Origin of the sequence: Streptomyces rimosus (genome assembly GCF_008704655.1) — a bacterium.
Classification (GTDB): domain Bacteria; phylum Actinomycetota; class Actinomycetes; order Streptomycetales; family Streptomycetaceae; genus Streptomyces; species Streptomyces rimosus.
This window is the reverse complement of sequence record NZ_CP023688.1, coordinates 2,813,517-3,274,889: the sequence shown is the minus strand read 5'-3', so window position 1 is coordinate 3,274,889 and position 461,373 is coordinate 2,813,517. Positions and strand designations below refer to the sequence as shown.

The window sequence follows — 461,373 nt, the reverse complement described above, 5'->3', positions numbered from 1 at the left end:
GCCGAGGACGGCCATGGGCGCGCCGCCCTGCGCCTGGCCCTGCTCGCCGCCCGGCGCGGCGCGCTCGCCGAGGGGCACCAGTGGTGCCGGCGGGCGGTCGAGCTGGGGCCGCCGGAGGTGGCGGAGCGCGCGGCGCGGCTGCGCGAGGCGCTTCAGGAGGAGCTGACCGCGTAGGACGGGTCGCCCAGGGCGGGTGGTACCGGTGCGCACGCCGGGCGCACCGGCACCACCCGGTCCGCACGGGCGCCGTCGGCCTCAGGACAACGGACAGTGATTTGCGCTGGTCGACGGGGTGTGCGTAGACTGGTCACACAACGGCGCGGGGTGGAGCAGCTCGGTAGCTCGCTGGGCTCATAACCCAGAGGTCGCAGGTTCAAATCCTGTCCCCGCTACTGATGAAGAAGGCCCGGATCCTCAGGATCCGGGCCTTCTTCATGGTGGGGCGCGGGGGCCGGGCGTTGTCACTCGCCGCGGCGTTCGCCCTTCGGGCCCCGGCCGCGTTCGGTGCGCGGGCCCTCTGCGTCCTGGAGGGTCGAAAACGCCACCAAGCGGTCACTGCCCCCGTGGCTTGACCTCGTACCGCTGCCCCAGGTCGGGGTCCTCGACGCCTTGCAGCTCGCTGGCCACCCGGAACTTGTCGACCAGATCGTGCACCAAGAGGCGGGTCTCCTCGGGCTCCCGCCCGGAGCGCCGCGCGATGTCCTGGAGATACACGCCGTCGCCGCCGTGTTCCGCCTGTGCCTCGGTGAGCGCCCGGAAGGTCTCCTCGTGGGCCGAGGTGTAGCGCTCGCCGTCCCCGTACGAGGGCAGCGGTGCGGCGCGCTCGGGAGGTGGGGGCGCCGGCTCGTGCGGCTCGCCCTGCTTGCCGCGGTGCCGGGTGGCGATCCGCTCTTCGTGCGCCGCCTTCTCCGGCTCGTGCGTGCGTTGCTTGGAGGCGCCGGTGGTCACCTGCCGGGCGCTGGGGGCCTCGCCGGCCGCACGGGCCTCACGGGCCGCCGCGCGGCGCTGGTCCTCGTCGCCTTCGACCTTCTTGCGCACCATCAGTGGGTCCCTTCCTGGTCGGGATGCGGGTCCAGGTCGGGTACCCGGGGTGCGGGACGTAATCACCGGTAGCGGTGGTACGGAAGGTGCGCACGCCGAAGAGCCCGCGCCGTGTCGGGGCGGGCTCTTTCCGCGGTCGGCGCGGCCGCGCGAGGACGCGGCCGCGCCGGGGTCAGCTGTGCGAGTGGCAGTTCGGGCAGATGCCGCGGTACGTCACCGACACCTCGGAGACCTGGAAGCCGAAGCGTTCCGGCACCGGCAGCGCGGCGAGCGGGTCGCTGTCCAGGTGCACGTCCCTTATGGTCCCGCACCGCGAGCACACCAGGTGCTGGTGGTCGTGGTGGGCGTTGGGGTCGTACCGCTTGGCGCGGCCGTCCGTGCTGACCTCCAGCACCTCGCCGAGCGAGACCAGCTCGCCCAGCGTGTTGTAGACGGTCGCACGCGAGATCTCCGGCAGGCGCTCGGTCGCCTTCGCGTGCACTTCGTCAGCGGTGTAGTGGACGTGGTCCCCGTCGAGGACCTCGGCGACGACGCGTCGCTGCGCGGTCAGCCGCCAGCCGCGTCCCCGGAGCCGTTCCAGCAGGTCACTCATGCCAATCACCTATCAGTCAGATAAGGCCAAGGGTAGCAGTGGTCCGTCCATCACCGGATTCGGTACGAGTTTCGGGATCATCTTGACTTAGACAATGTCCAATGTAGGATCGGATGCGGCGCAAGCCAAGGGCAGGTTCATGACTCAGGAGGCGCACGTGTCGGTACAGAGCAGCACCGGACCGCTGACCACGGAGGCCGGGGCACCGGTCGCGGACAACCAGAACAGCGAGACGGCCGGCGTCGGCGGCCCCGGGCTCATCCAGGACCAGCTCCTGATCGAGAAGCTCGCGCACTTCAACCGTGAGCGCATCCCGGAGCGCGTGGTGCACGCCCGCGGCGCCGGTGCGTACGGCACCTTCACGGCCACCGCCGACATGTCGCGCTACACCCGCGCCAAGTTCCTCTCCGAGGCCGGCAAGCAGACCGAGACCTTCCTGCGGTTCTCCACCGTCGCCGGCAACCTCGGCTCCGCCGACGCGGTGCGCGACCCGCGCGGCTTCGCGCTGAAGTTCTACACCGAAGAGGGCAACTACGACCTCGTCGGCAACAACACCCCGGTGTTCTTCATCAAGGACGCCATCAAGTTCCCCGACTTCATCCACACCCAGAAGCGCGACCCGTACACCGGCTCCCAGGAGGCGGACAACGTCTGGGACTTCTGGGGCCTGTCGCCCGAGTCCACCCACCAGGTGACCTGGCTGTTCGGTGACCGCGGCATCCCCGCCTCGTACCGCCACATGGACGGCTTCGGCTCGCACACCTACCAGTGGAACAACGAGGCCGGCGAGGTCTTCTGGGTCAAGTACCACTTCAAGACCGACCAGGGCATCAAGAACCTCACCGCGGCCGAGGCCGCCAAGCTCGCCGGTGAAGACCCGGACAGCCACCAGCGCGACCTGCGCGAGGCGATCGAGCGCGGCGAGTTCCCGAGCTGGACCGTCCAGGTGCAGATCATGCCGGCCGCCGAGGCCGCGACGTACCGCTTCAACCCGTTCGACCTGACCAAGGTCTGGCCGCACGCGGACTACCCGCCGATCGAGATCGGCAAGCTGGAGCTCAACCGCAACCCGGAGAACATCTTCGCCGAGGTCGAGCAGGCGATCTTCTCCCCGCACCACTTCGTGCCGGGCATCGGCCCCTCGCCCGACAAGATGCTCCAGGGCCGGCTGTTCGCGTACGCCGACGCCCACCGCTACCGCGTCGGCATCAACGCCGACCACCTGCCGGTCAACCGCCCGCACGCCGTCGAGGCCCGCTCGCACAGTCGCGACGGCTACCTCTACGACGGCCGCCACGGCCGCGCGAAGAACTACGAGCCGAACAGCTTCGGCGGCCCGGCGCAGACCGACCGCCCGCTGTGGCAGCCGATAGCGGTCAGCGGCACGACCGGTGAGACGGAGGCGCCCTCGCACGCCGAGGACAACGACTTCGTGCAGGCCGGCAACCTGTACCGCCTGATGACGGAAGAGGAGAAGGAGCGCCTGATCGACAACCTGGCGGGCTTCATCTCCAAGGTCTCGCGCGACGACATCGCCCAGCGCGCGATCGAGAACTTCCGCAAGGCGGACCCCGACTACGGCAAGCGGCTGGAGGCCGCGGTCCAGGCCCTGCGCGGCTGACCCGTCCCTTGCCGTAACACCGAAGAGGCCGGACGCCAATAGGCTCCGGCCTCTTCGCGTGCGCGGGGCGCGGGTGCGCTCACGCCGGTACGGCGCCGACCCGCTCCCGCTCGGGGGCCGGGGACTGCTCCGGGACCCTGGACCAGCACCGGATGATGTCGCGGACCGACACGATGCCCACCGGCTCCGGTTCCTGGCCGTCGAGCACGATGAGGTGGCGGAAGCCGCCGTGCACCATGGCGCCCGCCGCTTCGTCGAGCGTCCATTGGGGCGCGGCGAAGACCACGTCCGAGGTCGTGTGGGCCTGCGCGGTCTCCCGGTCCGGGTCCTCGCCCGCGCCCAGGGAGTTGAGGATGTCGCGCTCGGTGAGGATGCCGAGTCCGCTGGTGTCGGTGTCGAGGACGATGGCCGCGCCGACGCGGCGGGCCGACATCAGGCGGGCCGCCTGGCGCAGGGTGTGGGCGGGCCCGATGGTGAGGACCACCGTGCTCATGGCGTTGCGCACGTACATGGGCATGGAATGGAGCCACCTCCTTGAGGCTTGCTGGGCACCTTGCGAAGGATTTCACAAGTTCACAAGCTTCGGTGTTCTCATGTTCACATGCGTCCGGAGAGGCAACAAGGGGCGCGGAACGGACGATTGCCGTTTCCACGCCCCCGGGTGCGCGCCCGTACGGACGTACGAGCGCACCTGGTGTTTCAGCGGCGCCCGTCGCCGATGTAGTTGAGCAGTTCCTCGTGCAGCAGGCCGTTGGAGGCCGCGGCGTTGCCGCTGTGCGGGCCCGGCACGCCGTCCAGACCGGTGAACCGGCCGCCCGCCTCCTGTACGACGACGGCGCAGGCCGCCATGTCCCACAGCGACAGCTCCGGCTCCGCGCAGATGTCCACCGAGCCCTCGGCGACCATCATGTACGGCCAGAAGTCCCCGTAACCGCGGGTGCGCCAGCAGTCCCGGGACAGCTCCAGGAAGCCGGGGAGGCGGCCCTGCTCCTCCCAGCCGGTCAGCGAGGAGTACGCGAACGAGGCGTCCTGGATGCGGCCCACCTGTGACACCTGGAGGCGGCTCGCGGAGGTCAGGCTGCGGCCCGTGTACGCGCCCAGGCCCTCCGCCGCCCACCAGCGGCGGTTGAGCGCGGGCGCGGAGACGACGCCGACCACCGGGCGGTCGCCGCCCTCGCCGCGCTCCATCAGGGCGATGAGCGTGGCCCAGACCGGCACCCCGCGCACATAGTTCTTCGTACCGTCGATGGGATCGACGATCCAGCGGCGCGGACCGGAGCCCTCGCTGCCGAATTCCTCGCCCAGTACGGCGTCCCGCGGACGGGCGCGCTGCAGATGACCACGGATCAGTTCCTCGGCCGCCTTGTCGGCCTCGCTCACCGGAGTCATGTCCGGTTTGGTCTCGACCTTGAGGTCGAGTGCCTTGAACCGCTCCATGGTCGCGGCGTCGGCGGCGTCCGCCAGGACGTGGCCGAGGCGGAGGTCATCGTGATAGTCGGGCATGTGCGAACAGTATCGATTGGTATACGGCACGAGCCACATGACCACGATTGCCCGGCGCGTACGGACCCTTGACAGCCCCTGGTGGTGAGTCAATCCTGTGGCGCACACCGGCCATCTGGGCCGGGCGGCCTGGGAGGCGACGATGCCTACAGCGCGTGAATCCCTGCTGGACGCCGCCTACGCCGCGCTCGCGGTCAGACCGTGGGCGGGCGTCCGGATGGTCGATGTCGCGGCCGAGGCCGGGGTGTCCCGGCAGACCCTCTACAACGAGTTCGGCAGCAAGGAAGGGCTGGCGCGGGCGCTGGTGCGGCGGGAGACGGAGGGTTACCTCGCCGGGGTGAGCCGCGCGCTGGAGGAGCCGGGGCCCACCGCGGGCGGCGGCGTGGAGGCCCGCGTGGTGGCGGCCGCCGCGTGGACCGTACGGGCGGCGCGGACCAATCCGCTGATACGGGCCGCGCTGACCGGCTGCTGGAGCGAGCGCCTGCCGACGCCGGCGGGTGGAATCCCGGGCCAGCGCGGGGCGCGCTCCGGGGGCGTGGGGGCGCACGCGGACGGGCCCCCGCCGGGGCCGACGGAGCTGGTGGGCCGCTTCTGCGACCGTGCGATGGCCGCGCTGGAGGCCGACTGGCCCAAGGAGGACCTCCCCGAACTGGGCACCGCCTGCGCGACCGCGGCCCGCCTCACCCTGTCGTACGTCGTGGCCCCCGCCGAACCGGAGGATCTGACCCGCCAGCTGCACAACGCGTTCGCCCACGCCGCGCACCGGCCGTGAGCCGTCCGGGCCGCGCCTAGTGCGCCGACCCCGACAGCTGCAGCCCGATGACCCCTATGATCACCAGCGAGATCGACACGATCTTGAGGACCGAGGTGATGTCGCCGAGAAAGACCATGCCGTAGATGGCGGTCCCGGCGGCCCCGATACCGGTCCACACCGCGTAGGCCGGACCGACGTCGAGCTTCTTCAGCGAGAGCGTCAGCAGACCGAAGCTGCCGAGCGCGAAGCAGGCGAAGGCGATGGTGGGCCACAGCCGGGTGAACCCGTGGGAGAGCTTGAGGCAGACCGCGAACCCCGTCTCCAGGAGCCCTGCCACCACGACGAGCAGCCACGCCATGTCCATTGCCTCCGTACGGTCCGTGACCGCTTCGCCAGCCTTGGTGTGATTATGCATTTACCTCGGCGGTGGGGCAGCAAACTTGAGAGGGCGTTTTCTCCCAATGTTTCGTCCTGATGTGCGGCGTTAGCGAGGTTTCAGAGTCCTCGCCAGGTTGGTGTGGTTTCTCTGGTGAGGCGTCGTGTCATGAGGGCGATCATCGCGATGTAGATCATGGCGGTGGAGCGGGCCGGGAGGGCCTCGTAGTCGCGGGCCAGGCGGCGGTTCAGCATCAGCCATCCCAGGGTTCGCTCCGCGCACCACCTGCGGGGTTGCACGGTGAAGCCGCGGGCGGCGCCGGGGGTGCGGCGGACGATTTCGAGGTCGATGCCGAGGCGGGCGGCGTGGTCGACGAGGTATTCGCGGTAGCCGCGGTCGGCCCAGCCCTTGCGGATGGTGGGGTGGGCGGCGGCGATCCGGTTGAGCAGGGTCTCGCCGGCGGTGGAGTCCTGGATGCTCGCGGCGGTGACCAGGACGGCCAGCAGCAGGCCGGTCGTGTCGATCACGACGCTCCGTTTGCGGCCCACGATTTTCTTGCCGACGTCGGCGCCCTGGCCGGCGGCGGGGACGTTGGCGGAGGTCTTGATGCTCTGTGCGTCGATCACCATGGCGGTCGGCTCGGGCTGGCGGCCCTCGTCCTCGCGGACGCGGCGCCGCAGCAGGGCGTTGAGCTGCTCGAAGATGCCGTCCTGTTCCCAGCGGCCGAAGTAGTGGTAGACCGTGTTCCAGTGCGGATAGTCGTGCGGGAGGTAGCGCCAGGGGATGCCGGTGCGGGCCACGTAGAGCACTGCGTCCAGAAGGTCGCGCAGGTCATGGCGGGGCGGGTGGCCGATGTTGAGGCCCCGGCGGACGATGTCCTCCCGCCATCTGGTCAGCAGCGGTTCGACCAGGACCCAGCGGGCATCTGACAGGTCACTGGGATAGCGGCGACGCGCGCTCATGCCTCCGGAGTAGCCGAGGAGCGGGCCGCCGATCAGGGCGTGGGCCGGACGGGCAGGGGCATGCGAACCCAACCGGCGCACTTTGCGACGAAACAGGAGCAGGCGGCGCGCAACAACCGGATCTCGGCCTCATGTGCCACGCGAGTGACACGCACCGCACTCACCTCCCCTATCACTCACCAGAATTCATCGCAGAAACCTGCAAAAGGCGGCAAAACGCCCTCTAAGAGCCTGTGTCGAAACCCTGGTCGGTAAGCGCACGTCGTCTGGTGCGTGCGATCGCAAGGCGCCGGAAGGGTCTCGTAGCGGAGCTACTAGAGCGTTTCGGCAACACAGCGAGCGTGCGTGCCAGACGGCGGGCGCCCGGCCGGGGTTTCGACGCAGGCTCTCAACGATCAGTCCCCTTCGCGTCGCTCCCGCGTGGCCAGCAGCCGGCGTAGTGAGTACAGGCGGGCCGGGTCCGCGTGGCCGTCGGCGACCCACTGGTCGAGGGCGCAGTCCGGTTCGTCGTGGCTGCAGGCGCGGGGGCAGTCGGCGGTGCCGGGGACCAGGTCGGGGAAGGCGAGGACGACGCGGGACGGGTCCACGTGGTGGAGGCCGAAGGAGCGTACGCCCGGGGTGTCGATGACCCAGCCCGAGTCGTCGGGCAGGGGCAGCGCGAGGGCGGAGGTCGTGGTGTGCCGGCCGCGTCCGGTGACCGCGTTGACGTGTCCGGTGGCCCGCTTGCGGTCCGGGACCAGCGCGTTGACGAGTGTGGTCTTTCCGACGCCGGAGTGCCCGACGAAAGCGGTCATGTGCCCGCGCAGCCGCTCGCGCACCTGTTCGGCGGCGGTGCCGTCGGCCAGTTCGGTGCGGTTGGTGACGACGTAGGGGACGCCGATCGTGCCGTACGACTCCAGGAGCGTGTCGGGGGAGGCCAGGTCGGACTTGGTGAGGACCAGCAGCGGGTCGAGCCCGGCGTCGTACGCGGCGACCAGGCAGCGGTCGATCAGCCGCGGCCGCGGTTCCGGGTCGGCCAGCGCGGTGACGATGGCGAGCTGGTCGGCGTTGGCGACGACCACCCGCTCGAACGGGTCGTCGTCGTCCGCCGTACGCCGCAGGGTGGAGCTGCGCGGCTCGACGCGGACGATCCGCGCGAGGGTGTCCTTGGCGCCGGACAGGTCGCCGACGACCGCGACCCGGTCGCCGACCACGACGGACTTGCGGCCCAGTTCGCGGGCCTTCATCGCGATGACCGTGCGGTCCTCGATCAGGCAGGTGATCCGGCCGCGGTCGACGGTCAGGACCAGGCCCTCGCTGGCGTCCTCGTGCTTGGGGCGGATGTTCGTACGGGGGCGGTTGCCCTTGCGGTTGGGACGGACGCGGATGTCGTCCTCGTCGGGGTTCTTGCCGTAGCGGCGCATGGTCGTACGGGCCTCAGCCTCTCCGGGCGGGGGCCGTCGCTTCGCCGAGCATCCCGGTCCACAGGGCGGGGAAGTCGGGGAGCGTCTTGGCGGTCGTCGCCACGTTCTCGACCTGCACGCCCGGCACGGCCAGTCCGATGATCGCGGCGGCGGTGGCCAGCCGGTGGTCCTCGTACGTGTGGAAGATGCCGCCGTGCAGCGCGCGCGGCCGGATGTGCAGGCCGTCCTCGGTCTCCGTGACGTCGCCGCCCAGCTCGTTGATCTCCTTGGTGAGCGCCGCCAGCCGGTCGGTCTCGTGGAGCCGCAGGTGGGCGACGCCGCGCAGGGTGGAGGGGGAGTCGGCGAGGGCGGCCACCGCGGCGATGCCCGGGGTCAGCTCGCCGACCTCGCTCAGGTCGACGTCGATGCCGTGCACGCGGCCGCTGCCGGTGAAGGTCAGCCCCTGTTCGGTCAGCTCGCAGGAACCGCCCATGGCGGTGAAGATCTCGCGCAGCGCGTCACCGGGCTGGGTGGTGCGCTCGGGCCAGTCGGGAATGGTCACCCGGCCGCCGGTGACCAGGGCAGCCGCCAGGAACGGCTGGGCGTTGGACAGGTCCGGCTCGACGATCAGGTCGCGGCCCAGCAGGGCGCCGGGGGTGACGCGCCAGACGTTCGGCTCGCCGCCCGACTCCGGGGTGTCCACCTGGGCGCCGACGCTGCGCAGCATGTCGACGGTCATCCGGATGTGCGGCATCGAGGGCAGCGCCGCGCCGACGTGCCGTACCTCGACGCCCTGGTTGAAGCGCGGGGCGGACAGCAGCAGCGCGCTGACGAACTGCGACGAGGAGGAGGCGTCGATCTCCACGGCGCCGCCCTCCAGCGCGCCGCCGCCGAACACGGTCATCGGCAGCGCGCCGCGGCCGTCGTCGTCGATCCGGGCGCCGAGCGAGCGCAGCGCGTTGATCACACCGTCGAGCGGGCGCTCGTAGGAGCGCGGGTCGCCGTCGAAGCGGATGGCGCCGTCGGCGAGGGCCGCGACCGGGGGCAGGAAGCGCATGACCGTGCCGGCGTTGCCGACGTCGACGGTTGCCGGGCCGTGCAGACCGGCCGGGATCACCCGCCACGACTCGCCTCCGCCGCCGTCCGCGCCGGCCGTCGAGGCGGCGTTGGAGGGGGCGGTCTCCTCGATGCCGACGCCCATCGTGCGCAGCGCCTCGGCCATCAGCAGGGTGTCCCGGGAGCGCAGCGGACGGCGCAGCCAGCCGGGTTCGGAGGACAGGGCGGCGAGGACGAGGCCACGGTTGGTGACCGATTTGGAGCCGGGCACGGTGACGGTCGCGTCGACCGCCCCGGCAGCTACGGGGGCGGGCCAGAGGGCGGGATGCACGGGGCTCTCGGTCATGCCCTTCACTTTAATGGCTGGACCGGGGTGCAGATCTTGATCAAAAGCGGCGCAACCTGCGGGAAACACGGCACTGATAGTGCAGGTGGAGTCACTGTGCGGGACCGCGCTCCCGGAGGCGTGCTCCGGAGCGTGCCCGTCGGGTGCCCGCGTACGGACCGTACCGGCCCGGGGCACGGCCCGTACGGGCTCAGACGTCCAGCAGCCAGCGGCCGCCGCCGGCCAGCGAGCACAGCGTCACCACATGGAAGAGTCCCAGCCAGACGGCTGCCGGTACCCGGGTGAGCCGGGCCAGCTGGTCGGGGTCGGAGTCCCCGGCCCGGCCGCGGCGCCGCTTGCCCTGGAGTTCGAAGGGCGGCCGTACGCCGCCCAGCAGCAGGAACCATACGACCGCGTACGCGAACGCCGCCTGCACCTCGGGGGCGGTCAGCCAGGAGACGAGGAAGAAGGCAGCGCCGGCCAGCACCACGGTCAGTACGCCGTACGCGTTGCGGATCATCAGCAGCATCGCGGCGAGCAGCGCGGTGGCGCCCCACAGCAGCGCCGTGATGTGCCCGGAGGCCAGCAGCCAGGCGCCGAGGAGTCCGAGCAGGGACGGCGTCACATATCCGGCGGCGGCGGTGAGGATCATGCCGAGGCCGGTCGGCTTGCCGCGCGAGACGGTCAGCCCCGACGTGTCGGAGTGCAGCCGGATGCCGGACAGCCGGCGCCCGCTGAGCAGCGCGACGAGGCCGTGCCCGCCCTCGTGGGCGATGGTGATGGCGTTACGGGACAGCCGCCAGGCGCGGTACGGGGTGATCACGGCCAGCGCGACCACCGCCGTCACGACGACGAGCCAGGGCGGCGGGTCGGGCTGGATGCCGAAAACCCTGTCCCATACGTCGGTGATATGACCGGTGTCCATCTCTCCCCTTGGTCTGGCGTGGCACTGTGGCATGCATGTGCGGACGGTATGCAGCGAGTCGCAGCCCCGAGGATCTGGTGGGGCTCTTCGAGGTCGAGAAGTGGGAACCGGAGGAGGCCCTGGCGCCCGACTGGAACATCGCCCCGACGAAGAACGTCCACGCGGTGCTCGAACGCCCCCTGAAAGACGCGGAAGACCGCCGTCCGGTTCGCCAGCTGCGGAGACTGACCTGGGGACTCGTCCCGTCCTGGGCGAAATCGCCCGATGTCGGGGTGAAGATGATCAACGCCCGTGCGGAGACGGTGCACGAGAAGCCGTCGTTCAAGCGGCCGTTCGCGGCCCGCCGCTGCCTGCTGCCCGGCGACGGCTACTACGAGTGGGTCACGGCCGCCGCCGAACGGCAGCTGGAGGAGCAGGGCAAGCGGAAGCGCCCCCGCAAGCAGCCGTACTTCGTCACCCCCGCGGACGGCCAGGTGATGGCGCTGGCCGGGCTGTACGAGTTCTGGCGCGACCGTACGCTGCCCGACGACCACCCGCAGGCGTGGTGGGTGACCTGCACGGTCGTCACCACCGAGGCCGAGATCACCCCGCTGGCGAACGCGGACGGCGGCGCGGGCCCGCAGGCGCTCGCCGACATCCACCCGCGGATGCCGCTGATCCTGACGCCCGACAAGTGGGACGCCTGGCTCGACCCGGCCCGTACGGACGTGGACGACCTGCTGCCGCTGCTCGCGCCGCCGCCCGCCGGGCTGATGCGCGCCTACCCGGTGTCGACCGATGTGAGCAATGTCCGCAACAACGGGCCCGAGCTGGTCAAGGAGCTGCCGGCGCCCGAGGAGGAAATGCTGTTCTGACGAGTGCCCGCACGTTCCGGGACCCGTGAGGCGGCAGGATGAGGGTGTGAGCGAAACAGTCGAGACTCCTGTGGGTGAGGCGCGCATCACCTGGCATCCGGCGGAGGACGCGCGGGCCGTGCTCGCCGTCAGCCACGGCGCGGGCGGCGGCATCGAGGCCCGGGACCTGCGCGCGCTGGCCGCCGCGCTGCCCGCGCGCGGCTACACCGTCGCGCTGGTCGAGCAGCCGTGGCGGGTGGCCGGCAAGAAGCTGGCACCCGCCCCCAAGACCCTGGACGCCGCGTGGACCGCGCTGTGGCCGGCGCTGGAGAAGCCGGGGCTGCCGGTGGTCGCGGGCGGGCGCAGCGCGGGGGCGCGGGTGGCCTGCCGTACGGCGCGCGGCCTGGGCGCGCACGCCGTACTGGCGCTGAGCTTCCCGCTGCACCCGCCGGGCAAGCCGGAGAAGTCGCGCGCGGACGAACTGACCGGGGCCGGGCTGCCGACGCTGGTGGTGCAGGGCGGCCGTGACCCGTTCGGGCGGCCGTCGGAGTTCCCCGAGGGCACCCGGATCGTCGAGGTGCCGCACGGGGACCACGGCTTCGCCGTACCGAAGAAGGCGGACCTCGACGAGCCGGCGGCGATGGCCCTGCTCACGGACGTGGTGGGGGAGTGGCTGGACGGCCTCTTCGCCTGACCGCGGGTGTACGCGCCTCAGTCGGCGTCCTTCTTGGAACGCGGTTTGGCGCGTACGTGCATCCGCTCGCCCTGCCGCCCGAAGAGGCTGAGGACCTCCACGGGCTTGTCGTCCGCCGGGCCGAACCAGTGCGGCAGCCGGGTGTCGAACTCCGCCGCTTCGCCGGAGCGCAGCACCACGTCCCGGTCCGCGAGCAGCAGGCGCAGCCGCCCGGACAGCACGTACATCCACTCGTAGCCCTCGTGGGTGCGCTGTTCGGGTGTGCCCGGCACCGGATCGATCACCATCTTGTACGCCTGGAGGCCGCCGGGCTGCCGGGTCAGCGGCACGAACGTCATGTGTTTGCGGCGCTGCGGCACCGCGCGGACCCGTGGATCGCCCACCTCCGGCGCGCCGACCAGCTCGTCCAGCGGCACCTGATGGGCCTGGGCGAGCGGCAGCAGCAGTTCCAGGGTGGCCTTGCGCCCGCCCGACTCCAGGCGGGAGAGGGTGCTCACCGAGATGCCCGTCGTTTCCGAGAGCGCGGCGAGCGTCACCCCTCTCTCCTGCCGCAGCCGCCGCAGCCGCGGGCCCACATCCGACAGCACCCGTTCGTACGCCTTGTCGTCCATGTCTTCATTGCCGAACCGGCAAGCGTGTTTGTCAAGGGCTCGGAGGCGTTCCGGCGGCGCCCTCCGGTCCGCGTGACCATGGTCACGTACCGCGCGCGCGGTGCGGGAATGACGTGCGGGGTGCGGCTGTTGTGCGGGTTGCAGGAACGTTGAGGGAATCTTCGAAGAATGGGAGCCCGCCGCATGGGAATCGCTTGCCCAGCCCGCCCGCAGGCCGCTGACCTGCAGTGGACACAGCTGCGCGGCACCCAGACCGCCCTTGCTGGAGCGGCGGCGGTACCGGATCGTCGTCTATTCTCCGACTCGAGCGGGTCAGCATCCGGACCCGTCACGGTGTTGGAGGAGGTGGGTCCGGTCACCGGTACCGACGCAGGGACCGACGGCACGGCAGAGGAACACGCTGGCAGCGGGACGCGGGAGACGGACGCCGAGCGCAACGCGCGCTTCGAGCGGGACGCGCTCACCTTCCTGGACCAGATGTATTCGGCCGCGCTGCGCATGACGCGCAACCCGGCCGATGCGGAGGACCTGGTTCAGGAGACGTATGCGAAGGCGTATGCGTCCTTCCACCAGTTCCGTGAGGGAACGAACCTCAAGGCGTGGCTGTACCGCATCCTCACGAACACCTTCATCAACTCCTACCGCAAGAAGCAGCGCGAACCCCAGCGCAGCGCCGCCGAGGAGATCGAGGACTGGCAGCTGGCGCGCGCGGAGTCGCATATGTCGACCGGCCTGCGCTCGGCCGAGTCGCAGGCGCTGGACCATCTGCCGGACTCCGATGTGAAGGCCGCCCTCCAGGCCATTCCGGAGGAATTCCGCATCGCGGTCTACCTCGCGGACGTCGAGGGCTTTGCGTACAAGGAGATCGCCGACATCATGGGTACACCCATCGGCACGGTGATGTCCCGTCTGCACCGCGGCCGTCGCCAACTGCGCGGCATGCTGGAGGATTACGCCCGTGAGCGTGGGCTGGTCCCCGCCGGGGCGGGCGCTGCGACCGCGCAGTCGTCGCAGCCGCACGATCGGAAAGGCTCGGGATCATGAGCTGCGGAGAGCCGCACGAGAAGGACTGCTCAGAGGTCCTCGACCATCTGTACGAGTATCTCGACCGCGAGATGCCGGCCGGTGAATGCGAGAAGTTCCAGGAGCACTTCGACGAGTGCTCGCCCTGCCTGGAGAAGTACGGGCTGGAGCAGGCCGTCAAGAAGCTCGTCAAGCGCTGCTGCGGCCATGACGACGTGCCGACCGATCTGCGCTCGAAGGTCATGGGCCGGATCGACCTGATCCGCGCGGGCGAGGCGGTGCCCGAGCAGAGCGTGCTGGAGCAGGCGAAGCAGGAGCAGGCGGAGGCCCGTGCCGCCGCGGCCGCCAAGGCCCCCGAGCAGGCGTCCGGGCCCGGCCCGGACGGCACGCTCGACGCGCGCGGTGAGACCGCGCGGGCCGAATAAGCGGCGTATCACCCGATGGGGTGAGGGGCGGGACGATGCGTCCCGCCCGGATCTTCACAGTTCTCCCGCCCGCAGGGCACCAACTCCCGCACAGCGGTTCGGTGTTCCCACCCGCCTCGCTGCCGGGTGCCACCCTCGCCCCCACCGGTGAGCGCACCTCGCGCGATCCCCGGAGCGGGGCGCGAGCGCGGTGCCAGGGGCCTCATCCGACGTACCGCCCGGCCGTGTTGCCGGCGGCCGTCCTGTTGCGCATTGCGTACGGACGTTCGTGTCGCATGCCCCGCCCAGATCGCCACAAACACCCGCGCAAGGTCACGGAACCGATGGGTAATGAGCGGCCCCGGAGATGGGCATGGTTGGATGCGAAGGAACCCCCACGAACGGGGATTCAGGGGGTCGGCGAAAGGCAAGGAGCCGATGAGGGGGTCGGTGGCGGGCCGCGGCCGGCGCGGCAACCGGGCTGAGCCCGGCGGCAATCTGTGGCAGGTTGTCGAGTGGGCCCTCGAACGGCCCCCGGCCTTGGTCCGGGGCGGCATCCAGGAAGCAACCAGCAGGCGGGAATCGTGAGGATCTTCGGCAAGGTACGGCACCGGCCCTCCGCCTCGTGGCGGCAGGCGACCGACCGCGCTTTCACGCTGATCGGTGACGGCCGTTACGAGGACGCGGGCGCGCTGCTGACCCGGGCGGCGGACATGGAGCCGTGGCTGTCGGAGTCCTGGTTCAACCTCGCGCTGCTGCACAAGTTCCGGCACGACTGGGAGCAGGCGCGCGCCGCCGGGCTCCGCGCGGTCGCCCTGCTGGACCGCGAGGCCGAGGCCCCCGACTGGTGGAACGTGGGCATCGCGGCCACCGCCCTCCAGGACTGGCCGCTGGCCCGGCGCGCCTGGCAGGCGTACGGCCTCAAGGTCCCCGGCGAGGGTTCGCCGTCCGCCGAACCGGTCGGCATGGAGCTGGGCAGCGCCGCCGTGCGCCTGTCGCCCGAGGGCGAGGCCGAGGTGGTCTGGGGCCGCCGGCTGGACCCGGCCCGTATCGAGGTGCTCTCCATCCCGCTGCCGTCCTCCGGGCGGCGCTGGGGCGAGGTCGTGCTGCACGACGGCGTACCGAACGGCGAGCGCACCACCGCGGCGGGACCGTCCTTCCCCGTGTTCGACGAGATCGAGCTGTGGGCGCCCTCCCCGGTCCCCACCTGGGTGGTGCTCCTGGAGGCCGCCACGGAGGCCGACCGCGACGCCCTGGAGCGGCTGGCCGCCGACGCGGGCTTTGCCGCGGAGGACTGGTCGTCCTCCGTCCGCCTGCTGTGCCGTACGTGCTCCGAGAGCCGGATGCCCAGCGACGAGGGCGAGGGCGAGCACCTGGACCCGCACGATCACAGCGAACCGGGCCACCCGGGGCCGCTGGGCCACCGTACGGCGGGCTCCGGCTCGCTGTGGGTGCCGGAGCGCGAGTGCGGCATCGCCGCGCCCGCCGGCCTGGTGCGCGGCCTGCTGGACGGCTGGGTCGCGGACAGCCCGGACACCCGGGAGTGGCGCGATCTGGAAGAGGTCTGCTGAGGGCCGTCGGGCCGCCCCGTAGGCTGGTGGACGAAGAATTTCGGGTTTCCAGGAAGGCGTACGGCGGAGATGGCGCAACAGCCTGTTTTTGACCACAACGAGGAGCGGGCGGCGGAGGGCTTCGTCGACGACGTGACCGGCGCGGACGAGCGGGAGAAGGCGCACCGCGAGCGCGGTACGTCCCGCCCGATCACCGTCGTCGGCAACCCGGTGCTGCACAAGGAGTGCAAGGACGTCACCGAGTTCGACGACAAGCTGGCCCAGCTCATCGACGACATGTTCGCCAGCCAGCGCACGGCCGAGGGCGTCGGCCTGGCCGCCAACCAGATCGGCGTGGACCTGAAGGTCTTCGTGTACGACTGCCTGGACGACGAGGGCGTGCGCCACGTCGGCGCGGTCTGCAACCCGGTCCTGGAGGACCTGCCGGTCGAGCGGCGGGTGCTGGACGACTCCAACGAGGGCTGCCTGTCGGTGCCCGGCGCGTACGCGGAGCTGGCCCGCCCCGATTACGCGGTCGTCAGCGGCCAGGACGCCGAGGGCAACCCGATCAAGGTCGCCGGCACCGGCTACTTCGCGCGCTGCCTCCAGCACGAGACCGACCACCTGTACGGCTACCTGTACATCGACCGGCTCTCCAAGCGCGACCGCAAGGACGCGCTGAAGCAGATGGCCGAGCGCGAGCCGCGGTACCCGGTCGTCGCCAACGACTGAGCCGCGCCCGGCCGCCGCCTCACCCCGTGGCGTACGCCGCCCAGACGCGGGGCGGTATGCCGTTGCCGAACCGCATGTCGCCGCCCACGCCCTCCATGGGCAGCAGCCGCGGCGCCCCCGGCTCGGCGCGGAAGACGGTGACGGCGGTGGTCAGCCCGCCGCCGCGGGTGCCGTCGTTGCCGATGAACCACGCCGACCGCATGCGGTCCTGCGGCCCGGTGCCGCCCGCCCAGATGCCGCGCGGCAGCTTCGCCACGGTCTCCGGGGGCAGCGTCTTCCCGGCGTACGCCCGGAGCGCCCAGTTGATGCCGTGCGCCGCCCCGGGCGTCAATACGCGGCGCGGGGCGGGCGGCGTGAGGCCCGGCAGCGGCGTGCCGTCGTGTTCCACCCTGGTCACTGAGTACGGCTCGGTCCGGCTGCCGTCGTTGCCGAAGAGCGAGTACGCGCCGGCCAGCCGGATCGCGCTGGGCGTGGAGGTGCCGAGCGGGAAGGTGGGCTCCAGGCGCGCCAGGCTCGTCTTGTGCAGGCCCGCCTCGATCGCCAGATCCCGTACCTTCTCCAGGCCCAAACGCCGGCCCGCGGCGACGAACGGCGGATGTGCGGAGGTCACCAGGCCGTCGTACAGGTCCGGCGGTACGGCGGCCTGCACGGTGGCCGTGCCCGCGGCGGGTGCGTCAGCGGGCGCGGCGACGGCCTTCTCGGGCGCGGTGTCGCGGAGCGCGGCGGCCATCACGAAAGGCTTGAAGGCCGAGCCGGCCGGTACGCCCGCGGTGTCCGCGTTGTTCGCGAAGTGCTGTGTGGCGTCCGGACCGCCGTAGAGCGCGACGAGCGCGCCGTCCTTGGGCCGTACCGACGCGGCACCGAATTCCACGTGCGCGTCGGCGGCCCGCTTCTTCGGGTCGATACTGCGGCGCCGCTCGTCCTCCACCGCTTTCGTCAGCCGCGTCACCTTGTCCTTCTCGAAGGTGGTGTGAATGCGGTAGCCGCCGCGTGCGAGATCGCGGTCGGTCAGGCCGGTACGGCTCTTGAGATACTTCTTCGCGGCGTCGACGAGATAGCCGGTCTGGCCCCTCTGACTGGTCGGGGTGACAGGTTTGCGCGGCTCGGGGAACCGTGTGTACCGGGCGCGCTCCTCCCGGCTCATCCGACCGGTTTCCACCTCGCGGTCCAGAATCCACTTCCACCGCGCCACCGCACGCCGGTGGTTGGCCTCGCTCAGCGCCGGATCGTACTGCTCGGCCCCTTTGAGCAGCGCGGCCAGCGCCGCACCCTGGCTGGGGTCCAGGTCCTTGGCCGGAATGCCGTAGTACGCGTTCGCGGCGGCCTGGATACCGAACGAATGCCGCCCGAAATAACTGGTGTTGAGGTACCCCTGGAGTATCTCCGACTTGGACTTGCGGTTGTCCAGCTTCAGCGCGATGAAGAACTCCTTCACCTTGCGCTTGAGCGTCTGGTCCTGCGAGAGGTACGTGTTCTTCACATACTGCTGGGTGATGGTGGAGCCGCCCTGCGCGTCCTGGCCCTGGGCCATGTTCACCGCGGCCCGCGCGATACCGGAGAGCGAGACCCCGGAATCGGAGTAGAAACTCGCGTTCTCGGCGGCGATCACGGCGTGTTCCACCGGGTCGGGCACCTGGTCGAGGGTCACGTTCTGCCGGTTGACGGCACCCTCGGTCACCATCTGGCTGCCATCCGCCCAGTAGAAGACGGTGGCTTCCTGGCGCGCGGCGGCGTTCTCGTCCGGGATGCCGACCTGGGCGTACACGAAGGCGAAGAGCCCGGCGAATCCGGCCGCGCCGATGGCCGTGACGCCGAGCTGCTGTCTCCAGGACGGCAGCCACCGGCGCCATCCGTTACGGCCCCGGCGGGGATAGTCGATGAACCGCTTTTTCGGTTGCTCGCTGCCCTTCATATAACGGGAGAGCAGGCGGCATACGGCAGGGTTGCCGTCGCCGGCGCGTTGTCATCGACTCATCAAATCCGGTCCGGATTCGTCGGACATAAAGAAACGGCCGGGGCCGGTCCGCACCTGCGGACCGGCCCCGGCACGGTGGATCAGAACTCGTCGTCGAAGGAGACCGAGCCCTCGACGGCGACCTGGTAGGCCGAGGCACGCCGCTCGAAGAAGTTGGTCAGCTCCTGGACGTTCTGCAGCTCCATGAAGGAGAACGGGTTCTCCGAGCCGTACACCGGCGCGAAGCCCAGGCGCTGCAGGCGCTGGTCGGCCACGCACTGGAGGTATTCGCGCATCGACTCGGTGTTCATGCCCGGCAGCCCGTCACCGCACAGGTCCCGGCCGAACTGCAGCTCCGCCTCGACGGCCTCCTTGAGCATGTCGGTGACCTGGCGCTCCAGCTCCTCGTCGAAGAGGTCCGGCTCCTCCTCGCGCACCGTGTCCACGACCGAGAACGCGAAGTTCATGTGCATGGTCTCGTCGCGGAAGACCCAGTTGGTGCCGGTGGCCAGGCCGTGCAGCAGGCCGCGCGAACGGAACCAGTACACGTAGGCGAAGGCGCCGTAGAAGAACAGCCCCTCGATGCAGGCCGCGAAGCAGATCAGGTTCAGCAGGAAGCGGCGGCGGTCGGCCTTCGACTCCAGGCGGTCGATGGTCTCGACCGAATCCATCCACTTGAAGCAGAACTCGGCCTTTTCCCGGATGGAGGGAATGTTCTCCACCGCGGCGAACGCGGCGGCGCGGTCGTCCGGGTCGGGCAGATAGGTGTCCAGCAGCGTCAGATAGAACTGGACGTGCACGGCCTCCTCGAACAGCTGCCGGCTCAGGTAGAGCCGCGCCTCGGGGGAGTTGATGTGCTTGTAGAGCGTCAGCACGAGGTTGTTCGCCACGATCGAGTCACCGGTCGCGAAGAACGCGACAAGCCGGCCGATCATGTGCTGCTCGCCGGGCGAGAGCTTGGCGAGGTCGGCGACGTCGGAGTGGAGGTCGACCTCCTCCACCGTCCAGGTGTTCTTGATCGCGTCGCGGTAGCGCTCGTAGAAGTCCGGGTAGCGCATCGGGCGCAGGGTCAGCTCGAAGCCCGGGTCGAGGAGGTTCTTGCTGCCGGTGGTGGCGGTGTGCGAGGCGGCGGCGGACGTCTCGGTCTTCTCAGGGGTAGTGGTCATGGTTACTGGCATGCCTCGCAGGACTCGGGGTTTTCCAGGGAGCAGGCGACGGCCTCGGGGTCGGCCGCCTGGGTGGGTACGGGAGCGGGCTGCGCGCCCCCGCCCGTGCCGCGCGCGGACTGGGCGATCCGGGTCGCCGGCCGCGAGCGCAGGTAGTACGTGGTCTTGATGCCGCGCTTCCAGGCGTAGGCGTACATCGAGCTGAGCTTGCCGATGGTCGGCGACGCCATGAACAGGTTCAGCGACTGGCTCTGGTCGAGGTAGGGCGTACGGTCCGCCGCCATGTCGATCAGCGCGCGCTGCGGGATCTCCCAGGCCGTCCGGTACAGCTCGCGGATCTCCGCGGGGATCCAGTCCAGCTCCTGTACCGAGCCGTTGCCCTCGCGCAGCGCGTCACGGGTCCGCTCGTCCCACAGGCCCAGCGCCTTCAGCTCCTCGATCAGGTACGCGTTGACCTGGAGGAACTCGCCGCTCAGCGTCTCGCGCTTGAACAGGTTGGAGACCTGCGGCTCGATGCACTCGTACACGCCCGCGATCGAGGCGATGGTCGCGGTCGGCGCGATGGCCAGCAGCAGCGAGTTGCGCATGCCGGTCGCCGCGATACGGGTGCGCAGCGCCGCCCACCGGTCCGCCCAGCGCGGCTCGGCGTTCGGGTAGTGGTCGGGGTGCAGCACGCCGCGGGCCGTACGGGTCGCGGACCAGGCCGGGTGCGGGCCGTGCCGCTCGGCGAGGTCGGCGGACGCCTCGTAGGCGGCCAGCATGATCCGCTCGGAGATACGGGTGGACAGCTCGCGCGCCTCGGGCGAGTCGAAGCCGAGCCGCAGCCGGAAGAAGACGTCCTGGAGGCCCATCAGGCCCAGACCTACCGGCCGCCAGCGCGAGTTGGAGGCGCCGGCCTGCTCGGTCGGGTAGAAGTTGATGTCCACCACGCGGTCCAGGAAGGTCACGGCCGTACGGACCGTGGCGTCCAGCCGCTCCCAGTCCATCGCCTCCTCCCAGCCGTTGGCCTCGTTGCCGAGGTGGGCGGCGAGGTTGACCGAGCCGAGGTTGCAGACCGCGGTCTCGCCGTCGTCGGTGACCTCCAGGATCTCGGTGCACAGGTTCGAGGAGTGCACCACCTTGCCGGGCTCGGCGGTCTGGTTGGCGGTGCGGTTGGCGGCGTCCTTGAAGGTCATCCAGCCGTTGCCGGTCTGCGCGAGGGTGCGCATCATCCGCGCGTACAGGATGCGCGCCGGGACCTGCTTGACGGCCAGGCCCGCGGCCTCCGCCTTGCGGTACGCGGTGTCGAACTCGTCGCCGTACAGGTCCACCAGCTCCGGCACGTCGCTGGGGGAGAACAGCGACCAGTCGGCGTCCGCCTCGACGCGGCGCATGAACTCGTCGGGGATCCAGTGCGCGATGTTCAGATTGTGGGTGCGCCGGGCGTCCTCGCCCGTGTTGTCGCGCAGCTCCAGGAACTCCTCCAGGTCCGCGTGCCAGGTCTCCAGGTAGACGCAGGCCGCGCCCTTGCGCCGGCCGCCCTGGTTCACGGCCGCGACCGAGGCGTCCAGGGTGCGCAGGAACGGCACGATGCCGTTGGAGTGGCCGTTGGTGCCGCGGATCAGCGAGCCGCGGGCGCGCACCCGGGAGTACGACAGGCCGATGCCGCCGGCGTGCTTCGACAGGCGTGCGACCTGGTGGTAGCGGTCGTAGATCGAGTCCAGCTCGTCCAGTGGGGAGTCCAGCAGGTAGCAGGAGGACATCTGCGGGTGCCGGGTGCCGGAGTTGAACAGGGTGGGGGAGGACGGCAGGTACGACAGCGTGCTGGTCAGCCGGTACAGCTCGGCGACGTCGTCCACGGCCCGCTCGCTGTGGTCCTCGGCCAGACCGCAGGCCACGCGCAGCAGGAAGTGCTGCGGGGTCTCGATGACCTGCCGGGAGATCGGGTGGCGCAGCAGGTAGCGGGAGTGCAGGGTGCGCAGGCCGAAGTAGCCGAACCGGTCGTCGGCGCCGTCCGCCAGGGCCCGGTCGACCAGCGCGTCCAGGCGCGCCGCGTGGGTCCGTACGAACTCGGCCGTGTCGTCGGCGATCAGACCCTCGCGGTGGCCGGTGGCGACGGAGGCGGAGAAGGCGGTCGCCCCCTCCGCGGCCGCCTCCTCCGCGATGGCGCGGGTCAGCAGGCGGGCGGCCAGCTTGGAGTACTGCGGCTCGTCGCCGATCAGGCCGGCGGCGGCCTCCATGGCCAGCGAGCGCAGCTCGGCCTCGTCGGAGCCGGCGTGGCGGCCGCGCAGCGCGGCGGCGGCGATCTTGCCGGGGTCGGTGGCGTCCAGGTCGGCGGTGAGGTCGGTCAGCGTGCGCAGCAGCGCGGTGCCGGGGCCGTCCCCGGCCCGGCCGCCGGCGTCCTGCCGGGGCTTCGTGTCCTTCGCGGGCTGCACGACCTGCTGGGTTGACGCGGGCTCCGTTGGCGCGATGGTCACGTGCTGCTCTCCCTCACTCGGCGGGGGCCGGGGGAGGAGCGCGACGGCCGCGTACGGGCGTGCGGCACCCCTGGCACGGCGAGGGGCGCGCGGGCACACCGCGCAGCGTCCACCGGCCCAACCCGCGAGGCCCGGACGTATCGACGACCGCGCCGGGGGTGGCGCGGGCGTACTGCGGGCAGGTCTTCGGACTCACGGGTGCGGATTGCCGCACTTCGTACACCGTTGCGGGACAGTTCCGGATTCGCACCGGATTCCCCTGCGACGACAGCGAGCACGAGCATACATCTTGTGCTGCCTCGTGCACCCACCCCCATATCTTGTGTCGCGTTGTAACGGGGTTGTCCCGAGCCGTGGTATTCGGCAGCCGTTCCAACGTCGTTCGCAGGGGCTCTGCGGGGCCCCTGCGAAGGCTTCCTGGAGCCGTTGTGGGCCTTGCGGCCGGGGGCTGACGGCCCTCCTGGACAGGGGCTGATGCAGGGGGCGTATTGGTGGCGCGGAATGTCCCTGATGCGTTGACCGGGACTCCTGAAGCGTATTGGCTCCTTGTCTGCTCCGTCGCCCGGCGGGGCGGGTGGGGGACGTGATGTGAGGGGGAACATGCGAAGAAACGGTGCTGCGCGTGGCGTGGCCAGAACCGTGGGGCTGCTGGCCGGAGCGTGTGCCGTGGCGGGGATGCTGCCCGCGACGGCCGCTGCCGCGCGGCCGGCGGCCCCGGCGACCGAACGGGTCAGTGTCGCCGCCGACGGGACGCAGGGAAACGGTTTCTCGGGCGGTCCGACGCTCAGCGCGAACGGGCGGTTCGTGGCATTCACCTCGGAAGCCACCAATCTGGGACCCGCCGACGCCAACGGCCAACAGGACGTCCACGTCAAGGATTTACGGACGGGAAAGGTCGACCTGGTCAGCGTCGCCGGTGACGGCACCCGTGGCAACGCCCTGTCGGGGTCGCCCGAGATCAGTGCCGACGGGCGGTATGTGGCCTTCTACTCCTCGGCGTCGAACCTGGTGCCCGGCGACACCAACGGCGAGGGCGACGTCTTCGTCCACGACCGGCTGACCGGCCGCACCACGAGCCCCACCGCGGGCGCGGGCACGTCCCCGTACGGCTACGGGGTGCAGAACTTCGCCCTCAGCGGCAGCGGCCGCCACCTCGCCTTCGGCTCGTACCGCGCGGACCTGGTGCCCGGCGACACCAACGAGCGCCTGGACATCTTCGTCCACGATGTGCAGAAGAAAACGACGCAACGCGTCAGTGTGGCGAGCGACGGCGCCCAGGCCGACGGCCCCTCCGCCTTCCCGTCGATCAGCGCCGACGGCCGCCGGGTGGCGTTCACCTCCAAGGCGACGAATCTCACCCCCGCCGGGCCCGGCTTCCGCCGCCCGCCGCCGCAGGACCCCATGTACGTCCACGACCTGGACACCGGGCGGACGAGCGTGGCGAGCCTCGGCTCGACCGGCGCCGTGGTCGGCGTGTCGCCGTTCCCGCGGCTCAGCCCCGACGGCCGGCACGCGGTCTTCACCTCCGTGGCCGACGACGTGGTGCCGGGCGACACCAATCGCACCTACGACATCTTCGACCGCGACCTGGACAAGGGCACCACCCGGCTGGTGTCCCGCGCGCACGACGGGACCCAGGGCAACGGCTGGTCCTCCGACGGGCGGCTCAGCGCGGACAACCGGCGGCTCTTCTTCACCGCGGCGGCGACCAACCTGGTGCCCGGCGACACCAACGGCCAGGTGGACGCCTTCGTCCGCGACCTGCGCACCGGGCGGGTCGAGCGGATCAACGTCACCGCGGACGGCGGCCAGTCGTCCTCCTGGACCAATGCCGCGGTGCCCGACGCCTCCGGGCGGCTGGCGGTCTTCGACTCGCGCGACGACGGGCTGGTGCCCGGCGACACGAACGGGACGGGCGATGTCTTCGTCCGCCGGCTCCCGCACTGACGCAACGGCGACGCATCCACGTACCCATCAGGAGGGGAACCCGCCATGAGGTCCACCCGCAGCACCGTACGAAGACTCGCCGCCGTCACGGGGGTGTGCGCGCTCGCCGCGCTGCTGCCCGCCACGACGGCCGCCGCGCAGCCCGCGCCGCCGTCCGGCACCGAGCGGGCCAGCGTCGCCGCCGACGGCACGCAGGGCAACGGCGGCTCGTCCGGCTCGATGATCAGCGCCGATGGCCGGTTCGCCGTCTTCGCCTCCGACGCGACGAACCTGGTGCCCGGCGACACCAACGGGCAGTCGGACATCTTCGTGAAGGACCTGCGCACCGGCGCCGTCGAACGGGTCAACGTCGCGGGCGACGGCACCCAGGCCGACTCCTGGTCGTCCACGCCCACCATCAGCGCCGACGGCCGGTATGTCGCCTTCGCCTCCGACGCCGCCCACCTCGTGCCGGGCGACACCAACGCCGCAACCGACATCTTCGTGCACGACCGCAGGACCGGACGCACCGAGAGCGTCACCCTCGACGGGCGGCCCCCGCAGGGCAAACAGGGCTCCCAGATGCCGGTGATCAGCGCCAACGGGCGGTACGTGGCGTTCGCCTCCAGCCGCGAGGACCTGGTGCCCGGCGACACCAACAAGGCCCAGGACATCTTCGTCCGCGACCGGAAGACGGGCACGGTCGAGCGGGTGAGCGTCACCGCCACCGGAGAGCAGGCCAACGGCCCCTCCGCCAACCCGGTGATCAGCTACGACGGCCGTACGGTCGGCTTCATCTCCAAGGCCGCCAACCTGCGCCCGGACCCGGCCGCCGCCGCCCGCGAGCGGGCCGGTCTGCGCAAACCGCACAGCTACCCGTTCTATGTGCACGACCTGGACACCGGCCGCACCGGCGTGGGGAGCCTCTCCTCCACCGGCGAGACGGTCGGCGCCTGGAACGCCTCGCTCAGCCCCGACGGCCGCTACGCGGTCTTCTCCAGCCAGTACGGGGAAGTGGTGCCCGGCCACCCGACCGGCCGGGCGGACCTGTTCGTACGGGACCTCGTCAAGGGCACGACGGAGCAGATGTCCTACACCTACGACGGCAAGCAGCCGCAGACCGGCTCCTCCGGCCTGGGCGTACTGTCCGCCGACAACGGCCGCCTGTACTTCGAGTCCTCGGCACCGGACCTCGTACGGGACGACACCAACAACGCGACGGACATCTTCGTCCGCGACATGCGCACCGGCGTCATCACACGCGTCAACCGCCCCGTCGACAGCACACCCGACCAGGGCTGGTCCTCCAACGTCTCCACCGACGCCACGGGCCTGACCGCGGCCTTCGACTCGGACGCGGCGAACCTGGTCCCGGGGGACACGAATGGGGTCACGGATGTGTTCGTGCGGCGGATGCTGCCGTAACCCGATGCCGTGACCGGGCGCGCCGGGCCGGGCGCATGGGCCCGGCCCGGCGCTATACCGCTTCGCCCAGATCGCAGGTGAACGCCAGCAGCGTGATGCCCGGCAAGGGCTCCCAGTCCCGCTCCGGTATGCGCGTGAAACCGATGCGCTGGTACACGCGGTGGGCGTTCTCGATGTGCGGCAGGGCGGAGAGCACCATGCGGTTCAGGCCCAGGGAGCGGGCGCGGTCCATGCAGGCGCGCACCAGCGCCTCGCCGATGCCGCGCCCGCGGCCGGCGGGGGCGACGGCCAGCATCCGGAACTCGCCCTCGTCGGGCCCGGCTATCTCGGCGTACGGGCTGCCGGGGGCGGCGAAGGTCACCGCCCCCAGCACCGCGCCGTCGGCGTCGACAGCCGTCAGTACCTCGGCCTGCTCCGCCCGCTCGGCCACCTTGCGCAGCTCGTGCACATACGGGTCGTCGGCCCCGAGGGCCAGCAGTCCGTCCGCCGCGTAGGCCGCCACGAGGAGTTCGCCGATCTCCTCGAACTCCTCGTGCCGCGCGGGCCTGATCGTGATGTCCATGGGCCCAGTGTGCACCGGGGGTCTGACAATTCCTCCGGCCCCCTCAGTGCCCCGCCGGAACCCCCGCCGTGGCCGGCGGCAGCTCGACCTGGACGCCCTTGTCACCGGCGTCCGCCGTGTAGTCCTCCGGGGACGTCTCGTCGACGCCGTCGGGGGCCTTGACCGCGCGCAGTACCACCGTCAGGACGACCGTGACCAGGACGTTCAGCACGAACGCGGTCAGCCCGATGTAGCCGATCTCGCCGATGCCGGGGATCTGCGCGCTGGAGCCGCCGAAGTGCTTCTGCGTGGGGCTGGCCACCCCGTATGCCGCGAGCGTGCCGTAGATCATGCCCGCCGCCCAGCCGGCCAGCAGCGCCCACCGGTGGAACCAGCGGGTGAACAGACCGCCCACCAGGGCCGGCATGGTCTGCAGGATCCAGATGCCGCCCAGCAGCTGGAAGTTGATGGCGACGGTCTTGTCCATCGTCAGCACGAAGACCAGCGCACCGACCTTCACCAGCAGCGACACCAGCTTGGCGACCTTGTGTTCCTGCTCGGGTGTGGCGCCCGGCTTGAGGAAGTCCTTGTAGATGTTGCGGGTGAAAAGGTTCGCCGCGGCGATGGACATGATCGCGGCGGGCACCAGCGCGCCGATGCCGATCGCGGCGAACGCCACGCCCGTGAACCAGTCGGGGAACATGTCCTCGAACAGCTGCGGAATCGCCAGCTGCCCGTTCTGCACCTTGATCCCGGCCGCCACCGCCATGAACCCGAGCAGCGCCAGCAGCCCCAGCATCAGGGAGTACAGCGGAAGGATGGTGGTGTTGCGGCGGATCACGTTGCGGTTGCGCGAGGAGAGCGTCGCCGTGATCGAGTGCGGGTACATGAACAGCGCGAGCGCCGAGCCGAGCGCGAGCGTCGCGTACGCCCACTGCGCGTTCGGCCCGCTGGCCAGTTCCCCGCGCGGTTTGCCGGTCGCCGGATTCTTCTGCGCGAAGGCGTCCTTCGCCACCGCGAAGATATGGTCGAAGCCGCCCAGCTTGATCGGGATGTAGATGATCGCGACGGCGATGACCAGGTAGATCAGCCCGTCCTTGACGAACGCGATCAGCGCGGGGGCCCGCAGCCCGGAGCTGTAGGTGTACGCCGCCAGCACGCCGAAGGCGATCAGCAGCGGCAGGTCCTTGACGAACCAGTTCGTGTCCTCGCCGCCGCCGACGCCCATCACGTCCAGCACGGCCTGGATGCCGACGAGTTGCAGCGCGATGTACGGCATCGTGGCGAGGATGCCGGTGAGCGCCACGGCCAGCGACAGGCTCTTGGAGCCGAACCGGCCGCGCACGAAGTCCGAGGTGGTCACGTACCCGTGCTTGTGCGAGACCGACCACAGGCGGGGCAGGAAGGTGAAGATCAGCGGGTAGACGAGGATCGTGTACGGGACGGCGAAGAACCCGGCCGCGCCCGCCGCGTAGATCGCCGCCGGCACGGCGACGAAGGTGTACGCCGTGTACAGGTCGCCGCCCAGCAGGAACCAGGTCACCCAGGTGCCGAAGCTGCGCCCGCCCAGCCCCCACTCGTCGAGGTTGGCGGCCTGCTCGGCCTTGCGCCAGCGTGCCGCCAGGAAGCCCATGACCGTCACGGCCACGAAGAAGAAGATGAAGACGGCGAGCGCGACGCCGTTCACGCCGTCCTTCACCGGGACGCACCCCCCTTGCGCAGCCGCTGCTCACGCTGGACCAGCTTGTACGCGACCATGGTGAGAACCGTCGAGATCAGCACCCACAGCATCTGGTACCAGTAGAAGAACGGGATGCCGATGAGCGTCGGCTCGACCTTTGCGTACGAGCCGACCCACAGCATCGCCACGAAGGGCGCGACCAGGCAGAGCCCGGCGATCACCCGGGTGGGGGTGACGACCGGCGCGGCTCTGCCCGCTGGTGTTCCGGTTGATGCGGACGGCTCTGGCATGGGCGTGGCTCCGTTCCCCGGCGGTCCCCGGTGATCACGCGGGTGGTGGGCAGGAAATTTAAGCCACGGAAGTTGTACGCGTCACTACCTGTCCGCATATCGGTACGGCAACGAACCGGTCCCTCAGCAGCAGCGGAAGCCCGAGCGGGGGTCGCCTTCGCGCTCTGCGGCGCGCCGCCGCTCGAATTCCCGGCGGCTGGGGACCGGCGCGTCGGGCGTGTGCTGCCGGACATGCGCGACGTAGCGCTCGTACGCGCTCTCGCCGGTCAATTCCCGTACGTACCAGCGGATCCAGGCCAGAACCCGTCGTACCCCGCTCACGGCCCGCTCCGTTCCGCCGCCGCCAGCTCCGCCTTCTCCTCCTTGGAGGCCACCAGCCCGGCGGGCGCGACGATCGCCGACTTCACGTACGGGGCCTCGCTGAGCCGGGTCGCGGACGGGTTGCGCAGATGCCGTACGCACACCCGGGCCGCGTCCGCGATCACCATGACGATCAGCAGGGCGAGGACCGCCGAGAGCACGCCGTCCACCGTCGAGTTGGTGACGACCGTGTGCATGTCGTCCATGGTCTTGGCGGGCGGCAGTACCTTCCCGGCGTCGATGGCGTCCTGGTAGACCGCACGCTGGGTGAAGAAACCGACCTTCGGGTCCCCGGAGAAGACCTTCTGCCAGCTGGCGGTGAGGGTGACGACGGCGTCCCAGGCGAGCGGAACGCCCGTGATCCAGGCCCACTTCACCCGGCCGGACTTCACCAGCAGCGTCGTGCAGACGGTCAGCGCGACCGCCGCCAGCAGCTGGTTCGCGATGCCGAAGACCGGGAAGAGCTGATTGATGCCGCCGAGCGGTTCATGGACGCCGACCCACAGGAAGTACCCCCACAGCGCCACCACGGCCGCGCTGCACAGCACCAGTCCCGGCTTCCAACTCACCCTGCGGAACGGCTTGTAGAGGTTGCCCAGCATGTCCTGGAGCATGAAGCGGCCCACCCGGGTGCCCGCGTCCAGCGCGGTGAGGATGAACAGCGCCTCGAACATGATCGCGAAGTGGTACCAGAACGCCTTCATCCCGGCCCCGCCGAACACCTGCGAGAAGATGTCCGCCACCCCCACGGCGAGGGTGGGCGCGCCGCCCGTACGGGACAGCAGGGTGTGCTCCTCCACGGCCTGGGCCGCGGCCGCCAACTGGTCGGGGGAGATGCTGTATCCGAAGTGCGCGACGGCCTGCGAGGCCGACTGGACGGTGTCGCCGATGACGCCGGCCGGCGCGTTCATCGCGAAGTACAGCCCCGGGTCGATGATCGACGCCGCGACCAGCGCCATCACCGCGACGAACGACTCCATGAGCATCGAGCCATAGCCGATCATGCGGATCTGGGTCTCCTTCTGCACCATCTTGGGCGTGGTGCCGGAGGAGATCAGGGCGTGGAAGCCGGAGAGCGCGCCGCAGGCGATGGTGATGAAGACGAACGGGAAGAGCGAGCCCGCGAAGACCGGGCCGTCGCCGCGCCCGGCGAAGCGGGTGACCGCGTCCATCTTCAAGTTCGGCAGCGTGACCAGCACGCCGACCGCCAGCAGCCCGATCGTGCCGATCTTCATGAAGGTGGAGAGGTAGTCGCGCGGCGCCAGCAGCGTCCACACCGGCAGTACGGACGCGATGAACCCGTACGCCACCAGCCAAATGACCAGGGTCTTCGGCTCCAGCGTGAAGGTGTCGGCCCAGGACGAGTCGGCGACCCAGCGGCCCGCGACCAGTGCGAGCACCAGCAGCGCGACGCCGATCAGGGAGACCTCGGTGACCCGGCCGGGGCGCAGCACCCGCAGGTAGAAGCCCATGAGCAGGGCGATCGGGATGGTCATGCCGATGGAGAAGGTGCCCCAGGGGGACTGCGCCAGCGCGTTGACGATGATCAGCGCCAGCACACCGAGCAGGATGATCATGATGGCGAAGGCGGCGAGCAGCGCGGCCGCCCCGCCGAACACGCCGATCTCCTCGCGGGCCATCTGCCCCAGCGACCGGCCGTCGCGCCGGGTGGAGAAGAACAGTACGACCATGTCCTGCACGGCGCCCGCGAAGACGACGCCGACGATGATCCAGATGGTGCCGGGCAGATACCCCATCTGGGCGGCGAGCACCGGCCCCACCAGCGGCCCGGCGCCCGCGATGGCCGCGAAGTGGTGGCCGAGCAGCACCCGGCGGTCGGTGGGGTGGAAGTCCACGCCGTCGTTGAGGCGTTCGGCGGGGGTGGCCCGGGTGCGGTCGACGCGCAGCACGCGGGTGGCGATGAAGCGCGCGTAGAAGCGGTAGCCGATGGCGTACGAGCCGAGCGCGGCGGCGACCATCCAGGCGGCCGAGACCTCCTCCCCGCGGGAGAGGGCGAGCAGCGTCCAGCCGGCGGCGCCGACCAGCGCCACGGCCGTCCACACGGCGATCTTGCGGGGGCTGGCGGTGGTTCGGGGCTGGCCTGCTGGGCGCACCGGTACGTCCTCCCGTCGACGCGACGACGCAAGGACCGTAGAGGCAGCGGGGCGGATCGCGCCATACCGCGACGCGACCGGGCGGCGGGCGCCGGAAGGGCGGCCCCGCCGCTGGGCACCGGGGCGGACCCGCCGGCCCGCCGCCGTGCCCTCAGTCCGCCGGACGCTGCAGCCGGGCCACGAACTTGTAGCGGTCGCCGCGGTAGACCGAGCGCACCCACTCCACCGGGGCGCCCTCGGCGTCGAGCGAGTGCCGGGAGAGCATCAGCATCGGCAGGCCCACGTCCGTACCGAGCAGCCCGGCCTCCCGCGGGGTGGCCAGCGACGTCTCGATGGTCTCCTCGGCCTCCGCCGGGCGGACGTCGTAGACCTCGGACAGCGCCGTGTACAGCGAGGTGTACTTGACGAGGTTGCGGCGCAGCGCGGGAAAGCGCTTCGCGGACAGATGGGTCGTCTCGATGGCCATCGGCTCCCCGCTGGCCAGCCGCAGCCGTTCGATGCGCAGCACCCGGCCGCCGGCCGCGATGTCCAGCAGCCCGGCCAGCCGGTCGTCGGCGGTGACATAGCCGATGTCCAGCAGCTGCGAGGCGGGCTCCAGGCCCTGGGCCCGCATGTCCTCGGTGTAGGAGGTCAGTTGCAGGGCCTGCGAGACCTTGGGCTTGGCGACGAACGTGCCCTTGCCCTGGATGCGTTCCAGCCGTCCTTCGACGACCAGTTCCTGGAGGGCCTGGCGAACGGTCGTGCGGGACGTGTCGAACTCCGCGGCCAGGGTCCGCTCGGGCGGAACCGGGGTGCCCGGCGGCAGCGTTTCGGTGATCTCCAGCAAGTGGCGCTTGAGGCGGTAGTACTTCGGCACGCGGGCGGTGCGTGCGCCGCCGCCGTTGTCCGCGCTGCCCCCGTCGGTCTCCATGACCCGCCTCTCCGACTCCTGTCGCGCTGCCGTCACCGGCTCCTCCGTACGTAGCGGCTCACATCGTGGCACGGGTGGGGTCCCGATGCTCCCTTGCTGGTCCGTGCCCGCTCGCGGGGCCCGACGCCAACGTAGCGTCTGCCTCGCGGGCACACGCCGCTACCGCGGCGACAGGCCCCAGATGTCGGTCCGGTAACGGACCTGACAGCGACTCTTATACACCCTTGACACCCCAAAAGGTCTAGGCCAAGCTGCGGGCACTGGTCTAAACCATTAAAGACCACCAGCCAGCCTTTAGGGGAGAGCGCAATGAAGCGTGGACTCATAGCGGCGACGGCAGTCGCGGGAATGTTGGTGAGTGTCGCTGCCTGTGGGTCCAGCGGCAGCGGCTCCGCGGGGGCCGACGGCTTCAAGGGCAAGAAGCTCATCGTCTGGGTGATGGACGGCTCCAACCCGACGCAGTGGACCAAGCAGGTCGCCGAGGACTTCAAGGCCAAGACCGGCGCCACGGTCGAATTCCGCGTCCAGCAGTGGAACGGCATCCAGCAGAAGCTGACCACCGCCCTGTCGGAGGAGAACCCGCCGGACGTCGTCGAGATCGGCAACACCCAGACCGCCGCGTACGCCAAGGCCGGCGCGCTCGCGGAGCTGGGCGACCTGAAGAAGGAAATCGGCAAGGACTGGAACGAGTCCTTCAACAAGGCGTCCCTCGTCGACGGCAAGCAGTACGCGCTCCCCTGGTACGCCGGCAACCGCGTGGTGATGTACAACAAGAAGATCTGGGCGCAGGCGGGCATCAAGGAACTGCCCAAGACCCGCTCGGAACTCTTCAAGGCGTTCGACACCATCAAGCAGAAGACCGACGCCGAGCCGCTCTACCTGCCCGGCCAGAACTGGTACTTCTTCGACGGCCTGACCATCGGCACCGGTGCCGACCTGGTCAAGAAGCAGGGCGACAAGTGGGTCTCCAACCTCGGCGACCCCAAGGTCTCCAAGGCCATGGACATCTACAAGCAGTACCAGGCGTTCAGCACCGCCCCGAAGAACAAGGACGAGGCCACCCCGCAGCAGGCGGAGATCTTCTCCAAGGGCAAGACCGGCGCCATCATCGCCATGGGCTACGAGGGCCCCACCGCCGTCAAGGCCAACCCGGCCATCAAGGACGACATCGGCTTCTTCCCCATCCCGGGTGAGACCGCCGACAAGCCCGAGGGCGTCTTCCTCGGCGGCTCCAACTTCGCCGTCGCCGGCGGCGGCCAGAACCAGGAGCTCGCCAAGGAGTTCCTGAAGGTCGCGCTGTCCAAAAAGAACGACGGACAGATGGTCAAGGAGGTCGGCTGGAGCCCGAAGTCCCCCGACCTCGCGGACGCCGCCAAGGGCAACCCGGCCGCCGAGGCCGCCGCGCCCGGCGCCGCCAAGTCCAGCGGCACCACGCCGCTGATCCCCGAGTGGGCCCAGGTCGAGAACACCCCGAACCCGATCAAGAACTACATGACCGCGGTTCTGAACGGCAAGGCCCCCGCGGACGCCGCCAAGGACGTCGAGGGCGAGATCAACAAGCGGCTGGCGCAGAAGCAGTGACCGGCGGCGCGTCCGGCGGTCCGGCCCGTACGGAACCGCGCGACGCGCCCAGGCACCAGTGACCGCGGTCCCCCGTGGCGGCGCCAGCCGCGGGGGACCGCCACCAACGGGTTCCGTACGGGAGCCGGCCGTCCCGGCCCCCGTACGGAACCACCAGCACGAGCACGACCGGGTGATGGGGAGAAGCGGGACATGTCAGTGCAGATCGAGGACGCGGTGCAGAATTCCGCGCCACGGATCGGCAAGGGCGGCGCCCCGCCGCCCGGTCGCCGCCGCGGGACCGGCCGGGCCGCCGGGAAGGCCCCCTACCTGCTGCTGATCCCGGCCCTGGCCGCCACCGCGGTCTTCCTGGGCTGGCCCATGGTGCGGAACCTGATCCTCTCGTTCCAGAACCTGAACATGAAGCAGCTGATCCAGCACCTCACCGAGTGGCGCGGGTTCGGCAACTACTCGGACATCCTGGGCGGCGAGCAGTTCTGGCGGGTCACCGTCCGCACCATCGTCTTCACCGGCGTCAACGTCGTCCTGATCATGACGCTGGGCGTGCTGATCGGCCTGCTGCTGGCCCGGCTCGGCAAGAAGATGCGCCTGGTGCTGTCCGTCGCGCTGGTGCTGACCTGGGCGATGCCCGTCATCGCCGCCACCACCGTCTTCCAATGGCTGTTCGACGCGCGCTACGGCGTCGTCAACTGGGTCCTGGACAAGCTGGGCTGGCACTCGATGGCCCACTACGACTGGGTCGGCAGCCAGCTGTCCACCTTCTTCGTCATCACCGTACTGATCGTGTGGCAGTCGCTGCCGTTCGTGGCGCTGAACCTCTACGCCGCGACCACCACCATCCCCAAGGAGCTGTACGAGGCGGCCCGGATGGACGGCGCCGGCACCTGGAAGGTCTTCACCAGCGTCACCTTCCCGTTCCTCAAGCCGTTCTTCCTGGCGACCACGTTCCTGGAGATCATCTGGGTCTTCAAGGCGTTCCCGCAGATCTTCGCGATCAACGAGGGCGGCCCGGACCGGCTCACCGAGACCCTGCCGATCTACGCCTTCACCGAGGGCGTCGGCAACCTCCACTTCGGCATGGGCGCGGCCATCTCGCTGCTGACGATCGTCGTGCTGCTCGGCATGACCGCGTACTACCTGCGACTGACCCTCAAGCAAGAGGAGGACGAGGCGTGAAGCGCTCCCTGCTCGGCCGTATCTGGCCCAACGCGGCGGCGCTCGTGCTCGCCCTCGGATTCGTCTTCCCCGTGTACTGGATGTTCACCACGGCCTTCAAGCCGAACGGCGACATCATCACCGAGGACCCGGTGTGGTTCCCGCTGAACGGCACCTTCGAGCACTTCTCGACCGCCGTCAACGCGCCGAACTTCTGGTCCCTGGTGGGCAACTCGGTCACCGTCACCGTGCTGGCGGTCGGCCTCTCGCTGCTGATCGCCCTGTGCGGCTCCTTCGCCGTCGCACGGATGCGCTTCAAGGGCCGCAAGGGGATCATCCTGACCTTCATGGTCGCTCAGATGGCGCCGTGGGAGGTCCTGGTCATCTCGATCTACATGATCGTGCGCGACGCCGACATGCTCAACAGCCTGGTGCCGCTGACCTTCTTCTACATGCTGATGGTGCTGCCCTTCACCCTCCTGACGCTGCGCGGCTACGTCGCCGCCGTGCCCAAGGAGCTGGAGGAGTCCGCGATGGTCGACGGCTGCACCCGTACCCAGGCGTTCGTGAAGATCATCTTCCCGCTGCTGGCACCCGGCCTGATGGCCACCTCGCTGTTCGGCTTCATCACCGCCTGGAACGAATTCCCGCTCGTGCTGGTTCTCAACAAGGAGCCCGACAAGGGCACGCTGCCGCTGTGGCTCTCCCAGTTCCAGAGCCAGTTCGGCGACGACTGGGGCGCCACGATGGCCGCCGCCTCGATCTTCGCCCTGCCGATCCTCGTCCTGTTCCTGTTCCTGCAGCGCAAGGCGGTCGGCGGACTGACCGCCGGCGCAGTGAAGGGATGACGCGCGCCATGACGACACTCGTACGCCCGTCCGACACCCTCACCCGCGACGCGCTCACCGTCCTCCAGCCCGGCTTCACCGGCACCTCGGCGCCCGACTGGCTGCTGCGCCGGCTCGGTGAGGGGCTGACCTCGGTGGGCCTGTTCGGCCGCAACATCGCTTCGCCGGACCAGCTCGCGGCGCTCACCGCCGAGCTGCGGGCCGAACGGGAGGACGTCCTCGTCGCCATCGACGAGGAGGGCGGCGACGTCACCCGTCTCGAAGTGCGCGGTGGCTCGTCCTTCCCCGGCAACCTCGCCCTGGGCGCGGTCGACGACATCCAGCTGACCCACGACGTGGCCCGTGAACTGGGCCGCCGGCTGGCCGAGTGCGGCGTCAACCTGAACTGGGCGCCGTCCGCCGACGTCAACTCCAACCCGTCCAACCCGGTCATCGGCGTACGGTCCTTCGGCGCCGACCCGCAGCTGGTCGCCCGGCACACCGCCGCGTACGTCCAAGGGCTCCAGTCCGCCGGCGTCGCCGCCTGCGCCAAGCACTTCCCGGGCCACGGCGACACCGCCGTCGACTCCCACCACGACCTGCCACGCATCGCCGCCGACCTGCGCACCCTCCAGGAACGCGAGCTGGTGCCCTTCCGGGCCGCGATCGCCGCCGGCACCAAGGCCGTGATGAGCGCGCACATCCTGCTCCCGGCCCTGGACGGCACGCTGCCCGCCACCCTCAGCCGCGACGTGCTCACCGGCCTGCTGCGCGCCCCCGTCGTCGACGGCGGCCTCGGCTTCGAGGGCCTGATCGTCACCGACGGCATGGAGATGCAGGCCATCTCCGCGACGTACGGCATCGAGCGGGGCAGCGTCCTGGCCATCGCCGCCGGTGCCGACGCCATCTGCGTCGGCGGCGGACTGGCCGACGAAGCCACCGTGCTGCGGCTGCGCGACGCCCTGGTCAGGGCGGTACGCGACGGCGAGCTGTCGGAGAAGCGGCTCGCCGACGCCGCGGCGCGGGTCCGCGCCCTGGCACGGTGGACCCGGAGTGCGGGCGCGACACAGGGGACCCTCCCTGGGGAGCGAGGGGTCGCGCCCGTACCCGAGGCCGGCCTGGTGGCGGCCCGCCGCGCGTTGCGGATCACCCGTAACGGCCCGTACGAGCCGCTCCGCGCGCCCGCGTACGTCGCGGCCTTCACGCCCGTCGCGAACATCGCCGTCGGCGACGAGACGCCGTGGGGGGTTGCCGCGGAGCTGGGGCGGCTGCTGCCCGGCACGGAGACCGGGACGTACGGGAACGCCGGTGCCGTGGCGGCCGACACGCGCACCCGTACGCAGGAGATCCTGCGGGCGGCGGGGGAGCGGCGCATCGTCGCCGTCGTCCGCGACGCACATCGGCACGCCTGGATGACCGACGCCCTGGCCGCCCTGCTCGACGCCCGGCCCGACACGGTCGTCGTCGAAATGGGCCTGCCACAGGCGCCCCCGCGCGGGGCCCTGCACATCGCCACCCACGGCGCGGCCCGCGTCTGCGGACGCGCCGCCGCGGAGGTCATCGCGGGTGGGTGAATCCCCCACCGGGCCGCGGAGGGGAGCCGGGGGCTCGGTGGGGTACGGGGGTGGGCGGTACGGCCGTGGGGGTCGCGGCTGTGGGCGGGCGCGGCTTTGGATGGCGCGGGGGTCGATGGCGCGGCCGTGGATGGCACGGCCGTGTGGGCTGAACGGCCGGTGGTCTGCATGGCTGGTGGATGAAACGACCCGGGTGGGGCGCCTTTGCGGAGGCGCCCCACCCGGGTCGTGTGCGTGCTTGTGCCGTATGGGACGGTCATACGGGGTGGCCGTATGGGGTGGCCGTATGGGGTGGCCGTATGGGGTGGCCGTATGGGGCGGCCGTATGGGGCGGCCGTTCGGCTGTCCCTTACAGGCCCTGCCACTCCGGCTTGGCCGCGTACGTGGCGCGGAAGTAGTCGGCCAGCTTGAGCTTGGACGCGGCGGCCTCGTCGACGACGACCGTGGCGTGCGGGTGCAGCTGAAGCGCGGACGCCGGCACCAGCGCCGAGACCGGACCCTCGACGGACTGCGCCACGGCGTCCGCCTTGCCCTCGCCGGTGGCCAGCAGCACCAGGTGGCGGGCCTCCAGGATGGTGCCGATGCCCTGGGTGATGACGTGGTGGGGCACCTCGTCCAGGCTGTCGAAGAACCGGGCGTTGTCCTCCCGGGTCTGCTGCGTCAGCGTCTTGATCCGGGTACGGGACGCGAGCGAGGAGCACGGCTCGTTGAAGCCGATGTGCCCGTCGGTGCCGATGCCCAGCAACTGGAGGTCCACCCCGCCGGCCTCGCCCAGCGCGCGGTCGTACGCCTCGCAGGCCGCCTGCACGTCCTCGGCGGTGCCGTCCGGCCCCATGAACGCGTCCTCGCCGAGCCCCAGCGGCTCCACGACCTCGCGGAGCACCACGGACCGGTACGACTCGGGGTGCCCGGCGGGCAGCCCCACGTACTCGTCGAGCTGGCAGATGCGGGTACGCGCGACATCCACGTCCCCACCGCGGACCTTGGCCGCCAGCGCTTCGTAGACGGGCAGCGGAGTCGAGCCGGTGGCCACACCCAACAGCGCCTCGGGCTTGCGACGGACCAGGGCGGCGATGGCTTCCGCGATCAGCTCGCCGCCTGCCTTGGCGTCCGGGACGATGACAACTTCCACGCTGAGCCTGCCGATCTGGAGAGTGGTCGTGTGGTATAGACCAATCTACCAGAGCGCCACCGACCCCCCAGGTGACATCCGGCAACCCGGGGCTGAACGGGGGGCGAATTGGGGGAGGGGTGGGGTGTTGGGGTGGGCGGGGGCTCGCTTGCTTGCGCCTGGGTCGGGCGCGATACGCCTGCGGCGGGTGGGCTGGGTCTGCGCCGGGTGGGCTGGGTCTGCGGCGGTCGGCCGGGCCTGCGGTGGTCGGCTCGGGAGCTCCGCGGCGATCGGCTCGCGGCCTCTGGGGCGCGGTGATCAGGGAGCGCCGGGCGAGTGCGTGGGGGGCCCGAAGCGCGGTACGCATGCCACGCCGGCACCGCCCCGCGTGCGGTGCCGCCGAGGACCGGGTACTCGGGGACGCACACCCATCAGGAGGCGGCCACATGTCCGGCGACACGAACCGCACAGCGAATGGCCCGTCCGGGGCGGAAGCCGCGTCCGGGACGGGGACGGCATCCGGGGTGGATGCGGTGCGCGGGGCGGAGACGGCGTCCGGCGCAGAGGCCACGACCGGGGTGGAGGCCGCGGGTGTGACGGAGGACGCGCCTGGACCGGCAGCCACGTCCGGAACGGAGACCGCGCCCGAGGCGAAGACCTCGCCTGGAACGGAGAGCACGTCCGGGACGAAGGCCGCGCCCGGGACAGAGTCCATGCCTAGGCCGGAGGCCGCGGGCGGGGCGGAGACCGCACCCCGGGCGGAGACCGCACCCGGGACAGAGGCCGCGCCTGGGCTGGTGGCCGCGTTTGGAACGGAGGCCGCCCCCAGAGCGGAGGCCACCCCCGCAACCCAGACCGCGAGCGCGGCAGCGGCCCCGCCTTTCGCGCCAGCCACCCCCGCACCGCCCACCCCGGGCGGCGAGCAGCCGGGGCGCCTCATGGCTGCTGAGATGGCTGAGCAGCCCGACGTGCTGCGTCGCATCCTCGCCGAGGGGGCACCCCGCATCCGTGCGGTTGCCGAGCAGATCGCTGCCCGCCGGCCACGGTTCGTGCTGCTTACCGCGCGCGGTACGTCGGACAACGCGGCCCTGTACGGCAAGTACCTCTTCGAAGTGCGGCTCGGCAAGCCCTGCGGTCTTACCTCCATGTCCACGACCACCGCCTACGGCGCGCGTCCCGACCTTCGGGACTGCCTCGTCGTCACGGTCAGCCAGTCCGGTGGCTCGCCCGACCTCGTCGCGTCCACGCGGGCCGCCCGCGAGGCCGGTGCGATCACGCTCGCGGTGACCAATAACGCGGGGTCGGCGCTTGCCGGGATCAGTGAGTTCCACATCGATGTGCTGGCCGGTCCGGAGCGCGCCCTGCCCGCCACGAAGACGTACACGGCCGAACTCCTCGCTCTCTACCTCCTCGTCGAGGGCCTGCGCGTCAGCGCCGGGCACCCTCGGCCGCGCGTGCCGGGTTACCTGGCCGCAAGGGCGTTGCCGGACCTCGCCGAGTCCGTCCTCGCCCGCCATGACGAGGTCAGGGCCCTCGCCGCCCGTTACCGGTTCGCGGAACGCATGGTGCTCACCTCCCGTGGTTACGGCTATCCGACGGCGAAGGAAGCCGCCCTGAAGCTCATGGAAACCAGCTATATCCCCGCCCTGTCGTACTCCGGCGCGGACCTGCTGCACGGTCCGCTCGCCATGGTCGACAACATCTCCCCGGTCATCGCGATCGTCACCGACGGCAAGGGCGGGCAGGCGCTGCGGCCCGTACTGGAACGGTTGCGCGATCGGGGTGCGGATCTGGTGGTCATCGGTGGCCACGCCGAGGTGGGGCGGGTGGCGGCCGGCTTCGCGCTGCCGACGGACGGCGTGGCGGAGGAGCTTCAGCCCATCCTGGAAATCCTTCCTCTCCAGAGGCTTGCCTACGAAGTCACGCTCGCGCGGGGACAGGACCCGGACGCGCCCCGCTCCCTGGCGAAGATCACCGAAACGCGCTGACGCGGCCTGCGGGGTTCGGGGGCGTCGTTGTCATTGGTCGGGTGTCTCCCGGCGGGTTAGCTTTTTGTCATGACTGAGGCTGATTCCTGTCCCGTTCCTTCGCATGAGCCCCGTCCCCTGCGGGTCCAGGCGATCCGAGGAGGAGTGGCGAGTGCCGTGGAGGCCGATGAGCTTCGGATCACGCTGCCGAACGGGGTGACGCTCCACCTCAGCGACGCGGGGGACCCCAGCGGTTTCCTCCTCGCCGAGATCCCCGCCGGCGAAGGATTCTTCGAACTTCGACCGGGCGCAGCCAACTTGATGTTGATCAACGCCGCGCGCGAGTGAGCAGAGTGAGTATGCGTCGGTGACGCGGCCGGCAACGACGTATCGGGCAACGTTCGCCCCGTTCGCAACCCCACCCCCTCACCTCAAAGCAACGCACCCCCAGTCGCATCGATCCACTGTCCCGTGACCCAGCGGCTGTCGTCCGAGGCCAGGAATGCGGTGATGTCGCCTATGTCGCGGGGCGCGCCCACGCGCCCGAAGGGGGACGCGTCCGAATACGCCTGCCAGGCTTCGGGGTCGGTGCGGAGCCAGCTCGCGTTCATGTCGGTGTCGACGACGCCGGGGGCGACCGCGTTGACCGTGATGCCGCGGGGGGCCAGGTCTTTGGCGAGGGTTGAGGTGAAGGCGTCGATGGCGCCCTTGGTCATCGCGTAGGCGATCAGTTCGGGGACGGCGACGCCGTGGGTGAGGCCCGTCGATATGTTGATGATCCGGCCGCCGTCGCGCAGTCGGTCCAGGCCCAGCTGGGTGATGAAGAACGGGGCCTTCGTGTTGACCGCGAAGACGTGGTCGAAGTCTTCCTCCGTCGCTTGCCGGAGCGGTTCGCGGCGGCCGGTCACGCCGGCGTTGTTCACCAGGATGTCCAGGCCGTCGGCCTGCGTGTCGAACGCGGACCACAGGGCCGCGGCGTCGCCCGGGACGCCCAGTTCGGCCTGGAGGGCGAAGGCCCGGCCGCCGGCCTCCTCGATCGCCGCCACCGTCTCCTTCGCGGCGGTCTCGTCGCGTCCGTAATGCACCCCGACCCGCGCGCCGTCGCGGCCCAGCCGCTCGGCGATCGCCCGGCCGATGCCCCTGCTGCCGCCCGTGACCAGCGCCGTCCTGCCCGTGAGTACGCCCATGACCGCGCCCCCCTTTCTGTATCGGTTGCTACAGAAAAAACCGTAGCAGAGTTTTCGTAGCGGGCGCTATAGAATTCGAGGATGGCGACGAAACAGCGTGGACGGCCCCGGTCCTTCGACCGGGAGACGGCTCTGGAGCAGGCGATGCGCGCCTTCTGGGAGCACGGCTACGAGGCCGTCTCCATCGCGGACCTGACCGAGGCCATGGGCATCAAGGCGCCGAGCCTGTACGCGGCGTTCGGCGACAAGCGGACGCTCTTCGAGGAGGCGATCGAGGCGTACGTCCGGGACTTCGGCGCCTTCTCCGGCCGGGCCTTCGCCGAGGAGCCGACGGCGCGCCGGGCCGTGGCACGGATGCTGCGCGAGGCGGCGGCCTTCCACACCCTGCCGGGCTACCCGCGCGGCTGCATGGTCATCACGGCCGCCACCAACTGCACGGCGCAGTCCGAGGACGTCATGCGCAGCCTCCAGGGGCGGCGCGCCGAGAACGTGGAAACGATCGAAGGGCGGATCAGGAGCGACGTCGCGGCGGGTGAGCTGCCTGCCGACACCGACGCGCACGCGCTCGCGGTCTATTGCGCGGCCGTACTCCAGGGCATGTCCCAGCAGGCCAGGGACGGTGCGGACCGTACGACGCTGGAGCGGGTGGCCGAGCTGGCGATGGCTGCCTGGCCCCCCGGGAAGAGCGAGGAGTAGGGCCGGAGAACACCCGCGGGCCGCGGCGCCGGGACAGGACCCTCAACCTGTCCGGCACCGCAGCCCGGAGCTTCATCGGCCGGCCCGGCGGCGGAATGCGCCCCACGTGCGGCGGAGACGCACGCACGCCCAGAGGCCGGTCGACCTGAGGCCGTCGCGCAGTCAGGGCAGAGAGCGCTCGGGCCTCTATCCGCCCTCCTGTGCGGGGAGAGCGGAGGTTTCGGAGGTTCTTGGTGCGGTATCGCGGGCCTGGCGGCCGCCCTCGCGGGGTGCGATACCCAACGTATTGTGGACTAGACCATTTAGATCTGTCCATGCCCTTGCGGGGACAACACCTCTACCGTACGCCGGTAGGCTCCAGAGCGTGCCCTCCATGAACGATCTCGTACGCCAGCACACCGCCCTCAGCGACTCCGACCTGGAATGGCTGCACCTGCTGGTGTCGGAGTGGCAGCTGCTCTCCGACCTCTCCTTCGCCGATCTCGTCCTGTGGGTCCCCACCCTCGACGGCACGCGGTACGTGTCCGTCGCCCAGATGCGGCCCAACACCGGACCGACCTCCTATCAGGACGACATGGTCGGCCACCTCGTTCCGCGTGGCCGCCGGCCGATGCTCGACTCCGCCCTGGACGAGGGACGGATCGTACGCGAGGGCGACCCCGAGTGGCGCGAGGAGGTGCCCGTACGGGTCGAGTCGATCCCGGTGCGCCGGGAGGGCCGGGTACTGGGAGTGATCGCCCGGAACACGAACCTGCTGACCGTACGGACGCCGAGCCGGCTGGAGCTCACCTACCTCCAGAGCGCCTCCGATCTCGCGCAGATGATCGCCGCAGGATCCTTTCCCTTCCCCGGCCAGCAGGTCGACATGGACGCCTCGCCGCGCGCCGGCGACGGGCTGATCCGGCTCGACGCGGACGGCGTCGTCCAGTACGCCAGCCCGAACGCGCTGTCCGCCTACCACCGCCTGGGCCTCGCCGCCGACCTCGTCGGCCACCACCTGGGCCGGACCACCGCCGAACTCGCGCCCGCGCGCGGCCCGGTGGACGAGGCGCTGGTGAAGCTGGCCAGCGGGTGGGCGCCGCGGGAGTTCGAGGTCGAGGGGGAGGACGGGGTGATCCAGCTGCGCGCCATCCCGCTCAAGCCCAAGGGCACGCACATCGGTTCGCTGGTGCTGCTGCGCGACGTCACCGAACTCCGGCGCCGCGAACGGGAGCTGATCACCAAGGACGCCACCATCCGGGAGATCCACCACCGGGTGAAGAACAATCTGCAGACCGTGGCCGCGCTGCTGCGCCTGCAGTCCCGCCGGATGGACTCCGAGCAGGGGCGCGAGGCGCTCAACGAGGCGGTGCGCAGGGTCGGTTCGATCGCGATCGTGCACGAGACGCTGTCCCAGAACCTCGACGAGCGCGTGGAGTTCGACGAGATCGCGGACCGGGTGCTGGCGATGGTCGCGGAGATCGCGCCGGGCGCGGTCACCACGCGCCGCACCGGCCGCTTCGGGATACTCGACGCCGAGGTCGCCACCCCGCTGTCCATGGTCCTCACGGAGGTCCTGCAGAACGCCCTCGAACACGCCTTCGTTCCGGGGGACCAGGGGTCCGTCGAGGTCGGTGCGGTACGTGGCGGCAGCCGTACGGAGCCCCGCCTGCTGGTCACCGTCCAGGACAACGGCCGCGGCCTGCCGGACGGGTTCGACCCGCACCGGGCCGGGAACCTCGGGCTGCAAATCGTACGCACCCTGGTGGAGGGCGAGTTGGGCGGAAAGTTCGACATGGTGCCCGGAACCGAACGGGGCACTCAGGTGATTCTCGACATTCCCGTACGAGCGGAGAAGCACTGATGAAGCCGCCGCTCATCAAGTGAGCGGCGAACGGAAGGAATTCGGGAAGGAATACGGAAGAGAAGTCCGCGCGGAGTACCCGGGCCGCCCAACTGCCCTCCAGCAGATCGACGTAACGAAAGAGTGACGGCGATGGCGGCGAATGGACAACGGTGCTGCGGGGGCTCCGCATTCCGGGTGGGGAGGGGTGCGGCGGAACGGGGCCCCTGGTCCAGACCTGGGGGGCGCGGGCGTATCCGCACAGCAGTAAGCCCCGGACCCATCTGGTCCGGGGCTCAAAGCTCACGTTGCGTGGGGGGCTCCCAGGCGCTCGGGGCGCTGGGGGAGCGGTGGGGGTACTGCGCGCTGCGGCTCGGGGGCCACGGGGGGCGTCTGCGGTCAGGCGCTGGCGTTGCGCGCCCGGTTGCGAGCTGCACGGCGCTTCATGGCGCGGCGCTCGTCCTCGCTGAGACCACCCCAGACACCGGAGTCCTGGCCGGACTCCAGCGCCCACTGCAGGCACTGCTCCATGACGGGGCAGCGGCGGCAGACGGCCTTGGCTTCCTCGATCTGCAGCAGCGCAGGACCGGTGTTGCCGATGGGGAAGAAGAGCTCGGGGTCTTCCTCGCGGCAAACGGCGCGGTGACGCCAGTCCATGGCTGCTCCATCTCCTCGTGTGACGGGAACGTTGCTTGTGAATGTGAACGCTTTCACGAATCCCTCCACAAGGGAAGGGCCAAACCCCAGTTGAGAACTGGTGCGGTCCTGAAGAATGAGGAGGGGGATTCGGGCTCTCAAGGGGGCCGGAAGAAACGGCCGTCCCGATCGCCACGAAGAGACTCGCAAACCTCGGCGGCGGATACAACCCCTTCCGGAAACTTTTTTTTGATTCCTTGGTGTCGCCTAGGTCACAGCCGTACTTCTAGGGGGTGGAAGTCAGCCTAAACGTTCGACTGAAAGGACTTTAGGCCCTACTGCTCACACAATCACACGCAGTGCACGGCGAACGCCTGTGAACGTCACGCTCGTACGGAGCCCGAGGTGGTCACCGTCCATCTGGAACGGCAGTGGAGCCTGCGAATGCAAGGTGAAGTCCGTCAAGTCATGGAGCGAGACCACATGCTTGCCACGGGGGCCGCGCTCCGGTGTTGACGCCAGGAGCTGGGTCGCGTAGCGCGTCACCGCGGTCGCGGAGAGTTTCGACAGGGCGAAGACGTCCAGGGCCGTGTCGAAGGACGCCGCGGGCGCCGGGTAGACCGGGCGGTTGCCCAGGTAGGTCCAGGGGGCGGTGTTGCAGATTATCGACATGACCAGGTGTTCCACCGGGTCCTCGCCCGGCCGCTCCAGGGTGATCGTGCCGTGCCGGCGGTTCGACTCGCCGACGTACTGCCGCAACACCTGCCGCATGTAGAGCGAGTGTGTCGAACGCTTGCCCCGCTCCCGCTGCTGTTCGACCCGGCCGACCACTCCCGCGTCGAAGCCGAAGCCCGCGCAGAAGGTGAACCAGCGGGCCGGCACGCCCTCGTCGTCGCTGCCCGGGGTGCCCGCCGCCAGCCCCAGGCCGACCGTGCGCTCACTGCCGTCACGCAGCGCGTCCAGAAGAGCACCCGTCGCCTCGACCACGTCGTTCGGCAGGCCCAGGGCGCGGGCGAAGACATTGGTGGAGCCGCCGGGGACGACGGCGAGGCGGGGCAGCGCTTCGGGGTCCGGGCCGTGCGTCAGCAGACCGTTGACGACCTCGTTCACCGTGCCGTCGCCGCCGAGCGCGACGACCAGCTCGATCTGGCCCCCCTCGGCGGCCTGCCGGGCCAGGTCGCGGGCGTGTCCCCGGTACTGCGTCTCGGCGACCTCCAGCTTCAGGTCGCTGGCCAGCGCGTGGGTGAGCACTTCACGTGTACGCGCACTGGTGGTGGTAGCTGCGGGATTGACCACGAGAAGTGCGCGCATGGTGAGCAGGGTACCTACTTGCCGGTACCCGCCCCACTCCCTGCCCGCCGTGCCGAGGGCACCCCGGGGCTACCCTGCTGGGGTGAGCAGTAAGCAGAAGCGCCCCGCGGCCAAGGCGGCCCGGCCCACCCGGCCGGCCGAGGCGACGAGGGGCGGCAAGCCGGACGGAACGGACGTACGGGCCCGAGGCGCGAAGGGCGCCTCGTCCGCCAAGGGCGCCCGGACGGGCGACGGCGGCAAGAAGGTGGCGACCGGGTCCGGCAAGGCCGCCGACGCCGCCGCCGGGCCGAGCGGGCCCCGGCCCGGCCGGATCGGCGCCGCCGCCGTGCTCACCGCCGTCGAGGGCCTGGCGCTGGCCGCACTCGGCGTCTACATGCTGGTCGTGGGCCTGGCCGGCTCGCCCGACAGCCCCCGCCAGGCGGAGATGGGCGGCCTGACCGTGCTGGCGCTGGCGGCGCTGCCGCTGGTCGCGGCGCGCGGGCTGTGGCTGCGCCGCCGCTGGAGCCGTGGGCCCTCGCTGATCACCCAGATCGTGGCGTTCCCGGTGGCGTGGACGCTGGTGAACGGCGGCGGCGCGCTGATCGCGGCTGGTATCGGCCTGGCGGTGGCGGCCATCGCGGTGCTCGCCCTGCTGGTGAATCCGACGGCCACCGAGGCGCTGGGGATCGCGCCGCGGGACTGAGCCACGGTGCGGGGCCCGTGCGTACCCCACCTGTCCCCCGTCCGTACCTCATCCGTACGGGGAATGAAGGCGGTGAGCCGCGGCCGCACGGTCGGGCCGTGGCCGTACGGGCGGTACGTACGCCGCCGGGCAGCGACCGGGCGGCCGACGTACGGCGCCCCGGGCTCCTGGTGAGACCGGGGCGGTGGCCGACGACGGGAGGGTTCGCTCACTCCTCCACGAGGAGCTTGTCGCGGAGCTGGGCCAGGGTGCGGGCCAGCAGGCGGGAGACGTGCATCTGCGAGATGCCGACCTCCTGGGCGATCTGCGACTGGGTCATGTTGCCGAAGAAGCGCAGCAGCAGGATCTTCTTCTCGCGCGGCGGCAGATCCTCCAGCAGCGGCTTGAGGGATTCGCGGTACTCGACACCCTCCAGCGCCTCGTCCTCGGCGCCCAGGGTGTCGGCGACGGCCGGCGACTCGTCGTCGGTGTCCGGCACGTCCAGGGACAGGGTGCTGTACGCGTTCGCCGACTCCAGGCCCTCCAGGACCTCTTCCTCGGAGATCGCGAGGTGCTCGGCGAGCTCATGGACCGTCGGGGCGCGGCCGTGGCGCTGGGAGAGCTCGGCGGTCGCGGTGGTCAGCGACAGCCGCAGCTCCTGGAGGCGGCGGGGCACGCGGACCGCCCAGCCCTTGTCGCGGAAGTGCCGCTTGATCTCGCCGACGACGGTGGGCGTGGCGTACGTGGAGAACTCCACGCCGCGGTCCGGGTCGAAGCGGTCCACGGACTTGATCAGGCCGATGGTGGCGACCTGGGTCAGGTCGTCCAGCGGCTCGCCGCGGTTGCGGAAGCGCCGGGCCAGGTGCTCGACGAGCGGCAGGTGCATGCGCACGAGCGCGTTGCGCAGTTCGGCGCGCTCGGCCGAGCCGTCGGGCAGCTTGCGCAGCTCGTAGAACATCGCCCGCGCGCCGCTCCGGTCATGGGGGTCGTGAGGGTCATGAGGGTGGTGCGGGGTGTGCGGATCGCGCTCGTTCCGCCTGTGCTCGCTCTGGTCCATGTGGTCCGCCCGCTCTGCCTGCTCCGCGTCCAACCGGCCGCCGTGGTCATCCGCGCCCACCGGTTGCGGCCGGGCATGCTGCTCGGGGATGGCCACACCGGGCGCCATCCGCGTGCCGCGATCAAGATCCTTCACGGGGCCCCCTGTTCGGTCATGACGGTCCGGGACCGGCGCCGCGCTCCTTGTACAGGCTGATCGTGACCGTACGGTCCTCCGCGACGGTGGAGTCGACCTTGCCGGCCAGCGCGGAGAGCACCGTCCAGGCGAAGGTGTCGCGCTCGGGGGCGCGGCCGTCGGTCGTCGGGGCCGAGACGGTCACCTGCAGCGCGTCGTCGATCAGGCGGAAGACGCAGCTCAGCACGGAGCCCGGCACGGCCTGTTGCAGAAGAATCGCGCATGCCTCGTCCACGGCGATGCGCAGATCCTCGATCTCGTCGAGGGTGAAGTCCAAGCGGGCTGCGAGGCCGGCCGTGGCCGTACGCAGCACCGACAGGTAGGCACCCGCAGCGGGCAGCCGGACTTCCACGAAGTCCTGGGTCCCGGGCTCGCCTGCGATCTGGGACACCCTCACCTCCAAGGTGACACAAGCTGGTTGAGCTGATATTCGCGCCGGTCGCGGCCCCTCTCGTGAACAAGAGGGCAACGATCCGGCGCGGCACGTGGTTCGCCTGCGACGCTATCGCGATCTGCGGGGCGATGTCGCCCGGAAGAGGCAGGGCCGACCTCCGGTACGACGGCTGGTCCAGCAGCGTCCCGCAGTCCTACGACTGTCACTCATTGTAAGCCTACGGGTACGGACAGTGGCTAGGGGTCTGCACTGCCAAATCGAAGCTGATTACGCTGCGTTGACGTTCGAGACGCCCGCGAGGTTGTGCAGTGCATCTCCAGTGAGCCGGAAGACGGTCCATTCGTCCATGGGTTCCGCGCCGATCGACCGGTAAAAACCGATGGACGGTTCGTTCCAATCCAGGACTGACCACTCGAAACGTGCGTAGCCGCGCTCCACGCATATCTCCGCGAGGGCCGCCAGCAGCGCCTTGCCGTGGCCGCCGCCGCGCGCCTCGGGGCGGACGTAGAGATCCTCCAGATAGACACCGTGCGTGCCCGTCCACGTCGAGAAGTTGCGGAACCACAGGGCGAAGCCGACGGGGCCCTCCGCGTCCTCGGCCAGGAGCGCGAAGGCGGCCGGATGCTCGCCGAAGAGGGCCTCGCGCAGCTGCGCCTCGGTGGCCTTCGCGGCGTCCGGCTCCCGTTCGTACGCGGCCAGCTCGCGGATCATGGTGTGGATGACGGGGACGTCGTCGACCGTCGCGGTGCGGATCATGCCTGAAGGCTAGCGGGCGGTACCGACAACCGGCCGCGGGGTCCGGAATCCGGGCCGCGGGCCGGTCGGGAGCCCCTTTCCGGATGCCCCTTTTTCCGGCTTGCGGCCGGCTTGCGGCGCCTTCGTCAGACGAGCATCTCGTCGACGAAGCACCACCGCCAGGACTCGCCCGGCTCGTACGAGCGCATCACCGCGTGGCCGGTCGCCTCGTAGTGGCCCGTGGCGTGCCGGTACGGCGAGGAGTCGCAGCAGCCGACGTGGCCGCACTCCAGGCACAGTCGCAGCTGTACGGGATGGCTGCCGACGGCCAGGCACTCGGGGCAGGTGTCGGTCAGCGCGGCGGGTTCGGGGCGCGGCAGTTCGGGAACATGCGGGCACTCGCTCATGATTGCCAGGTTAGATCGCACCAGCGGGTACGGCACGGGTGGCCGCCGCGATGACCGGGCGGCGCGGGCCGGCCCGGCGGGACGGGACAGGACGGGCGAGGCCGATGGACGTGATGCCACTTCTGCTGCTGGTCGCGGGGAGCGCGGCGGTCGCCGGGGCCGCCCGGCGCACGCCCGTGCCCGTACCGCTGCTGCTGGTCGCCGCCGGGCTGGCCGCCGCGTACATCCCCGGCGTACCGGACTACACCCTCGATCCGCACATCGTGCTGCCGCTGCTGCTGCCCCCGCTGCTGCACACCGCCGCGCTGGAGAGCTCGTACCTGGACCTGCGGGCCAACCTGCGGCCGGTGGCGCTGCTGTCGGTCGGCTACGTGCTCTTCGCGACGGTCGCCGTCGGGTACGTCGCGTATCTGATGATCCCGGACCTGCCGCTGGCGGCGGCGCTCGTGCTGGGCGCGGTGGTCGCGCCGCCCGACGCGGTGGCCGCCACCGCCATCGCCCGCAGGCTGGGTCTGCCGAGCCGGATCACGACGATCCTCCAGGGCGAGTCGCTGGTCAACGACGCCACCGCGATCACCGCGTACAAGGTGGCGGTGGCCGCGGCCGCCGGAGTGGGCGCGACCTGGACCGACGGCATCCGGGAGTTCGCGGTCGCCGCGCTGGGCGGCATCGGGGTCGGCGCGGTGCTGATGATTCCGCTGCACTGGCTGCGCTGCCGGCTGCGGGACGCGCCGCTGCTGGAGAACACCCTGTCGCTGCTGATTCCGTTCGTGGCCTATCAGGTGGCCGAGGAGTTCGGGGCGTCCGGAGTGCTGGCGGTCGTCGTGGTCGCGCTCTACCTGGGGCACCGGTCGTGGCAGGTCGACTTCGAGACGCGGCTCCAGGAGGAGGCCGTGTGGAAGATGGTCTCCTTCGTACTGGAGTCGTCGGTGTTCGCGCTGATCGGCCTGCAACTGCCGGTGGTGCTGCGCGGGCTGGGCGAGTTCGGCGGCGGGGAGGCGGTCTGGTACGCGGTCATAGTGTTCGTGGTGGTGGTGCTCGCGCGGTTCGTGTGGGTCTTCCCGGCGACGTTCGTGCCCCGGGTGCTGTCGGAACGCATCCGCAACCGCGAACCCGGCACGAACTGGAAGGCGCCCGTGATCGTCGGCTGGGCCGGGATGCGGGGCGTGGTGTCGCTGGCGATCGCGTTCTCCATCCCGGTGACCGTCCACGGTTCCGACGAGGGTTTTCCGGCCCGCAATCTGGTGCTCTTCCTGACCTTCACGACGGTCATCGGCACGCTCGTCGTCCAGGGGCTGACGCTGCCGCCGCTGATCCGCGCGCTGCGGCTGCCGCAGCGGGACGTACGGGCCGAGACGCTCGCCGAGGCGCAGGCGCAGAACGAGGCGTCGCGGGCCGCGGAACAGCGGCTCGACGAGATGCTGGAGGACCCGCGCAACGCGCTCCCGGGCCCGCTGGCCGACCGGCTGCGCACCGTACTGGAGCGGCGGCGCAACGCCGTGTGGGAGCGGCTGGGGACGGCCAACGAGGTGACGGGGGAGTCGGCGGACGCCACGTACCGGCGGCTGGCGCGGGAGATGATCGACGCCGAGCGCAAGGTGTTCGTGCAGATGCGGGACGAGCGGCGGATCGACGACGAGATGATGCGGGTGCTGCTGAAGCGGCTGGACCTGGAGGAGGCGGCGGCGTACCGGGAGGGTGCCGACTAGGGCGGAGGGCCGGAGCGGCGGCTCAGGGGGCGCCTGTGATGACGGCGGTGACCGTCGTACCAGGAGCGAACGCCCCCTCCTCGGCCAGGGTGGTCAGGCCCAGAAGGAGCTTCGCCACGTAGAGGCGCTCCACCGGGACGCCGTGGCGGGTCTCGAAGTCGGCGGCGAAGGCGTCCAGTTCGGGGGTGCGGCGGGCGTAGCCGCCGCAGTGGAAGCGGGGGTCCAGGTCCCATGTGCCGCGCCGGCCGCCGAAGGCCGCGTGCTGGAGGCGTTCGGTGTCGGCGGCGAGGAAGTGCGGGGTGCCGCCCTTGAGGACGGGGATGCCGAGGGCGCGCTGGTCCGGCGCCAGACCCGCGGCCAGGCCCGCCAGGGTGCCGCCGGTTCCGCAGGCGACGGCGGCCATGTCGGTCTCGCCGCGCAGCTCCCGGCCCAGGGCCGTACAGCCCTGGGCGGCGAGCGCGTTGCTGCCGCCCTCCGGGACCGCGTAGAACGGGCCGAAACGTTCGAGCAGTGCCGCCTCGACCTCCGGTTCGGCCTTGCGGCGGTACGTGGCGCGGTCGACGAAGTGCAGCCGCATGCCGTCGGCGGCGCAGCGCGCCAGGGACGGGTTCAGCGGCTTGCCGGCCAGCTCGGCGCCCCGTATGACTCCGATCGTCGCGAAGCCCAGCAGGCGCCCGGCCGCCGCGGTGGCCCGCAGATGGTTCGAATAGGCGCCGCCGAACGTGAGCAGCGTGCGCTCCCCGGCCTCGGCCGCCGCCCGCAGGTTCGGCTCCAGCTTGCGCCACTTGTTGCCGGGCAGCTCGGGATGTATCAGATCGTCCCGTTTGAGGAGCAGCCGCACACCGCGGCGCGCGAACCGCTCGTCCTCGATCCGCTGGAGCGGGGACGGCAGCCGCGGCCGCAGTGCGGCGAGGCCGGGGGCGGGGGTGGTCACGCCACCCATTGTCGCGCGGCGGCGGGGCCTACTTCAGCCGGGCGCCGATGCGGGCACGCATGTCCTTCATCGTGAAGCCCTTGGGATCTATCTTGTCGGCCCGCCATTCCAGGTGGCCGATGACCGAGTACTCGTTCCAGCCGTGGACGCGGCACAGCGCGGCCGCGGCCTTCTCGATGGCCTCCAGCTGGGCCTCGGGCCAGGGGTCCTGGCCGTCGCCCATGTTCTCGCACTCGAAGCCGTAGAAGTGGACGTTGCCGTCGGCGTTGTACTGGTTGGTGGGGGGAAGCTGCTTCTTCTCGGCGATCACGGCGTTCAGGACGTCCCGGTCGCCGCTGCCCGCGTGGTTGGCCCGGCCGCAGCCGACCAGGTGGACCCGGCCGTCCTTGGTGATCACGCCGTGGCACAGCGGGCCGGGCAGCGCCGAGGTGCCGTCGTAACACAGGCGGACCGTCTCCTCGGTCCCGGACGTGACGGTGTGGTGGATCACCACGCCGTGCACCGGCCCCCAGGCGCCGTGGCCGTCGCGGTTGTGGGTGCGCCACTCGCCGACCTCGACGACCTCCAGACCCTCGTCTCTGAGGGCCTTGAGGAAGGTGTTCGCGGACATGGGTGGGGCCATGGCCGACTCCGTTCGGTGCGCGGCGGCCGCCGACCGCGCACCGCCTCGTAAAACGCTTGTACTGGAACGCCAGGTCCCAGGCCAGCCGTTCGTCGCGTGTGCGAGCGGGTGAGCGAGCGCTTTCAGCCGCTTTCCACCGCTTTTTCCCCTGCTTTTTCAGCCGCGCAGAAAGCCGTCGCCGTGGGTGGCGATATGGGCTTCGAGCGCGCTCAGCGCTTCCTGGGTGGCCTGGGCGGAGCCGCTGCCACGGCGCTCGGCGTAGTAGGCCGCGCCCAGCTTCTTCAGCAGGTCGTTGCCCGCGCGCTGCTGCTGGACCTCGTCGACCTTCTGCTTGCCCTGGTTCAGAGCGCTCTGTGCCTGCTCCTTGGCGCGGTCGAGAAAGCCTGCCATTGCTGCCTCCATGAGGTCGGGGGAGGGGCGTTGGGCCCGCCGGTCACGGGCTGTACCCGATCAACGGACCGGACGTTACCCGCGTTCCCGTGCCACGCTGGGGATGTGAGTGCGGACGGGGACGGCAGCGTGCGCCGGGGTGCCGACGGGGAGTGCGGCGGGTACCGCGAGCGGGCCTCGCGGCTGCCCGGCGCGGTCGTATGGGCGAAACGGGCGCCCGGCGGCGTCCCGGGGGCGCCGCAGCGGGTGCTGCCCGACGGCTGTACGGACCTGCTGTGGATGGACGGCCGGCTGACCGTGGCCGGCCCGGACACCACCGCCCACGCCCCGGCCGTCCGGCCCGGCTCCCTCGTCGTCGGGCTGCGCTTCGCCCCTGGTCAGGGGCCCGCCGTCCTCGGTGTACCGGCACACGTACTGCGCGATCAGCGGGTGCCGCTGGACGAACTGTGGCCACGGGACCGGGTGGCGCGGCTGGCCGGGACGCTGGCCGGGACCGGATCACCCGGAAGAGTGCTGGAGGAGATCGCGGTGGACCGGCTGCGGGCGGCGGCCGACCCGCCCGACCCGGCGCGCGGGATGATCGCCGCCGCGCTCGCCGACGGCCGCCCGGTGGCGGAGGTGGCCCGGACCGTCGGCGTCGGCGAGCGGCAGCTGTACCGCCGGTGCCTGACGGCGTTCGGCTACGGCCCCAAGACGCTGGCCAGGGTGCTGCGCCTGGTGCGCGCGCTGGAGCTGGCCCGCGGCGGCATGCCGTACGCGGACGTGGCGGCCCGTGCCGGGTACGCGGACCAGGCGCACCTGGCACGCGAGGTGAAGGCGCTGGCAGGGGTCCCGCTGGGGGTGCTGGTGGCCTCGGGTTAGCGTGTCCGTCATGGACTACCAGGCCGTTCTTGAGGAGGTAGCGGCCTTTGCGAGGCCGTATGTCGGACATGGGCAGGTTGCCGATTACATACCGGCGCTGGAGAAGGTGCCGATGGACCGCTTCGGCATAGCGGTCGCCGACATCAACGGCGAGGTCTACGGGGTGGGGGACTGGGAGGTCCCGTTCTCCGTACAGTCCATCTCGAAGACGTTCTCGCTGGCCCTGGTCATGGCCAACGACAACGACGACATCTGGAAGCGGGTCGGTCGCGAGCCGTCGGGCACCCCGTTCAATTCGCTCGTGCAACTGGAGTGGGAGAACGGCGTACCGCGCAACCCCTTCATCAACGCGGGCGCGCTGGTCGTCACCGACCGCCTCCAGACGCTGACCGGCGACGCCAGCACCACGATGCTGCACTTCCTGCGCGAGGAGAGCGGCAACCCGGACCTCGCCTTCGACCAGGCCGTGGCCGACTCCGAGGCCGACCACGGCGACCGCAACGCGGCGCTCGCGCACTTCATGGCCAGCTTCGGCAACCTGGAGAACCCGGTCCCCAGCGTCATCGAGCACTACTTCTGGCAGTGCTCCATCGAGATGAGCTGCCGCGACCTGGCGGCGGCCGGCGGCTTCCTGGCCCGGCACGGGCTGCGCGCCGACGGCAGCCGCCTGCTGGAGGCGCGCGAGGCCAAGCGGATCAACGCGGTGATGCTGACCTGCGGCACGTACGACGCGGCCGGGGAGTTCGCCTACCGGGTCGGGCTGCCCGCCAAGAGCGGCGTCGGCGGCGGCATCGTGGCGGTCGTGCCGGGGCGCTGCACGCTGTGCGTATGGAGCCCCGGGCTGGACAGGCGGGGCAACTCGGTGGCGGGCGCGGCGGCGCTGGACCACTTCACGACGCTGACCGGCTGGTCGGTGTTCTGAGCCGGGCGGTGGTGCGGGCGGGGCCGCCGGGTAGCGGGCGGCCCCCTCGCGGGCGCATCGTGGGGGCGAGGAGGTGTGTCGCCATGGAGCACGAGATGCGTGCGGAGTACGCGGACGGCGGCTCGCCGCGGGAGCCGGACGCGCGGGTCAAGATCTGGCACATGGTGCGGCTGGACGGCACCCTGTCCATGTGCGGACGCGAACTGCAACCGGACGCGGCGGTGCAGTCCGCGGACGCCTGGGGCACATCGGCGGCCGAACCCTTCTGCCACTCGTGCGGGGCGCTGTACCTGCGGGAAGTGCCGTAGGCCGTCACACGGCCCGGGGCAGCGCCGCGAACAGATCCACCCCGTGCCCGTCCGGGTCCTGGATCACCGCGTACCGCTGCCCCCAGTCCGCGTCCCACGGCTGCTTCTCCCCGGTGTAACCCGCGTCGACCAGTTCCGCGTAGACCTTGTCGACCTCCGCCGGGCCGGCGCACTCGAACGCCAGGCCCGTCGCGGCGCCGTCGGCCGGCGGTGTCCACCCGGGGTCGATGGAGCGCGCGGTCTCGTACGTGTCCCACATCAGGCGCAGCCCGCCGGGCAGCGCGGCTTCGGCGTGCGGGGCGGTGTCGGCCTCCGCCGGGACGGTGAGGCCGAGGCGGCGGTAGAAGGCGAGCGAGGCCGCCATGTCGGCGACGACCATGCCGATCGCCGCGAAGCGCGGGGTGGTGGTCGAGGTGGAGTGCGTTTCGTTGCTCATACGGGGAGCGTAGGCAGCGCGCCCTGACCGGGTCTTGAAGAAATCGGACGCGGCGGGACCGCCGGGCGCCCGACCACCCGTGTCAGCCCCTCAAGGGCACCGGATCACCTGACCCGCATACGACAGGTTGCCGCCGAACCCGAAGAGCAGGACCGGGGCGCCGGACGGGATCTCCCGCCGTTCCACCAGCTTGGACAGGGCGAGCGGTACGGAGGCGGCCGAGGTGTTGCCGGACTCGACGACATCGCGCGCGATCACCGCGTTGACGGCGCCGATGCGCTCCGCCAGCGGTTCGATCAGCCGCAGGTTGGCCTGGTGCAGCACGACCCCGGCCAGGTCGGCCGGTGCGATGCCGGAGCGTTCGCACACCTGGCGGGCGATGGCCGGCAGGCGGGTGGTGGCCCAGCGGTAGACGGCCTGGCCCTGCTGGGCGAAGCGGGGCGGGCTGCCTTCGATGCGTACGGCGTCGCCCATGTCCGGGACCGAGCCCCACAGCACCGGGCCGATCTCCGGTTCGGGGGCGGCCGTGACGACCGCGGCGCCGGCCCCGTCCCCGACGAGTACGCAGGTGGAGCGGTCCGTCCAGTCCACCACGTCGGTGAACTTCTCGGCACCGACGACCAGCGCGTTGACCGCCGACCCGGCCCGGATGGCGTGGTCGGCGGTGGCCAGCGCGTGGGTGAAGCCGGCGCAGACGACGTTGATGTCCATGGCGGCGGGCGACGGCAGGCCGAGCCGGGCGGCGACCCGAGCCGCGGTGTTGGGGCTGCGGTCGACGGCCGTGCAGGTGGCCACCAGGACGAGGTCGATGTCCTGGGCCGTCAGACCGCTCGCGGCCAGCGCCTTGGCCGCGGCGGCGGCTGCCATCGCGTCCACGGTCTCGTCGGGGGCCGCTATGTGCCGGGTGCGGATGCCGACGCGGCTGCTGATCCACGCGTCGTCGGTGTCGACCATCTTCGCGAGATCGTCGTTGGTGAGTACCCGGGAGGGCTGGTAGTGGCCGAGGGCCAGGACGCGTGCGCCCGTCATGGGATCCCCTGTGCGTGTGCGGACGGTATCCGTTCAGTGTTGGGGGTGTGGCTCCTGGGAGGCGTTGCGTGATGCGCCAATCTTCGGGGGCGTCTTCTGGAGGGAATGCCACGTACCGCCCGGGGCGGGTGTCTCCGGCGACTCCGTACGGTGACGTGATTCCGCGCACGCGAGCGGCCCGGCCCCCGACGGCGGTGCGCTGTCGGAGGCCGGGCCGGCCGTCGGTGTCCCGCTCAGGCGAGCGGCTTGAAGCGGCGCAGCCGGAGGCTGTTGGCCACCACGAAGACCGAGGAGAAGGCCATCGCGGCCCCGGCGATCATCGGGTTGAGCAGGCCGGCCGCGGCCAGCGGCAGCGCGGCGACGTTGTAGCCGAAGGCCCAGAAGAGGTTGGCCTTGATGGTGCCGAGGGTGCGGCGGGCGAGGCGGATGGCGTCCGCGGCGGCGCGCAGGTCGCCCCGTACCAGCGTCAGATCGCCCGCCTCGATGGCGGCGTCCGTGCCGGTGCCCATCGCCAGCCCCAGGTCGGCCTGGGCGAGCGCCGCCGCGTCGTTGACGCCGTCGCCGACCATGGCCACCGACTTCCCCTCCGCCTGGAGGGCCTTGACCACCGAGACCTTGTCCTCGGGCAGCACCTCGGCGATCACGTGTTCCGCGTCGATGCCGACCTCGGCGGCCACCGAGCGGGCGACGGCCGCGTTGTCGCCGGTCAGCAGGACCGGGGTGAGGCCGAGGGCGCGCAGCCGGCGGATCGCCTCGGCGCTGGTGGGCTTGACCGCGTCGGCGACGACGAGCACGGCCCGTGCCGCCCCGTCCCAGGCCACGGCGACGGCGGTGTGCCCGGCGTCCTCGGCGGCCGTCTTGGCGCCGGCCAGTGTGGCGGGCAGTTCGATGGCCCAGTCGGAGAGGAGCGAGGTGCGGCCGACGAGGACGGCGTGGCCCTCGACGACGCCCTGGACACCGCGGCCGGGTACGTTCGCGAAGTCCTCGGGGACCGGCAGCTCACCCGTACGCTCGGCCGCCGCACCGGCGATGGCGCGGGCGATGGGGTGCTCGGAGGAGTGCTCCAGGGCGCCGGCCAGGCGCAGCGCGTCCGCCTCGGACACCCCGTCGGCGAGGTGGACGGCGGTGAGCGTCATCGCGCCGGTGGTGACGGTGCCGGTCTTGTCCAGGACGACGGTGTCCACGCGGCGGGTGGTCTCCAGGACCTCCGGGCCCTTGATCAGGATGCCGAGCTGGGCGCCGCGGCCGGTGCCGACCATGAGGGCGGTCGGGGTGGCCAGGCCCAGCGCGCAGGGGCAGGCGATGATCAGTACGGCGACCGCGGCGGTGAAGGCGGCGACCGCTCCCTCGCCCGTGATCAGCCAGTAGCCCAGGGTCCCGATGGCCAGCGCGATGACGACCGGGACGAAGACCGCGGAGATCCGGTCGGCCAGGCGCTGTGCGGCGGCCTTGCCGTTCTGCGCGTCCTCCACCAGCCGCGCCATCCGGGCCAGCTGGGTGTCCGCGCCGACCCGGGTCGCCTCGACGACGATCCGGCCGCCCGCGTTGACGGTGGCGCCGGTGACCCGGTCGCCAGGGGCGACCTCGACGGGCACCGACTCGCCGGTGAGCATCGAGGCGTCCACCGCGGAGGAGCCGTCCACGACCGTGCCGTCCGTGGCGATCTTCTCTCCCGGGCGGACCACGAAGCGGTCGCCGACGGCCAGCTCACCCACCGGTACGCGGATCTCGCGCCCGTCCCGCAGCACCGCGACGTCCTTGGCGCCCAGCTCCAGCAGCGCCTTCAGCGCGGCCCCGGCCCGGCGCTTGGAGCGGGCCTCGAAGTAGCGCCCGGCCAGGATGAAGGCGGTGACGCCGGCCGCGGCCTCCAGGTAGATGTTGCTGCCGCCGTCGCCGCGCTCGATGGTCAGCTCGAACGGGTGGGTCATGCCGGGCATCCCGGCGTGGCCGAAGAACAGGGCCCACAGCGACCAGCCGAGCGCGGCGAGCGTGCCCAGGGAGACCAGGGTGTCCATGGTGGCGGCGCCGTGCCGCAGGTTGGTCCAGGCGGCCTTGTGGAACGGCCAGGCGCCGTACGCCACGACCGGCGCCGCCAGCGTCAGCGACAGCCACTGCCAGTTGGTGAACTGCAGCGCCGGGACCATCGCCATCAGGATCACCGGCACGGCCAGGACCACGGAGACGGTCAGCCGCTGCCGCAGCGGGGCGAGGGAGCCGGCGTCCGGTTCCGGTGCCGGGGCCGCGCCGGGTTCGGGTGGCGGCGGGGCGGGGGCCGGGGGTTCCGGTACGGCGGCCGTGTAGCCGGTCTTCTCGACGGTGGCGATCAGGTCCGCGACGCCGATGCCCGCGCCTTCCTCGTAGGTGACCTTGGCCTTCTCCGTCGCGTAGTTGACGGTGGCGGTCACGCCGTCCATCCGGTTGAGCTTCTTCTCGATGCGGGCGGCGCAGGAGGCGCAGGTCATGCCGCCGATCTCCAGCTCGATGCGGTGTCCGTCGACGGTGGTGGTCATGGCTGCTCCTTCGGGGGCGGGGGTGACGGCGGGGTGCCGCTGTCGTCCACTGCCCCGACTGTATACCCCCAGGGGGTATGCGTGCTACCCCTCCCCGGTATCGGGAGACGCCGCCCCGCCCTCCTCCTCGGCCGCCCGCAGCACCCTCCCGCCCAGCTGCCGCAGGTACGCCGCCAGCTCCGCCGGTTCGTGCACCGTGAACTCATGGCCCAGCATCGCCAGCCGGTACGCCGTCCAGTCCAGGGGGTCGGGCCCGGTGCGCAGGCGGCAGGAGCGCTCGTCGATCGGCTCCACCTCGACCGCCGCGTTCCCCAGCCGGGCGGCCACCTCGTCGGCGGGCGCGTACACCGTGGCCACCGCGGCGACACCGCCCGCCGCCAGGCTTCGCAGCTGCCCCCGCACATACGCGGCGGCATCCTCGGCGGGCAGGTCGCGCGGCGGCGTCCGTACCCCGGTGGGGTACGGATCGGACAGCCGGTCGACCCGGAAGATCCGCCAGTCCTCGCGCTCGTTGTCGTACGCCACCAGATACCAGCGGCGCCCGGCCGAGACCAGCCGGTGCGGCTCGACCAGGCGCTTCGAGGGGGTGCCGTCGCCCGCCCGGTAGGAGAAGCGGACCCGCTCCTGGTTGGCGACCGCCGCGGCCAGGGTGGTCAGATGGGCCGGATCGACGGTCGGGCCGTCCCCGGAGGGCATCGGTACGGTGGCGGTGCCGAGCGTGCCCACCCGCCGCCGCAGCCGGGACGGCAGCACCTGCTCCAGCTTGGCGAGGGCGCGTACGGACGCCTCCTCGATGCCGTCGACGGTGTGCCCGGCCGCCGAGCGCAGGCCGACGGCGATGGCCACCGCCTCCTCGTCGTCCAGCAGCAGCGGGGGCAGCGCGGTGCCCGCGGCGAGCCGGTAGCCGCCCTCCGCGCCCATCGTGGCGTGCACCGGGTAGCCGAGTTCGCGCAGCCGCTCGATGTCGCGGCGGATGGTGCGCGTGGTGACGTTGAGGCGTCCGGCGAGTTCACTGCCGGGCCATTCCCGGGGTGTCTGGAGGAGGGACAGGAGATTCAGCAGGCGGGCCGAGGTTTCGCTCATGCCCGCAATCATGGCGGACGAAGTAGGACCGGGTCTGTCCTACAGGCGCCCTAACGTTCTGGTACGCAGCAGCACGGCGCCCGCCGCGCCGCACCTGCCGTCCGCCGCCAGAGTCGCGGACGCTTCGCAAACCCAGGCCCTCAGGAGACAGCGCCATGCCCACCCCGCCCACGACCGCCCCCGGCACGGCCGGCCGCAGACGCTGGATCGCGCTCGCCGTCGTGCTCACCGCAGCCTTCATGGATCTGGTGGACGCGACCATCGTCAACATCGCCATACCCAGCATCCAGCGGGACACCGGCGCGTCGTTCGGCGCGATCCAGTGGATCACCGCGGGCTATGCGCTCGCCTTCGCCGTCGGCCTGATCACCGGCGGCCGGCTCGGCGACATCCACGGCCGCCGCCGGCTCTTCCTGCTCGGCATGGGCGGCTTCACCGCCGCCTCCGCGCTGTGTGGGCTCGCCGCAGGACCGGACATGCTGATCGCGGCCCGGGTCCTCCAGGGGGCGATGGCCGCGCTGATGGTGCCGCAGGTGCTGGCGATCATCCACGTCACCTTTCCCCCGCACGAGCGCGGCAAGGTCTTCGGCATGTTCGGCGCCGTCGTCGGCCTGGGCGCGGTGTGCGGCCCGCTGATCGGCGCGCTGCTGACGCAGTGGGACCTCCTCGGCCTCCAGTGGCGGCCGATCTTCCTGATCAACCTGCCGGTCGGCGTCGCGGGCATCGTCCTCGGCCGCCGCTTCATCGCCGAGTCCCGCGCCCCCAAGGCGCTGCGCCTGGACATCGTCGGCATGCTCCTGGCCGCGCTCGCCCTCCTGATGGTGCTCTATCCGCTCACCCAGGGCCGCGAACTGGGCTGGCCCGCCTGGGGGTTCGTGTCGATGGCCGCGAGCCCGCTGGTCTTCGCCGTCTTCGTACGGTACGAGCGCGCCAAGGCCCGCAAGGACGGCTCGCCGCTCGTCGAACTCTCCCTCTTCAAGCTCCGTACGTTCGCCGCGGGCACCGGCGTCCAGCTCACCTTCGGCGCGCTGTCCGGCCTCTTCTTCCTGGTCTGGACGCTGTGCATGCAGCTGGGCCTGGGCTGGGGGCCGCTGCACGCCGGGCTGACCGGAATCCCGTTCTCGCTCGCCTGCTCGGCGGCGGCCGGTGTCTCCGTACAGAAGCTGGTGCCGCGCTTCGGGCGCAAGGTACTGCAGGCCGGGGCGCTGATCATGCTGGCCGGTGTGCTGCTCTACATCGCGGAGGCCGGGCGGTACGGCACCGGGCTGACCTCCTGGCAGATGGTGCCCGCGATGCTCCTGATGGGCGGCGGCATGGGTCTGATCGTCGCCCCGATCACCGACGCGGCCATCTCCGAGGTGCCGGCCGAGCACTCCGGATCGGCGTCCGGCATCTTCAACACCACCAGCCAGCTGGGCATGGCGCTCGGCCTCGGGCTGTCCTCGGTGGCCTTCTTCGGCGTCCTCGACGACGCGGCCGGCGGGGACCCGCGGGCTGCGGTCGTCGATGCCACGGTCGCCTCGCTGTGGTGGGTGGCGGCGGGGCTGGCGGTCATCTTCCTGCTGCTGTTCCTGCTGCCGGGCAAGGCCCGTACGGGCGGGGGAGCGGGCCGGTCCGCCGCGCCCGCTGAGGAGCGCAGCCCTTCGGAGGCGGACCCGGTCCTGGTCCACTGACGGAACGACGGGACTGCCCGCGGCGCCTCACCCCCGCTGCGGGTGGTCCCTGCCGTTCAGCGCGCGGTAGATGAACCGGGTGGCCGCCTCGACGGCCTCCTCCTCCGGCAGCTCGTGCAGCAGCTGCGCGGGGGCTTCCATCATCGCGCTCATCAGCGTCAGCGTGGTTTCGACGGACGCCGGCAGGTTCTGTACGCGCGCCAGATGGTCGGCCAGGTCCGCGGCCTGCGCGCGGCGGAACTGTTCGAGGGTGCGCGCGAAGTCCTCGCTGACCAGCGCCGCCTGGCGCAGCGCGAGCATGGTCGGCGCGTGCTCCCGTTGCATGCGCCAGTAGACGGCCACGTGGTAGCGGATCGCGTCCGGGTCGGTGAAGTCGGACATGTGCCCCTCGGCGTCCGCGAAGCGGTCGCTCACCGCGGCCAGCTCGTCCAGCAGCGCCTTGAGCAGCTCTTCCTTGCCCGCGAAGTGGTTGTAGAAGGAGCCCGCCGCCCGCCCGGCCGCCGCCGTGATGTCGGTGACCTTGGTGTTCAGGTAGCCACGGGTCGCGAACAGGCGCTTGGCCGCCTCGATCAGCGCCGCCCTGGTCTCGCTCGCCTGCTCCGCGCGCTTCACGTGTCCTCCCGCTTCCTTGACAGCGCACGCTAGCAGCCATCACGATGAATCTCAGTTCAGTGAATCTAGTTTCAGTGAGAGGGGTTCGTCATGCGGGTACTCGTCGTGGGCGGGGGACCGACCGGACTGACGCTGGGGATCGAGCTGGCCCGGCGCGGCGTCGGGGTGCGCGTGGTCGACAAGGCGACCGCGTACTTCGACGGCTCGCGCGGCGACGGCATCCAGCCGCGCACGCTGGAGGTCTTCGACGACCTCGGCGTGCTGGACGCCGTACGCGCGGCCGGGGCGCCGCCGGCACCGCTCCGAGTGCACCTCGACGGCCGGTTCGCCGGCGAGCGCTGGATGACCGAGCCGCGCGACCCCCGCCCGGACGTCCCGTATCCGAACGGCTGGGTGCTGGGCCAGTCGCAGACCGAGGCCATCCTGCGGGACCGGCTGGGGGAGTTCGGCGTAAACGTCGAGCTGGGCACCGAGCTGACCGGCCTGGCGCAGGACGCGGACGGGGTGACCGCGCGCTTCGCCACCGGGGAGGAGGCGCGGTTCGACTACCTGGTGGGGGCCGACGGCGGCGCCAGCTTCGTACGCAAGGCGATCGGCGTGGCCTTCCCCGGCGTCACCGACGAGTCCTTCCGGGTGCTGGTCGGCGATGTGACCGCGCCGGGCCTCGACCTCGCCGTCGGCCACTGGTTCGCCGCGGCGGACGAACCCGTGAAGGGCGTCGCGCTGACGCCGCTGCCGGGCACCGGGCGCTTCCAGCTGATCACGCCGCTCGGGGACGGCGACGACGCCTCACTGGAGGTGATGCAAGCCGCCCTGGACCGGTTCGCGTCCGGGGTGCGCCTGACCGGGCACGGCTGGTCGACGGTGTGGCGGCCGAACGTACGGCTCGCCGAGAAGTACCGGGTGGGGCGGGTCTTCCTGGCCGGGGACGCCGCGCACGTCCACCCGCCGACCGGCGGCCAGGGCCTGAACACGGGCATACAGGACGCGTACAACCTCGGCTGGAAGCTGGCGGCGGAGACCGACCTCGACCGTTACGAGACCGAGCGGCGGGCGGTCGCGGCACGCGTGCTCGGGGTGAGCACCGACCTGCTGGACAAGTACGTGGCGGGTCACCCGGACGCGCACAAGCGCGGCGAGGAGGGCTTCGGCCTCGACATCACCTACCGCGCCCCGGACGCCACCGGCCCCCTCGTCACCGGCGACCGCGCCCCCGACGCCCCGCTGCTCGACGCGGACGGCAAGAACGTCCGCCTCTTCGACCTCTTCCGCGGCCCGCACTTCACCCGGCTGACCTTCGGGGCGCCCGCCCCGGACGAGGAGCACGCGTACGCCGTGCTGCGCCCCGGCGACGCGCCGGGCCACGGGCGGTACGTCACCGACGCCGAAGGCCACGCCTTCGCTGCGTACGCGGCGGCGCCGGGCGACACCTTCCTGATCCGGCCGGACGGCTACCTGGGCTGAACGGCCGCGTCCCCGGGGCCGAGGGCGGCGGGGCCCAGGGTGATCCGAAAGGCACGCCCTACAGCCACCCGTTGCGCTTGAAGCCCCGGTGGATGAGGAAGCAGAGGGTGAGCGTGACGGCCATGATCAGCGGATAGCCGAACGTCCAGTGCTTCTCCGGCATGTGCTCGAAGTTCATGCCGTAGATCCCGCACACCATGGTCGGCACGGCGAGGATCGCCACCCAGGCGCTGATCCGCCGCATGTCCTCGTTCTGCGCCACGGTCACCTGGGCGAGATGCGCCTGGAGTATGGAGTTCAGCAGTTCGTCGAAGGCCGTGATCTGCTCGGTCACCCGCTCCAGGTGGTCCGACACGTCCCGGAAGTACGTGGTGATGTGCGGGTCCACCAGCGCCATCGGCCGGGTGGCCAGCGCGTTCAGCGGGCCGCCGAGCGGCGCCACCGCCCGCTTCAGCTCCAGCAGTTCGCGCTTGAGCTGGTAGATCCGGCCCGCACCGGTGCCCGAGCCCAGGGCGCCGGCGCGCCGTTCCTCGCTCTTCGCACGGCGCGGGCTCTCGGCGAAGACCTCGCTCTCGACATCGTCGATGTCGTCCTGCACGGCGGCGGTGACATCCAGATAGTCGTCCACGACCAGGTCGGCGATGGCGTGCAGCACCGCCGACGGGCCGACGGCCAGCTGCTCCGGATCGGACTCCAGCTGCTCGCGCAGGGGGCCGAGCGAGCCGTGGCCGCCGTGCCGGACCGTGATGACGAAGTCGGCGCCGGTGAACACCATGATCTCGCCGGTGTCGACCACCTCGCTGGTCTCGGTGAGCCGGTCGTGCTCCACGTAGCAGACCGTCTTGAACACCGTGAACAGCGCGCTGTCGTAGCGCTCCAGCTTCGGCCGCTGGTGGGCGTGCACCGCGTCCTCGACGGCGAGCGGGTGCAGCCCGAACAGCTCGGCGATGCCCGCGAACTCCTGCTCCGACGGCTCGTGCAGACCGATCCACACAAAGCCGTTCCCCGACTCGCGGACCCGGCGGACCGCGTCCTCGGCCGGGTGGTCGCCGGGCTGGCGCACGCCCTTCTCGTAGACCGCGCAGTTCACCACGGCGGTGCCCAGCGGCGACCGCGCCGGATGGCTGAGGTCGACGCCGCGGCGCCGCTGCTGCGGCAGCCGGACCGCTTTACGAAGGTTGCTGATCACCGACACGGCACCCAGTATGGCCCGCCCGTACGGCGGAACGGGGCGTGCGGCCGAACCCGCGCGCCCCGTCCCGTACGTACACGAACTCGCCCGTACGGGACCTCAGCGGCCCGCGACGTGCCGGGGCCTGGCCGCGCCGAGCCCCATCGCCACCTGCGGGACCAGCAGGGCCAGCAGCACGACCACCGGCACCGTCCAGCCGCCCGAGGCGTCGTGCACGGCGCCCAGCACCGCGGGCCCGGTGGCCGCGAGGATGTAGCCGAAGCACTGGGCCATGCTGGACAACTGCGCCGTGTGCCGGATGTCCGGAGCGCGCTGGACGATGAACAGCAGGGCCAGGCTGATGGCCGCGCCCTGGCCCAGGCCCAGCAGCGTCATCCACACGTACGCGCCGCCGGCCGGCGCGGCCAGCATCCCGGCGAACCCGGCCGCGCAGAGCACCGCGCCGAGCGTGGCCAGTGCGCCCGCCGGCAGCCGCCGCCCGACGATCACCGGCGCCAGGAAGGAGCCCGCGATGCCCAGAAGTGAGGAGAACGACAGCATCCAGCCCGCGTCGCCCGCGCTCAGCCCGGCGTCGGTGAGCATGGTCGGCAGCCAGGCGGCCGCCGCGTAGTAACTGAGGGACTGGAGGCCCATGTACGCGGTGACCTGCCAGGCCAGCGGGGAGCGCCACAGGCCGCGCACCGGGTGGGCGGCCTCGCGCGCGGTAGCGGCGCCGGTACGCGTACGGCTGCGGGTCTGCGGCAGCCACACCACCAGCGCGATGACCGCAAGCGAACCCCAGCACGCCAGCGTGGCCTGCCAGCTCAGCCCGGCCGCGCGCTGCACCGGCACGGTGACCCCCGCCGCCAGCGCCGCTCCGCCGAACAGCGACATCGAGTACAGCCCGGTCATCAGCCCGGACCGGGCCGCGAAGTCACGCTTGATCAGGCCGGGGAGCAGCACGTTGGCGACGGCGATGCCCGCGCCGATGACGATCGTCCCGGCGAACAGCGCGACCACCGAGTCCAGCAGCCGCAGCGCGGTGCCAGCGCAGATCAGCGCCATGGTGCCGAGCAGCGAGCGCTCCATGCCGAAGCGGCGGCCGAGCCGCGGCGCGATCGGGGCCAGCAGGCCGAAGCAGAGCAGCGGCAGCGCGGTCAGCAGGCTGGTGGCCGCGGCCGACATCCCGCTCTCGTCGCGGATGGTGTTGGCCAGCGGGGACACGGCGACCAGGGCGGGGCGCAGGTTCAGCGCGAGGAGGATGACGCCGGCGGCCAGGTAGAGGGCGCGGCGTCCGGCGGCGCCCGGTGGCGGGGTGGGCGGGGCGGTGTCCCCGGCGGGCGCGTCCGGCCGCGCGGCGCCGGTGCCGGGCGCGCTCAGTGTGGCGGCCGGTCCGTCGTCATGCATGGTCTTCTTCTTTCCTGGGCTCACGTCATGTGCTGGGGGCGTCCGCCGCCGGGTCGCCGCCGTCGTCCTCGGGCCGGGCCACGCGCAGCGCGTCCATGGCCTCCGTCAGGTGCTCCAGCGCGGCGCGCTCGGCGGCGTCCGGGTCGCGGGCCTCGATGGCGTCGACGATGGCGGTGTGCGCGTCGAACTGGTGGCGTACGGAATCGGGCAGCGGCCGGCCGATGACGGCCTGGAGGGTGCCGCGCAGCGCGTCGCTGAAGTGCTCGTACAGCTCGGCGAGCACGCTGTTGTGCGCGGCCGCCGCGACGGTCCGGTGGAAGTGCACGTCCGCGTCGATGAAGGCGCCGACGTCGCTGTTCGACCAGGTCCGGTCCCGCTCGGCGAGCGCGGCCCGCAGGGCGGCCAGGTCCTCGCCGGTGCGGCGCAGCGCCGCGTAGCGGGCCGCGTCGCGCTCCAGCGAAGCACGGACCTCGTACGCCTCCAGGGCGGCGGCCCGGCGCAGCCTGCGCTGTACCGCGGCGCCGAAGTCGCTGCTGGCCCGTACGTACGTGCCGTCGCCCTGGCGCGGCTCCAGCATCCCGGTGTGCACCAGGGCGCGCACCGCCTCGCGGACGGTGTTGCGGCCCACGTCCAGCGTCTCGACCAGGACCGGTTCGGCGGGGATCTTCTCGCCGACCTCCCACTCGCCCTCGGCGATCAGCCGTTCCATCTGCTCGATGACCAGGTCCACCAGGCTGGTGCGGGCGGTGCTGCGCAGCGGCATGGACGCCGTCCTCCCTCTCGATTCCACCGGTGATGGGAACATCCCATGTTTGGCGGTGTCAAACGCCCGGGGTTAGCCTGAAGCCGCCGGTGATCCGCCGATCACCGCCCGGCGGTGGGGCCCGCCGGACCCGAACCGCGGCCGCCGAAGGCCGCCAACGGTCCCTGCTTGCAGAGCGGAACGCAGCAGCGCACGCACCGCGCGAGTAGGAGACGTATGAGCACCGGAGCCCCCCGCCCCCTGACGGCCGACGCCACGTCCGTCCCGGCCGCACCGCACACCACCGCACCACCCGCGGAACGTCCGCGCCCCGCGCCGCCCTGGCAGGGCCAGTGGCCGGTCATCGGCGCCGTCGCGCTCGGCGGCGGCATCGGCGCGGCCGCACGCTACGGCGCCGGCCTCCTGTGGCCCACCGCCCCCGGCACCTTCCCCGCGACCACGCTGCTGATCAACGTCGTCGGTTGCGCCCTGATGGGCATCCTGATGGCCCTGATCACCGAGCGGGGCACGCCGCACCACCTGCTGCGCCCGTTCCTCGGCACCGGCGTCCTCGGCGGTTTCACGACCTTCTCCACGTATGCCGTGGACATCGAGCACCTGCTGACCACCGGCCGGGCGGGCCTCGCCCTGGCCTACCTCGCGGCCACCCTGCTGGGCGCGCTGGCGGCGGCCTGGGCCGCGCTCGCGGGTACCCGCCGCGTACTGACCCGGCACGGACGAGAGGGGCGACCGGCATGAGCGGGTCCACCGGCGCGGCACTGCGCCTGACCGTCCATCTCGGCGAGTGCGACACCTGGCACCACAAGCCGCTGTACGCGGAGATCGTGCACCGCGCCCGCGCCGCGGGCCTCGCGGGCGCCAGCGTCTTCCGCGGCATCGAAGGCTTCGGCGCCTCCTCCGTCGTGCACACCCAGCGCCTGCTCTCGCTCAGCGAGGATCTGCCCGTGGCGGTGGTCATCGTGGACACCGAGGAGCGGGTACGCGGCTTCCTGCCGCAACTGGAGGAGCTGGTCACCGGGGGGCTGGTGACCCTCGAACCCTGCGAGGTGATCCAGTACGGGGGTCGGGCGGGCGGGAGCGGCGACGGCCGGGCGGACGCGGACGAAGACGGCCGGACGGACGGGGGAAGCGCGCGGTGAACTGGCTGTTCGTGGCGGCCGGCGCGATGGCCGGCGCGCCGCTGCGCTTCCTGACCGACCGCTTCGTGCAGGCCCGGCACGACTCGGTGTTCCCCTGGGGCACGTTCGCGGTCAACGTCGTCGGCTCGCTGGTGCTGGGCCTGGTCACCGGCGCGGTCGCGGCGGGCGCCGGCTCCTCGCGGCTGCACCTCCTGGTCGGCACCGGCCTGTGCGGCGCGCTGACGACGTACTCGACCTTCTCGTACGAGACGCTCCGGCTGGCCGCCGACGGGGCGCGGTGGCCCGCCGCGGCCAACGCGGCGGCGAGCGTGGCCGCCGCCCTCGGCGCGGTGTTCGCCGGTGTGGGACTCGCCCACGTCCTCTGGGCCTGAGCGGTACGCGCGGGGCAGGGCGCGCCGGGTGGGCTCGCCCGTGCGACGCCGCACCCGCACGGGTGAACGAACGGGGCCGAGTTTCGAACGGAACCTTTCTTCACCGTCGCTCGACGCCGGGCGGGAATACGCTGATGGCGCGGTGCCCCGGACCCCGGTTCGCACGAATACGAGTCAGTACGTGCACGTTTGATTTCAGGGGCGGGATCGCCATGGACATCCACCGTATGGACCTCCACCGCCGGATCGGCGTCAGCAAGATCAAAGTAGTGCGGCCCGAAGGGGAGCTGGACCTCATGACGGCACCCCGCTTCCGCGACCTGCTGCGCCGGGGCCACCGCCGCTCTGCCGGCCCGCCCCGGCTGATCGTCGACCTCGGCGCGGTGACCTTCATGGACTGCTCCGCGCTGCGGGAGCTGTGCGACGCGCAGGCATGGGCCGTGGAACAGGGCGGCTGGCTCCGCGTCGTACACGACCGGCGCGGCATCGCCACCCTGCTCAGGGCCACCCGGCTGACCGGCCGCTTCCCCCGCTACGCCACCGTGCGCGACGCGCGCTGCGACCAGATGGCGAACTGCTCTCCGTGAAGCGCGGGTTGCCGTGGGTCTCCCCCCGAGTGGTTTGCCCGGGGCATAGTAGCCGTGCGACCGCGACCCGAAGACGATGAACGGGCCACCACCGGCCGACGACGGAGAGGGAGGGTTTCCATGGCCCGGGAAGAGCACCTGGCAACGGCTCGGGCGGACCTGCCAGGAGAAGCCTTCGGCGACTTCGACACCACCGAACTGCTGCGCCGGCTCTCCGCCCACTGCGCCGGCCTGGCCGGCGCCGACGCGGCCGCCATGCTCCTCGCCGACGCCCAGGACCGGCTGTACGTGGCGGCGGCGTCCGCCGACACCGCCCGCCTGCTGGACCCCGCGGGACCGGACGGCATCCGGTCCCCGTACGCCGAGTGCCATCGCAGCGGCGTGGCCCGGACCGACATCGCGCTGACCGACCCGCGCACCGCCGCACGGTGGCCGCGGTTCACCGCCCGTGCGCGGGAGCGCGGCTACCTGACGGCGCACGTCGTACCGATGCGGCTGCCCTCCCGCCCCGTCGGCGTCGTCGTCCTCTTCTGCTCCGGCACCGCACCCCTCGGCGAGCAGGGCGAGGCGTTCGCCCGGTCGCTGGCCGACCTGCTGGCCGTCACCGTCGCACAGCAGCGCAGTCTGGAGCGCAGCCACGTCGAGCGCACCCAGTTGCAGAGCGCGCTCAGCTCCCGCATCGTCATCGAACAGGCCAAGGGCGTCCTCGCCGAACGCTGGGGGACGAGCGTGGACGAGGCGTTCGAAAGCCTCCGGTCCTACGCGCGCGCCCACCGCCGCCGGCTGCCCGACCTGGCCCGCCAGGTCGTCGACGGCACGCTCGACAGCGGCCTCGTGGAGGAGTACTTCCTCAACCGAAGGTGATTTCTGGGACCTTGTGGGAGGACCGGATGGCAGAAGTCTTCTTGCGGCGCCTGACCAGGTGGCAGGCCGAGGCACAGCGCGAGGCCGTCGCCGACCTGTACGTCGAGGCGTACCGCGGGCCCTCGGGCGAGGAGTTCCGCGAACGGGGGGCCTTCCTGCAGCGGTTTGCCGAGCACATCCAGCGCCCCGGCTTCGAAATGGTGATCGCCAGCGACCCGGCGCTGGTCGGCTGCGCCTACGGCTTCCCCGCCGAGCGGGACGGCCGGCTGTGGCAGGGCTTCAACGGGCAGATCCCGCGCGAGCTGGAAGAACTGACCGCCTCCGGGCAGGTGTTCGTCGTCGCCGAGCTGATGGTGCTGCCCACCCACCGGCGCGGCCATGTCGCCACCCGGCTCCAGGAGACGCTGCTGCTCCGGAGCAGCGCCGCCATGGTCGTCACCCTGGTCGACACCGCCAACGGGGCGGCGCGCTCCGCGGTACGGGCCTGGGGGTGGCAGCCGACAGGGCGGCTGCTCCGCTCCGACGACGGGGAACCCGAACGGGAGGCGTGGAGCCGGGGACTGGCGCACTGACGCACGGGCGCAACGGCGCGAAGTGTGCGGAACGCGTACGCGCGCGGCAGGGCTCCGGTGAACCCGCCGCGCGCGTAGGCGCTGTCGGACCGTGGTGCTCGCGCACCGTAATTTCCCGGGTCCTCGGCGTTGTCACGCCTTACCGGACCTGCCGGGGGAGGGCGCCGGTCAGAAGCGTACGCCCTTGAGGCCGTTGGCCCAGAGCTGGTCCACCTGGGCCCGCTCGGACTCGTCCGGCTGGGAGTTCGTGCAGGACGGGCCGGGGCCGCCGCCGGACATCAGCTCGCTGCACGGGCCCTCGTAGTGGTCCGGCAGGCCCAGCACGTGGCCGGTCTCGTGGGTGGTCACACGGACCGAGTCGTAGTCCTTGTTCTGCTGGTAGTCCAGGAAGACGAAGCCCTTGCCGTGGCCGTCGGTGCTGGCGTACGAGCCGCGGGCGTCGTTCCCCTCGCGGTACTGGAAGTCGCCGCCGCTGCCTTCCTGCAGCTTGACGTTCTGCACCGCGCCGTTCCAGATCTGGGCGCTCTTGGCTATCTGGCTTTGGAACGTCGGCGCCGCGCTCGCGTCGTAGGTGACCGTGACGGTCTTCAGGCCCGGGTGCGCGGCCTGCTTGGCCTTGACCGACTTCATGACCGCCTGGAAGAACGCCTTGGTGTCGGCCTTCTCGGCGGCCGAGCCGACGTAGGCGGCGGCCGTGACCCGGTGGGTCTGCGGGGCGGCTGAGACGGAGGCCGCCGTCGCGGGGGCCGCGGCGGCCAGCGTGGCGGCGAGACCGAGGCCGAGCGCTGCCGACAGAGCCATCTTGGGAGATCTCATGGTGGGGGGACTCCTTATCGTCCGTCGGGCCGTACGGTCGCCGTGTGGGGCGGCGGCCGGGGCCCCGCGGATGAACTCGTGGTGCCGGAGAGTCTGTTCGAGATCCACGAGGGGTGCGGAGATCACAGGTGGCGATAGCACCAGGTGATACCCCCGGCGGAAACAGACCCCGAGCCTGACCGGAGAGTCTGGTGTGACGTGCGCAAACGTCGTTATGCTCCGGTCGTGGAGCTCGAAGTGAGGCACCTTCGTGCGCTGTGCGCGATCGCCGACGCCGGCAGCGTACGCAAGGCGGCCCGGCAGCTGGGCATGACCCAGCCCTCCCTGACGGCACAGCTCCGCCGCATCGAGAACGCCCTGGGTGGCCAGTTGTTCTTCCGCGAGCGGACCGGCAGCAGGCCGACGCCGCTGGGGCACTCCGTGCTGAGCCGGGCCCGGCCGATCGTGGCCGACATGCGGGCACTGGTCGACGAGATCGCCTCCGCCTCACTGCGGGCCGGCGGCTCCCGGCTGCGCATCGGCAGCACCAGCAGCCGGGCCGTCGCGGGCTGGCTGCGGCGGCTGCGGGCCCGGCTGCCCGACACCGAGACCACCATCCGCATCGACGTGTCCGCCAACGCGCTGCTCCAGATGGTCGCGATGGGCCAGCTCGACGTGGCCTTCGTGCACGAGGTGGAGGGGGCGCCGCTGCGCCGCCCCGACGGGCTGGTCGAGCGCGAACTGCTCGCCCGAGAACCGCAGTTCGTCGCCCTGCCGGTGAATCACCCGGCGGCCCGCCGGCCGGTGGTCGAACTCGCCGACCTGGCCGATGACCAGTGGATGGTGGACCCGTCGGTGGACGGCGAGTGGACCGGGCTGCGCCGGGTCTTCGCGGCGGCGGGCCTGGACCCCCGAGTGGTGCACGGGGACTACCTCACCGCGGCCGACCTGGTCGCGGCGGGCGAGGTGGTCACCCCCTGCCAGCCGACCTCCCGCCCCCGGTACGGCATGGCCGTCCGCCCCCTGCGCGGCGACCCCCTGGCCGTCCGCCTCTTCATGGCCCACCGCCCCGGCGCCGCCCCGGCCGCCCCCGCCGACGCCCTCTTCGCCGACCTCACCGCCTCGTACATGGAGGTGGCCTGGGAGAGCACGGCGTACCGGGAGTGGCTGGTGCGGAACGATGGGCCGTTGCCGATCAGGATGTGAGCGGGGCGGGCGCCTTGGCGTCCGCCCCCGTCGCCCTCGTCAGGAGGGCATGCACACGGGTTTGACTTCTTTCGAGAACCGTCGGGTGGATTCCTCACGGGTCATGACAACTATCGACCGTGTTCCGACCGTGAACCTTGAGGGGTCGACGACGGGTACCTTGCGAAGTTCGGACCGTGGCGGTGCCTGGTCGGCCACTATGGCGACCTGAGAGTGGTCAGCAGCTATCAACTTGCTTCAATCTCCTGGCAAGCGGCGTACGTGATCGTTACGTAGCGGCCAGGAAAGCCGAAGAAGCGATCAGAGTCAAATCATCTATTCGCGTAGATCGATGCACCCTACCTGCATCGCCCGTTCCTCCACCCGCTGAAATTCGAACGCATCGAGCCGTTCGAACAACTCCAGCGCGATCCGCCACAACGCCCCGGCCTTTCCCCGGTCCCCGTTCGCCAGGTGGAGTTCCGCGAGCGCGTCGCAGGAGCGGGCCTCTTCCTCCGGGGAGCCGATCCGGCGGGCGACACTCAGTGCCAGTTCCAGGTGGCCTGCGGACACTTCCAGCAGTCCGAGCCGGTGGCCGGTGACGCCCAGGCCGCGTAGTGCCTGCGCCTCCTCCAGGCCCGCTCCGATGGTCCGGGCCAGTTCCAGCGCTTTTTCGTAGTGCCGGCCCGCCGCCGCGAATTCCCCGGAATCCCGCAGGGCGTTCCCCGTGTTCACCAGGGTGATGGTCTCGTTCCGGCGGTCGCCCAACTGCTGGAAGGACCGCAGCGCTTCCGCGTACAGTCCGAGGGCCGCGCCGAGTTCCTGCGGCATGCGGAACGTGGACGCGAGATTGATCCGCGCCATCGCCTGTTCCGAGCGGCTGCCGGATTCCGCGGCGATCGCGAGCGCCTGGGCGAAAGAGGTCCGCGCGGCTTCCTGTTCCCCCGTGTGCAATTGCGCGTCCGCGAGATTGTTCAGCGACTGCGTCTCACCACGCTTGTCGCCGATTTCCCGGAACATGGACAGTGCTCGCCGGAAATGGAGCATCGCCGCGGCGGGATCGCCCAGGTGCAAATGTGCGATCCCGAGGTTATTGGTGCTGCGCGCCTGGTTCCAGCGGTCTCCGGACCGCATCCGCAGTTCCACCGCCGCGCTCTGCACCGCGAGCATCGACCGGTATTCGCCCCGGTGCCAGTGCAGCACGCCCAGTTTTTGCAGGGCCTCCGCCTCCGCTTCGGTGTCGCCCACCGCGCGGGCCAGTTCCAGCGCCCGCCGCCCGGCGGCCTCCGCCTGCGGGTAGCGGCCGGCGTGCGCGTGCGTGGTGCTGAGGTCGGTCTGTGCCCTGGCCTCCGCGCGCCGGTCGCGGCACTGCTGCCAGTACAGCGCCGCGTGCCGGTGGATGCGCTCGGCCTCGGCCCAGTGGCCCTCGGTGTCGAGGAAGGCGGCGAGGACGTGGCCGAACCAGGCCGCGCGGTCCGGGGCCCCGTGCGTACGGGCGTGCTGCTCGGCGGCGAACAGCGCCTGGTGCTCCGCCGCCAGCCATTCCTTGGCCTCCTGCGCCCCGTTCCACCGGGGCAGCAGTTCGGGGTCGGGCGTGTACGGCACGTCCAGGCGCGAGCGGCGCGGGTTGACCAGCCGGTCCGCCCGGTCCGCCGCGCAGAGGTAGAACGCGGACAGCCGGTGCAGGGCTGCTTCGCGTACCTCCGGCGGGTCCCCGGCGGCCAGGGTGAGCGCGTATTCGGCGATCAGGTCGTGGTACTGGTAGCGGTCCGCTTCCGGCTCCTGGACGAGGTGCGCGTCGAGCAGCGCCTCGACGGTCCGCTCGGCCGCCGCCAGGGGCAGTCCGGTCAGCGCGGCGGCCGCGTGCGGGCCGAACTGCGGGCCCGGGTGGAGGGCCAGCAGCCGGAAGACGGTGCGCTGTTCGTCGTCGAGCGTGTAGTACGACATCTCGAAGACGCGGGCGATGTCGCGGTACGGGTCGCGGATCTCGCCGAGGCGCCCGTGCCCCCGGGAGAGCCGCTGGACGAGGTGGGCGGTGGTCCAGGAGGGCCGGGAGACCAGCCGCCCCGCCGCCAGTTCGACCGCCAGCGGCAGGCGCCCGCACAGTCGTACCACGGTGGCCACCTCGGCGGGGTCGCCCGCGCGGTCGTCGCCGACCAGCCGGACGAAGAGCGTGGCCGCGTCCTGCGGCGGCAGTACGTCCAGGAAGACCGGCCGGATGCCGGGCACGCCCGCCATCCGCCGCCGGCTGGTGATGATCGTCAGCGACCGGGAGCCGACCGGGAGGAGCGGCCTGACCTGGTCGGGCCCGGCGGCGTCGTCCAGTACGACCACGGCGCGCCGGGTGCTGAGCAGGGCGCGCCACAGGGAGGTCAGCGCGTCCGGGTCGCGCGGGATGCCGTCGGCCGGGACGCCGAGCACGCGCAGCAGCGCGGCCAGGGCGGCCTGCGGGGTCAGCGGCGGGCGGCCGGGCGCGTGGGCGCACAGGTCGAGGTAGATCCGGCCGTCGGGGTAGCGCCGCGCCAGCCGGTGGGCCAGGTGTATGGCGAGCAGCGACTTGCCGACGCCCGCCATGCCGGAGATGGCCTGGAGGGCGATGACGGCGCCGTCCCGTACGGGGCCGGTCAGCACGCGCAGTTCGTCCTCGCGGCCGACCAGTTCGCCGTGGCTGGGCAGATTGTCGGGCACCGGCGGCGCACCCGGACCAGGCGCCGCAGTGGCGGGAGGCGCCGCGGCGGTGGGCGGCGGTGCGCCGCGCGGCAGCAGCCGGTCGACCGGCGCGCCGTCCAGGATGTGCCGATGAACGCGGGCCAGGGCCTCGCCCGGCGCGGTCCCCAGCTCGGTGGCGAGCCGCCGCCGCGTCGTCTCGTAGGCGCGCAGGGCGTCCGCCTGCCGCCCGCAGCCGTAGTTCGCGATCATCAGCTGGGCCACCAGGTCCTCGTCCGTGGGGTGCTGCTCCCACAGCGCGGCCAGTTCGCCGGTGAGTTCGGCGAACCGGCCCCGGCGCAGCCCGATGGCGAGCCGCCGGAGCGTCGCGGCCAGGCGGTGTTCGGCCAGCCGGGCCCGTACGCCCTCGGCCCACAGCCCGTACAGACCGCAGAGCGGTTCGCCCCGCCACAGCGCCTCCGCTTCCTCGAACACGGCCAGCGCGCCGGAGTCGTCCCCGGCGTCCGCCAGCGCGCGGGCCCGGGCGGCCAGGTCCCGGAAGCGGTGGCAGTCCACCTGGCCGGGCGGCACGTCGAGGGTGTAGGCGTGCGCCTGCTGGGTGAGCGCGGCGCTCCCGTCGCCCGCGCGCAGCCGGCGGCGCAGGCGGGCGGCGTAGGAGTGCAGTCCGGCGCGGGCCTTCGCGGGCGGGTGGTCGTCCCACAGGCGCGCGATGAGCGTATCGAGCGGCACGGGGCGGCCCGCGTCCACCGACAGCGCGGCCAGCAGGGCCCGTTCCTTGAGCGATCCGAGGGGGTCGGGGCGGCCGTTCAGACGGATGTCCACGGGGCCCAGGACGCGGATGTCGACGTGCACGAGCGAACCTTCTCTCCGGTACGCCCCGCTCACTTACGGCACAGAATGACACGCCGTCACCCGCACTCACCAGAGACCGTTTCTTGATCCTGCGCAGTGGCCGGAATATGCCGCTCGAAGTCGCCCCGGGCCTGTTTTCCCATGACGCGGGTAGACCTTCACCGGCGGTCGGTCACCGGTTCCCGGGGGTGGGGGTCCGGGATCGCGCGGGCGGGGGAGGCGATGGCCGTGGTGCCGATGTCGGTGGCGGAACTGACGGCGGTGCTGGCCGGTGCGGCGCGCCGTCCCGCGGAATGGCGGGCGGTGATCGCCGAACTCGGCGCGGCACTTCCCACGCCGGGAAATTCCGCCGCGGATCTGCTCGACCGCGCCACCACGGCCCCGGAAGATCAGCTGCCGGTACGCGAACTGGCCGCGCTGGCCGCCGGTCTCGCCCGGGAAAACGCGGGGCTCGCCGAATTCCTCGCGGCATTACGGCACCGAATGACCCTCGCGGCACCCGATGCCAGGCACACGGCCAACGTCATCAAGGACTCCACCGCCGTCACCGGCCATGTGATCCAGGCGGGCGCCATCCACGGCGACGTACATCTCCCACCGGCGGCCGGTCCCCGCCCCGTGCCCCGTCAACTCCTCGGTACCCCACCGCACTTCACCGACCGGACCGCCGACCTCGAAGCGCTCGATACGCTGCGGGCCGGCCACCTCGCGACCGGCCCGCTGCTCATCGCCGTCACCGGCCCCGCCGGGGTGGGCAAGACCACCCTCGTCTCGCACTGGCTGCGGGGCCTGACCGCGCACTACCCCGACGGCCAGCTGTACGCGGACCTCGGCGCCCACGCGCCCGGCGGCCCGGTGCGGCCGGGCGAGGTCCTCGGGGCGTTCCTCCGCGCCCTCGGGGCCGCGCAGGTCCCGGCGGAGACCGCCGAACAGGCGGCGCTGTGGCGGACGTTGACGGCCGGGCTGCGCATCGCGGTCATGCTCGACAACGCGGTCAGCGCCGCCCAGGTCCGTACGCTGCTGCCCGGCGCGGCCGGGAGCCTGGTGGTCGCGGCCGGGCGCAGCCGGCTGACCGGGCTGGGCGTGGACGGCGCGGTCTTCCACGAGCTCGGCACCCTCGACCCGGGCGCCGCGGTCGAACTGCTCGGCCGCCGGGTCGGCGGCGAGCGCGTCGCCCGGGAGCCGGCCGCCGCCCGCGAACTGGTCGCCCTGTGCGCCGGACTGCCGCTCGCCGTCTGCGTGGCGGCGGCCCGGATGGCCGCCCGCCCCCGGCAGACCGTCGCCGCCCTGGCCGGTGCGATGACGCAGGAGACCGGGCGCCTGGAGGTGCTGCAACTGGGCGGTGAACGCGCGGTGCGCTCGGCGCTGGACGAGTCGTACCGCTGTCTGCCGCCCGCCACCGCCCGCGCCTACCGCCTCCTCTCCCTGCCCCCGCTGACCGTCCTGACCGGCCCGCTCGTGGCGGCAGCCTGCGCGGTCCCGCCGTCCGAGGCCGACCGCCTCCTGGACGACCTGGCCGAGGCCCACCTGCTGGAGGACCTGGGCCCGGACGACGTCACGCGCGCCGCCCGCTTCCGCTTCCACGACCTCGTACGGCTGCACGCGGCCCAGTGCGCGCAACGTGAGGAGACCGCCGCCGTACGGGACCGGACCGTGCGGCGGGCCCTGGAGTGGTATCTGGCCACCGCCACGGCCGCCCGCGCGCTCCTGTCGCCCACCCACCGGCGGCTCCGCCGCGACTACGTGTTCCCCGCCCGGCCGCCGGCCTTCGCCGACGCCGGCGCCGCGCTGCGCTGGTTCGACACCGGGCGCGGCGAGCTGATGGCCGCCGTACGCACCGCCGCCGACCGCGGGTGGCACTCCGTCACCTGGCAGCTGGTCGACTCCCTCCAGCCGCTCTTCCTGCGGCTGCGCCCGTACGACCTGTGGATCGAGGCCCACCGGCTCGGCCTGGAAGCCGCCCGGCGCGCCGGGCACCCGCAGGGCGTCAGCCGGATGCTGACCACCGGCGGCAACGGCCTGTACAACGCCGGGCAGCTGGACGAGGCCGTCGTCTGGTTCACCGACGCCCTTCAGGACGCGAAGGCCCGGGAGGACCGGCGGGCCGAGGCGCAGGCGCTGCACGGCCTGGCGCAGAGCCACCGGCTGGCCGGGCGGCTGCCGCTGGCGGAGTCGCTGTTCGCCCAGGCCCTGGCCCTACGGGAAGCCATCGGCCACGACCGCGGGGCGGCCCTCTCCCGGCTGTGCCTGGGCGACATCGCCCTCGCCACCGACCGCCCGCGGCAGGCCCGCAGCCTGCTCACCCGGGCGCGCACCGACCTGCTGGCCGTCCCCGACCCGTACGACGCGGCGCGGGCCCTGGCCTTCCTCGGCCGGACCCACGCCCACGAGGCCATAGGGGACCACCCCACCGCCGAACGGCTGCTGGCCCAGGCACTGGAGGAGTTCCGCGCCACCGGATCGCTCCACTGGCAGGCGCGGGTCCTGGAGATGCTGGGCCAGACCGCCGAGGACCGGGGCGACGCCGCGACGGCCCGCGACCGCTACGGCGCCTCCCTGGACCGCTACGCCACCCTCAGCCCGAGCGACGCCCGGCGCCTGAAGGAACGTATCCGGAACCTGGCGCCACCGCCCGCGACGCCCTGACCCGGCCCGTACCGCGCCCCGAGGAACCGCACCGAGCGCAGCGCCTTCACGGGCAGCCCCTCCGCCAGCCAGCCGTGCAGCAGCGACGCGAGCAGCCGCAGCTCCCGGGGTCCGGGCGGTGCGGGGCCGGTCGCGGTCACCGCCAGCCGGGTGCCGTCGCGCACCACCGCCTCCGCCGTACGGGCCGTGCACCGCCGGACCACGACCAGACAGCCGGGGTGCCGCCGCAGCGTGAGCACGGCCGGTTCGGGGCCGCCGCCGTGCAGCGCGTCGGCACACGACCGCCGCCGCTCGTCCGGGCAGCGGTCCAGGTCGACGGCCAGGTGCTCATCGGCGCCGGCCCCGCCGTACGCCTCCGCCGGGTCACCGATCACCACCACGTACGTGCCCGCCGGTGTGTCCACCAGCGCCACCGCCACCGGCCGCGCCACCACGGCCGGCAGCACCGCGACGGCGGTCGGCGCGACCCCCGCAAGGCGGCCCCCGGTCATGCGGACACCTCCGCGTCCCCGCCCGCGCCCGCCGGGTCCAGCGGTGCGGGCATCGGCAGCGGCGGCGTCACCGGCGGGCAGGCCGGCTGGCCCAGGCCGAGCACGCGGTACATCAGGCGGCGGAAGTTGCGGTGGCAGTGGCCGGGTTCGGAGGTGATGCGCGCGGCGATCCGCGCGTAGTCCTCCGGCCGGTACTCCTGTGCCGCGTAGCGCAGCTGCGCCTCCAGCGGGTGGGCCGGGGACAGCGCCGGAGCGGTCAGCGCCAGCTCGACGCCGGGCGAGGCCGGGTTGGCGTCCTCGTGCGGGAAGCGGTTGAGCAGGATGGGCGCGCCGGACATCGCCCCGTACAGCGTCACCGACCCGTAGTCCCCGATGATCCAGTCCGCGGCGATCAGCGGCGGGCGCCAGTCCGCGTCCGGCGGCAGTACGTGCAGCCCCGCCCGCCGGCACCCGGCGAGCCAGGCGCGCAGCTGCCAGTGCCCGTACCGCGACCACACGTTGGGGTGGACCAGCAGCGCCGTACGGTAGGTGTCGCGCGGCAGTTCGGACAGCAGCCGGGGGAGCAGCGCGTCCAGCCGGTTGAAGGCCGAGCGCCGTCCCCAGGTGGAGGTCACCAGCACCAGCTTCCGGCCGCGCCGCAGGCCCAGCGCCGAACGGTAGCGGCGGCGCAGCGGCAGGCTCGCGCGGATGCGGTCGTGGCAGGGGTCGCCCACCACCTCGGCGGCCGGCAGCGCCTCCGGGCACCAGCGTGCCAGCTCCGCGAGGTCGTCGCGGTGGGCCAGCGTCACAGCGCGGGGCACCACCCGGCCGCCCCACATCAGATACCGCCGGCCCGTGATGCCGCCGGGCCCGCGCCGGCCGGACCGTACCCCGTCGGCCACCCGGGCCAGGGAAAGGTGCCCGGCGCCGTGCGAGATCCGGATCAGCGGCGCCCGCACCTGCTCCATGCCCTGCGACCCGGCGGCCAGCGCCAGGTCGAAGTCGGTGCGCACGGCCGTCTCCCAGGGGACGACGGTGGCCCCCAGGGCGCGCAGCAGCCGCCGCGCGCCCGCGTTGAAGGCGTGCGGCGGGACGGTGAAGGCGACCTCGACCCGCAGGTCGCTCTCCAGCAGCGGCAGCAGATCGAGCAGCCGCCTGCCGTACACCTCGGTGTGCACGATCACCAGCACCCGCTTGGTGCCGGAGACCGTCGGCCACTGGTCCGGGTCGCGCCGTACGGCGGCCCGGGGCGCCGGGCCGCTGCGTACCGCGACGGGCCGGTCCGCGGGGCGCTCCTGCTCGGGCGCCACCCGGCCGGCCGTGGCCGTGAAGTCCGTGACGGACATACCAACTCCCCCATGCTCGCGTCGGGTCCTCGGTCGGATCCCGTACGAGGGGGAGCTGCCCGGCCGCCGCGGCGCCCTCCTTGCGCGGGCCTTGACGAACCCTTGCAGGGCAGGTCGGCGTCGCGGCGGGTTACTTGTGCGGCCGCCCCGGGTCGAGCCGGCCCTCGACCACCTCGCGGGCGACATCGGTCAGCAGCCGCTGGTGGGAGCGGGCGTAGCCGCGCAGCATGGTGAACGCGGTGTCGGGGGAGAGGGCGTGCCGGGCGGTCAGCGCGCCCTTGGCCTGCTCGATGACGACCCGGTTGGCCAGGGCGTGCTCCAGCTGGGCGGCGAGCACCCGGCCCGCCTCGACCTCGTGCTCGCGCAGCAGGGTCACCGCGGCGAAGTCCGCCAGCGACTGGCCCAGCGAGAGCAGGTCACCGGTCAGCGGGGTCTCCCGGGAGGCCAGCAGGACCAGGGAGCCGACCGGTCCGGTGTGGCCCCTTATCGGCAGCGCAGCGACGTGGGTGCAGCCCAGCTGCAGCGCGCGCGGCGCGTAGCGCGGCCAGCGCTGCCGGGCCATCGTCCCGGTCAGCGGTGTGTCCCCCAGCAACCGGCCGGAGTGGCGGCAGGCGGGGCCCGGGCCCTCCCGCCAGGCGACCGCGTCCTGTTCGAGGCGGCGTACGTCGGCCGCGGAAGCCGCCACGTGAGGGGCGTCCCGGGCGCCGGGGGAGAAGGTGACCGCGGTCGCCCGGACCGCGAGCAGTTCCCGGCTGCGTTCGGTGAGCCGGGCCAGCAGGGTGGGGACGCCGGGCGGCCCCGGCGCCCCGCCACCCGCCAGCTCCACGAACACGGACGCGAGGTGATGAGGAGCTGTGGTCATGGGTTGGATCCCCTCGTGGGTTCAGCTGCCCTGGGCGAGTTTCAGCGTGCCGTCGATGATCCGCCGCGCGACGGCGTCCGGCGCCTGCCCGTCGGCGAATGCCCGTGCTTTGATCAGTGCGAGCGCGTCCTGCACCCGGCAGCCGGCCTGGACGGAGAGCATGCCGGCGGCCTGCTGGACACAGTCGCGGTGGTCGGCGCCGTCGTACAGTTCGGGGTCGGCGTCGGGGCCGAGGAGCACCGTACGGGTGAGGGCGTCGGCGACGACCGTGAGCGTGTCGGCGGTGCCCGGCCCGGCGCCCGGGTCGAAGACCGCGAGCGCGCCGATACAGCTGCCTTCCGTGCGCAGCGGGGCGGTGAGCACCTCGTGGATGCCCAGTGAGGTCAGTGCGGGGCCGAAGGCGGGCCAGCGGCGCTCGATGGTCCGCCCGCTCGCGGCGACCAGGCGGCCGCTCACCGACGCGTCGTGGGCCGGTCCCTCGCCGAGTACGAACTCCAGGTCCTGCGCGGCCCGGGAGGGGTCGTCGGAGGCGGCGACGGAGAGCTGGCCGTGGTCGGCGTTCATCAGGGTGAGGGCCGCGCTGGGCGTCCCGCACGCCTCCGCCACACACGTCATGAAGCGCGGCCGGCTGGTCTCGTCGCCGCCCCAGGCGCTCATCCGCTCGGCGTACGCCTCCTGCAGACGGGCGGAGGACAGGTGGCACTCGGCGGAGCGGCGGTAGGCGTCCGCCAGATGGCGGTGCAGCTCTCCACCGACCGAGGCCGCCAGGATCTCCTGTTGCTCGGCACAGGCGGCGGCGTGCTCCGCACGCTGCCGGGCCCTGGCCGCACGGCAGCGAGCCAGCTCCGCCTGGACGTCCCTGCGTGAGCCCCAAACCATGTCCACAGCGTACGCCCCTGGTGGCTCTCAGTCGTTGCCGTCGTTGCGGTCCGCCTCCAGCAGCAGGACGACGCCGCCGTTGTGGCGGTCGAACGGTGAGCAGAGCACGTTGCAGGTGATGGGCCGCCCGATCCGGTTGACGGCCGAGATCCGGGAGGGGGCCGTGCGCTTGCCCGACTCCATGCACTTCTCGACGGCCGGGCGCAGCATCTCGGTGGGCAGCCCGAAGTCCAGCGAGAAGAACGGCTCGTCGATGACCTCGTCCGGGCGCAGCCCCCACATGTCCATCGCGCCCCGGTTCCAGCTCTTGACCTTCAGGTCCTTGTCGAGGACGACCACGCCGGCGGCGATGGAGGTGACGACGCCTTCGAGGAAGGCGCGGGCCTCGTCCAGCTCCTCGGTGCGGGTGCGCATCTCCTCATTCATCGTCTCCAGTTCCTCGTTGCCCGACTGGAGTTCTTCGTTGGTGGTCTCCAGTTCCTCGTTGGTCGACTGGAGTTCTTCGTTGGTCGTTTCCAGTTCCTCGATGCTCGACTGGAGTTCCTCGTTGGTGGTCTCCAGCTCCTCGTTCGTGGACTGGAGCTCTTCGTACGCCGTCTCCAGGTCTTCGCGCACGCGCTTGTTCTCGGCCTTGAGCTGGGTGGACACGGTGACGTCGGTGAAGGTGATGTTGGTCGCGGCCAGCAGCCCGTTGGTGCCCATGAGCGGCTGGATGAGGATGTCGAAGTACTGGATCTCCTCGCCGACCCGCCGCTCGGCGCCGTTGACGCGCAGCGTGCGGCGCTCGTGCGTGGCCTGCTCGATCAGCGAGCGCAGCTCGACGGGCCGGTAGGAGATCTCCAGGTCCTGGAAGGGCCGGCCGATGTCGTTGGAGGTCAGTCCGAACTGGGCGCGCGCCTGGCTGTTGATGAGCACCGCGGTGCCCTCGCCGTCCACCGCGATGGCCGGGGCCGGGTTGGCGTCCAGGATCAGGTCGCGCAGCTGCCGGCTGCGGGCGGCGGTGGTCAGCTTCTCGCTGCCCAGCCCCACCCGGATCTTCGCGGGCGCGGAGTGGTACGGCGGTCCGGCCTCCCCGGGGCGCCGGCGGAACGCGCGCTGGCGCATGCTCAGCACCTCGAACCGCTCCGCGTCGTTGAGCAGCATCTCCGCCTTCCCGAGGAAGAGGAAGCCGCGCTCGCGCAGCGCGAAGTGGAACCGGTCGATGATCTGCCGCTGCGCCTCGACGTTGAAGTACATCAGCGCGTTGCGGCAGACCAGCAGGTCCAGCCGGGAGATCGGGGCGTCCCGGGTGATGTCGTGCCGCCCGAAGATCACCCGGCGGCGCAGATCGGTACGGAAGTTGAAGCGGGTGCCGTTCTGCTCGAAGTAGGTCTCGCGCAGCTCCGGGCTGAGCGGCTCCAGCGACTTGGCCGTGTACAGGCCGGAGCGGGCGTCGCGCAGCGCCTCTTCGTCCACGTCGGTGGCGTAGATCTTGACCCGGTTCAGGGCCTCCTCGACGCCCATCGCCTCGGCGAACATGATGGCGAGGGAGTACGCCTCCTCGCCGCTGGAGCAGCCCGCGCTCCACACCCGGATCTCCTCGTCGGAGCCGGTGTCCGCGAGCAGCTCGGGTACCACCTCGCGCTGCAGGAACGTCCAGGCGTCGGGATCCCGGAAGAAGGAGGTCACGTTGATCAGAATGGTGTTGAAGAGGGCGTTGAATTCATCGGCGTTCGTCTCCAGGCGATCCCGGTAATCCGCGTAGGTATCGGCCTCGACATCGGCCATTCGCTTGCGGATGCGCCGGCCGAGCGACGAGCGCTTGTAACCGGTGAAGTCGAAGCCGCGGGCGTCCCTCAGAAAACCGAGCAACTCCTCCAGTTCCTCGTCCGCCTCGACATCCCGAGCTTCACCCATTACTGCCTCTTGGTCTCGACAAGACCGCGGATGACCGCGGCGATCTCTTCCAGGGGCAGCACGAAGTCCACCGATCCCGTACCCACCGCTGCCTCTGGCATTCCCTTGAATTCGGCCGTACGGGGATCCTCGGAGATCACCGTGCCGCCGCGTGACTTGATGGCGTCCACGCCCATGGCGCCGTCGCTGCCGGTCCCGGTCAGCACACAGCCGATCGCCTGTGCCCCGTACGCCCCGGCGACCGACTCGAAGAGCAGGTCGGCGGAGGGGCGCAGGAAGTGGACCAGTTCGCTGCCGGAGAGCGTCAGCGTACCTCCGGGCCCGACCAGGAGGTGCCGGTCGGGGGGTGCGATGTAGACGGTCCCGGGGCGGGCGCGCTCGTCCGCCCCGGCCAGCTTGACCCGCAGCTCGGTGCGCCGGGCGAGGACCTCGGCGATGACCGTGCGGTGCCGTGGGTCGAGGTGCTGGACCACCAGGACCGGGACGGGGAAGTCCGCCCCGAGCGTGCCGAGGACCGCGGTCAGGGCCTTGATGCCGCCCGCGGAGGAAGCGACGGCCAGGACCTCGTAGTGGTCCGCGGGACAGCGGTCAGTCGTCACGTTCCGAGCCTATCGAAACACGGGCCGACCGGCGGGTACGCGGATGCGCCAGTGCGTGGAAACCGCCGCACCCGGCCCGCTGGGCGCCGGGAGAGCGCCGCGCGGACCGGGTGCGGTGACGCGAAGGGGGCCGGAGCGGGCGCGGTCCTGGTGACGGATGCGCGGCGGTCCGGCCGGCGGGCGGGTCAGCCCTGCTTCGTCTCCCAGAAGATCTTGTCGATCTGGGCGATGTAGTCCAGGGCCTTCTGGCCGGTGGCGGGGTCGTTCGAGCCCTTGGCGGCGCTCAGCGCCTTGAGGGTGTCGTTGACCAGCTGGTGCAGCTCCGGGTACTTCTCGAAGTGCGGGGGCTTGAAGTAGTCGCTCCACAGCACCGAGACGTGGTGCTTGGCCAGCTCCGCGCGCTGTTCCTTGATGACGACGGCGCGGGTGCGGTAGTCCGCGTCCTCGTTGGCCTGGTACTTCTCCTGGATGGCCTTGACCGACTCGGCCTCGATACGGGCCTGGGCCGGGTCGTAGACACCGCAGGGCAGGTCGCAGTGGGCGCTGACCTTCACCTTGGGGGCGAACAGGCGGGAAAGCATGTTCAGTCCTTCCTCGTGATCGTCTTCTCAGGTGCGAGATTACTCGCTGCGGGAAGCCTTTTCTCGGGTGCCCCGGGGGTCTTAGGGCAAAAGGCCGGTGCGAGGCTGGGACTGATGGAGGATGGGACCGGGAGCGGACGACCGGGCCGTGGCGGTCACCGGGCCCGGACCGGGAGGTGTGGCGGATGCCGGAGCGGCTGGAAGAACGCGGGCCGGAGCAGGGGGAGGAGCAGGGGCGGGAGCGCAGGGGATGGCTGAGGGCCTTCGGCCTGGCCGAGGTCTACAACCCGTCGATGGTGCCGACGCTGCGGCCCGGCGACCAGCTGGTGGTCCAGTACGGGGCGGTGGTACGGCCGGGTGACGTGGTCGTGCTGCGCCACCCGTTCCGGCAGGACCTGCTGATCGTCAAACGGGCCGTGGAGCGGCGCGGGGACGGCTGGTGGGTCCAGGGGGACAACCCGTTCGTGGAGAACGACAGCCGGGAGTTCGGTGTGGTGCCCGACGAGCTGGTGGTCGCCCGCGCGTGGGTGCGGGTGCGGCCGCCGCGCGGCTTTCAGCGTTCGCTGTCGGGCGCGCTGTCCTGGGCGGTCTCCGCGGTCCGGCCGGTACGGGCCGAGCGCTCGCCGTCCAGGCGCTTGCGGGCCCGGTAGGCGGCGACGTTGGCGCGGGTCGCGCAGCGGTCGGAGCAGTAGCGCCGGGAGCGGTTGGTCGAGGTGTCGAGGTAGGCGTTGCGGCACGGGCGTGCCTGGCAGATGCCGAGCCGGTCCACGCCCAGGTCGGTGAGCTGGATGGCCAGGCCCATGGACGCGGTGGCGGTGTAGCCGGCGGTGGCGTTGGCCGCGTGGTCGGCGATGTGCATGTGCCACTTGGGGCGGCCGTCCTCGTCGCGGAACTCGTGGCCGGAGATCTGCGGGCTGACCGGGAACTCCATCATGAGCGCGTTGAGCAGGTCCACGGCGCGCACCTCGTCGCCCTCGTCGGCGGCCTCGAAGACGGCGCGCAGCCGCGCCCGTACCGCGCGCAGGCGGGTGACGTCGCTCTCGGTCGCCCTGCGGGCCATCTGCTGGGCCGGTCCGAACAGCTCGCGCACGGCCTCGACCGAGGTCAGGCTGTCGCCGCCGCGCTCGGGCTCCTCGGTGTTGACCAGGCGAACGGCGTAGTCCGAGTAATAGGCCAGTTCCACTTGTAGTCCTTACGCGCGCGCTCTAGTGTTCGTAATAGGTGTTGTTGCTACGAGGGTATTACGGCCTGGAGGTAACGCTATGACCGAGACCGTTGTCGGTACTGACTGGCAGGGTTGGCAGGACAGTTGGGACCGCCAGCAGGAGTGGTACATGCCGGACCGCGAGGAGCGGTTCCGCGTGATGCTGGACATGGTCGAGGCACTGGTCGGCACCGAGCCCCGGGTACTGGACCTCGCGTGCGGTACGGGCAGTATCTCCGACCGGCTGCTCAAGCGGTTCCCCAAGGCCGTGAGCGTCGGGGTGGACCTCGACCCGGCGCTGCTGGCCATCGCCGAGGGGTACTTCGCCGGCGATGACCGGGTGACGTTCGTCCGCGCCGACCTCAAGGACCCCCGCTGGACCGAAGCGCTGCCCCACGACTCTTACGACGCCGTGCTCACCGCCACCGCCCTGCACTGGATGCACACCGGACCGCTGCGCGGACTGTACGGCCAGCTCGGCGGCCTCGTCCGGGAGGGCGGCGTCTTCATGAACGCCGACCACATGCCCGACGGCGACACCCCGCGCATCGACGCGGCCGAGCGCGCCTTCCGGCACGCGCGCCAGGAGCGGGCCAAGGAGGCGGGCGCGCTCGACTGGCGCGCCTGGTGGGACAGGGCCGCCGCCGACCCGGTGCTCGCCGCGCCGACCGCCGAGCGCTTCGAGATCTACGGCGAGCACGCCGACGGCGACACCCCCTCGGTCGCCTGGCACTGCGAGGTGCTGCGCGAGTCCGGCTTCGGCGAGGCGCGTGCGGTGTGGCGCTCGCCCATGGACGCGCTGGTCCTCGGCCTGAAGTAAGCCCCGCCCGGTCCGCCCGGCGGGCCGCGCCCATGACGGGCGGTACGTACGAAGGCGCCGGCCGCGCCCGTACGTACCGCCCGTCACGTAGGTCCCCGTGCCCTCCCCGGCGGTGTCAGAGCACCTTGGACAGGAAGGACTTGGTGCGCTCGTGCTGCGGCTTGCCCAGCACGTCACGCGGGTGGCCGGATTCGACGACCACGCCGTCGTCCATGAAGACCAGCGAATCGCCGACCTCGCGCGCGAAGCCCATCTCGTGGGTGACGACGATCATCGTCATACCGTCCGAGGCCAGGTCCTTCATTACGTCCAGCACATCACCGACCAGCTCCGGGTCCAGCGCCGAGGTCGGCTCGTCGAAGAGCATCAGCTTCGGCTCCATGGCCAGCGCGCGGGCGATCGCCACGCGCTGCTGCTGGCCGCCGGACAGCTGCGAGGGGTAGTTGCCCGCCTTGTCCTTCAGGCCGACCCGGTCCAGCAGCTTCAGCGCGCGCTCCCGGGCCGACGCCTTGGCCTCGCCCTTGACCTGGACCGGCGCCTCCATGATGTTCTCCACCGCCGTCATGTGCGGGAAGAGGTTGAAGCGCTGGAAGACCATGCCGATGTCGCGGCGGCGCGCGGAGACCTCGCGGTCGCGCAGCTCGTAGAGCTTGCCGTTGGCCTCCCGGTAGCCGACCAGCTCGCCGTCGACCGACAGCCGGCCCGCGTTGATCTTCTCCAGGTGGTTGATGCAGCGCAGGAACGTCGACTTGCCGGAGCCGGACGGGCCGATCAGGCAGAACACCTCACGGGGCGCGACCTCCAGATCGATGCCCTTGAGGATGTGGGCGGCACCGAAGGACTTGTGGACGCCCTCGGCCTTGACCATGGGGGTGGACTTGCTGGTCATGCGGCACCTCCGGCCGACGAACGGTTGACGCCGCCGAACCGGGCCCGCAGCCGCTGGATCGGCGTGGGCGGCAGCTGGCGGCTGGCGCCGCGTGCGTAGTACCGCTCCAGGTAGTACTGGCCGACGCTGAGCACCGAGGTGGCGATCAGGTACCAGACCGCGGCCAGGACGAGCATCTCCACCACGGGCCCGGCGTCGCGGCCCACGTTCTGCGCCGCCTGCAGCAGGTCGTAGTACTGCACGGCGATGACCAGCGAGGAGGTCTTGAGCATGTTGATGACCTCGTTGCCGGTCGGCGGCACGATCACCCGCATCGCCTGCGGCACGATGATCCGGCGCAGCGTCTTGCCGTGGCTCATGCCCAGCGCGTGCGCGGCCTCCGTCTGGCCCTCGTCCACGGCCAGCAGACCGCCGCGGCAGATCTCCGCCATGTACGCGGCCTCGTTGAGCCCCAGGCCCAGCAGCGCGCACAGGAACGGGGTCATGAAGTCCGACCACTCGTCCTTGTAGATCGGCATGATGTCGATGTACTGGAAGACCAGGCCCAGGTTGAACCACAGGAACAGCTGGACGTAGACCGGCGTACCGCGGAAGAACCAGATGTAGAACCACGCGACCGTCGAGGTCACCGGGTTCTTCGACTGCCGCATCACGGCCAGGATCACGCCCAGCACGATGCCGATCACCATCGACAGCACCGTGATCAGCAGGGTGTTGCGCAGACCCCTGAGGATGTCCGCGTTGAACATGTACTCGGGTATCGCGCCCCAGTTGACCTTGCCGGCCGCGAAGGCGCGGATGAGCAGGGCGAGCAGCGCGAGGACGACCAGCGCCGCGACCCAGCGCCCGTAATGGCGGACGGGGATGGCCTTGATCGGCTCGGGCGCGGGCGGCGGGGCGTCCGCCGGCGGCTGGGCCGGCTTGTCGACGTCAACGGACACGGGTGTTGCCTTTCAGCGTTCGGCGGGAGGGACGGGCCGTGCGCGGGCGGAGCGGGCGCGCGGCCGGGCGGGGCTCGGCGCGCTCAGCTGCCGCCGTTGAGCTTGACTTCCTTGACCGCGGCGTCGGTGACGTTCCACTTCTTGAGCACCTGGCCGTAGCTGCCGTTCTTCACGATGGCCTCCATGGCCGCCTTGAGCGCGTCGCGCAGCTGCCGCTTGTCCTTGGGCACCGCGATGCCGTACGGGGCGGCCTTGACCGGAGCGCCGCCGACCATCTGGAAGTCGTTGCCGCCGCCGGAGGACTTCACCGCCCACGCGGCGACCGGGTAGTCGCTGGAGACGGCGTCCACGCCCGCGGTGCGCAGCCGGGTCTGGGCCTCGGTGTCGTTGTCGAACGCCTCGATGGAGATCGCCTCGGCGCCGGACTCCTCGCACTTCTTCGTCTGTTCCTTGGCCAGGTCGTGCGAGACGGTGCCGCGCTGCACCGCGATCTTCTTGCCGCACAGGGCTTCCCAGCCGTCGATGCCCTGGGTCTTGCCCTTCTGGGTGTAGATCGAGACGCCGACGTCCAGGTAGTCGATGAAGTCGACGCCGTCGCTGACCTTCTTGCCGGTGGTGCTGTCCACCCCCTGCTGGCGGTCCTTGGTGTCCGTCATCGCCGACATGGCGATGTCGTAGCGCTTGGACTTCATGCCGCCCATGAGGGTGTCGAAGGTGGCGTTGTTGAAGTTCAGCTTGACGCCCAGCACCTTGCCGAGGGCGTCCGCGAGGTCCGGGTCGATGCCGGTGACCTTGCCGTTGGTACGGAATTCCACCGGCTTGTATGAGATGTCCGAGCCGACCTGGATCATCGCCTTGTCCTGCACGTCCTTGGGCAGCAACTTGAACAGCGGCGCGTTCGGGTCGCGGTTCTTGGCCGCCTCGCGCTTGGCGATGGCCGCGTCGGTCTGGTCGCCGCAGGCGCTGAGCAGCAGCAGCGAGGCCGCGACCGCGGCCGCCGCGGCCACGGCTGAACGAGACCTGCCGGCGGCCGGGCGACGGGTGGGGCTTGCGGTCATGCTGATCCTCCTGCGGATGAGGGAGAAGCCGACTGGCAGGGGCCGGGCACACACCTTCGGGCGTCGCGACCTCGTTTGGTGACGGAATCTTGCCATCCGGACACCGCTATCCGGACTGTCGTACAGGTCAAAATCGGATAACGGACGTAAGCGGAGGGGTGCATCCCAGGTGTCCCAAGGGGGCCCCGCGCGCGAAGGGGCGCACGGCACCGGCCGGTACGGGCCTCCGTCTCGCAGTGCGGACAGGCGGTGGGGCACTTCCAGCGCTTTACGCTGTTCACGGCTATTGCCGGAGTTGTAAGCCGCGGGTAACGAATCCGACTCGTCGGGGCCCGCGCCCGTCCGGTAGAAAGGTGCGTTACACCCCTCATCCGGGGCTCAGGGCGCGTGTGCGGCGCGCCCGGCGTCCGTACCTCCCCCCGCGGGACGGCCATCCGTCGCGCAGGGCACGGACGCGGTGCCCGCCCACCCCGACCAGGGAGTGGTCACCCTCAACTGACAGACGAATAAAGGGGTTGAACCAGTGACAGCCAAGACCGCCCAGTCCCACAGCGGCGGCAACACGCAGCAGAACGCCGGCACCGACCAGGACGCCAAGCCCGGGTCCGGACCGGACGGCGGCGAGCGGCAGTGCCAGGACCCCGCCTTCCTCCTCCACCGCGGCGGCAAGATGGCGATCCAGGCGACGGTGCCGGTGCGCGACCGCGAGGACCTCTCCCTCGCGTACACGCCCGGTGTCGCCAAGGTGTGCAGCGCGATCGCCGAGGAACCCGAGCTGGTGCACGACTACACCTGGAAGTCCCAGGTCGTGGCCGTGGTCACGGACGGCACCGCGGTGCTGGGCCTCGGCGACATCGGCCCCGAGGCGTCCCTCCCGGTGATGGAGGGCAAGGCGATCCTCTTCAAGCAGTTCGGCGGCGTGGACGCGGTGCCGATCGCGCTCGCGACCACCGACACCGACGAGATCATCGACACCGTGGTGCGGATGGCGCCGTCCTTCGGCGGCGTCAACCTGGAGGACATCTCGGCGCCCCGCTGCTTCGAGATCGAGCGCCGGCTCCAGGAGCGCCTGGACATCCCGGTCTTCCACGACGACCAGCACGGCACCGCCGTGGTCACCCTGGCCGCGCTGCGCAACGCCGCCCAGCTGACCAATCGTTCCCTCGGCCAGCTGCGCGCGGTGATCTCCGGCGCGGGCGCGGCCGGGTTCGCCATCGCCAAGATCCTCGTCGAGGCGGGCATCGGTGACGTCGCGGTCTGCGACCGCAAGGGCGTCGTCACCGCCGACCGCGACGAGCACATGACCGACGTCAAGCGCGAGCTGGCGTCCTTCACCAACAAGGCGGGCCTGTCCGGCTCGCTGGAGACCGCGCTGGACGGCGCGGACGTCTTCATCGGTGTCTCCGGCGGCACGGTGCCGGAGGAGGCCGTCTCCAAGATGGCCAAGGACGCGCTGATCTTCGCGATGGCCAACCCGAACCCGGAGATCCACCCGGACGTCGCGCACAAGTACGCGGCGGTGGTCGCCACCGGCCGCAGCGACTACCCGAACCAGATCAACAACGTCCTGGCGTTCCCTGGCATCTTCGCCGGCGCGCTCCAGGTGCGGGCCACCCGCATCACGGAGGGCATGAAGCTGGCCGCCGCCGAGGCGCTGGCCTCCGTGGTCGCCGACGACCTGAGCGCAGAGTGCGTCATCCCGTCGCCGTTCGACGAGCGGGTCGCCCCGGCGGTGACCTCGGCGGTCGCGGCCGCCGCCCGCGCGGAGGGCGTCGCGCGCCGCTGACGCCGTGCACGTGGGAAGGCCCCGTCCGCTCCCGGACGGGGCCTTTCCGCTGCGCCGCGACAGCACGGAAGGAGGCGTGCCCGTGGGGCCGTCGGAGCTGATGTCGTGAGCCTTCATGCTGGTCGGCGCCCTCACGGCGGCGGGGGTGACTGCGGTGTACCTCCGCCGGTTCTGCGCGGAAACCTTCCGCCGCGCGACGCGGCCGTGGGCCGGGGGAGCGGCCTTCGCCGCGGTGTCCACCGCCCTGGCCTCCGCCCGGGGGCTGTGGAAGTCGTCCGCCCGGGACGTGGGGGAGACCTGCGGACTACGCGGGCATCCGTACGACATCGACGTCCACCTCGGCCCCCACGGGCAGCAGGGCTTCCTCCCGCTGTTCAGCAACAAGTGCGACGCCTCGTACGCTCACCGCCGTACGTGACCGCCGCCGGGACCGGGCGGCGGAGCGGCGGGAGCCCCCGCGGGGAGCCTGACGGCGGCCGGTGGCGCGGCGCGTGTCACACCGTGGTGCGGTACCGCACGGACCCCGCGCGCCCTACGTTGGGATCATGTTTGCTGCCTACGCCGCCCGCATCGACCGGGACCAGCCGCTCAACGGCCTCGAACTGGGGGAGCGTCCGGCCCCCGTGGCACGCCCCGGCTGGACGACCGTCAACGTCAAGGCCGCCTCCCTCAACCACCACGACCTGTGGTCGCTGCGCGGCGTGGGGCTCGGGGAGGAGGCGCTGCCCATGATCCTCGGCTGTGACGCGGCCGGCATCGACCAGGACGGCAACGAGGTCGTCCTGCACTCGGTGATCGGCCAGAGCGGCCACGGCGTCGGGCCGGACGAGCCGCGCTCCATCCTCACCGAGCGCTACCAGGGCACCTTCGCCGAACAGGTCACCGTCCCCGCCTGGAACGTACTGCCCAAGCCGAAGGAACTGTCCTTCGCCGAGGCCGCGTGCCTGCCGACCGCCTGGCTGACCGCGTACCGCATGCTGTTCACCAACGCCGGGGTACGGCCCGGGGACAGCGTCCTCGTCCAGGGCGCGGGCGGCGGGGTGGCCACCGCGGCGATCGTGCTGGGCGCGGCGGCCGGCCTGCGGGTCTTCGCCACCAGCCGCAGCGAGGACAAGCGCAAGCGCGCCGTCGAACTGGGCGCCGAGGCCGCCCTGCCCACCGGCGAGCGGCTGCCGCAGCGGGTGGACGCCGTGATCGAGACGGTCGGCGCCGCCACCTGGTCGCACTCGGTGAAGTCCCTCAAGCCCGGCGGCACGCTGGTCATCTCGGGCGCCACCAGCGGCTTCAACCCCGAGCGCACGGAGCTGAACCGGATCTTCTTCCTGGAGCTGAAGGTCGTCGGCTCCACCATGGGCAGCAAGGACGAACTGGCCTCGCTGCTCAACTTCTGCGCGGCCAAGGGCGTACGGCCCGTCATCGACACGACGCTGCCGCTGGACCGGGCGCGCGAGGGGTTCGCGAAGCTGGCCGAGGGCGAGATGTTCGGCAAGGTCGTCCTGACGGTCTGAGGCGCGGGGAGACGGGAGCGCGGGAGGGGGCGCGGGTGCGGGTGCTGCGCGCGGCCGGCCGTACGGCGTCGGCCTGGAGCAACGGCGGCGGCGTGACACGGGAGATCGCCGCCGCGCCGCCCGGCGCGGGCTGGGACGCCTTCGACTGGCGGGTGAGCCTGGCCGAGGTGGGCCGGGACGGCCCGTACTCGCAACTGCCCGGCGTGGACCGCGTCCTGACGGTGGCCGAGGGCGCCGGGCTGGAACTGACCGTCGACGGCACCCGCCACGTCCTGCCGGCCCACCGCCCGTTCGCCTTCCCCGGCGACGCGCCGACCGGCTGCCGCCTCCTGGACGGGCCGGTGGTCAACTTCAACGTGATGCTGCGGCGCGGGCGCGCGACGGCGACCGTGGAGCTGACCCGCGACCGGTACGCCGCCGCACCGCGCCCGGCCACCGCCCCACGGGAGCCGGGCGAGGAGCGCACGCGGCTGATCGTCGCGCTGTCCGGCCGTACCACCCTGGACGGGCACGGGCCCGCCGCGCCCCCGGTGCCGCTGGAGCACCACGACGCGGCCCTCCTGCTCGCCGACGAGGGCGTCTCGCTGCGTACGGACGGCGTCGCGGCCGTCGTCACCCTGATGGTACGGACGGCGGCGCCCGTCGCCCGTACGGACTGAGAGGGCGGCCGCGCCCCGTCGGGCCCGGCGCCGTGACGGCGGGGTTGGCCCCCGGCACGCCGCCGCCCGCTGACCGGCCTGGAACGGTACGCCGGGCTGCCGCTGGTCCTCTTCGCGGTCGCCGTCGTGATCGCGATCGTGCCGGCCACCGGGGCCTGCGCCCTGGCCGGCACCGACGCGCCGTTCCTCGTCAACGCCCGCGGCCCGGCCAAGGGCCCCGCCCCGGCCGCCGCTCGGATCGGCGCGGGGGTGCCGTGCCTGCTGTTCCTCGCCGGGATCGGCGTGTTCGTCCGCAAGGTGATGCTGCGCGGGCTGGCCCCCCGTACGTCGCCGTCGACGACCGCGGCGTGTGGCTGACCCGCGGCCGGTACGTCCAACAGGGCCTGAGCTGGGACGAGATCGCGGCGGCGGGCGGGCGTGGTGACGGACCCGGCAGCGCCCGGGACCGCCGTACCGTACCCGGACCTCTACCCGACGGGCCGGGCCGCGGGCGGCGACGGCCCGCTGGACCGCCGGGTGGTCACCGCCGACCCGGCCGCGCCCGACCCGGCCGCGCCCGTCCTGCGGGGCCGGCGTTACGCGATCGGGCTTACCGGCGGAACCAGCGCGTCTGAAGGCGGCGTTGCGCCGGTACGGGGCCCGTCGGCCGGAGGAGCCGTCGCCGCGTCCGTGACCGGGGCACCCGCCGCGCCGCGCAGGATGCGCCGCGCGTGGTCGGCGAAGGCGGCGGTGGCGGGGTGGGTGACCGTATGGGGCCGGGCCAGCAGGACCGTGAGCGGTCCGGCGTCGGTGATCGGCAGATACCGGACGCCCGGATGCGGATGGCTGTGCCCGGTGGCCTCGGCCGTCACCCCGGCCGCCTCGCCGGTCGCGATCGCCGTCAGCCACTCGTCCACGTTGGCGACCTCGAAGGTGTGGCGCGGGCGCCGCCCGGCGGGCCACAGTTCGGTGCTGGTGGTGCACGCCGTGGCGCACAGCGCGATCGGATGGTGCGCCAGATCGGCCAGCCCGACCGCATCGGCACCGGCCAGCGGGTCGCTCTCGCACAGCGCGGCCATCCGCCGTTCCTGGTACAGCGCGACGGTGTGCAGCGCGCCGTCGTCCGCCGGGAGGGTGCGCAGGAAGGCGAGATCGACGGTGCCGCGGCGCAGCTCGGCCTCGGGGTCGGCGAGCCGGTGCACCTCCACGGGCACATCGGGGCGCGCCTGCCGCCACTCGCGCAGCACCGGCACCGTGTGCCGGCCGAGCGCGGCCCAGACGAAGCCGACCCGCAGCGCCCGCGGCCCGGCCGTCGCCTCGGTGAGCGCGTCGTCGAGTTGGGTGAGGATGCGGTGGGCGTGTTCGTACAGCCGCCGTCCCGCCGGGGTGAGCCGCAGGCGGCGGGTGGTCCGCTCGACCAGCGAGGTGCCCAGCCGGCTCTCCAGTTGCTCCAGCGTGCGGGACAGGGCGGGCTGGCTGACGTGCAGGGCCGCCGCCGCGCCGGTGATCGTGCCCTCGTCACCGATGGCGGCCAGCGCCCGCAGGTGCCGCAGCTCCACGTTCACCGCGCACCCCCGTACGGGGCCGGGCCGCGCCGTTCGTCACTCATAACTCCCGAGCATAAATGCCCCGCAGAAGGTATTTCCCTCCCGTGAGCGGCCCGTCCTAGCGTCGTCCGTATGAAGATCCTCCTGATCGGCGCGACCGGGAAACTGGGCACCGCCGTACACAAGACGCTGGCCGGACGCGGCCACGAGATCGTCACCGTCGGCCGCAGCGGCGGCGACCTCCGCCTGGACATCGGCGACCCGGCGCAGGTCACCGAGGTCTACGACCGGGCCGCCGAGCGGATCGGGACGCTGGACGCGGTGGTCAGCGCGGCGGGTGACACGCCGTTCAAGCCGGTCGCCGAGATGACCGCGGAGGACTACGCGGCGGGCTTCCGCGGCAAGGTGCTCAGCCAGATCGAGCTGGTGCGCCAGGGCACCGCCCGGATCTCCGCACGCGGCTCCTTCACCCTGATCACCGGCGTCCTCGCCCGCGACCCGATCCCCACCGGCAGCGCGGCGGCGATGGCCAACGGCGCGGTGGAGTCGTTCGTACGGGCCGCCGCGATCGACATCGCGCCGCAGCGCGTCAACGCGGTGAGCCCGACCGTGGTCACCGAATCCCTCCCGGACTACGGCGCCTTCTTCCCCGGCATCGCGTCGGTGGGCCTGGACCAGGTGGCGGCGGCGTATGTCCGCTCGGTCGAGGGCGGGCAGACCGGGCAGGTCTACGAGCTGGCGTGACGCCCTCGGGCGCCGGGGCGCTCAGCCCGCGTGCGTGCCGGTGCGCGTGCGGGCGGCCCCGGCGTCCCGCCCGCGGGCGAGTGTCTTCTCGCGCCCCTTGTCCAGGACGGCGAGCAGGGCGAAGGCCACCACGATGACGGCGGCCGAGGCGACGTAGTTCCAGGGGGCGTCGAGGTAGTTGACGGGCCGCATCGTGGTGCCGTGGTCGTCGCCGATGACCCGGTAGAGGATGGCCGCGGGCCCCTCCCAGAAGCCCACGGTGAACACCAGGATGGACAGCAGCCGGTACCAGGCTTCGTTCATGGTCGTCTCCCCGTTCTCGTGCCGGTGATTTCCGTCCGATGGATACGACCGTATCAATAACTCGCGCCCCTTGTCTTGACTCTGCTGCGCACATCTGATATTCGTCACGCCCCGCGTGGCGCGATACGCTGTCCTTGTGCGTGACGAAAAGACGGCCGGGTGCCGGGTCTGCGGTACGGGGCTGCCCGCGGCGGTCCGGGGGCGCCCGCCCGCGTACTGCTCGCGGAGCTGCCAGGCGAAGGCGTACCGGCGGCGCAGGAAGGCCCGTGCGGAGGACCGTCCCGAAGCGGGGGCCGCCGTCCCCGGACGGCAGCCGCCACTCGACTCCCCATCGGACGGTGCGCGGGAGCGGCGCCGTCGCCAGGTCGCCGAGGCCGTCTGGCGGATAGCGGCCGGGCGCGGCCTGGAGGCCGTGAGCATGCGCGAGGTCGCGGCGGAGGCGGGGGTGTCGCTGCGGGTGGTCCAGTACTACTTCGGCAGCAAGCACCGCCTGCTGGTCGAGGCGCTGCGGATGCTGCACGAGGAGAACGACCGGCGCGCCCGCGCACGCATGAGCGGCCTGCACGAGGCCGGCGACCTGCGGGCCGTCCTGCGCGCCGTGCTGATCGAATTCCTTCCGCTGGACGGGCAACGCGCCATGGCGCTCCGCGTGTTCACCGCGTACTTCGTGCGCAGCCTGACCGACCCCGCGATGGCCGAGGTGTTCCTGCACGGCGAACAGGCCGTGGAATCCCTGGTCGCCGATCTGATCCGGGGGATCGGCGCGGTACGGCCCGGTGCCGATCCGGCGCGCGAGGCGGACCTGCTCGTGTCGGGCGTCACCGGGCTGGGGATGGACGTGCTGCACGGGCGCCGCACGATGGCCGACGTACAGGCCACGATCGACTACCACCTCGACCGGATCTTCTCCTGAGCGGACCCGGGTCCGGCGTGGGCGCTCAGGGGGCCGGGACGTTCACCAGGCTCCTGTGCAGCCGGTAGTGCGTCACCCCGGCGTGCCCCGGCATCGTGGGCGCCGCCGTATCGGCCGTCACGCCCTCGACAGCCGAAAGGGCCGCGCGCAGCCGGGCCGCCGCGCCACCGCCCGCGAACTCCCGCCAGGCGGCGGTGTTCGCCCACTCGGCGAAGTTCAGGACGCGGCCGCCGTCCTTGGAGAGGTGGAGATGCGCCCCGAGGAGTCCCGGTACGCGTTCCCGCTCCAGCGCGTCGATCACGAGGTCGGCCAGCGCGTGCTGGACCGCCGGGCCGGTGGTGGCGAACGTCGGGGTGACCAGTAGGCCGGGCGGCCGACCGGCGGTCCCCTCGGGTGCGTAGCTGCGGTAGCGCGTGTACCGGGTCACGCCCGGCCGCCGGATTCCGGGAATCGACTCGTCGATACGGCTGACGGTGGCGGGCCGCCGGTGGCGTACCCATTCCCGGTGCGCGTCGTCGTCCGTCCATTGCGCGTAGTTCAGGACGTGGCTGCCGTCGTCGCTCAGGAAGGTGCTGAGCGACAGCATCGCGTCGGGGCGCGGCTGCCCCTCCCATGCGTCGAGTACGGCGTCGGCGGCGCGGCGCTGGAGGTCGGGCGACGGCACGATCCAGGGGCTGACGAGAACCGTACCGGCGTCCGGGCGCCGGACGTCGGGGTATGCGGACGGGCTGGTCATCGGGGTTTCTCGCTCCTCGGGCCGGGCTGTTGTCCGGAGAGCCTCCAACGTGAAGTGCGCTTGAGGTCAAGAACGGGACGGCGCGATCCGCCGCGTCAACCATCATTGACACGGCCCGCGCGTCAACCTAAATTGACACCATGAGCGAAGCAACGAAGCTCGCCGAGCGGGCGGGCGACCAGGACCCCCGGATCGGCCTGCGGGCCGTCGCCGCGCTCCGCCGGCTGCTGGAGCAGCTGGAAGCCGTACAGGTGCGCAGCGCCCGCATGAAGGGCTGGTCGTGGCAGGACATCGCCGCCGAGCTGGGAGTCAGCAGGCAGGCGGTCCACAAGAAGCACGGGAGGCGTTGATGTTCGAACGGTTCACGGCGAGCGCCCGGGACGTGGTGCGCGGCGCCCCCGCCTACGCGGTACGTCCGGGCCCCGGCACGGTCGGCGAGGGCGAGTTGCTGCTCGCCCTGCTGGACGGCCGGGGCTCCCCGGGCGCCGAGGCGCTCGCCGCCCTCGGCGTGCGCGAGCGCCGGGCGTCGGTGATGCGGTCGCTGGACGAGGCCCGGCGCCGGGGCGGCCTGACGGCCGCCGACGCGGAAGCGCTGGCCGGGCTCGGCATCGATGTGGCGGAGGTCGTCACGCGGGTGGAGCAGGCGCACGGCGCGGGCGCGCTCGCCACCGCCTCCGGCCGTCCCGCGCGACGCGGACGCTCACTGCGCAGCCCTTTCGGCGAGGAGGCCAAGTCCGTACTGGAACGGTCGCTGCGCGTCGCACTCGGCCGCGGCGACAAGCACATCGGCGACGAACACCTGCTGCTCGCGATGGTGGCCAAGCCGGGCCTCGCCGCGTCCGTACTGGCCGAGCACGGGGTCACCCACGCGGATGTCATACGGGTGCTGGCGAAGCCGGCCGTGGCGGGATGAAGCGCGCGGCGGCGGCGCGGGAGCCCGTCCCGCGCGCCGCACGCCGGTCCACTACGGATACGCGACCTTCACCGCCCCGATCCCCAACGTCCCGTGCCGCGGCAGCAGTCCGGCCTCCGAGATCGTGCCCAGTAGCGGATTCAGCAGCTGGGCGAGGCGCTCCGCGCGGGAGCGGCCCAGGGCCCGCCAGGGGCCGGCGGCCAGCCGGTCCGTCATCCGCTCGACCTCGTCACGGCCCTCACGGGCCCGGTCCGTGGGGCTGCCGTCCGGGGCGATCCAGCCGCGCGCGGCCAGCCGGTCGTGCGCGGCGCTCCACTCCTGCGAAGACCAGCCGCGCCCCTTGAAATCGGACTTCGGCGCGGCGCCGATCGCGGCGAACGACACCAGCGCCTCGCACGGTTCCAGATCGTGGGTCAGCAGGGCCGCCAGGTGGCCGTCGCCGCGGTGCTCGCGCAGCACCGTGATGGCGTGCCAGAGCGCCAGGTGCGGCGCGTCCGGCCAGGGCAGGTCGCGATTGGCGGCGGCCAGCGGGCGGGCGGCCATGGAGGCGTTCTCGGCCGCCTGGCGGGCCAGCCGGGCGGCCTCGGCGACCTGGCCGTCGGAGACCCGCCCGGATCTCAGCAGGCCGGTCAGTATGCGGTCCACCGCCCGCAGTCGCGCGTCCAGTATCTTGCCGGGCGCCGCCGTCGACCAGATCGCCGGCACATAGCGGGCGATCATCCGCGGGCTGAAGCTGTAGAACGTCGCGGCCACCAGCTCGGGACCGGCGGCGCCGAGCGGCGCAGTGCGCCAGGCGAAGTAGCTGGGCCAGCGGGAACCGGTGTCGAAGCCGAGGGCCGCCGCCTCCTCGAACGCCTCGGGTGCGAAGTAGAGAAGGGCGTGGACGGGCTCCAGCTGGCGCCACATCCGGCGGGCCACCGCGGGGTATTCCGACATCGCGTACCTCTTGGCCTTCAAGATCCGTGTCGACAAGGAGAGTTGACTGTAAAGGCGGACACGGCCGTAGGTCCCCGAATTCTCGCGGCAGAACCCGTCGTCGGGCAAAAAGCCGTGCGAGGATCTGAGTTCCCCGATTACGGCGGGTGAATCCAGACCCTCGCGAGCAACTGTGCGTAATCGCCGGGCAGTACGGCGAGGAAGTCAGCGCGGCGGCTCCTGTCCGGCCGCATATGCCTCCGGGTCACGCAGCAACGCTCCGACGTGCGCAGCGGTCGCGGACAGACGGCTGCGTACGTCCTTCAACTGCTCCGCCGTCACACCGTGATCGCGCGCGGCGTCCCGCAGGTCGTCGCGGAAGCGGTCCAGCAGCCGGTCGAAGTCCCGCGCCGGGTCGCCGGAACCGGGCTCGGACGCCCACGCGGGCTCCGGGGGCACCCGGCCGGCGGCCTCCGCGCGCGCCGCGCCACGACCGTCACCGCCGGGCCGCGTCGCGGCGTCCTCCTTGGTGAGGCCCACGCCGCCGCCGTCCTCCGGCGCCTGCCCGGCGCCCCCGCCCGGCCGGTCCGCGCCCGCCGCCCCCTCCGGCCCGGCCGTGAACCGGCCCACCTCGCGCGAGACCTCCGACAGCGCCTCGCGCAGGGCCCCGGCCCAGTCCCCGGTACGTACATGCTCCTGGGCCTGTTCCTGTACGCGCTTGATGGCCTCCTGGACCTCGTCGCGCACGAACGACCGCGCCTCGCGGGCCTGCTTGCGCGCCCGCTGCGCGTCCTGCTTGGCCCGCCGGCTCTCCTCCTTCGCCCGCCGCGCCTGCTCCTTCCACTCCTCCTTGGCGCGGCGGAACTCCTCCTTCGCCTGCCGCCAGGACTCCCGGTCGCCGTACCGGCCGTCGAAGAAATCGGAGGCGTCCGGGAAATCGTGCTCCTCGCCGCCGCGCCGGCCCTGCCGGGCCTGTTTGGCGGCCTCCCGCATCTCGCGGCGCACGTCCCGCGCCGAGCCGCTCACGTCCTCCCGGATGTCGGACGCCAGCGCCGCGACCGACTCCCGGATCTCCATCTCCAGATCCGCCAGCTCACCGCCCCGGTCCGCCAGTTCGGCGCGCCCCGCCGCGGTGATCGAATACACCTTGCGGCCGCCCTCGGTGGTATGGGTGACCAGCCCCTCGGCCTCCAGCTTGGCCAGCCGCGGGTAGACCGTGCCGGCGGACGGTGCGTACAGGCCCTGGAAACGCTCCTCCAGCAGGCGGATGATCTCGTAACCGTGCCGCGGCGCCTCGTCCAGCAGCTTGAGCAGGTAGAGGCGGAGGCGGCCGTGGGCGAAGACGGGAGGCATGGGTTCAGAGCACCTTCTTGTCGGCGGGGGAGTCCGTGGTGTCGGCGGGGCCGTCCGGGGACGGCGGGCGGTGCCGGTCGTCCGGGGACGGCGGGCGGTGCCGATCGTCCGGGGACGGCGGGCGGCGCAGCAGGGCCAGGCCGCCGGAGAGCGTGGTGACCTTCAGCCGGCCGCTGCCCGAGCCGAGCCGGCCCGTGATCCGCTTGGCCCCCCACTGGCCGCTGACCCGCAGATCCTCGAAGGCGTTGGCGACCGTACCGCTGGTCGTGTTCGCGTCCACCTCGGCGTCGCCCGGCGCGGGCAGCCGGATGGCGACCTCGCCGGAAACCGTCGTCAGCTGGACGTCCGTACCCGTCGCCGCCGGATCGAGATCCAGGACCATGTCGCCGCTGACCGAATCCGCCTTCACGGTGGCGCCCGACCCCTCGATGAGGGTCAGGTCGCCCGAGACCGAGTTGAACCTCAGGTCGCCCGTGACGGCCTGGCCCTCCACCCGTCCGGACACGGTCTCGGCCCGTACGGGGCCCGTCAGGCGGACGAGGGTGCTGTCCCCCGACACGCCGCGCAGCTCCGTACGCCCGTCGATCCCCGAGATCACCGCACTCGCCCCCACGGTGCCGATCGCGACGTTCGTCGCGGTGGGGACGGTGACCGAGACCACTGCGCTGCGGTGCCAGCCCTTGCGGTCGAGGAACTTCAGGAAGCCCTTCCAGGGCAGGTCGTCGTACGTGACGGTGAGCGTGCCCGCCTCCTGCCGTACGGTCAGCGGCGGGCCGGACAGCTCGCTGATCTCCACGCGGGGGCGGCCGCCGTCGGTCGTCCCGACGACGTTGACGGTGCCGCCGACGACGCGCACCTCCAGTGCGGTGACCTCTTCCTCGATCTCCAGCGTGCGCGGTGCGGAGACCGACCACTCGGTCCGGGCTGACATGTCCTGGCCTCCCCTGGGTTGCGGTGACGCGAGCTATCGCGTATCCGCGCCTCACGATATATCGCATGGCGTGGTGGGCCAAGTATTGGGTGCGCGTTGGTGCGGGGTTGGGTGTACTGGACCGCGCTTCGCGCGGATACGCATTGGCTTTGTTGTGGGGCGGGGGTGCCCAGGGGGCCATCTCCTCGGCGCCTGGAGCGGCCGTCATGTCTGGACGCAACCATGTAACGGTCGCCTGCGGGGAGTGTCCCCCTGCACACCCCCTCCCGTCGGATTGGCGAGTGCGGGCCGGTGGGGGGAGGGGAAAAGAAACCTGGTGCGCGCCCACCATGCGGCGACGCTCGCCTTGCGTAGGCACAGGGCCCGGGGCGCCTTCGCGTTATGCGGAGGGGGCCGTATGGGTCCGGCCGCCGGGGGTCTGTAAAAGACCCCCGCCACGGCGGCGGGAAAGTCGCCTACCGGCCGGGCTCGGGGACACGTAGGGGTCTCCCCGCAGGCGACCGAAGCCCCGGTTGCGTCCATACATGACGGCCGCTCCAGGCGCCGAGGAGTGACCCCTGCGGGGCCCCGAGCCCCCACCCACCGAACCCCGGGCGCCAAGGCGAACCCCCACCGGGGCAACCGCACCGCACACCCACCGGGGCAAGCCTCACCCCGGTGCCCCGTCACGCAAGCGTGACTACTCCTCCTCGTCGTCCAAGCGCGCCAGCCACGTCGCCAGGCGCTCTACCGGGACCTCGAAGTCGGGGTTGAGGTCCACGAACGTGCGGAGCTGGTCGGCCAGCCAGGCCAGGGTGACCTCTTCCTCGCCGCGTCGGCTCTCCAGTTCCTCGATACCGCGATCCGTGAAATACACCGTGTTCTCCACCTGGTTTCCGTGACGTTCCGGGCCAGGATAGGCAGGCGCCGCGACCCCTCGCGTCACTCGCACCCTGGGGATAACCTGATCACCTGTCAACGGCCCTGGGGCAGTGCGACATTGCCGCTCAGGGGGAGCAGGAGGCCGTGATGCGCGATCGCGCACATCTCATCGAGCTGCCCGACGGGACCCAGGTCTGGGCCCGCGTCTCCCGGTTGGACATAACGGGCGATCCGGATGAAGAGTACGACGACGTGGGCGTCTGGGACGCCCTCGGCGCCCGCGTGGAGGGGCTGCGCGAGCTGGTCGGCGGGGTCGCGGCCAGTCTGCGGGCGGCTACCGAGCGGGTGGCTCCGGACGAGACCAGCGTCAGTTTCGGGGTGGAGGTGGCGGCCAAGCCGGGCCGCGCCGTGGCGCTGCTCGCGGACGGTGAGGCCAAGGCGAACCTGTCGGTGACGCTCACCTGGCGGCGCGGGGAGCGGGAAGCGGCGGCGGTGGATCAGGGCCGGAGCGACGGCCGAGGGCCGGACGATTCGGGCGCGTGATGGCGGCCTCGGAAGGCGGTCAGGGGTCGGCGCGCTCCGAGCGCGCCGACCGTGAGAAGTACGCGCATCTCCTCGGCCACGCGGGCCGCGCCACCGTCGCCGTACGCGCGGCGCCCGGCGTGGACCCGGCCCCGCTGTGGGGCAGCGGTGTGTTCGTGGCACCCGGGTGGGTGTTGACCTGCGCACATGTGCTGGTCAGCGGGGACGGGCGGCGCCGCCCGACCGGGCCGGGCGGGGAGGTCGGTGTCGCGTTCGGGGGCCGGGTGGCCGCCGCGCGTCTGGAGTACGACCTGAGCCGCCCGGCGCCCGAGTACCCGGCCGGCCACGGCCCCCGTACCGACCTGGCCCTGCTGCGGCTGGTCGATCCGGATGTCGCGCACCCGTGCGCCTGGCTCAGTGATCAGCCGGCGGCGCTTCTGGAGGACGCGTTCATCTTCCGGGGGCATGATCGGCCCGGGGCCGGTACGGACGCCGGTCACGGGCCCGGCGAGGACGACGCCGTCGGTGCCTGCCCTGCCCCGGCCCACATGATCGCCCCCGCCCCCATGGACGTCGATCCCTTCATCGCCGTCCGCTTCGGCGCCCGCGACGCCCGCGGGCTCCAGTTCGGCAGTGATGTGCGGGTCACCCCGGGCGCGTCCGGCGGGCCGCTGCTGGACTGTGACCGCGGGGAGGTCGTCGGCATCGTCAAGGGAAGTCACCGTGAGGACCGGGTCGGGCTCGCGGTGCCGGTGACGGAGTTGCGGCGGCTGGCCCCGTACCACCTCGTACCGGGAGCCGAGGGGCTCGGCGACGATCCGTACCACGCGCTGATGAGCCTCCACGACCGCTGGCACTGGGCGGGGCAGGATCTCGGCGGGTCGGGTGAGCCGACCTGGTTCGACGCGCAGCACGCGATCATGTCGGGGCGCGGCCGGCTGTGGGGCGTGCAGGAGCGGCTGCAGGCGCTCGATCTGCTGGCGTCGCTGCCCGCGCCCCGCGATCCGCTGGTGGTGGCGGCCGCGGTCGCCGAGGCGCTGGGCCGTGCGGATCCTTCGGGCCGTACGGGGCGGGCCGGGCCGTGGACGCTGCGTACGTGGCGGGACGGGCACGGTGCGCTCTACCAGGGCAGCGACCCGTACACGGAGCTGTGCGCCTTCGTGCACTACCTGCGCATCGTCGCGCAGCGCACCGCCGACGAGGCGCGCGGCGTACCCGGTGACGAGGGGGCCGGGATGCGTGCGGCGGCCGAGCGGCTGGCCCTGTTCGTGGCGGCCAAGGCGGTCGTCCTGCTGCCCCGGGACCGGGAGCGGATCGGCCCGGTGCGGCGCCGCCCGGACTCGGTCCTGGTGGAGTTCGAGCCGCTGTTCTATGACGATGCGGGCGGGCGGCAGCTGTTCAACTGGTCGGTGAGCGAGGGGTACGGCCAGGGGCAGTGGCAGCGCGTCGAGGTCCAGGAGTCGCGGAACGGCATGACCTTCGAGGAGGCACGCGGCCAGGTTCTGCGGCGGCTGGGGCCGCGTCTGCTGCGTGCGGACGACGCGGCGGGCGGCGTCCGGGTGCGTCTGGAGGTGGCGGTTCCGGAGGAGCACTGGCACACCGCTGCGGACCGCTGGCAGGTGCCCGCCTCCACCCGCCGTACGGCGCGGCTGCGCCCGCTGGGCCCGGCGCGCGCAGTGGTGCTGCGCGACCAGGGGCGCCGCCAGGAGGACCGGGAGGGGGTCGATCCGGCCTGGCTGCGGCGTTGGCAGGGGCTGGTCGGTGCGGGGCGGTTGACGGCGCTGCGGGTGCCGCCCGGCCCACGGGCGTCGGTTTCGGGGCTGTCGCGGCTGCTGGAGGAGGCGGACGAGGGCGCGGTCCCGGCGCTGTGCCGGTCGGTGGCGGACGGCACCGGGCTGGAGGCCGTCGGGTGGGCGCTGGACGCCGGCCACCCGGTGGCGCTGTGGCCGGCCGGGGGGCACGACGAGCGCGACTGCGACCGGGTGTGTGACGAGTTCCACCGGGAGGTGCGGCAGCTGCTCGGGGCGCCGAAGTCGGTGGCCGAGCTTCCCGAACTGGTGCGTGAGCTGCGCGCCAAGGCCGCGGAGGGCGGTGCCTCCTGGGCCCGCGATCTCGTGCTGCTCTATGACGACCCGGGCAACCCGATCCCCCAACTCTTCTCCCAGGGCACGCAATTGTCGCCCCAATGACGGCACCCGAGACCGGAAAACGCCCCGTGTCCTTCCGTCCGGCTGGTTACTGTCCTAGCGTCGTGAGAGATTGCCAGGGGGACGGGTCCGGGGAGGGCGGGAAGCGGCGCCGACGCTTGCCGGATGCTCCGCCGCGGCCCCGCGCCCCTGCCCGATGGCCGGCCGGCGACGAGGAGTTCCGACGTGAGCGACTGGCTCATCTACCGTGGCGCGGGGGCTCCGCACGACGGCATCGAGCAGTTACCGCCACCCCCTCCATGGCGCGATTTCGACGGCGGCCCGCTCGTGGCGCCGCCCACGGCTCTCGACCACGCCTCCGAGCGCCGGCTCGGCGTGCAGCGCCGCGAGGCCAGCTACCACCGGCCGGGCGAGACCGAGCGCGAGCTGGTCAACGCGGCGCTCTACCTGCGCCGTCCCCTGCTGGTGACGGGCGCCCCGGGCAGCGGGAAGTCCACCCTCGCGCACTCGGTCGCCTACGAACTGGGCCTCGGCCGGGTGCTGAACTGGTCCATCGTCAGCCGCAGTTCGCTGCGTGACGGGCTGTACGAGTACGACGCCATCGGTCGCCTCCAGGACCTCCAGATCGCCCGCGCGGCCCGCCCGCAGACGACGCCGGGGCCGGCGGAGGGGCGGCCGGGCCCGCAGGACGAGCCGGGCGGCGGCATCGGCCGCTACATCCGTCTCGGCCCGCTCGGCACGGCCCTGCTGCCCGCCGCGAAGCCGCGTGTGCTGCTCGTCGACGAGCTGGACAAGAGCGACATCGACCTGCCGAACGACCTGCTCAACGTGCTGGAGGAAGGGGAGTTCCGGATTCCGGAGCTGGAGCGGCTGGCCGGATCGGCCCCCGAGGTGCCGGTGCTGAGCGACGACGGCGTACGGGTCACCGTGCGGGACGGCCGGGTGCGCTGCCGCGCCTTCCCGTTCATCGTGCTGACCAGCAACGGCGAGCGGGACTTCCCCGCGCCGCTGCTGCGCCGCTGTATCCACCTGAACATCCCCACGCCCGACAAGGAGCGGCTCGCGGACATGGTGCGGGCGCACTTCGGCGAGAGCGCCGCGGCCGAGCACGAGTCCGTCATCGACCGCTTCCTGGACCGCGAGCCCGGCGACGTACGGGCCGTGGACCAGCTGCTCAACGCGATCCACCTGACGCGGCAGGCCGGCTGGGCGGACGAGGACGAGGAGGAGACGCGGCGGCGCCTGACGGCCGAGCTGCTGCGGCCCCTGGATCGGACCAGGTGATCCGCGGTGCCGGCCGGCGGACCGGGCCACGGCCCCCTCGGTGAGATCGTCGCACGGCTGCGCGCGGCCGGCCTGCCCGCGGACGCCCGCGCTCTGGCGGACGCCCTGTGGCTGGCCCGGTGGATCACCCCGGGGGCGGCCGACGGCGACGTGACGCCTGCCGAGGAGACGGTTCCGCCCACCGCACAGGGTCCAAAACCGGCCACTTTCTCTGTGGATTCCCGTGGCCGGGATTCCGCCCGCGACACGCCGTCCGTCACGGAGCCCGCCGCCCGGGACCGCCCCCGGCGCACGGAAGTGGACCTGCTGCCCGCCCAGGACGACCGCACCCTGGCCCCCGACCACGGCCGCCTCGGCGAGGTCGGCATCCCCGTGGCCTCCGCCTTCCCGGGCCTGCTGCCGCTGCAGCGCGCCCTGCGGCCGATCCAGCGCTACCACCCGCCGGTCGCCCCGGTCCGCCAGGAGCTGGACGAGGACGCCACCGCCGAACTCTCCGCACACGCCGAGATGATCATCCCGGTGCTGCGCGGCGTCCGCCGCCGCGCGGCCAGCCTGCGCCTGCTCATGGACGGCTCCTCCTCCATGGCCGTGTGGGAGCAGATGCTGCACGACCTGCGGCAGGTCTGCGAGCGGGTCGGCGCCTTCCGCGACGTGACGGTGCACTACCTCCACCCGTACGGCGACGAGGTCGGCGTCGCCGCGGGCCCCGGCCGGGACGCGCCGCTGCGCCCCGCCGACCAGCTGCACGACCCCACGGGCCACCACGTCACCCTCATCGTGAGCGACTGCGCGGGCCCGCTGTGGCGCGACGGGCGCATCCAGCGCCTGCTGTACCGCTGGGTGGCCGACGCGCCGCTCGCCGTCGTACAGCCGCTGCCGCAGCGGATGTGGGCGCGCACCCTGCTGCCCGCCGTCGCGGGCACGCTCGTACGGCAGCAGGGCCCGTACCGCGCCCTGGACTTCCGCCCCGCCCGGCGCCGCCGCCGTACCCCCGCCACGGCCGGGCAGACGCAGGGCGGCACCCGCGAGCGCGCCGTACCGGTCCTGTCGGCCGCGCCCGCGGCCCTCGGCGGCTGGGCCCGGCTGGCCGCGGCCGATTCCGGCCTGTCGCTGCGCGGCGCCGCCGCCGTCGTCCGCTGCGACCACGGCCTGGGCACGGACGTCGCCCGCGCCGCCGAGCGCCCCGAACCGTCCCGGCTGGTGCGCGAGTTCGAGCAGACCGCTTCGCCGGACGCCCGCCATCTGGCCGTCCACCTGTCGGCCGTACCGCTCGCGCTGCCCGTCATCCAGCTCGTCCAGCGCGCGATGCTGCCCCAGACCGGCCCCGCCGAGCTGGCGGAGGTGCTGCTCAGCGGCCTGATAGAGCAGCTTCCCGACCCCGCGGGCCCGCCGGGTGGCGAGGGCCCGGCCGGCGGCCCCTGGTACGAATTCGTGCCCGGCGTACGGGACGAGCTGCTGAGCCGCCTGAGCGCCGGCGAGGCCGCCCTCGTCCTCAAGCACTGCTCCCTCTACATCGAGCGCACGTTCGGCCGCAGCGCCCGGAACTTCCCCGCGGTCGCGGTCGCCATGCTCTCCGGCAGCGGCCGGGAACCGACGACCGGGCAGCGCGCCGTGCCCGAGCCGTTCGCGCGGATCTCCGAGCGGGTGCTGCGCCGGTTCGAACCGGCCCTGCGGACGCCCGCACAGCTGTCGTACGCGCCCGACGGGCCCGCCGCCGAGGGCGCCGCGCTGCTGGCGCGCTACGAACAGGAGGGCACGGTACGGGACTTGATCGAAGCCGTGCGGCTGCTGCGCGCGGCGGCGCAGAGCCTGCCCGCCGCGGGCACCGACCTCGCCCGCGCGCTGCTGCACGGCTGGGCGAAGTGGCGGCAGCCGGACGCGCTGGAGGAGGCGGAACGGGCGGTACGGGCGGCCGCCGAGGCCGTCGGCGGCGATCCGGCGCAGACGCCGGACGGGGACGGCGAGGCGCGCGTCAGGGCGCTGATCGTGCTCGCCCGGGTGCGCTACGCCGCCGCGCAGGAACGCGGCGCCGCGGGGTACCCGGACGGTGAACGGAGCGCGTTGGAGGAGGCCGCGCGCCACCTGGACACCGCCTGCGGGCTGATGAGCCTGCTGGATCCCCGCGTATTGGAGAGCATGGTGCTGCGTACCGAAGTGCTGCGGCGGCTGGCCGCGCTGCCCTCGGCCGCCACGGCCTTCACCGGCCGCGCCGCCGACCCGCTCGACGAGGCCGAACAGGCCCTGACCACCCTCCTGGAACAGTGGCCCAGCGGCGAGCAGGTGCCCGGCGAGATCTACGCCGCGCGCGGCGGTGTCCTGCTGGACCAGGCGCGCCGCGCCGCCGGACACGAGGAGGCCACCGAGACGTACGCCGGGGCGCTCGCCCTGCGCGCCACCGCCGATCTGGACGCCGCCACGACCCTGCTGCGCCGCCGGGGCGGCTCCGCGGACCGCGAGGTCTGCGAGACGCTGCTGGAGCTGGCCCAGGCCCGCTCGCTGCTCGGCGGCGGCACCGGCCCGGACGCCGTGCTCCCGGTCCTGGAGCGGGCCCGCGCGCTCGCCCGGGAACTGCGCGACCCGGCCCTGGAGGCGGAGAGCCTGAGCCGTACGGCCGAGGCGTACAGCGCTCTGCACGCCCGCACCGCCGACCCGGAAGCGCTGGACGCGGCCATCGATGCGCTGGCCGCCGCGCTGCGCCTGACCACCCCCGACTCGCCCGAGCACAGCTCCCTGCTCGCCCGGCGCGGCGCCGCGCTGCTGCTGCGCGCCCGCCTGGAGCCCCCCGGCGACCAGGCCAAGCGACTGGCGAACGAGGCGGTGCACGTGCTGCGCGAGGCGCTCGGCCGGGTCGCCCCGCACGACCCCGAACTGGGCTCCCACCGCCTGCTGTTCGGCCGTGCCCTGCGCCTGCGCCACGACCGCCAGCCCTCGCTGGCCGATCTGCACGAGGCGGACTGGGTGCTGGAGCTGGCCGCGCGCAGTTCGGCCGATCCGGTGGTCAGTGCGGAGGCATGGCTGGAGGTCGGTGACGTCCAGCTCGTACTGGACCGCCGCTTCGACTCCCGCGAGCGGCACGACCGCGCCGCCGCGGCCTACCGCCGGGCCGCCGCCGCGGCCGAACGGGCCGGCAGCCCGCTGCTGGCGGCGCGCGCCCACCACCGGCGGGCCGGCGTCCTGGAGGACACGGCGGGGCCGCAGGCGGCGCTGCCCGCGTACCGGGAGAGCTGGGAGCAGTGGCAGCGCGCGTCCGAGGAGAACGGCCCGGAGGCCCGGCGCACGAGGGAGCGGATGCGCGCCCTGGAACCGTCCGAATGACCGCCCGACCCGGCCGGGCCGGGCGTTTGCGCGCACGGGCGCGCGGGAACACCCCGTCCACCCGGCCCAGAGGAGAACAGCGTGGCGACAGTCCCCGTCACCGGTACGGCCCCGGCCGCACCGGCCGAGCCGTCCGGCCCGTCGGCCGAGCCGCTGCCGGACTTCGGCGGTGTCGATGTGGCCGCGGTGGCCGCGCGGACGGGCCATCCGGTGCTGGGGGAGGTGGCCGCCCTCCTGCTGCGCAACTGGCCCCCCGCCGAGCGGGCGGTGGCGTACTACGACGACGGTCCGGGCCCGACCGTACGGTAAGCGTCCGAATCTGAACGCCGGGCGACGGTTTTTGGGCAAACGGGCTACGAAACCGGCCAGTTGTCCTTGCCGTGTGCATGTTCTCCCGTGCCGGAGCCAGGTATCGCGACAGCGGGCCGCCATCGGGCTGCCCGGACGTCGGACGCAGGCAGGGGGCGGCGTCGTGGTGTTCCAGAGCCTTGAGGCGCCCGCGGTCCCCTTCCGCCAGTTCGTCCTGAAGACCCACAGCCGCTGCAACCTCGCGTGCACCTACTGCTACATCTACGCGGGCCCGGACCGCAGCTGGCGCGCCCGCCCGCCGCACGCCCCGCCCGGCACCGTCCGCCGGACCGCGCTGCGCATCGCCGAACACGTACGCACCCACGGCCTCGACGAGATCCGCGTCGACCTGCACGGCGGCGAACCCCTGCTCACCGGCCCGGGACCGCTCCTCGACCAGGCAGCCGCGCTGCGCGCCGTACTCCCGGACGGCTGCCGCGCGCACCTCGGCGTACAGACCAACGGCACCCTCCTCACCCCGCAGGCGCTCGACGCCCTGGCCGCCGCGGGCTTCCGGATCGGGCTCAGCCTGGACGGCGGCACCCCCGGCCTGAACCGACGGCGCTTGGACCACGCGGGACGGCCCTCCTGGGCGGCCGCCTCCCGCGCCGCCCGCCTGCTGGCCCGCCGCCCCGACACCTTCGCGGGCATCCTGTGCACCATCGACATCACCTCCGACCCCGCCCTGGTCTACGGCTCGCTGCGCGCCCTCGGCCCCCCGATGCTCGACTTCCTCCTCCCGCACGCCAACTGGACCAGCCGCCCGCCGCTGCCGCCCGACCCGGTGAGCCGCACCCCGTACGGCGACTGGCTGTGCACCGTCTTCGACCTCTGGTGGGACGAAACGGAGCCCGCGCCCCGGATACGCCTCTTCACCGAGATCATCGGCCTGCTCCTGGGCCGCCCCAGCAGCAGCGAGGCGGTCGGCCTGTCACCCGTGGTCGCGCTCGTGGTCGACACCGACGGCGCCATCGAACAGGTCGACTCCCTCAAATCGGCGTACGAGGGCGCCGCCGCCACCGGCCTGGACGTCTTCCGCAACAGCTTCGACGAGGCGCTGGCCCACCCGGGGATGGCCGCCCGCCGCCTGGGCGCCGACGGCCTGTGCGCGCGGTGCCGCGCCTGCCCGCTGCTGACGGTGTGCGGCGGCGGCAACTACGCCCACCGCTACCGGGCGGGCAGCGGCTTCCGTAACCCGTCCGTGTACTGCGCCGACCTGGAACGGGTGATCCGCCACATCGCCGCCCGCCTCGACACCGAGGTGCACGCGGACCGGACGCCCGGGCCCGCCGCCGGACTGGCCGCCGCGTCCGTCAACTGGCCCGCCGCGTACAAGACCTGACGTGGCGTCGCCGCACAGGGCGATACTTGGGCTATCGTGCCGAACAGCCAGCTCGCGCACGCGCGAACCGCCGCATACCGAGGAGACGGGCGCATGGCCGACCAGTCCGCTATTACCGGCTCCGCAGAGCACATCACCATCAGTTACGCGGGCTTCAACCGGCCCTGGGCGGCGTGGATTTCGCACCAGCTGGAGCAGCTCGGACACGGCACCACCATGCTGCGCTGGGACCCCGCCGCCGACAGCCCCCTCACCGAGGAACTGGCCGGCCTGCTCGCCGCCGAGGGCCGCCTGCTCATGGTGCTGGACGACTGGTACTTCAAGCTCGGCCCCAAGACCCACGAGGAGTGGACGGCCGCCCTTCAGGAAGTCGTACCGGAGCACGCCGACCGCTTCGCCGCCGTCAGCGTCGCCACCCAGCGGCTGCCCGCCACCGCCTCCGTGCTGCGCCCCGCCGACCTGCGCGACCTGGACGCCGTCGAGGCCAACCGGCGCGTACTGAACCGCCTCGGCGTCCCGGCCGCCGGACGCCGCCCCACCGAGCCCGCCGCCAACGCCCCGCGCTTCCCCAACGACCCGCCCGAGATCTGGAACATCCCCCGCCGCAACAACCGCTTCACCGGCCGCGACACCGCGCTGGAAGAGCTGCACGGCAAGCTGGCGGGCCCGCTCCCGGGGCCCGGCCAGCCGATGGAGACCCGGATCGCCCTCTACGGCATCTCCGGCGTCGGCAAGAGCCAGATCGCCGCCGAATACGCCCACCGCTTCGGCAACGACTACGACGTGGTGTGGTGGATCAGCGCCACCAACCGCGGCGCCGCCCGCGAACAGCTCGCCGAGCTGGCCACCCGCATGAACCTGCCGGTCGGCCAGGAGCTGGGCGACCGCATCCGCGCCGTCCACGAGGCGCTGCGCATCGGCCGCCCGTACCGCCGCTGGCTGCTGATCTTCGACAGCGCCGACGACATGGAGCAGATCGAGGACCTGGTGCCGGACGGCCGCGGCCACGTCCTGATCACCACCCTCACCCGGGACTGGTCCGGCTCCGGCAGCGCCCAGGAGATCGAGGTGCTGCCCTTCACCCGCACCGAGTCCGTCGCCTACGCGCGGCGCCGCGCCCCCCGGCTGACGAACAAGGAAGCCGACCTGCTGGCGGACGCCGTACAGGATCTGCCGCTGCTGCTCGCCCAGACCGCCGCCTGGCTGGACGCCAACCCGATGGCGCCCCGGGAGTACATCGAGCTGATCCGGCGCGGCGAGCCGAGCCTGGTCGGCATCCGCATCTCCACCGACTACCCGATGGCCTTCCAGACCAGCTGGGCCATAACCCTCAACACGCTGCGCGAGCGCAGCCCCGCCGCCGTCGAACTGCTCAAGCTCTTCGCGTTCTTCGCGCCGGACGCCATCCCGGTCCCCATGCTCGCCCGCGCCCGCCGCGGCGACCTGCCCGAATACCTCGCCGACCTGGCGGCCGAGCCGATCGCGTGGAACACTGCGCTGCGCCGGCTGACCGAGTCCACCGCCGTACGCCTGGACTACCAGGTCGCCCAGACCACCTCGGACCCCGCCGTCGAGACGGCCCAGATGCACCGGCTCTACCACCGGTTCCTGCGCAGCGACATGGCCGAGGACGAGCGCGACACCATGTCCGCCACCGCCTGCCGGGTGCTGGCCACCGCCGACCCGCAGAGCCCCTCCGACACCCGCACCTGGGAGCAGTACGCCGCCCTCATCCCGCACCTGGAGCCGGCCGGCGTCCTGGACAGCCCCGAGACCTCCGTCCAGGAACTGCTGCTGAACTGCATCGAGTATCTGCGGGTGCGCGGCGAGTACCGCATCGGCCTGCGGCTGTGCGAGCAGTTCCTCTCCCGCTGGCGCACCCGCATCGCGCCCACCCAGCGCACCATGCTCGTGATCACCCACCAGCACGCCAACATGCTGCGCCGCCTGGGCCGCTACCGAGAGGCCGAGGCGGTCGGCAGCGCCATCGTCGAGGAACTGGCCGCCGAACGGGACCCGGGCGACGGCGCCCTGCTGCGCGCGCAGGACGGCCTGGCCGGCACCTACATGGCGCTGGGCTCCTACCAGCAGGCACTGGAGATCTTCGAATCGGTCGTCCGCGGCCGTACGGAACTCCTCGGCCCCGAAGCGCCCCTCACCCTCTCCTCCCGCAGCAACCTCGCCTCGGCGCTCAGCGCCGTCGGCCGCTACGAGGAAGCGCTCGCCCTCTACGGCGAGGTGCTGCTCGTCTGGGAGCGCCAGCTGCGCGCCCGGCACCACCTCACGCTCGGCGCCGCGTATTCGTACGCCCGCATGCTGCGCCTCCTCGGCCGCTACACCGACGCCCTTTCCCGCCAGGAGCTGAACGTACGGCTCTACCACCAGGTCATGGGCAAGCACACGCCGCTGACCCTGCGCGCCGAGCACAACCTCGCGCTGTGCCTGCGCCGCTCCGGCGCCGTCACCCAGGCCGACGCGCTGATGGGCGACGTGGTGGAGCGCTCCCGCCGGGTGCACGGCCCCCGCCACCCCGAGACGCTCATGATGCAGGCCAACTACGCCACCTTCCTGCGCGAGCACGGTGACCTCGGCCAGGCCAGGGAACTGGGCGAGGAGGCCGCCGAGCGGTACCGCACCCTGGTCGGCGAGGCCCACCCGTTCACCGTCGGCGCGCTCGGCAACACCGGCCTGGTGTGCTGGGAATTCGGCGAGCGGGACAACGCGCTGGCCATCGCCGAACAGGCGCTCGCCGGCATGACCCGGGCGATGGGCGCCGACCACCCCTGGACACTGGGCTGCGCCCTGAACGCCGCCGGCGCCCGCAACCGCGTCGACGCCGAGGACAGCGCCGCCGAGCTGAGCCGCGACACCCTGGAGCGCGCCAAGCAGACCCTCGGCGACACCCACCCGCTGACCCTCTCCGCCAAGACGGCCCTCGCCGACGACCTGCGGGCGCTGCGACGCGGCCAGGAGGCGTCCAAGCTGGAACAGGAGGCCGTACAGCAGCTCACCGAGACGCTGGGCGCCGAGCACCCGCACACCCTCTCCGCCCGCCGTCGGCGCCGCCCGTACTGGGACTTCGAGCCGCAGCCGGTCTGACGGCGAGAGCGCGAAAAGCGCGAAAAGGGAGGGGCCCCGCAGCGATCGCTGCGGGGCCCCTCCCTTTCACACCGGGTGGATCCGGATCACGCGTCGAACGCCTCGGCGATCAGCGCGGCCTGCTCGGCCTGGTGGCGCTTGGCGGAACCCACGGCCGGCGACGAGGAGTGCGGCCGCGAGATGCGGCGCAGGCGCTCGCCGTGCGGCACGTCCGCGCCGACGGACAGGTCCAGGTGGTCGATCAGGTTCAGACCCAGGAACGGCCACGCACCCTGGTTCGCCGGCTCCTCCTGCACCCACAGGTACTTGCCCGCGTTCGGGTACTTGGCGATCTCCGCCTGGAGCTCCTTGCCGGGCAGCGGGTACAGCCGCTCGATACGGACCAGCGCCGTGTCGAACGCGCCGCGCTTGACCCGCTCCGCCTCCAGGTCGTAGTAGACCTTGCCGGAGCAGAAGATGACCTTGGTGACGTCCTCGGCCTTCGCCGCGTCGTCCGAGATCACCGGCCGGAAGCCGCCCGTGGTGAACTCCGCCGTCTTCGACGACGCCGCCTTCAGACGCAGCATCGACTTCGGGGTGAAGACGACCAGCGGCTTGTGGTGCGGGTTGTGCACCTGCCAGCGCAGCAGGTGGAAGTAGTTCGACGGGAGCGTCGGCATGGCGACCGTCATGTTGTTCTGCGCGCACAGCTGGAGGAAGCGCTCGATACGGGCCGAGGAGTGGTCCGGGCCCTGGCCCTCGTAGCCGTGCGGCAGCAGCAGGGTGACGCCGGAGGTCTGGCCCCACTTCTGCTCCGCCGAGGAGATGAACTCGTCGATGACGGTCTGCGCGCCGTTGGCGAAGTCACCGAACTGCGCCTCCCACAGGACCAGCGCCTCCGGTCGGGCCAGGGAGTAGCCGTACTCGAAGCCCATCGCCGCGTACTCGCTCAGCAGCGAGTCGTAGACGTTGAAGCGCGCCTGGTCCTCGGACAGGTAGAGCAGCGGGGTGTAGTCCTCGCCGGTCTCCCGGTCCACCAGCACCGCGTGGCGCTGGCCGAAGGTGCCGCGGCGGGAGTCCTGGCCCGACAGACGGACCGGGGTGCCCTCCATCAGCAGCGAGCCGAAGGCGAGGGTCTCGCCGGTGCCCCAGTCGATCGTGTCGTCCTCCACCTGGGCCGCGCGGCGCTGCAGCTGCGGCAGCAGACGCGGGTGGACGGTGACCCGCTCGGGGATGTTGACCTGGGACTCGGCGATCCGCTTGACGACCTCCTGGGAGATCGCGGTGTCCACGGCGACCGGGAACTCGGCCTGCGGCTCCGGCACCTCGGGGGCGGCCGGGGCGGTGGTGGCCTCGCGGACCTCCGTGAAGACCTTCTCCAGCTGGCCCTGGAAGTCCTGGAGGGCCTGCTCGGCCTCCTCCAGCGTGATGTCGCCGCGGCCGATCAGCGACTCGGTGTAGAGCTTGCGCACCGAGCGCTTCTTGTCGATCAGGTCGTACATCAGCGGCTGCGTGAAGCCCGGGTTGTCGGTCTCGTTGTGACCGCGGCGCCGGTAGCAGATCAGGTCGATGACGACGTCCTTGTTGAACGCCTGGCGGAACTCGAACGCCAGTCGCGCGACCCGGACGACGGCCTCGGGGTCGTCACCGTTGACGTGGAAGATCGGCGCCTCGATCATGCGGGCCACGTCCGTGGCGTACATGGAGGAGCGGGCCGACTCCGGGGCGGCGGTGAAGCCGACCTGGTTGTTGATGACGATGTGCACCGTGCCGCCGGTGCGGTAGCCGCGCAGCTGCGACATGTTCAGCGTCTCGGCGACCACACCCTGGCCGGCGAACGCCGCGTCACCGTGCAGCTGGACCGGCAGGACGGTGAAGTCCGTGCCGCCCTTGCCGATGATGTCCTGCTTGGCGCGGGCGATGCCCTCGACGATCGGGTCGACCGCTTCGAGGTGCGAGGGGTTGGCGGCCAGCGAGACCTTGATCTGCTCGCCGTCCAGGCCGGTGAAGGTGCCCTCGGCGCCCAGGTGGTACTTCACGTCGCCGGAGCCGTGCATCGACTTCGGGTCGAGGTTGCCCTCGAACTCGCGGAAGATCTGCGCGTACGACTTGCCGACGATGTTGGCGAGGACGTTCAGGCGGCCGCGGTGGGCCATGCCGATGACGACCTCGTCCAGGCGCGACTCGGCGGCCGAGTCGATGACCGCGTCCAGCAGCGGGATGACGGACTCGCCGCCCTCCAGGGAGAACCGCTTCTGGCCGACGTACTTCGTCTGCAGGAACGTCTCGAACGCCTCGGCGGAGTTCAGGCGGCGCAGGATGCGCAGCTGCTCCTCGCGCTCCGGCTTGGAGTGCCCGCGCTCGACCCGGTCCTGGATCCACTTGCGCTGCTTGGGGTCCTGGATGTGCATGAACTCGATGCCGGTGGTGCGGCAGTACGAGTCGCGCAGCACGCCCAGGATGTCGCGCAGCTTCATCATGGTCTTGCCGGCGAAGCCGCCGACGGCGAACTCCCGCTCCAGGTCCCACAGCGTCAGCCCGTGCTCGATGATGTCGAGGTCGGGGTGCTTGCGCTGCTCGTACTCCAGCGGGTCGGTGTCGGCCATGACGTGGCCGCGCACCCGGTAGGCGTGGATCAGGTCGAAGACCCGGGCCGCCTTGGTGACGTCGTCGTCGTGGCTGACGTCGATGTCACGCAGCCAGCGCACCGGCTCGTAGGGGATGCGCAGCGACTTGAAGATGTCGTCGAAGAAGTCGTTCTCGCCGAGCAGCAGCTGGTTCATGATGCGCAGGAACTCGCCGGAGGCGGCGCCCTGGATCACGCGGTGGTCGTACGTGCTGGTCAGCGTCATGACCTTGGAGATGCCCAGCTTGTTCAGGGTGTCCTGCGAGGTGCCCTGGAACTCGGCCGGGTAGTCCATCGCGCCGACGCCGATGATGAGGCCCTGGCCGGGCATCAGGCGGGGCACGGAGTGGACGGTGCCGATGCCGCCCGGGTTGGTCAGCGACGCGGTGACCCCGGTGAAGTCGTCCATCGTCAGCTTGTTGTTGCGGGCGCGGCGGACGATGTCCTCGTACGCCTGCCAGAACTCGAAGAAGCTGAGCGTCTCGGCCTTCTTGATGGCCGCGACGACGAGCTGGCGGTCACCGTTGGGCTTGACCAGGTCGATGGCCAGACCGAGGTTGACGTGCTCGGGCTTGACCAGCGTCGGCTTGCCGTCCTTCTCCTGGAAGGAGTAGTTCATCGACGGCATGGCCTTGAGGGCCTGCACCATCGCGTACCCGATCAGGTGGGTGAAGGAGACCTTCCCGCCACGGGCGCGCTTGAGGTGGTTGTTGATGACGATGCGGTTGTCGAACAGCAGCTTCACCGGGACGGCGCGCACGGACGTGGCCGTGGGCAGCTCCAGGGAGGCGTTCATGTTCTTCGCCACGGCGGCGGAGGGGCCACGGAGGGTGACCAGTTCCGGGCCTGCGGGCGCCTCGTCGGGCTTCACGTCGTCCTTCTTGGCTGCGGGCTGAGCGGTCTTGACGGGTGCGGCCTTGGCCGGAGCGGCCTTGGCGGGCGCAGGGGCGCTCGCGGCCGGCGTGGCCGGAGCGGCGGGCTGCGCCGCTGCGGGCTTGGCGGCCGGCGCCGCGGGCTGCTGCTGCGCGGGCCGGGCCGGGGCCGCGGGCGCGCTCGGCGCGGCGGCCTGCGCGGCCTGGCCGGTTCCGGAGGCCGGAGTGGCGGGGGCGCCGTCACTCGCCGCAGCCGGCGCGGCGGCGCCCGCTCCCGGCTTGTAGTCGGCGAAGAAGTCCCACCAGGCTCGGTCTACCGAGTTCGGGTCCTGGAGGTACTGCTGGTAGATCTCGTCGACGAGCCACTCGTTCGGACCGAATGCGGCAGCAGGGTTCTTACCCTGCCCCTCTTGGTCAGTCGAAGTGCTCGAACTGTTGGGGGACTGTGGCGACACGGCGGCAACCGCCCTCTTCCGCTTCCTAAGGTGGTGGACAGCGGGAATAAAGGCTACGCCTGTCGGGACCTTTGGTGCAGTCCGGGGCCGTCAGTCGTCGTGCACGTCACATTCAGCAAAGGGTTTCGGGGCATGACGCGACGGGAAACACACCAGGTTCCCTGTATGCGGGTACGGGCCATCGCCACCGCACCCCCGAACCGGGTGCTTCCACCATCGACCCTACGTCACACGGAGTCAGCTTCGTATGACACCGGTACCCGGAAGGGTGACACGGATGCGGCAGCCGCGCGGGGATTCGGCCACCCCGATCCGCCCGCCGTGCAGATCCACCGCCCAGCGCGCGATGGCCAGGCCCAGGCCCGTACCGGCGTCGCTGCCCGGACCCGACGCCGCCGGATCGCCCCGGTTGAAGCGCTCGAAGACGTGGTGGCGCTCGGCCTCCGGGATACCCGGGCCCTCGTCCTGCACCTCCAGCTCCAGGCTCTCCGGCGCCTCGCCCGCCCGCGCCCGCACCGTCACCCGGCCGTGCCGCGGGCTGTGCTTGATGGCGTTGTCGATCAGGTTGGCCACCACCTGGTGCAGCCGCTCGGCGTCCGCGTGCGCGGTCAGCTCCGGTGGCGAGACGTCCAAGTGCAGATGTACGTCCGTACGGGTGTGGGTGCCGGAGCCGGCCAGCCCCGACAGCGTCGAGGCGCCCCGGCTCATGTTGGCCTCCTTGAGCACCCCCGACAGATACGGCCACACCTCGAAGCGGCGGGCGTGCAGCGGCACCACGCCGTTGTCCAGCCGCGACAGGTCCAGCAGGTGCTCGACCAGCCGGCCCAGCCGCTCGGTCTGCTTCAGGGCCGTACGCATCGTCTCCGGATCGGGCTCGCAGACACCGTCCACCACGTTCTCCAGGACGGCGCGCAGGGCCGCTATCGGCGTGCGCAGCTCGTGCGAGACATTGGCGACCAGCTCCTTGCGGTGGGTGTCCACCGCCTCCAGATCGGCGGCCATCCGGTTGAAGGCGTCCGCCAGATCGCCGAACTCGTCCCGCCGCCCGCCGCGCACCCGGCGGGTGTAGTCACCGTCCGCCATCGCCCGGGTCACGTCCGTCATGTCGTCCAGCGGCGCCGTCAGGCCCTGCGCGACGAACTGGGTGACCAGCAGCGAGGCGATGATCGAGAAGACCGTGATGACCCGCAGCTCGGTGTCGGAGTGGATGGCGACGAACACCAGCAGCGTGGTGATGATCACCGAGACGATGACCAGCGCGCCGAGCGCCGCCTTGACCGAGCGGTACGGGTCCAGCGGCCGCAGCCCCTCCCACACCCGCTGCCAGAACGGCCTCCACACCCGCTCGCGCAGCACGGCAGGACCGTCCCACGCCCGCTCCCGGGCCCGTTCGCGTCGCTCCTTCCGGTCGGCGGTCCGGCGGCGGGTGGGGGCCGTCATACGGGCGGGGTCTCCAGGGCGTACCCGACACCGTGGACCGTACGGATGCGCTCGGCGCCGATCTTGCGGCGGAGCGCCTTGATGTGGCTGTCGACCGTGCGCGTACCGGAGGCGTCCGCCCAGTCCCACACCTCGGCCAGCAGCTGCTCACGGGAGAGCACCGCGCGCGGCGTGTTGGCCAGGCAGACCAGCAGGTCGAACTCGGTCGGCGTCAGATGTACGTCCGTGCCGCGCACCCGCACCCGGCGCTGCGCGTGGTCGATCTCCAGCTCGCCGAGGCGCAGGATGCCGCTGCGCGGCGTATGCGCGGCCAGCGCCGCGCGTTCCACCCGCCGCAGCAGCACGTGCACCCGCGCCGCCAGCTCCCGCATGGAGAACGGCTTGGTCATGTAATCGTCGGCGCCGACGCCCAGCCCGACCAGCATGTCCGTCTCGTCGTCCCGCGCGGTGAGCATCATCACCGGCACCGGCCGCCGGGCCTGCACCCGGCGGCACACCTCCAGCCCGTCGAAGCCCGGCAGCATCACGTCCAGCACCAGCAGATCCGGCTGCCACGCCTCGGCGGTGTCCACCGCCGCGGGCCCGTCGGTGGCCGTCTGCACCTGGAAACCCTCGGCACGCAGCCGGGCCGCGATGGCGTCCACGATCGTCGGATCGTCCTCCACGACGAGAACCCGGCGCTGGGCGCCGGGCGTGGCCGCGGCGGTGCCGCCCTGGGTGGTCTGCGTCTGATCCATCGCCCGCCCCTGCATGTCCCCGTGCTGCCTGGTCGCGTACTGCTGGGCAGCAGCGTAAGGGCAGGGTGTGACCGTCGGCTACGCGCCCTTGCGCGCGAGGTGCACCACGTCCGGGACGCCTCGGACAACGGGGATCTCTTCGGTACGTACGCCGGTGAACCCGGCATTTCGCAGCGCCAGTTCGAAGGCGGACGACGGCTGCGCCGACCACACGGCGAGCACCCCGCCGGGCGTCAGCCGCTCCCGGCAGGCCGCGAGCCCGGCCGGGGAGTAGAGACCGCCGTTGTCCTCGGTGACGGTCCAGTCCGGCCCGTTGTCGATGTCCAGGCACAGCGCGTCGAAGGTGCGCTCACCGGCCCCGCCGCGTACGTACGCGACCAGGTCGGCCTCGACGATCTCGGTACGCGGATCGGCGAGCGCCGCCCCCGAGACGGCCGACAGCGGACCGCCGCGGTGCCAGTCGATCACCGCCGGCTCCCGCTCGACGACGGTGATCCGCCCCCACGCTTGCTCCTCCGTCGCGCGCACCAGGGAAAATCCCACGCCCAGCCCGCCGATCAGCACGCTGGGCGACGGCCGCCCGTCCAGCTCCGCGAGCGCCGCGTCCACCAGCAGCCGTTCGGACCGTCCGTCCGAGGTGTCCATCAGGAAACACCCATTGGCGATGATCTCGAAGTGCTCGCCCCGCCGCCGCAGGACGGCCTCCCCGTACGGGCCCTCGCGGCGATCCAGCACCTGCGGCGGGCTGTCGGCGACGGGCGAACCGGGTACGAGCACGGGGTGGGGCACGGCGTGCGCGGGGTCGGACATGAGCGCCATCCTGGCGAATCGGGGGTGCGTGGGTCCAACTGGTTTGTGGGTCCGGGGCGTGCTGCCGGGCCGCGGGCTCGCCTTACGGCGACCGGTTCGGGTGACGCGTGTCACGGACACAGCTCACTCATGGGTTGAGCGTGCACGCTGTTGGCGTACGTAGATCTTGGTGAGCCCGCCGGTGCGGGATGGAAGGGGACTGGGGGCAGTGGATCGGGGTGGTGTGGTGGATGTGGCCGAGGAGGGTGCCCCTGAGGGGCGGCCTATAGGGCCTGTGGGCGAGAGGATGGCGCTTTCCGGGGTGCCGAGACAGCCGGGGGCGGCGGGGGCGTCGGGGGCGGCCCACGCCGTACCCGTGGCCGCGTCCACGGCCGTACCCGTCCCCTCGTCTGCGCCCTCCGCGGCATCCGCTCTCGCGCGGGTGCCGCGCTTCTGGCGGCTGCTGCCCACGCCCCTGGGCGCGCCCTTCACCTTCGGCTACACCCTCCTCCTCGTCGCGACGTCCGTCTTCGCCGAGTACGCCGACCCCGACCTGGTCCTCGCCCTGCTCCAGGGCTCCAGTACGGACGTGGAGCACCTGGCACGCTCGCCCCTGCTCGTGCTGGTCGCCAGCGCCCTGTGGATCGCGGGCGGCATGACCTCCGCGTACGCCCTCGCCTTCCTCTTCGTCCTGACGGCGCTGGAACGCCGCGTCGGCGCCCTGAGAACGGCCGCGGTCTTCTTCGGCGGCCATGCGGTGGCCACTCTGGCCACCGAGCTGCCGGTGGGCGCCGCGGTCGCCCTCGGGTACCTTCCCGCCGACTCGCTGCAACGCCTCGACTACGGCATCAGCTTCGGCGTGATGACCTGCACCGGTGCGCTGGCGGGGCTGCTGCCGGTCTGGGCTCGGTGGCCGCTCCTGGGGGGTGTGACCTGGTTCGCCGTCACCAACCTCCTCGTTTCCACGGACCCCGTGAGCGACTCCGGCCATGTCTTGGCCCTGGTCCTCGGAACCCTCATCTGGCCGCTGTTGCGGTGCCGCTGATCGCGGCGGAGCCGCGGGTTTGTGGGGTCTGGTCCGCGCTTCGCGCGGATACGCATTGGCTTTGTTGTGGGGCGGGGGTGCCCAGGGGGCCATCTCCTCGGCGCCTGGAGCGGCCGTCATGTCTGGACGCAACCATGTAACGGTCGCCTGCGGGGAGTGTCCCCCTGCACACCCCCTCCCGTCGGTTCGGCGTGTGCGGGCCGGTAGGGGGAGGGGAAAAGAAACCGGGTGCGCGCCCCCCACGAGGTGACGCTCGCCTTGCATAGGCGCAGGCCGGGGGCGACTCCGCGTCATGCGGAGGGGGCCGCAGGGGTCCGGCCGCCGGGGTCTGTAAAGACCCCAGCCACGGCGGCGGGAGAGCCGCGTACGGCGCGGGCTCGGGGACACGTAGGGGTCTCCCCGCAGGCGACCGAAGCCCCGGTTGCGTCCATACATGACGGCCGCTCCAGGCGCCGAGGAGTGACCCCTGCGGGGCCCCGAGCCCCCACCCACCGAACCCCAAGCGCAAACCCGCACCCCCACCGGGCAGAACCGCACCCCCACCGGGGCAACCGCAAACGACCAGGCGACCGGCAACCACAGAACAGCCCCCGCTGATCGCCCACAGCGAACACCCCCCACCCAGGGAACATCCCCCGGCCCACACGCATTGAGTGGATATTGCTCAACTTGCTTGCCGAAGGGGAGATCATGGCTTCGACGTCCACATCGCTCACCTTGCCCGTGCTGCCTCTTGACGACGAGGTCGTTCTGCCCGGCATGGTGGTGCCCCTGGACCTTTCCGAGGCGGAGGTGCGGGCCGCGGTCGAGGCCGCGCAGGCCGCTGCCGCTTCGGGTAACAAACCGCGGGTGCTGCTTGTGCCGCGGATCGACGGCGCGTACGCGGCGATCGGTGTGCTCGGGCGCGTCGAGCAGGTCGGGCGGCTGTCCGACGGTGATCCGGGGGCGCTGATCCGCGGCCTCGGGCGGGTGCGCATCGGGGCGGGGACGACCGGGCCCGGCGCCGCCTTGTGGGTGGAGGGCACGACCGTCGACGAGACGGTGCCCGATCCGCTGCCCGGTGCCGTGACCGAGCTGGTCAAGGAGTACAAGGCTCTGGCCACCGACTGGCTCAAGAAGCGCGGTGCCTGGCAGGTCGTGGACCGCATCCAGCAGATCGAGGACGTCTCGCAGCTCGCGGACAACTCCGGTTACTCGCCGTTCCTGAGCACGGAGCAGAAGGTCCGGCTGCTGGAGACCACGGACCCGGTGGCCCGCCTCAAGCAGGCCACCGAGGCGCTGCGCGAGCACCTCGCCGAGCAGGACGTGGCGGAGTCGATCGCCAAGGACGTCCAGGAGGGCGTCGACAAGCAGCAGCGCGAGTTCCTGCTGCGCCGCCAGATGGAAGCCGTCCGCAAGGAGCTGGCCGAGCTGAACGGCGACCCGGAGGACGAGGGCGAGGACTACCGCGCCCGCGTCGAGGCGGCCGAGCTGCCCGAGGACGTGCGCAAGGCGGCTCTCAAGGAGGTCGACAAGCTGGAGCGGTCCAGCGACCAGAGCCCCGAGGGCAGCTGGATCAGGACCTGGCTGGACACGGTGCTGGAGCTGCCGTGGAACGAGCGTACGCAGGACGCGTACGACATCCCCGGCGCGAAGGAGATCCTGGACGCGGACCACGCCGGTCTGGAGGACGTCAAGGAGCGCATCACCGAGTACCTGGCCGTACGCAAGCGGCGCGCGGACCGCGGCCTCGGCCTCATCGGCGGGCGCCGCGCCGGCACCGTGCTGGCGCTGGTCGGCCCGCCCGGCGTCGGCAAGACCTCGCTGGGCGAATCGGTGGCCCGCGCGATGGGCCGCAAGTTCGTCCGCGTCGCGCTCGGCGGCATACGGGACGAGGCGGAGATCCGCGGCCACCGGCGTACGTACGTCGGCGCGCTGCCCGGCCGCATCGTGCGCGCCATCAAGGAGGCCGGCTCGATGAACCCGGTCGTCCTCCTGGACGAGATCGACAAGGTCGGCTCGGACTTCCGCGGCGACCCGGGCGCGGCGCTCCTCGAAGTCCTCGACCCGGCGCAGAACCACACCTTCCGGGACCATTACCTGGAGGTCGAGCTCGACCTGAGCGATGTGGTCTTCCTGGCGACGGCCAACGTCCTGGAGGCCATACCGGAGCCGCTGCTCGACCGCATGGAGCTGGTCCGGCTGGACGGCTACACGCAGGACGAGAAGACCGTCATCGCCCGCGACCACCTGGTGCCGCGCCAGCTGGAGCGGGCCGGTCTGGAGGCCGGCGAGGTCACGTTCACGGACGAGGCGCTGGCCAAGCTGGCCGGCGAGTACACCCGCGAGGCGGGCGTACGGAACCTGGAGCGGGCCGTCGGACGGCTGCTGCGCAAGGTCGCGGCCCAGAGCGAGCTGGGGGAGCGGGACCTGCCGTTCACGGTGGGCGTGGACGAACTGCGTCCGCTGATCGGGCGGCCGCACCACACCCCGGAGTCGGCGCAGGACCCGGCCGAGCGGCGCACGTCGGTGCCCGGCGTGGTCACCGGCCTCGCGGTCACCGGCGCGGGCGGCGACGTGCTGTACGTCGAAGCCTCGCTCGCCGACCCGGAGACCGGCGCGTCCGGTCTCCAGCTCACCGGCCAGCTCGGCGACGTGATGAAGGAGTCCGCGCACATCGCGCTGTCGTTCCTGCGCTCGCACGGCGCGGAACTGGAGCTGCCGGTCGGCGACTTGAAGGAGCGCGGTGTGCACCTGCACGTACCGGCGGGCGCGGTGCCGAAGGACGGCCCGAGCGCGGGCGTGACGATGACGACGGCACTGGCCTCGCTGCTCTCCGGCCGGCAGGTGCGGCCGGACGTGGCGATGACCGGTGAGGTCTCGCTGACCGGGCGGGTGCTGCCGATCGGCGGCGTCAAGCAGAAGCTGCTCGCGGCGCACCGGGCGGGGATCACGACCGTGGTCATCCCCAAGCGCAACGAGCCGGACCTGGACGACGTCCCCGCCGAGATCCTGGAGAAGCTGGACGTCCACCCCGTCTCCGACGTCCGCCAGGTCCTCGACCTGGCTCTCACCCCGGCTTCCTCCCCGGTCACCCCGGAGGTCCCGGCCGCGGCGTGACGGACGCGGCCGGCCCGTAGCGGCCCGGAGCCCCCTGAACACGGGGGTTCCGGGCCGCGCGTGTCCCGGTCACCGTGCGTATCGTTGTACTGCGCGACTGCCCGCACTTCGCGGCGGTGGGGAGGAGCGCATGATGACCATCGAGCTGACCGACAACAGGATCGAGATCGAGATGGCCGACAGCGACGAGCTCAGCCTGGACATGATGTTCGACTGGCTGGAGCGGATGCCCGTCCCCGAGGGCTACAAGGCAGAGATCGTCGAGGGGAACATCTTCATGTCGCCGCAACGGGCCAATCACTGGCACATCATCTTGGACCTTGTGATGCAGCTGAATGCCAGGTACCCGAAGGAGCGCATCATGTCGGACGTGCGCTTCGACTTCCCCGGCGAACTCAACGGCTTCGCTTCCGACGTGATCGCGCTGCGGGAGGGCGCGGAGACGGACGACGAGGAGCGTCGGCGGTACCAGGACATCGAATTCGTTGCCGAAGTCATCTCCAGGAGGACGGCACACAACGATTATGGCCCCAAGAAGGACACCTACGCGCTGGCAGGAGTGCCCGTCTACCTCATTGTCGACCCGTACCTCGGGCAGTGCCACCTCTATACGGCCCCCGAGGACGGCACCTACCGCGTCGGCCCAGCCATCAAGTTCGGCGACCCGGTTGATCTGACCGACACGGTCGTCGGCCTGACGCTGGAAACGGCGGATTTCGGCCGCGAGTGACGACGCACGCCGCCCCGGGCCCCGGCGCACCCCGCCCCGGGGCCCGGCCGCGTCTCACCCGTTGGCCAACGCCTGCAACCGCTCATACGTCCCGTTGAACCGGTTCCGGTCGCCGACCGTGGTGCCGGAGGACGTGTACTGCCAGATGGTGTGGAAGTCCCAGCCCGCGGGGAGTTCGCCGGCCGAGGTGCCGTAACGCGGTATCCACAGCGGGTTGACCGAGCCGAATCCCGCGTAGTTGCCGGTGCACTGTTTCCACCAGCTGGTGGAGGTGTAGATGACGGCGTCCCGGCCGGTGCGTGACTTGTACGTGGCGAAGAAGTCATGCATCCAGCTGATGAGGCCGGACGCGCTCTTGCCGTAGCAGGTCGAGCCGTACGGGTTGTACTCCATGTCGAGCGCGCCGGGCAGGGTGCGGCCGTCCTTGGACCAGCCGCCGCCGTGGTCCACGAAGTAGTCGGCCTGGGCCGCGCCGCTGGAGGTGTCGGGGGTGGCGAAGTGGTACGCGCCGCGGATCATGCCGACGTTGTAGGAGCCGTTGTACTGCTGCGCGAAGTACGGGTTGATGTAGCTGGTGGATTCGGTGGCCTTGACGTAGGCGAAGCGGACCCCGGCGTTCCACAGGGTCTGCCACGGGACGTTGCCGTTGTGGCTGCTGACGTCGACGCCTTCGACGGAGGCGAGCGTGGGGGGTGGCGCCTCGCCCGGTGCGTCGCCCTCGTGCTCGGCGACCTGGGAGCCGGCCCAGTCCTGGCCCGGGTGGGTGGGCTCGGGGGCCTTTCCGTACGCGGTGGCGCCGGCGGTACCGGGCAGGCCGAGGAGGAGGGCGGCGACGGCGAGGAACAGGACGGCCAGGCCGGCCGGGGAGTGCGGACGGCGGCGGGTGGGGCGGCCGGATCTGTGCACAGGCATGGGTGCCTCCGAGATCTCGGTGGGGCGGGGGGAGGGGGAACTCCTTTGGCCCGAGCATGACAAAAGGTCAGCTAGGGCATTGGTGTGGCCATGTCAGGCAGTACGACGACCGTACGCGCGTAGACGCTTACGGCAAAAGAGGGGAGCCGGGCTTCCGTTGATCTAATCCTGCGAAATACTGGACAAGCTGCGGCTTCGGCCGCCGCGGCAGACAAGTTTCACGGTCCGAAAGCGGGAGAGGGCGCTGACGTGCACAACACCAGACCCGACGGCATGGCCGGGACGGACGAACCCAGTGGTGTGGACCAGGTGTTCCTGTCCCTGGAGCGGGAGTTGGCGGTCTTTCTGCGCCGCGCCCGCGCCACCTCCGGTGAGCTGGCGCGGGCGGTCCACCCGGAGCTGGAGTCGGCGGCGTACGGCCTGCTCGTACGCCTCGCGGACGCCGGGCAGCAGCGGGCCACCGATCTCGCCGGGTACTTCGGTGTGGGCAAGGCGACGATGAGCCGGCAGCTGCGCGCCCTGGAGGACCTGGGGCTGATCGCCCGCGAGCCCGACCCGGCCGACGGGCGGGCCGTGCTCGTCCGCCTCACCGACGAGGGGCACGACCGGTTCAGCTGTGTACGCAACAGCCGCCGCGCCCAGTACGCCCGGCAGCTCGCCTCCTGGGACCGCCGGGAAGTGGCGGAACTGGCCCGCCTCCTGCACCGCTTGAACGGCGAGCAGGACGCGGAGGAGGGGTGCGGGGCGGCCCCCGCGGCGGGGAAGAGCGATCGGGCCGGGAGGGGGGACCGCGGCGGAGACGGCGGAAGCGCCGGAAACGGCTGAGAGCCGGTGCGCGGACCCCTGTAGGCCCTGTGCACCGGCTCCCGACCGGCTCCCGACCGGCTCCCGACCTGTGACCATGCCGGTCACAATTCCGGTCGCCTCGCCGGTCCCCTCGACGGCCGCCTCCTCCGCGGACGGCCGGCGTTCCGTGGCGCGCCGTGGTACTCCGTGGCGCTCCTTACGGGTCAGTCCTCCGGACGCAGCCGCAACGGCAGCCGCCGCAGTCGCCAGGACCCGGGCTGGCGTATGCGCTCTTGCTCCTCCAGCTGCTCATGGGGCAGGGCGAGTGCCACCTCCGGATAGCGTGCGAGCAGCTTGCCGAAGGCGACTTCGCCTTCCTGCCGGGCGAGTGAGGCGCCCAGGCAGTAGTGCATGCCGTGTCCGAAGCCGACGTGGTCCTCGGCGCGGCCCGCCGGCTGGCGTGTCAGGTCGAGTTTTTCCGGCTCGGTGTAGTGGCGCGGGTCGTGGTTGGCCGCCACGAGGCTGAACATCAGGGCGTCGCCCTTGTGGACCTGGGTGCCGGCCACCTCGACGTCCTCGGAGGCGTACCGCAGCTGGGTGGCCTGGATCGGCCCGCACCAGCGCATCAGCTCGTGGACCGCGCGGGGGAGCAGGCCCGGGTCCTCGGTGAGCAGGCGCCGCTGGTCGGGGTGGGTGAGCAGGGCGAGGGTGCCGTTGCTGATGAGGTGGGCGGTGGTCTCGTGGCCGGCCAGTACCAGCGTGAGGACCATGGTGACCATCTCGGTCTCGCTCAGCCGGCCGCCGTCGTCGTCCCGGGCCCGGATGAGCGCGCTGAGCAGGTCGTCCCGCAGGGCCGATTGGCGCTCGCCGATCACCTTGTGGATGTGCTCGACCATGGCCGGTACCGTGGCGCCGATCCGCTTCGGCTCCAGGGAGGTGAGGTCGGCGCCGAACTGCCGCCACAGCGGCCGGTCCTCCTCGTCGATGCCGACCAGTTCGCAGATCACGGTGATGGGCAGCGGGTACGCGAAGTGCTCGACGAGGTCGACGACGCCGTCCTGCGCGTGGGCCGGCAACCGGTCCAGCAGCTCGTCGGTGATCGCCTCCACCCGCGGCCGCAGGTCCTGGATGCGGCGGGCGGTGAAGGCCCGCGAGACCAGGCGCCGCAGCCGGGTGTGGTCCGGCGGGTCGCTGGTGAGGATGGTGTCCACCAGGTACCGGGCCATGTGGTCGGGGATGCCGAACAGCTCGATCAGCTGGGCGCGCGGGTCCTTCTCCGTGCGGCCGGGCAGGCGGGACGGGTTGTTGATGAACCGCGGGTCGCGCATGACCTCGCGTACCACGTCGAAGCGGGTCACGAGCCAGACGGGCGAGTCGTCGAGAAACCGGCCGCGCACCAGGGCGCCCTGTTCGCGCAGCTTCCCGTAACCGGCGTACGGGTCGTTGAGCAGCTCCGGCTCCATCACGTTCGGCTCGCCCGGGTGCAGGCCGACGTAGGACGGCAGGGCGTCCGGCGGGGTGCCGGGGGCGGAGGCGGTGGTGGAGTCGGGCGGGGTGGCCGTGGTGGACTCGGTGGGCGATGTGGTCATCGTGCGTTCTCCCTCCTGATCAGGGGTGTGATCGGGGATCACGGGCGCAGTTGCCGCCGCACTTCCTGCCGGCTCAGCTCCTCCAGGCGCTGGTAGAGCGCGATGATCGTGGGAGCGGCCGCGGCGATGAGCCGTGGGTCGGGATCGGTGTGGGTCTCCAACGTGGCGCGTACGGTGTGGCACAGCACGTCGGCCCGGTCCTCCGCCCGGTCGGGCGAGTATTCGGGGTAGAGCGCCTCCGCCTGGAAGAATCCGGCGGCGATCGACATGCAGGCGTACATCTGCTGGTCGACGCTCAGGTCCTCCTTCACGAGGCCGTGCTCGCGCAGGGTGGTGAGCTGGGTGCGCAGTGTCTGGATGCTCTCCGCCACCAGCTCCGCCATTTCCTTCTTGGCGACCTCGTTCAGCCGGCCGAGGATGTCGGAGTCGTCCAGATACACCGCGCGCAGTACCGGGTCTTCCATGAAGTCGAGGAGCGCCCAGCGCAGCAGCCTGCTGGGCAGGATGTTGCGGTGGTCGGCGCGTAGCCGGGCCAACTGCCGGGCGTGGTCGCACGACTTGGCCCGCAGGACCACTGCGAGCAGCAGCGCGTCCTTGGTTTTCCAGTGCAGATAGACGGTGCCTTTGCCGACGTTCGCCCGGCGGGCGATCTCGTCGGTGGTCACGCGGCGGTATCCCCAGGCGAGCAGCAGCTCGCACGCGGCGTCCAGGATGCGTTCGCCCCGTTCCGTGCGCTCTTCCGGTTCCACGCGTCTTGCCCCCCTGACTCCGTGACCAGATTTCGAATCTGGTCACGGAGTCAACGGTAGGCCGGGCGGTGCCTGCTGGATAGGGCGGTTTCCAGCCGTGTGCCGGGTTTTCGGGGCCTCGTGCCCTTGTCCGCGCCGCGCCGCCGTCGGGAGTTCCCGGGCCTTACGGCTCCACCAGCACCACCGTCGCGTCGTCCCGCGACTTGCCGCGCGGGAAGGCCGTACCGTCCGGGTCGGCGGCCTCCAGCGCCCGTACGCGATCGACCAGGCCCTGCGGCCCCTCCTTGTGCACCACCGCCGCGCAGTCCGCCCAGGAGCCCTCGCGGAAGACCTCGACCCACCGTGATGCCCCGTCACTGAGCGCGGTCAGGGACCGTACTTCGGCGCGGGGCAGGGAGCCGGTGACCGCGCGGGCGGCCACCGCCGGGTCGGCCGCGGCGGTGAAGAAGCCGCCCTCGGCGTTGCGCAGCGCCTCGACCGCGGCCGTGTACTCGCGGGCCGCGGCGGCGCGTTCGGCGGAGCCGCGCGGCAGCCCCCGTACGGTCTCGCGCAGGGCTTTGACGGCGGGCGGGAGTTCGTCCAGGCGGGTGTCCAGGACCGGCCGGACCGTGCCGTCGTGGTGCTCGACGAGCAGGACGGAATCGGACAGGACCAGGTACTCGACGGTATCCGGCGACCAGCGCGCGGCCACCGCGGTTGCCTGCGGAGTGCGGGCGTGAGAAAGGTCACAGGTCGACCGGTGAACTTCGGCCGTCCTGGAGATGGCGGCCGAAAGTGCCTCAGGGAGCGTCATGTCCCGGAATGAACCGGACAGTTCGAGCATTGCGCCCCCCAGTCGTGCGGTGTACCACGGCACCGGGTGGGTGCAGCCGACCTCGTACGGCGGTGGGGTCACGCCGTCCAGCAGGATCAGCACTCCGCCCTGGCCGGAGGCGGGCAGCGCGACGGACGCGTAGTCCTCGTTCGGGTGTTGGGGGTCTCCCGGCTCGGTGGCCAGTTCGATACGCATGCCGGCCAGTCTGCCGGAGCGCGTCCGGTTTCCCGCGATGTGCGGTCTTCGCCGGGAACGGCGGGTGTAGTACCAGGTCAGGGGCGTAACGGGGCCGGAAATCGCGGTCCCCCGGAATGCGGGCGCGCATCCTTCCAGGACCCCGCGCGGTTCGCCAAACCCGCCCGGGGGTTGCGAGGGGTTGCACGCCGCGGCGGTCAGGATCGGAAGTTGATGGTCAACTTCCGATTGATGTTCACTCATTCGAGTGGCCAGGCATGCGTTGCCGGGCCACTGCGCGATGCCGGTGGAATGGTCGTGGCCCGGATCATGGGAGGGGCCGTGACGCTCGTCGCGACGCGCAGAGCCGGGCTGCTTCCCTCGCGGACGTGTGCATTGCTGCGGTCTTCGCACAGGTCCGCCCCGCGAGCGGGGAGCGAGCCGGGTCCGCGGGACCACACGGTGTGGGCAGGCGAGACAGGAATGCGAGCAGCGGTGCGGAAGAAGCGGCTTCGGGACGGCGCGGGCGGGCCGGGATCGCCGGCCGGTCCGGTTTCGGGTACGGCTCCGGGCGTCGCCCCGGGCGCGCCCGCGGGGACGGGGACGGCACCCGGCACCGCGGCGACCCCTGGCACGCCCGAGAACCGCAGAAAGACCGCTCCGCAGAACGCCGCCGCCCCCGTCCCGTCGCCCACCGGGCGCCCGGCCCGGGTGCGCAACCGTCTCGTCGGCGCCGTGGCCGTCGCCGGGCTCGCCGTCCTGGGCGCCGGCGCCCCCGCCGTCGTCTCCGCCGTGGACGACACCCACGCCTCCCAGCGGCTGGTCGACCTCGCCGGCCTGAACGCCCGCGCCGTCACGCTCGCGCACTCCCTCGCCGACGAGCGGGACGCGATGACCGAGTTCGTCGCGGGCGGGCGCTCCGCCAAGAACGGCGGCGCCGGGGTCTCGGAAGCCCAGCGGGCCCGCGTGGACCGGCAGATCAGCGAACTGCGCGCGGTGGCCAACGGCGCGGCGGGCGCCGACGCCGCGTACCGCGCGGCCGACAAGCTCCTCGCCGCGCTGCCGCAGACCCGCCAGAAGGCGCTCTCGGGGCCCGGCCAGGTGACCGAGACCTTCGACGCCTACACGGCCGCCATCCAGGCGCTCGGCGCGCTGTCCGACGCCATCGCCCGCGACCTGCCCGCCCGCGCGAGCGAGGTCGCCCCGGACCTCCGGGCCCTGCCGCAGCTCGGCCGCGCCACCGACCAGGCCGCCGCGGCCCGCGCCCTGCTCGTCCCGGCCCTGGCCGCCGGCGGCCCGCAGGCCAAGCTGACCGCCGCCGCGCAGCAGGCTTACGTACGCGAGCAGGCCGCGCTGGCCGCCTTCAAGCAGTCGGCGAGCCCCAAGGCCCGGGACGCCTACGACCGCGCCGTCAACGGCGGCGACGTGAACACCGCCGAGGGCTACCTCGCCAAGCTCACCGACCAGCCGCGGCTGGACGCCGACGACCAGAAGCTGAGCAGCGCGCGTGTGAAGACCGCGCTCACCGCCCGGATCGGCCTGATGCGCAGCGTCGAGGCGTCGATGGCCACCGCCGACATCGACCGGCTGGGCGCGCTGCGCGACGACGACGTGACGGCGCTGGAGATCCGTATCGCCCTGGTCGGCGCCTGCCTGCTGATCGCGGTCGGCGCCAGCGTCTCCGCATGGCGCTCGGTGACCCGGCCGCTCGCCGCGCTGCGGCTGGGCGCCAGGCGGGTGGCGGCCGACCCGGCGGGCGAGCCCCCGGTCGCGTTCAAGGGGCGCAACGACGAGTTCGCCGACGCCGTACGGTCCGTCAACGCCCTGCACGCCCGGGTCGGCGAGGTCTCCCGCCGGGCCGCCGAACTGGAGGCCGAACGCGCCCGGCTGATCGGCGGCCGCAAGCGCCTGGTCGCCGAGCGCGACACGCTCCAGGAGGAGCGCGCGGCGCTGCGCCAGGAGATCACGGACCTCACCGGGCGGATGGAGGCGCTGCGCACCGGTGTGCACGGCCGGTTCGTCAACCTCGCGCTGCGCACCCTGGGCCTGGTGGAGCGCCAGCTGACCGTCATCGAGTCGCTGGAGCAGAAGGAGCAGGACCCCGCCCGGCTGGAGACCCTCTTCAAGCTGGACCACTTCGCCGCCCGGATGCGGCGCAACAGCGAGAACCTCCTCGTGCTGGCGGGCGCCGAGCACGGCACCGGCCAGTCGGCGCCGGTCCCGCTGCTGGACGTGCTGCGCGCCTCGATCAGCGAGATCGAACGGTACGAGCGGGTCCGCGTCCAGTCGTTGCCGCCGCACTCCCAGGTCGCCGGTTTCGCCGCCGACGACCTCAGCCACCTCGTCGCGGAACTGCTGGAGAACGCCACCGCCTTCTCGCCGCCGGACTCCCGTGTCGAGCTGTCCGGCTGGCTGCTGGAGAGCGGCGAGGTCATGCTCTCGGTGCAGGACGAGGGCATAGGGATGACCGCGGAGCGGCTGGCGGAGCTGAACGACCGCCTCGCGTCCGCGCCCGGAAGTGACGACAGCCCGGAGACGGCGGACGAGACGCTGGGCCTCGGCCTGTACGTCGTCGTACGGCTCGCCGCGCGCCACGGCATTCGCGTACAGCTGCGTGACCAGCAGCAGGGCGGAGTCACGGCGGTCGTCGTACTGCCCGCGGCCATCCTGCCGACCCGCCCGGCACCGGGCGCGGTATCGCCCGCCCTGCCCGGCGAGGGCGGCACCCAGAACCTGCCCGGCTCGGTCGCCGAGGCCAACTCCAACACGCTCCAGACGCGGTTGCCGCGGCTGGAACAGGGCGGGGCGGCGGACGGGGCCGCGGATGGCACCGAAGAGGCTCCGGCAGCGGCCGCGGAGCGGGCGGCGGAGCCGGTCGCGGCGGTGGACGCGGAAGCCGGCGGGGAGCCCACGGCCGGGGCGAGCCCGTACGGCCCGCAGTCGCCCGGCCCGTACGCCAAGGAGACGGCCGAGCACACCCGGCCCGCGGAAGCGGCGCACCGGGCGCCCGGGGCAGCGGTTCCCGGCCCGGCGGCGCCCGCCGCGGACACGACCACCGGCCACGGCGCCGGTACGCCGCGACTGACCGACCAGGGCCTGCCCAAGCGCACGCCCCGGATCGTCGCGCGGAAGCCCCCCGCCGCACCCCGTACGGGCAACGCGGCGGCCAACGCCGAAGCCCTGCGGGCCCGGCTCGGCGGCTTCCAGCAGGGGGCGCGGGACGGCCGGCGCGACGTCGAGGCCGAGATCGCGGAACGTACAGCGGAGCAGACCATCCCACAGACGGACACCGACGGAGCGGGGGCCCCGGGAGAGAGCCACGTTGTCGAGGAGGCACGCGATTGAAGGCGCAAGCGCCCACTGCTTACGGGCTGAGCAGTCAGGCACGGAATCTGCACTGGCTGCTGACGAATCTGGTCGATGAGGTACCCGGCATCCGCTCGGTGGTGGTGGTCTCCTCCGACGGGCTGATGCTGCTCTCCTCCGACCCGGGACTGGCCGCCGCGGCCTTCCAGGCCGGGCAGCCGGGCGCGCCGTCGGGCCCGCGCGGGTCCAGCGCGGACCTCGCCACCATCGTCTCCGGACTGGGCAGCCTCACCACGGGGGCCGCCCAGCTGATGGACGGCGGGGCGGTCAAGCAGACCATGGTCGCCATGGAGGAGGGCAGCCTCTTCGTCATGGCGATCAGCGACGGTTCGCTGCTCGGGGTGCACGCCGCCCCGGACTGCGACATGAGCGTCATCGCCTACCACATGGCGCTGTTCGTCGGCCGGGCCGGCCATGTCCTGACCCCCGAACTCCGCAGCGAGCTGCGCAAGTCGATGGAGAGCGCCCAGTGAGCACGAGCCCCGAGCTCCCCGTGCGCGGCGGGGACCGCAAACCGTCCCGGGTGCGTCCCTACTCGCTCACCGGCGGACGCACCCGCTTCGGCCACGTCCTGCTGGTCGAGACGTTCGTGGCCGCGCTGGACGGCCCCGAGGAGCGGCGCGAGCTGACCTCCGGCAACTGGGGCGACCGGGTGATGCCGGAGATGCGCGCGATCGTCGAGCTGTGCCGCCGCATGCGTTCGGTCGCGGAGATCTCCGCGCTGCTCAAGATGCCGCTGGGCGTGGTCCGGGTGCTGCTCAGCGACCTCGCCGACCAAGGAAAGATCCGCGTCTACGGCACCGGGCACGGCACCGGCCGGCCCGACCGCGCGCTGCTGGAAAGGGTGTTGGGTGGACTTCGCAGGCTCTGACACGATGACGGCCGCCGAGGCCGGGGTGACCGGAGCGCCGCAGGTGTCCGCCGTCGGGGAACCGGTGCCCGACGAGGAGGCGGGGCTCCAGAGCTGGCAGACGGATCGTTCCCGCGCACCCATCGCCACCAAGATAGTGGTGGCCGGCGGCTTCGGTGTGGGCAAGACGACCTTCGTCGGCTCGGTCTCCGAGATCACCCCGCTGCAGACCGAGGCGGTGATGACGCAGGCCAGCGAGGGCACGGACGACCTGTCCGCCACCCCGCAGAAGACCACGACCACGGTCGCGATGGACTTCGGGCGGATCACCCTCGACTCCGACCTGGTGCTCTACCTGTTCGGTACGCCGGGGCAGCAACGTTTCTGGTTCATGTGGGACGACCTGGTGCGCGGCGCGATCGGCGCCATCGTCATGGCCGACACCCGACGCCTGGACGACTGCTTCCCCGCGCTCGACTACTTCGAGAGCTGCGCCCTGCCGTACGTGGTCGCGGTCAACCATTTCGAGGGGACGGCCGAGTACGCCGTCGAGGACGTACGCGAGGCCCTGACCGTGCCGCCGCACGTGCCCGTCGTGATCATGGACGCGCGCAAGCGGATCACGGTCGTCGAGTCGCTGCTCGCGCTGGTCGCGCACGCCCTCGAAACCACTCCCGAATAGCCCGAGCCGCCCCCCCGTACCTGGGAAGAGAGCACAACCATGCGGAAGATACTCATCGTCGGAGCCGGTCAGTCCGGGCTCCAGCTCGCCCTCGGGCTCCAGTCCCAGGGCTATGAGGTCACCCTCATGTCCAACCGCACCGCCGACGAGATCCGCGCCGGCCGGGTCATGTCCACGCAGTGCATGTTCCACACCGCGCTCCAGCACGAGCGCGACCTGGCGCTGAACTTCTGGGAGAGCCAGGCCCCGCGCATCGAGGGCCTGGGCGTCTCGGTCGCCGCCCCCGGCAGCCACGCGGAGCCCGGCGGCACACAGCGGGCCGTCGACTGGGTCGGCAAGCTGGACGGCTACGCCCAGTCCGTCGACCAGCGCCTGAAGATGGCCGGCTGGATGGAGACCTTCGCGCAGCGCGGCGGGCAGCTCGTCATCCACGGCGCCGCCGTCTCCGACCTCGACTTCTTCGCGAGCCGCTACGACCTGACGCTGGTCTCGGCCGGCAAGGGCGAGCTGGTGTCGATGTTCGCGCGCGACGCGTCCCGTTCGCCGTACGACGCCCCGCAGCGCGCGCTGGCCGTCGCGTACGTGCACGGTCTGGGCCCCCGCCCGGAGCACCCGGACTTCGACGCGGTGCGCTGCAACCTCGTACCGGGCGTCGGCGAGCTGTTCATCATGCCGACGCTGACCAACTCGGGCCGCGCCGACATCCTCTTCTGGGAGGGCATCCCCGGCGGCCCGCTGGACGTCTTCGCGGGTGTCCGGGACCCCAACGAGCACCTGGCGACGACCCTGGAGCTGATGGAACGCTTCACCCCCTGGGAGTACGCGCGCGCCACCAAGGTCGAGCTGACCGACGCCAACGGCACCCTCGCCGGGCGCTACGCGCCGACCGTGCGCAAGCCCATCGGCCAACTCCCCTCCGGCGGGCTGGTCCTCGGCGTCGCGGACGTCGTGGTCGCCAACGACCCGATCACCGGCCAGGGCTCCAACTCCGCGTCCAAGTGCGCCGCCTCGTACCTCGCCTCGATCATCGGGCACGGCGACCGCCCCTTCGACGCGGAGTGGATGCAGACCGCCTTCGACCGCTACTGGGAGACCGCCCAGCACGTCACGAGGTGGACCAACGCGATGCTGGCGCCGCCGCCGGAGCACGTGCTGAACCTGATCGGCGCGGCCGGAGAACTCCAGCCGGTCGCCGACCGGTTCGCGAACGGGTTCAACGACCCGGCCGACTTCGACAACTTCTTCTTCGAGGCGGAGAAGGCCGAGGCGTATCTCGCTTCGCTCGGCTAGCGGCCGGGCTTCAGCCGGAGGTTCCCGGCGCCGGGCACGTGGTGTCCCGCGCGGGGGCCGCGCCCGCCAGCAAGTACCGGTCCACCAGGGAATCCACGCACGGATTGCCGTTCTGGTACTGACCGTGGTCGCCGCCGCCGACGGTGACCAGACGGGAGCCGCGCAGGGCCCGGTGGGCCCCGAGGGCGCCCTCGTAATGGGTGGCCGGGTCGTGCCGGGAGGCGAGCATGAGCGTCGTCGGCAGGCCCTTGCCGGTGACGTGGACGCGCGGGGCGTGGGACGCGGGCCAGGCGGCGCAGGCCGCCGCGAAGGCCAGGGCCCGCGCCCCGGCCAGCGGGTACTTCGCGGTGTACGCGGCGGTACGGCGCACCCAGCCGTCCATGTCCCGGCTCCACGGCGTGTCGTTGCACGTCACCGCGGCGAACTCGGCGAGGAACTCCGGGCTGAGGTAGACGGGGAAGGCTCGGCCGACGGCGGCGCGCTCGGCCGGGGTCGCGGTGTCCCAGCGCTCCAGTACGGAGAGCGCGGAGGCCAGCGGGGCGAAGCCCTCCGCGTTGTACAACGCCTGGACGGTGGCGTTGTCCAGCACATTCGGGGTCAGCCGCCGGCCGTCGCCCAGATCGACCGGATGCTCGCGCAGGGCCCGCCGCCGCGCCTCCCACCGCTCCTTCGCCCCGGCCGCGGTGCGCCCGTAGTGGTACGTGGCGTCGTGCGCGGCGAGCCAGGGCAGGAAGTCCTGCTCGAAGCGGCGCTGGAAGCTGAGCGGCTGGCCCTCCTCGAAGGACTGCCAGGTGCCGGCGAAGCCGACCGGGCTGTCCAGGACGAGCCGGTCGACGCGGTGCGGGAACTCCGTCGCGTAGTAGGCGCCGATCATGGTCGCGTACGAGGGGCCGTAATACGCGATTCTGCGGGCACCGAGCAGCGCGCGGAACAGGTCCATGTCGCGCACCGTCTGGTCGGTGGTGATGTACGGCGCCAGCCCGCCGCTCCGCTCCTGGCAGGCGCGCGCCAGCTGCCGCGAGCGCCGCACGACACCCCGTACCGCCGCGGGCGAGCGGTCCCGCGCGTCGTCGCCGAAGAACGCGTCGAACTCCGCCTTGGTCTGGCAGGTGAGGGGCGAGCTGAGCGGCAGGCCACGCTGATTGAAGCTCACGATGTCGTACGCGGCGGCCACCGCGGGCGACTTCTCGGCGAACCTTGCCGGCCTGAGCAGGCCCTGCCCGCCCGGCCCGCCCGCCGCCATCATCAGGACGCCCCGCCGGGCCGCCGGGTCGGCCGCCCGGTGCCGGGAGACGGAAACGGCGAGGTCCGGGCCGTCGGCAGGATGGTGCCAGTCGCGCGGCACGGTCATCGTCGCGCACTCCAGCGACGGCTTGCCGTCGCAGGCGTGCCAGCTGAGGCGCTGCTTCGCGTAGCGCGCGGGGACGTGCCCGTCACCCGCGGCCGCGGCGGACCCGGTTGCGGCCGGCAGCAGCGCCGCCGTCGCCACGGTCACCAGCCCCGCCACGGAGGCCCTCCGCCACCGCCGCCCTCCGAACACCCGCATACGTTCCTCCCCTGTAGGCGCGTACGGCGGTGTGCCGTACGGGAACGATGCTGCGCCGTGCGGCCAGGGGGCGTCGATGAAGCAGGCGTGAGTCCTGGGGGTGGTGTCAGTGCCACCGCGGCGGCACGTAGGCGCGCAGGGCCGCCGCGTCCCGGTCCGGGCGGACCGCGCCGAGCAGCGGGTTCGACGCGATGGGGGAGACCTTGATCTCGGTCCCGGGGCGCGGGGCCTGCACCACCATGCCGTCGCCCAGATACATCGCGACATGCGTGGCGCCGGGGAAGTAGATCACCAGGTCGCCGGGGCGCAGCGCGCGCAGCGGTACGTGGGGGAGCCGCCGCCACTGCTCCTGGCTGGTGCGCGGGATGGCCCGCCCGGCGTGCGACCACGCCTGCGAGGTGAGGCCGGAGCAGTCGAAGGAGTCGGGCCCCTGCGCGCCCCACACGTACGGCTTGCCGACCTGCCGCAGGCCGTACCGCACGGCCCGGTCGCCGCTCGCCGACGGCGCCCGCGTCCCGCCCAGCTCGCCGGACGCCAGCAGCCGGCCCTGCGCGTCGTCCGTACCCCGCTGCTCCAGCGTGCCGAGTTCGGCGAGCTGGTCGTCGGAGAGCGTGGCGAGCAGTTCCTCGACCTCCTTGAGCCGCCCCGTCACCGCGTCCCGCTGCCGCTTGCGCCGTTCGGTGAGCACCTGCTGTCTGTCCAGCGCCGCCCGTGCCTGCCGGGCCAGCCCGTTCGCCCGCTTCTCGGCGCCGGTCAGACGCGCGACGGCGGCGGCCTGGCTGCCGGCCGCCTCCTTGAGCAGGTGGCCCTCCTCCAGTACCTCCTGCGGATCGGCGGACAGCAGCATGCGCAGGTACGTGGACAGTCCGGCGGCGCCGCTGCCCTGGTACTGCCGGCGGGCCAGCCGCCCCGCGTCGGCCTGCCCGTCGGCGAGCCGGGTACGGGCGCGGGCCAGCCGCAGGTTGAGGTCCCGGGACTTCTCGCGCTGTGCCTTCAGGGCCTCCTCGGTGGCGTTGTACGCCTCGGTGGCCTGCTCGGCGCGGCGGTAGAGGTCCTGGAGGCGGGTCAGGAGGCTGCGGGGGGAGCCGTCGCCGGAGTCGGTGGAGTCGGGACCGGTGGTGTCGGAGGCAGCGGTATCCCCGGGGTCCGCCGCCTCTCCGGCCGTGAGAGCTTCCCCGGCCGTGGCCGTCTCCCCGGCCGCCGCCGGCTCCGGTTCCGGAGCGGCGTGTACGGGGGTGGCTGGCAGCGTCAGCGTGACCGCCCCCACCAGCGCCAGCGCGCAGACCGACCGTACGATCCGGCCCGGTCCCGACCGACCCGACAAGCACCGCTGCGACACGAACCCACCTCCGACGGACAGCTGTGGCTCCGGCGGACCCGCGGCCCGCCGTCCGATTCGTTCGGATCGTGCCACGGTGGTCGTATCTTCGCCGTGGGGGTGGGGCCACCGGGGCGGTACGGTCACCCGATCGGGCGCCGGTGGCGTGTCACGGCGCCCGACAGCGGTCGCGGCGTGCTGCTGAGGGGCGGTCAGCTCCCGTAGTAGGCGTCGAAGTTCTTCTGGAACTCCCAGCCGCCGAACCGGTCCCAGTTGATGGACCAGGTCATCAGGCCCCGCATGCCGGGCCAGCGGCCGTGGGTGCGGTAGCTGCCGCAGTCGGTGCCCCGGGTGAGGCAGTTGAGGGCCTTGGTGACCTCGGCGGGCGCGGTGTGCCCGTTGCCCGCGTACGGAGAGGCGGGCAGCCCGATGGCGACCTGCGACGGCTTCAGCGCCGGGAAGACGTTGTTCTGGTTGCCGGCGACCGGGAAGCCGGTCAGCAGCATGTCGGTCATCGCGATGTGGAAGTCCGCGCTGCCCATGAAGTGGTACTGGTTGTCCAGGCCCATGATCGGTCCGGAGTTGTAGTCCTGGACGTGCAGCAGGGTCAGGTCGTCGCGGAGCGCGTGGATGACCGGCAGGTACGCGCCGGCGCGCGGGTCCTGGCCGCCCCAGGGGCCCGAGCCGTAGAACTGGTACCCGAGCTGGACGAAGAACGTCTCCGGCGCCATGGTGAGCGTGAATCCCGGACCGTACTTGGCCTTGAGGGTCTTCACCGCCGAGATCAGGTTGACGATCGCCGGGGTCTTCGGGTTCTTGAAGTCGGTGTCGCCGTTGGCCAGCGAGAGGGAGTGGCCCTCGAAGTCGATGTCCAGGCCGTCCAGCCCGTACCGGTCGATGATCGCGCCGACCGACTGCACGAACCGGTCCCGGGCGGCGGTGGACGTCAGCTGGACCTGTCCGTTCTGTCCGCCGATCGAGATCTGCACCTTCTTGCCCGCGGCCTGCTTCGCCTTGACCGCGGCCTTGAACTCCGCCTCGCTCTCCACGCCCGGACACTCCGTCTTGGGGCAGAGCGAGAAGCGGATGTCGCCGGAGGTGACGGAGGTCGGCTCGCCGAAGGCCAGGTTGATGATGTCCCAGCTGTCCGGAACGTCGGCCAGGCGGGTGTAGCCGGAGCCGTTGGCGAAACTGGCGTGCAGGTAGCCGACGAGGGCGTGCTCGGGAATCGCTTGCGTACGGGCGGCCGGTGCGGGCGCGGGGGCCGGGGCGGCCTGGGCGGGGGTGAACAGGGCCGTGGCGCCGAGGAGGCCGGCGGCGACGGTGGCCAGGGTGGCGGCCAGGGGTCTCTTGGACAGGCTGCGTCTGCGGCGCATGGGGGGTGCTCCTTGTCGTCGGCGGTACGGAGGGGACGTACGCGCGTGCCGAAACGGGAGGGGCCGCCCCTGCGGGGGTGGGGCCTTGCCAGGGAGGCGCAAGCGCGGCTCCCCCCTGGGCAGGCAGCAAACAGGACTAGACCAGTACTGTCAATGGTCCGGACCAAGGGTGGGGATACCGGACGGTGCGCCGGAAGCAGTCGTCCGGTATGCGGTCAGCTACGCGATCAACGCCGCCCGGACCACGGCCACTTCGGCCCGCCCTGCGGCTTCCCCGCCGGGTCGTACTCGTACTTCCACCCCCGCGGCAGCCCCAGCCGCCCCACCCGGCCCGGCGCCCGCCGGTACAGGTGCACCGTCGGCGGGCTGCCGTCGTCGTTCGGCACCGGGATCTCGTACGTCTTCGGCGGCTGGCCGGTCGCGCCGACGAGGACCGGCAGCACCCGCCCATCGAGCGGGCCGCCGACGAACGGGGTGTTCTCGCTTCTCACCCCACCAGTCTCACATCCCCTTGCGGGCCGACGAAAGCGCAGGTCAGGCCAGGTGCGGCGGAAATGCGTCCGGACGGGTGGCGGTCACAGGAGGTGGGCCGCGTCCCCCACGACGGGCAGCACGCGCCGGGCCAGCACACCGACCGGGCCCTCGGCGGACTCCATCGCCAGCGCCGCGCGCGTCACCTGCGCGGCCTGCTCGTCGCCCGCCGCTGTCGCGGTCAGCAGCGCCACGAAGTGGTCGACCAGCCAGTCGCGCAGCTCGTCCAGCGGCGGCTGCTTGTCCTCGTCCAGCCAGATCAGGGAGGCGGCCTCGACGGCGGTGATCCACGTACGGACCGCCATCCGCAGCCGGGGCGACGGGGCGGGGGCCCCGAGGTGGAGCAGGATCTGCTCGGCGGCGGTGCGGCGCACCTCGTCGACGATCGCGGACGTACGGGCCGTCTCGACGACGCTGCCGCCCTGGAGCAGGGCGCTGAACCCGGCGTCGTGCTCGTCGACGAAGGCCAGGTAGCGGTCGAGCGCCCGGCCGAGGCGCCGCGTCAGCGGGCCGTCCGCCGGCTCGTCGAAGCAGCCTTCCAGTATGTCGGCCGCGCTGCGCAGGGCGGCCTCGTACAACTGCTGCTTGCCGCCGGGGAAGTAGCGGTAGACGAGCGGCCGGGAGACCTCGGCGGCGTTCGCCACGTCGTCCAGCGACACGTCTTCCGGGGCGCGCTGGGCGAACAGTCCCAGGGCGGCCGTGAGGAGTTGGGAGCGGCGCTCCTCGACGCTGAGCCGCCGGTAGGCGGGCCGGGGTACTGCTGGGGCGGTGCCGCTGCCGTTCATCCCAGCAGCGTAACCGCCCCGTCGGGCAGGCGACGGGGCGGGTTCGGGAGCGCGGGGCGCACCCGCGCGTACGGACCCGCGCTGCGCCGGTGCCTACGCCAGCAGCCCCGAGCTCTTCCAGAGCCTGCGGCCGACGCCCCGCAGGACGCCGATGTCGTCCAGGAACTCCGTCAGCCGGCCCGCGCCGGACTGCATCACCTCGCGCCGGTGCCCGCTCGCCTTCACCTGGGCGACCGCCTCCCGCCGGTCCAGACCGACGTTCGTGTACACCTGCGGGTTGACGAACGCGATGGAGAAGACGCGGGCCGCCTCCCCGCAGCTGATCCGGGTCAGTTCCTGCTCCCAGCGCGGCGCCGTGACCATCTGGCGGCGCAGTTCCTCGCGCGCGTAGCGGACGTGCCGGGCCTCTTCGACGACGTGGATGCGGGTGACGCCGCGCACGATCGTCTGGACCCGCTCGTCAGGGAAGGTCAGCCGCTGCATCCAGTCGAGGATCTCCTCGCCGAGCAGGGTGCAGGCGAACGAACCGGGCGTGGTGGAAACGGTCTTGAGGATGCGCGCCAGGTTGTGGTTGAGGCGGGAGACGGGGTACGCGGGCGCCTCGCCCTTCTGGATCATGCGCGCGAACATCTTCGAGTGCCGGCACTCGTCGGCTATCTCGGTCAGCGCGTAGCGCACGTGCGCGCTGGTGACGGACTTGTCGTAGATGTGCCGTACCAGCAGCTGCATCAGGATGATCTCGAACCAGATGCCCAGCGAGGCCAGCGAGGCGGCCTCGTGCCGGGACAGCTCCATCCGCTGCTCCTCGGACATCTTCTTCCACAGCGGGGTGTCGTAGAGGGACACCAGCTCCGGCGGCCAGAACCACTTGCCCTCTTCCAGGGGTGCGTCCCAGTCGAGTTCGGTGTCCGGGTCGAAGGAGTGCTTGGCGGAGGAGTCGAGCAGCCGTTCCGCCACCTGCTCGCGGTCCTTGAGCAGCCCGAGGGCGTCCCGGAGGGCTTCCGGCTCCGTCACGGTCGTCGCTGTCGTCACGGTTGTCATGGCTGTGGTTACCTCGCTCGTGGGTTACCCGCGGTCACCGTCTTATGAGACTGCTTGTCAGCAAGCGCGTCAATCCCCTGTGCGCGAATTGTTGACCCGCCGGTAAGTTCGTGTGAGCCTGCCAACGACCGCCCCCGGCAGGGGGATCGGGCCGAGCGAGGAGGCGTGGATGTCGAGCCGCGAGCTGTACGCACAGGCCCCGGGCGGGTACGAGTGGACCGTGCCGGCCGGCAGCCCGGCCCGCTTCAGCTGGGAATACGACGACGGCCGGGAACGGCTCCTCGCGCTCTACCAGAAGGGCAAGGACAAGCAGTGGGACGCCGATCTGCGCATCGACTGGGCGCAGGAGGTCGACCCGTACAACCCGCTCGGCACACCGGACGAATCGGTCGCCCTCTACGGGACGCCCTACTGGGACCGGATGTCGGACAAGGAGCGCGGTGAACTGCGGCAGCACTACGCCTCCTGGCAGTTCAGCCAGTTCCTGCACGGCGAGCAGGGCGCGATGGTGTGCGCGGCGCGCATCGTGGAGACCGTCCCCGACCTCGACGCGAAGTTCTACTCCGCGACCCAGACCATGGACGAGGCCCGGCACGCGGAGATCTACAGCCGGTTCCTGAAAGAGAAGATCGGGATGCTCTACCCGGTCAACGACAACCTCCAGGCGCTCCTGGGGGACACCCTCAGGGACTCCCGCTGGGACATGCCCTACCTGGGCATGCAGGTGCTGATCGAGGGCCTCGCGCTGGCCGCGTTCGGCATGATCCGCGACACCACCACCATGCCGCTGCCGAAACAGATCCTCGCCTACGTCATGCAGGACGAGGCCCGGCACGTCGCCTTCGGGCGGCTGGCCCTGCGCGACTACTACAAGCAGCTCTCCGACGCCGAACTGCGCGAACGCGAGGAGTTCGTCATCGAGGGCTGCCATCTGATGCGCGACCGGCTGCGCGGCCTGGAGGTGCTGGAGAACTTCGGCGTCCCCCACCAGGAGGCCGCCGAGATCACCGAGAACTCCGAATTCCTCCATCTCTTCCGCAAACTGCTCTTCAGCCGCATCGTGCCGTGCGTGAAGGACATCGGCCTGTGGGACGAACGCCTCCAGCGCGCGTACGTGGACATGGGCGTCTTCGAGCTGGGCGACTCCAACCTGGACCAGCTGATGGCCCAGGACGAGGAACTGGCCGAACAGCTCGACGCCGAACGCTTCGCGAAAGAAGAGCGCGAACGCACGGCGGAGGTGGCCGAGGCGATCGCCGAGGGTGTCAAGTCCGAGCAGTTGGACAGCTGACGCCGCCCGAAGCGCCGGCGACGTCCCGGCCTGGTGCTGCCGCGGGCTAACGCCGGCCCGACCGGGCGAGCCAGCGGCCGTCGTGGCGGGACACCTCGATGGGGCGCCCGAAGCACGCCGTCATGCGGTCGCCCGTGAGGACGTCCGCGACCGGGCCCAGCGCTTGGACGCGGCCCTCACGCAGCAGCAGCGCGTGGCCGATGGCGGGGGACAGCTCTTCCAGGTGGTGGGTGACGGTGACGGTCGCCAGGCCGGGGCGGCCCTTGGCCAGGCGGTGCATGGTGTCGATCAGGTCCTCCCTGGACGGCAGGTCGAGCGCGTTGAACGGCTCGTCCAGGAGCAGCAGCGACGGATCGGCCATCAGCGCGCGGGCGATGAGCAGCCGGGCTCGCTGGCCACCGGAACACACGCCGTACGGCCGGTCCGCCAGTTCCTTGCACTCCAGCTCCGCCAGCAGTTCGTGCGCGCGCTCACGGGTCGCGTCGTCGTACTTCCCCCACAGCGGCTGCACGGTCCCGGTCGCACCGGTCAGCACCACGGTGTGGCCGGTGGCGTCCTGGGGCACCTTCTGCGCGCTGGAGACCAGGCCGATCGCGGCGCGCAGTTCACGTACGTCCACGGTGCCCAGCCGGTGACCGAGCACCTCGACCGTGCCGGTCGTCGGGAACATGAGCGCGCCGATCAGCCGCAGCACGGTCGTCTTGCCCGCACCGTTGGCACCGAGCAGCGCCCAGTGCTCACCGGTACGCACGGTCCAGTCGATGCCGTCGAGGATGACCTGCCCGGTGGTGAAGCGGCGGACGCTCGCGTCGTGGAGGGCCGCGATCACCTGGTCGCCGGGGGCCGTGGGGGCGGTGGGGTCCGAGGGCTCCGAGGTCGTCATGGCGGGCAGGTTAGCTGTATGGGGCAGGTTTGTGAGGGGGGTGTCCGGGGGGTGGAACGCGGCGCCTACGCCAGCCCCAGCAGCGCCCGCACCTTGGCGTACTTCACGGTCAGTCGCTCCCGCGTCGCCGCGTCCAGCACCGCCAGCCGTGCCGGGTCCGCGTTGTGTGCCAGGTCCGCCTGCTTGATCAGCAGTGCGCCGGGCGTGGCCAGGATGCGGGCCGTGTACGCCTCGACCGGCTCGCCCCGGCGCTTGGTCACCGCGCGGACCATCGCCTTGGTGCGCGGTGTGAGGGCGGCGCCGTCCAGCCATGCGGGCGGCAGCGCGTCGTCCTCGATCGCGTCGTGCAGCCAGGCGGCGGCGATCTGTTCGTCGTTGCCGCCGCGCGCCCGGACGCCCTCGGCGACCGCGGCCAGGTGCTCCGCGTACGGGCGGCCCGCCTTGTCCGTCTGTCCTTCGTGCGCGCGGCGGGCCAGTGCCTCGATCTCGGAGAGCGGCAGTACGGCGGCCGGGCCCCGGCTCTGGCGGGCGGACTGCCGGCCGCGTTCCCTGCGGTGCGTACGAACCATGCGTATCCCTGCCCCCTCGCGAGTACGGCCCCGCATCCCCGGTTCTCCCCTCACGTCACCGTAGCGCGGCCTGCATCACCGCGCGGGCGATGGGGGCCGCGCTGCCGCCGCCGCTGATGTCCGCCCGGTCGGCCGCCGCGTCCTCGACGACCACCGCCACGGCCACCGCCGGATCGTCCGCGCCGTCCCGCTTCGCCCAGGAGATGAACCAGGCGTACGGCGTGCCCTCGTTGTGCACCCCGTGCTGCGCGGTGCCGGTCTTGCCGCCGACGGTGGCGCCGTCGATCGCCGCGTTGCCGCCGGTGCCACGGGTGACCACGCCCGTCATCAGCTCCTGGAGCCGGCGCGCGGTGTCCCGCTCCATGGCCCGGTGCAGGGTCCGCTGCCGGGTGGCGGAGACGGTTTCGCCGTCCGCGTCGGTCACCTTGTCCACCAGGTAGGGGGCCCGGACGCCACCGTCGTTGGCCACCGCCGCGGCGACCATCGCCATCTGGAGCGGGGTGGCGGTGGTGTCGTACTGGCCGATGGCCGAGAGCGCCAGCTGCGCGTCGTTCATGTCGGTGTCGAAGTTGCTGCGGGTGGCGGTGGAGGGGATCTTCAGGCCCGCGTCGTTGAAGCCGAAGTTCTCCGCCGTCCCGGCCATGCCGTCCAGGCCCACGTCCACGCCCAGGCCGGCGAATACGGTGTTGCAGGACATCTCGAAGGCGTGGCGCAGGGACGCGTTCGCGCAGCCGCCCGCCTCGTTGGTGAGCTTGGTGGAGGTCCCCGGGAGGGTGTACGGGCTCGGGATGCCGGTCTTCGCGTCGAGGTCGGTGACCTTGCGGTGGTCCAGCGCCGCCGCGGCCGTGACGACCTTGAAGGTCGAGCCCGGCGGGTACGTCTGCTTCAGCGCCCGGTTGAGCATCGGCTGCTCGCCGCCGTGGTTGAGCCGGTCCCAGGCCGTGGTGACCGGCCGCCCGGTGCCGGCCAGCTCGTTCGGGTCGTACGACGGCGTGCTGACCAGCGCGAGAATCTTGCCGGTGCGCGGCTCGACGGCCGCCACCGCGCCTTTCTTGCTCCCCAGCCCCTCGAACGCGGCCCGCTGCGCCGCGGCGTCGATCGTGGTGCGCACCTCACCGCCGGGCTGCTGCTCGCGGGTGATGTCCGTCCACAGTGGGAACGGGGCGAGCCGGGGGTCGGTGCCGGACAGTACGCGGTCCTCGGCGTGCTCCAGCAGCGAGGTGCCGTAGATCTGGGAGGCGTAGCCGGTGACGGCGGCGTACAGCGGTCCCTCGGTGTACGTGCGCTCGTAACGCAGCCGCCCGCCGCTGTCCCGGGACCCGGTGACCGGCCTGCCGCCGACCAGGATGTTCCCGCGCGGCTGGCTGTAACGGGTGAGCGCGGTGCGCCGGTTGGCGGGGTTCGCGTCGTAGGCGTCGGCCTTGAAGACCTGGACGCGGGCGGCGTTCAGGAGGAGCGCGACGAGCAGCACGAGGCCGAAGACGCTGGCCCGGCGGATGTAACGGTTCACCGGTCCCGCTCCTTTCCGCCGCCGACCCCGTACCCGTACCGGTACGGGGTGTCCTCCTCCCCGTACGGCCCGGCCGAGGCCCCGGCCCGGCCGCCGCCGGGGTGGTCCGCCGCGATGACGCCGGGCTCGGTGGCGGCCGGGACCGGGCGGCGGGCGCTGTCGCTGATCCGGATGAGCAGCGCGATGATGACCCAGTTGGTGACCACGGACGAGCCGCCCTGGGCGAGGAACGGCATCGCCATGCCGGTCAGCGGGATCAGCCCCATCACCCCGCCCGCGATGACGAAGACCTGGATCGCGAGGAGGGAGGCGAGGCCCACGGCCAGCAGCCGGCCGAACGGGTCGCGCAGCGCCAGGCCCGCCCGGTAGCCGCGCGCGACCAGCAGTGCGTACAGCAGGAAGAGCACGGTCAGGCCGACCAGGCCCAGTTCCTCGCCGAAGGTGGCCAGGATGAAGTCCGACTTCATGGCGAAGCCGATGAGTGAGGAGTGGCCCTCGCCCAGGCCGGTGCCGAGCATGCCGCCCGCGGCGAAGGCGAACAGCGACTGGGCGAGCTGGCCCGCGCCGCGGCCCGCGTCGATGCTCGCGAACGGGTGCAGCCAGTCCGAGACCCGGCTGTGCACATGCGGTTCGAGGGAGCCCACGGCGGCGGCCCCGGCGGCGGCCAGCAGCAGGCCCATGGCGATCCAGCCGGTGCGGCCGGTGGCGACGTACAGCAGGACGACGAAGACGCCGAAGAAGAGCAGCGAGGTGCCCAGATCGCGTTCGAGGACCAGGACGCCGACGCTGATCAGCCAGATCGTCAGGATCGGGCCGAGCACCCGGCCGGTGGGGAACTGGTAGCGCCACATCCGCCTGCCGGTGTGGGCGAGCGCGTTGCGGTTGGCCGCCAGGTAGGCGGCGAAGAAGACGGTGAGCAGGATCTTGGCGAACTCGCCGGGCTGGAAGGAAAAACCCGCCACCCGGATCCAGATCTTCGCCCCGTTCACCGCGGGGAAGAAGATCGGGACGATCATCAGGGCGAGACCGGCGGCCACCGATACGTATGCGTAGCGCTGCAGGACGCGGTGGTCGCGCAGCAGCAGGACGACGGCGGCGAACAGGCCGACGCCGAGCGCCGACCAGACCAGCTGGGTGGGCGCCGCCGGGTTGCGGGGCGTCTCCAGGTCCAGCCGGAAGATCAGCACCAGTCCGAGCCCGTTGAGCAGCACGGCGATGGGCAGCAGCAGGGGATCGGCGTACGGCGCCCGGAACCGGACGGCGAGGTGGCCGAGGAGGGCCAGGGCGCCGAGGCCCGCGCCGTAGCTCACCGTGTCGCCCGGCACCGCGTTCTGCCGGGCGAGCCCGACGTCGATGTACCCGTAGACGCTGATGAGGACGGCACCGACGAGCAGAAGCAGCTCGGTGCCCCGGCGTCTGGGCAGTCTCAGGCCCGGTGGGGGAGCGTCCGCCGTGGTTGCGGTCATGTCGGGCAACGTAGCAAGCGCCGGGATATATGTCCTTTATGTCGGGACGGGCGGGGCGTGTGGTGCGAGGTGGATGCCGTGGGCGGGGTGAGGCGGCCGGGGTGGGGGGAGGGAGCGGTTCCTGTAGGGGGAGGGCCGTGCGGGCACGGTTTCCGGGAGAGCGGGGCATGGGTCGCACCCGGTCGGCGGGTCGCACGGGCACACGGTCGCGGGTCGGGCGGGCACGTTTTCCGGGGCGCGCGGAGCGGGGCGCTCCCCGGTGGGCCCGCCCGCGGGCGGCCCGGGGCGGGTGGACGCGGGGAGCGGCGTACGGGTTGCCCCGTTCGCCCGTGACGGAACGGGCGGGCCGCATACCCCGCGTACGGTTGGCTTTCGCCCATGGGGCCCGCTACGCGCACAACCCGGCGGTGCGCCCGGCGGCGACGGCCTACTGGCCCGGGGCCGGGGCCAGTTCGCCCTGCGTGCCGGGCCGTCGCGGCCTTCTCCGGGGCGCCCCTAGGGGGCGAACAAGGGTTGTTCCGTGATTGCGCGCAATGGCAGTTTGTAAACTCGACCTCAGACCACGCGCACACATATGTACAAGGCTGAGCTCGTCACGCTGGATGCGGTCGACCGGTCCATGGCGCACGTCACATCCGCGAACGCCGAGCGGATGTCCCAACGTTCGGCAGTCCATACGGGGGGCCGCCGAGGGCGGGTGACCGTCCCCCTCGACGAAAGGCAGTATTAGCGTCATGACGACTCTCCGTTCCCGGATCATCGCCTGGGCCGGCCGCCTGTATATGGCCAGGACGCGGAAGAAGGGCTTCGACCTGTCTCGGATGTCTTTCTTGCCCGATTCTGTGTTGATGCCGCTGCGGCGTCAGGGGCTGGACCCGGTGGGCGAGCTGGCGACGGTGCGCGAGCAGGAGCCCATCTCCAAGCTGCCGGTGCCGATCGCCGCCAATGTGTGGCTCGTCACCGGGTACGACGAGGTCAAGGCGGTACTGGGCAAGGCCAACGCCTTCAGCTCGGACTTCACCAACCTCATCGGCCAGGCCGGTGCCAGCACCGACCAGAACCCCGGCGGCCTCGGATTCGCCGACCCGCCGGTGCACACCCGGCTGCGCCGTCTGCTGACCCCCGAATTCACCATGCGCCGGCTCGGGCGGCTCACGCCCCGTATCCACGAGATCGTGGAGGAGCGGCTGGACGCCATGGAGAAGGCCGGCAGCTCCGGCGAGCCGGTCGACATCGTGGAAACCTTTGCGCTGCCGATTCCGTCCTTGGTCATTTGCGAACTGCTCGGTGTGCCGTACGAGGACCGCGCGGACTTCGAGCGGCTGAGCGCCGCGCGCTTCGACCTCTTCAGCGGCGCCAACGCGTCCTTCGGCGCCATATCGGAATCGCTCGCCTATTTCCGTGAGGTGGTCAAGAAGCAGCGGCAGAACCCGGGCGACGGCCTGCTCGGCATGATCGTCAAGGAACACGGCGACTCGGTCAGCGACGAGGAGCTGGCGGGCCTGGCCGACGGCGTGCTGACCGGCGGCTTCGAGACCACCGCGAGCATGCTGGCGCTGGGCGCCCTGGTCCTCCTCCAGGACCCCGAGCACTTCGCCGCCCTCAAGGACGGCGACGAGGCGGCCGAGCGCTACGTCGAGGAGCTGCTGCGCTACCTCACCGTCGTCCAGGTCGCCTTCCCCCGCTTCGCGCGCGAGGACATGGAGATCGCCGGTGTGCCGATCGCCAAGGGCGACGTGGTGCTGTGCTCGCTCAGCGGCGCCGACCGGGACGGCAAGCTCGGTCCCGACATGGAGCGCTTCGACCCGTCCCGCAACGTTCCCTCGCACCTGGCCTTCGGCTACGGCATACACCGCTGCGTCGGCGCCGAGCTGGCCCGTATGGAGCTGCGCGCCGCCTACCCCGCGCTGGTACGGCGGTTCCCGAACATGCGGCTCGCGGTGGAGCCGGACGCGCTGGAATTCCGCAAGCTGTCGATCGTGTACGGAATCGAGTCGCTGCCGGTGCACCTCGGCGGCTGAGGCGGCTGAGGCGGCGAACGGATTCGTCATTCAACGACCGGGTACCCGGCCGAAAGGCCGAGTGCCCGGTCGCCGCTTTTCCGCCGTAAGGACGAGGAGCGGGGAATTCCGGCGGGACCGAAGTCCCGGAAAGCGCGGGAGTTGCCTTCCCGTGTCCTCATCTCCGGCCGGCTGTTACAAATCCGGCGAATTGCCGTGATGCGGGCTGCCTAACTTCATCGGTGTCGTCGGCGCACCGCTGGACGGCGATCTTCAGTCCGGAAAACCGCAAAGGAACTCCTGATGACTCTCACCCGCCGCCATCTCGTCCGCAGCACCGCCGTCGCGGCCGTCGCCGGCTCCGCACTGCTGCTGCCCGCCGCTGCCGCCTTCGCCGACAGCCCGCAGCCGACCACTACGGGGAGCCCCGGGGCCGCCGGGGACCAGCAGCAGAAGGACGACCGGCAGAAGGACGATCAGAAGAAGAACGAAGACCAGAAGAAGCACGACGAGAACAAGCGCGACCAGAAGAACCACGACGAGAAGAACAACGACCAGCAGAAGGGCGACCGCAAGCTGGTCCGCACGCAGAATCTGTCCGGCGGGTTCCTCGCCAAGGTTTACCGTGTCGGCCCGAACCATTTCCAGGCCGACATGTACGCCAAGGACCCGGGCACCGGCAAGCTCGTCAAGATGGACACGCTGGAGACAAAGGGCGGCAAGCCCGCCTACGGCCGGCACAACGGCGCGCATTTCGTCCTGCGGCCCGACGGGTCCATGACCTCGTGGGTCGAGGGCGGCAACAAGAAGAAGGACGAGAAGAAGAACACCCACCCGGGCGAGCAGAAGAACCAGCGGCAGGGCGACGGTCAGCAGACCAAGGTCACGCCGAAGGGCGGCGTCAAGGCCGGTGCCGAGGGCGTCGGCGAGACGCCGGACACCCCGGCGATGCTGCTCGCCGGAGGCGGCGCCGCCGCGGCCGCCGCGGGCCTGGGCTTCGCGCTGCTGCACCGCCGCAAGGCCCGCGAGGACGCCTGAGCCCCGCGGCCGGTCCGGACCCGGGCCGCTCCGCCCGCACCGGAGCGGCCCGTTCCGGCCGGCTGCCCCGCGCACGCCGCCCTCCTGTACCTTCTCTCTCCGTACGCACCAGGAGCCACCGTGACCACGTCCACCACGTCCCGCCCCGGCCGCATCGGACGCACCGCCGCACTGAGCGCCCTCGCGCTCGCCGTCAGCGGCGTCCTGTCCGCCTGCGGCGGCGATCCCGGCCTGGACGTACGCATGGACAACGCCGCCATCCGCCCGGCCGGACAGGCCGCCGCGCCGATGAAGCGGTCCGAGCCCACCCGCGTACAGATCCCGTCGGCCGGGGTGGACAGCGGCCCGGTCCTCCCGCTCGGCCTCACCGGTGACGGTGAACTCGACGTGCCCCCGGTGGACAAGGCGGACAAGGCGGGCTGGTTCACCAAGGGGGTCACCCCGGGCGAGAAGGGCCCGGCCGTCCTCGTCGCCCACTACGACACGGCCCGGGGCCCGGCCCTGATGAAGAACGTCAAGAAGATGAAGATCGGTGACGTCATCAAGGTCGGCCGCGCCGACGGCTCCACCGCCACCTTCACGATCCGCGAGGTCCAGCAGGTCGACAAGAAGGACTTCCCGACGGACAAGGTCTACGGGGACACCGACCGCCCCGAACTGCGCCTGCTCACCTGCGGCGGCCCGATCGTGGACGGCCACCGCTCGGACAACATCGTCTTCTACGCGGACCTGGTGAAGTGACCCGCGGCGCGCCCCCGTCGGCACCCCGGTCCGGGCCGCCGCGCCGCGACAGGCCCCGGCGGCCGCGGCGCCGGCTGTCCGCCGCCGCGCCCGCCGCCGGCCTCGCGCTGCTGCTCTGCGGCTGCGGAGCGCAGGGCAAGGCCCTGGTCGCGGGCCCGGCGGCCACCGCCTCGGCCCCGGTCCGCCTGTGGCCCGACCTCCCGGCGCCCGAGCGCCCCACTGGCCGGCCCGACCCGCCGGCCCCCGACCGGGTGCCGCACATGCCCGCGGTGCCCGGCGGTGACATCCGGGCGCTCTCCGCGCTGGCCGTCGTCCATGCGGAGGTCGCGGCGCATCCGGGGGTGGTGACGGGCGGCGACGGCATGTACGCGGACACCGCCCGCCGGATCACGGCGTGCGCCCGGATCGGCGCGCCGGGCTGCCCGCTGCGCGAGCCCCGCTTCCACGATCTGACCGGCAACGGCAAGGACGAGATGATCGTCGGCTTCGAGGACCGGCCGGACGGCGGCTCGGCGGCGGACGCGTCGCTGGGGCTGCGCGCGTACACCCTCGACCACGGCGTCGCCGTACGCATCCTGTCCACCCATGTGCGCCCGCTGTCCGTCGAGGTGGCGGGCCGCGAGGTCATCGTGCGCGAGCCCGCCGAACTGCCCGGCTACGAGAACCGCTCGGTGTACGCGTGGGACGCGGACCTGCGCGGGATGACGCTGCACCGCGAGGAGATCCGCCGGGTACGCCCGGCTACTCCGCCCGCAGGGTGACTGGCAGGCTGGTCACGCCGCTGAGGAGGTTGGAGTAGTTGCGGCGGGTGTCTCCGCGCAGTTCCACCGAGGCGACGAGGTCGCGCAGTGCGCTGAGCATGGCGGCGATTTCCGCCCGGCCGAGGTAGGCGCCGAGGCAGAAGTGCGGGCCGTAGCCGAAGGAGAGGTGTTTGTTGGGGGTGCGGTCGAGGCGGAAGCGTTCCGGGGCCTCGAAGACGTCCTCGTCCATGTTGGCCGAGTCGTTCCACAGCGTGACGATGTCCCCGGCCTTGATCACCTGGCCCTGGGTGCCGACCGGGATGTCTTCCAGGGCCGTGCGGCCGAAGTGCAGGGCGGGGGTGGTCCAGCGCAGGATCTCGTCGACGGCGGTGGCGATATCGGCCTGGCCGCTTTTGAGGGCCTGCCACTGGTCGGGGTGTTCGATGAGGGCGAGTACGCCGCCGGTCATCGACATCCGGCTGGTCTCGTCGCCGCCGATGATCAGGCTGTAGCAGTTGACCACGATCTCGTCCATGGTCAGCGGCTTGCCCTCCAGGGTGCCGGTGGCCAGCACGCTGATCGCGTCGTCGCCCGGGTTGGCGCGGCGTTCGGCGGCCAGCGTGCCGAAGTAGGCGAGGATGTCGTTGCGTGCCTGCCAGGCGGCGGCGGGCGACTGGGCGGCGCCGTCGTTGCCGAGGGCCGTCGCGGTCAGCTCCAGCACCTTGGCGCGGTCGGCTTCGGGTACGCCCATCAGGTCGCAGATCGCGGTGAGCGGGATGTCGGCGGCCACGTCGGCGGCGAAGTCGCATTCCCCGCGGGCGATGGCCTCGGCGACCAGTGCGCGGGTGGACTGGCGGATGTTGTCCACGACGCCTTCGAGGGCGCGCGGCGAGAACGCCTTGAGCAGAATTTTACGGAGGTCGGAATGCCGGGGCCCGTCGGTGACCGCGGCCATCATGCCGGCCGCCGAATCGCCGCCCATCAGCAGCGTGGTGAGCACATTTCCCTTTTCCGAGGTGAACCGTTTGTTGTCCCGGTAGATCTCGGACACATCCGCGTGCCGGGACACGACCCAGAAACCCGGCGCGCCGCCGACGGACGGGTGCCAGTGGAACGGCTGTGTGGTGCGCAGATGCCGCCAGACCTCGGACAGGTCGTATTCGGCGTGGGTGCGCGGATCGGTCAGGTCCAGCGTCGCTATGTCACCCGGATTCAGCATGATGCGGCTGGGCATGGATTCTCCTGCTCCTCAGGCTTCTTGGAGTCGCCCGTCCGGCCGCTCCGCGACGCACAGTAACAACTCGCCGCGTTCGGGCGGGAGACGTACCGTGACCGGCCGCCCACGGCCCGGCGCACGGGCCTCGCATAGCCGCGTGCCCCGGCCACCGGCGTACGCCCGGGCCGGTGTCCACGCCGTCGGCCGACCCCGCCCGTGGCGTTCGGGCCGCCCCCTCCCGCTTTCGGTTGCTTCGTCCAACCACCCCTTCTGAGCTGCACGTTCATCAGCCGACGCGACGTCATGGGGTGACATTTCGCCATAGAGTGCGCACAGAGATGCGTGCTAGCATCCCCGTGTTCGACAGGGCCGCAACAGGTCGTCAGGATCGTTGGCCGACGGGGGCGCGAATGATGGCAATCGACGAGAGAGCGGACGCGGCGGGCACCGCCGCCCGCTCCGGCAGCGCGATCCGGTGGGCCGCCGGCCGCCGCACCGCACCACCACGCCGCCCGGCGGCCACCGCCGCGTAGCGGCCCGGGGCCCGGCGCCCGAAGCCGGAACACCGACCGTCGTCCATCCCTATGAGCGGGCCGTGCCTGCCGCGCACGGCACCGGACCGTCCACGCACCGGTGTGCGCGCGGCGGGTAATGCGCCGCCGTAACCGCGCGTCCGCTCCGTACCGACCACCACCGCACCCAACACCCTTCCCCGCCGGGCCTTTCCCGGTGTCCTCACGGCCGAAGTTCTCCGGGCCCATGTCCTGAACGCGCACCGACCTAGGAGCGGAACCAACCATGACCGGTCAGACAAGCCTCGGGCTGCTGGTGGACCAGGCGTTCTATGGTTCCCCGTACAAGGGCAAGGACGCCTGGCGGGCCGCCGCCGAACTGGGCGCCGAATGGATCTGCATCGTCGAAGAGGCGATGGAACTGGAACCGGAAAGGCTGCTGCAATTCCGCAGCGACGCGGAAGCGGTGGGCCTGCCGATCAGTTTGACGGCCTGTCACGCATTCGGCCTCAGTGATTTCCGTGATGTCGTGCGTGCATTCCATCTCAAGCGCGCCGAGATGCATGTGGACCTCACCCGCGACCTGGGCGGCGAGGTCATGAAGCTGCTGCTGGGGGACTGGTTCTGGCGTGCCATGTGGCCCGAGGAGGCGCAGTGGCAGCTGCTGGTCGCCTCGGTGCGCCGCCTCGCCGAGTACGCCGAGGCGCGCGGCATCGGTCTCAGCGTCAAGCCCGAGCCGATGGACACCTCGCTCATCACCGACGTCGACGACCTCGTACGGCTGCTGGACGACGTGGACTCCCCGGCGCTCCAGGCCAATGTCGACGTCTCCCACCTGGTCGTCGCGGGCGTGGCCGCCTCCGAGGTGGGCCGGCTGGCCGGCCGGGTCAACAGCGTTGACTACTCCGACTCCAACGGCACCTTCCACGAGCACCTGGTGCCGGGCGAGGGCGTAGCGGACATGGCCGCCTTCACCGAACAGCTCCTCGCCGTCGACGCCGGATGGATCGGCGTCGAGGTCGGCCCGTTCGCCGACCCGGAGAACGCCTACGACAAGGTCGGCCGGGCGATGGCCCGGTCCCGCGCCTTCTTCGAGACCGCGGCGGCGCGGCGTGCTTGAAACCGACACCCTCCCGGAGGCCCCCGTGGTGAACCCCGAAGACAGCGCGTCCGTCCCCGCGGACCCGCTCCAGCTCGTACGCCAGGCGTGGCAGGACGTGCTGGGCATCGACGCAGCGCCCCTGGACACCGGCTTCTTCGAGGCGGGCGGCAACTCGATGCTGCTGGTCATGCTCAGCGACGAACTGTCCGAGCAGACCGGCCGCGAGCTGGAGGTCGCCGAGCTGTTCCGGCACGACACGGTGCGCGCGCAGGCCCGGCTGCTGGACCCGTCGTACGAGCCCGAGGCCCCGGCCCCGGTGGCCGCTGCGGCCGGGCGCGGGCGGCTGCTCGGCAGTGCCCGGCGCGGGCGCGCGGACAGCGGCCCGGAGCAGGCGGAAGGGTCCGCCGCGCGATGAACAGCGAGACCGCCGTAGCGGTGGTGGGCGTCGGCTGCCGGTTCCCGGAGGCCGCGACTCCCGAGGAGTTCTGGAGCAACCTCGACAAGGGCGTGGTCTCGCTCCGGGACATCCCCGCCGAGGACCTGCGCCGCTGTGGTGTGTCCGCGGAGACCGCCGCCGCTCCCGGCTTCGTGACCCGGGCCGGCTGGGTCGGGGACCCGGAGCTGTTCGCCGCGGAGTTCTTCGGCTACCCGCCCGTCGAGGCCGAGCTGATCGACCCGCAGCAGCGCCTGTTCCTGGAGGCGTGCTGGGAGGGCCTGGAGCGGGCCGGGCACCTGCCGAACGGTGCGAACGGCCCGCAGGTCGGCGTCTTCGCGGGCGCCAGCAACAGCACGTACAACACGCTCCTCCAGTATGCCCGCGCCCGTACGGAAGGCCCCGCCGCCTTTGACGACCTGACGCTCCAACTGGGCGGCGGCATCGACTTCATGGCGCCCCGCGTCTCGTACAAGCTCGGCCTGCGCGGCCCCTCGATGGCCGTCCAGACCGCCTGCTCCTCCTCGCTGACCGCCGTGCACTACGCGGTCCTCAGCCTGCTGTCCGAGGAGTGCGACATCGCGCTGGCGGGCGGCAGCGGCCTGTCGTACCCGTCCGTCGGCTACCAGTACCAGCCCGGCGGCGTCCTGTCCGAGGACGGCTACTGCCGCGCCTTCGACATCCGCTCCACCGGTACCGGCGCGGGCTCCGGCATCGGCGTCGTCGTGCTGCGCCGCCTGGCCGACGCGCTCGCCGACGGCGACCCGGTCCTCGCGGTGATCCGCGGCAGCGCGGTCGGCAACGACGGCGCCCACCGGCCCGGCTTCACCGCGCCCAGCCCCGACGGCCTCGCCTCGGTGGTCGCCGCCGCGCTCGCGGTGGCCGGTACCGACCCCGCCGACCTGCGGTACGCCGAGGCGCACGGCTCCGGCACACCGCTCGGCGACCAGGTCGAGCTGCGCGGCCTCATCGACGGCCTGCGCGCGGCGGGCGGGCGCCCGGCCGAGCGCGGCCGGTGCGCGCTCGGCACGGTCAAGGCGAACATCGGGCACGCCGGATCGGCCGCCGGCATCGCCGGGCTGATCAAGGCGATCCACGTCGCCCGCACCGGCCACCTGGTCCCGCACCCGATGTTCGAGCACGCCCGCGACCCCGGCGTCCTCGCCGACAGCCCCTTCTACGTCCCCACCGACCTGGAGCACTGCACCGACCCCGGTCGCCAGGTGCTGGTGAACTCGATGGGCCTCGGCGGCGCCAACGCGTCCGTCGTCCTCGCCCCGCCGCCGGAGCCGGTCCGCCCCTCCGCGCCCGCCCGGCCCGTCGTACGGCTCCAGCTCTCCGCCCGTACGCGTACGGAACTGGACGCGCTCTCCCGCCTCCTGGCCGACGAGATCGACCAGGACCGCGCCCCGGCCGGGGACATCGCCCACACCCTGCGCGTCGGACGGCAGGACTTCACCGAGCGCCGGGTGGTCACCGCCCCCGCCGACCGGCTGGCCGCCGCCCTGCGCCTGCCCCGCCCGCCCGCCGCCCGCACCGTCCGCGCGGGCACCCGCCGCCCGGTGCTGGCCGTCACCGCGGCCGGGAAGCGCGCCGAGGAGATACGCACCGCCCTGCTGGCGGCGCTCGGCCGCCGTACCGAACAGCACGACACCGTGCCCGCTGCGCTGCCCGCCGACGCCTACTTGATCGTCGTAGGCGAGGCGGAGGGCCGCCCCGGCCGGTATGTGATCCCCGCGGAGGACGGCGCCGACCTCGCCGAACTGATCGCCGCGGCCCTCGCGGACGCCTGGCTGCACGGCGTCCCGGTGGACGCCCGCGCGATGGACGACGGCACCGGCCGGCGCGTCACACTGCCCACGTACCCGTTCACCCGGCGGCGCTGCTCGGCCCTGGACGACTCCGTCTTCGCCGTACCGGGCGCCGCTCCCCAGGAGCCCGCCCGGCCGAGCACGCCCGCCGGCCGGCCCGCCGGTCTCGAAGGCGAACTGATCGCCCTCTGGGAGGAACTGTTCGGCACCGGAGGCATCGGCCTGCACGACACCTTCGGAGCCCTCGGCGGCACCTCCCTGCTCGGCCTGCGGATGACCCTGGAAGTGCAGGAGCGGTACGGCACGCTCCTCAACCTGCACCGCACCGGCGGCAGCCAGGCCACCGTCGCCCGCGTCGCCGAAGCGATCCGCGGCGCGTCGGCCCGTACGGACAGCGAGCCCACCGGGACGGCAGACGCCGCCCTCATCGACGCCGACCTGGCCCTGGAACTCCCGCCGCTCGCACCGCGGGAGACACCGCCCGGCACGGACGTGCTGCTCACCGGCGCCACCGGCTTCGTCGGCGCCTTCCTGCTGCACGAACTCCTCCAGGACCCCGGCTACCGCGACAGCCGCGTCTACTGCCTCGTGCGCGCCGACGACGAGGTACACGGCCGACGGCGCCTGCGCGAGACCGCCGAACGCTTCCGGCTCCCCGAACCCGACCCGGACCGCGTCCGCGTCGTGCCCGGCGACCTGCGGGACATCGCCGAAATCTGCGAGTCCTACGGGGACGGCGAACTGGCCCGCCGCATCGGCCACGTCGTGCACTGCGGCGCCCACGTCGTCTTCACCGAGCCGTACGAGGTGCTGCGCCCGGCCAACACCCTGGCCACGTACCACCTCCTCGGCTGGATGCGCCGCCACGGCATCGCGGACATCAGCTACATCTCCACCCTCGCCGCCTGCGGCCAGGCCCTCGGCTCCGAAGGCCGGCTGCTGGAGCGCCGGGAACAGCCCCTGGACCCGGACGCCGGCGGCTACGGCATCTCCAAGTGGGTCAGCGAACGCCTGCTGGACCAGGCCGAACGGGACGGCATGCGCGTCCGCGTCTTCCGCCCCGGCCTGATCGGCGGCGACACCGCCACCGGCGCGTGCAACGACCTGGACCTGCTCTGGCGGCTGATCGCCGCGTGCCTGGCCATCGGCGCCCACCCGGCGGACGACATGCCGCTGCCGGTGGCCCCCATCGACCTGGTGGCCCGCGCCGTCGTCCGGCTCGGCCGCGAGCCCGGCTCCGTCGGCCGCGCGTACCACCTGGTCGGCGAGGACACCACCACCTTCGCCGCGCTCTTCGCCGAACTGGCCGCGCTGGGCGCGCCGACGCGCGGCGTACCGGTCGCCGAGTGGGCCCGGCTGGCCGGGCGGCGGGCGCTGGAGACCGGCGACCCGGTGCTGTCGACCATGGCGCTGTACGAGACCCACGACCTGGACACCCCGCGCGTGGACGTGGAGAGCCGGCTGTGGCGGCCGTGGCTGGACGACCACGGCCTGGACCCCCGCCTGGACGGCGAACGCACCCTGCGGGCCCTGCGCCACCTCGCCGGGCGCCCCGCCTTCGCGGGCCTGCTGACCGATGTGACGGAAGGTGCGGCGCAGTGACCAACGGCAAAACGACCGACGAGACGACCGGTAGGACGATGGTGGACGAGGAATGGGGCGACGGCCGGCTGGCCATCGTCGGAGCCGGTGTGATGGGTACGGCACTGGCCACGCTCGCCGTGGGCCGCGGCCTGCCGGTGCTGCTCACCGACGTGTCGAAGGAGCAGCTGGAGCGGGCCCGCGGCGCGGTGCGCCAGCAGCTGCGCCACGCCCGGCTGCTGGGCAAGCTGCCCAAGGGCCCGGACGGTGAGCTGATCACCGACACCACCGTCGCGGGCCTGGAGTCCGCGGCGGCCGTCATCGAGGCGGTCACCGAGACCACCGAGGCCAAGACCGAGGCGCTGGCCGCCATCTCGGCCGCCGTCCGGCCCGGCACGCTCATCGCCTCCAACACCTCGGCCGTGCCGGTCGACGAGCTGGCCGGCTACACCCAGCGGCCCGAGGACGTCGTCGGCACCCACTTCATGAACCCGCCCTACCTGATCCGCGCGGTCGAGGTGATCCGCGGCCCGCGCACCGGCGACGCGGCGATGGCCACGCTGGACCGGCTGCTGACCGCCCTGGACCGGGAGGCGATCGTGGTCGGCGACGGCCCCGGCTTCGTCTCCAACCGCATCCTGATGCGGGTGATCAACGACGCGGCCCGGCTGGTCGCCGAGGGCCGCGCCTCCGCCGAGTCCGTCGACCGCGTCTTCACCGGCTGCTTCGGGCACCGTACGGGGCCGCTGGCCACCGCGGACCTGATCGGCCTGGACAACATCGTCGACACCCTCAAGGTGCTGCACGACCGCACCGGCGACGACGGATACCGCGCCTGCGACCTGCTCCTGGAGAAGGTCCGCGACGGCGACTTCGGCCACAAGACCGGCAACGGCTTCTACTCCTACGGAGGAACGCGCGCATGACCACCGTCGACAACCAGGACGCGGCGACTTCACCCGGCGCCGCGGCGGTACAGGAGCGCCTGGTGGCGTTCCTGGGCGAGCGCACCGGCGGCGACTGGGCCGTGGACCAGGACCTGTTCGCCTCCGGGGCGTTCTCCTCGCTGTTCTCCCTGGAACTGCTCCAGTACGTCGAGCAGGAGTTCCAGGTCACCGTCGAGGGCGACGACCTGACCCTGGACAACTTCCGTACTGTGCCCGCCATCACCGCGCTGGTCCAGCGGCTGCGCGGCGAAGGAGCGGCGGGCGCGTGACGGCACAGGCGACCGCGGACGGCGCCCGCGCCGCGCTCGGCGAACTCGTCGGCGACCGCGCCGAGGAGTGGGACCTGGCCGGCCGCATCCCCGCGGAGACCGTACGGGAAGCGGCCCGGCGCGGACTGCTGTGCGCGCAGGTCGCCGCGGAACACGGCGGCCTCGGCCTGGACAGCCGGGCCAACGGCGAGCTGACCGCGTACGCCGGGTCGCTGTGCAGTTCGCTGCGCTCGCTGATGACCTCGCAGGGCATGGCCGCCTGGACCGTCCAGCGCTTCGGCACGGCGGCCCAGCGCGGCATGTTCCTGCCCCGGCTCACCGGCGGTGAGACGGCCGGTGTGGCGTTCTCCGAGAGCGGCGCGGGCAGCGACCTGTCGGCGATGCGCACGGAGATCCGCCGCGAGGGCGACACCGTGCACGTCACCGGCGCGAAGGTGTGGGTGACCGGCGCCGCCTACGCGAGCCTGCTGGTGGTCTTCGGGACGTACGGCTCCGGCGCGGCCGTGGTGGTCGTACCGGCCGACGCGCCGGGCGTGCGCATCGAGCGGGTGCCGGACCCGATGGGCTGCCGGGCCGCGGGCCACGCCGACGTCCACCTCGACGGCGTACGGGTGCCCGCCGATCACCTGCTGTCCGGCGCCGGGCTGCCGGTCGCCCTGCTCGCCACCACCGCGCTGACCTACGGGCGGCTCTCCGTCGCCTGGGGCTGCGCGGGCATCCTGCGGGCGTGCCTGGACAGCGCGGCGGCGCACGCGCGCACCCGCGAGCAGTTCGGCAAGCCGCTCGCCGACCACCAGCTGGTCGCCCGGCACCTGGCCGAACTGGCCGTCGCCGAGCAAGTCGCGCTGCGCTGCTGCGAGCACGCCAGCGCCTGCTGGGACGAGAACCGTCCGGAGCTGGGCACCCAGGCGGTGGTCGCCAAGTACGTCGCCTCCCGGGAAGCCGTCCAGGGCGCCGCCACGGCCGTCCAGGTGCTGGCCTCCCGCGGGGCGCGCGACGGCCACCCGGTGGCGCGGGCGTACCGCGACGCCAAACTCATGGAAATCATCGAGGGCAGCACGGAGATCAGCCAGCTGCTCCTCGCGGACCACGTACGGACGGGCCGGGGATGACGACGACGCACACGGGCGGCGGCACGGACACGGGCGGGGGCAGCGATGCGGCCGTCGGGGTGGGGGCCGTGCACTGCCTCCTGCCCGACGAGCTGATACCCGTCGAGAAGCTGGACGAGATCGGCCAACTGCCGCGCGAAGAAGCGGACTTCGCGCTCGGCTGCGGCATCCGTACGGTCGGCCGGTTCGCCGACGAGCCCGGGGCGGCGAGCCTCGCCGCCCGCGCCGTCCGCGAGCTGCGCGAACGCGACACCGCGGCGCCCGACCCCGATGTTCTGGTGGTCGTCGGCGCCCGCGCCCCCGAGGTGCTGCTCGGCTCCGACTCCGGCCGGATCGCGTCCGAGGCCGGGCTCACGAAGGCGTTCTCCTTCGTCCTGGACGGCCTGGGCTGTACGGGCTCCAGCTCGGCCTGGTCGCTGGCCCGCGACCTCCTCGTCGCCGACCCGTCCCGGCAGTCCGTCATGATCGCGCACGCCAGCCGCCCGGTCGCGCTGGACCGGGTGCGCCACCCGGTCACCGTCGTCGGCGACGGCGCCTTCGCCATGACCCTGGTGCGCGGCGGCCGCCCCGTACTGCGCGCCCACCGCCAGCACACCGACGGCCGCTTCCACGACCTCCTCCAGGTCGACTACAAGAACGCCCCCTGGTACGAGTGGCGCGAGGAGGTCAACTCCGCCGACCGCTACCGCTTCGAACTGGCCCTGCACAGCCAGCAGCACCTCAAGCGCCTGGTCGGGCAGGTCCTCCAGGACGCGGGCGTGGAGCGGGAGCGGATCGCCGCCACCCTCATGCAGAACGTCACCGCGCCGGCCTTCCAGTTCTACGAGACCCTCCTCGGCCTGCCCATCCACCCCGTGTGCACCGACCACCTCCAGGCGTACGGCCACCTCGGCGCCATGGACGTGGTCCTCAACCTGGACCGGCTGCTGGCCCGCGGCGAACTGGCGCCCGGCGACCTCGTCCTCGTCCTGAACAACAGCCCGGTCGCGGCGTGGGCCGTGACCCTCTGGGAGGTATGACCGGCATGGCGGGCAGCGAGACGGCAGGGACCACGAAGACCGCGGCCACGACGGGGGAGACCCGCCCGGCGGTGAAGTGCCTGGTCTGGGACCTGGACAACACCCTGTGGCAGGGCACCCTCCTGGAGAACGACGAACTTCGGCTGCGCCCCGGCGTCCTGAAGACGCTGCGCGCCCTCGACGAGCGCGGCATCCTCCAGTCGGTGGCCAGCCGCAACGACCACGCCGACGCCTGGCCCCGGCTGGAGGCGCTGGGCGTCGCCGAGTACTTCGTCCTGCCGCACATCGGCTGGGGCCGCAAGTCGGACGCCGTGCGCACCGTCGCCGAGCAGCTGAACTTCGCCCAGAACACCATCGCGTTCATCGACGACCAGCACACCGAGCGCGCCGAGGTCGCCTACCACCTGCCGGACGTGCGCTGCTACGACGCGGCGGAGGCGGCCGGACTGCCGGACCTCGCCGACTTCGCGCCCACCGTCACCACCGACGCGCGCCGCCGCCGGGCCATGTACCAGGAGAAGTTCCGGCGCGAGGCGGCCCAGAGCGAGTTCAACGGGCCGGACGAGGACTTCCTGCGCTCCCTGGACATGCGGATGCGCATCGCCCGCGCCGACGCGGACGACCTCGCGCGCGTCGAGGAACTGACCCTGCGCACCAGCCAGATGAACGCCACCGGCGTGCACTACTCCGACGCCGACCTGCGCGCCCTGCTCACCGACCCGGACCACGAGGTGCTGGTCACCACCGTCGAGGACCGCTTCGGCTCGCACGGCGCGGTCGGCGTGGCGCTGCTGGAGCGGCAGCCGGCCAGCTGGCGCCTGAAGCTGCTCGCCACCTCCTGCCGGGTGGTCAACTTCGGGATCGGCACCCACGTCCTGCGCTGGATCGCCGACCAGGCCGCCCTGGCGGACGTGCACCTGGAGGCCGACTTCCGGCGCACCGAACGCAACCGGATCATGGAGGTCGCCTACCGGTTCGCGGGCTTCAACTCCAAGCCCTGCGCCTGCCAGGACGGCCGCGCGGCGGACACGGACGCCCCGGCGGACGTCCAGCGCCTGCACCTGGTGCCGCAGCGGCAGGCCGCCCCCACGACGCTCACCGCGACGGGCCCGGTCCTGTGGTCCGGCGACGGCGCGGAAAAACCGTGGGCATGACGGAGGGCACGGGCGCGCACGTCTCCCGCGGCCGCTTCACGCCCTTCGGGCGGCTGTGGGCGTCCACCGCGGTCTCCGCGCTGGGCGACGGCGTACGGCTCACCGCCCTGCCACTGCTCGCCCTCTCCCTGACCACCGACCCGCTGCTGATCTCCCTGGTGACAGTCGCCAACTGGCTGCCGCTGCTGCTGTCGCCGCTGGCCGGCGTCTGGGCGGACCTGGCCGACCGGCGCTCGCTGCTGATCGGCGTCGACCTGCTGCGGGCCGCCGCGGTCCTGGTCCTCACCCTGACCGTGGCCACCGGTTCGGTGAGCCTGCCGGTGGTCTGCGCGGTGGCGGCGGTGCTCGGGCTGGGCGAGACGGTGCACGTCGTCGCGTCCCAGTCGTATCTGCCGATGGTGGTGGACTCCGGCCGTCTCGCCACCGCCAACGGGCGGCTCCACGTGGCGCAGCTGATCTTCCGCGACTCCGCGGGGCAGCCGCTCGGCAGCCTCGCCTTCGTCGCCGGCGCGGGTCTGCCGTTCCTGATCGACGGGGTGTCGTTCCTGCTGGGCGTGGCCCTGCTGGTCAGCCTGCCGCGCTTCCCCGCGCCCTCCGGCCGTACGGGGCCGGGCGACGCGCCGCGCTGGCGCACCATGATCCTGGACGGCGTACGCCTTCTCCGCACCGACCGGTTGCTGGCCACCCTCGCGGGCATGCTCGGCGCGCTCAACTTCTTCATGGGCGTCACCGGCACCCTCGAAGTCCTCTACGTGGTGCGATGGCTCGGCCTCCCGGAGGCTGCCTTCGGTGTCTTCCTGGCGGTCGGCGCGCTCGGCGGCATCGCGGGCGGACTGCTCAACTCGCGGCTGGCCGACCGCTTCGGGCTCTTCCCCGCCGCGCTCGGCGGCATGGTCCTGATGGGCGTCGCGATGCTGCTCACCGGCCTGGTGCGGCACGCGCTCGCCGCGGCCGCCGGCTTCGCCCTCATGGCGCTCGGCGCCGCCGTCTACCAGGCGCTGACCGTCTCCTTCCGCCAGGCCACCACCCCGCCCGACCAGCTGGGCCGCCTCAACGGCGTCTACCGCCTGGTGGGCACCGGCACCATCCCGCTGGGCGCGCTGGCGGGCGGCGCGGTGGCCAAGCTGGTCGACGTCAACATCCCGTACGTGGCCGCCGGAGCCGGTGTGCTGCTGCTCTTCGCGCTGGTCGCGCGGCCGGTCGTACGGATGGGCGCGGCGCAGCGGCAGCGCGCCGAGGCCCCGGCGGCACCGGCGGAGGCCGCTTCGTGAACCGCCCGCCCACCGAAGACAGCACCCCCGCCCCGACCCCCGCTTCGTTCCCCGTGGACCCCGTACGCCAGGAGCCCGCCTTGGAAGACCGCACCCTCCACCAGTGGTTCGCCGACTCCGCCCGCCGGTGGCCCGACGCCCCGGCCCTCGAACTGGGCGAGCAGGTCCTGAGCTACGGCGACCTGCACCGCAGGGCGGCGGCCCTGGCGGCCCGCGTCCTCGACGAGCTGCCCACCGAGGGCACGGCGGGTCCGCCCGCCCGGATCGCGCTGGTCGCCTCCCGGACGGTGGCCACCTACGTCGCGTACCTGGCCATCCAGCGCCTCGGCGCCTCCGCCGTCCCCCTCAACGCGGACCACCCGCTGCCCCGCAACCTCGACATCGCCCGCCGCGCCGGGGTCGGCGCGGTCCTCGTCGGCGAGGAGCACCGGGCCACGTTCGCCGATCTGCCCGGCGACTTCCGGCCCGCGGTGACCGTCGTCCCGGCGGACGGCGACGGCCTCCCGGAGCCGCCGGAGGGCGCCCTGCCCGCGGCCCCGGCCGACCCGGAGACGGAGGCGTACCTGCTGTTCACCTCCGGCTCGACGGGCCGCCCCAAGGGCGTGCCGATCCGCCACCGCAACGTCTCCCCGTACATCGCGTACAACATCGCCCGCTACGACGCGGGCCCCGGCTGCCGGCTCTCGCAGACCTTCGGCCTGACCTTCGACCCGTCCGTCTACGACCTGTTCGTGGCCTGGGGCTCCGGCGCCACCGTCGTCGTGCCGGACCAGGACGAGCTGTACCGGCCGGTGGACTACGTGGTACGCCGCCGGCTCACCCACTGGTTCTCCGTACCGTCCCTGGTCACCACCGCCCAGCGCTACGGCAACCTGCCGCTGGGACAGGTCACCACGCTCCGCCACAGCTGCTTCAGCGCCGAGCCGGTCACCGCGCAGCTGACCGCGCTGTGGCAGCAGGTGGCGCCCGGCACCCGTATCCACAACCTCTACGGACCGACCGAGCTGACCATCACCTGCACCGACCACGACCTCACCGACGCCCCGGACGCGGCGGGCAGCTCCAACGGCACGGTCCCCATCGGGCAGCCGTACCCGCACATGGAAGCCGTCCTCCTGGACGAGGACGGGAACCCGTGCGACGACGGGGAACTGTGCGTGCGCGGCGCCCAGCGCTTCGACGGCTACCTGGACCCGGCCGACAACGCCGAACGCTTCGTCCACTACGAGCCGGGCGTGCCCGCCGTCCCCTACGACGGCACCGGCCCGCTCACCCGCGCCCACTGGTACCGCACCGGCGACCGGGTCCGCCGGGAGGACGGCCGGCTGGTGCACCGCGGGCGGCTGGACAGCCAGGTCAAGATCATGGGGCACCGGGTGGAGCTGGGCGAGGTGGAGGCCGCGATGCGGCGCCACCCCGAGGTGACCGAGGCCGCCGTGGTGGCCGTCACCGTCAAAGACGAGGTACGGCTGCTCGCCGCCTACCTGGGCAAGGAGATGGGCGCCCACGAGTTCGGCCACTGGCTGCGCCGGCACGTCCCGCTGCACATGGTGCCGCGCCGCATCCGGCGCCTGGAGGAACTGCCGCACAACGACAACGGCAAGCTCAACCGCGCCCGGCTCGCCGAGCTGCTGGCGTGAGGGGCGGCGGCGTGACGGGCGGCGGTCAGGTGAGCGGGCCCTCCAGGGCGGCCGGGCGCTCCGGAACAGCGGGCGAAGGCAGCGCGCCGATCCGGGGACGCGCCGTGCTCACCACGGCGGCGACCGCGTCGCGGCGCGCGTCCGTGTGGTCGAGCACGTACAGATCGCCGTGGCGGGACGGGACTTCCACTGCTTCGTCCGGCCCCGGCAGGCCCGAGAGATCGACGGCGGCCAGCCCGCCCAGCGTCGTCCTTCCGAGCTTGATGAAGCACTCCTTGCGCACCCACTGGCGCAGGAAGTACGCGTCCGGATCGGCGTGTTCGCGCATCGCCGCCCGCTCGGCCGTGCTCAGCACCCGGCCCGCCGCGCCCCGTATGCCGTCCGGCAGCCTGCGCCGCTCCACGTCGATCCCGACCGGTTCGTGGCCCGCCGCCGCGGCCACCACGCCCGTGGTGTGCGACAGGCTCACGGACACCTGCGGCAGCCCGGCCAGCGACGGCCGCCCGTGCTCGCCGGAGCCGCAGCCGGGGCAGCGCTGTTCCAGTACGAGGGTATCGGCGGGCCGGTCCAGCAGCCGGGCCGCGCAGAGCCGCACCAGCACGTGCGCGGCGACGAAGTCGGCCCGTGCGCTCGCGGCCCGCATCGCGTCAGCGCGCCGCCGCTCGACCCCGGTGAGCAGCCGCTCGTACGCCGGAACCAGCCCCAGCACCTCGTCCGTGCCCGCCACCGTCGCCCACGGCCGTCCGCTCGCCCCCATGGCGATCACCTTCCCAGAGCGCCCGCCGGCCGGGCAAGGCAACCCCATTTCCGCTTTCGACCCTTTTGAACGGCCCGCTCCAGGCGCCGGCCGACGAGTGGAGGACCAGTGAACGTCAGGACGCACGCGGGGGTTTCCGCCATGCCCTTCCCGGAACTCTTCGCCCGGCAGGTGGCGCGTACGCCGGAGTCGACGGCGCTGGTCTTCGAGGGCGAGTCGCTGTCGTACCGGGAGCTGGACGCGCGGGCGAACCGGCTGGCGCACTGGCTGATCGGCCGGGGCGTGGGGCCGGAGGCGCGGGTGGCGGTGGTGCTGCCGCGTTCGGTTGATTTGGCGGTGGCGCTGCTGGCCGTGCTGAAGGCGGGCGGCGCGTACGTGCCCGTGGACCCGGAGTATCCGGAAGCCCGCCGCGCGTTCGTCCTCGCCGACGCCGCCCCCGCGCTGGTCCTCGACGCGGAGACCCTGCGCCGCGACTTCTCCGCGCACCCCGCGACCGACCCCGGAGCGCGCCTCACCCCGGCCCACGCGGCCTACGTCATCTACACGTCCGGCTCGACGGGCGTACCCAAGGGCGTCGTCGTCTCGCACGCGGGTCTCGCCGGACTGGCGGCCTCGCAGGCCGAGCGGTTCGCGGTGACGGGGCAGAGCCGCGTCCTGCAGTTCGCCTCGCCCAGCTTCGACGCGTCGGTCGCGGAGTTCTGCGTCGCCTGGCTGTCGGGCGCCGCCCTCGTCATGGCGCCCGCCGCGCGCCTGCTTCCCGGCGCGGGCCTGGCGGAACTGGTCGCCGAACAGCGCGTCACCCACGCCACCCTGCCGCCGTCCGTCCTCGCGGCCCTGCCACCGCGGACCACCCTGCCGGAGATCACCTCGCTGGTGGTGGCGGGTGAGAGCTGCCCGCCCGACGTGGCCGGGCGGTGGTCGGCGGGGCGGCGCATGGTCAACGCGTACGGGCCGACGGAGACCACGGTCTGCGCCACCGTCGGCGAGCCGCTGTCCGGCCGGGTGGTGCCCACGCTCGGCACACCCATCGCGGACGTGCGCCTGCAGGTGCTCGACGCGTCGCTGCGCCCGGTCCCGGCGGGCGGCACCGGCGAGCTGTACGTCACCGGCACCGGCCTGGCCCGCGGCTACCTGGGGCGGCCGGCGCTGACCGCGGAGCGGTTCGTGGCCTGCCCGTTCGGCCCGGCGGGCGCGCGGATGTACCGTACGGGCGACGTGGTGCGCCACCGCGCAGACGGCGAGCTGGAGTTCGTCGGCCGCGCCGACGACCAGGTCAAGGTGCGCGGCCACCGCATCGAACCGGGCGAGGTCGAGCAGACGCTCGCCGCCCACCCGGGGGTCGGGCAGGCCGTGGTCGCCGCCCGCGAGGACCGGCCCGGCGACGTACGCCTGATCGGCTACGTCGTACCGGCCGACGGCCCCGCGCCGGACGCCACCGGGGACGACGCGCACCAGGTCGGCGAATGGCAGCAGATGCACGACCTCGTGTACGCCGACGAGGCCAAGCCGCAGGACGACGAGCCGCCGTTCGGCGAGGACTTCAGCGGCTGGAACAGCAGCTACGACGGCACCCCGATCCCCGTGGACGAGATGCGCGACTGGCGCGCCGAGACCGTCCGGCGCATCCTCGCGCTCAGGCCGCGCCGGGTCCTGGAGATGGGCGTCGGCAGCGGCCTGCTGCTCTCCAAGGTGGCGCCCGCCTGCGAGGCGTACTGGGGCGCGGACTTCTCCGCGCCCGCCGTCGAGCGGCTGCGCCGTCAGGTCGCCGCCGTACCGGACCTGGCCGGCAAGGTCGAGCTGAGCTGCCGCCCCGCCGACGACACGACGGGCCTGCCCACCGGCTACTTCGACACCATCGTGATCAACTCGGTCACCCAGTACTTCCCCAACGCCGCCTACTTCCTGCGCGTCCTGCGCAACGCCGTGGACCTGCTCGCCCCCGGCGGCCGGGTCTTCGTCGGCGACATCCGCAACCGGCGCCTGCTCCGGCTCTTCCGTACGGCCGTCGAGCTGACCCGCGCCGGGACCGGCACCGGCACGGGCGCGCTCGCCGCGGTGATCGACCAGGGCGTACGGCTGGAGAAGGAACTCCTCGTCGACCCCGACTTCTTCGCCGCGCTGCCCGCCGAACTGCCCGCTCTGGCAGGCGCCGACCTCCGGCTCAAGGGCACCCGCCACCACAACGAGCTGACCCGCCACCGCTACGACGCCGTCCTGCACAAGCAGCCCGCCCGTACGGTCTCCTTCGCCGATGTGCCGTGCCTGGCCTGGGGCAAGGACGTGACCGACACAGGCAGCCTGGAAGCCGCTCTGCGGGAGAGGGCCGGGCAGCGGCTGCGTCTGACCGGAGTGCCCAACCCGCGTCTGGCGGGCGAGGCGGCGGCCGAGGCCGCCGTCACGGCGGGCCTGCCGGTGAGCGAGGCGCGGGCCCGGCTCGGCGGGACCGACGCCGCCACCGGGGCCGAACCCGAGCTGATCACCGAACTGGGCGCCCGCCTCGGCCTGTGGACGGCCGTCACGTGGTCGCCCGACGGCACGGAAGGACAGTACGACGTCCTCTTCGCGCCGGAGACGGATCTGGCCTCGGCGGCCCCCGTGGCCCTCTGCCGCCCGTCCGGCGACCTCACCGGCCCCCCCGCCGGCCACACCACCGACCCCGGCGCCGCCCTGACCACCGCGGCCCTGGTCACCGACCTCCAACGGCACCTGCGCGACCGGCTGCCCGCCTATCTCGTACCCTCCGCGATCGTCGCGCTGGACACCCTCCCCCTGACGCCGAACGGCAAGGTGGACCGCGCCGCGCTGCCCGCGCCCGACCTGTCCCACGCGGGCGACGGGACCGGTGGCCGGGCGCCGCGCACCCCGCGCGAGGGCGTGCTGTGCGAGCTGTACGCCGATGTCCTCGGTGTGCCCCAGGTCGGCATCGACGACAGCTTCTTCGCCCTGGGCGGCCACTCCCTGCTGGCCACCCGCCTGATCGGCCGCATCCGCACCGCCCTGGACGTGGACCTGCCGATCACCGCCGTCTTCGAGGCCCCCACGGTCGCCCGGCTCGCCGAGCACATCGACGCCGCCGCCTCCGGTGGCCGCCCGGCGCTGCGCCCGGCCCCGCGCCCCGACGCGCTGCCCCTGTCGTACGCCCAGCGTCGCCTGTGGTTCCTGCACCGCCTGGAGGGCCCGAGCGCCACGTACAACGTCCCGCTCGCGCTGCATCTGTCCGGCGAACTGGACCATGACGCGCTGCGGGCGGCCTTCGGCGACCTGCTCGCCCGCCATGAGAGCCTGCGCACGGTCTTCCACGAGACGGCCGCCGGCACCCCGCACCAGGTCGCCCGCGACCTGGGCGACCTGCCAGACCTGTCGTCCGTCTTCTCCGTCGTACGGACCGGCCCCGACGACGTACGGCGACTGCTCCACGAAGCCACCCGCCACGCCTTCGACATCACCACCGAACTGCCGCTGCGCGCAACGCTGTTCCACGTGAAACCAAACGAGCATGTGCTGCTGCTCCTGCTCCACCACATCGCAGGAGACGGCTGGTCGGCGGCCCCGCTCGCGCGCGACCTGGCCGAGGCGTACGACGCGCGGCGCAAGGGCGCGGCGCCCCAGTGGTCGTCGCTGCCGGTGCAGTACGCCGACTACACCCTCTGGCAGCGTGACCTCCTCGGCGACCCGCAGGACCCGGACAGCGTCCATAGCCGGCAGCTGGCCTACTGGACCGACCAGTTGAAGGGCCTCCCCGAGGAGATCGCGCTCCCGTACGACCGCCCGCGCCCGCGGCGCGCGACGTACCGGGGCGACGCCTTCGGCCTGGAGCTGCCCGCCGCCCTGCACGCCGATCTGCACACGCTGGCACGCGACACCGGCACCAGCCTGTTCATGATCGTCCAGGCCGGGCTGGCGGCCCTGCTCACCCGCCTCGGCGCCGGTACGGACATCCCGCTCGGCAGCCCCGTCGCGGGCCGCACCGACCAGGCCCTGGACGACCTCGTCGGCTTCTTCGTCAACACCCTCGTGCTGCGCACCGACACCTCCGGCAACCCCACCTTCCGTGAGCTGCTGCGCCGCGTCCGCGACACCGACCTCGCCGCCTGGACCCACCAGGACCTGCCCTTCGAGCAGCTGGTCGAGGCCCTGAACCCGGTGCGCTCCGCGGGCCGGCAGCCCCTGTTCCAGGTGGTCGCCGCCGTGCAGAACGCCCCGGAGGGCGGCTTCGGGCGGCTCGGCGTCCGCACCCGCTCCGAGCTGCTCAGCACCGGCACCGCCAAGTACGACCTCTTCTTCAGCCTCTGGGAGCGCCAGGGCCCGCAGGGCGAACCGCGCGGCCTGGACGGCTTCGTGGAGTACAGCACCGACCTCTTCGACCGCGGCACGGCCGAGACGCTCGCCGCCCAGCTCGTCCGCGTCCTGGAGACGGCGGCCGCCACGCCGGACGTCCCCCTCGCCCACCTCGACATCCTGACGGCCGGGGAGCGCGAGCGGCTGCGCCGTGACGCGTCGGCCGCCGTGCCCGCCGTACGGCACAGCACGCTGCCCGAACTGTTCGCGGAGCAGGTGGCGCGTACGCCGGAGGTGACGGCGCTGGTCTTCGAGGGCGAGGCGCTGTCGTACCGGGAGCTGGACGCGCGGGCGAACCGGCTGGCGCACTGGCTGATCGGGCAGGGCGTGGGGCCGGAGGCGCGCGTGGCGGTGGTGCTGCCGCGTTCGGTGGAGCTGGCGGTGGCGCTGCTGGCCGTGCTGAAGGCGGGCGGCGCGTACGTACCCGTGGACCCGGAGTACCCGGAAGCGCGTCGCGCGTTCGTCCTCGCCGACGCCGCGCCCGTCCTCGTCCTGGACGACGAAGCCGTACGCCAGGATCTGTCCGCTCATCCCGACACGGCCCCGGTGACCGGCCTGCGCCCGGCCCACCCGGCGTACGTGATCCACACCTCCGGCTCGACCGGCACGCCCAAGGGCGTCGTCGTCACGCACACGGGCCTCGCCGCGCTGGCGGCCTCGCAGGCCGAGCGGTTCGCGGTGACGGGGCAGAGCCGCGTCCTGCAGTTCGCCTCGCCCAGCTTCGACGCGTCCGTCTCCGAGATGTGCGTGACCTGGCTGACCGGCGCCGCCCTGGTCATGGCGCCGGGGGAGCGGCTGCTGCCCGGAGCGGGCCTGGAGGAACTGCTCGCCGAGCAGCGGGTCACCCACGCCACCCTGCCGCCGTCGGTCCTGGCCGCGCTGCCCCCGCAGGCGACGCTGCCCGGCCTCGCGTCGCTGGTGGTGGCGGGCGAGGCGTGCCCGGCCGACCTGGTGGAACGGTGGTCGGCGGGGCGGCACATGGTCAACGCGTACGGCCCGACCGAGGCCACCGTGTGCGCCACCGTCGGCGAGCCGCTGAGCGGGCGCGTGGTGCCCTCGCTCGGCGCGCCGATCGGCGACGTACGGCTCTTCGTGCTCGACGCACTGCTGCGCCCGGTGCCGGACGGCGCCGCGGGCGAGCTGTACCTCGCGGGCTCCGGCCTGGCCCGCGGCTACCTGGGGCGGTCCGCGCTGACCGCGGAACGCTTCGTGGCCTGCCCGTTCGGCCCGGCGGGCGCCCGCATGTACCGTACGGGCGACCTCGTACGGCGCCGCGCGGACGGCGGCCTGGAGTTCGTCGGCCGCGCCGACGACCAGGTCAAGGTGCGCGGCCACCGCATCGAACCGGGCGAGGTCGAGCAGGCGCTCACCGCCCACCCGGCGGTGCGCCAGGCCGCCGTGGCGGCGCGCGCCGACCGCACCGGCGACCTGCGCCTGACCGGCTACGTCGTGCCCACCGCCGACGCCGCCCGGCAGACCCTCGCCGCCGACCTGCGCCGCGACCTCCTCGGCCGGCTGCCGGAACACCTGGTGCCGTCCGTGATCACGGTGCTCGACGCGCTGCCGCTCACCCCGAACGGCAAGGTGGACCGCAAGGCCCTGCCCGCCCCCGACCCGGCCCGCACCGGCGGGGACGCGGGCGGCCGGGCCCCGCGCTCACCGCAGGAGGAGATCCTGTGCGAGCTGTACGCCGACCTCCTCGGCGTCACCCGCGTCGGCATCGACGACAGCTTCTTCGCCCTCGGCGGCCACTCCCTGCTCGCCACCCGCCTGGTCAGCCGCATCCGTGCCGTACTGGGCGTCGAACTGCCCATCGCCGCCCTCTTCGAGGCGCCCACCGTCGAGGCCCTGGTCGAACGCCTCGGGCTGTCCACCGCGCGGACCCGCACCGCCCTGCGGCCCATGCCGCGCCCCGAGGTCCTGCCCCTGTCGTACGCCCAGCGCCGCCTGTGGTTCCAGTACCGCCTGGAAGGCCCCAGCCCCACGTACAACATCCCGCTCATGCTGCGCATCGCGGGACCGGTCGACGAACAGGCGCTGCGGGCGGCCCTCGGCGACCTGCTCGCCCGCCACGAGAGCCTGCGCACGGTCTTCCGCGAGACCGGCGGCACCCCGCAGCAGGTCGTCCTCGACCCGGCCACGGAGCCGGACGCCTTCGACATCCTCAGCGTCACGGAGGACGTGCCGGACGACCCCGCGGCCTTCCGCGAGCTCCTGAAGCAGGGCGCGCGGCACCGCTTCGACCTGACCGCCGACCTGCCGCTGCACGTGAAGCTCTTCCGAGTGGGCCCGCAGGAGACCGTCCTGCTCCTCCTCCTGCACCACATCGCCGGTGACGGCTGGTCGATGGCCCCGCTGTCGCGCGACGTGGCGACGGCGTACGACGCGCGCCGCGCGGGCCGGGCCCCGCGGTGGACGCCGCTGCCCGTCCAGTACGCCGACTACACCCTCTGGCAGCGGCAGTTCCTCGGCGACCCCGAGGACCCGGACAGCGTCTACGGCCGCCAGATCGCGTACTGGCGCGAGCAGCTGCGCGACCTCCCCGAGGAGATCGCCCTGCCCTTCGACCGTCCGCGCCCGCAGCGCGCCTCCTTCCGCGGCGACTCCATCACCTGGGAGATCCCCGCGGACCTGCACCAGCGCCTGCACGCCCTCGCGGGCGAGACCGGCACCAGCCTCTACATGGTCCTCCAGGCCGGCCTCGCCACCCTGTTCACCCGCCTCGGCGCCGGTACGGACATCCCGCTCGGCAGCCCCGTCGCGGGCCGTACCGACCAGGCCCTGGACGACCACATCGGCTTCTTCGTCAACACCCTGGTCCTGCGCACCGACACCTCGGGCGACCCCACCTTCCGCGAACTCCTCCAGCGCGTACGGAACACCGCCCTCACCGGCTGGGCCCACCAGGACCTCCCCTTCGAGCAGCTCGTCGAGGCCCTGAACCCGGTCCGCTCCGCGGCCCGCAACTCCCTCTTCCAGACGATGCTCACCCTCGACAACGCGCCGGAGGGCGAGTTCACCCTCGGCGGCCACCCCGCCCACACCGAACCCGTGCACGTCGACGCGTCCCGCTTCGACATGTCGGTCTTCCTGACCGAACGGCGCGGCGCGCACGGCGAACGGCCCGGCATGGACGGTGCGATCGAATTCAGCACCGACCTCTTCGACCGCGGCACGGTCGAGGCGCTGGCCGCCCGGCTGGTCGCGCTGCTCGACGCGGTGACCACCGACCCCGACCAGTCCCTCGCCCACCTCGACGTACTGACCGCCGACGAGCGCGCCCTGCTCCTCGGCGAGGTCAACGCCACCGACCGGCCCGTCCCGCGCACCTCCCTCGCCGAGGCGTTCCAGGCCAGGGCGTCCGCCCACCCCGACGCGCCCGCCGTGACCGCCGACGGCACGACCCTCACCTACGCCGAGCTGAACGCCCGCGCCAACCGCCTGGCCAGGCACCTGATCAGCGAGTACGGAGTCGGCCGCGAGAGCCGCGTCGCCGTCCTCCTGGACCGCTCAGCCGACCTGGTCGTGGCGATCCTCGCCGTCCTCAAGGCGGGCGGCGTGTACGTACCGCTCGACCGGCGCTACCCGGCCGCCCGGATGCGCCTGATCGCGGCCGAGACGGAGGCCGTCCTCGTCCTCACCCAGCGCGACCTCCCGGCCGCCGCCTACCTCCCCGGCGTACCGGCCGTGCACGTGGACGACTGCGCCGGAACGGTGGCGGACCTCCCCGCCACCGACCTCGCCGCGCCCACCGCCCACGCCGACACCGTCGCGTACGTCATGTACACCTCCGGCTCGACCGGCACCCCCAAGGGCATCGCCGTCACCCAGGGCGACGTGGTGGGCCTGGCCGCCGACCACTGCTGGGGCGAGGGCGCGCCGGACGGTGCCCGGCACACCGTGCTCGGCCACGCCTCCATCGCGTTCGACGCCTCGACCTTCGACCTGTGGATCCCCCTGCTCAACGGCGGACACCTGGTCATGGCCCCGCCCGGCGACCTCACCCCCGACGACTACCGGAGCCTGCTCACCGATCACCACATCACCGCGGTCCTCCTCACCACGGCCCTGTTCAACCTGCTCGCCGAGGAGTGCCCCGGCGCGCTGGCCGGCGTCCGCCAGGTCTGGACGGGCGGCGAAGCGGCCTCCCCGTCCGCCGTACAGAAGATCCTGGGCGCCTGCCCGGACACCCGCGTCTTCAATGTCTACGGCCCCACCGAGGTCACCATGGCGGCGACCTACCATGCCCTCCAGGGGCCGCAGCGGGTCGCCGGCACCGTCCCCATCGGGCGCCCCATGGACAACATGCGCGCCTACGTCCTCGACAGCGCCCTGCGCCCCGTGGCCCCGTCGGTGACCGGCGAACTGTACGTCGGCGGCGCCGGCCTCGCCCGCGGCTACCTGAACCGCCCCGGACTGACCGCCGAACGCTTCCTCCCCGACCCCTTCGGCGCGCCGGGCACCCGCATGTACCGCACCGGCGACCTGGTCCGCTGGACCGCCGACGGACGACTCGACTACGTCGGCCGCGCCGACACCCAGGTCAAGATGCGCGGTTTCCGCATCGAACCCGGCGAGATCGAAACCGTCCTGGACGCCCACCCGACGGTCGCCCAGGCCACCGTCAACCTGCGCGAGATCGCCCCCGGCGACACCCGCCTGATCGCCCACCTCGTCCCCGTGACGAAGGAAGCCTTCGACGCCACGGCCCTGCGCCGCCACCTGCGCGACCGGCTCCCCGCCTACATGGTCCCGTCCGCACTGGTGGCGCTCGACGCCCTGCCGCTCACCCCGAACGGCAAGGTGGACCGCAAGGCCCTGCCCGCCCCCGACCCGCGCTCGGAACTCGGCGGACGGGGCCCCCGTTCACCCAAGGAAGAGATCCTCTGTGCGCTGTACGCCGACGTGCTGCGCGTCCCCCGCGTCGGCATCGACGACAGCTTCTTCGTCCTCGGCGGCCACTCCCTGATGGCGACCCGCCTGATCAGCCGCATCCGTACGGCCCTGAACGTGGAACTCCCCATCGGCGCCCTCTTCGAGGCGCCCACCGTCGCCGCCCTGGCCCAGCGCATAGACAGCGCCACGGCCCAGCCCCGCCCGCCGGTGAAACCCGCCGCGCGTCCCGACACCCCCATTCCCCTCTCCTACGCCCAGCGCCGCCTGTGGTTCCTGCACCGCCTCGAAGGCCCCAGTCCCACCTACAACATCCCGCTGGCCCTGCGCTTCTCCGGCACCCTCGATCCCGAGGCCCTACGGGCCGCCATCGGCGACCTCGTGGCCCGCCACGAGAGCCTGCGCACCGTCTTCCCGCGCCGGGCCCGCGCGGCCCAGCAGATCATCCTCCCGCCCGACTCCGGTCGCGACCTCCTCACTGTGGTGGAGTTGACCCCCGACGACCTCGCCCCGGCCCTGGGCAAGGCCGCCCGCCACCCCTTCGACATCACCACCGAACACCCGCTGAAGGCCACCCTCTTCACGACCGGCCCGACGGACCACGTCCTGCTCCTCCTCCTGCACCACATCGCAGGCGACGGCTGGTCCATGGCCCCCCTGTCCCGCGACCTCGCCGCGGCCTACGACGCCCGCAGCGCAGGCGAGGGACCCCAGTGGACCCCGCTCCCCGTCCAGTACGCCGACTACACCCTCTGGCAACAGCAGTTCCTCGGCGACCCGGCCGACCCCGACAGCACCTACAGCCGCCAACTCGCCTACTGGCGCACTCAGCTCGCGGACCTGCCCGCCGAAATCCCCCTTCCCCTCGACCACCCGCGCCCCGAAGCCACCACCTACCAGGGCGACATGTTCCCCCTCCAGATCCCCGCCGACCTCCACCAGGGCCTCCACGCCCTGGCCGGCGACACCGGCACCAGTCTCTACATGGTCGTCCAAGCGGGCCTGGCAGCCCTCCTGACCCACCTCGGCGCCGGTACGGACATCCCCCTGGGCAGCCCCATCGCCGGCCGCACCGACCAGGCCCTGGACGACCTCGTCGGCTTCTTCGTCAACACCCTGGTCCTGCGCACCGACACCTCAGGCGACCCCACCTTCCGCGAACTCCTCACCCGCGTCCGCGAAACCGACCTGGCCGCCTGGTCCCACCAGGACCTCCCCTTCGAACAACTCGTAGAAGCCCTCAACCCCGCCCGCTCCACAGCCCGCCACCCCCTCTTCCAAACCCTCCTCACCCTCGACAACGCCCCCGAACGCCACTTCACCCTCGCCGGCAACCCAGCCCGAACCGAGCCGCTGGATCTCGGTGTGTCCCACTTCGATCTGTCGTTCGGGCTTACGGAGAGGCGGTCGGGGGAGGGGGCGCCGGAAGGGTTGGACGGCTTCGTGGAATTCAACACGGACGTATTCGAGAAGGGGACCGTGGTGGGGATCGCGGAGAAATTGGTGGGGGTGCTGGGGGCGGCTGTGGCGGGGCCGGACGTGCCGATCTCCGAACTGCTCCCGTAGACAGCTGGAACGGCCGGAAGAACGGGGCCCGCTCGAACGGTCGGAAGCACGGGGCCCGCTACGCCCTCGCCCGGATGACGTAGCGGGCCCCGCCGATCCCACGGAAGGCAGCCGCGAGGACATACACCTGTCCCCATGCAGACCTTCCTTCCGTACCCCGACTTCGCGGCCTCCGCCGCCGTCCTCGACGTCCGCCGCCTGGGCAAGCAACGGGTGGAAACCCTCCAGGTCCTCCGCGGCCTCACCGTCCCGGACTACGGCTGGCGCCACCACCCGGCCGTCCGCATGTGGCAGGGCTACGAGGAGGCACTCGTCCGCTACGGCCTGGAAATGTGCCGGCAGTGGACGGAGGCGGGACGCCGGGACACCTGCGCCACCACACTGGCCACGGACTTCGCCTCATACCGCCCACGGGCCTCCATCCGCTCGTACACGGAGCTCTCGGACGCCGGGGAATTGCCCAATTGGCTGGGGGAGGCGGAGTTCCATCGGAGCCATCAGTCAGCGCTGGTGACCAAGGATCCGGAGCATTATCGGACGTATTTTCCGGATGTTCCGTCAGGGCTGCCGTATGTCTGGCCGGCGTCGGACCGGGTGCCCACCAGGGGGTGACTGATGTCGAAGCCACCTCTGCCACTCTGTGTTTGGGCGCTCGCATGATTGCCCAGGGAGCATCTCGAATCGAGCTCGGGGGACTCAATATTGTTCAGTGGCACCTAGTTGGCCATCGTGGCATCCCTCTGACCTGATGCGCGAACACCTGGTCAGAGGGATCGGTGAGTATCACACTCTATGGCGCCTCAGCACGCATCACCAAGCATGATCTATCGCGCGACCTGGCCATCAGGATTCCAGCGCATGGCAGTGCACCCGTGACGTAGCGTGGACGAGGAGTAGCGTGTCCGTGCACTTGATGCCTTCACGCCCAACGGGCGCCACTCGGCCAGACGTTGAGTGCGATCTTCGCCATCAGCTGTTGACGTGCCTCGATGCCTTCAACGCGCCACCTGTTACTTTCCTCGTCCCACAAGTCCTCGACATTCGTGCGGGACGAAACCAGCAAAGCCGAGCCGGAGTAGAGATGCTTCTTCTCCGGCAATGAACGCGAGGATATAGTCTGATTCTTCTTACCGGCCAGAAGAGTGAGATTGCCCAGTCGGCTGACCCATGTGTCGTGGTCTTCTAGGCGCAACTCTCCTGCGGGCTTTTGGGGGTAGATGTTTTCGACATACACTTTACCGTCGCCTAGAACTACCTCTTCGTGCACCTCGGCCTCAAGTCGCAAATGCTGCTCAATCTTGGCAAGGAGGTAGCGAGCTTGTGACTGCTTCGGTGCTACGGCATCTCTGAAATCTGCCGCGAACGTCTCATCGTCCGGAATCCACCCCAGGATTTTCTGTACCGCCTCTTCAATCGTGCCACCCTTAGACATTTCCTTGGCTATGCTAAATAGGTTCTCCTCCAGTAGAGTCGACTCGCGTCGCCCCACTACTGTCCAGCGCACGTAGTAGCTGATGGAGGCATCAAGAAGGGTCTGCAGGTCGGCGTACTTGTGATACCCGGAGGCGGAGAGTAGTAGCGGATAAAGGGCGTCGGCGTTCATAGCCTTTACCTCGCCGAGCGAGGCGTCGAAGTTGCTGTCGCCGGTGTTGCCCGTGATGAGTTCGGCGTACCGCCCTGCTGCCCCCTCCAGGTCGGCGGAAAATGCCCCAACTCCATATTGCTGGGGCCGCTCGTCGAAGCGATCGCTCAGGTTCTTCCTGATGATTGAATATAGACTATGTGACTTGACGTCGCCATGCTTCGAGACCCAGAAATGACGCAGAAATTTTTCGATCTCCTCGCGCCGGTCGAACCCATCGAGAAGTGATCGCCAGGCATCATTCACCCGCGACTTCTCGTGATCGCTTATGCTTTTCTCCATCAGGAAGTTGCGAACAAGGTCTACAGTGGAAAGGTCTTTCCCTCTCGAGTTGATTGTTTCGAACACCTCGTTTGCGTCGCTAGATGAGGGTGTCTGGATCTCCACGAACACCAGACCATTGATCAAGCATTCCCGCAACGAGTCTAGGTAATCCAAACGCGCTTCGGCGTCGGGGTGCGCTCGTAGGCGATTGGTGATTTTCTGACGAAAATTGCTGTAGGCGTCCAAGATGAGTTTATGTGAAGGACGCGTAGGCTTTTCAAGCCTAGGGCATTCCCCTGTAATCTCGCTCCAGTCCTGTATGTTGTCTCGGAAGAAGTCGCGATCAAACAACGATAGGACCAGGAAGTATTCCATGGGGTCCTTGCGGCCAGACTTTCGGGCAATATAATCCCGCTGGATGTTGTTAGCGCTCGATACCCCTTCCGCAGATCTCATTCCCCAAAGAATGTCTCGGATGGCGGCGATCAGGATGGTCGATGTGGTCAGCCGTTGCTGACCATCAAGCAGCGAGCGGGCCTGCACCGAGTCTGCCGTGATCGTAACTATGGGACCGATGAAGTACTCAGACGACGACTCCCGCCCGTTTTCTCGGCCTTCCTTGAACTTCTCAATGTCGGACCAGAAAACGTCAACCTCCTTCTTCGTCCAGGCGTACTGGCGTTGACTGTCATCAGGCACTGTCACCACGGGATTGTTGGCACCGATCAGCTGCCCGAGAGTCTGACGCTGAGCCTGTTTGATGATGGCCATCCGAAGAACCTCCGTCGCCCTAGGGGAGGTTGATCCTACCGTCGGCTTCCAGTAGGTGTCTTGCGGTCGAGGGCACGACGAGGCGCAGGCTCGGTAGCTCTGTCCGACCTGGGCGGGTGTCGAAGCCGGCGCGGCTGGTACCTTCAGACGTCAGTTCTGGTACGGAGTAGCGTGACGAGTGGTGGGGTATGAGTATTTCCAATGAGAACACGGCAGCACACCGCCTGCACACCCTTTTGCAAAGTGTTCGGAACTCAGGTGAGTCGTCGCTTGGCGCCGCTTGGTGCAAAGTGCTAGATGCCGAATGGAACAGCGGTGACTTCGTACGACGCCACGCAGAGGTTACTGTCCTTCTGCAAATGACGATCCGGCAGATAAGTTCTCTGCCCGAGAGGTCGCGCCTACGCTACGAACGTCATGTGGCGGATTGGTGGGGGGCGGTAATGCAGCCCCTCCATAACTGGAACGATGGCACTCGCGCGCCTGCCATCATGTTCAATGAGGACAAGTTGGATCATCTCGAATCCGCAGCTGATCTGATCTCGGGGCACCTCGTGGGGTCGGGAGCGGCGCCGAGGGCTACTAACCTCGAGGAGATGTCCCGGCAGTGCAATGAGTGGGTCGACCTGCTCACCGCAATGGAAGACTCAGAAATAAACGGACCTGTCCGGGATGCGTTGGTGTCTCAAATCCGCCATTTGATCTGGCTCATTGAAAACTCCGACCTGTTCGGGACGGCCAGAGTGGCTGAAGAAGCAAGTGCCGTGATTGGGTCGCTGACTCAGGCCGGGGCGACGTTGGTGAACGTGGAACCTGGCAACGCCAGTCGCTGGAAGAAGGCATTCCTGGGACTGATCGCGGCATGTGTGGTATTCAACCAAGCTGCTCCCGTCTTTCAGGGTGCGATCACGGCCGGCGAAAGCTTGGTTAAGGAGATAAGCGCCGTTGCCGAACACATCAGTCCTGATGGAGAGTAACCTTCGGGCCCTCGACTGCGGGGTCTGGGGCCGGCGTCGACGCGGAAGACGGTTGAAGCCAATCCCGAAGGGCGTTGAGTCGGCATGTCCTAGCACCGCTGCTCTCCGCACGCTAGGTAGAGACGCAGGAAACTGCAGCGCACCGCCGCCAGTACGTCCTGCGGCGTGACATGTTCCACGCATGGACTAAGACCCCACCCTCAGCTTCTCCGCTGATGATGGGGTCTTTAGGCACCTCGTACAAGGTGCCCCCGGCAGGATTCGAACCTGCGCACACGGCTCCGGAGGCCGTTGCTCTATCCCCTGAGCTACGGGGGCGTGTCGGCCGTTGTTCGCGGCGACGGGTAGAACACTACCAGCTTCGGAGGGGTGTTCATGAACGGGTTGGAGTAGCGCATGTGGGGGTGGGGTGAGTGGGGGTCGGGGGAAGGTCCCTCGGACGGGGCGGAAGTGGGGAAAACCCGGACGCAGCCGGAGGCGCGCGCCTAGTCTCAAGGTGTGCCTGGCTTGTCCGGCCGGGTCCTTGTCGTCGACGACAACAAGGTCATCCGGCAGTTGATCAGGGTCAACCTGGAGCTTGAGGGCTTCGAGGTCGTGACCGCGGCCGATGGTGCCGAGTGCCTGGAGATCGTGCATCGGGTCGCTCCGGATGTGGTGACGCTCGATGTGGTGATGCCCCGGCTCGACGGGCTGCAGACGGCGGCTCGGCTGCGGGCCGATCCGCGGACGCGGGGGATACCCGTCGCCATCGTGAGTGCCTGTACGCAGGCGGAGGTGGAGAGCGGGCAGGCGGTGGGGGTGGACGCGTTTCTGGCCAAGCCGTTCGAGCCGATGGATCTGGTGCGTATGGTGCGGCGGCTGATGAGCCGTGGAAGGTGTGACGGGGTGGAGGGGTCGGCGGGGGAGATGGAGGGCGAGGGGGCGGCTGGGGGTGAGGCTGGACGGCCCGAGGGGGAGGTTGGGGAGATGGGGGAGGCGGGAAAGGTGGGAGATGTCGAAGGGGGGCCGGAGGCCGCGGTGCGGCCGGCTGGATGAGGGGCAGTAAGGGGAGTGCGGCGGGTGGGTGAGAGGCAGCGGGGGAGTGTTTCGGGGTGGGTGGTGGAGGGCGGTAAGGGGGATGAGTCGGGTGGGTTTGGGGCGGGTGCCGGGTGGGGCATAGGTCGGTGCGGCCTTGCCCGGTGGTCGGCCCGCCTTGGGCGTCCGGCGGCCGGTGCCGCCTGGCCCGGTGGTCGGCGCCCCGTAGGTGTTCGGTGAACCGGTAGAACCTGGCCCGCTCGTCGGCCCGCTTCAGGCGTCCGGCGACCGGTACGGCTTCGCCCGGCGGCCCCCACACCCTGCACGGCCGACCCCCGCGCCTGCGCCCGATGCCCTGCCCGGTGATCCCCACGCCCTACCCGGCGGCCCCCACACCCCTCGCCCGCATACCTGCGACCCTGCGCGGCGCCCCCCACCTACGCCCCCGCGCCCTGCCCGGTCATCCCCACGCCCCCCGGCGCCCACCACACCCTGTGCGTCGACCCCATACCTGCGCCCCACGCCCCGCCCGGTGATCCCCACCCCCCGCGCCCCACGCCCTACCCCCTCCCCCCAGCACCCAAAGCACCCCCACCCCCCAAGCCCCCCACGTCCGATGGATGAAACCGGTTGGCGGTCGAGGGTGGTGTTTCCCATACGCTGGGGGCGTGACCCCCGCTGAGTTCTCCCGCGCCGTGATCTGTTCCGTGCGTGGTGCTGTTGAGGACGGGGAACTCTCCGTGACCGTGCCGGAGCGGGTTGTGGTGCGTGTGCCGGGTGGAGACAGCAGGAGCGCCGACGGCGGGGTTGATTTCGCTTGTGGTGTTGCGATGCAGATGGCCAAGCAGGCCGGGCGGTCGCCGCTTGAGGTGGCCGGAATGCTGCGTAAGCGGTTGGTGGGGGTGCCCGGGGTCGCCCGTGTGGACATTGCCGGGGCCGGGTTTTTGAATGTGACGTTGACGGGTGGGGCTCGGGCCGGGCTCGTACGGAGTGTGCTGGCGCAGGGACCGGCGTACGGGAATGCCGGCGGCCGGGGGCGGGTGGAATTCCGCGCGGCGGTGGAAGGTGCAGGGGTGCGCGCTGCTGTGACGGCCGAGGCGCTGGAGAAGATTCTCCCTGCGGGGGGCGTGGCGACTAAGCCGGGTGGGGAAACGGTCCGCACAAGGGAGGTCGTCGAGGCATGGCCGCTCCTGGTCGCCCGTCTCGGCGCCGATGAGGCTCGCTGGGTCCTGCTCCATACCGCTCAAGGTGACGCCGTACGCCTTCCCGACCGGCCCGTGCAGCGGGAGAGCAATGCCCGTTTCCGGGTGCAGTACGCGTACGCCCGTACGTGTGCCATGACGCGTAACGCCCGTGAGCTGGGGTTCGATGCCGAGCCCGCAGACATACGGGAAGTGGGGGAGACGGAGGCTCAGGGCCAGGCCCTCCGCGAGCTTTTCGCCGCCATCGCCGAGTATCCCGCCACCATCGAGGCCGCCGCCCGGCACCGGGCGCCCGACCGGGTCGCGCGGCATCTGGAGGTCACCGCCGACGCCTGGCTGCGATGTCACGACGTGTGTCCGCCGCTGCCTGTCGGTGAGGAGAAACCCTCGGCCGTGCACCGTGGCCGGCTGGCTCTCGCCGAAGCCGCCGGAACGGTGCTCGCCAACGGCCTTCACCTGCTCGGCATCTCCACGCCCGATCGTCTTTAGACCTGGTCCGAACACTGGCAGGCAAGCCCGAACCAAGGCAGCCGGAGACCGGCGGCCGTTGCCCGACAAGGACGTCCGGCAGCCGGCCCGCCGGTCGACGTACCGACCAGGTCGCAGCACTTCCGAGGGGAATTCCCACGCCATGAGCCGTTCCGCACATCCCGCAGGCCCCCGCCACGGCGACGTCCTGCCCGAGGGGCACTACTCCGCTCCGCCCGCCGATCTGAACAGCATCGATTCCCGTGTGTGGGCCCGTACGGTCCGCCGGAACGAGGACGGTGTGATCACCGTCGGCGGGGCCGATGTCGCCGCGCTCGCCGAGGAGTTCGGGACGCCCGCGTACTTCCTGGACGAGGAGGATTTCCGGGGGCGGTGCCGGGCCTGGAAGGACGCCTTCGGAGAGGGGGCGGACGTCTTCTACGCCGGTAAGGCGTTTCTTTCGCGGGCCGTGGTGAGGTGGCTGGCGGAGGAAGGCATGAATCTCGATGTGTGCAGTGGCGGCGAGCTGGCCACCGCGCTCGCGGCGGGGATGCCTGCCGAGCGGATCGCGCTGCACGGCAACAACAAGAGCGTCGATGAGATCACCCGGGCCGTGGAGGCCGGGGTCGGGCGGATCGTGCTGGATTCGTTCCAGGAGATCGTGCGGGTCGCGCACATCGCGGACCGGCTGGGCAAGCGGCAGCGGGTGCAGATCCGGGTGACGGTGGGCGTGGAGGCGCACACCCACGAGTTCATCGCGACCGCGCACGAGGACCAGAAGTTCGGGATCGCGCTGGCCGGCGGGCAGGCCGCGGAGGCCGTACGGCGGGTGCTGAAGCTGGACGGGCTGGAGCTGACCGGCATCCACTCGCACATCGGGTCGCAGATCTTCGACATGGCCGGCTTCGAGGTGTCGGCGCGGCGCGTGGTGCAGCTGCTGACCGAGGTACGGGACGAGCACGGAGTGGAGCTGCCGGAGATCGACCTGGGCGGCGGGCTCGGGATCGCCTACACCTCGGACGACGATCCGCGCGAGCCGCACGAGATCGCGAAGGCGCTCGGGGACATCGTGACGCGGGAGTGCGCGGCGGCCGGGCTGGCCGTGCCGCGGCTGTCCGTGGAGCCGGGCCGCGCCATCGTCGGCCCCACCGCGTTCACCCTGTACGAGGTCGGCACGGTCAAGGAGCTGGACGGGCTGCGTACCTACGTCTCCGTCGACGGCGGTATGTCCGACAACATCCGTACGGCCCTCTACGACGCCGAGTACAGCGTGGCGCTGGCCTCGCGGGCCTCGGACGCGCCGCCGATGCTGTCCCGTGTGGTCGGCAAGCACTGCGAGAGCGGCGACATCGTCGTACGGGACGCGTTCCTGCCCGCCGACGTGGCGCCCGGCGACCTGCTCGCGGTGCCCGCGACCGGCGCGTACTGCCGGTCGATGGCGAGCAACTACAACCACGCGCTGCGGCCGCCGGTGGTCGCGGTGCGTGACGGCGCGGGGCGGGTCATCGTCCGGCGCGAGACGGAGGAGGACCTGCTGCGCCTCGACGTCGGGTAGGACGGTCGCCGGGCGCCCGGGGCGCGGCGGACCGCGCGTACGGGCGGTGTCGGCCGTACCGGCCGAGTGACCGACAATGGGTGGAACGAATGTCTCGGCATCCGGACCGGGGCCGGAAAACCCGGTCCGGTGCGTGAGACTGGTGCATTACCGAGAAGGAAAGCGAAAGAGGTCGAATGATGCGTACGCGTCCGCTGAAGGTGGCGCTGCTGGGCTGTGGAGTGGTCGGCTCAGAGGTGGCGCGCATCATGACGACGCACGCCGACGACCTCACGGCCCGCATCGGTGCGCCGGTCGAGCTGGCCGGAATCGCCGTTCGCCGTCCGGACCGGGTACGCGCGGGAGTGCCCGCCGAGCTGATCACCACCGACGCGAAAGCGCTGGTCAAACGCGGTGACATCGACGTGGTCGTCGAGGTGATCGGTGGCATCGAGCCCGCCCGCGGCCTCATCACCACGGCTTTCGAGCACGGCGCCAGCGTGGTCTCGGCCAACAAGGCGCTGGTCGCGGCGGACGGCGCGGCGCTGCACGCCGCGGCCGAGGCCAACGGCGCGGACCTCTATTACGAGGCCGCGGTGGCCGGCGCGATCCCGCTGGTCCGGCCGCTGCGCGAGTCGCTGGCCGGCGACAAGGTCAACCGGGTGCTCGGCATCGTCAACGGGACGACCAATTTCATCCTCGACAAGATGGACAGCACCGGCGCCGGATACTCCGAGGCGCTGGACGAGGCCACGGCGCTGGGGTACGCGGAGGCCGACCCGACCGCGGACGTCGAGGGCTTCGACGCCGCCGCCAAGGCCGCCATCCTGGCCGGTATCGCCTTCCACACCCGGGTGACCATCGACGATGTGCACCGCGAGGGGCTGACCGAGGTCACCGCCTCCGACATCGCCTCCGCCAAGCGGATGGGCTGCACGGTCAAGCTGCTGGCGATCTGCGAGCGGGCCGCCGACGGCGCCTCGGTGACGGCACGCGTGCACCCCGCCATGATTCCGCTGTCGCATCCGCTGGCCTCCGTGCGCGAGGCGTACAACGCGGTCTTCGTCGAGGCGGAGGCCGCCGGGCAGCTGATGTTCTACGGGCCGGGCGCGGGCGGCTCGCCGACCGCCTCCGCGGTCCTCGGCGACCTGGTGGCGGTCTGCCGCAACAAGCTGGCCGAAACCACCGGGCCCGGCGAGTCCGCGTACACACAGCTGCCGGTCGGGCCGATGGGCGACGTGGTCACCCGCTACCACATCAGCCTGGACGTGGCCGACAAGCCCGGTGTCCTGGCCCAGGTGGCCACGGTCTTCGCCGAGCACGGCGTGTCCATCGACACCGTGCGCCAGCAGAGCAAGGACGGGGGTGCCGCCCGCTCCGGGGAGACCGCGAACGGGGGAGAGGCGTCCCTCGTCGTCGTCACGCACCGGGCGGCCGACGCCGCCCTGTCGTCGACCGTCGACGCGCTGCGCGAACTGGACACCGTCCGGGGCGTCGCCAGCATCATGCGGGTCGAAGGGGAGTAAAGGAACCCATGTCTGCCATTTCCACCGCTAGCCGTCAGTGGCGCGGAATCATCGAGGAGTACCGCGACCGGCTGCCGGTCGGGGCGTCGACCGAGGTCGTCACGCTGCGTGAGGGCGGTACGCCGCTGGTGCCCGCCCAGGTGCTCTCCGAGCGCACGGGCTGTGAGGTGCATCTCAAGGTGGAGGGTGCCAACCCCACCGGCTCCTTCAAGGACCGCGGCATGACGATGGCCATCACCCGCGCCAAGGAGGAGGGCGCCAAGGCCGTCATCTGTGCCTCGACCGGCAACACCTCCGCCTCGGCGGCCGCGTACGCCGTACGGGCCGGAATGGTCTGCGCCGTTCTCGTCCCGCAGGGCAAGATCGCGCTGGGCAAGATGGGCCAGGCGCTGGTGCACGGCGCGAAGATCCTCCAGGTCGACGGCAATTTCGACGACTGTCTGACGCTGGCCCGGGGCCTCTCGGAGAAGTACCCTGTCGCACTTGTGAACTCCGTCAACCCGGTACGGATCGAGGGCCAGAAGACCGCCGCCTTCGAGATCGTGGACATGCTGGACGACGCGCCGGACATCCATGTGCTGCCGGTCGGCAACGCGGGCAACATCACCGCGTACTGGAAGGGGTACCAGGAGTACGCCGCCGACGGCATCGCCTCGCGCACCCCGCGCATGTGGGGCTTCCAGGCGTCCGGCAGCGCGCCGATCGTACGTGGCGAAGTCGTCAAGGATCCGCACACGATCGCGACCGCCATCCGCATCGGCAACCCCGCCTCCTGGCAGTTCGCCGAGCGCGCCCGGGACGAGTCCGGCGGCTTCATCGACGAAGTGACCGACCGTCAGATCCTGGCCGCCTACCGGCTGCTGGCCTCCCAGGAGGGCGTCTTCGTGGAGCCCGCCTCGGCCGCCTCGGTGGCCGGTCTGCTCAAGGCCGCCGACGAGGGCAAGGTCGACCCGGGCCAGCGCATCGTCTGCACGGTCACCGGCAACGGCCTCAAGGACCCGGACTGGGCCGTCGCGGGCGCCCCGCAGCCGGTCACCGTCCCGGTCGACGCGGACGCCGCGGCCGAGCGCCTCGGTCTGGCGTAACGCGCCCCCTCGGGGCACGGCGCACCCGGCCCGCCCGTACGGGTACGGCCGGGTGCCCACCCGGGCGCGCGCGACGGCGCGCGCCCCCGGTCACCGGGCCCGAGAGGGCCCGGCGTACCGGATCGAGCAAACCCTGCAAAGGCTGCAAATGCGGCTCGGAGCCGCGGGCGGCGTGCGACACGCATCGTGCGCCTCCTGTGCGCCCTATGTCGCCACAGAACCTTCCTTCGATAGGCTGGCAGCCAACTCCCCTCCCCACGGCATGTCGCAGTGGTGTGCAGGGCAGGTCAGAACGGTCCCCAAGAGCCGGCCGGGCATCACCCTGGTGCCGCGGCGCTCCGGGGCAGTGCCGCAGCATCACATCAAGGAGAGTCATCGAGCGATGGCCGGTCCAGCGTTCCGCGCCGCCGCCGTCCGGGTGCGCACCCCCGCGACCAGCGCCAATCTCGGTCCCGGCTTCGACGCCCTGGGGCTCGCCCTCGGGCTGTACGACGACGTCGTGGTGCGGGTGGCCGATTCCGGCCTGCACGTCGACATCGCGGGCGAGGGCGCCGAAACCCTGCCGCGCGACGAGAGCCACCTGCTCGTACGGTCCCTGCGCACCGCCTTCGACCTGCTCGGCGGGCAGCCGCGCGGCCTGGAGATCGTGTGCGCCAACCGCATCCCGCACGGCCGCGGCCTGGGCTCCTCCTCCGCCGCGATCTGCGCCGGCATCATGGCCGCCCGCGCCGTGACCATAGGCGCCGAGCAGAAGCTCGACGACGCGGCGCTGCTGGAGCTGGCGACCGAGATCGAGGGCCATCCGGACAATGTCGCCGCGTGCCTGCTCGGCGGTTTCACCCTGGCCTGGACGGAGACCGGGACCGCGCGGGCGATCAGGATGGATCCCGCCGATTCCATCGTTCCGGTGGTCTTCGTACCGGGCCGCCCGGTGCTCACCGAGACCGCGCGGGGCCTGCTGCCGCGTACCGTCCCGCACGTGGACGCCGCGGCCAACGCCGGCCGCGCCGCACTGCTCGTCGAGGCCCTGACCAGGCGCCCCGAGCTGCTGCTGGCCGCGACCGAGGACCGACTTCACCAGGAGTACCGTGCTCCCGCGATGCCCGAGAGCGCGGCCCTGGTGAACCGACTGCGGGCGGACGGCGTCCCTGCAGTCATCTCCGGCGCGGGCCCCACGGTGCTCGCGCTGGTCCAGGAGGACGCGGCCGACAAGGTCGCCGGCCTGGCGGGCGAGGGGTGGGCGGCCAACCGGCTGGCCCTCGACGCGGTGGGCGCCTCGGTGCTGCCGCTCGCCGGGTGATCGTCCGATTGCCGGTCTTCGAGAGGGGGAATGTTTGTTGGATCCGGTAGTGTTAACCTCAAGTGAGTACGTGACGCCTCTGCGGCGCGGTACTCCGTGTCCCCTTCCGGGACCACCTTTCTTCCGGGAGCTTCCCAAACTGCTTGGAGCAGTTGCCTGAGCAGAAGCGAGCACGCTCCGGAATCGGCGTGACGGACATGAGTCACAGACATCTCTTCGCGCCGGAACCACGCACTGATCTCTCCGCCGTTTAGGCGGGACCACCGCCCCGGCCAGGTCCGCGAGTACGGGACCGCAGCCGGACAGCACAACCGGTCGCCGAGCCAGACAGGCCGACGCCCGCTCCAGGGAAGGACCCTTCGTGAGCGACACCACCGATCTGATGGGCGTACGCACCGATGGCAGTGCCACCGCGCCCGCCACGGACGCTCCCGCCGCGCCTGCGCGGCGCCGCCGTTCCGGCACCGGCCTGGACGGCATGGTCCTGGCAGAGCTGCAGCAGGTCGCCTCCAGCCTCGGTATCAAGGGCACCGCGCGGATGCGCAAGAGCCAGCTGATCGAGGTCATCAAGGAGAAGCAGGCCCAGGGCGCCGGCGCCGCCTCCGCCAAGGGCGACGCGCCCGCAGAGACCGAGACCAAGCCCAAGCGCCGGACGACCTCCAAGGCCCGTACGGGCGAGGACGGCGCCGCCAAGGCCGCGGACAAGGCGGCCGAGAAGGCCGCCGACCAGGCCGCCGGGCAGCAGCAGATCGACATCCCGGGCCAGACCGGCGAGGAGCCCACCGGCGAGCGCCGCCGGCGCCGCGCCACCGCCGCCGCGGGCAGCCCCGAGGGCGCCGGCGAGGCGAAGACCGAGGCCAAGGCCGAGGCGAAGGCCGACACCCGGGCGGCGCAGCGCGAGGACGGCAAGGCCGAGGCCGCCGCCGACAGCGCCGAGGGCCGCCAGGGCAAGGGCGACCGCCAGGACCGCGGGGACCGTCAGGACCGCGGCCAGAAGGGCGACCGCCAGGGCCGCGGCGAGCGCGGCCAGCGCGACCGCCGCAACAAGAACAACGACGGCGGCGACCAGCAGGGCGGCGGCAACCGCCAGCGCGACAACCGCGACAACCGCGACGGCCGCGACAACCGTGACAACCGCCGGGCCGACGAGGACGGGGACGACTTCGAGGGCGGCCGCCGCGGCCGCCGCGGCCGCTACCGGGACCGCCGGGGCCGTCGCGGCCGGGACGACTTCGGCAACGAGCCGCAGGTCTCCGAGGACGACGTGCTGATCCCCGTCGCGGGCATCCTCGACATCCTCGACAACTACGCGTTCATCCGGACCTCCGGCTACCTGCCGGGACCGAACGACGTGTACGTCTCGCTCGCCCAGGTCCGCAAGAACGGCCTGCGCAAGGGCGACCACGTCACCGGCGCGGTCCGCCAGCCCCGCGAGGGCGAGCGGCGCGAGAAGTTCAACGCGCTGGTGCGCCTGGACACCGTCAACAGCGTCGCGCCCGAACAGGGCCGCGGGCGACCGGAGTTCGGCAAGCTGACGCCCCTTTACCCGCAGGAGCGGCTGCGCCTGGAAGGTGAGCCCGGCGCGCTGACGCCGCGCATCATCGACCTGGTCGCGCCGATCGGCAAGGGCCAGCGCGGTCTGATCGTGGCCCCGCCGAAGACCGGCAAGACCATGATCATGCAGGCGATCGCCAACTCGATCACCCGCAACAGCCCCGAGTGCCACCTGATGGTCGTCCTGGTCGACGAGCGTCCGGAAGAGGTCACCGACATGCAGCGGTCGGTCAAGGGCGAGGTCATCTCCTCGACCTTCGACCGCCCGGCCGAGGACCACACCACCGTCGCGGAGCTCGCCATCGAGCGCGCCAAGCGCCTGGTGGAGCTGGGCCACGACGTGGTCGTCCTGCTGGACTCGATCACCCGCCTGGGCCGTGCGTACAACCTCGCGGCCCCCGCCTCCGGACGCATCCTGTCCGGTGGTGTCGACTCGACCGCGCTCTACCCGCCGAAGAAGTTCTTCGGTGCGGCGCGCAACATCGAGGACGGCGGCTCGCTGACCATCCTGGCCACCGCGCTGGTCGAGACCGGCTCGCGGATGGACGAGGTGATCTTCGAGGAGTTCAAGGGCACCGGCAACATGGAGCTCAAGCTCGACCGGAAGCTCTCGGACAAGCGCATCTTCCCGGCGGTGGACGTGGACGCGTCCAGCACCCGCAAGGAAGAGATCCTGATGGGCAGCGACGAGCTGGCCGTCGTCTGGAAGCTGCGCCGGGTGCTGCACGCCCTGGACCAGCAGCAGGCCATCGAGCTGCTGCTGGACAAGATGAAGCAGACGAAGTCCAACGCGGAGTTCCTGCTCCAGATCCAGAAGACGACGCCCGGCATGGGCAACGGCAACGGCAACGACTGACGCCGGTCTCCTGAGAACGGCCCGCCGGCGCCCGTACGGGCGCCGGACGCGGCCGTGGCCGCACGGCTGAGCCCTCCTGGTCACATCGGTGACCGGGAGGGCTTCGTGCTGGGCCGGGAATCCCGCAGATTGTTGCCTTGCGCACACGGACATCCCCGGCGGAAGCCGCCGTTCCGCATTCCGGTCCCGGACGAAAGTCCTGGTCACCGGGCAAAAGTCGACTTTTTCGCCGCTCGGGGGCCGGGCGGTTTCTAAGAATGGCGCTCAATCCCGTTGTGCAACCCTTCCGGGCAGCCCCCCGTCTTTCAAGGCGCAACAAACCGTGGCCCAGCAGTGGCGGCGAGGGGCAGCCGAGCGAACGAGGACTGAGGAGCAGATGGCGGACGACAGCAGGGCCGCGAACCCGGCCAAGAGCCGCTCCCGCGGCATACGTGCCACGGGCCGCCGGCGCAAGGGGCCGACCCGGCGCCGCCGCGTCCTGACGATCACCATATGCGCGCTGGTCAGCTGCGTGCTGCTGGGCGGCGCCGGACTGGGGTACGTCTACTTCAAGCTCAACGGCAACCTGAAGGGCGTCGACATCAACGCCGCCCTGGGCAAGGACCGGCCGAAGGACAACGACGACGGGTCGATGGACATCCTCGTGATGGGATCGGACTCCCGGGCGGGCGCGAACGGCTCGTACGGTACGGACGAGGGCAACGCCCGCTCCGACACCGCGATGATCGTGCACATCTTCAAGGGCCACAAGAAGGCCAGCGTCGTCAGCATCCCGCGCGACACCCTGGTCCAGCGCCCCGACTGCACGACCAAGAACGGCAAGAACGTACCGGGCCAGCGCCGGGCCATGTTCAACACCGCCTTCGAGGTCGGCGGCCCGGCCTGCGCGGTCAAGACCGTCGAGTCGATGAGCGGCATCCGCATGGACCACTTCGTCGAGGTCGACTTCACCGGCTTCAAGAAGCTCATCGACGCGCTGGGCGGCGTGGACATCACCACCACCAAGCCCATCCACGACAAGAAGAGCCACCTGGACCTGGAGCCCGGCAAGCACACCCTCAACGGCGAGAACGCGCTCGGCCTCGTCCGTACCCGGCACGGCGTGCCCGGCGGCGACGGCAGCGACCTGGGCCGCATCCAGCTCCAGCAGACGTTCATCAAGGCCCTGATGAACCAGGTCAAGAACATCGGGCTGCTGTCGAACCCGACGAAGCTCTACGGCATCGCCGACACCGCCACCAAGGCCATCACCACCGACACCGACCTGAACTCGGTCAACGCGCTGATGGGCCTGGCCAAGGAGATGGGCGGCATCGGGTCGGACAGCATCGACATGGTCACCCTGCCGGTGACGTACGACAAGAAGGACCCGTCCCGGGTGCTGCCGCTGGACAAGCAGTCCCGGCAGGTCTGGGACGCGCTGCGCCAGGACCAGGACATCCCCAAGGACGCGATCAAGGATTCCGCGGGTGACAAGGGCGGAACCGCCAGCTACGTAAAGTAGCCGAATCGATTCCCCAGGGCCGCCGGGACGCCGTACCGGCGGCCTTCCGCACCCCCCGCAAACCCCCGGGAATACTTCCCGGACCACCCCGGTTTTGGGAGATGCGGCCCGTCCTGGCAGACTGGACCGTCGGTCCCGGTTCACGTGACGCAATCAGCGCCACGACCCGGAGCCCTCCCGAACCTAGGAGATTCCCTTGAAGCGCGACATTCACCCGGAGTACGTCGAGACCCAGGTCAGCTGCACCTGTGGCGCGTCGTTCACCACCCGTAGCACCGTTGCCGGCGGCACCATCCGTGCCGACATCTGCTCCGAGTGCCACCCGTTCTACACGGGCAAGCAGAAGATCCTCGACACCGGTGGCCGCGTGGCCCGCTTCGAGGCCCGCTTCGGCAAGGCCGCCGGCTCCGCCAAGAAGTAGCGTCCCGCAAGGCGCCGGTTCCGTCTCGCCCCTGTCGAGGGGCGGCCGGACCGGCGTTTTGTCGTCCGGGCCACGGACCCCGCCGGAGATCCGTGGCCGCGGCCACCGGCCGCACAGGTGCCGGCAACCGGGACCCCCGGGACAACCCGGAAGACACAGCCAGGTGAGGAACCCCCACGATGTTCGAGGCGGTCGAGGAACTGATCGGCGAGCACGCCGATCTTGAGAAGCGGCTGGCCGACCCCGCGGTCCACGCCGACCAGCGCGAGGCCAAGCGGCTCAACAAGCGCTATTTCGAACTGACCCCGATCATCACGACGTACCGCGCCTGGAAGCAGACCGGCGACGACATCGAGACGGCCCGCGAACTGGCCGCCGACGACCCGGACTTCGCCGACGAGGTCAAGGACCTCGAAGCGCGCCGCGAGGAGCTGACCGAGAAGCTGCGGCTGCTGCTCGTCCCGCGCGACCCCAGCGACGACAAGGACGTCATCCTGGAGGTCAAGGCGGGCGAGGGCGGCGAGGAGTCCGCGCTGTTCGCCGGCGACCTGCTGCGCATGTACCTGCGCTACGCCGAGCGCGTCGGCTGGAAGACCGAGATCCTCGACGCCAACGAGTCCGACCTCGGCGGCTACAAGGACGTCCAGGTCGCCGTGAAGACCAAGGGCGGCAACGGGGCCACCGAGCCCGGCCAGGGCGTATGGGCCCGCCTGAAGTACGAGGGCGGGGTGCACCGCGTCCAGCGGGTGCCCGCCACCGAGTCCCAGGGCCGCATCCACACCTCGGCGGCCGGTGTGCTCGTCACGCCCGAGGCCGAGGAGGTCGAGGTCGAGATCGGCCCGAACGACCTGCGCATCGACGTCTACCGCTCCTCGGGCCCCGGCGGCCAGTCGGTCAACACCACCGACTCCGCCGTGCGCATCACCCACCTGCCCACCGGCATCGTCGTCTCCTGCCAGAACGAGAAGAGCCAGCTCCAGAACAAGGAGCAGGCCCTGCGCATCCTGCGCTCGCGGCTGCTGGCCGCCGCCCAGGAGGAGGCCGAGAAGGAGGCGTCGGACGCCCGGCGCAGCCAGGTGCGCACCGTCGACCGCTCCGAGCGCATTCGGACGTACAACTTCCCGGAAAACCGCATTTCGGACCACCGGGTCGGCTTCAAGGCGTACAACCTTGACCAGGTCCTCGACGGCGAGCTCGACCCGGTCATCCAGGCGTGCGTGGACGCCGACTCGGCCGCCAAGCTGGCCGCCGCCCAGTAAGCCCGTAGAACGCCCGTAGAACGAGCCGGAGGAACAGCGTGCCGTCGCCTTCCGGGGGTCACGACCCCCAGCGGCCCCGCCGCGGGCCCAGCCCCCGCACCGTGCTGCTCGCCGAGGTGGCGCAGGCCACCCAGCGGCTGGCCGACGCCGGCGTGCCCTCACCGCGCTTCGACGCCGAGGAACTCGCCGCGCACGTCCACGGCGTCAAACGCGGCGAACTGCACCGGGTCGCCGACGCGGACTTCGACGCCCGCTACTGGGAGGCCGTCGCGCGCCGCGAGGCCCGCGAGCCGCTCCAGCACATCACCGGGCGCGCCTTCTTCCGCTACCTGGAGCTGCACGTCGGCCCCGGCGTCTTCGTACCCCGCCCGGAGACCGAGTCGGTCGTCGGCTGGGCGATAGACGCCGTACGGGCCATGGACGTCGTCGAACCGCTCATCGTGGACCTGTGCACCGGCTCCGGAGCCATCGCGCTCGCCCTGGCGCAGGAGGTGCCGCGCTCGCGCGTGCACGCCGTGGAGCTGTCCGACGAGGCCATGCAGTGGGCGCGCAAGAACGTCGAGGGGTCCCGCGTCGTTCTCCAGCAGGGCGACGCGCTGACCGCGCTCCCCGAGCTGGACGGCCAGGTCGACCTGGTCATCTCGAACCCGCCGTACATCCCGCTGACCGAGTGGGAGTACGTCGCACCCGAGGCGCGCGACCACGACCCCGAGCTCGCGCTGTTCTCGGGCCAGGACGGCCTGGACACCATCCGCGGCATCGAGCGGACCGCGCACCGCCTGCTGCGGCCCGGCGGCGTCGTGGTCATCGAGCACGCCGACACCCAGGGCGGCCAGGTTCCGTGGATCTTCACCGAGGAGCGGGGCTGGGCCGACGCGGCCGACCACCCCGACCTGAACAACCGGCCCCGCTTCGCCACCGCGCGCAGGGCGATGCCATGACGAGCCCGGTCCCCACGAGTCATCTGTACGTTCCGCACGAGGAGGTCCGTTAAATGGCACGGCGTTACGACTGCAGCGACGCGACCGACCGCGCGACCGGTCTGCGCGAGGCCGCATCGGCCGTCCGTCGCGGCGAGCTGGTCGTGCTGCCGACCGACACCGTCTACGGCATCGGCGCGGACGCGTTCAGTGCCCAGGCCGTCGGTGACCTGCTGGAGGCCAAGGGCCGCGGGCGCGGCATGCCCTCGCCGGTGCTCGTCGGCTCCCCGAACACCCTGCACGGCCTCGTCACGGACTTCTCCGAGCAGGCATGGGAGCTGGTCGACGCCTTCTGGCCCGGCGCGCTGACCCTGGTCGCCACCCACCAGCCGTCGCTGACCTGGGACCTGGGGGAGACCCGCGGCACGGTCGCGGTCCGTATGCCGCTGCACCCGGTCGCCATCGAGCTGCTGACCGAGTTCGGCCCGATGGCCGTCTCCAGCGCCAACCTGACCGGCCACCCGTCCCCGCAGGACTGCGACGCGGCCCAGGAGATGCTCGGCGACTCCGTCTCCGTCTACCTGGACGGCGGTCCGACCCCCGCCGCCGTACCGTCCTCGATCGTCGACGTCACCGGCCCCACGCCGCTGCTGCTCCGCGCGGGCGCGATCAGCGCGGAGGAGCTGCGCAAGGTGGCCCCTGGGCTTGAGGTGGCGAATTGATTGCGCCCCTCGGGCGTGGCATAGCGGGACCCGGCGAGGACACCTACCGCACCTTCCGCATCCTCCACGTCAGCACCGGCAACGTCTGCCGCTCGCCGATCACCGAGCGGCTGCACCGGCACGCCCTCGACCTGCGCCTGGGCGCGGACCGCGGCGGCCTGATCGTGGAGAGCGCCGGCACCTGGGGCCACGAGGGCGCGCCCATGGAGACCCACGCCGCCACGGTTTTGGCCGACTACGGAGCGGATCCGGCCGATTTCACCGGCCGCGAGCTGCTGGACGAGCACGTCATCCGCGCCGACCTGGTCCTGACCGCCACCCGCGACCACCGCGCGCAGGTCATCTCCATGGGCCATTCGGCCGGGCTGCGCACCTTCACGCTCAAGGAGTTCAACCGGCTCGTACGGGCCATAGACCCGGCGACGCTGCCCGAGCCCGACCCGGCGCTGCCCGGCGGCGGCCTGGTCGAACGCGCCCGCGCCCTGGTCGGCGCCGCCGCCGCGCTGCGCGGCTGGCTGCTGGCGCCGAACCCGGAGGCGGACGAGGTCTACGACCCGTACGGCGCGCCCATCACGTTCTTCCGCTCCATCGGCGACGAGATCAACCAGGCGCTGGACCCCGTGGTGACGGCGCTGACGGGAGTTCCGGCGCGGGCCTGACCCGGAGGCCGTCCGGGGCGTGGGAGTCGCTCCTGGTGGCTTGGAGGGGCGCTGAGGGGGCGCTTCTGGGGCGTTGCGGGAGTGCGGGGCCGGGGTGCGGGGAGGCGGGGCGTGGCCCGCCGTCGGTTCGGACGCTTCGCTCGCGTCACCCCTGGGTAAGCCCCCGCCGGGGGGATGATCTCGTTCGATTCGTCTCCAGGAGGAGCGCGACCGGCCCGGCCCGAGCCCCTCACCCGCCCGCCCCGCCCGAGCCCCCGCCCGCCCGTACCGGGCCGTAACCCCGCCACCGGCCCCCCACCCCGTAACCCCACTGCCGCCCCCCACGCCCTCCACCGCGCTCATCCGGCCCCCCGCGCCTACATTGGGAGCACGTTCCCGTACGAGGCCCGGAGCACGCCATGCCCGCCACCACCGCGTCATCCCGGAGCGAGACCACGGCTGCCCGGCGGACGGCCGCCGGGCGCGGGGCGGGGGAGACCGGCGATCCGCCGCCGCCCTGGACGCCCGACTTCGCCGGGCTGCTGGACCAGGACCCCGAGGTCGCGGGGGTGCTGCTGGCGGAGGTGGCCCGGCAGGACGACGGGCTGCAGCTCGTCGCCGCCGAGAACTTCGCCTCCCGGGCCGTTCTGGCCGCCCTCGGCTCCCCGCTCGCCAACAAGTACGCCGAGGGGTATCCGGGCGCCCGGCACCACGGCGGCTGCGAGGTCGTGGACCTCGCCGAGCGGCTCGCCGTGGAGCGCGCCAAGGCGCTGTTCGGCGCCGAGCACGCCAATGTGCAGTCCCACTCCGGCTCGTCCGCCGTGCTGGCCGCCTACGCCGCCCTGCTGCGCCCCGGCGATGCCGTCCTGGCCATGGCGCTGCCGCACGGCGGGCACCTCACCCACGGCTCGCCGGCCAACTTCTCCGGCCGCTGGTTCGACTTCGCGGGCTACGGGGTCGACCCGGACACCGGGCTGCTGGACTACGACGAGGTACGGGAGCTGGCCCGCACCCACCGGCCGAAGGCCATCGTCTGCGGCTCGATCTGCTACCCGCGGCACCTGGACTACGCCGCCTTCCGCGAGATCGCCGACGAGGTGGGCGCGTACCTCATCGCGGACGCGGCACACCCCATCGGGCTGGTCGCGGGGGGCATGGCGCCCAACCCGGTCCCGTACGCGGACGTGGTGTGCGCGACCACCCACAAGGTGCTGCGCGGCCCCCGCGGCGGCATGATCCTGTGCGGCGCCGAGCTGGCCGAGCGCATCGACCGGGCCGTCTTCCCCTTCACGCAGGGCGGCGCCCAGATGAACGCGGTCGCCGCCAAGGCCGTCGCCTTCGCCGAGGCCGCCACCGACGCGTTCGCCGCCTACACCCGGCAGGTGGTCGCCAACGCGCGGGCGCTGGCCGCCGTACTGGCCGAGGAGGGGCTGCCGGTCACCACCGGCGGTACGGACACCCACCTGATCACCGCCGACCCGGCGCCGCTGGGCGTGGACGCCCGTACTGCCAGAGGGCGTTGCGCGGCGGCGGGCATCGTGCTGGACACCTGCGCCCTGCCGTGCCCGGACGACCCGTCCGGCCGCCGTCCCGGCCTGCGGCTGGGGGCCGCCGCGCTGACCACCCAGGGCATGGGCGAGGAGGAGGCCGCGTACGTCGGCGCGCTGATCGCGGCGGCCGTCCGGGAGGACCCGACAGCCCGCGCGAAGACCGCGGCATTGGTCCGGCGCTTCCCTCCTTATCCCGATCTCACCTAGCCCCCTGCAACCATCCGGGCAACGGCAATGTCTTCCCCTACGTGCACGGAGAGGGGGCGGACACGCATATGGTGTGTGGCTGTGATGGCCAGCGATACCAATGGGGCAGCCCGTGCGTGAATACCTGCTGACGCTGTGCGTCACGGCCGCGGTCACTTACCTGCTGACCGGGCCGGTACGGAAATTCGCCATCGCCGCCGGTGCGATGCCGGAGATCCGTGCGCGCGACGTGCACCGCGAACCCACCCCGCGCCTCGGCGGTATCGCCATGTTCGGCGGGCTGTGCGCGGGTCTGCTGGTCGCCGCCCACCTCACCAACCTCAAGTCGGTCTTCGAGCATTCCAACGAGCCGCGCGCGCTGCTGTCGGGCGCGGCGCTGATCTGGGTGCTGGGCGTGCTGGACGACAAGTGGGGCGTGGACGCGCTCGTCAAGCTGGGCGGTCAGATGATCGCCGCCGGTGTGATGGTCCTTCAGGGCCTGACGATCCTGTGGATTCCGGTGCCGGGCATCGGCACGGTCTCGCTGAGCCCTTGGCAGGGCACGCTTTTGACGGTCGCTCTGGTCGTCATCACCATCAACGCCGTGAATTTCGTGGACGGCCTGGACGGGCTGGCCTCGGGCATGGTGTGCATCGCCGCCGCGGCCTTCTTCATGTACGCGTACCGGATGTGGTTCGGGTACGGCATCGAGGCCGCCGCGCCCGCGACGCTGTTCTCCGTCGTCCTGATGGGCATGTGCCTGGGCTTCCTGCCGCACAACATGCACCCGGCGCGGATCTTCATGGGCGACTCGGGGTCGATGCTGATCGGCCTGGTCATGGCGGCCGGCGCGGTCTCGGTGACCGGCCAGGTGGACCCGGACCTGCTCAACCTGAAGGCGGGCGGTGTCCGCGAGGCCACCCATGCGATGGTGCCGGTCTACATCCCGCTGCTGCTGCCGCTGACGGTCATCGCGGTGCCGGTCGCCGACCTGGTGCTGGCGATCGTGCGCCGTACGTGGAAGGGCCAGTCGCCGTTCGCCGCGGACCGCGGCCACCTGCACCACCGCCTGCTGGAGATCGGCCACTCGCACAGCAGGGCCGTCCTGATCATGTACTTCTGGTCGGCGCTGATCGCCTTCGGCGCGGTGGCGTATTCGGTCAACAACGCGAGCGTGTGGGTCGTGATGGGCATCGTGCTGCTGAGCGCGATCGGGCTGGTACTCCTGCTGCTGCCGCGGTTCACGCCGCGGGCGCCGCGCTGGATGGAGTGGATGGTGCCGCCGCGGTACCGGCGCACGGTGCAGGCGGCGGCCGTGGCCGCCGCGGCGGAGGAGAGCGCGGCGATCGGCGAGGCCGGGGAACGGGCGTCGCAGGGGGCTCCGGAACGGGAGCGGCAGCCGGTGCCGGCGGGCATCAACGGGGCCACCGCGATCGGTGACCGGTCGCGCTTCACGGACCGCCGCAAGGCCGGAAGTCATCGCTGAGACGCGTTCTCGCCCCTAAGAGCGACGTTCGAAAATTACCCCAAACGTGTCCCATAGCAGACAGAACGGCGCGGTGTCTCGCTCCAACGCGCGGATTACCGCTCACGTGTGACGGGTAGCACACCGAGCAGGTAAAGACCTCATCAAATAGTTTGTGATACCGTTCACGAAACCCGGCAACAGAGCCGAAGGACCGGAGTGCGACGGTCTTTCGGCCTCAGGTTCTCCCTCAGGCCGGGTCTACGCTCGTCCCTGACGACAACACCCCCTTTTTCCTGACGGAGCGCCGCCATGCAGTCCACTGACGCCCGCCTACTTGCCAATGTCTCCGTGCCCTCGCTTGCCACCGGCGCCGTCGGTGTCGTGATCAGCGCTGTGGTCGCGGGCGGGCAGGGCGCGATCGGTGCTGCCATCGGCACGGTGCTGGTGCTGCTGCTGATGGGGTCCGGCCTGGTGATTCTCCAGCAGACCGCCAAGCGGCTGCCGGATCTGTTCCAGATGATGGGGCTGCTGCTGTACGCCGTGCAGATCCTGGCGGTCGCGATCTTCATGATCGCGTTCAAGGACACCACGCTCTTCAACGTCAGGGCGTTCGCCTTCACCTTGCTCGCGACGGTCCTGGTGTGGATCGCCTTCCAGGCCCGCAGCTATATGAAGGCAAGGATTCTCTACGTGAATCCCGAATCCGCCGAGTCCAAGAAGGCGGAAACCGCGGGGTCGCGGACGTGACCCGTAGGGCCGGAATAAAAGCCCATGCGAGAGCCTGCTATCGTCCGGTGCCAACTGCGGCGCAGTCGGCGCAGGCGGCCGAGCTTCCAGGTCCCGAGTCAGGGGACCGGTTGCGCGCACGGCCCACGCCTGTGATCCGGACCGGCCCCGCGCCGATCAGCCGCCCCCCAATCCGTAAGACCAGTCCAGTGCCGCACCGTGGCTCAATGCCGCGCCGACACAACGAGGTTGCCGTACCCATGCGCCACGCTGAAGGAGCTCGCGGTGAGTGCTGAAACGATGCTCGCCCTCGACACGGAGTGCCACCTCTTCATCCCGGGGTGTGGCTTCGAGGCCCCGGGCCTTCATTCGTTCGTCTTCGAGCCCCTTTTCACCATCGGTGGCTACGAGTTCAACAAGCCGATGCTGCTGGCCCTGCTCAGCACGGTGATCATCGTGGCGTTCTTCTGGGCCGCCTTCGGCCGCGCCAAGGTGGTGCCCGGCAAGCTGCAGATGATCGGTGAGGCGGGTTACGACTTCGTGCGCCGCGGGCTCGTCTACGACGCGCTCGGCAAGAAGGAGGGCGAGAAGTTCGTCCCCTTCATGGTCGCGCTGTTCTTCTTCGTGTGGATCATGAACCTCTGGTCGATCATTCCGGTCGCCCAGTTCCCGGTGACATCGGTCATCGCGTTCCCCATGGGTCTGGCCCTGGTGGTCTACATCACCTGGCTCGTGCTGACGTTCAAGCGCCAGGGCTTCGTCGGCGGTCTGAAGAACCTCACCGGCTACGACAAGTCGCTCGGCTGGGTCCTCCCGCTGATCATGTTCCTGGAGCTGCTGCAGCACCTGATCATCCGGCCCTTCACGCATGCGGTCCGGCTGTTCGCGAACATGTTCGCGGGCCACATGCTCATCCTGATGTTCACCGTCGCCAGCTGGTACCTGCTGAACGGCATCGGCATCGCCTACGCGGGCGTCTCGTTCCTCATGACCATCGTGATGACGGCCTTCGAGCTCTTCATCCAGGCCATTCAGGCGTACATCTTCGTGCTCCTGGCCTGTAACTACATCCAGGGCGCGCTCGCCGAGCACCACTGAGCCCCCAGGTACCCCAGCAGTCCCCACCAGACGTCCGGTGGCCAACCCCCACCGGTCCATGAAAGAGAAGGAAGACACGGCATGTCCGCGACTCTCGAACTCGCCGCCGGCCTCAAGGGCAACGTCGCTTCGATCGGCTACGGCCTCGCCGCCATCGGCCCCGGCGTCGGCGTCGGCATCATCTTCGGTAACGGCACCCAGGCCCTGGCCCGTCAGCCCGAGGCGGCCGGCCTGATCCGCACCAACCAGATCATGGGCTTCGCCTTCTGCGAGGCGCTCGCCCTCATCGGCATCGTCATGGGCTACGCGTACCCGTCCTAATCACGGAACGCACCGACGACGCCACTTAGACGGAAGGCATTGATGTGAGCGCCCTGGTGAACATGGCGGCGGAGGTTCCTGAGAACCCCCTCGTCCCGCCGATTCCAGAGCTGGTCATCGGCCTGGTCGCTTTCTTCATCGTCTTCGGCTTCCTCGCCAAGAAGCTCCTCCCGAACATCAACAAGGTTCTGGAAGAGCGCCGCGCGAAGATCGAAGGCGGTATCGAGAAGGCGGAGGCCGCACAGGCCGAAGCCCAGCAGGTCCTGGAGGACTACCGGTCCCAGCTCGCCGACGCGCGCCACGAGGCCGCCCGGCTGCGCCAGGAGGCGCAGGAGCAGGGAGCGACGCTGATCGCCGAGATGCGTGCCGAGGGCCAGCGGCAGCGCGAGGAGATCATCGCGGCCGGCCACGCCCAGATCGAGGCGGACCGCAAGCAGGCCGCGCAGTCGCTGCGCCAGGACGTGGGCAAGCTGGCCACGGAGCTGGCGGGCAAGCTGGTCGGCGAGTCCCTGGAGGACCACGCCCGCCAGAGCCGGACCATCGACCGCTTCCTCGACGAGCTCGAGGCCAAGGCGGCGTCGGACTCGACGAAGGCAGAGGCCGGCCGATGAATGGAGCGAGCCGCGAGGCACTGGCCTCCGCACGCGAGCAGCTCGACGCGCTGACGGACAACACCTCCGTCGACGCGGCGAAGCTCGCCGAGGAGCTGGCTGCCGTCACCGCTCTGCTCGACCGCGAGGTGTCGCTGCGTCGGGTCCTCACCGACCCGGCGCAGGCCGGCGAGGCCAAGGCCGGGCTGGCCGGGCGTCTGCTGGGCGGTCAGGTCGGCGGGGAGACCGTCGACCTGCTCTCCGGCATGGTCCGCTCCCGCTGGTCGCGCTCGCGCGACCTGGCGGACGCGACCGAGGAACTGGCGTACTCCGCCGACCTCGTCGCGGCGCAGCGGGCGGGCGCCCTCGACGACGTCGAGGACGAGCTGTTCCGGTTCGGCCGGATCGTCGCCTCGTCGCACGAGCTGCGCGCGGCGCTGACCGACCGCACCGCACAGGGCCCGGCCAAGGCCGAGCTGCTGCGCTCGCTGCTGGGCGGCCGGGTCAACCCGGTCACCGAGCGGATCGTGGTCCGGCTTGTCGCACAGCCGCGGGGCCGTAGCCTGGAGGCGGGGCTGGACGCCCTGTCCAAGCTGGCCGCGGCGCGCCGGGACCGGATGGTCGCGGTGGTCACCTCCGCGGTCCCGCTCAGCGACACGCAGCGGCAGCGCCTCGGCGCGGCACTGGCGGCGGTGTACGGACGGCAGGTCCACCTGAACCTCGACGTGGACCCCGAGGTCCTCGGCGGCGTCCAGGTCCGGATCGGCGACGAGGTCATCAACGGCAGCATCGCGGCGCGCCTCGAAGAGGCGTCCCGGCGGATGGCCGGCTGACCCACCCACCAACTCAAGAAGTAGTACGGCGGCCCGAGTTGGGCCGTGGACGCAGTGACATCACGGGGGCAACCGCCCCTGCCTGCGGCGGGGGACGTGCATGACCCCCGTAAACGACGACGGGCCCAACAAGGAGAGCAGGGAACCCAGATGGCGGAGCTCACGATCCGGCCGGAGGAGATCCGGGACGCGCTGGAGAACTTCGTCCAGGCGTACAAGCCGGACGCGGCCTCGCGCGAGGAGGTCGGTACGGTCAGCGAGGCCGGTGACGGTATCGCGAAGGTCGAGGGCCTTCCCTCGGCGATGGCGAACGAGCTGCTGAAGTTCGAGGACGGCACCCTCGGTCTCGCGCTGAACCTGGAAGAGCGCGAGATCGGTGCGGTCGTCCTCGGTGAGTTCAGCGGTATCGAGGAGGGCCAGCCGGTGCGCCGCACCGGTGAGGTGCTCTCCGTCGCCGTGGGCGAGGGCTACCTCGGCCGCGTCGTCGACCCGCTGGGCAACCCGGTCGACGGCCTCGGCGAGATCGAGTCCGAGGGCCGCCGCGCCCTGGAGCTGCAGGCTCCGGGCGTCATGGTCCGCAAGTCGGTGCACGAGCCGATGCAGACCGGCTACAAGGCCGTCGACTCGATGGTGCCGATCGGCCGCGGCCAGCGTCAGCTGATCATCGGTGACCGTCAGACCGGCAAGACCGCCCTGGCCGTCGACACGATCATCAACCAGCGCGACAACTGGCGCTCGGGCGACCCGAAGAAGCAGGTCCGCTGCATCTACGTCGCCGTCGGCCAGAAGGGTTCCACCATCGCGTCCGTGCGCGGCGCGCTGGAGGAGGCCGGTGCCCTGGAGTACACGACCATCGTCGCCGCCCCGGCGTCCGACCCGGCGGGCTTCAAGTACCTGGCGCCCTACACCGGCTCGGCCATCGGCCAGCACTGGATGTACCAGGGCAAGCACGTCCTGATCATCTTCGACGACCTCTCGAAGCAGGCCGACGCCTACCGCGCCGTGTCCCTGCTGCTGCGCCGCCCGCCGGGCCGTGAGGCGTACCCGGGTGACGTCTTCTACCTGCACTCCCGCCTGCTGGAGCGCTGCGCGAAGCTCTCCGACGAGCTCGGTGCCGGTTCGATGACGGGTCTGCCGATCGTCGAGACCAAGGCGAACGACGTCTCGGCGTTCATCCCGACCAACGTCATCTCCATCACCGACGGCCAGTGCTTCCTGGAGTCCGACCTGTTCAACGCGGGCCAGCGCCCGGCGCTGAACGTCGGTATCTCCGTCTCCCGCGTCGGTGGCTCGGCCCAGCACAAGGCCATGCGCCAGGTGTCCGGCCGGCTCCGTGTGGACCTCGCCCAGTTCCGTGAGCTGGAGGCGTTCGCCGCCTTCGGTTCCGACCTGGACGCCGCGTCCAAGGCCCAGCTCGCCCGTGGTCAGCGCATGACCGAGCTGCTCAAGCAGGGCCAGTACCAGCCGATGCCCGTCGAGGAGCAGGTCGTCTCCATCTGGGCCGGTACCACCGGCAAGATGGACGACGTCCCGGTCCAGGACATCCGCCGCTTCGAGCGCGAGCTGCTGGATTGGATGGGCCGCGAGAAGAAGGAGCTGCTCACCAGCATCGCCGAGGGCGCCAAGATGTCCGACGACACCATTCAGGCGCTCGCCGACACCGTCGCCACCTTCAAGCAGCAGTTCGAGACCTCGGACGGCAAGCTTCTCGGTGAGGACGCTCCGGTCAGCACGAGCAAGTGACGACGGAAGGGACCTGATCCATGGGAGCCAAGCTCCGGGTCTACAAGCGTCGCATCCGCTCCGTCACCGCGACCAAGAAGATCACCAAGGCGATGGAGATGATCGCCGCCTCGCGCATCGTCAAGGCGCAGCGCCAGGTGGCGGCATCGACGCCGTACGCGAGTGAGCTCACCCGCGCGGTGACGGCGGTTGCCACCGGTTCGAACACCAAGCACGCCCTGACGACCGAGGCGGAGAACCCCACGCGGGCCGCGGTGCTGCTCATCACGAGCGACCGCGGTCTGGCCGGCGGCTACTCCTCCAACGCCATCAAGGCCGCCGAGCAGCTCACCGAGCGGCTCCGGGGCGAGGGCAAGGAGGTCGACACCTACATCGTCGGCCGCAAGGGTGTCTCGTACTACGGCTTCCGTGAGCGCAAGGTCACGGAGTCGTGGACCGGCTTCACCGACAGCCCGACGTACGCGGACGCCAAGGCCGTCGCCGGGCCGCTGATCGCCGCTGTCCAGCAGGACACCGCCGAGGGCGGCGTGGACGAGCTGCACATCGTCTACACCGAGTTCGTGTCGATGATGACGCAGACGCCGGTCGACGACCGGCTGCTGCCGCTCAGCCTCGAAAAGACGGCCGAGGAGGCGCAGGCGTCGTCCAAGGGCGAGATCCTGCCGCTGTTCGACTTCGAGCCGTCGGCCGAGGACGTGCTGGACGCGCTGCTGCCGCGGTACGTCGAGTCGCGTATCTACAACGCGCTGCTGCAGGCCGCCGCCTCCAAGCACGCCGCCACCCGGCGTGCGATGAAGTCGGCGACCGACAACGCGGAAGAACTCATCAAGTCGCTCTCGCGGCTTGCCAACGCGGCCCGCCAGGCCGAAATCACCCAGGAAATCAGCGAGATCGTCGGTGGCGCGAGCGCACTGGCCGACGCGACCGCGGGGAGTGACTGACAACTATGACCACCACTGTTGAGACGGCCACGGCGACGGGCCGCGTCGCGCGGGTCATCGGCCCGGTCGTCGACGTGGAGTTCCCCGTCGACGCGATGCCGGACATCTACAACGCGCTGACCGTCGATGTGGCCGACCCGGCCGAGGACGGCAAGACCAAGACGCTGACGCTCGAGGTCGCCCAGCACCTCGGTGACGGCATGGTCCGCGCCATCTCCATGCAGCCCACCGACGGTCTGGTCCGCCAGGCCGCGGTGACCGACACGGGTACGGGCATCACCGTCCCGGTCGGTGACGTCACCAAGGGCAAGGTGTTCAACACCCTCGGCGAGATCCTGAACGTGGACCCGTCCACGGTCGAGGTCAACGAGCGCTGGCCGATCCACCGCAAGGCCCCGAACTTCGACCAGCTCGAGTCGAAGACCGAGATGTTCGAGACCGGCGTCAAGGTCATCGACCTGCTGACCCCGTACGTCAAGGGCGGCAAGATCGGTCTGTTCGGCGGCGCGGGCGTCGGCAAGACCGTCCTCATCCAGGAAATGATCTACCGCGTGGCCAACAACCACGACGGTGTGTCGGTGTTCGCCGGTGTCGGTGAGCGCACCCGTGAGGGCAACGACCTCATCGAGGAGATGACGGACTCCGGCGTCATCGACAAGACCGCGCTGGTCTTCGGCCAGATGGACGAGCCCCCGGGCACCCGTCTGCGGGTCGCGCTGGCCGGTCTGACGATGGCGGAGTACTTCCGTGACGTCCAGAAGCAGGACGTCCTCTTCTTCATCGACAACATCTTCCGGTACACCCAGGCGGGTTCCGAGGTGTCCACCCTGCTGGGCCGCATGCCCTCCGCGGTGGGTTACCAGCCGAACCTGGCGGACGAGATGGGTCTCCTCCAGGAGCGCATCACCTCGACCCGCGGTCACTCGATCACCTCGATGCAGGCGATCTACGTCCCCGCGGACGACCTGACCGACCCGGCGCCGGCCACCACCTTCGCCCACCTGGACGCGACCACCGTTCTCTCGCGTCCGATCTCGGAGAAGGGCATCTACCCGGCGGTGGACCCGCTGGACTCGACGTCCCGCATCCTGGACCCGCGCTACATCGCGCAGGACCACTACGACTGTGCCTCGCGGGTCAAGACGATCCTGCAGAAGTACAAGGACCTGCAGGACATCATCGCGATCCTCGGTATCGACGAGCTGGGCGAGGAGGACAAGCTCGTTGTCCACCGTGCCCGTCGCGTCGAGCGCTTCCTGTCGCAGAACACCCACGTGGCGAAGCAGTTCACCGGTGTGGACGGCTCGGACGTGTCGCTGGACGAGTCCATCGCCGCGTTCAACGCGATCTGCGACGGTGAGTACGACCACTTCCCCGAGCAGGCGTTCTTCATGTGCGGTGGCCTCGAGGACCTGAAGGCGAACGCCAAGGAGCTGGGCGTCTCCTGAGGCCCGGCCGCGTTCCGGGGGCGGCCCTGGCCGCCCCCGGTCGTCACGACCACTAGTATTTGACCCAACATCTGCCGCACCCGGCAGGTGGAGACCCGAGGAGCCATCGTGGCTGAGCTGCACGTCGAGTTGGTCGCCGCCGACCGTCAGGTCTGGTCGGGCGAGGCCAGCCTGGTCGTCGCGCGCACCTCGTCGGGCGACATCGGCGTCATGCCGGGGCACCAGCCGCTGCTCGGCGTGCTGGAGTCCGGCCCGGTGACGATTCGTACGACCGGCGAGGACGGGGACGGCACCGTCGTCGCCGCCGTGCACGGCGGCTTCATCTCGTTCGCCGACAACAAGCTGTCTCTGCTCGCGGAGATCGCCGAGCTGTCGGACGAGATCGATGTCCAGCGCGCGGAGCGGGCCTTGGAGCGGGCGAAGTCGGAGGCCGACGCGGCCGCCGAGCGCCGCGCCGATGTCCGGCTGCGCGCGGTGGCGGGCGTCCACTGAGGCCCACCACCGACGAGGCACGTCCCTCAGCCGCGGGCTGCGCTGGAATTCTCCAGGGCGGCCCGCGGCTGAGGCAATGCAGGTGCGATTTGTTCCCCTGCGCCCGACCGGCGCCGGGGGTGACCCATCGAGGCGAGGAGGTCGGTTCGGATGGTCCTCGCTCTGCTTGTGAGCGGCGCGGTCGTCGTGCTGGTGCTGCTGGGGCTCTTCGTCTTCGGACTACGGCGACGGCTCATCCAGCGCTCCGGCGGCACGTTCGACTGCAGTCTGCGCTGGAACGTGCCCGAGGAAGAGGCCGAGCCCAGCGGCAAGGGCTGGATCTACGGTGTCGCGCGCTACAACGGTGACCGGGTCGAGTGGTTCCGCGTCTTCTCGTACGCGCCCCGTCCCCGCCGCGTCCTGGAACGCTTCTCCATCGAGGTCCTCCAGCGCCGCACCCCCCAGGGCGAGGAGGAACTCGCCCTGCTCTCCGACTCCGTCGTGCTCGCCTGCCGCCACCGCGGTACGAGGCTGGAGCTGGCGATGAGCGAGGACGCGCTGACGGGCTTCCTGGCTTGGCTGGAGGCGGCGCCTCCCGGACAGAGAGTCAACGTGGCGTAAACCGTTCCCCGCGGGCCGAAGGCCGGGAAGGCGGGGGCGACGCCGCCTCCCCGGCCGGTCCGGGGGTGTGGCCGGGTTACTTCAGGCCGCTGTCGATCGCGGTCATCAGTTCGCCGTCGGCCGTGTCACCGCTGAACTCCCAGAAGAACGCGCCGCCCAGGCCCTGCTGCTTGGCGTAGCTCATCTTGCCGTTGATCGTGGCGGGCGTGTCATAGCTCCACCAGTTGCTGCCGCACCGGGCGTACGCGGTGCCGGCGACGGTGCCGGTGGACGGACAGCTCGCCTTGAGGATCTTGTAGTCCTCGATGCCCGCCTCGTACTTGCCGGGGGCCGGGCCGGTGGCGGTGCCGCCGGGGGCGTCCTGGGTGACGCCGGTCCAGCCGCGTCCGTAGAAGCCGATGCCGATCAGCAGCTTCTTCGCGGGCACGCCCTTGGCCTTGAGCTTCTGCAGGGCCGCGTCGGTGTTGAAGCCCTGCTTCGGGATGCCGGGGTAGGACGTCAGCGGCGAGTGGGGGGCGGTGGGCCCGGTCTTGTCCCAGGCGCCGAAGAAGTCGTACGTCATGACGTTGTACCAGTCGGCGTACTGCGAGCCGCCGCCGTAGTCCGCCGCGTCGATCTTGCCGCCGTCCGAGCCGTCGGCCGTGATCGCGGCGGTGACCAGCTGCTTGCCGAACTTGTCGCGCATCGCCTTCATCATGGTGCTGAAGGCCGCCGGGCCGCTGGTGTCGCAGGTCAGGCCGCAGGCGTTGGGGTACTCCCAGTCCAGGTCGATGCCGTCGAAGAGGCCGGCCCAGCGCGCGTCGTTGACCAGCTGGTAGCAGGAGTCGGCGAAGGCGGCCGGGTTCTTGACGGCGTCGGTGAAGCCGCCGGACCAGGTCCAGCCGCCGAAGGACCACAGGATCTTGATGTTCGGGTACTTCGCCTTGAGCTTCTTGAGCTGGTTGAAGTTGCCGCGCAGCGGCTGGTCCCAGGTGTCGGCGACGCCGTCCACGCTCTGGTCGGCGGTGTACGCCTTGTCGGTGGCCGCGTAGGCGTCACCGACGGTGCACCGGCCGCCCTGGACGTTGCCGAACGCGTAGTTGATGTGCGTCAGCTTGCTCGCGGAACCCGAGGTGACCAGGTTCTTCACGTGGTAGTTGCGGTCGTAGACGCCCCACTCGGTGAAGTAGCCCAGCTTGACCGCGTCCACGGGCTGCTGGCCGCCACCGGTGGTGCGCACGGTCGTGGCGGCGCTGGCGGGGCCGGTCTGGTCGGCGGTGTCGCGGGCGACGACGGTGTAGGTGTAGTCGGTGCCCTTGGTCAGGCCGGAGTCGGTGTAGGCCAGCTTCTCGACGGTGGCGACCTTCGTGCCGTCGCGCAGCACGTCGTAGTTCTTGACGCCCTTGTCGTCGGTGGCCGCGGTCCACGCCAGCCGTACGGACGTGTCGGTGACGTCGCTCGCCACCGGCTTGCCGGGCGCGGACGGAGGGTTGTCGCCGGGCTGTCCGCCGCCGGTGGTGCGCACGGTGAGCGGTTCGCTGGCGGGGCCGGTCTGGTCCGCGGTGTCGCGGGCGACGACGGTGTAGGTGTACGAGGTGTCCTTCGTCAGGCCCGTGTCGGTGTACGCGAGCTTCTCGACGGTGGCGACCTTGGTGCCGTCGCGCAGGATGTCGTAGTTCTTGACGCCCTTGTCGTCCGTCGCGGCGGTCCAGGTCAGCCGTACGGAGGTGTCGGTGACGCTGCCGGCCACCGGCTTGCCGGGCGCGGACGGCGGGGTGTCACCGGGCTGCGCGCCGTCGCAGGAGCCGCCGTTGAGCTTGCAGCCGCTCACGTCGCCGCCGCCGCTGCCGGCGCCGGTGAAGCCGAAGCTGACCGAGGCGCCGGGAGCGATGGTGCCGTTCCAGTTGGCGTTCTGGGCCTTCCAGTGGGTGCCCGAGCCGCTGACCCGGGCGTCCCAGGCGGAGCCGACGGAGGTGCCGGAGGGGAAGTCCCACTCGACGGTCCAGCCGTTGATGCTGGTGTCGCCGGTGTTCTTGACCGTCCACTGCCCCTGGAAGCCGGTGCCCCAGTCGGAGACCTTGGTGTACGTGGCGGTCGCCGATTCGGCGGCGTGCGCCGGGGTGGCGCCGGCCAGGCCGATCAGCGCGGCCACGGGCAGCAGGAGTGCGGTGAGGGCCGCGAGGGCTCTTCGACGGGCGTGGGTGGTGCGTGTCAGGGTTCCGGGTGTCACGGATGCTCCCAGGTAAGGGGGTGGGAAGGTGGGGGAACCTGCGCCGCCCGGTGAGCGCTGTGGGGCGCGCTCACCGCAAAGATGTGAAGGGAGCGTAAAAAGGTCCAGACCTACGGTCAAGAGGTCTGGACCAAAGTGGTGGGCGGCCTCCGCCACGCCCGTACGCGCGGCGACGGCACGCCCGGTCAGTCGCCGCCCACACCCAACTCCTGCGCCAGCACCGCCGCCTGCACCCGGCTGCGCAGCTCCAGCTTGCCCAGCAGCCGGCTGACGTGCGTCTTGACGGTCGCCTCCGCCACCTCCAGCCGGGCCGCGATGTCGGCGTTCGACATCCCCCTGCCCAGGCAGCCCAGCACCTCACGCTCGCGCCGGGTCAGGGTGTCCAGCACGGCCGGGTCCGGCGCCTCGGCGTCGGCGGGGCGGCGTGCCGCCCGGGGGCTGGCGAACTCCGCGATCAGCCGCCGGGTGACGGCCGGCGCGATCAGACCCTCCCCGGCGGCCACCGTGCGCACCGCGTCCACCAGCGCCGCCGCCTCGGTGTCCTTGAGCAGGAAGCCGGCGGCGCCCGCGCGGAGCGCCCCGAAGACGTACTCGTCCAGGTCGAACGTGGTCAGCACCAGCACGTCGGCCAGCTCCTCGGCGACGATCGCGCGAGTGGCCGACACCCCGTCCAGCTTGGGCATCTGTACGTCCATCAGCACCACGTCGGGGCGCAGCTCGCGGGCCAGCCGCACCGCCTCCTCGCCGTCCGCGGCCTCCCCGGCCACCTCGATGTCGGCGGCCGAGCGCAGGATCAGCACCAGCCCGGCCCGTACGGCGGACTGGTCCTCGGCGATCAGCACCCGGACCGGGCGGCCGGTGGCAGCTGTCATCGTTCCTCTTCCTCCTCGCGGACCGGGAGCGTGGCCCGTACCCGCCATGTCTTGCGGTCTCCCAGGCCCTCGGGGCCGGCCTCGAAATCTCCGTCGAGCAGCGCGATCCGCTCCCGCATGCCGACCAGCCCCGCGCCGGAGCCGGGCGCGCGCGGGCCGGGGCGGTCACCGAAGGGGCTGGTCACGCTGACGATGAGCGGGCCGCCAGGAGCGTACGCGATGCGGACCGCCACCTCGCCGGGCGCCGCGTGCTTGAGGGCGTTGGTCAGCGACTCCTGCACGATGCGGTACGCGGCGAGCTCCACCGGCGCGGGCAGCCGCGCGGCGCCGCCGTCCGCCCGGGGGTCCTCACGGTCGTCCTGCCGGCCGTCTTGTCGGTCATCCTGGAGGGTGAATGTCAGGCCGCTGCTCGCCCCGTTGGTGCGCGCCTGCCGCAGCAATGCGTCCAGTCCGTCCAGGGTCGGCGTGGCCTGCGCCTCGGCCGTCGCGCCGGGGTCCTTCGCGTCCCGCAGCAGTCCGATCAGGCGCCGCATCTCGGCCAGGCCCTGCACGCTGTTCTCGCGGATGACGCCGAGCGCCTCACGGGTGGCGGCCGGGTCGTCTATGGACTGCGCGGCCGTGGAGTGGATCGCGATGGCCGACAGGTGGTTGGCGACCATGTCGTGCAACTCGCGCGCCATCCGCGCGCGTTCGGCGACGACCGCTTGCGTACGGTCCATCTCGGCCAGCAGGGCGGTCTGTTCGGCCTCCAGCCGGGCGGCCCGCGCGGCGTTGCGGTGCTCGCGGATGATGACACCGGTCCAGGCGGGCGCGGTCGTGATCACGCCGACGCCGATGCCGAGCAGCAGGGCCCGCGGGTCGCGCAGCACCGCCACCGGGACGATGGTGGCGGCGACGGTGAGCAGGATGCTGATGACCGGGACCCGCCGGGCGGTGGCGGGCGATCCGTACAACACCGCGGCGTAGATGACGTCAGTGAACATCAGGATCGTGATGATCAGCCCGCCGCTGCACACGTCCAGCGCGAGCGCGGCGGTCGCCGTGGCCAGCGCGGTGCGCGGCGCGCTGCGGCGCAGCAGCTCGGCGGCGGACATGGCGGTCAGCGCCAGCAGGACCAGCCATTCGGGCAGGTCCACCAGCGGTGTGTTGTTGCGCAGCCCCAGCGCCCACACCAGCAGCCCGCCGAGCAGCCCGCAGACGGCGATGCGCAGGTCGTCGCGGTGCGGGCGGGGCAGGGCCAGGCGGGGTCGTGCGGTCACCCCACCATCAAACACGGCCGCGCGGCCCGCCGCCTCCACGCCCCGGCCGAACCGCGCGCCCCGCGCGGTACATCGAAGGATGCAGTTCCGGGCCGTCGCGGGACATCGAAAGATGCAGCGGCGGATCGTCATGGGCGACGAGGGCACGGCCGGATTCCGGGGCGAGCCTGGAAGGGACAGGAAAGAAGGGGAGTCCCGTGATCGCTGTGCTGATCGTCGTCTGCGAGGTCGGCTTCTGGATACTGCTGGCCGGCGGACTGGCCCTGCGCTACCTGGCGAAGATGCCGCGTACCGGCGTCGCCGTGCTGCTGCTGGAGCCGCTGCTGGAGCTGGTCCTGCTGGTCGTCACCGCCGTCGACCTGAAGAACGGCGCCGAGCCCGACTGGAAGCACGGACTGGCCGCCGCCTACATCGGCTTCTCGGTCGCGCTGGGGCACCGCACCATCAAGTGGGTGGACGTCCGCTTCGCCCACCGTTTCGCGGGCGGCCCGCCGCCGGTGCCCGCGCCGAAGTATGGCCGGGCCCGTACGGTCTTCGAATGGCAGTCGGCGGCCCGCTGGATCCTCGCCGCGCTCATCGCGATGGGCCTGCTGGAGGCCGCGGTCCGGTACGTGGGCGACCCCGCGCAGACCACCTCGCTGCGCGGCTGGCAGACCAAGATGCTCTTCGTCATCGGCATCAACCTGGTGATCGCGACGAGCTACACGATCTGGCCGAAGCAGGCGCCGGCGGCGGACCTGCCCCAGGGCGGCACGGACGACCGCGACCACACCGGGGCCGGCCGGAAGTCCGGCTGGTGAGATTGGCTAGCGCTCGCCGCCCGGCACCCACAGCACGTCGCCCAGCTCCTTGTTGGCCGTGCGGGCCAGGATGAACAGGATGTCGGAGAGGCGGTTGAGGTAGGTGGCGGTGAGGTGGTTCATGGTGTCGCCGTGCATCTCCAGCGCCGCCCAGGTGGAGCGCTCGGCACGGCGTACGACCGTGCACGCCTGGTGCAGCAGCGCGGCGCCCGCCGTGCCGCCGGGCAGGATGAAGCTGCGCAGCTTCTCCAGGCCCTCCAGGTAGTGGTCGCAGTCCGCCTCCAGCTTGTCGACGTAGGACTGCTCGACGCGCAGCGGCGGGAACTCCGGGTTCTCCACCACCGGCGTCGACAGGTCGGCGCCCACGTCGAAGAGGTCGTTCTGCACCCGGACGAGCACCTTGACGACGTCCTCCGGCAGCGAGCCGAGCGCGATGGCCACGCCGATCGCCGCGTTGGCCTCGTTGGCGTCCGCGTAGGCCGCGATCCGCGTGTCGGTCTTGGCGGTCCGGCTCATGTCGCCGAGGGCGGTGGTGCCCTTGTCGCCGGTACGGGTGTAGATGCGCGTCAGATTGACCATACGGGCGAGCCTACGCGGCCGCCCTGCGGAAGGCGCGGGCGCACACGGCCGCGGCCAGTACGGCGAGCCCGGCCGCGACCAGCGCGCCGTACAGCACGCTCGCCGCGGTGTAGTCGCCCACGTAGGCCGCCCGGACGCCGTCCACGAGGTAGCGCAGCGGCATCACGTGCGAGAGCGCGTCCAGCCAGCCGGGCGCCAGGGCCATCGGCAGCATCAGACCGGACAGCAGCATCGTGGGCATGGTGGCGGCGTTGACGACCGGCCCGAACTCCTGCGGCGAGGTGACCTTCAGGGCCAGCGCGTACGAGAACGAGGACAGCGCGACGGTCGTCACGGCGACGAAGGCGAACCCGATGAGAATGCCGCCCAGCGGCGCCCGCAGCCCCATCACCACCGCCGCCAGCACCAGCAGCACCGCCTGGAAGGTGAACAGCGCCGCGTCCCGCAGCACCCGCCCCAGCAGCAGCGCGAGGCGGCTGACGGGCGTCACCCGCATCCGCTCCAGCACGCCGTACTGCTTCTCGACGATGATGCCGAACCCGCAGAACGCGCCGCCGAACAGTGCGAGTTGGAGCAGCAGACCGGGCACCAGGACCTGCCAGGAGCTGCCCTCGGAGGTCAGCGGCAGGTCGGTCAGCAGCGGGCCGAAGAAGAACAGGTACAGCAGCGGCATCAGCACGCCGAAGAACATCTGGAGTTTGGAGCGCAGGGTCTGCCGGGCGTAGCGCCCGAAGATCAGGGCCGTGTCGGACAGGGCGGAGGACATACGGGGACTCCTGTGGGCGGTGCGGTGACGGGGGCGGGCGGTCAGACGGCGACGGGGGCGGTGTCCGCGGGGGCGGGGTCGCGCCCGGTGATCGCCAGGAAGGCGTCCTGGAGGGACGCGTCGGGCGAACCGGCGTACGCGGACTTGAGCGCGTGCGGGGTGCCCTCGGCGGCCACCACGCCCTGGTCCACGACCACGACGCGGTCCGCCAGCGCGTCCGCCTCGTCGAGGTAGTGGGTGGTCAGGACGACCGTGGTGCCGAAGTCCGTACGCAGCCGCCGGACCAGCTCCCACAGATCGGCCCGGCTGCCGGGATCGAGACCGGTCGTCGGCTCGTCCAGGAAGAGCACCGCCGGCCGGTGCACCAGCCCCATCGCGATGTCCAGGCGCCGCCGCTGCCCGCCGGACATCGCCGCGCACTTGCGGTCCAGCAGCCCGTCGAGGCCGAGCGCGTCGGCCAGTTCCCCGGCGCGGGCCGCCGCCTCGGCCTTCGGCAGGCGGTACAGCCGCCCCTGGGTGACCAGTTCCTCCCGTACGGAGACGTTCGGGTCGACGCCGCCGGACTGGGCCACGTAGCCGGTGGCGCGCCGCACCCCGGCCGGGTCGCGGGCGAGGTCGCAGCCGGCCACCGTCGCGGTGCCGCCGGTGGGCGCGAGGAGCGTGGTGAGCATCCGCAGGGTGGTGGTCTTCCCGGCGCCGTTCGGGCCGAGCAGGCCGAGGATCTCGCCGCGTTCGGCGGTGAGGTCGATGCCGCGTACCGCTTCGACGGTGCCGCGCTGGGTGGTGAAGGCCCGGGCGAGGCCGGACGCGCTGATGACTGCCATGCCGGAAAGAAAAACAGAGAGACTGAAAAATTGCAACGCCCCCAAAATTCAACGATACCCAAGGAGGCGTACGATGCGGACATGGCTGAGGGGCTCAGGGAGCGGAAGAAGCGGCAGACGCGCCAGCGCATCTCGGACATGGCCACCGGCCTGTTCCTGGAGCGCGGCTTCGACGCGGTGACCGTCGCGGAGATCGCCGAGGTCTGCGACGTCTCCGTCAACACCGTCTACAACTACTTCCCGGCCAAGGAGGACCTCTTCCTGGACCGCAGCGCCGGGCTGGTGGACCGCCTCGCGCGCTTCGTGCGCGGCCGGGGCGCCGGGGAGTCGGCCGCCGCCGCCGTCCTGCGCGAACTGCGCGAGCAGGTGGAGGCGGTCTCGCCCACCGTCGGCCTGGTCCAGGGCTACGACCGCTTCATGCGGGTCATCGAAGGCTCCGCCACCCTCAAGGCCCGCCTGTGGCACCTCCAGCAGGAACAGCTCACCCGGCTGGAGGAGACCCTGCGCCAGGAGGCCGGCGCGGCGGCGGACGACTGGCTGCCGCTCATGGTGGCCGGTCAGCTCAACTGGGTGCACAGCACGCTCATGGGCTACATCGGCCGCGAGATGATGACCGGGCGCGCACCCGACGAGGTGTCACGCGAGGCCCTCGCCCTGCTGGACGACCTTGAAGACGCGCTCGGCGGAAAGGTCCTCAACTATGCCGTGCGCGCGGGCGGATGAGCACGGGTGGTGTGATGTCCGTCATCTGAGACGTGACGCGCATCTCTAACCCTCCTATCGATCGCCGACGGGCGCTAACGTCACTGCCGAGAGCCGTCAGATGTACAGCGTGTTAGGGGACAGCCAGTGGCAAAGAAGCTCGCCGTCATCGGGGCCGGACTGATGGGGTCCGGCATCGCGCAGGTCTCGGCCCAGGCGGGCTGGGAGGTCGTCCTCCGCGACGTGACGGACGGGGCGCTGGCCCGCGGCCGCAGCGGCATCGAGAAGTCGTACGAGAAGTTCGTGGGCAAGGGCAAGCTGGCCGCGGAGGACGCGGAGCGGGCGCTGGGCCGGATCACCACCACGACCGACCTGGACGCGGCCGCCGACGCGGACATCGTCGTCGAGGCCGTCTTCGAGCGGATCGACGTCAAGCGGGAGATCTTCCAGAGCCTGGACAAGCTGGTCAAGGACGAGGCGGTGCTCGCCTCCAACACCTCCGCCATTCCGATCACCAAGATCGCGGCGGCCACCGGGCGCCCCGAGCGGGTGGTCGGCACCCACTTCTTCTCGCCGGTGCCGATGATGCAGCTGTGCGAGCTGGTGCGCGGCTACAAGACCAGCGACGAAACCCTCGCCACCGCCCGCGCGTTCGCCGAGTCGGTCGGCAAGACCTGCATCGTCGTCAACCGCGACGTGGCCGGCTTCGTGACCACCCGGCTGATCTCGGCGCTGGTCGTCGAGGCGGCGAAGCTGTACGAGTCCGGGGTGGCCTCCGCCGAGGACATCGACACCGCCTGCAAGCTGGGCTTCGGGCACGCCATGGGCCCGCTGGCCACCGCCGACCTGACCGGCGTGGACATCCTGCTGCACGCCACCGACAACATCTACACCGAGTCGCAGGACGAGAAGTTCGCGCCGCCGGAGATCATGCGGCGGATGGTGGACGCCGGCGATATCGGCCGCAAGAGCGGGCAAGGCTTCTACGAGCACTGATACCGCATCGGACGGCTCCGGGCCCCGCGGCACCGCACTGACGCCGCGTCAGGCGCCGGGCCCGGTACCGCCGCGGCACGACGGCCGGTCCGCCGGCCGGCCGCGGCGGCACCGGCACGGCACCCGGCGCGTCACCCGCACGGGCCCGGCGCCCTTCACCCCCCAGGGTGAATTCGGTATCGGTTCGCTTACAGGCGGCAACTTCGCCGCATGAGAGGCAGTCAGTTCTGTAGTCGTAACGATCGAGCACTCATCACCCGGGGAGCACATATGCACATCAGGGGCGACCACGCCGAGCTGGTCGTCGGGGGCCGCCTCGACGTCCGCAGCGCGGCGGACGCCCGTACCGTCCTGCACACCGCCGTCGACTCCGGCCAGGGCGACCTGGTGCTCGATCTGACCGGCCTGGATTCCTGGGACGCCACCGGCCTCGGCGTCATCATGGGCGCGCACCGCCGCGCCGGGCGGGCCAACCGCCGGCTGGTGCTGCGCGGCGTACCGCCCCAGATGCAGCGGCTCCTGGTCGCCACCCGCCTGCACCGCATCCTCGCCATCGAGGGCGGCATCGAGGCCGAGAGCCTGCCGCGGGTCTGAGGGCCCCGGCCGGCGCACGCGGGCGCGTACCGCCGCGAGAATCCAAGATCAAAGCCGCATACCGAAGGATTCTCACAACACTGTGACGTTCCGGGCAGGAACGGACCCCGGCGCTTCGTAGATACTGGGCCAAGGTCTAAGGTTCGGTTTTCCGCCGTCCGGTTACGCCGCGCGGCGGGCACCGGACCAGAAGCGGCGGCCGGGGGAGTCCCCCGGCCGGAGGCTGGGGGAGTGCGGACGGCCGGGACACAATCGGCCGGACGGCACGCCAAGCGCATCTGGGGGGCATTTCACCATGGACCCGAACACGAACCGGGGACCTGAGGAGTACGACGAGCAGGACGCCCCTGCGACGACGCCGGCGCCCGCGCACGGCGGCCCCGGCCCCGGCGCCGCCTCCGGCGGCCTCGCCCGCACCGTACAGCTCGTATCGGGCCCCTACCTCCTCACCGTCAACCCGGTCGACGGCAGCGAGATCGAACCCTGCCCGCCCGGCGAGCAGCCCGCCGTCCCCGGAAAGCACGGCCCCGAGGAGCGCGCCGAACTGGCGCGCGCCGCGGCCCCGCCCGCCGTCCCGGTCGCCGCCGGCCGCCCCGCCGCGCTGCTGGAGCGCGCCGAGGAGACCGACAGACTGGTGCGGCTGCTGTCCCGCGGCAGATCCGTACGCGTCACCGGCCCCTCCGGCTCGGGCCGCACCCGGCTGCTGGACGCCGTCGCCACCGCCTGCGACGGCGTGGCGCCGGACGGCGTGGTGCGCCTGTCCGGCTACCGCCGCACGCCCACCGACGTGATGTACGAGCTGTTCGCCGCCGTCCACCGGGCCCCGCTGCACCGCCCCGACCGCGGCGAGCTGCTGCGCCTGCTCGGCGAGATCGGTGCGATCGTCGTCCTGGACGACCTCGAATTCGGCGGCGCCGCGCTGGACGAGCTGCTGGGCGCCACGCCCGAGTGCGCCTTCCTGCTCGCCGCCACCCCCGACGTCGCCGCCCCCTCGCCCGGCTCCCACCTCGAAGAGGTCTTCCTCGGCGGCATCAGCCGCGACGCCTGCCGGGAGCTGCTGGAGGGCGCCGTCGGCCGCCCGCTCACCGACGAAGAGGCCGCGTGGGCCGCCGACCTGTGGTTCGAGTCCGAGGGGCTGCCGCTGCGCTTCGTGCAGGCCGGCGCGCTGCTGCGGCAGCGTGCGGGCACTTCCGACGCGTACGGCGAGCCGTCCGACGACGCATCCGCGGGCGACGAGCGGCCACTGCCGACCGTCGCCGAGGCCGCCTCGCCCGCGCCGCTGATCGCCGCCGGGCTGGGCGAGGCCGCGCGCGAGACGCTGCGCTTCGCGGTCGCGCTGGGCGGCGAGCTGCCCCACCAGGCGCACCTGCCCGCGCTCGCCCAGGACACCCACGCGGACGCCGCCCTCGGCGATCTGCTGGGCTGCGGGCTGATCACCCCGGCCGGGGGCCACTACCGGCTCGCCGCGACCGTACAGGACCAGCTGACGGACGCCGGGTACGCCGACGACGCGGGGGAGCGGGCGCTGACCGCCGCCCAGCACTACGCCTGGTGGGCCGGGCACCCCTCGGTCACCCCGGAGCGGGCCGCCGCCGAGTCCGACGCGATCCTGGCCGCGATGGGCGTGCTGACCGGCAGCCGGGACGGCGGCCACCCCAGCGCCGCCGTGCTCCTGGCCCGTACGGCCGCCCCGGCCTTCGCCGCCGCCCTGCACTGGAGCGCCTGGGAGCGCAGCCTGCGGCACGGCGCCGAGGCCGCCCGGATCGCCGGGGAGGTGGCCGAGGAGGCGTACTTCCACCACGAGCTGGGCGTCCTCGCGCTGTGCACCGGCAACCTGGACCGGGCGCGGGCCGAGCTGGAGGCGTCGATAGGGCTGCGCGGCGTGCTCTCCGACCGGCGCGGCGCGGTCGCCGGACGACGCGCGCTGGCCCTGGTCGCGGACCGCTCCGGCACGTTCACCCCGCCCGCCGGGACGGCCGCCCCGGCCGGTGAGGAGATCCCGGACGCGCGGACGGAGGAGTCGGCCTCGCCGCCCGGCGGGGTGCCCGCCGGCCTCGCCGCCGCCCCGGCCGTCGACGCGACGGCACCCACCGTCGTCACCCGCAGCGTGGCCTCCGGCAAGGGCACGGGCCGCGGCCCCGCCAAGGGCCGCAAGGCCCTGGTGCTCGGCGCCCGGCGCAACCTGGTCGCCGCGGGCGCCGGAGCGCTGCTCGTCGCCGTCCTGGGCACCGTCGTCACGCTGGGCGCGGTCTCCGGGTCCGACGACGGTACGGGCAACAAGGTCACCACCGAGCAGTCCGCCCAGCCGGGGCAGAGCGACGACGGCCTGCCCGCCGACCAGCCGGGCGCCGACCGCACCCGGACCGGACACGGCGGCCGCCCCGGCACGGTCACCGGCCACCGCTCGGCGTCGCCCCGCACACCGGGCACCAGCGCGCAGCCGAGCACCGGCCCGACCGGGGGTGCCACCGACCCGACGACCGGCGGACCGACCGGCGGCAGCACCCGCCCGACCGACCCGACGACGCGGCCGACGGACGGCGGCACCAGCCCGACCGGCAGGCCCACGCACAAGCCCACCGACAAGCCGACCGACAAACCCACGGACAAGCCCACCGACAAGCCGACGGACAAGCCGACGCCGACCGACAAGCCGACGAGCCAAGAGCCCACGGGCTCCTCGGGCAGCACCGGCGGCACCGGCAGCGCCTCGGCGACCACCACCGGCTCCGGCACGACCGGCGGCGGCACGACCGGCGGGGACGCCCCGACGACCGGCGGGGGCTCCACCGGCGGTACGAACGGCGGCTGAGCACAGCACGACGGCCCGGTACGCGACCGTCCGCCACCGTGGCGGGCGTTCCCGTACCGGGCCGTCGTCATCCGTACCGGCGCTCGGAGAAGGCGCTCGGTACGGGCGCGCTCAGAACAGGCGCAGCTTGTCGTCCTCGATGCCGCGCAGCGCGTTGTAGTCCAGCACGACGCAGCCGATGCCGCGGTCGGTGGCCAGCACCCGGGCCTGCGGCTTGATCTCCTGGGCCGCGAACACGCCCTTGACCGGGGACAGATGCGGGTCGCGGTTGAGCAGTTCGAGATAGCGGGTGAGCTGCTCGACACCGTCGATCTCACCGCGCCGCTTGATCTCCACGGCGACCGTCCCGCCGTCCGCGTCCCGGCACAGGATGTCCACCGGGCCGATGGCGGTGGGGTATTCGCGGCGGATGAGCGAATAGCCCTCGCCGAGCGTCTCGATCCGGTCGGCGAGCAGTTCCTGGAGGTGCGCTTCCACCCCGTCCTTGATGAGGCCCGGGTCCACACCCAGCTCGTGGGACGAGTCGTGCATCACCTCTTCCAGGGTGATGATGAGCTTCTCGCCGCCCTTGTTCTCCACCGTCCACACCCCGTCGCCCTCCTTGAGGGTGCACGGCGGGGACATCCAGTTCAGGGGTTTGTAGGCGCGGTCGTCCGCATGGATGGAGACCGAACCGTCCGCCTTGACGAGGATGAGGCGGGGGGCCGACGGGAGGTGGGCACTGAGCCGGCCCGCGTAGTCCACGGAGCAACGGGCGATGACGAGACGCATGGTGCGCCACGCTACTCGACCGGGGGCCGCGGACGCGATTCGCCCCTGAACCATCCCGTTCCCCGGTGGCCGGTTGTCTCTGCAATCTCCTGGTGCGGGCCGGAGGAGCGGCCTAACGTTGAAGCGGGGGGTCGTGATACGGACACGCTCCGTCGCGAGCCTCCCGTCCGATCCCTGAGGCCCCGCTCCGGCGGGGCCGCGAGAGGAGAACCTCATGTCGCTCGACGTCTCACCGGCCCTCCTCGAACAGGCCGAGCGAGGCGAGGTCGACGAAGCGGAATTTGTCGACTGCGTCCGGGCCTCCCTGCCGTACGCATGGGAGATGATCAGCTCGCTGGTGGTCCGGCTGAAGGTGGACGGCGGCCAGTTCGCCGACAACCAGACGCCGCCGCCGGACGAGCAGGCGCGCGGTCAGCTGCTGCGTGCGCTGGCGAGTGACGCGATACGCGGGTCCCTGGAGCGCCACTTCGGTGTGCGCCTGGCATTCCAGAACTGTCACCGGGTCGCGGTCTTCCCGCTCGACCCGGCGGTGGACGACAGGCTGGCCAAGTTCACCTCCATCCGAGGCCAGTTGCTGAACCAGTCGCCCGAGCTGCGCGACTGCTGACCAGGTGACGCTGCCGCTGCGCACACGGGACGCGGCACCGCGCGTCGCCGCCGCGCCGGCGGCAGCGTCGGCCAACTCCGGGACCGCCACGCTGCGTTGACGGCCCCTCCCCGGGCGCCCTCCGGTCACCGGCCCGGAGACCGGCGCCATCGCGCCAGGCGGTACGCGGCCCGCGGCCACCCGGCCCGGTGTCACCGGACGGGCCGCGCGGGCCGCCGTACCCCCGCGGGCGCCCGTCTCAGCGGAGCAGCGGCAGGACCTCGGCGCCCAGCCGCCGGACGTTCTCCTCCGTGGCCGCCAGATCGCCGGAGCCCTCCACGAGCAGCGCGAAGCGCCGGATGCCCGTCCGCGCGGCCGAGGCCGCCAGCCGGTCGGCACACAGCCGCGGCGGCCCCACCGGGTGCAGATCGCAGAGCAGTTCCGTGTACGCCAGCGGGTCGCGCATGGCGCGGTAGCGGCCGTCGACCGTCTCATGGGCCGCGAGGCCGCGCCGCAGCCAGCCCGGCATGGCCTTGGTGAGCACCTCGGCCGCGCCCTGACGGGTGTCGCCGACCTGCACCACGCCCGCCGAGACGTGCTCCGCCGCCGCGACGTCGGCCGGGTCCCGCCCGGCCGCCAGCGACAGGCGGCGCCACAGCGCGACCATCTCGGCCTTCTCCTCGTCGCCGCAGTGCATCCCCAGCAGCATCGGCAGCCCGCGCTCGGCGGCCAGCCGCACCGACCCGGCCGAGGTGCAGGCGAGGACGACCGGCGGACCGGCCGGCATCTCCAGCGACTCGCAGGCCCGCGGCACGACCGCGACCTCGCGGAAGGAGTGACGTTCCCCCGCGGCGCCGACCCGCGGCTCGCGCAGCCAGCGCAGCAGCAGGTCCAGCGACTCGGGGAAGTGCTTCTCGTAGGCGTCCAGGCCGGTGCCGAAGACCTCCAGGTCCACCCAGGGACCGCCGCGGCCCACCCCGAGGGTGAACCGGCCGCCGGAGATCAGATGCAGCAGCGCCGCCTGCTCCCCGAGGGCGACCGGGTGCTGGGTCGGCAGCACGCTGACGGAGGTGCCGACGCCGATTCTGTGCGTACGTCCCAGCAGCAGCGCGGCCAGTGTCGTCGCCGACGGGCAGACCCCGTACGGCATGAAGTGGTGCTCGGCCAGCCAGACCGCGTCCAGCCCGGCCTCCTCGGCGACCTCGGCGGACCGCACCGCGCGGTGCAGTGCCTCCCCCTGTCCCTGGCCGGGAAACTGAGCGGCCAGGATGAATGCCCCAACGCGCATCGCTCTTCTGCCTCCTCGCAGCCGACGCGACATCCCCCTAACAGGCAACAACGGGTGACACGTGCCAAGGGCACGGCCTGGGGCGAAGTTTCCCGATGATCGCAGGATTGTGGTGGGCGGCGGACCCCATGACCGATCCGCGTAGGGTGGTGACGGCCCGTGACCCCGTAGATTTCCCGAGGTGCCCAGTGTCCCCGCGTCGAAACCGTCCCCGCGGCGGTGAGAAGCCAGCCGACCACTCGGGCGCAGGCCGCTACGGTCTCGAACGTACCGAGGAATGGCGCGGCGAGGACTGGGTCGTACGGCACCTGGGGGGTGGCGGTGCGGCCAAGCACTACCGCTGCCCGGGCTGCGACCAGGAGATCCCGCCGGGGGTGCCGCACGTCGTCGCCTGGCCGCGGGAGGGCGACGTGGACGACCGCAGACACTGGCACAAGGCGTGCTGGAACGCACGGGACCGCCGGAGCGCGAGGCTCCAGCGGTCCCGTAATGCGCCGAGGTATTGACTTATACGTCGCGCTTCTCCAGCGCCGCGTACGCGCCGCCGAGGACGACGGCGGTGACGCCCACGAGGATCAGCAGCGGCTGCCAGCCGGACGGGCCGCTGCCCAGGAACGGCTGGTCGTAGAGCGCGCCGAGGCTGTTGGGGATCGAGTACTCGATCATGGCCTTCGCGACCGGCCGCAGGCTCTCCGAGGTCATCATGAACACGGCCAGCAGCATGGGCAGCAGGACCAGGCCCAGCATCGCGCTGATCGCGCCGGCCGAGTGCCGCAGCAGCGCGCCGGCGCCCAGGGCCAGCAGGCTCAGTACGGCCACGTACAGACCGGAGCCGATCGTGGCGCGCAGCCACTGGTCACCGGTGGGCGCCGGGCCGTTGAGCATCCCGGCGTGCACCACCGCGACCAGGGTGGTGGAGAGCGTGGTGATCACGAACGTCAGCCCGAACAGCACGATCGCCTTGGCGGTCAGCACCCGGCCCCGGCTGGGGCAGGCGGTGAACGTCGTACGGATCATGCCCGTGCCGTACTCCGAGGAGATCACCAGCACGCCGAGCGGGATCACGCACAGCGTCCCGAGCAGCAGGCCGAGCCAGGCGGAGCCGAGGAGCGGGTCGGCCGTCCGGTACGGGTCCGACAGCAGCAGCGCGATCATCAGCCCGATGCCCACGTTCAGCACGATCATCACGCCCAGCGTCCACATCGTGGAGCGCACCGACCGGATCTTCGTCCACTCGGAGGCGAGGGCGTGGCCCAGGTTCGTACGGCGGACCGGGATCGGCGAGACGTAGGCCGGTGCGCCGCCGCCGGGGCCGGCGGCCTGCCAGGCGGCCGGGATCTGCTGCTGGGGCGGCTGCGGGGCTTGCTGGTGCGCGGCCTGCTGCGGCTGGTACGGCGGCTGCTGCGGGGGAGCGGCGGGCGGCTGCTGCGCTTGGAGCGTCATGGTGCCCGCGTCCTTGGGCGCGCCCTGCGGGGGCAGCGGCGCACCCTGCGGAGCCGCCTGGGCCTGGAGCATCATCGTCCCGGCCTCCTTGCCGGGCGCGGCGGCGGGCGGCTGCTGGGCCTGGAGCATCATCGTGCCCGCCTCACGCGCCGGGCCGCCCTCCTGCGGCGCGGGACCGGCCTGCGGCGGCATCGGGGCCTGGGGCTGTTCCGGCTGCGGGTGCGCGGCCAGCGGCCGGGGCTCCGGCTGCTCGGCGGGGGGCTGCGCGGGCGGCTCGGGCGCCCCGGCCGGGGGCATCGGGGCGGCCGCGCCGGGGGCGGCGGTGTCGTGCGGCTCAGGCTGCGGCTGAGGCTGCGGCTGCTGAGGGCTGGTCATCGGGCGTCCTCGGTGTGCGGCTTGGAGATGTCGGCGGGGGCGGCGGGCTGGGCGGCGGGCTGCATCGGTGCCGGGGCACCGGCCTGCGGGCCCGGCTGCGGCTGCGCGTACGGGTTCGGCTGGCCGTACGGCGCGCCCGGCCCGGCCGCCGGCGGGTAGCCGTACCCCTGGCCCGGAGCGCCGCCGGGCGCCTGCGCGTACGGGTTCGGCTGCCCCGGGTGGGCGGGCTGCCCGTACGGACCCGGCTGCGGCGCGTACCCCTGCGGCGGCTGCTGTCCCGGCATGCCGGGGCCCTGCGGCGCGGGAGCAGCCACCTGCTGCTGGAGACCGGCGCGCTGGTCGGTCGTCGAGCGGTAGTCCACGACGCCCTGCGTCAGCTGCATGTACGCCTCTTCCAGGGACGCCTGGTGCGGCGACAGCTCCCACAGGCGGATGTCCGCGCCGTGGGCGAGGTCGCTGATGCGCGGCAGCGGCAGCCCGGTGACGCGCAGCGCGCCGTCCGGCTCGGCCACGACCTGGGCGCCCGCCTCGCCGAGCACTGAACCGAGCTTCTCGCGCAGCTCCGGCTCGGTGTCCGGGGTGCGTACCCGGGCGAAGTCGGCGGAGTTGGCCGAGATGAAGTCCTTGACCGGCATGTCCGCGAGCAGCTGGCCGCGGCCGATGACGATCAGATGCTCGGCGGTCAGCGCCATCTCGCTCATCAGGTGCGAGGAGACGAAGACCGTACGGCCCTCGGCGGCCAGCTGCTTCATCAGGTTGCGGACCCACAGGATGCCCTCCGGGTCCAGGCCGTTGACCGGCTCGTCGAAGAGCAGCACCTGCGGGTCGCCGAGCAGCGCCGCCGCGATGCCCAGGCGCTGGCCCATACCGAGCGAGAAGCCGTTGGAGCGCTTGCGGGCCACCTCCTGGAGGCCGACCACCCCGAGCACCTCGTCGACCCGGCGCGCCGGGATGCCGGAGAGCTGGGCGAGCGAGAGCAGGTGCTGGCGGGCGCTGCGGCCGCCGTGCACCGCCTTGGCGTCGAGGAGCGCGCCGACGTGGCGCGGGGCGTTGGGCACCTTGCGGAACGGGATGCCGCCGATCGTGACGCGCCCGGAGGTCGGGGTGTCCAGCCCCAGGATCATGCGCATCGTCGTCGACTTGCCGGAGCCGTTGGGCCCCAGGAAGCCCGTGACGGTGCCCGGCCGCACCTGGAACGACAGGTTGTGCACGGCCGTCTTGGCGCCGTAGCGCTTCGTCAGACCGACTGCCTCGATCATTCTCCGCCCCTCGAAAGATGGTTCGGGGCAGAGGTGCTCTCGTACCCCCGTAAGGGTTAGGAGGTTATCGGGCAGCTGACGGTTCCCGTCAAAACGCGGACGGGTGGGGCGCAAGGGGTTACGCCTGGGGCCCGGCGTCCGGCCTCAGGGGCGGCCCGGTTCCGGACGCTGCCCTCAGGCGTCGCGCCGCTTCAGCAGCAGGTACCCGCCCAGCACCGCGGCGGCCGTCCACGCCAGCATGATGCCGAACCCGCCCCACGGCCCGTACGGCACGTCCTGCCCGGCCGGCGGCACCACCTGCATGATCCGTGCGCCGGCCTGGTCGGGGAGGTACCGGCCGATCTTCCGGGTGGCCGAGACGTTGCCCAGGATGCTGGAGATCAGGAAGAAGAACGGCATCAGGGTGCCCAGCGCCAGCATGGGGCTGCGCAGCATCGTCGCCACGCCCATCGCGAACACCCCGATCACCGTCATGTAGAGCCCGGCGCCCACCACGGCGCGCAGCACGCCCGGGTCGCCGAGCGACGTCGCGTGGTCGCCCAGCATCGCCTGGCCGACGAAGAAGGAGAGGAAGGCCGTCACGAAGGAGACGGCCAGGGCGAGCAGGGCGGCCACGGTGATCTTGCAGAAGAGGAAGACGCCGCGCTGCGGTACGGCGGCCAGCGACGTACGGATCATGCCGGTGCTGTACTCGTTGGAGACCACCAGCACCCCGAAGACGATCATCGCCAGCTGGCCCAGGCCCATGCCGGCGAAGCTGGTGCCGGCGGGGTCGAAGCCGGCCCGGTCGCGGGGCGCCGTGCTGCCGAAGTCGTTCGAGGCGAGCAGGCAGATCAGCGCGCCCAGCGCGACCGTGACGACCAGGGCGACACCCAGCGTCCACACCGTGGACCGCACCGAGCGGATCTTGGTCCATTCCGATCTCAGGACCTGGGAGACGGCCGCCATCGTCACGCCCCTCGCTTCTTGTTCCGCCAGCCGGCACCCCAGCCGCCGGGCTGCGGGCCCGGCGTCCCCGGTGCTCCTGGTGTTCCCGGCGTGCTTGGTGTTCCGGGGGCTTCCGCGGGCGGCGCCGCCCCCGGTGGTACGCCGCCGTCCGCGGCCCGCGGCGCCTCCGCCGTATGCGCGTGGTACTCCACCGACCCGGCGGTCAGCTGCATGAACGCCTCCTCCAGCGACGCCTGCTGCGGGCTCAGTTCGTGGAGGACGAGCCGGTGCCGCGCGGCCAGCTCGCCCAGGTCGGCGGCGCTCGCCCCGTCGATCTCGACCGCGTCGCCGGCCGGCACCGCCGCGTACCCGCCCTCCCGGAGCGCGTCGAGCAGCCGCTCGCGCTCCGGCGACCGCATCCGTACGTACGAGCGGGAGTTCTCCTGGATGAACCGGGACATCGAGGTGTCCGCCAGCAGCCGGCCCTGGCCGATGACGATCAGGTGCTCGGCGGTCAGCGCCATCTCGCTCATCAGGTGCGAGGAAACGAACACCGTCCGGCCCTGGGCGGCCAGACCCTTCATCAGGTTGCGGATCCAGTGGATGCCCTCGGGGTCGAGGCCGTTGACCGGCTCGTCGAACATCAGGATGCGGGGATCGCCGAGCAGCGCCGCCGCGATGCCCAGGCGCTGGCCCATGCCCAGCGAGAAGCCTTTGGAGCGCTTCTTGGCCACCGGGGTCAGCCCCACCGTGTCCAGCACCTCGTGCACGCGGGCGCGCGGGATGCCGTTGCTCTGCGCCAGGCACAGCAGGTGGTGGTAGGCGCTGCGGCCGCCGTGCACGGCCTTGGCGTCGAGGAGGGCGCCGAGGGAGGTCAGGGGATCGGACAGCTGCCGGTAGCGGTGGCCGTCGATACGGACCCGTCCCGACGTCGGATGGTCCAGGTCGAGCATCATCCGCATGGTCGTGGACTTGCCGGCGCCGTTCGGGCCGAGGAATCCGGTGACGACCCCGGGCCGTACGGTGAAGGTCAGCCCGTCCACGGCGAGCTTGTCGCCGTAGCGCTTGGTCAGCCCCTCGACTTCGATCATGTACAGCACGCTAAGCGGGGGCCAGGAACCCCGCATCTCGGGCGTACCGGGCGCCAGCCGCAGGGCGCCTGTCAGGTCGTACCACTGTTGAAAAAAGCATTCCGCCCGCCCGGCCTCCGAAGAGAGGCGGGGCGGGCGGAGCGCGTCTGCCGCCGTCGGGCGCGGTACCGGCCGTCACGGGTGCGGGCTGCGGGAGCCCACCGGCCGCACCGGCGTCACAACGGCAAACGGCGCCTCAGCGCGACTGCTGCGCCGGGACGCCGCGGGAGATGGGCTCCTCGTCCGCCGGGGTGCCGGCCGCGGCGACCGCCGCGCCGGTCAGCGTGGCGAGCATCTCGCGGACGTTCGTCAGCTGGGCGTTGATCGAGTCCCGGCGGTTGGTCAGCGCCGCCAGCTCCCGCTCGGACTCGCTGCGGATCCGGTCCGCCTTGGCGTTCGCGTCGGCCACGATGTCCTCGGCCTGGCGCTGCGCCGTCTCCACCGTCTGGCGGGCCCGGCGCTCGGCGTCCGTGCGCAGCTTCTCGGCCTCCAGCCGCAGCTGCTCGGCCCGGTGCTCGATCTCCGCGAGCCGCTTCTCGGCCTTGGCCTGACGCGAAGCCAGGTCCCGCTCGGACTGCTCGCGGCGCTTGGCGAGGTTGGTCTCGAAGTCCGCGGCGGCCTGCGCGGCCTTGGCGCGGGTCTCCTCGAAGAGGGCGTCCGCCTCCTCCCGCTTGGACTGCGCGTCCTTCTGCGCCTCGGCACGCAGCGCGGTCGCCTCGCCCTGCGCCTTCTCGACGATGCGGACGCCCTCGTCCTCGGCCTTGGCCTTGCGCTCCGACGCGAACTGCTCGGCGTCGTTGCGTACCTGCTGGGCGGCCGACTCGGCCAGTTCGCGGTGCTGCTCGGCGGCCCGCCGGGCCTCCTCGCGCAGGTCCTTCGCTTCTTCTTCCGCGAGCCGGAGGATCTTCTCCACGCGCGCGCCGAGGCCCGCGTAGGACGGTTCGGCGTCGTTGACCTGGGCCTGGGCGTTCTGCGTTTCGAGGTGCAGCTCCTCGATCCGCTTCTCCAGGGAGGTGATGCGGGCCAGGGCGCTGTCGCGGTCGGCGACCAGCTTCGAGATGCGGTCGTCCACCTGACCGCGGTCGTACCCACGCCGCACGAGCTCGAAGCCGTAGGGGGAGGAAGTGTCGCTCATGGGGTTCCTGTCGAAAGAGACCGGTGAGGTGATAAAGGGAATCCTAGGGGCCGCAACGGCGTGTCATCGAGTCATTGCGCGTTTGAAGTGGAGAATGGCCCCTCATTTGGGTGGCTACCCCTCAGACTGCTTGCCACTCGAACGAGTTGCGCCCGCTCCCGCGGCGGCCTTCGCCCCTTCCTTGCCACCACCGTTCGACGGCGCCTCGAAAGATTCCAACGCCTCCAGCACGTCCTGGACACGGGAGATCTCGGCGTTGATGTCCTTGCGGCGCCGCACGAGCACCTCCAGCTCGCGCTTGCCCTCCTCGACGATCCGCTCCGCCTCCGCGCGGGCCTCGGCGCGCATCCGCTCCGACTCCCGTACGGCCTCGGCCTTCTTCTGCTCGGCCTCCTTGAGCAGCCCCTCCGCCTTCTTCACCGCGGCGATGCGGACCTTGCTGGCCTCGCTGCTGGCGTCCGACACCATGCGCTTGGCCTTCTCCTCGGCCTCCGCCTGCTGCTGGGTGGCCTGCGCGATCAGCTTGTCGACCCGCTCCCCGGCGTTCTTCATCGTCTCCGAGGACTCCCGGCGGGCCCGCTCGTGCAGCTCCTCGACCTCGCTCTCGATACGGGCACGCAGCTCCTCGGCGCGCTCCCTTATCGCGGTGGCGTCCCCGCGGGCCTCGCTCAGCAGCGTGTCCGCGTCCGTACGGGACTTCTCGACGAACCCGTTGCCTTCGGCGGTGGCCTCCGCGACGATCCGCTCGGCCTCCTTGCGGGCCGCGCCGACCATCGTGTCGGCCTGCTCCTCGGCGGCGGTCGCCGCCTTCAGCGCCTCCTCCTGCGCCTTGGCGATCAGCTGGTCGGCCTGTTCGGCGGCGTCCGCGCGGCGCTGCGCCGCGTCCTTGCGGGCCGCGTCGACGGTCTGCTCCGACTCCTCCAGCGCCTCGGTGCGCAGCCGGTCGGCCTCCGCCTCGGCCTCCTCCTTGATCCGCTCGGACTCGGCACGCGTACGGGTGGCGTGCTCCTGCGCCGAGGTGACGGTCTCCGCCGCCTCCGCGCGCAGCCGGTCCGCCTCCGCGGTGGCCTCGGCGATCATCCGGTCGGCCTGCTCGCGGGCGTCGGCCCGGGTGCGGTCCGCGTCCCGCTCGGCGCCCGCCACGGTCTCCGCGGCGTCCGCGCGCAGCCGCTCGGCCTCGCTGCCGGCCTCGGACATCAGCTGGTCGGCCTGCTCGGCGGCGTCCGAACGGGTCTTGTTCGCCGCCTCGCGCGCCTCGTCGCCGATCCGCTCCGCCTCCTGGCGCGCGGTCTCCAGCGCCTCGGCGGCCTCCGCGCGCAGCCGCTCCGCCTCGGCGGTCGCCTCCGCGACCAGCTCGGCGGCGCGCTGCTCGCCCTCGGCGCGCAGCCGCTCGGCGGCCTCCTGGCCCTCGCGCACCGTGCGGTCCGCGTCGTCCTGCGCCGACGAGGTCAGCTCGGTCGCCTCGGTGACGATCCGCTCGGCCTCCGCGCGGGCCTCGGCGAGCAGCCGGTCCACCTGCTCGGCGGCGTCCGAACGCATCCGGTTGGCGTCGTTGCGGGCCTCCGCGCGGGCCCGGTTGGCGTCCTGCTCGGCCGAGGCCAGCGCGTCGGACGCGTCGGTACGCAGCTGCTGCGCCTTGGCGGAGGCGTCCGCCACCATCTTCTCGGCCTGTGCGGTGGCCTCCGCGATCAGCGTGTCGGCCTGCTCGGCGGCGTCCGTACGGGCCTTGCCGGCCGCCTCGCGCGCCTCGTCGAGCGTGCTGTCGGCCTCCGCGCGCAGCCGGTCGGCCTCCGCGATGGCCTCGGCGACCGTGCGGTCGGCGAGCGCCTTGGCGGCCTCGGCCTCCTCCTGCGCCTCACGGCGGGTGCGGGCCGCGTCCTCGGAAGCGCGCTCGCGCTCCGCGTAGGCGTCGGACCGTACCCGGTCGGCCTCCTCCTGCGCCTCGGTGCGCGTACGCTCCGCGGCGTGCTCGGCGGCCGAGCGCAGCCCGGCGATCTCCTCCTCGGCCTGCTCGTGCAGCCCGGCGACCGCGTCCCGCACCTGCTGGGCGGTCTGCTCGGCCGCGGCGACCAGCTCGGCGGCGCGCCGCTCGGCCTCCTCGACCAGCCGCTCCGCCTCCTCCTGCGCCTCGGCGACCCGCGTACGGGCCGAGGCGAGCAGCTCCTCGCTCTGCTCACGCGCGGCGGTGCGCTCCTGGTGGGCCTCGTCGCGGGCCTCGCCGAGCAGCTGCTCGGCCTCCCGGCGGCGGCGGGCCGCCTCCTCCTGGGCGGCGGCCAGCGCCTCGGCGGCCTCGGCGCCCGCACGCTCCGCGGCGGCGGCAGCCTCCGCGCGCACCCGGTCCGCGGTCTCCTGGGCCTCGGTCTTCAGGCGCTCCGCCTCGGCGGCGGCGTCACTGCGCAGCCGTACGGCCACGGACTCGCCCTCGGCGCGCGCGGCGGACGCGTCGGTCGCCGCCTCCGAACGCAGCCGCTCGGCCTCCTCCTCGGCCTGCTGCTGGAGGGTGCGCAGCCGCTCCGCCGACTCGGCCTTGAGCTTGGCGGCCTCCTCCTGCGCCTCCCGGCGCAGCTTCTCGGCCTCGGCGCGGGCTTCGTGCAGCGCCTCCTCGGCGGCGGTGACCTTCTCCACGGCCTCGGCCTGGAGCCGGTCCAGCTCCTCCTGCGCCTCGGTACGGCGCTCGGCGGCGGCCTCCTCGGCCTCCGCACGCAGCTGCCGGGCGGCCTCCTCGGCCTCGGCCTTCAGCGCGGCGGCGGCCTCCTCGCCCTCGCCGCGCAGTTCCTCGGCCTCCTCGCGGGCGCGCTCCAGCACCTCCTCGGCCTGCTTGCGCAGGGCCGTGGCCCGCTCGATGGCCTCGGTACGGACCCGCTCGCTCTCCGCGCCGGCGCCCGCCCGGGTCTCCTCGGCGTCGGCCTTCGCCTTGGCCAGCAGCTCCTCGGCCCGGCCGGCCGCCTCCTCGATCTGCTGGACCGCCTCGCGGCGCGCCTCGGCCCGGATCCGGTCGCCCTCGTCGACCGCCTCGGCCCGCAGCTGCTCGGCCTCGCCGCGCAGCCGGCGCGCCTCCTCCTGGAGCTCGACGGTCTTGGCGCGGTACTCCTTGGTGTCGTCCTTGGCGGCGCCCTTGAGCTGCTCGGCGGTGTCGTGCGCCTCACCGCGCAGCCGGTCCGCCTCCGCCTCGGCCTCCCGGCGGACCCGCTCGGCCTCCTCGGCGGCGGCCCTGGTGGTGGCCTTGGCCTCCTCCGACGCCTTGGTCAGCACCTCCTCGGCGGTCCGCGCGGCCTTCGCGAGCTGCGCCGCCGAGTCCTCGGCGGCCTTGGACCTGGCGGCCTCCTGCGCTTCGGCGACCAGCCGCTCCGCCTCCGCACGGGCGTCCGCGCGCAGCTGCTCGGCCTCCGCCTTGAGCGCGTCGGCCTCCTTCGTGGCCTCGGCGACCAGCCGCGCGATCTCCGCCTTGGCGGTCCGCAGCCGCTGCTCCTGGTCCGACTCGGCGGCCGACAGCCGCTTGGTGGCGCTCTCCTGCGCCTCGGTGACCAGCTTCTCGGCCTCGGCGCGCGCCTCGCGCAGCGCGCGGTCGGCCTCCTGCATCCGGGCCTCGGCGGTACGCGTCAGCTCGGCGGCCTGCCGCCGCGCCTCCTCGGTCTCCGAACCGACGCTGGTCCGCAGCTGCTCGGCCTGGTCCGTGGCCTCCTGGGCCTGGGTGGAGGCGGCGTTCAGCAGCCGCTCGGCGTCCGTACGGGCCCGCCGCAGGATCACGTCGGCCTCCGCGCGGGCCTGCTCGGCCTCGCTGCCCAGCCGGGCGCGGGTCTGCTCGGCCAGCCGCTGCGCCTCGGCGCGGGCGGCGGCCAGCGCCTGCTCGGCCTCGGTGCGCGTCTCGTCCATCAGGCGGCGCGCCTGCGCCTCCGTACGGGAGCGCAGCTGCTCGGCCCAGGCGACGTTCTCGTTGACGTGCGACTCGACGGTCTGCCGGCGCTCGTTGAGCTCCTCGTCCAGCCGCCGGCGCCGCTCGACCGCCTCGGCGTGCAGGTCGGCCTCCATGCGCGCCTGGCGCTCGGCCTGCTCCTGCAGCAGCCGCTGCGTCTGGGCGCGGGCCTCGCGCACCTCGCGCTCGGCGTCCGTACGCAACTGGTCGGCCTGGATCTGGGCGTTGCGCAGCAGCTGCTCGGCCTGGTGGCTGACGTTGTCGTAAGCGGGGCGGGACGCGATGGTGCGCCGCGCCTCATGGAGCTTGGCTCGCAACACCTCGACCTGATAGCCGAGGTCGTCGGCGTGCTGGACCGCCTTGTCCCGCTCCGTCTTCAGCCGCTCCATCTCGGCCTCGAAATGCGAGAGGTGGTCGTCAGCCTCGTAGCGGTCGTTGCCCCGCACTGCGCGGTCCCATCCGTCCCCTGGTCATGGTGGCGGCCGGCTCCCATCTGCTCGTGCGCAGCCCGAAATGCCTCGTGCGGGACGCGTACTGGAGCTGACCCTTCCGAAGAAATGGTGTCAGATCATCGGCGGAGTGTGGACCGAGCCCCGACCCGGCCCCCGGCCGAAGATGCACTCTACCGGCCGGGGAAGGGAAAGGTCAGTGCTCTGTCGTGGAGGGAGACGTGGAAGAGGGGGTGGCAGTTCCCTCGTGGGGCGCCGCGGTGACCAGTTCGGTCAGCACGCCGTGGCAGTCCTTGGGGTGCAGAAAGGTGATCCGCGACCCCATGGAACCGATCCGCGGCTCGTCGTAGAGCACCCGCACGCCCTTGTCCCGGATGGCCCCCGCGTCCCCGTCCACATCAGCCGTACCGAAGGCGATGTGGTGCACTCCCTCGCCGTTCTTGGCGAGCCACTTGCCCACCGCGGAGTCCTCCCGGGTCGGTTCCAGGAGCTGGAGGTACGAGGCGCCGCCGTCCGACGTATCGTTGATCTTGAGCATGGCCTCGCGGACGCCCTGTTCCTCGTTGACCTCGCTGTGGAACACCTCGAAGCCGTACGTGGCACGGTAGAACTCGACGGTCGCGTCGAGGTCCTTGCAGGCGATCCCGATGTGGTCGATTCGCGTCAGCATGCCTCCAGTGCACCGCTCGCACGCGTGGTTACGCAACGTGCGCGCGATCACACCCGCAGCCCGGTGACCCGGCGCCTACCCCTCAGTACATTGACGGGAACCCTCGTTAACCTCCCTGTACAGGAAGGGCCGCGCTGATGACAGCGAACGGTACGTCCAGCACCACCTCCGTGATCGTCGCGGGCGCCCGGACCCCCATGGGGCGCCTGCTGGGATCCCTGCGCAGCTTCTCCGGCGCCGATCTGGGAGGCGTGGCCATCAAGGCCGCGCTGGACCGGGCGGGCATCGGCGGCGACCAGGTGCAGTACGTGATCATGGGTCAGGTGCTGCAGGCCGGCGCGGGCCAGATCCCCGCCCGCCAGGCCGCCGTCAAGGCCGGCATCCCCATGAGCGTCCCGGCCCTCACCGTCAACAAGGTGTGCCTCTCCGGCCTCGACGCCATCGCCCTCGCCGACCAGCTGATCCGCGCCGGCGAGTTCGACGTGGTCGTCGCCGGCGGTCAGGAGTCCATGACCAACGCGCCCCACCTGCTGCCCAAGTCCCGCGAGGGCTTCAAGTACGGCGCCGTCGAGATGCTTGACTCGATGGCCCACGACGGCCTCACCGACGCGTACGAGAACGTCGCGATGGGCGCGTCCACCGAGAAGCACAACACCCGCCTGGGCATCGGCCGCGCCGAGCAGGACGAGATCGCCGCCCGCTCCCACCAGCGCGCCGCCGCGGCCCAGAAGAACGGCCTCTTCGAGGCGGAGATCACCCCCGTGGAGATCCCGCAGCGCAAGGGCGAGCCGGTCGTCTTCAGCAAGGACGAGGGCATCCGCGGCGAGACCACCACCGAGACCCTGGCCAAGCTGCGCCCCGCCTTCGCCAAGGACGGCACCATCACGGCGGGCTCGTCCTCCCAGATCTCCGACGGCGCCGCCGCGGTGGTCGTCATGAGCAAGGCCAAGGCCGAGGAACTGGGCCTGGACTGGATCGCCGAGATCGGCGCCCACGGCAACGTGGCGGGCCCGGACAATTCCCTCCAGTCCCAGCCCAGCAACGCGATCCGGCACGCACTGGGCAAGTCCGGCCTCTCGGTCGAAGATCTTGACCTGATCGAGATCAACGAGGCGTTCGCCGCGGTGGCCGTGCAGTCGATGAAGGACCTCGGGGTGTCCCCGGAAAAGGTGAACGTCAACGGCGGCGCCATCGCGCTCGGTCACCCGATCGGCATGTCCGGCGCCCGCATCGTCCTCCACCTCGCCCTGGAGCTGCGCCGGCGCGGCGGCGGCGTGGGCGCGGCGGCCCTGTGCGGCGGCGGCGGACAGGGCGACGCGCTGATCATCCGCGTACCGGGCAAGTAACCCAACCGAACCGGGAGGAACAGGGCAGTGGTGGACGTCCCCGAACTGGTGGAACAGGCACGACAGGGCCGGCCGCGGGCCGTGGCCCGGCTGATCTCGCTGGTGGAAGGGGCGTCCCCGCAACTGCGCGAAGTGATGGCGGCCCTGGCTCCCCTGGCCGGCAACGCCTATGTGGTGGGCCTGACCGGCTCCCCCGGCGTGGGCAAGTCCACCTCCACCTCCGCCCTGGTCACCGCCTACCGCCGAGCGGGCAAACGGGTCGGCGTCCTCGCCGTCGACCCGTCCTCCCCCTTCTCCGGCGGAGCCCTCCTCGGCGACCGCGTCCGGATGTCGGAACACGCCTCCGACCCCGGCGTCTACATCCGCTCCATGGCCACCCGGGGCCATCTGGGCGGCCTGGCATGGGCCGCCCCCCAGGCGATCCGCGTCCTGGACGCCGCAGGCTGCGACGTGATCCTCGTGGAGACCGTCGGCGTGGGCCAGTCCGAGGTCGACATCGCCTCCCAGGCCGACACCACGGTCGTACTCCTGGCACCGGGCATGGGCGACGGCATCCAGGCCGCCAAGGCCGGAATCCTGGAGATCGGCGACGTCTACGCCGTCAACAAGGCCGACCGCGACGGCGCCGACGCCACGGCCCGCGAACTCAACCACATGCTCGGCCTGGGCGAGGCAAGGGCCCCCGGCGACTGGCGCCCCCCGATCGTCAAAACGGTCGCAGCCCGAGCCCAGGGCACCGACGAACTGGTAGAGGCCCTCGAAAAGCACCGGGCATGGAGCGAGGAGCACGGCGTCCTCGCGGAGCGACGACGGGCCAGGGCGGCCCGCGAGGTCGAAACCATCGCCGTAACCCGACTACGGGAACGCATCGGCGACCTCCGAGGCGACCGCCGCCTGTCCGTACTGGCAGAACGCATCACCGCGGGAGAACTGGACCCGTACGCAGCGGCGGACGAACTGATCGCCGGACTCACAGGGGAAGAGACGGCGGGCTAGACCGACGCAGGGACGGGCTGGGGCCTGAAAAGACCCCAGCCACGGTGGCGGGAAAGCCGCAAACGGAGCGGGCTCGGGGACCCGTCACGCCCCAGCAACCACCCCCGCACTCGCCAGAACCTCCCGAGCCGACAGGCCCACACTCTCCGCCGCACTCACCCCCGAAGCACCCAGATGCGCATCCGCGATGCGCAGCCCCACCGCATACCCGGCATTGTCCGGCAGCCCGACAGGCTCCAGCCCCATGCGCCGCGCAGTGGTGTCCCCGTACACGTACGGCGGCAGATTCGGCATCCCGGCCACATCGACCGCGCCGGTGATCTTCTCGTACGCGGCATCCAGCTCCGCACCGGAAACCGCCGTGGCCCAAGGCCCCATCGCCTCCGCCCCCGACAGCTCCCGCACGAACGCCTCGGCCAGCCCCTCCGCCACAACCTGCTCGCCCACCGTGACCGCCACCGGATCCCACACCACATTCGCGTAGCGAACGTTGTGGTGCAGCTCATGCGCCGCGGCATGCCCGATCTTCGCCAGGCCGACCTCCGTGGGCCACATCGTCAGATGGATCGCCCCCGGAAACCCGCCCAGCCCGGTGTACCCGGCATTACGCATCAGCAGGTCGTCGTCCGGATCACCGAGCACCAGCACCACATGCACGGTCTCGGCGGCCCGCAGCCCCGACGCGACGACGGGCCGCAGCCGCTCCCACGCCGCACCGAGCTGTTCCTCCACCCGCTCCCACACCCGCGCGTCCCGCATCCGCTCCAGGGCGGCCAGGTAGCGCGGGTCCTCCCGGTCGATCCGGAAGCCGCAGCCCATCTCATGCATCCGCATCAGGTCCACGCCCCCGACGGACATCGCGTCCTGCAGCGGGGCGAGCAGCTCCCGCAGGGCGTCGGGCCGCTCCTCCAGCGGGAGCCGGAGGAGCTTGTCCATGGCGGACGCCGTGTCGTGCACAACTATCTTCATGACGCGGGACCGTAGAGCCTCACGCTGCGTGAGGCTCAAGCCGCGACGTCACATAAGCCGCGAACCCTCAGTCATCGTCCCCGTCGGCGTCGCCGTCCCGCGGCGCGACCGACACCTTCCCCGACCGCGGGTCGACGTTCAGCTTGTGCTCCTTGCCGTCCTTCGTGACGGTCTCGACCTCCCACACAGCGCTGCCGCGGTGGTCATCGTCCAGGTCCACGGAGGTCACCGTCCCGTACGAAGCAGCCGCCTTCTCCGCAGCCGCCACCGCACCGACGGACGCCCCCTTCAGCTCGGCACGCGCCCGCGCGACACCGTGATCGTCGTCGCCCTCATGCTCGACGCGCTGGTTCAAGACCTTCGCGTTGCCGGCGTCGAGCGTCACCTCGTGCCACTTGTTGTCCTTGCCGAGCACGTCCACCTCCCAGACCAGACCGGGCCGGTCCTGGTCCAGGTCGATGCCGGTGACCGTGCCGGGCGTGGCCTTCAGCGCGGCCGCCGCGGCCTGCGGCGCGGAGACGGTCGCGGCCTTGGCCTCCCGCGCGTCCTCGTTCACGTCGTCGTCCGGCACGCTGACACTGGACCGCGGCGTGGACGACGCGGCCGCCGCGGACGACGTGTCCGACGCCCCGGAGCCGCCGAAAGCGACGGCGGTGGCGGCCCCGCCGCCGATCAGCGCGGCCGCGGCAACGGAGGCAATGACGATGTTGCGCTTCATGGCGATATCTCCTCGATCCATGAGGTGAGGTCGTGCTCGATGACGTGATCCACCGTGGCGCGGCCGACCTGAAGCGGACCTGAAGCCACCTGAAGCGGGCTTCAGGTGGCGGGTGGCATCGTGGGCGCATGCGCCTGTTGATCGTGGAGGACGAGAAGCGACTGGCCTTGTCCCTGGCCGGAGGACTGCGGGCCGAGGGATACGCGGTCGATGTGGTGCACGACGGCCTGGAGGGCCTGCACCGGGCGGGCGAGGGCACGTACGACCTGGTGATCCTGGACATCATGCTGCCGGGCATGAACGGCTACCGCGTGTGCGGCGCCCTGCGTGCCGCGGGCAACGAGGTGCCGGTGCTGATGCTGACGGCCAAGGACGGCGAGTACGACGAGGCCGAGGGGCTGGACACCGGCGCGGACGACTATCTGACGAAGCCGTTCTCGTACGTGGTGCTGGTGGCCCGCGTGAAGGCGCTGCTGCGCCGCCGCGGACGGACGGCGCTGCCCGTGCTGCGCGTGGGAGAGCTGAGCATCGACCAGGGGGCGCACCGCGTGGAGCGCGCCGGCGTGGAGGTGACGCTGACCGCCAAGGAGTTCGCCGTGCTGGAGCAACTGGCGCTGCGCGCGGGCGAGGTGGTGTCCAAGGCCGAGATCCTGGAGCACGTGTGGGACTTCGCGTACGAGGGCGACAACAACATCGTCGAGGTGTACGTGAGCGCGCTGCGCCGCAAGCTGGGCGCCGCGGCGATCCAGACGGTGCGCGGCGCCGGGTACCGGCTGGTGCCGGGTGCGTAGGGTCATCGGAAAGGTACGGGTCCGGGCGGCGCTGGGCGCCTCCCTCGTAGTGGCGGTCGCCCTGGTCGCCGCGGGCACTGCCCTCCTCCTGGTCCTCAAGAACAATCTCGTGGACCAGGCCGACCTCCAGGCGGAGAACACCGCCCGCGAGGTCGCCACGCAGATCGCGACCGGCAAGCCGTACGAGAAGCTGGACCTCCCCGACGGCGACGACCGCCCGGTGGTGGTGCTGTCCGAGGACGGCCGGGTGCTGGCGGCGGGCGACGACGTACGGGCGGTGGACGGCAAGGCCGTCACCGCGCGGCAGACGCCGCCCGCCGGGCAGCCGCACGACTCCGACGACGATGACGACGACCACGAGATCAAGCCGGGCGAGGTCGAGGGCAAGGCGCGGCACACCGGCGGTACGGCGACGGTCGGCCACCGTACGGCGGACTACCGGTTCGCCACCGTCGAGGCCAAGGACACCCAGGGCGGCAAGGCCGTCGTACGGGCCGGGGCACCGCTGGCGGCCGAGCGGGAGGCGGTGGGCTCGGTGCGCACCGCGATGCTGATCGGGCTGCCCTGCCTGCTGCTGGTCGTGGCCGGGGTGACCTGGCTGGTCACGCGGCGGGCGCTGCGCCCGGTGGAGGGCATCCGCCGGGAGATGGCGGCGATCACGGCCAGTACGGATCTGTCGCGGCGGGTGCCGGAGCCGGGCTCGCGGGACGAGATCGACCGGCTGGCCCGTACGACCAACGAGACGCTGGGCGCGCTCCAGGAGTCGGTGGAGCGGCAGCGGCGGTTCGTCGCGGACGCCTCGCACGAGCTGCGTAGCCCGATCGCGAGCCTGCGGACGCAGCTGGAGGTGGGCATCGCGCATCCGGAGCTGCTGGACGCGCCGGGCGCCGTGGAGGACGCCGTACGGCTGCAGAACCTGGCGGCGGACCTGTTGCTGCTGGCGCGGCTGGACGCGGGGGAGCGGCCGGCGGACGCGCGGATCGACCTGGCGGCACTGGTGCGCGAGGAGGTCTCGCAGCGGGTGGGCGACCGGATCGCCGTGCAGGTGGGCGAGCTGGCGGGCGTGGAGGTCGCCGGGTCGCGGAGCCAGCTCGGGCGGGTGCTGGGGAATCTGCTGGACAATGCGCAGCGGCACGCGCGGGAGTCCGTACGGGCGAGTGTGGCGCGCGAGGGGGAGTGGGCCGTGCTGCGGGTCGAGGACGACGGGCCCGGGGTGCCGCCGGAGGAACGGGAGCGGATCTTCGAGCGGTTCGTCCGGCTCGACGACGCCCGCAGCCGTGACGACGGCGGGGCCGGACTGGGCCTCGCCATCGCCCGCGACGTGGCCGGGCGGCACGGGGGCACACTGGCCGTCCGCACGGGCTCGGTCTTCGAACTACGCCTGCCGGTGGCGTAGCGGCCCGGCCGTCCGGCGTACCGTTGCGCCCTCCGGGCGTCACAACCGGCCACGCGCCGCCCGATCACGTACGGGTCCCCCGGCCGCGTACCGTCCCCCGGCGGCGCAGCCGTCAGATCTTGCCCCGCCGCCCCCGCAGATGCTCCGCCACCGGCGTCAGGGACGCGCGCAGCGCTTCCAGGTCCTGCGTGGTGAACAGGTCGATGAAGTGCCGCCGCACGGAGGCGACGTGGTGCGGCGCGACCCGGCGCATGGTCTCCCAGCCCTCGTCCGTGAGCACCGCGTACAGCCCGCGGCGGTCGGACTCGCAGCTCTCGCGGCGCACCAGGCCGGCGTTCTCCATACGGGTGATCTGGTGGGACAGACGGCTCTTGGACTGCAGGGTGGCGGCGGCCAGGTCGCTCATGCGCAGCCGCCGGTCCTCGGCCTCGGAGAGGTTGACCAGGATCTCGTAGTCGTTGTTGGTCAGTCCGAACGGCTGCAGGTCCCGCTCCAGCTGGTGCATCAGCAGTCTGCTGACGTCCAGGTGGGTGCGCCAGGCACGCTGCTCCTGGTCGGTCAGCCAGGGAGTGTCGCTGTCGGTCGTCATGAATGAATTCTACCCGTGGAAGTTGAATATCGAATTAAGTCATGGCTGTGACATGGCTCAGGCGCTCGGCCGGGCGCTTGCTCAGACGTTCGAGGTCACCGTCCGCAGACTACCGCTCACAGCCCGAAGCGGCGCTGGAGGCCCCCCAGCCCGCCCGGCAGCTGCGGCAGTTGTGAGCCACTTTGGCGAGTTGCCTCGCCCTGTCCGCCGCCCCCGCCCGGCACGCCCGCCTCGGATACGACCTCACCCGTGGCCAGCTCGGGCATCAGCTGCTCGGTGGACTGGAGCAGCACCGTGCCCGCCCCCACGAACTCGAACTGGTGCTCCTCGCCGGAGACCCCGCCCAGACCGGTGTGCGCCCGGATGCCGCCGAGGAATCCGCGCAGGTACTGGTGGTCGTAGTGGTGGCACGGCGAAGGGCAGTCGGCCCAGCCCACCAGGGCCTGCGGGTCCACCCGGATCGGCGGTTCCATGAAGACCACCGGGCCGTTGGAGGCGGCCACGAACTTGCCGGTGCCGATGAGCGTGAGGAAGCCCGGGATGATCGACTGCTTCAGCGACAGAGATGGCTGAAAGGCGAGCAAGTTGCCCGAGCGAATGGTCAGGTTGCCGTTTTCCAGATCATAGGAATTCACGTCGAACGCCCGGTCGGCGAGGAGCATCTTGCCCTGGCCCTCGGCCACGACCCAGTCCGCCGCGTGCAATGGCGAATGGAAGCTGTGGGCGATCAGGCGGTCCAGCGCGCCGTGCCCGATGCCCTGGAAGTCGATCCGCCCGTAGTAGGCGATCATCTTCCCCTTCTGCAGGAACCACTGGCCGTTCAGGTCGACGCTGAAGGTGTAGTCGTTGACGTTGTCGTCCGAGGGGAGGGTGTGGGGGTCGAAAACCACGGGACCGGTCACAGTTTCTCCTCCGACGCCTGTACGTAGACGGTGCCCTGGCCGGACAGCTCCAGCTGGAACGCTTCTCCCGAGCCGCGGCCGACCATGTCGCGCCAGCCCAGCGCCGTGGAGAGCTTGTTGCGGACGTCGCCGCGGTGCGCCACGTACGCCTGCGGGTCGACGTGGACGGGCCGCTGCGGGGTGATCGGCAGCTCGATGACGCCGCCGTGCGCCATCACGGCCACCGCCCCCTGCCCCTTGAGAGTGGTGGTGAACAGCCCCTGGCCGGTGACCTGGCCGCGCACCATGCCCATCACGCCGCCCTGCGACCCCATGAACATCGTGCCCTGCTGGAGCGTCCCGTCGAAGGCGAGCAGCCGGTCCGCCTCGACGTAGAGGGTGTCGCCGGTCAGGTCGACGACGTGGACGTGGTGGCCGCCGTGCCCGAAGAGGACGGTGCCACTGCCCTCGACCGTCATCAGGGGAGTCGCCTCGTTGGCGATCCGCCGGCCGATCATCGAGCCGATGCCGCCCTGGCCGCCCTGGATGTTCGGGGTGAAACTGACGTCCCCCTGATAGGCGAGCATCGCGCCGCGCTGGCTGAACATCCGCTGGCCCGGACCGATCTGCGCGCGCACGATACGGGAGTTGACCGGGGTGAACGGCATCAGAGCTCACCGCCGACCGTGTTGCGCTCGCTGGGCTGTACGTACACCAGGCCCTCGCCCTCGAAACGGATCTGGAAGGACTCCCCGGAGCCCTCGCCCATGAAGGTGCGGAAGTTCACCCCGGACTGGAAGTGCTGCTTGAGGTCGCCGGTGTGCGCGACGTACGCGCCCGGGTCGACCTGGAGCGGGTACTGCTTGGTGACGCGGAGCACCACGGCCGGGCCGTCCGAGATGAGCGCGGCCTGGCCGCTGCCCTCGACGGTGGTGGTGAACAGGCCGTTGCCCTGGGAGGCGCCGCGCAGCCCGGTGAAGGTGGTGCCGGTGCGCAGCGCCGCGTCCGTGCACAGCAGGTTGCTGGCCTCCACGTACAGCTTCTCGCCGTGCAGCTGGACGAGGTTGATCTCGCTCGCGCGGTCGGCGAAGTAGCAGGTGCCGTGACCTTTCACCTCCATCACTTCCATCTGTTCGCCGGTCAGCCGGCGGGTGACCATGCCGCGCAGCCCGTCACCGCCGCCGGTCATCTTCTTGAACGTCATCTGGCCGTCGTAGGCGACCATCGAGCCGTTCTTCGCCTTGACGGCATCGCCGGTCATGTCGACGGCGAGCACTTTGCTCCCCTGGAGCCGAAACTGAGCCACGGGATCGAAGGTAACCGGCGCGCCGACCCCTGAACAGTGATCCTTTACGGGCCTGCAACAATGGTGACGCCCTTGTGAAATGCCGCACAAGCGCACCGTGCCGCCACCTGCCACCCGAACGAGGTTCCCGTGGACATCAAGACCGCATCCGCCCTGCGCCGGCTCCGCCTGGCGTCCGTGCCCGAAGCCGCTTCCTGGTTGCTGCTGATCGTCTGCACCATCCTGAAGTACACGACCGACTTCAACGCGGTGCCGGTCCTGGGCCCGGTGCACGGCGTGCTGTTCATCCTGTACGTGCTCTTCTGGCTGGACGCCTGGAACCGCACGAAGTGGTCCTTCGGGACCGCCGCCCTCTACTTCGTCCTGTCCATCGTGCCGACCGGCGGGTTCATCGCCGACCGCCGCCTCAAGCGGGAGGCCGAGGCCGTCGTCATCGCCGCCCGCGCCCGCCGGGAAGGCGTGGTCAACGCATGATCGTCGCGTTTTCGGTCAGCCCGCTGGGGGTCGGTGAGGACGTCGGGGAGTACGTCGCCGACGCCGTACGGGTGGTCCGCGAGTCCGGGCTGCCCAACCGTACGGACGCCATGTTCACGTCCATCGAGGGCGAGTGGGACGAGGTCATGGACGTCGTCAAGCGCGCCGTGGCCGCCGTCGAGGCACGCGCCGGGCGGGTCTCGCTGGTCCTGAAGGCCGATATCAGGCCCGGCGTCACCGACGGCCTGACCTCCAAGGTCGAGACCGTCGAGCGCCACCTCGCGGCGGGCCGCGAGGACTGAGAACCGGGTCCGCGCTCAGCCCGGCCGCGGGCCGCCCGCGCTGAGCGCGATGCCCAGTGGCGTGCGCTCGTACAGCACCTGGTGCCCGTGCCGGCGCGACGTCAGCAGTCCGGCGTCGCGCAGCACGGACAGCTGCGCGGACACCGACGACGGCGCCAGGCCCAGCCGGTGCGCCAGCGCCGTGGTGGACGCCGGCTCGTCCAGCGCGGTGAGCACCGCCGCCCGGTTCACGCCGAGCAGCCGGGCCAGCGCCCGCCCGGTCCGCGGCTCGTGCCACAGCCCGCCGATGCCGCGCGCCGGGTAGATCACGGTGGGCTGCCAGTGCGGCTCGTACGCGCTGACCACGTCGGGCCATACGAAGACGCTCGGCATCAGCAGCACGCCCCGGCCGTCCAGGTCCTGGATCTGGAGGAACCGGGCGCGGGTGCGGACCGTGAGGGTGCCGTCCGACCAGGTGATCCGCGGGCTGAGGTCCGCGAACAGCTTCTCCAGCCCTTCGCCCGCCAGCTGCCGTGACCGGTAGGCGACCTCCGCCTCCAGCAGCGCGCGCAGCCGCGGCCAGTCCGCCTCCAGCAGCGCGCGCCAGGCCAGCTCGGTGACATCGGCCAGCTCCTGTACGGCGGCGGCCGGGTCCGCCAGCATCGCCCGGCCCCGCGGGGACTCGGCCGCGCCCGGCGTACAGGCCAGCGACTTGGCCAGCTCCGCGTGGGCGATGGCCGGGTCCGTGGCCCGTACCCGCGCCAGCTCCTCTTCGAACGGTGCGAGCGACGACTGCGGCGGCGGCCCCAGGAAGTCCGGGGTGTAGCCGGGGTTCGGTGACGGCATCAGCAGCCACAGCGCGGACAGGTCCAGGCCCGCCACCGCGGCGCGCATCCGCCGCAGCCAGGGCAGGTGGTAGCCGTGCCGGTCGGTGCGTAACAGTGTCCGTACGGCCTCGTGCGTCTCGCACAGCGGCGAGATGGCGAAGCGGATGCGCAGCAGGTCCTCCGCGCCGAAGCGCATGTCCAGCGGCATGGCCGCGGCCCCCCTTTCCTCACACCCCCACTCTTCCCGCCCTGCGGCCGGTCGTCCCCTGAATTCGGCTGTCGCCGAAAGACTGGGGCCCTACGGACCGGCCCGGCACGCTGCCGTCATGCCGACGCCTTCCGGGCCCGCCGCCACGGGCCCCACCGCACCGTGCCCGGACCCGGCCGCGCCCCCGGAGCCCACGGCCCCCGCCCCGGCCCCCGGTGCCGGATACCGTCTCGTCTTCGCCGTCCCCGAATTCCGCTCCGTCTTCGCCGCGCACCTCCTGTCCGCCCTCGGCGTCGTCGTCTGCGAGATCGCGCTGTCCGTGCTGGTCTACCGGCTCACCGGATCGCCGCTGCTCAGCGCGCTGACGTTCGCGCTCGGCCTGCTGCCGTACGTCATCGGCGGCACGCTGCTCTCCGCGATCGCCGACCGCTACCCGGCCCGCCGCGTCCTCGTCGTCTGCGATCTGCTGTGCGCGGGCTGCGCCGCCGCGATGGTCGTCCCGGGCACGCCGGTCGCGGTGCTGCTGGCGCTGCGCTGCGCGACCGCCGCCATCGCCCCCGTCTTCGCGGGCACGCGGGCCGCGACGCTCGGCGACGTACTGGGGGAGGGCGACCTCTTCGTCATGGGCCGCTCGCTGATCCGCATCGTCAACCAGAGCGCGCAGCTCGTCGGCTTCGCGGCGGGCGGGCTGCTGCTGGCCACGGTGACGCCCGGCACGGTGCTCGCCATCACGGCCGGTACGTTCCTCGGCTCGGCGCTGCTGCTGCGCCTGGGCACCCGCGCCCGGCCGGCGCGCCAGACGGCCCGCGGCGCGCTGCTGGGCACCTCGCTGTCCGGCACCCGCCGCCTGCTGGCCGACCGCCGCATCCGGGCGCTCCTGCTGCTGACCTGGCTGCCGCCGACGTTCGTCGTCGTCCCCGAGGCGCTGCTCATCCCGTACGCGGACCTGCTCGGCGCGGGACCGGCAGGCGCGGGGCTGCTGATGTGCGCCATGCCGGTGGGCGCGATCACCGCCGAGACGCTGGTCGGCACGTTCCTCGGCCCGCGCGCCCGGGCCCGGCTGACGTTCCCGCTGGGCGTCTTCTGCGTCCTGCCGTCCCTCGGCTTCGCCTTCCGCCCGTCGCTGGGCTGGGCGGTGGTGCTGCTCGTCCTGACCGGCACCGGCATCGCGTACAACTTCGGCGTGGACCGCTGGTTCGTCGCCGCCGTCCCCGACGAGCTGCTGGGGCAGGCCATGACGGTGATGCAGGCGGGCCGCATGACGATCATGGGCCTGGGGATGGGCGCGGCGGGCGTCGCCGCGGAGTACACGCCCCTGTGGGTGGCGATGCCGGCGGGCGGGGTGGTGGGGGTGGTGTGCGTGCTGCTGGTGGTGGCGGAGGTGCGGCGGACCCGCGCCGGCCGGCCCGTGCTCTCGGGGCCCGCGGAGTGAACAGTATGCGTACCGAAAAGCGAGACAGGGCTGACCACGATATGACCGACCGGTAGGGTCGGTGGCGTGCCGAAGCCGCTCAGTCTTGCCTTCGACCCCATCGCCCGTGCCGATGAACTGTGGCAGCAGCGATGGGGCGCCGTGCCGTCCATGGCCGCCATCACCTCGGTCATGCGTGCCCACCAGATCCTGCTGTCCGAGGTGGACGCGGTGCTCAAGCCGTACGGCCTGACGTTCGCGCGGTATGAGGCGCTGGTGCTGCTCACCTTCTCCAAGGCGGGCGAGCTGCCCATGTCGAAGATCGGGGAGCGGCTGATGGTCCATCCGACCTCGGTGACCAACACCGTGGACCGGCTGGTCAAGGCCCGCCTGGTCGACAAGCGGCCGAACCCCAACGACGGGCGCGGCACGCTGGCCTCCATCACCCCCAAGGGGCGCGAGGTCTGCGACGCGGCCACCCGCGACCTGATGGCGATGGACTTCGGCCTGGGCGCCTATGACGCCGAGGAGTGCGCGGAGATCTTCGCGCTGCTGCGTCCGCTGCGCGTGGCGGCCGGGGATTTCAAGGACGACTGATCCGTGGTAGGGGCGGCGAAGATCGCCCCGGAACGGGCGGTTACGCTCGGACCATGAAACGAAGCGTGCTGACCCGCTACCGGGTGATGGCCTACGTCACTGCCGTGATGCTCCTCGTGCTGTGCGCCTGCATGGTGGCCAAGTACGGCTTCGGCACGGGCAAGGACCTGACCCTCGTGGTCTCCCAGATCCACGGCGTGCTCTACATCATCTACCTGGTCTTCGCCTTCGACCTGGGCTCCAAGGCGAAGTGGAAGTTCGGCAAGCTGCTGTGGGTGCTGATCTCCGGCACCATCCCGACCGCCGCCTTCTTCGTCGAGCGCAAGGTCGTCCGCGAGATCGAGCCGCTGGTCGCGGACGGTACGCCGCAGCCCGCCAAGGTCTGAGCCCCGCACCGCGGCGCGCCGGCCGGGAGCCGTCCCGGCCGGCGTTTTCGCTGCCATCCGTCCCACCTGCGCTTTCCCTGCTCTTCACGGGGCCGCCCGAAGGGCGTTCCCGGCTTGCCATCGACAATTACTAGGACGTCCAAGTAAATTTGTCGGTATGGACGCTGAAGCCATCGAAGAGGGCCGCCGCCGCTGGCAGGCCCGGTACGACTCCGCCCGCAAGCGGGACGCGGACTTCACCACGCTCTCCGGCGATCCCGTCGAGCCGGCGTACGGCCCCCGCCCCGGCGACACCGTCGACGGCTTCGAGCGCATCGGCTGGCCCGGTGAGTACCCGTTCACCCGCGGGCTGTACCCGACCGGCTACCGCGGCCGCACCTGGACCATCCGCCAGTTCGCGGGCTTCGGCAACGCCGAGCAGACCAACGAGCGCTACAAGATGATCCTCAAGGCCGGCGGCGGCGGCCTCTCGGTCGCGTTCGACATGCCGACCCTGATGGGCCGCGACTCCGACGACCCGCGCTCGCTCGGCGAGGTCGGCCACTGCGGCGTCGCCATCGACTCCGCCGCCGACATGGAGGTCCTGTTCAAGGACATCCCGCTGGGCGACGTGACGACCTCGATGACGATCTCCGGCCCGGCCGTCCCGGTCTTCTGCATGTACCTGGTCGCCGCCGAGCGCCAGGGCGTGGACCCGGGCGTCCTGAACGGCACGCTCCAGACCGACATCTTCAAGGAGTACATCGCGCAGAAGGAGTGGCTCTTCCCGCCCGAGCCCCACCTGCGCCTGATCGGCGACCTGATGGAGCACTGCGCGCGCTCCATCCCCGCGTACAAGCCGCTGTCGGTCTCCGGCTACCACATCCGCGAGGCGGGCGCGACGGCCGCGCAGGAGCTGGCGTACACCCTCGCCGACGGCTTCGGCTACGTCGAGCTGGGCCTCTCCCGCGGCCTGGACGTGAACACCTTCGCGCCCGGCCTGTCCTTCTTCTTCGACGCCCATGTGGACTTCTTCGAGGAGATCGCGAAGTTCCGGGCGGCCCGCCGCATCTGGGCCCGCTGGATGCGCGACGTGTACGGCGCCACCAGCGAGAAGGCCCAGTGGCTGCGCTTCCACACGCAGACCGCCGGCGTCTCGCTGACCGCCCAGCAGCCGTACAACAACGTCGTCCGTACGGCCGTGGAAGCGCTCGCCGCGGTCCTCGGCGGCACCAACTCCCTGCACACGAACGCGCTGGACGAGACCCTCGCCCTGCCCAGCGAGCAGGCCGCGGAGATCGCGCTGCGCACGCAGCAGGTGCTGATGGAGGAGACCGGCGTCGCCAACGTCGCGGACCCGCTGGGCGGTTCGTGGTTCGTCGAGGCGCTGACCGACCGGATCGAGGCCGACGCCGAGAAGATCTTCGAGCAGATCAAGGAGCGCGGCACGCGGGCTGTGCCCGACGGGCAGCACCCCATTGGCCCCATCACCTCCGGCATCCTGCGCGGCATCGAGGACGGCTGGTTCACCGGCGAGATCGCCGAGTCCGCCTTCCAGTACCAGCAGGCGCTGGAGAAGGGCGAGAAGAAGGTCGTCGGCGTCAACTGCCACCACGGCTCGGTCACCGGCGACCTGGAGATCCTGCGCGTCAGCCACGAGGTCGAGCGCGAGCAGGTGCGGGTGCTCGGGGACCGCAAGGCGGCCCGCGACGACGCCCGGGTGCGCTCCTCGCTGGACGCGATGCTCGCCGCCGCGCGCGACGGCGGCAACATGATCGAGCCGATGCTGGAGGCCGTACGGGCCGAGGCCACGCTCGGCGAGATCTGCAACGTGCTCCGCGACGAGTGGGGCGTGTACACGGAGCCCGCGGGCTTCTAGGGACAGTACGTACCGGGGGCGGGGCCGTGCGCGGTCCCGCCCCCGGTGCTGTGTCAGACCACCGCTCCCGTCCCCGTCCTGGCCTTGTCGCGCGGCCGGGAGACCGGTGCCTCCGGGGCCGGGTGGCGGCCCTCCAGGAGGACGGCGGCCGGGGTGGCGGTGAAGACGGTCGAGGCGATGCCGAACAGGACGCCCGCGAGCAGCGCCACGGAGAAGTCGGCCAGCGAGTCGCCGCCCAGCACCGCGAGGGCCGCCAGGACGAACAGGGCGCCCATGCCGGTGTTCACCGTGCGTGGCACGGTCTGCACGATCGCCCGGTCGGCGAGCCGGGCCAGCCCTTCGGGACCGCGCGCCGCCCGGTCGCCCTTGGCACCGCGCCGCAGCTCCCGTACACGGTCGAAGAGCACGACCGTGTCGTTGACGGAGTAGCCGACGACGGTCAGCAGCGCCGCCAGGAAGACGCTGTCCACCGGCTTGCCCAGCCAGGCGAACAGGCCCACCACCAGCACCACGTCCTGCACCATGGCGAGCACCGCCGCCGTCGCGAACGTCCAGCGGAAGCGGATGCTCAGATAGACCAGCTGGGCGGCGACCGCGATGCCCAGCGCGATCAGCGCCTTGCCGCGCAGCTCGCTGCCCATGCTGGGCCCGATCTTCTCGTCCCGTTCGACCTCGACCGTGCCGCCGGGCTTCTGGAGGGACGCGCGGATACGGTCCTGCTCGGCGTCGGTCAGCCGCTCGGTCCGTACGGTGATGCCGCCGTCGCCCGACTCCTGGACCACCGCGCGCGGGAAGCCCGCGTCGGCGACAGCTGCGCGCGCCGTCCCGGCGTCCACCGTACGGCTGGTGCTGTACTCGACGAGCCGGCCGCCGGTGAACTCCACGCCGAACTCCAGGCCCCGGACGCCGATCCCGGCGACGGCGAACAGCAGCAGACCGGCGCCGATGCCCAGCCAGGTGCGGCGGTGCCGCATCAGCCGCGGCTCGCGCCGGGCCAGCCGGCGCCGTACCCGCCCCTCGGACGCCATCCCGGTGAGCGCGGGCCGCCGCCGCACGGAGCGCCGGCGCACCGCCCACTCCGCCAGCACCCGGGTGATGACCAGCGCGGAGACCATCGAGGCCAGCACGCCGATGGACAGGGTCACACCGAAGCCCTTGACCGGGCCGGTGGCGAAGAAGAACAGCAGGCCGGCGGCGAGCAGCGTGGTCACGTTCGAGTCGATGATCGCGCTGAACGCCTTGCCGAAGCCCTCGCGCAGCGGGCGCCGCAGATCCCCGCCGGAGCGGGCCGCGCGGCGTGCGTACTCCTCCCGGGCCCGCTCGAAGACCAGCACGTTGGCGTCCACCGCCATACCGATCGCCAGCACGAAACCGGCGAGCCCGGGGAGGGTGAGGGTGGCGCCCAGGGCGACCAGCACGGCGTACGAGAGCAGCCCGTACGCGGCGAGGGCCACCGTGGCCAGCGCGCCCAGCAGCCGGTAGACGACGATCACGAACGCGCCGGTGCACAGCAGGCCGATGACCGCGGCGGTGGCGCTGGCCTTGATGGCGTCGGCGCCCAGCGTCGGGCCGACGGTGCGCTGTTCGACGACCTCGACGGGCACCGGCAGGGCGCCGCCCTTGACCAGGGCCGCCAGGTCGCGGGCCTCGGCGTCACTGAACCCGCCCGTGATCTGCGCGTTTCCACCGGGGATGCCGGTCTTGCAGGGCACGCTCTGCTGCATGCCGGGCGCCGAGATGACCTTGCCGTCCAGGACGATCGCCACCCGCCGCGCCGGATCGCCGGGCGCCGCACACGCCGCCTCGCCGGTGATCCGGGCCCAGGCGTCGGCGGCGGCGCCCCGGAAAGCCAGGTCGACGGTCCAGCCGCGCCCGCCCTGCGCGTCGAAGACGGCCTCCGCGTCCTTGACGCCCTCGCCGGTCAGCGCGGGCGGGCCGAGCCGCAGGGCCTGGCCGGGGGCGTCGGGGTCGGGGAGGACACGGGTGCGGTCTCCCTTGGCCTTCGCCTCCGGCGTGCCCTTCGGATCCTGCGTGGTCCCGAGGACGGGATGGAACGTGAGCTGCGCGGTACGGCCGATGACCTCGACGGCCTCCTTCGGGTCCCGTACGCCGGGCAGTTCGGCGACGATGCGCTTCTCACCGGAGCGGGACAGCGACGGTTCGGCGACGCCGAGCGCGTCGACCCGCTGCCGCAGCACCTCCAGGGCCCGGTCGGTGGCGGCGGAGTCGGCACGTGCGGTGGGCGAGTCCTTGGTCTCCAGGACGATCTGGGTCCCGCCGCGCAGGTCGAGGCCGAGGCGGGCGGGCGTGGTCAGGGCGAGGAACAGCGACACGGCGACGGCGGCGAGCGCGAGCAGCGCACGCCAGTGACGCCGCGACGGTGCGCGGGACGGCATGGGTCTCCCCTTCAGGGATACGGAGGCGGAGCGCCGGGCGGCGGCGCGCACCGGTCCGCCGCGGCGCGAGGGCGTCGCGGGGCATGCCGGTGCCGCGGGCGGCCGGGCGCCTGGGGCGTCAGCTGCTCCGTACGAAGGGCGGGGCGCGCGGGCTGCGCGGGGAGTACCGGGTTCCGGGCGGCGCCCGTTCCTGGCGGGGCCCGACGGTCTCGCCGTACCCGAAGGGGGAGTGGCGCGGCGCGGGGGCCACGGACGGCAGCGCGCCCGGCAGGCCCGGGAAGCGCGGGTGGGGAAGGACCGCGTGGACGTGGGCGGTGGCGGACTGACGCGCCACCGGGCGGTCGGGGGCGGTCCGGACGTCGGCGCGCGGGTGGGCGGGGGTGGTCCGGGCGTCGGCCCGGGGAGGGACAGGCGTGGAGTGCGCGGTGAGTGCCTGAGGGGCGGCGGAGGATGGCCGGTAAGCGGTGTCGACGGGGCCGGAAGGGGCGGCTGCCGGGCTGGAGACGGCGAGCGGGCCGGGCCCCAGCGGGGTGGAAGCGGCACCCGCCGTACTGGGCGTACCGGTCAGGGCCGCACCGGGCGCACCGGCCACCGCCGCACCAGACGTCCCGGCGAGAACCAGCAGCACGGCCCACACCCCGGCCAGCGCGCGGGGCAGGAAGCCCGGCAGCGCACGACGCGCGCGTCCGCTCACTGCCCGCCCTCCCGATCCGCCCGGCACCGGCCGGTCTCCGTCCACGGCCCCGGCCGTGATTCCGGCCCAGGGTAGTACGCGTTCTTGTCCTACCCCGCCGGGAAGCGCAGGCGGAAGACCGCCCCGCCGCCCGGCGCCTGCGCTGCCGTCAGTTCGGCGTGGTGCGCGCGGGCGATCTGGCGGGCCATGGCCAGGCCGAGGCCCGAGCCCGGCAGCGCGCGGGCCGCCTCGGCGCGGTAGAAGCGGTCGAAGACGTGCGGCAGGTCCTCGGCCGAGATGCCGGGGCCGTGGTCGCGTACGGTCAGCTCCAGCGCGCCCGCCGAAACGGTCAGCGCGGTCTCGACCGGGCCGCCCGGCGGCGAGAACTTCGCCGCGTTGTCGAGCAGGTTGGACAGCAGCCGGGACAGCCGCGCCGGAACGCCGGGGACGGCCGCCCCGGCCGCCGCCTCGTCGGTCCGTACGGTGAACCCGATCTCCGGCCAGTGCCCGCGCGCCGCCTCCACCGCGTGCTCCAGCAGCACCGCCGGGCGCACCTGCTCCACCAGCGGCTGCGGCTCCTCGTCCCTGGCCAGTTCGATCAGGTCGTTGACCAGCGTGGTGACCTCGCGCAGCTGGCGGCCCAGCGCGCCGGACGCCCGGTCGCGCTGGGTGTCGGTCAGCCGGTCGGAGCGGGCGAGGAGTTCGGCGTTGGTGCGCAGCGCGGTCAGCGGTGTGCGCAGCTCATGGGAGGCGTCCGCGACCAGCCGCCGCTGCGCCGCCACCGACTGCTCCAACTCGCCGAGCATGGTGTTGAAGCTGGCGGCCAGCCGGGTGATCTCGTCCTGGCGTCCTGGCGGCCCGGGGGGCAGCTCGATGCGGTGCCGGGCGTCGCGGGTGGCGGCGATCCGTTCGGCGGTGGCGGTGAGCCGGGCGACCGGCGCCAGGCCCGTACGCGAGACCCAGTAGCCGAGCCCGGCCGCCAGCAGGACGCCTGTTCCGCCGACCCCGGCCAGCGCCAGCGCGGCCTTCTGGACACCGCGCTGTACGACGTCCGAGCGCAGCGCCACCTGGAGCGCCTGGTGCTTGCCGGGCAGTTTCGTGGTGTACATCCGCACCGGCCAGCCGGCCACGGTCAACTTCTTGTAGTACGCCGTTCGGCGCCCGGCGGCGACTGCGCGGGTGTCGTCGTCGACCGGTAGTGCATACGGGCTGCGCGGGTCCTTGGACGGGTCGGCGGGGGCCGACTGGACGCAGGGAACGGCCAGGTAGCGGCAGCCCGTGTCCCCGGCCGACGGGCCGTCCTTGAGGTACTGCTGCGTGTACTGATTGGCCGTCTGCGCCAGGTTGAAATCGAGCTGACGGGTCATCTGGTGCTTGGTGATGAAGAACGCCGCCACGCAGATGCCGACCGCCACCACCGCCACGGCGGCGGACGTGGCGATCGCCAGCCGCGTCCGCAGCGGGCGGTGCCGACGCCAGCGCGCGCCCAGACCGCGCCGGCCGCTCATGCCCGGTCCGTTCTGCCGCCACGGCGCGGCCTGCGGGTCCTGCCGTTCCGCTCGGTCCCGGTCTCTCTGCCCGGCTGGTCCGGCTCGTCCAGGCGGTAGCCGACGCCGTGCACGGTGTGCACCAGCCGCGGTTCGCCGTCCGCCTCCAGCTTGCGGCGCAGGTAACCGACGTATACGGCAAGGGAGTTGGAGTCCGGCCCGAAGTCGCGGCCCCAGACCCGCTCCAGGATCAGTTCGCGCGGCATCACCTGTCCGGGGTGCAGCAGGAGCAGTTCCAGCAGCGCCCATTCCGTACGGCTGAACTCCAGCGGCCTGCCGCCCCGGTGGCCGGTACGCGTGACGGGGTCCACGACCAGGTCGGCGAAGGACAGCGAGGTGTCGTCGGCCGCCGCGGCCGAGGCGCGGCGCAGCAGCGCCCGCACCCGCGCGACCAGCTCGTCCAGCGCGAACGGCTTGACGAGGTAGTCGTCGGCGCCCGCGTCCAGCCCGTCCACCCGCTCGCTGACCGAGTCCAGCGCGGTCAGCACCAGGATCGGCGTACGGTCGTCCAGCGCGCGCAGCCGCCGGCACACCGCCAGGCCGTCCAGCACCGGCATCATCACGTCCAGCACGATCGCGTCCGGCTGCCAGGAGGCGACCTCGGAGAGCGCGGCGAGTCCGTCGGACGCGCCGCGCACCGCGTACCCCTCCACGCTCAGGCCGTCCTCGACGGCGGCCCGCACCTCCGGTTCGTCGTCGACGACGAGGATCTTCGGCGGGGGCGCGGCGGGCTGCGGGGCGGCGCTCCGGCCGGCGGGGTGCGGTGCAGGCGTGGACGGCATGCACACAGGCTGCCAAAAGTCCGTCTTAGAACCTTCTTAGGGCGCCTCGCGAGCGTGGCGGCCATGCGCACACCACTTTCGGTCGTCATCGGTGCGGGAGGTACCGGCGGCCACATCTATCCCGGGCTCGCCCTCGCGGACGCCCTGCGCCGGGCGGTGCCCGACGCGGTGGTCTCCTTCGTCGGCACGGAACGCGGGCTGGAGACGCGGCTCATCCCGCAGGCCGGCTACCGCCTGCACACCGTGGACATGATCCCCTTCGACCCGTCGCTCGGCGCCAAGCGGTATCTGCTGCCCGCCGCGCTGCTGAGATCCGGCAACCAGTGCCGCTCGATCCTGCGCACCCAGGGCGCCCAGGTCGCCGTCGGCATGGGCGGCTACCCGAGCGCGCCGGTCATCGTCGGCGCGCGGCTGGCCGGGCTGCCCAGCCTGATCCACGAGTCCAACGCGGTGCCGGGCCGGGCCAACAAGTTCGCCGCCCGGCTCACCCCGCACATCGCGCTCGCCTTCGACCGCAGCCGCGAGCACCTGGCGGGCGGCGAGCACGCCGAGACGGTCGGCATGCCGCTGGTCGGGCCGCTGGCCACGCTGGACCGTACGGCCCTGCGGGCCCGCGCCCGCCGCGAACTGGGCATACCGGAAGGCGTCCGGCTGCTGCTCGTCAACGGCGGCAGCCTGGGCGCGGCCCGGCTCACCGCGGCGGCGGTCGGGCTCGCGGCCCGCTACCGCTCCCGTAACGACCTGCGGCTGCTGATCAAGACCGGGCCCGCCGCCCTGGACGAGACCCGGGAGCGGCTTGCCGCGACGGGCGGCGCGGCGGTCGCCGAGGCCGTCCCGTACCTGGACCGGATGGACCTGGCCTACGCCGCCGCCGACCTGGTGGTGTGCCGGGCCGGTTCGGCGACCGTCGCCGAACTGGCCACGATCGGCATGCCGGCGGTCCTGGTGCCGTACCCGCACGCGCCCGGCGACCACCAGACGCACAACGCGCGGGTGCTGTCCGACGCGGGCGCCGCCGCCCTGCTGCCGGACGCCGAGACCACCGCGGAGCGCCTGGACGCGCTCGTCACACCGCTCCTCGACGACCCCCACCGGCTCGCCGCCATGGGCCAGGCCGCCGACCCCGGCACCCACGCACAGGCCGCCGACCTGCTGGCCGCCAAGGTCCTGGAGCTGGCCGGCCACGTCGCGACCCACCCCGCCCCCTACCCGCGAACCTTCAAGGAGAGCGCATGACCACCACCGACCACGCCACCATGGAAGCCCGCTGGAAGGGCCGCACCGTCCTGGTCACCGGTGCCGAGGGCTTCATCGGCTCCACCCTCGTCGACCAGCTCGTCGGATACGGCGCGAAGGTGCGCGCCTTCGTCCACTACAAGCCGTACGCCGAAAAGGGCCACCTCGCGCGCCACCTCGGGCCGGACAGCCCGGTCGAGATGATCGCGGGCGACGTGCGCGACGCGGGCCGGGTCTCCGACGCGGTGGCCGGCTGCGACACGGTCTTCCACCTCGCGGCCCTGATCGGCATCCCGTACAGCTACGACTCGCCCGGCGCCTACGTGCAGACCAACGTCGTGGGCACCGAGAACATCGCCGAGGCCTGCCGCCGGCACTCCGTGCGCCGCCTGGTGCACACCTCCACCAGCGAGGTGTACGGCACCGCCCTGACCGCGCCGATCGGCGAGGACCACCCGCTGCAGCCGCAGTCCCCGTACTCCGCCTCGAAGATCGGCGCGGACATGATGGCGCTGTCCCACTGGCACGCCTTCGAACTGCCGGTCACCGTGGTGCGCCCGTTCAACACCTACGGCCCGCGCCAGTCCGCGCGCGCCGTGATCCCCACCATCCTCGCCCAACTGCACTCCGGGTCCCGGGAGATCCGGCTCGGCTCGCTCGCACCGACCCGCGACTTCACCTACGTCACCGACACCGCGGCCGGCTTCCTCGCGGTGGCCGACTGCGACCGGGCGCTCGGCGAGGTCGTCAACCTCGGTACGGGGCGCGAGATCTCCATCGGCGACCTGGCGCGGGCCCTGATCGCCGCGTCCGGGCGGGACGCCGAGGTGGTGGTCGAGGGCTCCCGGCTGCGGCCCGCCGGCAGCGAGGTCCAGCGACTGCTTTCGGACAATTCGCGGGCACGCGAATGGGCGGGCTGGACGCCCGAAGTGTCCCTGGAGGAGGGCCTGAAGCGGACGTCCGAGTGGGTGGCGGAGCACGTCCACCTGTTCGCGGCGGACCGCTACCAGGTCTGAGACCCGCGGGGCCGGCCGGGCCCGTCCGGAGCGCTACGCGCCGGACGGGCCCGCCTCCGTTTCCGCGAGCCCGCCCAGCCCGGCCAGCAGCAGCGTGCTGAACTGCTGCGCCCACAGCTCGTCCACCGGCTCCGCGCTGACCAGCGCCCGGTGCACGACCGCGCCCGCGATCACGTCGAAGATCAGGCCCACCGCCCGCCCGGCCGCCGCCGCGCCCTCCTCGCCGGCCGCGTCCGGCGGCAGCTCCCCGCGCTCCTGCGCCCGCTCCCGCCCGAGGACCACCAGCCGCTTCTGCCGCTCCACCACCGCGGAGCGGATGCGCAGCCGCAGCGCCTCGTCGGTGGTGGACTCGGCGACCACCGCCATCAGCGCCGTCTTGGTCTCCGGACGTGCCAGCAGCGACGCGAACTGCAGGACCACGCCCTCGATGTCCGCCTGGAGACAGCCGCGGTCGGGCAGCTCCAGCTCGTCGAAGAGGACCGCCACCGCGTCCACGACCAGCTCGTTCTTGTTGGCCCAGCGGCGGTAGAGGGTCGTCTTGGCCACCCCGGCGCGGGCCGCCACATCGCTCATCGTCAGCTTGCCCCAGCCCAGCTCGACCAGCGCGGCGCGGGTCGCGCCGAGGATCGCGCGGTCCGCCTCGGCGCTGCGCGGCCGGCCGGTGCGGCCCCTGGGGCCCGTACGGCCCTCGGGGGAGCGGGTGCCGGTGAGGGGGCAGCGGTGCATGCGGGCGACCATACCGGCCAGTACGGGAGGGTGGGCCCGCCCTCGTGAGGCAGATCACTCCCGCGGTTCGCGGCAGGGGTTGCCGGGCCGGGGCGCCGCACAGTTACGCTACGGGTCGTAGCGAAAGGGTCCGCCGACGCGGCGCGCCCCGACGCGACAACCACAGGCCGCGGGTGGGGACCCGGGGCCGTACGCGGCATCCACCGGACCTCCGGGACCGGCGGGAACGCGGCACCACCGTCCTGCGCCGGCACACCGGCGGGCCGCACGGACGGGACCGGCGCCGCGCGTTTTTCGCGCACCGTGAATTTTCGGCACCGCTTTTCGCAACGGTCCGCGGAAGGGGGGAGGATAGGCCCATGCAGCCACGCAACATGTCCATGAGTGGAGTCGTCGACCTCGCCGCGGTGAAGGCGGCCGGGGAAGCGAAGCAGAAGGCGGAGCAGGCGCGCGCCGAAGCCGCCCGCACGGGCAAGCCCGCCGGTGGCGCCCGGCTGGTGTACGACGTCGACGAGGCGGGGTTCCAGCAGGACATCCTCCAGCGCTCCACCGAGGTGCCGGTCGTCATCGACTTCTGGGCCGAGTGGTGCGAGCCGTGCAAGCAGCTCGGCCCGCTGCTGGAGCGGCTGGCGGGGGAGTACGCCGGCAAGTTCGTCCTGGCCAAGATCGACGTCGACCGCAACCAGGCGCTGTTCCAGCAGTTCGGCGTGCAGGGCATCCCGGCGGTCTTCGCGGTCGTCGCGGGCCAGCCGATCCCGCTGTTCCAGGGCGCGGCCCCGGAGGCGCAGATCCGCCAGGTGCTGGACCAGCTCGTCCAGGCCGCCGAGCAGCAGTTCGGGATCGTGGGCGCGCCGGTCGACCCGGCCGACGCCGCGCCCCAGGAGGACGCCCCCGCGCCGGCCGGCCCGTACGACGCGCTGCTGGAGGCCGCGAACCAGGCGCTGGACAACGGCGACCTCGCCGGTGCCGTCCAGGCGTACAAGAACGTCCTCGCGGACGACCCGGCCAACCCGGAGGCCAAGCTGGGCCTCGCGCAGGCCGAACTCCTCCAGCGAGTCCAGGACCTGGACCCGCAACAGGTGCGCAAGGACGCGGCCGACGCCCCGGGCGACGTGCAGGCGCAGATCAAGGCGGCCGACCTGGACCTGGTCGGCGGGCATGTCGAGGATGCCTTCGGGCGGCTGGTGGACACCGTGAGGCGCACGGCCGGCGACGACCGCGAGGCCGCACGGGTGCGGCTGCTGGAGCTCTTCGAGGTCATCGGCGCCGAGGACCCGCGGGTGATTTCGGCGCGTACGGCACTGGCGCGGGTGCTCTTCTGAGCCATCGGCGCTCCGTCTCCCGCGTCTCCTGAAGCGCGGGGGCCTCTTCCTCAGCAGCGGCCACGCTTTACCAAATCTTGGTAATCGTGGCCGCTGTTACTTGGAGTAAGAGCAGTGCTGTGATTCGACGGCTTTTGTCCGTGATTCCCCCATGTCGCATCACCGTTGGCGACGACCCTGGGTGCGTGCCCGATTTCGCGCTGTCGCCCGCCGGTTATCTCTCCGTTACTCGCAAGTAACGAACCCCTTGTGCGACGGCTTCCGATGCACCACGATCGGCCACGCTCGGTCCATTTCCCCCGCCCGGCAACCGGTCGGCGTCGCGGGGGCGACGGGTCCCCACCGAGTGGCCGGCGGCACCGCCACCGGTCCTGGACAGGGGGGTTCCTGCCCACCCGGCAGGGCCTGTCCGACAAAGGCCGCGCGTGAGCGTGGCCAGTGGTTGTCGCTCGGGGGTGATCGCCGGTGCTTCGGAACGCGCTACGCCTGTACGCCTTTCGATACGGGCGCTCTCCTTCCCGAGGACGTAGCACTTCTCCCATCCCAGGTACGGCCGCCGTCTCCCGAGACGTGGACCGCAACCGGAGATGTACGTCCGAGAAGGAGGAAAGTCATGGAGTCCCTGGCTCGTGGCGGGACCAGATGGAAGCGGTTCGCGGTCGTCATGGTCCCGAGCGTCGCGGCGACGGCGGCCATCGGTGTCGCCATCGCGCAGGGCGCGCTGGCGGCGTCGTTCAGCGTCTCCGGCCAGCAGTTCAAGGTCACCGCGTCCGAACTCGACGGTGAAGGGTTCGTCCAGTACGGCGCCCTCGACGGCGGTGACAAGGGGCAGCACCCGGTCGCCGTGGTGGGCATGAACTCGGCGAAGATCACCAACCTGTGCCAGTCGGTCGTCGTGCCGGTGCCGATCTTCGGTGACGTGACGATGCAGCTCGAGGCCGGTGGCAACGGCGGCCCGCGGGTCGAGGCGAAGAAGCTCTACATCGACGCCGACGACCTGCAGACCAACGCGACGTTCACCAACGTCGACATCGGTGTCTCGGTGGACCACACCACCAAGGGCCCGGGACCGGCGAAGCCCGGCGAGAGCGGCCGGGGACAGTACCTCCCCAACTCCTTCGCCCAGCAGGCCGACAGCGTGCACTTCGAGAAGGTCAAGCAGCGCGCCTGGGCCACCACGGCCGGCACGTTCAAGCTCAGCGGTCTGCACATGAACGTCAGCCGCGGCAAGAACGAGTGCTACTGACGCCCTGAGCGTACGGGGGCGGGGGGTGCGCGCGGCGGGAGCGTCCCGCCGTCCGCGCGCCCCGTACCCGTACGCCGGCGGCCGCCGCACCACGCACCCCAGCTCACGTACCACCGATGAGCCAGTCCCGAGGAGCTGTACGACATGAGCGCCGACACGCGACCACGGCTGAACGAGAGCATCGGCCGCAAGCGCACTTCGTTCCGGGAGTGGCGGGGTCAGCGCCCGTTCTGGGGCGGGGTGCTGACGCTGCTGGCCGGATTCCCGATCATGTACATCCCCTACGCGAACCTCACGATCGGCTCCCTGACCGTCCGGATGGCGACGACCGCGGGCGCCGGCTCGCTGATCATCGGCGTACTCCTGGTCGTGCTCGGCCTGACCATGTGGTTCCAGCCCGCCTCCCGCGTCTTCGCGGGCGTGGCGGCGATCCTGCTGTCCCTGGTCTCCCTGGTGGTCTCCAACTTCGGCGCCTTCATGGTCGGCTTCGTGCTCGGCCTGATCGGCGGTGCGCTGGGGGTCTCCTGGGCGCCGGGCAAGCCCCTCGCCCCCGAGGACGGCACCCCGGCCCGGCCCGTGGGCGGCACACCGGACGACCTGTCAGGAGCGAGCCCGGTCAACGGGACGAACGGGAGGCACAGTGCCGGGTGACGAGCTGCACGAGACGAACGCGGCCGCCCCGGGGGCGAGAACGGGGCCGCGCCACGCGGCCCCGCGCAAGCCGCTGCTGACCCGGCTGCACGTGCCCGCGGGCAAGGCGATCGCCATCGCCGCGATGCCGTCCGCCGTCCTGATGGGCATGGGCCTGACCCCGCAGCTGGCGATGGCCAAGCCGCAGCCGCCGGAAAGCCCCTTCAGGAACGGCCCGTGCGTCAGCGCTCCCGACAAGGGGGAGCAGGACGCGAAGGACAAGGCGGCGAAGGACAAGGCCGAGAAGGAGAAGGCCGCCAAGGAAAAGGCCGAAAAGGAGAAGGCCGAGAAGGAGAAAGCGGCCAAGGACAAGGCCGCTGAGGACAAGGCGGCCGAGGACGGCAAGTCCGCCAGGCCCGGCAAGGACCAGGCCGCCGGTGGTACGGACACCGCGCCCACCCCGTCCCCCGACGCCTCCTCCCGGACTTCCCCCTCCCCGGACAAGGCCGGAAAGGCCCCCGCGCCCACCCCGTCCCCGTCGGCCTCCTCTTCCTCCTCGGAGCAGAACCCCTGGTACGACCCCCTGGGCGTGGGCAAGAAGCTGCACGACGTCTTCCACCCCGGCCAGGACAAACCGGCCGGCCCCGGCGCGACGCCGTCCCCGTCACCCTCGGGGAACTCCGGCACCGGCAAACCCGCGGACCAACCCTCCACCCAGCCCACCGGCCCGCTGAAGGACGCCGTCGGCAAGGCGGGCGAAGCGGCCGGGGACGCCACCGGCAAGGCCGGAAAGGCCGCGAAGGACGCGGCGAAGGACGCCAAGGACAAGGCGGACGACGCCTCGCCGTCGGCCTCCCCGTCGCCCAGCGGCAGCGCCGACCCGGGTGCCCCCGACGCGGACGGCAAGAAGCCGTTCCCCTGCGTCGAGGAGAAGAAGACCGCCGGCACGGACGAGCGGCCCCCGGCCACCGTCCCGAACCAGCCCTGGTACCTGGAGTCCAGCGGGCTGACACTGCGCGGCCTGGACTACGAGGGCGTCGTCAACCTCACGATGCCCGACGGCCGTACCAAGCAGGCCCTGAAGTTCACCGCCGACAGCATCGACATCGGCGACCTCCACCAGATCGTGGACGGCCCGGCCGGGAAGAAGTACCACGTCCAGGCGGCGGCGGGCTCGACCTCCACGATCCGGGGCGGCAAGGTCACGATGTACACCGAACGCCTCCAGGGCAACCTCTTCGGCCTGATCCCGATCGTCTTCGACCCGGAGCACCCGCCGCCGCTCAACGTCCCCTTCGCGTACTTCACCAAGGTCAAGATCACCCAGGCGGGCCAGTTCGGCGGCACCCTGACGATTCCGGGGCTGCATCAGTCGATAACGGGGTGACGACCGCCGCCCGCCCTCCCGTCCCGTTGAGCCTTACGGTCCATGCCCGCCTTTCCGAAGGCGGGCATGGGCCTTTTGGTGGCGAAGCGGTGGTCGGTGCGGAACAAGTCGAGACGGTCCAGGACAAGTTGATCAGGTATCGCAGTGTTTCCGTACCAACAACACTATTTAGTCACGTAGTTTCACATTGCCTTCACGGGCATCATGCGTATCTCTACAGTGATCCCGCCGCGGTCGTGGACCCGGTGCACAGGCACCAGGAACAGCCGATCGGGCTGCCCATGGGTGTCTCCGTGCCCACCCTTTCTGTGAGGACTGCCAACTCCCATGTTCAGATTCCTCGGCCGCCCGGCACGCCGGGCGGCGGGTGTGCACCATGGGCCTCGCCGTCGCCGCGGCGCTCGTGGTGATGCCATCCGGTCCGGCGCCGTTGTCGTCAGCGGCCGCGGCAGCCGACCGGGTGCCACCCCAGCGGGCCGCATCCGCCGCGGCCTCCTCGTACCCCCTGTTCGGGCGCAAGGCCGACGGCCATCTCTATGACTACGAACCGGACCGGACCGGTGGCCTGCGGGCCGGGGTGGACCTCGGCGGGGGGTACGGCGAGGCGACCGCCCTCGTCCAAGCCGACATCTCGGACGGCGGTGCGGGCAACGACTTATACCTCCGCATGGAGAACACGCTCTACTACACCGCCGAGCGTGGTGGCGAAACCAAGGTCATCGGTGGCGGCTGGGACATCTACACCCTGTTGATCTGCGCGGGCAATCTGGGCGGCAGTGCCGAGCCGGACCTGGTGGGCCGTGACAAGGAGGGCGCTCTCTGGCTCTACCAGGGCAGGCCGGACGGAACGCTTGCCGGCCGGATCCGGATCGGATCCGGCGGCTGGAACGCCATGACCGGCATCGCCGGACGCGGTGACTACACCGGCGACGGTAAAGCCGACCTGCTGGCCCGGGACACCAAAGGAATCCTGTACATCTACCCGGGCACCGGCAACGCCGCGGCCGACGTCGCGCTCGGCTCACGGGTGACCGTCGGCACCGGCTGGAATGCCTACGACGCCCTGGTCTCCGCCGGGGACACCGACGGTGACGGGAAGGCCGACCTGATCGCGAGGGACCCGGCGGGCGCGCTGTGGCTGTTCGAAGGAACGGGCGAGTCCAACGCGCCGTTCGCTGCCCGTGTGAAGATCGGCACGGGCGGCTGGGGCGCGTACAACGTCCTCTTCTGACACGCCCGTTACACAGTGGCCCAGTACCGGCGTGCTGGTACCAGGGCCCGTGTGCGCCCACCTTGCCTCCGCTTTCCCGGCCAGGCGTACGTCGCTTCGGCCCCGCCTCCTGAGTGCCCTGTCCGTATGCGCGACACGTGCGCCGGACAACTCCACGCAGCAGATCGGCTGATGACTCATGCGTAAGAAAAGACCCCCCAAGCTCCCGCGTGACCGACGCGGGCAGTCCCGGCTGATTGCCGCCACCTCCCTGGTGGCCGCGGTCGCCGTCACACTGTCCGGCAGCGAGCTGACCCCGCTGCCCGCGAATGCCACGGCTTCCGCACCGGCAGGATCGTCCTCGGCCGGAGCCGCGCAGATCCGCGCGGAGCAGTGCCTGCTGTCGAATGTCCTGCGCAAGGGCGGGCCGGCCATGAAGGCCCTGGCCCGCTCCGGGCTCAGCGGTACCCCGGACGAGCTGCATGCTGCCGCGGACCCGGAGTACTGGAAGAAAACCCCGCTGGCCACGGCCTACGAAAAGGACCAGGCGTGGTCCGACGGCAAGGTGGCGGAGCTCGACGGCCGGAACCGCGTCTGGGACGAGTCCTTGAACGTCCGGCAGATACCACCGGGTTACACCGTCACGGGTTTCACCTGGACACCCCGTGACCCCTCCATTTTCCAGCAGACCGGCCTCATGGGCTGGATGTCCGACCGGTTCTGGCAGAAAGAATCCGACTTCTACGCGGACCTGACCCCGGCCGCGGGAAAGGAGTCCGCCGACGCTGTATCGAAGATCGCCACCAGCCGCTACTCCGAGGACCGCAAGGAGGACTACGCGGACTGGAAGGCATGGGAGGGCATGACCTTCATGCACCCCATGTACGCGGACGACGCGCGGATCTTCCTGCAGAACGGCGGCTTCCCCACCTCCGCGCCCGCCGCGGACTCCATGGAATACCGCATCGATGTCGAGAACCTGAAAGCCCGCTTCGCTTCCTGCGCGAGCGCCGATCCGCCCGACCCGCACCAGGTACTCGACGGTGAGCTGGCGACCGCGTCGGCCGAATGGCAGAGCGAACTCGACGGCCAGAAGGCGCAGCGGGACGTCATCCTCGCCGCCGAGGCGAAGGCGTCCTCGGATCTGGCCGTGGCGGCACAGGCCATGGCCGAATCCCTCGGGCAGTCCTTGATCGCCAGTCGGCTGACCGAATGGCAGGCGTACTACCTTGCTGTGAGCCCCGAGAAGGCCGGCGTGGACTACCCCACCAAAGCCGAGTTCGAGACGGTGAAAACCCGCATATCCCAGGCACGGGCCCGCGCCTCGGGACGGCTCTATGCGGGTCGCGTGCGGCACTGTCGGCGAAGTCGCAGAGCGAGCGGGCCCATGCGGCCCAGCAGGAGGCGTACGCCATCGCCGACCGGGCGGGACAGCCCAGGGGCCGCGGTCTGATGTACGCCCAGCAGGCCGCGCAGATCGTCAAGGCGTCGGCCGCCGCCACCCAGGCTGCCGCCAAGGCGACGGAGACCGCGGTCCACGCCACCCGGGCGTCGGCCGCGGACAGCAAGACACTCAACGCCCTGGCTGTGACGCAATCCCATGCCACCAAGGCGGAGTTCCGGCGTAAGGCGGCAGAGGAGGCCGCCGCCCAGGCCAAGGAGGCCGCCGACGGGGCAGCCGTCCAGGCCAAAGAAGCTGCCGCGAACGCCACCAAGGCCAAGGAAGCCCAGGCCAAGGCCGAGGCAGCGGAGAAGACGGCCAAGGAAGCCGCGGCCGACGCCAAGGCGAAGCGGGCCACCGCCGAGCGTGAGCGGGATCTGGCCAAGGCGGAGAAGGAGAGGGCCGAGAGAGAGCGGGCCAACGCCGCCTCGGCCGAGGAACGGGCGCAGCAGCAGAGAGCGAAGGCCGCTGATGCACTGACCGACGCGCGCGCGGCGGGGAACACCGCGAGCCAGAAGAAAGAAGCCGCGCTCGAAGCCGAACGCAAGGCGACCCGGGCGCGGGACGGCGCCCGTACGGCCGAGCGCGACCGCGACGCCCTGTCGGCGCGGGCCAACGCCCTTGAGGCACATGCCGCCGCCGTCGAAGGGACGTCGGCTGCCGGTGAGGCCCGTGCGGCGGCCAGCGACGCGAGAGCCGCAGCCAACCGGGCGACCACTGCGGCCACCGAGGCCCGGCGCGCGGCGAACGAGGCCACGAGCGCGGCGATGAACGCACGCGAGGCCGCGACCCGGGCGGAGGCGGCCGCCTCCCGGTCGCAGGCCGCGGCCGACGGGGCGAAGGCTGATGTCGCCATCACCAACGCGGCGGTGAAGAAGGCCCATGCGGCCGCTGCCGAGGCCATTGCGGCATCCGAGGCGGCGGCACAGAACGCCCGTGCGGCCAAAGCCTATGCCGAGACCGCCAGATCCCAGGCCGCCAAGGCACAGGCGAACGCCGTCATGGCCCGCCTGGAAGCCACCGGCGCCGCGGTTTCCGCGGTGCGCACAGCCGGATTCGCCTATGCCACCGCGCAGGCGGCGCAGGCTGCCCGTGACTCCGCCGCACAGGTCATCAAGCCGGCCAACGACGCCATCGAGCTCGGCTCTCCCTACAAGGAGACCGACGCCTCGGCGGGGCTGGCCGTGCTGACCGGGCAGGCCGCGAAGACCGCTGCCGAGCAGCAGCGGGCCGTCGCGAAGGCCAAGGCCGATCAGGCGGCCTTGGCGGCCATCGCCGCGAAGGCACTGGCCGCCAAGGCGGCGGCCGACGCCAAGGCGGCGGCCGAGGCGGCCGCGGCGGCCGCCGAATCCGCGCGACAGGCGGTGGAATCGGCGGACCGGGCCGGTGCGTCCGCCGCGGAGGCAGCCGAGGCGGCGAAGGCGGCCAAGAAGTCCGAGGCCCGCACCGTCGAGTACGACCGGCAGGCCACCGCCGACGCGGAGGCTGCCCAGTCCGCCGCCACCATCGCGGGCGGGTATGCCACAGCGGCGCGGGAGTCGGCTACCGAGGCAGAGAAGGACGCGTCATCGGCGCGAGGAGCGGCGGACGCGGCCGAGGTCGACGCGGCCACGGCCCGCGGCATCGCCGACAAGGCGGACCGCGACGCGGACGCGGCGGAAGCCTCGGCAGCGCGTTCCCGGGAGCTGGCGAAGGAGGCCGAGGACTCGGCCACCCGGGCCGAGCGGGCCGAGGACGCTCAACGCGAGACGGTCCGGATGAGCGACAGTGGCCCCTCGGGCGCGTCGGGCATCGTCTCCTTCACCGAGGGTCTCCAGGACACCATCACGTCCGACGGCGACTGCGAAGGCAGCCACACGGGCTCGGACGTCGGCTGTGAGATCGACGTCACGCACCACATCACCGGCAAGGCGCACTTCATCCTGCTGACCTGCACGCTGCCGAACACCTCCGACGCCGCGTGCATCGGTCACTTCACCGGCGACTACCTGGGCAGCGCGCCGATCGACTTCACCAAGCCCGGCAAGATCCACGTCAACGGCTGGAAGCTGACGGCGGAAGTACTCAAGTCGGTCGCCACCGGCATGGTCCAGGACTACATCGACTGCGCCCATGGCGAGGTGAGCGGCTGTGCCTGGGCGGCGGCGAGTCTGGCCGCGCCGGCCATCATCAAGGCCATCGGCCGCAGCGTGAAGGCGCTGCGTGACGCCATCCGTGCGGGCTCCGGCATCGAGGAAGCGCTCGCGTCCGTCCGGGCCTCCGGTATCAACCCGGCCTCGCTGGCCGCCCTGGAGCGGCTCGCCCGTGCCGCCGCCAACTGCTTCCCGGCCGGCACGCCGGTCGCCGTGGCAGGCGGGACCAAGAAGATCGAAGACCTCCGGGTCGGCGACCGGGTGTGGGCGGCCGATCCGCGCACCGGCAAGAAACGGCTGCGGCGGATCACCGAGCTGTACCGCCACAGTGCGGACGCGCTGGTGTCCGTCGGTACGGACCACGGCGCTGTGCGGGCCACCCCCGGGCATCCGTTCTGGGTGACGGGCAAGGGCTGGACCCCCGCACGGGACCTGCGGGCGGGCTACCGGCTGCCGCGGCAGGGCGGAGGCGATGCCAAGGTCGGTGCGGTCCGCGTCCTGCGGGGCGTGGTGCCGGTGTTCACCTTCGAGGTCGAGGGCGACCACACCTATTTCGCGGGCGACGCGCAGGTGCTGGTGCACAACTCCTGTCAGTTGTTCAAGAACCTATTGGCACCGGACTTGGCACAGGAGCTTGCGCTCGCCGAGCGGCTCGGCATCACACCGGCCCGGCCCGGTACCGCCCAGTTTGACCGGTACATCGACTTCGAGGGATCCGGTGACATCGTCAAATGGGCTGTTCTTGAGGACAATTCTCTGGTGATCATGCCCAAAACAGTGGCGCAGGAGGAACTCAGCCATCCGGTGCTCAGCGGTGGCGCGCCGGTGAGGGCCGCCGGGGAAGCTCAGATAGCGGGGAACAAGGAGGTGGGATACTTCGGTACGAGCTTGAACAACCACAGCGGACACTTCAAGCCCTCGCTGGAGAGCCTGGAGATCGGCAGAGAAGCCTTCGCCGCGGCGGGAGTGCAGTTCTGGTGACCTACCACTTCGATGATCTGGCGACCCTCAACCTGGACGGCCACGTACAGCGCTGGTCCCCGGACGGAGTGCGGACCGCGCAGGGAGACGTCAACGACTGGCTGGCCGCTGCCCAGATGTTTGCGGCGCGGACCATCGAGGCGGCCCCGGAACTGGACGGGCCGCAGTGGCTCGCCGTGTCGGACGCCTGGCTGCAGCTGCTGGCCGCGGCCGAGAGTTCCGTGGGTAAGAAGGGCCTGGAATGGCAGCACCGGGACCACAATCTGACGTCCGTGCTGCTGCAGAAGGTCGGGCCGCGGGCGGGAGTCCCGTTGCGCGATCCGGCTCGGCTGCTCGACAGCGTGCTGGACCTGATGCCGATGGACGACCCGGCAACTGCCCGGGAGCTGGGGCCGCGGTGGCGGGAACTGTCACGTGAGCAGATCATCGAGCTGCGGATGATCAAGATGCTCGTCGCTCCGACCCGGCCGGTGCGCCCCCTGCTCAACGGCCTCCCCCGTGCCCGCGAGCTGGACGCCTGGCTGGAGGTCTGCCCGCTGCTGCCCTGAGGAGACAGGGCGTCCGCGTACGGCGATGGGCCGCATCCCCAACCGGATGCGGCCCATCGCCGTATTCAGGTTCGCGCGCCGTGCCGCACGTCGCGTCCCGCGCGTCAGGCGCGGTCGCCGCCCAGGTGGTGGACGCGCACCATGTTGGTGGTGCCGGGGACGCCGGGGGGCGAGCCGGCGGTGATGATCATGGTGTCGCCGTCGTTGTAGCGCTGGAGCTTGAGCAGCTCGGCGTCGACCAGGTCGACCATCTCGTCGGTGTGCTCCACGTGCGGCACGACGAAGGTCTCCACGCCCCAGCTCAGCGCGAGCTGGTTGCGGGTGGCGGCGTCCGTGGTGAAGGCCAGGATCGGCTGGGCCGCGCGGTAGCGCGACAGGCGGCGGGCCGTGTCACCGGACTTGGTGAAGGCGACCAGGGCCTTGCCGTTGAGGAAGTCGGCCATCTCGGCAGCCGCGCGGGCCACCGCGCCGCCCTGCGTACGGGGCTTCTTGCCCGGGACCAGCGGCTGCAGGCCCTTGGACAGCAGCTCCTCCTCGGCCGCCTCGACGATCTTCGACATCGTCTTGACGGTCTCGATCGGGTACTGGCCGACCGAGGACTCGGCGGAGAGCATGACCGCGTCGGCGCCGTCCAGGATCGCGTTGGCGACATCCGACGCCTCGGCGCGGGTCGGCCGCGAGTTGGTGATCATCGACTCCATCATCTGGGTCGCCACGATCACCGGCTTGGCGTTGCGCCGGCACATCTCCACCAGGCGCTTCTGCACCATCGGGACCTTTTCGAGGGGGTACTCCACGGCCAGGTCACCACGGGCGACCATGACGCCGTCGAAGGCCGCGACGACCTCCTCCATGTTGTTGACCGCCTGCGGCTTCTCCACCTTGGCGATCACCGGTACGCGCCGGCCGACCTCGTCCATGACGCGGTGCACGTCGTTGACGTCCTTGGCGTCCCGCACGAAGGACAGCGCCACCAGGTCGCAGCCCATGTTCAGGGCGAACTTCAGGTCGTCGATGTCCTTCTCGGACAGCGCCGGGACGTTGACCGCCGCGCCGGGCAGGTTGATGCCCTTGTGGTCGGAGATCACGCCGCCCTCGATGACGATGCAGCGCACCCGGGGGCCGTCCACCTCGATGACCTGGAGCGCCACATTGCCGTCGTTGATCAGGACCGGGTCGCCCTTGGAGACGTCGGCCGGCAGGCCCTTGTAGGTCGTGCCGCAGATGGTCTTGTCGCCGGGCACGTCCTCGGTGGTGATGACGAACTCGTCGCCGCGCACCAGCTCGACGGGGCCGTCGGCGAAGGTCTCCAGGCGGATCTTCGGGCCCTGGAGGTCGGCCAGCACGCCGATGGCGCGGCCGGTCTCCTCCGCGGCCTTGCGGACGCGGTGGTAGCGCTCCTCGTGCTCCGCGTGGGTGCCGTGGCTCATGTTGAATCGGGCCACGTTCATGCCGGCCTCGATCAGCGTCTTCAGCTGGTCGTAGGAGTCGACGGCGGGGCCCAGGGTGCAGACGATTTTGGAACGGCGCATGGGATCGATCCTATCGTTTGTTTCGGAGCGGAATAATTTGGGCTGGGGTGCCCGGAAGCGAGGTACCGGCCGGGCGCCGCACGGATACCGCCGGCGCCCGCCCTGTGGTGCCGCGGGTCAGTTGCTGACCAGGGCGTACGTCTGGTTGGCGATCTCCAGCTCCTCGTCGGTGGGGACGACGGCGACCGCGACGCGCGCGTACTCCGGCGATATCAGCCGCGCCTCGTCGGACCGTACGGAGTTCAGGTCGGCGTCCACCGCCAGCCCCAGCTCCTCCAGACCCTTGACCGCGGCCTCGCGCACCGGGGCCGCGTTCTCGCCGACGCCCGCGGTGAACACCACCGCGTCCACCCGGCCCAGCACCGCGCTGTAGGCGCCGATGTACTTCTTCAGCCGGTGGATGTAGATGTCGAAGGCGAGCGCCGCCCGCTGGTCGCCCTCGTCGATCCGGCGGCGTATCTCCCGCATGTCGTTGTCGCCGCACAGCCCGATCAGGCCGCTCTTCTTGTTGAGCAGCACGTCGATCTCGTCCGCGTCCATGCCCGCCACCCGCTTGAGGTGGAAGACCACCGCCGGGTCGATGTCGCCCGAGCGGGTGCCCATGACCAGGCCCTCCAGCGGGGTCAGGCCCATCGAGGTGTCCACGCAGCGCCCGCCCGCGACCGCCGAGGCGGAGGCACCGTTGCCCAGGTGCAGCACGATGACGTTGACGTCCTCGGGCGCCTTGCCGAGCAGCTCGGCGGTCTTGCGCGAGACGTACGCGTGCGAGGTGCCGTGGAAGCCGTAGCGGCGGATGCGGTGGGCGTCGGCCGTCTCCACGTCGATGGCGTAGCGCGCCGCGTGCTCCGGCATCGTGGTGTGGAAGGCGGTGTCGAAGACCGCGACCTGCGGCAGGTCGGGCCGCAGCGCCTGCGCCGTCCTGATGCCGGTGATGTTCGCCGGGTTGTGCAGCGGCGCCACCGGCACCAGCCGCTCGATCTCCTTGAGCACGGCGTCGTCGATCACCGTCGGCTCGGTGAACTTCAGACCGCCGTGCACCACCCGGTGCCCGATCGCCGCCAGCTCCGGCGAGTCCAGGCCGAGCCCGTCCGCGGCCAGCTCGTCGGCGACCGCCTTCAGCGCCTCCTCGTGGTCGGCTATCCGGGCCTCGCGCTCCCTCTTGTCGCCGCCGGTGGCCAGCGGCGTGTGGGCCAGGCGCGAGGTCTGCTCACCGATGCGTTCGACCAGGCCCGCGGCGAGCCGGGAGCCGTCGCGCATGTCGAGCAGCTGGTACTTCACCGACGAGGAGCCGGAGTTGAGGACGAGGACACGGGTGGCATTGGCAGTCATGAAGCAGCTTTCGGTCGGTGGTGGGGGGATGGGCGGCCGGGAGCGTCAGGCGTCGGCGGCGGGCGAGCCGCCCGGTGCCGCGCCCTGCGCCTGGATGGCCGTGATGGCCACGGTGTTGACGATGTCCTGGACCAGCGCGCCGCGCGAGAGGTCGTTGACCGGCTTGCGCAGACCCTGGAGGACCGGGCCGACGGCGACCGCGCCCGCCGAGCGCTGGACGGCCTTGTAGGTGTTGTTGCCGGTGTTCAGGTCGGGGAAGACCAGGACGGTGGCCCGGCCGGCGACCTCGGAGTCCGGCAGCTTGGTCTTGGCCACCGCGGCGTCCACCGCCGCGTCGTACTGGATCGGGCCCTCCACCAGCAGGTCGGGGCGGCGCTCGCGGACCAGCTCGGTGGCCTTGCGCACCTTGTCGACGTCCGCGCCGGAGCCGGAGGTGCCGGTGGAGTACGACAGCATCGCGATCCGCGGCTCGACGCCGAACTGCGCGGCGGTGGCCGCCGACTGGATGGCGATGTCCGCCAGCTGCTCCGCGTTCGGGTCCGGGTTGACCGCGCAGTCGCCGTAGACCAGCACGCGGTCGGCCAGGCACATGAAGAACACCGAGGAGACGATCTGCGCGCCCGGCTTTGTCTTGATGATCTCGAAGGCGGGGCGGATGGTGGCCGCGGTGGAGTGCACCGCGCCGGAGACCATGCCGTCGGCCAGGCCCTCCTGCACCATCAGGGTGCCGAAGTACGACACGTCCGCGACCACGTCGTACGCCAGCTCGTAGGTGACGCCCTTGTGGGCACGGAGCTTGCCGTACAGCTCGGCGAAGCGCTCGCGCAGCGGGGAGACCTGCGGGTCGATGATCTGTGCGTCGGCCAGGTCGATGGCGAGGTCGGCGGCGCGCTTGCGGATCGCCTTCTCCTCGCCGAGCAGCGTCAGGTCGCACACGTCGCGGCGCAGCAGTACGTCGGCGGCGCGCAGCACCCGCTCCTCGGTGCCCTCGGGCAGCACGACCCGGCGACGGCCCGAGCGGGAGCGCTCGATCAGCTCGTGCTCGAACATCATCGGCGTGACGCGGCCGGAGCGGGCGACGGAGATACGGTTCGTCAGCTCCGCGGTGTCCACATGCCGCTCGAACAGGCCGAGCGCGGTCTCCGCCTTGCGCGGCGCGGCGGCGTTCAGCTTGCCCTCGATGGCGAACAGCTCGGCCGCGGTCGGGAAGGAGCCGCCGGCCACCGAGATCACGGGGGTGCCGGGGGCCAGCCGGTTGGCCAGCGCCATGATGTCCGGGCCGGGCCGCTCGTCCAGGGTCAGCAGCACGCCCGCGATGGGCGGGGCGCCCGCGCTGTGCGCGGCGAGCGAGCCGATGACCAGGTCGGCGCGGTCGCCGGGGGTCACGACCAGGCAGCCGGGGGTCAGCGCCTTGAGGAAGGTGGGCAGCATGGCGCCGCCGAAGACGAAGTCGCGGGCGTCGCGGGCCAGCCCCGAGTCGTCGCCGAGCAGCACCTCGGCGCCGAGCGCGTGCACGATCTGGCCGACGGTGGGCGCGGAGAGCGCGCCGTCCTCCGGGAGCGCGTAGCAGGGCACCGGCAGGCGGGCGGCGACCTGCTCGGCCACGGCGGCGTGCAGCTCGGGCGCCACCCGGTTCACGATCAGCGCGACGACGTCGCAGCCCAGCGAGTGGTAGGCGCGGTAGGCGTTGCGGGCCTCGGCGCCGACCGACTCGGCCTCCTGGCCCTGGCCCCCGACGACGGCCAGCACCGCGGCGCCGAACTCGTTGGCCAGCCGGGCGTTGAGGTTCAGCTCGGCCGGCAGGCTGGTGGCCGCGTAGTCGGAGCCGAGCACGAGGACGTACTCGTGGTCCCTGGCCACCTGGTGGAAGCGCTCGACGAGCTGGGAGACCAGCTCGTCGGTGCCCTGCTCGGCCTGGAGGCGGGCGGCCTCCTCGTAGCCCATGCCGTACACGGTCTCCGCGGGCTGGGAGAGGCGGTAGCGCGCCCGCAGCAGTTCGAACAGGCGGTCGGGTCCGTCGTGGACCAGCGGGCGGAAGACCCCCACCCGGTCCACATGGCGGGTCAGGAGCTCCATGACTCCCAGCTCGACGACCTGCCGGCCGTCGCCGCGGTCGATCCCGGTCACGTACACGCTGCGCGTCACGCGTGCTCTCCGATCCATCCGTCGCTTCGCAAGGTCAAATTACCCGTTATGGTGAGCTTGCCCCCCTTGACAATACCTGCGGCTGTGGTTAAGCCGCGCTTCCAGTTTTGCGCATGCGTCAGCGGGTGACGGCAGCGGTGCCCGGTGCCGTGCGGGCACCGCCTCCCGGCCCGTGAAACAATCGGACCGGCTCACACGAACCAGCAGCGAGCACACAGGAGACACAGCACCATGCGTATCGGAGTCCTCACCGCAGGCGGCGACTGCCCCGGCCTCAACGCTGTGATCCGTTCAGTGGTGCACCGGGCGCTGACGGGCCACGACGACGAGGTCATCGGTTTCGAGGACGGCTTCAAGGGCCTGCTCGACGGCCGTTTCCGCAAGCTGGACCTGGACGCGGTCAGCGGCATCCTCGCCCGCGGCGGAACGATCCTCGGCTCCGCCCGCCTGGAGCGCGCCCGGCTGCGCGAGGCGTGCGAGAACGGCAAGGACCTCGCGCGTGAGTACGGCATCGACGTGCTCATTCCCATCGGCGGCGAGGGCACGCTCACCGCGTCCAAGATGCTCGCCGACGCCGGTCTGCCGATCGTCGGTGTGCCCAAGACCATCGACAACGACATCTCCGCCACCGACCGCACCTTCGGCTTCGACACCGCGGTCGGCGTCGCGACCGAGGCCATCGACCGCCTGAAGACGACCGCCGAGTCGCACCAGCGGGTCATGGTCGTCGAGGTCATGGGCCGGCACGCGGGCTGGATCGCGCTGGAGTCCGGCATGGCCGGCGGCGCCCACGGCATCTGCCTGCCGGAGCGCCCCTTCGACGTGAACGACCTGGTGAAGATGGTCGAGGAGCGCTTCGACCGGGGCAAGAAGTTCGCCGTCGTCTGCGTCGCCGAGGGCGCCCACCCCGCCGAGGGCACGATGGACTACGGCCACGGTGAGATCGACCAGTACGGCCACGAGCGCTTCCAGGGCATCGGCACCGCCCTCGCCCGCGAGCTGGAGCACCGCCTCGGCAAGGAGGCCCGCCCGGTCATCCTCGGCCACGTCCAGCGCGGCGGCACGCCCACCGCGTACGACCGTGTGCTCGCCACCCGCTTCGGCTGGCACGCCGTCGAGGCCGCGCACCGCGGCGACTTCGGCCAGATGACCGCCCTGCGCGGCACGGACATCGTGATGAGCCCGCTGGCCGACGCGGTCACCGAGCTGAAGCGGGTGCCGGTGAACCGCATGCAGGAGGCCGAGTCGGTCTTCTGATCCGGCTGCCGCGAAACCTTCTACGGCGCGCGTTCCCTGCCCGGGGACGCGCGCCGTTCGCGTTGGCGCGCGCCCGGGGCCCGGCCGTACGCGGGGTTCCGGCACCCGTACGGGCCAACGTTCCGGTTAGCCGGCCCGTGAGGAGGTACCCGGCGCGCACAAGGAAGGAGGCGTGACCGGGATGAGCGACTTCGTGGATCACCGGACGGCCCGGCCGGACGGCAGGCCGGTCAACGAACTGGTCACCCAGGCGTCGGAGCAGCTGTCCAGCCTGGTACGCGACGAGATGCGCCTGGCGCAGTCGGAACTGGCGCGCAAGGGAAAGCGCTTCGGTGTGGGCGGCGGGCTGCTCGGCGGGGCCGGGACGGTGGCGTTCCTGGCCGCCCAGGCGCTGGTGGCCACCGCGATCATCGCGCTCGGGCTGGTGCTGCCGCTGTGGGCCGCCGGCCTCGTGGTCGTGGGCGCGCTGCTGGTGCTGGCGGCGGTCCTCGGTCTGCTGGGGCGGCAGCGGATCCGGCGGGCCACCCCGCCGGTGCCCGAGGAGGCGGTGCACAGCGTCCGCCAGGACATCGAGACGATCAAGGAGAGGGCCCGGCGATGACCAGTGACCCCCGCAGCGGCGACGGCGCGAGCCCGGCCGAACTGCGTGCCCGTATCGAGCGGACCCGGCAGGAACTCGGCGACACGGTGGCCGAGCTGGCCGACAAGGCCGATGTGAAGAGCCGCGCACAGGAGAAGGCGGCCCGGATCAAGGACAGCGCCGCGGCGGCCACGCACCGGCTGACGGGCTCCACGGCCGTCCGGACGGCCGCCGCCGCGGGCGGTGCGCTGCTGGCCGGCGCCCTGGTGCTGCGGCGCCGTGGCCGCGCCCGGGTGCGCCCGCACCTGCGGCGTACGAGACTGCGTACCGGGCCGCGTGCGAAGAAGACCGCCCGCCCGCTCGCCACCGCGGGCGCCAAGGCCCGCCGGGCCTGCCGGAGCAAAGGACACCACTGATGATCAAACTGCTCTACAAGCCCCTGGGCATGGTGTTCGGTGCCCTCGGCGGGGTGCTGGCCGGCTTCCTGTTCAAGCGCCTGTGGAAGCTGGTCGGCCGCGAGGAGGACGCACCGAAGGCCACCGACGAGGAACGTCGCTGGCGGGAGGTGCTGCCGGCCGCCGCGCTCCAGGGCGCCACGCTCGCGGTGGTGAAGGCGGCCGTGGACCGCAGCGGAGCGGTGGCGGTGCGCAAGGCGACGGGGACCTGGCCGGGATAGCCCGTCTTCGAGGCCGTCGCCCCTCCGGCGCCGCCGTACCCGTACGTCGGGCACGGCGGCGCCGCTGCGTCACGGCCGGGGGTTCGTACGGTGCCAGCGCGGCCGGGCGTCGGTGCCCCGGCGTCCGGCCACCGACGCGCAGCGCGGGCACACCCGCCGGACCCGGTCCGCGGCCCCGCCCGACTCGGGCAGGATGTCCGGCCACCCGATGTGCGGGAACCGCCCCAGCTGCGAGCGGCTGAGCGAGAGGCCGCAGACCGTCTGGTTCAGCCCCTGCTCCCAGGCGTGCACCTCGCCCGCGGGGAGCCGGCGCCCGTCCTCGTCGTCCACCCACGTCCCCGACGCCGCGACCGCGTACCGTTTCGGCGCTGCCATGCCCGGCCGGACCTCCTCTCAGCCCGCGACGGCGTGCCGCTCGTTCGGGACGCAGTGGGTCATGGTGAGCCCGGAGACATCCCGCGGCGGGTTGTCGCCGAGGTTCGCCAGCCGCTTGCGGTCCTCGTCGGTCAGGGTCTGGTCCCTCAGCGGCTCCAGATGGGACACGTCGCCGGGCCCGATGCCCAGCCCCTCGCCGACCCGCAGACCGAGTTCGTTCTCGACCAGCAGGAAGTGCCACACCATCCGCTCCTGGACCCGCCGGTCGGCCTGGGAGATCAGGTCGGTGAGGTTCTTGACCAGGTCGTCGCGCTCCCAGTCCGCCAGCAGCCGGAAGCGCTGGCCCGCCTGGAGGTAGTCGTTGGTGCGCGGGATGCGCTTGCGGGTGAGGCGGCCGCGGATCTCCGGGCCCTGCTCGTCGTGGGACGGCTCCCGCGCCTCGTGCAGCCCGCCGGTGAGCGACGGCTCGTAGTTGACCTCCGGGTCGCCCCCGTGCGGGTCCTGCTCGTACGCCATCAGCCCGTCGCGCTGGTTGGTGTGGACGGTGGCGTTCTTGGCCCGGTTGACCGGCAGCTGGAGGTAGTTCGGGCCGACCCGGTAGCGCTGGGTGTCGCTGTAGGAGAAGGTCCGGCCGACGAGCATCTTGTCGTCGGAGAAGTCCAGCCCGTCGACGAGGACGCCGGTGCCGAAGGAGATCTGCTCGTTCTCGGCGAAGTAGTTGTCCGGCATCCGGTCGAGCACCATCCGGCCGACCGGCTTCGGCGGGAAGTCCTGCTCCGGCCAGGTCTTGGTGTCGTCCAGCGGGTCGAAGTCCAGCTCCGGGTGGTCGTGGTCGTCCATCATCTGGACGAGCAGCTCCCACTCGGGGTACTCGCCGCGGCCGACCGCCTCGTACAGGTCCTTGGTCGCATGGCCCAGCTCCTGGGCCTGTACCGCCGCCGCGTCCGCCTCGGTCATGCTGCGCACGCCGAGCTTGGGCATCCAGTGGTACTTGACCAGGACGGTCCGGCCCTCGTCGTTCACCCATTTGTAGGTGTTGACGCCGAAGCCCTGCTGGTGCCGGTAGTCGGCGGGGATGCCGCGCGGGCTGAACAGGTTGACCAGCATGTGCATCGACTCGGGCGTCTGCGACATGAAGTCGAAGATCCGGGCCGGCTTCTGCTCGTGGGTCACCGGGTCGGGCTTGAGGGAGTGGATGACGTCCGGGAACTTGATCGCGTCCCGGATGAAGAAGACGCCCAGGTTGTTGCCGACCAGGTCCCAGTTGCCGTCCTCGGTGTAGAACTTCACGGCGAAGCCGCGCGGGTCGCGGGCCGCCTCGGAGGAGTCCCGGCCGCCGATCACGGTGGAGAACCGCACGGCCACCTCGGTGCGCTTGCCGGCCTCCTGGAACAGCTTCGCCCGGGTGTGGCGGCCGACCGGCTCGTCGCCCCACTTCCCGTAGCTCTCGAAGAAGCCGTACGCGGTCACGCCGCGCGCGTGCACCACCCGCTCGGGGATGCGCTCCCGGTCGAAGTGGCTGATCTTTTCGAGGAACTGGTAGTTCTCCAGGGTGGCCGGGCCGCGCGCGCCGACCGTCCGCTGGTTCTGGTTGTCGTGGACCGGGTGGCCCTGCCGGTTGGTGAGCACCGGGCGGTCGTCGCCCGCCGCCCGTCCCTGACTCGCTGTGTCTGTCACTGCTCTCGCTTTCCTTCGGCACTCGAAGGCGCTCGGGTCCGCGCCGTGGGTGGGGCTCCCGAGGGGTACCCGCCCTGGACGCCGGTCGTGCAGACGCTCACTCTCTTGGTGCAGTCCGGCTTGGTGGTCCGGCTTGATGCGGTCCGGCGCTCAGCGGTCGGTGGCCGGCTCGCGCCGTTCGCGCCGCCTGCGCAGGCGGGACGGCCAGGTGCGGGTGTCGCGCGGCTCCACGTACGGCTCCTCGCCCGGGTGCCCCTCGGCGATCGCCCGCTGCCGGGCCAGCTCGGCGTCGAACTCCAGGCCCAGCAGGACCGCCAGGTTCGACAGCCACAGCCAGACGAGGAAGACGATGACGCCCGCCAGGGTGCCGTACGTCTTGTTGTACGAGCCGAAGTTGGCCACATACAGGGCGAAGCCCGCCGAGGCGGCCAGCCACAGCACGACGGCCAGGAAGCTGCCGGGGGTCAGCCAGCGCAGACCCGGGCTGCGCACGTTGGGTGTGGCCCGGTACAGGATGGTGATCATCAGGACCACGAGCAGGACCAGCACGGGCCACTTGGCGACCGACCAGACCGCGAGCCCGGTGTCCCCGATGCCCAGGCCGCGGCCCGCCTGCCGGGCCAGCGTGCCGGTGAAGACCACGATCACCGCGCTGGCGGCGAGCAGCACCATCAGCAGGACCGTCACGCCCAGCCGCAGCGGCAGCGTCTTCCACGCCGGCCGCCCCTCGGGCAGGTCGTAGACGGCGTTGGCGGTACGGATGAAGGCGGCGATGTAGCCGGAGGCCGACCACAGGGCGCCCAGCAGGCCGAGCACGGCCAGCACGCTGCCCGTACCGGGCCCGTCCCGCAGTTGCCGCACCGCCTCGCTCACGATGTCCCGCGCGGCCCCCGGCGTGATCTGCTGCAGGTTTTTCAGGATCGCGTCGGTCGCCGACTGCCCGATCACGCCGAGCGTCGAGACGAGCAGCAACAGCGCCGGAAAGAGCGAGAGCACCCCGTAATACGTGAGCGCCGCGGCCCGGTCCGGCAATTCATCGTCGAGGAACTCCTTGCCCGTGCGCCGCAGTACGTCCCACCAGGAGTGGGCGATCAACGTGGTGGGCTTCTCGGTGGAGTGTTCGGCAGCCATGGAGGGCGGGTTGCCCTTTCGCGGCGGGCCAACCCCGGTACCGGCCCCGGGTACGAGAAGACGCCCGCCCCGTCCCCGGGGGAGAGGGGACGGGACGGGCGGGAGCGGGGCCACCTCGGGGCGGTCACTCGGAGCCGATGGACTCCAGCATGTTGAGGCGGGCGGCGCGCCGGGCCGGCCAGGCGGCGGCGAGGATGCCGACGACCAGGGCGATGGCCAGGAAGGCGCCGAGGCGGTCCCAGGGGAGGACCATCTCGTACGTCGGCATCGCGCCGGCCGCCATGCTGCCGCCGGCCCAGGCCAGGAAGACGCCCACGCCGATGCCGAGGATCGCGCCGAACAGCGAGATGACCACGGATTCGAGGCGGACCATCTGCTTGATGCCGCTGCGGGCGAGGCCGACCGCGCGCAGCATGCCGATCTCCCGGGTGCGTTCGAAGACGGACATGGCCAGGGTGTTGACCACACCGACCACCGCGATGATCACGGCCATGCCGAGCAGTCCGTAGACCATGTTCAGCACCGTGTCGATCTGGCCGGCGTTCTCCTTGCGCAGCCCGTCGCGGTCCTGGACCTTCAGCAGCGGGCTGTCGCCGAGGGCCTTGCGGATGTCCTTCGCGAGCCCCGCCTCGGGGCCGTTCGCGGTCTTGATCAGGACCTTGTCGTCCTTGAGGGGCTTCAGATGCGGGTCGACGAGCCGGGTGGAGGCCAGCGACTCGCCCACGACCTGGTTGTCCTCGTAGATGCCGGCGATCTTCAGCGGCGTCTTCTTCTGGTTCTTCCGCTTCTGCTCGTCGCCCCGGGCATCGGTGGGGAAGGTGGCCTGGAGGGTGTCGCCCGTCTTCCAGCCCTTCTCCTTCGCCCGGCTCGCGGAGACCGCGATCCCGCCGCCGTCCCGTACGGCCTTCAGGGAACCGCTCCGGAACTTCAGGTCGGTGACCTTGCCGATCCGGTCGAGGTCGGTGCCGGTGAGCATCCCGAACGCGCCGTCCGCCGCCACGTCGAAGACGGTCTGGCGCAGCGGCACCGCCGCCTCGACGCCGGACAGGGCCGCGGCCCGCTGCGTCAGCTTCGGGTCCAGGCCGCGGAAGTTGGAGGTGCTGACCTGGTAGTCGGCGGTCAGGCCCTTGGCGGACATCTCGTCGGCGGCCCGCTGCGTCGAGAGGCCGGCGACCGTCATGCCGGTGATCAGCGTGAGACCGATCATCAGGGCCGAGGCGGTGGCGGCGGTACGGCGCGGGTTGCGCAGCGCGTTCTCCTTGGCCAGCTTGCCGCTGATGCCGAAGATCCGCGTGGTGACCCGGCCGGCCAGCGCGACCAGCGGCCGCGACAGCAGCGGGGAGAGGATGATGACGCCGGTCAGGGTCAGCACCGAGCCGGCCATGGCGGTCATCAGGGTGCTGTCGTCGCTCTTGGTGAGGGTGGAGACGTACAGCATGATCGCGACGCCGAGGGCGGTGACGATCGCGCCGATGGTGTTGCGCACGACCAGGCCGCGTAGCGCGGGGGCCGCGTCCACCGTGCTCAGCGCCTCGACCGGGGCGATCCTCGCGGCCCTGCGGGACGGCAGCCAGGCGGCGAGCACGGTCACCAGCACCCCCACGCCGAGCGCGGAGAGCACCGCGGTCGGGCTGATCACCAGCGGGCCGTCGGGGAATCCGGCGCCGTTGGCGTCGAGCACCGCGCGCATGGCGACCGCGATGCCGGTGCCCAGCGCGAAGCCGACGACGGAGGAGACCAGCCCGAGCAGGGCCGCCTCGACCTGCACCGAGCGGACCACCTGGCGGCGGGAGGCGCCGATCGCCCGCATCAGCGCGATTTCGCGGCTGCGCTGGGAGATGAGCATGGTGAAGGTGTTGGCGATGATGAAGATGCCGACGAACAGGGCGATGCCCGCGAAGACCAGCAGTGTCTTGCTCAGCGCGCTGTTGCTCCGCTCGACCATCTTGGCCTGCTCGGCCGCCAGCGCGGTGCCGCTGGTCGCCTCGGCGCGGTCCTTCGGCAGCACCTTCTTGACCGCGTCGGTCAGCGCCGCCTCGTCGGTACCGGGCTTCGAGGACACCACCAGCTCGTCGTACGTGCCGGGGTGCGTGAACAGCTTCTGCGCGGTGGCGGTGTCGAACAGCGCCAGGCTGCCGCCCGCGGTGATCTTCGGGTCCTCGGAGTGGACGATGCCGACCAGCTTCTTGTGCAGGGCCGGTCCGTCGGTGGCGAAGCGCACGGTGTCGCCGACCTTCAGCCCGCCCTTCTTGGCGGTGCCCTCGTCCAGCGCGATCTCACCGGCCGAGGCGGGGCCGCGGCCCTGGACGAGCGGGTAGCGGCCGTCCTTGCCGTCCGCGCCCGGCTGGTAGTTGGTGGCGTGGTTCTGCCACTCCGTGCCGATCGGCTGGTTGTCCTTGTCGGCGACGGTGGCCCGGCCGCTGACGTTGGCGTGTACGGCGGCCACGCCGGGCAGCGCGCGGATACGGCCCGCCACCTTGTCGTCGAGGGCGCTGACGCGGCGGCCGTCGGCGTCCTCCGGCTCGGGGCCGCCTTCCGACGAGCCCGCCTGGACGGAGACGGCCACGTCCTTGAAGCTCTTGGCCGAGGCGTTCTTGACGGCCTGGCCGACCGAGTCGCTGAAGACGAGCGTGCCGGAGACGAAGGCGACGCCGAGGAGGACCGCGAGGGCGGTCATCATCAGGCGGGCTTTGTGCGCGAAGACGTTGCGCAGGGCGGTTCGGAACATGGTGGTGGTGTCAGTCCTGGGGTGGGGGCGGCGGGCGTCAGCTCGTACGGTTCTTGGCGTCGAACAGCCGCATCCGGTCCAGGACGGCGTCGGCGGTCGGCTCGTACAGCTCCTCGACGATGCGTCCGTCGGCGAGGAAGACGACGCGGTCGGCGTGGGCGGCGGCCACCGGGTCGTGGGTGACCATGACGATGGTCTGGCCCATGGCCTGCACCGATTCGCGCAGGAAGCCCAGGACTTCGGCGCCGGAGCGGGAGTCGAGGTTGCCGGTGGGCTCGTCCGCGAAGATGATCTCGGGCTGGGAGGCCAGCGCGCGGGCCACCGCGACGCGCTGCTGCTGGCCGCCGGAGAGCTGGCTGGGACGGTGCTTGAGGCGTCCGGACAGGCCGACGGTCTGGATGACCTTCTCCAGCCACTGCCGGTCGGGCTTGCGGCCCGCGATGTCCATCGGCAGGGTGATGTTCTCCAGCGCGGTCAGGGTGGGCAGCAGGTTGAACGCCTGGAAGATGAAGCCGACCTTGTCGCGGCGCAGCCGGGTCAGGTGCTTGTCGTTCAGCCCGTTCAGTTCGGTGTCGCCGATCAGGGCGGAGCCGGAGGATATGGAGTCCAGCCCGGCCATGCAGTGCATGAGGGTGGACTTGCCGGAGCCGGACGGGCCCATGATCGCGGTGAAGCGGGCCCGGCCGAACTCGACGGACACGTTGTCCAGGGCGACCACACGGGTCTCCCCCTGCCCGTAGACCTTGCTCAGGTCCGTGGCACGGGCGGCGACGGCCGTGGTGGGGGCGGGGGCGGGAAAGGCTGCCGCGTGGGACACGGGGGAACTCCTGGAACGGGGACGGACGGACGCGCGGGGCACCGGGCCCCGGACGGACGCACGGCTCCCGGGGAGGCCCCGGGAGCCGGACGTGCGGTGCTGTTCCATTCTTGATCGTGCGGGGTGCCCGGCACCTCAGCCCGAAGTGCCGAAAGCCGGACCGGCCGGAAGTCCCACCCGCGAACGGCCCGTCATCCCGTGGAGGGACGGACGTCCGACTTATGGCCGACGTAAAACCCTGAGCCGGCCCCGGGCCGGGGCTTCAGAAGACCGGCTCGGGTCCCAGGTCCGGTGCGGGGTCCGCCGGCCGGCGCAGCTCGCGGAAGCCGGGCACGGAAGCGAGCTTGAGGGCACCGTCCCACAGCCGCCCCGCCGTCTCGCCCAGGGGTACGGGGGAGACCACCGGCCCGAAGAAGGCCACGCCGTCCACCGCGACCACCGGCGTACCGGCATCCTCGCCCACCAGGGCGACGGCGCGCGCGTGCGAGGCCCGGATCACCGCGTCGTACTCCGTGGTCCACGCCGCTCCGGCCACCTCGCGCGGCAGCCCCACGTCCGCGAGCGCGCGCTCGATCCCGTCCCACTCGCCCCGGTGGTGCAGCCGTACGCAGAGGGCGAGGGAGAAGCGGTCCAGGGCCGCGTGCCCGTACCGCTGTTCCACCGCGGCGCAGGCCCGCACCGGCGCCCACAGATAGTCGCCCCACTCGCCGCCCGGGTCCTCCGGGTTGACCTCCCGGCCCTCGTTGAGCACCTGGAGACTCATCAGCCGCAGGCGGACGCGGACCGGGCGGACCCGCGCGACTTCCCGTATCCACCGCGCCGCGATCCAGGAGTACGGGCAGACCGGATCGAACCAGAAGTCCACGGCCTTGGCGGGGCCGTCGGGTTCGTCGAAACTCGGGGTCACCGGGATCACCCCCCTCCGGTCCGGGCCCAGAACGCCTCCAGGATGCCGTCGAGGAACGCCCGCCCCGCGTGGCCCGACTCCTCGGAACTCCCGCCGCCGCCCCAGTTCAGCGAGGCGGCCATCAACCCCTGATAGTCGCCGTGCAGCCCCTGGAGAGCGGCCTGTAGGCGGGGTTTGGGCAGCGGAACCATCTTGGCGACCGGCCGTACATACGCCTGCCAGCGCGTGGTCGCGGCGCCGCGCAGCAGCTCGGCCAGCTTCGCGTCCCGGCCGGTCAGCTCGATCAGCGCGCGGCACGGCAGCCGCAGCGCCTCGGCCAGCTCGGCCGTCTGCCGGTCGCTGCCCGTCCAGGTCCCGGCCGCCTCCATCCGCGCGTACGCGGCGGGATCCACCCCGATGCGCAGGGCCAGGTCGTCCGCCGCCATGCCCCGGGCGAGGCGGTGTTCGCGCAGGGTACGCGGCGCGCCGAGCAGTTCGCCCGGCGCGCACCACAGCGCACCGGCCAGCGCGGTCAGCTCGGCGCCGGAGGGGGAGGCCGTGCCGCGCTCCCAGGCGGTGACGGTGTCCGGCGCGACGCGTATCCCGTACGCCGCCCAGATCCCGTACGCGACGTGCGCGGGCGTCATGCCGAGCGCCTCGCGCAGCCGCCGCGCCGCCTCGGCGTCGAACGGCGGGCCCGGCCGGCCGCCGGTGGGGTGTGTGGTCACCGGCACACGGTAGGGGTGTCGGCGGGGGCGTACCCATGGTGCGGAGGTACAGGACACGAAGTCGTAGGAAGCTACGGCCGACGGGCGGGTGTCCGGCGCGCCGGGAGCGCCACGGCGTGAGGATCTGCGTGCTCGCACCACCCCCGTGCTGCCACCCGACGGCACCGGAGACCACGACTTTGCGACACCGCGGACTTGTCCGAAAGTGCGGCTCGCCATCGGCGAACAAGTCGGACAATGGAGAACCGGGCCGTGGGGGCGGCCGCGGGGCAGGAAAGAAGGTGGCGTACATAGCAGGGGCAGGGCAGAACAAGCCCCGGCTGGGACGGCCGGAACGGCCGGTGGACCCGGAGGCCGGACCGGTGGAGCGGCTCGCCTGGGAACTACGGCAGTTGCGGGAGCGGGCCGGGACACCGAGCTATCGCACGCTCGCCAAGACGGCACACTATTCGGCCAGCACACTGGCGGAGGCGGCCAAGGGCGAGCGGCTGGCGACGCTGGACGTCGTCCTGGCCTACGCCCAGGCGTGCGGCGGGGACCGGGCCGAATGGGAGGCGCGGTGGCGGGCCGCCGCCGGGGCCGGCGAGGGCGGGCCGGACACGGCGCGCTGCCCGTATCCCGGGCTGGCCGCCTTCGAAGCGGCCAACGCCGCCGAGTACTTCGGCCGCGCGACGCTGACCAAGGAGCTGTCCGGCCGCGTCGAACAGCACGCGCTGACCGTCGTCTTCGGCGCCTCCGGCAGCGGCAAGTCCTCCCTGCTGCGCGCCGGACTGCTGCCCCACCTCGGCCCGAACTGGCACCCGGCGCTGCTCACCCCGGGCCCCCGGCCGCTCGCCGCCCTCGCGGCCGCGGTGGCCCGCCTGGTGACGGGCCCGGACCCGCGGCACGGCGAGGGCACGGAGGCCGACACGGTCCCGGCGACGGGGGACGCGGGCAGGGCGGTGGGGGCGGTGGGGGAGGACGGGACTCCGGTCCCTGAGCCCGAGCCCGGCCCTGGCCCTCAGCCCGATCCTGGCCCTCAGCTTGGCTCTGGTCCTCGGCCTGGCTCTGGTCCTCGGCCTGGCCTTGGTCCCCAGTCTGTCCCTGGCCCTCAGCCTGACCCTGGTCCCCAGGCCGAGCCCCAGCCCGGCCCCCAGCCAGCCCCTGGCCCCCAGCCCGACCCCGACTCCCAGCCCACCCCCGCCCCCGAGCACCACCCCGACCAGCCCCCCGCCCCCAACCCCCTCGAACCCCCCGACACCCGAGCCGCCACCCTCCGTCGCCGTATGGACGAAGACCCCGCCGCCCTCGATCTGGCCCTGCGCACCTGGCTGGCCGGGCGGTCCGACGCCTCCCGCGCTCTGCTGGTCATCGACCAGTTCGAGGAGGTCTTCACGCTCTGCGCGGACGAGGCCGAGCGCACCGCGTTCCTCGGCACCGTGGCCGACCTGGCCCGCTCCGGCGACCGGCGCATCCGGATCGCCCTCGGCATCCGCGCCGACTTCTACGCCCGCTGCTTCGCCCACCCCGGCCTGGTCGCCGTGCTCCGCTCCGCCGCCCAGCTGCCCGTCGGGCCGCCCAGCCGCGCCGAGCTGCGCGACATCATCGCCGAGCCCGCCGTGCGCTGCGGCGTCCAGGTGGACGCGGACCTGCTGGAGACGGTGCTCGCCGAGGCGGCCGGGCAGCCGGGCGCGCTGCCGCTGGTCGGGCACGCGATGCGGGAGGCGTGGCACCGCCGCCGCGACGACACCCTGCGGCTGGCCGACTACCGCGCCACCGGCGGAATGCGCGGCGCCGTCGCGCAGACCGCCGAGCGGATGTACGACGAGGCCGCGCCCGCGCAGCGCAAGGTCATGCGCGCGGTGTTCCTGCGGCTGACCGCGCTCGGCGAGGGCACCGAGGACACCCGGCGACGGCTCTCCCGCCGCGAACTGGAGGGCCTGGCCGACCCGCACGAGATCGACGGGCTGCTGCGCAAGCTGGCCGACGCCCGGCTGGTGGTGCTGGCCGACAACACGGTCGAGGTCGCCCACGAGGCCGTCATCCGCGCCTGGCCCCGGCTGCGGCACTGGCTCGACGAGGACCGGGAGGCCCTGCGGACCCACCGCAGGCTCACCGCCGCCGCCGAGACGTGGCACGAACTGGGCCGGGACGCGGGCGCGTTGTTCCGGGGCGCGCAGCTGGCGGGGGCGCAGGCCTGGGCCCGCATGCACGGCTCCGCGCTCAACGCCCTGGAAGAGGACTTCCTGCGCAGCGCCACCCGCGCCGACCGGCGGCGGGGCCACCGCGCGCGCTGGCTGACGGCGACGCTCGGCGCCCTCCTCGTGCTCGCCCTGATCGCGGCAGGCCTCGCCTTCCAGCAGCAGGCGGACGCCGAGGCGCAGCGCCGTATAGCCGTGTCCCGGCAGTACGCGGCGGAGGCCGGCGAACTGCGCCGGGAGCAGCCCCAGGCGGCGGCGCTGACGGCGCTGTACGGCTACCGGCAGGCGCCGACGGCCGAGGCGCGGGGCAGCCTGCTCAGCGCCTACGCCGCTTACCGCTCCAACCAGTTCACCGGCCACACCGGCGTCGTGAACGCGGTGGCCTACAGTCCGAACGGCCGCACCCTGGCCACCGGCTCGGTGGACCGCACGGTCAAGCTGTGGGACACCGTCACCGACCGCATGCTCGGCACCCTCATCGGCCACGTCGGCCCGGTCTACGCCCTCGCCTTCAGCCCGGACGGCCGCATCCTGGCGACCGCGGGGGACGACGGCACCGTACGCCTGTGGGACGTCCAGCGCCGCCGCCTGCTCGGCGTGCTGACCGGCCCGGTGGGCCGCGTGATGTCGCTGTCCTTCTCCCACGACGGCCGCACCCTCGCCTCCGGCAGCACCGGCAACGCCGTCCGGCTGTGGGACGTGGCCACCCGGCGCCCGGTCGCCGACCTCGCCGGGCACACCGGCAACGTGACGGCGGTGGCCTTCTCGCCGGACGGGAAGGTGCTGGCGTCGGCCGGCGAGGACCGTACGGTCCGGCTGTGGGACGCGCGCACCCACCGGCCGCTGGCCACGCTCACCGGCCACCTCCAGCCGGTGTACGCGATCGCCTTCAACCGGGACGGCACCACCCTCGCCAGCGGGGGCGGCGACCGTACGGTCCGGCTCTGGGACGTCGCCGAGCGCCGCGCCGTCGGCGAACTCACCGGCACGGCCGACCGGATCACCGCCCTGGCCTGGGCGCCGAACCGCCCCACCCTCGCCGTGGCCAGCTACGACGGCATCGTCCGGCTGTGGGACGTCGACTCCCGCAACGCGCGCGAGAAGTTCACCGCCCGGGTGGACTCGGCGAGCGCGCTGTCGTACGCGCCGGACGGTTCGGCCCTGGCCGCGCCCTCGGACGACGACACGGGCACGGTACGGCTGTGGCGCGCCGCCGGTGCCGGCCCGGAGACGGTCGGCGGCCGGCAGAGCGCGATCACCTCGGTCGCGGTGTCCCCGGACGGCCGGACCATCGCCGCGGCGGGCAGTGGGCTGACGCTGTGGTCGGCCGACCGGCCGCGGCCGCTGCGGACGCTCGCCGCGCCGCACGGGCTGATCAGCGGGCTGGTGTTCTCGCCGAAGGGCGACATCCTGGCCTCGGTGCACGCCGACCGGACGATCCGGCTGTGGAACGTGCGCACCGGCCGGCTGCTCGCCACCCTGCGCGGGCACACCAACACCGTGCGGCAGGTGGCGTTCTCGCCGGACGGCAGCAGACTGGCCAGCGTCGGGGACGACCGCAACCTGTTCCTGTGGGACGTGGCGGAGCAGCGGCGGACGGCCGAGCGCAAGCTGGCGGGCAGCGGGTCCACCGTCACCTACGCGCCGGACGGCAGAACGCTGGCGATCACCGAGAACGCCGGCAACCAGGGCACCGTACGGCTGCGGGACGCGGCCACCCTCGAAGAGACCGCCCGGTTCACCGGCCGCTCCTTCCTGATCTTCGCCGCCGCCTTCTCCCGGGACGGGAAGACCCTGGCCACGTCCGGCACCGACCACGACATCCTGCTGTGGGACGTGCCGGGGCGCCGGCAGGCCGGCACGCTGCGCGGTCATGCCAGCAGCGTGTCCTCGCTGGCGTTCAGCGTCGACGGCACGCTGGCCTCGGGCGGGGACGACGACACCGTACGGCTGTGGGACGTGGCCGCGCGCAGCACGACGGCCGTGCTCGCCGGGCACACCGGCGGCGTGCTGTCGCTGGCGTTCTGGCCCGATGGCCGGGCCCTGGTCAGCGGCAGCGCGGACGGCACGCTCCGCGAGTGGTACGTCGGGGTGGAGGAGGCGGCCAGGACGATCTGCGAGCTGAGCCGGAAGGGCCACTGGGCGCGGACGGCACGGGGCGTGCCGTCCGACTGGTACTGCAAGTGAGCGGCGTGCCCGCGCCCGTGGGGCGGGCACGGGGCGGCCCGGTCAGTGCAGGGTCAGGCCGAACGCCTGCAACGCCGGGACGACCGGCTGGAGGTAGGAGGTGCCGCCGGACGCGCAGGAGCCGCTGCCGCCGATGACGATGCCGATCGCGGTCCTGCCGGAGACGGCGGGGCGGCCCACCGCGCCGGGCTCGGCGCAGGCGGCGGTCTGGACGAGCCCGGAGACCGTGCCCTCGGGGTAGCTCACGCTCACGTTCAGGGCGCGGACCGGCCCGCAGTGGACGGCCGACGTGGAACCGGGCAGGCACACCGTCTGCCCCACGGCGGGCTGCGCCGCGCCGGTGACGTCCAAGTGGCTGCCGCCGATGTCGATCTCGCCGGGGTAGGAGACGGCCGGGTTGGTGTAGCGGATCACGGCGTAGTCGGTGCCGGGGAAGCGCACCGCCTCGGTCACGCCGACGTGGACGGTACGGGCCGCGTCGGCGTACCAGTCCTTGGCGCCGCCCACACAGCGGCCCGCCATGAGCGCGTAGTACGTGCCCGCCTTGGTGGCGTTGAAGCCGACCGTGCAGCGGCCCGCCGCGCTGTACAGGACGTTGCCGCCGCGGATCGCGGTGGCGGCCGTACGGGAGGGAGCGCCCTTGGGAGCGGCGGCGGCCGGTGGCGCGGTGGCCGGGGCGGTGAGCGCGGCGGTGGCCACTACGGCCAGAAAGCGGCGTACCGCGATGGGTCTCGGTCTCACGTGAGCCTCCTACGGGAGAGGGGTCAGCCCTTCACCGCGCCGCCCAGCGCGAACCCGCCGCCCAGCCGGCGCGAGATCAGCACGTACAGCAGGACGACCGGCGTCGAGTACAGGATCGAGAAGGCCGCGAGCTGGCCGAAGGCGATGGCGCCGTAGTTGCCGAAGAAGGTGAATATGCTGACGGAGGCGGGCAGTTGGTCGGGGGACAGGAGCAGCAGGAACGGGACGAAGAAGTTGCCCCACATGATGGCGAAGGTGTAGATCGTCACGACCGTGACGCCCGGCCCCATCAGCGGCAGGATCACCCGCCACAGCGCCTGGAACCACGAGGCGCCGTCGGTCCAGGCGGCCTCCTCCAGCACCCGGGGGATGCCGTCCATGAAGTTCTTCATCAGCCAGATGGCGAAGGGGAGTTGGGCGGTGGCGAGGAAGAGCGCGGTGCCGTAGAGCGTGTCGATCAGGTTGACCCGGACGAACAGCGCGTACACCGGGACCATGATCGCGGTGATCGGCAGACAGGTGGAGAACAGGATGGTGAGCAGGTACGGGCGGCTGAACCGGGAGCGGTAGCGGGAGAGCGGATAGGCCGCCAGGGCCGCGCAGGCCACCGTCAGGGCGGTGGCGCTGCCGCACAGCAGCAGGCTGTTGAGCATCGGCGTGAAGGTGATCTCGTCCGTCAGTACCGCCGAGAAGTTGTCCAGCGACGGCGAGCCCGGCACCTTCACCCGCAGGGTCGCCTCCGTGTCGAACGAGGAGAGCACCAGCCAGGCGAGCGGCACCGCGAACGCGGCGGTGACGGCGAGCAGCGCCGCGTCGGCCGCGAGGCGGTGCCGGGCCCGCCGGGTCAGCAGGGGCCGGACGGCCGGTGCGGGCACCGCGTCACACCTCCTCGCGCAGCAGGCGCAGATAGACGACGGAGAACAGGGCGCCCACCACGAGCAGCAGCAGGGCGACCGCGGTGCCGTACCCGATCAGCGACTTCAGGAACGCCTGGTCGTACATGAACACCGGCAGCGTCTGGCTCCGGCTGCCGGGGCCGCCGCGCGTCATGGCCCAGATCAGCCCGAAGACGGACAGCGTCTGGAGGGTGTTGAGCATCAGGTTCGTCCCGATGGAGCGGCGGATCATGGGCAGCGTGATGTGCCACAGCCGCTGCCGGCCGCTCGCGCCGTCCACCTCGGCGGACTCGGTGACCTCCTGGGGGATCTCGGCGAGGGCGGCCGAGTAGATCAGCATCGAGAAGGCGGTGCCGCGCCAGACGTTGGCGAACGACACGGCCAGGATGGGCAGGGTGAACAGCCAGTTCTGCGACGGCAGATGGAGCTGGTCCAGGATCGCGTTGAGCGTGCCGCGGCGCTCGAAGAACGTGTACAGCAGAAAGCCCGCGACGATCTCCGGCAGCACCCAGGCGGTGAGGACCACCGCGCCGGTGAGGGTGCGTACGGGCCGGGAGGCGCGCCGCATCAGCGCGGCGAGCGCCAGGCCCAGCGTGTTCTGTCCCAGGATCGACGAGACCAGGGTGAAGACCAGCGTCAGGACCACGGCGTTCAGGAACGCCGGATCGCCGAACGCGCGCCGGAAGTTGGCCAGCCCCACGAAGGACGTGGACTCCTGCCCGGTCAGCTGCATGTCGGTGAACGCGATGTAGACGCAGTAGCCGATCGGCCCGGCGAGGAAGAGCAGCAGCAGGATCGTCGCGGGCGCGAGCGGCGACCAGCGCAGCAGGGCCCGTGCCCGGCGGCGGGGCCGGGCGACGCTGCCCGCCGTACCGTACGCGCCCGTGGCGGCGGCGCGGCTCATGGCTTGGCGACCGTCCGGCCGTCCACGATGGATTTCAGCTGCTCGTCGTAGGCGTCGGCGGCCTGCTTCGGCGACGCGTCACCGGAGGTGACCGCCTCCATGGCCTCGCCGATCGCCGCCGAGACCTTGGGGTAGACGGGCAGCGCGGGCCGGAACTGGCTGATCTTCACCAGGCCGGTGAAGAAGCCGATGCCCGGCAGCGACTTCAGGTACGCGGGATCGGCGGCCACGTCCTTGCGTACCGCGATCTGCGCGCCGCGCACGCACCATTCCACCGCGTTGTGCTTGGTCTGGAACGTCTCGATCAGCTTCCAGGCGAGGTCCGGGCGCTGCGACTGGCGCGGCACCGACCAGGTCCAGCCGCCTGCCAGGCTCACCTTCCCCGGCGCCGCGCCGTGCTGGGTGGGAAACGCCGCCCGGCCCAGCACCGTCGGCCACTCGGGCCACGGCTTCCCGCCGCCTTTGGGCTGCCACTGCTGGCCCAGCCACGAGCCGTCCAGGTCGATCGCCAGCTTCTCCTCCGGCATCAGCTCGGTGGCGACATTGGTCTGGATGTTGGGGCTGAGCGCGTCGGACACGTCGGGGCCCAGCTTCTCGCCGTACACGGTGTGCAGGAATTCCAGGCTGTCCCGGAAGCCCTTGGTCCCGGTGACCCACTTCTTCGTCGCCGGATCGTAGAGCTGGTCCTTGCCCGTGCCGTACAGCAGCATCTCGAAGCCCTGCATCACGGCGGCCTCGCCCGCGCCCTTGCCGGTGTAGACGTTCAGCGGGATGACACCGGGCACCTTGCGCTTGACGGTGCGGGCCGCGGCCAGCACCTCGTCCCAGGTTTTCGGCTGCCAGTCCTGCGGCAGCCCCGCCTTCTTGAAGATCTTCTTGTTGAACCACAGGCCGCGGGTGTCCGTGCCGTCCGGCACGCCGTACGTCCTGCCGTCCTGACCCCGGGCGGCGGCCTTCGCGGCCGGTTCGAACTGCTTCCAGTCCGCCCACTTCCCGAGGTACGGGTCCAGCGGGCGCAGCAGCCCGGCCGCGATATCGGAGTTGATCAGGAAGGTGTCCTCGTAGACCAGGTCGGGCGCGGTCTTCGGGGAGCGCATCATCTGCTGGATCTTGGCGTAGTAGTCGTTCTCCGACGCCTGGATCGGGATCAGCTTGACCTTCTTGCCGGGGTTCGCCTTCTCGAACGCGCGGGCCACCAGTTCGACGTAGTCGTCCCGGACCGTGACCTTGTTGTTGGTGTCCTTGGGGAAGGCGACCTTGAGCGTGTTCTTGTCGCCTCCCGAGCCTCCGCCGCAGGCGGTGAGCGTGCCGGCGGCCAGCACGGCGGCGGTGAGCAGAGCCATCGGAGCGATGCGGCGCACGGCATGACCTCCACATGGGCACGGCGTTGCTGCCCGGTGACCGTAAGTCAGGGATAAAAGCGGGGTCAATGCCCCGACCAGCGGTAGCGCAATTCGGGGCGCCCCACCTGCCCGTACTGCGGGGCACGCGCCGCGCGGCCCGTCTCGACGAGATGTTCGAGATAACGGCGGGCCGTGATACGGGAGATGCCGATGGCGTCGGCCGCCGCGGCGGCGCTGAGGCCGCCGGGGGCGGCGCGCAGCGCGTCGGTCACCACGCGCAGGGTCGCCGCGGTCAGCCCCTTGGGCAGTGCGGCGGGCTGGGGCGAGCGCAGCGCCGCGATGGCCCGGTCCACCTCGTCCTGGCCGCTCGCCTCCCCGGCCGCGGCGCGGAAGGCCGCGTACCGCAGCAGCCGGTCGCGCAGCGTGGCGAACGTGAACGGCTTGAGCACGTACTGCACGACACCGAGCGAGACACCCTCCCGTACGACGGCCAGGTCCCGCGCCGAGGTGACGGCGATGACGTCGGCGGCGTGTCCGGCGGCGCGCAACGACCGTACGAACGCCAGGCCGTGGCCGTCCGGCAGGTAGAGGTCCAGCAGGAGCAGGTCGACGGCGTGCTGGTCGAGGTGCCGGCGGGCACCGGCGACGGAACGCACGGTCCCGGACACGGCGAAGCCGGGCACCCGGCCCACGTAGAGGGCGTGGGCGTCGGCCGCGACGGGGTCGTCCTCGACGACGAGCACGCGCAGGGGTTCGGCGCGGGAGTCGTTCACCGCCCGGCACCCGCTTCGGTGCCGACCGTGGCGTCCGCTCCGTCCCGCAGCGGCAGCCGCACCGTGAACTCGGCGCCGCCCTCCGGGGACGCGCCCGCCTCGACGGTCCCGCCGTGCCGGCGCACGGCCTGCCGTACGAGCGCCAGCCCGAGCCCCCGGCCCCCGCCCTCCTTCGTGCTCCACCCCCACCGGAACACGTCCTCGGCGTCCTCGACGCCCCGGAACCCGTCCCCGCCGTCCGCCACCCGCAGCAGCAGTTCCCCGCCGTCGGCCAGCGCCGTGACCCGCACACGGGTGCCTTCCGGTGCCGCCTCGATCGCGTTGTCCAGGAGGTTGCCGAGGACCGTGACCAGGTCGCGCGGCGGCAGGGCGGCGGGCAGGACACCGTCGTCGATACGGCTGTCCGGGGTGAGGACCAGCTCGACGCCGTGCTCGTTGGCCTGGGCCGCCTTGCCCAGGAGGAGCGCGGCCAGGACGGGTTCGGCGACCGCGCCGACGACCTGGTCGGTGAGCGCCTGGGCAAGTTCCAGTTCGGCGGTGGCGAACTCCACGGCCTGTTCCGTACGGCCCAGTTCGACCAGGGAGACGACGGTGTGCAGCCGGTTGGCGGCCTCGTGCGCCTGGGAGCGCAGCGCGCGGGTGACACCGCGTACGGAGTCCAGCTCGCCGGAGAGCGCCTGGAGCTCCGTGTGGTCGCGCAGGGTGACGACGGTGCCGCGCCGCTCGCCGCCGGAGACCGGCGAGGTGTTGACGACCAGGACCCGGTCGTGGGTGAGGTGGAGTTCGTCGGTGTGCGGGGCGGGGGAGAGCAGGGTGGCGGTGAGGCCGTCCGGCAGGCCCAGCCCGTCGACCGGCCGGCCGACCGGCTCTCCGCGCAGCCCGAGCAGTTCGCGCGCCGCGTCGTTGATGAGCGCCACCCGCCGCTGCCCGTCCAGCATCAGCAGCCCCTCGCGCACCGCGTGCAGCGCCGCCTCGTGGTAGTCGTGCAGGCGGCTCAGCTCGGCGGCGTTCATCCCGTGGGTGTGCCGCCGCAGCCGCGTGTTGACGAGGTACGTACCGAGGCCGCCCAGCGCCAGGGCCCCGGCCGCCACGGCGGCCAGCGTCATGACCTCCCGCCGCAGCCCGTCACTGATCGTCTCGACGGTGATGCCGCAACTGACCAGGGCGACGATCCGCCCGCCGTGCTCCTGGTCGCGTACCGGCGTGATGACCCGCACGGACCGCCCGAGCCGGCCGAGGTGGGTCTCGGTGAAGGTCTGCCCGGCCAGCGCCTGCGTCCGCCGGCCGAGGTAGGTACGGCCGATGGCGGACGGCTCGGGATGCGTCCACCGCTTTCCTGCCGTGTCCATGACCACAATGAAGTCGACCCCGGCGTCCCGCCGCAGCCGCTCGGTGTACGGCTGGAGCTGAGCCGTCGGGTCCGCCGAGCGCACCGCCCGCGCCACCGCCGGCGCGTCGGCGACCGCGGTGGCCACCGCCGTCGTCTGCCGCCGCGCCATCTCCTGCGCCTGCCGCCCGGCACCCGCGTACGCGAAGACCAGACACCCCGCCACCACCACGCCGACCAGCACCGCCTGCACGGCGAACAGCTGCCCGGCCAGGCTGCGCGGCCACCGGACGCGCGGACGGGGCAGGCCGGACGCACCGCGCGCGGCACGCGGCGGATCCCCACGGCGGGAACTTCGCATGCGCGCCAGTGTGCCCGCTCCTTTATGCGTGAACGAAATGCACGTAAGGGTGACGGGCGCCACAACGGCGTGCATAGTCACCGGGACTGTTCTGCGTACGGGCCGCGTACCGGCACGACACGGGCCACGTACGGGTTGCAGAGCCGCAGACCGGCGCAGGACCGAAGATTCGAGGAGTCAGCCGTGGCCGCACAGAGCCCACCGTCCGGGGGGACGCCCGAGGAGACCGCACCGCGACAGAAGCGGGACCGGACGCACTACCTCTACATCGCCGTGATCGTCGCGGTGCTCGCCGGCATCGCCGTGGGCTTCGCGGCCCCCGGTTTCGCCGTCGGGCTCAAGCCGCTGGGCACCGGCTTCGTCAACCTCATCAAGATGATGATCTCGCCGGTGATCTTCTGCACGATCGTGCTGGGCGTCGGCTCGGTCCGCAAGGCCGCCAAGGTCGGCGCGGTCGGCGGCCTGGCGCTGGGCTACTTCATGATCATGTCGACGGTCGCGCTGGCCATCGGCCTGGTGGTGGGCAACATCCTGGAGCCCGGCTCCGGCCTCCATCTGACCGAATCGCTGCGGCACGCCGGACAGGCCCAGACCAAGGGCGGCGCCGAGTCCACCACGGACTTCCTGCTGGGCATCATCCCGGAGACGCTGGTCTCGGCGCTCACCCACGGCGAGGTGCTCCAGACGCTGCTGGTGGCGCTGCTCGTCGGCTTCGGCCTCCAGGCGATGGGCTCCTCCAGCGAACCCGTGCTGCGCGGCATCGGGCACCTTCAGCGCCTGGTCTTCCGCGTCCTGTCGATGATCATGTGGGCCGCGCCGGTGGGCGCGTTCGGCGCGATGGCCGCGGTGGTCGGCGCGACCGGCGTGGACGCGCTGAAGTCGCTCGCCGTCATCATGGTCGGCTTCTACGTGACCTGCCTGCTGTTCGTGATCGTCGTCCTCGGTACGTTGCTGCGCCTGATCGCCGGGGTGAACATCTTCGCCCTGCTGAAGTACCTGGGCCGGGAGTTCCTGCTGATCCTGTCCACCTCCTCCTCGGAGTCCGCGCTGCCGCGGCTGATCGCGAAGATGGAGCACCTGGGCGTCAGCAAGCCGGTCGTCGGCATCACCGTGCCGACCGGCTACAGCTTCAACCTCGACGGCACCGCCATCTACCTGACGATGTCCTCGCTGTTCATCGCGGAGGCGATGGGCAGCCCGCTGTCGATCGGCCAGCAGGTCTCGCTGCTCGTCTTCATGATCATCGCGTCCAAGGGCGCGGCGGGCGTCACCGGAGCCGGCCTCGCGACCCTGGCCGGCGGCCTCCAGTCGCACCGCCCCGAACTGGTCGACGGCGTCGGCCTGATCGTCGGCATCGACCGCTTCATGAGCGAGGCCCGCGCCCTGACCAACTTCGCGGGCAACGCGGTCGCCACGGTCCTGGTCGGCACCTGGACCAAGGAGATCGACAGGTCCCGGGTGGACGAGGTGCTCGCCGGGCGGCTGCCGTTCGACGAGCGGACGCTGAGCGCGGACGGGCATGGGGCGCAGGAGCCGGGGGCCGAGGTGGCCAAGGAGCCGGCGAAGGTCTGAGACCCGGAACCGGGGCCTCGGCGGGTGTGCGCCCGCCGGGGCCCTTTCGCGTGCCCGGTCGCCCGTGCGTCAGCCCGTCGCGGCCGATGACGCGGGTGCGTCCGGCGTCCTCGTCTCCTCCGCCACCCGTACCGCCTCCGCCGCCCGCTCGCCCGGCACCCCCGACGCCGCCAGCACCGTCTCCGCTGCCGCGTGGCCGGCGGCCTCGGCGTTCAGGTCGCCGTCGTTCACCGCCTGCATCAGGCCGAACAGCATGTGTTCGTGGACGTGGGCCAGCGCGCTCGGCGTGAGCGGGGAGTGGAACAGGCCCGCTTCCAGGCCGCGCTCCAGGATGGTGGTCGCCCGGCGGCGTACGGGCTCCAGGCGGGCCCGGATGCCCGCGTCGGTGACGCTGCACTGGGCGAGCGAGACCAGCAGCCGGTAGCGGTCGGCGCACTCCCACGCGGCGAGGGTGGCCCGCGCCAGCGCCACGTCGGCGGGTTCGGACGGGTCGGCCGTGTGGTCGGCGAAGGCGGTCGTCACATCGTCCACGGCGGCGTCCGTCAGCGCGGTGATCAGCGCCTCCCGGCTGGGGAAGTGCCCGTAGACGGTGCGCCGCACCACGCCCGCGGCCCGCGCGATCTGGTCCATGGTCGCGTCGGGGTGCCGCAGCAGTTCGGCCAGCGCGATGTCCATGATCCGGCGGCGGTTGGCGTGGGCCCGGCTGGTCGGTGCGGTCATGGCGCGGCGGCTCCTCGGTCGGCGGACGCGTACGGACACGGTCCCGCTCTCCCCTCATTTTGCACATCGTTGTGCAGCGACGTAAATTGCACATCGTTGTGTAATTGCTCATGCGTGTGCAAGATCGCGCGCACTCCGGGCATGCCGTCGAGAGTGTGGGGAGAGACAGGGTGAATCGGGTGGCTCCTGCCAAGACCCGGCCGGTCCAGGACACGGACCGGCCCTATACGAAGCGCTGGTGGGCCCTGGGCGTGCTGTGCCTGAGCCTGCTGATCATCGTGATGGCGAACACCTCGCTCACCGTCGCGGCCCCCGACATGACCGCCGACCTGGGCCTGAGCAGCTCCGACCTGCAGTGGGTGATCGACGCCTACACCGTCCCGTACGCCGCGCTGATGCTGATGCTCGGCGCGGTCGGCGACAAGTACAGCCGCCGCGGGGCGCTGCTCCTCGGCCTGCTGGTGTTCGCGGGCGGCTCGGTCGCGGGCGCCCTGGTGGACAGTTCCGGCGGCGTCATCGCGGCGCGCGCCGTGATGGGCGTGGGCGCGGCCATGATCATGCCGGCGACGCTGTCGCTGCTGGCCGCCACCTTCCCGCGCGGCGAACGCGCGCTGGCCATCACCATCTGGACCGCGACCGCCGGGCTCGCCATCGCCGTCGGCCCGCTTGTCGCCGGCGCCCTCCTGGAGGACCACGGCTGGGCCTCGTCCTTCCTGATCAACGTGCCGGTCGCGGCGCTCGGCATCATCGGCGCGCTGCTGGTCGTCCCGCCGTCCAAGGCGGGCCACAGCGACCGCCTCGACTACGTCGGCGGCCTGCTGTCCGTCGTCTGGGTCGGCTCGCTGATCTACATGCTCATCCAGGGCCCGCACTTCGGCTGGGACGCCCGCGCCATCGGCGCCGCGGTGGCCGCAGGCGTCGGCCTGGTCCTGTTCGTCGTCTGGGAGCTGCGCCACCCGCGCCCCGTCCTGGACGTACGCCGCTTCGCCCACCGCGGCTTCGCCGGTGCGAACCTCGCCGTGGCCCTCTTCTTCCTCGCGGTCTTCGGCGCGTTCTACTACCTCACCCAGCACCTCCAGTTCGTCCTGGGCTACTCCCCGCTGGACACCGGCATACGGATGCTGCCGCTGGCCGGCGCGGTCTTTGTGGGCGCCGCGCTGACCGGGTTCCTGACGCCGCGCCTCGGCATGAAGGTCACCGTCACCACCGGCATGGTCGGCGGCACGGTCGCCCTCGCCCTGCTCACCCGCGTGGACGCCGGTTCCTCGTACGGCGACTTCCTCGCCCCGCTGATCGTCCTGGGCCTGGCCATCGGCCTGTCCCTGTCGCCGTGCACCGACGCCATCATGGGCGCCTTCCCCGAGGACCAGCTCGGCGTCGGCGGCGCGGTCAACGACACCTCCATCGAACTGGGCGGCTCGCTCGGCATCGCCATCCTCGGCTCCGTCCTGGCGAGCACCTACTCCTCCAAGCTGTCCGACGCCGCGGCCTCGGCCGCTGCACACGGCGGCCCGAAGCTGCCCGGCAACGCCCTGTCCACCGCCCAGGACTCGGTGGGCGCCGGCCTCGCGGTGGCCAAGGAGGTCGGCAAGCAGGTCGCGAGCGGCGCCGCCCCCAAGGTCGGCCCGGAGAAGGCGCAGGCCCTCGGCCTCCAGCAGGCCCAGGCGGTCGCGGACGCGGTACGCGGGGCGTTCTCCGACGCGGTGGCACACACCAGCCTGATCGGCGCGGTGGTGCTTGGCGTGGGGACGGTGCTGGTCGCCGTACTGCTGCCGCGCCGCCGCCGTACGCAGCAGGCGGACGCGGCCCGGGGAGCCGGCCAGGAAGCCGCCCGCGAACCGGTCACGGTGGGCAGCGGCGGCGCGTCCTCGCGCGACTGAGGCACTGAGAACGCACCCGACGAACCCCGGCGGCCGGTGCCGCCGGGGTTCCTGACGCGGTCAGCCCTGGGCCTGGTGGATCTTCCAGTCGGCGACGTCGGAGCTGCGGTTGTAGTAGGCGTTGGTGCACAGGTCGTACTTCGCGTCCGTGAGGGCGCTCGTGTTGTTGGTCTCCAGGAAGCCTCCGTTGTCCCCGTAGAGGTTCCAGAGGTGGACCACGTCACCGATCCGGACATTCTGGTCCGCGGGGCTGGAAGTCCGCGCGAAGATCCGCCAGCGCCCGGTGCCCTGGGCGCGGTCCCTGGTCTGGGATGTGGACACGTCGTACTTGGCGCCGGCGTTCTTCTGCTCGTTCGTGGCGTGACCGTTGGTGTCCAGGTAGCCGCCGTCGCCGCCGTAGAGGTTGCGCAGGTAGATCACATCGCCGCTGACCACGGGCTGGCCGGCGGCCTTGCCGGTGGCGGAGAGCACCTCCCACGTGCCGGTGCCCTTGCCCCGCGTGGGCGTGTCGGCGGTCGCGACCTGGTACTTGCCTCCCGAGGCGCTGCTGTGGCTGTTGGTGTCCAGGTAACCGCCCTGCCAGCCGTTGTAGCCGTTCTGCAGGTGGATCTGCGCCCCGTACCTGAGCTCGTTCGCCATCGGACTCCTCTGCTCGATGACCGCGAGGGCGGATCGCGGCCCGGCAGGGGCGGGGAGCCGCACTCGATGAGGTGCCGCTCATCCTGGCGCCGGGGAGGGCTGCACGGGACCAAGTACGCAAGCTTGTCCAAATGACGTCCGTACCGGTTCCGGCCATGCGGTGCCGACGGCCATCGCCGCTCCGTGTGCACGGGCATGGCGCCGCCACCGGTCCATTGTCAGTGGCAGATGCCACGATGCAATCGGCCCGGTGGTGGTGCGGGCGCGTTGGGGTGGGGACTACTGAGGGGCGAAGGCTGATGGGGACGTGGGACATGGGGCCGTTCGGTAATGACGGGGCGGCGGATCTGCTGGATGACCTGGGCGCCATGCCGGTGGAGCGGCGGCTCGGCGCGATACGGGGTGTGCTGTCGACGGCCGCCGCCGAGCGGGATTATCTGGAGGCCCCGGAAGGTCAGATGGCCGTGGCCGCCGCGGCCCTGATAGCCGCCGCCCGCGCGGGCAGTGCGTTCCCGGCCGATCCCGTGTACGCCCCGGATCTGACGGTCCCCGAGCCGCCGCGCCGGCTCGCCGTGCTCGCGGTGCACGCCCTGGACCGGGTGCTGGCACCGGACTCCGAGCTGGCCGAGCTGTGGGACGAGTCGGACGGCGGCCAGGAGTGGCTGGCCCACCTGGCCCGGCTGCGCGCCGAGCTGACCGGGGATACGGAGCCGGCCGGGGGCACGGACTGACCCGCGCCCGTACGCGCCCACGCCGCGCCCGGCCTGCCGTGCGTCCCGCCGGTCCCGCGCCTACGGTTGATCGCGGAGCGGCATCCGTACCGTCGGCCGAGGAGGAACCGTGGAGTACCGCACGCTCGGACGCTCGGGCCTGAAGGTGTCCCGGCTCGTGCTCGGCACCCTCAACGTGGGCGCGCGGGAGCAGTTCGCGCAGATCGGCGGGCTCGGTGCGGACGAGGCCCGGCGGCTGTTCGACATCGCGCTGGACGCCGGTGTGAACATGATCGACACCGCGAACATGTACTCCTTCGGACAGGCCGAGGAGATCACCGGCGAGGCGCTGCGCGGCCGCCGGGACGACGTGCTGCTCGCCTCGAAGGTCCGGATGCAGGTGGGCGAGGGCCCCAACGAGGGCGGCGCGTCCGCGTACAGCGTCCTGCGGGAGGTGGAGCGCAGCCTGCGCCGCCTCCAGACCGATCACCTGGACCTGCTCTATCTGCACCAGTGGGACGGCCAGACGCCCGTCGAGGAGACCCTGACCGCGCTGGACCGGCTGGTCGCCGACGGCAAGGTCCGCTATGTCGGCCTCTCGAACTTCAACGGCTGGCAGATCATGAAGACGCTGTACACGGCGCGGCTGCACGGCCTGACCGCGCCGGTGGCCCAGCAGGTCTACTACACGCCCGAGGCCCGCGAGGCGGAGTACGAGATCCTCCCGGCCGCCCTGGACCAGGGCCTGGGTACCCTGGTCTGGAGCCCGCTGGGGGAGGGGCTGCTCAGCGGCAAGGTGCGGCGCGGGCAGCCGGTGCCGTCCACCACCCGGCAGGGCACCGACTGGCCCGAGCCGCATGTGGTCGACAAGGAGCGGGCGTACGACATCATCGAGTGCCTGGCCAAGATCGCCGAGGCGCACGGCACGTCCGTACCCCGGGTGGTGCTGGCCTGGCTGCTCGGCCGGCCCGGCGTCACCGGCCTGGTGATCGGCGCCCGTACCGAGGAGCAGCTGCGCGACGACCTCGCCGCCACCGAGCTGCGGCTGACCGAGGACGAGACCGCCCGCCTCACCGAACTCTCCCAGCTGCCCGCCTACTACCCGTACTGGCACCGCGTCCTGAACGCGTCCGACCGCCCGGACCCGGCCGAGGCGCCCTTCCTGGACGGCTGGAAGCGGGCCATGGGCGGCTGACCGGGGCGGGGCGGAAGCCCGCCCCGCCCGTCCCGCTCACACCGGCCGCATCCACACCGTCGCCAGCGGCGGCAGCACCGGCGTGATCGACGCCGGCCGACCGTTCCACGGCACGGTCGCGTCGGGCACCAGCGGCTCCGGGTTGGCGACCCCGCTCCCGCCGTACCGGACGTCGTCGGTATTCAGCACCTCCCGCCAGGCCGCCACCTCCTCCGGCACCCCGATCGGGTACGCGTGCCGCACCACGGGTGAGAAGTTGGAGACCGCCAGCAGCGGCGTGCCGTCGGTGCCGTAGCGCAGGAAGGAGAAGACGTTGTCCTCGCTGGCGCCGCCGTCGATCCAGGAGAAGCCCTCCGGCACGGTGTCCTGCTCCCACAGCGCGGGGGTGTTTGCGTACCGGTGGTTCAGGTCGCGGACCAGGTCCCGTACGCCCCGGTGGTCCGGCTCGGCGGAGTACGACGGGTCCAGCAGCCACCAGTCGGGGCCGTGGCCCTCCGCCCACTCGGCGCCCTGCGCGAACTCCTGCCCCATGAAGAGCAGCTGTTTGCCCGGGTGCGCCCACATGTAGCCCAGGTACGCCCGGTGCGTGGCCCGCTGCTGCCACCAGTCGCCGGGCATCTTGGAGACCAGCGACCGCTTGCCGTGCACCACCTCGTCGTGGGAGATCGGCAGCACATAGTTCTCGGAGTACGCGTACACCATCGAGAACGTCATCTCGTTGTGGTGGTACTTGCGGTGCACGGGCTCCTTGCTCACATAGCCCAGCGAGTCGTGCATCCAGCCCATGTTCCACTTCAGCCCGAAGCCGAGCCCGCCGAAGCCGCCCGGCCCCACGTGGTGGGTGGCCCGGGTGACGCCGTCCCAGGCGGTGGACTCCTCGGCGACGGTGACCACGCCGGGGCAGCGCCGGTAGACGGTCGCGTTCATCTCCTGGAGGAAGGCCACCGCGTCCAGGTTCTCCCGCCCGCCGTGCGCGTTGGGCGTCCACTCGCCGCTCTCGCGGGAGTAGTCGAGGTAGAGCATGGAGGCCACGGCGTCCACCCGCAGGCCGTCGATGTGGAACTCCTCGCACCAGTACACCGCGTTGGCGACCAGGAAGTTGCGCACCTCGGCGCGCCCGTAGTCGAACTCCAGGGTCCCCCAGTCGGGGTGCGCGGCCCGCGCCGGGTCCTCGTGCTCGTACAGCGGCCGCCCGTCGAACTCCGCCAGCGCCCATTCGTCGCGCGGGAAGTGCGCCGGCACCCAGTCCATCAGGACGCCGATCCCGGCCCGGTGCAGCGCGTCGACCAGGTACTTGAAGTCGTCGGGGGTGCCCATCCGGGCGGTCGGCGCGTAGAACCCGGTGACCTGGTAGCCCCAGGAGCCGCCGAAGGGGTGCTCGGCGACGGGCATCAGTTCGACGTGGGTGAAGCCCAGGTCCTTGACGTAGGCGGGCAGCTGCTGCGCCAGCTGGCGGTACGTCAGCCCCGGACGCCAGGAGCCGAGGTGCACCTCGTAGACGGAGAACGGCGCCGCGTGCACCGGCCGCTCGGCGCGCCGCTCCATCCACGCCGCGTCCTGCCACCGGTGGTGCGAGGCGTGCACGACGGAGGCGTTGGCGGGCGGGCACTCCGTACGGCGCGCCATCGGGTCGGCGCGCAGCGTCCGCGTCCCGTCCGGCCGGGTGATCTCGAACTTGTACAGCTCGCCCTCGCCGATTCCCGGCAGGAACAGCTCCCAGACTCCGGACGACCCGAGCGAGCGCATCGGGAAGCCGGTGCCGTCCCAGTAGTTGAAGTTGCCGACGACGCGCACGCCGCGGGCGTTCGGCGCCCAGACGGTGAAGCGCGTCCCGGTCACCTCCTGGTGCACCATCGGCATCGCGCCCATCGCCTGCCACAGCTCCTCGTGGCGGCCCTCACCGAACAGGTGGAGGTCCAGTTCGCCGACGGCGGGCAGGAAGCGGTACGGGTCGTGCACGGTCACATCGTTGTCGTCGTAGGAGACCAGCAGCTCGTACTCGGGGATCGCGGCCAGCGGCAGGACCCCGCCGAACAGGCCGTCGCCCTCGTCGTGCAGGTCGGCGCGCAGCCCCTTGGCGAGCACGGTGACGGCCTTCGCGTACGGGCGCAGGACGCGGAAGAGCACCCCGCCGCGCAGGGGGTGGGCGCCGAGCAGCGCGTGCGGATCGTGGTGCGCGCCGGACAGCAGCCGGTCCCGGTCGCCGGGATCGAGCGGCGGTGCGGTCCGCACGCCCCGGCTCCCGCCGCTGGGCTCCGCGGCGGGCTCGGCGCTGCCGGGCCGGGTGTCCTCGAGCAGGGGCTCGCCGTGGTCCCGCTGGTGCGGCGGCCGCTCGGCGGACGGCGGGGTGCCGGTGGCGGCGGGGGCGGGCGCGGCGGTGGAGGAGGCGGCTCCGCCGGACCCGGCAGGGTCGTCACGCACCGGCAGGAAGGTCGCCGGAACACCGGACCGGGCGGCGGTTGCCTCCGGGGACTCGCCCCGGGCGGCCGGGCCCCGGGCGGGCGCGGTTTCTTGCGATGGGCGGCGGGACGACGAACGGGCGGTCACGAGAGGAGCCTCCTCGGCCAGATTCAGGTGTCGGGGTGTCTGGGGTATCTGCAGTGTCCGGGGTGCGGGGGTCTGGCGCACACCGGGGCGCACACCGGGTATGCCGGGCCGGCGGGCGGGGCCGACGGTGCCGCGCCTGCCGGTACTGGTGCTCCGTAGAGCTGCGGGTGGCCCGCTCCCGCCGTTTCATGCGCGTCCACCGGCGCCGTCCAGGTCCGGTCCCGGATCGCCGCCGCCGGGCCCCCGGGACGCCGGCGCCCCGGCGAGCCGCCGCACCGCGGCCATCGGTACGGGCAGCCAGTTCGGCCGGTGGCGGGCCTCGTACAGCACTTCGTACACGGCCTTGTCGGTCTCGTACGCGCGCATCAGCTCGGGCGCCGAGCGCGGATCGAGCCCGCCGGCCTCGGCGTACCCGAGGCAGTAGGCGGCCCGGGTGCGCCGCGCCCACTCCAGCGACCAGGGGTCGCCGCCGGAAGGGCCGCTGCGCGCCGCGTAGTCGAACGAGCGCAGCATGGCCGCCACGTCGCGCACCGCGGGCTGTGGGCGCCGCCGCTCGGCCAGCGGCCGGGACGGCTCGCCCTCGAAGTCGATCAGCGACCAGCGGCCCTCGTCGGCGGTCCGCAGCGTCTGGCCCAGGTGCAGGTCGCCGTGGATGCGCTGGGCGGGCCAGGCGCGCCCGTCGTGCCCGAGTGCCGCCAGGTCGTCGAAGGCGGTGCGCAGCCGGGCGGAGTACGGCCGCAGCGCGGGCACCACCCGCGCGGTGGCCACCAGCCGTTCGTTCATCTGCGCGGCGATGGCGTCGAGTTGGGGGCGGTACAGCTCGGTGGTGGGCAGCGTCTCGGCGAGCGCGGTGTGCACCTCGGCGGTGGCGTGCCCGAGCGCCCGCGCCGAGCTGGTGAAGTCGGCCTGTACGGCGAGGGCGTTGAGGGCCAGCTGCCAGCCGTCGGCCGAGCCGGCCAGGTACGGCTGGAGCACGCCCAGCGTCACCGGCTCGCCCTCGCCGGGCCCCGGGTCGGTCTCGAACCACGCGGCGGGCGCCGGGACCCGTGCGCACTTGGCGCGCGCCAGCGCCAGCGGCAGTTCCAGGTCCGGGTTGAGGCCGGGCGCGGTGCGCCGGAAGACCTTGAGGATGTACGCGTCGCCGTACACCACCGAGGAGTTGGACTGCTCGACGGCGACCGGGCGGGCGGGCATCCCCGAGGAGATGGTGCTGTCGGGCACCCGGCGGAACCGCAGCCCGCCGAGCCGCCCCGGCACCCGCAGCCGCTCCAGCAGGAGCGCGCACAGCCGCGCGTCGAGCAGGGCGTCGTAGACCGTACGGCCGTGCAGCGGGCCGCTCGCGGGGCGGCCGATCACGGCGGGGGCGAGCTGCGGCGGCAGCGCGCTGTGCACGCCCAGCAGGAGTTGGTAGCAGTCCGCGGTGGCCGCCGGCCCGCCGGACGGCCCCGCGGCCGCTTCGGCGGGGCCCTCCTTCGGCACCGGCTGCGGGGCCCCGGGGGGCGACGCCGACTGCTGGGCCCGTACGAGCAGGTGCAGCAGCCCCGGTGTGGCGCCACCCGCCGCGCACGGCAGCAGCTCGGTCGCCGACACCAGCTGGAACCCCGAGATCGGCCGCCCTTTGCCGGCGAACCAGCGCTGCCGCGGCAGCCATTCGGTCAGCAGGGGGGCGAGGGAGGTGAGCAGCGTGGGTGCGGTGATCGAGAGGCGGTCGTGCGGACTGCGGATGGCACGGGTCGAGGCGGTCTCCGACATGGCGTCGCGTCCTTTCCCCGGGCACACGACAGGTAGGGCAGAGTGTCCCGGAATGCGGCCTTGACTGTGCGGCGGTGCGGGACGTGTCGGGTGAGGATCGTCCGTACGGCAGCGGCGTCCGTGGGGATTACCCCTGACGCCGGGGTTTCGGCGACGTCTCACCCGGCCCGTGCGGTAGTAGGGAGACTGCCCGTGGGGGCGGCCGGAAAACAGTGCGCGGTGGTTTTCCGCCGCCCCGGCCGGACCCCCTAGACCGCCCCCCTCCGCAGCCGGAACCAATAGAAGCCGTGGCCGGCCAGGGTCAGCAGATAGGGCCATTCCCCGATGGGCGGGAAACGGACGCCGCCGATCAGCTCGACCGGGTGGCGGCCGTTGAATGTCCGCAGGTCCAGTTCGGTGGGCTGCGCGAATCGCGAGAAATTGTGCACGCACAGCACCAGGTCGTCCTGGTATTCGCGCAGGAAGGCCAGCACCGCGGGGTTGGACGAGGGGAGTTCGGTGTAGGTGCCGAGGCCGAAGGCCGGGTTCTGCTTCCGGATCTCGATCATGCGGCGGGTCCAGTGGAGCAGCGACGACGGCGAGGACATCGACGCCTCGACGTTGGTGACCTGATAGCCGTAGACCGGGTCCATGATGGTCGGCAGGAAGAGCCGGCCGGGGTCGCAGGAGGAGAAACCGGCGTTCCGGTCGGGCGTCCACTGCATCGGCGTGCGGACCGCGTCCCGGTCGCCGAGCCAGATGTTGTCGCCCATGCCGATCTCGTCGCCGTAATAGAGGATCGGCGAGCCGGGCAGCGACAGCAGCAGCGCGGTGAAGAGCTCGATCTGGTTGCGGTCGTTGTCCAGCAGCGGGGCCAGCCGGCGGCGGATGCCGATATTGGCCCGCATGCGCGGGTCCTTGGCATATTCCGCATACATATAGTCACGCTCTTCGTCCGTGACCATTTCCAGCGTCAGCTCGTCGTGGTTGCGCAGGAAGATGCCCCACTGGCAGTTGGCCGGAATCTCCGGGGTCTTCGCCAGGATTTCCGAGACCGGGTAGCGCGATTCCCGCCGGACCGCCATGAAGATGCGCGGCATGACCGGGAAATGGAACGCCATGTGGCATTCGTCCCCGCCCTTGGAGTAGTCGCCGAAATAGTCGACGACGTCCTCCGGCCACTGGTTGGCCTCGGCCAGCAGCACCGTGTCGGGGTAATGCGCGTCGATCTCCGCCCGTACGTGCTTGAGGAAGGCGTGCGAGGCAGGGAGGTTCTCGCAGTTGGTGCCCTCCTCGGCGTACAGGTACGGGACCGCGTCCAGCCGGAACCCGTCGATCCCCAGGTCCAGCCAGAAGCGCAGGGCGGAGAGCATCTCCTCCTGGACGGCCGGGTTCTCGTAGTTCAGGTCCGGCTGGTGGGAGAAGAAGCGGTGCCAGAAGTACTGCTTGCGCACCGGGTCGAAGGTCCAGTTCGACGCCTCGGTGTCGACGAAGATGATCCGCGCGTCCTGGTACTGCTTGTCGTCGTCGGCCCAGACGTAGTAATCGCCGTACGGCCCGTCCGGGTCGGTGCGGGACTCCTGGAACCACGGGTGCTGGTCGCTGGTGTGGTTCATGACGAAGTCGATGATCACCCGCATCCCGCGCTGGTGCGCGGCGTCCACGAACTCCACGAAGTCCGCCAGGTCGCCGAATTCCGGCAGGACGGCGGTGTAGTCGGAGACGTCGTAACCGCCGTCGCGCAGCGGCGACTTGAAGAACGGCGGCAGCCACAGGCAGTCCACGCCCAGCCACTGGAGATAGTCCAGTTTGGCCGTGATGCCCTTGAGGTCGCCGATGCCGTCACCGTTGCTGTCCTGGAAGGAGCGCACCAGGACCTCGTAGAAGACGGCCCGTTTGAACCAGTCGGGATCGCGGTCCTTGGCCGGGGTGTCCTCGAACTTGTCCGGGACGGGCTCGTTGACGATCAATTGGGTGACCCTCCGATCGGTGAGGACGGTCGCAGGGAGAACAGGTGCGCGGGAGCCGGCGAACGGCCCGGCTCCAGGCGCACATAGTTGTCCCTGCCCCAGTGGTAGGTCTCGCCGGTGAGCTCGTCGCGCACCGGGACGGAGTCGTGCCAATCGAGGCCGAGTTCCGGCATGTCCAACGACACCGTCGCCTCGTGGGTGTGGTGCGGGTCGAGGTTGACGACCGTGAGCACCGTGTCGGCCCCGGCGCCGCTCCCGGCCCGTTTGGAATAGGCGAGGACGGCGTCGTTGTCGACGGTGTGGAAATGGAGGTCGCGCAGCTGTTGGAGCGCCGGGTGGCGGCGTCGCAAGCGGTTCAGCGTGGTGATGAGAGGAGCGATCGTACGGCCCTGGCGCCCCGCTGTCTCCCAGTCCCGGGGCCTGAGTTGGTACTTCTCGGAATTCAGGTACTCTTCGCTGCCACTTCGTACCGGCGTCGACTCGCACAGCTCGAATCCGGCGTAGACGCCCCACGTCGGGGAGAGGGTCGCGGCCAGCACGGCGCGTACTTCGAACGCGGGCCGTCCGCCGTGCTGGAGATAGGCATGCAGGATGTCCGGCGTGTTGACGAAGAAATTCGGCCGCATGTACGAGGCGGTCTCGCGCGACAGCTCGGTGAGGTACTCGGTGAGTTCGTGCTTGGAGTTGCGCCAGGTGAAATAGGTGTACGACTGCTGGAAGCCGATCTGCGCCAGCGTGCGCATCATGGCGGGCCGGGTGAACGCCTCGGCCAGGAAGATGACGTCCGGATCGGTGCGGTTGATGTCCGCGATCACCTTCTCCCAGAAGAGGACCGGCTTGGTGTGCGGATTGTCGACACGGAAGATCCGCACCCCGCGCTCCATCCAGAAGCGCAGCAGCCGCTCGGTCTCCCGCACCAGCCCGCCCAGGTCCGCCTCGAATGCCAGCGGGTAGATGTCCTGGTACTTCTTCGGCGGGTTCTCGGCGTACGCGATCGAGCCGTCCGCGCGGTGGTGGAACCACTCGGGGTGCTCGGTGACCCAGGGGTGGTCCGGCGAGCACTGGAGCGCGAAGTCCAGCGCCACCTCCATGCGCAGGTCGCGCGCGGTGCGCACGAAGTGGTCGAAGTCCTCGAAGGTGCCGAGGTCCGGGTGGAGCGCGTCGTGCCCGCCCTCCGGGGAACCGATCGCCCAGGGTGAGCCGACGTCGTGCGGTCCGGCGGACAGCGCGTTATTGGGCCCCTTGCGGTAGGAGGTGCCGATCGGGTGCACGGGCGGCAGGTACACGACGTCGAAACCCATGGCGGCGACCGCGGGCAGCCGCTCGGCGGCCGTCCGGAACGTACCGCTGACCGGCGGCGCGCCCGCCCGCAGCACCGCGCCCTCCGACCGCGGGAACAGCTCGTACCACGATCCGAACAGCGCGCGCCGGCGCTCGACCAGCAGCGGCGCGGTGCGCGAGGCGGTGACCAGCTCGCGCAGCGGATGGCGGTTGAGCGCGGCGGTGACCTCGGGGGTGAGCGCGGCGGCGAGCCGGGTGGCGGCGGGCAGGTGGGTGTCGCGCAGCGCGTCCGCCGCGGCCAGCACCGCTTCCCTGCCGTCTCTTTTGGGCACCCCCTCCGCGGCGCGCTCGTGGAGTATCGCGCCCTCGGCGAGGACCAGTTCGGTGTCGATGCCGGCCGGGATCTTGATGCCGGCGTGGTGGCGCCAGGTGCCGACCGGGTCCGACCAGCCCTCGACGCCGTACGTCCACCGGCCCTCCACGTCCGGGGTGACCTCGGCACCCCAGCGGTCGGTGCCGGGGGCCAGTTCGCGCATCGGGGTCCAGGGCCCGGGGCGGCCCAGCGGATCGCGCAGCACCACGTTGGCGGCGACCGCGTCGTGGCCCTCGCGGAAGACGGTGGCCGAGATCTCGAAGACCTCGCCGACCACCGCTTTCGCCGGGCGGCGGCCGCAGTCGATCAGCGGGTGGAGGTCGAGCACGGGAATGCGGCCGATCATGGGCACACCTGACGGTTGGGATGTATTACCGGATTCTGTCCTTTCTATCGTTTTCGCGACAGTTGGACGGGCTGCGGGCATGGGCTCTCCTGTCCGCTTTCACTCGGCTGGCGGATGGGGGCGGTGCGGGGAAGCCATGGGGCGCGTACGCAAGACCGGTACGGCCAAAGCCTTCCCGTGGCGCGTGGTGGGGCAATCGGGCCGTCCGCGCACTACCGGCACGTAACCACGGAACGGAATATGACCCGGTCCCGTCCCGCGGCCGACGGATGCGCGGATGCCCGGCGTGCGCCCGGCTCCGCCCCGCGCGCGCCGGGGCGGAGCCGGGGCGCACTGGCGCCGCTAGTGGGACCTGACCTGCAACAACGCGGTCGGCGAGCCGGGGCCCGCCGCGGTGATCCGGTGCTGGGCCGCGGTGGCGGCCAGCGCGTTCCGCACCTCCTTCGGTCCGGCCCACCGGTGGGACGACAGATAGAGCGCGGCCGCGCCGGCTGCGTGCGGAGCGGCCATGGACGTGCCGGAGAGGGTTCGCTTCGCAGTGTCCCCCGAGTGCCACGCGGACGTGATGTCCACACCCGGTGCGAACAGGTCGAGTTTTGCGCCCCAGTTGGAGAACGCGGCACGCCGGTCCCGTGCGTCGCTCGCCCCCACCGTGATGGCCTCGCTCACCCGCCCGGGCGAGGACGCCTCGGCCCGCCGCCCGCCGTTGCCGGCCGCCACCGTGAAGGTGACACCGGCCGCCACGGCGTTGCGTACCGCCTGGTCGAGCTGCGGGCTGGGCACGCTGCCCAGGCTGAGATTGGCCACCGCCGGGCGCCGCGCGTGCCGGGCCACCCAGTCGATACCGGCGATGACCCGCGCGGTGGTGCCCCGGCCCGCGCGGTCCAGGACGCGTACGGCCACCACGCGGGCCCGCTTGGCGACGCCGTACCGGGTGCCGGCGGCCGTGGCGGCGACGTGCGTGCCGTGTCCGTTGGCGTCGTCCGCGTCCGCGTCGTCGTCCACGAAGTCCCAGCCGCTGCGGGCCCGGCCGCCGAAGTCCCGGTGCGTGGTGCGCACGCCGGTGTCGATCACGTACACCGTCACGCCCCGGCCGCCCGATGGCGGCGCGGCGTAGGAGCGGTCCAGCGGCAGGCCGGCGCGGTCCAGCCGGTCCAGCCCCCAGGACGGCGGATTGCGCTGGGTGCGGTCGAGCAGGACCGTGCGGTCGCGGTTCACGGACGTCACCGCGGGGTCCGCGGCCAGCCGCCGCGCCTGGTCCCGGGTCGCGCGCACGGCGAAGCCGTTGACCGCCGTACGGTACGTGTGGCTGATCCGCACCCCGTACCGTGCCGCCAGTGCCCGGCCCGCCGCGGACGCCGCCCGCACCCTGCCTGGCCCGGAGGCCAGCGTGACGATGTAGCCGCCGCGTGCCGCGTCCGCGGTGGCCGGGGCCTGCGTTCTGAGCGGGGTGGCGTGGGCGGGCAGGGCGGCGGCGGTGAGCACGGCCACGGCGGCGACGGCCGCCGCGCCCCCGCGGCGTGTCCATATGGGTGTCATGCGTCCGGTTCCCCTCCTCAACTCGGCTGGACGCCGCCGGAGTTGCGAGCGGGGAGTCGGGTACCGTCGCCCGTGCCGGCGGTGCCGCACCGCAGCCTTCCGTCCGGCGCGAGCCCGTACAAGAGTGCACGAGGGTGTGAAACCGGCCATATCGGCCACATGGGGTGGGTGGGGGCCGGGGGAGGGGGTGCGCGGACCCGTTCCCGGGTGGCCGGAAAGCGCCCTCCGGGCGTCCGGCTCGGCCGAACGGGTGACGGCCCAAGCCCCGCCCCGATCATGGCAGTTGGCGGCCGGATCCGAGCGGATTACGGGGTACCGGGCGAATCGGGCGGCCCCCCGCCGCTACGGTCGTAGCGTGAAGGCCATTCGTCGGTTCACCGTGCGTCCCGTCCTCCCGGAGCCCCTGCGACCCCTCAGCGACCTGGCGCGCAATCTGCGCTGGTCCTGGCACCCCGAGACCCGTGAGCTCTTCCACGCCATAGCCCCCGCCGGCCGGCGCCGCGCGGGGCTGGACCCCGTACGGCTGCTGAGCACCGTCTCCGCCGAGCGGCTGGCGGAACTGGCCGGGGACCGCCGGTTCCTGCGCCGGCTCGCCGCCGCCGCCGACGACCTCCAGGACTACCTGACCGGGCAGCGCTGGTATCAGAGCGCGCAGCAGAGCGGCCGGGACGGCCGGCTGCCCGAAGCCGTCGCCTACTTCTCGCCCGAGTTCGGCATCACCGCCGCCCTGCCCCAGTACTCCGGCGGCCTCGGCATCCTCGCCGGCGACCACCTCAAGGCGGCCAGCGACCTCGGTGTGCCCCTGATCGGCGTCGGCCTGCTCTACCGGCACGGCTACTTCCGCCAGTCGCTCTCCCGCGAGGGCTGGCAGCAGGAGCACTACCCGGTGCTGGACCCCAACGAGCTGCCGCTCGACCTGCTGCGGGAGGCCGACGGGACGCCCGCGCAGGTGGCCCTCGCGCTGCCCGGCGGGCGGCAGCTGCGCTCACTGGTCTGGGTGGCCAGGGTCGGGCGCGTACCGCTGCTGCTCCTGGACTCCGACGTGGAGGAGAACGCGCCGGGCGAGCGGGACGTCACCGACCGGCTCTACGGCGGGGGCAGCGAGCACCGTCTGCTGCAGGAGATGCTGCTGGGGATCGGCGGGGTGCGGGCCGTACGGACGTACTGCCGGCTGACCGGCCACGCCGCGCCCGAGGTCTTCCACACGAACGAGGGACACGCCGGCTTCCTGGGCCTGGAGCGCATCCGCGAGCTGGCGGACGCCGGCCGCGAGGGCGGCCCGGGCACGGCCGGCGGGCCGGTCGGGCTGGACTTCGACGGCGCGCTGGAGACCGTACGCGCCGGTACGGTCTTCACCACCCACACACCGGTCCCGGCGGGCATCGACCGCTTCGACCGCGAACTGGTCGCCCGCCACTTCGGCGAAGCGGCCGAGCTGCCCGGCATCGACGTCGAGCGGATTCTCGCGCTCGGCCTGGAGACCTACCCCGGCGGCGAGCCGAACTGCTTCAACATGGCGGTGATGGGCCTGCGGCTTGCCCAGCGCGCCAACGGCGTCTCCACCCTGCACGGCCGCGTCAGCCGGGAGATGTTCGCCGGGCTGTGGCCGGGCTTCGACCCGGAGGACGTGCCGATCGTCTCGGTGACCAACGGCGTGCACGCGCCCACCTGGGTGGCGCCCGAGGTCTTCCGGCTGGGCGCGCGGCAGATCGGGCCCGGCCGCACCGAGGACGCGCTGTCGGTCGGCGACTCGCGGCGCTGGTCGGCGGTCGCGGACATCCCGGACGCGGACGTGTGGGACCTGCGGCGGGTGCTGCGCGAACAGCTCGTGGAGGAGGTGCGGCGCCGGCTGCACGTCTCCTGGCGGCAGCGCGGTGCGGGCGCCGCGGAGCTGGGCTGGATCGAGGGCGTGCTCGACCCGGACGTGCTGACCATCGGGTTCGCCCGCCGGGTGCCCTCCTACAAGCGCCTCACCCTGATGCTGCGCGACCGCGACCGCCTGATGGAGCTGCTGCTGCACCCCGAACGGCCTCTTCAGATCGTCGTGGCGGGCAAGGCCCACCCGGCCGACGACGGCGGCAAGCGCCTCGTGCAGGAGCTGGTGCGCTTCGCCGACGACCCGCGCGTACGGCAGCGGCTGGTCTTCCTGCCCGACTACGGCATGGCCATGGCGCAGAAGCTCTACCCCGGCTGCGACGTGTGGCTCAACAACCCGCTGCGCCCGCTGGAGGCGTGCGGCACCTCCGGCATGAAGGCGGCGCTCAACGGCTGTCTGAACCTGTCCGTGCTGGACGGCTGGTGGGACGAGTGGTACGAGCCGGACTTCGGCTGGTCCATCCCGACCGCCGACGGCCACGCCACCGACGAGAACCGGCGCGACGAGCTGGAGGCCAACGCCCTGTACGAGCTGCTGGAGCAGCGGGTCGCGCCGCGCTTCTACGACCGCGACGCGGACGGCGTCCCGCAGCGGTGGGTCGAGATGGTCCGGCAGACGCTGGTCAACCTGGGGCCGAAGGTGCTGGCGGGCCGGATGGTGAGGGAGTACGTGGAGCGGCTGTACGCCCCCGCCGCCCGCGCCCAGCGCGCGCTGACCCCGCAGGCCGCGACCGAGCTGGCCGCGTGGAAGGCCCGGGTGCGGGCCGCGTGGCCGCAGGTCGCGGTGGACCACGTGGAGACCGGGGCCCTGGTGGTGGACCGCGCCGAACCGGCCGGCGTACCGGGCGGCCCGCCCAACGGCAGCGCCGAACTGGGCGCGACCCTGGCCCTGCGGGTCCGCGTCACGCTGGGCCAGCTGGCCCCGGACGACGTGGAGGTACAGGTCGTCTCGGGCCGGGTGGACGAGTCGGACCGCATCACGGACGCCACGACCGTGCCGCTCAAGCCCACCGGCGGCCCCGACCTGGAGGGCCGCTGGCTCTACGAGGGCCCCCTCGCCCTCGACCGCACCGGCTCCTTCGGCTACACGGTCCGCGTCCTGCCCGCCCACCGCCTGCTGGCATCGGCGGCCGAGATGGGGCTGCTGGCGGTCCCGTCGGAGGCGACGGGGGAGGAGGCCGGGGTGCTGATGCGGTAGGGCGTGTCCGCGAAGTCCCGTCGTACGCCCGCAGGCCCGCAGGGCGGGCCGCGCGGCGTCCGGTGCGCGCCGCTGCGTTCCGCCTCGGAAGCCGAGCCGATCGCACGGCGGAGGGTCTTCCCGGTACCGGGTGTACCGGGAAGTGCCCGACAGCGGTGAGGGGCCCCCGCGTCGTTCGGGCGTGGGGGAATGAGGGCACCTCCCAGCGGCAGCTGGGGGAATCGTGCGGCAGGCGGGACTTTGCGGACACGCCTTGGGCCGCTGTCCGTAGGCGGCCGGGGCTTCGTACGTACGGCGTGCGGGGCCCCGGCCGGGCCGGTCAGCGGGACAGTAGGAAGTGGACCTGGCGGGGCCTGACCTCCAGGTCGCTCAGGCCCTCCGGTGTCGCGCCCATCTCGCGGGCGACCTCGGACGCCGCGCGGAAGGTCTCCTCGGACTCGAAGGAACCGGTGGTGACGACGGCCTCGCCGTCGGGGGTGACCCAGACCCCGACGGACAGGAAGCCCGGCTGCGACCGCGCCGCTTCGGCGACCTGGTGGCACTGGCCGACGAACTCCTCGACGTGCTCGGGGGCCGGGTAGTGGAAGGCGACGAAACCGAATGCCATGGCGGTGTCCCCTCTCGGGCGTACGTTCCGGTACGAGCCGAAGCTAGACGGGCCGCACGGCTCCGTACAGGACCGGACCGGCCGCACCGCCACAGCCGCCCGCGGCGTGCGACGGGCGGCTTCAGCCCGCGTGAGCCGCGGGCTGCTCCTCCGCCGTGCGGGGCGCCCGGAACGTCCGCCGGTACGCCTGCGGTGAGACGCCGATCGCGGCGTGCAGGTGCTGCCGCAGGGACGCGCCGCCCGCGAAGCCGACCTGTCCGGCGATCAGGTCCACCGGCAGGTCGCTGGTCTCCAGCAGCTGGCGGGCGCGCAGCAGCCGCTGCTGGATGAGCCACCGCCCGGGGCTGAGCCCGGTCTCGTCGCGGAAGCGGCGGTTGAAGGTGCGCAGGCTCATCCCGGCGTGCCGGGCCAGCCGGGTCAGGGTCAGCGGTTCGTCCAGGTGCTCCAGGGCCCACTGCTGGGTGGCCGCGGTGCCGGTCGCGGTGGGCGCGGGGACCGGCTGCTCGACGTACTGGGCCTGGCCGCCGTCGCGGAACGGCGGTACGACGCACTTGCGGGCCACGTGGTTGGCGAGCGCCCCGCCGTGGTCGGCGCGCACCACGTGCAGGCACACGTCGATGCCGGAGGCGGCGCCGGACGAGGTCAGCACGTCGCCGTCGTCGACGAAGAGCACGTCGGGGGTGAGCCGTACCTTCGGGAAGCGGCGGCGGAAGTCCCCGGTGAGCTGCCAGTGGGTGGTGGCCGTGCGGCCGTCCAGCAGTCCGGCGGCGGCCAGCACGTAGGCGCCGGTGCAGATCGACACCATGCGGGTGCCGGGCCGGATCATCGCCAGTGCGGCGCTCACCGCCTCGGGCAGCTCGCTGCGGACGTAATCGGGGGCGATGGACGGGACCACCACCGTGTCGGCGGTGCGCAGCACCTCGGGCCCGTGCTCGACGGTGATCGAGAAGTCGGCTCCGCAGCGCACCGGGCGCCCGTCGGCCGAGCAGGTCAGCACCTCGTAACGGCCGTCGGCGGCGCCGAAGACCCGCCCCGGTATGCCGAGCTCGAACGGATAGACGCCCTCCAGGGCCAGGACCACCACACGATGCGCACGCATGGCACGATCCTATCGGGAGATGGCCATCGTGCCATTGTCGCGCTCACGGCCGCCGATCATGCTGGACGGCATGAGTGAACACACCATGCGTGCCATCAGCCAGGACGTCACCGGCGGACCCGAGGTCCTGAAGGAAACCGAACGTCCCCGCCCCGAGCCGGGCGTCGGCCAGATACAGATCGCGGTCCGCGCCGCCGGGGTCAACCCCACCGACTGGAAGCACCGCGCGGACGGCTTCTTCATCAGGACGCTGCCCCGCGTCCTGGGCTGGGACGTCTCCGGCGTCGTGACGGCGGTCGGCATCGGCGTCACGCTGTTCGAGCCGGGCGACGAGGTCTTCGGCATGGTCCCGTACCCGTACGGCGTCGGCACCCACGCCGAGTACGTCACCGGCCCCGCGCGCGCCTTCGTGCACAAGCCCGCCGCCCTCGACCACGTCCAGGCGGGCGCCCTGCCGCTGGCCGCGCTCACCGCCTACCAGGCCCTGGTGGACACCGCGGACATCCGGCCGGGACAGCGCGTGCTGATCCACGCGGCGGCGGGCGGCGTCGGCCACCTCGCCGTACAGATCGCCAAGGCCAAGGGCGCCCATGTGATCGGCACGGCGAGCGCCGCCAAGCACGACTTCCTGCGCTCCCTCGGCGCCGACGAGGTGATCGACTACCGGGAGGCCGACTTCACCGAGGCCGCAGGCCCGGTCGACGTGGTCCTGGACACCATCGGCGGTGACACCCTCTCCCGTTCGCTGGACGTGGTGCGCGAGGGCGGCACCATCGTCTCGATCCTCCCCCCGGTCGATCCGGCGACCGTCGCGGCGGCCGCGGAGCGTGGAATCCGCCTGGCGGTGATGATCGTCGAGGCCGACCACGCGGGCATGCGCGAGATCGCCGCCCTCGCCGAATCCGGCAAACTGCGCGCACACATCGCCGCGACCTTCCCGCTCGAACAGGCCGCGAAGGCGCACGAGATGGGCGAGACCGGCCGTACCCAGGGAAAGATCGTCCTTGAGGTGAAGTGACGGGCCGACGCGCCTACTCGGGCGCCGGCCGGTCCCGGCGGTGGACGACGCCCTTCGTCACCAGCCGCCCGTCCGCGAAGCACAGTTCATAGGCCGCGTCGTCGGTGTACGCGCGGTAGCCGTAGTAGCGGCAGGTGCGGCCGGGCGGCGGCGCGGGCGTGCCGTCCGGCGGTACGTCCAGGGAGAAGAACGGCAGCCGTGCCTCCACCGCCGTCCGGCCGTCGCCGACGCGCAGCTGCTCGTACGTCCCGCGGTCCAGCACCGACCACGACGGGCTGATCAGCGCGAAGACGCCCATGAGCAGCAGCAGTCCGGTGAACAGCGCGGCCGGCACGGCCACGGTCTGCACCAGCCGCCGCCGCACCTGGAGCCGGGCGGACGCCAGTTCCCGCTGCGACACGCTCCACCGGGAGCTGTCGCCGGGGCCGCGCACCGGCGCCCGGCCGGTCGTCGGCAGCCGCGCCGCGACCTCGAACCCGCCCTCGGGCGTGGGCCCGGCGCGCAGTTCACCGCCCGCGAGCCGGACCCGCTCGTCCAGTCCCACCAGCCCGTTGCCGCCGGAGACCGGGGCCGCGGGCGGCGCCGTACCGGGCGGGGGCGGGGCGTTGGTCACCGTCACGTCCAGCCGCCGCCCCTCGCCGGTCAGCCGCACCTCCACCGGCGCACCGGGCGCGTGCTTCGTGGCGTTCGTCAAGCCCTCCTGGACCACCCGGTACACGGCACGCGCGCCCATCACCGGCATGGCCTCCTCGCCCGCCCCCGGCGCCCCGGCACGCCGCAGCGAGACATCGAGGCCGGAGGCCCGGGCGCGTTCGACCAGGGCCTCGACACTGTCGTCGGCGGGCAGCCGGGAGGGCTCGGCCCGGTCGTCGGTGCGCAGTACGCCGATGATGTCCCGCAGGTGCTCGGTGGCCGCGCCGGCCGCGGCGCGCAGTTCGCCGACCGCGGCCCGCTGGTCCGGCGCCAGCCGCGGATCGACCTCCAGGGCCCCGGCCCGCAGGGCGAGCAGCGCCAGTTCGTGGCCGAGCGAGTCGTGCATGTCCCCGGCGATCCGGGCCCGTTCGCGCAGCCGGGTGCGGTCGGCGACGGCCTGCTGCTCGTGCTCCATCCGCTCGGCGAGCTGCCAGCCCGTACGGACCAGGGCCGCGTACTGACGGCGGTAGCGGCCGAGCAGCCACGGCAGGACGATGTTGAACAGCAGCGTGAGCACCGCGGTGAACCACGGCCACATGTTGTGGACGAGGACGACGCACAGCGGCAGGACGACGGCCGCGACGCCCGCGAAGAACCAGAGGGAGGCGCGGGCCCGTTCGACCCGTACCCCGGCGAGGTACGCCAGGACGGCGAGGGCGGCGGTGTACTCGAACGTGAACAGGTTGCGGCTCGTGGCGAGCGCCAGCGCGACCGGTACGGCGAGGGCCACGAGCGGCCACCTACGGCGTACCGCCACCGCCGCCGCCAGCAGCGGGATGCCGGTCGCCGCGGTCCACACCCGGTCCTCGGGCGCCCCGTCGAAGGCGGCGGTGAGCGGTACGGACAGGGCCGCCCAGAGGCAGACGTCCAGCAGCCGGGTGGTCCACCGGGGGCGTTCGGCGGCGGGCGGTGCCGGGCGCCCAAGACGAGTGAGCATGCCGTCAGCTTCGCCGACCGGACCCGTCCGGCGCCCCCGACGAAAGTAAGGAAAGCGCCGCCGGGCGCGGCTCAGGCGTCCTGGACCAGCCCTGCCTCGTACGCGAGGATCGCCGCCTGCACCCGGTTCTTCAGGCCCAGCCGGGCCAGGACGGCGCTGACGTACGCCTTGACCGTGCCCTCGACGAGGTACAGGCGCGCGGCGATCTCCGCGTTCGACAGCCCGGCGCCGACCAGCGCGAGCACCTCGCGTTCGCGCGCGGTCAGCTCCTCGGTACGGGACCGCGCCGCGGCCGCCTTCCCCAGCGCCGCACCGCCGCCGAACTGGCTGATGACGCGCCGGGCCACGGACGGCGAGAGGTACGCGCCGCCCTCGGCGGCGGCCTGCACCCCGGTGATCAGCTCGCGCGGGTCGCCGGTCTTGAGCAGGAAGCCGCTGGCGCCGGTGCCGAGGGCCCCGGCCACGTACTCGTCCTCGGAGAAGGTCGTCAGCATCACCACGGCGGTCTCCGGCAGCGCCTGGCGCAGTTCGGCCGCGGCACCCAGGCCGTCCAGCCGCGGCATCCGGATGTCCAGCAGGCAGACATCGGGCCGGTGCCGCAGCGCCAGCTCCACCGCCGCCCGCCCGTCGGCCGCCTCCGCGACCACCTCGATGCCGGGCGCGGCACCGAGGATGGCGCGTACTCCGGTCCGGATCATCGGCTCGTCGTCCGCCAGCAGCACCCGAACGGGCCCGCCGGGCCGCTCACCCCCGAGTTCAGTCATGCGCTCACCCTAATCACCGGCCCGGTCGCGGCCGCCCCGGGACATGTGGAAGGGCGGTGTCCGAAGGGAGGTTGGGAGCCTCCGGACACCGCCCGGTCGTGGGGACACGCTGCCCCGGGAGGACCGGCCGCCGGGGGCGGCCGGTGCCGTCCTTACTTCACCGCGACGCCCGTCCAGGCCGCCTCGACGCCCTTGACCTCGGCGCTGTCCTTGCCGAACAGGTCGGTGGCCGCCTTCACGGTCGCCTCACGGGCGCCCTTGTAGTCGGTGTTCGAGGTCATGTACGTGGTGAGGGCCTTGAACCAGATCTTCTCGGCCTTGTCCCGGCCGATGCCCTCGACCTTCTTGCCGTCCGCGGTCGGGCTGTCGTACTTGACGCCGCCGATCTCCTTGGCGCCGCTGCCCTCGGACAGGAGGTAGAAGAAGTGGTTGGCGATGCCGGAGGAGTAGTGCACGTCGACGTTGCCGGCTTCCGGGGTCCAGCTGTCCAGGGACTGGCCGTCCTTGGAGGGCTTGTCCATGTAGCGCAGCGGCTTGCCGTCACCGGCGATGTCGATCTTCTCGCCGATCAGGTAGTCGCCGGCGTCCTCCTTGTTCTTGGCGAAGAACTCCACGGAGGTGCCGAAGATGTCGGAGGTGGCCTCGTTCAGGCCGCCGGACTCACCGCTGTAGGTGAGGTTGGCGGTGGCCGAGGTGACGCCGTGGCTCATCTCGTGCGCCGCCACGTCGATCGACGTCAGCGGCTTCTTGTTGCCCGCGCCGTCGCCGTACGTCATGCAGAAGCAGCTGTCGTCCCAGAACGCGTTGGAGTAGTTCTGGCCGTAGTGGACGCGGGAGGTGGCGCCCTTGCCGTCGCCCTTGATGCCCGCGCGGCCGTGCACGTTCTTGTAGTAGTCCCAGGTCACCTGGGCGCCGTAGGCGGCGTCGACGGCGGCGGTCTCGGGGTCGTCGGCCTTGCCGTTGCCCCACTTGTCGTCCTTGTTGGTGAAGAGCTTGCCCTCGCCGCTCTCGCTGCCGTTCAGGTTGAACGTCGAGTGGCCGCCGCGCGAGTCGTCGGTCAGCTCGTAGCCGTCGCCGCCCTTCTTGGTACCGATCTCGACCGAGCCGCTGTAGGCGCTGGTGCCCGCGCCGTTCTCGATGCCCTGGTACTGGAAGAGCTTCTTGCCGGTGTTGGCGTCGGTGATGACGTGCAGCTGGTTGGGCGTGCCGTCCTTCTGGAAGCCGCCGACCACGGTGTCGTACGCGAGGACCGGCGTGCCGGAGGCGGCCCAGACGACCTTCTTCGGCGTCACGGCGGCGGCCTGCTTGGCGCCGAAGGACTTGGCGGTGCCCTGCGCGGCCTGCGCCGCGGCCTTCGGTGCGACCTTCGGGGTGGTGGAGGTGACGGCGATCTTCGCACTGTTGGCCTTGGTGGTGCTCTTGACCGCACCGCCCTTGGCGCGGTGCACGATCAGGTCGCCGCCGAGGACCGGAAGTCCGGCGAAGGTGCGGTCGTAACGGGTGTGGGTGGTGCCGTCGGCGTCCTTGATGACGTCCTTGACGACCAGCTTCTCCTGGGCACCCAGGCCCAGTTGCTGCGCGGTCTGCGCCTTGGTGGCGCTCGCGTCGCGCAGCAGCTCGGCGCGGTGCGAGGCGGTCATCTTGACGGGCGAGGCCGCCGCGGCGCCGGTGGTGGTTCCGGAGGGCGCCGTGGGGGAGGCGCCCGCGGTACCGGCCGTGACGGCCGCGGCTATCAGGGCGCCGGCCGCGGCCAGGGAAACGCCGGTGATACGTGCTCTACGGGAAATGTGGGGGGACACGCGTACTCCTTCGACTTTGCCAGGGTGGGGGTGCAAAGCGATGCGGGCTGTGACTTGAGGGGGAAGACTGCCATTCGAACGCGTGCATGTCAGGACGCGGTCGGGAAGTTGGCTGGAAATCGTCCGTAGAGCGAACATCACTGTTCGTATACCGGAGTTGCACCCAATGAGATGGGCGCCGCCCCCGGGAAGGGAGCGGCGCCCGGTGAACTGCTCGATGACGCACGGCGGTTGTGCGGTGCACGGCCCGCCGTCAGGTCAGCAGCTGCCGTCCGGTTGGCTCAGAACGTCAGCTTCCAGCTGTTGATGTAGCCGCTGTCCTGCTGGTACACGTCCCGCACCCGCAGGTTCCAGGTGCCCTCCGCCTTCTGGGCGGAGGCGTTGACGGTGTACGTGGCCTTCACGTTCTCCGCCGAGTCGGCCGCGTTGGAGTTCTTCAGCCGGTAGGCGGTGCCGTCCGGGGCCACCAGGTCGATCACCAGGTCGCCGCGGTAGGTGTGGACGATGTCCACGTCCACCTTCAGGGCGCTCGGCGCGTTGCCGGCCCGGGTCACCTTGATCGGCGAGTTGACCGCGGCGCCCGCGTCGGGGATCGGCACGTCGTCGGTGTTCTCGAAGACGTCACCGCCGCCGGCCGGGTTCACGGTCCAGGTGAAGCTGGTGGTGCCGGTCTTGTTGGCGGAGTCGGTGACGGTGACCGTCACATTGCCGGTGCCCGCGGTGGTCGGGGTGCCCGAGATCAGCCCGGAGTCCTGGTTGATGCTCAGCCCGGCCGGCAGCCCGGTGGCCGCGTACTTCAGCGCGCCCGCGTTGCTGCTGGTGGCCTTGATCTGCAGGCTGGCGGGCTGGCCGACGGTGCTGGTCTGGTTGCCCGGGTTGGTGACGCTGACACCGGAGTCCGGGACGCGCTGGCCGACGTTGACCGCCGCCCAGGTGTTGGCGACCGTGTTGTACGTGGCGCTGCCCTGGCCGAACAGCTCGGCCGCGGCGGACAGGGTCGCGGTGCGGGCCGCGGCGTAGTTGGTGTTCGCGTTCATGTACTTGGTCAGCGCCGAGAACCAGATCTTCTCGGCGTTGGACCGGCCGATGCCCGGCACCGGCAGGTTGTCGTAGGTCGGGCTGTCGTAGTGGACGCCGTTGATGTCCTTGGGCCCGCTGCCCTCGGCCAGCAGGTAGAAGAAGTGGTTGGCCACGCCGGAGGAGTAGTGGACGTCGACGCCGCCGATACCGGAGTACCAGTAGTCCTTGGACCGGCCGTCCTTGCTGGGCTTGTCCATGTAGCGCAGCGGCGTGCCGTTGCCGTTGATGTCGATCGCCTCGCCGATGAGGTAGTCACCGACGTCCTTGGGGTTGTTGGCGTTGAACTCCACGGCGGTGGCGAAGATGTCCGAGGTGCCCTCGTTCAGGCCGCCCGGCTCACCGCTGTAGGTGAGGTTGGCGGTGGCCGAGGTGACGCCGTGGGTCATCTCGTGGGCCGCGACGTCGATGGAGGTCAGCGGCTTGACGTTGCCGCTGCCGTCGCCGTACGTCATGCAGAAGCAGCTGTCCTGCCAGAACGCGTTGACGTAGTTGTTGCCGTAGTGCACCCGGCTGTACGCGCCGACGCCGTCGCCCCTGATGCCGCTGCGGCCGTGCACGTTCTTGTAGTAGTCCCAGGTCAGCGCCGCGCCGTAGTGGGCGTCCACACCGGCGGTCTGGGCGTTCTGCGGGGTGCCGTCGCCCCATACGTCGTCCGGGTCGGTGAACAGCGTGCCGGTGCCGGAGGTGCCGCGGTTGAGGTTGTAGGTCTTGTGGTTGCCGCGGGTGGTGTCGGTCAGCGTGTACGAGGGCGCGGTGCCCAGGGTGACCTGGCCGCTGTACATGCTGTTGCCGGTGCCCTCGTGGACACCCTGCCACTCGGCGAGCTTCTCGCCGGTGGTGGCGTCGGTGACGACGTGCAGCTCGTTGGGCGTGGTGCCGTCCTCCTGGACGCCGCCGACGACCGTCTCGTACGCGAGGAGCGGCTTGCCGTCGGCGACCCAGACGACCTTGCGCGGCTCCTGTGCGTCGGACTTCTTGGCGCCCTGCGCCTGCGACGCCTTGAGGGCCTTCTGCTCCGCCGTGGCGGGCTTGACCTTCGCGGTGGTGGTCGGCACGTCGAGCTGCGAGCGCACCGCCTTGGTGACGCCGCGCACCTTCCCGTCCGCCTTGTGGACGACCAGGCCGCCGCCGAGCACCGGCAGGCCCGCGTACGTGCGCTCGTAACGGGTGTGCAGACTGCCGCTGACGTCCTTGACGACGTCCCTGACGACCAGCTTCTCCTTCGGGCCGAGCTTGAGCTGCCGGGCCGTCTCCGCGGCGCCGGCCCGGGCCGCCCGCAGCAGTTCCGCACGCTGCGCCGGGGTCAGTTTCGCGGGCAGCGCGCCCGGGTCGGGCTGCGCGTGTACCTGGCCGGGCCGGGGTGTGGCGGCCGTGCCGGCGCCTGCTTGCACGCTGACGGTCAGCATCGCGGCCATGGCGACCACGGCGCCGGTCGCGACGGCGCGCCGATGGGGGGTGCGTCTCACACTGACTCCTTCTGCGGTGGCCGCGACCGAGGGGGTGCGGCCGAGGGGGACCGGGCGGCCCAGTGGCCGTCCGGGCAGAGCGAGGCAGAACACGTGGAACGTGTGGGGGGTGGCACCAGGTGCGGGTGGGCCGGGCGCTTCGAGCGACGAGCGGGCCGCGGTCGCGGAGTGGTGCGTTGTGGGGCTCCGCGCAACGGATGCGGGGAAGCGTGCCACCCGGGTGGCCTGATTGTCAGGAGCCGGTCAAGACTTTGGCCGGAAACCGTCCGTAGAGCGGGCGGCCGGGTCCGTATACAGGACGTGACCGTACGTCCAACCCCACCGGCCCCGTACGTCTGTCCCGGCCCCGCCGGAGGCCGCCGCCCCGCCCGGGAAGCGGCCGATCAGCAGGTGGCCGCCGCCCCCGCCCACCCGCCCGGCCCCCGCGTCCCGGGGCGTATACACGTTCCGTACGCCGCCCGACTCCAAGCACCGGGCCCAGGAGCTGACTTCGGCCACCCCCGTAACCCCCTGGCGCGTACGGAAAGCGGATGCGGCGGCACGGCACGGCGGGCAGGATCAACGCGGCCGGAAGGATCTTACGAATGCCCCGGCCTCCCGGAAGAAAGGGCCGGACCCACCATGACCACCGAACGACCCCGCCCGCCGATGCGCGCGGACGAACGCGAAACCCTGCGTGCCTACCTCGACTTCCACCGCGCCACGCTGGCCATGAAGTGCGACGGCCTCTCTGACGAGGAACTGCGCAGCCGGTCCATGCCGCCGTCCACGCTGTCCCTGCTCGGCCTCGTCCGGCACCTGGCGGAGGTGGAGCGCACCTGGTTCCGGCGGGTGGTCAACCAGGAGGACATCCCGCTCGTCTGGTCCCCGGAGGGCGACTACCAGGCGGCGTACGACCCCGGCCGGTCCACCCGCGCCGACGCGTTCGACGCCTGGCGCACCGAGGTCGAGCACGCCCGCCGCATCGAGCGCGCGGTCCCCTCCCTGGACGTGACCGCCCACCAGCCCCGCTGGGACGCCGACGTGTCCCTGCGCGTCATCATGCTCCACGTCACCCTCGAATACGCCCGCCACAACGGCCACGCCGACCTCCTGCGCGAGGGGATCGACGGGGTGGTGGGGGCCTGAGGGGCGGCCGGCGGCGCCCGGCGCCGGCGCGCGCCGCCCCGGCCGTACCGCCCCCGGCCCCGCCTGGCATCCTGCCGACGTGACCACCGAAGCCACCGCGGAGTTCGAGGCGCACCGGCCCCGGCTGTTCGCGCTCGCGTACCGGATGCTCGGTTCGGCGAGCGAGGCCGAGGACGCCGTGCAGGACGCCTACCTGCGCTGGAGCGCGGCCGACGCCTCCGCCGTCCGCACCCCGGCCGCCTGGCTCACCAAGGTCGTCACGAATCTGTGCATCAACCGGCTCACCTCCGCCCGCGCACGGCGGGAGCGGTACGTCGGCCCCTGGCTCCCCGAGCCGGTGCTCACGCACACCGCCGACCGGCGGCTCGGCCCGCTGGAGACCGCCGAGCAGCGCGAATCGGTGTCGTTCGCGCTGCTCACCCTGATGGAGCGGCTCACCCCGGCCGAACGCGCGGTCTTCGTCCTGCGCGAGGCGTTCGGCCACAGTCACCGGGACATCGCCGAGGTCATCGGCGTCGAAGAGGCGCACTCGCGGCAGTTGCACCGTCGCGCCCGGGAACGGCTCGGCGGCGCCCCGCGCCGGCACTTCGCCGTGGACGCCGCCCAGCGCGCGAAGCTCGTCGAGCGGTTCTTCGCCGCCACGCTGGACGGCGATGTGGCCGGCCTCGAACGGCTGCTCGCCGACGACGTGGTGGCCTGGGCCGACGGCGGCGGCCGGGCGACCGCGGCACGCCGGCCGGTCACCGGGCGCGCCAAGGTGCTCCGCTACCTGCTGGGCCTGGGCACCCGGCCCGAAGCGGCGTCCGTCAGGGCCGAGTTCGTCGAGGTGAACGGCGAACCGGCGGCGCTCTTCCTCGTAGGGGAGGACCTGCTCGCCGTCGTCGTACCGGAGATCCGTGAAGGGCGGGTCGGCGCGGTCCGTACCGTCATCAACCCCGACAAGCTCGCCTTCGCCGCGGGCCAGCTCGTGTGACCCGCTTCACCTCCCGGGCTGTCACGCATCCGCCCGCCCGCCGGTTCAGGTGGCATGACACATCACATCGTGGTCCTGGGAGCCGGGTACGCCGGACTGTCCGCCGCCAAGGGCATGGCCCGCAGGCTGCGCCGCCACGGCGTACGCATCACCCTGGTCAACGCCGTCGGCCACTTCGTCGAGCGGGTCAGGCTGCACCAGCTCGCCGCGGGGCAGCGGCTGGCCGACCGGCCGCTCGGCACCCTTCTCGCCGGTACGGGCATCGACCTGGTCGTCGCCCGGGTGACCGCCGTCGACGCCGCCGCCCGTACGGTGCGGATCGACTCCGCCCCGTACACCGTCGCCTACGACACCCTGGTCTACGCGCTGGGCAGCGGAGCCGACACCGCCGCCGTCCCCGGAGCCGCCACGCACGCCTATGCGGTGGCCACCTACCAGGACGCGGTACGGCTGCGTGCACGCCTGGCGGACGGGCGGGAGCCGGTGGCCGTGGCCGGGGCCGGGCTGACCGGCATCGAGGCGGCCACCGAACTCGCCGAGGCGCACCCGGGACGCGCGGTCCACCTGGTCACGGACGGCGAGCTGGGGGCCGGTTTCTCGGAGCGCGGCAGGCGCCACCTGCGCGGAGCCCTGCACCGGCGCGGCATCACCCTCCGCGAACACACCCGCGTCCGCGAGGTCGCCGCACACGGGCTGGTGCTCGCCGACGGCGGCGAGGTCCCGGCCGGGACGGTCGTCTGGGCAGCCGGGTTCCGCGTCCCGGACCTGGCGCGCGAGGCGGGGCTCGCCGTCGACGCGCGGGGCCTGATCACGGTGGACCCGACGCTGCGCTCGCTCTCCCACCCGGAGGTCTTCGCGGCGGGGGACGCGGTGGCGGCGTACGGACCGGACGGCACCGCCTCCCGTATGTCGTGCCAGACGGGACTGCCGATGGGCGGCTACGTAGCGAAGAGCGTCGCCGCCGCGCTCACCGGCACCACCGTCAAGCCGCTTCGACTGCGGTACGTCTGGCAGAACATCAGCCTCGGCCGTCACGACGGCCTCACCCAGTTCACCCGGGCCGACGACAGTCCGGTCGCCGCGGTGCTCACCGGCCGCGCCTCGGCCCGCTTCAAGGAGGCCGTCACCAGGGGCACGGTGCTGGCCCTGCGCCGCTGAGCCGGGCCGGGGCGTCGGGCCCCGTAAATGGCTGGCGCGGCACCGGGAGGCGGCGGGACCATGCGGAGCGACGGGGCCGCCGCACACCCCTGTGCCCGCGCTCCGTCCGGCCGGAGGGGGAGTCGTGATGACCGGTGCAGTGTCGGAGCCGTCCGGGCCCGAAGTCCGTACGCAGGCCGGAACCGTGCGCGGCAGCCGGGAAGCAGACGTGGCCGTCTTCCGCGGCATTCCCTTCGCCGAACCGCCGGTCGGGGAGCTGCGGTTCGCCGCGCCGCGGGCGGCTCGCGGGTGGGACGGCGTACGACCGGCCCTCTCCTACGGACCACCACCCCCGCAGGGCGGCCACTTCGGCATGGAGGCACTGTCGCAGGACGCTGCCGACGACTGGCTGACGCTCAACGTCTGGACGCCCGAGTCGGGGCCGGGCGCGGGGCTGCCGGTGATGGTGTGGATCCAGGGCGGCGCCTACACGATCGGCACGTCGGCCCTGCCCGAGTACGACGGAGGGCGCCTGGCCCGGGCCGGTGCCGTCGTGGTGACGTTCAACTACCGCGTCGGCCCGGAGGGCTTCGGACAGTTCGCCGGGGCGCCCGCCAACCGGGGCCTGCTCGACCAGATCGCCGCCCTGGAGTGGGTGCGGGACAACATCCGGGCCTTCGGAGGCGCCCCGGACCGCGTCACGGTCTTCGGCCAGTCCGCGGGCGCCGGGTCGATCGCCGCGCTGCTGGCCATGCCGCGTGCGGCCGGACTCTTCGGCCGGGCCGTCGCGCAGAGCGTGCAGGGCACGTTCTTCGCACCGGAGCTGGCCGCCGACATCGCCGCCGCCTGCGCCGCCGAGCTGGGGCGGAAGCCCACGGTGGGCGACCTGCGCACGGTGGCACCGGCCCGGCTGTCCGCCGCGTGTGACGCGGTCGGCGCGACGATGGACCGGCACGCGTCGCGCTGGGGCGCCGTCGCCCACCGGACCATCCCGGTCGCACCGGTCGTCGAGGGCGACACACTGCCGGTCACACCGTGGCAGGCCGTGGCCGGCGGCGCCGCCCGCGGCATCCCGCTCCTCGTCGGCCACACCCGCGACGAGCAGCGGCTGTTCACCGTGATCGACGGCCTGCTCGGCCAGGTGTCGCCCGAACAGGCCGGGACCGCGCTGCGCCGGTTCGCCCCCGGCCCGGACGGCGCACGCCGGTACCGCGACGGCTTCCCGTCCGCGAGCCCGGACGAGCTGTACGAACGCGTCCAGTCCGACTGGCTGTTCCGCATGCCGAGCCTCCACCTCGCCGAGGCCCAGGCCGCCGCCGGGGGCCGTGCCCATGTCTACGAGCTGACCTGGCCGGCGCCCGGCATGGACGGCGTCTTCGGCGCCTGCCACGGTCTGGACGTCCCACTGGTCTTCGGCAACCTGGACCGCGGCCAGCCTGCCGTACTGATCGGCGACGCGCCCTCCCCGGGGGCGGAAATACTGTCGGCCCGGATGCGCGCCGCGTGGACGGCGTTCGCCGCCGACGGCGACCCGGGCTGGCCCGCGTACGACGGCGACCGGCGTCTCGTCCAGCTCTTCGACACCCGCCCGGCCGTCACCGCCGACCCGGAGCGGACCTCCCGCCTCATCTGGCAGGACCACACCTTTTCCCCGCTCGCGCTGCGGCCCTGACCCTCGCCCCGCCCGCAGGGCTCCGAGCCGGACATCAGGGGGGCAGCAGCGGGCCGCCGTCGGTCTCAGGGAGCCGCGGTCGCACGGGCGCACCGGTCCGAGGAGGACCGCCCGCGCGGCGAGGGCCCCGCGCTCAGCTGCCGGCCGCGCCGAACCACCTCGGCAGCGCGGCGTCCAGCTCCCGCTGATCCTCACCGGCCCACGCCACGTGCCCGTCCGGCCGCAGCAGCACCGCGGGTACGTCCAGTTCCTCGCTGACGTCCACGACGTGGTCGACCCGGTCCGCCCAGCCCGCCACCGACAGGCGGCCGGTCTGGTCGAGCAGCAGGCCGCGGCCGCGGTGCATCAGCTCGTAGAGCCGGCCCCGCTTCAGCGCCACGTCCCGCAGCCGCCGGCCGAGCAGTTCATGGCCCTCGCCGAAGTCGTAGTGGACCGACACCGCGGTGATCTTCTCGATCAGATACCGGTTCACCTCCTCGAACTCCATCAGCTCCGCCAGCAGCCGGCGCATCGACTGAGGGCCGGGCTCGGTGGACATCAGCAGCACCTGCGCGCGGGTGTTGTCCAGGACGGCGGCGGCCACCGGGTGCCGCTCGGTCTCGTAGCTGTCCAGCAGCCCTTCCGGCGCCCAGCCGGCGACCTCGGCGGCCAGCTTCCAGCCGAGGTTGAACGCGTCCTGGATGCCCAGGTTCAGGCCCTGCCCGCCGGTCGGCGGGTGGATGTGCGCCGCGTCCCCGGCCAGCAGCACCCGGCCGTCCCGGTAGCGCTCGGCCTGCCGGGTGGCGTCGCCGAAACGGGAGAGCCAGCGCGGCGAGTGCACACCGAAGTCGGTGCCCGCGGTCGCCCACAGCTGTTGCTTGAACTCCTCGAACGTCGGCGGGACCGTGCGGTCCTCCGCCACCCCCGCGGCGGGCACGATCACGCGGTACAGCCCCTCTTCGAGGGGCATGGCGCCGAACCACAGCTGCGTCTTGCGCACCTCGGTCATCACGGCCGTCAGCTCGTCCTGCGACGCGGTCAGCGCCATCTCGCCCAGCAGCGTGTCACGCCGGCTCGGTTCGCCGGGGAAGCCGATGCCGAGCAGCTTGCGCACCTTGCTGCGCCCGCCGTCACAGCCCACGACGTAGCGCGAGCGCAACTCGCCGCCATCGGCCAGCTCCACGGTCACCCCGTCCGCGTCCTGGCGCAGCCCGGTCACCTCGCAGCCGCGCCGGATCTCGGCGCCCAGCTCGATGGCGTGCTCGGTCAGCAGGCGCTCGGTGGCGGTCTGCACGATGCCGAGGACGTACCCGTGCGCGGTGTCCATCCGCTCGGGCCACGACTTGCTGATACCGGCGAAGAAACCGCCGACCTCGTACCGCTTGCCGAGCGCGAGGAAACGCTCCAGCAGCCCGCGCTGCTCCATCACCTCGATACTGCGCACGTGCAGGCCGAGCGCGCGGACCACCTTGGTCGGCGCCGGCTCCTTGTCCAGTACGAGCACGTCCACGCCGTGCAGCCGCAGCTCGGCGGCCAGCATCAGACCGGTCGGCCCGGCACCGGCCACGATTACGTCCCTCACGGAAACCCCCATGCCACACGCCGGCAAAAGCGTGCGTATTTCGCGAACCCACTTTTTCCGCAGGTTCTGCCTTAGGACGACGATTCTGCGGCAGCACCGGGGCCTTGCCGCAAGCCCCCTGGTGTGCTATAGGTTAGTAGTGGCAGGGAGAGGACGTTTTCCCTGCCCTTTTTCGTGGGCGGTGGCGGCGGGCCGCATCCACCTGTAGGGAGTGCATCTTTGTGAGCACTGGCTCCCGCGGGGGTGGGGATTTCCGCACCCGGTCGGCCCGGCAGGGGGCAGGCCCGCGACCTGATGTGCGCGGGGCCGGGCGTGTCGTATGGTGGATCGGTTCCTGTCCCGAGGTGTCGGTGACAGTGATCGGATTCCTGTTCCTTCTGCGTCGATCTTGAGGTGACGTCCTATCAACCAGGCCATGTAGTCGTCCGCGTTCCCCGCGTGCTGTTGTGTCGCACGTGTCCGGGGGCGGACGTCGCGCTGGCCTGAGTTGCGTCACCCCTCCCGGCAGTTTTCTGTCATTTCCCGGGTGCAGCTCTGCCGTCTGCCCCGGGTTTCGTGTTTTCCGGCCCCGGTGCGGCCGTCGGCAGGGCTCCCCGATTCCTTTGGATCAGGAGTTCCCGTCGTGTCTTCCTCCGCGCTCGACAACGAGCCGCAGCAGACCACCCCGCCCCCGAACCACCCCACACCCGGCCTGTCGAAGATGGGCCTGGCTGCCTGGATCGCCCTCCTGGTGCTGCTGGGCGCCGAGCTGATGGACATGATCGACCAGTCGGTCGTCCTGACCGCCCTGCCCGCGATCCAGGAGTCGACCGGCGCCGGACCGGACGCGGTGCAGTGGCTGACCACCGGCTATTCCCTGCCCATCGCCGTCGGGCTGATCACCGGCGGACGCCTCGGCGACCTCTACGGCCGGCGAAGGATCCTCCTCATCGGCACCGTCGTGTTCACCACGGCCTCGCTGCTGTGCGGCCTCGCTGCCGGGCCCGGCGTCCTGATCGGCGCCCGCGGGCTCCAGGGCGTGGGCGTGGCCATCATGATCCCGCAGATCCTGGCCACCCTCCATGTCACCTTCGAGGGGCGGAACCGCAGCAAAGTGTTCGGTCTGTACGGGGCCGTCATGTCGCTCGCCAATGTCCTGGGCCCGGTGATGGGTGGTCTGCTGACCGAGGCGGACCTGTTCGGGCAGTCATGGCGGCCGATCTTCCTGCTCAACGTGCCCGTCGGCCTCGCCGTGCTCCTCCTGGGACGCCGGTTCATCCCCGAGTCGACCGTGAAGAAGGCCGACCGGCCCGACCTCACCGGCATGCTGCTGTCCGCACTGGCCATCGTCCTGATCGTCTTCCCGCTCAGCGAGGGGCACCTCCATCACTGGCCGCTGTGGTGCTTCGCCCTGCTCGCCGCCGGCCTCCTCACGCTCGGCGTCTTCCTGCGCCACCAGCGGCGCAAGCAGGGCGACGCCCCGCTCGTGACCCTGTCCCTCTTCCGGAGCCGGCAGTTCTCCGGCGGCATGGCCGCGCAGTTGACGCACGGCTTGCTGTGCGGGCTGTTCTTCATGACCTGGACCCTCTACCTCCAGCGCGGCCTGGGCATGAGCCCCTTCCACGCGGCCCTGGCCTTCGTGCTGCTCTCCCTCGGTGAGCTGGCCGGTGCGACGATCGTGGCGAAGAGCGGCGGGCGCTTCGCCCGCCGGCTGCCGCAGGCCGGAGCCCTCATCGCGGCCGCTTCGATGGCCGCCTACGGACTCCAGGCCGCCGCGGGTCAGGCAGACCTGACCCTGCCGGCGATGACCGCTCCGGTGGTACTGATCGGCTTCGGCCTCGGCATGGTCAGCGGCCCGCTGGCCGATCTGTCGCTGGCCCGCGTCCCGCACGAGAACGCCGGAGCCGCCTCCGGCCTGTTCAACACCGCCATCCACCTGGGCATCGCCCTCGGTACCGCGCTGACCGCCCTGGTGTTCTTCGCCACCACCGGCGGCTCGCTCGGCGCCGGACTCAACCGCGACGCGTTCATCACCGTGCTGTGGTGGGTCGGTGGTCTCCTCGCCCTGATGTGGGCCCTGATGTTCTGCCTGCCCAAGCACACGGACGACCCGGCCGACTGAGACAGAGCGCCAAGGCGGCGGCACGGACGGTGCCGCCGCCCCCTTTCCCTGCTAACGGTGCCCATGATCACGCGGAAACCTGCACCACCCGCCGGTCACCCCACGCTCTCCCGCCACGCCTCGTGCAGCTCCGCGAACCGGCCCCGGTTCGCGATGAGTTCGGCGGGGGTGCCGTCCTCGACGATGCGGCCTTCGGACATCACCAGGACCCGGTCGGCCGTCTCGACCGTGGACAGGCGGTGGGCGATGACCACGGCCGTACGGCCGTGCAGGACCGTGTCCATGGCGCGCTGGACCGCGCGCTCGCCGGGGATGTCGAGTGAGCTGGTCGCCTCGTCGAGGATCAGTACGGCGGGATCGGCGAGCAGGGCGCGGGCGAAGGCGACGAGCTGGCGCTGGCCGGCGGAGATCCGGCCGCCGCGCTTGCGTACGTCGGTGTCGTAGCCGTCCGGCAGGGCCGCGATGAAGTCGTGGGCGCCGATGGCGCGGGCGGCCCGCTCGATCTCCTCGCGGGTGGCGTCCGGGCGGCCGATGGCGATGTTCTCGGCGACCGTACCGGAGAAGAGGAACGCCTCCTGGGTGACCATCACCACCGCGCGCCGCAGGTCGGTGGCGGACAGGTCGCGGAGGTCCACGCCGTCCACGCGGACAGATCCATCGTTGGGGTCTCCCCTGCTCGAACGGAGCTGAGAGCTTGGGGAAGGATCGTAGAAACGGGCCAACAACTTGGCCAACGTGGACTTGCCGGCGCCGGTCGAGCCGACGACGGCGACCGTACGGCCCGCGGCGAGCGTCAGGTCGAAGCGCGGCAGCACCTCGCCGCCGGTGCGGTAGGCGAAGCGGACGTTCTCGAAGACGACCTCGCGGCCCGGCCGGGAGCCGGGCCGCTCCGGCAGCGGTACCGGATCGGCGGGCTCCGGGACGCTCGGGCGCTGGGCGAGCAGTCCGGCGATCTTCTCCAGTGAAGCGGCGGCCGACTGGTAGGAGTTGAGGAACATGCCCAGGCGGTCGATCGGGTCGTACAGGCGGCGCAGATACAGTGCGGCGGCCGCCAGGACGCCCAGCGCCAGGCCGCCGGAGGCCACGCGGTACGCGCCCCACAGGACGAGCGCGGCCACCGCGACGTTGGCCACCAGGCGCGAGGAGACCACATACCGGGCCATTTCCAGTATCGCGTCGCCGTTGACGCGCTCGTGGCGGCCGTTGAGCCGGGCGAAAGCGGCGTCGTTGGGGCGCTCGCGCCGGCACGCCTGCACCGGCCGGATGCCGTTGATCGTCTCGGTGAACTTCACGATCACCGCGGCCATCGCCGACGACTTCTCGCTGTAGACCCGGCTCGACCGGCGCCGGAAGGAGCGGACGAGCAGGTAGAGCGGCCCGGCGGTGGCCACGGCCGCGGCGCCCAGGCCCCAGTCGAGGTAGAGCAGCGTCGCCGTGATGTAGACCGTGGCCAGGATGATGGAGACCAGCTCCTGGAGCCCTTCGTTCAGCAGCTCGCGCAGCGCCTCCACGTCGGTGGTCGCTCGGGAGATCAGGCGGCCGGAGGTGTAGCGCTCGTGGAAGTCCAGGCTCAGTGCCTGGCCGTGCCGGAAGATCCGGCCCCGCAGGTCGAGCAGGACGTCCTGGCTGATCCGCGCGGCGAGCCGGATGAAGACGTACTGGAGGCCGCCGGAGGCCGTGGCGCACAGCAGATAGGCCGCGGCCACGATGATCAGCGGGCCGTGCCGGCCCTCGCGCAGGGCGGGCACGGCATGGTCGATGGCGAACGCGACCAGCAGCGGCCCGGCCTGCACGGCGGCCTGCTGGAGCAGGAGGAGGACGCTCGCCACCCAGACACGGCGGGTGTGCGGGCGCAGCAGCGACCCCAGGAGGGAGCGGGAGGCGCCCTTGGCGGTGGGCAGGACGTCCTGCTCGAAGGGGTCGGGTCTGGCGGCGACTGGGGGCGGGGCGTCGCCTTTCGGCGCCGCGCCTGTGGCCGTATGGCGGTCGCTGTCCGTTGGGCTGCCCGTGGCCGTACGGCTGTCGCTGCCCGATGTGCCGCCTGTGGCCGTACGGCCGTCGTCGTCCGCCGCGCCGCCCGTGGCCGTACCGGCATCCGTGCTCGTCGTCATCGCACGCTCTCCCCTTCGCGTCGGACGGCGCTCCCGTCGTCGGCGGCACCGGACATCAGCGCCGCGTACTCGGCGTTCTCCCGCAGCAGTTCGTGGTGGGTGCCGAGGGCGGCGATGCGCCCGCCGGACAGCAGCGCCACCCGGTCGGCTAGCAGGACCGTGGACGGGCGGTGTGCCACGACCAGGGCGGTGGTGGTCGCCAACACCTGCCGCAGCGCGGCCTCGACCAGCGCTTCCGTGTGGACGTCCAGCGCCGACAGCGGGTCGTCCAGGACCAGGAAGCGGGGCCGGCCGACCACCGCGCGGGCCAGCGCGAGCCGCTGCCGCTGCCCGCCGGACAGGCTCAGCCCCTGTTCGCCGACCTCGGTGTCACGGCCGTCGGGCAGCGCGTCCACGAACCCGTCGGCCTGGGCGACGCGCAGCGCCCGTACGAGATCGTCCGGACCGGCGTCCGCCCCGCCCATCAGGACGTTCTCCGCCACGGTCGCGGAGAACAGCGTCGGCTCCTCGAAGGCCACCGCCACCCGGGCGCGCAGCTCGTCGCGGGTGAGCGTCGTGATGTCCGTGCCGTCCAGGGTGATCCGGCCGCCGGTGGCGTCGTACAGCCGGGGGACGAGCGCGGTGAGCGTGGTCTTGCCGCTGCCGGTCGCGCCGACCAGGGCCAGCGTCTCGCCGGGCCGGATGTGCAGGTCGATGCCCTGGAGGGTGGGCGGTGCCCCGGCGGGCGCGTCCGGATAGCGGAAGGTGACGTCGTGGAAGGCGAGGCCCGCCGTTTCGGGGTCGGGGGCGGCCGGTACCGGTCTTCCGCCGGGCGCCGCGCGTACGTCGTCCCGGTCGGCCACCGGCGCGTCCAGCACCTCGAAGTACCGGTCCGTGGCCGCCGCGGCGTCGTTGCTCATCGCCAGCAGGAAGCCGATCGACTCCACCGGCCACATCAGGGCCAGCGCCGTCGACAGGAACGCGACGAGGGTGCCCGCGGACAGGTCGCCGTCGGCCACCTGGACCGTGCCGAGCACCAGCGCCGCCCCGATGGCCAGCTCCGGCAGCGCGTTGATGAAGGCCCACAGGGTGGCCAGCAGCCGGGCCTTGCGCAGCTCGGTCGTGCGCAGCCGGGCCGTCAGCGCCCGGAACGCCCGGGCCTGGCTGCGGTGCCGCCCGAAGCCCTTGATGATCCGGATGCCGAGGACCGACTCCTCCACGACCGTGGTCACGTCGCCGACCTGGTCCTGGGCCCGGCGCGCGGCGATCGCGTACCTCGCCTCGAAGACCGAGCAGAGCACTATCAGCGGCACGATCGGGGCCAGCAGCACCAGCCCCAGCGTCCAGCGCTGGACCAGCAGGATCACACAGCCCACCACGATGGTGGTGGCGTTGACGAGCAGGAACGTCAGCGGGAAGGCCAGGAACAGGCGCAGCAGTTGCAGGTCCGTGGTGCCCCGGGAGAGCAGCTGGCCGGAGGCCCAGCGGTCGTGGAAGGCGACCGGCAGGCGCTGGACGTGCCGGTACAGGCTGTCGCGCATCGCGGCCTCGACGCTCGCCAGCGGCCGCGCCACCAGCCACCGCCGCAGCCCGAACAGGCCCGCCTCCGCGAGGCCGAGCAGGAGCAGATACCCGCCGCCCAGCCACGCCCCGGCCGGGTCCCGCTCCGCGATCGGCCCGTCCACCAGCCACTTGAGGACGAGCGGGATGACCAGCCCGATGCAGGACGCGAGGATCGCCACGAACGCCGCCGTGAACAGCCGCGTCCGCACCGGGCGGACGAACGGCCACAGCCGCAGCAGGGAGCGCACCGCGGAGCGCCGGGGCTCCGGGTGCCGCGCCGTCGCGGGGCCGCGGGCAAGATCGTCGGTTCGGGGACTCGTCACCTTCGCTGTCTCGGCCATCAGCACCGAGAGTACGGCTCGCCACTGACATCGCTCACCGGGTTTTCGCCGGTATGCGTGGGGGATTCGGGACGCGAGGTGTCAGTCCGCCACCACGCGCAGCAGCAGTACCGACCGCTCGGGGACGGCGAGCCGGGTGCCGGCGGGCAGCGTGGTCCCGGGCGGCCCGTCCTGGTCCTCGCGGGAGGTGTCGACGACCAGTTCGTAGCCGTCGGCCCAGGGCGGCCCGGGGAGCGTGAAACCGGCCGGGCGGTGGCCGGTGTGCAGCACGGCGAGGAAGCTGTCGTCGATGACCGGGCGGCCCTCGGGGTCGCGCTGCGGGATGTCCGTACCGGACAGGTACATGCCGAGCGACGGGGTGGGCGCGTACCAGTCCGCCTCGGTCATCTCCGTGCCGCGCGGGGTGAACCAGGCCAGGTCGCGCAGGCCGTCGGGGCGCTGCGGGCGCCCGGAGAAGAACGCGCGGCGGCGCAGTACGGGGTGGTCGCGGCGCAGTGCGATCAGCCGGGACGCGAGCGTGGCCAGCGCGCGCCAGCCCGGGTCCTCCAGGAGCGACCAGTCCACCCAACTGGTCTCGTTGTCCTGACAGTACGCGTTGTTGTTGCCGCCTTGCGTACGGCCCATCTCGTCGCCCGCGACGAGCATCGGCACACCGGTGGACAGCAGCAGCGTGGTGATCATGTTGCGCAACTGGCGGCGGCGCAGCGCCCGGATCCCGTCGTCGTCGGTCTCGCCCTCCGCGCCGCAGTTCCAGGAGCGGTTCCCGTCCGTGCCGTCGCGGTTGCCCTCGCCGTTGGCCGCGTTGTGCTTGTACCCGTACGAGACCAGGTCGCGCAGGGTGAAGCCGTCGTGCGAGGTGATGAAGTTGACCGAGGCGTACGGGCGGCGGCCGCCCCACGCGTACAGGTCGCTGGACCCGGAGAGGCGGTAGCCGAGGTCGCGTACGTCCGGGTGCGCGCCGCGCCAGAAGTCGCGCACGGTGTCGCGATAGCGGTCGTTCCACTCCGTCCACAGCGGCGGGAAGGCGCCGACCTGATAGCCGCCGGAGCCGACGTCCCAGGGCTCGGCGATCAGTTTGACGCGGCGCAGCACCGGGTCCTGGGCGATCACCGCGAGGAACGGCGAGAGCATGTCCACGTCGTGCATGGAACGGGCCAGGGCCGCCGCCAGGTCGAAGCGGAAGCCGTCCACGCCCATCTCGGTGACCCAGTAGCGCAGCGAATCGGTGATCAGACGCAGCACGTTGGGCTGGACGACGTGCAGGGTGTTGCCGCAGCCCGTGTAGTCCGCGTAGTGGCGGCCGTCCGACAGCCGGTAGTAGCCGCGGTTGTCGATGCCGCGGAAGGACAGCGTGGGGCCCAGTTCGCTCGCCTCGGCCGTGTGGTTGTAGACCACGTCGAGCACGACCTCGATACCGGCGTCGTGCAGGGCCCGTACCATCCGCTTGAACTCGCCGACCTGCTGGCCGCGGGTGCCGGTGGCGGCATAGCCCGCGTGCGGCGCGAAGTACCCGATGGAGTTGTAGCCCCAGTAGTTGCGCAGGCCGCGCCGCAGCAGATGGTCCTCATGGGCGAACTGGTGCACCGGCAGCAGCTCGACGGCGGTCACGCCGAGGCGGGTGAGGTGGGATATCGCGGCCGGGTGCGCCAGGCCCGCGTACGTGCCGCGCAGCTCCTCCGGGATGCCCGGGTGGCGCATGGTGAACCCGCGTACGTGCAGCTCGTACAGGACCGTGTCGGACCACGGCGTCTTCGGCCGCCGGTCGTCCATCCACTCGTCCCCGCCCTCCTCCGGGTCCGCGTCGCCGACCACGACGCCCTTGGGGACGTACGGGGCCGAGTCGCGGTCGTCGCGCACGGTGTCGGCGATGTGCTGCTGGGGCCAGTCGCGGACATGCCCGTACACCTGGGCGGGCAGCGTGAACTCGCCGTCCACGGCGCGCGCGTAGGGGTCCAGGAGCAGCTTGGCCGGATTCCAGCGCGCGCCGGTCCACGGGTCCCAGCGGCCGTGCACGCGGTATCCGTAGCGCGTGCCCGGCCGGACGCCGGGCAGGAAGCCGTGCCAGATCTCGTGCGTCAGCTCGGTGAGCTCGTGCGGCGTCTCGCGTCCCTCGTCGTCGAAGAGGCACACCTCCACGGACTCGGCGCCGCCAGCCCACAGGGCGAAGTTGGTGCCCGCCACGCCGTCGGGGCCCGTCCGGAAGCGGGCCCCGAGAGGCTGCGGGCTGCCGGGCCGGACCGGTACGGGCGGTGGCGCGGCGCGGATGTCCGCGTCCGGCGCGGCGGACGGGCCGGCCTCCCGGGCGGGGGGCACGCGGACCCGGTGGCCGTTGACGGGCGCGGCGCCGTGCCCGGCCTCCGTGCCGTTGGCGGCGTCCGGGCCCTCGGTGCCCACGGGCCGCGCCGTACCCCCGGGGCCGCCGCGGCCGTGCTGTCCGCCGCGCCCGCCGTCCTCGCCCCGCACGTCCGATACCGACTCCTGCTCGGGTGCGCTCGACACAGGGCAGCCTCCCGCGGCTCGGGCTCGTTCGGGCGGGCCCGCGCGGCGTCCCGGCCGCACACCCGGCCCGTCCTCCCCTGAGTTCTTCCCGCAACGGGCCGCCGCCTCACGTTTCCTCCGCGCCGGGGGCCTCGTTGATCTGTCCGTGACCTATCGCGGCGTGACATATCGGGACATGGGGCGGCGGATTCCCGTACGGCGGCCTTCCGGGCGTACCACCACCGTGCCGGCGCCTTCGGTACGGCGTACGGCAGGGAGCCGGCCGTCCCACAGCGGCCGGGTGCCGTCCCCGGTGACGGCCGCGGTCCTGACCCTCGCCGTCCTGACGGCAGCGGCGGCGCTGGCCGGCTGCGGCCTCGCCGACGTGGTGGCCGGGGGCAAACCGCGCTCTCCCGAGGAGGCGATCCGGGTGTCGCCGGACGACGGCACGAAGGACGTACGGCCCACCGACCGCGTCGTGGTGCGGGTGCCGGACGGGCGCCTGGAACGGGTCGCGGTCAGCCGTATCGAGGACGACGGGAGCACCCCCGTGCCGGGTCGGATCGCCCCGGACGGCCTGAGCTGGCGCCCGTCCGGGCACGCCCGCCTGGTGCCGGCCGCCCGGTACACGGTGGACGCGGTGGCGCTGGACGGGCACGGCCGCCGGTCCGCCCGCCACACCACCTTCACCACGTACGTGCCCCCGCACCGCCTCGTGGGCTTCTTCACGCCCGAGCACGGCGCCACCGTCGGCACCGGCATGATCGTCTCGCTGGAGTTCAACCGGCCGGTCGCCGACCGCGCGGCCGTCGAGCGCGCCGTCTCGGCCACCGCGCGGCCCGCCACCGAGGTCACCGGGCACTGGTTCGGCGCCCGCCGCCTCGACTTCCGGCCGCGCGCCCGCTGGCGGCCCGGTACGCAGGTCACGATGGACCTGCGGCTGCGCGGCGTACGGGCGGCGCCCGGCGTGCTCGGTACGCAGCGCAAGACGGTCCGCTTCAGGATCGGCCGGGATCAGACCAGCAGGGTTGACGCGGCGGCGCACACGATGACGGTGTGGCGCGGCCGACGGCGGCTGGCGACGCTCCCGGTGACCGCGGGCGGCCCCGGCAGCCCCACGTACAACGGGAAGATGGTGATCCTGGAACGGCACGCGGTGACCCGCATGGACGGGGACACGGTCGGCTTCGGCGCCGAGTACGACATCCCGGACGTGCCGCACGCCCTGCGCCTGACCACCTCGGGAACGTTCCTGCACGGCAACTACTGGGCGCCCCCGCGCACCTTCGGCGGGACCAACACCAGCCACGGCTGCGTCGGGCTGCGGGACATCCAGGGCGGCGGTCCCGACACCCCGGCCGGCTGGTTCTACGAACGGTCGCTGGTCGGCGACGTGGTGGAGGTCGTGAACTCCCGGGACCGCGAGGTCGCGCCCGACAACGGGCTCGGTGGCTGGAACATGCCGTGGCAGGAGTGGCGCGCGGGCTCCGCGCTGCCGTAGAGGCACAGAAACACGGGGAGCGATCCGGCCGACTTCGGGGCGAACCGGACCCCCTTTCGTGGCATCCCGCCCCACGCCTACCACTTGAGGCCGAACGGTGACATCGCCGGGTGAAGCCACTGTCGGTGCGGTGTGGTTACCTATCGGCTGAGCGTGCGTGGGTAGATAGACGCGTACGGGGGATTGCGGGCCGGGCGAGGGAAAAAGGGGCCAGTCGTGAACGTGCAGCAGGGTCAGCCGGTGACGGGGGCGCGACGGGCGGGGCCGCGCCGGAGCGGCGGGGTGCTCGCGCTGCTGCTGGCGGCGCTGCTGATACTGGTCACCGCCTGCGGAGGCGGTGACGAGGGCAAGGGCGGCGGGACCGACCCGGAGAAGCAGCCCTCCCAGGCCAACGTCACGATCACGCCCAAGGACGGCGCCAAGGACGTGGCCACCGACGGCGGCCTGAAGGTCAGCGCCTCGGGGGGCCGGCTGACCTCGGTCAAGGTCGTGGACGACAAGGGCGCCCCGGTCGCGGGCAAGCTGAGCGGCGGCTCCGTCTGGCAGCCCACCGGCAAGCTGCGCGCCGCCACGACGTACAAGGTCGACGCCGTCGCGGTCGACGACCAGCTGCGCGAGTCGGCCCGGCACGCGACGTTCACCACCCTGGTGCCCAAGAACACCTTCGTCGGCCGGTACGTCCCGGAGGACGGCCAGACCGTCGGCGTCGGCATGCCGGTCTCCGTGAACTTCACCCGGGGGATAACCGACCCGGAGCGGATCGAGCAGGCGATCAAGGTCACGGCCGAGCCCGCGGTCCCGATCGCGAGCCACTGGTTCGGCAACGACCGCCTCGACTTCCGCCCGGAGAAGTACTGGAAGCCCGGCACCAAGGTCACGCTCAGCATGGACCTCAAGGGCGTCGAGGGCCGGCCCGGCGTCTACGGCACCCAGACCAAGCGCATATCCTTCACGATCGGCCGCAGCCAGATCAGCACGGTCGACGTCAAGGCGAAGGAGATGTCCGTCGTCCGCGACGGCAAGAAGATCAAGACGATCCCCGTCACCGCGGGCGGGCCGGGCACCGAGACGTACAACGGCCAGATGGTGATCAGCGAGAAGCACGAGGTCACCCGCATGAACGGGGAGACCGTCGGCTTCGGCGGCGAGTACGACATCGCCGACGTGCCGCACGCGATGCGCCTGTCCACCTCCGGCACGTTCATCCACGGCAACTACTGGTCGGGACGCTCGACGTTCGGCTCCCGCAACGCCAGCCACGGCTGCGTCGGCCTCTTCGACCAGCGCGGCGGCGGCGACAGCTCGACCCCGGCCGCCTGGTTCTATGCCAACTCCCTCATCGGCGATGTGGTCACGGTCGTGAACTCCCACGACGAAACGATCGCCCCGGACAACGGCCTGAACGTATGGAACATGTCCTGGGACAAGTGGCGGTCCGGCCGGTAGGGCCGGGTGCGGGGCGGGCGGCCGGGGCCTTGGCCGAAGGGTGCCGGTCCGTCCGGCGTTAACGCCGACTAACCTGCCCCCATGACTGTGAACTTCGAGGTCGCCGAGGGCGTCGGCACCATCCGTCTGGACCGCCCGCCGATGAACGCACTGGACGTCGCCACCCAGGACCGGCTGCGCGAGCTGGCCGAGGAGGCCACCCGGCGCGACGATGTGCGCGCCGTCGTCGTCTGGGGCGGCGAGAAGGTGTTCGCCGCCGGTGCGGACATCAAGGAAATGCAGAACATGGACCACGCGGCCATGGTCCGGCGCTCCAAGGCCCTGCAGGACTCCTTCACCGCCATCGCGCGCATCCCCAAGCCGGTGGTCGCCGCCGTCACCGGGTACGCGCTCGGCGGCGGCTGCGAGCTGGCGCTGTGCGCCGACTTCCGGATCGCCGCCGACAACGCCAAGCTGGGCCAGCCGGAGATCCTGCTCGGCCTGATCCCGGGCGCGGGCGGCACCCAGCGGCTGGCCCGGCTCGTCGGCCCGTCCAAGGCCAAGGACCTGATCTTCACCGGCCGCCAGGTCCGCGCCGACGAGGCGCTGGCCATCGGCCTGGTGGACCGCGTCGTGCCCGCCGCCGAGGTGTACGAGCAGGCGCACGCCTGGGCGGCCCGGCTCGCGGCCGGTCCCGCCATCGCGCTGCGGGCCGCCAAGGAGGCCGTCGACGCGGGCCTGGAGACCGATATCGACACCGGTCTGACGATCGAACGCACCTGGTTCGCCGGTCTCTTCGCCACCGAGGACCGGGAGACCGGCATGCGCAGCTTCGTGGAGGAGGGGCCGGGCAAGGCCAAGTTCCGCTGACGCTGCCGTGGTTGACGGGGCTCCTGAGGTTCGGCGCCGATGGCCGATGCCCCGTGCGGGCGAATCGCGGGATGTGCCGCGACGCTCCGGAGGGGCCCCGTCCGCTGCCCGTTCATCGGGTAGACACATCAGGACACCGCAGGTCAGCCGGGTTTCGGCCGTGCCACCACTGCCGTAGGCATATGCCGAAGCAGCGTGCCGGATGCAGTGATTCCGGGCGGGGTATTCCATCGGTTCCGCCCCCGTGACGCGGCGGTAACAGCCATGATGGGGGCATGGCGGGCCTCGAAGGAACGGAGCAGCCGCGGCCGCGGAGCGGCACGGCCGCCGCACGCTGGGGACTTTCCGGAGGTCTCCCCGGTGTGGGCGCGCAGGGCGGCCCGCCCGACGAGGAGGACCTCGCCGCCAAGGCACTGGAGTTGGTGGGCGACCCCACACTGGAAGAGGTACGGATGCCCTCCCGCCCCGAATCCGCCCTCACCGCCCGCCGGCTGACCCATTCCGTGCTCCTCGGGCGGTGGTCCCTGTCGCCCCAACTCACCGAGCACGCGGTCCTGTTGGTCTCCGAACTGGTCGGCAACGCCGTACGGCACACCGGCGCGCGCACCTTCGGGCTGCGGATCCTGCGCCGCCGTGGCTGGATCCGTATAGAGGTGCGCGACCCCTCCCGCGGCCTGCCCTGCCTGATGCCCGTCCACGAGATGGACATCAGCGGCCGGGGCCTCTTCCTCGTGGACAAGCTCTCCGACCGGTGGGGCGTGGATCTGCTGCCGCGCGGCAAGACGACCTGGTTCGAGATGCGCGTCCTCGACCGCTGAGCTTTCGATGATGCGCGTTCTCGACCGCTGATCCGCCACACCGGCCCGCTCCGGGGCGCGCGGTACGCCCAAACGCGACTGGGGCCCGCCCGCGGCGTACGCGGGGAAGGCCCCAGTGTCGACCGCCGCCGGGCGAAAGGGGTGTACCCGCGGGGTCTGGACGACCTGGCCCGGGTCAATGGGGGGTCGCTGCACCGACTATGGCAGGCCGGTCGCGACCTTGCCAAAGGGGCATTACGGACAGAGCGTACCGAAAGAACATCAACTGCGGGTCGATCCAAGGTGAGCTACGACACCAGCCTTGCATTTAGTGGTTAGGTAATCGATTCCCTCGATGGTTATGCGGCCAAGATCGTGGACTATGCAACCAGTTCCGGGAGGGGTGGACGGTCGGTCGCGGACGGCCGGCCCGGCGATCCGTAGGATGGGCGGCTCACGCCGAGGACGCCGCCGGAACGCCGGACGGGCGCCCTTCGAAGGCGTACGGACGAGGAAGCGAAAGGAGACCAGGGCCATGGAACGCGTACGCCGCTCGGCCGTCGCGACCCTGCTCCTTCTGCTTGCCGTCACCTTCGGACCGCTGCTGTGCCGGGTGGGCGGCGTCGAGGCCGTACCGACGGCGCGCGCCGCCGTGCCGCAGGCCGAAAAGGCAGAGCCTCAGGAGGCGCAGACCGCCGACCGGGCCGCGACCGGACCGGCGACGTACTACGCCATCGCCCAGGCGCCCAAGAAGTGCTCCGGGCAGCACGCCCCCAGCCAGAACGAGTCGGCCCCGGTCCCCACCCCCAACCGCGGCGAGCCGCTGACGCCCGCCGCCACCGGCCCGGCGCCGTTCGCGGCCCACGCGCCCGCCTGCTTCGCGCTCGCCCGCCCGCCCACCGGAACGGCGCCCGCCACCGATCACACCGCGCTCCTGCCCGTACTGCGGATGTAGGCCGCTGTCCGCACGCACCGGCCCGATCCCTTCCACCCCAGTACGTCTGGAGCACGCGCATGCCCACTTCCGCCTCACCCACCCGCAAGATCGCCGCCATCGGCGCAGTCGTCGCCCTGGTGGTGGCGCTCGTCGCCATCGGTATCGCCGTCGGCAAGGCCGTCGAAGGCGGCTCGGACCGCACCGCGGGCACCCCCGGGGCCGCCGCCTCCGTCTCCCCTCAGCAGGACGACGACCAGCAGAATCTGTACGACCAGCTCGCGCGGCAGACCAGCCGGCGCACGGACGGCGACCCGCTCGCCGTCGGCAGGAAGGACGCCCCGGTCGTCCTGGTCGAGTACGCCGACTACCAGTGCTCCTTCTGCGGACGCTTCACCCGCGAGACCCAGCCCGAGCTGATCAAGAAGTTCGTGGACGACGGCACCCTGCGCATCGAGTTCCGCAACTTCACCATCTACGGAGCCGACTCGGAGCGGGCCGCCCGCGCCTCGTGGGCCGCCGGCCAACAGGGCAAGTTCTGGCAGATGCACGACGAGCTGTACGCCAAGACCAACAAGGGCAGCGCGCTCGCCGAGGACAAGCTCGTCGAGATGGCCCGCAAGAGCGGAGTGGCCGACCTCGAAAAGTTCCGCGCCGACCTCGACAGCCCGGCCGCCGCTGCCGCCCTGAAGAAGGACCAGGAGGAGGGCTACCAGCTCGGCGTCCAGTCCACGCCGTCATTCCTCGTCAACGGCCGCCCCGTCGCGGGGGCCCAGCCCACCGCCGTGTTCGAGCAGGCGGTCAGCCAGGCGGCCGAGCAGGCCAAGAAGTCCGGCGGCGCGGGCAAGGGCCAGGGTGCCGGCAAGGCGGAGGAGCCGGCGAAGTGACGGACATCGGCTACCTCGCCGCCTTCCTGGGCGGCGCCCTCGCCCTGCTCAGCCCGTGCAGCGCCCTGCTGCTGCCCGCGTTCTTCGCGTACTCCCTGTCCAACCCCGGCCGGCTGCTGGCCCGTACCGGCGTGTTCTACCTGGGCCTGGCCACCACGCTGGTCCCGCTCGGCGCGGCCAGCACGGCCGCCAGCCGGCTCTTCAACGGCCACCGGGACCTGCTCGTCGCCATCGGCGGCTGGGTGGTGATCGCGATGGGCGTCGCCCAGATCCTCGGCCTCGGCTTCGCCTTCAAGCGCGCCCAGCAGGCGGCGGCCCGGATCACCCCGCGCTCGGCCGTGTCCACGTTCCTGCTGGGCTGCGTCTACGGCCTCGCGGGCTTCTGCGCCGGACCGATCCTGGGAGCGGTGCTCACGGTCACTGCGGTCAGCGGCTCGCCGGTCTACGGCGCCTCCATGCTCGCCGTGTACGCGCTGGGCATGGCGCTTCCGCTGTTCGTGCTCGCGCTGCTCTGGGACCGTTTCTCGCTGGGCAGCCGGGGCTGGCTGCGCGGCCGCGAATTCAGCGTCGGAAAGCTGCGGCTGCACACCACCTCTTTGCTGTCCGGGCTCTTCTTCATCGGAATCGGCGTCCTGTTCCTCACCTTCAACGGAACCAGCGCGCTGCCCGGAATCCTCGACCCGGGCTCGGAGGTCCGCGTCGAGCAATGGGCCACCCGGATCGGCAATTCCGTACCGGACTTCGTCCTGGTCGCCCTGGTCGCGCTCGTCGTCGCGGCGGTGCTGGGCCGTATCGCGCTGCGCCCGGAGAAGAAGCGGGAGGAGTGAGGCGTACGGTCCCGCAGCGGCCGGGTGACCGGCGGCGCGTACGGGGCCATCCGGCGCAGAGGCGGTCCGGCATCCCACGCACCCCGCGGGATGTCGGACCGCCCGAACGCTTTCCGGGCGCTATTTTCACCGCCCATGGACACCCTCGTCTTCGCCGGCCTGCTGGTCGCGCTCCTGGCGGTCGTGGGCAACAAGGGCCGGGCCGTGGTGCTCGGATGGTGGTGGCTGATACTGGCCGCGACCCTCGCCCTGCTGGCCCACCACATCACCAGCAGTCTTGCGCTGACTCTGCATTACTGACCCGGGGAATTCCGTATCGCTGGTCGACGGAATCCCGTCCGTATTGCCGACGGAATTTTGTCCGTGCCGCCGGCCCGCAGAATTCCGCCCCGCTTCTCGCCGCTTCCGACCGCCCGGAGTTGCCGGTTTCCATGAACGCACCCACCTACGCCGGACTGGAACCGGGGCCGCCCGCCATCGTGGCCCGCGGGCAGTACTGGTTCGCCTGCCTTTTCGTCATCGGCTGGACCGGCGTCGTCTGCGGCGGCCTCTTCTACCAGTTCGTACGGTGGGAATACCCCTGCCCGCTCTGCGTGCTCCAGCGGATGTTCATGATGCTGGCCTTCCTGGGGCCCGCGTACATCGTCCGGCAGGGCCTGAACGGCACGGTCGCGCGCCGCGACTGCCTCATGGGCTGGGGTCTGGCGCTGGTCGGCTGCGTCGCCGGGTCCTTCGCGGCATGGCGGCAGACCATGCTGCACATCCTGCCCGGCGACAAGGGCTACGGCAGCGAGCTGCTCGGCCTGCACCTCTACGTCTGGGCGTGGGCGCTCTTCCAGGCGTCCGTGGTCGCGATCGGCGTCGTCATGGCCTTCGCGCACAGCACGGCGGCCGACCGGCATGTGCCGGCCTCCGGTCCGTACCGGGCCGTCGGGCGGTTCGCCCTGGCCTTCGCGGCCCTGGCCGTCGCCGTGAACGTCGTCGCGGTCTTCCTCGAAGAGGGCTTCCACTGGTTCCTGCCGGACAACCCGATCCGCTACGAGTTCTTCTACGACCTCGGCTTCCTGGGCTAGGGCAGGAGCAGGGCAGGCCGGGGCATACGGGGGCGGCGCCGGGCGCCGCCCTCGTATCGGCCGGTACCGGCATGCGCCCGTACCGGCCGTACCGGCACGCCCCCGCTACGCGCTGCGCCGCAGGGCGTGCTCCGACCGGTCCCAGTGGTAGGGCTGGTGCGGCTTGGCGTCCGCGCGGCGACGGCGGTCGTTGCACAGCAGGCACTTGCCGTACCCCGGAGGCAGCGGGTCCTCCGGGTCGCCGTACAGCGGGTCGACGGCGCCGTTCGGATGTATGGCGCAGCCGGTCGGGCCGGTCAGCGTGCTGAGCGAGCTGGCGGCGGTCAGCGCCTGCCGCAGGACGTCGACAAGCTGGTCGGCGTCCCGCCGGGTGGGCGCCGCCTGGAGGGAGGAGGCGATGTCGGATGCGGTCGTCAGCGCGGTCTGGAGTTCGCGCAGGTCTGCGTAACCCATGCTCCGGAGCGTAGGGGTACCCACTGACAGTCGATCTTCCGATCGCATTTCACGGCTTCGCATGCCCCATCCATGCCCGCCTCCGGCCACGAATGCGCACACCTTTGGTGACCATCCCCTTGCCGGAGCATGACAGACGTCACACCCGGCCCGGACGTCACACCCGGACCGGACACAAAGACGGTGTGGGCCGCTCGCAGGAGCGGCCCACACCGTCCGGGAAAGAGCCGGGGTCGCGGCCGGAGCCGCTCAGGGAGCGGTCGGCAGCTCGCGCTTGTGCGCCGTGGCGTGGTAGCGGCGGACGATCGCCTCGTACGCCTCCTCGCCGACCGGCTTGCCCTCCAGGAAGTCGTCGATCTGGTCGTACGTGACGCCGAGGGCGTCCTCGTCCGGCTTGCCCGGGTCCAGCGTCTCCAGGTCGGCGGTCGGCACCTTCCAGACCAGCTCGGCCGGGGCGCCCAGCGCCTCCGCGACGGCCCGGACCCGGCGCTTGGTCAGGCCGGTGAGCGGCACCACGTCCGCCGCGCCGTCGCCGTACTTGGTGAAGAAGCCGGAGACCGCCTCGGCGGCGTGGTCGGTGCCGACGACCAGGCCGTCCTGCGCGCCCGCGACCGCGTACTGCGCGATCATCCGCTGCCGCGCCTTGATGTTGCCCTGGACGAAGTCCTGGTGACGCTCGTCACGGAAGGTGATCCCGCCGGCCAGCGCCGCCTCCAGCGCGGCGTCGCTGGCCGGGCGGATGTCGACGGTCAGCAGCCGGTCGGCCTTGATGAACTCCAGCGCGAGCTGCGCGTCGTGCTCGTCGGCCTGGACGCCGTACGGCAGCCGCATCGCGTAGAACGTCGCCTCGTGCCCGGCGGCACGGGCCCGCTCCACCGCCAGCTGGCACAGCCGGCCGGCGGTGGTGGAGTCCACGCCGCCGCTGATGCCCAGGACCAGCGCGCGCAGGCCCGTGGTCGTCAGCCGCTCCGCGAGGAACGCCACCCGTCGTTCGATCTCCGCCTGGACGTCGAACGACGCGGACACCTGGAGGTCGCGGGCGATCTCCTGCTGCTGGGACGTGGACGCCGGGTCGGTCACGGCTGCTCCTTCGGGCGAGGGGCGCGGTGCGCGCGGTGCTGGTGCGGACACCAAGACTCTATGACGGAGCGGCCCACGTCTTCAGGGCGGCCCGGTCCTGGAAGTCGGCGACGTCCTTGTCCAGCGGCCGGCTCGTGTACTGGTGGAAGAGCCAGTCCGCCGTGATGCGCGGCTGCCCGGCCGAGACGTAGTCGGCGATCCACAGGCCGTCACCGGCGTAGGACGACGTGTCGTGGTTGAGCCAGAAGTCGCGGTTGCAGTAGAGGAGCACCCGGTGTGTGGGCCGCAGCCGCTTGACCTCCTTGAGGAACTGGTCCTTCTGCGCGTTGCTCGCGTAGGTGCCGCCGCCGGTGCGCTCCCAGTCCGCCGCCAGCAGGTCCCCTTCCTCGGACGCGCACTTCTCGACGAAGTACTTGGCCTGGTCCGCGATGTTGCCCGGCCACAGGAAGTGGTAGAAGCCCACCACGCAGCCCGCCTCACGGGCCTTGGCCGCCTGCGCGCTCTGGTGCGGGTTGATGTACGACCGGCCCTCCGTCGCCTTGATGATGACGAAGTCCAGACCGGTCGCCGAATACGAGGGGTTGTGCGAGCTGACGTCGACGCCGTGCAGCATGAGCGGCCTCCTGCCCGACCGAAAACGATCGATTACGATGCGTCACCTGGTGTTATCAGCAGTTCAGCATGTCCACGGCATTCCGCGCCAGGGGTTTGAAGCGAATTTCCGCTGATCAACGCGTTGTTGGTGCCGCCAAGGCCGCCCGTGACATTCTTCGATCAATGGTGACCGACTGTCATAACGGTAGCGATACGTAGGTGTAGAAGCGCCGAATGCGGGGGAGGGGTGCGCGGTCCGGCCAAGCGATCGAAAGGGACCGGCCAGAGAACCGCCCGGGTTCGGCCAGACCACCCACCGGCATGTTTCAGCCGCCCGCGCCCCGTTACCGAGAGCGCGCCCTCCCCGTCCTTGACAGACTCATCGGATGAAGCACGCCGCACGCCCCACCGAGGACGACCCCACCGGCCCGCGCCCCCTGCCGACCGTCCCGGAACGGCCCGGCGTCTCCCGCCCGCTGCTCGTCTCCGCCGCCTGTGTCCTGCTCCTGGCCGCCACCGCCGCACTCCTCGCCGTGCACGACTGGGCCCCGCTCGGCCCGGAGCGGGCCGCCCACGCCTGGTCGGTGGCCCACCGCCCGGACGCGGCGGGCACGGCCGCTGCCGTGGTGACGGCCACCGGCTCCGGGCCCGTCCCGTACGTACTGGCTCTGCTCGCGGGCGTACTGGCCGGCCGGGACGCGCGCGAGCGGCTGCGCGCAGCCGTTGTGGCCCTCGCCGTCCTCCTCCTGGGGCAAGCGGTCCGCTACGCCCTCATGGAACTCATCGCCCGCCCGCGCCCGTACGAGGCGGACTGGGCCGCCCGGGCCACCGGCCACTCCTTCCCCTCCGGCCACTCCACGACGTCCGTCCTGGTGGCCGGCCTCCTCGCCTGGGCCGTACTGGCCCGCCTCCGCGGCGCCGCCGCCCGCCGCCTGGCCTGCGCCCTGCTCGCGGCCTGGGCCGTCGCGGTCGGCGCCACCCGCGTCTACCTGGGCGTGCACTGGCCCGGTGACGTCCTCGCAGGCTGGCTCCTGGCCACGGCCTGGCTCTCCTGCACCCTGCACCTCGTGAGGCGAGGCACCCTGCCGTTCCCACCCGCCTCACCTCCCCCGGCCGCCCCCGAAGCCACACATTGACCCTTGAACGACCCACGGCCTCCCCACGTCTTCACCAAGCCGGGCATGGACCGGTACGGGCGCGAGCAACACCCCCCTGAACTCCGGTCATTCGGTGGCGCCGACGTGCGCACCGCCCGCTCAGGGGAGGCCCTCCATGGAACGTCAGCACGACCGCACCCCGCCCCGCTGCCCCGCCGCCCCGCCCGCCGACCCCACCCCGTGCCAAGGCCCGCACGACGCGGTGACGATCGTCGACCGGCACGGCCGCGAAGTCGCGGGCTGCGTCCACCACTGCGCCCGCCTGCTGGCCGGCCTGGAGGGCGCCCGTGTCCACCCGTTCGTCCCGGCGGTCAGCGCCATGGACGTCTACCTCCGCGCCCGCGAACTCCCACCGTTCGCCTGGGAGATAGGCAAGTAAACGATCTTGTCAGTGCCGGGCCCTAGGCTACCCCCATGACCAAACCGAACGGGGTCCCGAAAGCCGGAACCGCCCCACCCGGCGGGGGATCGGGAGCTGAATCCTCCGCACCCGGCGGCGGACCGGGAGCTGAACCATCCGCGCCCAGCGGGGGACCGGGAGCTGAGCCCGCCCCACCCGGCGGCGGACCGAGATCCGGAACTGTCCCACCCAGCTGGGGACCGGCAGCCGGAACCACCCCACCCAACACGGGCCCGAAAGCCGAACTCGCTTCACCCCCACCCCCACCACCCGCCCAGCCGTACTACGCCCAGCACGCGACCGAGCTGGCCGACCGGTACGAAAGCCTCGCCTTCGAAACCGTGCACCGGGACTTCCTCCCTCTGCTGCCCCCGCCCCCGGCCCGCATCGCCGACATCGGCGCGGGCACCGGCCGCGACGCCGCCGCGCTGGCGGCCCGGGGGCATACCGTCCTGGCCGTCGAGCCGGTTCCCGAACTACGCGCGCTGGCCCGCAGCCTGCACCCGTCCCCGTCGATCCACTGGCTGTCGGACGCCCTCCCCGGCCTGCCCCGCCTCGACGGCGAAGCGGGCCGCCTCGACGCGATCCTTCTCTCCGCCGTCTGGATGCACCTGCCGGAACCGTCCCGCCCACCGGCCATGCGCCGCCTTCACGACCTTCTGGCCCCCGGTGGCCGCCTCTTCCTCACCCTGCGCCACGGCTCGCCCCCCGAGGACCGGCAGATGTACGACATCCCCGCCCACGAAACGGTCGCCCTCGCCGCACAGCACGGCCTCCGCCCCCTCCAGCACGCGAAGGGCATCGACCACCTGGCCCGCGACCACGTCCACTGGAGCACCCTCACCTTCGAGAAGGACCACCCGTGACCACCGACGACTTCTACGCCACCGACCCGTCGGCCCGCGCGTCCTGGCGGCTGGCGATCCTGATGGGGCGCAACGCCCGTACGTACAAGTTCGCCCTCGGCAACGCCCTGCTCCACCACGCGTCCCAGGGCCACACGGAAATCCCGCTGCGTGACCTCGCCGCCCCGTACGCGATGGCCATCCTCGAACGCGGGGCTCCCCAGGCGCCGGGGAGCGGGGCCGAGCTCGGCGCGACGGACTTCCTGACCATAGCGGCGGAGGAGAGCGCGGAATCCCGCCGGCTCGGCCGCCCCACCGACCGGCTGCTGGACGCCGCGGAGCGGTCGATGCCGGGAATGGTCATGGACAAGTTCCACAACCACAACCGCGTCCCCGTGCCGCACCGCTTCTACGACATCGTCGGCCGCGGACGCGCCCGCACGGTACGGCTCAGCTCCGCCCTGGAACAGGTGGCCCGTTCGTACGAGCTCGAAGGTCTCCGTGCCGAGCTGGACGCCCGCTGGAGCATCGTGGAGGGCAGCTTCGCGAGCGGCATAGGGCGCAGCCTGATCGAGGAAGGCGTCTGTGTCGACCGGAGCACCCTGCACATCACGGACCCGCACCGGCGCCGCTCGGTCACCGGTGTCGCCGAGGCCGTGGCCGGGTTCCAGCACGGTCGCTGCCACATCTGCGACGAGTCGCTGGACGGCGACCGCCCCGCCGTCGACCACGTCTTCCCGCACGCCCTGATGCGCCGCTACGCCAGTGTGGGCGGCTGGCACGGCCCCGACCTGGACAGCCTGTGGAACCTCGCCGTGGCCCACACGAAGTGCAACGGCGAGAAGAGCGACCGCATGCCGACCCCCGAAGAACTGACCCGCCTCGCCCGCCGCAACGAGGCGATCATGCGCTCACCGATGCCCCTCCACACGACCCTGCGCCTCACACTGAAGAACGCGATACCTGGCCGGCGAATATCCGACTGGCGCACGTTCCTGCGGGAGGTGGGGAAGGTCTGCGCGTGAGGGCCGGGCGAGTTCGGAGAGGGCGCGACGGCACCGGCGGTCAGATCTTGATGACGCGCACGCCGGGACCGCACAGGACGAGGAGGTCTTCGGGATCCGAGGTCAGGACGGTCACCGGGGCGGGCGAGGCCATCGCCGTGGCGGCGACGAGGGCGTCGAGGGCGTACTTGTGGCCGTGCAGTCCGGCCGCGGCCAGGAGCCTGCTGGCGTGGCGGGCGATGGCTTCGGTGGGTGGGACCACGTTCACGCGGGAGACGGCGTGGTCGAAGCGGGCCTGGTGGGTCCTGGGGTCGCGGGCTTCGACGAGGGTGACGGAACTGGTGACGACGCGGATGTCCTCCGCCTCCGCGGCGGCCAGCCACTCGGTGAGTTCGGGGGTGCGGCGTACGAGCGCGGACAGGCCCTCGCAGTCCAGGACGAGGGTGCCGCTCACGCCGCGTCCGCGGAACCCGCCGGTTCGCCGCGCAGGACGGCCCGTTTGGCATCGACCGCTGCCTGGTCCACGGGGCCGTGTTCCGCTTCGGCGTCTTCGATGAGTTCGCGGAGCCGGTCACGTTCGAGCTGGCGCTGGATGAGGGCTTCCACGTAGGCGGACATACCGCGCTTGCCGGTACGTGCCTTGAGGGCCGCGATGGTGCCCTCGTGGAGCGAGACGGAGACCGGGCGGACGGGGCCTTCGCCGGGAGCCGGGGAGACAGCCATGCACCCCAGTTTAACAAGACTCTTGTTATTGGGCTGGGGATCACGGCAGCCGGCCGGAGCCACGGAAACGGCCCCGACCAGCGCCGAACACGCCGCCGGGGCCCACCGCCCTCAGCACTCGATGATGTTCACAGCCAACCCACCCCGAGCCGTCTCCTTGTACTTCACGCTCATGTCGGCTCCCGTGTCCTTCATCGTCTTGATGACCTTGTCGAGGGAGACGTGGTGGCGGCCGTCGCCGCGCAGGGACATGCGGGCGGCGGTGACGGCCTTGACGGCGGCCATGCCGTTGCGTTCGATGCAGGGGATCTGGACGAGGCCGCCCACCGGGTCGCAGGTCAGGCCGAGGTTGTGTTCCATGCCGATCTCGGCGGCGTTCTCGACCTGCTCGGGGGTGCCGCCGAGGACCTCGGCGAGGCCGCCGGCGGCCATGGAGCAGGCCGAGCCGACCTCGCCCTGGCAGCCGACCTCGGCGCCGGAGATGGAGGCGTTCTCCTTGAAGAGCATGCCGATGGCGGAGGCGGCCAGCAGGAAGCGGATCACGCCTTCCTCGTCGGCGCCGGGGACGAAGTTGACGTAGTAGTGGAGGACGGCGGGGATGATGCCGGCGGCGCCGTTGGTGGGGGCGGTGACGACCCGGCCGCCGGCCGCGTTCTCCTCGTTGACGGCCATGGCGTAGAGGGTGGTCCACTCCATCGCGTGGGCCTCGGGGCTGCCCTCGGCGCGCAGGGCTCGGGCGCCGTTGGCGGCGCGGCGGCGGACCTTCAGGCCGCCGGGCAGGATGCCCTCGCGGGACATGCCGCGGGACACGCACGACTGCATGACCTGCCAGATCTCCAGGAGACCGGCGCGGATCTCGTCCTCCGTGCGCCATGCCTTCTCGTTCTCCAGCATGAGGGAGGAGATGGACAGGCCGGTCTCGCGGGAGAGGCGCAGCAGTTCGTCGCCGGTGCGGAAGGGGTACTTCAGGACCGTGTCGTCGAGCTTGATGCGGTCCTCGCCGACGGCGTCCTCGTCCACCACGAAGCCGCCGCCGACGGAGTAGTAGGTCTTCTCCAGCAGGGGCGCGCCGGCCGCGTCGTACGCGAACAGGGTCATGCCGTTGGCGTGGTACGGCAGGGAGCGGCGGCGGTGCAGGATCAGCTCGGTCGACTCGTCGAAGTCGATCTCGTGGTCGCTGCCGATCTCCGCGCCGAGCAGCCGCAGCCTGCCGCTCTTGCGGATCCGCTCGACCTCGTCGTCGGCCGTCTCCACGTCGACGGTGCGGGGGGAGTGCCCCTCCAGGCCGAGCAGGACGGCCTTGGGGGTGCCGTGGCCGTGGCCGGTGGCGCCGAGCGAGCCGAAGAGCTCGGCCCGTACCGCCGTCGTCTGCGCGAGCAGGCCGTCCTTCTTGAGGCGCCCGACGAACATACGGGCGGCGCGCATCGGGCCGACCGTGTGGGAGCTGGACGGGCCGATGCCGATGGAGAAGAGGTCGAAGACGGAGATGGCCACGGTGGCGGACTCCCTTGTCTGCTCGTGGTGGACGGTGGAGCAAATAGAGATCTGGGGCGGATGAAACGGAAGGTACGTTTCTGCGCCGACTGTCGAGCCTAACCCGGACGGCGGACAGACTCTCAGACGGAGGCCGTCGGACGGCTGTCCTCCGGGGCAACTACGGAAGACGCAGGGGAGGCGGTCCGGCCGTCGAGCACGGGTCCGGAACCGGCCGGGCCCTCCAGTCCCGGTCCGGAACCGGTCAGGCCGACCCGGTGGGCGTGCACCCCGGCCCGTACGGCCCAGAAGTAGAAGGCGACGGCGGAGAGTGCCACCAGCGCGATGTCCACGCCGCCGGGCAGCACGCCGTGGCCGCCGAAATCCCGGCTGCCCAGTGCGGACAGTACGGACATCCAGGCCAGGAAGCCGACGAGCCACCACGCGGGCGCGAACTGCCGGCGCAGCCCGGTCACGCCGCGGCGCCGCAGCACCACGGCCGCCACCGGCGCGGCCACCACGGTCAGCAGCGCGACCTTGCCGGTGTCCGGCCACTTCGACCAGTACAGCGCGCAGGCCGCGAAGGCGAAGGTCAGCGGGGCGAGGACGCCCGCGGCGGGCAGTCGGAACGGGCGCGGCAGGTCCGGCCGGGTGCGGCGGAAGACGCCCACCGCGATCGGGCCGATCAGATACGAGATGACCATGGCGGCCGAGATCACACTGGCCAGCGCGTGCCAGCTGTGGCCGACGGTGACCAGCAGCAGCACCGAGAAGCCGAGGTTGAGCCACATCGCGGGGCGGGCGGTCCCGTACCGGGGGTGCACGGTGGCCAGTTTCCGGGGGAAGAAGCCGGTCTCGGCGAGGTTCTGGACCATGTACGCGGCCGACGCGACGTTGGCGATGTTGGAGCCGGCCGGCGAGATGAAGGCGCCGAACTGGAGCAGCGTGACGACCCAGTGCAGCATCAGGACCTTGGCCAGATCGGCGAAGGGCGAGCTGAAGTCCACACCGTGCCAGCCGCCGCCCTGTGCCAGTTGCTCCGGCGGTACGGCGCCGAGGAACGCGGTCTGGAGGGCGAGGTAGATCACCAGGCCCAGCGAGAGCGCGCCGACCAGCGCGACGGGGATCGCCCGGCCGGGGTTCTTGGCGGCACCGCCGAGGTTGATCACGGCCTGGAAGCCGTTGAAGGCGAAGACCACGCCGCAGGTGGTCACGGCGGTCAGCACGGCCGGCCAGCCGTACGGGGTGAAGCCGCCGTGCGCGGTGAAGTTCGAGGTGTGGAAGCCGGAGGCGATCAGCGCGGCGACCGCGATGACCGGGATGGCGAACTTCACCAGGGTCAGCACGGTGTTCGCCCGGGCCAGCAGCTGGACCGACCAGTAGCAGGTCAGCCACAGCGCGAAGGTCAGCAGCAGCGCCACGCCCATACCCGAGGCCGTCAGGTGGCCGTTGGCCGGGTCGACCAGGTCACGGGCCCAGTCGTAGCTCCAGGACGCCATGTACTGGGTGGCGGCGATGGACTCGATGGGGATCAGCGAGGCGGTCGCGATCCACACCGCCCAGCCGGTGAGGAAGCCGAGCACGGGCCCGTGCGAGAGGTGGCCGTAGCGGGCCATGCCGCCGGGGATGGGGTACGCGGAGCCGACCTCCGCGTAGCACATCGCGATCATGCCGATGAAGACCGCGCCGATGACCCATGCCACCAGCGCCGCGGGTCCGGCCACCTGGGCGGCCGCGCCGGCCCCGAAGAGCCACCCGGAGCCGAAGATCGAGCCGATGCCGATCATGATGAGAGCGAAGAGGCCCATCCCCGTGCGGTTGCCCGCGGTCATGTCCATTGCCGTGCGTGTTCCGTCCTGCTGTGGCGCGAAGGGCCCGGCTGCCGAGGTGCGAGGGGCCCGGCCCTGCTGTGGTGCGAAGGGCCCCGCGCCATTGAGGGGCCGGTCTCAGCCTATGTGGCGCGAAATCACCGTAAGGCGGACGGAAAAGCCGTACGCCCGGGGTCAACGCCCCAGGACGTACGGCCTGTTCACCCCGCGGACACCGGCTCGGCGGTACCCCGCGGGGCGTACTTCATGAAACGCGTCACACAGCCGCATACCGCAGCCGCATCACACAGTCGCGTACCGCAACGGCGTCATACGGCCGCGTACCGCAACGGCGTCATACGGCCGCGGCGGACGCGCCACGGAGGCGCCCCGCCGCGCGCCGCATGACGTGTGTCACAGCGACGGGTACAGCGGGTGCTTCGCCGCCAGCGTGGTCACCCGGGCCTTGAGCGCGTCCGCGTCGTACGACGGCTTCAGCGCCTCGGCGATGATGTCGGCGACCTCGCGGAAGTCCTCCGCCTGGAAGCCGCGGGTGGCCAGCGCCGGGGTGCCGATCCGCAGGCCGGAGGTGACCATCGGGGGCCGCGGGTCGTTCGGGACGGCGTTGCGGTTGACCGTGATGCCGACCTCGTGGAGGCGGTCCTCGGCCTGCTGGCCGTCCAGCTCGCTGTCGCGCAGGTCCACCAGGACCAGGTGCACGTCGGTGCCGCCGGACAGCACCGAGACGCCCGCCTCGGTCACGTCGGGCTGCGTCAGGCGCTCGGCGAGGATGCGGGCGCCGTCCAGCGTGCGCTGCTGGCGCTCCTTGAACTCCTCGCTCGCCGCGACCTTGAAGGACACCGCCTTCGCCGCGATCACATGCTCCAGCGGGCCGCCCTGCTGGCCCGGGAAGACCGCCGAGTTGATCTTCTTGGCGAGCTCCTGGGTGGACAGGATCACACCACCGCGCGGACCGCCGAGGGTCTTGTGCGTGGTGGTGGTCACGACGTGGGCGTGCGGCACGGGGTTGGGGTGCAGCCCGGCCGCGACCAGGCCGGCGAAGTGCGCCATGTCGACCATCAGGTACGCGCCGACCTCGTCGGCGATCCGGCGGAACGCCGCGAAGTCCAGCTGGCGCGGGTACGCCGACCAGCCGGCCACGATCAGCTGCGGGCGGGTCTCCTTGGCCAGCCGCTCGACCTCGGCCATGTCGACCTGGCCGCTCTCGGCGTCCACGTGGTAGGGCACCACGTTGTAGAGCTTGCCGGAGAAGTTGATCTTCATGCCGTGGGTCAGGTGCCCGCCGTGCGCGAGGTTCAGCCCCATGATCGTGTCGCCCGGCTTGAGCAGCGCGAACATCGCGGCGGCGTTGGCCTGCGCGCCGGAGTGCGGCTGCACGTTGGCGGCCTCGGCGCCGAAGAGTGCCTTGATGCGGTCGATGGCGATCCGCTCGACGACGTCGACGTGCTCGCAGCCGCCGTAGTAGCGGCGGCCCGGGTAGCCCTCGGCGTACTTGTTGGTGAGGACCGAGCCCTGGGCCTCCATGACGGCGGCCGGGGCGAAGTTCTCCGACGCGATCATTTCGAGGGTGGACTGCTGACGGTGGAGCTCGGCGTCGACGGCGGCGGCGATGTCCGGGTCGAGCTCGTGGAGGGAGCTGTTCAGAAGCGACATGACTCTTCCTGGGGTTCGCGGGGCGCACGGCCCCGCCAGGCGGCGGGTGGGCGGGTCAGCCGGTGAAGGCGGTGTACTCGTCGGCCGAGAGCAGGTCGTCCGGCTCGCCGCTGACCTTCACCTTGAACAGCCAGCCGCCCTCGAAGGGGGCGGTGTTCACCAGCGAGGGGTCGGTGACGACGTCCTCGTTGATCTCCGTGACCTCGCCGTCGACGGGGGAGTAGAGATCACTGACGGACTTGGTCGACTCCAGCTCACCGCAGGTCTCGCCCGCCGTGACCGTGGCACCGACCTCAGGGAGCTGCACGAAGACGACGTCGCCGAGCGCGTTGGCGGCGTGCTCGGTGATGCCGATCGTCGAGACGCCCTCCTCGGCGGCCGACAGCCACTCGTGCTCCTTGCTGTAGCGCAGCTGCTGGGGGTTGTTCATGTCTTGATTCTCCTGGATGCGGTGGCGTGCTCGGTGCAAGGGTCTTGACAGATGAGACGGGGGCGCGTCGTGGACGGTGGTACGCGCGTCACTTCTGGCGCTTGTAGAAGGGCAGCGCCACGACCTCGTACGGCTCGTGGGTGCCACGGATGTCCACCGCCACACCGGCGGTGCCGGGCGCGGCGTGCGCGGCGTCCACGTACGCCATCGCGACGGGCTTGCCCAGGGTGGGGGAGGGGGCGCCGGAGGTGACCTCGCCGATCACGGCGCCGTCCGGGCCCACGACCGGGTACCCGGCGCGCGGCACGCGGCGGCCCTCGGCGATCAGCCCGACCAGCTTGCGCGGCGGGCTGGCCTCGGCCCGGTCCCGGGCCGCCTCCAGCGCGGCGCGGCCCACGAAGTCGCCGCCGTTCGTCGTCTTCTCGAACTTCACGACCCGGCCCAGGCCCGCGTCGAACGGGGTGGTGTCGGTGGTCAGCTCGTGCCCGTACAGCGGCATGCCCGCCTCCAGGCGCAGGGTGTCCCGGCAGGACAGGCCGCACGGCACCAGGCCCGCGTCCTTGCCCGCGGCGGTCAGTGCCTCCCAGAGGGCGGGCGCGTCGGCCGGGCGGACGAACAGCTCGAAGCCGTCCTCGCCGGTGTAGCCCGTACGGGCGATCAGCGCCTCGACGCCCGCGACGGTGCCGGGCAGCCCGGCGTAGTACTTCAGGCCGTCCAGGTCGGCGATGGGGGCACCTCCCTGCACGAGCGGAGCCGAGTGCTTGGGGGACAGGGACTTCAGGATGCCGACGGACTCGGGTCCCTGTACGGCGAGCAGCGCGTACGCGTCCCGGTCGTCGCGCACCTCGGCGTCGAAGCCGTCCGCCCGCTCGGTGAGCGCGTCCAGCACGACCTGGGCGTTGGCGGCGTTGGCGACGACCATGTACGCGGTCTCGGCGAGGCGGTAGACGATCAGGTCGTCCAGGATGCCGCCCTCGGCGTTGCAGATCATGGTGTAGCGGGCGCGGCCGACGGCCACGCCGCCGATGTTGCCGACCAGAGCGAAGTCCAGCAGGTCGGCGGCGCGCGGTCCGGTGACGGTGATCTCGCCCATGTGGGAGAGGTCGAAGAGACCGGCGCGGGTCCGCACGGCGACATGCTCGTCACGCTCGCTGCCGTAGCGCAGCGGCATGTCCCAGCCGGCGAAGTCGGTCATGGTCGCGCCGAGGGCGCGATGAGTGGCGTCCAGCGCGGTCCGGCGGGGGGCTTGCGTCATGGTGATGGCTCCCGGGCATGGGTGACAGGACGGTCTCCCCATCTGTCATCGGAACCTGAGAGGTTCACCGGAAGGCCCTCGCCGGCCCCGGTTTGCACCTTGGGTGGAGCCACACCACGGCGGCCCGCTTTTCAGATCTGCCTCGCCCGCGCGGTATCGGGGCCTGAGAGATTCAAGGGAGGACTTGCTCCTTCGGCGCCCCGCCGTGGCGGCCGGGGACTCTCCCGCGCGGATTCAAGCGGCCGGTATGCAGTTGGCTGAGCGTGGCACCCGTACGGCGACGCGCGCGCCGAGGCGCGGTCCCGCACTGGGCGCGCACATCATCGCACGGGATCGCCGGATACAGGAGCCCTGGTCGTACCGGTGTTCGCCGGGGCGTCACGACAGTGTCCCGGGACCGTACTGATCGTGGGATTCCCTTGAAGCGCATTACCTTTTCTTGACACTCTGCGGGTAAGGGGCTGCGTCCCGGCCGGGGACGGACCACAGCCCCGGGGGACGACACCGGACCGGGAGGGGATCACGGTGCACAGGCAGGCCGTACTCGCGACGAGTCCGGGAGGCGTGCCCCCGGGCTGTGTGCCGGAAGCGACGGGAGCCGTCCCGGGGCCCCGGCGGCTGCCGCTCGGGGTGGTACGGCCCGGCCGGGCGCGGGACGCGGCGGTGGAGGTCGTCGATCTCCGGGACGGGCACGCTCCGCGCGAGGCGGCCGAGCTGCACTTCGCGGCGGGCGACGTCGTGGTGGTCTCCGGCCTGCCGGGCAGCGGCAAGAGCACGCTCATGCTCCGGGTGGTGCCCGCCGCCGACGGGCAGGGCGCCGTCGTGCACCGCGTCGACTCCCAGGACGTACGGGAGCGCTGGGAAAGCGGCAGGCTGCGCCGGCTGCCGTACGCGCTCTACCGGCCGCTGGTCCGCGCCTCCCACTACCTCGGCCTGCGGCGGGCCCTGCGCTCCGGCGGCAGCGTGGTGGTGCACGACTGCGGCACGCTCGCGTGGGTACGCCGCTGGCTCGCGCGCGAGGCCCGGCGGGGCGGGCGCGGGCTGCACCTGATGCTGCTGGACGTGCCGCCTGAAGTCGCGCTCTCCGGGCAGCGCTCGCGCGGGCGCGGCGTCTCCGGTTACGCCTTCGCCCGGCACCGGCGCGCGGTACGCCGCCTGGCCGCCCGTGCCCGCGCGGCCCGGCTCCCCGCGGGCTTCACCTCGGCGGTCCTGCTGGACCGTCCGGCGGCGGGCGCTCTGCGCCGGATCGGCTTCGAGTGAGCGTGCCGAGTTTCTGACGGTACGCCCGATTTCTGGAGGTGCACCCGGACGTACGCCTGACGGGCCGTACGGAACGTTCCGTACGGCCCGTCAGGACCGGTCCTAGCTGTGGCGTATCTCCCGCATCTGCGCCTCCTCCGGACGCTGGTTGCCGGGCCGATTCAGAGACCCAGGGCCTTGATGAGCACCGTGGGCAGCGACAGCACCGAGTTGAGCAGCGAGCCGGCGCCCTGCTGCTGGGGGGCCTCAGCGGGCTGCTGCTGAGGCGCTTCCGCGGCGGGCTGCTGTGCGTCGGCCGGCTGCTGCTGTGTGCCGGCGGGGCGCTGCTCCCCGTCCGCGGGCTGCTGCCTCGGCGCCTGAGCGGCGGGCGGCTGCGGGTCGCTGGTCGGCGCCTTCGGCTGGGCGGCGGGCTGCTCGTCCGTCTCGTACTCGTCGGCCGGCTGTCCCGACGGCTGGGGGACCGGCCGGTTGGCGGGCTGCGCGGCGGTCCCGTCGGCCGGCTGCTGGCGCAGGTCGCCGACCACCTTGTCCACGCCCAGGATCTTGAAGATGTCCACGACCGACCGGGAGACCGACTCGGTCAGCTGCCCGGTCCGGCTCATGGGGTCGGCGGGCTCCTCCGGCGACGGGGCCCGACGGCCGGTCAGCTCGTCGATTTTCACCCGCAGATCCTGCGACACCAGCCCGAGCCGCACGGTGTCGGCGGACACCGAACGGTCGGAGTCCGTATTCAGGATCTCCGCCAGCCGCTGGGCGTCGGCCAAAACCGTGTCCAGCCGCGTCCGCGCGGCCCTGACCTGCACGGAGTGACCGCGCGCTTCGGCGGACTTCTCGGCCAGCTCGGCCGAGGCGTCCGCCAGCCGGCTGATGTCGTCGACGATGACGCTCTGGTTGCGCTCATGGGACTTGGGGCCGTCCGACGCGCTCGCTGGGGCCGTTGCGCCGAGCGCGAGGGCGCCGGCGGCGGCCGCGCTGACGAGGGCGGGGACGGTCCGGTGCGTTGCCATCAGGAGACATGCCTTTCTGTAGGAACGGCAGGGCAAGATCACCCTGGAGCCACCTTCGGAGCGGTGTGCACGGTCCGCAACCGCTCGCGTGCGTTCGGTGGTCATCCGGACGCGTCAGGCCGCCGCCCGCCTGGTGGCGTTAGGGTCTTCGACCGAGTAAGGCGCGGTGCGCGGTACGAAGCGGGTGGGTGGACATGGACTTTCCGGAGCAGGGCATACCGCAGCTGGGGTGGCCCGCCAACGAACTGGAGGAGGTGCTCGCCGCCTCGGTGGGCGCGCCCGGCGCGGGCGCCCGCATCATCGAGGTGCTGGGGCGCAGCCGGATATGGGTGCCGCTGCCCAAGGGCGGCGGCCCGGAGAGCGCCGGCATGGGCCGGGCGGGCCTGGACCTGCCGACCGTCGAGATCGGCTCGGCCGCCTATGTACCGGTCTTCAGCTCCGAGCAGGAGTTCCTGAGGGTGGCCGGGCCGAACCTGTCCTACACCGTCGCGCCGGCCGCCGAGTTCGCGCGCGGCCTGCCCCCGCTGATGGGCATCGCGGTCAACCCGGAGGGCACCGTCGGCGTGCCGCTGCCGCCCGACGCAGTGGCCGAACTGTGCCGCACCGACCGCCTCGAACACCCCGGCGCGCCCAGCGGCGCCCGGGTCCGGCTGTTCGAGCCGGACTGGCAGGAGGAGCCGGTGGACTTCCTGGCCGCGGCCGGGCTGGAGTTCTCGGCCGCGGGCTTCGTCGTCACCGCCCGCCGCGCGCTGGCCAGCGTCGAGGGGGACGCGCCCGCGCTGTTCGTCGGCGTCCAGGTGGACGCCGCGGCCGTCGCGCCGCACGATCCGGCCGTACGGGACGCCGTGACCGGGGCGCTCGGCCGGGCCCTCGGCGGGACACCGCTGACCTGGCCCGTACAACTGGTCATGCTGGACCTCGCGCAGGGCGATCCGGTCGCCGACTGGATGCTGGAGCGGGTCCGCCCCTTCTACTCGCGCGAGCACGCGTAGCGGCCGTATCCGCGCCGCGGGCGGCCCCGTCCGCCGCCCGCCCCGGCCGGGCCGCGTCCGGCGGACGCAAGCGGCATGTGCTGATCCGACCGGGGTCCGGACGCAGGCTCTAAGCTGTTGGTGCAACCGGCAGGCGTACCCCACGTGCCTGCCGACAGAAGGGACGGACCACGTGAGCGCGGGTGCGCATCAGGGAGCGGCGGCCGGGCAGGTCGAGCAGATGCTGCAGCAGGTCTCGCCCGGCCGGTACGACGCCTACGAGGCGCTGCTGCAGGCGCTCGCCGCCGGCCAGGTCTGGATGCTGCTCTGGCACGGCCAGCCGGGTTCGCCCGATGCGCAGTACGGCAACATGGAGGTCGACGGGCTCGGCTACGCGCCGTGCGTGACCTCCGCCCCCGAGCTCGCCGCCAGCGGCTGGAACCGCGCCCACGAGGTCGTCTACGGCCGCGACATCGCGGCCACCCTCTTCCCGGACCGCTGGGGCCTGTGGCTGAACCCGCACGCCCCCGGCGGCGGTGTCGGCATCCCGTGGCTGGACCTGCGGCGTATCGCGGGCGGCCTGGACCGGCTGCCGGCCGGGCCGCTGCGGATCTGTGAACCGGCCATCGAGATCCCGCAGTTCTACGCCCTGCTGGGACAGAACGCGCACCGTACGCCCGCCGTGCGCTCGCTGCGCCGGGCCTGGGTGCAGCCCGCCCTCGGCGCCCCGTACCTGGCCATCGGCCTCGACCTGTACGACACGGGCCAACCGGCCGTGGATTCGGTGCGGTTGATGATCCAGCAGTCCATCGGCGCGGTGCCGGAGGGGCTGCCCGTCTCGACGGTCGCGATGAACGACGAGTACGACCCGGTCGGCATGTGGATGCGGGCCAACGCGCGGCCGTTCTTCGACCGGGACGCCTACGCGGCGGGCCCGGCACCCGCCCAGGCCCCGGCCCCGGCGTACGGCTACGGCTACCCGCGCCCGTACTGAACCCGGCGCACCGCCCCGGGCGCACCGCTCCCGCCGCACGCCCCGCTGCCCACCCCGCCCCGCCCGTCCCGGTCCGGGTGGTTTCCCGTGCTTCCGCCGGTGGCGTCCGGCTCCTGGCGGTTCCTCCCGGCCCGAAATGGCCTGCCGCGTCCGGTAGTTGACCTCTGGTCCGGACCGCGCGCCCCGCTCAGTCGCGGCAGATGTCCGTATAACGGAAATCCGTGGTTCACATCACAGTTGCGCATCCATTCCCGGTCAGGGCTGGTGAGTGATCGCAAGTCGGATGAAGACTCCCGCAGCAGAGGGCTTCGGTCCCCGTCGTACGCGAGTTCCATCCGCTCGTCAGTCGCGTGACCTTCCGCGACGTTCGCACCATCGGCAACACCTGCAACACCTGTTTCTGCAACGCCCGCACTACCTGCACCAGTTGCTCCAGCTGTTTCAGATTTCTCCCAGTTGCTTCAGATGTACCACTTGCACCAGTGATGTGAACCAGGCCGCGCAACCGCGGCGCGCATGGGCCGGCGGCGCCGGCCGAGAGGGGTCAAAGGCACCGTGACCGCACCGATCGAGACCACCGGGGCGGCTGCCGAGGCGCAGCCGGAAGCGGTGCTGCAAGGCGTCGAGGGCAAGAAGATCGAGGGCCGCTCGCTCGGGCAGATCGCCTGGCTGCGGTTCAAGCGCGACAAGGTCGCGGTAGCGGGTGCCATCGTTGTCATCCTGCTGATCCTCGTCGCCGCCCTCTCCCGTCCGATCCAGGGCTGGCTGGGCCTGGACCCCAACAGCCCCAACCGGGACCTCATCGACCCCAACACCACCCTGCCCAGCGGTGACTTCGGCGGCATGAGCTGGGAGCATCCGTTCGGCGTCGACCCCAAGTTCGGCCGCGACCTGTTCGCGCGGGTGCTGGAGGGCTCCTGGGTCTCGCTGATCGTGGCGTTCGGCGCGACGCTGCTGTCGGTGGCCATCGGCACCGTGCTCGGCGTGGTGGCCGGCTTCTACCGGGGCCGGGTGGACGCGCTGATCAGCCGGCTGATGGACGTCTTCCTGGCCTTCCCGCTGCTGCTGTTCGCCATCGCCATCTCCGCCTCGCTCCAGGGCGGCGCCTTCGGGCTCGAAGGGCTGCCGCTGCACATCTCGGTCCTGATCTTCGTGATCGGTTTCTTCAACTGGCCCTATATGGGCCGGATCGTGCGGGCCCAGACGCTGTCGCTGCGCGAGCGGGAGTTCGTGGACGCCGCCCGCGGCATGGGCGCCCGCGGCCCGTTCATCCTCTTCCGGGAGCTGCTGCCGAACCTGGTGGGACCGATCATCGTCTACTCGACGCTGCTGATCCCCTCCAACATCCTCTTCGAGGCGGCGCTGAGCTTCCTGGGCGTCGGCATCCAGCCGCCCCAGGCGTCCTGGGGCGGCATGCTCAACCAGGCGGTCAAGTACTACGAGGTCGACCCCCAGTACATGATCGTCCCCGGCCTCGCGATCTTCATCACCGTGCTGGCGTTCAACCTCCTCGGTGACGGCCTCAGGGACGCGCTCGACCCGCGCAGCCGCTGACACCGCCGGGCGCCCGCGCCCGGCAGGCCCCCACCCAAGTTTCCGACCAACGAAGGGGAAACCGACCATTATGCGAAGGTCAGTCCCGGTCGCGGCGATCGCGGCCCTCACCAGTGCGGGCCTCCTGCTGTCCGGCTGCAGCGGCAAGAGCTCGGGCGGAGGCTCGGCGGAGGCGAACGCCGCCACCAAGGGCATCGTCAACGCCTCGGACGAGAAGGGCGGCACGCTCACCTACGCGATGAGCGACGCCCCCGAGTCCTTCGACCCGGGCAACACGTACTACGCCTACGTCTGGAACTTCAGCCGGCTGTATGCGCGTGCGCTCACCACCTTCAAGCCGGGCCCCGGCGCCAAGGGCAACGAGCTGGTGCCCGACCTCGCGGAGTCGATGGGCAAGTCCAGCGACGGCAACAAGACCTGGACGTACAAGATCCGCAAGGGCCTCAAGTACAGCGACGGCACCGCGATCACCTCGAAGGACGTCAAGTACGCGGTGGAGCGCAGCAACTTCGCGCGCGACATCCTCTCGCTCGGCCCGAACTACTTCCAGACCTACCTCCAGGACAACGAGGGCGGCTACAAGGGCCCGTACAAGGACGACAGCAAGGAAGGTCTGAAGTCCATCGAGACCCCGGACGACCAGACCATCGTCTTCCACCTCAAGCAGGCGTTCGCCGAGTTCGACTACCTGGTCAGCGCGCCGCAGACGGCACCGGTGCCGCAGGCCAAGGACAAGGGCGCGGACTACACCAAGAACATCGTCTCCTCCGGCAGCTACAAGTTCGACACCTACGAGGAGGGCAAGCAGGTCATCCTCTCCCGTAACCCCCACTGGTCGGCCGCGACCGACCCGCTGCGCAAGCAGCTGCCGGACAAGATCGTGCTGAAGATGAAGGTCGCCCAGTCGACGATCGACAAGGACCTGAAGGCGGGCAACACCCACATCGACATGGCGGGGCGCGGGGTGGACGCCCAGACCCAGGCCCAGCTCCTGACGAACACCAAGGACAAGGGCAACACCGACAACGCGCTCGGCCAGCGCCTGTCCTATGTGGCGATCAACTCCAAGGTCGCGCCGTTCGACAAGCCCGAGTGCCGCAAGGCCGTGCAGTACGCGATCGACAAGAAGGCCGTGCAGACCGCGCTCGGCGGGCCGATCCGCGGTGAGATCGCCTCCACGGTGCTGCCCACCGACCTCGCCGGGTACCAGAAGTTCGACCTGTACCCGCAGAAGTACAACGGTGAGAACCTCGACCTGACCGAGGCCAAGAAGCAGTGGCAGGCGTGCGGCGCCGGCAATGTGAGCACCGTGATCACCGCCCGCAGCGACCGCCAGGACGAGGTCGACGCGGCCACCTCGGTGATCAACTCGCTGAAGAAGATCGGCATCAACGCCAAGATCCAGACGTACCCGAGCGGCAAGTACTTCTCGGACTACGCGGGCGTGCCGGAGTTCACCAAGAAGAACAACGTCGGTCTGATGATGATGCAGTGGGGCTCGGACTACCCGACCGGCTTCGGCTACCTGAACCAGATCGTCAACGGCAAGGCGATCCAGAAGTCCGGCAACTCCAACCTCTCCCAGCTGGACGACCCGGCCATCAACAAGCTGCTCGACGAGGCCATCGCGACCAGCGACAAGGGGCAGCGGGAGAAGGACTACGCCGAGGTCGACAAGAAGACGATGGAGCAGTCGGTCATCGTCCCGCTGACCTACTTCAAGATCCTGCTGTACCGCTCCCCGAAGGCCACCAACCTGGTGTCCACCTCCGCCTACAGCGGTGAGTACGACTACCTCAACGTCGGCGTCAAGAAGTAGCAAGCCCGAAAGGCAGGTGAAGGCAAGGGCTTCCGCGGGCCGGCCGGGCCGGCCCGCGGTGCCGACGCCGCAGTCCCGTGTTCGCGTACATCATCCGCAGGTTGATCAGCGCCGTGATACTGCTGCTGATCGTCAGCGCGGTCACCTTCGGCATCTTCTTCGTGCTGCCGAAACTGGCCGGACAGACCGGCGACCAGTTGGCCGCGCAGTACATCGGAAAGGCCCCGTCGGCCGCGGACATCGCCGCGGTGAAGAAGAACCTCGGCTTGGACAAGCCGGTCTTCGTGCAGTACTGGGACTTCCTCAAGGGCATCTTCGTCGGGATCGACTACAAGTTCGGTCCGGACGCCGCCACATGCAACGTGCCGTGCTTCGGCTACTCCTTCAAGACCCACCTGGAGGTCTGGCCGGAGATCCAGTCCCGGCTCCCGGTGACCATCTCGCTGGCCGCCGGCGCGGCCGTGGTGTGGCTGGTCTCCGGCGTCGCCACCGGCGTGCTCTCCGCGCTGCGCCCCGGTTCGGTCTTCGACCGGCTGGCGATGGGCGTCGCCCTGGCCGGCGTCTCGCTGCCCATGTTCTTCACCGGCGCCCTGGCGCTGGCCCTGTTCACCTACCAGTGGCCGATCTTCGAGCGCAGCGACTACGTGCCGCTCTTCGAGGACCCGTTCCTGTGGGCGCAGACGCTGGTGCTGCCGTGGGTCACGCTGGCCTTCCTCTACTCCGCCCTCTATGCCCGCCTGACCAGAGCGAGCATGCTGGAGACGCTGAGCGAGGACTACATCCGTACCGCGCGCGCCAAGGGGCTGGGCGAGCGCAAGGTCGTGGTGCGCCACGGTCTGCGCGCGGCCCTCACCCCGATCGTCACGGTCTTCGGCATGGACGTCGGCCTGCTGCTCGGCGGCGCGCTGATCACCGAACAGGTCTTCTCCCTCAAGGGCGTCGGCGCGTTCGCCGTCGAGGCGATCAACGCCAATGACCTGCCGAACATCCTCGGCGTCACCTTGCTCGCCGCGTTCTTCATCGTCATTTGCAACCTGGTGGTGGACGTTCTGTACGCCGCCGTCGACCCGCGGGTGAGGCTGTCGTGACCGACTTCCCGGATTCCACCGCCGGCCACCGCGCCGGACCCTCCGCACCGGACACCACCACCGAGGGGCCGCCGTCCGCCGCCCCGACCGACCTGACCAAAACCGGCGCCGCGGTCGGCGAACCGGCCCCGGCGGGATCGAAGGCGCCCACGGCCTTCCTCGAAGTGCGCGATCTGAAGGTGCACTTCCCCACCGACGACGGCATCGTGAAGTCCGTGGACGGCCTGTCCTTCACCCTGGAGAAGGGCCGCACCCTCGGCATCGTCGGCGAGTCCGGTTCCGGCAAGTCCGTCACCTCGCTGGCGATCATGGGTCTGCACCGGGCCTCCCGGCAGCAGCGCAGCAAGGTGGACATGTCCGGCGAGATCTGGCTGGACGGCAAGGAGCTGGTCGGCGCCGACCCGGACGAGGTGCGCAGGCTGCGCGGCCGCGAGATGGCGATGATCTTCCAGGACCCGCTGTCCGCGCTGCACCCGTACTACACAGTCGGCCAGCAGATCGTGGAGGCGTACCGGGTCCACCACGCCGTGGACAAGAAGACCGCGCGCAAGCGGGCGGTCGAGATGCTGGACCGGGTCGGCATCCCGCAGCCCGACAAACGGGTCGACGACCACCCGCACCAGTTCTCCGGCGGCATGCGCCAGCGCGCGATGATCGCCATGGCGCTGGTCAACAACCCCGAGCTGCTGATCGCGGACGAGCCCACCACCGCCCTGGACGTCACCGTGCAGGCGCAGATCCTGGACCTGATCCGCGACCTTCAGAAGGAGTTCGGCTCCGCGGTCATCATCATCACCCACGACCTGGGCGTGGTCGCCGAGCTGGCCGACCAGCTGCTGGTGATGTACGGCGGCCGGTGCATCGAGCGCGGCCCGGCGGAGAAGATCTTCTCCGAGCCGCAGCACCCGTACACCTGGGGCCTGCTGGGGTCGATGCCGCGCATCGACCGGGAGCAGACCGACCGCCTGATCCCGGTCAAGGGATCGCCGCCCAGCCTGATCAACGTCCCGTCCGGCTGCGCCTTCAACCCCCGCTGCCCGTACGCGGACGTCCCCGAGGACGACCTGACCCGCACGGTCCGCCCCGAACTGCGCGAGGTCGGCAATGGGGGCGTGGCCGGCGGGGGAGGCCACTTCGCCGCGTGCCACATGGCGCCCGAGGAGCGGGCGCGGATCTGGACCGAAGAGATTGCGCCGAAGCTGTGACCGAGACTGAAGAGACCGGCGGCACGGCCGGCACGACGGACGAGAGCGCCGCGCCGCTGCTGAAGGTGCGCGGCCTGGTACGGCACTTCCCGATCACCAAGGGCCTGCTCAAGCGGCAGGTGGGCGCGGTGCAGGCGGTCGACGGCATCGACTTCGAGGTGCGGCCGGGGGAGACCCTGGGCGTGGTCGGCGAGTCCGGCTGCGGCAAGTCGACGATGGGCCGGCTGATCACCCGGCTGGACGAGCCCACCGGCGGCACCATCGAGTTCGAGGGCCGCGACATCACCCATCTGCCGCCGGGCAAGCTGCGCCCGATGCGCCGCGACGTACAGATGATCTTCCAGGACCCGTACGGGTCGCTGAACCCGCGGCACACCATCGGCGGCATCGTCGGCACCCCCTTCCGCCTCCAGGGCGTCGAGCCCGAGGGCGGCCTGAAGAAGGAGGTGCAGCGGCTGCTGGAGCTGGTGGGGCTGAGCCCGGAGCACTACAACCGCTATCCGCACGAGTTCTCCGGCGGCCAGCGGCAGCGCATCGGCATCGCGCGGGCGCTGGCCCTCAAGCCCAAGCTGGTCGTCGCCGACGAGCCGGTCTCCGCGCTGGACGTCTCCATCCAGGCGCAGGTCGTCAACCTCATGGACGACCTCCAGGACGAACTGGGCCTGACCTACGTCATCATCGCGCACGACCTGTCCGTCATCCGGCACGTCTCGGACCGGATCGCGGTGATGTACCTCGGCAAGATCGTGGAGCTGGCGGACCGGAAGTCGCTGTACGAGGCGCCGATGCACCCGTACACCAAGGCGCTGCTGTCCGCCGTGCCGGTGCCCGACCCGAAGCGGCGCACCCAGCGCGACCGCATCCTGCTCAAGGGCGACGTGCCCTCGCCCATCGACCCGCCCTCCGGCTGCCGGTTCCGCACCCGGTGCTGGAAGGCGACCGAGGTGTGCGCGACCACCGAGCCGCCGCTGGTGGCGCTGCGCACGGGGCACGAGGTGGCCTGCCACCATCCGGAGAACGCGCCGGACGGCGTACGGGACGGCGAGCCCGCGAAGACCGCCTGAGGCGGCGCGGGCCGGGCGGGAGGCCGGTGCGGGGCGGTACCCGACCGCTGCCCCGCACCGGCCTCCCGGCGTTCCCGTACCGGCCTTGACCGGCGGGTTTGCCGACCATAGATTCGAGCGCGCCCCGGCGGCACACGGCCACCCGCCGGCCGCCCCCACGAGAGGTGGAATCTTGTCCGCGCAGCCCGAAGGCCCGGCCCCCGACCCCGCGCTGACCGCTTATGAGGCGGTCGCGGCGGACTACGACACCATCGTCGAGGACCCGTATCTGCTGCGCTGGATCACCTTCTACCGCAAGCTCGCCGAGCGGTACGGCCCGGCCGGCACCCGGCTGCTGGACGCGGGGTGCGGCACCGGGCGCGGGACCCTGGCCCTGCGCGACCGCTTCGGGTACACGGTCACCGGCTGCGACCTCTCACCGCAGATGATCGAGGCGGCGCGCGCCAAGCCGGAGGCGGCCGGGGTGCCGTTCCACGTCGCCGACCTGCGGGACATGCCGGACCTCGGCTCCTTCGACGTCGTCACGTGCATGGGCGAGCCGCTGGCCTACCTGTCCGGCGAGGAGCTGGCCGGCGCCTTCGCGGGGCTGGGCCGGCAGCTGGCGGACGACGGTGTGCTGGTCTTCGACATGACCACGCTGGGCAGCTTCCGGCGCGACTACGCGGTGACCAAGGTGGCGGACCGGGACGGCCGGTTCGACGTGTGGCGCGGCGGGCCCGTACCGGTGGAGCCGGACACGGTCGTGGACGTCACCCACGACTACTTCGCGCGTACCGGCGAGGACACCTGGCGCCGGATTTCCTCCCGGCACCTCTACCACCATCACTCCGACGCCACGGTGCGCGGGCAGCTGGCCGCTGCCGGTCTGCGGCTGATCGCGGCGCACGGTGTCGAGGGCCGCAAGCTCACCGACGTACCGGACGAGGACGCCTGCCGGAAGATTCTCTACGTGGCCGGAAAGCAGTCTGAGTGAAGCGTCAACTGTTCAGCTGAGCATGACGAGTTGGCAAAGTCCGGAGTGAAAAACGACAGAAGAGTGCAGAGTCGGCGCGGTTGTGCATCGGACGACATCCGTGTGTTCGAAGGGACGGCTCATGGCACTCTCCCGTTCAGCACGTCGCTCCGCCCGTCTGCTCCCCCTCGCCACCGCGGTGGCCGCGACCTTCACCCTGGCCGCGGCCCCCGCCGCCGCACCCGGAGCCCCGGGCGTCGGCGACCCGTACTTCCCCAACCTCGGCAACGGCGGCTTCGACGCCCTGCACTACGACCTCGGCGTCAGCTACGAACCCGCCACCGGCCGCCTCGACGGCCGCACCGAACTGACCGCCCGCGCCACCCAGGACCTTACCTCCTTCAACCTCGACCTCCAGAAGCTGGAGGTCACCTCGATCGAGGTGGACGGCAGACGCGCGAAGTTCACCCGCTCCGGCGACGAGATCACCATCACGCCCGGGCAGGCTCTCGAAGAGGGCGAGCGCTTCACCGTGGAGGTCGTCTACGGCGGCGTGCCGCTGCCGCTCAGCGGGCCCATCGTCTTCGGCTCCGACTACGGCTGGATGAAGACCGCCGACGGGGTCTTCGTCGCCTGCGAGCCCAACGCCGCGTCCACCTGGTTCCCCTCCAGCGACCACCCGGGCGACAAGGCCACCTATGACATCCGCATCGACGCGCCCGAGGGCCTGACCGGTGTCTCCAACGGGCGGCTGGTGGACGCGTGGGACGAGGACGGGCGCTCGTACTTCCACTGGCGCGAGCGCAAGCCGATGGCCACGTACCTGGCGACCGCCACCATCGGCACGTTCGATGTCCGTACCGGCACCACCCCCGGCGGCATCCCGATCTACGTCGCCACCGACCCGAAGCTGCCCACCGGCACCGTCGACGTCTACGGCATCACCGCCGCGGTGACCGACTACTGGTCCAAGGTCTTCGGCCCGTACCCCTTCGAGGAGACCGGCGCGATCGTCGACGACATGCCGCAGGCGGGCTTCTCCCTGGAGACCCAGAGCAAGCCGATCTACTCGGCCGTCCGCAGCGAGTCGACCATCGCCCACGAGATCGCCCACCAGTGGTTCGGCGACTCGGTCTCGGTGAAGAACTGGCAGCACATCTGGCTCAACGAGGGCTTCGCCTCGTACGCGCAGTGGCTGTGGGACGAGCACAAGGGCACCCGCACCGCGCACGACGCCTTCCGCGCGGCGTACGCGGCCCGGCCCGCCGAATCCGACTTCTGGAAGATCAAAATCAGCGATCCGCAGCGGGACACCATGTTCGCGCAGGCGGTCTACTCGCGCGGTGCGATGACGCTCCAGGTGCTCCGCGAGCGCATCGGTGACCAGGCGTTCTTCCGGCTGCTGCCCGCCTGGACGAAGCTGCACCGGTACGGCAACGCGGAGACCCGGCAGTTCATCGCGCTGGCGGAGAAGATCTCCGGACAGCAGCTCGACGACCTCTTCCACACCTGGCTCGACACGACCGGCAAGCCGGCCCTGCCCTGACGCGCGGGCGCCCCGGGGGCGGCGCGGCACGCCGCCCCGCCCCCGGGGTACGGCGCGCCGCGTCCCGTACCGTTGATCTAGGTACGAGCGGTGGAAGGGGACGCCGAATGAGCCTGACCGGAACCCCGTTCTTCGTGGTGCTGCTGATCGCGACGGTCCTCGCGGTCCTCGCCACGCTGGTCCTGTGGGGCCGGGTCCGCGGGCCGCAGCCGGTGCGCTGGCTGGCCCGGATCATCCTGATCGGCCTGTGTCAGCTCACCGCCATCTGCGTCGTCGCGGTGGCCATCAACAACAGCTACGGCCTGTACGCCTCCTGGGACGACCTGCTGGGCACCGAGCAGGGGGCGGTCGCCATGCCCGGGCCGCCGGTCGGGCGCGCCAAGTTCAACGAGGGCCCGAACGGCATCAAGGACACGTACTTCCGCGGCGCCAAGTCCCATCTGTCGGGGCAGGTGATGGTCTGGACGCCGCCGCAGTACGACGACCCGGCGTACCGGAAGACGAAGTTCCCGGTCGTGATGCTGCTGCACGGCGTGCCCGGCTCCCCGCAGTCCTGGCTCGAACAGGGCGGCATGCCCGGCGACCTCCAGCAGCTCGTCGAGGGCAACGCGGCGCACCCCTTCATCCTCGCCATGCCCGTCGTCAACCCGGGCAGCGTCGACACGGACTGCACCGACGTGCCGAACCACAAGACCGCCACCTGGCTCGCGAACGACGTCACGGACCTGATCGGCAACCACTTCCGTACCGCGCCCGGACCCAAGAACTGGGGCCTGCTCGGCTTCTCGACCGGCGGGTTCTGCGCGGCCAAGCTGCCGTTGCAGTACCCGAAGAAGTTCGGCGCGGGCGTGGCCTTCGACCCCGACCCGCTGACCGGCGACCCGGACGTGCTCACCGACCCGGCGCTGCGGCAGCGCAACAGCCCGCAGTGGCTGGTCCGCCACGCCAAGGCCGATGTCGGCCTGTTCCTGGCCACCTCGGCCCAGGACCCGATCAGCCCGCCTGCCAACATCGAACGCCTCAAGAGGGCCGCCGAGGGCACCCCCACCCGGGTCAGGACGCTGGTCCTGCCGACCGGCGGCCACAACTACGGGACGTGGACGCGGATGTATCCGGCGGCGTTCGGGTGGCTGAGCCAGGAGCTGGACGTGCCGCGGCCGTCGGCGTAGAGCCGGGGCGGAATCACCGCGGCTTCAGCTGCTGCGGCCGCGGCAGGTGGAAGCCGAAGTAGACGGCCGCCATCCGCAGCGCGAAGACCAGGCCGGCGGAGACCACGGCGGCCACGTCCGCGCGGACGTGGAGGTGGTGGAGGCCCAGGTAGGAGGCGGCGCCCGCGAGGGCGGCGATGGCGTAGACGTCCTCGCGCAGCAGGAGCGGCGGGAACTCGCCGCACAGCACGTCGCGGATGACCTCGCCGACCACGCCGCTCATCACCGCGAGGATGAGCACCGCCAGCGGGGTGGCGCCCGCGGCGATGGCGGCGCGGGCCGCGATGACGGTGACGACCGAGAGTCCGACCGCGTCGACGACGAGCAGGGATTTGCGGGGGAGCTGCCAGTAGCGCAGATAGACGATGGTGCCCACGCTGACGCAGATGATCAGGGTGAGCAGGACCCAGTCGTGGGTCCAGTAGAGCGGGTGGTCGTCGAGGATCAGGCCGCGCAGGGTGCCGCCGGCGGTGGCGGCGGCGAACGCCAGCACCAGACCGCCGAACGGGTCCATGTTGGCGCGGTACGCGGCCAGCACCCCGCTCGCGGCGAAGGCCGCGATGCCGACCAGGTAGAGCACGTGAAGCATGGGGGCATGATCTCAGGCCGCCGGGCCGTGCCGCGCGTCCGTGGCGGTACGGGCGGGCCGATCGCCGGCCGGCGGTTGAAGAGGAAAGGGTCTACCGGCCGGTAACAAATCCGTGTAGCGTGCCACGCATGGCACAGGTGACCATAGGCAACAGCGAATTCGACCGCGACACGGCGGTCGTCCGCCGGGCCCCCGGGCACTACGAGGCCGACCTCTCGGCCGGCTGGACGATCATCCACGCGGTCAACGGCGGCTACCTGCTCGCCCTCATGGGCCGGGCCCTGGGCGACGCCCTGCCGCACCCCCACCCCTTCTCGGTCACCGCGCACTACCTGACCGCCTCCGTCCCCGGCCCGGCCGTCATCCGCACCGAGACCGTGCGCACCGGCCGCACCATGTCCACCGGCACCGCCACCCTCGTCCAGTTCGAGGAGGACGGCACCGAGGTGGAGCGGCTGCGGGTGCTCGCCGCGTACGGCGACCTCGACGCGCTCGACGACGACGTACGCACCACCGCCAAGCCGCCCGCCATCCCGCCGTACGAACACTGCCTCGGTACCGACAGCGCCCCCGAGGGGCAGTCGCCCATCCCCGGCAGCACCGCCATCGCCGACCGGCTCACCATCCGGCTGGACCCGGCGACCTGCGGCTGGGCCGTCGGCGCGCCCTCCGGGAACGGCGAGATGCGCGGCTGGTTCGGGCTCGCCGACGGCCGCGACCCCGACCCGCTCTCGCTGCTGCTGACGGTCGACGCGCTGCCGCCCACCGCCTTCGAGATCGGCCTGACCGGCTGGGTCCCCACCGTCGAGCTGACCACCCACATCCGCTGCCGCCCGGCCCCGGGCCCGCTGCGCGTCGCCATTACCACCCGCAACCTGGCGGGCGGCTTCCTGGAGGAGGACGCGGAGGTCTGGGACAGCGCGGACCGCCTCGTCGCCCAGTCCCGCCAGCTCGCCCGCGCGCCGAAGCCCGCCGCGGCGGCGTGACCGCCGGAGGCGCCCGCGCGAACCGCCTGTTCCAAAGGGGGCGCGCAGGCCAGGGCGACGTGCCAGACTGATCACATGGGGGACATGCCACTGCCACTGAGCATCGACGAAGACACGGTCGTCTGGCTGCACTTGACACCGACCGGCGCGGGCGGCCAGGCGCTGCCCGACGGGGCGTCGGCCGCAAAGCCCGACGACGGGGAGCTGGAACTGCCCGACGGCTACGGCAGCGCCCGGCCGGTCAGCGTGGACGGACGGGTCGCCCGGGCGCTGACCCGGGGCGGCGAGGCGCTGGAGGGCGCGCTGCGCCCGCTCGGCTCCGTCCTGGGCAGCATCCACCGCTCGCTGGCCAACGGGGATCACCGGCCGGACGAGGTCACGGTGGAGTTCGGGGTCACCCTCGGCTCGGACCTGAGCCTGGGGGTCTTCTCCGGCAACGGCGAGGCCAGCTTCAAGGTCTCCGCCACCTGGAACACCGGCAGCGGCAGTACGACCTGAGGACGGCGTGGTGGTGTCCGGCGTGGATCAGCCGCTGTACCGCTCCTTCGTATCGGTCCGCGGCGACGGACGGGCCGTCGGCGCGGGCGTGCTGGTCAGCGACGATCTCGTACTGACCTGCGCGCACGTCGTCAACAGCGCGCTGGGCCGGGACCGTTACGAGCAGGCGTTGCCGGGGCCGGGCCACACCGTCCGTCTCCGGCTGCCGCACGTCGCGCCCGACCGCGAGCTGACCGCACAGGTCGACCCCGCCATGTGGAGCCCGCCGCGTGCGCCGGGCGGCAGCGGGTCCGTGCCGCCCGGCGCGCTGCTCTACCACGGCGACCTGGCCGCACTCCGGCTTCCGGGCCCCGCGCCCACCGGCGCCGAACCGGCCCCCTTCCTCTCGCACGCCTACGGCAACGAGGTCATCGCCCTGTGGGCCAGCGGCCACCCGCTGCCCACCGTGCGCGCGGTGCCCCGGGTCTCCGCGCCGCCCTGGGTGGCGCTGGACGTGGTGGGCGGCACGGAGGTCAAGGAGGGCTTCAGCGGCGGGCCGCTGTGGGACCGCGAGCGGCAGGCCGTCGTCGGCATCGTGGTGGCCGACCTCCAGACCGCGGCCGGCGCCCGCACGGCGAACCGGCCCCCGGCCGCCGCCACGCTGTACGCGATCAGCATCCCCGCCATCGAGGCCGAACTGCCCGACCTGCCGCCGCCCGTGGTGCCCACCGCCCGGCGCGGCGTCCAGCAGCTGCTGGCCGTGCTGGAGACCGTACTGACCACCCCGGACCTGGTCCGCCGCTGCGAGGAGCTGCTCGCCTCCCGGCTGGGACGCCCGTCCCGCGGCCTCGGCGCCGACCTCGACCGGCTGGTCGGCCTGGCCGTGGGCGTCCGGCGCGGCGTGCCCGAACTCCTCCAGGCCGTACGCGAAGTGGCGCCGGACGGCAGCGGCCCGCAGTGGGAGCGGCTGCGCAAGGTGGCCCGCACGGTCAGCCCCGGCGAGTGCCTGACCCACGGCCAGCGGCGCGGCCTGACCGGCCTGCTGGCACAGTGCGTCCGCACGGACCCCCGCGCATTGCTGGACACCGTCCTGCCGCACGCCATCGAACTGCCCGCGGTGACCGGCCTGGCCGACGCCCTCGACGTCCTGGAGGGGTACGACGCCCCGGGCGACCAGCTGATGCCGCCGCTGCTCCAGGGCGTGGTGCGCATCGGTGTGGAGGAGAGCGAGGCGGGCCCGGACCTGGCCGAGGACCTGGCGGCCTGGGCGCAGCGCGCCGCCGCCCGGCTCGGGGTGGACCTGGCCGCCGTACGGCAGTACACGGCCGATGTGCGGGACCACCACGCCGAGCGCGCGCGGGCCGTCGCGACGGAGCACCGGGCCGCCGCCCGCGGTCACCACGAGCAGCGGGCGGGCAGCTGGGCGGGGGTCGGCAGCGCCGCCGTGACCATGATGCCCCGGCCGAACGGCACGGCCCCGGCCGCGCACCGCAACGGCACACGGCTGTCGAAGGTGCCCCGCGTCCAGGTGGAGCTGCTGCCCGCCGCCACCGGGCGGCACTTCACGTACCAGGTGTGGGCCTGGAGCGGCGGCGACGCCCCGCACGTCCTCGTCCTCGCCCAGGACGCGGAGGTGACCAGCGAACAGGTCGTGGACGACATCCACCGCGTCCTGGTCAACGAGATCCGTGAGGACCCCGAGCCCGCGCTCGTCGAGTTCTTCCTGCCCGCCGCCTGGCTCGGCCTGCCGGTGGACCGCTGGGAGTCCTTCGACAGCGACGAGGACGGCCCCTTCGAACTGGGGTTCACGCGCCGGGTGGTGATCCGCACCGCCCGGCGCTCCCGCGAGAGCTACGCCGGGTGGAAGCGGCGCACCGCCGCCCTGGACGGCGCCCGCAGCCTGGTCCTGGACCACGGTGCCACCGACCGCAAGGTGGCCCGCGCCCGGCTGGAGATGCAGCCCGAGGTGGGCACGGTGATCGTGTGCTGCGAGCCGCGCCACCACGGGACGCTGCTGCGCCAGTGCGTCCAGGCGGGCGTGCACACCGTCCTGTGGCACCGCGAGGAGCACGGCGAGAACATCGCCGCGGGCCTGCTCGAACTGGTCGAGGGCGGGCACCACACCCAGCTGCCCGAGACGGTGCGCCTGGAGCGGGCCAAGGCGGTCGCCGAGGCCGCCTCGACGCACCACCGGGGACGGCAGCTGTCCCTGATGTACGACGCGCCCGACCACCGGCCACCGCAACTGGCCCCGGACGCCTGGGTCCTGACCCAGCCGTGACGCAGCAAGTGAGCAAGGACGAAGGAGAACGACCCGTGGCCCGAGAGAGCACACCCGACCACGGCCCGGGAGCCGGGCCGGAGCCCGAGGGCTGGTGGGTGTTCCGCGGTCCCGCGCCGCTGCCCGCGGCGCCCCCGTGGCGCTACTTCGCCGCCGCGCGCAGGAGGCCCGAGGCGCCCGCGCCGTATCTGATGGACCGCAACGAGGTGTCCGTCGTCAACGCCGCCCTCCACCTGCACCGCCCGCTGCTGGTCACCGGCCGCCCCGGCACCGGCAAGAGCTCGCTGGCCCGCGCCATCGCCGCCGAGCTGGGCCTCGGCGACGTGCTGCGCTGGTCCGTCAACAGTCGCTCCACCCTCGCCGACGCGCTCTACCGCTACGACGCGGTGGGCCGGCTGCGCGAGGCGTCGCTGCGCCGCGAGCGGGATGCCGCCCGTACGGCACCGCGCCGCCTCAAGGACCACCGCGGCGCCTTCACCACCGACATCGGCCACTATCTGCGCCTGGGACCGCTGGGCACGGCGCTGGCCGCCACCGACCGGCCGCGGGTGCTGCTCGTCGACGAGCTGGACAAGTCCGACATCGACCTGCCCAACGACCTGCTGGTGGTCCTGGAGGAGGGCGAGTTCGAGATCCCGGAGCTGGCCCGGCTGTCCGAGCAGCACCAGGACGTGCATGTGCTGACCGACGGCAGCCGGGAGCGGGTGCGCGTGCACCGCGGCGTCGTCTCCTGCGCGCACTTCCCGGTCGTGGTGATGACGAGCAACGGCGAGCGGGAGTTCCCGCCCGCCTTCCTGCGCCGCTGTGTCCGCCTGGACCTGCCCGACCCGACGCCCGAGCGGCTGCGCGACATCATCGCCCACAACCTGGGCCCGGCCGCGCTCGCCGAGGCCGAGGACCTGATCGACGGCTTCTTCCAGCGTTCCAAGACCGAGACGCTGGCGACCGACCAGCTGCTGGCCGCGGTCCATCTGCGGATCACGGGTGCCGACCTGACCAAGGACGAGCTGCTCTCCGCGGTCATGCACCGCCTGGACGAACCCATGTCGCCATGATCGACCGGCTGCGGCAGGTCCTCGCCGGGCAGGGCTACGACCTGGGGGCGCACGAGCTGCTGGACGTCCTGTGGCTGGCCCGCGCGGTGCGCGAGGGGGAGCGGCGGCAGGCCGCGGCCGAGGAGGAGTCCCGGGCGGACGCGGGCCCGCCCGGGAGCGATGACGGGGGCACGGAGCCGACGGCGGAGGGCACGGCGGAGACAGGCGCGGAGGACGGGGGAACGGAAGGCCCGGATACGGCGCGGAGCGAGCAGGAGACCGACGGGGCCGAAGCGGCGCCGGGCGGCGACCGCGCCACCGTCCTGCCGTCGCAGCGCTCCCTGTACGCGATGGGCAGCGAGGGCGGCAGCGCGCGCAGCCGCCGCGCACGCCCCGCGCGGGCGCCGGGCCGCCGCGCCCTCGCCCGACCCCAGCACCTGTCCCGCGCGCTGCGCCCGCTGCGCCGGTTCCAGCCGCACCCGCACCGGCGCGTCACCGACGTGGAGGCGACCGTACGGCTCGCCGCGGAGACCGCGCTGTTCGACGTGGTGTCCCGGCCGGACCTCGAACACCGCTGGTCCGCCGTGCTGTTGGTGGACGACGCGCCCTCGATGCAGGTGTGGAGCCAGCTGGCCGGCGAACTGCGCGCGGTGCTGGACCGCAGCGGCATCTTCCGGAGCGTCCGCGTGTGCGCCCTCGACCCCCGGAAGATGGCCGTCCCGGGGCGGCTGCCGTGGGTCGCGGGCCCCACGCTGACGTTCGTCCTCACCGACGGCACGAGCCCCGGGTGGCGGACCCCCGACGCGGCGCGCGCGGTGCGCGGCTGGGGGCGGTACGGACCGGTGGCGGTGCTCCACCCCCTGCCGCGGCGGCTGTGGCGCGGCACCGCGCTGGACGCCCAGCCCCGGCTGCTGACCTCGCCCGTCGAGTTCGGCGGACCGGACCGGACCACCGTCCTGGACCCGCTGACCGGCGAGCCGGACCCGGAGGCCGAGGAGCCGGGGACGGTGGCGCTGCCGGTGGTCCCGCTGACGCCCGGCGGGCTCGGCCAGTGGACCGCGCTGCTCACCCGCCCCGGCGTCCCGCACCTGGTGGACACGGTGCTGCTGGGCGAGGACCCGGAGCAGGACCCGCCGCGGCCCGCCGGATCGGCCGAGGAGCTGGTCGCCCACTTCCGCGGCGCGTTCTCGCCCGAGTCCTACCGGCTGGCCGTACGCCTCTCCGCGATCAACCCGCTCACCGTCCCCCTGATGCAGCTGGTGCGGGCCGCCACGATGACCGACGCCGGGCCCACCCAGGTCGCCGAGATCCTCCTCGGCGGGCTGCTGGAACGGGTCACCGACCCGCGCCGGGCGTCTGCCCTCGGCCCGCTCGGCGGCCTGCTGGGCGCCGGTGCCGGGCAGCCGGTCTACGACTTCCGTCCCGGCGTGCGCGAACTCCTCTTCAGCGGCCTGGGCACCCAGCAGTCCCTGGCCGTCGTCGAGGCGGTCGGCCGCGCCCTGGAGCCGTACATGGGCCGGCTGCCCGACTTCCCCGCGCTGGTCGCCGACGAGACCGGGGAACTGCGGCTCCAGGAGTCGGCGCAGGCGTTCGCCGTACTGGCCAGCCCGGTGCTGGAGCGGCTGGGCGGCGGGGCGGTGGCCGGGGCGTCCGAGGCCGGTGTGGTGGCCGGGCCGTACGCCACGGCCACCGTGGAGGCGGCCGATACGGATACGGAGCCGCAGCCGCCGGACGAAGCCGCCGAGCCCGCCGTCCGCTCCCACCCGCCCGTACCGGTCCTGCCCGCCGACGAACCGCGCGAGCCGCTGCGCGCCACCCTCCTCGGACCGGTGGGGCTGTGGCGGGGGGACCAGCGGATCGAGCTGCCGGTCCGGCTGGACCGCACGCTGCTCGCGGCCCTCCTGCTGCACCACGAAGACGTGGCCTCCGACGCCGAACTGCTCGGCGTCCTCTGGGGCGGCGACCCGCCCCGCGGTGCCCGCGCGTCGCTGGACCACAGCGTCGCCCGGCTGCGCAAGGCGCTCGGCGAGGACGGACACATACTGGCCCGTGAGCGTGTCGGCTACGCCCTGCGCGGCGACGCCGGCACCGAACTCGACGTGGACCTGGAGCGCGCCGAGGAGTACCAGCGCGCCGCCCGCGCCGCCGGCGAGGAGGGCGACTGGGCCCGCGCCCGTACGCTGCTCGACGCGGCCATCGGCCTCTGGCAGGGGGAGCCCCTGGGCGGTCTCACCGGCCCGTACGCGCAGTCCGAACGGCTCCGGCTGACCGAGTGGCGGCAGACCCTGGTCGAGGACCGCATCGAGACCGACCTGCGGCTGGGCCACTACGCCCGGGCCCAGGCGGAGCTGGCCGAACTGGTCGCCCGGTACCCGTCCCGCGCCCGCCTGGCCGAACTGCTGGCGCGCGCGTGGGGCTGGGGCGAGACGGAGCGGGCGGACGCGTCCGCCCGGGACGGGGCACCGGCCCGGACGGAGCGCGAGCCGCTGCGCATCACCGTGCTCGGGCGGGTGCGGATGCACCGTGGGGACACGGCTCTGGCGGTCGGTTCCCCGCAGCAGCGGGCGCTGCTGGCCGTGCTCGCGCTGCGCGGTGGACGCGCCGCCTCCGAGGCCGATCTGATCGAGGCCGTGTGGGGCGACGAGCCGCCGCGCGCCGCGCCCGCGGCCCTGCGCACGTACGCGTCCCGGCTGCGCAAGGCCCTCGGCCCCGACTCGGGCGTCCTGGTGAGCGAGGGCGGGGGATACGCACTGCGGCCGTACGGCGGTACGGACATGGTCGTGGACCTGCGCCACGCCGAGGAACTGGCCGCGACGGCCGCCGAGGCGCGGGCCGCACACGACTGGGAACGCGCCTGGGAAGCGCTGGACTCGGCCGTCGCCCTGTGGCGGGACGGCGAGCCCCTGGCGGGTCTGTCCGGCCCGTACCTGGCCGCCGAGTCCCGGCGCCTGGCCGACTGGCGGCGCACGCTGATCGAGGACCGTACGGAGGCGGAACTCCGGCTCGGCCGCCACGCCGCCGCCGAAGAGGCGCTGACCTGGCTGCTCTACCTGGACCCGGCCCGCAAGCGGACCCGCGAACTGCTCGCCCGCGCCCTGGCCCACGACGAGCCGGTCTCCCCGGGCCTGCGCAGCATGCTGCGGGCCGGCCGGTACGGGCCCCGGCAGGAGCGGGCGGGCGGGCGGCGCGCCGAGGCACGGCAGCTGACGGAGCACCTGGCCCGGGAGGGCGAGACGGCGCGGACCGCCTGCGTCGTCTCCGGTGGCGCGGGCGTCGGGAAGACCAGCCTGGCGGCCCAGGTGACCGACGCGCTGCAGGAACGCTTCCCGGACGGACGGCTGTACGCGATCATGCCGGCGACCGGCGACCCGGAGGCGGCGGTCGCCTACCTGGCGGGTGCGCTGCTGCGGCAACTGGGCCTGCGGGCCGCGGAGATCCCCGAGGATCCCGCCGAACGCCTCGCGTTCTACGGGGCGGTGGTCCGTGGCCGTCGCCTGATCGTCGTCCTGGACGAGGTGCGCGACGTGGAGCCGGTGCTTCCGCTGCTCCCGGAGACGCCGGGGGCCGCGCTGGTCATCGGCCGCGACCGGCCCCCGGCCGGGCTGCCCGGGGTGCTGTCCCTGCATCTGGAAGCCATGAGCACGGCCGACGCGCTGGAACTCCTCGCGCTACGGGTGGGGGAGGAGCGGGTGGCGGCCCGCCGCTCGGTGGCGCGTGCGGCGCTCGAAGCGTGCGGCTGCTCGGAGGCCGCGGTCGACGCGGTGGCGGCGGAACTGATGCTGGAGGGCGGGACGGACCGTACGGCGGCCGAGGCCCTGATCACCGCCACCGCGCTGCGGCTGACCCACGACCTCGCCCCGCCCGCGCTCGCCGCCTTCCGGCTGCTGGCGCTGCCGGACTGCCCCGACCTGTCCGCGAGCGCCGTGGCCGCCCTGGCCGGCACCGACCTCGCCGACGCCCAGGCCCACCTGGCCACCCTGGCGCGGACCGGCCTGGTCAAGGTCCCGGCACCGGGCCGCTACCGGCACCGCGAGGCGCTCGCCTCCTTCGCGTACGAGAACCTGACCGCCCACACCTCACCGGCGGAGCGCCGCGCCGCGCTGTCCCGGCTGCTGGACTGGTACCTGGTCACGGCCCTGCGGGCGTACGCCCTCGACGCGCCCGACGCGCCCCTGCTGCACCAGGTCGCCGCCGCCGGCACCTCCGTCACCTCCCCGCGTCTCGCCGACCGCAGGGCCGCGGCGGACTGGTGGGCGGCGGAGGGCACCGGGGCGCTGTCCGTGGTGCGGCAGACAGCGGAGCTGCTGTCCGACGGGCACGCCGCCCGCGGCGCCGACGTGCTGCTCCTGCTCGCGCCGCTGCTGGGCACGGGGCGGCACACGGAGCCGTACGAGGCCGCGGCGCGTGCGGTGGCCGACCGGGCCGCCGCCGACCACGACCGGCGCGCCGAGGGGCGCGCCCGGCTGGCGTGCGCCCGCGCCTGCCTGATGGCCGAGCGGTTCGACCGGGCGGACGACGAGGCCCGCCGCGCGTACCGGCTCGGGCTCGACGCGGGCGACCCGGTGACCAGCGGCCGCGCCCCGCTGGTGCGCGGCGCGGCGGCGTTCGCGCTCGGCGGGAGCGATGCCGAACAGCACTTCACCCTGGCCATGAGCCACTGTCAGGTGCAGGGCGACCGGCTCGGCGAGGCCGCGGTCCTGGTGGAGCGGTCCCGTCTGTTGGTAAGCGACCGTGCCCCGCAGCGGGGCGCCGAACTCGCCGAGCGGGCCGTACGCATCTTCCGGTCGGCCGGGCAGGGCCACCGCCTCGGCACGGCCCTGTACTTCCTCGCCGTCGCCCGGGCGAGCACGGGCGGCCACGAGAAGGCGCTGGAGGCCCTGGAAGAGGCGCTGTCCCTTTTCGAGGCGGCCGGGCAGCGGCTCTGGGCGGGCCTGACGCAGCTCAGGACCACCGAGTCGCTGCTCGCCGTCGCCCCCGCCAAGGACGCGGTCCAGGCGGCGGGGGCCGCGGTGCGGCTCTTCGAAGAGCTGGGCGACACCCGGCGATGGGCCGACGGACTCACTTTGCTGGGACACGCGTACGAAGCCTCCGGGGACGCCGAGCAGGCGCACGCGTGCTGGGACCGGGCGACCGGACTGTACGAGACGCCGAACGAGACGGTCCCGCGCGCCCGGCAGCGCACCTCTCCGCTGGAACCGGGCGCGGCGGGGGCGTAGCGCGGCCCCTGCGAGGCGCGTTACGCCGGTCCGCTCGCGTCCGCCCCCGCGAACGCGGCCAGCACCGCCGCCAGTTCGGCCGGCGCGTCCTCCTGCACGAGGTGCCCGGCCCCCTCGAACAGGCGCAGGCGGGCACCCGGGACGGCCGCCGCCAGCTTGTGTGCCCAGGCGACGGGCAGCCAGGAGTCCTCCGCTCCCCAGCCCACCAGCGTCGGCACGGTCAGCTCGCCGAGCCGCCCTTCGAGGTCATCGGTGAGATCCAGCCCGTTCTGCTCGATCTGCCGGTAGAACGCGGCCTGCCCTTCCTCGGTGCACCACGGCGCGACGATCCGTTCCAGGGCGACCGGGTGCAGTCCGGGGTGGCTGCCCGAGCCGATGTACTCGGTCACCAGCGCCCGGTGCAGGCCCGCCGGCAGCCGGCCGAACACCTCCGGGTGGCTGCCGAGCAGCCGGTACGTGGGGGAGCCCCAGCCGGTGAGGACGACCGCGTCGAGCAGGGCGAGGCGCCGGTAGCGCAGCCCGTGTACGAGGTGGGCGCGCAGTGCCACGTAGCCGCCGAAGTCGTGGGCGGCCACGGTGGGTTCGCGGGCGTCCAGGCCCCAGTGCGCGAACAGTTCGGTGAGGACCTCGGCCTGTTTGGCGAGGGAGACGTCCTGCCCGGTGGCCATCTCGGAGTCGCCGTAGCCGGGCATGTCCCAGACGTACACCTGGAACCGTCCGGCGAGCGCCCGGGCGACGTCCCGCCAGATGTAGGAGGAGAACGGCGTCCCGTGCAGCAGGACCAGGGGCGGCGCGCCGTCCTCCCCGAAGGTGGTCCAGCGCACGGCGCCGGCGGTGCTGCGGTACGTACGGTCCAGTCGCCACTGCTGTGTCATGACCGTAAGGATAGACACTCCTTACAGGGGTGTCGAGGGGTTTCACCGGACCCGCGCCGGTCCGCCCGGCGGCCCCGGGTGCGCGGGTGCGGCCCGGCGCGTGCGGGCGAGCCCCCACGCGCTCGGCACGCGCCCCCGCGCCTGCTCGTAGAATCGTGCGCACCATGGTTTACCTCGACCACGCCGCCACCACCCCGATGCTTCCGGAGGCGGTGCAGGCGATGACCGCCCAGCTGACCGTCACCGGCAACGCGTCCTCGCTGCACGCCGCGGGCCGGCGGGCCCGGCGCACCGTCGAGGAGGCGCGGGAATCCCTCGCCTCCGCGCTCGGCGCGCGCCCCAGTGAGGTGGTCTTCACCGCGGGCGGCACCGAAGCCGACAACCTCGCGGTCAAGGGCCTGTACTGGGCCCGCAGGGACGCCGACCCGGCCCGCACCCGCGTCCTCGCCAGCCCCGTCGAACACCACGCCGTCCTGGACGCGGTGGAGTGGCTCGCCGAGCACGAGGGCGCGCGCGTCGAATGGCTGCCCGTCGACGCGTACGGACGGGTGCACGCCGACGCGCTGCGCGAGGCGATCGCGCGCAACCCCGACGATGTCGCGCTCGCCACCGTGATGTGGGCCAACAACGAGATCGGCACGATCATGCCGGTCCGGGAACTGGCCGGGGCGGCCGCGGAGTTCGACATTCCGCTGCACGCCGACGCGGTCCAGGCGTTCGGGCAGCTGGAGGTGGACTTCGCCGCCTCCGGACTGGCCGCGATGACCGTCTCCGCGCACAAGATCGGCGGACCGTACGGCCTCGGCGCGCTGCTGCTGCGCCGGGAGTACGCGCCCGTCCCCGTCCTGCACGGCGGCGGTCAGGAGCGGCAGGTGCGCTCCGGCACGCTGGACACCCCCGGCATCGCCGCGTTCGCCGCCGCAGCGCGGCACGCCGTCGCGCACCGCGAGGAGTTCGCCCGCGACATCGGCGCGCTGCGCGACGACCTCGTCAAGGCCGTACGGGCCGCCGCCCCCGACGCCGTCCTCGGCGGCGACCCCGACCCGGCGGGCCGGCTCCCCGCCAACGCGCACTTCTCCTTCCCCGGCTGCGAGGGCGACTCCCTGCTGCTCCTCCTGGACGCGCAGGGCATCGCCTGCTCCACCGGCTCCGCCTGCACGGCGGGCGTCGCCCAGCCCAGCCACGTCCTGCTCGCCGCGGGCATGGACGCGGACCTGGCCCGCGGCACGCTGCGCTTCTCGCTGGGCCACACCTCCACCGAGGCGGACGTGGCGGCGGTCGCGGAGGCGATCGGCCCGGTGGTGGAACGGGCACGGAGCGCGGGCCTGAGCTGAGGCGCGCTCCCGCTCACCGGACCCGGTCGGCCACGGCCCGGACGAGCAGCCGCCAGGACGGCTCGGCGCCGGTGCCGAACGCCGTGGCGAGGGCGTACCCGACCGCGGCGTCCTCGCGCAGCGGCGGCGCCACGTCCTGGTGCCAGTCGGCCCACACATGCCCGGCGCCGTCCGAGGAGAAGTCCGCGATCCGGCGGCCGTCCTTGACCAGACGGCTGCCGCTGGGCGAGTCCGGCAGCAGCCGGTAGAGGATGCCGCCGTAGATCACGTCCACCCGGTGGGAGCGCCGGGTCCACCGCCCCTGGCCGGGGGCGATGTGCCCGGGGCGGCCGTCGATGGTCAGCCGGAGAGCGGCGGCGTCGCGGGTGCCGATCGGTACGGACCCGTCCGGTACGGCCTCCGGGGCCCGGCGCAGCTCGGCCGTCGGCACCCGCTCGCCGCGCACCGTCAGCAGGCCCGCCGCCGCGTCCAGGTCCAGGCCGATCCGGCCGAAGACCCGGTCCTCGGCGAGGCCGGGCCCGGGGCCGTGGCCCGTGCGCCCGGCGGCCGGGGCTCTGTCGTACGCCATGAGGGGTCCGTTCCACGTGGGGCGCGGCGGCGCCCTGGCGCGCCCCTGTCACGCCCCCGATGCCGGGGAAGGGCGGCTCAGCTCGGCGCGCACCAGGTCCAGGTACAGCCGCCAGTTCCAGTGTGGCCCGGGATCGGTGTGGTCGGTGCCCGGTACCTCCACATGGCCCACGATGTGCTGCCGGTCGGCGGGGAAGCCGTAGCGGCGGCAGATCCCGGCGGTCAGCCGCGCCGATGATGCGTACATGGCAGGGGTGAAGGATTCCGGGCGGTCCACGAAGCCCTCGTGCTCGATGCCGATGCTGCGCTCGTTGTACGCGCGGTTGCCCGCGTGGTACGCCACGTCCAGCTCCCGCACCGTCTGCGCCACCACCCCGTCCTTGCGCACCACGTAATGCGCGGCGGCGCCGTGCGTCGGGCTCTGGAAGACGCGCAGGGCGTCCGTGTAGCCCCCCTGGACGACGTGGATGACGACCCGGTCGATCGGGTAGTCGTCGGGGCGGTCGGCCTGGCGCCAGTTCGCCGGGGCGGCCGGGACCCAGCGCGCGGAGGTGTAGTCCACCGCGCCGTCCGTCCGCGGCTTCTTGCGGCCCGGCAGCTGCCACCACCAGCGCGCCACCTCGCCGTGCAGTGCGTACACGGCGCCGCCGGCCACGACCGTGCCGGCGCCGCCGAGCAGCAGGGCGCGTCTGCTGAACCCCTGGCCGCTGCCGCCGCCGGCCCGGCCGGCTTCCCCCGCGTCTCCCATGCGCTGCACAACGCTTGGGGGCCCGTCACTGGTTCCGTCTACCCTGGAGTGGTTATGACGACTGACGCTCCCCGCCGCCTCCGCGTGCTCGCCGCCATGTCCGGCGGTGTCGACTCCGCCGTCGCCGCCGCCCGCGCCGCCGAGGCGGGCCACGACGTGACCGGTGTGCACCTCGCGCTCTCCGAGAACCCGAAGTCCTTCCGCACCGGCGCCCGCGGCTGCTGCACGATCGAGGACTCGCACGACGCGCGCCGCGCCGCCGATGTCATCGGCATCCCGTTCTACGTCTGGGACCTCGCCGAACGCTTCCGCGAGGACGTCGTCGAGGACTTCTTCGCGGAGTACGAGGCGGGCCGCACGCCCAACCCCTGCCTGCGCTGCAACGAGAAGATCAAGTTCGCCGCGCTGCTGGACAAGGCGCTCGCCCTCGGCTTCGACGCGGTCTGCACCGGCCACTACGCCACGATCGTGGAGCGCCCGGACGGCGGCCGCGAGCTGCACCGCGCCTCCGACATGGCCAAGGACCAGTCCTACGTCCTCGGCGTGCTGGACGACCGGCAGCTCGCACACGCCATGTTCCCGCTCGGCGACACGCTCACCACCAAGGCGGAGATCCGCGAGGAGGCCGCCCGGCGCGGCCTGTTCGTCGCCAAGAAGCCGGACAGCCACGACATCTGCTTCATCGCCGACGGCGACACCCAGGGCTTCCTCGCCAAGCGGCTGGGCCGGGCCGAGGGCGACATCGTCGACGAGTCCGGAGCCAAGGTCGGCACCCACGAGGGCGCGTACGGCTTCACCATCGGCCAGCGCAAGGGCCTGCGCATCGGCACCCCGGCCCCGGACGGCAAGCCGCGCTACGTCCTGGACATCTCCCCGGTCGACAACACCGTCACGGTGGGCCCCGCCGAGTCCCTGGACGTGACCGCGCTGACCGCCGTACGCCCGCGCTGGTGCGGCGCCGCGCCCACCGGCCCCGGCACGTACACCGCCCAGCTGCGCGCCCACGGCGGCGAGACCGAGGTCACCGCCGAGCCCGTCGACGGCGGGCTGCGCGTCACCTTCGCCGAGCCGGTCCGCGGCGTCGCCCCCGGCCAGGCCATCGTGCTGTACGACGGCACGCGCGTGGTGGGCTCGGCGACGATCGCGACGACGGACCGCGCCCGCGCGGTGGCCTGACCGGCGGGCGCGGGCCGCGGTCAGGTCTCTCAGAGCACGCCGTGCACCGACCGGCGGTAGGTGGTCCGCCGGTCCTGCACGGCCTCCCAGCGGTCGCCGTACACGTTCTGCGTGATCGCGGGCTCCGCCAGGAAGTCGTGCGGGAAGCCCAGCGGCACGGCGCTCACCTCGTCGAGCCGCCGCAGCGCGTCGGCGTCCAGCTCCACGTCCACGCTCGCGAGGTTGTCGGCGAGCTGGCTCTCCTTGGTCGCGGCGATGATCGGAATGATGTTGCCGGGGCGCTGCCGCAGCCAGGCCAGCGCCACCTGCGCCGGGCTCCAGCCGCCCTGCTCCGCGACCTCCAGCACCGCCGTGACCGTCGCCTCCTCCTGCTCCGACGCGTGGCCGCCCTCGCCGGTCACGTCCAGCCGGCCGCGCTCGCCGCGCCGGTACTTGCCGGTGAGCTTGCCGGCCGCCAGCGGGGCCCAGGCCAGTACGGCCAGGTCGAAGGCGCGCGCCTGGGGGAGCAGCTCCCGTTCCGGTGTGCGCTCCAGCAGGCTGTAGCGCAGCTGCGAGCCCGCGAACGCGGTCCAGCCGCGCAGCTCGGCGAGGGTGTTGGCCTGCGCGATCTCCCAGGCCGGCCAGTCGGACACGCCGACGTAGTGCACCTTGCCGGACCGTACGACGTCGTCCAGCGCGCGCATCACCTCCTCGACCGGGGTGAAGTTGTCCCGCGCGTGCACCCACAGGACGTCGAGGTGGTCGGTGCGCAGCCGGGCCAGGCTCTGTTCGACCGACTGCACCAGATTCTTGCGGTGGTTGCCCGCCGCGTTCGGGTCGCCCTGACGGGTGGCGCAGGTGTACTTGCTGGCCAGGACGAAGCGGTCCCGGCGGCCTTCGAGCAGTTCGCCGAGGATCGTCTCGGCGCTGCCGTCGGTGTAGTTGTTGGCGGTGTCGATGAAGTTGCCGCCCGCGTCCTCGTAGGCGTCGACGATCCGCGCACTGGTGTCCTTCGAGGCGCCCCAGCCCCAGTCGGAGCCGATGGTCATGGCGCCGAGGCTCAGCTCGCTCACCCGCAGACCGGTCCTGCCGAACAGTGTGTAACGCACGAAGGGTTCCCTCTCGCTCGGGTCGTGGATCACTCGGATCGTGGATCACTCGGGTCCTGGATCAGACGCTAGGAGCTGGAGTGCCCTCCAGGGCAAGCGCCTTGCCGGTCGGGCGGGCACCGGGCGGGCCGGACCCTGACAAATGTCACGGCGAAGCCGTTACAGGCGGTCCTGCCGTGGCACGGGGCGCGCGGGCGAAGCTGAGGGCGTCGTCACGGACGGACGGCGCGGACAGCGACCCGGAGGACCCATGGACAGCCAGACCCGCAGCGGCACGGAAGCGGCCCCCGGCACCGGTACGGCCACGGCCCCCGCGCCCCGCCCGAAGCTGGAGGGCCCGCGGGCGCTGCTCCTGGACGCCGGCGTCCCGATCGCGTCGTACTACCTCCTCACCGGCGCCTTCGGCCTGAGCACCCTGGCCGCCCTGGCCTGGAGCGGCGCGCTGCCGGCCGCCCGCTCGCTGTGGAGCCTGGTCAGGGAGCGCCGCCTCAACGCGGTGGCCACCCTGATGACGGCGACGAACATCATCGGCCTGCTGCTCAGCCTGGTGGCCGGCGACGAGCGGCTGATGATGGCCAAGGACAGCGCCGTGAGCAGCACCTTCGGCCTGGCGGTGCTGGTGTCCGCGCTGATCGGGCGGCCGCTGATGGCGCCGGTGCTCAAGCCGTGGATCACCAAGGGGGACGCGGCCAGGAGCGCCGCGTGGGACCGGCTGACCGCGGAGTCAGCGTGGTTCCGGCGGGTGCAGCGCCGGCACTCCGCGGTGTGGGGCGCGGCCCTGCTGGGCGAGTGCGTGGCCCGGGTGATCGGCGCATTCACGCTGCCCGTGGACACGATGGTGTGGCTGGGCACGGTGATGCTGATGGCGGCGATGGTGCTCGCCATCGTGGCCAGTGGGGTGATCGGCATCGACAAGATGGAGAAGCTGGTACGGGCCGAGGCGGCGGCCGAGGCGGCTCCCGCCCCGGCCGACGCCCCGGCCCCCGAGGTCAGCGCAGCCCCGGCAGGGACCGCAGCTCGGTGATCCGCAGCACGCGGGCCAGCAGCAGGAAGAGCAGGGCCATGGTCGCGGCCCCGGCGGCGAGGGCGAGCGCCGTGGACCAGAAAGCGTCCCCGGTGGCACCGGCACAGGCGTGGGCCGCCGCCCAGCCCACCGCCCCGGCGGCCAGCGCGGCACCGGTCAGCTTGCCGTACGTACGGCTCAGCCGGCGCCCGTCGAGCCGGCCCTCCAGCCGACGGCGCAGCAGGAACGCGCTGGCCAGCAGCCCGACGGCGTACGCCACGGCGTATGCGGCGGCCATCCCGGTGACCGCCCACCGGGCCGGCAGCAGCAGGTGGCAGGCGGTGGCGAGCGCGATGTTGACGCCGGAGATGCACACGGCCAGCAGGAACGGCGTACGGGTGTCCTCGAAGGCGTAGAAGCCGCGCAGCAGCAGCGACTGGGCGGAGAACGGGATCAGGCCCAGCCCGAGGGCCTGGAGCATCTGCCCCAGCGGCACGGCGGACTCGGCGCTGGCGGCGCCGTGCGCGTACAGCAGCTGCGCCATCTCCGGGCCGAAGGCCACGAAGAAGACGGCGGCCGGGACGATGACCGCGCCACTGAGGCGCAGCGCGCGGGAGAGGTCGCCGCGCAGGTCGTCCAAGCGCTGCTCGGCGACCGCCCGGGTCATCCGGGGCAGCAGCGCGGTGATCAGCGAGACGGTGACGATGGACTGCGGCAGCCCCCAGATGTTCTGGGCGTAGCTGTACGAGGAGAAGCCGACGCCGTCCTTGGGGAGTTCCTGGTCGGCGGCGGTCGCGTAGTGCGCGACGATCGTCATCGAGACCAGGTTGACCAGCACGAACAGCAGCGTCCAGCGTGCCGCGTTGGCGCTCTTGCGCAGCCCGGTGCCGCGCCAGTCGAAGCGCGGCCGGAAGCGGAACCCGGCTTCGCGCGCGTAGGGGATCAGAGCGAGCGCCTGGAGGGCGATGCCGAGCGTGGTGCCGACGCCGAGCAGCCGCACCTGCGCGTCGGTGATCTCCGCCACCGTCTCCGGAATGGTCAGCAGGCCCACGTACGCGCCGAACATGGCGATCAGGACGACGTTGTTGAGCACCGGCGTCCACATCATCGCGCCGAACTTGCCACGCGCGTTGAGCACTTGCCCGAAGATGCCGTACACCCCGTAGAAGAAGATCTGCGGCAGCAGGAACCGGGCGAAGACGACGGTCAGTTCGTAGGCGGCGTGGTTCTCCGGAGTGTCCGTCGTATACAGGCTCACGATCCCGGGCGCCGCCCACACCGCGAGCAGCGTGCCGATGCCGAGGACCGTCAGCACGAGGGTGACCAGCCGCTGTTCGTGCGCCCGCCCGCCGTCCGGGTGCTCCGCCCTGGCCCGGACGAGCTGCGGCACGAGCACGGCGTTGAGCGCGCCGCCGATCAGCAGCGTGTACAGGCTCATCGGGACCAGGTTCGCCGTGTTGTACGTGGTGGCCAGCAGCCCCGTACCGAGGGCGGCGGCCTGGAGGACGCCCCGGAACAGGCCCGTCGCCCGGGAGACGACCGTGCCCGCGGCCATCAGGAGCGAGGAGCGGCGCAGGCTGCCGGAGGGCGGGCCGGATTCATCGCTTAATGCGGCGTTCACACCCCCGTCCCCGGTGTTGTCCGCCGTGTTCTTCCTGTGCGTATGCGTACGCGTTCCCTCCACCATGACGGCAACCTAAACCCAGGACTTCACCAAACGCGACTTCCGCCCCGGTGGCCCCCGGCGGCCCGCGTGCCCATAGGCTCGGCGGCAGCGACGGGACGCCCGAGGGCCGCCCGGCCGGATCGTGGCGCCTTCGCGCGGGTCCGGGCCGCCGGAGGCCCTTCGCCGGCCACGAAGGGAAGAAAGACATGTCGACAGTTCACGCCGGAACCGGTGCGGCCGGCCGCGGAACAGCGGTGTCACTGGAGCGGCTGCACAAGGAACTGGTGCGCCGCAACCCCGGGGAACCCGAGTTCCACCAGGCCGCCCTCGAAGTGCTGGGGACCCTCGCCCCGGCGCTGGCGGCCCGTCCCGAGTACGCCGAGGCCAAGATCGTGGAACGGATCTGCGAGCCGGAGCGCCAGATCGTCTTCCGCGTGCCGTGGCAGGACGACGCGGGCACCGTCCACATCAACCGCGGCTTCCGGGTGGAGTTCAACAGCGCGCTCGGGCCCTACAAGGGCGGGCTGCGCTTCCACCCCTCCGTCAACCTCGGCATCGTCAAGTTCCTCGGCTTCGAGCAGATCTTCAAGAACGCGCTCACCGGCCTGAACATCGGCGGCGGCAAGGGCGGCAGCGACTTCGACCCGCACGGCCGCTCCGACGCCGAGGTGATGCGCTTCTGCCAGTCCTTCATGACCGAGCTGCACCGGCACCTGGGCGAGCACACCGACGTACCGGCGGGCGACATCGGCGTCGGCGGCCGGGAGATCGGCTACCTCTTCGGCCAGTACCGGCGGATCACCAACCGCTGGGAGGCCGGGGTGCTGACCGGCAAGGGCCTCGGCTGGGGCGGCTCCACGGCGCGCACGGAGGCCACCGGCTACGGCAACGTGCTGTTCACCGCCGAGATGCTGCGGCGGCGCGACGAGGACCTGGACGGGCAGCAGGTCGTGGTCTCCGGCTCCGGCAATGTCGCGATCTACACCATCGAGAAGGCGCAGGCGCTCGGCGCGAACGTGCTGACCTGCTCGGACTCCGGCGGCTACGTCATCGACGAGAAGGGCATCGACCTCGCCCTGCTCAAGCAGGTCAAGGAGGTCGAGCGGGGCCGTATCGAGGAGTACGCCGACCGGCGCGGCGCTTCGGCCCGGTACGTGCCCGGCGGGCGGGTGTGGGACGTGGCGTGTGATGTGGCGCTGCCGTCCGCCACCCAGAACGAACTGGACGCGGACGCCGCGCGCATCCTGGTGCGCAACGGCGTCAAGGCCGTCTCCGAGGGCGCCAACATGCCCACCACGCCCGAGGCGGTGGCCCTCCTCCAGGAGGCCGGGGTGGCCTTCGGGCCGGGCAAGGCCGCCAACGCGGGCGGCGTGGCCACCAGCGCGCTGGAGATGCGCCAGAACTCCGGCCGCGAGTCCTGGACCTTCGAGCGCACCGAGGGCGAACTCGCGACGATCATGCGCACCATCCACGACACGTGCGCCGAGACCGCTGAGCGCTTCGGGGCGCCCGGGGACTACGTCACGGGCGCGAACATCGCGGGCTTCGAGCGGGTGGCGGAGGCGATGATGGCGCAGGGGCTGATCTGACGGCCGGCCCCTGACCGGGCGCCGCGGCGATGTCGGTGGCGGCTCGTAGAGTGACCGGTATGAACATCTGTGTCTTCTGCTCCGCCGCCGACCTCGACGCCCGCTACACCACCCCCGCGCGGGAGTTCGCCGAGCTGATCGGCAAGGGCGGCCACGCGCTGGTGTGGGGCGGCTCGGACACCGGCCTGATGAAGGTCATGGCCGACGGCGTGGAGACGGCGGGCGGCCGGCTCGTCGGCGTCTCGGTGGACTTCCTCGCGCACAAGGTGCGGCCCGGGGTCGACGACATGGTGATCACCAAGGACCTCGCCGAGCGCAAGGCCGAGCTGCTGGCGCGCGCCGACGCGATCGTCGTCATGGTCGGCGGCACCGGCACGCTCGACGAGGCCACCGAGATCCTGGAGCTGAAGAAGCACGGCCTGCACACCAAGCCCGTCGTGCTCCTGAACACCGCCGGTTTCTACGACGGCCTCAAGGAGCAGTTCCAGCGCATGGAGGACGAGGGCTTCCTCCCGCTGCCGCTCACGGAGCTGGTGTTCTTCGCGGAGGACGGGGCCGGCGCGCTGGCGTACCTGGAGGAGCAGGCGGGCATCCAGGGCTGACGGGGACGGGGGTACGGAGCGGGGCGTACGGAGCCGGGCCCACGGGGCGGCGGGTCCGGCCACCTCGTCCCGGAACCCGTGATTCCGCTCCGCGCGGACGCGCCCGCCCCGGCCCGCCGCCCGTCGTTAGGATCGCCCCATGGGTACGCACTTGATCACGGGCGCAGGATCGGGCATCGGAGCGGCGGTCGCGCGGCGGCTCGCGGACCGCGGCGAGGAGCTGTGGCTGCTGGCACGCGACGCCGGCCGCGCCAAGGAGCTGGCCGGGCAGTTCCCCGGGGCCCGGACGGTGGTCGGCGACCTCGCCACCCCCGAGAAGCTGGACTGGGCCTTCGGCAAGCAGTCGCTGCCGGACCGGCTGGACTCCCTGATGCACATCGCGGGCGTCGTCGAACTGGGCGCGATCGGCGACCTCGGCCCCAAGGCATGGCAGCGCACGCTCGCCGCGAACCTCCTCTCGCCGGCCGAGCTGACCCGCCAGTTCCTCCCGCAGCTGCGGACCGCCAAGGGCCACGTGATCTTCGTCAACTCGGGCGCCGGCCTGAACGCGGGCCCCCAGTGGGGCGCGTACGCCGCCAGCAAGCACGGCCTGAAGGCGCTGGCCGACTCGCTGCGCGCCGAGGAGCACGGCAACGGCGTACGGGTGACCTCCGTCTACCCGGGCCGCACCGCCACCCCCATGCAGGAGAGCGTCTTCCGCCAGGAGGGCCGGGAGTACGACGCCTCGCAGTGGATCGACCCGGAGTCGGTCGCCACCACCATGCTGACCGCGCTCGACCTGCCGCGGGACGCGGAGATCAACGATGTGACGGTGCGTCCGGGGCGGTAAGGCGGCGTACCTCCGGGTGCCGGGCCCGGTGAAAGGCTTCGCCCGGCAAAAGCAAGCCCGTCCGGCGATTGAGGACATCGGTGACGGTCCATGATCCGGCCGTCGGTGCGGGTCCGGGCCCGGGCAGCCCACCCGGCCCCCCGCCGCCGGACACGGGACCACTTACCCTCGGACGGTGACCGAGAACAACACCCCCGCCCGCTTCGCCGGCCATGCCGGCACCGGTACCGCCACCGGTATCGGCTCGATGCCGGGCGGCGACGCCCGCGAGGCCGCCAGGACCGTGACCGGCTCGCTGGAGACGCTGCCGTACCTGCCGGAGCTGCCCGCCCGCGGGCCCGGCGCCGACATGATCGGCCGGACCGCCGGCCTCCTCGTCGAGGTGTACGCCCACGTGGAGCCGAGCGGCTGGCGCATCAGCGACCGGCCCGGCCGGGACACCCGGCGCGCCCGGTCCTGGATGGGCGAGGACCTGGACGCGCTGGAGGAGTTCACCCAGGGCTACGAGGGCGACCTCAAGGTCTCGGTGGTCGGCCCCTGGACCCTGGCCGCCGCCCTGGAGCTGCGCAACGGCGAGGCCGCCCTCGGCGACCCCGGCGCCTGCCGGGACCTGACCGCGTCGCTGACCGAGGGCGTGCGCGCGCACCTCGCCGACCTGCGGCGCCGGGTGCCCGGCGCGCGCCCCGTGCTCCAGCTGGACGAGCCGTCCCTGACCGCCGTCCTGCGGGGCGCGGTGAAGACGGCGAGCGGCTACCGCACGCACCGCGCGGTGGACCGCGCCGTCGTGGAGGGCGCCCTGCGTGATCTGATCACTGCCGCCGGCGACGTACCGGTGATCGTCCACTCCTGCGCCCCGGACGTCCCCTTCGCCCTGCTGCGCCGCGCCGGCGTCTCCGGCATTTCGTTCGATTTCGGGCTGCTCACCGAGCGTGAGGAGGAGGCGGTCGGCGAGGCGGTCGAGGGCGGCACGACACTGCTGGCGGGCGTGGTGCCGGGCGTGGACGGCCCATTGTCAGACCCTGCCGGTAGCGTCATGGGTGTCAGGACGCTGTGGCGCAGGCTGGGGCTGTCGCCGGGGATTCTCGCCGAGTCCGTGGTGGTCACCCCGTCGTGCGGACTGGCGGGCGCTTCGCCCGCATATGCCCGTACGGCCCTCGCCCACTGCGTCCGGGCCGCGAGATCGCTCGCAGACAACCCTGAGTGACGGCACTCAAGGACCACGGGAGGACGTAACGGTGGCCGGCGAAGAGCAGCAGGCGGGGCACGCGGTGCCCGCGAAGGCGCGGGAAGAGCACGCCCATCTGGCCGAGCAGATCGAGGAGCACCGCTTCCGCTATTACGTCAGGGACGCCCCCGTCATCAGCGACGCGGAGTTCGACAAGCTGCTCCGCTCGCTGGAGGCGCTGGAGGAGAAGCACCCGGAGCTGCGCACGCCCGACTCACCGACCCAGAAGGTCGCCGGGCAGTACGAGACCGAGTTCACCGAGGTCGCCCACCGCGAGCGGATGCTCTCGCTGGACAACGCCTTCGACGACGAGGAGCTGGCGGCCTGGGCCGAGCGGATCGCGACGGAGCTGGGCGGCGACCCCAAGAGCGCCGGCTACCACTTCCTGTGCGAGCTGAAGGTCGACGGCCTCGCGGTCAACCTGACGTACGAGAACGGCCGGCTCACCCGCGCCGCCACCCGCGGCGACGGCCGTACGGGTGAGGACATCACGCCCAACGTCCGCACCATCACCGAGATCCCCGACCGCCTCAAGGGCGACCGCGTCCCGGAGCTGGTGGAGGTCCGCGGCGAGGTCTACTTCCCCATGGAGAAGTTCCTCGAACTGAACGAGCGGCTGGTCGCCGACGGCAAGCCCCCGTTCGCCAACCCGCGCAACGCCGCAGCGGGCTCGCTGCGCCAGAAGGACCCCAAGGTCACGGCCACCCGCCCGCTCCACATGGTCGTGCACGGCATCGGCGCCCGCGAGGGCTTCGACATCGACTGCCAGTCGCACGCGTACGACCTGCTGCGCGAATGGGGCCTGCCCACCTCCGACCACAACGAGGTCGTGGACTCCCTGGAGGCCGTGCGCGACTTCATCAAGCGCTACGGCGACCCGGAGACCCGGCGCACCGCCGTCGCCCACGAGATCGACGGCACGGTCGTCAAGCTCGACGAGATCGCTCTGCAGGGCCGCCTCGGCTCCACCTCGCGCGCCCCCCGCTGGGCGATCGCGTGGAAGTACCCGCCGGAGGAGGTCAACACCAAGCTGGTGGACATCCGCGTCGGCGTCGGCCGCACCGGCCGCGTCACGCCGTACGCCGTGGTCGAGCCGGTCACTGTCGCCGGCTCCGAGGTCGAGTTCGCCACGCTCCACAACCAGGACGTGGTCAAGGCCAAGGGCGTCTACATCGGCGACACGGTCGTGCTGCGCAAGGCGGGCGACGTGATCCCGGAGATCCTGGGGCCCGTGGTGGACCTGCGGGACGGCAGCGAGCGGGAGTTCGTGATGCCCGCCGAGTGCCCCGAGTGCGGTACGGCGCTCCAGCCCGCCAAGGAGGGCGACGTCGACCTGCGCTGCCCCAACGCCCGCTCCTGCCCCGCCCAGATCCGCGAGCGGCTGTTCTACCTGGCCGGCCGCAAGTCCCTGGACATCGAGAACTTCGGCTATGTGGCCGCCACGGCGCTCAGCCAGCCCCTGGAGCCCGCCGAGCCGCCGCTGAAGGACGAGGGCGACCTCTTCAACCTGTCCATCGAGCAGCTGCTGCCCATCAAGTCCCATGTCCTGGACCCGGACAGCGGCCTGCCCAAGCGGGACCCCAAGACGGGCGAGGAGAAGGTCGTCACCTTCTTCGCCAACCAGAAGGGCGAGCCGAAGAAGAACGCCCTGGCGATGCTGGAGAACATCCAGGCGGCCAAGGAGCGCCCGCTGGCGCGCATCCTGACCGGTCTGTCGATCCGTCATGTCGGCCCGGTGGCGGCCCAGGCGCTGGCCATGGAGTTCCGTTCGCTGGACCGGATCAGGGATGCGAGCGAGGAGGAGCTGGCCGCCGTCGAAGGGGTCGGCGCGACCATCGCGGCCTCGCTCAAGCAGTGGTTCGCCGAGGACTGGCACCGCGAGATCGTGGAGAAGTGGCGGGCCGCCGGTGTCCGGATGGAGGAGCAATCTGCCGAAGATGAAGGCCCGCGGCCTCTGGAAGGCGTCACCGTCGTTGTAACGGGCACACTTCAGTCACACACCAGAGATGGCGCGAAAGAAGCCCTGCAGCGGCTCGGAGCGAAGGTGACCGGTTCGGTATCGAAGAAGACCGGTTTCGTGGTGGTGGGAGACAATCCTGGTTCGAAGTACGACAAGGCCATGCAGTTGAAGGTGCCTGTGCTGGACGATGACGGCTTCGCGGTGCTGCTGGAGCAGGGTCCCGATGAAGCACGAGCGGTAGCTGTCACTCCGCCTGAGGGCGAGTGAGGAGTCACCTCATCGGCGCATAGCAGATGGTTCCGGATGGCCGGGTCGCATTCGGGCAACCGCTGCCGATCGCTGCCCGTGGCGGCCTTCTGCGGCCTACTGTTGAGGTGTGCGCCTGCCGTGGCGCGGGCACAGCCGGCTGTGAGAGGTATCGGAATGAAACCGACCGACAGCGCCGCTCCGGCGTCGCGGCTTGGCCGGCTCGTCGTGCCCGCGCTGCCCGCGGCCGTCGTGCTGGCGGCGGGCGGCGCGCTCGCGGCGGGAGTGGTCCGGACGCTCGGCGCCGGCCGGGCGCTCTTCCCGGAAGGCGCCGTCGGCTGGGCCCTGGCCATCCTCACCGGCGTGATCGTGGGCCATCTGGTCGCACTCGGCCGCGACCGCTGGTGGGGCGGCACCGGCTCGGGCGCGGCCCTGGCCCTCGCCGTCCTGCTGCTGTACGGCTGGGTGCCCGCCGTCCTGGTGAGCGTGGCCGTCGTCCTCCTGGTCGGCGCGGCCCGCCGGCACCGCTGGCGACAGGCCCTGCTGCACGGCGCGGTGGACGTCCTCGGGATCGGCGCCGCGGCGCTGGGCCTCGCCGCCTTCCATGTCGTACCGACCATCGAGCACCCGTGGCAGCCCGCGGCCTGGGACCTGTCCGTCCTGCCGGACATCCTGGTCGCGGCGGTCGCCTATCTCCTGGTCACCCGCTCCCTGCTGTGGTTCACGATGGCGCCGCGCAGCGGCGGCCTGCCCAGCATCGCCCGGACGGCGCTGGCCCGGCAGGCCCTGGTCGGCGTGGCGCTGCTGGGCATCTCGCCGCTGATCGTGGTCGCCGCCGTGCACGCGCCGTTCCTGCTGCCGATGTTCGCGGTCCCGCTGATCGCCCTGGACTCCACCTTGTGGATCGCCCGCGCCCGCGCCGAGGAGCAGCTGCGCGACCCGCTGACCGGCCTGCCCAACCGGCAGTGGCTGCTGGAGCGCACATGGACCGCGCTGGACGACGCCGAGCGTATCGGCGCCCGTTCCGCCCTGGTCCTGATCGACCTCGACCGCTTCCGTTCGGTGAACGACACGCTCGGCCACCTGGCCGGCGACCGGCTGCTGCTCCAGATAGCCGACCGGCTGCGGCACGCGCTGCCGCGCGGCGCGGAGGCCGCCCGCCTCGGCGGCGACGAGTTCGCGGTCCTGCTGCCCACCGCCGACTCCCTGACCAGCGCCCAGCGGGTGGCCCGCAACCTGGTCGCCGCGCTCGGCTCGCCGCTGGACCTGGACGGACTCACCCTCGTGCTGGAGGCCAGCGCCGGGGTCGCCGTCTTCCCCGACCACGCGCTGGACGCCGAGGGCCTGCTGCGCCGGGCGGACGTGGCCATGTACCAGGCCAAGCGGGACCGCAGCGGCGTCGAGGTCTACGAGGCCAAGCGCGACGGCAACACCCCGGACCGCCTGGGCCTGTTGGGCGACCTGCGCCGCGCGCTCGACGCCGGTGACGTCGAGCTGCACTACCAGCCCAAGGTGGGCTTCGACGGGCATGTGGCCGGGCTGGAGGCGCTGGTCCGGTGGGTCCATCCGGAGCGCGGCCGGGTTCCACCGGACGAGTTCATCGCCATCGCCGAGTCCTCCGGGCTGATGCCGCGCCTGACCGAGTACGTCCTGGAGACGGCGCTCGCCCAGGTGGCCCGGTGGCGCGCCTCCGGCCTGGAGGTGCCGGTCGCGGTCAACGTCTCACCCCGCGACGTGCACACCCCCGGCTTCGCCGGCGCGGTGGCCGCCCGGCTGGCCCGCCATCAAGTGCCGCCCGGATCACTCCAGTTGGAGATAACGGAACATGTGCTGCTGGAGGACCCGCAGCGCGCCGCCGACACCCTGGCCGGGCTGACCGGGCACGGCGTCAAGATGTCCCTGGACGACTTCGGCACCGGCTATTCGTCCCTCGTCCACCTGCGCCGCCTCCCGGTCAGCGAGCTGAAGATCGACCGCAGCTTCGTCGCCCGGCTGGCGGTGGACAACGAGGACGCCGAGATCGTCCGCTGCACCCTGGACCTGGCCCACTCGCTGGGCCTGCTGGTGGTCGCCGAGGGCGTCGAGGACGACGAGACCTGGGAGCGGCTGCGCGACCTGGGCTGCGACGCGGTACAGGGCTGGCTGGTCGCCGCCGCGATGCCGCCGGACGAGACCACCGCCTGGCTGCGGGCGCGCGGCGAGCGCGGCTGGCAGCGCGAGACGGAGCGTTCCGTCACAGAGCCCCAGCACGAGCGCGCCGCGGCGGTCGAGGAAGCCGACCAGCGCGTCACCTGAGGTCCGGCACCCCCGCGGGCCGCCCGCCCGCACAGGGCCGGCCCCTTTCCGTACGGCTGCCCGCCCCACCCCGTACGCCCCGGGAGCAGCGCCCGGCGAGCCGCACCGGGAATGCGTTTCGAACCTCTATTGCGTACGCCATAGGATTGGGCCGGACATCTGGAAGAACAGCCAAGACACTCACCCTGAGGATCGCTGCATGCCTGGCATCACGCGCGAGGAGGTCGCCCACCTCGCCCGGCTGGCGCGCTTGGAGCTGAAGGACGAAGAGCTCGATCACTTCGCCGGACAGCTCGACGACATCATTGGCGCGGTCGCCCGCGTCTCCGAGGTCGCCGACCAAGACGTACCGCCGACCTCCCACCCGCTGCCCCTGACCAATGTCATGCGCCCGGACGTGGTCCGTCCGTCGCTGACGCCCGAGCAGGCGCTGTCCGGCGCCCCGGCCCAGGAGCAGCAGCGTTTCAAGGTGCCGCAGATCCTGGGGGAGGAGTGACCGACATGGCAGATCTGATCAAGCTCACGGCCGCCGAGATCGCGGCGAAGATCGCCGCCGGTGAGGTCACCGCCGTCGAGGTCACCGAGGCGCACCTGGCCCGTATCGAGGCCGTCGACGAGAAGGTGCACGCCTTCCTGCACGTGGACCGCGAGGGCGCGCTCGCCCAGGCCCGTGCCGTGGACGCCAAGCGCGAGCGCGGCGAGAAGCTCGGCCCGCTGGCCGGCGTGCCGCTCGCGCTGAAGGACATCTTCACCACCGAGGGCATCCCGACCACCGTCGGCTCGAAGATCCTCGAAGGCTGGATCCCGCCGTACGACGCGACGCTCACCAAGCGGCTCAAGGCCGCCGACGTCGTCATCCTCGGCAAGACCAACATGGACGAGTTCGCCATGGGGTCCTCCACCGAGAACAGCGCCTACGGCCCGACCGGCAACCCCTGGGACCTCACCCGCATCCCCGGCGGCTCCGGCGGCGGCTCCTCCGCCGCCCTCGCCGCCTACGAGGCCCCGCTCGCCATCGGCACGGACACCGGCGGCTCCATCCGCCAGCCCGCCGCCGTCACCGGCACCGTCGGCGTCAAGCCCACCTACGGCGCGGTCTCCCGCTACGGCATGGTGGCGTTCTCCTCGTCCCTCGACCAGGGCGGCCCCTGCGCCCGTACGGTCCTGGACGCGGCCCTGCTGCACGAGGTCATCGCCGGCCACGACGAGCTGGACTCGACCTCCATCGACGCGCCGGTCCCGCCGGTCGTCGAGGCGGCCCGCAACGGCGACGTCAAGGGCATGCGCATCGGCGTCGTCAAGGAGTTCTCCGGCGAGCACTACCAGGCCGGCGTCATGCAGCGCTTCAACGAGTCCGTGGAACTGCTGCGCGAGCTGGGCGCGGAGATCGTCGAGATCTCCTGCCCGTCCTTCGACCTCGGCCTGTCGGCGTACTACCTCATCGCGCCCTCCGAGTGCTCCTCGAACCTGGCCCGCTTCGATGCCATGCGCTACGGCCTGCGGGTCGGCGACGACGGCACCCGCTCGGCCGAGGACGTCACCGCCCTGACCCGCGAGGCCGGCTTCGGCCCCGAGGTCAAGCGCCGCGTGATGCTCGGCACGTACGCGCTCAGCTCCGGCTACTACGACGCGTACTACGGCTCCGCCCAGAAGGTGCGCACGCTCATCACCCGGGACTTCGAGAAGGCCTTCGAGCAGGTCGACGTGCTGGTCTCGCCGACCACGCCCACCACCGCCTTCCCGATCGGCGAGCGCGCCGACGACCCGATGGCGATGTACCTCGCCGACCTGTGCACGATCCCGACGAACCTGGCAGGCAACGCGGCCATGTCGCTGCCCTGCGGCCTGGCTCCCGAGGACGGGCTGCCGGTGGGTCTGCAGATCATCGCTCCTGCCATGGCCGACGACCGGCTCTACAAGGTCGGTGCCGCGGTCGAGGCCGCGTTCACCGCCCGTTGGGGGCACCCGCTGCTTGAGGAGGCACCGTCCCTGTGAGTGGAAAGCTCGCGAAGGCCAAGGGCTTCAAGAAGTCCAAGGCCGGTACGTATCTGTCCATCGGCACCACGCTGTTCGGTGCGGTGAGCGTCATCAAGCAGGCGAAGGCGGCCAAGGGCGAGCAGGACAAGCTCCAGCTCCTCGATGCCGTCGTCTCCGCCGCCGCCATCGCCACCGGAGTCGCGCTGCTGGTCCGCGATCTGCGCCGTCTCAACAGCGACGACGTGCTCGCGGGCTGAGCGGGACTGAAAGGTTAGTTTCGTGACCGTCACTGAACTGGTGTCGTACGAGGACGCGCTGGCCACCTACGACCCCGTGATGGGTCTTGAGGTGCACGTCGAACTCGGCACCAAGACCAAGATGTTCTGCGGGTGCTCGACCGCCCTGGGCGCCGACCCCAACTCGCAGACCTGCCCCACCTGCCTCGGCATGCCCGGCTCGCTGCCGGTCGTCAACGCGGTCGGCGTCGAGTCCGCCATCAAGATCGGCCTGGCGCTGAACTGCTCCATCGCCGAATGGTGCCGTTTCGCCCGGAAGAACTACTTCTATCCGGACATGCCGAAGAACTTCCAGACGTCGCAGTACGACGAGCCCATCGCCTTCGACGGGTACCTGGACGTCCAGCTGGAGGACGGCGAGATCTTCCGCGTGGAGATCGAGCGCGCCCACATGGAGGAGGACACCGGCAAGTCGACGCACGTCGGCGGCGCCACCGGCCGTATCCACGGCGCGTCCCACTCCCTGCTGGACTACAACCGCGCCGGCATCCCGCTCATCGAGATCGTCACCAAGCCCATCCAGGGCGCGGGCGAGCGGGCCCCCGAGGTCGCCAAGGCGTACGTCGCCGAGCTGCGCGAGCTGATCAAGGCGCTGGGCGTGTCCGAGGCCCGTATGGAGATGGGCCAGATGCGCTGCGACGTGAACCTGTCGCTGCGCCCCAAGGGCACCGAGAAGTTCGGCACCCGCTCGGAGACGAAGAACGTCAACTCGCTCCGGTCGGTCGAGCGCGCCGCGCGCTTCGAGATCCAGCGGCACGCCGCGGTGCTCTCCTCGGGCGGCACGATCATCCAGGAGACCCGCCACTTCCACGAGGAGGACGGCTCCACCACCCCCGGCCGGGTCAAGGAGGAGGCGGAGGACTACCGCTACTTCCCCGAGCCCGACCTGGTCCCGGTGGCCCCGTCCCGCGAGTGGGTCGAGGAACTGCGCCAGGGGCTGCCCGAGCTGCCGCGCGTACGCCGTAACCGGCTGCGCGAGGAGTGGGGCATCTCCGAGCACGACATGCAGTCGATCCTGAACGCCGGCGCCGTGGACCTGATCGTCGCCACCACCGAGGCCGGCGCGGACTCCGCCGCCGCCCGCAAGTGGTGGATGGGCGAGCTGGCCCGCCGCGCCAACGAGGACGGCGTCGAGCTCGCCGCCCTGCCGATCACCCCGCAGCAGGTCGCGCGGGTGGCGGCGCTGGTCGACGAGGGCTCGCTCAACGACAAGCTGGCCCGCCAGACCATCGAGGGCGTCCTCGCGGGCGAGGGCGACCCGGACACCGTCGTCGAGAAGCGCGGCCTGAAGGTCGTCTCCGACGAGGGCGCGCTGGGCAAGGCCGTCGACGAGGCGATCGAGTCCAACGCCGCCATCGCCGACAAGATCCGCGGCGGCAAGGTCGCGGCGGCCGGCGCGCTGGTCGGCGCGGTCATGAAGGCCACCCGCGGCCAGGCCGACGCGGCCCGCGTCCGTGAGCTGATCCTGGAGAAGCTGGGCGTCGAGGGCTGACGTCCGGTAACGCGGTAAGGGGCGGCACGCCGGTGGTGTGCCGCCCCTTTCGCTGCCTTACGGCAGGTTGTGGACGTGCGGTCCCACCGCGTTCGACCAGGCGTTGCCGGTCGCCGCGTCCCAGTTGGTGGACCAGGTCATGGCGCCGCGCAGGGACGGGTAGGTCTTGGCGGGCTTGAAGGAGCCGCAGCCGGTGCCCTTGGTGAGGCAGTCCAGCGCGTTGTTGACGACGCTGGGCGACACGTAGCCGCCGCCGGCGGCGCGGGTGGAGGCCGGGACGCCGATGCCCACCTGGGACGGGTCGAGGCCGCCTTCGAGCTGGATGCAGGCCAGGGCGGTGAGGAAGTCCACGGTGCCCTGCGAGTAGACCTTGCCGTCGCAGCCGAGCATCGAACCGCTGTTGTAGTACTGCATGTTGACGACGGTGAGGATGTCCTTGATGTTCAGCGCGGTCTTGAAGTAACCGCCCTGGGTGGACTGCATGTCGATGGTCTGCGGGGCCATGGTGATGACCAGCTTGCTGCCCGCCTTCTGGGACAGCGAGCGCAGGGCCTGCGACATGTAGGTCGGGTTGATGCCGTTTTCGAGGTCGATGTCGACGCCGTTGAAGCCGTACTCCTGCATCAGCGCGTAAGCGCTGTTGGCGAAGTTGTTCGCGGAGGCGGAGTCGTTGACGGAGATGGTGCCTTTCTCACCGCCGACGGACAGGATGACGTTCTTGCCGGCCGCCTGCTTCGCCTTGATGTCGGCCTTGAACTGCGCGACCGTGTAGCCGCCCAGGCCCGCCGAGTCGAGGTTGAAGGTGATCGCGCCGGGTGTGGTGGTGGCGTCGGCGAAGGAGACCGCGATGATGTCGTACTGGTCGGACACATCGCTGATCTTCTGTACGGTCGTGCCGTTGTTGAAGTTCTGCCAGTAGCCGGTGACCGCGTGCTTCGGCACGGAGGGGCCGGGGTTGCCGCCACCCGGGGACGTGGTGGCGGTGACCTCGGCCGACTTGGCGGACTCGCCCGCCGCGTTGGTCGCGGCGACCTGGAAGCGGTACGCGGTGGCGGGGCTCAGGCCGGTCACGGTGGCCGAGGTGCCGGTGACCGCCTGGACCTTGGCGCCGTCGCGGTAGACGTTGTACCCGGTGGCGTACTTGGCCGGGTTCCAGGACAGCGCCACGGAGGACGAGGTGACCGCGCCCGCGGTCAGCCCGGTGGGCGCGTCGGGGGCCGGGTCACCCGGGTCGCCGTTGCCCCCGCCGTCCGGCCCGAAGACGCTGATGTCGTCGGCGAAGTAGGCGGCCTGCCCGTACCACCCGTGGGTGTAGACGGTGACGGAGGTGGTGGAGGGGCCGGTGGTGAAGGTGGTCTTCAGCTGCTGCCAGGTGGTGGCGCCCGGGGCCCAGGTGGACACGTCGGTGGTACCGGTGCCGCTCGCGCCGAGGTAGACGTACGAGCCCTGGACGTACGCGCTGAGCGTGTACGTGGAGTTGGGCTTGACCGCCACGGTCTGCGAGCACTTGGCCTGGTCCGTACCGGAGGGCGTGGCCTTCAGGGCCGAGGTGCCGCCGTGCACGGGGGAGGACACGGTGGAACCGGCGCCCGCCGAACACGTCCATCCGGAGAGCCCGGACTCGAACCCGGGGTTCTTCGCGTTGTTGACGTCGGCGGCGGCACCGGCGGCGGCGTGGGGGGCCGCCGAGGCGCCGGCCGCGGTGCCGGTGACGGCGAGGGCGGCGGCCGCCAGCCCGGTGACGGCGGTGCCGAGCCACCGTCTGTGCCGGGAGCGGGGGGTGCGGGACATGAGGGGGTGCGGCATGGCTGTCTCCAAGTGATGAGCCCGGAAGAGCCGCCCGCCGGGTCCGGAGAACGGGGCGGGCGCTGCGCACAAAATGGTCCAGACCAATGCGGTTGTCAAGAGTTTGTGAAGTGTTCATGGACGGCCGTCCGTTGGCGGCGTGGTGGGGAGAACCGTTCCCGCGGACGATGCGGGCCTCCCGCACGCCCTCCTGAGGGAGGGGCGGCGCCCGCGGCCGTACGCCGTTCTCCTTAGGGGCGAGGTGGTCACCGTGGACGATGTCCCGGCGCCGCACAGGCCCGATGGTGGAGGAGTGAACCCTGAGCAACCACCGTCATCCCCACCACAGTTACAGGAGCGGACCATGCCTGAAGTCAGACGCCGGACCCTGCTCGCGGGCGCGGCGGCGCTCGGCGGCACGGCCGCGGCCGTGGCGGCGCCGGGCACCGCGGTAGCCGCGCCCGCCTCCCCGGCCACCTCCACACCTCTCGTCACCCTCGGCCCGGACGACCCGCGCTACTCCTCCCTCACCCGCCGCGGCAGCAACGGCCGCTTCGTCGGCAAGCCCGAGCGCGTCCACGTCGTGAGCACCACCGAACAGGTCGTCGCCGCCGTACAGCGGGCCGTACGCGACGGCAAGCGCATCGCCGTACGCAGCGGCGGCCACTGCTTCGAGAACTTCGTCGACGACCCGTCCGTCCGCGTACTGATCGACACGTCGCCCATGCGCGCGGTGCGTTACGACGCCGCCCGCCGCGCGTTCGCCGTCGAGCCCGGCGCCCTGCTCGGCGAGGTCTACCGCGCCCTGTTCCTCGGCTGGGGCGTGTCCATCCCGGCCGGTGCCACCGCGGAGGTCGGGGTCGGCGGGCACGTCCTCGGCGGCGGGTACGGCACGCTCTCGCGGCGGTACGGGCTCTCCGTGGACCACCTGTACGCCGTCGAGGTCGTCGTGGTCGACCGGTCGGGCCGGGCCCGCAGCGTGGTGGCCACCCGCGACCCCGAGGACCCCCATCACGACCTGTGGTGGGCGCACACCGGCGGCGGGGGCGGCAACTTCGGGATCGTCACCTGCTACTGGTTCCGCGACCCGGCCGCCAAGGGCGACGACCCCGCCCGGCTGCTGCCCAAGGCCCCGGCGTCCGCCCTCAGCTTCTCCGCGACCTGGAACTGGAAGGACATCGACGAGCGCGCCTTCACCCGCCTGGTGCGCAACCACGGCACCTGGCACGAGCACAACAGCGCGCCGGACTCTCCCCACACGGACCTGTTCAGCGTGCTGATGCTCAGCACTCGCAACACCGGCACCTTCTCCCTGGTGGGCCACCTGGACGCCACCATGTCGGACGCGGAGCGGCGGATGCGCGCCTACGTGGACGCCGTCGGCAGCGGGACGGGCACCAAGCCGGCCGTCCAGCACACGGTCAGGCCCTGGCTGGAGGCAGCCGCCCTCGTCCAGGAGACCAACCCCGCCCCGTTCAAGGTCAAGTGCGGCTACCTGCGCAAGGGCTACACGGACCGGCAGCTCACCGCGCTCCACCGGCACCTGGCGGGCCCGGTGTCGGAGAACATCTCCGGGGCGCTGTGGCTGGTCTCGTACGGCGGAAAGGTCAACACCGTCGCACCGGACGCGACCGCCGTCGCCCAGCGGGACTCGATCCTCAAGGCGGTCTACATGACCGGCTGGGAGGGCGAGGAGACGGCCGGGGCGAAGCCGCTGGCCTGGCTCCGCGCCTTCTACCACGACATCTACGCGGACACCGGCGGCGTACCGGTACCGGGCCCGGTCAGCGACGGCTCCTTCATCAACTACCCGGACCGCGACCTGGCCGACCCGAACCTGAACACCTCCGGCGTCCCGTGGCACACGCTGTACTACAAGGGCAACTACGCGCGCTTGCAACGCGTGAAGGCTCGTTGGGATCCGCGGGATGAGTTCCGGCATGGGTTGTCGATCCGGCCGGCAGGGTGACCAGGCCTGCACCCGGGCTGCCCATGGGCGGTTCCGGGTGCGGGTGGTCAGTTGACGTCGGGCGGGATGATGAAGCCTCGCGTGGGCCCTCCGTCGGCCCGTCGCGGGGGTTTCGGGTCGGCTTCCCCGAACTGGGCGACGACGGCCGCCAGCACGTCAGGGGTGGTGTCCTTCCGCACCGTGGGATCGAGGCTGTCGTACACGCGCCATGCCCCCGCCGTATCGTCCGGGTTCTCCGGCGCCACGATCCCGGGGATACCCAGTCGCCTCAGCGTGGCGTCCACGTGCCGGGCCTCTTCCGCGTCCATGCCGTCACCTTCTCTGCCGGGGGCGGCAGCCTAGCTGCCCTGACCGCCGCCATGTGAGCCGCAGCCACCGGGGTTGATGGGGCCGCAGCCGCCCGGCTTCGGGGTGTGCGAGCAGTTCGCCGCAACCGGTACGAGGGCCTTGGCCGGCCCCGTCCACAGCTCGCCATCCACGCTGTGCCCGGCCTGTTCGATCAAGGCCGCAGTACGGGTCAGCGCGTGCGGGTCGTGCCGCCCGGGGTCCGGCCGTTCCGGGTAGTGGTGCACGAATCGTCCGAGCCGTTCGCACACCGTGGCGTACGGGGCCGTGTGCAGGATCAGCGCATGCCACCCCTCGTCCACCACGCGCGACGGAGTGATCTTCACCGTGGGGAATGTGGCGGCGGCGTCCACGAACTTGAGCGCTTCCGCGACGATCCGAGTGGCCGTAGCCTCATCCATGCCGGGATTGTTGTCGATGACCGTTGCGACGACGCCCCCGAATGCAGCAGGGGTGAGTAGTGCGCGTACATCGTGCATGTGCTGTGCCTGTCCGTTGAGGTCGGTGGCGCTCAATGAGGCGCCGGAAGCGGCGGAATTTCCGCCTGCCCCTCGTTCAGTTCCAGGCGGCGCACGAGCGCCACGTCCTGGAACGTCCGGGCGAACGTCGGGTGCCCCGTACGGCCCGTGTGTGCCATCGCCGCCAGATCGGCCGCCCTCAGGTCGGCGGTCGGCGTCAGCGTCCACGAGCATCCGCCGGTCAGGCAGCACGCCGATACGGTGATCTCGCTTTGCGGGTGCGTGCCGATCGTGTGCTTCACGGCGCGGATCACGCTGCGGGGGGTCACGGGCGTACCGCCGGCGCGTCGATCGGCAGTCCCATCACGCGCGGCTCGTGCGGGTGGTTACGGATCTCCAGGGAGCAGTCCAGGGCCGCCGAGTGGTTGGTGTAGCCGTCCGCGGTGCCCTTTCCTGTCCGGTACGCCCGTCGCCACACCACGGCGTGCGCGCACACCTCGCAGCCCTCGACCGGTACCGGTTCGGGCGACGGGGCCCGCATGGGCAGGTTGACCGGCGGTTCCGGGGAGCCGCGGTGGGGCGTGGAGCGAGCCCGGCTCACGACCGGACGTGTCCAGGTCAGCGCCCGTGCGCGCTCCTCGCCGGTGGGCTTGCGCAGGTGGTCGGGACGCACCGCCCATTCCCGTCCGCCACCAGGCGGGACGAGGTACACGGCCCCTTCGTCCCGCCTGCGTACCTCGCCGATCCTGTCGCTCGTCGTGTCCACCGCGTACGTTCCCGTGGTGGGGGCCCAGTCGTAGCCCATGGTTCATCGCCGTCCCCTCGATGTTTCGTAAGGCGATCGTCGCGCCGGGGCCGGCGTTGCCACCAGCGGCCCCCTGTAGGCCGGATGTCGGCCAGACTGGCTCCATGGGAAGCCGCATCGGGGCCAACATCCGGCGTGAGCGGGACCGTCGTGGGTGGAGTCAGGGGCGCTTGGCGCGTGAGATCTGCCGGGGGGCCGGGGTTATGGGCGAACCGGTCGGCCGTCAGGAGGTCAGCCGGTGGGAGCAGGGGAAGCGCACCCCCCGCCAGTGGCTGCCGTTCATCGCCACCGCCCTCGGGGTGTCCGTGGACGTGCTCCAAGAGCCGCAAAGGCTCGATCAGCCGCCTTTGCCGACCCTGTCGGATTTCCTGCCCGACGGCGATCCGCTGGCCCCGCTCAGTGCCCGCGAGGGCCGACGCGTCGGTCTGGGGCAGGTGGGTGACCTGCAGAAGCGCGTGCACGGGCTCCGGCTCGCGATGACGTACTGGCCGGAGGCGACTTGGTCCGGCCTGCCCTGCGGGAACTTCGCGCCGCTGTACGCGTGTACCGGGAAGGCACCCACTCCGGCGAGGTGGGGCGTGCTCTCCTCGGGCAGATCGGCGAGTTGGCGCAGATCGCCGGGTGGATCGCCAGTGACGCCGGACAGCATGGGGATGCCGAGCGTATTTACCGGCTCGGCATCAGTGCGGCGATGCAGGCGGACGACCGGACGCTGGCCGGGAATCTCGCTGGTTCGCTGGCCTATCAACTGAGCAACACCGGTGGGGAGGTTGAAGGGGTCCGGCTTGCGCGGGCGGCGCTCGACGGGGTGGGGCCGGATGCGCCGCCGAAGGCCCGCGCGCTGTACCTCGATCGGGTGGCATGGGCCCACACCAAGGCTGGGGAGACCCAGCCCGCCATGCGAGCACTGGGGGAGGCCGGGGAGGCGCTGGCCGAGGACAGTGCGGAGACCGAGTCACCCGCCTACCTGTATTGGGTGGACGCCGGGGAACTGAAAGTCATGGAGAGCTGGGTCTACACGGAGATACACCGCCCCCTACGGGCCGTGCCCCTGCTGCGGGACGTGCTCAGCCGGTACGACACGACACACACCCGGGAACTCGCCCTGTACCTGTCGTGGCTGGCCATCGCCCTGGCCGACGCCAACGAACCGGAAGAGGCGGCAGCGACAGCGGAGCGGGTCATCATGCTGAGCGGGGCCATGACCAGCGACCGCACGGCCGAGCGGGTCCGCGTCGTACGGGAGCGGCTGGAGGGCTACGGGGACGTTCCCGAAGTTCGGGCGGTGCTTGACGGCGCCGCATGAGCGCCCCCGCCGCGACACCACGGCCCGCACTGGAATCACCGGTCGCCCCACCCCCGTAACCGGACCCATCTGTTCCCGAACTTGTCACCCCGATACCTATCGGACGCCACGAAGCTCCACTACCGTCCCGCTCGCCCCGGCCAATGGGCCGGTGGTGAACCATTGCCCGACCGTGGGCAGTCGACTGGGAGGTCGAGCGTGGTATCCGAGGTATCTCGCAGACGGGTCATGGGGGTTGGCGCGGCGGCCGCCGCCGCATCGCTGCTGCCGCCGTCGCTCCAGCAGGCGCTGGCGGCGGAGCAGCCCGTGGCCGCGGCCGGGTACGGACACGGGCACGGGCGTGGCCGGGGCGGGCTCGATGCCATCAAGCACGTCGTGGTGCTGATGCAGGAGAATCGTTCCTTCGACCATTACTTCGGCATGCTGCGCGGCGTACGCGGCTACGCCGACCGCAACGCCGTCCGGCTGCCGAACGGCCGCAGCGTCTTCGAGCAGCCGGGCACGGGCGGCGCCGGGACCGTGCTGCCCTTCTCCGTACGCGAGGCCGCGGCGGCCCAGAAGAAGGACCTCCAGTACATCGGCGCGCTCAACCACGACTGGTCCGGCGGCGCCAAGGCGTGGCGCGACGGGTGGATGGACAACTGGGTCACCGCCAAGACTGCCGCCACCATGGCCCACTACGACCGCCGGGACGTCCCCCTGCACTACGAGCTCGCCGACACCTTCACCGTCTGCGACGCCTACCACTCCTCGATCCACTCCTCCACCAGCCCCAACCGCAACCACCTGGTCAGCGGCTGGACCGGGCCCGAGCCGGGCTCCGGCAAGCGCGCGGTGGGCAACGACGCCTACGCGGAGGACACCCACCCCGGCTACGCCTGGCCCACGTACGCCGAGCGCCTGGAGAAGGCCGGGCACAGCTGGCGCGTCTACCAGGAGTGGGACAACTTCACCGACAACAACCTGGAGTTCTTCGCCACCTTCAAGGCCGTCATGAAGAAGGCCCTCGCCAAGGTGGGCGGCGGCGTGCAGAACATGACCGCCTTCTACGGGAAGGTCGCCGCGGCGGGGGAAGCGGAGCGCAAGCGCTTGCAGGGACTGCTGGAGGAAGGCGTACGGGCGCTTGGCGCGGCCGATCGCAGCCTCTTCGAGCGCGCGCTGCGCCGGGGCGAGCCGGGCTCCACCGCCACCGCCTTCGCCGCGGACGTCGCCGCGGGCAAGCTGCCCGAGGTGTCCTACATCGTCCCCTCCGCCGCGGACTCCGAGCACCCCGGCTCGTCCTCGCCGGTCGCCAGCGCCACCATCGTCTACAAGGTCCTCGACGCGCTCGGCAAGAACCCGGACGTGTGGCGGCACACCGCGCTGTTCCTCACGTACGACGAGAACGACGGCTTCTTCGACCACGTGCCACCGCCGGTCCCGCCGCAGGGCACGGAGGGCGAGTTCTGGGACGGGAAGCCGACCGGGCTCGGGATACGCGTGCCGATGCTGGTCATCTCGCCCTGGTCGGTGGGCGGCTACGCCTGCTCGGAGGTCTTCGACCACACCTCCATCGTCCGCTTCCTGGAGCGCTGGACGGGCGTGCGCGAGCCCAACATCAGCGCCTGGCGGCGCACCGTCTGCGGCGATCTGACCACTGCCTTCGACTTCTCGCGCGGGCGTCGGCAGCCCGCCGTCGAGCAGCCCGGCGCGATCCCGCCGTTCAGCGGGCGCTGGTCCCCGCGCCCGCCGCGCGAGCAGCAGCTGCCGCGCCAGGAGGAGGGCACCCGGCCCGCGCGCCCGCTGCCGTACCAGCCCGATGCGGACGGCGCCTACGACGCGCAGGGCAAGCGCTTCCGCCTCGCGGTGCGCAACAGCGGCCGGGCGAGCGCGCACTTCGCGCTGTACCCGTACGCGGGGGAGTACGGCACGCCGCAGCACCGCGACGTGCTGGGCCGGGCCGACTGGGAGGTGCCGGTCAAGGACGGCGCGTACCGATTCACCCTTACGGGCCCCAACGGGTTCCGGCGCGAGCACGCGGGCACGGCCGCCGGCGCGGCCGCCGCGGTCCGGATCAGCACCCGCCTGGACGCGCACCGGCGTGAGCTGCACCTCACGCTCGTCAACAAGGGGCGCGCGGACCTCACCTTCACGCTGAAGCCGCTGGCGTACAGCGACGCGAAGCCGCGCACGGTCACGGTACGGGCGGGCAGCACCCGTACCGTCGCACACGCCGCGGCGGCCGCGCACGGCTGGTACGACCTGGACCTGTCCGTCGCGCAGGACGCTTCCTTCCACCGCCGCTTCATGGGGCACATCGAGAACGGGAAGGAATCGATCACCGGCTGACCGGGAGCGGGCGGGCCCGGATACTTCCGGGGCGGGACCGGGCCCCTCCCGGTCGGCACCGGTCGCCTTCCGGTCGCCCGGTGATCCCCGGCCGAAGTTCCGCTTCCCGGTCCCTTTGTGGGGAAGTCCACAAAAGGGTCAATGGATCTTTTCCTGCTGTCACTCTGCAAGAGGTACGGGCCCGTCGCTCCTTCGTCGGCAGGCGGCGGTCCCGTGCTTCCCCCTCCATTACGCGTTCGGCACCACGGGTACACCCCGGGAGACATCGGCGCCTGACCCGGGAAGCAGACGAAGAGCTTCATGACCGCACTGACCCGGTGGTGCCTGCGGCGCCGCATCGTCGTGATCGTGCTCTGGCTCGCCGCCTTCGCGGGAGCCGCCGCCGCGGCCGGGGCCGCCGGTTCCGCCTATTCCGACCGCTACGAAGTCCCCGGAACCGAATCCGGGCAGGCCGGGGCCCTGCTGGCCAAGGCGTTCCCGGACCAGGCCGGGGGCGGTGACACGATCGTGTGGCACACCGCGTCCGGCACCGTCCGCGCGGGCGCCGTGCAGAAGGACCTCCAGCAGACCCTCGACAAGATCGCCCGGCTGCCCGGGGTCGCGTCCGTACAGAGTCCGTACGGTCCTCAGGGCGCGGGCCAGATCAGTCAGGACGGGCACACCGCGTACGCGGAACTGTCCTTCGACGCCCCCGCCGACGGCGCCGAGGACTTGGACAAGGCGCAGGTCCAGCGGGTGGTGGACACCGCCAAGGCCGCCGAGGGCAACGGACTCCAGGTGGAGCTGGGCGGCGCGGGCATCGCGGTCACCGAGTCCTCGGGGACCCACCTCGCCGAGGCGATCGGCCTCGCGGCCGCCGGAGTCGTCCTCTTCCTCGCCTTCGGATCGCTCGCCGCCACCCTTTTGCCGCTGGTCACGGCGGTGGTGAGCGTGGGCACCGCCTCGGCGGGCATCGCGCTGCTCGGCCACGCCATGACGGTGGCCGACTTCGCCCCGATGCTGGGCATGCTCGTCGGCCTCGGGGTCGGCATCGACTACGCGCTTTTCATCGTGACCCGGCACCGCAGAGGGCTGAAATCCGGCCTGACCGTACGGGAGGCCGCCGAGCGCGCGGTCAGCGTCTCCGGGCGCGCGGTGGTCTTCGCCGGGGCCACCGTGTGCATCGCCCTGCTCGGCATGTTCGTGCTGCGGCTGGGCTTCCTCAACGGCGTCGCCCTCGCCGCCTCGCTCACCGTCGTCCTGACCGTCGCCGCCTCGATCACCCTGCTCCCGGCGCTGCTCGGCGTGATCGGGGAGCGGGCGCTGAGCCGGCGCGAACGGCGGCGGCTGGCCGCCGACGGGCCCCTGCCCGAGCCGCCCGCGGGCTTCGCCGCGCGCTGGTCCGGCTTCGTAGAACGGCATCCCAAGCTGCTCGGGGCGGCCGCCGCGGCCCTCATGCTGCTGCTGGCGCTGCCCACGCTCTCCTTGCACCTGGGCACCTCCGACCAGGGCAACAACCCCGCCACCAGTACCACCCGCCAGGCGTACGACCTGCTCGCCAAGGGCTTCGGCCCGGGCTCCAACGGGCCGCTGTCCCTGGTCGGCGACCTCGACGGGGCCAAGGACCGGCTCGCCTTCGACCGGCTGCCGGCCGAACTGCGCGGCACGCCGGGCGTGGCGCAGGTCCAGGGCCCGGAGTTCGACGGCAGCGGCAGCACGGGCGTGATCACCGTCGTACCGGACGGCTCCCCGCAGTCCCGGCAGACCTCCGACCTGGTGGAACGGCTGCGCGACGAGGTGCTGCCGAAGGCCGCCGAGGGCACCGGCATGAAGGTCCACGTGGGCGGGGTGACCGCGAGCTACGACGACTTCGCGGCCGTCATCGTGGGCAAACTGCCGCTCTTCGTGGGCACCGTCATCGGCCTGGGCTGCGTCCTGCTGCTCCTCGCCTTCCGCAGCATCGGCATACCGCTGAAGGCCGCCGCGATGAACGTCGCGGCCGTCGCGTCCTCGTTCGGGATCGTGGTGGCGATCTTCCAGTGGGGGTGGGGGAGCGAACCGCTCGGGCTGGGCAGCGCGGGCCCGATCGAGCCGTTCCTGCCGGTGATCATGGTGTCGGTGCTGTTCGGGCTCTCCATGGACTACCAGGTCTTCCTGGTCAGCCGGATGTACGAGGAGTGGCGGCGCACCGGCGACAACTGCCGCGCCGTACGGGTCGGGCTGGCCGAGACCGGCCGGGTGATCAACTCGGCGGCGGTCATCATGATCGCGGTCTTCGCGGCGTTCGTGCTCAGCGGCGACCGCATCGTGGCCATGTTCGGCATCGGCCTGGCCGCCGCCGTCGCCCTGGACGCCTTCGTCCTGCGCACCCTGCTCGTGCCCGCCCTGATGCACCTGCTCGGCGGCGCGAACTGGTGGCTGCCGGGGTGGCTGGAGCGGCGGCTGCCGCGGATCAGCATCGAGCCGCCGGAAGCGGAAGCGGAAGGGGGCCCGGAACACGGGACGGCGCCGGACCCCGGGGCGGACGGAGCCGGGGTTCCGGTTGCGGTTCCGCTTGCCGTCCCGGGGGCGCGGCGGGGCGACGGGAAGCTCGTACGGCGGTGAGGGGCGGGACCGGGGCGGGCGGGCTCGCTCGAGCGCCCCGGACGGCCCGTACGTACACCGACGTGGCCGGTTTCCCTTGCGTCACGGGCGTTCTCATATGTCTCTCAGACGCGGCACCTACGGTCGCGCCCATGGACACGACGAAGACCGAAGCGCGCACCGACGACACGAAGGCGGCCGAGGCCGCCGAGACCCCCGGTACGACGGAGGCCACCGGCACGTCCGAGGCTCCCGAGGCCAAGAAGGCGGACGGGGGACCGGCCGCCGGCGCCGCGGTCGACGAGGACGCCCCGCGCGGCGCCGACGCCGACGAGGACCGGGAGGAACCCGAGGACGCCGAGGAGGACGTGCCGCCGGCCGCCGCCACCGCGACCGGCTCGGTGGCGTCCGGCGCCGGTGCCGTCGTCGCCGCCGGGCTGGGCCTGGCCTCGCTCACCGGCACCTGGATGGGCACGGTCCTGGCCGAGCGCCAGACGCTGCTCGGCCAGATCAAGCTGCAGACCGGCAAGGCCACCGACCAGATCGGCACCGTCTACGGCGCCCCCTGGCACACCCACGCCCTCGTCAACGGCCTGTTCGCGCTGCTCGCCGTGGTGGTCGCCGGCCTGGTCCTCACCCGTACCCGCCCGGCCTGGGTACGGGCCGTGGCCTGGGGCGGACTGGCCCTCGGCGTGCTGGGGATCATCGTCTCCGCCGGCATGTACTTCGACCTGTTCGCGAGCCTGCCCACGCTGCCCAAGAGCGGTGGAGCCGGCACCCCCGGTTCCTAAGGAGCCGTTCTTCCTGAGGGCGCGAGCCCCAGCGGGGCCCCGGAATCCGGCATTCCCTAAGGCCGTACGCGGCCGTCTAAGGAACGGCCGGTCCGGGGCCCCGCGCGGCTAAGGCCCCCGCACCCCGCGAGATCGGGAACCTGCCCGATGCGGGCCGCCCCCCTGGGCGAGCAGGCTGGAGCACGTCAACAGGACACCGCCACCAGGTGTCACCGTGCCAAAGCCTGAACCAGGGAGCACACCATGTTCTACGGGGAACTCGAACTCCGCGTCCGCTACGAGGAACTGCGGCGCCAGGCCGACCGGGAGCGGCTGGCCAACGAGGCCCGCAAGGCGCGCCGCGCGCGCCGGGCCGAGTCCAGGGACAACGGCTCCGAAAGGCGGGTGAGCGGCCGGCCCGACCGGTTCACCGAGGCCGCATGATCAGCCGGCCGGCCGTGCGCTGCTCCATCGCCACGGCTCCCGCGGCCCGACCGGGGCCACGGGAGCCGTCGCGCGTGACCATGACCACTCCCGCGTTGTCAGACCCCTGTGCGATGCTCAGCGACGTGGAAACCAGGTCCGTCAGTCCGGTGTTCGTCGGCCGTGGCAGCGAGTTGAACACGCTGCGCGGCGCTCTCGCCCGTATCAAGGAGACGGGCGAGCCCCGGGCGCTGCTCATCGGCGGTGAGGCGGGGGTCGGCAAGACCCGGCTCATCGAGGAGTTCGCGTCCGCCGCGCGGGCCGACGGCGTCCTGGCCGCCATCGGCGGCTGCATCGAGATCGGCTCCGAGGGCCTGCCGTTCGCCCCCTTCTCCGCGGTCCTGCGCCTGCTCAACGCCCAGCTGCCGGGCGAACTGGCCGCCGCCGTCGCCGGCCAGGAGGGCGAACTGGCCCGCATCCTGCCCGAGCTCGGCGAGACCGCCGGTGACGGCCGCGACGACGAGCAGGGCCGCGCCCGCCTCTTCGAGCTGACCGCCCGGCTCCTGGAGCGCCTCGCCGCCCACCGGCCGCTCGTCGTGGTCATCGAGGACCTGCACTGGGCCGACCGCTCCACCCGGGAGCTGTTCTCCTACCTGCTGCGCGCCCTGAACGACGCCGGCATCCTGCTCGTCGCCACCTACCGCTCCGACGACATCCACCGCCGGCACCCGCTGCGCCCCTTCCTGGCCGAGATCGACCGTATGCGCACCATCAGCCGCGTCGAACTGGCCCGCTTCACCCGCGCCGAGGTCCGCACCCAGATCGCCGGCATCACCGGCCGCGACCCCGACGAGGCGCTGGTCGACCGGGTCTTCAAGCGCTCCGAGGGGAACGCCTTCTTCGTGGAGGAGCTGGCCCGCAGCATCGAGGACGGCTGCCTGACCGGGCTCAGCGACCCGCTGCGCGACCTGCTGCTCGTCCGCGTCGAGGCGCTGCCCGAGGACGCCCAGCGGGTCGTGCGGGTGGCCGCCGAGGGCGGCTCCACCGTCGAACACGAACTCCTCGCCGCCGTCTGCGGCCTGCCCGAGGACGACCTCATCGAGGCGCTGCGCGCCGCCGTCGGCTCCAACACCCTGGTGCCCGACCGGGACGGCACGGGCTACCGCTTCCGCCACGCCCTGGTCCGCGAGGCCGTCGTCGACGACCTGCTGCCCGGCGAGCGCACCCGCCTCAACCGCCGGTACGGCGAAGCCCTGGAGGCCGACCCCTCGCTGGTCCGCGCCGAGACCTGCGCCGCCCGCCTGGCCAGCTACTGGTACCACGCCCACGACCCGGCCAAGGCGCTGCCCGCCGTGCTCGCCGCCTCCGTCCAGGCCCGCCGCCGCCACGCCTACACGGAGCAGCTGCGCCTGCTGGACCGCGCCCTGGAGCTGTGGGACGACGCCCCCAAGGAGGTCCGCCGCGCCGTGCGCCCGGCGGACTACGCCGAGGCGTACCCGGCCTGCGGCTGCGACGACGACGCGCTGCACTTCATGGACCTGCTCGCCGAGATCGCGGTGGCCGCGCGCCTGTCCGGGGACACCGAGCGCGCCTTCACGATCACCAAGCGCGCCCTGCGCTCCCTCGACGCGGAGAAGGACCCGCTGCGCACGGCGTGGTTCCTGCTCCAGCGCTCCCGCCTCGTGCAGGGCACCGGCCGCGGCGACGGCTGGGCCGAACTGGCCCGCGCCCAGGAGCTGGTGCGCGGCCTGCCGCCGTCCTCCGTGCACGCCGCGGTGCTCGCCCAGTCCGCGACCTGGGCGATGCTGCACACCCCCGGCTCCGAGAGCTTTGCCACGGCCGAGCGCGCCGTGGAGCTGGCCCGGCTCGTCGGCGACACGGAGCAGGAGCTGAATTCGCTGGTCACCCTGGCCGGCCTGCGGGTCGATTCGGGCGATGTGGAGGGCGGACTGGAGCAGCTGCGTGCGGTCCTGGAGCGGGCGGTGGCCCGCGGCTGCTCCTCGGTGGTCGCCCGCGGGCACATCAACCTCTCCTCGGCGCTGGAAGGCGTGGGCCGCTCCACGGAAGCCGTCGAGGTGGCGGACCGGGGCCTCGCGCTCACCGAGCACTACGGCCTCAAGGAGAGCACGAGCTGGGTCAGCGGGAACCGCGCCGAGTCCCTCCAGTCACTGGGCCGCTGGAAGCAGGCGCGCGAAGCGGCCCTGGACGCCCGCCGCCGCTCGCTGAGCGCCCGCTCCCGGGCCCTGGCCACCAACCGCCTCGCGGACCTCGCCCTGAAGGAGGGCGACGTGGACCGCGCGGAGCGGAATCTGACCGTGGCCCGCGAGCACTACGGCAACCACGACCCGCAACCGCAGCACTACATCCCCCTCGCCCGGTACGCCCTGGAGATCGCCGCCGCCCGGGGCCGCGTGGCGGACGTACGCGACATCCTCCGGCAGGCCATGGAGAGCGGTTTCCCGCCCGGCACCCAGCGCTATGTCTGGCCGCTGCTGTGGGCGGCGGCCACCGCCGAGTCGGAGCTGCGCGGCCTGCCCGCCGCCGAGCCGGAGCGGCCCGCCGCCCTCGCGCGCATCCAGCAGGCCGCGAAGAGCACGCCCGCCGTGTCCCCCGTCTGGGCGGCGTACGGCCGCGCCGTCGAGGCCGAGCTGCTGCGCGCCGAAGACGGCGCGGCGCCGGACGCATGGGCCGCCGCGGTAGCCGCCTTCAAGCAGGTGGAGCGCCCGTACGAACTCGCCGTGGCCTGCTACCGCTGGGCCGAGGCGCTGCTCCACGACGCCGCGCGGGCGACGGACGGACTGGAGGGCCGCACGCCGCGCGAGGCCGCCGCGCTGCTGCTCGTCCAGGCCCGCGAGGCGGCCCGCGAGATGGGTGCCGGGTCGCTCACCGACGGCATCGAAGGGCTCGCCCAGCGCGCCCGAATACCGCTGGCGGCGCGGCCGGAATGGGAGGCCGCGCGGCCCGCCGCCGTACCGCCCGTCGAGACGTTCGGCCTGACCCCACGGGAGCGGGACGTGCTGCGCCTGGTCGCGGCCGGGCGCAGCAACCGCCAGATAGCCGACGAGCTGTTCATCTCGCCCAAAACGGCCAGCGTCCATGTCTCCAACATCCTGGCCAAGCTGGGCGTCTCCGGCCGCGGGGAGGCGGGTGCGATGGCTCATCGGCTGCGGTTGTTCGCCCCGGCGGAGCAGGCGGCGGGGTAGCGGCGCGGGGTAGGCGGCGCGGTGTGGGCGGGCCGGGCGCGAGGGCGGCCGTCCGTCAGGACTCCGGCGGCGGACCTTGCTCCGGCAGGCGGATGGTGACCTTGCCCGAGGACAGATCTATCGGCCCCTTGCCCGGATCGCTGTCGCCGGTGTCGGTGACCACCAGGGTCAGCCGTCGCCGCTCCTCGTCGGTGTGCTTGCGCCCCGGCGCGAACAACTCCTCCACCAGGTTGAACATCCCGCCCCCTGACGACGTGGCCTGTCCCGTACGACGAGTGTAGGCACCAACGGAACGAAACGGGCGAGTGCGGACCGATTAGCTCCCGCGTGGGCCGCCTGCCGCGCTCCGGTGGGCACCCACCGAGAGGCGCGCACCGGCCGGGCAGCCGTCAATTCACCGTCAACTCACCTTCAGCCGCAGAATCCGGTCGTCGCCCTTCTTCGGCTCCCCGCGCCCGTCCGTGTTGCTGGTGACCAGCCACAGCCCGCCGTCACCGGCCGGCACGACCGTACGCAGCCGCCCGTACTCCCCCTTGAGGAACGCCTGCGGCGGCGCCGACGCCTGCCGACTGGCGAGCGGAATCCGCCACAGCCGCTCGCCGCGCAGCCCCGCCATCCAGATCGAACCCTCGGCGTACGCGATGCCGCTCGGCGAGGCGTCCGCCGTGGCCCACTGCGCCACCGGGTCCACGAACCGTGCGTCGCCCCGCCCCTTGCCCTCCACCTCGGGCCAGCCGTAGTTCTTGCCCGGCTCGATCAGGTTCAGCTCGTCCCAGGTGTTCTGGCCGAACTCGGCCGCCCACAGCCGCCCTTCGGCGTCCCAGGCCAGGCCCTGCACATTGCGGTGCCCGTAGCTGTAGACCACCGAACCGGCGTCGGGATTGCCTTGTGCCGGCTGCCCGTCCGGCGTCATGCGCAGGATCTTGCCGCCCAGCGACTTCCTGTCCTGCGCGAGGCCGGTGTCGCCGGTCTCGCCGGTGCCCGCGTAGAGCATCTTGTCCGGACCGAAGGCGATCCGGCCGCCGTTGTGGACCGTTCCCTTCGGGATGCCCTTGAGCACCGTGTCGGGCGCGCCCAACTGCTGGCCCGCGGGCTTCTTCTCGTCGTAGAGCATGCGGGCGACGCGGTTGTCGGACTCGGTGGTGAAGTACGCGTACACCTGGTGGTCCCGGCCGTACGACGGTGCCACCGCGAGCCCCAGCAGGCCGCCCTCGCCGCCCGGCGCCACCCCCGGCACCGTCCCCAGCTCGGTCTTGCGGCCGCCGTCCGCCGCCACCCGCCAGACCTTGCCGGTGTCGCGCGAGGACACCAGCAGGTCACCGCCCGGCAGCGCGGCCACTCCCCAGGGTGAGGTGAGATCCGTGGTGAGGGTGCCGGTCACCGTCACCGAGCCCTTGGCGGGCGGGGCGGAGACGGAGGCGGAGGGCCGCGGACCGCCCGGGGACGAGGCGGCGGCGGAGCCGGCCCCGCCCGGCGCGCCGCCGGACGAGCACCCCGCCGCGAGCAGCAGCGAGGCGGCGGCCAACACGGAGGTCACGGAGCGTCGTTGCACGGCGAAGTCCTCTCGTCGACGGAACCCGCCTTACGACACCACACCCCACCCCCCAAGTCAGGCCCCCACTCCGACCCACCGCCCCGCGCCCGTCAACCGGTCGCCGTGGTCCCGTGCCCGTCAACCGGTCGCCACCGCCCCGTGCCCGTCAACCGCCCGCCGTCGCCCCGCTCCCGTCAACCGCCCGCCGTAGCCCCGCGCCCGTCAACCAGCCGCCACCGCCCCGTGCCCGTCAACCGCCCGCCGTCGCCCCACACCCGTCAGCCGCCCGCCGTAGCCCCATGCCCCCCACCCGGCCACCACCGCCCCGCGCCCGTCAACCGACCGCTGTCGCCCCACGCCCGTCAACCGGCTGCCGTAGTCCCGCGCCCGTCAACCGCCCGCCGGGCGCCCCGCTCCCGTCACCCGCCCCGCTGCCCCCACCCTGCTAAGTTGACGCCGGCGCCCGGCCCCGGACTCAGTCCCAGGACCCCCGCGCCGGTGGCAGCGCCGCGATCTCCGCCAGGTCCCGGCGGTCCAGTACCAGGCCGGCCGCCGCGGCGTTCTCGGCGGCCCAACGTTCCTTCTTCGTCCCCGGTACGGGCACCACATGCCGCCCCTGCGCCAGTACCCACGCCAGCGCCACCTGCCCCGGCGTGGCCCCGTGGCGCGCGCCGACCCGGCGCAGACCGGCCACCACCGGCTGGTTGGCGGCCATCATCTCGGCCGTGAAGCGCGGGTGCCGGGCCCGTATGTCCTCCGGTTCGAAGCCCTGGCCGGGCGTCAGTGTGCCGGTGAGGAAGCCGTTGCCCAGCGGCATCGCGGCGAGGAAACCCACGCCCCGCGTGACGCACCACGGCAGCAGCTGTTCCAGCGCCTCCTTCGACCACACCGACAGCTCGGCCTGCACGCTGCTGACCGGGAACACCTGCTGGACGCGCTCCAACTGGCGCAGCGTCCCGTCGTACAGCCGCGTGCCCCGGCGGCGCCCGGCGCGCGCGCCCACCGCGCACAGCCCCAGCGACCGCACCTTTCCGGCCGCCACCAGTTCCGCCATCGCGCCCCAGGTCTCCTCGATGGGCACCTCGGGGTCGGTCCGGTGCAGCTGGTAGAGATCGATCACATCGGTCTGGAGGCGGCGCAGCGAGGCGTCGCAGGCCCGCTTCACGTACCCGGGCCGCCCGTTGGCGACGATGTGCTGCTCGCCCACCAGCAGCCCCACCTTGGTCGAAACGAAAGCCTCCGCGCGGCGCTCTTTCAGGGCCCGGCCGACCAGCAGTTCGTTGGTGAACGGACCGTACATGTCGGCGGTGTCCAGCAGGGTGCAGCCCCGGTCGAGCGCGGCGTGCACGGCGCGCAGCGAGCCCTCCCCGTTGCGCTGCGACTCGGTGTACCCCCAGCTCATCGGCATGCAGCCGAGTCCGATAGCACCCACTTCGAGCGCTGTAGCCCCGATTGTCCTGCGCTCCACGCGGTCGTGCCTCCATCCCCTCGCCCCCGATCAAGGGCCTGACCAAACTAACGTCTGGGCACGGAGGGCATCGCATAGCCTCTGGCCATGGCACCTGAGGACCCGCGCACCGCCGCGAACGACGTATGGCTCCCGATCCCTCCCGACGAGGTCGGCGGACTCCCGGACTGCTTCCGCTACGTCCATTGGGACGCCGGGCCGGAGTTCCCCGCCGACCCCGCCCGCTGCGCCTTCTATGTGGTCCCGTACATGAAGGGCGCTGAGGCGTCCGTACGACCGTTGCCGGAGATGACCGGCCTGCGGGCCGTACAGACGCTGACCGCCGGAATCGAGCACATGCTGCCCGCGCTGCCCCACATGCCCCCTGGGACCCAGCTGTGCAACGCCCGTGGACTGCACGATGCCAGCACCGCAGAGCTGGCGCTGACCCTCACGCTCGCCGCGCTCCGCGGCATCCCGGACTTCGTCCGCAGCCAGGACGAGGAGCGGTGGGCGACCGGCTTCCGGCCCGCTCTCGCCGACAAGACGGTGCTCATCGTGGGTTACGGCTCGATCGGCAGTGCGATCGAAGACCGGCTCACGCCTTTCGAGTGTGCGCGGGTGGCACGCATTGCGCGCACCGCACGTGAGACCGTGCGCGGGCCCGTGCTTCCGCTCGCCGAACTGCCCGCCGTGCTGCCCGAAGCGGACGTCGTGATCATCGCGACGCCGCTCACCGACACCACCCGTGGCCTGGTAGGAAGCGATTTCCTGGCGCGGATGAAGGACGGGGCGCTGCTGGTGAACGTCGCGCGCGGCGCCGTCGTGGACACCAAGGCGCTGCTTGCGGAGCTGGAATCCGGTCGGCTGTGCGCGGCCCTGGACGTCACCGACCCGGAACCGCTGCCCGCCGGACACCCGTTGTGGCACGCTCCCGGCGTGCTCATCACTCCACACGTCGGTGGCCCCAGCTCTGCCTTCCTGCCCCGCGCGAAGCGTCTCATGAGAGATCAGCTGTCGCGCTTCGCCACCGGCGAGCCCTTGCGCAACGTCGTGGCTACGGCCGGGTGAATCCTGCCCGACCCCCTTGCGGGTAGCTCTACGGGGCCGTACGACTGCACTGGGTATCCGCATACCACCCGCAGTCACGCTGCGTAGAGCGGCTATGTCCCTGAGTGACGATCCTGGTGTATCGTCCGAGCGGGGGCCGCGCCGGGAGTGATGCGGCGCAGTGCGAAAGACCGGAACCGAGGGGGGCGACGGGCGATGTACGGCCGATGGACGAATCGCGAAACAAGCACTCCGCGATCACCTGGAGGGACACCTCCGGGGCCCTGGGCGCGTCGGGTGTCACGCGCGCACCGACCACGACGAGGCCCCGCGGCGCACGGGAGGAGAGAGCGGTGAGCGCCACGGGCGCGGTCCTCACCCGGCCGCCGGTGCAGGCCGGCGGGGCCCCGGGCGTGGTGCCGCAGGTCGTGCTCGCGGTGGTCTGCGGCGGCTACGCCCTGGGCGCCGCGCTCGGCTGGGGATCTACCGAACTCGCCCTGTTCATGGGCGACTTCGGACTGAGCCTGGCCGCCTTCGCGGCCGCCGGTTCCTGCTTCCTGTACTCCCGCAGGCACCACGGCCGGTTTCGACCCGCCTGGCTGCTGTTCGCCGCCTCCTCCACGATGGCGGGGCTCGGCAACGGCATCTGGGGCTGGTACGAATTCGTGCTGCGCGAGCCGGTCCCGAGTCCGTCGCTCGCCGACTTCTGCTTCCTGCTCTTCGCACCACCCGCCATCGTCGGCCTGCTCGTCCTCGCCAAGAGGCCCGTGACCAAGGCCGGCTGGGTGTGCCTGGGGCTGGACGCCTGGCTGATCGGCGGCTCGCTGCTGACGCTGTCCTGGAGCCTGGCGCTCGCGCACACCGCGCACTTCCAGGGCCAGAGCGTGCCGCAGGGCGCGCTCGCGCTGGCCTATCCGCTGCTGGACATCGTGCTGGTGAGCATGGTGCTCGCGCTGCACTTCAAGCGCTCTTCGGCGCACCGCTCGGCGATCAACACCGCCATCGCGGCGCTGGCCCTGACGGTGCTGTGCGACGCGCTGTTCAGCTCGCCGCTGCTGCGCGAGCACTACCGCTCCGGCCAGATCCTGGACGCCGGCTGGTTCGCCGGCTCGATGCTTCTGACGTACGCGCCGTGGGTGGCCCGACGGCTGCCCGGCGGCGACACCGCGCCGGCCGCCACCGAGCGCTCCGCGCCGCGCACACCGCCGGCCACCTCGGCGGCCACCCGGCCCATCGCCGGCTCGCTCGCCGCGCTCACCCCGTACCTGGCCGCCGCCGTGTGCACCCTGGGCATCCTGTACAACGTCCTGGACGGCCGCCGCATCGACCGCGTGGTGCTCTTCACGGGCTGCACGGTCGTCCTCGCCCTGGTCGTGCGTCAGGGCATCATGCTGCTCGACAACATCACCCTCACGCAGGAACTGGCCCAGAAGGAGAACCACTTCCGTTCCCTGGTCCAGGGCTCCAGCGACGTCATCATGATCGCCGCGCCGACCGGGATACTGCGCTACGTCAGCCCCGCCGCCGCGGGGGTCTACGGCCGGGACGCGGAGGAACTGGTCGGCTCCGAGCTGGCCTCCCTCATCCATCCCGAGGACCTGGGACGCGTGGTGCACGAGGTGCGCAGATTCCTCGCGGCCAAGCCCGAGGAGGAACCGACCACCCGTATCGAGTGCCGGTTCCGGGCAGGGGAGAACCGCCCCGGCGGGGAGAAGTGGCTCAACGTGGAGTCCACGGTCAACCGCCACCACGGCGGCCTGATCTTCAACTCCCGCGACGTCACCGAACGCGTCCGCCTCCAGGCGCAGCTCCAGCACAACGCCTCGCACGACGCGCTCACCGACCTGCCCAACCGGGCCCTGTTCACCGAGCGGGTCAGCCAGGCGCTGACCGGCCGCCGCGCCACCGATCCGGGCACCGCCGTGCTCTATCGACCTGGACGGCTTCAAGCAGGTCAACGACACCATCGGCCATCAGGCGGGCGACGAACTGCTCGTCCAGGCCGCCCGCAGACTGGCCGAATCCGTACGGGCCGGGGACACCGCGGCCCGGCTGGGCGGCGACGAGTTCGCCGCGCTGATCATGGGCGACGGCACCCGTGACCACGCCGCCCGGGAGCACCGCATCCTGGAGGTCGCCGACCGGCTGCGCATCCGGCTCTCCGAGCCGTACAAGATCGACGGCCGGGACGTCCGGGTCGCCGCCAGCATCGGCGTCGCCTTCGCCGAGCCGGGCATCACCCCCGGCCCCCTGATGCGCAACGCCGACCTGGCGATGTACCGCGCCAAGCAGGCCGGCAAGGGCTGCGTCAAGCTGTACGCACCCCAGATGCAGGCCGACGTGGTGCGCCGCGCCGAGCTGGCCACCAAGCTGCGCACGGCGCTGCACGACGGCGAGTTCGCACTGCTGCACCAGCCCGTGGTGGAGCTGGCCGACGGCCGGATCACGGCGGTCGCCGCGCTCGCCCGCTGGCGCTCCGCCCAGGGCATACTTTTCACCCCCGCCGAGTTCCTGCGGGTCGGTGACCGCGGCCGTCTCAAGGAGGACGGCGACCGGACCGCCGAGCTGGGCCGCTGGCAGCTGGAGGAGGCGGTGCAGCAGGCCGCCGGCCGGCACCGGGCGGGCCATCCGGTCCCGGTGGCCGTGCGGATCTCCGCCCACCGGCTGCTGGACCGCGCGCTGCCGCCCAAGAGCATCGAGGCGCTGCTGTCCCGGCACGGCCTGCCGTCCGGGTCGCTGGTCCTGGAGCTGGCCGACACCGATCCGCGGATACCTCTGGAGGAGCTGGAGCGGCGTCTGGTCGCCCTGCGCCGCCTGGGGGTGCGGATCGCCCTGGACGGCTTCGGCAGTGGCGCGGCCGCCATCGGCGCGCTGCGCCGGCTGCCCGTCGACGTGCTGCGGCTGGACCGCGACCTGGTCGACGGGGTGGTGGACTCCGCCCGGCTGCACAAGATCACGTCCGGGCTGCTGCGGATCGCCGCCGACCTCGGCATGCAGTCCGTCGCGGACGGCGTCGACCTGCCCGAGCAGGTCGTCGCGCTGCGTTCGATGGGCTGCACCCACGGCCAGGGCATGGCCTTCTCCGGGCCGCTGGACGAACACCGGCTGCGCCGCGCGCTGACCCAGGGCGGCTATCCGGTGCCGGGTCCGGGCAGCGAGGGCCGGGCGGTGGTGCTCAGTGGTACGGGCCTGCCCGTACGCCACGTCAAGAAGGGGCGCGAACCGGTGTCACCCGGACGGGTGCTGGGCGAACTGCCCAGGCGATTCGCGCCGGGGGACGGCCGGGACGCAGCGGAGGCGGCCCTGGCACGGCCTCCGCTGCGCCCAAATAGTGAGACCTCCGTCCCACCCACTTGACACTCGGCTGGCCCCGGGGGGAGGGTCAGTTCCATGCGCACCCGAATTCTCGTACTTGGAAAGCGCGTCGGCTGAAGCTGGGTCACTGAAGAAACCCAGCGCTCCGCACCGGCGCGCTCCCCTCGCTTGCCTCACGGCACGAGGGGTTTTTTGTTGCATAACTGCCCCCATACCCCACCAAAACCCTCAGCTTCGAGAAGAGACGCAGATGACCGAGCAGGCCACCGGGGCCCACCATCCGCAGCCGCGGGCCCGTCACTCCGGCGGGGCGCACGCGCCCGCCACCGTGGAGCACGTCACGGGCGCGCAGTCCCTCATCCGTTCGCTCGAAGAGGTCGGGGCCGACACCGTGTTCGGCATTCCGGGGGGCGCCATCCTCCCCGCGTACGACCCGATGATGGACTCCTCGAAGGTCCGTCACGTCCTGGTCCGCCACGAGCAGGGCGCCGGCCACGCCGCCACCGGCTACGCCCAGGCCACCGGCAAGGTGGGCGTCTGCATGGCCACCTCGGGGCCCGGTGCCACCAACCTCGTCACGCCGATCGCCGACGCCCACATGGACTCCGTCCCGATGGTCGCGATCACCGGCCAGGTCGCCTCCAAGGCGATCGGCACGGACGCCTTCCAGGAGGCGGACATCTGCGGCATCACGATGCCGATCACCAAGCACAACTTCCTGGTCACCGACGCGGCCGAGATCCCCCGCACCATCGCCGAGGCGTTCCACATCGCCTCCACGGGCCGCCCGGGCCCGGTCCTGGTGGACATCGCCAAGGACGCCCTCCAGGCGCAGACCACCTTCTCCTGGCCGCCGCACACCGACCTGCCCGGCTACCGCCCGGTGACCAAGCCGCACGCCAAGCAGATCCGCGAGGCCGCCCGGCTGATCACCGAGGCCCGGCGCCCGGTCCTGTACGTCGGCGGCGGTGTGCTGAAGTCCGGCGCCACCGCCGAGCTGAAGGTGCTGGCCGAGCTGACCGGCGCGCCCGTCACCACCACCCTGATGGCCCTGGGCGCCTTCCCCGACACCCACCCGCAGCATCTGGGCATGCCCGGCATGCACGGCACGGTCGCCGCCGTCACGGCCCTGCAGAAGTCCGACCTGATCGTCGCGCTCGGCGCCCGCTTCGACGACCGGGTCACCGGCAAGCTGGACTCCTTCGCCCCGCTGGCCAAGATCGTGCACGCCGACATCGACCCGGCGGAGATCGGCAAGAACCGCGCGGCCGACGTGCCGATCGTCGGTGACGCCCGCGAGGTCATCGCCGACCTGGTCGTCGCCCTCCAGGCCGAGCACGCCGCCGGCCACAGCGCCGACTACACGGCCTGGTGGAAGGACCTGAACCGCTGGCGCGAGACCTACCCGCTCGGCTACACCCACCCGGACGACGGCAGCCTGGCCCCGCAGCAGGTCATCCAGCGCCTGGGCGAGCTGGCCCCCGAGGGCACCATCTACGCGGCGGGCGTCGGCCAGCACCAGATGTGGGCCGCCCACTTCATCGACTACGACACACCGTCCACCTGGCTGAACTCCGGCGGCGCCGGGACGATGGGCTACGCCGTCCCGGCCGCGATGGGCGCCAAGGCCGGCCGTCCCGACCGTACGGTCTGGGCCGTCGACGGTGACGGCTGCTTCCAGATGACCAACCAGGAGCTGGTCACCTGCGCGCTGAACAACATCCCGATCAAGGTCGCCATCATCAACAACGGCGCCCTGGGCATGGTCCGCCAGTGGCAGACGCTGTTCTACAACCAGCGCTACTCGAACACCGTCCTGCACAGCGGCCCCGAGGACTGCGCCGCCACGGCCGGGGTGGCCGGCGCCGGCACCCGTGTGCCGGACTTCGTCAAGCTGGCCGAGGCGATGGGCTGCGTCGCGATGCGCTGCGAGGACCCGGCCGAGCTGGACGCGGTGATCGCCAAGGCCAACGCGATCAACGACCGGCCGGTGGTGGTGGACTTCATCGTCCACGAGGACGCCCAGGTCTGGCCGATGGTCGCGGCCGGCACCTCCAACGACGAGGTCATGGCGGCCCGCGGCGTCCGCCCCGACTTCGGCGACAGCGAAGACGACTGAGCCACCGGGACGCGCGAGACGCGGATAGAAGGAAGAAGACCGACCATGTCCAAGCACACGCTCTCCGTCCTGGTGGAGAACACCCCCGGCATCCTGGCCCGGATCGCCGCGCTGTTCTCCCGCCGCGGATTCAACATCGACTCGCTCGCCGTCGGCGTCACCGAGCACCCCGACATCTCCCGCATCACCATCGTGGTGAGTGTCGAATCGCTCCCCCTGGAGCAGGTCACCAAGCAGCTCAACAAGCTCGTCAACGTCCTGAAGATCGTCGAGCTGGAACCCGGCTCCGCGGTCCAGCGGGAACTGGTGCTGGCCAAGGTGCGCGCCGACAACGAGACCCGCTCGCAGATCGTCGAGATCGTCCAGCTCTTCCGTGCCAAGACCGTCGACGTCTCCCCGGACGCGGTGACGATCGAGGCGACCGGCAGCAGCGACAAGCTCGAAGCGATGCTCAAGATGCTGGAGCCGTTCGGCATCAAGGAGTTGGTGCAGTCCGGCACCATCGCCATAGGGCGCGGCGCCCGGTCCATCACGGACCGCTCGCTGCGCGCACTGGACCGCTCCGCCTGAGCGTACGGGCCCGTACGGACCGTATCGCGAGACCCCTGAACCATTCCTGACGAGCCCGACGTAATGTGTCGGCAACCAGCTAGATCCAAGGAGATACCCGAAGTGGCCGAGCTGTTCTACGACGACGACGCCGACCTGTCCATCATCCAGGGCCGCAAGGTCGCGGTTCTCGGCTACGGCAGCCAGGGCCACGCCCACGCCCTGTCCCTGCGCGACTCGGGCGTCGACGTGCGCGTCGGCCTGCACGAGGGCTCCAAGTCGAAGGTCAAGGCCGAGGAGCAGGGGCTGCGCGTGGTCAGCCCCGCCGAGGCGGCCGAAGAGGCCGACGTCATCATGATCCTGGTGCCGGACCCGATCCAGGCCAAGGTCTACGAGGAGTCCGTCAAGGACCACCTCAAGGACGGCGACGCGCTGTTCTTCGGGCACGGCCTGAACATCCGCTACGGCTTCATCAAGCCCCCGCAGCACGTCGACGTGTGCATGGTCGCCCCCAAGGGCCCGGGCCACCTGGTGCGCCGCCAGTACGAGGAGGGCCGCGGCGTGCCGTGCATCGCGGCCGTCGAGCAGGACGCCTCCGGCAACGCCTTCGCGCTGGCCCTGTCGTACGCCAAGGCCATCGGCGGCACCCGCGCCGGCGTCATCAAGACCACATTCACCGAGGAGACCGAGACCGACCTGTTCGGTGAGCAGGCGGTGCTCTGCGGCGGCGCCTCGGCGCTGGTCAAGGCGGGCTTCGAGACGCTGGTCGAGGCCGGCTACCAGCCGGAGATCGCGTACTTCGAGTGCCTCCACGAGCTGAAGCTGATCGTGGACCTCATGTACGAGGGCGGCCTGGAGAAGATGCGCTGGTCGGTCTCCGAGACCGCCGAGTGGGGCGACTACGTCACCGGCCCGCGGATCGTCAACGACGCCACCAAGGCCGAGATGAAGAAGGTGCTCGCCGAGATCCAGGACGGCACTTTCGCGAACAACTGGATGGCGGAGTACAACGCCGGTCTGCCGAAGTACAACGAGTACAAGAAGGCCGACGAGGACCACCTGCTGGAGACCACCGGCAAGAAGCTCCGCAAGCTCATGAGCTGGGTCGACGAGGAGCAGTAAGCCGTTCGGCGCGGGGCCGTGGCACACGCTGCGGCCCCGTTCGCCATGACGGCCGGCCGCACCCGCACCGCGGTGTTGTCCATCCCGTCACACCACTGCCGGGTGATCCTTCCGAAACGGCGGATGAACGGAAGGGGCCCGCCACTACACTGCACAGCACAAGCGCGTCAGGCTCACAGCGTCGTGCGTCTTCCACGCGGCTGCCCCCTTCACCGCCTTCGGCCGTCGGGACGGCCGTCCTCCCCCGTTGCCGCAAGGGGTACGGGAGGGGCCCCCAGGATTAGTGAGGATGAAGACCACGTGAGCTCGAAACCTGTCGTTCTGATCGCCGAGGAACTCTCGCCCGCCACCGTCGACGCCCTCGGCCCGGACTTCGAGATCCGGCACTGCAACGGCGCCGACCGCGCGGAGCTGCTGCCGGCCATCGCCGACGTCGACGCGATCCTCGTGCGCAGCGCCACCAAGGTGGACGCCGAGGCCATCGCCGCCGCCCGCAAACTGAAGGTCATCGCCCGCGCCGGCGTCGGCCTGGACAATGTCGACGTGTCCGCCGCCACCAAGGCCGGCGTGATGGTCGTCAACGCGCCGACCTCCAACATCGTCACCGCCGCCGAGCTGGCCTGCGGCCTGCTGATCGCCACCGCCCGCAACATCCCGCAGGCCAACACCGCGCTGAAGAACGGCGAGTGGAAGCGCAGCAAGTACACCGGCGTCGAGCTGTCCGAGAAGGTCCTCGGCGTGGTCGGCCTCGGCCGGATCGGCGTGCTGGTCGCGCAGCGCATGTCCGCCTTCGGCATGAAGATCGTCGCGTACGACCCGTACGTGCAGCCCGCCCGCGCCGCGCAGATGGGCGTGAAGCTGGTCTCCCTGGAGGAGCTGCTGGAGGTCTCGGACTTCATCACCGTCCACCTCCCCAAGACCCCCGAGACCATCGGCCTGATCGGCGACGACGCGCTGCGCAAGGTCAAGCCGACGGTGCGCGTCGTCAACGCCGCGCGCGGCGGCATCGTGGACGAGGCCGCGCTGGCCAGCGCCCTCAAGGAGGGCCGGGTGGCCGGCGCCGGCCTGGACGTGTACGCCAGCGAGCCCTGTACGGACTCCCCGCTGTTCGAGTTCGACCAGGTCGTCGCCACCCCGCACCTCGGTGCCTCCACGGGGGAGGCACAGGAGAAGGCGGGCATCGCGGTCGCCAAGTCGGTGCGCCTGGCGCTGGCGGGCGAGCTGGTGCCGGACGCGGTCAACGTCCAGGGCGGCGTGATCGCCGAGGACGTCAAGCCGGGACTGCCGCTGGCCGAGCGGCTGGGCCGGATCTTCACCGCGCTGGCCGGTGAGGTCGCGGTCCGCCTCGACGTCGAGGTGTACGGCGAGATCACCCAGCATGACGTCAAGGTGCTGGAACTGTCCGCGCTCAAGGGCGTGTTCGAGGACGTGGTCGCCGAGACCGTCTCGTATGTGAACGCCCCGCTGTTCGCGCAGGAGCGCGGCGTCGAGGTGCGCCTGACCACCAGCAGCGAGTCGGCCGAGCACCGCAACGTGGTCACGGTGCGCGGCACCCTCGCGGGCGGCGACGAGATCTCCATCTCCGGCACGCTGGCCGGCAACAAGAACCAGCAGAAGATCGTCGCGGTCGGCGAGCACTCCATCGACCTCGCGCTCGCCGACCACATGGCCTTCCTGCGCTACGGCGACCGCCCCGGCGTGGTCGGCACCCTCGGCCGGATCCTCGGCGAGGCGGGCATCAACATCGCGGGCATGCAGGTCTCCCGGGCCGATGCGGGCGGCGAGGCGCTGGTCGCGCTGACCGTGGACGACACCATCCCGCCGGCGGTGCTGGCCGAGATCGCCGAGGAGATCGGCGCCACCTCGGCGCGCGCGGTCAACCTCACGGACTGACGCCACGGCCGGACCGTGCACCACCGGGCCCGGACCTCCGCTGCGGCGGGAGTCCGGGCCCGGTGCCGTACGGGTGTCGGGAGCCGTTGGGTGATCCCGCAACGATTCACCCGTTCGGCGTAGCGCGGGGTGATGCCGGGCGCCCCGGAAACACGCCGCCGGACCGGTGTTCCGGGGGTTTTCCGACTCGCTGCGCTTCGCGGGGCGACGCGCAATGGGAACTGCGCGTGCCCCCTGCCGGCGCGTGCGGAAGGAGAGCGACGCCATGAACGCACCCCTGGGTGAGAACCCTCAGGAGCTGACCGGCAAGAACGTGGTCGACGCGGAGGGCACCAAGGTGGGCTCGGTCCAGCAGATATACCGGGACGACGCCACCGACAGGCCCGAGTGGATCACCGTGCGGACCGGTCTGTTCGGCATGAAGGAGACCTTCGTACCGCTCGCCGGTGCCCGGCGCGTGGGCGACGAGTGCCAGGTTCCGTACACCAAGGACCAGATCAAGGACGCGCCGCGGATCGACGCGGACGGCCACCTGGAACCGGGCGAGGAGGAGCGGCTGTACCGGCACTACGGGATAGCGCGTCCGGGCACCGCGCCGTCCGGCACGGTACCGGGCCGCACCACGGCCGCCGGTGCCGGAATGGGTACCGCCGGAGCCGCCGGCGCGCCCGGCATGCGCCCGCCGGAGGAGCGCCGCCGGGAGCGGACCGAGTCCAGGCCGCTGGCGGGTGCCGGGGCCGGTGCCATGTCCCGCGGCCGGGACACCGACGCGCGCGCCAAGGAGCAGAACCCGGAGATGATCATCTCCGAGGAGCACGTCGAGCTGGGCACCGAGGCGCACGAGGCGGGCCGCGCCCGGCTGCGCAAGCACGTGACCACCGAAGAGGTGCACCGCACCGTTCCGGTCAGCCACGACGAGGCGCACCTCGTCCGCGAGAAGATCAGCGACGAGGAGCGCCGCACCGGCCGGACCGGGCAGCACAAGCTCGGTGACGGCGAGGTCGAGGTCACGCTCTACGAGGAGCAGGCCGTCGTACGCAAGGAGAGCGTGCCCGTCGAGCGCATCCGGCTGGAGACCGAGCGGGTCACCGAGCAGCAGGAGGTCAACACCGAAGTCCACCGCGAAGAGGTGGAGTTCGACGACGGCAAGGCCACCGGCCGTCGCGGCCGCCGGAACCGGGGCGGCCCGGGTCCGGAGCGGGGCGGCATGGGGCCCGAGCGGGGCCGGTAGGGAGGCACGCGAGGCGCCGCCGCTTCCGGCGGTTCCGCCGTTCGGAGAGCCCGGCCCGCCGCACCGCGTGTGTGGCGGGCCGGGCTCTCCGTACGGGCAGGGGCGATCGCGTCCCTCCGTACATATATGGGCGTATCAAGGACGGACAGCCGTATGAGACGCCCGTACAGGACAGGTGTCCGGCGGACTTAGGCTGACCGCATGGGACACCGCGAAGACCTGCTGGAAGGTGCCAAGCGCTGCCTGCTCGACAAGGGGTACGCACGCACCACCGCCCGCGACATCGTGGCCGCCTCCGGCGCCAACCTGGCCTCCATCGGCTACCACTACGGCTCCAAGGACGTCCTGATGCGCCAGGCGCTGGTGGAGACCGCCGCGGAGTGGGGCGCGGGGTTCGCCGATACGGGCGAGGCCGGCGGGCCGGCGCCGGAGGGCGACCCGGTGGAGCGGTTCGCGGCCATGTGGGACCTGATCCTGCGCCGCTTCCAGGAGCAGCGGGAGTTCGTGACCTCCCAGGTCGAGGTGTTCGGCCTGCTGCCCCGCGACCCCGAGCTGCGCACCGCGCTGGCCCCGGTCCTGCCGGAGGGCGGCGAGGGGCTGGTCGCGGTCTTCGAGGGCGTGCCGGACAGCGCGGTCGACGCGGAGACGGCGCGCGTCGTCGGCTCCTTCTACCAGGCGCTGCTCACCGGCCTGATGGTGCAGTCCCTGATCAACCCCGGGTCGGTGCCCTCGGGCGGGGACCTCGTGGAGGCGATGCGGCGGGTCCTGTCGGGCTCGGTGCTCGGGCCGCGCGCGGGGTGTACGGAAGGTGAAGGCGGCGCGATGGGGGAGGGGAGTTCCGGGGGAGGGGCCGGGGCGGTCTAGGACCGGCGGTGGACCGGCCGGTTCCTGTTGGCACGACGGTCCGCCCGCACCGTGTTCGGCCCGGCTGGTCAACCGGCCGATAGCGTTCGGTATTTGACCGTGTGCCACTTGTCCGGACGCGCCGCCAGGTTCTAGGCTCGCCGTACGGGACCAGGCAGCAGCTGCCGCCGGGCCCGGATCTCCCAGACCCAGAGGTCGCCGAGCAGTTCCCACCCATGATCGGCCGGAGATCCGCGCCACGCAGCGAACGAAGCGACTCCGGCCCCGCCCTTCCCGGCCTGTCCAGCCAGGGGCCCTCCCGCGCGCCCCCGGCCCACCAGGAAGGGCGGTCAGTGCCGGGTGAGGGGGAAGAGGAGCCCCGTCGCCCGGTACCGGTCGCCGCCGGTTCCGGTTCTTCTCCCGGCGGCGGCCGCACCCTGTGCGGACAGCCCGATTCGCCTCAGGTTTCCGGGTGCCCGCCGACTCACATCGTGCGTCCGGACCTCTCGCCTGTCCAGTACTCAACAATGCGTATTCGCGTGCGGGCCGTTGGATGCGGAGGCCGTGCGCGCTCGGGGCGCACGGCGCGCGAGCCGGAGCGATCTACAGCGCCGCCCCGCCTGACCACCGGGCCGGGACGCCCCTGGCACATGCCACCACCACCTCACCACGACGCCGGTGCCTGCCACCGACACCTCACTACCGCACCGGTGCCTGCCGCCATCGCCTCACAACCGCGCCGTCTTCAGCGCCATGTGCAGCAGCAGCCGGTCCCCGCCCTCGTCCAGGTCCAGACCGGTCAGCTTCTCGACGCGGCCGAGCCGGTAGTAAAGCGTCTGGCGGTGGATACCGAGCGCCTGGGCGGCGCGGCCCGCCTGGCCCGCGCAGTCGAGGAACACCTCGGCGGTACGGGCGAGTTCACTGTGCGCGGGCGCCAGCAGAGGGCGGACGGTCGAGTCCGGTTCGGCCGACGGCAGGCCGGTCAGCAGGCGGTACGAGCCGATGGCGGCCCATTCGGCCACCGGGCCCAGCCGCGGCTCGGCGCGGGCGGCCCGCGCCGCGGCCAGCGCCTCGTGCCAGGTGGTGGGCAATCCGGCCAACTCCCGTACGGGCGTACCGAGCCCGGCGGCCACCGGCAACGTAGGGGAACCGGCCCCGGACGGCGCCAGGCCCCCGCCCGCGCGCGGGGAGCGCAGCAGGTGTTCGGCCACCGTGTGGGCCGCGGCGAGGGAGGACGGCGAGCGCAGCCGTACGAGAGCCGCCAGGGACGGGGCGTCGGCGGTCGCGCGCGGCGGCGGGGCGGGGGTGGCGCGGCGTGCCGCCGGGGCGGACGGGGCGGCGGACGGGGCCGGGCGCGGGGCCTCGGCGCCATTCGTGGACCCGTTTGCGGACGCATTCGCGGCGGGCAGTGTGCAGGCGGCGAGCAGCCCCGGCAGATTGGGCAGTGGCGCCTGATCGGCCTCGGGGACGTCCCATGGCGTCACCGCGACCACCATCAGGGGCGCGTCCGGCGCGGAGCGCAGGCCGTCGCGCAGCGCCGCCGCCGCGGAGGAACGCTCCCCGGGCCGCGACAGCAGCAACGCGCGCAGCAGGTCGCCCAGCTCGGCGCCCGCGCGCGCCTCCGCCGCCAGCAGGGCGCCGATGCCCGCGGCCGACTCCATCGCCTGCTCGATACGGGGGTCCGGAGGCGTCCCGCCCCCGCCCAGCTCCAGGTCGGTCAGGTGGCCGTCGTCCAGCAGCCAGACGTAGCCGTGGACGATGCCGCGATGGCGTACGGGCAGGCAGATGCGCCCCTTGAAGACGCCGGCCGCCGGGTCGGGCGGGATGCGCAGCGCCGTCGTCGCGCGGGCGATGCCGAACGCCTCGAACCAGGCCCGTACGGCCGCCGTCGAGCGGCGCTGGAGGATCGACCGGGTCCGTACCGGGTCCATGACCAGGTCGTCGTCGCCTTCGTGGGCGCCGAAGGCGATCAGCCCGAAATCGCGGTCCTCAAGGGTGGCCGGTGCGCCGAGGGCGGCCGAGATCTCGTCCACGAGCTGTTGGTAATCGCCCCGCATGCGCCGCGCGGCTCCTTTCCGTCGCTCCCCGGGGCGGTGTGCCCCCGGTGTCCGTGCGGTCACCGGGGGACGTGCGCCCACCGGTGCCGTTGTGGTCGTCCACCATTGTCATACATCTGTCTGAGATCCCGGCCACGAAGGCCAGACAGCTGTCGATGGCCGGGAAGTAGCGAGATCCTTAAGTTTCAGGTGGCTCATCTTGCCGTCGCGCCCGCCTGCCCGGCGCCTGTCCGGCAATGTCACCCTGAATCGTGGAGGTGCCCCGTGCTGGGTCCCGTGCTTCTCGCAGCAGCGCGCAGCGACAGCATCCGCCGTATCGTTTCGGCCGCTCCGGTCACCCGCCCGGTCGTGGACCGCTTCGTCGCCGGCGAGGAGCTGGACGCGTCCATGGCCGCCGTACGGTCCCTTGCCGACCGCGGTATGGAGGTCACCCTCGACCACCTCGGCGAGGACATCACCGACCCGGCCGAGGCGCTGCGCAACCGCGACGCCTACCTCCGCCTGACCGCCGCCCTGAAGGACCTGGGCCTCGGCGAGCGCGCCGAGATGTCGGTCAAGCTCTCCGCCTTCGGACAGGCCCTGCCCGGCGGCCACGACCTGGCGCTGAAGAACGTCACCCCGGTCGTCGAGGCCGCCGCCGAGGCCGGCACCACGGTCACCCTCGACATGGAGGACCACACCACGGTCGACTCGACCCTGGCGATCCTCGGCGAGCTGCGCGCCCGCTTCCCGCAGACCGGCGCGGTGGTCCAGTCCTACCTCTTCCGCACCGAGGAGGACTGCCACGCGCTGGCCTGGGAAGGCTCCCGCGTGCGCCTGGTCAAGGGTGCCTACAAGGAGCCCGCGACGGTCGCGTTCCAGGACAAGCGGGAGGTCGACAAGGCGTATGTACGCTGCCTGAAGATCCTGATGGCGGGCAAGGGCTACCCGATGATCGGGTCGCACGACCCGCGGATGGTGGCGATAGGCCAGGAGCTGGCCCGCCGCTTCGGCCGCAAGCCCGCCGAGTACGAATTCCAGATGCTCTACGGCATCCGCGAGGCCGAGCAGCAGCGCCTGGTCGCGGAAGGCCACCGGATGCGTGTCTACATCCCGTACGGCACCGACTGGTACGGCTACTTCATGCGGCGCCTCGCCGAGCGGCCCGCCAACCTCGTGTTCTTCCTGCGCTCGCTCGCCACCAAGGGCTGAGCCAGGCGTCCGGCCCGCGGCCGGACCCCGCGCGCCGGGCCGCCGCCGCGGCCGGGCGCCCCACAACGTGACGCACCCGCACACCCCCGACCGAAGGAGACGGCCGACATGGACGCCGTGACCCACGTCCCCGCCCCGTACAACGAGCCGGTGCACGGCTACGCCCCCGGTTCCCCCGAGCGGGCGCGCCTGGAGGCCAAGCTCAAGGAGCTGGCCGAGAACCCCATCGAGCTGCCGATGACCATCAACGGCGAGAAGCGGATGGGCGGCGGCGAGCGCTTCGACGTCGTGCAGCCGCACAACCACAAGGCGGTCATCGGCACGTACGCCAACGCCACCCGCCAGGACGCCCAGGACGCCATCGACGCCGCCCTGGCCGCCGCCCCGGCCTGGCGCGCCATGTCCTTCGACGACCGCGCCGCGATCCTGCTCAAGGCCGCGGACCTGCTGTCCGGCCCGTGGCGCGAGACCATCGCCGCCTCCACGATGCTCGGCCAGTCCAAGACCGCCCAGCAGGCCGAGATCGACGCGCCCTGTGAGCTGGTGGACTTCTGGCGCTTCAACGTCCACTTCGCGCGCGAACTGCTCCAGGAGCAGCCGCCCATCCAGCCGAACGGCGTCTGGAACCGCCTGGACCACCGCCCGCTGGAGGGCTTCGTCTACGCGATCACGCCCTTCAACTTCACCGCCATCGCCGGCAACCTGCCGACCGCGCCCGCCCTCATGGGCAACGTCGTCGTCTGGAAGCCGTCCCCCACGCAGACCCACTCCGCGATCCTGCTCATGCAGCTCCTGGAGGAGGCCGGCCTGCCCAAGGGCGTCATCAACCTGGTGACCGGCGACGGCAAGGAGGTCTCCGAGGTCGCGCTGCCGCACCCGGAGCTGGCCGGCGTCCACTTCACCGGCTCCACCGCCACCTTCCAGTACCTGTGGAAGGCGGTCGGCGAGAACATCACGAACTACCGCTCCTACCCGCGCCTGGTCGGCGAGACCGGCGGCAAGGACTTCATCGTCGCCCACCCGACCGCCGACCCGGCGATCCTGAAGACCGCCATCACCCGCGGCGCCTTCGAGTACCAGGGCCAGAAGTGCTCCGCGGCCTCCCGCGCCTACATCGCGCGCTCCCTGTGGGAGGGCGGCTTCAAGGACGACCTGGTCGCCGAGGTCGAGGGCCTGACCATGGGCGACGTCACCGACCTGTCGAACTTCATCGGCGCCGTCATCGACGACCGCTCCTTCGCCAAGAACAAGGCCGCGATCGACCGCGCCAAGCAGGACCCGACCTGCGAGATCGTCGCGGGCGGCACGTACGACGACTCGGTGGGCTACTTCGTGCGCCCGACCGTGATCGCCTGCTCCGACCCGGAGAACGAGGTCTTCAAGACCGAGTACTTCGGCCCGATCATCGCCGTCCACGTCTACGAGGACGCCGACTTCGACGCGATGCTGGAGCAGATGGAGTCCGCCTCGGCGTACGCCCTGACCGGCGCCGTCCTCGCCCAGGACCGCCAGGTCCTCGTCGAGGCGTCGGAGAAGCTGCGCTTCGCGGCCGGCAACTTCTACCTCAACGACCGCCCCACCGGCTCCATCGTCGGCCAGCAGCCCTTCGGCGGCGGCCGCGCCTCCGGCACCAACGACAAGGCCGGCTCCAAGTTCAACCTCATCCGCTGGATGTCCCCCCGCGCCATCAAGGAAACGATGGTCGCCCCGACGGACTACCGCTACCCGCACATGGGCTGAGCCGTAGCCCCGTAGCACGCGGACGGCCCGGCGCCCCTTTGGTGGGGGGCCGGGCCGTCCGCGTACGGTCAGCGGTCGCCGCGTGGGGGGCCGGTGATCGTCTCGTCGATGACGAAGCCCTTGGCGGGGCCTTCGGGGATGGTGATGTCGGTGCCGTAGGGGACTCGGTGTTCGGCGGCGTAGTCGCCCTTGTCGGGCATGGGGGAGGTGAACACGGTGACGATGCCGCGGAGATCATGGTCGTCGACGAGGACATAGACGGGGATGCCAGCACGGGCGTAGGCACGGCGCTTGCGGACGCGGTCGCGCGTGATGCTGTTGTGGCCAGGGGAGACCACTTCGACGGCCACCTCCACAGCAGAGGCTTTGACTCCGACTCCGTGTTCGATGACGTCCTGCGCCTCGAAATCCTCAAGGGCGATGATCACGTCGGGAATCCAAACCTTGCGATCGTGGACCACATTGGTGTCCTGGTGACCCGCGTACGGTCCGTCGGCCAAATATCTGTCGGCGGCGCGGCGCAGCTTGTTGGCGATCTGGCTGTGCGCGTAACAGCCTGTCGGCGACACCTCGATGAACCCCTCGATGATCTCGGCGTGGAAGCCCTCGGGGAGTTCCATGGCTTCCCACGCCTGCCACAGGACCTCATCCAGATCCGGCCTGGGCACCTCCTGGCCGGACGGTTCGGGGGCGAAGCCCCAGGGGGTCTCATGGGCAAGAGCGGTCATGGCGTAGCACCTCCTCCTCAAGTGTGGGCGCGCCCGGCCCCATGGCACAAGCGACGCCGTCACGCTACGGAGCCGTGTCCCCGCCCGCGCCCGGATCTCGACCGATCACCCGATCGTGCACCTCAGGCCATAGCCCGTCTCAAATAGTAGGAAGCCCAAGTAATTGTGCAGACAGCACGGCGTTGCTGGCTTAGCGTTGTAGAAGCTGAACGTTCCGCTCGATCGAGCGGTGGCGGGTGTGGCCCGGCTGTGTGGGCAGGTGATCCCTGCTGTGCCGAGGCCCCCGCGCTTTTCGGCCGTTTCCGGAAGGACGCTTCCGTTTCATTTCTCGGGGCTTTGGCATTGGAGGCGCATCATGACCAAGACCGCTGTCCGCAGAATCCGGCACTCCGCCCGTGCGACCAACGAGGCCGACCGCAAGAACGCCGCCGCCGCGCTCCAGCGGGCGCTCGACCGCCGCGACAACGGCGGCTCGACCGGGCACTGACCTCCGGCCGTCCGGTGGGCGGGCGTGCGGCGCGCGGTGCGCGCGGGCACGCCCGTCCCGGTCCGCTCAGCGGCGGCGGGTGACCTCGAAGCGGTCGACGCTCTCCCCGGACTCGGCGAGCGCGGTGACCTTCATCCGCGGCCGGTGGCCCGGCAGGACCTCGACGGCGATGAAGGAGTAGCCGGTGTAGCGCACCCGCGACCACTGCACCGTCTCCTTGACCTTCTCCCTGCCCTTGGCCCAGTGGTACGTGTCCACATGGTCCAGATCCTTGACGTGACCCTCGTAGCTGTCGGGCACCGGGAAGTCGTAGAGCGACTTGCCCGCGCCGCCGGCCGTCACGTACACGATGCCCTCGCGCGTGGAGTCCACCGTCTCGCCGATCGGCACCTTCTTCGAGACCCGGCCGCCCTTGATCGCGTCGGTCCGCTCGTAGACATGGTTGTGGCCGTTGACCACCAGGTCCACCTGGTGCTTCTCGAACAGCGGCAGCCACGCGTCGCGCACCCCGCCCTCCGAGGCGTGCGAGTTGGTGGTGGAGAAGGCGCAGTGGTGGAAGAAGACCACGATGAAGTCGATCCCCCGCGTGGCGCGCAGTTCGCCGAGCCTGCGGTCCAGCCACTTCGTCTGCCGGCCGCCGGTCACGCCGAGGTTGGCGGGGATCTCGTACGACACGTCGTTGGCGTCGAGCGCGACGACGGCGACGTTCCCGTACGTGAAGGAGTAGACGCCGGGCGCGCTCTCGGCGTCGGGACCGTTGCCCGGCAGGGTCCAGCGCGCGTTCTGGCCGCCGTACCCGTTGGGGGAGTACCACGCCTCCATGTCGTGGTTGCCGGTCGTCACCATCCACGGCACGGTCTTGGCCACCGACTCGGTCTGTGCCAGGAACTGGTCCCACTGGCGCGCGTCGTAGGTGTCGTGGTCGGTGCCGCTGCCGTCCGGGTCGGCGTAGCAGATGTCGCCCGCGTGCAGGTGGAAGGACGGGTTCTGGCCCAGGATGAGCTGGTCGTTGGCGAGCGCGTGGTAGCTGACGCCCTGGTCGCCGAAGGCGGTGAAGACGAACCGCTCGGCGCGGGCCGGTGCGGTGCGGAAGGTGCCGAGGGTGCCGAAGTGCCGGGCGTCGGCGGGGTCGAAGCCGTCGTGGCCGACGCCGTAGTAGTACGTGGTGCCCGGCCGCAGCCCGTCGAGCGCCGCGTGCAGGTAGTACTGGTCCACCGCGGGCAGCTTCTTGCTCAGCGACGGCGTGTGCAGGTCCCGTACCTCGGCCTGGATCTTGCGGCTCAGGTCCCACGGCCGCAGTCCCACACGCAGGAACGGCCGCTTGACCGCGAACGGCACCTGCCACGAGACGCGCATCTGGTGGCGGGGGTCGGCGCCGAAGGCCAGGTGCCGGCCGAACGGCGCGACCAGCGAGCCGTGCACCGCGCCGGTGGCGGGGGAGGAGAGCAGGGTGGGGGAGGCGGCCTGGGCGGGGGCCGCCAGCAGCCCGCCGCCCGCGACGGCACCCGCCGTGACGGCGGAGGTGCGCAGCAGTCCTCGGCGGGTCAGTTTCGTCCGGAGGTACTCGTGCTGCTCGGGCATGCTCAGGCGGCCGGCCAGCGGTTCGGGGATGCCCACGCGTGGTGTGTCCATGCTGCGCAACGTCGCACCGCTGTTCGACGAGCGGAAGCCCTCCGGGTGAACGGCAGGTGACCGGCTCCTCATGTGTCCGTATCCCGGACGGCATGTGTCAACCAATGGGACGAAGAGTAGGGTCCAGGCATGTCTCGCAGCATTCGCCTCGCAGTGATTCCCGGTGACGGTATCGGCCAGGAGGTCGTCGCCCAAGGACTGAAGGTCCTCGGCGCGGTCCTCCCGCAGGACGTCAAGCTGGAAACCAAGGAGTACGACCTCGGCGCCCGGCGGTGGCACGCCACCGGCGAGACGCTGCCGGACGCGGACCTGGAGTCCCTCAAGGAGCACGACGCGATCCTGCTCGGCGCGATCGGCGACCCGTCCGTACCCTCCGGCGTCCTGGAGCGCGGCCTGCTCCTGAAGCTGCGCTTCGCCTTCGACCACTACGTCAACCTGCGCCCGTCGAAGCTCTTCCCGAACACCGCGACGCCGCTCGCCGGCCGCCCCGACATCGACTTCGTCGTCGTCCGCGAGGGCACCGAGGGCCCGTACACGGGCAACGGCGGCAGCCTGCGCACCGGCACCCCGCACGAGGTCGCCACCGAGGTCAGCCTGAACACCGCGTACGGCGTGGAGCGGGTGGTGCGGGACGCGTACGCGCGGGCCGCCGCGCGGCCGCGCAAGAAGCTGACGCTGGTCCACAAGAACAACGTCCTGGTGCACGCGGGCCACATGTGGAAGAAGATCTTCGACAAGGTGGGCGAGGAGTTCCCCGAGGTCACCACCGACTATCTGCACGTGGACGCCGCGACGATCTTCTTCGTCACACAGCCCGAGCGGTTCGACGTGATCGTCACCGACAACCTCTTCGGCGACATCCTCACCGACCTCGCCGCCGCCGTGACCGGCGGCATCGGCCTGGCCGCCTCCGGCAACATCAACCCCACCGGCGCCTTCCCGTCCATGTTCGAGCCGGTGCACGGCTCGGCCCCGGACATCGCGGGCACCGGCAAGGCCGACCCGACGGCCACCGTGCTGTCCGTCGCCCTCCTCCTGCGCCACCTCGGTTACGAGGCCGAGGCGGCCCGTATCGAAGGCGCCGTCGCCGCCGACCTCGAAGCCCGCGGCACGGCCCCCCGCACCACCGGCGAGATCGGCGACGCGCTGGCCTCCCGGGTGGCGGGCTGAGGCACCGGCCCGGCCGGCGGCCGGCCGCCCACAGCGCCGGGGCGCACCGCCCCGGCGCTGTCACGCATACCCGCGACTGTGCTGCCGCCGGATTCGGTGCGACCATCGACCCCTGGCAGGCGCACACGGGTCCGGTCCCGGAGCCGGGGCGTCCCGTCCTTCGCAGCACGGCGTTTCCTCCCCGGCAGCTCGGGAGCGATAATCGAACGTGGAGCCGCCGTACGAGGGGAGTACCGGACGTCCTGTAACGGCTAGGAGTTCGTGAGCGCGGCCCCATAACCTCACCGGTGAAGGACACGCACTCATGACGACGCCCACGATCGAGCTCAAGCCCTCCGCCCACCCGCTGTCCGACGCGGAGCGGGAGAAGATCCTGGCCAGCCCCGGCTTCGGCCGGTACTTCACCGACCACATGGTGACGATCAAGTGGACGGAAGGCCGCGGCTGGCACGACGCCCAGCTGGTGCCGTACGCGCCGCTGTCGATGGACCCGGCCAACATGACGCTGCACTACGCGCAGACGATCTTCGAGGGCCTCAAGGCGTACCGCCAGCCCGACGGCACCGTCGCCACCTTCCGCCCGGACGCCAACGCCCGCCGCTTCCAGGCTTCCGCCCGCCGCCTGGGCATGCCCGAGCTGCCCGTCGAGACCTTCATCGAGGCCTGCGACGCGCTGGTCCGGCAGGACAAGAACTGGGTGCCCGCCTCCGGTGAGGAATCGCTCTACCTGCGCCCCTTCATGATCGCGAGCGAGGTCGGCCTGGGCGTCCGGCCGGCCAACGAGTACCTGTTCATCGTCATCGCCTCGCCCGCCGGCGCCTACTTCACCGGCGGCGTCAAGCCGGTCTCGGTCTGGCTGTCCCAGGAGTACGTGCGCGCCGTGCGCGGGGGCACCGGCGCCGCCAAGACCGGCGGCAACTACGCCGCCTCCCTCGTCGCCCAGGCCCAGGCCGCCCAGCACGGCTGCGACCAGGTCGTCTGGCTGGACGCGATCGAGCGCCGCTGGATCGAGGAAATGGGCGGCATGAACCTGTACTTCGTGTACGGGAACAAGATCGTCACCCCGGAGCTGTCCGGCTCCCTGCTCCCCGGCATCACCCGCGACTCCCTTCTGAAGATCGCCACCGACCTCGGTTACGAGGCCGCCGAGGGCCGCATCTCCGTCGAGGACTGGAAGGCCGCCACCGAGGACGGCTCCCTCACCGAGGTCTTCGCCTGCGGCACCGCCGCCGTCATCACCCCCGTCGGCTCCGTCAAGTCCGAGGCCGCCTCCTGGACCGTCGGCGACGGCAAGCCCGGCGAGGTCACCATGAAGCTCCGCAAGGCCCTCCTGGACCTCCAGACGGGCGCCACGCCGGACAGCCACGGCTGGATGCATCCGCTGGGCTGACCCGAGCCGCACATCGCCGAACGGCCCCCCGGCGCTTGCCGGGGGGCCGTTCGGCGTTTCGGGGGGCGGGCGGGGCGGCGCAGGCCACACCGTATTGAGCACTGCTCTAAGTTCCTTGATTCTGTTTCCGGTACATGGTTGGCGTACGGGACTCTCCTCGTTAGTGTGCCGCTCTAAAGCCTCAACAAGCGCCGCCACCCCGCCCCGAGCCCGGAGGACCCCATGACCACCCCAGCCGCCGACGGCTTCCGTATGCCTGCCGAGTGGGCTCCGCATGAGCGGACCTGGATGGCCTGGCCGGGGGTCAACGCCACCTTCGGGGAGGAAGGCGGCGAGGAGTTGGAGCGGGCCCGGCGGGCGTGGGCGGCGGTCGCGCGGGCGGTGCGGCGGTTCGAGCCGGTCACGGTGGTGGCGGGTCCCGGGCAGGCAGACGGAGCGCGGCTGTTGCTCGGGGCGGGGATCGACGTGGTCGAGCGGGCGCTGGATGACGCGTGGATGCGGGACATCGGGCCTGCCTTCCTGGTTGGCGGGCGTGGGCAGTTGGGCGCCGTGGACTGGGTGTTCAACGGGTGGGGCGAGCAGGACTGGGCGTGCTGGGAGCGGGACGCGGAGATCGGCGGGTACGTGGGCGGGCTGGCCGGGGCCCGTACGTACCGCTCGTCGCTGGTGAACGAGGGCGGCGGGCTGCATGTGGACGGCGAGGGGACGGTGCTGCTGACGGAGACCGTGCAGCTCGACCCGGGGCGCAATCCGGGCCGTACCCGGGAAGAGGTCGAGGCGGAGATCCACGCCTGCCTCGGCACCACGAAGGCGATCTGGCTGCCGCGCGGACTGACCGCCGACTACGGGCGCTTCGGCACCCGCGGGCACGTGGACATCGTCGCGGCGTTCGCCCGCCCCGGCGTCGTCGTCGCGCACACCCAGCCCGACCCGGCCCACCCCGACCACGCGGTGTGTGCGGAGATCGTCAAGCTGCTGCGTGCCTCGACGGACGCGCGCGGCCGGCGGCTGGAGGTGGTCGAGGTGCCCGCGCCGACCGTGGTGGAGGCGGACGGCGAGCCGGTGGACTACTCCTACATCAACCACTACCTGTGCAACGGCGGCGTGGTGCTGTGCGCGTTCGGCGACCCGCGCGACGAGGAGGCCGCCGCGATCTTCCGGCGGCTGTTCCCGGAGCGCGCGGTGGTGCAGGCCGACGCCCGTACGATCTTTGCTGCTGGCGGTGGCATCCACTGCATCACCCAGCAGCAGCCCAAGGTGGGCACCGTGTGACGCACCCGGAGGTTCTCGTGCCCGGACCGGTCCGCCGACCCCGGCGGCGGCTCACCCAGCCCCGCGAGCAGGTCCTGGCCGCGGCGATGGCCACCATCGCCGAAGCGGGCCTGGAACGGCTGACCATGGCCGGACTGGGCCGCGAGGTCGGGATGAGCAGCGGGCACATCCTCTACTACTTCGGTACGAAGGACGAGCTGCTGCTCCAGACCCTTCAGTGGAGCGAGGAGCAGTTGGGTGCCCGGCGGCGAGCCGCGCTTGCTCAGCGTGTTCCGGTGCGCGAACGGCTCGACGCGCTGGTGCAGCTGTACCTGCCCGAAGGGCGCCGGGACCCGCGCTGGACCCTGTGGCTGGAGGTGTGGAACCGCTCGCAAAATGCGGACGACGGGGCCCGCGAGCGCCAGCTCGACCTGGAACTGGCCTGGCACCGCGATCTGGTGGCGCTCCTGGCCGAGGGCGCCTCGAAGGGCGAGCTGCGTACGGTGGACGCGGACCGCTTCGCCACCCGTACGCGCGCGCTGCTGGACGGCTTCGGTACGCATCTCGTCGTCGGCCTGCCGGGCCTGGACCGGGAGCAGGTGCTGCGGCACGTGGCGGAGTTCCTGGACGAGGCGCTGGCGCCGGCGGGCGCCCCGAATGTGCCCTAAAAGCTGTGCGGACGCCCCAACCCTCGTACCGGTTGTACGGAAAAGAGCGGATTGACCCTGTCGCAGGAGACGCGGTTGTATCCCCTCGCGCTCCGGCGCAGGGCCGGAGGCGGGTGTTTCCGGGGGGAAGCATGGGCGTGGACAGGGGTACGCGCAGTGGCAGACCTACGTTGACGGGTGCCGTCGCGGTCGCCGTGCTGGTGGGGGCGGTGGCGGCCGGCGGCCCGCCCGCGGCGGCGGGTGGCCAGGGGCCGCGCACCGAGCGGGTGAACACCGCCCCCGACGGCTCCGAGGCGGTCGGCGGCGGCTCGTACAACGCCGCGATCAGCGCCGACGGCCGGTACGTCGCCTTCGACTCGGAGGCCGACAACCTCGTCCCGGGCGACGACAACGACGGCGCCCTCGTCCGCGACGTCTTCCTGCGCGACCGCCGCACCGGCACCACCCGCCGCCTCAACGCCCCGCTCGGCCACGGCAACGCCGACCTCGCCACGATCAGCGCGGACGGCCGGTATGTCGCCTTCAACGCCGAGACGGGCGGCCGGTACCACGTCTACGTGTACGAGATCCGTACCGGCCGCCTGGAGCGCGCCGACCTCGGCATGGACACCGGCTACGACGGCGGCGAGTCGCCCGCGCTCAGCGCCGACGGCCGCTACGTCGCTTTCGTCGGCCGCCAGTCCGCCGTCCCGCCGGAGAAGGAGGAGATGGGCCGCATCTACGTACGCGACCGCCGGACCGGGACGACGCGCCGGGCCAGCCGGGTCCCCGCCGAGGAAGGGCGCGCCTTCGACTCCCCGCGGATCAGCGCCGACGGCTCCCGCGTCGTCTACCGGGAGCGCAGCCGCCGCGGCGGCGGCCCCGGCGGCGACCGCGACTGGGCCGACATCCACCTCGCCGACCTGCGCACCGGCGAGCAGCGGCAGATCGACACCACCGCCGACGGCCTGCCCGCCACCTCGGGCTCCACCGACCCGCTGATCAGCGCCGACGGCCGCACCGTCGCGTTCAACTCCGCGGCCAAGAACATCGTGCCGGTGCCGGACGAGGCACGCTCCTACGTCTTCGTACGGAACACCCGCACCGGCGCGATCCGGCGGGTGGACGGCATCAACGGCAACCAGTACGCCGAAGCCGACGCGATCGGCCCGGACGGCCGACGGCTGCTGCTGCACTCCTACGGCGTCGAGTACGGGCTGTACGTCAAGGACCTGAAGACCGGGCAGGACACGCTGGTCAGCCCCGGCACCGACGGCAAGCCGAGGGCGGCCACCGCCGGGCCCGACGGGATGACGGCGGACGGCCGCAAGGCCGTCTTCGAATCGCACCTGGACGATCTGGTCGCGGGCGACACCAACCACGAGACCGACGTGTTCCTGCGGCACACCCGCTGAGCGGCGCCGACGAACGCGGCAATCCGTCCACCCGCAGGTAACAAAGCGTGATCGTTGCCCGCCGCACCCTTGCCGCGGCGGGCGCCGGTCGGCGACCGTGATCGGTCATGGGACGAGAGCAGTGGAAGAAGATCTGGGTCGGCTCGGCCGGCAACATGGTCGAGTGGTTCGACTGGTTCGTGTACGCCAGCTTCGCGGTGTACTTCGCCGACTCCTTCTTCCCGAAAGGCAACGACACCGCCAACCTCATGAACACCATGGGGATCTTCGCGGTCGGCTTCTTCATGCGGCCGGTGGGCGGCTGGCTGCTCGGCCGGGTCGGTGACCGCAAGGGCCGCAAGGCCGCGCTGACCCTCACCGTCACCCTGATGTCCGCCTCGGCCATCCTCATCGCCGTCGCGCCCACCTACGCGGTGGCCGGCTACGGCGGCGTCGCGGTGCTGCTCATCGCCCGCATGCTGCAAGGGCTCTCGGTCGGCGGCGAGTACGCGGCCAGCGCCACGTACCTCACGGAGGCGTCCGCGCCGGACCGCCGCGGCTTCGCCTCCAGCTTCCAGTACGTGTCCATGACCGCCGGCCAGCTCCTCGGCCTCGGCCTGCAGATCGTCCTCCAGCGCACCATGTCCGAGGACGCCCTGCACAGCTGGGCCTGGCGCATCCCGTTCATCATCGGCGCGCTCGGTGCCGCCATCGTCTTCTACCTGCGGCGCAACATGCTGGAGACGGAGGTGTACGCGCAGGACGACAGCGCGCACAACGACCCGGCGCGCGGCACGATCAAGGCGCTGTGGGCGCACCGGCGCGAGGCGTTCCTCGTCATCGCGCTCACCATGGGCGGCACCGTCGCGTACTACACGTACACCACGTACCTCACCAAGTACCTGTCCGGCACCGCGGGCCTGGACAAGCCCACCGCCTCGCTGGTCAGCTTCTGCGCGCTGTTCATCTTCATGTGCATCCAGCCGCTGGCGGGCCGGCTCTCCGACCGGATCGGCCGCCGCCCGCTGCTGATCACCTTCGCCGTCGGCTCGACCTTCCTGACCGTGCCGATCATGACGCTGCTCAAGCACGCCGGCAGCTTCTGGCCCGCGCTCGGCCTCTCCCTGCTGGCCCTCCTCGTCGTCACCGGCTACACCTCGATCAACGCCTGCGTAAAGGCCGAACTCTTCCCCACCGGCATCCGCGCCCTCGGCGTCGCCCTCCCGTACGCCATCGCCAACGCCCTCTTCGGCGGCACGGCCGAATACGTGGCCCTCTGGTTCAAGAAGGGCGGCATCGAATCCGGCTACTACTGGTACGTGGCGGGCTGCGCGGCGGTGTCCCTGATCGTCTACGTCACGATGCGGGAGACGAGGACGATCGACCTGAACCGCGTACAGCGCGCAGAGCAAGGAGCCGAGTCAGGACCGCAACCGGCGAAAAGTAGCCCGTCCGGCGTTTGAGGACACAGGAAGCGTCAGCCCTGACGACCCGCAGCCAAGCGAAATCAAGCCCGTCCGGCGTTTGAGGACAATCGGGAACGGGCCACCCCCGGCGGCCCGAACTGTGAGACACCCGGCCGCCCCCCCCGGGAACGTATGGCAAACTGACGCCCGTGCCCACCCTCGCCACGATTATTGGCAGCAGGCGCGCCGGTCCGCAGTGACCGCCCCGTACGTACCGAGTACGGCGCGGTCGCCGTCGTCCCAGACCCGCGCGCAGACCTCTCGCATCCGCGAGGGGTCTTTTCGTTTCCGGCCCACCCATCGCCGGCGGCGAAGCGCGAGGGACCACGAGGGGGCGGTGGAACCGGTTATTCCGGTATACCGAGACCCGACAGGAGCCCTGAGCAGCATGACGGACGTACCCGAACCCTCACTGTCCGACGCCTTCCACGTCTTCGACACCACGCTGCGCGACGGCGCGCAGCGTGAGGGGATCAACCTGACCGTCGCCGACAAGCTCACCATCGCCCGGCACCTGGACGACTACGGCGTGGGTTTCATCGAGGGCGGCTGGCCCGGCGCCAACCCCCGGGACACCGAGTTCTTCCAGCGGGCCCGCGCGGAGATCGACTTCAAGCACGCCCAGCTGGTCGCCTTCGGCGCCACCCGCAAGGCGGGCGTGCGGGTCGAGGACGACCCGCAGGTCACGGCCCTGCTGGAGTCCGGGGCGCCGGTCGTCACCCTCGTCGCCAAGTCGCACGTACGGCATGTGGAACTGGCGCTGCGCACCACCCCGGAGGAGAACCTCGCGATGGTGCGGGACACCGTCGCGTACCTGCGCGCGCAGGGCCGCCGGGTCTTCCTCGACTGTGAGCACTTCTTCGACGGGTACGCCCTCGACCCGGCGTACGCCAAGGAGGTCGTCCGGACCGCGAGCGAGGCCGGCGCCGATGTGGTCGTGCTGTGCGACACCAACGGCGGGATGCTTCCCGCGCAGGTCTCGGCCGTCGTACGGACGGTGCTGGCGGACACCGGGGCGCGCCTGGGCATCCACGCGCAGGACGACACGGGCTGCGCGGTGGCCAACACCCTCGCCGCCGTGGACGCGGGCGCCACCCACGTGCAGTGCACCGCCAACGGCTACGGCGAGCGGGTCGGCAACTCCAACCTCTTCCCGGTCGTGGCCGCTCTGGAGCTGAAGTACGGGCGCCGCGTGCTGCCGCCGGGCAAGCTGGCCGAGACCACCCGGATCTCGCATGCCGTCGCCGAGGTCGTCAACCTCACCCCGTCCACCCACCAGCCGTACGTCGGCGTCTCGGCGTTCGCGCACAAGGCCGGGCTGCACGCCTCCGCGATCAAGGTCGATCCGGACCTGTACCAGCACATCGACCCGGCGCTGGTCGGCAACAGCATGCGGATGCTGGTCTCCGACATGGCGGGGCGCGCCTCCATCGAGCTCAAGGGCAAGGAGCTGGGCTTCGACCTGAGCGGCGACCGGGAGCTGGTCGGCCGGGTGGTGGCGCGGGTCAAGGAACGCGAGCTGGCCGGGTACACGTACGAGGCCGCCGACGCCTCGTTCGAGCTGCTGCTGCGCGAGGAGGTGGAGGGGCGGCCGCGCCGGTACTTCGAGGTGGAGTCCTGGCGGGCGATCGTCGAGGACCGGCCGGACGGCACCCACGCCAACGAGGCGACCGTGAAGCTGTGGGCCAAGGGCGAGCGGCTGGTGGCCACCGCGGAGGGCAACGGTCCGGTGCACGCGCTGGACCGGGCGCTGCGGGTGGCCCTGGAGCGGATCTACCCGCAGCTGGCCGGGCTGGAGCTGGTGGACTACAAGGTCCGCATCCTGGAGGGCCGCCTGGGTACCGGTTCGACCACCCGCGTCCTGGTGTCCACCAGTGACGGGCAGGGGGAGTGGTCCACGGTCGGCGTCGCGGAGAACGTCATCGCGGCGTCCTGGCAGGCGCTGGACGACGCGTACGCGTACGGGCTGTTGCGGGCGGGCGTCGAGCCGCAGGAGTAGCCGCCGGGCGCGGAATGTGACCGCGGCCCCGTACCGGTCCTTGGGGGAGGACGGTGCGGGGCCGCGGGGTTTTGCGGGAGCCTTCGGCTCAGGCGGCGGCCTTGACCGCGGAGATGTCGAAGGTGAGCTTGACCTTGTCGCTGACCATCACGCCGCCGGTCTCCAGCGCCGCGTTCCAGGTCAGGCCCCAGTCGGAGCGCAGGATCTCGGCGCTGCCCTCGAAGCCGACGCGCTCGGCGCCGTACACGTCCGTCGCCGTGCCCTGGTACTCCAGGTCGATGGTGAGCGGCCGGGTGACGTCCTTGATCGTCAGGTCGCCGGTGACGCGGTAGGTGGCGTCGCCGACCCGCTCGGCGGCGGTGGAGCGGAACGTCATCAGGGGGAAGGCTTCGGCGTCGAAGAAGTCGCTGCCGCGCAGGTGGGCGTCGCGGTCGGCGATGCCGGTGTCGACGGAGGCGATCGTGACGTCCACGGAGGCGGTGGAGCGGGCCGGGTCGGCGCCGTCGAGGTGGAGGGTGCCCTCGTGGGTGCCGAACGCGCCGCGGACGTTGGTGACCATGGCATGCCGCACGGTGAAGCCGATCCGGCTGTGCGCGGGGTCGATGGTGTAGTCGCCGGTCAGCCGGGCGAGGGCCGGGTCGGCGTCGAGGACGGCGGTGGTGCGGGCGGCGTCCGTGGCCGTGGCCGTGGCGCGCTTGCGGGTGAACAGAGCCATGGCTCCTCCTCGGAAGTGGGTTGTTAAACCTTCAACGAGAATGAGCGTAGCGGGATCTAGTTCAAGTTTCAACATTTGGCCCACGGGGGAGTGATGCGAGGTGTCCGCGGTCGGCATGTCATGGGCATTGTCGGAGGGGCGGGGCCCGTGCTAGACCGTCGGACACCGTTCAACCAGACCGTTTCCGTACGCAGTTGACGCTCACGGAGAGGACGGACCGTGCCGCCCTACCCCCTCTGGTCCCGCCGCGGCTTCCTCGGCTTCTCCGGAGCGGGCGCGCTCGGCCTGGCGCTGGCGCCCGCGCTCACCGGCCCGTCCGCCGTCGCGCACGCCGCCGACGGCGACCCGTACGAGGTACTGCGCCGCCGCTGGCTCGGCATCCAGCTCGGCACCGGCTACGACCCCGCCGCCGAGCCGTACGCCGCCCGCCTGAAGGAGACCGGCGAGCTGGCCCGCGGCTTCCGTACGGCCATGCGCCCGGCCGCCGGCTCGCTCTGGCCCGACAGCCCCTTCGACCCGCCGGCCGGCATCACCCGCAGCTACGGGCGCCTCGCCACCATGGCCCGCGCGTACCTCCAGCCCGGCACCGGCCTGACCGGTGACACCGGCCTCGCCGCCGACCTCGTCCGGGGCCTGGACCACGTACACGACACCGTCTACCACTCCGGCACCACGCGGTACGGCAACTGGTGGGAGTGGCAGATCGGCAGCCCCCGGCTCCTCCTGGACACCGTGGCGATGCTGTACGAGCAGCTCGGCCAGGAGCGGCGGGAGCGGTACCTCGCCGCCGTCGACCACTTCGTCCCGGACGCCATGCTCGGCGACTACACGGGCACCAGCACCGGCGCCAACCGCGTCGACCTGTGCCGTGTCGTGGCCCTGCGCGGCATCCTCGGCCGGGCCCCGGCGAAGATCGCACTGGCCCGCGACGCCCTGTCGCCGGTCTTCCCGTACGTCACCAAGGGCGACGGCCTCTACGCCGACGGCTCCTTCGTCCAGCACACCTGGGTCGCCTACTCCGGCACCTACGGATTCGTCCTGCTCGACGGGCTCGGCCGCCTCTTCCTGCTGCTCGGCGGGTCCGACTGGGCCGTCACCGACCCGAAGCGCCAGATCATCTTCGACAGCGTGGAGCACGCCTACGCGCCGCTGCTCCACAACGGCCTGATGATGGACAGCGTCAACGGCCGCGCCATAAGCCGCGGCTACCAGCGCACCGACGAACGCCGGGTGATGCGCAGCGACCACTTCCACGGTCACGCGCTGGTCGCGGCCGTCGCGCTGCTCGCGGAAGCGGCCACGCCCCAGGAGCGGGAGCGCTGGCAGGCGATGGTCCGGGGCTGGATCCGGCGGGACACCAGCTATCCGGTCCTCGCCGACCGGCAGTACGAGGTCGCCGACCTGGCCCGCCTCAAGACGCTCGCGGACGACGGCGGCCCGGTCGCGCCGGAACCCGTCGCCCACCGGCTCTTCCCGGCCATGGACCGGGCCGTGCACCGCCGCCCCGGCTGGGCCGCCGGCCTGGCCATGGCATCGGACCGCATCACGTACTACGAGAACGGCAACGGCGAGAATCCGCGCGGCTGGCACACCGGCGCCGGAATGCTCTACTGGTGGGGCCACGACTTCGGGGGCGGCCAGTACACGGACGCCTTCTGGCCCACCGTCGACCCGTACCGCCTGCCCGGCACGACCGTCTCCACCAAGCGGCTGGCCGACAACGAGGGCGGCGGCTGGGGCGAGCCCAAGCCCGCCGCACGGTGGGTCGGCGGGACCACCGA

General features: G+C 72.1%; 381 protein-coding genes, 2 tRNA genes, 4 pseudogenes and 3 riboswitches (2 of these 390 running past the window's edge). Of the genes and pseudogenes, 218 read left to right on the top strand and 169 right to left on the bottom strand.

Annotation, left to right across the window (positions count from 1 at the left end; translation table 11 throughout):
- Together CP984_RS13360 and CP984_RS13355 are read left to right on the top strand one after the other, a co-directional pair.
- On the top strand, window positions 1-174 hold the final stretch of the coding sequence (locus CP984_RS13360; RefSeq protein WP_226048654.1) for a tetratricopeptide repeat protein. Its footprint begins 1,692 nt before the window's first position; 174 of the gene's 1,866 nt are visible here — the last part of the coding sequence; its start codon lies off the left edge, out of view; it ends in the stop codon at window positions 172-174.
- Between the two features lie 144 nt (window positions 175-318).
- A tRNA-Met gene (locus tag CP984_RS13355) sits at window positions 319-392 on the top strand.
- A gap of 160 nt (window positions 393-552) precedes the next feature.
- On the opposite strand, the gene CP984_RS13350 is transcribed toward CP984_RS13355, so the two are convergent.
- Both CP984_RS13350 and CP984_RS13345 read right to left on the bottom strand, forming a co-directional pair.
- On the bottom strand, window positions 553-1,041 hold the full coding sequence (locus CP984_RS13350; RefSeq protein ID WP_003987107.1) for a hypothetical protein: 489 nt from the start codon (window positions 1,039-1,041) through the stop codon (window positions 553-555).
- 172 nt (window positions 1,042-1,213) lie between these two features.
- Window positions 1,214-1,633: a Fur family transcriptional regulator gene (locus tag CP984_RS13345; protein ID WP_003987106.1), complete on the bottom strand. Its 420-nt coding sequence runs from the start codon at window positions 1,631-1,633 to the stop codon at window positions 1,214-1,216.
- Window positions 1,634-1,772: 139 nt separating this feature from the next.
- Here CP984_RS13345 and CP984_RS13340 point away from each other — a divergent pair, with 139 nt between their 5' ends.
- Window positions 1,773-3,254: a catalase gene (locus CP984_RS13340; protein ID WP_030184457.1), complete on the top strand. Its 1,482-nt coding sequence runs from the start codon at window positions 1,773-1,775 to the stop codon at window positions 3,252-3,254.
- 79 nt (window positions 3,255-3,333) lie between these two features.
- Here the strand turns inward: CP984_RS13340 and CP984_RS13335 are convergent, their stop codons facing one another.
- A complete protein-coding gene (locus CP984_RS13335) occupies window positions 3,334-3,765 on the bottom strand; it encodes a CBS domain-containing protein (RefSeq protein WP_003987104.1) in 432 nt (143 codons plus the stop codon).
- A gap of 188 nt (window positions 3,766-3,953) precedes the next feature.
- Window positions 3,954-4,757, bottom strand: a complete 804-nt coding sequence (gene hisN, locus CP984_RS13330; protein WP_003987101.1) for a histidinol-phosphatase — start codon at window positions 4,755-4,757, stop codon at window positions 3,954-3,956.
- Window positions 4,758-4,899: 142 nt separating this feature from the next.
- Here hisN and CP984_RS13325 point away from each other — a divergent pair, with 142 nt between their 5' ends.
- Entirely contained in the window at window positions 4,900-5,529 is a 630-nt protein-coding gene (locus tag CP984_RS13325; RefSeq protein ID WP_032914330.1) for a TetR/AcrR family transcriptional regulator, read from the top strand.
- Between the two features lie 16 nt (window positions 5,530-5,545).
- Here CP984_RS13325 and CP984_RS13320 read toward each other — a convergent pair whose 3' ends face one another.
- From CP984_RS13320 to CP984_RS13295, 5 genes are all read right to left on the bottom strand, one after another.
- Window positions 5,546-5,869 (bottom strand): DMT family transporter, encoded by a 324-nt coding sequence (locus tag CP984_RS13320; protein WP_003987099.1) that lies wholly within the window; start codon window positions 5,867-5,869, stop codon window positions 5,546-5,548.
- A 137-nt stretch (window positions 5,870-6,006) separates the two neighbouring features.
- Complete coding sequence (locus CP984_RS13315) at window positions 6,007-6,849, bottom strand: IS5 family transposase (RefSeq protein ID WP_031008397.1); 843 nt, start codon at window positions 6,847-6,849, stop codon at window positions 6,007-6,009.
- 395 nt (window positions 6,850-7,244) lie between these two features.
- A complete protein-coding gene (gene rsgA, locus CP984_RS13305) occupies window positions 7,245-8,252 on the bottom strand; it encodes a ribosome small subunit-dependent GTPase A (RefSeq protein WP_003983261.1) in 1,008 nt (335 codons plus the stop codon).
- A gap of 13 nt (window positions 8,253-8,265) precedes the next feature.
- Window positions 8,266-9,633, bottom strand: coding sequence for a 3-phosphoshikimate 1-carboxyvinyltransferase (aroA, locus tag CP984_RS13300; protein WP_003983260.1), 1,368 nt, complete (start codon window positions 9,631-9,633; stop codon window positions 8,266-8,268).
- Window positions 9,634-9,823: 190 nt separating this feature from the next.
- Window positions 9,824-10,537: a M50 family metallopeptidase gene (locus tag CP984_RS13295; protein WP_003983259.1), complete on the bottom strand. Its 714-nt coding sequence runs from the start codon at window positions 10,535-10,537 to the stop codon at window positions 9,824-9,826.
- A gap of 35 nt (window positions 10,538-10,572) precedes the next feature.
- Here CP984_RS13295 and CP984_RS13290 point away from each other — a divergent pair, with 35 nt between their 5' ends.
- Window positions 10,573-11,391, top strand: coding sequence for an SOS response-associated peptidase (locus tag CP984_RS13290; RefSeq protein WP_003983258.1), 819 nt, complete (start codon window positions 10,573-10,575; stop codon window positions 11,389-11,391).
- A gap of 46 nt (window positions 11,392-11,437) precedes the next feature.
- The gene (locus CP984_RS13285) at window positions 11,438-12,064 is read left to right on the top strand and encodes an alpha/beta hydrolase family protein (protein WP_030182780.1); all 627 of its coding nucleotides are present in this window, start codon (window positions 11,438-11,440) and stop codon (window positions 12,062-12,064) included.
- Window positions 12,065-12,081: 17 nt separating this feature from the next.
- On the opposite strand, the gene CP984_RS13280 is transcribed toward CP984_RS13285, so the two are convergent.
- Window positions 12,082-12,675, bottom strand: coding sequence for a helix-turn-helix domain-containing protein (locus CP984_RS13280; RefSeq protein ID WP_003983256.1), 594 nt, complete (start codon window positions 12,673-12,675; stop codon window positions 12,082-12,084).
- Window positions 12,676-13,020: 345 nt separating this feature from the next.
- On the opposite strand from CP984_RS13280, the gene CP984_RS13275 reads away from it, so the two are divergent.
- The 4 genes from CP984_RS13275 (at window position 13,021) to def (ending at window position 16,384) form a co-directional block, all read left to right on the top strand.
- A complete protein-coding gene (locus tag CP984_RS13275; RefSeq protein WP_003983255.1) occupies window positions 13,021-13,719 on the top strand; it encodes a sigma-70 family RNA polymerase sigma factor in 699 nt (232 codons plus the stop codon).
- Complete coding sequence (gene rsrA, locus CP984_RS13270) at window positions 13,716-14,123, top strand: mycothiol system anti-sigma-R factor (RefSeq protein WP_003983254.1); 408 nt, start codon at window positions 13,716-13,718, stop codon at window positions 14,121-14,123. Before CP984_RS13275 ends, rsrA begins: the two co-directional genes overlap by 4 nt.
- 563 nt (window positions 14,124-14,686) lie before the next feature.
- Window positions 14,687-15,673, top strand: coding sequence for a tetratricopeptide repeat protein (locus CP984_RS13265; RefSeq protein ID WP_003983253.1), 987 nt, complete (start codon window positions 14,687-14,689; stop codon window positions 15,671-15,673).
- 69 nt (window positions 15,674-15,742) lie between these two features.
- Window positions 15,743-16,384, top strand: a complete 642-nt coding sequence (def, locus tag CP984_RS13260) for a peptide deformylase (RefSeq protein WP_003983252.1) — start codon at window positions 15,743-15,745, stop codon at window positions 16,382-16,384.
- Window positions 16,385-16,403: 19 nt separating this feature from the next.
- On the opposite strand, the gene CP984_RS13255 is transcribed toward def, so the two are convergent.
- The 3 genes from CP984_RS13255 to CP984_RS13245 form a co-directional block, all read right to left on the bottom strand.
- Window positions 16,404-18,296: a transglycosylase domain-containing protein gene (locus tag CP984_RS13255; RefSeq protein WP_003983251.1), complete on the bottom strand. Its 1,893-nt coding sequence runs from the start codon at window positions 18,294-18,296 to the stop codon at window positions 16,404-16,406.
- Between the two features lie 143 nt (window positions 18,297-18,439).
- A complete protein-coding gene (locus CP984_RS13250) occupies window positions 18,440-19,504 on the bottom strand; it encodes a ribonucleotide-diphosphate reductase subunit beta (protein ID WP_003983250.1) in 1,065 nt (354 codons plus the stop codon).
- A 2-nt stretch (window positions 19,505-19,506) separates the two neighbouring features.
- Entirely contained in the window at window positions 19,507-21,960 is a 2,454-nt protein-coding gene (locus CP984_RS13245) for a ribonucleoside-diphosphate reductase subunit alpha (protein WP_003983249.1), read from the bottom strand.
- A gap of 160 nt (window positions 21,961-22,120) precedes the next feature.
- Window positions 22,121-22,284: riboswitch (cobalamin riboswitch) on the bottom strand.
- A gap of 303 nt (window positions 22,285-22,587) precedes the next feature.
- Between CP984_RS13245 and CP984_RS13240 the strand changes: the two genes are divergently transcribed.
- Together CP984_RS13240 and CP984_RS13235 are read left to right on the top strand one after the other, a co-directional pair.
- Window positions 22,588-23,907 (top strand): TolB family protein, encoded by a 1,320-nt coding sequence (locus CP984_RS13240; protein ID WP_158182438.1) that lies wholly within the window; start codon window positions 22,588-22,590, stop codon window positions 23,905-23,907.
- Between the two features lie 45 nt (window positions 23,908-23,952).
- Window positions 23,953-25,311 carry a TolB family protein gene (locus tag CP984_RS13235; protein WP_003983247.1) on the top strand — a complete coding sequence of 453 codons (1,359 nt, stop codon included), beginning with the start codon at window positions 23,953-23,955 and terminating at the stop codon, window positions 25,309-25,311.
- Window positions 25,312-25,363: 52 nt separating this feature from the next.
- Here CP984_RS13235 and CP984_RS13230 read toward each other — a convergent pair whose 3' ends face one another.
- The 6 genes from CP984_RS13230 to CP984_RS13205 form a co-directional block, all read right to left on the bottom strand.
- The gene (locus CP984_RS13230; RefSeq protein ID WP_003983246.1) at window positions 25,364-25,873 is read right to left on the bottom strand and encodes a GNAT family N-acetyltransferase; all 510 of its coding nucleotides are present in this window, start codon (window positions 25,871-25,873) and stop codon (window positions 25,364-25,366) included.
- A 43-nt stretch (window positions 25,874-25,916) separates the two neighbouring features.
- Window positions 25,917-27,551: a monocarboxylate uptake permease MctP gene (gene mctP, locus CP984_RS13225; protein ID WP_003983245.1), complete on the bottom strand. Its 1,635-nt coding sequence runs from the start codon at window positions 27,549-27,551 to the stop codon at window positions 25,917-25,919.
- A complete protein-coding gene (locus CP984_RS13220) occupies window positions 27,548-27,823 on the bottom strand; it encodes a DUF3311 domain-containing protein (RefSeq protein ID WP_078575635.1) in 276 nt (91 codons plus the stop codon). The genes mctP and CP984_RS13220 overlap by 4 nt, the downstream gene beginning before the upstream one ends.
- Before the next feature lie 123 nt (window positions 27,824-27,946).
- Entirely contained in the window at window positions 27,947-28,144 is a 198-nt protein-coding gene (locus tag CP984_RS13215) for a CstA-like transporter-associated (seleno)protein (RefSeq protein WP_003983243.1), read from the bottom strand.
- Window positions 28,141-30,297 (bottom strand): carbon starvation CstA family protein, encoded by a 2,157-nt coding sequence (locus CP984_RS13210; RefSeq protein WP_003983242.1) that lies wholly within the window; start codon window positions 30,295-30,297, stop codon window positions 28,141-28,143. Before CP984_RS13210 ends, CP984_RS13215 begins: the two co-directional genes overlap by 4 nt.
- Before the next feature lie 151 nt (window positions 30,298-30,448).
- A complete protein-coding gene (locus CP984_RS13205) occupies window positions 30,449-31,207 on the bottom strand; it encodes a GntR family transcriptional regulator (RefSeq protein ID WP_003983241.1) in 759 nt (252 codons plus the stop codon).
- A gap of 309 nt (window positions 31,208-31,516) precedes the next feature.
- Between CP984_RS13205 and CP984_RS13200 the strand changes: the two genes are divergently transcribed.
- From CP984_RS13200 to CP984_RS13185, 4 genes are all read left to right on the top strand, one after another.
- Window positions 31,517-32,788: an extracellular solute-binding protein gene (locus tag CP984_RS13200; protein ID WP_032914286.1), complete on the top strand. Its 1,272-nt coding sequence runs from the start codon at window positions 31,517-31,519 to the stop codon at window positions 32,786-32,788.
- Between the two features lie 192 nt (window positions 32,789-32,980).
- Complete coding sequence (locus tag CP984_RS13195) at window positions 32,981-33,964, top strand: carbohydrate ABC transporter permease (RefSeq protein ID WP_030182764.1); 984 nt, start codon at window positions 32,981-32,983, stop codon at window positions 33,962-33,964.
- On the top strand, window positions 33,961-34,791 hold the full coding sequence (locus CP984_RS13190; protein WP_003983238.1) for a carbohydrate ABC transporter permease: 831 nt from the start codon (window positions 33,961-33,963) through the stop codon (window positions 34,789-34,791). The genes CP984_RS13195 and CP984_RS13190 overlap by 4 nt, the downstream gene beginning before the upstream one ends.
- Window positions 34,792-34,799: 8 nt before the next feature.
- Window positions 34,800-36,344 (top strand): glycoside hydrolase family 3 protein, encoded by a 1,545-nt coding sequence (locus CP984_RS13185; protein WP_003983237.1) that lies wholly within the window; start codon window positions 34,800-34,802, stop codon window positions 36,342-36,344.
- A gap of 349 nt (window positions 36,345-36,693) precedes the next feature.
- Here the strand turns inward: CP984_RS13185 and nagB are convergent, their stop codons facing one another.
- Complete coding sequence (gene nagB / locus CP984_RS13180; RefSeq protein WP_003983236.1) at window positions 36,694-37,476, bottom strand: glucosamine-6-phosphate deaminase; 783 nt, start codon at window positions 37,474-37,476, stop codon at window positions 36,694-36,696.
- 917 nt (window positions 37,477-38,393) lie between these two features.
- Here nagB and CP984_RS13175 point away from each other — a divergent pair.
- Complete coding sequence (locus CP984_RS13175; protein ID WP_030182762.1) at window positions 38,394-39,443, top strand: SIS domain-containing protein; 1,050 nt, start codon at window positions 38,394-38,396, stop codon at window positions 39,441-39,443.
- 156 nt (window positions 39,444-39,599) lie between these two features.
- Entirely contained in the window at window positions 39,600-39,770 is a 171-nt protein-coding gene (locus tag CP984_RS41265) for a hypothetical protein (protein WP_156100311.1), read from the top strand.
- Window positions 39,771-39,853: 83 nt separating this feature from the next.
- On the opposite strand, the gene CP984_RS13170 is transcribed toward CP984_RS41265, so the two are convergent.
- Window positions 39,854-40,609: an SDR family oxidoreductase gene (locus CP984_RS13170; RefSeq protein ID WP_003983233.1), complete on the bottom strand. Its 756-nt coding sequence runs from the start codon at window positions 40,607-40,609 to the stop codon at window positions 39,854-39,856.
- An 81-nt stretch (window positions 40,610-40,690) separates the two neighbouring features.
- On the opposite strand from CP984_RS13170, the gene CP984_RS13165 reads away from it, so the two are divergent.
- Window positions 40,691-41,305 (top strand): TetR/AcrR family transcriptional regulator, encoded by a 615-nt coding sequence (locus tag CP984_RS13165; RefSeq protein WP_003983232.1) that lies wholly within the window; start codon window positions 40,691-40,693, stop codon window positions 41,303-41,305.
- A gap of 373 nt (window positions 41,306-41,678) precedes the next feature.
- Complete coding sequence (locus tag CP984_RS13160) at window positions 41,679-43,148, top strand: sensor histidine kinase (protein ID WP_003983231.1); 1,470 nt, start codon at window positions 41,679-41,681, stop codon at window positions 43,146-43,148.
- 378 nt (window positions 43,149-43,526) lie between these two features.
- Here the strand turns inward: CP984_RS13160 and CP984_RS13155 are convergent, their stop codons facing one another.
- Entirely contained in the window at window positions 43,527-43,784 is a 258-nt protein-coding gene (locus CP984_RS13155; protein WP_003983230.1) for a WhiB family transcriptional regulator, read from the bottom strand.
- 321 nt (window positions 43,785-44,105) lie between these two features.
- Window positions 44,106-45,074: a diacylglycerol/lipid kinase family protein gene (locus tag CP984_RS13150; RefSeq protein ID WP_003983229.1), complete on the bottom strand. Its 969-nt coding sequence runs from the start codon at window positions 45,072-45,074 to the stop codon at window positions 44,106-44,108.
- A gap of 244 nt (window positions 45,075-45,318) precedes the next feature.
- Here CP984_RS13150 and CP984_RS13145 point away from each other — a divergent pair, with 244 nt between their 5' ends.
- A complete protein-coding gene (locus CP984_RS13145) occupies window positions 45,319-45,756 on the top strand; it encodes a hypothetical protein (RefSeq protein ID WP_030182759.1) in 438 nt (145 codons plus the stop codon).
- Between the two features lie 208 nt (window positions 45,757-45,964).
- Here CP984_RS13145 and CP984_RS13140 read toward each other — a convergent pair whose 3' ends face one another.
- From CP984_RS13140 to CP984_RS13125, 4 genes are all read right to left on the bottom strand, one after another.
- Complete coding sequence (locus CP984_RS13140) at window positions 45,965-46,900, bottom strand: RNA polymerase sigma factor SigF (protein WP_003985354.1); 936 nt, start codon at window positions 46,898-46,900, stop codon at window positions 45,965-45,967.
- A gap of 43 nt (window positions 46,901-46,943) precedes the next feature.
- Window positions 46,944-47,357, bottom strand: a complete 414-nt coding sequence (locus CP984_RS13135) for an ATP-binding protein (protein WP_003985353.1) — start codon at window positions 47,355-47,357, stop codon at window positions 46,944-46,946.
- A 270-nt stretch (window positions 47,358-47,627) separates the two neighbouring features.
- Window positions 47,628-48,116 (bottom strand): GNAT family N-acetyltransferase, encoded by a 489-nt coding sequence (locus tag CP984_RS13130; RefSeq protein WP_003985352.1) that lies wholly within the window; start codon window positions 48,114-48,116, stop codon window positions 47,628-47,630.
- 125 nt (window positions 48,117-48,241) lie between these two features.
- The gene (locus CP984_RS13125; RefSeq protein ID WP_003985351.1) at window positions 48,242-48,502 is read right to left on the bottom strand and encodes a UBP-type zinc finger domain-containing protein; all 261 of its coding nucleotides are present in this window, start codon (window positions 48,500-48,502) and stop codon (window positions 48,242-48,244) included.
- 104 nt (window positions 48,503-48,606) lie between these two features.
- On the opposite strand from CP984_RS13125, the gene CP984_RS13120 reads away from it, so the two are divergent.
- Window positions 48,607-50,211, top strand: coding sequence for a Na+/H+ antiporter (locus tag CP984_RS13120; RefSeq protein ID WP_003985350.1), 1,605 nt, complete (start codon window positions 48,607-48,609; stop codon window positions 50,209-50,211).
- 22 nt (window positions 50,212-50,233) lie between these two features.
- On the opposite strand, the gene CP984_RS13115 is transcribed toward CP984_RS13120, so the two are convergent.
- From CP984_RS13115 to CP984_RS13105, 3 genes are all read right to left on the bottom strand, one after another.
- Window positions 50,234-51,154 carry a 1-aminocyclopropane-1-carboxylate deaminase/D-cysteine desulfhydrase gene (locus tag CP984_RS13115; RefSeq protein ID WP_030182756.1) on the bottom strand — a complete coding sequence of 307 codons (921 nt, stop codon included), beginning with the start codon at window positions 51,152-51,154 and terminating at the stop codon, window positions 50,234-50,236.
- Between the two features lie 19 nt (window positions 51,155-51,173).
- Window positions 51,174-51,767, bottom strand: coding sequence for an N-acetylmuramoyl-L-alanine amidase (locus CP984_RS13110; RefSeq protein ID WP_032921814.1), 594 nt, complete (start codon window positions 51,765-51,767; stop codon window positions 51,174-51,176).
- A gap of 156 nt (window positions 51,768-51,923) precedes the next feature.
- Window positions 51,924-52,157, bottom strand: a complete 234-nt coding sequence (locus CP984_RS13105) for a hypothetical protein (RefSeq protein ID WP_003985347.1) — start codon at window positions 52,155-52,157, stop codon at window positions 51,924-51,926.
- A 105-nt stretch (window positions 52,158-52,262) separates the two neighbouring features.
- Here CP984_RS13105 and CP984_RS13100 point away from each other — a divergent pair, with 105 nt between their 5' ends.
- The 3 genes from CP984_RS13100 to CP984_RS13090 all read left to right on the top strand — a co-directional run bounded on the left by CP984_RS13100 (window position 52,263) and on the right by CP984_RS13090 (window position 54,248).
- A complete protein-coding gene (locus CP984_RS13100; protein WP_226048652.1) occupies window positions 52,263-53,018 on the top strand; it encodes a helix-turn-helix domain-containing protein in 756 nt (251 codons plus the stop codon).
- Window positions 53,019-53,028: 10 nt separating this feature from the next.
- Window positions 53,029-53,940 (top strand): glutaminase, encoded by a 912-nt coding sequence (locus CP984_RS13095; protein ID WP_030182753.1) that lies wholly within the window; start codon window positions 53,029-53,031, stop codon window positions 53,938-53,940.
- Window positions 53,941-54,023: 83 nt separating this feature from the next.
- A complete protein-coding gene (locus tag CP984_RS13090) occupies window positions 54,024-54,248 on the top strand; it encodes a hypothetical protein (RefSeq protein WP_003985344.1) in 225 nt (74 codons plus the stop codon).
- A gap of 4 nt (window positions 54,249-54,252) precedes the next feature.
- On the opposite strand, the gene CP984_RS13085 is transcribed toward CP984_RS13090, so the two are convergent.
- The 4 genes from CP984_RS13085 to CP984_RS13070 form a co-directional block, all read right to left on the bottom strand.
- Window positions 54,253-54,684, bottom strand: coding sequence for a VOC family protein (locus CP984_RS13085; RefSeq protein WP_003985343.1), 432 nt, complete (start codon window positions 54,682-54,684; stop codon window positions 54,253-54,255).
- 90 nt (window positions 54,685-54,774) lie between these two features.
- Entirely contained in the window at window positions 54,775-55,713 is a 939-nt protein-coding gene (locus CP984_RS13080) for a beta-ketoacyl-ACP synthase III (RefSeq protein WP_003985342.1), read from the bottom strand.
- Window positions 55,714-55,946: 233 nt separating this feature from the next.
- Complete coding sequence (locus CP984_RS13075; protein WP_003985341.1) at window positions 55,947-58,223, bottom strand: heavy metal translocating P-type ATPase; 2,277 nt, start codon at window positions 58,221-58,223, stop codon at window positions 55,947-55,949.
- 84 nt (window positions 58,224-58,307) lie between these two features.
- Window positions 58,308-59,306, bottom strand: coding sequence for a helix-turn-helix transcriptional regulator (locus CP984_RS13070; RefSeq protein WP_003985340.1), 999 nt, complete (start codon window positions 59,304-59,306; stop codon window positions 58,308-58,310).
- 155 nt (window positions 59,307-59,461) lie between these two features.
- Between CP984_RS13070 and CP984_RS13065 the strand changes: the two genes are divergently transcribed.
- Window positions 59,462-60,979, top strand: a complete 1,518-nt coding sequence (locus tag CP984_RS13065) for an MFS transporter (protein WP_003985339.1) — start codon at window positions 59,462-59,464, stop codon at window positions 60,977-60,979.
- 27 nt (window positions 60,980-61,006) lie between these two features.
- On the opposite strand, the gene CP984_RS13060 is transcribed toward CP984_RS13065, so the two are convergent.
- The gene (locus CP984_RS13060; protein ID WP_003985338.1) at window positions 61,007-61,591 is read right to left on the bottom strand and encodes a TetR/AcrR family transcriptional regulator; all 585 of its coding nucleotides are present in this window, start codon (window positions 61,589-61,591) and stop codon (window positions 61,007-61,009) included.
- Between the two features lie 90 nt (window positions 61,592-61,681).
- On the opposite strand from CP984_RS13060, the gene CP984_RS13055 reads away from it, so the two are divergent.
- Window positions 61,682-63,055: an FAD-dependent monooxygenase gene (locus CP984_RS13055; protein ID WP_003985337.1), complete on the top strand. Its 1,374-nt coding sequence runs from the start codon at window positions 61,682-61,684 to the stop codon at window positions 63,053-63,055.
- A 58-nt stretch (window positions 63,056-63,113) separates the two neighbouring features.
- On the opposite strand, the gene CP984_RS13050 is transcribed toward CP984_RS13055, so the two are convergent.
- From CP984_RS13050 to CP984_RS13040, 3 genes are all read right to left on the bottom strand, one after another.
- Window positions 63,114-64,244 carry a magnesium and cobalt transport protein CorA gene (locus CP984_RS13050; RefSeq protein WP_078587073.1) on the bottom strand — a complete coding sequence of 377 codons (1,131 nt, stop codon included), beginning with the start codon at window positions 64,242-64,244 and terminating at the stop codon, window positions 63,114-63,116.
- Window positions 64,245-64,346: 102 nt separating this feature from the next.
- Window positions 64,347-65,633 carry a CynX/NimT family MFS transporter gene (locus CP984_RS13045; protein WP_030182740.1) on the bottom strand — a complete coding sequence of 429 codons (1,287 nt, stop codon included), beginning with the start codon at window positions 65,631-65,633 and terminating at the stop codon, window positions 64,347-64,349.
- A gap of 25 nt (window positions 65,634-65,658) precedes the next feature.
- Complete coding sequence (locus CP984_RS13040) at window positions 65,659-66,396, bottom strand: FadR/GntR family transcriptional regulator (protein ID WP_003986758.1); 738 nt, start codon at window positions 66,394-66,396, stop codon at window positions 65,659-65,661.
- Window positions 66,397-66,612: 216 nt separating this feature from the next.
- On the opposite strand from CP984_RS13040, the gene crcB reads away from it, so the two are divergent.
- The 6 genes from crcB (at window position 66,613) to CP984_RS13010 (ending at window position 69,929) form a co-directional block, all read left to right on the top strand.
- A complete protein-coding gene (gene crcB / locus CP984_RS13035) occupies window positions 66,613-67,134 on the top strand; it encodes a fluoride efflux transporter CrcB (protein ID WP_031009008.1) in 522 nt (173 codons plus the stop codon).
- Window positions 67,131-67,535 carry a DUF190 domain-containing protein gene (locus CP984_RS13030; RefSeq protein WP_003986756.1) on the top strand — a complete coding sequence of 135 codons (405 nt, stop codon included), beginning with the start codon at window positions 67,131-67,133 and terminating at the stop codon, window positions 67,533-67,535. Before crcB ends, CP984_RS13030 begins: the two co-directional genes overlap by 4 nt.
- A complete protein-coding gene (locus CP984_RS13025; RefSeq protein WP_003986753.1) occupies window positions 67,532-67,906 on the top strand; it encodes a fluoride efflux transporter FluC in 375 nt (124 codons plus the stop codon). Before CP984_RS13030 ends, CP984_RS13025 begins: the two co-directional genes overlap by 4 nt.
- Before the next feature lie 212 nt (window positions 67,907-68,118).
- Window positions 68,119-68,493 carry an STAS domain-containing protein gene (locus CP984_RS13020; RefSeq protein ID WP_003986752.1) on the top strand — a complete coding sequence of 125 codons (375 nt, stop codon included), beginning with the start codon at window positions 68,119-68,121 and terminating at the stop codon, window positions 68,491-68,493.
- Window positions 68,494-68,613: 120 nt separating this feature from the next.
- Window positions 68,614-69,357, top strand: a complete 744-nt coding sequence (locus CP984_RS13015) for an ANTAR domain-containing response regulator (protein WP_003986751.1) — start codon at window positions 68,614-68,616, stop codon at window positions 69,355-69,357.
- A gap of 26 nt (window positions 69,358-69,383) precedes the next feature.
- Complete coding sequence (locus CP984_RS13010; protein WP_003986750.1) at window positions 69,384-69,929, top strand: GNAT family N-acetyltransferase; 546 nt, start codon at window positions 69,384-69,386, stop codon at window positions 69,927-69,929.
- A 168-nt stretch (window positions 69,930-70,097) separates the two neighbouring features.
- On the opposite strand, the gene snpA is transcribed toward CP984_RS13010, so the two are convergent.
- Window positions 70,098-70,745 (bottom strand): snapalysin, encoded by a 648-nt coding sequence (gene snpA, locus CP984_RS13005; RefSeq protein ID WP_030182728.1) that lies wholly within the window; start codon window positions 70,743-70,745, stop codon window positions 70,098-70,100.
- Between the two features lie 225 nt (window positions 70,746-70,970).
- Between snpA and CP984_RS13000 the strand changes: the two genes are divergently transcribed.
- Window positions 70,971-71,930, top strand: a complete 960-nt coding sequence (locus CP984_RS13000) for a LysR family transcriptional regulator (protein WP_100246744.1) — start codon at window positions 70,971-70,973, stop codon at window positions 71,928-71,930.
- A gap of 315 nt (window positions 71,931-72,245) precedes the next feature.
- Here CP984_RS13000 and CP984_RS12995 read toward each other — a convergent pair whose 3' ends face one another.
- The gene (locus tag CP984_RS12995) at window positions 72,246-75,428 is read right to left on the bottom strand and encodes an AfsR/SARP family transcriptional regulator (RefSeq protein WP_030182725.1); all 3,183 of its coding nucleotides are present in this window, start codon (window positions 75,426-75,428) and stop codon (window positions 72,246-72,248) included.
- Window positions 75,429-75,650: 222 nt separating this feature from the next.
- Here CP984_RS12995 and CP984_RS12990 point away from each other — a divergent pair, with 222 nt between their 5' ends.
- On the top strand, window positions 75,651-78,074 hold the full coding sequence (locus CP984_RS12990) for a tetratricopeptide repeat protein (RefSeq protein WP_003984586.1): 2,424 nt from the start codon (window positions 75,651-75,653) through the stop codon (window positions 78,072-78,074).
- Here the strand turns inward: CP984_RS12990 and CP984_RS12985 are convergent.
- From CP984_RS12985 to sodN, 7 genes are all read right to left on the bottom strand, one after another.
- Window positions 77,993-78,565: a hypothetical protein gene (locus CP984_RS12985; protein WP_003984585.1), complete on the bottom strand. Its 573-nt coding sequence runs from the start codon at window positions 78,563-78,565 to the stop codon at window positions 77,993-77,995. The genes CP984_RS12990 and CP984_RS12985 overlap by 82 nt on opposite strands.
- Window positions 78,562-79,890, bottom strand: coding sequence for a hypothetical protein (locus CP984_RS12980; protein ID WP_003984584.1), 1,329 nt, complete (start codon window positions 79,888-79,890; stop codon window positions 78,562-78,564). The genes CP984_RS12985 and CP984_RS12980 overlap by 4 nt, the downstream gene beginning before the upstream one ends.
- 130 nt (window positions 79,891-80,020) lie before the next feature.
- Window positions 80,021-80,752 (bottom strand): ANTAR domain-containing protein, encoded by a 732-nt coding sequence (locus CP984_RS12975; RefSeq protein WP_003984583.1) that lies wholly within the window; start codon window positions 80,750-80,752, stop codon window positions 80,021-80,023.
- A 21-nt stretch (window positions 80,753-80,773) separates the two neighbouring features.
- Complete coding sequence (locus tag CP984_RS12970; RefSeq protein WP_032921718.1) at window positions 80,774-81,631, bottom strand: GAF domain-containing protein; 858 nt, start codon at window positions 81,629-81,631, stop codon at window positions 80,774-80,776.
- 27 nt (window positions 81,632-81,658) lie between these two features.
- On the bottom strand, window positions 81,659-83,527 hold the full coding sequence (locus CP984_RS12965) for a CheR family methyltransferase (protein ID WP_003984581.1): 1,869 nt from the start codon (window positions 83,525-83,527) through the stop codon (window positions 81,659-81,661).
- Entirely contained in the window at window positions 83,527-84,126 is a 600-nt protein-coding gene (locus CP984_RS12960) for a chemotaxis protein CheB (protein ID WP_003984580.1), read from the bottom strand. The genes CP984_RS12965 and CP984_RS12960 overlap by 1 nt, the downstream gene beginning before the upstream one ends.
- 185 nt (window positions 84,127-84,311) lie before the next feature.
- Window positions 84,312-84,707 carry a superoxide dismutase, Ni gene (gene sodN / locus CP984_RS12955; protein WP_003984579.1) on the bottom strand — a complete coding sequence of 132 codons (396 nt, stop codon included), beginning with the start codon at window positions 84,705-84,707 and terminating at the stop codon, window positions 84,312-84,314.
- A 185-nt stretch (window positions 84,708-84,892) separates the two neighbouring features.
- Here sodN and sodX point away from each other — a divergent pair, with 185 nt between their 5' ends.
- A complete protein-coding gene (gene sodX / locus CP984_RS12950) occupies window positions 84,893-85,357 on the top strand; it encodes a nickel-type superoxide dismutase maturation protease (protein WP_003984578.1) in 465 nt (154 codons plus the stop codon).
- Here the strand turns inward: sodX and CP984_RS12945 are convergent.
- Window positions 85,261-85,890, bottom strand: coding sequence for a CGNR zinc finger domain-containing protein (locus CP984_RS12945; protein WP_003984576.1), 630 nt, complete (start codon window positions 85,888-85,890; stop codon window positions 85,261-85,263). The genes sodX and CP984_RS12945 overlap by 97 nt on opposite strands.
- 79 nt (window positions 85,891-85,969) lie before the next feature.
- Between CP984_RS12945 and CP984_RS12940 the strand changes: the two genes are divergently transcribed.
- A complete protein-coding gene (locus CP984_RS12940) occupies window positions 85,970-86,731 on the top strand; it encodes a class I SAM-dependent methyltransferase (protein ID WP_003984575.1) in 762 nt (253 codons plus the stop codon).
- Window positions 86,732-86,846: 115 nt separating this feature from the next.
- Here CP984_RS12940 and CP984_RS12935 read toward each other — a convergent pair whose 3' ends face one another.
- The 3 genes from CP984_RS12935 to CP984_RS12925 form a co-directional block, all read right to left on the bottom strand.
- Window positions 86,847-87,599 (bottom strand): amino acid ABC transporter ATP-binding protein, encoded by a 753-nt coding sequence (locus CP984_RS12935; RefSeq protein WP_003984574.1) that lies wholly within the window; start codon window positions 87,597-87,599, stop codon window positions 86,847-86,849.
- Between the two features lie 17 nt (window positions 87,600-87,616).
- The gene (locus tag CP984_RS12930; RefSeq protein WP_003984573.1) at window positions 87,617-88,561 is read right to left on the bottom strand and encodes an amino acid ABC transporter permease; all 945 of its coding nucleotides are present in this window, start codon (window positions 88,559-88,561) and stop codon (window positions 87,617-87,619) included.
- 83 nt (window positions 88,562-88,644) lie between these two features.
- The gene (locus CP984_RS12925) at window positions 88,645-89,619 is read right to left on the bottom strand and encodes an ABC transporter substrate-binding protein (protein ID WP_030182711.1); all 975 of its coding nucleotides are present in this window, start codon (window positions 89,617-89,619) and stop codon (window positions 88,645-88,647) included.
- A gap of 523 nt (window positions 89,620-90,142) precedes the next feature.
- Here CP984_RS12925 and CP984_RS12920 point away from each other — a divergent pair.
- The 5 genes from CP984_RS12920 to CP984_RS12900 all read left to right on the top strand — a co-directional run bounded on the left by CP984_RS12920 (window position 90,143) and on the right by CP984_RS12900 (window position 93,929).
- Window positions 90,143-91,405, top strand: a complete 1,263-nt coding sequence (locus tag CP984_RS12920; protein WP_003984570.1) for an NAD(P)-dependent malic enzyme — start codon at window positions 90,143-90,145, stop codon at window positions 91,403-91,405.
- A 115-nt stretch (window positions 91,406-91,520) separates the two neighbouring features.
- The gene (locus tag CP984_RS12915) at window positions 91,521-91,823 is read left to right on the top strand and encodes a hypothetical protein (protein ID WP_003984568.1); all 303 of its coding nucleotides are present in this window, start codon (window positions 91,521-91,523) and stop codon (window positions 91,821-91,823) included.
- Window positions 91,824-91,950: 127 nt separating this feature from the next.
- Window positions 91,951-92,913: a zinc-binding dehydrogenase gene (locus CP984_RS12910; RefSeq protein ID WP_003984566.1), complete on the top strand. Its 963-nt coding sequence runs from the start codon at window positions 91,951-91,953 to the stop codon at window positions 92,911-92,913.
- A gap of 35 nt (window positions 92,914-92,948) precedes the next feature.
- Window positions 92,949-93,572: a HutD/Ves family protein gene (locus CP984_RS12905; RefSeq protein WP_003984565.1), complete on the top strand. Its 624-nt coding sequence runs from the start codon at window positions 92,949-92,951 to the stop codon at window positions 93,570-93,572.
- Window positions 93,573-93,698: 126 nt separating this feature from the next.
- Window positions 93,699-93,929, top strand: a complete 231-nt coding sequence (locus tag CP984_RS12900) for a hypothetical protein (protein ID WP_003984564.1) — start codon at window positions 93,699-93,701, stop codon at window positions 93,927-93,929.
- A gap of 218 nt (window positions 93,930-94,147) precedes the next feature.
- On the opposite strand, the gene CP984_RS12895 is transcribed toward CP984_RS12900, so the two are convergent.
- Window positions 94,148-95,116, bottom strand: coding sequence for a LysR family transcriptional regulator (locus CP984_RS12895; RefSeq protein WP_003984563.1), 969 nt, complete (start codon window positions 95,114-95,116; stop codon window positions 94,148-94,150).
- A gap of 114 nt (window positions 95,117-95,230) precedes the next feature.
- On the opposite strand from CP984_RS12895, the gene CP984_RS12890 reads away from it, so the two are divergent.
- A complete protein-coding gene (locus tag CP984_RS12890) occupies window positions 95,231-95,842 on the top strand; it encodes a short chain dehydrogenase (RefSeq protein WP_003984562.1) in 612 nt (203 codons plus the stop codon).
- Between the two features lie 21 nt (window positions 95,843-95,863).
- Here the strand turns inward: CP984_RS12890 and CP984_RS12885 are convergent, their stop codons facing one another.
- Window positions 95,864-96,145, bottom strand: coding sequence for a hypothetical protein (locus tag CP984_RS12885; RefSeq protein ID WP_003984561.1), 282 nt, complete (start codon window positions 96,143-96,145; stop codon window positions 95,864-95,866).
- A 136-nt stretch (window positions 96,146-96,281) separates the two neighbouring features.
- On the opposite strand from CP984_RS12885, the gene CP984_RS12880 reads away from it, so the two are divergent.
- Window positions 96,282-97,058 (top strand): TetR/AcrR family transcriptional regulator, encoded by a 777-nt coding sequence (locus CP984_RS12880; RefSeq protein ID WP_078575637.1) that lies wholly within the window; start codon window positions 96,282-96,284, stop codon window positions 97,056-97,058.
- A gap of 25 nt (window positions 97,059-97,083) precedes the next feature.
- On the opposite strand, the gene CP984_RS12875 is transcribed toward CP984_RS12880, so the two are convergent.
- On the bottom strand, window positions 97,084-97,794 hold the full coding sequence (locus CP984_RS12875; RefSeq protein ID WP_003984559.1) for an antibiotic biosynthesis monooxygenase: 711 nt from the start codon (window positions 97,792-97,794) through the stop codon (window positions 97,084-97,086).
- A 140-nt stretch (window positions 97,795-97,934) separates the two neighbouring features.
- On the opposite strand from CP984_RS12875, the gene CP984_RS12870 reads away from it, so the two are divergent.
- Both CP984_RS12870 and CP984_RS12865 read left to right on the top strand, forming a co-directional pair.
- A complete protein-coding gene (locus CP984_RS12870) occupies window positions 97,935-98,144 on the top strand; it encodes a hypothetical protein (protein WP_003984558.1) in 210 nt (69 codons plus the stop codon).
- Window positions 98,144-98,707 carry a Clp protease N-terminal domain-containing protein gene (locus tag CP984_RS12865; RefSeq protein WP_003984557.1) on the top strand — a complete coding sequence of 188 codons (564 nt, stop codon included), beginning with the start codon at window positions 98,144-98,146 and terminating at the stop codon, window positions 98,705-98,707. Before CP984_RS12870 ends, CP984_RS12865 begins: the two co-directional genes overlap by 1 nt.
- A gap of 51 nt (window positions 98,708-98,758) precedes the next feature.
- Here the strand turns inward: CP984_RS12865 and CP984_RS12860 are convergent, their stop codons facing one another.
- From CP984_RS12860 to CP984_RS12845, 4 genes are all read right to left on the bottom strand, one after another.
- On the bottom strand, window positions 98,759-99,643 hold the full coding sequence (locus tag CP984_RS12860) for an SCO6745 family protein (RefSeq protein WP_003984556.1): 885 nt from the start codon (window positions 99,641-99,643) through the stop codon (window positions 98,759-98,761).
- Between the two features lie 204 nt (window positions 99,644-99,847).
- Window positions 99,848-100,975, bottom strand: a complete 1,128-nt coding sequence (locus tag CP984_RS12855) for a PadR family transcriptional regulator (protein WP_030182703.1) — start codon at window positions 100,973-100,975, stop codon at window positions 99,848-99,850.
- 4 nt (window positions 100,976-100,979) lie between these two features.
- A complete protein-coding gene (locus tag CP984_RS12850) occupies window positions 100,980-101,906 on the bottom strand; it encodes a DUF4097 family beta strand repeat-containing protein (RefSeq protein WP_003986910.1) in 927 nt (308 codons plus the stop codon).
- A gap of 679 nt (window positions 101,907-102,585) precedes the next feature.
- The gene (locus CP984_RS12845) at window positions 102,586-102,762 is read right to left on the bottom strand and encodes a DUF6104 family protein (RefSeq protein ID WP_003986911.1); all 177 of its coding nucleotides are present in this window, start codon (window positions 102,760-102,762) and stop codon (window positions 102,586-102,588) included.
- A gap of 152 nt (window positions 102,763-102,914) precedes the next feature.
- On the opposite strand from CP984_RS12845, the gene CP984_RS12840 reads away from it, so the two are divergent.
- The 7 genes from CP984_RS12840 to fxsT all read left to right on the top strand — a co-directional run bounded on the left by CP984_RS12840 (window position 102,915) and on the right by fxsT (window position 114,824).
- Window positions 102,915-103,310 (top strand): CU044_2847 family protein, encoded by a 396-nt coding sequence (locus CP984_RS12840; RefSeq protein ID WP_003986912.1) that lies wholly within the window; start codon window positions 102,915-102,917, stop codon window positions 103,308-103,310.
- The gene (locus tag CP984_RS12835; RefSeq protein WP_003986913.1) at window positions 103,310-105,478 is read left to right on the top strand and encodes a VMAP-C domain-containing protein; all 2,169 of its coding nucleotides are present in this window, start codon (window positions 103,310-103,312) and stop codon (window positions 105,476-105,478) included. The genes CP984_RS12840 and CP984_RS12835 overlap by 1 nt, the downstream gene beginning before the upstream one ends.
- Before the next feature lie 183 nt (window positions 105,479-105,661).
- Entirely contained in the window at window positions 105,662-106,720 is a 1,059-nt protein-coding gene (locus CP984_RS12830; protein ID WP_003986914.1) for an AAA family ATPase, read from the top strand.
- 6 nt (window positions 106,721-106,726) lie between these two features.
- Complete coding sequence (locus CP984_RS12825) at window positions 106,727-110,035, top strand: SAV_2336 N-terminal domain-related protein (RefSeq protein WP_030182699.1); 3,309 nt, start codon at window positions 106,727-106,729, stop codon at window positions 110,033-110,035.
- An 81-nt stretch (window positions 110,036-110,116) separates the two neighbouring features.
- On the top strand, window positions 110,117-110,344 hold the full coding sequence (locus tag CP984_RS12820) for a YxD-tail cyclophane-containing RiPP peptide (RefSeq protein ID WP_003986810.1): 228 nt from the start codon (window positions 110,117-110,119) through the stop codon (window positions 110,342-110,344).
- A gap of 163 nt (window positions 110,345-110,507) precedes the next feature.
- Window positions 110,508-111,725 carry an FxsB family cyclophane-forming radical SAM/SPASM peptide maturase gene (locus CP984_RS12815; RefSeq protein WP_226048651.1) on the top strand — a complete coding sequence of 406 codons (1,218 nt, stop codon included), beginning with the start codon at window positions 110,508-110,510 and terminating at the stop codon, window positions 111,723-111,725.
- A gap of 93 nt (window positions 111,726-111,818) precedes the next feature.
- Window positions 111,819-114,824, top strand: a complete 3,006-nt coding sequence (gene fxsT / locus CP984_RS12810; protein WP_003986809.1) for an FxSxx-COOH system tetratricopeptide repeat protein — start codon at window positions 111,819-111,821, stop codon at window positions 114,822-114,824.
- 86 nt (window positions 114,825-114,910) lie between these two features.
- Here fxsT and CP984_RS12805 read toward each other — a convergent pair whose 3' ends face one another.
- From CP984_RS12805 to CP984_RS12790, 4 genes are all read right to left on the bottom strand, one after another.
- Entirely contained in the window at window positions 114,911-118,756 is a 3,846-nt protein-coding gene (locus CP984_RS12805; protein ID WP_030182694.1) for a multifunctional oxoglutarate decarboxylase/oxoglutarate dehydrogenase thiamine pyrophosphate-binding subunit/dihydrolipoyllysine-residue succinyltransferase subunit, read from the bottom strand.
- 237 nt (window positions 118,757-118,993) lie between these two features.
- Window positions 118,994-120,196: a sensor histidine kinase gene (locus tag CP984_RS12800; protein ID WP_226048650.1), complete on the bottom strand. Its 1,203-nt coding sequence runs from the start codon at window positions 120,194-120,196 to the stop codon at window positions 118,994-118,996.
- Window positions 120,193-120,933 (bottom strand): response regulator transcription factor, encoded by a 741-nt coding sequence (locus CP984_RS12795; RefSeq protein ID WP_003987269.1) that lies wholly within the window; start codon window positions 120,931-120,933, stop codon window positions 120,193-120,195. The genes CP984_RS12800 and CP984_RS12795 overlap by 4 nt, the downstream gene beginning before the upstream one ends.
- 78 nt (window positions 120,934-121,011) lie before the next feature.
- The gene (locus CP984_RS12790) at window positions 121,012-121,743 is read right to left on the bottom strand and encodes a spermidine synthase family protein (protein WP_003987268.1); all 732 of its coding nucleotides are present in this window, start codon (window positions 121,741-121,743) and stop codon (window positions 121,012-121,014) included.
- A gap of 355 nt (window positions 121,744-122,098) precedes the next feature.
- Between CP984_RS12790 and CP984_RS12785 the strand changes: the two genes are divergently transcribed.
- The 3 genes from CP984_RS12785 (at window position 122,099) to CP984_RS12775 (ending at window position 126,596) form a co-directional block, all read left to right on the top strand.
- Window positions 122,099-122,767, top strand: coding sequence for a rhomboid-like protein (locus CP984_RS12785; protein ID WP_176564541.1), 669 nt, complete (start codon window positions 122,099-122,101; stop codon window positions 122,765-122,767).
- Window positions 122,768-123,457: 690 nt separating this feature from the next.
- Window positions 123,458-125,866: an endopeptidase La gene (lon, locus tag CP984_RS12780; protein ID WP_003984017.1), complete on the top strand. Its 2,409-nt coding sequence runs from the start codon at window positions 123,458-123,460 to the stop codon at window positions 125,864-125,866.
- Between the two features lie 130 nt (window positions 125,867-125,996).
- Complete coding sequence (locus CP984_RS12775) at window positions 125,997-126,596, top strand: Uma2 family endonuclease (protein WP_003984016.1); 600 nt, start codon at window positions 125,997-125,999, stop codon at window positions 126,594-126,596.
- A gap of 54 nt (window positions 126,597-126,650) precedes the next feature.
- On the opposite strand, the gene CP984_RS12770 is transcribed toward CP984_RS12775, so the two are convergent.
- A complete protein-coding gene (locus CP984_RS12770) occupies window positions 126,651-127,508 on the bottom strand; it encodes a lysozyme (protein WP_003984015.1) in 858 nt (285 codons plus the stop codon).
- 273 nt (window positions 127,509-127,781) lie between these two features.
- Between CP984_RS12770 and CP984_RS12765 the strand changes: the two genes are divergently transcribed.
- Entirely contained in the window at window positions 127,782-128,333 is a 552-nt protein-coding gene (locus CP984_RS12765; RefSeq protein ID WP_043978738.1) for a MarR family winged helix-turn-helix transcriptional regulator, read from the top strand.
- Between the two features lie 185 nt (window positions 128,334-128,518).
- Here the strand turns inward: CP984_RS12765 and CP984_RS12760 are convergent, their stop codons facing one another.
- The 3 genes from CP984_RS12760 to CP984_RS12745 form a co-directional block, all read right to left on the bottom strand.
- Window positions 128,519-129,883 (bottom strand): cytochrome P450 family protein, encoded by a 1,365-nt coding sequence (locus CP984_RS12760; protein ID WP_003984013.1) that lies wholly within the window; start codon window positions 129,881-129,883, stop codon window positions 128,519-128,521.
- A gap of 38 nt (window positions 129,884-129,921) precedes the next feature.
- The gene (locus CP984_RS12750) at window positions 129,922-130,632 is read right to left on the bottom strand and encodes a TetR/AcrR family transcriptional regulator (protein WP_003984012.1); all 711 of its coding nucleotides are present in this window, start codon (window positions 130,630-130,632) and stop codon (window positions 129,922-129,924) included.
- Window positions 130,633-130,795: 163 nt separating this feature from the next.
- Window positions 130,796-131,641, bottom strand: a complete 846-nt coding sequence (locus CP984_RS12745; protein ID WP_003984011.1) for a protein phosphatase 2C domain-containing protein — start codon at window positions 131,639-131,641, stop codon at window positions 130,796-130,798.
- 690 nt (window positions 131,642-132,331) lie between these two features.
- On the opposite strand from CP984_RS12745, the gene CP984_RS12740 reads away from it, so the two are divergent.
- Genes CP984_RS12740 through CP984_RS12720 form a run of 5 tightly spaced genes read left to right on the top strand, consistent with a single transcriptional unit; the run spans window position 132,332 to window position 137,808 of the window.
- Complete coding sequence (locus CP984_RS12740) at window positions 132,332-134,965, top strand: sensor histidine kinase (RefSeq protein WP_032921538.1); 2,634 nt, start codon at window positions 132,332-132,334, stop codon at window positions 134,963-134,965.
- A complete protein-coding gene (locus tag CP984_RS12735; RefSeq protein WP_003984009.1) occupies window positions 134,962-135,459 on the top strand; it encodes a roadblock/LC7 domain-containing protein in 498 nt (165 codons plus the stop codon). Before CP984_RS12740 ends, CP984_RS12735 begins: the two co-directional genes overlap by 4 nt.
- Window positions 135,456-135,857, top strand: a complete 402-nt coding sequence (locus CP984_RS12730) for a DUF742 domain-containing protein (protein WP_003984008.1) — start codon at window positions 135,456-135,458, stop codon at window positions 135,855-135,857. The genes CP984_RS12735 and CP984_RS12730 overlap by 4 nt, the downstream gene beginning before the upstream one ends.
- 4 nt (window positions 135,858-135,861) lie before the next feature.
- The gene (locus CP984_RS12725; RefSeq protein WP_003984007.1) at window positions 135,862-136,518 is read left to right on the top strand and encodes a GTP-binding protein; all 657 of its coding nucleotides are present in this window, start codon (window positions 135,862-135,864) and stop codon (window positions 136,516-136,518) included.
- 39 nt (window positions 136,519-136,557) lie between these two features.
- Window positions 136,558-137,808, top strand: coding sequence for a styrene monooxygenase/indole monooxygenase family protein (locus tag CP984_RS12720; protein WP_003984006.1), 1,251 nt, complete (start codon window positions 136,558-136,560; stop codon window positions 137,806-137,808).
- A 10-nt stretch (window positions 137,809-137,818) separates the two neighbouring features.
- Here the strand turns inward: CP984_RS12720 and CP984_RS12715 are convergent, their stop codons facing one another.
- The 6 genes and pseudogenes from CP984_RS12715 to CP984_RS12690 form a co-directional block, all read right to left on the bottom strand.
- Entirely contained in the window at window positions 137,819-139,354 is a 1,536-nt protein-coding gene (locus tag CP984_RS12715) for an alpha/beta hydrolase (RefSeq protein WP_031010069.1), read from the bottom strand.
- A 106-nt stretch (window positions 139,355-139,460) separates the two neighbouring features.
- Window positions 139,461-140,693 (bottom strand): C40 family peptidase, encoded by a 1,233-nt coding sequence (locus CP984_RS12710; RefSeq protein ID WP_003984004.1) that lies wholly within the window; start codon window positions 140,691-140,693, stop codon window positions 139,461-139,463.
- 191 nt (window positions 140,694-140,884) lie between these two features.
- A pseudogene (locus CP984_RS12705) lies at window positions 140,885-141,898 on the bottom strand (chitinase); the annotation flags it as partial.
- A gap of 377 nt (window positions 141,899-142,275) precedes the next feature.
- Window positions 142,276-142,539 carry a hypothetical protein gene (locus CP984_RS12700; RefSeq protein WP_003984002.1) on the bottom strand — a complete coding sequence of 88 codons (264 nt, stop codon included), beginning with the start codon at window positions 142,537-142,539 and terminating at the stop codon, window positions 142,276-142,278.
- 84 nt (window positions 142,540-142,623) lie between these two features.
- Window positions 142,624-143,364 (bottom strand): TetR/AcrR family transcriptional regulator, encoded by a 741-nt coding sequence (locus tag CP984_RS12695; protein ID WP_003984001.1) that lies wholly within the window; start codon window positions 143,362-143,364, stop codon window positions 142,624-142,626.
- A 93-nt stretch (window positions 143,365-143,457) separates the two neighbouring features.
- Entirely contained in the window at window positions 143,458-144,405 is a 948-nt protein-coding gene (locus CP984_RS12690) for an AurF N-oxygenase family protein (RefSeq protein ID WP_003984000.1), read from the bottom strand.
- A gap of 169 nt (window positions 144,406-144,574) precedes the next feature.
- Here CP984_RS12690 and CP984_RS12685 point away from each other — a divergent pair, with 169 nt between their 5' ends.
- Window positions 144,575-145,696 (top strand): ferritin-like domain-containing protein, encoded by a 1,122-nt coding sequence (locus CP984_RS12685; protein WP_003983999.1) that lies wholly within the window; start codon window positions 144,575-144,577, stop codon window positions 145,694-145,696.
- A 46-nt stretch (window positions 145,697-145,742) separates the two neighbouring features.
- Here the strand turns inward: CP984_RS12685 and CP984_RS12680 are convergent, their stop codons facing one another.
- The 4 genes from CP984_RS12680 to CP984_RS12665 all read right to left on the bottom strand — a co-directional run bounded on the left by CP984_RS12680 (window position 145,743) and on the right by CP984_RS12665 (window position 150,124).
- Window positions 145,743-146,579: an ABC transporter ATP-binding protein gene (locus CP984_RS12680; RefSeq protein ID WP_003983998.1), complete on the bottom strand. Its 837-nt coding sequence runs from the start codon at window positions 146,577-146,579 to the stop codon at window positions 145,743-145,745.
- 65 nt (window positions 146,580-146,644) lie between these two features.
- Complete coding sequence (locus tag CP984_RS12675) at window positions 146,645-147,148, bottom strand: HD domain-containing protein (RefSeq protein WP_003983997.1); 504 nt, start codon at window positions 147,146-147,148, stop codon at window positions 146,645-146,647.
- A gap of 55 nt (window positions 147,149-147,203) precedes the next feature.
- A complete protein-coding gene (locus CP984_RS12670) occupies window positions 147,204-148,658 on the bottom strand; it encodes a penicillin-binding transpeptidase domain-containing protein (protein ID WP_003983996.1) in 1,455 nt (484 codons plus the stop codon).
- Complete coding sequence (locus tag CP984_RS12665) at window positions 148,655-150,124, bottom strand: FtsW/RodA/SpoVE family cell cycle protein (RefSeq protein ID WP_003983995.1); 1,470 nt, start codon at window positions 150,122-150,124, stop codon at window positions 148,655-148,657. The genes CP984_RS12670 and CP984_RS12665 overlap by 4 nt, the downstream gene beginning before the upstream one ends.
- A gap of 782 nt (window positions 150,125-150,906) precedes the next feature.
- On the opposite strand from CP984_RS12665, the gene CP984_RS12660 reads away from it, so the two are divergent.
- From CP984_RS12660 to CP984_RS12645, 4 genes are all read left to right on the top strand, one after another.
- Window positions 150,907-152,145 (top strand): cytochrome P450, encoded by a 1,239-nt coding sequence (locus tag CP984_RS12660; RefSeq protein ID WP_197049384.1) that lies wholly within the window; start codon window positions 150,907-150,909, stop codon window positions 152,143-152,145.
- 282 nt (window positions 152,146-152,427) lie between these two features.
- Entirely contained in the window at window positions 152,428-153,162 is a 735-nt protein-coding gene (locus CP984_RS12655) for a hypothetical protein (protein WP_030182670.1), read from the top strand.
- Window positions 153,163-153,282: 120 nt separating this feature from the next.
- Window positions 153,283-153,903 carry a class F sortase gene (locus CP984_RS12650; RefSeq protein WP_043978701.1) on the top strand — a complete coding sequence of 207 codons (621 nt, stop codon included), beginning with the start codon at window positions 153,283-153,285 and terminating at the stop codon, window positions 153,901-153,903.
- Complete coding sequence (locus CP984_RS12645) at window positions 153,900-154,664, top strand: hypothetical protein (RefSeq protein WP_043978704.1); 765 nt, start codon at window positions 153,900-153,902, stop codon at window positions 154,662-154,664. Before CP984_RS12650 ends, CP984_RS12645 begins: the two co-directional genes overlap by 4 nt.
- Here the strand turns inward: CP984_RS12645 and CP984_RS12640 are convergent.
- Window positions 154,645-155,877 carry a cytochrome P450 gene (locus CP984_RS12640; RefSeq protein ID WP_043978707.1) on the bottom strand — a complete coding sequence of 411 codons (1,233 nt, stop codon included), beginning with the start codon at window positions 155,875-155,877 and terminating at the stop codon, window positions 154,645-154,647. The two genes, CP984_RS12645 and CP984_RS12640, sit on opposite strands and share 20 nt — an antisense overlap.
- 392 nt (window positions 155,878-156,269) lie before the next feature.
- Here CP984_RS12640 and CP984_RS42620 point away from each other — a divergent pair, with 392 nt between their 5' ends.
- From CP984_RS42620 to CP984_RS12590, 11 genes are all read left to right on the top strand, one after another.
- On the top strand, window positions 156,270-156,392 hold the full coding sequence (locus tag CP984_RS42620; protein WP_255304222.1) for a hypothetical protein: 123 nt from the start codon (window positions 156,270-156,272) through the stop codon (window positions 156,390-156,392).
- A gap of 265 nt (window positions 156,393-156,657) precedes the next feature.
- Window positions 156,658-157,491: a sugar phosphate isomerase/epimerase family protein gene (locus CP984_RS12635; RefSeq protein ID WP_003987413.1), complete on the top strand. Its 834-nt coding sequence runs from the start codon at window positions 156,658-156,660 to the stop codon at window positions 157,489-157,491.
- Window positions 157,492-157,516: 25 nt separating this feature from the next.
- Complete coding sequence (locus tag CP984_RS12630) at window positions 157,517-157,888, top strand: acyl carrier protein (protein ID WP_003987412.1); 372 nt, start codon at window positions 157,517-157,519, stop codon at window positions 157,886-157,888.
- Window positions 157,885-161,319, top strand: a complete 3,435-nt coding sequence (locus CP984_RS12625; RefSeq protein WP_030185025.1) for a thioester reductase domain-containing protein — start codon at window positions 157,885-157,887, stop codon at window positions 161,317-161,319. Before CP984_RS12630 ends, CP984_RS12625 begins: the two co-directional genes overlap by 4 nt.
- Window positions 161,316-162,224 (top strand): 3-hydroxyacyl-CoA dehydrogenase family protein, encoded by a 909-nt coding sequence (locus tag CP984_RS12620; RefSeq protein WP_003981358.1) that lies wholly within the window; start codon window positions 161,316-161,318, stop codon window positions 162,222-162,224. Before CP984_RS12625 ends, CP984_RS12620 begins: the two co-directional genes overlap by 4 nt.
- Window positions 162,221-162,514 carry an acyl carrier protein gene (locus CP984_RS12615; RefSeq protein ID WP_003981357.1) on the top strand — a complete coding sequence of 98 codons (294 nt, stop codon included), beginning with the start codon at window positions 162,221-162,223 and terminating at the stop codon, window positions 162,512-162,514. Before CP984_RS12620 ends, CP984_RS12615 begins: the two co-directional genes overlap by 4 nt.
- Window positions 162,511-163,626 carry an acyl-CoA dehydrogenase family protein gene (locus CP984_RS12610; RefSeq protein ID WP_003981355.1) on the top strand — a complete coding sequence of 372 codons (1,116 nt, stop codon included), beginning with the start codon at window positions 162,511-162,513 and terminating at the stop codon, window positions 163,624-163,626. Before CP984_RS12615 ends, CP984_RS12610 begins: the two co-directional genes overlap by 4 nt.
- The gene (locus CP984_RS12605; RefSeq protein ID WP_003981353.1) at window positions 163,623-164,645 is read left to right on the top strand and encodes a 3-oxoacyl-[acyl-carrier-protein] synthase III C-terminal domain-containing protein; all 1,023 of its coding nucleotides are present in this window, start codon (window positions 163,623-163,625) and stop codon (window positions 164,643-164,645) included. The genes CP984_RS12610 and CP984_RS12605 overlap by 4 nt, the downstream gene beginning before the upstream one ends.
- Complete coding sequence (locus tag CP984_RS12600; protein ID WP_003981351.1) at window positions 164,642-165,799, top strand: HAD-IIIC family phosphatase; 1,158 nt, start codon at window positions 164,642-164,644, stop codon at window positions 165,797-165,799. The genes CP984_RS12605 and CP984_RS12600 overlap by 4 nt, the downstream gene beginning before the upstream one ends.
- Window positions 165,796-167,070 carry an MFS transporter gene (locus tag CP984_RS12595; protein ID WP_003981350.1) on the top strand — a complete coding sequence of 425 codons (1,275 nt, stop codon included), beginning with the start codon at window positions 165,796-165,798 and terminating at the stop codon, window positions 167,068-167,070. Before CP984_RS12600 ends, CP984_RS12595 begins: the two co-directional genes overlap by 4 nt.
- Window positions 167,067-168,710, top strand: a complete 1,644-nt coding sequence (locus tag CP984_RS12590) for an amino acid adenylation domain-containing protein (RefSeq protein ID WP_003981349.1) — start codon at window positions 167,067-167,069, stop codon at window positions 168,708-168,710. Before CP984_RS12595 ends, CP984_RS12590 begins: the two co-directional genes overlap by 4 nt.
- 25 nt (window positions 168,711-168,735) lie before the next feature.
- Here the strand turns inward: CP984_RS12590 and CP984_RS12585 are convergent, their stop codons facing one another.
- Window positions 168,736-169,467, bottom strand: a complete 732-nt coding sequence (locus tag CP984_RS12585) for a 4'-phosphopantetheinyl transferase family protein (protein WP_003981348.1) — start codon at window positions 169,465-169,467, stop codon at window positions 168,736-168,738.
- Window positions 169,468-169,608: 141 nt separating this feature from the next.
- Between CP984_RS12585 and CP984_RS12580 the strand changes: the two are divergent.
- Window positions 169,609-180,264: pseudogene (locus CP984_RS12580) on the top strand (non-ribosomal peptide synthetase); the annotation flags it as partial.
- Between the two features lie 135 nt (window positions 180,265-180,399).
- Window positions 180,400-180,876, top strand: coding sequence for an MSMEG_6728 family protein (locus CP984_RS12575; RefSeq protein WP_003981343.1), 477 nt, complete (start codon window positions 180,400-180,402; stop codon window positions 180,874-180,876).
- A gap of 307 nt (window positions 180,877-181,183) precedes the next feature.
- On the opposite strand, the gene CP984_RS12570 is transcribed toward CP984_RS12575, so the two are convergent.
- Window positions 181,184-182,941, bottom strand: coding sequence for a DUF262 domain-containing protein (locus CP984_RS12570; RefSeq protein ID WP_003981341.1), 1,758 nt, complete (start codon window positions 182,939-182,941; stop codon window positions 181,184-181,186).
- A 188-nt stretch (window positions 182,942-183,129) separates the two neighbouring features.
- Here CP984_RS12570 and CP984_RS12565 point away from each other — a divergent pair, with 188 nt between their 5' ends.
- Entirely contained in the window at window positions 183,130-183,918 is a 789-nt protein-coding gene (locus tag CP984_RS12565; protein WP_129820953.1) for a hypothetical protein, read from the top strand.
- A gap of 246 nt (window positions 183,919-184,164) precedes the next feature.
- On the opposite strand, the gene CP984_RS12560 is transcribed toward CP984_RS12565, so the two are convergent.
- A tRNA-Arg gene (locus CP984_RS12560) sits at window positions 184,165-184,236 on the bottom strand.
- Window positions 184,237-184,425: 189 nt separating this feature from the next.
- On the opposite strand from CP984_RS12560, the gene CP984_RS12555 reads away from it, so the two are divergent.
- The 25 genes from CP984_RS12555 to CP984_RS12435 all read left to right on the top strand — a co-directional run bounded on the left by CP984_RS12555 (window position 184,426) and on the right by CP984_RS12435 (window position 211,917).
- Window positions 184,426-184,953, top strand: coding sequence for a response regulator (locus CP984_RS12555; protein ID WP_032920647.1), 528 nt, complete (start codon window positions 184,426-184,428; stop codon window positions 184,951-184,953).
- Between the two features lie 599 nt (window positions 184,954-185,552).
- The gene (gene nrtL / locus CP984_RS12550) at window positions 185,553-186,623 is read left to right on the top strand and encodes an ArgS-related anticodon-binding protein NrtL (protein WP_202480519.1); all 1,071 of its coding nucleotides are present in this window, start codon (window positions 185,553-185,555) and stop codon (window positions 186,621-186,623) included.
- Window positions 186,624-186,765: 142 nt separating this feature from the next.
- Window positions 186,766-188,157, top strand: a complete 1,392-nt coding sequence (gene lysA, locus CP984_RS12545) for a diaminopimelate decarboxylase (RefSeq protein WP_003981337.1) — start codon at window positions 186,766-186,768, stop codon at window positions 188,155-188,157.
- A gap of 176 nt (window positions 188,158-188,333) precedes the next feature.
- Window positions 188,334-189,662 (top strand): homoserine dehydrogenase, encoded by a 1,329-nt coding sequence (locus CP984_RS12540; RefSeq protein WP_030185714.1) that lies wholly within the window; start codon window positions 188,334-188,336, stop codon window positions 189,660-189,662.
- 8 nt (window positions 189,663-189,670) lie between these two features.
- Window positions 189,671-190,747: a threonine synthase gene (gene thrC / locus CP984_RS12535; protein ID WP_003981334.1), complete on the top strand. Its 1,077-nt coding sequence runs from the start codon at window positions 189,671-189,673 to the stop codon at window positions 190,745-190,747.
- Window positions 190,748-191,129: 382 nt separating this feature from the next.
- Window positions 191,130-192,047, top strand: a complete 918-nt coding sequence (gene thrB, locus CP984_RS12530) for a homoserine kinase (RefSeq protein WP_003981333.1) — start codon at window positions 191,130-191,132, stop codon at window positions 192,045-192,047.
- A 361-nt stretch (window positions 192,048-192,408) separates the two neighbouring features.
- Window positions 192,409-194,457: a transcription termination factor Rho gene (gene rho, locus CP984_RS12525; protein ID WP_003981331.1), complete on the top strand. Its 2,049-nt coding sequence runs from the start codon at window positions 192,409-192,411 to the stop codon at window positions 194,455-194,457.
- Between the two features lie 376 nt (window positions 194,458-194,833).
- Complete coding sequence (locus CP984_RS12520) at window positions 194,834-195,961, top strand: LCP family protein (protein WP_003981329.1); 1,128 nt, start codon at window positions 194,834-194,836, stop codon at window positions 195,959-195,961.
- Between the two features lie 196 nt (window positions 195,962-196,157).
- On the top strand, window positions 196,158-196,382 hold the full coding sequence (gene rpmE, locus CP984_RS12515) for a 50S ribosomal protein L31 (protein ID WP_003981327.1): 225 nt from the start codon (window positions 196,158-196,160) through the stop codon (window positions 196,380-196,382).
- Window positions 196,383-196,561: 179 nt separating this feature from the next.
- Window positions 196,562-197,641: a peptide chain release factor 1 gene (prfA, locus tag CP984_RS12510; protein WP_003981325.1), complete on the top strand. Its 1,080-nt coding sequence runs from the start codon at window positions 196,562-196,564 to the stop codon at window positions 197,639-197,641.
- A gap of 101 nt (window positions 197,642-197,742) precedes the next feature.
- Window positions 197,743-198,582 (top strand): peptide chain release factor N(5)-glutamine methyltransferase, encoded by an 840-nt coding sequence (gene prmC, locus CP984_RS12505; RefSeq protein ID WP_030185709.1) that lies wholly within the window; start codon window positions 197,743-197,745, stop codon window positions 198,580-198,582.
- Window positions 198,583-198,635: 53 nt separating this feature from the next.
- Window positions 198,636-199,283 (top strand): L-threonylcarbamoyladenylate synthase, encoded by a 648-nt coding sequence (locus CP984_RS12500; protein WP_003981321.1) that lies wholly within the window; start codon window positions 198,636-198,638, stop codon window positions 199,281-199,283.
- Window positions 199,280-199,942, top strand: a complete 663-nt coding sequence (locus tag CP984_RS12495) for an arsenate reductase/protein-tyrosine-phosphatase family protein (RefSeq protein WP_003981319.1) — start codon at window positions 199,280-199,282, stop codon at window positions 199,940-199,942. The genes CP984_RS12500 and CP984_RS12495 overlap by 4 nt, the downstream gene beginning before the upstream one ends.
- 398 nt (window positions 199,943-200,340) lie before the next feature.
- On the top strand, window positions 200,341-201,678 hold the full coding sequence (locus CP984_RS12490; RefSeq protein ID WP_003981318.1) for a serine hydroxymethyltransferase: 1,338 nt from the start codon (window positions 200,341-200,343) through the stop codon (window positions 201,676-201,678).
- Window positions 201,679-201,778: 100 nt separating this feature from the next.
- On the top strand, window positions 201,779-203,143 hold the full coding sequence (locus CP984_RS12485; RefSeq protein WP_003981317.1) for an MraY family glycosyltransferase: 1,365 nt from the start codon (window positions 201,779-201,781) through the stop codon (window positions 203,141-203,143).
- Window positions 203,144-203,434: 291 nt separating this feature from the next.
- Window positions 203,435-203,872, top strand: coding sequence for a hypothetical protein (locus CP984_RS12480; RefSeq protein WP_003981316.1), 438 nt, complete (start codon window positions 203,435-203,437; stop codon window positions 203,870-203,872).
- Between the two features lie 279 nt (window positions 203,873-204,151).
- Window positions 204,152-204,949 carry a F0F1 ATP synthase subunit A gene (atpB, locus tag CP984_RS12475; RefSeq protein ID WP_003981315.1) on the top strand — a complete coding sequence of 266 codons (798 nt, stop codon included), beginning with the start codon at window positions 204,152-204,154 and terminating at the stop codon, window positions 204,947-204,949.
- 81 nt (window positions 204,950-205,030) lie between these two features.
- Window positions 205,031-205,270, top strand: coding sequence for an ATP synthase F0 subunit C (gene atpE, locus CP984_RS12470; protein ID WP_003981314.1), 240 nt, complete (start codon window positions 205,031-205,033; stop codon window positions 205,268-205,270).
- Window positions 205,271-205,314: 44 nt separating this feature from the next.
- Window positions 205,315-205,881: a F0F1 ATP synthase subunit B gene (locus CP984_RS12465; protein ID WP_003981313.1), complete on the top strand. Its 567-nt coding sequence runs from the start codon at window positions 205,315-205,317 to the stop codon at window positions 205,879-205,881.
- Window positions 205,878-206,693 carry a F0F1 ATP synthase subunit delta gene (locus tag CP984_RS12460; RefSeq protein WP_003981312.1) on the top strand — a complete coding sequence of 272 codons (816 nt, stop codon included), beginning with the start codon at window positions 205,878-205,880 and terminating at the stop codon, window positions 206,691-206,693. Before CP984_RS12465 ends, CP984_RS12460 begins: the two co-directional genes overlap by 4 nt.
- Before the next feature lie 150 nt (window positions 206,694-206,843).
- Window positions 206,844-208,436, top strand: a complete 1,593-nt coding sequence (atpA, locus tag CP984_RS12455) for a F0F1 ATP synthase subunit alpha (protein WP_003981311.1) — start codon at window positions 206,844-206,846, stop codon at window positions 208,434-208,436.
- Between the two features lie 20 nt (window positions 208,437-208,456).
- Window positions 208,457-209,377, top strand: a complete 921-nt coding sequence (locus CP984_RS12450) for a F0F1 ATP synthase subunit gamma (RefSeq protein ID WP_003981310.1) — start codon at window positions 208,457-208,459, stop codon at window positions 209,375-209,377.
- Window positions 209,378-209,382: 5 nt separating this feature from the next.
- Window positions 209,383-210,825, top strand: coding sequence for a F0F1 ATP synthase subunit beta (gene atpD / locus CP984_RS12445; protein WP_003981309.1), 1,443 nt, complete (start codon window positions 209,383-209,385; stop codon window positions 210,823-210,825).
- Between the two features lie 108 nt (window positions 210,826-210,933).
- The gene (locus tag CP984_RS12440; RefSeq protein ID WP_003981308.1) at window positions 210,934-211,317 is read left to right on the top strand and encodes a F0F1 ATP synthase subunit epsilon; all 384 of its coding nucleotides are present in this window, start codon (window positions 210,934-210,936) and stop codon (window positions 211,315-211,317) included.
- A 150-nt stretch (window positions 211,318-211,467) separates the two neighbouring features.
- Window positions 211,468-211,917: a DUF2550 domain-containing protein gene (locus CP984_RS12435; RefSeq protein WP_003981307.1), complete on the top strand. Its 450-nt coding sequence runs from the start codon at window positions 211,468-211,470 to the stop codon at window positions 211,915-211,917.
- Between the two features lie 76 nt (window positions 211,918-211,993).
- On the opposite strand, the gene CP984_RS12430 is transcribed toward CP984_RS12435, so the two are convergent.
- The 3 genes from CP984_RS12430 to CP984_RS12420 all read right to left on the bottom strand — a co-directional run bounded on the left by CP984_RS12430 (window position 211,994) and on the right by CP984_RS12420 (window position 216,257).
- Window positions 211,994-214,048 (bottom strand): glycoside hydrolase family 18 chitinase, encoded by a 2,055-nt coding sequence (locus CP984_RS12430; RefSeq protein ID WP_455569391.1) that lies wholly within the window; start codon window positions 214,046-214,048, stop codon window positions 211,994-211,996.
- A gap of 263 nt (window positions 214,049-214,311) precedes the next feature.
- Window positions 214,312-214,998 carry a response regulator gene (locus CP984_RS12425; protein WP_003981305.1) on the bottom strand — a complete coding sequence of 229 codons (687 nt, stop codon included), beginning with the start codon at window positions 214,996-214,998 and terminating at the stop codon, window positions 214,312-214,314.
- Window positions 214,995-216,257, bottom strand: a complete 1,263-nt coding sequence (locus CP984_RS12420; protein ID WP_003981304.1) for a sensor histidine kinase — start codon at window positions 216,255-216,257, stop codon at window positions 214,995-214,997. Before CP984_RS12420 ends, CP984_RS12425 begins: the two co-directional genes overlap by 4 nt.
- 197 nt (window positions 216,258-216,454) lie before the next feature.
- Between CP984_RS12420 and CP984_RS12415 the strand changes: the two genes are divergently transcribed.
- Window positions 216,455-217,057, top strand: a complete 603-nt coding sequence (locus CP984_RS12415) for a hypothetical protein (RefSeq protein ID WP_003981303.1) — start codon at window positions 216,455-216,457, stop codon at window positions 217,055-217,057.
- A 6-nt stretch (window positions 217,058-217,063) separates the two neighbouring features.
- Here CP984_RS12415 and CP984_RS12410 read toward each other — a convergent pair whose 3' ends face one another.
- The 3 genes from CP984_RS12410 to CP984_RS12400 are packed head-to-tail and all read right to left on the bottom strand — an operon-like array spanning window position 217,064 to window position 219,226.
- Window positions 217,064-217,636, bottom strand: a complete 573-nt coding sequence (locus CP984_RS12410) for a cob(I)yrinic acid a,c-diamide adenosyltransferase (RefSeq protein WP_003981302.1) — start codon at window positions 217,634-217,636, stop codon at window positions 217,064-217,066.
- Window positions 217,637-217,646: 10 nt separating this feature from the next.
- A complete protein-coding gene (locus CP984_RS12405; RefSeq protein WP_003981301.1) occupies window positions 217,647-218,402 on the bottom strand; it encodes an ABC transporter permease in 756 nt (251 codons plus the stop codon).
- A gap of 41 nt (window positions 218,403-218,443) precedes the next feature.
- The gene (locus CP984_RS12400; RefSeq protein WP_003981300.1) at window positions 218,444-219,226 is read right to left on the bottom strand and encodes an ABC transporter ATP-binding protein; all 783 of its coding nucleotides are present in this window, start codon (window positions 219,224-219,226) and stop codon (window positions 218,444-218,446) included.
- A gap of 81 nt (window positions 219,227-219,307) precedes the next feature.
- Here CP984_RS12400 and CP984_RS12395 point away from each other — a divergent pair, with 81 nt between their 5' ends.
- The 4 genes from CP984_RS12395 to CP984_RS12380 all read left to right on the top strand — a co-directional run bounded on the left by CP984_RS12395 (window position 219,308) and on the right by CP984_RS12380 (window position 224,330).
- Window positions 219,308-219,949: a TetR/AcrR family transcriptional regulator gene (locus CP984_RS12395; protein ID WP_003981299.1), complete on the top strand. Its 642-nt coding sequence runs from the start codon at window positions 219,308-219,310 to the stop codon at window positions 219,947-219,949.
- Window positions 219,950-220,075: 126 nt separating this feature from the next.
- Window positions 220,076-220,924, top strand: coding sequence for a 3-hydroxyacyl-CoA dehydrogenase family protein (locus CP984_RS12390; RefSeq protein WP_003981298.1), 849 nt, complete (start codon window positions 220,076-220,078; stop codon window positions 220,922-220,924).
- A gap of 270 nt (window positions 220,925-221,194) precedes the next feature.
- Window positions 221,195-221,518, top strand: coding sequence for an STAS domain-containing protein (locus CP984_RS12385; RefSeq protein WP_003981297.1), 324 nt, complete (start codon window positions 221,195-221,197; stop codon window positions 221,516-221,518).
- Window positions 221,519-221,813: 295 nt separating this feature from the next.
- Window positions 221,814-224,330 carry an ATPase AAA gene (locus CP984_RS12380; RefSeq protein WP_030182834.1) on the top strand — a complete coding sequence of 839 codons (2,517 nt, stop codon included), beginning with the start codon at window positions 221,814-221,816 and terminating at the stop codon, window positions 224,328-224,330.
- Window positions 224,331-224,441: 111 nt separating this feature from the next.
- On the opposite strand, the gene nucS is transcribed toward CP984_RS12380, so the two are convergent.
- Window positions 224,442-225,101, bottom strand: a complete 660-nt coding sequence (gene nucS, locus CP984_RS12375; protein WP_003987257.1) for an endonuclease NucS — start codon at window positions 225,099-225,101, stop codon at window positions 224,442-224,444.
- A gap of 214 nt (window positions 225,102-225,315) precedes the next feature.
- On the opposite strand from nucS, the gene CP984_RS12370 reads away from it, so the two are divergent.
- Entirely contained in the window at window positions 225,316-225,708 is a 393-nt protein-coding gene (locus CP984_RS12370) for an SCO5389 family protein (protein ID WP_003987258.1), read from the top strand.
- Between the two features lie 238 nt (window positions 225,709-225,946).
- On the opposite strand, the gene CP984_RS12365 is transcribed toward CP984_RS12370, so the two are convergent.
- Window positions 225,947-226,975 carry an LLM class flavin-dependent oxidoreductase gene (locus tag CP984_RS12365; protein ID WP_030182830.1) on the bottom strand — a complete coding sequence of 343 codons (1,029 nt, stop codon included), beginning with the start codon at window positions 226,973-226,975 and terminating at the stop codon, window positions 225,947-225,949.
- Between the two features lie 188 nt (window positions 226,976-227,163).
- Between CP984_RS12365 and CP984_RS12360 the strand changes: the two genes are divergently transcribed.
- A complete protein-coding gene (locus CP984_RS12360; RefSeq protein WP_030374571.1) occupies window positions 227,164-227,481 on the top strand; it encodes a hypothetical protein in 318 nt (105 codons plus the stop codon).
- A gap of 1 nt (window position 227,482) precedes the next feature.
- Here CP984_RS12360 and CP984_RS12355 read toward each other — a convergent pair whose 3' ends face one another.
- The 7 genes from CP984_RS12355 to mce form a co-directional block, all read right to left on the bottom strand.
- Complete coding sequence (locus tag CP984_RS12355; protein ID WP_030182828.1) at window positions 227,483-228,793, bottom strand: ABC transporter permease subunit; 1,311 nt, start codon at window positions 228,791-228,793, stop codon at window positions 227,483-227,485.
- Window positions 228,790-230,052, bottom strand: a complete 1,263-nt coding sequence (locus CP984_RS12350; protein WP_030182825.1) for an ABC transporter ATP-binding protein — start codon at window positions 230,050-230,052, stop codon at window positions 228,790-228,792. The genes CP984_RS12355 and CP984_RS12350 overlap by 4 nt, the downstream gene beginning before the upstream one ends.
- A gap of 174 nt (window positions 230,053-230,226) precedes the next feature.
- Window positions 230,227-231,000 (bottom strand): ABC transporter permease, encoded by a 774-nt coding sequence (locus tag CP984_RS12345; protein ID WP_030182823.1) that lies wholly within the window; start codon window positions 230,998-231,000, stop codon window positions 230,227-230,229.
- A 2-nt stretch (window positions 231,001-231,002) separates the two neighbouring features.
- Window positions 231,003-232,070, bottom strand: coding sequence for an ATP-binding cassette domain-containing protein (locus CP984_RS12340; protein WP_043978290.1), 1,068 nt, complete (start codon window positions 232,068-232,070; stop codon window positions 231,003-231,005).
- 235 nt (window positions 232,071-232,305) lie between these two features.
- Window positions 232,306-233,244: a coiled-coil domain-containing protein gene (locus CP984_RS12335; RefSeq protein ID WP_003987060.1), complete on the bottom strand. Its 939-nt coding sequence runs from the start codon at window positions 233,242-233,244 to the stop codon at window positions 232,306-232,308.
- A gap of 114 nt (window positions 233,245-233,358) precedes the next feature.
- Complete coding sequence (gene scy / locus CP984_RS12330) at window positions 233,359-237,603, bottom strand: polarized growth protein Scy (protein WP_030182817.1); 4,245 nt, start codon at window positions 237,601-237,603, stop codon at window positions 233,359-233,361.
- A 199-nt stretch (window positions 237,604-237,802) separates the two neighbouring features.
- Entirely contained in the window at window positions 237,803-238,276 is a 474-nt protein-coding gene (gene mce, locus CP984_RS12325; protein ID WP_003982617.1) for a methylmalonyl-CoA epimerase, read from the bottom strand.
- A 170-nt stretch (window positions 238,277-238,446) separates the two neighbouring features.
- On the opposite strand from mce, the gene CP984_RS12320 reads away from it, so the two are divergent.
- A complete protein-coding gene (locus CP984_RS12320; RefSeq protein WP_003982616.1) occupies window positions 238,447-239,622 on the top strand; it encodes an acetyl-CoA C-acetyltransferase in 1,176 nt (391 codons plus the stop codon).
- Between the two features lie 27 nt (window positions 239,623-239,649).
- Window positions 239,650-240,618 carry a methylmalonyl Co-A mutase-associated GTPase MeaB gene (gene meaB / locus CP984_RS12315; RefSeq protein WP_003982615.1) on the top strand — a complete coding sequence of 323 codons (969 nt, stop codon included), beginning with the start codon at window positions 239,650-239,652 and terminating at the stop codon, window positions 240,616-240,618.
- A gap of 84 nt (window positions 240,619-240,702) precedes the next feature.
- Here meaB and CP984_RS12310 read toward each other — a convergent pair whose 3' ends face one another.
- The gene (locus CP984_RS12310) at window positions 240,703-241,587 is read right to left on the bottom strand and encodes a DUF2268 domain-containing protein (protein ID WP_030182812.1); all 885 of its coding nucleotides are present in this window, start codon (window positions 241,585-241,587) and stop codon (window positions 240,703-240,705) included.
- 67 nt (window positions 241,588-241,654) lie between these two features.
- A complete protein-coding gene (locus tag CP984_RS12305) occupies window positions 241,655-242,305 on the bottom strand; it encodes a PepSY domain-containing protein (protein WP_003982613.1) in 651 nt (216 codons plus the stop codon).
- 128 nt (window positions 242,306-242,433) lie between these two features.
- Here CP984_RS12305 and CP984_RS12300 point away from each other — a divergent pair, with 128 nt between their 5' ends.
- Entirely contained in the window at window positions 242,434-243,096 is a 663-nt protein-coding gene (locus CP984_RS12300; protein ID WP_003982612.1) for a response regulator transcription factor, read from the top strand.
- Window positions 243,089-244,492: a sensor histidine kinase gene (locus tag CP984_RS12295; protein ID WP_003982611.1), complete on the top strand. Its 1,404-nt coding sequence runs from the start codon at window positions 243,089-243,091 to the stop codon at window positions 244,490-244,492. Before CP984_RS12300 ends, CP984_RS12295 begins: the two co-directional genes overlap by 8 nt.
- A gap of 112 nt (window positions 244,493-244,604) precedes the next feature.
- Here the strand turns inward: CP984_RS12295 and CP984_RS12290 are convergent, their stop codons facing one another.
- The 4 genes from CP984_RS12290 to CP984_RS12275 form a co-directional block, all read right to left on the bottom strand.
- Window positions 244,605-245,081, bottom strand: a complete 477-nt coding sequence (locus tag CP984_RS12290) for a MarR family winged helix-turn-helix transcriptional regulator (protein WP_003982610.1) — start codon at window positions 245,079-245,081, stop codon at window positions 244,605-244,607.
- A 116-nt stretch (window positions 245,082-245,197) separates the two neighbouring features.
- Window positions 245,198-245,983 (bottom strand): AIM24 family protein, encoded by a 786-nt coding sequence (locus CP984_RS12285; protein WP_003982609.1) that lies wholly within the window; start codon window positions 245,981-245,983, stop codon window positions 245,198-245,200.
- A complete protein-coding gene (locus CP984_RS12280) occupies window positions 245,980-246,630 on the bottom strand; it encodes an AIM24 family protein (RefSeq protein ID WP_003982608.1) in 651 nt (216 codons plus the stop codon). The genes CP984_RS12285 and CP984_RS12280 overlap by 4 nt, the downstream gene beginning before the upstream one ends.
- Window positions 246,630-247,268: an AIM24 family protein gene (locus tag CP984_RS12275; RefSeq protein ID WP_078575485.1), complete on the bottom strand. Its 639-nt coding sequence runs from the start codon at window positions 247,266-247,268 to the stop codon at window positions 246,630-246,632. Before CP984_RS12275 ends, CP984_RS12280 begins: the two co-directional genes overlap by 1 nt.
- A 129-nt stretch (window positions 247,269-247,397) precedes the next feature.
- Here CP984_RS12275 and CP984_RS12270 point away from each other — a divergent pair, with 129 nt between their 5' ends.
- Both CP984_RS12270 and CP984_RS12265 read left to right on the top strand, forming a co-directional pair.
- Window positions 247,398-247,742, top strand: coding sequence for a DUF3817 domain-containing protein (locus tag CP984_RS12270; protein WP_003982606.1), 345 nt, complete (start codon window positions 247,398-247,400; stop codon window positions 247,740-247,742).
- Window positions 247,739-248,044 (top strand): MTH1187 family thiamine-binding protein, encoded by a 306-nt coding sequence (locus CP984_RS12265; protein WP_003982605.1) that lies wholly within the window; start codon window positions 247,739-247,741, stop codon window positions 248,042-248,044. The genes CP984_RS12270 and CP984_RS12265 overlap by 4 nt, the downstream gene beginning before the upstream one ends.
- A gap of 15 nt (window positions 248,045-248,059) precedes the next feature.
- Here CP984_RS12265 and CP984_RS12260 read toward each other — a convergent pair whose 3' ends face one another.
- Window positions 248,060-249,058: an ArsR/SmtB family transcription factor gene (locus CP984_RS12260; RefSeq protein ID WP_003982604.1), complete on the bottom strand. Its 999-nt coding sequence runs from the start codon at window positions 249,056-249,058 to the stop codon at window positions 248,060-248,062.
- A 118-nt stretch (window positions 249,059-249,176) separates the two neighbouring features.
- Here CP984_RS12260 and CP984_RS12255 point away from each other — a divergent pair, with 118 nt between their 5' ends.
- The 4 genes from CP984_RS12255 (at window position 249,177) to CP984_RS12240 (ending at window position 253,310) form a co-directional block, all read left to right on the top strand.
- Complete coding sequence (locus CP984_RS12255; RefSeq protein ID WP_003982603.1) at window positions 249,177-250,490, top strand: MFS transporter; 1,314 nt, start codon at window positions 249,177-249,179, stop codon at window positions 250,488-250,490.
- 66 nt (window positions 250,491-250,556) lie between these two features.
- Window positions 250,557-251,066: a MarR family winged helix-turn-helix transcriptional regulator gene (locus CP984_RS12250; protein ID WP_003982601.1), complete on the top strand. Its 510-nt coding sequence runs from the start codon at window positions 250,557-250,559 to the stop codon at window positions 251,064-251,066.
- Between the two features lie 53 nt (window positions 251,067-251,119).
- The gene (locus CP984_RS12245; RefSeq protein WP_003982600.1) at window positions 251,120-251,452 is read left to right on the top strand and encodes a DUF3817 domain-containing protein; all 333 of its coding nucleotides are present in this window, start codon (window positions 251,120-251,122) and stop codon (window positions 251,450-251,452) included.
- Between the two features lie 157 nt (window positions 251,453-251,609).
- The gene (locus CP984_RS12240) at window positions 251,610-253,310 is read left to right on the top strand and encodes an acyl-CoA mutase large subunit family protein (RefSeq protein WP_003982599.1); all 1,701 of its coding nucleotides are present in this window, start codon (window positions 251,610-251,612) and stop codon (window positions 253,308-253,310) included.
- Between the two features lie 53 nt (window positions 253,311-253,363).
- Here the strand turns inward: CP984_RS12240 and secD are convergent, their stop codons facing one another.
- The 4 genes from secD to CP984_RS12220 form a co-directional block, all read right to left on the bottom strand.
- Window positions 253,364-255,706, bottom strand: a complete 2,343-nt coding sequence (gene secD / locus CP984_RS12235) for a protein translocase subunit SecD (protein ID WP_003982598.1) — start codon at window positions 255,704-255,706, stop codon at window positions 253,364-253,366.
- Window positions 255,707-255,824: 118 nt separating this feature from the next.
- Window positions 255,825-256,400 carry a hypothetical protein gene (locus CP984_RS12230; protein WP_003982597.1) on the bottom strand — a complete coding sequence of 192 codons (576 nt, stop codon included), beginning with the start codon at window positions 256,398-256,400 and terminating at the stop codon, window positions 255,825-255,827.
- Between the two features lie 89 nt (window positions 256,401-256,489).
- The gene (locus tag CP984_RS12225; protein WP_003982596.1) at window positions 256,490-257,887 is read right to left on the bottom strand and encodes a sensor histidine kinase; all 1,398 of its coding nucleotides are present in this window, start codon (window positions 257,885-257,887) and stop codon (window positions 256,490-256,492) included.
- Window positions 257,884-258,708 carry a response regulator transcription factor gene (locus CP984_RS12220; protein WP_003982595.1) on the bottom strand — a complete coding sequence of 275 codons (825 nt, stop codon included), beginning with the start codon at window positions 258,706-258,708 and terminating at the stop codon, window positions 257,884-257,886. The genes CP984_RS12225 and CP984_RS12220 overlap by 4 nt, the downstream gene beginning before the upstream one ends.
- 63 nt (window positions 258,709-258,771) lie before the next feature.
- Between CP984_RS12220 and CP984_RS12215 the strand changes: the two genes are divergently transcribed.
- The gene (locus CP984_RS12215) at window positions 258,772-259,944 is read left to right on the top strand and encodes a UDP-N-acetylglucosamine--N-acetylmuramyl-(pentapeptide) pyrophosphoryl-undecaprenol N-acetylglucosamine transferase (RefSeq protein WP_032920955.1); all 1,173 of its coding nucleotides are present in this window, start codon (window positions 258,772-258,774) and stop codon (window positions 259,942-259,944) included.
- Complete coding sequence (locus tag CP984_RS12210; protein ID WP_003982593.1) at window positions 259,941-260,960, top strand: GDP-mannose 4,6-dehydratase; 1,020 nt, start codon at window positions 259,941-259,943, stop codon at window positions 260,958-260,960. The genes CP984_RS12215 and CP984_RS12210 overlap by 4 nt, the downstream gene beginning before the upstream one ends.
- Before the next feature lie 33 nt (window positions 260,961-260,993).
- Here CP984_RS12210 and CP984_RS12205 read toward each other — a convergent pair whose 3' ends face one another.
- Window positions 260,994-261,698: a TetR/AcrR family transcriptional regulator gene (locus CP984_RS12205; protein ID WP_003982592.1), complete on the bottom strand. Its 705-nt coding sequence runs from the start codon at window positions 261,696-261,698 to the stop codon at window positions 260,994-260,996.
- 347 nt (window positions 261,699-262,045) lie between these two features.
- On the opposite strand from CP984_RS12205, the gene CP984_RS12200 reads away from it, so the two are divergent.
- The 8 genes from CP984_RS12200 (at window position 262,046) to CP984_RS12160 (ending at window position 272,583) form a co-directional block, all read left to right on the top strand.
- On the top strand, window positions 262,046-263,008 hold the full coding sequence (locus CP984_RS12200; protein ID WP_003982591.1) for a tetratricopeptide repeat protein: 963 nt from the start codon (window positions 262,046-262,048) through the stop codon (window positions 263,006-263,008).
- Window positions 263,009-263,621: 613 nt separating this feature from the next.
- Window positions 263,622-264,254, top strand: coding sequence for a DUF6230 family protein (locus tag CP984_RS12190; protein ID WP_003982590.1), 633 nt, complete (start codon window positions 263,622-263,624; stop codon window positions 264,252-264,254).
- Window positions 264,255-264,398: 144 nt separating this feature from the next.
- Window positions 264,399-264,905 carry a DUF6114 domain-containing protein gene (locus tag CP984_RS12185; protein ID WP_003982589.1) on the top strand — a complete coding sequence of 169 codons (507 nt, stop codon included), beginning with the start codon at window positions 264,399-264,401 and terminating at the stop codon, window positions 264,903-264,905.
- Window positions 264,895-266,271 (top strand): hypothetical protein, encoded by a 1,377-nt coding sequence (locus tag CP984_RS12180; protein ID WP_003982588.1) that lies wholly within the window; start codon window positions 264,895-264,897, stop codon window positions 266,269-266,271. The genes CP984_RS12185 and CP984_RS12180 overlap by 11 nt, the downstream gene beginning before the upstream one ends.
- Before the next feature lie 376 nt (window positions 266,272-266,647).
- Window positions 266,648-267,502: an FG-GAP repeat domain-containing protein gene (locus CP984_RS12175; RefSeq protein ID WP_003982587.1), complete on the top strand. Its 855-nt coding sequence runs from the start codon at window positions 266,648-266,650 to the stop codon at window positions 267,500-267,502.
- 178 nt (window positions 267,503-267,680) lie between these two features.
- A complete protein-coding gene (locus CP984_RS12170; protein ID WP_030182806.1) occupies window positions 267,681-268,934 on the top strand; it encodes a hypothetical protein in 1,254 nt (417 codons plus the stop codon).
- Window positions 268,934-272,035 carry a Hint domain-containing protein gene (locus CP984_RS12165; RefSeq protein ID WP_050498912.1) on the top strand — a complete coding sequence of 1,034 codons (3,102 nt, stop codon included), beginning with the start codon at window positions 268,934-268,936 and terminating at the stop codon, window positions 272,033-272,035. The genes CP984_RS12170 and CP984_RS12165 overlap by 1 nt, the downstream gene beginning before the upstream one ends.
- Entirely contained in the window at window positions 272,032-272,583 is a 552-nt protein-coding gene (locus tag CP984_RS12160; protein ID WP_003982586.1) for a hypothetical protein, read from the top strand. Before CP984_RS12165 ends, CP984_RS12160 begins: the two co-directional genes overlap by 4 nt.
- Window positions 272,584-272,687: 104 nt before the next feature.
- Here the strand turns inward: CP984_RS12160 and pyk are convergent, their stop codons facing one another.
- The 3 genes from pyk to pta form a co-directional block, all read right to left on the bottom strand.
- Window positions 272,688-274,115, bottom strand: a complete 1,428-nt coding sequence (pyk, locus tag CP984_RS12155; protein ID WP_003982585.1) for a pyruvate kinase — start codon at window positions 274,113-274,115, stop codon at window positions 272,688-272,690.
- Between the two features lie 117 nt (window positions 274,116-274,232).
- Entirely contained in the window at window positions 274,233-275,444 is a 1,212-nt protein-coding gene (locus CP984_RS12150) for an acetate kinase (protein ID WP_003982584.1), read from the bottom strand.
- Window positions 275,445-275,489: 45 nt separating this feature from the next.
- Complete coding sequence (pta, locus tag CP984_RS12145) at window positions 275,490-277,589, bottom strand: phosphate acetyltransferase (RefSeq protein ID WP_003982583.1); 2,100 nt, start codon at window positions 277,587-277,589, stop codon at window positions 275,490-275,492.
- Window positions 277,590-277,820: 231 nt separating this feature from the next.
- Between pta and CP984_RS12140 the strand changes: the two genes are divergently transcribed.
- The 4 genes from CP984_RS12140 (at window position 277,821) to CP984_RS12125 (ending at window position 280,102) form a co-directional block, all read left to right on the top strand.
- Window positions 277,821-278,846, top strand: coding sequence for an ATP-dependent 6-phosphofructokinase (locus tag CP984_RS12140; RefSeq protein WP_003982582.1), 1,026 nt, complete (start codon window positions 277,821-277,823; stop codon window positions 278,844-278,846).
- Between the two features lie 181 nt (window positions 278,847-279,027).
- Window positions 279,028-279,447, top strand: a complete 420-nt coding sequence (locus CP984_RS12135) for a phage holin family protein (RefSeq protein ID WP_003982581.1) — start codon at window positions 279,028-279,030, stop codon at window positions 279,445-279,447.
- On the top strand, window positions 279,444-279,842 hold the full coding sequence (locus CP984_RS12130) for a DUF3618 domain-containing protein (RefSeq protein WP_050498911.1): 399 nt from the start codon (window positions 279,444-279,446) through the stop codon (window positions 279,840-279,842). The genes CP984_RS12135 and CP984_RS12130 overlap by 4 nt, the downstream gene beginning before the upstream one ends.
- Window positions 279,842-280,102 carry a DUF4235 domain-containing protein gene (locus tag CP984_RS12125; protein WP_003982202.1) on the top strand — a complete coding sequence of 87 codons (261 nt, stop codon included), beginning with the start codon at window positions 279,842-279,844 and terminating at the stop codon, window positions 280,100-280,102. The genes CP984_RS12130 and CP984_RS12125 overlap by 1 nt, the downstream gene beginning before the upstream one ends.
- A gap of 69 nt (window positions 280,103-280,171) precedes the next feature.
- Here the strand turns inward: CP984_RS12125 and CP984_RS12120 are convergent, their stop codons facing one another.
- The 7 genes from CP984_RS12120 to CP984_RS12090 all read right to left on the bottom strand — a co-directional run bounded on the left by CP984_RS12120 (window position 280,172) and on the right by CP984_RS12090 (window position 288,450).
- Window positions 280,172-280,477 (bottom strand): hypothetical protein, encoded by a 306-nt coding sequence (locus CP984_RS12120; RefSeq protein WP_003982203.1) that lies wholly within the window; start codon window positions 280,475-280,477, stop codon window positions 280,172-280,174.
- A gap of 18 nt (window positions 280,478-280,495) precedes the next feature.
- Entirely contained in the window at window positions 280,496-282,154 is a 1,659-nt protein-coding gene (locus CP984_RS12115; RefSeq protein ID WP_003982204.1) for a catalase, read from the bottom strand.
- A 150-nt stretch (window positions 282,155-282,304) separates the two neighbouring features.
- On the bottom strand, window positions 282,305-283,285 hold the full coding sequence (locus CP984_RS12110; protein WP_003982205.1) for a YihY/virulence factor BrkB family protein: 981 nt from the start codon (window positions 283,283-283,285) through the stop codon (window positions 282,305-282,307).
- A 124-nt stretch (window positions 283,286-283,409) separates the two neighbouring features.
- On the bottom strand, window positions 283,410-286,013 hold the full coding sequence (locus CP984_RS12105) for an ABC transporter permease (RefSeq protein ID WP_003982206.1): 2,604 nt from the start codon (window positions 286,011-286,013) through the stop codon (window positions 283,410-283,412).
- A gap of 37 nt (window positions 286,014-286,050) precedes the next feature.
- Entirely contained in the window at window positions 286,051-286,830 is a 780-nt protein-coding gene (locus CP984_RS12100; RefSeq protein ID WP_030182794.1) for an ABC transporter ATP-binding protein, read from the bottom strand.
- 262 nt (window positions 286,831-287,092) lie between these two features.
- The gene (locus CP984_RS12095) at window positions 287,093-287,746 is read right to left on the bottom strand and encodes a mycothiol-dependent nitroreductase Rv2466c family protein (protein ID WP_003982208.1); all 654 of its coding nucleotides are present in this window, start codon (window positions 287,744-287,746) and stop codon (window positions 287,093-287,095) included.
- A complete protein-coding gene (locus CP984_RS12090) occupies window positions 287,743-288,450 on the bottom strand; it encodes a helix-turn-helix domain-containing protein (protein WP_003982209.1) in 708 nt (235 codons plus the stop codon). The genes CP984_RS12095 and CP984_RS12090 overlap by 4 nt, the downstream gene beginning before the upstream one ends.
- A gap of 275 nt (window positions 288,451-288,725) precedes the next feature.
- Between CP984_RS12090 and CP984_RS12085 the strand changes: the two genes are divergently transcribed.
- Window positions 288,726-292,811 (top strand): nSTAND1 domain-containing NTPase, encoded by a 4,086-nt coding sequence (locus CP984_RS12085; protein WP_129820952.1) that lies wholly within the window; start codon window positions 288,726-288,728, stop codon window positions 292,809-292,811.
- Between the two features lie 42 nt (window positions 292,812-292,853).
- Here the strand turns inward: CP984_RS12085 and CP984_RS41260 are convergent, their stop codons facing one another.
- The 6 genes from CP984_RS41260 to CP984_RS12055 all read right to left on the bottom strand — a co-directional run bounded on the left by CP984_RS41260 (window position 292,854) and on the right by CP984_RS12055 (window position 299,156).
- Entirely contained in the window at window positions 292,854-293,552 is a 699-nt protein-coding gene (locus tag CP984_RS41260) for a S1 family peptidase (RefSeq protein ID WP_003982211.1), read from the bottom strand.
- A 23-nt stretch (window positions 293,553-293,575) separates the two neighbouring features.
- On the bottom strand, window positions 293,576-294,427 hold the full coding sequence (locus tag CP984_RS12075; RefSeq protein ID WP_003982212.1) for a carbohydrate ABC transporter permease: 852 nt from the start codon (window positions 294,425-294,427) through the stop codon (window positions 293,576-293,578).
- Between the two features lie 4 nt (window positions 294,428-294,431).
- Window positions 294,432-295,352, bottom strand: a complete 921-nt coding sequence (locus CP984_RS12070; protein ID WP_003982213.1) for a carbohydrate ABC transporter permease — start codon at window positions 295,350-295,352, stop codon at window positions 294,432-294,434.
- Window positions 295,349-296,713, bottom strand: coding sequence for an extracellular solute-binding protein (locus CP984_RS12065; protein ID WP_003982214.1), 1,365 nt, complete (start codon window positions 296,711-296,713; stop codon window positions 295,349-295,351). The genes CP984_RS12070 and CP984_RS12065 overlap by 4 nt, the downstream gene beginning before the upstream one ends.
- A 65-nt stretch (window positions 296,714-296,778) precedes the next feature.
- Complete coding sequence (locus tag CP984_RS12060; RefSeq protein ID WP_003982215.1) at window positions 296,779-297,468, bottom strand: response regulator; 690 nt, start codon at window positions 297,466-297,468, stop codon at window positions 296,779-296,781.
- The gene (locus tag CP984_RS12055) at window positions 297,465-299,156 is read right to left on the bottom strand and encodes a sensor histidine kinase (RefSeq protein WP_003982216.1); all 1,692 of its coding nucleotides are present in this window, start codon (window positions 299,154-299,156) and stop codon (window positions 297,465-297,467) included. The genes CP984_RS12060 and CP984_RS12055 overlap by 4 nt, the downstream gene beginning before the upstream one ends.
- A 183-nt stretch (window positions 299,157-299,339) precedes the next feature.
- Between CP984_RS12055 and CP984_RS12050 the strand changes: the two genes are divergently transcribed.
- The gene (locus CP984_RS12050) at window positions 299,340-300,728 is read left to right on the top strand and encodes a C4-dicarboxylate transporter DctA (protein ID WP_003982217.1); all 1,389 of its coding nucleotides are present in this window, start codon (window positions 299,340-299,342) and stop codon (window positions 300,726-300,728) included.
- A 69-nt stretch (window positions 300,729-300,797) separates the two neighbouring features.
- On the opposite strand, the gene CP984_RS12045 is transcribed toward CP984_RS12050, so the two are convergent.
- Complete coding sequence (locus tag CP984_RS12045; protein WP_003982218.1) at window positions 300,798-301,448, bottom strand: TetR/AcrR family transcriptional regulator; 651 nt, start codon at window positions 301,446-301,448, stop codon at window positions 300,798-300,800.
- Window positions 301,449-301,627: 179 nt separating this feature from the next.
- Between CP984_RS12045 and CP984_RS12040 the strand changes: the two genes are divergently transcribed.
- Window positions 301,628-303,328, top strand: a complete 1,701-nt coding sequence (locus tag CP984_RS12040; RefSeq protein ID WP_003982219.1) for an MFS transporter — start codon at window positions 301,628-301,630, stop codon at window positions 303,326-303,328.
- A gap of 60 nt (window positions 303,329-303,388) precedes the next feature.
- Here the strand turns inward: CP984_RS12040 and CP984_RS12035 are convergent, their stop codons facing one another.
- Complete coding sequence (locus CP984_RS12035) at window positions 303,389-303,967, bottom strand: hypothetical protein (protein ID WP_003982220.1); 579 nt, start codon at window positions 303,965-303,967, stop codon at window positions 303,389-303,391.
- A 299-nt stretch (window positions 303,968-304,266) separates the two neighbouring features.
- Here CP984_RS12035 and CP984_RS12030 point away from each other — a divergent pair, with 299 nt between their 5' ends.
- Both CP984_RS12030 and CP984_RS12025 read left to right on the top strand, forming a co-directional pair.
- Window positions 304,267-304,698 (top strand): DUF4259 domain-containing protein, encoded by a 432-nt coding sequence (locus tag CP984_RS12030; protein ID WP_030178988.1) that lies wholly within the window; start codon window positions 304,267-304,269, stop codon window positions 304,696-304,698.
- Window positions 304,699-304,807: 109 nt separating this feature from the next.
- Entirely contained in the window at window positions 304,808-305,872 is a 1,065-nt protein-coding gene (locus tag CP984_RS12025) for an aldo/keto reductase (RefSeq protein WP_003982222.1), read from the top strand.
- Between the two features lie 36 nt (window positions 305,873-305,908).
- Here the strand turns inward: CP984_RS12025 and glgB are convergent, their stop codons facing one another.
- From glgB to CP984_RS12000, 5 genes are all read right to left on the bottom strand, one after another.
- The gene (gene glgB / locus CP984_RS12020; protein ID WP_030178991.1) at window positions 305,909-308,104 is read right to left on the bottom strand and encodes a 1,4-alpha-glucan branching enzyme; all 2,196 of its coding nucleotides are present in this window, start codon (window positions 308,102-308,104) and stop codon (window positions 305,909-305,911) included.
- Window positions 308,105-308,605: 501 nt separating this feature from the next.
- The gene (locus CP984_RS12015) at window positions 308,606-310,171 is read right to left on the bottom strand and encodes a maltokinase N-terminal cap-like domain-containing protein (RefSeq protein WP_003982224.1); all 1,566 of its coding nucleotides are present in this window, start codon (window positions 310,169-310,171) and stop codon (window positions 308,606-308,608) included.
- Between the two features lie 248 nt (window positions 310,172-310,419).
- The gene (gene treS, locus CP984_RS12010; protein WP_003982225.1) at window positions 310,420-312,120 is read right to left on the bottom strand and encodes a maltose alpha-D-glucosyltransferase; all 1,701 of its coding nucleotides are present in this window, start codon (window positions 312,118-312,120) and stop codon (window positions 310,420-310,422) included.
- Window positions 312,117-314,120 carry an alpha-1,4-glucan--maltose-1-phosphate maltosyltransferase gene (locus tag CP984_RS12005; RefSeq protein ID WP_003982226.1) on the bottom strand — a complete coding sequence of 668 codons (2,004 nt, stop codon included), beginning with the start codon at window positions 314,118-314,120 and terminating at the stop codon, window positions 312,117-312,119. The genes treS and CP984_RS12005 overlap by 4 nt, the downstream gene beginning before the upstream one ends.
- A gap of 342 nt (window positions 314,121-314,462) precedes the next feature.
- Window positions 314,463-315,659 (bottom strand): S8 family peptidase, encoded by a 1,197-nt coding sequence (locus tag CP984_RS12000; protein ID WP_003982227.1) that lies wholly within the window; start codon window positions 315,657-315,659, stop codon window positions 314,463-314,465.
- A gap of 355 nt (window positions 315,660-316,014) precedes the next feature.
- Here CP984_RS12000 and glgP point away from each other — a divergent pair, with 355 nt between their 5' ends.
- Window positions 316,015-318,732, top strand: coding sequence for an alpha-glucan family phosphorylase (glgP, locus tag CP984_RS11995; RefSeq protein WP_003982228.1), 2,718 nt, complete (start codon window positions 316,015-316,017; stop codon window positions 318,730-318,732).
- Window positions 318,733-319,051: 319 nt separating this feature from the next.
- On the opposite strand, the gene CP984_RS11990 is transcribed toward glgP, so the two are convergent.
- Together CP984_RS11990 and CP984_RS11985 are read right to left on the bottom strand one after the other, a co-directional pair.
- Window positions 319,052-319,339: an antibiotic biosynthesis monooxygenase family protein gene (locus CP984_RS11990; RefSeq protein WP_003982229.1), complete on the bottom strand. Its 288-nt coding sequence runs from the start codon at window positions 319,337-319,339 to the stop codon at window positions 319,052-319,054.
- 121 nt (window positions 319,340-319,460) lie between these two features.
- Complete coding sequence (locus CP984_RS11985; protein WP_050498820.1) at window positions 319,461-320,438, bottom strand: GlxA family transcriptional regulator; 978 nt, start codon at window positions 320,436-320,438, stop codon at window positions 319,461-319,463.
- 85 nt (window positions 320,439-320,523) lie between these two features.
- On the opposite strand from CP984_RS11985, the gene CP984_RS11980 reads away from it, so the two are divergent.
- Window positions 320,524-321,456: an NADP-dependent oxidoreductase gene (locus CP984_RS11980; RefSeq protein ID WP_030373024.1), complete on the top strand. Its 933-nt coding sequence runs from the start codon at window positions 320,524-320,526 to the stop codon at window positions 321,454-321,456.
- A 13-nt stretch (window positions 321,457-321,469) separates the two neighbouring features.
- On the opposite strand, the gene CP984_RS11975 is transcribed toward CP984_RS11980, so the two are convergent.
- From CP984_RS11975 to CP984_RS11960, 4 genes are all read right to left on the bottom strand, one after another.
- Complete coding sequence (locus CP984_RS11975; protein ID WP_003982233.1) at window positions 321,470-323,086, bottom strand: sensor histidine kinase; 1,617 nt, start codon at window positions 323,084-323,086, stop codon at window positions 321,470-321,472.
- 71 nt (window positions 323,087-323,157) lie between these two features.
- Window positions 323,158-323,850 (bottom strand): response regulator, encoded by a 693-nt coding sequence (locus tag CP984_RS11970; RefSeq protein WP_030178998.1) that lies wholly within the window; start codon window positions 323,848-323,850, stop codon window positions 323,158-323,160.
- Between the two features lie 152 nt (window positions 323,851-324,002).
- Window positions 324,003-325,649 (bottom strand): M4 family metallopeptidase, encoded by a 1,647-nt coding sequence (locus tag CP984_RS11965; RefSeq protein ID WP_003982235.1) that lies wholly within the window; start codon window positions 325,647-325,649, stop codon window positions 324,003-324,005.
- Window positions 325,650-325,930: 281 nt separating this feature from the next.
- Complete coding sequence (locus CP984_RS11960; protein ID WP_003982236.1) at window positions 325,931-328,195, bottom strand: M4 family metallopeptidase; 2,265 nt, start codon at window positions 328,193-328,195, stop codon at window positions 325,931-325,933.
- A 621-nt stretch (window positions 328,196-328,816) separates the two neighbouring features.
- Here CP984_RS11960 and CP984_RS11950 point away from each other — a divergent pair.
- The 4 genes from CP984_RS11950 (at window position 328,817) to CP984_RS11935 (ending at window position 333,105) form a co-directional block, all read left to right on the top strand.
- Complete coding sequence (locus tag CP984_RS11950; protein ID WP_003982237.1) at window positions 328,817-329,323, top strand: DinB family protein; 507 nt, start codon at window positions 328,817-328,819, stop codon at window positions 329,321-329,323.
- A gap of 79 nt (window positions 329,324-329,402) precedes the next feature.
- Complete coding sequence (locus CP984_RS11945; RefSeq protein WP_030178999.1) at window positions 329,403-330,296, top strand: RNA polymerase sigma-70 factor; 894 nt, start codon at window positions 329,403-329,405, stop codon at window positions 330,294-330,296.
- Window positions 330,297-330,350: 54 nt separating this feature from the next.
- Window positions 330,351-331,454, top strand: a complete 1,104-nt coding sequence (locus CP984_RS11940; RefSeq protein WP_003986165.1) for an NAD(P)/FAD-dependent oxidoreductase — start codon at window positions 330,351-330,353, stop codon at window positions 331,452-331,454.
- 127 nt (window positions 331,455-331,581) lie between these two features.
- On the top strand, window positions 331,582-333,105 hold the full coding sequence (locus CP984_RS11935) for a carboxylesterase/lipase family protein (RefSeq protein ID WP_003986164.1): 1,524 nt from the start codon (window positions 331,582-331,584) through the stop codon (window positions 333,103-333,105).
- 133 nt (window positions 333,106-333,238) lie between these two features.
- On the opposite strand, the gene rox is transcribed toward CP984_RS11935, so the two are convergent.
- A complete protein-coding gene (rox, locus tag CP984_RS11930; protein ID WP_003986161.1) occupies window positions 333,239-334,666 on the bottom strand; it encodes a rifampin monooxygenase in 1,428 nt (475 codons plus the stop codon).
- A gap of 622 nt (window positions 334,667-335,288) precedes the next feature.
- Between rox and CP984_RS11925 the strand changes: the two genes are divergently transcribed.
- Window positions 335,289-336,767 carry an MFS transporter gene (locus tag CP984_RS11925; protein WP_003986159.1) on the top strand — a complete coding sequence of 493 codons (1,479 nt, stop codon included), beginning with the start codon at window positions 335,289-335,291 and terminating at the stop codon, window positions 336,765-336,767.
- A 95-nt stretch (window positions 336,768-336,862) separates the two neighbouring features.
- Here the strand turns inward: CP984_RS11925 and CP984_RS11920 are convergent, their stop codons facing one another.
- The 3 genes from CP984_RS11920 to glgX form a co-directional block, all read right to left on the bottom strand.
- The gene (locus tag CP984_RS11920; protein WP_003986158.1) at window positions 336,863-338,878 is read right to left on the bottom strand and encodes an ABC transporter ATP-binding protein; all 2,016 of its coding nucleotides are present in this window, start codon (window positions 338,876-338,878) and stop codon (window positions 336,863-336,865) included.
- Window positions 338,875-340,761 (bottom strand): ABC transporter ATP-binding protein, encoded by a 1,887-nt coding sequence (locus tag CP984_RS11915; RefSeq protein ID WP_078586840.1) that lies wholly within the window; start codon window positions 340,759-340,761, stop codon window positions 338,875-338,877. The genes CP984_RS11920 and CP984_RS11915 overlap by 4 nt, the downstream gene beginning before the upstream one ends.
- A gap of 81 nt (window positions 340,762-340,842) precedes the next feature.
- Window positions 340,843-343,074, bottom strand: a complete 2,232-nt coding sequence (glgX, locus tag CP984_RS11910; RefSeq protein WP_030179000.1) for a glycogen debranching protein GlgX — start codon at window positions 343,072-343,074, stop codon at window positions 340,843-340,845.
- 466 nt (window positions 343,075-343,540) lie between these two features.
- Between glgX and CP984_RS11905 the strand changes: the two genes are divergently transcribed.
- The 9 genes from CP984_RS11905 to CP984_RS11870 all read left to right on the top strand — a co-directional run bounded on the left by CP984_RS11905 (window position 343,541) and on the right by CP984_RS11870 (window position 351,553).
- Window positions 343,541-344,740 (top strand): L,D-transpeptidase, encoded by a 1,200-nt coding sequence (locus CP984_RS11905; RefSeq protein ID WP_003982887.1) that lies wholly within the window; start codon window positions 343,541-343,543, stop codon window positions 344,738-344,740.
- Window positions 344,741-344,962: 222 nt separating this feature from the next.
- Complete coding sequence (locus tag CP984_RS11900; protein ID WP_226048800.1) at window positions 344,963-346,186, top strand: L,D-transpeptidase; 1,224 nt, start codon at window positions 344,963-344,965, stop codon at window positions 346,184-346,186.
- Between the two features lie 81 nt (window positions 346,187-346,267).
- A complete protein-coding gene (locus tag CP984_RS11895) occupies window positions 346,268-347,035 on the top strand; it encodes an enoyl-CoA hydratase/isomerase family protein (protein WP_003982885.1) in 768 nt (255 codons plus the stop codon).
- 275 nt (window positions 347,036-347,310) lie between these two features.
- The gene (locus tag CP984_RS11890; RefSeq protein ID WP_030179010.1) at window positions 347,311-347,853 is read left to right on the top strand and encodes an ATP-binding protein; all 543 of its coding nucleotides are present in this window, start codon (window positions 347,311-347,313) and stop codon (window positions 347,851-347,853) included.
- 514 nt (window positions 347,854-348,367) lie between these two features.
- Entirely contained in the window at window positions 348,368-348,787 is a 420-nt protein-coding gene (locus tag CP984_RS11885) for a hypothetical protein (protein WP_003982883.1), read from the top strand.
- A gap of 59 nt (window positions 348,788-348,846) precedes the next feature.
- Window positions 348,847-349,653, top strand: a complete 807-nt coding sequence (locus CP984_RS11880) for a DsbA family protein (protein WP_003982882.1) — start codon at window positions 348,847-348,849, stop codon at window positions 349,651-349,653.
- Window positions 349,650-350,480, top strand: coding sequence for a cytochrome c biogenesis CcdA family protein (locus CP984_RS11875; RefSeq protein WP_003982881.1), 831 nt, complete (start codon window positions 349,650-349,652; stop codon window positions 350,478-350,480). Before CP984_RS11880 ends, CP984_RS11875 begins: the two co-directional genes overlap by 4 nt.
- Before the next feature lie 135 nt (window positions 350,481-350,615).
- Window positions 350,616-350,780: a DUF5993 family protein gene (locus CP984_RS41255; protein ID WP_165417087.1), complete on the top strand. Its 165-nt coding sequence runs from the start codon at window positions 350,616-350,618 to the stop codon at window positions 350,778-350,780.
- 131 nt (window positions 350,781-350,911) lie between these two features.
- Window positions 350,912-351,553: a disulfide bond formation protein B gene (locus CP984_RS11870; RefSeq protein ID WP_003982880.1), complete on the top strand. Its 642-nt coding sequence runs from the start codon at window positions 350,912-350,914 to the stop codon at window positions 351,551-351,553.
- Window positions 351,554-351,658: 105 nt separating this feature from the next.
- Here the strand turns inward: CP984_RS11870 and CP984_RS11865 are convergent, their stop codons facing one another.
- The 3 genes from CP984_RS11865 to CP984_RS11855 form a co-directional block, all read right to left on the bottom strand.
- Window positions 351,659-352,006 carry a hypothetical protein gene (locus tag CP984_RS11865; protein WP_003982879.1) on the bottom strand — a complete coding sequence of 116 codons (348 nt, stop codon included), beginning with the start codon at window positions 352,004-352,006 and terminating at the stop codon, window positions 351,659-351,661.
- A 249-nt stretch (window positions 352,007-352,255) separates the two neighbouring features.
- Window positions 352,256-353,086, bottom strand: coding sequence for an ammonia-dependent NAD(+) synthetase (gene nadE / locus CP984_RS11860; RefSeq protein ID WP_003982878.1), 831 nt, complete (start codon window positions 353,084-353,086; stop codon window positions 352,256-352,258).
- 58 nt (window positions 353,087-353,144) lie between these two features.
- Window positions 353,145-353,699 (bottom strand): GH25 family lysozyme, encoded by a 555-nt coding sequence (locus tag CP984_RS11855; RefSeq protein ID WP_003982877.1) that lies wholly within the window; start codon window positions 353,697-353,699, stop codon window positions 353,145-353,147.
- Between the two features lie 367 nt (window positions 353,700-354,066).
- On the opposite strand from CP984_RS11855, the gene CP984_RS11850 reads away from it, so the two are divergent.
- The 4 genes from CP984_RS11850 (at window position 354,067) to CP984_RS11835 (ending at window position 357,107) form a co-directional block, all read left to right on the top strand.
- Window positions 354,067-354,816 carry a phosphatase PAP2 family protein gene (locus CP984_RS11850; RefSeq protein ID WP_003982876.1) on the top strand — a complete coding sequence of 250 codons (750 nt, stop codon included), beginning with the start codon at window positions 354,067-354,069 and terminating at the stop codon, window positions 354,814-354,816.
- Between the two features lie 136 nt (window positions 354,817-354,952).
- Window positions 354,953-355,216, top strand: coding sequence for a hypothetical protein (locus CP984_RS11845; protein ID WP_003982875.1), 264 nt, complete (start codon window positions 354,953-354,955; stop codon window positions 355,214-355,216).
- Between the two features lie 362 nt (window positions 355,217-355,578).
- Window positions 355,579-356,103 (top strand): class I SAM-dependent methyltransferase, encoded by a 525-nt coding sequence (locus CP984_RS42025; protein WP_003982874.1) that lies wholly within the window; start codon window positions 355,579-355,581, stop codon window positions 356,101-356,103.
- On the top strand, window positions 356,100-357,107 hold the full coding sequence (locus CP984_RS11835) for an HNH endonuclease (RefSeq protein ID WP_003982873.1): 1,008 nt from the start codon (window positions 356,100-356,102) through the stop codon (window positions 357,105-357,107). The genes CP984_RS42025 and CP984_RS11835 overlap by 4 nt, the downstream gene beginning before the upstream one ends.
- A gap of 40 nt (window positions 357,108-357,147) precedes the next feature.
- Here the strand turns inward: CP984_RS11835 and CP984_RS11830 are convergent, their stop codons facing one another.
- The 7 genes from CP984_RS11830 to gcvT form a co-directional block, all read right to left on the bottom strand.
- Entirely contained in the window at window positions 357,148-357,540 is a 393-nt protein-coding gene (locus tag CP984_RS11830; protein ID WP_003982872.1) for a type II toxin-antitoxin system VapC family toxin, read from the bottom strand.
- Entirely contained in the window at window positions 357,537-357,809 is a 273-nt protein-coding gene (locus CP984_RS11825; protein ID WP_003982871.1) for a hypothetical protein, read from the bottom strand. The genes CP984_RS11830 and CP984_RS11825 overlap by 4 nt, the downstream gene beginning before the upstream one ends.
- A gap of 111 nt (window positions 357,810-357,920) precedes the next feature.
- On the bottom strand, window positions 357,921-359,303 hold the full coding sequence (locus CP984_RS11820; protein WP_003982870.1) for an L-serine ammonia-lyase: 1,383 nt from the start codon (window positions 359,301-359,303) through the stop codon (window positions 357,921-357,923).
- 122 nt (window positions 359,304-359,425) lie between these two features.
- The gene (locus tag CP984_RS11815) at window positions 359,426-361,120 is read right to left on the bottom strand and encodes an APC family permease (protein ID WP_003982869.1); all 1,695 of its coding nucleotides are present in this window, start codon (window positions 361,118-361,120) and stop codon (window positions 359,426-359,428) included.
- Between the two features lie 384 nt (window positions 361,121-361,504).
- Window positions 361,505-362,764 (bottom strand): serine hydroxymethyltransferase, encoded by a 1,260-nt coding sequence (gene glyA, locus CP984_RS11810; RefSeq protein ID WP_003982868.1) that lies wholly within the window; start codon window positions 362,762-362,764, stop codon window positions 361,505-361,507.
- Between the two features lie 55 nt (window positions 362,765-362,819).
- Window positions 362,820-363,194: a glycine cleavage system protein GcvH gene (gcvH, locus tag CP984_RS11805; protein ID WP_003982867.1), complete on the bottom strand. Its 375-nt coding sequence runs from the start codon at window positions 363,192-363,194 to the stop codon at window positions 362,820-362,822.
- A gap of 88 nt (window positions 363,195-363,282) precedes the next feature.
- A complete protein-coding gene (gene gcvT, locus CP984_RS11800; RefSeq protein ID WP_003982866.1) occupies window positions 363,283-364,449 on the bottom strand; it encodes a glycine cleavage system aminomethyltransferase GcvT in 1,167 nt (388 codons plus the stop codon).
- 32 nt (window positions 364,450-364,481) lie between these two features.
- A riboswitch (glycine riboswitch) is annotated at window positions 364,482-364,590 on the bottom strand.
- Window positions 364,591-364,686, bottom strand: a riboswitch (glycine riboswitch).
- Between the two features lie 288 nt (window positions 364,687-364,974).
- Here gcvT and CP984_RS11795 point away from each other — a divergent pair.
- On the top strand, window positions 364,975-365,709 hold the full coding sequence (locus CP984_RS11795) for an AAA family ATPase (RefSeq protein WP_030179025.1): 735 nt from the start codon (window positions 364,975-364,977) through the stop codon (window positions 365,707-365,709).
- A gap of 161 nt (window positions 365,710-365,870) precedes the next feature.
- On the opposite strand, the gene CP984_RS11790 is transcribed toward CP984_RS11795, so the two are convergent.
- A complete protein-coding gene (locus tag CP984_RS11790; RefSeq protein ID WP_003982864.1) occupies window positions 365,871-366,716 on the bottom strand; it encodes a hypothetical protein in 846 nt (281 codons plus the stop codon).
- 194 nt (window positions 366,717-366,910) lie between these two features.
- Between CP984_RS11790 and CP984_RS11785 the strand changes: the two genes are divergently transcribed.
- The 10 genes from CP984_RS11785 to CP984_RS11740 all read left to right on the top strand — a co-directional run bounded on the left by CP984_RS11785 (window position 366,911) and on the right by CP984_RS11740 (window position 379,078).
- A complete protein-coding gene (locus CP984_RS11785) occupies window positions 366,911-367,708 on the top strand; it encodes an enhanced serine sensitivity protein SseB (protein WP_003982863.1) in 798 nt (265 codons plus the stop codon).
- Between the two features lie 172 nt (window positions 367,709-367,880).
- Window positions 367,881-368,681 (top strand): enhanced serine sensitivity protein SseB C-terminal domain-containing protein, encoded by an 801-nt coding sequence (locus CP984_RS11780; RefSeq protein ID WP_003982862.1) that lies wholly within the window; start codon window positions 367,881-367,883, stop codon window positions 368,679-368,681.
- Between the two features lie 555 nt (window positions 368,682-369,236).
- Window positions 369,237-370,235: an ABC transporter permease gene (locus CP984_RS11775; RefSeq protein WP_003982861.1), complete on the top strand. Its 999-nt coding sequence runs from the start codon at window positions 369,237-369,239 to the stop codon at window positions 370,233-370,235.
- Between the two features lie 70 nt (window positions 370,236-370,305).
- Window positions 370,306-372,054, top strand: a complete 1,749-nt coding sequence (locus tag CP984_RS11770) for an ABC transporter substrate-binding protein (protein ID WP_003982860.1) — start codon at window positions 370,306-370,308, stop codon at window positions 372,052-372,054.
- 77 nt (window positions 372,055-372,131) lie between these two features.
- Entirely contained in the window at window positions 372,132-373,142 is a 1,011-nt protein-coding gene (locus tag CP984_RS11765; RefSeq protein WP_003982859.1) for an ABC transporter permease, read from the top strand.
- Between the two features lie 92 nt (window positions 373,143-373,234).
- Window positions 373,235-374,347, top strand: coding sequence for an ABC transporter ATP-binding protein (locus CP984_RS11760; RefSeq protein ID WP_030179039.1), 1,113 nt, complete (start codon window positions 373,235-373,237; stop codon window positions 374,345-374,347).
- Window positions 374,344-375,411 (top strand): ABC transporter ATP-binding protein, encoded by a 1,068-nt coding sequence (locus CP984_RS11755; RefSeq protein WP_003982857.1) that lies wholly within the window; start codon window positions 374,344-374,346, stop codon window positions 375,409-375,411. The genes CP984_RS11760 and CP984_RS11755 overlap by 4 nt, the downstream gene beginning before the upstream one ends.
- A gap of 172 nt (window positions 375,412-375,583) precedes the next feature.
- A complete protein-coding gene (locus CP984_RS11750) occupies window positions 375,584-376,384 on the top strand; it encodes a class I SAM-dependent methyltransferase (RefSeq protein WP_003982856.1) in 801 nt (266 codons plus the stop codon).
- 121 nt (window positions 376,385-376,505) lie between these two features.
- Complete coding sequence (locus tag CP984_RS11745; protein ID WP_003982855.1) at window positions 376,506-377,909, top strand: M1 family metallopeptidase; 1,404 nt, start codon at window positions 376,506-376,508, stop codon at window positions 377,907-377,909.
- Between the two features lie 107 nt (window positions 377,910-378,016).
- Window positions 378,017-379,078: an alpha/beta hydrolase gene (locus CP984_RS11740; RefSeq protein WP_003982854.1), complete on the top strand. Its 1,062-nt coding sequence runs from the start codon at window positions 378,017-378,019 to the stop codon at window positions 379,076-379,078.
- A 13-nt stretch (window positions 379,079-379,091) separates the two neighbouring features.
- On the opposite strand, the gene CP984_RS11735 is transcribed toward CP984_RS11740, so the two are convergent.
- A complete protein-coding gene (locus CP984_RS11735) occupies window positions 379,092-379,706 on the bottom strand; it encodes a trimeric intracellular cation channel family protein (protein WP_003982853.1) in 615 nt (204 codons plus the stop codon).
- 128 nt (window positions 379,707-379,834) lie between these two features.
- Here CP984_RS11735 and CP984_RS11730 point away from each other — a divergent pair, with 128 nt between their 5' ends.
- From CP984_RS11730 to CP984_RS11710, 5 genes are all read left to right on the top strand, one after another.
- Complete coding sequence (locus tag CP984_RS11730; RefSeq protein ID WP_003982852.1) at window positions 379,835-380,692, top strand: thioesterase family protein; 858 nt, start codon at window positions 379,835-379,837, stop codon at window positions 380,690-380,692.
- Window positions 380,693-380,767: 75 nt separating this feature from the next.
- A complete protein-coding gene (locus CP984_RS11725) occupies window positions 380,768-381,190 on the top strand; it encodes a CU044_2847 family protein (protein WP_003982851.1) in 423 nt (140 codons plus the stop codon).
- Between the two features lie 22 nt (window positions 381,191-381,212).
- On the top strand, window positions 381,213-383,450 hold the full coding sequence (locus CP984_RS11720; protein WP_226048648.1) for a VMAP-C domain-containing protein: 2,238 nt from the start codon (window positions 381,213-381,215) through the stop codon (window positions 383,448-383,450).
- Between the two features lie 35 nt (window positions 383,451-383,485).
- Window positions 383,486-384,505, top strand: a complete 1,020-nt coding sequence (locus tag CP984_RS11715) for an AAA family ATPase (RefSeq protein ID WP_003982849.1) — start codon at window positions 383,486-383,488, stop codon at window positions 384,503-384,505.
- Window positions 384,502-389,700 carry an SAV_2336 N-terminal domain-related protein gene (locus CP984_RS11710; RefSeq protein ID WP_030179051.1) on the top strand — a complete coding sequence of 1,733 codons (5,199 nt, stop codon included), beginning with the start codon at window positions 384,502-384,504 and terminating at the stop codon, window positions 389,698-389,700. The genes CP984_RS11715 and CP984_RS11710 overlap by 4 nt, the downstream gene beginning before the upstream one ends.
- A gap of 20 nt (window positions 389,701-389,720) precedes the next feature.
- Here the strand turns inward: CP984_RS11710 and CP984_RS11705 are convergent, their stop codons facing one another.
- Window positions 389,721-390,575, bottom strand: a complete 855-nt coding sequence (locus tag CP984_RS11705; RefSeq protein ID WP_003987463.1) for an alpha/beta fold hydrolase — start codon at window positions 390,573-390,575, stop codon at window positions 389,721-389,723.
- Between the two features lie 164 nt (window positions 390,576-390,739).
- On the opposite strand from CP984_RS11705, the gene CP984_RS11700 reads away from it, so the two are divergent.
- Entirely contained in the window at window positions 390,740-391,909 is a 1,170-nt protein-coding gene (locus tag CP984_RS11700) for a cysteine desulfurase family protein (RefSeq protein ID WP_003984973.1), read from the top strand.
- 13 nt (window positions 391,910-391,922) lie between these two features.
- Here CP984_RS11700 and CP984_RS11695 read toward each other — a convergent pair whose 3' ends face one another.
- On the bottom strand, window positions 391,923-392,477 hold the full coding sequence (locus CP984_RS11695; protein WP_003984974.1) for a hypothetical protein: 555 nt from the start codon (window positions 392,475-392,477) through the stop codon (window positions 391,923-391,925).
- Between the two features lie 48 nt (window positions 392,478-392,525).
- Complete coding sequence (locus tag CP984_RS11690; protein ID WP_003984975.1) at window positions 392,526-393,224, bottom strand: N-acetylmuramoyl-L-alanine amidase; 699 nt, start codon at window positions 393,222-393,224, stop codon at window positions 392,526-392,528.
- Between the two features lie 54 nt (window positions 393,225-393,278).
- Between CP984_RS11690 and mnmA the strand changes: the two genes are divergently transcribed.
- Window positions 393,279-394,400 carry a tRNA 2-thiouridine(34) synthase MnmA gene (gene mnmA, locus CP984_RS11685; protein WP_003984976.1) on the top strand — a complete coding sequence of 374 codons (1,122 nt, stop codon included), beginning with the start codon at window positions 393,279-393,281 and terminating at the stop codon, window positions 394,398-394,400.
- 29 nt (window positions 394,401-394,429) lie between these two features.
- Here mnmA and CP984_RS11680 read toward each other — a convergent pair whose 3' ends face one another.
- A complete protein-coding gene (locus CP984_RS11680; protein ID WP_030179059.1) occupies window positions 394,430-395,488 on the bottom strand; it encodes an aldo/keto reductase in 1,059 nt (352 codons plus the stop codon).
- Window positions 395,489-395,738: 250 nt separating this feature from the next.
- On the opposite strand from CP984_RS11680, the gene CP984_RS11675 reads away from it, so the two are divergent.
- Entirely contained in the window at window positions 395,739-396,512 is a 774-nt protein-coding gene (locus CP984_RS11675) for a VC0807 family protein (protein WP_003984978.1), read from the top strand.
- On the opposite strand, the gene murJ is transcribed toward CP984_RS11675, so the two are convergent.
- The gene (gene murJ, locus CP984_RS11670; protein WP_030179061.1) at window positions 396,478-398,046 is read right to left on the bottom strand and encodes a murein biosynthesis integral membrane protein MurJ; all 1,569 of its coding nucleotides are present in this window, start codon (window positions 398,044-398,046) and stop codon (window positions 396,478-396,480) included. The genes CP984_RS11675 and murJ overlap by 35 nt on opposite strands.
- A gap of 317 nt (window positions 398,047-398,363) precedes the next feature.
- On the opposite strand from murJ, the gene gdhA reads away from it, so the two are divergent.
- From gdhA to gatB, 10 genes are all read left to right on the top strand, one after another.
- Window positions 398,364-399,746, top strand: a complete 1,383-nt coding sequence (gdhA, locus tag CP984_RS11665; RefSeq protein ID WP_043978287.1) for an NADP-specific glutamate dehydrogenase — start codon at window positions 398,364-398,366, stop codon at window positions 399,744-399,746.
- A gap of 59 nt (window positions 399,747-399,805) precedes the next feature.
- Entirely contained in the window at window positions 399,806-400,348 is a 543-nt protein-coding gene (locus CP984_RS11660) for an LOG family protein (RefSeq protein ID WP_003984981.1), read from the top strand.
- A gap of 139 nt (window positions 400,349-400,487) precedes the next feature.
- On the top strand, window positions 400,488-401,177 hold the full coding sequence (locus CP984_RS11655; protein ID WP_003984982.1) for an SDR family oxidoreductase: 690 nt from the start codon (window positions 400,488-400,490) through the stop codon (window positions 401,175-401,177).
- 175 nt (window positions 401,178-401,352) lie between these two features.
- Window positions 401,353-402,381, top strand: a complete 1,029-nt coding sequence (locus CP984_RS11650; RefSeq protein ID WP_003984983.1) for a methionine synthase — start codon at window positions 401,353-401,355, stop codon at window positions 402,379-402,381.
- Window positions 402,382-402,412: 31 nt separating this feature from the next.
- Window positions 402,413-404,629, top strand: coding sequence for an NAD-dependent DNA ligase LigA (ligA, locus tag CP984_RS11645; RefSeq protein WP_003984984.1), 2,217 nt, complete (start codon window positions 402,413-402,415; stop codon window positions 404,627-404,629).
- 156 nt (window positions 404,630-404,785) lie between these two features.
- A complete protein-coding gene (locus CP984_RS11640; RefSeq protein ID WP_003984985.1) occupies window positions 404,786-406,903 on the top strand; it encodes a putative bifunctional diguanylate cyclase/phosphodiesterase in 2,118 nt (705 codons plus the stop codon).
- Window positions 406,904-407,102: 199 nt separating this feature from the next.
- Entirely contained in the window at window positions 407,103-407,399 is a 297-nt protein-coding gene (gene gatC, locus CP984_RS11635; RefSeq protein WP_003984986.1) for an Asp-tRNA(Asn)/Glu-tRNA(Gln) amidotransferase subunit GatC, read from the top strand.
- 5 nt (window positions 407,400-407,404) lie between these two features.
- Window positions 407,405-408,898 carry an Asp-tRNA(Asn)/Glu-tRNA(Gln) amidotransferase subunit GatA gene (gene gatA / locus CP984_RS11630; RefSeq protein ID WP_003984987.1) on the top strand — a complete coding sequence of 498 codons (1,494 nt, stop codon included), beginning with the start codon at window positions 407,405-407,407 and terminating at the stop codon, window positions 408,896-408,898.
- Window positions 408,895-409,137, top strand: a complete 243-nt coding sequence (locus CP984_RS11625; RefSeq protein WP_003984988.1) for a hypothetical protein — start codon at window positions 408,895-408,897, stop codon at window positions 409,135-409,137. Before gatA ends, CP984_RS11625 begins: the two co-directional genes overlap by 4 nt.
- Window positions 409,138-409,159: 22 nt before the next feature.
- Window positions 409,160-410,668, top strand: a complete 1,509-nt coding sequence (gene gatB, locus CP984_RS11620) for an Asp-tRNA(Asn)/Glu-tRNA(Gln) amidotransferase subunit GatB (protein WP_003984989.1) — start codon at window positions 409,160-409,162, stop codon at window positions 410,666-410,668.
- Between the two features lie 57 nt (window positions 410,669-410,725).
- On the opposite strand, the gene CP984_RS11615 is transcribed toward gatB, so the two are convergent.
- Window positions 410,726-412,474, bottom strand: a complete 1,749-nt coding sequence (locus CP984_RS11615) for a chitinase (RefSeq protein WP_003984990.1) — start codon at window positions 412,472-412,474, stop codon at window positions 410,726-410,728.
- Between the two features lie 343 nt (window positions 412,475-412,817).
- On the opposite strand from CP984_RS11615, the gene CP984_RS11610 reads away from it, so the two are divergent.
- The gene (locus CP984_RS11610) at window positions 412,818-414,422 is read left to right on the top strand and encodes an FAD-dependent oxidoreductase (RefSeq protein WP_030179071.1); all 1,605 of its coding nucleotides are present in this window, start codon (window positions 412,818-412,820) and stop codon (window positions 414,420-414,422) included.
- A gap of 47 nt (window positions 414,423-414,469) precedes the next feature.
- Here the strand turns inward: CP984_RS11610 and CP984_RS11605 are convergent, their stop codons facing one another.
- The 4 genes from CP984_RS11605 to CP984_RS41250 all read right to left on the bottom strand — a co-directional run bounded on the left by CP984_RS11605 (window position 414,470) and on the right by CP984_RS41250 (window position 416,030).
- The gene (locus tag CP984_RS11605; RefSeq protein WP_003985985.1) at window positions 414,470-414,730 is read right to left on the bottom strand and encodes a hypothetical protein; all 261 of its coding nucleotides are present in this window, start codon (window positions 414,728-414,730) and stop codon (window positions 414,470-414,472) included.
- 30 nt (window positions 414,731-414,760) lie between these two features.
- A complete protein-coding gene (locus CP984_RS11600) occupies window positions 414,761-415,168 on the bottom strand; it encodes a glycine-rich domain-containing protein (protein ID WP_226048647.1) in 408 nt (135 codons plus the stop codon).
- 110 nt (window positions 415,169-415,278) lie between these two features.
- Window positions 415,279-415,554, bottom strand: a complete 276-nt coding sequence (locus CP984_RS11595) for a DUF7848 domain-containing protein (protein ID WP_003985987.1) — start codon at window positions 415,552-415,554, stop codon at window positions 415,279-415,281.
- Window positions 415,551-416,030, bottom strand: a complete 480-nt coding sequence (locus CP984_RS41250) for a hypothetical protein (protein ID WP_003985988.1) — start codon at window positions 416,028-416,030, stop codon at window positions 415,551-415,553. Before CP984_RS41250 ends, CP984_RS11595 begins: the two co-directional genes overlap by 4 nt.
- A gap of 20 nt (window positions 416,031-416,050) precedes the next feature.
- Between CP984_RS41250 and CP984_RS42020 the strand changes: the two are divergent.
- The 7 genes and pseudogenes from CP984_RS42020 to CP984_RS11555 all read left to right on the top strand — a co-directional run.
- Window positions 416,051-416,287, top strand: a pseudogene (locus CP984_RS42020) (helix-turn-helix transcriptional regulator); the annotation flags it as partial.
- 284 nt (window positions 416,288-416,571) lie between these two features.
- Window positions 416,572-417,336 (top strand): hypothetical protein, encoded by a 765-nt coding sequence (locus tag CP984_RS42015; RefSeq protein ID WP_003985989.1) that lies wholly within the window; start codon window positions 416,572-416,574, stop codon window positions 417,334-417,336.
- A gap of 228 nt (window positions 417,337-417,564) precedes the next feature.
- Window positions 417,565-419,664, top strand: a complete 2,100-nt coding sequence (locus CP984_RS11575) for a phosphocholine-specific phospholipase C (protein WP_003985990.1) — start codon at window positions 417,565-417,567, stop codon at window positions 419,662-419,664.
- Window positions 419,665-419,964: 300 nt separating this feature from the next.
- Window positions 419,965-422,247: an MMPL family transporter gene (locus CP984_RS11570; protein WP_003985991.1), complete on the top strand. Its 2,283-nt coding sequence runs from the start codon at window positions 419,965-419,967 to the stop codon at window positions 422,245-422,247.
- Between the two features lie 131 nt (window positions 422,248-422,378).
- Entirely contained in the window at window positions 422,379-423,017 is a 639-nt protein-coding gene (locus CP984_RS11565) for a hypothetical protein (RefSeq protein ID WP_003985992.1), read from the top strand.
- 243 nt (window positions 423,018-423,260) lie between these two features.
- Window positions 423,261-423,440, top strand: a complete 180-nt coding sequence (locus CP984_RS11560; protein WP_032922004.1) for a hypothetical protein — start codon at window positions 423,261-423,263, stop codon at window positions 423,438-423,440.
- A gap of 113 nt (window positions 423,441-423,553) precedes the next feature.
- On the top strand, window positions 423,554-426,622 hold the full coding sequence (locus CP984_RS11555) for a helix-turn-helix transcriptional regulator (RefSeq protein ID WP_003985993.1): 3,069 nt from the start codon (window positions 423,554-423,556) through the stop codon (window positions 426,620-426,622).
- Window positions 426,623-426,677: 55 nt separating this feature from the next.
- Here the strand turns inward: CP984_RS11555 and CP984_RS11550 are convergent, their stop codons facing one another.
- The 3 genes from CP984_RS11550 to CP984_RS11540 form a co-directional block, all read right to left on the bottom strand.
- On the bottom strand, window positions 426,678-426,860 hold the full coding sequence (locus CP984_RS11550; RefSeq protein WP_003985995.1) for a DUF6191 domain-containing protein: 183 nt from the start codon (window positions 426,858-426,860) through the stop codon (window positions 426,678-426,680).
- Window positions 426,861-427,022: 162 nt separating this feature from the next.
- Window positions 427,023-428,159 (bottom strand): PQQ-dependent sugar dehydrogenase, encoded by a 1,137-nt coding sequence (locus CP984_RS11545; protein ID WP_003985996.1) that lies wholly within the window; start codon window positions 428,157-428,159, stop codon window positions 427,023-427,025.
- A 472-nt stretch (window positions 428,160-428,631) separates the two neighbouring features.
- Window positions 428,632-429,624: an aldo/keto reductase gene (locus CP984_RS11540; protein WP_078575493.1), complete on the bottom strand. Its 993-nt coding sequence runs from the start codon at window positions 429,622-429,624 to the stop codon at window positions 428,632-428,634.
- Window positions 429,625-429,711: 87 nt separating this feature from the next.
- Between CP984_RS11540 and CP984_RS11535 the strand changes: the two genes are divergently transcribed.
- The 8 genes and pseudogenes from CP984_RS11535 to CP984_RS11500 all read left to right on the top strand — a co-directional run bounded on the left by CP984_RS11535 (window position 429,712) and on the right by CP984_RS11500 (window position 441,746).
- Entirely contained in the window at window positions 429,712-430,674 is a 963-nt protein-coding gene (locus CP984_RS11535) for a 2-hydroxyacid dehydrogenase (RefSeq protein WP_003986031.1), read from the top strand.
- A 332-nt stretch (window positions 430,675-431,006) separates the two neighbouring features.
- Window positions 431,007-434,010: pseudogene (locus CP984_RS11530) on the top strand (putative bifunctional diguanylate cyclase/phosphodiesterase).
- Between the two features lie 208 nt (window positions 434,011-434,218).
- Complete coding sequence (locus CP984_RS11525; RefSeq protein WP_003986032.1) at window positions 434,219-436,087, top strand: acetolactate synthase large subunit; 1,869 nt, start codon at window positions 434,219-434,221, stop codon at window positions 436,085-436,087.
- A gap of 45 nt (window positions 436,088-436,132) precedes the next feature.
- Entirely contained in the window at window positions 436,133-436,657 is a 525-nt protein-coding gene (ilvN, locus tag CP984_RS11520) for an acetolactate synthase small subunit (protein ID WP_003986033.1), read from the top strand.
- A gap of 102 nt (window positions 436,658-436,759) precedes the next feature.
- The gene (gene ilvC, locus CP984_RS11515) at window positions 436,760-437,758 is read left to right on the top strand and encodes a ketol-acid reductoisomerase (protein WP_030179085.1); all 999 of its coding nucleotides are present in this window, start codon (window positions 436,760-436,762) and stop codon (window positions 437,756-437,758) included.
- A 300-nt stretch (window positions 437,759-438,058) separates the two neighbouring features.
- Window positions 438,059-439,651, top strand: a complete 1,593-nt coding sequence (serA, locus tag CP984_RS11510) for a phosphoglycerate dehydrogenase (protein ID WP_003986034.1) — start codon at window positions 438,059-438,061, stop codon at window positions 439,649-439,651.
- Between the two features lie 265 nt (window positions 439,652-439,916).
- Window positions 439,917-440,882 (top strand): PRC and DUF2382 domain-containing protein, encoded by a 966-nt coding sequence (locus CP984_RS11505; RefSeq protein WP_003986035.1) that lies wholly within the window; start codon window positions 439,917-439,919, stop codon window positions 440,880-440,882.
- 201 nt (window positions 440,883-441,083) lie between these two features.
- Window positions 441,084-441,746 carry a TetR/AcrR family transcriptional regulator gene (locus CP984_RS11500; RefSeq protein WP_078575494.1) on the top strand — a complete coding sequence of 221 codons (663 nt, stop codon included), beginning with the start codon at window positions 441,084-441,086 and terminating at the stop codon, window positions 441,744-441,746.
- Window positions 441,747-442,453: 707 nt separating this feature from the next.
- Here CP984_RS11500 and CP984_RS11495 read toward each other — a convergent pair.
- Window positions 442,454-443,782, bottom strand: coding sequence for a PucR family transcriptional regulator (locus CP984_RS11495; protein ID WP_030179091.1), 1,329 nt, complete (start codon window positions 443,780-443,782; stop codon window positions 442,454-442,456).
- 264 nt (window positions 443,783-444,046) lie between these two features.
- Here CP984_RS11495 and CP984_RS11490 point away from each other — a divergent pair, with 264 nt between their 5' ends.
- Together CP984_RS11490 and pruA are read left to right on the top strand one after the other, a co-directional pair.
- A complete protein-coding gene (locus tag CP984_RS11490) occupies window positions 444,047-444,973 on the top strand; it encodes a proline dehydrogenase family protein (protein ID WP_003985229.1) in 927 nt (308 codons plus the stop codon).
- A 108-nt stretch (window positions 444,974-445,081) separates the two neighbouring features.
- Entirely contained in the window at window positions 445,082-446,713 is a 1,632-nt protein-coding gene (pruA, locus tag CP984_RS11485; RefSeq protein WP_003985228.1) for an L-glutamate gamma-semialdehyde dehydrogenase, read from the top strand.
- 68 nt (window positions 446,714-446,781) lie between these two features.
- Here pruA and CP984_RS11480 read toward each other — a convergent pair whose 3' ends face one another.
- Window positions 446,782-447,441, bottom strand: coding sequence for a Uma2 family endonuclease (locus CP984_RS11480; protein ID WP_003985227.1), 660 nt, complete (start codon window positions 447,439-447,441; stop codon window positions 446,782-446,784).
- Window positions 447,442-447,796: 355 nt separating this feature from the next.
- Here CP984_RS11480 and CP984_RS42615 point away from each other — a divergent pair, with 355 nt between their 5' ends.
- Entirely contained in the window at window positions 447,797-447,928 is a 132-nt protein-coding gene (locus CP984_RS42615) for a hypothetical protein (protein WP_003985226.1), read from the top strand.
- 66 nt (window positions 447,929-447,994) lie between these two features.
- Here CP984_RS42615 and CP984_RS11475 read toward each other — a convergent pair whose 3' ends face one another.
- Window positions 447,995-449,560, bottom strand: a complete 1,566-nt coding sequence (locus CP984_RS11475) for a fibronectin type III domain-containing protein (RefSeq protein WP_030179095.1) — start codon at window positions 449,558-449,560, stop codon at window positions 447,995-447,997.
- Between the two features lie 129 nt (window positions 449,561-449,689).
- Here CP984_RS11475 and CP984_RS11470 point away from each other — a divergent pair, with 129 nt between their 5' ends.
- From CP984_RS11470 to cimA, 7 genes are all read left to right on the top strand, one after another.
- Window positions 449,690-450,730 carry a 3-isopropylmalate dehydrogenase gene (locus CP984_RS11470; RefSeq protein WP_003985224.1) on the top strand — a complete coding sequence of 347 codons (1,041 nt, stop codon included), beginning with the start codon at window positions 449,690-449,692 and terminating at the stop codon, window positions 450,728-450,730.
- Between the two features lie 304 nt (window positions 450,731-451,034).
- The gene (locus CP984_RS11465; protein ID WP_003985223.1) at window positions 451,035-452,120 is read left to right on the top strand and encodes a branched-chain amino acid aminotransferase; all 1,086 of its coding nucleotides are present in this window, start codon (window positions 451,035-451,037) and stop codon (window positions 452,118-452,120) included.
- Between the two features lie 222 nt (window positions 452,121-452,342).
- Window positions 452,343-453,392 (top strand): agmatine deiminase family protein, encoded by a 1,050-nt coding sequence (locus CP984_RS11460; RefSeq protein ID WP_003985222.1) that lies wholly within the window; start codon window positions 452,343-452,345, stop codon window positions 453,390-453,392.
- 17 nt (window positions 453,393-453,409) lie between these two features.
- Complete coding sequence (locus CP984_RS11455) at window positions 453,410-454,039, top strand: TetR/AcrR family transcriptional regulator (protein ID WP_030179098.1); 630 nt, start codon at window positions 453,410-453,412, stop codon at window positions 454,037-454,039.
- Between the two features lie 170 nt (window positions 454,040-454,209).
- A complete protein-coding gene (locus tag CP984_RS11450; RefSeq protein WP_003985220.1) occupies window positions 454,210-455,433 on the top strand; it encodes a TolB family protein in 1,224 nt (407 codons plus the stop codon).
- Window positions 455,434-455,540: 107 nt separating this feature from the next.
- Window positions 455,541-456,875 carry an MFS transporter gene (locus CP984_RS11445; protein ID WP_003985219.1) on the top strand — a complete coding sequence of 445 codons (1,335 nt, stop codon included), beginning with the start codon at window positions 455,541-455,543 and terminating at the stop codon, window positions 456,873-456,875.
- 391 nt (window positions 456,876-457,266) lie between these two features.
- The gene (cimA, locus tag CP984_RS11440) at window positions 457,267-458,877 is read left to right on the top strand and encodes a citramalate synthase (RefSeq protein ID WP_003985218.1); all 1,611 of its coding nucleotides are present in this window, start codon (window positions 457,267-457,269) and stop codon (window positions 458,875-458,877) included.
- A gap of 88 nt (window positions 458,878-458,965) precedes the next feature.
- Here cimA and CP984_RS11435 read toward each other — a convergent pair whose 3' ends face one another.
- Window positions 458,966-459,592: a YceI family protein gene (locus CP984_RS11435; protein ID WP_003985217.1), complete on the bottom strand. Its 627-nt coding sequence runs from the start codon at window positions 459,590-459,592 to the stop codon at window positions 458,966-458,968.
- Between the two features lie 219 nt (window positions 459,593-459,811).
- Here CP984_RS11435 and CP984_RS11430 point away from each other — a divergent pair, with 219 nt between their 5' ends.
- A protein-coding gene (locus CP984_RS11430) for a polysaccharide lyase 8 family protein (RefSeq protein ID WP_003985216.1) crosses the window boundary here: on the top strand, window positions 459,812-461,373 show its 5' portion. It continues 883 nt past the right edge of the window; the window shows 1,562 of its 2,445 coding nt (coding positions 1-1,562); the start codon lies at window positions 459,812-459,814; the stop codon falls past the right edge of the window.

Excerpts from the sequence above, each read along its gene's own strand:
- CP984_RS13350 (WP_003987107.1), bottom strand. The coding sequence starts at position 1,041 with ATGGTGCGCAAGAAGGTCGAAGGCGACGAGGACCAGCGCCGCGCGGCG.
- CP984_RS13345 (WP_003987106.1), bottom strand. The coding sequence starts at position 1,633 with ATGAGTGACCTGCTGGAACGGCTCCGGGGACGCGGCTGGCGGCTGACC.
- CP984_RS13340 (WP_030184457.1), top strand. The coding sequence starts at position 1,773 with ATGACTCAGGAGGCGCACGTGTCGGTACAGAGCAGCACCGGACCGCTG.
- CP984_RS13335 (WP_003987104.1), bottom strand. The coding sequence starts at position 3,765 with ATGTACGTGCGCAACGCCATGAGCACGGTGGTCCTCACCATCGGGCCC.
- hisN (WP_003987101.1), bottom strand. The coding sequence starts at position 4,757 with ATGCCCGACTATCACGATGACCTCCGCCTCGGCCACGTCCTGGCGGAC.
- CP984_RS13325 (WP_032914330.1), top strand. The coding sequence starts at position 4,900 with ATGCCTACAGCGCGTGAATCCCTGCTGGACGCCGCCTACGCCGCGCTC.
- CP984_RS13320 (WP_003987099.1), bottom strand. The coding sequence starts at position 5,869 with ATGGCGTGGCTGCTCGTCGTGGTGGCAGGGCTCCTGGAGACGGGGTTC.
- CP984_RS13315 (WP_031008397.1), bottom strand. The coding sequence starts at position 6,849 with ATGAGCGCGCGTCGCCGCTATCCCAGTGACCTGTCAGATGCCCGCTGG.
- rsgA (WP_003983261.1), bottom strand. The coding sequence starts at position 8,252 with ATGCGCCGCTACGGCAAGAACCCCGACGAGGACGACATCCGCGTCCGT.
- aroA (WP_003983260.1), bottom strand. The coding sequence starts at position 9,633 with ATGACCGAGAGCCCCGTGCATCCCGCCCTCTGGCCCGCCCCCGTAGCT.
- CP984_RS13295 (WP_003983259.1), bottom strand. The coding sequence starts at position 10,537 with ATGGACACCGGTCATATCACCGACGTATGGGACAGGGTTTTCGGCATC.
- CP984_RS13290 (WP_003983258.1), top strand. The coding sequence starts at position 10,573 with ATGTGCGGACGGTATGCAGCGAGTCGCAGCCCCGAGGATCTGGTGGGG.
- CP984_RS13280 (WP_003983256.1), bottom strand. The coding sequence starts at position 12,675 with ATGGACGACAAGGCGTACGAACGGGTGCTGTCGGATGTGGGCCCGCGG.
- rsrA (WP_003983254.1), top strand. The coding sequence starts at position 13,716 with ATGAGCTGCGGAGAGCCGCACGAGAAGGACTGCTCAGAGGTCCTCGAC.
- def (WP_003983252.1), top strand. The coding sequence starts at position 15,743 with ATGGCGCAACAGCCTGTTTTTGACCACAACGAGGAGCGGGCGGCGGAG.
- CP984_RS13255 (WP_003983251.1), bottom strand. The coding sequence starts at position 18,296 with ATGAAGGGCAGCGAGCAACCGAAAAAGCGGTTCATCGACTATCCCCGC.
- CP984_RS13250 (WP_003983250.1), bottom strand. The coding sequence starts at position 19,504 with ATGACCACTACCCCTGAGAAGACCGAGACGTCCGCCGCCGCCTCGCAC.
- CP984_RS13235 (WP_003983247.1), top strand. The coding sequence starts at position 23,953 with ATGAGGTCCACCCGCAGCACCGTACGAAGACTCGCCGCCGTCACGGGG.
- CP984_RS13230 (WP_003983246.1), bottom strand. The coding sequence starts at position 25,873 with ATGGACATCACGATCAGGCCCGCGCGGCACGAGGAGTTCGAGGAGATC.
- CP984_RS13220 (WP_078575635.1), bottom strand. The coding sequence starts at position 27,823 with ATGCCAGAGCCGTCCGCATCAACCGGAACACCAGCGGGCAGAGCCGCG.
- CP984_RS13205 (WP_003983241.1), bottom strand. The coding sequence starts at position 31,207 with ATGGAGACCGACGGGGGCAGCGCGGACAACGGCGGCGGCGCACGCACC.
- CP984_RS13200 (WP_032914286.1), top strand. The coding sequence starts at position 31,517 with ATGAAGCGTGGACTCATAGCGGCGACGGCAGTCGCGGGAATGTTGGTG.
- CP984_RS13195 (WP_030182764.1), top strand. The coding sequence starts at position 32,981 with ATGTCAGTGCAGATCGAGGACGCGGTGCAGAATTCCGCGCCACGGATC.
- CP984_RS13185 (WP_003983237.1), top strand. The coding sequence starts at position 34,800 with ATGACGACACTCGTACGCCCGTCCGACACCCTCACCCGCGACGCGCTC.
- CP984_RS13175 (WP_030182762.1), top strand. The coding sequence starts at position 38,394 with ATGGCTGCTGAGATGGCTGAGCAGCCCGACGTGCTGCGTCGCATCCTC.
- CP984_RS13170 (WP_003983233.1), bottom strand. The coding sequence starts at position 40,609 with ATGGGCGTACTCACGGGCAGGACGGCGCTGGTCACGGGCGGCAGCAGG.
- CP984_RS13165 (WP_003983232.1), top strand. The coding sequence starts at position 40,691 with ATGGCGACGAAACAGCGTGGACGGCCCCGGTCCTTCGACCGGGAGACG.
- CP984_RS13160 (WP_003983231.1), top strand. The coding sequence starts at position 41,679 with ATGAACGATCTCGTACGCCAGCACACCGCCCTCAGCGACTCCGACCTG.
- CP984_RS13155 (WP_003983230.1), bottom strand. The coding sequence starts at position 43,784 with ATGGACTGGCGTCACCGCGCCGTTTGCCGCGAGGAAGACCCCGAGCTC.
- CP984_RS13150 (WP_003983229.1), bottom strand. The coding sequence starts at position 45,074 with ATGCGCGCACTTCTCGTGGTCAATCCCGCAGCTACCACCACCAGTGCG.
- CP984_RS13140 (WP_003985354.1), bottom strand. The coding sequence starts at position 46,900 with ATGGCGCCCGGTGTGGCCATCCCCGAGCAGCATGCCCGGCCGCAACCG.
- CP984_RS13130 (WP_003985352.1), bottom strand. The coding sequence starts at position 48,116 with ATGATCCGCACCGCGACGGTCGACGACGTCCCCGTCATCCACACCATG.
- CP984_RS13125 (WP_003985351.1), bottom strand. The coding sequence starts at position 48,502 with ATGAGCGAGTGCCCGCATGTTCCCGAACTGCCGCGCCCCGAACCCGCC.
- CP984_RS13120 (WP_003985350.1), top strand. The coding sequence starts at position 48,607 with ATGGACGTGATGCCACTTCTGCTGCTGGTCGCGGGGAGCGCGGCGGTC.
- CP984_RS13115 (WP_030182756.1), bottom strand. The coding sequence starts at position 51,154 with ATGGGTGGCGTGACCACCCCCGCCCCCGGCCTCGCCGCACTGCGGCCG.
- CP984_RS13110 (WP_032921814.1), bottom strand. The coding sequence starts at position 51,767 with ATGGCCCCACCCATGTCCGCGAACACCTTCCTCAAGGCCCTCAGAGAC.
- CP984_RS13105 (WP_003985347.1), bottom strand. The coding sequence starts at position 52,157 with ATGGCAGGCTTTCTCGACCGCGCCAAGGAGCAGGCACAGAGCGCTCTG.
- CP984_RS13095 (WP_030182753.1), top strand. The coding sequence starts at position 53,029 with ATGGACTACCAGGCCGTTCTTGAGGAGGTAGCGGCCTTTGCGAGGCCG.
- CP984_RS13090 (WP_003985344.1), top strand. The coding sequence starts at position 54,024 with ATGGAGCACGAGATGCGTGCGGAGTACGCGGACGGCGGCTCGCCGCGG.
- CP984_RS13085 (WP_003985343.1), bottom strand. The coding sequence starts at position 54,684 with ATGAGCAACGAAACGCACTCCACCTCGACCACCACCCCGCGCTTCGCG.
- CP984_RS13080 (WP_003985342.1), bottom strand. The coding sequence starts at position 55,713 with ATGACGGGCGCACGCGTCCTGGCCCTCGGCCACTACCAGCCCTCCCGG.
- CP984_RS13075 (WP_003985341.1), bottom strand. The coding sequence starts at position 58,223 with ATGACCACCACCGTCGACGGACACCGCATCGAGCTGGAGATCGGCGGC.
- CP984_RS13070 (WP_003985340.1), bottom strand. The coding sequence starts at position 59,306 with ATGAGCGAAACCTCGGCCCGCCTGCTGAATCTCCTGTCCCTCCTCCAG.
- CP984_RS13065 (WP_003985339.1), top strand. The coding sequence starts at position 59,462 with ATGCCCACCCCGCCCACGACCGCCCCCGGCACGGCCGGCCGCAGACGC.
- CP984_RS13055 (WP_003985337.1), top strand. The coding sequence starts at position 61,682 with ATGCGGGTACTCGTCGTGGGCGGGGGACCGACCGGACTGACGCTGGGG.
- CP984_RS13045 (WP_030182740.1), bottom strand. The coding sequence starts at position 65,633 with ATGCATGACGACGGACCGGCCGCCACACTGAGCGCGCCCGGCACCGGC.
- CP984_RS13040 (WP_003986758.1), bottom strand. The coding sequence starts at position 66,396 with ATGCCGCTGCGCAGCACCGCCCGCACCAGCCTGGTGGACCTGGTCATC.
- crcB (WP_031009008.1), top strand. The coding sequence starts at position 66,613 with ATGAGCACCGGAGCCCCCCGCCCCCTGACGGCCGACGCCACGTCCGTC.
- CP984_RS13030 (WP_003986756.1), top strand. The coding sequence starts at position 67,131 with ATGAGCGGGTCCACCGGCGCGGCACTGCGCCTGACCGTCCATCTCGGC.
- CP984_RS13020 (WP_003986752.1), top strand. The coding sequence starts at position 68,119 with ATGGACATCCACCGTATGGACCTCCACCGCCGGATCGGCGTCAGCAAG.
- CP984_RS13015 (WP_003986751.1), top strand. The coding sequence starts at position 68,614 with ATGGCCCGGGAAGAGCACCTGGCAACGGCTCGGGCGGACCTGCCAGGA.
- CP984_RS13010 (WP_003986750.1), top strand. The coding sequence starts at position 69,384 with ATGGCAGAAGTCTTCTTGCGGCGCCTGACCAGGTGGCAGGCCGAGGCA.
- snpA (WP_030182728.1), bottom strand. The coding sequence starts at position 70,745 with ATGAGATCTCCCAAGATGGCTCTGTCGGCAGCGCTCGGCCTCGGTCTC.
- CP984_RS12990 (WP_003984586.1), top strand. The coding sequence starts at position 75,651 with ATGGCCGTGGTGCCGATGTCGGTGGCGGAACTGACGGCGGTGCTGGCC.
- CP984_RS12985 (WP_003984585.1), bottom strand. The coding sequence starts at position 78,565 with ATGACCGGGGGCCGCCTTGCGGGGGTCGCGCCGACCGCCGTCGCGGTG.
- CP984_RS12980 (WP_003984584.1), bottom strand. The coding sequence starts at position 79,890 with ATGTCCGTCACGGACTTCACGGCCACGGCCGGCCGGGTGGCGCCCGAG.
- CP984_RS12975 (WP_003984583.1), bottom strand. The coding sequence starts at position 80,752 with ATGACCACAGCTCCTCATCACCTCGCGTCCGTGTTCGTGGAGCTGGCG.
- CP984_RS12970 (WP_032921718.1), bottom strand. The coding sequence starts at position 81,631 with ATGGTTTGGGGCTCACGCAGGGACGTCCAGGCGGAGCTGGCTCGCTGC.
- CP984_RS12965 (WP_003984581.1), bottom strand. The coding sequence starts at position 83,527 with ATGGGTGAAGCTCGGGATGTCGAGGCGGACGAGGAACTGGAGGAGTTG.
- sodN (WP_003984579.1), bottom strand. The coding sequence starts at position 84,707 with ATGCTTTCCCGCCTGTTCGCCCCCAAGGTGAAGGTCAGCGCCCACTGC.
- sodX (WP_003984578.1), top strand. The coding sequence starts at position 84,893 with ATGCCGGAGCGGCTGGAAGAACGCGGGCCGGAGCAGGGGGAGGAGCAG.
- CP984_RS12940 (WP_003984575.1), top strand. The coding sequence starts at position 85,970 with ATGACCGAGACCGTTGTCGGTACTGACTGGCAGGGTTGGCAGGACAGT.
- CP984_RS12935 (WP_003984574.1), bottom strand. The coding sequence starts at position 87,599 with ATGGTCAAGGCCGAGGGCGTCCACAAGTCCTTCGGTGCCGCCCACATC.
- CP984_RS12925 (WP_030182711.1), bottom strand. The coding sequence starts at position 89,619 with ATGACCGCAAGCCCCACCCGTCGCCCGGCCGCCGGCAGGTCTCGTTCA.
- CP984_RS12915 (WP_003984568.1), top strand. The coding sequence starts at position 91,521 with ATGCTGGTCGGCGCCCTCACGGCGGCGGGGGTGACTGCGGTGTACCTC.
- CP984_RS12910 (WP_003984566.1), top strand. The coding sequence starts at position 91,951 with ATGTTTGCTGCCTACGCCGCCCGCATCGACCGGGACCAGCCGCTCAAC.
- CP984_RS12890 (WP_003984562.1), top strand. The coding sequence starts at position 95,231 with ATGAAGATCCTCCTGATCGGCGCGACCGGGAAACTGGGCACCGCCGTA.
- CP984_RS12885 (WP_003984561.1), bottom strand. The coding sequence starts at position 96,145 with ATGAACGAAGCCTGGTACCGGCTGCTGTCCATCCTGGTGTTCACCGTG.
- CP984_RS12875 (WP_003984559.1), bottom strand. The coding sequence starts at position 97,794 with ATGACCAGCCCGTCCGCATACCCCGACGTCCGGCGCCCGGACGCCGGT.
- CP984_RS12870 (WP_003984558.1), top strand. The coding sequence starts at position 97,935 with ATGAGCGAAGCAACGAAGCTCGCCGAGCGGGCGGGCGACCAGGACCCC.
- CP984_RS12865 (WP_003984557.1), top strand. The coding sequence starts at position 98,144 with ATGTTCGAACGGTTCACGGCGAGCGCCCGGGACGTGGTGCGCGGCGCC.
- CP984_RS12860 (WP_003984556.1), bottom strand. The coding sequence starts at position 99,643 with ATGTCGGAATACCCCGCGGTGGCCCGCCGGATGTGGCGCCAGCTGGAG.
- CP984_RS12855 (WP_030182703.1), bottom strand. The coding sequence starts at position 100,975 with ATGCCTCCCGTCTTCGCCCACGGCCGCCTCCGCCTCTACCTGCTCAAG.
- CP984_RS12850 (WP_003986910.1), bottom strand. The coding sequence starts at position 101,906 with ATGTCAGCCCGGACCGAGTGGTCGGTCTCCGCACCGCGCACGCTGGAG.
- CP984_RS12840 (WP_003986912.1), top strand. The coding sequence starts at position 102,915 with ATGCGCGATCGCGCACATCTCATCGAGCTGCCCGACGGGACCCAGGTC.
- CP984_RS12835 (WP_003986913.1), top strand. The coding sequence starts at position 103,310 with ATGGCGGCCTCGGAAGGCGGTCAGGGGTCGGCGCGCTCCGAGCGCGCC.
- fxsT (WP_003986809.1), top strand. The coding sequence starts at position 111,819 with ATGGCCGACCAGTCCGCTATTACCGGCTCCGCAGAGCACATCACCATC.
- CP984_RS12800 (WP_226048650.1), bottom strand. The coding sequence starts at position 120,196 with ATGACGGCCCCCACCCGCCGCCGGACCGCCGACCGGAAGGAGCGACGC.
- CP984_RS12795 (WP_003987269.1), bottom strand. The coding sequence starts at position 120,933 with ATGGATCAGACGCAGACCACCCAGGGCGGCACCGCCGCGGCCACGCCC.
- CP984_RS12790 (WP_003987268.1), bottom strand. The coding sequence starts at position 121,743 with ATGTCCGACCCCGCGCACGCCGTGCCCCACCCCGTGCTCGTACCCGGT.
- lon (WP_003984017.1), top strand. The coding sequence starts at position 123,458 with ATGGCTTCGACGTCCACATCGCTCACCTTGCCCGTGCTGCCTCTTGAC.
- CP984_RS12775 (WP_003984016.1), top strand. The coding sequence starts at position 125,997 with ATGATGACCATCGAGCTGACCGACAACAGGATCGAGATCGAGATGGCC.
- CP984_RS12770 (WP_003984015.1), bottom strand. The coding sequence starts at position 127,508 with ATGCCTGTGCACAGATCCGGCCGCCCCACCCGCCGCCGTCCGCACTCC.
- CP984_RS12765 (WP_043978738.1), top strand. The coding sequence starts at position 127,782 with ATGGCCGGGACGGACGAACCCAGTGGTGTGGACCAGGTGTTCCTGTCC.
- CP984_RS12760 (WP_003984013.1), bottom strand. The coding sequence starts at position 129,883 with ATGACCACATCGCCCACCGAGTCCACCACGGCCACCCCGCCCGACTCC.
- CP984_RS12745 (WP_003984011.1), bottom strand. The coding sequence starts at position 131,641 with ATGCGTATCGAACTGGCCACCGAGCCGGGAGACCCCCAACACCCGAAC.
- CP984_RS12725 (WP_003984007.1), top strand. The coding sequence starts at position 135,862 with ATGACGGCCGCCGAGGCCGGGGTGACCGGAGCGCCGCAGGTGTCCGCC.
- CP984_RS12720 (WP_003984006.1), top strand. The coding sequence starts at position 136,558 with ATGCGGAAGATACTCATCGTCGGAGCCGGTCAGTCCGGGCTCCAGCTC.
- CP984_RS12715 (WP_031010069.1), bottom strand. The coding sequence starts at position 139,354 with ATGCGGGTGTTCGGAGGGCGGCGGTGGCGGAGGGCCTCCGTGGCGGGG.
- CP984_RS12695 (WP_003984001.1), bottom strand. The coding sequence starts at position 143,364 with ATGAACGGCAGCGGCACCGCCCCAGCAGTACCCCGGCCCGCCTACCGG.
- CP984_RS12690 (WP_003984000.1), bottom strand. The coding sequence starts at position 144,405 with ATGACAACCGTGACGACAGCGACGACCGTGACGGAGCCGGAAGCCCTC.
- CP984_RS12685 (WP_003983999.1), top strand. The coding sequence starts at position 144,575 with ATGTCGAGCCGCGAGCTGTACGCACAGGCCCCGGGCGGGTACGAGTGG.
- CP984_RS12680 (WP_003983998.1), bottom strand. The coding sequence starts at position 146,579 with ATGACGACCTCGGAGCCCTCGGACCCCACCGCCCCCACGGCCCCCGGC.
- CP984_RS12675 (WP_003983997.1), bottom strand. The coding sequence starts at position 147,148 with ATGGTTCGTACGCACCGCAGGGAACGCGGCCGGCAGTCCGCCCGCCAG.
- CP984_RS12665 (WP_003983995.1), bottom strand. The coding sequence starts at position 150,124 with ATGACCGCAACCACGGCGGACGCTCCCCCACCGGGCCTGAGACTGCCC.
- CP984_RS12660 (WP_197049384.1), top strand. The coding sequence starts at position 150,907 with ATGGCCAGGACGCGGAAGAAGGGCTTCGACCTGTCTCGGATGTCTTTC.
- CP984_RS12655 (WP_030182670.1), top strand. The coding sequence starts at position 152,428 with ATGACTCTCACCCGCCGCCATCTCGTCCGCAGCACCGCCGTCGCGGCC.
- CP984_RS12640 (WP_043978707.1), bottom strand. The coding sequence starts at position 155,877 with ATGCCCAGCCGCATCATGCTGAATCCGGGTGACATAGCGACGCTGGAC.
- CP984_RS42620 (WP_255304222.1), top strand. The coding sequence starts at position 156,270 with ATGATGGCAATCGACGAGAGAGCGGACGCGGCGGGCACCGCCGCCCGC.
- CP984_RS12635 (WP_003987413.1), top strand. The coding sequence starts at position 156,658 with ATGACCGGTCAGACAAGCCTCGGGCTGCTGGTGGACCAGGCGTTCTAT.
- CP984_RS12625 (WP_030185025.1), top strand. The coding sequence starts at position 157,885 with ATGAACAGCGAGACCGCCGTAGCGGTGGTGGGCGTCGGCTGCCGGTTC.
- CP984_RS12615 (WP_003981357.1), top strand. The coding sequence starts at position 162,221 with ATGACCACCGTCGACAACCAGGACGCGGCGACTTCACCCGGCGCCGCG.
- CP984_RS12605 (WP_003981353.1), top strand. The coding sequence starts at position 163,623 with ATGACGACGACGCACACGGGCGGCGGCACGGACACGGGCGGGGGCAGC.
- CP984_RS12600 (WP_003981351.1), top strand. The coding sequence starts at position 164,642 with ATGACCGGCATGGCGGGCAGCGAGACGGCAGGGACCACGAAGACCGCG.
- CP984_RS12595 (WP_003981350.1), top strand. The coding sequence starts at position 165,796 with ATGACGGAGGGCACGGGCGCGCACGTCTCCCGCGGCCGCTTCACGCCC.
- CP984_RS12585 (WP_003981348.1), bottom strand. The coding sequence starts at position 169,467 with ATGGGGGCGAGCGGACGGCCGTGGGCGACGGTGGCGGGCACGGACGAG.
- CP984_RS12575 (WP_003981343.1), top strand. The coding sequence starts at position 180,400 with ATGCAGACCTTCCTTCCGTACCCCGACTTCGCGGCCTCCGCCGCCGTC.
- CP984_RS12570 (WP_003981341.1), bottom strand. The coding sequence starts at position 182,941 with ATGGCCATCATCAAACAGGCTCAGCGTCAGACTCTCGGGCAGCTGATC.
- CP984_RS12565 (WP_129820953.1), top strand. The coding sequence starts at position 183,130 with ATGAGTATTTCCAATGAGAACACGGCAGCACACCGCCTGCACACCCTT.
- nrtL (WP_202480519.1), top strand. The coding sequence starts at position 185,553 with ATGAAACCGGTTGGCGGTCGAGGGTGGTGTTTCCCATACGCTGGGGGC.
- lysA (WP_003981337.1), top strand. The coding sequence starts at position 186,766 with ATGAGCCGTTCCGCACATCCCGCAGGCCCCCGCCACGGCGACGTCCTG.
- CP984_RS12540 (WP_030185714.1), top strand. The coding sequence starts at position 188,334 with ATGATGCGTACGCGTCCGCTGAAGGTGGCGCTGCTGGGCTGTGGAGTG.
- thrC (WP_003981334.1), top strand. The coding sequence starts at position 189,671 with ATGTCTGCCATTTCCACCGCTAGCCGTCAGTGGCGCGGAATCATCGAG.
- thrB (WP_003981333.1), top strand. The coding sequence starts at position 191,130 with ATGGCCGGTCCAGCGTTCCGCGCCGCCGCCGTCCGGGTGCGCACCCCC.
- CP984_RS12520 (WP_003981329.1), top strand. The coding sequence starts at position 194,834 with ATGGCGGACGACAGCAGGGCCGCGAACCCGGCCAAGAGCCGCTCCCGC.
- prfA (WP_003981325.1), top strand. The coding sequence starts at position 196,562 with ATGTTCGAGGCGGTCGAGGAACTGATCGGCGAGCACGCCGATCTTGAG.
- CP984_RS12500 (WP_003981321.1), top strand. The coding sequence starts at position 198,636 with ATGGCACGGCGTTACGACTGCAGCGACGCGACCGACCGCGCGACCGGT.
- CP984_RS12490 (WP_003981318.1), top strand. The coding sequence starts at position 200,341 with ATGCCCGCCACCACCGCGTCATCCCGGAGCGAGACCACGGCTGCCCGG.
- CP984_RS12485 (WP_003981317.1), top strand. The coding sequence starts at position 201,779 with ATGGGGCAGCCCGTGCGTGAATACCTGCTGACGCTGTGCGTCACGGCC.
- CP984_RS12480 (WP_003981316.1), top strand. The coding sequence starts at position 203,435 with ATGCAGTCCACTGACGCCCGCCTACTTGCCAATGTCTCCGTGCCCTCG.
- atpB (WP_003981315.1), top strand. The coding sequence starts at position 204,152 with ATGCTCGCCCTCGACACGGAGTGCCACCTCTTCATCCCGGGGTGTGGC.
- atpE (WP_003981314.1), top strand. The coding sequence starts at position 205,031 with ATGTCCGCGACTCTCGAACTCGCCGCCGGCCTCAAGGGCAACGTCGCT.
- CP984_RS12460 (WP_003981312.1), top strand. The coding sequence starts at position 205,878 with ATGAATGGAGCGAGCCGCGAGGCACTGGCCTCCGCACGCGAGCAGCTC.
- atpA (WP_003981311.1), top strand. The coding sequence starts at position 206,844 with ATGGCGGAGCTCACGATCCGGCCGGAGGAGATCCGGGACGCGCTGGAG.
- CP984_RS12450 (WP_003981310.1), top strand. The coding sequence starts at position 208,457 with ATGGGAGCCAAGCTCCGGGTCTACAAGCGTCGCATCCGCTCCGTCACC.
- atpD (WP_003981309.1), top strand. The coding sequence starts at position 209,383 with ATGACCACCACTGTTGAGACGGCCACGGCGACGGGCCGCGTCGCGCGG.
- CP984_RS12435 (WP_003981307.1), top strand. The coding sequence starts at position 211,468 with ATGGTCCTCGCTCTGCTTGTGAGCGGCGCGGTCGTCGTGCTGGTGCTG.
- CP984_RS12425 (WP_003981305.1), bottom strand. The coding sequence starts at position 214,998 with ATGACAGCTGCCACCGGCCGCCCGGTCCGGGTGCTGATCGCCGAGGAC.
- CP984_RS12410 (WP_003981302.1), bottom strand. The coding sequence starts at position 217,636 with ATGGTCAATCTGACGCGCATCTACACCCGTACCGGCGACAAGGGCACC.
- CP984_RS12405 (WP_003981301.1), bottom strand. The coding sequence starts at position 218,402 with ATGTCCTCCGCCCTGTCCGACACGGCCCTGATCTTCGGGCGCTACGCC.
- CP984_RS12400 (WP_003981300.1), bottom strand. The coding sequence starts at position 219,226 with ATGGCAGTCATCAGCGCGTCCGGCCTCGCCCGGGCCTTCACCACCCAG.
- CP984_RS12395 (WP_003981299.1), top strand. The coding sequence starts at position 219,308 with ATGGCTGAGGGGCTCAGGGAGCGGAAGAAGCGGCAGACGCGCCAGCGC.
- CP984_RS12385 (WP_003981297.1), top strand. The coding sequence starts at position 221,195 with ATGCACATCAGGGGCGACCACGCCGAGCTGGTCGTCGGGGGCCGCCTC.
- CP984_RS12380 (WP_030182834.1), top strand. The coding sequence starts at position 221,814 with ATGGACCCGAACACGAACCGGGGACCTGAGGAGTACGACGAGCAGGAC.
- nucS (WP_003987257.1), bottom strand. The coding sequence starts at position 225,101 with ATGCGTCTCGTCATCGCCCGTTGCTCCGTGGACTACGCGGGCCGGCTC.
- CP984_RS12370 (WP_003987258.1), top strand. The coding sequence starts at position 225,316 with ATGTCGCTCGACGTCTCACCGGCCCTCCTCGAACAGGCCGAGCGAGGC.
- CP984_RS12365 (WP_030182830.1), bottom strand. The coding sequence starts at position 226,975 with ATGCGCGTTGGGGCATTCATCCTGGCCGCTCAGTTTCCCGGCCAGGGA.
- CP984_RS12355 (WP_030182828.1), bottom strand. The coding sequence starts at position 228,793 with ATGACCAGCCCTCAGCAGCCGCAGCCTCAGCCGCAGCCTGAGCCGCAC.
- CP984_RS12350 (WP_030182825.1), bottom strand. The coding sequence starts at position 230,052 with ATGATCGAGGCAGTCGGTCTGACGAAGCGCTACGGCGCCAAGACGGCC.
- CP984_RS12345 (WP_030182823.1), bottom strand. The coding sequence starts at position 231,000 with ATGGCGGCCGTCTCCCAGGTCCTGAGATCGGAATGGACCAAGATCCGC.
- CP984_RS12340 (WP_043978290.1), bottom strand. The coding sequence starts at position 232,070 with ATGATCGAAGTCGAGGGGCTGACCAAGCGCTACGGCGACAAGCTCGCC.
- CP984_RS12335 (WP_003987060.1), bottom strand. The coding sequence starts at position 233,244 with ATGAGCGACACTTCCTCCCCCTACGGCTTCGAGCTCGTGCGGCGTGGG.
- mce (WP_003982617.1), bottom strand. The coding sequence starts at position 238,276 with ATGCTGACGCGAATCGACCACATCGGGATCGCCTGCAAGGACCTCGAC.
- CP984_RS12310 (WP_030182812.1), bottom strand. The coding sequence starts at position 241,587 with ATGAAGATAGTTGTGCACGACACGGCGTCCGCCATGGACAAGCTCCTC.
- CP984_RS12305 (WP_003982613.1), bottom strand. The coding sequence starts at position 242,305 with ATGAAGCGCAACATCGTCATTGCCTCCGTTGCCGCGGCCGCGCTGATC.
- CP984_RS12300 (WP_003982612.1), top strand. The coding sequence starts at position 242,434 with ATGCGCCTGTTGATCGTGGAGGACGAGAAGCGACTGGCCTTGTCCCTG.
- CP984_RS12290 (WP_003982610.1), bottom strand. The coding sequence starts at position 245,081 with ATGACGACCGACAGCGACACTCCCTGGCTGACCGACCAGGAGCAGCGT.
- CP984_RS12280 (WP_003982608.1), bottom strand. The coding sequence starts at position 246,630 with ATGCCGTTCACCCCGGTCAACTCCCGTATCGTGCGCGCGCAGATCGGT.
- CP984_RS12265 (WP_003982605.1), top strand. The coding sequence starts at position 247,739 with ATGATCGTCGCGTTTTCGGTCAGCCCGCTGGGGGTCGGTGAGGACGTC.
- CP984_RS12260 (WP_003982604.1), bottom strand. The coding sequence starts at position 249,058 with ATGCCGCTGGACATGCGCTTCGGCGCGGAGGACCTGCTGCGCATCCGC.
- CP984_RS12255 (WP_003982603.1), top strand. The coding sequence starts at position 249,177 with ATGCCGACGCCTTCCGGGCCCGCCGCCACGGGCCCCACCGCACCGTGC.
- CP984_RS12245 (WP_003982600.1), top strand. The coding sequence starts at position 251,120 with ATGAAACGAAGCGTGCTGACCCGCTACCGGGTGATGGCCTACGTCACT.
- CP984_RS12240 (WP_003982599.1), top strand. The coding sequence starts at position 251,610 with ATGGACGCTGAAGCCATCGAAGAGGGCCGCCGCCGCTGGCAGGCCCGG.
- secD (WP_003982598.1), bottom strand. The coding sequence starts at position 255,706 with ATGCCGTCCCGCGCACCGTCGCGGCGTCACTGGCGTGCGCTGCTCGCG.
- CP984_RS12225 (WP_003982596.1), bottom strand. The coding sequence starts at position 257,887 with ATGAGCGGCCGGCGCGGTCTGGGCGCGCGCTGGCGTCGGCACCGCCCG.
- CP984_RS12220 (WP_003982595.1), bottom strand. The coding sequence starts at position 258,708 with ATGCCGTCCACGCCTGCACCGCACCCCGCCGGCCGGAGCGCCGCCCCG.
- CP984_RS12215 (WP_032920955.1), top strand. The coding sequence starts at position 258,772 with ATGCGCACACCACTTTCGGTCGTCATCGGTGCGGGAGGTACCGGCGGC.
- CP984_RS12210 (WP_003982593.1), top strand. The coding sequence starts at position 259,941 with ATGACCACCACCGACCACGCCACCATGGAAGCCCGCTGGAAGGGCCGC.
- CP984_RS12205 (WP_003982592.1), bottom strand. The coding sequence starts at position 261,698 with ATGGTCGCCCGCATGCACCGCTGCCCCCTCACCGGCACCCGCTCCCCC.
- CP984_RS12200 (WP_003982591.1), top strand. The coding sequence starts at position 262,046 with ATGCAGCCACGCAACATGTCCATGAGTGGAGTCGTCGACCTCGCCGCG.
- CP984_RS12190 (WP_003982590.1), top strand. The coding sequence starts at position 263,622 with ATGGAGTCCCTGGCTCGTGGCGGGACCAGATGGAAGCGGTTCGCGGTC.
- CP984_RS12185 (WP_003982589.1), top strand. The coding sequence starts at position 264,399 with ATGAGCGCCGACACGCGACCACGGCTGAACGAGAGCATCGGCCGCAAG.
- CP984_RS12175 (WP_003982587.1), top strand. The coding sequence starts at position 266,648 with ATGGGCCTCGCCGTCGCCGCGGCGCTCGTGGTGATGCCATCCGGTCCG.
- CP984_RS12170 (WP_030182806.1), top strand. The coding sequence starts at position 267,681 with ATGCGTAAGAAAAGACCCCCCAAGCTCCCGCGTGACCGACGCGGGCAG.
- CP984_RS12165 (WP_050498912.1), top strand. The coding sequence starts at position 268,934 with ATGTACGCCCAGCAGGCCGCGCAGATCGTCAAGGCGTCGGCCGCCGCC.
- pyk (WP_003982585.1), bottom strand. The coding sequence starts at position 274,115 with ATGCGCCGTTCCAAAATCGTCTGCACCCTGGGCCCCGCCGTCGACTCC.
- CP984_RS12150 (WP_003982584.1), bottom strand. The coding sequence starts at position 275,444 with ATGACTGCCAATGCCACCCGTGTCCTCGTCCTCAACTCCGGCTCCTCG.
- CP984_RS12140 (WP_003982582.1), top strand. The coding sequence starts at position 277,821 with ATGCGTATCGGAGTCCTCACCGCAGGCGGCGACTGCCCCGGCCTCAAC.
- CP984_RS12135 (WP_003982581.1), top strand. The coding sequence starts at position 279,028 with ATGAGCGACTTCGTGGATCACCGGACGGCCCGGCCGGACGGCAGGCCG.
- CP984_RS12130 (WP_050498911.1), top strand. The coding sequence starts at position 279,444 with ATGACCAGTGACCCCCGCAGCGGCGACGGCGCGAGCCCGGCCGAACTG.
- CP984_RS12125 (WP_003982202.1), top strand. The coding sequence starts at position 279,842 with ATGATCAAACTGCTCTACAAGCCCCTGGGCATGGTGTTCGGTGCCCTC.
- CP984_RS12120 (WP_003982203.1), bottom strand. The coding sequence starts at position 280,477 with ATGGCAGCGCCGAAACGGTACGCGGTCGCGGCGTCGGGGACGTGGGTG.
- CP984_RS12110 (WP_003982205.1), bottom strand. The coding sequence starts at position 283,285 with ATGGCTGCCGAACACTCCACCGAGAAGCCCACCACGTTGATCGCCCAC.
- CP984_RS12105 (WP_003982206.1), bottom strand. The coding sequence starts at position 286,013 with ATGTTCCGAACCGCCCTGCGCAACGTCTTCGCGCACAAAGCCCGCCTG.
- CP984_RS12070 (WP_003982213.1), bottom strand. The coding sequence starts at position 295,352 with ATGAGCCGCGCCGCCGCCACGGGCGCGTACGGTACGGCGGGCAGCGTC.
- CP984_RS12055 (WP_003982216.1), bottom strand. The coding sequence starts at position 299,156 with ATGCGAAGTTCCCGCCGTGGGGATCCGCCGCGTGCCGCGCGCGGTGCG.
- CP984_RS12045 (WP_003982218.1), bottom strand. The coding sequence starts at position 301,448 with ATGACCGCACCGACCAGCCGGGCCCACGCCAACCGCCGCCGGATCATG.
- CP984_RS12035 (WP_003982220.1), bottom strand. The coding sequence starts at position 303,967 with ATGGCGAACGAGCTCAGGTACGGGGCGCAGATCCACCTGCAGAACGGC.
- CP984_RS12030 (WP_030178988.1), top strand. The coding sequence starts at position 304,267 with ATGGGGACGTGGGACATGGGGCCGTTCGGTAATGACGGGGCGGCGGAT.
- CP984_RS12015 (WP_003982224.1), bottom strand. The coding sequence starts at position 310,171 with ATGTCGGAGACCGCCTCGACCCGTGCCATCCGCAGTCCGCACGACCGC.
- CP984_RS12005 (WP_003982226.1), bottom strand. The coding sequence starts at position 314,120 with ATGATCGGCCGCATTCCCGTGCTCGACCTCCACCCGCTGATCGACTGC.
- CP984_RS12000 (WP_003982227.1), bottom strand. The coding sequence starts at position 315,659 with ATGACACCCATATGGACACGCCGCGGGGGCGCGGCGGCCGTCGCCGCC.
- CP984_RS11990 (WP_003982229.1), bottom strand. The coding sequence starts at position 319,339 with ATGGCATTCGGTTTCGTCGCCTTCCACTACCCGGCCCCCGAGCACGTC.
- CP984_RS11985 (WP_050498820.1), bottom strand. The coding sequence starts at position 320,438 with ATGCGTGCGCATCGTGTGGTGGTCCTGGCCCTGGAGGGCGTCTATCCG.
- CP984_RS11980 (WP_030373024.1), top strand. The coding sequence starts at position 320,524 with ATGCGTGCCATCAGCCAGGACGTCACCGGCGGACCCGAGGTCCTGAAG.
- CP984_RS11975 (WP_003982233.1), bottom strand. The coding sequence starts at position 323,086 with ATGCTCACTCGTCTTGGGCGCCCGGCACCGCCCGCCGCCGAACGCCCC.
- CP984_RS11970 (WP_030178998.1), bottom strand. The coding sequence starts at position 323,850 with ATGACTGAACTCGGGGGTGAGCGGCCCGGCGGGCCCGTTCGGGTGCTG.
- CP984_RS11950 (WP_003982237.1), top strand. The coding sequence starts at position 328,817 with ATGACCACCGAACGACCCCGCCCGCCGATGCGCGCGGACGAACGCGAA.
- CP984_RS11940 (WP_003986165.1), top strand. The coding sequence starts at position 330,351 with ATGACACATCACATCGTGGTCCTGGGAGCCGGGTACGCCGGACTGTCC.
- CP984_RS11935 (WP_003986164.1), top strand. The coding sequence starts at position 331,582 with ATGACCGGTGCAGTGTCGGAGCCGTCCGGGCCCGAAGTCCGTACGCAG.
- CP984_RS11920 (WP_003986158.1), bottom strand. The coding sequence starts at position 338,878 with ATGACGACGAGCACGGATGCCGGTACGGCCACGGGCGGCGCGGCGGAC.
- CP984_RS11915 (WP_078586840.1), bottom strand. The coding sequence starts at position 340,761 with ATGGCCGAGACAGCGAAGGTGACGAGTCCCCGAACCGACGATCTTGCC.
- CP984_RS11895 (WP_003982885.1), top strand. The coding sequence starts at position 346,268 with ATGACTGTGAACTTCGAGGTCGCCGAGGGCGTCGGCACCATCCGTCTG.
- CP984_RS11890 (WP_030179010.1), top strand. The coding sequence starts at position 347,311 with ATGGCGGGCCTCGAAGGAACGGAGCAGCCGCGGCCGCGGAGCGGCACG.
- CP984_RS11885 (WP_003982883.1), top strand. The coding sequence starts at position 348,368 with ATGGAACGCGTACGCCGCTCGGCCGTCGCGACCCTGCTCCTTCTGCTT.
- CP984_RS11880 (WP_003982882.1), top strand. The coding sequence starts at position 348,847 with ATGCCCACTTCCGCCTCACCCACCCGCAAGATCGCCGCCATCGGCGCA.
- CP984_RS41255 (WP_165417087.1), top strand. The coding sequence starts at position 350,616 with ATGGACACCCTCGTCTTCGCCGGCCTGCTGGTCGCGCTCCTGGCGGTC.
- CP984_RS11870 (WP_003982880.1), top strand. The coding sequence starts at position 350,912 with ATGAACGCACCCACCTACGCCGGACTGGAACCGGGGCCGCCCGCCATC.
- CP984_RS11865 (WP_003982879.1), bottom strand. The coding sequence starts at position 352,006 with ATGGGTTACGCAGACCTGCGCGAACTCCAGACCGCGCTGACGACCGCA.
- CP984_RS11855 (WP_003982877.1), bottom strand. The coding sequence starts at position 353,699 with ATGCTGCACGGCGTCGACGTCAGCTCGCACAACCCCTCGTATTCGGCG.
- CP984_RS11850 (WP_003982876.1), top strand. The coding sequence starts at position 354,067 with ATGAAGCACGCCGCACGCCCCACCGAGGACGACCCCACCGGCCCGCGC.
- CP984_RS11845 (WP_003982875.1), top strand. The coding sequence starts at position 354,953 with ATGGAACGTCAGCACGACCGCACCCCGCCCCGCTGCCCCGCCGCCCCG.
- CP984_RS11825 (WP_003982871.1), bottom strand. The coding sequence starts at position 357,809 with ATGGCTGTCTCCCCGGCTCCCGGCGAAGGCCCCGTCCGCCCGGTCTCC.
- CP984_RS11815 (WP_003982869.1), bottom strand. The coding sequence starts at position 361,120 with ATGGACATGACCGCGGGCAACCGCACGGGGATGGGCCTCTTCGCTCTC.
- glyA (WP_003982868.1), bottom strand. The coding sequence starts at position 362,764 with ATGTCGCTTCTGAACAGCTCCCTCCACGAGCTCGACCCGGACATCGCC.
- gcvH (WP_003982867.1), bottom strand. The coding sequence starts at position 363,194 with ATGAACAACCCCCAGCAGCTGCGCTACAGCAAGGAGCACGAGTGGCTG.
- gcvT (WP_003982866.1), bottom strand. The coding sequence starts at position 364,449 with ATGACGCAAGCCCCCCGCCGGACCGCGCTGGACGCCACTCATCGCGCC.
- CP984_RS11790 (WP_003982864.1), bottom strand. The coding sequence starts at position 366,716 with ATGGCAACGCACCGGACCGTCCCCGCCCTCGTCAGCGCGGCCGCCGCC.
- CP984_RS11785 (WP_003982863.1), top strand. The coding sequence starts at position 366,911 with ATGGACTTTCCGGAGCAGGGCATACCGCAGCTGGGGTGGCCCGCCAAC.
- CP984_RS11770 (WP_003982860.1), top strand. The coding sequence starts at position 370,306 with ATGCGAAGGTCAGTCCCGGTCGCGGCGATCGCGGCCCTCACCAGTGCG.
- CP984_RS11745 (WP_003982855.1), top strand. The coding sequence starts at position 376,506 with ATGGCACTCTCCCGTTCAGCACGTCGCTCCGCCCGTCTGCTCCCCCTC.
- CP984_RS11740 (WP_003982854.1), top strand. The coding sequence starts at position 378,017 with ATGAGCCTGACCGGAACCCCGTTCTTCGTGGTGCTGCTGATCGCGACG.
- CP984_RS11735 (WP_003982853.1), bottom strand. The coding sequence starts at position 379,706 with ATGCTTCACGTGCTCTACCTGGTCGGCATCGCGGCCTTCGCCGCGAGC.
- CP984_RS11730 (WP_003982852.1), top strand. The coding sequence starts at position 379,835 with ATGGCACAGGTGACCATAGGCAACAGCGAATTCGACCGCGACACGGCG.
- CP984_RS11725 (WP_003982851.1), top strand. The coding sequence starts at position 380,768 with ATGGGGGACATGCCACTGCCACTGAGCATCGACGAAGACACGGTCGTC.
- CP984_RS11710 (WP_030179051.1), top strand. The coding sequence starts at position 384,502 with ATGATCGACCGGCTGCGGCAGGTCCTCGCCGGGCAGGGCTACGACCTG.
- CP984_RS11705 (WP_003987463.1), bottom strand. The coding sequence starts at position 390,575 with ATGACACAGCAGTGGCGACTGGACCGTACGTACCGCAGCACCGCCGGC.
- CP984_RS11700 (WP_003984973.1), top strand. The coding sequence starts at position 390,740 with ATGGTTTACCTCGACCACGCCGCCACCACCCCGATGCTTCCGGAGGCG.
- CP984_RS11695 (WP_003984974.1), bottom strand. The coding sequence starts at position 392,477 with ATGGCGTACGACAGAGCCCCGGCCGCCGGGCGCACGGGCCACGGCCCC.
- CP984_RS11690 (WP_003984975.1), bottom strand. The coding sequence starts at position 393,224 with ATGGGAGACGCGGGGGAAGCCGGCCGGGCCGGCGGCGGCAGCGGCCAG.
- mnmA (WP_003984976.1), top strand. The coding sequence starts at position 393,279 with ATGACGACTGACGCTCCCCGCCGCCTCCGCGTGCTCGCCGCCATGTCC.
- CP984_RS11675 (WP_003984978.1), top strand. The coding sequence starts at position 395,739 with ATGGACAGCCAGACCCGCAGCGGCACGGAAGCGGCCCCCGGCACCGGT.
- murJ (WP_030179061.1), bottom strand. The coding sequence starts at position 398,046 with ATGGCCGCGGGCACGGTCGTCTCCCGGGCGACGGGCCTGTTCCGGGGC.
- gdhA (WP_043978287.1), top strand. The coding sequence starts at position 398,364 with ATGTCGACAGTTCACGCCGGAACCGGTGCGGCCGGCCGCGGAACAGCG.
- CP984_RS11660 (WP_003984981.1), top strand. The coding sequence starts at position 399,806 with ATGAACATCTGTGTCTTCTGCTCCGCCGCCGACCTCGACGCCCGCTAC.
- CP984_RS11655 (WP_003984982.1), top strand. The coding sequence starts at position 400,488 with ATGGGTACGCACTTGATCACGGGCGCAGGATCGGGCATCGGAGCGGCG.
- CP984_RS11640 (WP_003984985.1), top strand. The coding sequence starts at position 404,786 with ATGAAACCGACCGACAGCGCCGCTCCGGCGTCGCGGCTTGGCCGGCTC.
- gatC (WP_003984986.1), top strand. The coding sequence starts at position 407,103 with ATGCCTGGCATCACGCGCGAGGAGGTCGCCCACCTCGCCCGGCTGGCG.
- gatA (WP_003984987.1), top strand. The coding sequence starts at position 407,405 with ATGGCAGATCTGATCAAGCTCACGGCCGCCGAGATCGCGGCGAAGATC.
- CP984_RS11615 (WP_003984990.1), bottom strand. The coding sequence starts at position 412,474 with ATGCCGCACCCCCTCATGTCCCGCACCCCCCGCTCCCGGCACAGACGG.
- CP984_RS11610 (WP_030179071.1), top strand. The coding sequence starts at position 412,818 with ATGCCTGAAGTCAGACGCCGGACCCTGCTCGCGGGCGCGGCGGCGCTC.
- CP984_RS11605 (WP_003985985.1), bottom strand. The coding sequence starts at position 414,730 with ATGGACGCGGAAGAGGCCCGGCACGTGGACGCCACGCTGAGGCGACTG.
- CP984_RS11600 (WP_226048647.1), bottom strand. The coding sequence starts at position 415,168 with ATGGATGAGGCTACGGCCACTCGGATCGTCGCGGAAGCGCTCAAGTTC.
- CP984_RS41250 (WP_003985988.1), bottom strand. The coding sequence starts at position 416,030 with ATGGGCTACGACTGGGCCCCCACCACGGGAACGTACGCGGTGGACACG.
- CP984_RS11575 (WP_003985990.1), top strand. The coding sequence starts at position 417,565 with ATGGGGGTTGGCGCGGCGGCCGCCGCCGCATCGCTGCTGCCGCCGTCG.
- CP984_RS11570 (WP_003985991.1), top strand. The coding sequence starts at position 419,965 with ATGACCGCACTGACCCGGTGGTGCCTGCGGCGCCGCATCGTCGTGATC.
- CP984_RS11565 (WP_003985992.1), top strand. The coding sequence starts at position 422,379 with ATGGACACGACGAAGACCGAAGCGCGCACCGACGACACGAAGGCGGCC.
- CP984_RS11560 (WP_032922004.1), top strand. The coding sequence starts at position 423,261 with ATGTTCTACGGGGAACTCGAACTCCGCGTCCGCTACGAGGAACTGCGG.
- CP984_RS11555 (WP_003985993.1), top strand. The coding sequence starts at position 423,554 with ATGCTCAGCGACGTGGAAACCAGGTCCGTCAGTCCGGTGTTCGTCGGC.
- CP984_RS11550 (WP_003985995.1), bottom strand. The coding sequence starts at position 426,860 with ATGTTCAACCTGGTGGAGGAGTTGTTCGCGCCGGGGCGCAAGCACACC.
- CP984_RS11535 (WP_003986031.1), top strand. The coding sequence starts at position 429,712 with ATGGCACCTGAGGACCCGCGCACCGCCGCGAACGACGTATGGCTCCCG.
- CP984_RS11525 (WP_003986032.1), top strand. The coding sequence starts at position 434,219 with ATGACCGAGCAGGCCACCGGGGCCCACCATCCGCAGCCGCGGGCCCGT.
- ilvN (WP_003986033.1), top strand. The coding sequence starts at position 436,133 with ATGTCCAAGCACACGCTCTCCGTCCTGGTGGAGAACACCCCCGGCATC.
- CP984_RS11505 (WP_003986035.1), top strand. The coding sequence starts at position 439,917 with ATGAACGCACCCCTGGGTGAGAACCCTCAGGAGCTGACCGGCAAGAAC.
- CP984_RS11500 (WP_078575494.1), top strand. The coding sequence starts at position 441,084 with ATGGGACACCGCGAAGACCTGCTGGAAGGTGCCAAGCGCTGCCTGCTC.
- CP984_RS11495 (WP_030179091.1), bottom strand. The coding sequence starts at position 443,782 with ATGCGGGGCGATTACCAACAGCTCGTGGACGAGATCTCGGCCGCCCTC.
- pruA (WP_003985228.1), top strand. The coding sequence starts at position 445,082 with ATGGACGCCGTGACCCACGTCCCCGCCCCGTACAACGAGCCGGTGCAC.
- CP984_RS11480 (WP_003985227.1), bottom strand. The coding sequence starts at position 447,441 with ATGACCGCTCTTGCCCATGAGACCCCCTGGGGCTTCGCCCCCGAACCG.
- CP984_RS42615 (WP_003985226.1), top strand. The coding sequence starts at position 447,797 with ATGACCAAGACCGCTGTCCGCAGAATCCGGCACTCCGCCCGTGCGACC.
- CP984_RS11475 (WP_030179095.1), bottom strand. The coding sequence starts at position 449,560 with ATGGACACACCACGCGTGGGCATCCCCGAACCGCTGGCCGGCCGCCTG.
- CP984_RS11470 (WP_003985224.1), top strand. The coding sequence starts at position 449,690 with ATGTCTCGCAGCATTCGCCTCGCAGTGATTCCCGGTGACGGTATCGGC.
- CP984_RS11465 (WP_003985223.1), top strand. The coding sequence starts at position 451,035 with ATGACGACGCCCACGATCGAGCTCAAGCCCTCCGCCCACCCGCTGTCC.
- CP984_RS11460 (WP_003985222.1), top strand. The coding sequence starts at position 452,343 with ATGACCACCCCAGCCGCCGACGGCTTCCGTATGCCTGCCGAGTGGGCT.
- CP984_RS11445 (WP_003985219.1), top strand. The coding sequence starts at position 455,541 with ATGGGACGAGAGCAGTGGAAGAAGATCTGGGTCGGCTCGGCCGGCAAC.
- cimA (WP_003985218.1), top strand. The coding sequence starts at position 457,267 with ATGACGGACGTACCCGAACCCTCACTGTCCGACGCCTTCCACGTCTTC.
- CP984_RS11435 (WP_003985217.1), bottom strand. The coding sequence starts at position 459,592 with ATGGCTCTGTTCACCCGCAAGCGCGCCACGGCCACGGCCACGGACGCC.